430 protein-coding genes, 4 tRNA genes and 3 pseudogenes (2 of these 437 only partly in view) are annotated in these 448,509 nt (G+C 67.5%); 194 read left to right on the top strand and 243 right to left on the bottom strand.

Features of this window, described 5'->3' with window-relative positions; genetic code table 11:
• The 4 genes from rlmN to T8T98_RS04790 form a co-directional block, all read left to right on the top strand.
• Window positions 1-278, top strand: the 3' end of a protein-coding gene (rlmN, locus tag T8T98_RS04805) for a 23S rRNA (adenine(2503)-C(2))-methyltransferase RlmN (RefSeq protein WP_251105918.1). It extends 1,000 nt beyond the left edge of the window; the window shows 278 of its 1,278 coding nt (coding positions 1,001-1,278); its start codon lies beyond the left edge, outside the window; its stop codon occupies window positions 276-278.
• A gap of 81 nt (window positions 279-359) precedes the next feature.
• Window positions 360-728, top strand: coding sequence for a DUF1049 domain-containing protein (locus tag T8T98_RS04800; RefSeq protein ID WP_322295860.1), 369 nt, complete (start codon window positions 360-362; stop codon window positions 726-728).
• Window positions 725-1,399, top strand: coding sequence for an orotidine-5'-phosphate decarboxylase (pyrF, locus tag T8T98_RS04795; RefSeq protein WP_160732470.1), 675 nt, complete (start codon window positions 725-727; stop codon window positions 1,397-1,399). The genes T8T98_RS04800 and pyrF overlap by 4 nt, the downstream gene beginning before the upstream one ends.
• Window positions 1,400-1,405: 6 nt before the next feature.
• Window positions 1,406-2,047 carry a phosphoribosylanthranilate isomerase gene (locus tag T8T98_RS04790; protein ID WP_160732469.1) on the top strand — a complete coding sequence of 214 codons (642 nt, stop codon included), beginning with the start codon at window positions 1,406-1,408 and terminating at the stop codon, window positions 2,045-2,047.
• 79 nt (window positions 2,048-2,126) lie between these two features.
• On the opposite strand, the gene T8T98_RS04785 is transcribed toward T8T98_RS04790, so the two are convergent.
• On the bottom strand, window positions 2,127-2,576 hold the full coding sequence (locus T8T98_RS04785; protein WP_251105920.1) for an outer membrane protein: 450 nt from the start codon (window positions 2,574-2,576) through the stop codon (window positions 2,127-2,129).
• A 195-nt stretch (window positions 2,577-2,771) separates the two neighbouring features.
• Between T8T98_RS04785 and trpB the strand changes: the two genes are divergently transcribed.
• The 4 genes from trpB to T8T98_RS04765 all read left to right on the top strand — a co-directional run bounded on the left by trpB (window position 2,772) and on the right by T8T98_RS04765 (window position 7,333).
• On the top strand, window positions 2,772-4,010 hold the full coding sequence (gene trpB, locus T8T98_RS04780) for a tryptophan synthase subunit beta (RefSeq protein WP_251105921.1): 1,239 nt from the start codon (window positions 2,772-2,774) through the stop codon (window positions 4,008-4,010).
• A gap of 307 nt (window positions 4,011-4,317) precedes the next feature.
• The gene (gene trpA, locus T8T98_RS04775; RefSeq protein ID WP_251105922.1) at window positions 4,318-5,097 is read left to right on the top strand and encodes a tryptophan synthase subunit alpha; all 780 of its coding nucleotides are present in this window, start codon (window positions 4,318-4,320) and stop codon (window positions 5,095-5,097) included.
• A 72-nt stretch (window positions 5,098-5,169) separates the two neighbouring features.
• Window positions 5,170-6,018, top strand: a complete 849-nt coding sequence (gene accD / locus T8T98_RS04770) for an acetyl-CoA carboxylase, carboxyltransferase subunit beta (protein WP_251105923.1) — start codon at window positions 5,170-5,172, stop codon at window positions 6,016-6,018.
• A gap of 25 nt (window positions 6,019-6,043) precedes the next feature.
• Window positions 6,044-7,333, top strand: a complete 1,290-nt coding sequence (locus T8T98_RS04765; RefSeq protein ID WP_251105924.1) for a bifunctional folylpolyglutamate synthase/dihydrofolate synthase — start codon at window positions 6,044-6,046, stop codon at window positions 7,331-7,333.
• Between the two features lie 16 nt (window positions 7,334-7,349).
• On the opposite strand, the gene T8T98_RS04760 is transcribed toward T8T98_RS04765, so the two are convergent.
• Window positions 7,350-9,086 carry an AmpG family muropeptide MFS transporter gene (locus T8T98_RS04760; RefSeq protein ID WP_160732463.1) on the bottom strand — a complete coding sequence of 579 codons (1,737 nt, stop codon included), beginning with the start codon at window positions 9,084-9,086 and terminating at the stop codon, window positions 7,350-7,352.
• A gap of 71 nt (window positions 9,087-9,157) precedes the next feature.
• Between T8T98_RS04760 and T8T98_RS04755 the strand changes: the two genes are divergently transcribed.
• The 3 genes from T8T98_RS04755 to rsmD are packed head-to-tail and all read left to right on the top strand — an operon-like array spanning window position 9,158 to window position 11,642.
• Window positions 9,158-10,321 carry an aromatic ring-hydroxylating oxygenase subunit alpha gene (locus T8T98_RS04755; RefSeq protein ID WP_251105925.1) on the top strand — a complete coding sequence of 388 codons (1,164 nt, stop codon included), beginning with the start codon at window positions 9,158-9,160 and terminating at the stop codon, window positions 10,319-10,321.
• A gap of 17 nt (window positions 10,322-10,338) precedes the next feature.
• The gene (locus tag T8T98_RS04750; RefSeq protein WP_251105926.1) at window positions 10,339-11,094 is read left to right on the top strand and encodes a pseudouridine synthase; all 756 of its coding nucleotides are present in this window, start codon (window positions 10,339-10,341) and stop codon (window positions 11,092-11,094) included.
• On the top strand, window positions 11,091-11,642 hold the full coding sequence (gene rsmD, locus T8T98_RS04745) for a 16S rRNA (guanine(966)-N(2))-methyltransferase RsmD (RefSeq protein WP_251105927.1): 552 nt from the start codon (window positions 11,091-11,093) through the stop codon (window positions 11,640-11,642). Before T8T98_RS04750 ends, rsmD begins: the two co-directional genes overlap by 4 nt.
• A gap of 42 nt (window positions 11,643-11,684) precedes the next feature.
• On the opposite strand, the gene T8T98_RS04740 is transcribed toward rsmD, so the two are convergent.
• Together T8T98_RS04740 and T8T98_RS04735 are read right to left on the bottom strand one after the other, a co-directional pair.
• Entirely contained in the window at window positions 11,685-12,089 is a 405-nt protein-coding gene (locus tag T8T98_RS04740; RefSeq protein ID WP_251105928.1) for a hypothetical protein, read from the bottom strand.
• 424 nt (window positions 12,090-12,513) lie between these two features.
• The gene (locus T8T98_RS04735; RefSeq protein ID WP_251105929.1) at window positions 12,514-13,110 is read right to left on the bottom strand and encodes a hypothetical protein; all 597 of its coding nucleotides are present in this window, start codon (window positions 13,108-13,110) and stop codon (window positions 12,514-12,516) included.
• A 110-nt stretch (window positions 13,111-13,220) separates the two neighbouring features.
• Here T8T98_RS04735 and T8T98_RS04730 point away from each other — a divergent pair, with 110 nt between their 5' ends.
• Entirely contained in the window at window positions 13,221-15,527 is a 2,307-nt protein-coding gene (locus T8T98_RS04730; protein WP_407675089.1) for an ATP-dependent helicase, read from the top strand.
• A 33-nt stretch (window positions 15,528-15,560) separates the two neighbouring features.
• Here the strand turns inward: T8T98_RS04730 and T8T98_RS04725 are convergent, their stop codons facing one another.
• Together T8T98_RS04725 and T8T98_RS04720 are read right to left on the bottom strand one after the other, a co-directional pair.
• Entirely contained in the window at window positions 15,561-15,887 is a 327-nt protein-coding gene (locus tag T8T98_RS04725) for a hypothetical protein (RefSeq protein WP_202388884.1), read from the bottom strand.
• A 180-nt stretch (window positions 15,888-16,067) separates the two neighbouring features.
• The gene (locus T8T98_RS04720) at window positions 16,068-17,666 is read right to left on the bottom strand and encodes a phosphoenolpyruvate carboxykinase (protein WP_160732455.1); all 1,599 of its coding nucleotides are present in this window, start codon (window positions 17,664-17,666) and stop codon (window positions 16,068-16,070) included.
• A gap of 207 nt (window positions 17,667-17,873) precedes the next feature.
• On the opposite strand from T8T98_RS04720, the gene T8T98_RS04715 reads away from it, so the two are divergent.
• The 8 genes from T8T98_RS04715 to T8T98_RS04680 all read left to right on the top strand — a co-directional run bounded on the left by T8T98_RS04715 (window position 17,874) and on the right by T8T98_RS04680 (window position 23,660).
• On the top strand, window positions 17,874-18,620 hold the full coding sequence (locus tag T8T98_RS04715; protein ID WP_251105930.1) for a response regulator transcription factor: 747 nt from the start codon (window positions 17,874-17,876) through the stop codon (window positions 18,618-18,620).
• On the top strand, window positions 18,613-20,193 hold the full coding sequence (locus T8T98_RS04710; protein WP_251105931.1) for a sensor histidine kinase: 1,581 nt from the start codon (window positions 18,613-18,615) through the stop codon (window positions 20,191-20,193). The genes T8T98_RS04715 and T8T98_RS04710 overlap by 8 nt, the downstream gene beginning before the upstream one ends.
• Complete coding sequence (locus tag T8T98_RS04705) at window positions 20,190-20,633, top strand: HPr kinase/phosphorylase (RefSeq protein ID WP_251105932.1); 444 nt, start codon at window positions 20,190-20,192, stop codon at window positions 20,631-20,633. The genes T8T98_RS04710 and T8T98_RS04705 overlap by 4 nt, the downstream gene beginning before the upstream one ends.
• 42 nt (window positions 20,634-20,675) lie before the next feature.
• The gene (gene rapZ / locus T8T98_RS04700) at window positions 20,676-21,587 is read left to right on the top strand and encodes an RNase adapter RapZ (protein WP_160732451.1); all 912 of its coding nucleotides are present in this window, start codon (window positions 20,676-20,678) and stop codon (window positions 21,585-21,587) included.
• 93 nt (window positions 21,588-21,680) lie between these two features.
• Window positions 21,681-22,094, top strand: a complete 414-nt coding sequence (locus tag T8T98_RS04695; RefSeq protein ID WP_160732450.1) for a PTS sugar transporter subunit IIA — start codon at window positions 21,681-21,683, stop codon at window positions 22,092-22,094.
• The gene (locus T8T98_RS04690; RefSeq protein WP_160732449.1) at window positions 22,094-22,366 is read left to right on the top strand and encodes an HPr family phosphocarrier protein; all 273 of its coding nucleotides are present in this window, start codon (window positions 22,094-22,096) and stop codon (window positions 22,364-22,366) included. Before T8T98_RS04695 ends, T8T98_RS04690 begins: the two co-directional genes overlap by 1 nt.
• Window positions 22,366-23,187: a TrmH family RNA methyltransferase gene (locus tag T8T98_RS04685; protein WP_251105933.1), complete on the top strand. Its 822-nt coding sequence runs from the start codon at window positions 22,366-22,368 to the stop codon at window positions 23,185-23,187. The genes T8T98_RS04690 and T8T98_RS04685 overlap by 1 nt, the downstream gene beginning before the upstream one ends.
• Before the next feature lie 65 nt (window positions 23,188-23,252).
• Window positions 23,253-23,660, top strand: coding sequence for an META domain-containing protein (locus T8T98_RS04680; protein WP_251105934.1), 408 nt, complete (start codon window positions 23,253-23,255; stop codon window positions 23,658-23,660).
• Between the two features lie 13 nt (window positions 23,661-23,673).
• On the opposite strand, the gene T8T98_RS04675 is transcribed toward T8T98_RS04680, so the two are convergent.
• The 4 genes from T8T98_RS04675 to recR form a co-directional block, all read right to left on the bottom strand.
• Window positions 23,674-24,393, bottom strand: coding sequence for a hypothetical protein (locus T8T98_RS04675; RefSeq protein ID WP_251105935.1), 720 nt, complete (start codon window positions 24,391-24,393; stop codon window positions 23,674-23,676).
• A 17-nt stretch (window positions 24,394-24,410) separates the two neighbouring features.
• Entirely contained in the window at window positions 24,411-25,877 is a 1,467-nt protein-coding gene (gene rmuC, locus T8T98_RS04670) for a DNA recombination protein RmuC (RefSeq protein ID WP_160732445.1), read from the bottom strand.
• A gap of 134 nt (window positions 25,878-26,011) precedes the next feature.
• Complete coding sequence (locus tag T8T98_RS04665; RefSeq protein ID WP_160732444.1) at window positions 26,012-26,578, bottom strand: peptide deformylase; 567 nt, start codon at window positions 26,576-26,578, stop codon at window positions 26,012-26,014.
• Window positions 26,579-26,620: 42 nt separating this feature from the next.
• A complete protein-coding gene (recR, locus tag T8T98_RS04660) occupies window positions 26,621-27,217 on the bottom strand; it encodes a recombination mediator RecR (protein WP_160732443.1) in 597 nt (198 codons plus the stop codon).
• A 52-nt stretch (window positions 27,218-27,269) separates the two neighbouring features.
• Here recR and fmt point away from each other — a divergent pair, with 52 nt between their 5' ends.
• The 4 genes from fmt to T8T98_RS04640 all read left to right on the top strand — a co-directional run bounded on the left by fmt (window position 27,270) and on the right by T8T98_RS04640 (window position 31,215).
• Window positions 27,270-28,175, top strand: coding sequence for a methionyl-tRNA formyltransferase (fmt, locus tag T8T98_RS04655; protein WP_251105936.1), 906 nt, complete (start codon window positions 27,270-27,272; stop codon window positions 28,173-28,175).
• A gap of 32 nt (window positions 28,176-28,207) precedes the next feature.
• On the top strand, window positions 28,208-29,275 hold the full coding sequence (locus T8T98_RS04650; protein ID WP_251105937.1) for an alpha/beta fold hydrolase: 1,068 nt from the start codon (window positions 28,208-28,210) through the stop codon (window positions 29,273-29,275).
• A complete protein-coding gene (gene truA / locus T8T98_RS04645; protein WP_251105938.1) occupies window positions 29,272-30,021 on the top strand; it encodes a tRNA pseudouridine(38-40) synthase TruA in 750 nt (249 codons plus the stop codon). The genes T8T98_RS04650 and truA overlap by 4 nt, the downstream gene beginning before the upstream one ends.
• Window positions 30,022-30,102: 81 nt before the next feature.
• Window positions 30,103-31,215 (top strand): zinc-binding dehydrogenase, encoded by a 1,113-nt coding sequence (locus T8T98_RS04640; RefSeq protein WP_251105988.1) that lies wholly within the window; start codon window positions 30,103-30,105, stop codon window positions 31,213-31,215.
• A 39-nt stretch (window positions 31,216-31,254) separates the two neighbouring features.
• Here T8T98_RS04640 and T8T98_RS04635 read toward each other — a convergent pair whose 3' ends face one another.
• The gene (locus T8T98_RS04635) at window positions 31,255-32,235 is read right to left on the bottom strand and encodes an asparaginase (protein ID WP_251105939.1); all 981 of its coding nucleotides are present in this window, start codon (window positions 32,233-32,235) and stop codon (window positions 31,255-31,257) included.
• Window positions 32,236-32,334: 99 nt separating this feature from the next.
• Here T8T98_RS04635 and T8T98_RS04630 point away from each other — a divergent pair.
• Window positions 32,335-32,410: transfer RNA gene (locus tag T8T98_RS04630), tRNA-Val, on the top strand.
• 45 nt (window positions 32,411-32,455) lie between these two features.
• On the top strand, window positions 32,456-32,920 hold the full coding sequence (locus T8T98_RS04625) for a DUF2141 domain-containing protein (protein ID WP_251105940.1): 465 nt from the start codon (window positions 32,456-32,458) through the stop codon (window positions 32,918-32,920).
• Here T8T98_RS04625 and T8T98_RS04620 read toward each other — a convergent pair.
• Window positions 32,908-33,693, bottom strand: coding sequence for an AraC family transcriptional regulator (locus tag T8T98_RS04620; protein ID WP_322295859.1), 786 nt, complete (start codon window positions 33,691-33,693; stop codon window positions 32,908-32,910). The genes T8T98_RS04625 and T8T98_RS04620 overlap by 13 nt on opposite strands.
• Window positions 33,694-33,869: 176 nt before the next feature.
• On the opposite strand from T8T98_RS04620, the gene T8T98_RS04615 reads away from it, so the two are divergent.
• Window positions 33,870-34,844, top strand: coding sequence for an alpha/beta hydrolase (locus tag T8T98_RS04615; RefSeq protein ID WP_251105942.1), 975 nt, complete (start codon window positions 33,870-33,872; stop codon window positions 34,842-34,844).
• The gene (locus T8T98_RS04610; protein ID WP_251105943.1) at window positions 34,841-35,851 is read left to right on the top strand and encodes a histone deacetylase family protein; all 1,011 of its coding nucleotides are present in this window, start codon (window positions 34,841-34,843) and stop codon (window positions 35,849-35,851) included. The genes T8T98_RS04615 and T8T98_RS04610 overlap by 4 nt, the downstream gene beginning before the upstream one ends.
• Here the strand turns inward: T8T98_RS04610 and T8T98_RS04605 are convergent, their stop codons facing one another.
• Window positions 35,852-38,005, bottom strand: a complete 2,154-nt coding sequence (locus T8T98_RS04605) for a TonB-dependent receptor (protein WP_251105944.1) — start codon at window positions 38,003-38,005, stop codon at window positions 35,852-35,854. It abuts the gene before it with no gap.
• A 316-nt stretch (window positions 38,006-38,321) separates the two neighbouring features.
• On the opposite strand from T8T98_RS04605, the gene T8T98_RS04600 reads away from it, so the two are divergent.
• Both T8T98_RS04600 and T8T98_RS04595 read left to right on the top strand, forming a co-directional pair.
• Window positions 38,322-40,505, top strand: coding sequence for a S9 family peptidase (locus T8T98_RS04600; RefSeq protein WP_251105945.1), 2,184 nt, complete (start codon window positions 38,322-38,324; stop codon window positions 40,503-40,505).
• The gene (locus T8T98_RS04595; RefSeq protein WP_251105946.1) at window positions 40,502-41,137 is read left to right on the top strand and encodes an FMN-binding negative transcriptional regulator; all 636 of its coding nucleotides are present in this window, start codon (window positions 40,502-40,504) and stop codon (window positions 41,135-41,137) included. The genes T8T98_RS04600 and T8T98_RS04595 overlap by 4 nt, the downstream gene beginning before the upstream one ends.
• Here the strand turns inward: T8T98_RS04595 and T8T98_RS04590 are convergent.
• Window positions 41,134-41,604, bottom strand: coding sequence for a TlpA family protein disulfide reductase (locus T8T98_RS04590; RefSeq protein WP_322295858.1), 471 nt, complete (start codon window positions 41,602-41,604; stop codon window positions 41,134-41,136). The two genes, T8T98_RS04595 and T8T98_RS04590, sit on opposite strands and share 4 nt — an antisense overlap.
• Window positions 41,605-41,728: 124 nt before the next feature.
• Here T8T98_RS04590 and argH point away from each other — a divergent pair, with 124 nt between their 5' ends.
• The 4 genes from argH (at window position 41,729) to T8T98_RS04570 (ending at window position 45,486) form a co-directional block, all read left to right on the top strand.
• A complete protein-coding gene (gene argH, locus T8T98_RS04585) occupies window positions 41,729-43,105 on the top strand; it encodes an argininosuccinate lyase (RefSeq protein WP_251105989.1) in 1,377 nt (458 codons plus the stop codon).
• Window positions 43,105-43,344 (top strand): hypothetical protein, encoded by a 240-nt coding sequence (locus T8T98_RS04580; RefSeq protein WP_251103911.1) that lies wholly within the window; start codon window positions 43,105-43,107, stop codon window positions 43,342-43,344. Before argH ends, T8T98_RS04580 begins: the two co-directional genes overlap by 1 nt.
• 106 nt (window positions 43,345-43,450) lie before the next feature.
• Window positions 43,451-44,710 carry a diaminopimelate decarboxylase gene (lysA, locus tag T8T98_RS04575; protein WP_251103912.1) on the top strand — a complete coding sequence of 420 codons (1,260 nt, stop codon included), beginning with the start codon at window positions 43,451-43,453 and terminating at the stop codon, window positions 44,708-44,710.
• Window positions 44,707-45,486, top strand: a complete 780-nt coding sequence (locus T8T98_RS04570) for a precorrin-2 dehydrogenase/sirohydrochlorin ferrochelatase family protein (RefSeq protein WP_251103913.1) — start codon at window positions 44,707-44,709, stop codon at window positions 45,484-45,486. The genes lysA and T8T98_RS04570 overlap by 4 nt, the downstream gene beginning before the upstream one ends.
• Window positions 45,487-45,606: 120 nt before the next feature.
• Here T8T98_RS04570 and T8T98_RS04565 read toward each other — a convergent pair whose 3' ends face one another.
• From T8T98_RS04565 to T8T98_RS04545, 5 genes are all read right to left on the bottom strand, one after another.
• A complete protein-coding gene (locus T8T98_RS04565) occupies window positions 45,607-46,578 on the bottom strand; it encodes a helix-turn-helix domain-containing protein (protein WP_251103914.1) in 972 nt (323 codons plus the stop codon).
• A gap of 112 nt (window positions 46,579-46,690) precedes the next feature.
• Window positions 46,691-47,980, bottom strand: coding sequence for an adenylosuccinate synthase (locus tag T8T98_RS04560; RefSeq protein ID WP_251103915.1), 1,290 nt, complete (start codon window positions 47,978-47,980; stop codon window positions 46,691-46,693).
• A gap of 160 nt (window positions 47,981-48,140) precedes the next feature.
• Window positions 48,141-49,253: an ATP phosphoribosyltransferase regulatory subunit gene (locus T8T98_RS04555; protein WP_251103916.1), complete on the bottom strand. Its 1,113-nt coding sequence runs from the start codon at window positions 49,251-49,253 to the stop codon at window positions 48,141-48,143.
• A gap of 104 nt (window positions 49,254-49,357) precedes the next feature.
• Window positions 49,358-50,953, bottom strand: coding sequence for a phosphoglycerate dehydrogenase (serA, locus tag T8T98_RS04550; protein ID WP_160732357.1), 1,596 nt, complete (start codon window positions 50,951-50,953; stop codon window positions 49,358-49,360).
• Between the two features lie 76 nt (window positions 50,954-51,029).
• Window positions 51,030-52,157 (bottom strand): phosphoserine transaminase, encoded by a 1,128-nt coding sequence (locus tag T8T98_RS04545; protein ID WP_251103917.1) that lies wholly within the window; start codon window positions 52,155-52,157, stop codon window positions 51,030-51,032.
• 206 nt (window positions 52,158-52,363) lie between these two features.
• On the opposite strand from T8T98_RS04545, the gene T8T98_RS04540 reads away from it, so the two are divergent.
• Entirely contained in the window at window positions 52,364-53,512 is a 1,149-nt protein-coding gene (locus tag T8T98_RS04540; protein ID WP_251103918.1) for a glycosyltransferase family 4 protein, read from the top strand.
• On the opposite strand, the gene T8T98_RS04535 is transcribed toward T8T98_RS04540, so the two are convergent.
• The 3 genes from T8T98_RS04535 to T8T98_RS04525 form a co-directional block, all read right to left on the bottom strand.
• Window positions 53,513-53,992, bottom strand: a complete 480-nt coding sequence (locus T8T98_RS04535) for a hypothetical protein (protein ID WP_322295857.1) — start codon at window positions 53,990-53,992, stop codon at window positions 53,513-53,515.
• A gap of 67 nt (window positions 53,993-54,059) precedes the next feature.
• The gene (locus T8T98_RS04530; RefSeq protein ID WP_160732353.1) at window positions 54,060-54,380 is read right to left on the bottom strand and encodes a DUF2218 domain-containing protein; all 321 of its coding nucleotides are present in this window, start codon (window positions 54,378-54,380) and stop codon (window positions 54,060-54,062) included.
• Complete coding sequence (locus tag T8T98_RS04525; RefSeq protein ID WP_322295856.1) at window positions 54,377-54,829, bottom strand: PadR family transcriptional regulator; 453 nt, start codon at window positions 54,827-54,829, stop codon at window positions 54,377-54,379. The genes T8T98_RS04530 and T8T98_RS04525 overlap by 4 nt, the downstream gene beginning before the upstream one ends.
• A 295-nt stretch (window positions 54,830-55,124) precedes the next feature.
• On the opposite strand from T8T98_RS04525, the gene T8T98_RS04520 reads away from it, so the two are divergent.
• The 3 genes from T8T98_RS04520 to T8T98_RS04510 all read left to right on the top strand — a co-directional run bounded on the left by T8T98_RS04520 (window position 55,125) and on the right by T8T98_RS04510 (window position 57,450).
• Window positions 55,125-56,444 carry a replication-associated recombination protein A gene (locus T8T98_RS04520; RefSeq protein ID WP_251103921.1) on the top strand — a complete coding sequence of 440 codons (1,320 nt, stop codon included), beginning with the start codon at window positions 55,125-55,127 and terminating at the stop codon, window positions 56,442-56,444.
• A gap of 25 nt (window positions 56,445-56,469) precedes the next feature.
• Window positions 56,470-57,351: a hypothetical protein gene (locus T8T98_RS04515; RefSeq protein ID WP_251103922.1), complete on the top strand. Its 882-nt coding sequence runs from the start codon at window positions 56,470-56,472 to the stop codon at window positions 57,349-57,351.
• A gap of 23 nt (window positions 57,352-57,374) precedes the next feature.
• Window positions 57,375-57,450 (top strand) — tRNA-Thr (locus T8T98_RS04510).
• 204 nt (window positions 57,451-57,654) lie between these two features.
• Here T8T98_RS04510 and fumC read toward each other — a convergent pair.
• Window positions 57,655-59,037 carry a class II fumarate hydratase gene (gene fumC, locus T8T98_RS04505; protein WP_251103923.1) on the bottom strand — a complete coding sequence of 461 codons (1,383 nt, stop codon included), beginning with the start codon at window positions 59,035-59,037 and terminating at the stop codon, window positions 57,655-57,657.
• Window positions 59,034-59,492: a preQ(1) synthase gene (gene queF, locus T8T98_RS04500; RefSeq protein ID WP_251103924.1), complete on the bottom strand. Its 459-nt coding sequence runs from the start codon at window positions 59,490-59,492 to the stop codon at window positions 59,034-59,036. Before queF ends, fumC begins: the two co-directional genes overlap by 4 nt.
• A gap of 132 nt (window positions 59,493-59,624) precedes the next feature.
• Here queF and T8T98_RS04495 point away from each other — a divergent pair, with 132 nt between their 5' ends.
• On the top strand, window positions 59,625-60,881 hold the full coding sequence (locus tag T8T98_RS04495) for a hypothetical protein (protein WP_251103925.1): 1,257 nt from the start codon (window positions 59,625-59,627) through the stop codon (window positions 60,879-60,881).
• 8 nt (window positions 60,882-60,889) lie between these two features.
• On the opposite strand, the gene T8T98_RS04490 is transcribed toward T8T98_RS04495, so the two are convergent.
• Complete coding sequence (locus tag T8T98_RS04490; protein ID WP_251103926.1) at window positions 60,890-61,123, bottom strand: hypothetical protein; 234 nt, start codon at window positions 61,121-61,123, stop codon at window positions 60,890-60,892.
• Window positions 61,124-61,240: 117 nt separating this feature from the next.
• On the opposite strand from T8T98_RS04490, the gene T8T98_RS04485 reads away from it, so the two are divergent.
• Entirely contained in the window at window positions 61,241-61,369 is a 129-nt protein-coding gene (locus tag T8T98_RS04485) for an entericidin A/B family lipoprotein (RefSeq protein WP_160732345.1), read from the top strand.
• 220 nt (window positions 61,370-61,589) lie between these two features.
• Here the strand turns inward: T8T98_RS04485 and T8T98_RS04480 are convergent, their stop codons facing one another.
• The 12 genes from T8T98_RS04480 to T8T98_RS04425 all read right to left on the bottom strand — a co-directional run bounded on the left by T8T98_RS04480 (window position 61,590) and on the right by T8T98_RS04425 (window position 71,383).
• Window positions 61,590-62,054: a YbbD family protein gene (locus T8T98_RS04480; RefSeq protein ID WP_251103927.1), complete on the bottom strand. Its 465-nt coding sequence runs from the start codon at window positions 62,052-62,054 to the stop codon at window positions 61,590-61,592.
• Between the two features lie 107 nt (window positions 62,055-62,161).
• Window positions 62,162-62,773 carry a DUF938 domain-containing protein gene (locus tag T8T98_RS04475; protein ID WP_251103928.1) on the bottom strand — a complete coding sequence of 204 codons (612 nt, stop codon included), beginning with the start codon at window positions 62,771-62,773 and terminating at the stop codon, window positions 62,162-62,164.
• A complete protein-coding gene (locus tag T8T98_RS04470; RefSeq protein WP_160732342.1) occupies window positions 62,770-63,219 on the bottom strand; it encodes an abscisic acid-deficient protein Aba4 family protein in 450 nt (149 codons plus the stop codon). Before T8T98_RS04470 ends, T8T98_RS04475 begins: the two co-directional genes overlap by 4 nt.
• 12 nt (window positions 63,220-63,231) lie before the next feature.
• A complete protein-coding gene (locus T8T98_RS04465) occupies window positions 63,232-63,927 on the bottom strand; it encodes an NAD(P)H-binding protein (protein WP_251103929.1) in 696 nt (231 codons plus the stop codon).
• Window positions 63,920-65,080 (bottom strand): deoxyguanosinetriphosphate triphosphohydrolase, encoded by a 1,161-nt coding sequence (locus tag T8T98_RS04460; protein ID WP_251103930.1) that lies wholly within the window; start codon window positions 65,078-65,080, stop codon window positions 63,920-63,922. Before T8T98_RS04460 ends, T8T98_RS04465 begins: the two co-directional genes overlap by 8 nt.
• Before the next feature lie 74 nt (window positions 65,081-65,154).
• Entirely contained in the window at window positions 65,155-65,850 is a 696-nt protein-coding gene (locus T8T98_RS04455) for an aspartate/glutamate racemase family protein (RefSeq protein ID WP_251103931.1), read from the bottom strand.
• A gap of 141 nt (window positions 65,851-65,991) precedes the next feature.
• Window positions 65,992-67,041 carry an SO2930 family diheme c-type cytochrome gene (locus T8T98_RS04450; RefSeq protein WP_251103932.1) on the bottom strand — a complete coding sequence of 350 codons (1,050 nt, stop codon included), beginning with the start codon at window positions 67,039-67,041 and terminating at the stop codon, window positions 65,992-65,994.
• Entirely contained in the window at window positions 67,038-68,246 is a 1,209-nt protein-coding gene (locus T8T98_RS04445) for a parallel beta-helix domain-containing protein (protein WP_251103933.1), read from the bottom strand. The genes T8T98_RS04450 and T8T98_RS04445 overlap by 4 nt, the downstream gene beginning before the upstream one ends.
• A gap of 85 nt (window positions 68,247-68,331) precedes the next feature.
• Window positions 68,332-69,810 carry an NAD(P)(+) transhydrogenase (Re/Si-specific) subunit beta gene (locus tag T8T98_RS04440; RefSeq protein WP_251103934.1) on the bottom strand — a complete coding sequence of 493 codons (1,479 nt, stop codon included), beginning with the start codon at window positions 69,808-69,810 and terminating at the stop codon, window positions 68,332-68,334.
• Window positions 69,810-70,094 carry an NAD(P) transhydrogenase subunit alpha gene (locus T8T98_RS04435; RefSeq protein WP_047806364.1) on the bottom strand — a complete coding sequence of 95 codons (285 nt, stop codon included), beginning with the start codon at window positions 70,092-70,094 and terminating at the stop codon, window positions 69,810-69,812. Before T8T98_RS04435 ends, T8T98_RS04440 begins: the two co-directional genes overlap by 1 nt.
• Before the next feature lie 24 nt (window positions 70,095-70,118).
• Entirely contained in the window at window positions 70,119-71,243 is a 1,125-nt protein-coding gene (locus T8T98_RS04430) for an NAD(P) transhydrogenase subunit alpha (RefSeq protein WP_251103935.1), read from the bottom strand.
• Window positions 71,244-71,257: 14 nt separating this feature from the next.
• On the bottom strand, window positions 71,258-71,383 hold the full coding sequence (locus T8T98_RS04425) for an aa3-type cytochrome c oxidase subunit IV (protein ID WP_160732336.1): 126 nt from the start codon (window positions 71,381-71,383) through the stop codon (window positions 71,258-71,260).
• A gap of 168 nt (window positions 71,384-71,551) precedes the next feature.
• On the opposite strand from T8T98_RS04425, the gene T8T98_RS04420 reads away from it, so the two are divergent.
• The 6 genes from T8T98_RS04420 (at window position 71,552) to lexA (ending at window position 77,476) form a co-directional block, all read left to right on the top strand.
• On the top strand, window positions 71,552-72,970 hold the full coding sequence (locus T8T98_RS04420; protein WP_251103936.1) for a sigma-54-dependent transcriptional regulator: 1,419 nt from the start codon (window positions 71,552-71,554) through the stop codon (window positions 72,968-72,970).
• A gap of 109 nt (window positions 72,971-73,079) precedes the next feature.
• Complete coding sequence (locus tag T8T98_RS04415; protein ID WP_160732334.1) at window positions 73,080-73,841, top strand: SDR family NAD(P)-dependent oxidoreductase; 762 nt, start codon at window positions 73,080-73,082, stop codon at window positions 73,839-73,841.
• A 164-nt stretch (window positions 73,842-74,005) separates the two neighbouring features.
• The gene (gene trpC / locus T8T98_RS04410; RefSeq protein WP_251103937.1) at window positions 74,006-74,791 is read left to right on the top strand and encodes an indole-3-glycerol phosphate synthase TrpC; all 786 of its coding nucleotides are present in this window, start codon (window positions 74,006-74,008) and stop codon (window positions 74,789-74,791) included.
• Window positions 74,792-75,016: 225 nt separating this feature from the next.
• On the top strand, window positions 75,017-75,502 hold the full coding sequence (gene moaC / locus T8T98_RS04405; RefSeq protein WP_251103938.1) for a cyclic pyranopterin monophosphate synthase MoaC: 486 nt from the start codon (window positions 75,017-75,019) through the stop codon (window positions 75,500-75,502).
• Window positions 75,499-76,680 carry a molybdopterin molybdotransferase MoeA gene (locus T8T98_RS04400; protein ID WP_251103939.1) on the top strand — a complete coding sequence of 394 codons (1,182 nt, stop codon included), beginning with the start codon at window positions 75,499-75,501 and terminating at the stop codon, window positions 76,678-76,680. Before moaC ends, T8T98_RS04400 begins: the two co-directional genes overlap by 4 nt.
• Window positions 76,681-76,762: 82 nt before the next feature.
• Entirely contained in the window at window positions 76,763-77,476 is a 714-nt protein-coding gene (gene lexA / locus T8T98_RS04395; RefSeq protein ID WP_160732330.1) for a transcriptional repressor LexA, read from the top strand.
• Between the two features lie 99 nt (window positions 77,477-77,575).
• On the opposite strand, the gene T8T98_RS04390 is transcribed toward lexA, so the two are convergent.
• Window positions 77,576-79,768 carry a ComEC/Rec2 family competence protein gene (locus T8T98_RS04390; RefSeq protein ID WP_251103940.1) on the bottom strand — a complete coding sequence of 731 codons (2,193 nt, stop codon included), beginning with the start codon at window positions 79,766-79,768 and terminating at the stop codon, window positions 77,576-77,578.
• Window positions 79,769-79,797: 29 nt separating this feature from the next.
• On the opposite strand from T8T98_RS04390, the gene gltX reads away from it, so the two are divergent.
• Entirely contained in the window at window positions 79,798-81,210 is a 1,413-nt protein-coding gene (gene gltX, locus T8T98_RS04385) for a glutamate--tRNA ligase (RefSeq protein ID WP_160732328.1), read from the top strand.
• Window positions 81,211-81,251: 41 nt separating this feature from the next.
• Window positions 81,252-82,538, top strand: coding sequence for a citrate synthase (locus tag T8T98_RS04380; protein ID WP_251103941.1), 1,287 nt, complete (start codon window positions 81,252-81,254; stop codon window positions 82,536-82,538).
• A gap of 112 nt (window positions 82,539-82,650) precedes the next feature.
• Here the strand turns inward: T8T98_RS04380 and T8T98_RS04375 are convergent, their stop codons facing one another.
• The 4 genes from T8T98_RS04375 to T8T98_RS04360 form a co-directional block, all read right to left on the bottom strand.
• A complete protein-coding gene (locus T8T98_RS04375; protein WP_251103942.1) occupies window positions 82,651-84,069 on the bottom strand; it encodes a sensor histidine kinase in 1,419 nt (472 codons plus the stop codon).
• A 3-nt stretch (window positions 84,070-84,072) separates the two neighbouring features.
• The gene (locus tag T8T98_RS04370; RefSeq protein ID WP_251103943.1) at window positions 84,073-85,032 is read right to left on the bottom strand and encodes a hypothetical protein; all 960 of its coding nucleotides are present in this window, start codon (window positions 85,030-85,032) and stop codon (window positions 84,073-84,075) included.
• 9 nt (window positions 85,033-85,041) lie between these two features.
• On the bottom strand, window positions 85,042-86,283 hold the full coding sequence (locus T8T98_RS04365) for a hypothetical protein (protein ID WP_251103944.1): 1,242 nt from the start codon (window positions 86,281-86,283) through the stop codon (window positions 85,042-85,044).
• A gap of 88 nt (window positions 86,284-86,371) precedes the next feature.
• Entirely contained in the window at window positions 86,372-86,680 is a 309-nt protein-coding gene (locus T8T98_RS04360; protein ID WP_251103945.1) for an Hpt domain-containing protein, read from the bottom strand.
• 71 nt (window positions 86,681-86,751) lie between these two features.
• On the opposite strand from T8T98_RS04360, the gene T8T98_RS04355 reads away from it, so the two are divergent.
• The gene (locus T8T98_RS04355; RefSeq protein ID WP_251103946.1) at window positions 86,752-89,412 is read left to right on the top strand and encodes a coiled-coil domain-containing protein; all 2,661 of its coding nucleotides are present in this window, start codon (window positions 86,752-86,754) and stop codon (window positions 89,410-89,412) included.
• Here the strand turns inward: T8T98_RS04355 and T8T98_RS04350 are convergent.
• The 20 genes from T8T98_RS04350 to T8T98_RS04255 all read right to left on the bottom strand — a co-directional run bounded on the left by T8T98_RS04350 (window position 89,409) and on the right by T8T98_RS04255 (window position 109,082).
• Window positions 89,409-89,678: a DUF1467 family protein gene (locus T8T98_RS04350; RefSeq protein ID WP_160732321.1), complete on the bottom strand. Its 270-nt coding sequence runs from the start codon at window positions 89,676-89,678 to the stop codon at window positions 89,409-89,411. The genes T8T98_RS04355 and T8T98_RS04350 overlap by 4 nt on opposite strands.
• A gap of 4 nt (window positions 89,679-89,682) precedes the next feature.
• On the bottom strand, window positions 89,683-91,329 hold the full coding sequence (locus T8T98_RS04345; RefSeq protein ID WP_251103947.1) for a ribonuclease J: 1,647 nt from the start codon (window positions 91,327-91,329) through the stop codon (window positions 89,683-89,685).
• Entirely contained in the window at window positions 91,326-92,117 is a 792-nt protein-coding gene (locus T8T98_RS04340; protein WP_251103948.1) for a type III pantothenate kinase, read from the bottom strand. The genes T8T98_RS04345 and T8T98_RS04340 overlap by 4 nt, the downstream gene beginning before the upstream one ends.
• An 11-nt stretch (window positions 92,118-92,128) precedes the next feature.
• A complete protein-coding gene (locus T8T98_RS04335; protein WP_251103949.1) occupies window positions 92,129-92,839 on the bottom strand; it encodes a biotin--[acetyl-CoA-carboxylase] ligase in 711 nt (236 codons plus the stop codon).
• The gene (gene nuoN, locus T8T98_RS04330; protein WP_251103950.1) at window positions 92,836-94,296 is read right to left on the bottom strand and encodes an NADH-quinone oxidoreductase subunit NuoN; all 1,461 of its coding nucleotides are present in this window, start codon (window positions 94,294-94,296) and stop codon (window positions 92,836-92,838) included. Before nuoN ends, T8T98_RS04335 begins: the two co-directional genes overlap by 4 nt.
• On the bottom strand, window positions 94,296-95,858 hold the full coding sequence (locus T8T98_RS04325; protein WP_251103951.1) for an NADH-quinone oxidoreductase subunit M: 1,563 nt from the start codon (window positions 95,856-95,858) through the stop codon (window positions 94,296-94,298). Before T8T98_RS04325 ends, nuoN begins: the two co-directional genes overlap by 1 nt.
• Window positions 95,858-97,921, bottom strand: coding sequence for an NADH-quinone oxidoreductase subunit L (nuoL, locus tag T8T98_RS04320; protein ID WP_251103952.1), 2,064 nt, complete (start codon window positions 97,919-97,921; stop codon window positions 95,858-95,860). The genes T8T98_RS04325 and nuoL overlap by 1 nt, the downstream gene beginning before the upstream one ends.
• Window positions 97,922-97,927: 6 nt before the next feature.
• Window positions 97,928-98,233, bottom strand: a complete 306-nt coding sequence (gene nuoK, locus T8T98_RS04315; RefSeq protein WP_160732314.1) for an NADH-quinone oxidoreductase subunit NuoK — start codon at window positions 98,231-98,233, stop codon at window positions 97,928-97,930.
• Complete coding sequence (locus T8T98_RS04310) at window positions 98,230-98,853, bottom strand: NADH-quinone oxidoreductase subunit J (RefSeq protein ID WP_160732313.1); 624 nt, start codon at window positions 98,851-98,853, stop codon at window positions 98,230-98,232. Before T8T98_RS04310 ends, nuoK begins: the two co-directional genes overlap by 4 nt.
• A 15-nt stretch (window positions 98,854-98,868) precedes the next feature.
• Window positions 98,869-99,354, bottom strand: a complete 486-nt coding sequence (gene nuoI, locus T8T98_RS04305) for an NADH-quinone oxidoreductase subunit NuoI (protein WP_160732312.1) — start codon at window positions 99,352-99,354, stop codon at window positions 98,869-98,871.
• Window positions 99,351-100,409 carry an NADH-quinone oxidoreductase subunit NuoH gene (gene nuoH / locus T8T98_RS04300; protein WP_251103953.1) on the bottom strand — a complete coding sequence of 353 codons (1,059 nt, stop codon included), beginning with the start codon at window positions 100,407-100,409 and terminating at the stop codon, window positions 99,351-99,353. The genes nuoI and nuoH overlap by 4 nt, the downstream gene beginning before the upstream one ends.
• Window positions 100,406-102,409, bottom strand: coding sequence for an NADH-quinone oxidoreductase subunit NuoG (gene nuoG, locus T8T98_RS04295; RefSeq protein WP_251103954.1), 2,004 nt, complete (start codon window positions 102,407-102,409; stop codon window positions 100,406-100,408). Before nuoG ends, nuoH begins: the two co-directional genes overlap by 4 nt.
• Complete coding sequence (nuoF, locus tag T8T98_RS04290) at window positions 102,409-103,704, bottom strand: NADH-quinone oxidoreductase subunit NuoF (RefSeq protein WP_160732309.1); 1,296 nt, start codon at window positions 103,702-103,704, stop codon at window positions 102,409-102,411. The genes nuoG and nuoF overlap by 1 nt, the downstream gene beginning before the upstream one ends.
• Entirely contained in the window at window positions 103,701-103,841 is a 141-nt protein-coding gene (locus T8T98_RS04285) for a hypothetical protein (protein ID WP_202388881.1), read from the bottom strand. Before T8T98_RS04285 ends, nuoF begins: the two co-directional genes overlap by 4 nt.
• Window positions 103,841-104,509, bottom strand: a complete 669-nt coding sequence (gene nuoE / locus T8T98_RS04280) for an NADH-quinone oxidoreductase subunit NuoE (RefSeq protein ID WP_251103955.1) — start codon at window positions 104,507-104,509, stop codon at window positions 103,841-103,843. Before nuoE ends, T8T98_RS04285 begins: the two co-directional genes overlap by 1 nt.
• Window positions 104,509-105,723: an NADH-quinone oxidoreductase subunit D gene (locus T8T98_RS04275; protein ID WP_160732307.1), complete on the bottom strand. Its 1,215-nt coding sequence runs from the start codon at window positions 105,721-105,723 to the stop codon at window positions 104,509-104,511. Before T8T98_RS04275 ends, nuoE begins: the two co-directional genes overlap by 1 nt.
• Window positions 105,720-106,568, bottom strand: coding sequence for an NADH-quinone oxidoreductase subunit C (locus tag T8T98_RS04270; RefSeq protein ID WP_251103956.1), 849 nt, complete (start codon window positions 106,566-106,568; stop codon window positions 105,720-105,722). The genes T8T98_RS04275 and T8T98_RS04270 overlap by 4 nt, the downstream gene beginning before the upstream one ends.
• A 10-nt stretch (window positions 106,569-106,578) precedes the next feature.
• Window positions 106,579-107,121: a NuoB/complex I 20 kDa subunit family protein gene (locus T8T98_RS04265; protein WP_160732305.1), complete on the bottom strand. Its 543-nt coding sequence runs from the start codon at window positions 107,119-107,121 to the stop codon at window positions 106,579-106,581.
• Window positions 107,122-107,124: 3 nt separating this feature from the next.
• Window positions 107,125-107,499 (bottom strand): NADH-quinone oxidoreductase subunit A, encoded by a 375-nt coding sequence (locus T8T98_RS04260; protein ID WP_251103957.1) that lies wholly within the window; start codon window positions 107,497-107,499, stop codon window positions 107,125-107,127.
• A gap of 152 nt (window positions 107,500-107,651) precedes the next feature.
• Window positions 107,652-109,082: a coniferyl aldehyde dehydrogenase gene (locus T8T98_RS04255; protein ID WP_251103958.1), complete on the bottom strand. Its 1,431-nt coding sequence runs from the start codon at window positions 109,080-109,082 to the stop codon at window positions 107,652-107,654.
• 172 nt (window positions 109,083-109,254) lie between these two features.
• On the opposite strand from T8T98_RS04255, the gene T8T98_RS04250 reads away from it, so the two are divergent.
• Together T8T98_RS04250 and T8T98_RS04245 are read left to right on the top strand one after the other, a co-directional pair.
• On the top strand, window positions 109,255-110,451 hold the full coding sequence (locus T8T98_RS04250; protein ID WP_251103959.1) for a thiolase family protein: 1,197 nt from the start codon (window positions 109,255-109,257) through the stop codon (window positions 110,449-110,451).
• 93 nt (window positions 110,452-110,544) lie between these two features.
• A complete protein-coding gene (locus T8T98_RS04245) occupies window positions 110,545-110,964 on the top strand; it encodes a hypothetical protein (protein WP_251103960.1) in 420 nt (139 codons plus the stop codon).
• Between the two features lie 175 nt (window positions 110,965-111,139).
• On the opposite strand, the gene T8T98_RS04240 is transcribed toward T8T98_RS04245, so the two are convergent.
• Entirely contained in the window at window positions 111,140-111,607 is a 468-nt protein-coding gene (locus T8T98_RS04240) for an SH3 domain-containing protein (protein WP_251103961.1), read from the bottom strand.
• Between the two features lie 91 nt (window positions 111,608-111,698).
• On the opposite strand from T8T98_RS04240, the gene T8T98_RS04235 reads away from it, so the two are divergent.
• Both T8T98_RS04235 and T8T98_RS04230 read left to right on the top strand, forming a co-directional pair.
• Window positions 111,699-112,715 carry a 2-hydroxyacid dehydrogenase gene (locus T8T98_RS04235; protein ID WP_251103962.1) on the top strand — a complete coding sequence of 339 codons (1,017 nt, stop codon included), beginning with the start codon at window positions 111,699-111,701 and terminating at the stop codon, window positions 112,713-112,715.
• Between the two features lie 28 nt (window positions 112,716-112,743).
• Complete coding sequence (locus T8T98_RS04230; protein ID WP_251103963.1) at window positions 112,744-114,036, top strand: ammonium transporter; 1,293 nt, start codon at window positions 112,744-112,746, stop codon at window positions 114,034-114,036.
• A gap of 15 nt (window positions 114,037-114,051) precedes the next feature.
• On the opposite strand, the gene T8T98_RS04225 is transcribed toward T8T98_RS04230, so the two are convergent.
• The 6 genes from T8T98_RS04225 to T8T98_RS04200 form a co-directional block, all read right to left on the bottom strand.
• Complete coding sequence (locus tag T8T98_RS04225; protein WP_160732297.1) at window positions 114,052-115,458, bottom strand: NAD(P)H-dependent flavin oxidoreductase; 1,407 nt, start codon at window positions 115,456-115,458, stop codon at window positions 114,052-114,054.
• A gap of 24 nt (window positions 115,459-115,482) precedes the next feature.
• Complete coding sequence (locus tag T8T98_RS04220; RefSeq protein WP_251103964.1) at window positions 115,483-116,226, bottom strand: class I SAM-dependent methyltransferase; 744 nt, start codon at window positions 116,224-116,226, stop codon at window positions 115,483-115,485.
• 59 nt (window positions 116,227-116,285) lie between these two features.
• On the bottom strand, window positions 116,286-117,413 hold the full coding sequence (prfB, locus tag T8T98_RS04215) for a peptide chain release factor 2 (RefSeq protein ID WP_160732295.1): 1,128 nt from the start codon (window positions 117,411-117,413) through the stop codon (window positions 116,286-116,288).
• A gap of 71 nt (window positions 117,414-117,484) precedes the next feature.
• Entirely contained in the window at window positions 117,485-118,024 is a 540-nt protein-coding gene (locus T8T98_RS04210) for a peroxiredoxin (RefSeq protein ID WP_251103965.1), read from the bottom strand.
• A gap of 40 nt (window positions 118,025-118,064) precedes the next feature.
• Window positions 118,065-120,581 carry a penicillin-binding protein 1A gene (locus tag T8T98_RS04205; RefSeq protein WP_251103966.1) on the bottom strand — a complete coding sequence of 839 codons (2,517 nt, stop codon included), beginning with the start codon at window positions 120,579-120,581 and terminating at the stop codon, window positions 118,065-118,067.
• A gap of 46 nt (window positions 120,582-120,627) precedes the next feature.
• Window positions 120,628-121,497, bottom strand: a complete 870-nt coding sequence (locus tag T8T98_RS04200; RefSeq protein ID WP_251103967.1) for an N-acetylmuramoyl-L-alanine amidase family protein — start codon at window positions 121,495-121,497, stop codon at window positions 120,628-120,630.
• A gap of 437 nt (window positions 121,498-121,934) precedes the next feature.
• On the opposite strand from T8T98_RS04200, the gene T8T98_RS04195 reads away from it, so the two are divergent.
• Window positions 121,935-124,766, top strand: a complete 2,832-nt coding sequence (locus T8T98_RS04195) for an Rne/Rng family ribonuclease (protein ID WP_251103968.1) — start codon at window positions 121,935-121,937, stop codon at window positions 124,764-124,766.
• A 187-nt stretch (window positions 124,767-124,953) separates the two neighbouring features.
• The gene (locus tag T8T98_RS04190; RefSeq protein WP_251103969.1) at window positions 124,954-125,970 is read left to right on the top strand and encodes a D-alanine--D-alanine ligase family protein; all 1,017 of its coding nucleotides are present in this window, start codon (window positions 124,954-124,956) and stop codon (window positions 125,968-125,970) included.
• 13 nt (window positions 125,971-125,983) lie between these two features.
• Here T8T98_RS04190 and T8T98_RS04185 read toward each other — a convergent pair whose 3' ends face one another.
• A complete protein-coding gene (locus T8T98_RS04185; RefSeq protein ID WP_251103970.1) occupies window positions 125,984-127,288 on the bottom strand; it encodes a hypothetical protein in 1,305 nt (434 codons plus the stop codon).
• Window positions 127,289-127,667: 379 nt separating this feature from the next.
• Between T8T98_RS04185 and T8T98_RS04180 the strand changes: the two genes are divergently transcribed.
• The 4 genes from T8T98_RS04180 to zapE all read left to right on the top strand — a co-directional run bounded on the left by T8T98_RS04180 (window position 127,668) and on the right by zapE (window position 131,098).
• Window positions 127,668-128,675, top strand: a complete 1,008-nt coding sequence (locus T8T98_RS04180; RefSeq protein ID WP_251103971.1) for a D-alanine--D-alanine ligase family protein — start codon at window positions 127,668-127,670, stop codon at window positions 128,673-128,675.
• A gap of 70 nt (window positions 128,676-128,745) precedes the next feature.
• The gene (locus T8T98_RS04175; protein WP_160732288.1) at window positions 128,746-129,528 is read left to right on the top strand and encodes a succinate dehydrogenase iron-sulfur subunit; all 783 of its coding nucleotides are present in this window, start codon (window positions 128,746-128,748) and stop codon (window positions 129,526-129,528) included.
• A gap of 2 nt (window positions 129,529-129,530) precedes the next feature.
• Complete coding sequence (locus T8T98_RS04170; RefSeq protein WP_251103972.1) at window positions 129,531-129,986, top strand: PaaI family thioesterase; 456 nt, start codon at window positions 129,531-129,533, stop codon at window positions 129,984-129,986.
• Complete coding sequence (zapE, locus tag T8T98_RS04165; protein WP_251103973.1) at window positions 129,983-131,098, top strand: cell division protein ZapE; 1,116 nt, start codon at window positions 129,983-129,985, stop codon at window positions 131,096-131,098. Before T8T98_RS04170 ends, zapE begins: the two co-directional genes overlap by 4 nt.
• Window positions 131,099-131,122: 24 nt before the next feature.
• Here zapE and T8T98_RS04160 read toward each other — a convergent pair whose 3' ends face one another.
• The 13 genes from T8T98_RS04160 to T8T98_RS04100 all read right to left on the bottom strand — a co-directional run bounded on the left by T8T98_RS04160 (window position 131,123) and on the right by T8T98_RS04100 (window position 147,969).
• A complete protein-coding gene (locus T8T98_RS04160) occupies window positions 131,123-132,079 on the bottom strand; it encodes a crotonase/enoyl-CoA hydratase family protein (RefSeq protein ID WP_322295855.1) in 957 nt (318 codons plus the stop codon).
• A gap of 188 nt (window positions 132,080-132,267) precedes the next feature.
• Window positions 132,268-134,166, bottom strand: a complete 1,899-nt coding sequence (locus T8T98_RS04155; RefSeq protein WP_251103975.1) for an XrtA/PEP-CTERM system amidotransferase — start codon at window positions 134,164-134,166, stop codon at window positions 132,268-132,270.
• 10 nt (window positions 134,167-134,176) lie between these two features.
• Complete coding sequence (gene xrtA, locus T8T98_RS04150) at window positions 134,177-135,736, bottom strand: exosortase A (protein WP_251103976.1); 1,560 nt, start codon at window positions 135,734-135,736, stop codon at window positions 134,177-134,179.
• Window positions 135,726-136,964, bottom strand: coding sequence for a TIGR03087 family PEP-CTERM/XrtA system glycosyltransferase (locus tag T8T98_RS04145; protein WP_251103977.1), 1,239 nt, complete (start codon window positions 136,962-136,964; stop codon window positions 135,726-135,728). Before T8T98_RS04145 ends, xrtA begins: the two co-directional genes overlap by 11 nt.
• Entirely contained in the window at window positions 136,964-138,022 is a 1,059-nt protein-coding gene (locus T8T98_RS04140; RefSeq protein WP_251103978.1) for a FemAB family XrtA/PEP-CTERM system-associated protein, read from the bottom strand. Before T8T98_RS04140 ends, T8T98_RS04145 begins: the two co-directional genes overlap by 1 nt.
• Window positions 138,019-138,891 carry an XrtA system polysaccharide deacetylase gene (locus T8T98_RS04135; protein ID WP_251103979.1) on the bottom strand — a complete coding sequence of 291 codons (873 nt, stop codon included), beginning with the start codon at window positions 138,889-138,891 and terminating at the stop codon, window positions 138,019-138,021. Before T8T98_RS04135 ends, T8T98_RS04140 begins: the two co-directional genes overlap by 4 nt.
• Before the next feature lie 11 nt (window positions 138,892-138,902).
• On the bottom strand, window positions 138,903-140,078 hold the full coding sequence (locus tag T8T98_RS04130) for an XrtA/PEP-CTERM system-associated ATPase (RefSeq protein ID WP_251103980.1): 1,176 nt from the start codon (window positions 140,076-140,078) through the stop codon (window positions 138,903-138,905).
• Between the two features lie 14 nt (window positions 140,079-140,092).
• On the bottom strand, window positions 140,093-141,739 hold the full coding sequence (locus tag T8T98_RS04125; protein ID WP_251103981.1) for a porin family protein: 1,647 nt from the start codon (window positions 141,737-141,739) through the stop codon (window positions 140,093-140,095).
• Window positions 141,740-141,743: 4 nt separating this feature from the next.
• The gene (locus T8T98_RS04120) at window positions 141,744-142,838 is read right to left on the bottom strand and encodes a P-loop NTPase family protein (protein WP_251103982.1); all 1,095 of its coding nucleotides are present in this window, start codon (window positions 142,836-142,838) and stop codon (window positions 141,744-141,746) included.
• Window positions 142,839-142,848: 10 nt separating this feature from the next.
• Window positions 142,849-144,369 carry an XrtA system polysaccharide chain length determinant gene (locus T8T98_RS04115; protein WP_160732277.1) on the bottom strand — a complete coding sequence of 507 codons (1,521 nt, stop codon included), beginning with the start codon at window positions 144,367-144,369 and terminating at the stop codon, window positions 142,849-142,851.
• Window positions 144,370-144,385: 16 nt separating this feature from the next.
• Window positions 144,386-145,030 (bottom strand): XrtA/PEP-CTERM system exopolysaccharide export protein, encoded by a 645-nt coding sequence (locus T8T98_RS04110; protein ID WP_160732276.1) that lies wholly within the window; start codon window positions 145,028-145,030, stop codon window positions 144,386-144,388.
• A gap of 189 nt (window positions 145,031-145,219) precedes the next feature.
• The gene (locus T8T98_RS04105) at window positions 145,220-146,446 is read right to left on the bottom strand and encodes a pyridoxal-dependent decarboxylase, exosortase A system-associated (RefSeq protein ID WP_251103983.1); all 1,227 of its coding nucleotides are present in this window, start codon (window positions 146,444-146,446) and stop codon (window positions 145,220-145,222) included.
• On the bottom strand, window positions 146,443-147,969 hold the full coding sequence (locus tag T8T98_RS04100) for an acyl-CoA ligase (AMP-forming), exosortase A system-associated (protein WP_251103984.1): 1,527 nt from the start codon (window positions 147,967-147,969) through the stop codon (window positions 146,443-146,445). Before T8T98_RS04100 ends, T8T98_RS04105 begins: the two co-directional genes overlap by 4 nt.
• A 26-nt stretch (window positions 147,970-147,995) precedes the next feature.
• On the opposite strand from T8T98_RS04100, the gene T8T98_RS04095 reads away from it, so the two are divergent.
• The 4 genes from T8T98_RS04095 to T8T98_RS04080 all read left to right on the top strand — a co-directional run bounded on the left by T8T98_RS04095 (window position 147,996) and on the right by T8T98_RS04080 (window position 150,763).
• Window positions 147,996-148,985 (top strand): GNAT family N-acetyltransferase, encoded by a 990-nt coding sequence (locus tag T8T98_RS04095; protein WP_251103985.1) that lies wholly within the window; start codon window positions 147,996-147,998, stop codon window positions 148,983-148,985.
• A gap of 34 nt (window positions 148,986-149,019) precedes the next feature.
• Window positions 149,020-149,301, top strand: a complete 282-nt coding sequence (locus tag T8T98_RS04090; protein WP_251103986.1) for an acyl carrier protein — start codon at window positions 149,020-149,022, stop codon at window positions 149,299-149,301.
• Window positions 149,302-149,459: 158 nt separating this feature from the next.
• Entirely contained in the window at window positions 149,460-149,990 is a 531-nt protein-coding gene (locus T8T98_RS04085) for an alpha/beta hydrolase family protein (RefSeq protein ID WP_322295854.1), read from the top strand.
• On the top strand, window positions 149,987-150,763 hold the full coding sequence (locus T8T98_RS04080) for a hydrolase 1, exosortase A system-associated (protein WP_160732271.1): 777 nt from the start codon (window positions 149,987-149,989) through the stop codon (window positions 150,761-150,763). The genes T8T98_RS04085 and T8T98_RS04080 overlap by 4 nt, the downstream gene beginning before the upstream one ends.
• A 15-nt stretch (window positions 150,764-150,778) precedes the next feature.
• On the opposite strand, the gene T8T98_RS04075 is transcribed toward T8T98_RS04080, so the two are convergent.
• The 7 genes from T8T98_RS04075 to T8T98_RS04045 form a co-directional block, all read right to left on the bottom strand.
• Complete coding sequence (locus T8T98_RS04075; RefSeq protein ID WP_251103987.1) at window positions 150,779-151,984, bottom strand: class I SAM-dependent RNA methyltransferase; 1,206 nt, start codon at window positions 151,982-151,984, stop codon at window positions 150,779-150,781.
• The gene (locus T8T98_RS04070) at window positions 151,981-153,381 is read right to left on the bottom strand and encodes an NAD(P)H-hydrate epimerase (RefSeq protein ID WP_251103988.1); all 1,401 of its coding nucleotides are present in this window, start codon (window positions 153,379-153,381) and stop codon (window positions 151,981-151,983) included. The genes T8T98_RS04075 and T8T98_RS04070 overlap by 4 nt, the downstream gene beginning before the upstream one ends.
• Window positions 153,368-153,745 carry a hypothetical protein gene (locus tag T8T98_RS04065; RefSeq protein WP_251103989.1) on the bottom strand — a complete coding sequence of 126 codons (378 nt, stop codon included), beginning with the start codon at window positions 153,743-153,745 and terminating at the stop codon, window positions 153,368-153,370. Before T8T98_RS04065 ends, T8T98_RS04070 begins: the two co-directional genes overlap by 14 nt.
• Window positions 153,742-155,598: a dihydroxy-acid dehydratase gene (gene ilvD / locus T8T98_RS04060; protein WP_251103990.1), complete on the bottom strand. Its 1,857-nt coding sequence runs from the start codon at window positions 155,596-155,598 to the stop codon at window positions 153,742-153,744. The genes T8T98_RS04065 and ilvD overlap by 4 nt, the downstream gene beginning before the upstream one ends.
• A 122-nt stretch (window positions 155,599-155,720) precedes the next feature.
• Window positions 155,721-156,449 (bottom strand): N-formylglutamate amidohydrolase, encoded by a 729-nt coding sequence (locus T8T98_RS04055; RefSeq protein ID WP_251103991.1) that lies wholly within the window; start codon window positions 156,447-156,449, stop codon window positions 155,721-155,723.
• The gene (locus T8T98_RS04050) at window positions 156,446-157,258 is read right to left on the bottom strand and encodes a 4-(cytidine 5'-diphospho)-2-C-methyl-D-erythritol kinase (RefSeq protein WP_251103992.1); all 813 of its coding nucleotides are present in this window, start codon (window positions 157,256-157,258) and stop codon (window positions 156,446-156,448) included. Before T8T98_RS04050 ends, T8T98_RS04055 begins: the two co-directional genes overlap by 4 nt.
• 67 nt (window positions 157,259-157,325) lie before the next feature.
• Window positions 157,326-158,972 carry an electron transfer flavoprotein-ubiquinone oxidoreductase gene (locus T8T98_RS04045; protein ID WP_160732264.1) on the bottom strand — a complete coding sequence of 549 codons (1,647 nt, stop codon included), beginning with the start codon at window positions 158,970-158,972 and terminating at the stop codon, window positions 157,326-157,328.
• Between the two features lie 88 nt (window positions 158,973-159,060).
• Between T8T98_RS04045 and T8T98_RS04040 the strand changes: the two genes are divergently transcribed.
• From T8T98_RS04040 to moaB, 3 genes are read left to right on the top strand one after another with little or no spacing between them, the layout of a single operon-like run.
• Complete coding sequence (locus T8T98_RS04040) at window positions 159,061-159,834, top strand: uracil-DNA glycosylase family protein (protein WP_160732263.1); 774 nt, start codon at window positions 159,061-159,063, stop codon at window positions 159,832-159,834.
• On the top strand, window positions 159,821-161,599 hold the full coding sequence (locus T8T98_RS04035; RefSeq protein WP_407675083.1) for a lytic transglycosylase domain-containing protein: 1,779 nt from the start codon (window positions 159,821-159,823) through the stop codon (window positions 161,597-161,599). The genes T8T98_RS04040 and T8T98_RS04035 overlap by 14 nt, the downstream gene beginning before the upstream one ends.
• Window positions 161,599-162,138 carry a molybdenum cofactor biosynthesis protein B gene (gene moaB / locus T8T98_RS04030; protein ID WP_251105991.1) on the top strand — a complete coding sequence of 180 codons (540 nt, stop codon included), beginning with the start codon at window positions 161,599-161,601 and terminating at the stop codon, window positions 162,136-162,138. Before T8T98_RS04035 ends, moaB begins: the two co-directional genes overlap by 1 nt.
• A 168-nt stretch (window positions 162,139-162,306) precedes the next feature.
• Here moaB and T8T98_RS04025 read toward each other — a convergent pair whose 3' ends face one another.
• Window positions 162,307-162,786, bottom strand: coding sequence for a glycine zipper 2TM domain-containing protein (locus T8T98_RS04025; RefSeq protein ID WP_251103993.1), 480 nt, complete (start codon window positions 162,784-162,786; stop codon window positions 162,307-162,309).
• Window positions 162,787-162,977: 191 nt separating this feature from the next.
• Between T8T98_RS04025 and rarD the strand changes: the two genes are divergently transcribed.
• Window positions 162,978-163,886 carry an EamA family transporter RarD gene (gene rarD / locus T8T98_RS04020; protein WP_251103994.1) on the top strand — a complete coding sequence of 303 codons (909 nt, stop codon included), beginning with the start codon at window positions 162,978-162,980 and terminating at the stop codon, window positions 163,884-163,886.
• A gap of 3 nt (window positions 163,887-163,889) precedes the next feature.
• Here rarD and pyrC read toward each other — a convergent pair whose 3' ends face one another.
• Window positions 163,890-164,936, bottom strand: a complete 1,047-nt coding sequence (gene pyrC / locus T8T98_RS04015; RefSeq protein WP_251103995.1) for a dihydroorotase — start codon at window positions 164,934-164,936, stop codon at window positions 163,890-163,892.
• A gap of 39 nt (window positions 164,937-164,975) precedes the next feature.
• Here pyrC and ygfZ point away from each other — a divergent pair, with 39 nt between their 5' ends.
• On the top strand, window positions 164,976-165,716 hold the full coding sequence (ygfZ, locus tag T8T98_RS04010) for a CAF17-like 4Fe-4S cluster assembly/insertion protein YgfZ (protein ID WP_322295853.1): 741 nt from the start codon (window positions 164,976-164,978) through the stop codon (window positions 165,714-165,716).
• Here ygfZ and T8T98_RS04005 read toward each other — a convergent pair.
• Window positions 165,700-166,299, bottom strand: coding sequence for a TetR/AcrR family transcriptional regulator (locus tag T8T98_RS04005; RefSeq protein WP_160732256.1), 600 nt, complete (start codon window positions 166,297-166,299; stop codon window positions 165,700-165,702). The two genes, ygfZ and T8T98_RS04005, sit on opposite strands and share 17 nt — an antisense overlap.
• A 30-nt stretch (window positions 166,300-166,329) precedes the next feature.
• Between T8T98_RS04005 and T8T98_RS04000 the strand changes: the two genes are divergently transcribed.
• Both T8T98_RS04000 and T8T98_RS03995 read left to right on the top strand, forming a co-directional pair.
• Complete coding sequence (locus tag T8T98_RS04000) at window positions 166,330-167,238, top strand: metal-dependent hydrolase (RefSeq protein WP_160732255.1); 909 nt, start codon at window positions 166,330-166,332, stop codon at window positions 167,236-167,238.
• Window positions 167,239-167,377: 139 nt separating this feature from the next.
• Window positions 167,378-168,253, top strand: coding sequence for a metal-dependent hydrolase (locus T8T98_RS03995; RefSeq protein ID WP_160732254.1), 876 nt, complete (start codon window positions 167,378-167,380; stop codon window positions 168,251-168,253).
• A gap of 64 nt (window positions 168,254-168,317) precedes the next feature.
• Here the strand turns inward: T8T98_RS03995 and T8T98_RS03990 are convergent, their stop codons facing one another.
• The 3 genes from T8T98_RS03990 to rplU all read right to left on the bottom strand — a co-directional run bounded on the left by T8T98_RS03990 (window position 168,318) and on the right by rplU (window position 169,857).
• On the bottom strand, window positions 168,318-168,851 hold the full coding sequence (locus T8T98_RS03990; RefSeq protein ID WP_160732253.1) for a GNAT family N-acetyltransferase: 534 nt from the start codon (window positions 168,849-168,851) through the stop codon (window positions 168,318-168,320).
• A gap of 202 nt (window positions 168,852-169,053) precedes the next feature.
• Window positions 169,054-169,323 (bottom strand): 50S ribosomal protein L27, encoded by a 270-nt coding sequence (rpmA, locus tag T8T98_RS03985; protein WP_160732252.1) that lies wholly within the window; start codon window positions 169,321-169,323, stop codon window positions 169,054-169,056.
• A 12-nt stretch (window positions 169,324-169,335) separates the two neighbouring features.
• The gene (gene rplU / locus T8T98_RS03980) at window positions 169,336-169,857 is read right to left on the bottom strand and encodes a 50S ribosomal protein L21 (RefSeq protein ID WP_322295899.1); all 522 of its coding nucleotides are present in this window, start codon (window positions 169,855-169,857) and stop codon (window positions 169,336-169,338) included.
• A gap of 257 nt (window positions 169,858-170,114) precedes the next feature.
• On the opposite strand from rplU, the gene T8T98_RS03975 reads away from it, so the two are divergent.
• Window positions 170,115-170,654, top strand: coding sequence for a hypothetical protein (locus tag T8T98_RS03975; RefSeq protein ID WP_160732251.1), 540 nt, complete (start codon window positions 170,115-170,117; stop codon window positions 170,652-170,654).
• Here the strand turns inward: T8T98_RS03975 and T8T98_RS03970 are convergent.
• Genes T8T98_RS03970 through T8T98_RS03935 form a run of 8 tightly spaced genes read right to left on the bottom strand, consistent with a single transcriptional unit; the run spans window position 170,651 to window position 175,836 of the window.
• Window positions 170,651-171,100, bottom strand: a complete 450-nt coding sequence (locus T8T98_RS03970; RefSeq protein ID WP_251103998.1) for a molybdenum cofactor biosynthesis protein MoaE — start codon at window positions 171,098-171,100, stop codon at window positions 170,651-170,653. The genes T8T98_RS03975 and T8T98_RS03970 overlap by 4 nt on opposite strands.
• Before the next feature lie 3 nt (window positions 171,101-171,103).
• Entirely contained in the window at window positions 171,104-171,358 is a 255-nt protein-coding gene (locus T8T98_RS03965; protein WP_251103999.1) for a MoaD/ThiS family protein, read from the bottom strand.
• Window positions 171,355-172,359, bottom strand: coding sequence for a GTP 3',8-cyclase MoaA (gene moaA / locus T8T98_RS03960; protein WP_160732615.1), 1,005 nt, complete (start codon window positions 172,357-172,359; stop codon window positions 171,355-171,357). The genes T8T98_RS03965 and moaA overlap by 4 nt, the downstream gene beginning before the upstream one ends.
• 4 nt (window positions 172,360-172,363) lie before the next feature.
• Entirely contained in the window at window positions 172,364-172,729 is a 366-nt protein-coding gene (locus T8T98_RS03955; protein WP_251104000.1) for a Rossmann fold domain-containing protein, read from the bottom strand.
• Window positions 172,726-173,100, bottom strand: a complete 375-nt coding sequence (locus T8T98_RS03950) for a dihydroneopterin aldolase (RefSeq protein WP_251104001.1) — start codon at window positions 173,098-173,100, stop codon at window positions 172,726-172,728. Before T8T98_RS03950 ends, T8T98_RS03955 begins: the two co-directional genes overlap by 4 nt.
• 9 nt (window positions 173,101-173,109) lie before the next feature.
• On the bottom strand, window positions 173,110-174,000 hold the full coding sequence (locus T8T98_RS03945; RefSeq protein ID WP_251104002.1) for a class I SAM-dependent methyltransferase: 891 nt from the start codon (window positions 173,998-174,000) through the stop codon (window positions 173,110-173,112).
• Entirely contained in the window at window positions 174,000-175,400 is a 1,401-nt protein-coding gene (gene thrC / locus T8T98_RS03940) for a threonine synthase (RefSeq protein ID WP_251104003.1), read from the bottom strand. The genes T8T98_RS03945 and thrC overlap by 1 nt, the downstream gene beginning before the upstream one ends.
• A gap of 49 nt (window positions 175,401-175,449) precedes the next feature.
• Entirely contained in the window at window positions 175,450-175,836 is a 387-nt protein-coding gene (locus T8T98_RS03935; RefSeq protein WP_251104004.1) for an ArsR/SmtB family transcription factor, read from the bottom strand.
• A gap of 49 nt (window positions 175,837-175,885) precedes the next feature.
• Here T8T98_RS03935 and T8T98_RS03930 point away from each other — a divergent pair, with 49 nt between their 5' ends.
• Together T8T98_RS03930 and T8T98_RS03925 are read left to right on the top strand one after the other, a co-directional pair.
• On the top strand, window positions 175,886-176,365 hold the full coding sequence (locus T8T98_RS03930; protein WP_251104005.1) for an SRPBCC domain-containing protein: 480 nt from the start codon (window positions 175,886-175,888) through the stop codon (window positions 176,363-176,365).
• A gap of 20 nt (window positions 176,366-176,385) precedes the next feature.
• On the top strand, window positions 176,386-176,781 hold the full coding sequence (locus T8T98_RS03925) for a VOC family protein (RefSeq protein ID WP_251104006.1): 396 nt from the start codon (window positions 176,386-176,388) through the stop codon (window positions 176,779-176,781).
• Between the two features lie 66 nt (window positions 176,782-176,847).
• On the opposite strand, the gene T8T98_RS03920 is transcribed toward T8T98_RS03925, so the two are convergent.
• From T8T98_RS03920 to coxB, 8 genes are all read right to left on the bottom strand, one after another.
• Window positions 176,848-177,417 (bottom strand): SURF1 family protein, encoded by a 570-nt coding sequence (locus T8T98_RS03920; RefSeq protein ID WP_251104007.1) that lies wholly within the window; start codon window positions 177,415-177,417, stop codon window positions 176,848-176,850.
• Window positions 177,414-177,803, bottom strand: coding sequence for a DUF983 domain-containing protein (locus T8T98_RS03915; RefSeq protein ID WP_251104008.1), 390 nt, complete (start codon window positions 177,801-177,803; stop codon window positions 177,414-177,416). Before T8T98_RS03915 ends, T8T98_RS03920 begins: the two co-directional genes overlap by 4 nt.
• On the bottom strand, window positions 177,803-178,624 hold the full coding sequence (locus T8T98_RS03910; protein WP_160732241.1) for a cytochrome c oxidase subunit 3: 822 nt from the start codon (window positions 178,622-178,624) through the stop codon (window positions 177,803-177,805). Before T8T98_RS03910 ends, T8T98_RS03915 begins: the two co-directional genes overlap by 1 nt.
• Before the next feature lie 64 nt (window positions 178,625-178,688).
• Window positions 178,689-179,273, bottom strand: coding sequence for a cytochrome c oxidase assembly protein (locus tag T8T98_RS03905; RefSeq protein ID WP_160732240.1), 585 nt, complete (start codon window positions 179,271-179,273; stop codon window positions 178,689-178,691).
• 3 nt (window positions 179,274-179,276) lie between these two features.
• A complete protein-coding gene (locus tag T8T98_RS03900) occupies window positions 179,277-179,402 on the bottom strand; it encodes a hypothetical protein (RefSeq protein WP_272916359.1) in 126 nt (41 codons plus the stop codon).
• A complete protein-coding gene (locus T8T98_RS03895) occupies window positions 179,399-180,316 on the bottom strand; it encodes a heme o synthase (RefSeq protein WP_251104009.1) in 918 nt (305 codons plus the stop codon). Before T8T98_RS03895 ends, T8T98_RS03900 begins: the two co-directional genes overlap by 4 nt.
• Window positions 180,317-180,434: 118 nt before the next feature.
• Window positions 180,435-182,141, bottom strand: coding sequence for a cytochrome c oxidase subunit I (gene ctaD / locus T8T98_RS03890; RefSeq protein WP_160732238.1), 1,707 nt, complete (start codon window positions 182,139-182,141; stop codon window positions 180,435-180,437).
• Between the two features lie 24 nt (window positions 182,142-182,165).
• A complete protein-coding gene (coxB, locus tag T8T98_RS03885; protein ID WP_251104010.1) occupies window positions 182,166-183,230 on the bottom strand; it encodes a cytochrome c oxidase subunit II in 1,065 nt (354 codons plus the stop codon).
• A gap of 197 nt (window positions 183,231-183,427) precedes the next feature.
• Between coxB and pyrE the strand changes: the two genes are divergently transcribed.
• The 7 genes from pyrE to ruvX all read left to right on the top strand — a co-directional run bounded on the left by pyrE (window position 183,428) and on the right by ruvX (window position 188,902).
• Window positions 183,428-184,006, top strand: coding sequence for an orotate phosphoribosyltransferase (gene pyrE, locus T8T98_RS03880; protein ID WP_251104011.1), 579 nt, complete (start codon window positions 183,428-183,430; stop codon window positions 184,004-184,006).
• Window position 184,007: 1 nt separating this feature from the next.
• Window positions 184,008-184,736: a pyridoxine 5'-phosphate synthase gene (locus tag T8T98_RS03875; RefSeq protein WP_251104012.1), complete on the top strand. Its 729-nt coding sequence runs from the start codon at window positions 184,008-184,010 to the stop codon at window positions 184,734-184,736.
• 169 nt (window positions 184,737-184,905) lie between these two features.
• Window positions 184,906-185,307, top strand: coding sequence for a holo-ACP synthase (acpS, locus tag T8T98_RS03870; protein ID WP_251104013.1), 402 nt, complete (start codon window positions 184,906-184,908; stop codon window positions 185,305-185,307).
• Complete coding sequence (gene lepB, locus T8T98_RS03865; protein ID WP_251104014.1) at window positions 185,304-186,200, top strand: signal peptidase I; 897 nt, start codon at window positions 185,304-185,306, stop codon at window positions 186,198-186,200. The genes acpS and lepB overlap by 4 nt, the downstream gene beginning before the upstream one ends.
• Window positions 186,187-187,296, top strand: a complete 1,110-nt coding sequence (locus tag T8T98_RS03860; protein ID WP_322295852.1) for an AI-2E family transporter — start codon at window positions 186,187-186,189, stop codon at window positions 187,294-187,296. Before lepB ends, T8T98_RS03860 begins: the two co-directional genes overlap by 14 nt.
• Window positions 187,296-188,435, top strand: a complete 1,140-nt coding sequence (locus T8T98_RS03855; RefSeq protein WP_251104015.1) for a DUF3089 domain-containing protein — start codon at window positions 187,296-187,298, stop codon at window positions 188,433-188,435. Before T8T98_RS03860 ends, T8T98_RS03855 begins: the two co-directional genes overlap by 1 nt.
• Entirely contained in the window at window positions 188,417-188,902 is a 486-nt protein-coding gene (gene ruvX / locus T8T98_RS03850; protein WP_251104016.1) for a Holliday junction resolvase RuvX, read from the top strand. Before T8T98_RS03855 ends, ruvX begins: the two co-directional genes overlap by 19 nt.
• On the opposite strand, the gene T8T98_RS03845 is transcribed toward ruvX, so the two are convergent.
• The 3 genes from T8T98_RS03845 to T8T98_RS03835 are packed head-to-tail and all read right to left on the bottom strand — an operon-like array spanning window position 188,899 to window position 190,951.
• A complete protein-coding gene (locus T8T98_RS03845) occupies window positions 188,899-189,801 on the bottom strand; it encodes a transposase (protein WP_251104017.1) in 903 nt (300 codons plus the stop codon). The two genes, ruvX and T8T98_RS03845, sit on opposite strands and share 4 nt — an antisense overlap.
• The gene (locus tag T8T98_RS03840; RefSeq protein WP_251104018.1) at window positions 189,786-190,772 is read right to left on the bottom strand and encodes a hypothetical protein; all 987 of its coding nucleotides are present in this window, start codon (window positions 190,770-190,772) and stop codon (window positions 189,786-189,788) included. Before T8T98_RS03840 ends, T8T98_RS03845 begins: the two co-directional genes overlap by 16 nt.
• A gap of 11 nt (window positions 190,773-190,783) precedes the next feature.
• A complete protein-coding gene (locus T8T98_RS03835) occupies window positions 190,784-190,951 on the bottom strand; it encodes a hypothetical protein (protein WP_251104019.1) in 168 nt (55 codons plus the stop codon).
• 173 nt (window positions 190,952-191,124) lie between these two features.
• On the opposite strand from T8T98_RS03835, the gene T8T98_RS03830 reads away from it, so the two are divergent.
• Both T8T98_RS03830 and T8T98_RS03825 read left to right on the top strand, forming a co-directional pair.
• Window positions 191,125-191,568 carry a PaaI family thioesterase gene (locus tag T8T98_RS03830; RefSeq protein WP_251104020.1) on the top strand — a complete coding sequence of 148 codons (444 nt, stop codon included), beginning with the start codon at window positions 191,125-191,127 and terminating at the stop codon, window positions 191,566-191,568.
• Complete coding sequence (locus T8T98_RS03825; protein WP_322295851.1) at window positions 191,565-192,002, top strand: PaaI family thioesterase; 438 nt, start codon at window positions 191,565-191,567, stop codon at window positions 192,000-192,002. Before T8T98_RS03830 ends, T8T98_RS03825 begins: the two co-directional genes overlap by 4 nt.
• Window positions 192,003-192,015: 13 nt before the next feature.
• Here T8T98_RS03825 and T8T98_RS03820 read toward each other — a convergent pair whose 3' ends face one another.
• The 6 genes from T8T98_RS03820 to sdhC all read right to left on the bottom strand — a co-directional run bounded on the left by T8T98_RS03820 (window position 192,016) and on the right by sdhC (window position 197,698).
• Window positions 192,016-193,224: a GGDEF domain-containing protein gene (locus T8T98_RS03820; protein ID WP_251104021.1), complete on the bottom strand. Its 1,209-nt coding sequence runs from the start codon at window positions 193,222-193,224 to the stop codon at window positions 192,016-192,018.
• A 104-nt stretch (window positions 193,225-193,328) separates the two neighbouring features.
• On the bottom strand, window positions 193,329-194,210 hold the full coding sequence (locus T8T98_RS03815; protein ID WP_251104022.1) for a glycoside hydrolase: 882 nt from the start codon (window positions 194,208-194,210) through the stop codon (window positions 193,329-193,331).
• 12 nt (window positions 194,211-194,222) lie between these two features.
• On the bottom strand, window positions 194,223-195,074 hold the full coding sequence (locus tag T8T98_RS03810) for an amidohydrolase family protein (protein ID WP_251104023.1): 852 nt from the start codon (window positions 195,072-195,074) through the stop codon (window positions 194,223-194,225).
• 25 nt (window positions 195,075-195,099) lie between these two features.
• On the bottom strand, window positions 195,100-196,974 hold the full coding sequence (sdhA, locus tag T8T98_RS03805; RefSeq protein WP_160732225.1) for a succinate dehydrogenase flavoprotein subunit: 1,875 nt from the start codon (window positions 196,972-196,974) through the stop codon (window positions 195,100-195,102).
• The gene (sdhD, locus tag T8T98_RS03800; RefSeq protein WP_160732224.1) at window positions 196,974-197,360 is read right to left on the bottom strand and encodes a succinate dehydrogenase, hydrophobic membrane anchor protein; all 387 of its coding nucleotides are present in this window, start codon (window positions 197,358-197,360) and stop codon (window positions 196,974-196,976) included. The genes sdhA and sdhD overlap by 1 nt, the downstream gene beginning before the upstream one ends.
• An 11-nt stretch (window positions 197,361-197,371) precedes the next feature.
• On the bottom strand, window positions 197,372-197,698 hold the full coding sequence (gene sdhC / locus T8T98_RS03795) for a succinate dehydrogenase, cytochrome b556 subunit (protein ID WP_251104025.1): 327 nt from the start codon (window positions 197,696-197,698) through the stop codon (window positions 197,372-197,374).
• A 226-nt stretch (window positions 197,699-197,924) separates the two neighbouring features.
• Between sdhC and T8T98_RS03790 the strand changes: the two genes are divergently transcribed.
• The 3 genes from T8T98_RS03790 to T8T98_RS03780 are packed head-to-tail and all read left to right on the top strand — an operon-like array spanning window position 197,925 to window position 200,198.
• The gene (locus T8T98_RS03790) at window positions 197,925-198,635 is read left to right on the top strand and encodes an SDR family NAD(P)-dependent oxidoreductase (protein ID WP_251105994.1); all 711 of its coding nucleotides are present in this window, start codon (window positions 197,925-197,927) and stop codon (window positions 198,633-198,635) included.
• Window positions 198,625-199,536, top strand: coding sequence for a 50S ribosomal protein L11 methyltransferase (locus tag T8T98_RS03785; RefSeq protein WP_251104026.1), 912 nt, complete (start codon window positions 198,625-198,627; stop codon window positions 199,534-199,536). The genes T8T98_RS03790 and T8T98_RS03785 overlap by 11 nt, the downstream gene beginning before the upstream one ends.
• Window positions 199,509-200,198: a DUF2459 domain-containing protein gene (locus tag T8T98_RS03780; protein ID WP_322295850.1), complete on the top strand. Its 690-nt coding sequence runs from the start codon at window positions 199,509-199,511 to the stop codon at window positions 200,196-200,198. The genes T8T98_RS03785 and T8T98_RS03780 overlap by 28 nt, the downstream gene beginning before the upstream one ends.
• Window positions 200,199-200,204: 6 nt before the next feature.
• Here the strand turns inward: T8T98_RS03780 and ligA are convergent, their stop codons facing one another.
• The 5 genes from ligA to proB all read right to left on the bottom strand — a co-directional run bounded on the left by ligA (window position 200,205) and on the right by proB (window position 207,106).
• Complete coding sequence (ligA, locus tag T8T98_RS03775) at window positions 200,205-202,367, bottom strand: NAD-dependent DNA ligase LigA (RefSeq protein ID WP_251104028.1); 2,163 nt, start codon at window positions 202,365-202,367, stop codon at window positions 200,205-200,207.
• Window positions 202,364-203,227 carry an alpha/beta hydrolase family protein gene (locus T8T98_RS03770; protein ID WP_251104029.1) on the bottom strand — a complete coding sequence of 288 codons (864 nt, stop codon included), beginning with the start codon at window positions 203,225-203,227 and terminating at the stop codon, window positions 202,364-202,366. The genes ligA and T8T98_RS03770 overlap by 4 nt, the downstream gene beginning before the upstream one ends.
• Before the next feature lie 29 nt (window positions 203,228-203,256).
• Window positions 203,257-204,921: a DNA repair protein RecN gene (gene recN, locus T8T98_RS03765; protein ID WP_251104030.1), complete on the bottom strand. Its 1,665-nt coding sequence runs from the start codon at window positions 204,919-204,921 to the stop codon at window positions 203,257-203,259.
• Between the two features lie 74 nt (window positions 204,922-204,995).
• Window positions 204,996-205,799 (bottom strand): outer membrane protein assembly factor BamD, encoded by an 804-nt coding sequence (locus T8T98_RS03760; protein ID WP_251104031.1) that lies wholly within the window; start codon window positions 205,797-205,799, stop codon window positions 204,996-204,998.
• A 158-nt stretch (window positions 205,800-205,957) separates the two neighbouring features.
• Entirely contained in the window at window positions 205,958-207,106 is a 1,149-nt protein-coding gene (gene proB / locus T8T98_RS03755; protein ID WP_160732217.1) for a glutamate 5-kinase, read from the bottom strand.
• A gap of 179 nt (window positions 207,107-207,285) precedes the next feature.
• Here proB and T8T98_RS03750 point away from each other — a divergent pair, with 179 nt between their 5' ends.
• The 3 genes from T8T98_RS03750 to purC all read left to right on the top strand — a co-directional run bounded on the left by T8T98_RS03750 (window position 207,286) and on the right by purC (window position 210,449).
• Entirely contained in the window at window positions 207,286-208,074 is a 789-nt protein-coding gene (locus tag T8T98_RS03750) for a pyrroline-5-carboxylate reductase family protein (protein WP_251104032.1), read from the top strand.
• 37 nt (window positions 208,075-208,111) lie between these two features.
• A complete protein-coding gene (locus T8T98_RS03745; RefSeq protein WP_251104033.1) occupies window positions 208,112-209,377 on the top strand; it encodes a glutamate-5-semialdehyde dehydrogenase in 1,266 nt (421 codons plus the stop codon).
• Window positions 209,378-209,645: 268 nt separating this feature from the next.
• Window positions 209,646-210,449 (top strand): phosphoribosylaminoimidazolesuccinocarboxamide synthase, encoded by an 804-nt coding sequence (gene purC / locus T8T98_RS03740; protein WP_160732215.1) that lies wholly within the window; start codon window positions 209,646-209,648, stop codon window positions 210,447-210,449.
• Window positions 210,450-210,457: 8 nt separating this feature from the next.
• Here purC and T8T98_RS03735 read toward each other — a convergent pair whose 3' ends face one another.
• Window positions 210,458-211,336 carry a diacylglycerol/lipid kinase family protein gene (locus T8T98_RS03735; protein WP_251104034.1) on the bottom strand — a complete coding sequence of 293 codons (879 nt, stop codon included), beginning with the start codon at window positions 211,334-211,336 and terminating at the stop codon, window positions 210,458-210,460.
• Window positions 211,337-211,512: 176 nt separating this feature from the next.
• Here T8T98_RS03735 and purS point away from each other — a divergent pair, with 176 nt between their 5' ends.
• Window positions 211,513-211,752, top strand: coding sequence for a phosphoribosylformylglycinamidine synthase subunit PurS (gene purS / locus T8T98_RS03730; protein WP_251104035.1), 240 nt, complete (start codon window positions 211,513-211,515; stop codon window positions 211,750-211,752).
• Window positions 211,752-212,429 carry a phosphoribosylformylglycinamidine synthase subunit PurQ gene (gene purQ / locus T8T98_RS03725; RefSeq protein ID WP_160732212.1) on the top strand — a complete coding sequence of 226 codons (678 nt, stop codon included), beginning with the start codon at window positions 211,752-211,754 and terminating at the stop codon, window positions 212,427-212,429. Before purS ends, purQ begins: the two co-directional genes overlap by 1 nt.
• Before the next feature lie 4 nt (window positions 212,430-212,433).
• Here the strand turns inward: purQ and T8T98_RS03720 are convergent, their stop codons facing one another.
• The 3 genes from T8T98_RS03720 to T8T98_RS03710 form a co-directional block, all read right to left on the bottom strand.
• The gene (locus tag T8T98_RS03720; protein ID WP_322295849.1) at window positions 212,434-214,782 is read right to left on the bottom strand and encodes a putative bifunctional diguanylate cyclase/phosphodiesterase; all 2,349 of its coding nucleotides are present in this window, start codon (window positions 214,780-214,782) and stop codon (window positions 212,434-212,436) included.
• Between the two features lie 503 nt (window positions 214,783-215,285).
• Window positions 215,286-215,456 carry a hypothetical protein gene (locus tag T8T98_RS03715; protein ID WP_182849648.1) on the bottom strand — a complete coding sequence of 57 codons (171 nt, stop codon included), beginning with the start codon at window positions 215,454-215,456 and terminating at the stop codon, window positions 215,286-215,288.
• A gap of 25 nt (window positions 215,457-215,481) precedes the next feature.
• Window positions 215,482-215,838 (bottom strand): DUF4440 domain-containing protein, encoded by a 357-nt coding sequence (locus tag T8T98_RS03710; protein ID WP_119511985.1) that lies wholly within the window; start codon window positions 215,836-215,838, stop codon window positions 215,482-215,484.
• A gap of 275 nt (window positions 215,839-216,113) precedes the next feature.
• Between T8T98_RS03710 and T8T98_RS03705 the strand changes: the two genes are divergently transcribed.
• Together T8T98_RS03705 and T8T98_RS03700 are read left to right on the top strand one after the other, a co-directional pair.
• Window positions 216,114-216,599: a MucR family transcriptional regulator gene (locus tag T8T98_RS03705; RefSeq protein ID WP_119511984.1), complete on the top strand. Its 486-nt coding sequence runs from the start codon at window positions 216,114-216,116 to the stop codon at window positions 216,597-216,599.
• A complete protein-coding gene (locus T8T98_RS03700; protein WP_322295848.1) occupies window positions 216,532-216,987 on the top strand; it encodes a cysteine hydrolase family protein in 456 nt (151 codons plus the stop codon). Before T8T98_RS03705 ends, T8T98_RS03700 begins: the two co-directional genes overlap by 68 nt.
• Window positions 216,988-217,013: 26 nt before the next feature.
• On the opposite strand, the gene T8T98_RS03695 is transcribed toward T8T98_RS03700, so the two are convergent.
• Complete coding sequence (locus tag T8T98_RS03695; protein WP_322295847.1) at window positions 217,014-217,640, bottom strand: class I SAM-dependent methyltransferase; 627 nt, start codon at window positions 217,638-217,640, stop codon at window positions 217,014-217,016.
• A 219-nt stretch (window positions 217,641-217,859) separates the two neighbouring features.
• On the opposite strand from T8T98_RS03695, the gene T8T98_RS03690 reads away from it, so the two are divergent.
• Complete coding sequence (locus T8T98_RS03690) at window positions 217,860-218,465, top strand: hypothetical protein (protein WP_322295846.1); 606 nt, start codon at window positions 217,860-217,862, stop codon at window positions 218,463-218,465.
• A 309-nt stretch (window positions 218,466-218,774) separates the two neighbouring features.
• On the opposite strand, the gene T8T98_RS03685 is transcribed toward T8T98_RS03690, so the two are convergent.
• Complete coding sequence (locus tag T8T98_RS03685; RefSeq protein WP_322295845.1) at window positions 218,775-219,200, bottom strand: DUF2267 domain-containing protein; 426 nt, start codon at window positions 219,198-219,200, stop codon at window positions 218,775-218,777.
• 1,062 nt (window positions 219,201-220,262) lie between these two features.
• Window positions 220,263-220,577, bottom strand: coding sequence for a hypothetical protein (locus T8T98_RS03680; protein WP_322295844.1), 315 nt, complete (start codon window positions 220,575-220,577; stop codon window positions 220,263-220,265).
• 100 nt (window positions 220,578-220,677) lie between these two features.
• On the opposite strand from T8T98_RS03680, the gene T8T98_RS03675 reads away from it, so the two are divergent.
• The 4 genes from T8T98_RS03675 to T8T98_RS03660 are packed head-to-tail and all read left to right on the top strand — an operon-like array spanning window position 220,678 to window position 223,480.
• Window positions 220,678-221,025 carry an ArsR/SmtB family transcription factor gene (locus T8T98_RS03675; RefSeq protein ID WP_322295843.1) on the top strand — a complete coding sequence of 116 codons (348 nt, stop codon included), beginning with the start codon at window positions 220,678-220,680 and terminating at the stop codon, window positions 221,023-221,025.
• Entirely contained in the window at window positions 221,001-221,435 is a 435-nt protein-coding gene (arsC, locus tag T8T98_RS03670; protein WP_407675078.1) for an arsenate reductase (glutaredoxin), read from the top strand. The genes T8T98_RS03675 and arsC overlap by 25 nt, the downstream gene beginning before the upstream one ends.
• 8 nt (window positions 221,436-221,443) lie before the next feature.
• The gene (arsH, locus tag T8T98_RS03665; protein ID WP_322295841.1) at window positions 221,444-222,157 is read left to right on the top strand and encodes an arsenical resistance protein ArsH; all 714 of its coding nucleotides are present in this window, start codon (window positions 221,444-221,446) and stop codon (window positions 222,155-222,157) included.
• Between the two features lie 18 nt (window positions 222,158-222,175).
• On the top strand, window positions 222,176-223,480 hold the full coding sequence (locus tag T8T98_RS03660; protein ID WP_322295840.1) for an arsenic transporter: 1,305 nt from the start codon (window positions 222,176-222,178) through the stop codon (window positions 223,478-223,480).
• Between the two features lie 613 nt (window positions 223,481-224,093).
• On the opposite strand, the gene T8T98_RS03655 is transcribed toward T8T98_RS03660, so the two are convergent.
• The 4 genes from T8T98_RS03655 to T8T98_RS03640 form a co-directional block, all read right to left on the bottom strand.
• Window positions 224,094-224,225 (bottom strand): hypothetical protein, encoded by a 132-nt coding sequence (locus tag T8T98_RS03655; protein WP_322295839.1) that lies wholly within the window; start codon window positions 224,223-224,225, stop codon window positions 224,094-224,096.
• A gap of 61 nt (window positions 224,226-224,286) precedes the next feature.
• Window positions 224,287-224,625 carry a hypothetical protein gene (locus T8T98_RS03650; protein WP_322295838.1) on the bottom strand — a complete coding sequence of 113 codons (339 nt, stop codon included), beginning with the start codon at window positions 224,623-224,625 and terminating at the stop codon, window positions 224,287-224,289.
• A gap of 1 nt (window position 224,626) precedes the next feature.
• Window positions 224,627-224,872: an antitoxin Xre/MbcA/ParS toxin-binding domain-containing protein gene (locus T8T98_RS03645; RefSeq protein ID WP_322295837.1), complete on the bottom strand. Its 246-nt coding sequence runs from the start codon at window positions 224,870-224,872 to the stop codon at window positions 224,627-224,629.
• 35 nt (window positions 224,873-224,907) lie between these two features.
• Window positions 224,908-225,144, bottom strand: coding sequence for a hypothetical protein (locus tag T8T98_RS03640; protein ID WP_322295836.1), 237 nt, complete (start codon window positions 225,142-225,144; stop codon window positions 224,908-224,910).
• Between the two features lie 456 nt (window positions 225,145-225,600).
• On the opposite strand from T8T98_RS03640, the gene T8T98_RS03635 reads away from it, so the two are divergent.
• From T8T98_RS03635 to T8T98_RS03610, 6 genes are all read left to right on the top strand, one after another.
• Window positions 225,601-226,023, top strand: coding sequence for a hypothetical protein (locus tag T8T98_RS03635; protein WP_322295835.1), 423 nt, complete (start codon window positions 225,601-225,603; stop codon window positions 226,021-226,023).
• 44 nt (window positions 226,024-226,067) lie between these two features.
• Entirely contained in the window at window positions 226,068-226,943 is an 876-nt protein-coding gene (locus tag T8T98_RS03630; protein WP_322295834.1) for a transglutaminase family protein, read from the top strand.
• 831 nt (window positions 226,944-227,774) lie between these two features.
• Window positions 227,775-227,927 carry a hypothetical protein gene (locus T8T98_RS03625; RefSeq protein ID WP_322295833.1) on the top strand — a complete coding sequence of 51 codons (153 nt, stop codon included), beginning with the start codon at window positions 227,775-227,777 and terminating at the stop codon, window positions 227,925-227,927.
• 56 nt (window positions 227,928-227,983) lie between these two features.
• A complete protein-coding gene (locus tag T8T98_RS03620) occupies window positions 227,984-228,148 on the top strand; it encodes a hypothetical protein (protein WP_322295832.1) in 165 nt (54 codons plus the stop codon).
• A gap of 251 nt (window positions 228,149-228,399) precedes the next feature.
• Window positions 228,400-228,609: a cold-shock protein gene (locus T8T98_RS03615; RefSeq protein WP_203111598.1), complete on the top strand. Its 210-nt coding sequence runs from the start codon at window positions 228,400-228,402 to the stop codon at window positions 228,607-228,609.
• A 72-nt stretch (window positions 228,610-228,681) separates the two neighbouring features.
• Window positions 228,682-228,918, top strand: coding sequence for a hypothetical protein (locus tag T8T98_RS03610; protein ID WP_322295831.1), 237 nt, complete (start codon window positions 228,682-228,684; stop codon window positions 228,916-228,918).
• A gap of 443 nt (window positions 228,919-229,361) precedes the next feature.
• Here T8T98_RS03610 and T8T98_RS03605 read toward each other — a convergent pair whose 3' ends face one another.
• The 3 genes from T8T98_RS03605 to T8T98_RS03595 all read right to left on the bottom strand — a co-directional run bounded on the left by T8T98_RS03605 (window position 229,362) and on the right by T8T98_RS03595 (window position 231,097).
• Window positions 229,362-230,396, bottom strand: coding sequence for an IS110 family RNA-guided transposase (locus T8T98_RS03605; RefSeq protein WP_322295830.1), 1,035 nt, complete (start codon window positions 230,394-230,396; stop codon window positions 229,362-229,364).
• Window positions 230,397-230,597: 201 nt separating this feature from the next.
• Entirely contained in the window at window positions 230,598-230,867 is a 270-nt protein-coding gene (locus tag T8T98_RS03600) for an usg protein (RefSeq protein WP_007013261.1), read from the bottom strand.
• Window positions 230,864-231,097, bottom strand: coding sequence for a hypothetical protein (locus T8T98_RS03595; RefSeq protein ID WP_119512010.1), 234 nt, complete (start codon window positions 231,095-231,097; stop codon window positions 230,864-230,866). The genes T8T98_RS03600 and T8T98_RS03595 overlap by 4 nt, the downstream gene beginning before the upstream one ends.
• Before the next feature lie 263 nt (window positions 231,098-231,360).
• Between T8T98_RS03595 and groES the strand changes: the two genes are divergently transcribed.
• The 5 genes from groES to T8T98_RS03570 all read left to right on the top strand — a co-directional run bounded on the left by groES (window position 231,361) and on the right by T8T98_RS03570 (window position 235,016).
• Entirely contained in the window at window positions 231,361-231,675 is a 315-nt protein-coding gene (gene groES / locus T8T98_RS03590; RefSeq protein WP_119512009.1) for a co-chaperone GroES, read from the top strand.
• 53 nt (window positions 231,676-231,728) lie between these two features.
• The gene (gene groL / locus T8T98_RS03585; protein ID WP_119512008.1) at window positions 231,729-233,348 is read left to right on the top strand and encodes a chaperonin GroEL; all 1,620 of its coding nucleotides are present in this window, start codon (window positions 231,729-231,731) and stop codon (window positions 233,346-233,348) included.
• A 147-nt stretch (window positions 233,349-233,495) separates the two neighbouring features.
• Complete coding sequence (locus T8T98_RS03580; RefSeq protein WP_407675077.1) at window positions 233,496-233,690, top strand: DUF465 domain-containing protein; 195 nt, start codon at window positions 233,496-233,498, stop codon at window positions 233,688-233,690.
• 245 nt (window positions 233,691-233,935) lie between these two features.
• Window positions 233,936-234,412 carry an Hsp20 family protein gene (locus T8T98_RS03575; protein WP_194956656.1) on the top strand — a complete coding sequence of 159 codons (477 nt, stop codon included), beginning with the start codon at window positions 233,936-233,938 and terminating at the stop codon, window positions 234,410-234,412.
• Between the two features lie 103 nt (window positions 234,413-234,515).
• The gene (locus tag T8T98_RS03570; RefSeq protein WP_322295829.1) at window positions 234,516-235,016 is read left to right on the top strand and encodes an Hsp20/alpha crystallin family protein; all 501 of its coding nucleotides are present in this window, start codon (window positions 234,516-234,518) and stop codon (window positions 235,014-235,016) included.
• A 51-nt stretch (window positions 235,017-235,067) separates the two neighbouring features.
• Here the strand turns inward: T8T98_RS03570 and T8T98_RS03565 are convergent, their stop codons facing one another.
• The 4 genes from T8T98_RS03565 to T8T98_RS03550 form a co-directional block, all read right to left on the bottom strand.
• Window positions 235,068-236,138, bottom strand: a complete 1,071-nt coding sequence (locus T8T98_RS03565; protein ID WP_228766251.1) for a S1C family serine protease — start codon at window positions 236,136-236,138, stop codon at window positions 235,068-235,070.
• Window positions 236,139-237,171: 1,033 nt separating this feature from the next.
• Window positions 237,172-239,739 (bottom strand): porin family protein, encoded by a 2,568-nt coding sequence (locus T8T98_RS03560; protein ID WP_147391765.1) that lies wholly within the window; start codon window positions 239,737-239,739, stop codon window positions 237,172-237,174.
• A gap of 168 nt (window positions 239,740-239,907) precedes the next feature.
• Window positions 239,908-240,054 carry a hypothetical protein gene (locus T8T98_RS03555; RefSeq protein ID WP_322295828.1) on the bottom strand — a complete coding sequence of 49 codons (147 nt, stop codon included), beginning with the start codon at window positions 240,052-240,054 and terminating at the stop codon, window positions 239,908-239,910.
• A 580-nt stretch (window positions 240,055-240,634) separates the two neighbouring features.
• A complete protein-coding gene (locus tag T8T98_RS03550; protein WP_322295827.1) occupies window positions 240,635-243,838 on the bottom strand; it encodes a TonB-dependent receptor domain-containing protein in 3,204 nt (1,067 codons plus the stop codon).
• 324 nt (window positions 243,839-244,162) lie between these two features.
• Here T8T98_RS03550 and T8T98_RS03545 point away from each other — a divergent pair, with 324 nt between their 5' ends.
• From T8T98_RS03545 to T8T98_RS03535, 3 genes are all read left to right on the top strand, one after another.
• Entirely contained in the window at window positions 244,163-244,675 is a 513-nt protein-coding gene (locus T8T98_RS03545; RefSeq protein ID WP_228766248.1) for an RNA polymerase sigma factor, read from the top strand.
• A complete protein-coding gene (locus tag T8T98_RS03540; protein ID WP_322295826.1) occupies window positions 244,672-245,655 on the top strand; it encodes a FecR family protein in 984 nt (327 codons plus the stop codon). The genes T8T98_RS03545 and T8T98_RS03540 overlap by 4 nt, the downstream gene beginning before the upstream one ends.
• Window positions 245,656-246,035: 380 nt before the next feature.
• Entirely contained in the window at window positions 246,036-246,533 is a 498-nt protein-coding gene (locus T8T98_RS03535) for a hypothetical protein (RefSeq protein WP_228766247.1), read from the top strand.
• Between the two features lie 354 nt (window positions 246,534-246,887).
• On the opposite strand, the gene T8T98_RS03530 is transcribed toward T8T98_RS03535, so the two are convergent.
• The 5 genes from T8T98_RS03530 to T8T98_RS03510 form a co-directional block, all read right to left on the bottom strand.
• Entirely contained in the window at window positions 246,888-247,385 is a 498-nt protein-coding gene (locus tag T8T98_RS03530) for an antitoxin Xre-like helix-turn-helix domain-containing protein (protein ID WP_119511995.1), read from the bottom strand.
• Window positions 247,386-247,666: 281 nt separating this feature from the next.
• On the bottom strand, window positions 247,667-248,938 hold the full coding sequence (locus tag T8T98_RS03525; protein ID WP_322295825.1) for a TnsD family Tn7-like transposition protein: 1,272 nt from the start codon (window positions 248,936-248,938) through the stop codon (window positions 247,667-247,669).
• Between the two features lie 3 nt (window positions 248,939-248,941).
• Window positions 248,942-250,525, bottom strand: a complete 1,584-nt coding sequence (locus T8T98_RS03520) for an AAA family ATPase (RefSeq protein WP_322295824.1) — start codon at window positions 250,523-250,525, stop codon at window positions 248,942-248,944.
• A complete protein-coding gene (locus T8T98_RS03515; protein ID WP_322295823.1) occupies window positions 250,525-252,615 on the bottom strand; it encodes a hypothetical protein in 2,091 nt (696 codons plus the stop codon). Before T8T98_RS03515 ends, T8T98_RS03520 begins: the two co-directional genes overlap by 1 nt.
• On the bottom strand, window positions 252,612-253,346 hold the full coding sequence (locus tag T8T98_RS03510; RefSeq protein ID WP_322295822.1) for a TnsA endonuclease N-terminal domain-containing protein: 735 nt from the start codon (window positions 253,344-253,346) through the stop codon (window positions 252,612-252,614). Before T8T98_RS03510 ends, T8T98_RS03515 begins: the two co-directional genes overlap by 4 nt.
• A 241-nt stretch (window positions 253,347-253,587) precedes the next feature.
• On the opposite strand from T8T98_RS03510, the gene T8T98_RS03505 reads away from it, so the two are divergent.
• Both T8T98_RS03505 and T8T98_RS16320 read left to right on the top strand, forming a co-directional pair.
• Window positions 253,588-253,791 carry a hypothetical protein gene (locus T8T98_RS03505; RefSeq protein ID WP_322295821.1) on the top strand — a complete coding sequence of 68 codons (204 nt, stop codon included), beginning with the start codon at window positions 253,588-253,590 and terminating at the stop codon, window positions 253,789-253,791.
• 202 nt (window positions 253,792-253,993) lie between these two features.
• Window positions 253,994-254,164: a helix-turn-helix domain-containing transcriptional regulator gene (locus tag T8T98_RS16320; RefSeq protein ID WP_407675075.1), complete on the top strand. Its 171-nt coding sequence runs from the start codon at window positions 253,994-253,996 to the stop codon at window positions 254,162-254,164.
• A 163-nt stretch (window positions 254,165-254,327) separates the two neighbouring features.
• Here the strand turns inward: T8T98_RS16320 and T8T98_RS03495 are convergent, their stop codons facing one another.
• From T8T98_RS03495 to T8T98_RS03485, 3 genes are read right to left on the bottom strand one after another with little or no spacing between them, the layout of a single operon-like run.
• Window positions 254,328-255,932: an ATP-binding protein gene (locus tag T8T98_RS03495; protein WP_322295819.1), complete on the bottom strand. Its 1,605-nt coding sequence runs from the start codon at window positions 255,930-255,932 to the stop codon at window positions 254,328-254,330.
• A 2-nt stretch (window positions 255,933-255,934) separates the two neighbouring features.
• Window positions 255,935-258,061, bottom strand: a complete 2,127-nt coding sequence (locus tag T8T98_RS03490; protein ID WP_322295818.1) for a DDE-type integrase/transposase/recombinase — start codon at window positions 258,059-258,061, stop codon at window positions 255,935-255,937.
• The gene (locus T8T98_RS03485) at window positions 258,061-258,960 is read right to left on the bottom strand and encodes a TnsA endonuclease N-terminal domain-containing protein (protein WP_322295817.1); all 900 of its coding nucleotides are present in this window, start codon (window positions 258,958-258,960) and stop codon (window positions 258,061-258,063) included. Before T8T98_RS03485 ends, T8T98_RS03490 begins: the two co-directional genes overlap by 1 nt.
• 245 nt (window positions 258,961-259,205) lie before the next feature.
• Between T8T98_RS03485 and T8T98_RS03480 the strand changes: the two genes are divergently transcribed.
• Window positions 259,206-259,877 carry a hypothetical protein gene (locus T8T98_RS03480; RefSeq protein WP_322295816.1) on the top strand — a complete coding sequence of 224 codons (672 nt, stop codon included), beginning with the start codon at window positions 259,206-259,208 and terminating at the stop codon, window positions 259,875-259,877.
• Window positions 259,878-259,963: 86 nt separating this feature from the next.
• Here the strand turns inward: T8T98_RS03480 and T8T98_RS03475 are convergent, their stop codons facing one another.
• Window positions 259,964-260,485, bottom strand: coding sequence for a MucR family transcriptional regulator (locus tag T8T98_RS03475; RefSeq protein WP_322295815.1), 522 nt, complete (start codon window positions 260,483-260,485; stop codon window positions 259,964-259,966).
• Between the two features lie 391 nt (window positions 260,486-260,876).
• Between T8T98_RS03475 and T8T98_RS03470 the strand changes: the two genes are divergently transcribed.
• The 3 genes from T8T98_RS03470 to T8T98_RS03460 all read left to right on the top strand — a co-directional run bounded on the left by T8T98_RS03470 (window position 260,877) and on the right by T8T98_RS03460 (window position 264,041).
• A complete protein-coding gene (locus tag T8T98_RS03470; RefSeq protein WP_322295898.1) occupies window positions 260,877-262,004 on the top strand; it encodes a DUF6161 domain-containing protein in 1,128 nt (375 codons plus the stop codon).
• A gap of 35 nt (window positions 262,005-262,039) precedes the next feature.
• Window positions 262,040-262,918 carry a hypothetical protein gene (locus T8T98_RS03465; RefSeq protein ID WP_322295814.1) on the top strand — a complete coding sequence of 293 codons (879 nt, stop codon included), beginning with the start codon at window positions 262,040-262,042 and terminating at the stop codon, window positions 262,916-262,918.
• Between the two features lie 259 nt (window positions 262,919-263,177).
• A complete protein-coding gene (locus tag T8T98_RS03460; RefSeq protein WP_322295813.1) occupies window positions 263,178-264,041 on the top strand; it encodes a HEPN domain-containing protein in 864 nt (287 codons plus the stop codon).
• A gap of 433 nt (window positions 264,042-264,474) precedes the next feature.
• Here T8T98_RS03460 and T8T98_RS03455 read toward each other — a convergent pair whose 3' ends face one another.
• A complete protein-coding gene (locus T8T98_RS03455) occupies window positions 264,475-265,233 on the bottom strand; it encodes an SDR family oxidoreductase (protein ID WP_322295812.1) in 759 nt (252 codons plus the stop codon).
• Between the two features lie 296 nt (window positions 265,234-265,529).
• Between T8T98_RS03455 and T8T98_RS03450 the strand changes: the two genes are divergently transcribed.
• The 3 genes and pseudogenes from T8T98_RS03450 to T8T98_RS03440 all read left to right on the top strand — a co-directional run bounded on the left by T8T98_RS03450 (window position 265,530) and on the right by T8T98_RS03440 (window position 269,335).
• Complete coding sequence (locus T8T98_RS03450) at window positions 265,530-266,240, top strand: 2OG-Fe(II) oxygenase (RefSeq protein WP_322295811.1); 711 nt, start codon at window positions 265,530-265,532, stop codon at window positions 266,238-266,240.
• 234 nt (window positions 266,241-266,474) lie between these two features.
• Window positions 266,475-266,882: pseudogene (locus T8T98_RS03445) on the top strand (alpha-ketoglutarate-dependent dioxygenase AlkB); the annotation flags it as partial.
• A gap of 1,103 nt (window positions 266,883-267,985) precedes the next feature.
• Complete coding sequence (locus T8T98_RS03440) at window positions 267,986-269,335, top strand: phospholipase effector Tle1 domain-containing protein (protein WP_322295810.1); 1,350 nt, start codon at window positions 267,986-267,988, stop codon at window positions 269,333-269,335.
• Between the two features lie 224 nt (window positions 269,336-269,559).
• Here T8T98_RS03440 and T8T98_RS03435 read toward each other — a convergent pair whose 3' ends face one another.
• A complete protein-coding gene (locus tag T8T98_RS03435) occupies window positions 269,560-270,444 on the bottom strand; it encodes a WYL domain-containing protein (RefSeq protein WP_322295809.1) in 885 nt (294 codons plus the stop codon).
• Window positions 270,445-270,608: 164 nt separating this feature from the next.
• Between T8T98_RS03435 and T8T98_RS03430 the strand changes: the two genes are divergently transcribed.
• From T8T98_RS03430 to T8T98_RS03420, 3 genes are read left to right on the top strand one after another with little or no spacing between them, the layout of a single operon-like run.
• Window positions 270,609-271,778, top strand: a complete 1,170-nt coding sequence (locus T8T98_RS03430) for a ComEC/Rec2 family competence protein (protein WP_322295808.1) — start codon at window positions 270,609-270,611, stop codon at window positions 271,776-271,778.
• Between the two features lie 4 nt (window positions 271,779-271,782).
• Window positions 271,783-274,059, top strand: a complete 2,277-nt coding sequence (locus tag T8T98_RS03425) for a Mov34/MPN/PAD-1 family protein (RefSeq protein ID WP_322295807.1) — start codon at window positions 271,783-271,785, stop codon at window positions 274,057-274,059.
• Entirely contained in the window at window positions 274,059-274,721 is a 663-nt protein-coding gene (locus T8T98_RS03420) for a hypothetical protein (protein WP_322295806.1), read from the top strand. Before T8T98_RS03425 ends, T8T98_RS03420 begins: the two co-directional genes overlap by 1 nt.
• A 610-nt stretch (window positions 274,722-275,331) precedes the next feature.
• Here the strand turns inward: T8T98_RS03420 and glmS are convergent.
• Both glmS and T8T98_RS03410 read right to left on the bottom strand, forming a co-directional pair.
• Window positions 275,332-277,155 (bottom strand): glutamine--fructose-6-phosphate transaminase (isomerizing), encoded by a 1,824-nt coding sequence (gene glmS, locus T8T98_RS03415; RefSeq protein ID WP_251104036.1) that lies wholly within the window; start codon window positions 277,153-277,155, stop codon window positions 275,332-275,334.
• A gap of 81 nt (window positions 277,156-277,236) precedes the next feature.
• Window positions 277,237-278,145: a DMT family transporter gene (locus tag T8T98_RS03410; RefSeq protein ID WP_251104037.1), complete on the bottom strand. Its 909-nt coding sequence runs from the start codon at window positions 278,143-278,145 to the stop codon at window positions 277,237-277,239.
• Window positions 278,146-278,301: 156 nt separating this feature from the next.
• Between T8T98_RS03410 and T8T98_RS03405 the strand changes: the two genes are divergently transcribed.
• Complete coding sequence (locus tag T8T98_RS03405; protein WP_251104038.1) at window positions 278,302-279,600, top strand: O-antigen ligase family protein; 1,299 nt, start codon at window positions 278,302-278,304, stop codon at window positions 279,598-279,600.
• A gap of 101 nt (window positions 279,601-279,701) precedes the next feature.
• The gene (locus T8T98_RS03400; protein WP_251104039.1) at window positions 279,702-281,219 is read left to right on the top strand and encodes a CpaF family protein; all 1,518 of its coding nucleotides are present in this window, start codon (window positions 279,702-279,704) and stop codon (window positions 281,217-281,219) included.
• Window positions 281,220-281,274: 55 nt separating this feature from the next.
• Here the strand turns inward: T8T98_RS03400 and T8T98_RS03395 are convergent, their stop codons facing one another.
• The 9 genes from T8T98_RS03395 to T8T98_RS03355 form a co-directional block, all read right to left on the bottom strand.
• Window positions 281,275-283,383, bottom strand: coding sequence for a TonB-dependent receptor (locus T8T98_RS03395; protein WP_251104040.1), 2,109 nt, complete (start codon window positions 283,381-283,383; stop codon window positions 281,275-281,277).
• A gap of 140 nt (window positions 283,384-283,523) precedes the next feature.
• Window positions 283,524-285,347: a gamma-glutamyltransferase family protein gene (locus tag T8T98_RS03390; protein ID WP_251104041.1), complete on the bottom strand. Its 1,824-nt coding sequence runs from the start codon at window positions 285,345-285,347 to the stop codon at window positions 283,524-283,526.
• Between the two features lie 188 nt (window positions 285,348-285,535).
• Entirely contained in the window at window positions 285,536-285,934 is a 399-nt protein-coding gene (locus tag T8T98_RS03385) for a hypothetical protein (RefSeq protein ID WP_251104042.1), read from the bottom strand.
• A gap of 34 nt (window positions 285,935-285,968) precedes the next feature.
• Window positions 285,969-289,709: an Ig-like domain-containing protein gene (locus tag T8T98_RS03380; RefSeq protein ID WP_251104043.1), complete on the bottom strand. Its 3,741-nt coding sequence runs from the start codon at window positions 289,707-289,709 to the stop codon at window positions 285,969-285,971.
• Window positions 289,710-289,757: 48 nt separating this feature from the next.
• Window positions 289,758-290,351, bottom strand: coding sequence for a hypothetical protein (locus tag T8T98_RS03375; protein WP_251104044.1), 594 nt, complete (start codon window positions 290,349-290,351; stop codon window positions 289,758-289,760).
• Window positions 290,352-290,381: 30 nt separating this feature from the next.
• On the bottom strand, window positions 290,382-291,149 hold the full coding sequence (locus T8T98_RS03370; protein WP_251104045.1) for an SH3 domain-containing protein: 768 nt from the start codon (window positions 291,147-291,149) through the stop codon (window positions 290,382-290,384).
• On the bottom strand, window positions 291,146-291,922 hold the full coding sequence (locus tag T8T98_RS03365) for a hypothetical protein (RefSeq protein ID WP_251104046.1): 777 nt from the start codon (window positions 291,920-291,922) through the stop codon (window positions 291,146-291,148). The genes T8T98_RS03370 and T8T98_RS03365 overlap by 4 nt, the downstream gene beginning before the upstream one ends.
• A 92-nt stretch (window positions 291,923-292,014) precedes the next feature.
• Entirely contained in the window at window positions 292,015-293,283 is a 1,269-nt protein-coding gene (locus T8T98_RS03360) for a Yip1 family protein (protein ID WP_251104047.1), read from the bottom strand.
• 181 nt (window positions 293,284-293,464) lie between these two features.
• Window positions 293,465-294,394, bottom strand: coding sequence for a helix-turn-helix transcriptional regulator (locus T8T98_RS03355; protein WP_251104048.1), 930 nt, complete (start codon window positions 294,392-294,394; stop codon window positions 293,465-293,467).
• Between the two features lie 271 nt (window positions 294,395-294,665).
• Here T8T98_RS03355 and T8T98_RS03350 point away from each other — a divergent pair, with 271 nt between their 5' ends.
• On the top strand, window positions 294,666-295,787 hold the full coding sequence (locus T8T98_RS03350; protein WP_251104049.1) for a glutathione S-transferase family protein: 1,122 nt from the start codon (window positions 294,666-294,668) through the stop codon (window positions 295,785-295,787).
• Here T8T98_RS03350 and T8T98_RS03345 read toward each other — a convergent pair.
• From T8T98_RS03345 to T8T98_RS03335, 3 genes are all read right to left on the bottom strand, one after another.
• Window positions 295,784-296,353 (bottom strand): hypothetical protein, encoded by a 570-nt coding sequence (locus T8T98_RS03345; protein WP_251104050.1) that lies wholly within the window; start codon window positions 296,351-296,353, stop codon window positions 295,784-295,786. The two genes, T8T98_RS03350 and T8T98_RS03345, sit on opposite strands and share 4 nt — an antisense overlap.
• 12 nt (window positions 296,354-296,365) lie before the next feature.
• Window positions 296,366-297,031, bottom strand: a complete 666-nt coding sequence (locus T8T98_RS03340; protein WP_322295805.1) for a tyrosine-type recombinase/integrase — start codon at window positions 297,029-297,031, stop codon at window positions 296,366-296,368.
• Between the two features lie 61 nt (window positions 297,032-297,092).
• Window positions 297,093-297,182, bottom strand: a tRNA-Ser gene (locus T8T98_RS03335).
• 161 nt (window positions 297,183-297,343) lie between these two features.
• On the opposite strand from T8T98_RS03335, the gene hspQ reads away from it, so the two are divergent.
• Window positions 297,344-297,724: a heat shock protein HspQ gene (gene hspQ, locus T8T98_RS03330; RefSeq protein WP_160732194.1), complete on the top strand. Its 381-nt coding sequence runs from the start codon at window positions 297,344-297,346 to the stop codon at window positions 297,722-297,724.
• Window positions 297,725-297,760: 36 nt separating this feature from the next.
• On the opposite strand, the gene T8T98_RS03325 is transcribed toward hspQ, so the two are convergent.
• Complete coding sequence (locus T8T98_RS03325) at window positions 297,761-298,663, bottom strand: ABC transporter permease (RefSeq protein WP_251104052.1); 903 nt, start codon at window positions 298,661-298,663, stop codon at window positions 297,761-297,763.
• 73 nt (window positions 298,664-298,736) lie between these two features.
• Between T8T98_RS03325 and T8T98_RS03320 the strand changes: the two genes are divergently transcribed.
• The 5 genes from T8T98_RS03320 (at window position 298,737) to T8T98_RS03300 (ending at window position 302,166) form a co-directional block, all read left to right on the top strand.
• On the top strand, window positions 298,737-299,417 hold the full coding sequence (locus tag T8T98_RS03320) for a GcrA family cell cycle regulator (RefSeq protein WP_251104053.1): 681 nt from the start codon (window positions 298,737-298,739) through the stop codon (window positions 299,415-299,417).
• Window positions 299,418-299,474: 57 nt separating this feature from the next.
• Window positions 299,475-300,251: a molybdate ABC transporter substrate-binding protein gene (gene modA, locus T8T98_RS03315; RefSeq protein WP_251104054.1), complete on the top strand. Its 777-nt coding sequence runs from the start codon at window positions 299,475-299,477 to the stop codon at window positions 300,249-300,251.
• Window positions 300,252-300,254: 3 nt separating this feature from the next.
• Window positions 300,255-300,947 (top strand): molybdate ABC transporter permease subunit, encoded by a 693-nt coding sequence (gene modB, locus T8T98_RS03310; protein ID WP_251104055.1) that lies wholly within the window; start codon window positions 300,255-300,257, stop codon window positions 300,945-300,947.
• Window positions 300,937-301,572: an ATP-binding cassette domain-containing protein gene (locus tag T8T98_RS03305; protein WP_251104056.1), complete on the top strand. Its 636-nt coding sequence runs from the start codon at window positions 300,937-300,939 to the stop codon at window positions 301,570-301,572. Before modB ends, T8T98_RS03305 begins: the two co-directional genes overlap by 11 nt.
• A 69-nt stretch (window positions 301,573-301,641) precedes the next feature.
• Complete coding sequence (locus T8T98_RS03300) at window positions 301,642-302,166, top strand: DUF1993 domain-containing protein (RefSeq protein WP_251104057.1); 525 nt, start codon at window positions 301,642-301,644, stop codon at window positions 302,164-302,166.
• A gap of 13 nt (window positions 302,167-302,179) precedes the next feature.
• Here T8T98_RS03300 and T8T98_RS03295 read toward each other — a convergent pair whose 3' ends face one another.
• From T8T98_RS03295 to T8T98_RS03265, 7 genes are all read right to left on the bottom strand, one after another.
• Window positions 302,180-302,863, bottom strand: a complete 684-nt coding sequence (locus T8T98_RS03295; RefSeq protein ID WP_251104058.1) for a spermidine synthase family protein — start codon at window positions 302,861-302,863, stop codon at window positions 302,180-302,182.
• Between the two features lie 107 nt (window positions 302,864-302,970).
• A complete protein-coding gene (pnp, locus tag T8T98_RS03290) occupies window positions 302,971-305,259 on the bottom strand; it encodes a polyribonucleotide nucleotidyltransferase (RefSeq protein WP_160732186.1) in 2,289 nt (762 codons plus the stop codon).
• Window positions 305,260-305,488: 229 nt separating this feature from the next.
• Window positions 305,489-305,758, bottom strand: a complete 270-nt coding sequence (rpsO, locus tag T8T98_RS03285) for a 30S ribosomal protein S15 (RefSeq protein ID WP_160732185.1) — start codon at window positions 305,756-305,758, stop codon at window positions 305,489-305,491.
• A gap of 5 nt (window positions 305,759-305,763) precedes the next feature.
• Entirely contained in the window at window positions 305,764-306,768 is a 1,005-nt protein-coding gene (gene truB, locus T8T98_RS03280; RefSeq protein ID WP_251104059.1) for a tRNA pseudouridine(55) synthase TruB, read from the bottom strand.
• Window positions 306,761-307,444 carry a site-2 protease family protein gene (locus T8T98_RS03275; protein ID WP_160732183.1) on the bottom strand — a complete coding sequence of 228 codons (684 nt, stop codon included), beginning with the start codon at window positions 307,442-307,444 and terminating at the stop codon, window positions 306,761-306,763. Before T8T98_RS03275 ends, truB begins: the two co-directional genes overlap by 8 nt.
• Window positions 307,445-307,497: 53 nt before the next feature.
• The gene (locus T8T98_RS03270) at window positions 307,498-308,076 is read right to left on the bottom strand and encodes a thymidine kinase (RefSeq protein WP_251104060.1); all 579 of its coding nucleotides are present in this window, start codon (window positions 308,074-308,076) and stop codon (window positions 307,498-307,500) included.
• Between the two features lie 53 nt (window positions 308,077-308,129).
• Window positions 308,130-309,059, bottom strand: a complete 930-nt coding sequence (locus T8T98_RS03265) for a bifunctional helix-turn-helix transcriptional regulator/GNAT family N-acetyltransferase (protein WP_322295804.1) — start codon at window positions 309,057-309,059, stop codon at window positions 308,130-308,132.
• 140 nt (window positions 309,060-309,199) lie between these two features.
• On the opposite strand from T8T98_RS03265, the gene T8T98_RS03260 reads away from it, so the two are divergent.
• Entirely contained in the window at window positions 309,200-310,843 is a 1,644-nt protein-coding gene (locus T8T98_RS03260) for an AbgT family transporter (RefSeq protein WP_251104062.1), read from the top strand.
• Window positions 310,844-310,886: 43 nt separating this feature from the next.
• Here the strand turns inward: T8T98_RS03260 and rbfA are convergent, their stop codons facing one another.
• The 6 genes from rbfA to rimP all read right to left on the bottom strand — a co-directional run bounded on the left by rbfA (window position 310,887) and on the right by rimP (window position 317,623).
• Window positions 310,887-311,288: a 30S ribosome-binding factor RbfA gene (rbfA, locus tag T8T98_RS03255; RefSeq protein ID WP_251104063.1), complete on the bottom strand. Its 402-nt coding sequence runs from the start codon at window positions 311,286-311,288 to the stop codon at window positions 310,887-310,889.
• A 19-nt stretch (window positions 311,289-311,307) separates the two neighbouring features.
• Window positions 311,308-312,006 carry a glutamine amidotransferase gene (locus T8T98_RS03250; protein ID WP_251104064.1) on the bottom strand — a complete coding sequence of 233 codons (699 nt, stop codon included), beginning with the start codon at window positions 312,004-312,006 and terminating at the stop codon, window positions 311,308-311,310.
• Window positions 312,007-312,070: 64 nt separating this feature from the next.
• Window positions 312,071-314,608, bottom strand: coding sequence for a translation initiation factor IF-2 (gene infB, locus T8T98_RS03245; RefSeq protein ID WP_251104065.1), 2,538 nt, complete (start codon window positions 314,606-314,608; stop codon window positions 312,071-312,073).
• A 9-nt stretch (window positions 314,609-314,617) separates the two neighbouring features.
• Entirely contained in the window at window positions 314,618-315,376 is a 759-nt protein-coding gene (locus T8T98_RS03240; protein WP_160732176.1) for a DUF448 domain-containing protein, read from the bottom strand.
• Window positions 315,357-317,045, bottom strand: a complete 1,689-nt coding sequence (nusA, locus tag T8T98_RS03235) for a transcription termination factor NusA (protein ID WP_160732175.1) — start codon at window positions 317,043-317,045, stop codon at window positions 315,357-315,359. The genes T8T98_RS03240 and nusA overlap by 20 nt, the downstream gene beginning before the upstream one ends.
• A complete protein-coding gene (gene rimP / locus T8T98_RS03230; RefSeq protein ID WP_251104066.1) occupies window positions 317,045-317,623 on the bottom strand; it encodes a ribosome maturation protein RimP in 579 nt (192 codons plus the stop codon). The genes nusA and rimP overlap by 1 nt, the downstream gene beginning before the upstream one ends.
• Window positions 317,624-317,966: 343 nt before the next feature.
• Here rimP and rnk point away from each other — a divergent pair, with 343 nt between their 5' ends.
• Window positions 317,967-318,371 carry a nucleoside diphosphate kinase regulator gene (gene rnk, locus T8T98_RS03225; protein ID WP_251104067.1) on the top strand — a complete coding sequence of 135 codons (405 nt, stop codon included), beginning with the start codon at window positions 317,967-317,969 and terminating at the stop codon, window positions 318,369-318,371.
• On the opposite strand, the gene pspF is transcribed toward rnk, so the two are convergent.
• On the bottom strand, window positions 318,372-319,457 hold the full coding sequence (pspF, locus tag T8T98_RS03220; protein WP_251104068.1) for a phage shock protein operon transcriptional activator: 1,086 nt from the start codon (window positions 319,455-319,457) through the stop codon (window positions 318,372-318,374).
• A gap of 155 nt (window positions 319,458-319,612) precedes the next feature.
• Here pspF and T8T98_RS03215 point away from each other — a divergent pair, with 155 nt between their 5' ends.
• The 12 genes from T8T98_RS03215 to T8T98_RS03160 all read left to right on the top strand — a co-directional run bounded on the left by T8T98_RS03215 (window position 319,613) and on the right by T8T98_RS03160 (window position 324,110).
• Window positions 319,613-319,765 carry a hypothetical protein gene (locus tag T8T98_RS03215; protein WP_202388876.1) on the top strand — a complete coding sequence of 51 codons (153 nt, stop codon included), beginning with the start codon at window positions 319,613-319,615 and terminating at the stop codon, window positions 319,763-319,765.
• On the top strand, window positions 319,762-320,727 hold the full coding sequence (gene pspA, locus T8T98_RS03210; protein WP_407675072.1) for a phage shock protein PspA: 966 nt from the start codon (window positions 319,762-319,764) through the stop codon (window positions 320,725-320,727). Before T8T98_RS03215 ends, pspA begins: the two co-directional genes overlap by 4 nt.
• Window positions 320,728-320,730: 3 nt before the next feature.
• Window positions 320,731-321,027: an envelope stress response membrane protein PspB gene (gene pspB, locus T8T98_RS03205; RefSeq protein WP_160732171.1), complete on the top strand. Its 297-nt coding sequence runs from the start codon at window positions 320,731-320,733 to the stop codon at window positions 321,025-321,027.
• Window positions 321,024-321,401 carry an envelope stress response membrane protein PspC gene (gene pspC, locus T8T98_RS03200; protein ID WP_160732170.1) on the top strand — a complete coding sequence of 126 codons (378 nt, stop codon included), beginning with the start codon at window positions 321,024-321,026 and terminating at the stop codon, window positions 321,399-321,401. Before pspB ends, pspC begins: the two co-directional genes overlap by 4 nt.
• Window positions 321,402-321,422: 21 nt before the next feature.
• The gene (locus T8T98_RS03195; protein WP_251104069.1) at window positions 321,423-321,737 is read left to right on the top strand and encodes a hypothetical protein; all 315 of its coding nucleotides are present in this window, start codon (window positions 321,423-321,425) and stop codon (window positions 321,735-321,737) included.
• The gene (locus T8T98_RS03190) at window positions 321,737-322,054 is read left to right on the top strand and encodes a hypothetical protein (protein ID WP_160732168.1); all 318 of its coding nucleotides are present in this window, start codon (window positions 321,737-321,739) and stop codon (window positions 322,052-322,054) included. Before T8T98_RS03195 ends, T8T98_RS03190 begins: the two co-directional genes overlap by 1 nt.
• The gene (locus T8T98_RS03185; protein WP_160732167.1) at window positions 322,051-322,338 is read left to right on the top strand and encodes a hypothetical protein; all 288 of its coding nucleotides are present in this window, start codon (window positions 322,051-322,053) and stop codon (window positions 322,336-322,338) included. The genes T8T98_RS03190 and T8T98_RS03185 overlap by 4 nt, the downstream gene beginning before the upstream one ends.
• The gene (locus tag T8T98_RS03180) at window positions 322,335-322,604 is read left to right on the top strand and encodes a hypothetical protein (protein ID WP_251104070.1); all 270 of its coding nucleotides are present in this window, start codon (window positions 322,335-322,337) and stop codon (window positions 322,602-322,604) included. The genes T8T98_RS03185 and T8T98_RS03180 overlap by 4 nt, the downstream gene beginning before the upstream one ends.
• Window positions 322,605-322,655: 51 nt before the next feature.
• Window positions 322,656-322,898 carry a hypothetical protein gene (locus T8T98_RS03175; protein ID WP_160732165.1) on the top strand — a complete coding sequence of 81 codons (243 nt, stop codon included), beginning with the start codon at window positions 322,656-322,658 and terminating at the stop codon, window positions 322,896-322,898.
• A gap of 100 nt (window positions 322,899-322,998) precedes the next feature.
• Window positions 322,999-323,406, top strand: a complete 408-nt coding sequence (locus T8T98_RS03170; protein ID WP_160732164.1) for a SufE family protein — start codon at window positions 322,999-323,001, stop codon at window positions 323,404-323,406.
• Window positions 323,407-323,551: 145 nt separating this feature from the next.
• On the top strand, window positions 323,552-323,710 hold the full coding sequence (locus tag T8T98_RS03165; protein ID WP_251104071.1) for a YqaE/Pmp3 family membrane protein: 159 nt from the start codon (window positions 323,552-323,554) through the stop codon (window positions 323,708-323,710).
• A 49-nt stretch (window positions 323,711-323,759) separates the two neighbouring features.
• Window positions 323,760-324,110 carry a YbaN family protein gene (locus T8T98_RS03160; RefSeq protein WP_251105996.1) on the top strand — a complete coding sequence of 117 codons (351 nt, stop codon included), beginning with the start codon at window positions 323,760-323,762 and terminating at the stop codon, window positions 324,108-324,110.
• Between the two features lie 289 nt (window positions 324,111-324,399).
• Here the strand turns inward: T8T98_RS03160 and T8T98_RS03155 are convergent, their stop codons facing one another.
• Together T8T98_RS03155 and T8T98_RS03150 are read right to left on the bottom strand one after the other, a co-directional pair.
• Window positions 324,400-324,918 (bottom strand): sterol desaturase family protein, encoded by a 519-nt coding sequence (locus tag T8T98_RS03155; protein WP_251104072.1) that lies wholly within the window; start codon window positions 324,916-324,918, stop codon window positions 324,400-324,402.
• An 18-nt stretch (window positions 324,919-324,936) separates the two neighbouring features.
• Window positions 324,937-325,338: an acyl-CoA thioesterase gene (locus tag T8T98_RS03150; protein ID WP_160732161.1), complete on the bottom strand. Its 402-nt coding sequence runs from the start codon at window positions 325,336-325,338 to the stop codon at window positions 324,937-324,939.
• A 133-nt stretch (window positions 325,339-325,471) separates the two neighbouring features.
• On the opposite strand from T8T98_RS03150, the gene leuC reads away from it, so the two are divergent.
• From leuC to T8T98_RS03100, 10 genes are all read left to right on the top strand, one after another.
• Window positions 325,472-326,902, top strand: coding sequence for a 3-isopropylmalate dehydratase large subunit (leuC, locus tag T8T98_RS03145; protein WP_251104073.1), 1,431 nt, complete (start codon window positions 325,472-325,474; stop codon window positions 326,900-326,902).
• Complete coding sequence (locus tag T8T98_RS03140) at window positions 326,899-327,303, top strand: GFA family protein (RefSeq protein WP_251104074.1); 405 nt, start codon at window positions 326,899-326,901, stop codon at window positions 327,301-327,303. The genes leuC and T8T98_RS03140 overlap by 4 nt, the downstream gene beginning before the upstream one ends.
• Entirely contained in the window at window positions 327,300-327,794 is a 495-nt protein-coding gene (locus T8T98_RS03135) for a DNA-deoxyinosine glycosylase (protein ID WP_160732158.1), read from the top strand. The genes T8T98_RS03140 and T8T98_RS03135 overlap by 4 nt, the downstream gene beginning before the upstream one ends.
• Window positions 327,795-327,834: 40 nt before the next feature.
• A complete protein-coding gene (locus T8T98_RS03130; protein ID WP_160732157.1) occupies window positions 327,835-328,002 on the top strand; it encodes an isopropylmalate isomerase in 168 nt (55 codons plus the stop codon).
• Window positions 328,002-328,604: a 3-isopropylmalate dehydratase small subunit gene (gene leuD / locus T8T98_RS03125; RefSeq protein WP_160732156.1), complete on the top strand. Its 603-nt coding sequence runs from the start codon at window positions 328,002-328,004 to the stop codon at window positions 328,602-328,604. Before T8T98_RS03130 ends, leuD begins: the two co-directional genes overlap by 1 nt.
• The gene (locus T8T98_RS03120; protein WP_160732155.1) at window positions 328,601-329,599 is read left to right on the top strand and encodes an NADPH:quinone oxidoreductase family protein; all 999 of its coding nucleotides are present in this window, start codon (window positions 328,601-328,603) and stop codon (window positions 329,597-329,599) included. Before leuD ends, T8T98_RS03120 begins: the two co-directional genes overlap by 4 nt.
• Window positions 329,600-329,698: 99 nt before the next feature.
• On the top strand, window positions 329,699-330,022 hold the full coding sequence (locus T8T98_RS03115; RefSeq protein WP_251104075.1) for a DUF1476 domain-containing protein: 324 nt from the start codon (window positions 329,699-329,701) through the stop codon (window positions 330,020-330,022).
• A 7-nt stretch (window positions 330,023-330,029) separates the two neighbouring features.
• Window positions 330,030-330,263, top strand: coding sequence for a BolA/IbaG family iron-sulfur metabolism protein (locus tag T8T98_RS03110; RefSeq protein WP_160732153.1), 234 nt, complete (start codon window positions 330,030-330,032; stop codon window positions 330,261-330,263).
• Window positions 330,264-330,297: 34 nt separating this feature from the next.
• Window positions 330,298-330,624, top strand: a complete 327-nt coding sequence (gene grxD, locus T8T98_RS03105) for a Grx4 family monothiol glutaredoxin (protein ID WP_160732152.1) — start codon at window positions 330,298-330,300, stop codon at window positions 330,622-330,624.
• A gap of 281 nt (window positions 330,625-330,905) precedes the next feature.
• The gene (locus T8T98_RS03100; RefSeq protein ID WP_251104076.1) at window positions 330,906-331,676 is read left to right on the top strand and encodes an NUDIX hydrolase; all 771 of its coding nucleotides are present in this window, start codon (window positions 330,906-330,908) and stop codon (window positions 331,674-331,676) included.
• Here T8T98_RS03100 and T8T98_RS03095 read toward each other — a convergent pair.
• Window positions 331,673-332,323 carry a TetR/AcrR family transcriptional regulator gene (locus T8T98_RS03095; protein ID WP_251104077.1) on the bottom strand — a complete coding sequence of 217 codons (651 nt, stop codon included), beginning with the start codon at window positions 332,321-332,323 and terminating at the stop codon, window positions 331,673-331,675. The genes T8T98_RS03100 and T8T98_RS03095 overlap by 4 nt on opposite strands.
• A gap of 92 nt (window positions 332,324-332,415) precedes the next feature.
• Here T8T98_RS03095 and T8T98_RS03090 point away from each other — a divergent pair, with 92 nt between their 5' ends.
• Genes T8T98_RS03090 through T8T98_RS03080 form a run of 3 tightly spaced genes read left to right on the top strand, consistent with a single transcriptional unit; the run spans window position 332,416 to window position 338,219 of the window.
• Complete coding sequence (locus T8T98_RS03090; protein WP_251104078.1) at window positions 332,416-333,582, top strand: efflux RND transporter periplasmic adaptor subunit; 1,167 nt, start codon at window positions 332,416-332,418, stop codon at window positions 333,580-333,582.
• A 3-nt stretch (window positions 333,583-333,585) separates the two neighbouring features.
• Window positions 333,586-336,813, top strand: coding sequence for an efflux RND transporter permease subunit (locus tag T8T98_RS03085; RefSeq protein WP_251104079.1), 3,228 nt, complete (start codon window positions 333,586-333,588; stop codon window positions 336,811-336,813).
• Complete coding sequence (locus tag T8T98_RS03080) at window positions 336,810-338,219, top strand: efflux transporter outer membrane subunit (protein WP_160732147.1); 1,410 nt, start codon at window positions 336,810-336,812, stop codon at window positions 338,217-338,219. The genes T8T98_RS03085 and T8T98_RS03080 overlap by 4 nt, the downstream gene beginning before the upstream one ends.
• Here T8T98_RS03080 and T8T98_RS03075 read toward each other — a convergent pair.
• The 3 genes from T8T98_RS03075 to T8T98_RS03065 form a co-directional block, all read right to left on the bottom strand.
• On the bottom strand, window positions 338,216-339,649 hold the full coding sequence (locus tag T8T98_RS03075; RefSeq protein ID WP_251104080.1) for a UdgX family uracil-DNA binding protein: 1,434 nt from the start codon (window positions 339,647-339,649) through the stop codon (window positions 338,216-338,218). The genes T8T98_RS03080 and T8T98_RS03075 overlap by 4 nt on opposite strands.
• Window positions 339,646-340,890 carry a putative DNA modification/repair radical SAM protein gene (locus tag T8T98_RS03070; RefSeq protein ID WP_251104081.1) on the bottom strand — a complete coding sequence of 415 codons (1,245 nt, stop codon included), beginning with the start codon at window positions 340,888-340,890 and terminating at the stop codon, window positions 339,646-339,648. The genes T8T98_RS03075 and T8T98_RS03070 overlap by 4 nt, the downstream gene beginning before the upstream one ends.
• Window positions 340,891-341,012: 122 nt before the next feature.
• Window positions 341,013-341,089: transfer RNA gene (locus T8T98_RS03065), tRNA-Arg, on the bottom strand.
• Window positions 341,090-341,146: 57 nt separating this feature from the next.
• Here T8T98_RS03065 and T8T98_RS03060 point away from each other — a divergent pair.
• Window positions 341,147-341,908, top strand: a complete 762-nt coding sequence (locus T8T98_RS03060; RefSeq protein WP_251104082.1) for a queuosine precursor transporter — start codon at window positions 341,147-341,149, stop codon at window positions 341,906-341,908.
• Window positions 341,909-341,992: 84 nt separating this feature from the next.
• Here the strand turns inward: T8T98_RS03060 and T8T98_RS03055 are convergent, their stop codons facing one another.
• The 10 genes from T8T98_RS03055 to T8T98_RS03010 all read right to left on the bottom strand — a co-directional run bounded on the left by T8T98_RS03055 (window position 341,993) and on the right by T8T98_RS03010 (window position 353,433).
• Window positions 341,993-344,881, bottom strand: coding sequence for a TonB-dependent receptor (locus tag T8T98_RS03055; RefSeq protein WP_251104083.1), 2,889 nt, complete (start codon window positions 344,879-344,881; stop codon window positions 341,993-341,995).
• A gap of 255 nt (window positions 344,882-345,136) precedes the next feature.
• Window positions 345,137-346,129 carry a P-type DNA transfer ATPase VirB11 gene (virB11, locus tag T8T98_RS03050; protein ID WP_251104084.1) on the bottom strand — a complete coding sequence of 331 codons (993 nt, stop codon included), beginning with the start codon at window positions 346,127-346,129 and terminating at the stop codon, window positions 345,137-345,139.
• A gap of 7 nt (window positions 346,130-346,136) precedes the next feature.
• Window positions 346,137-347,249 carry a TrbI/VirB10 family protein gene (locus T8T98_RS03045; RefSeq protein WP_251104085.1) on the bottom strand — a complete coding sequence of 371 codons (1,113 nt, stop codon included), beginning with the start codon at window positions 347,247-347,249 and terminating at the stop codon, window positions 346,137-346,139.
• A gap of 11 nt (window positions 347,250-347,260) precedes the next feature.
• Entirely contained in the window at window positions 347,261-348,034 is a 774-nt protein-coding gene (locus tag T8T98_RS03040) for a TrbG/VirB9 family P-type conjugative transfer protein (RefSeq protein ID WP_160732142.1), read from the bottom strand.
• On the bottom strand, window positions 348,031-349,194 hold the full coding sequence (locus T8T98_RS03035; RefSeq protein ID WP_160732141.1) for a type IV secretion system protein: 1,164 nt from the start codon (window positions 349,192-349,194) through the stop codon (window positions 348,031-348,033). The genes T8T98_RS03040 and T8T98_RS03035 overlap by 4 nt, the downstream gene beginning before the upstream one ends.
• Entirely contained in the window at window positions 349,191-351,629 is a 2,439-nt protein-coding gene (locus tag T8T98_RS03030; protein ID WP_251104086.1) for a VirB4 family type IV secretion/conjugal transfer ATPase, read from the bottom strand. The genes T8T98_RS03035 and T8T98_RS03030 overlap by 4 nt, the downstream gene beginning before the upstream one ends.
• A 25-nt stretch (window positions 351,630-351,654) precedes the next feature.
• Entirely contained in the window at window positions 351,655-351,939 is a 285-nt protein-coding gene (locus T8T98_RS03025) for a type IV secretion system protein VirB3 (RefSeq protein WP_160732139.1), read from the bottom strand.
• 1 nt (window position 351,940) lies between these two features.
• On the bottom strand, window positions 351,941-352,243 hold the full coding sequence (locus tag T8T98_RS03020) for a TrbC/VirB2 family protein (protein WP_251104087.1): 303 nt from the start codon (window positions 352,241-352,243) through the stop codon (window positions 351,941-351,943).
• 6 nt (window positions 352,244-352,249) lie between these two features.
• Window positions 352,250-352,891 (bottom strand): lytic transglycosylase domain-containing protein, encoded by a 642-nt coding sequence (locus tag T8T98_RS03015; RefSeq protein ID WP_251104088.1) that lies wholly within the window; start codon window positions 352,889-352,891, stop codon window positions 352,250-352,252.
• 182 nt (window positions 352,892-353,073) lie between these two features.
• The gene (locus tag T8T98_RS03010) at window positions 353,074-353,433 is read right to left on the bottom strand and encodes a hypothetical protein (protein WP_251104089.1); all 360 of its coding nucleotides are present in this window, start codon (window positions 353,431-353,433) and stop codon (window positions 353,074-353,076) included.
• A gap of 270 nt (window positions 353,434-353,703) precedes the next feature.
• Here T8T98_RS03010 and T8T98_RS03005 point away from each other — a divergent pair, with 270 nt between their 5' ends.
• Both T8T98_RS03005 and T8T98_RS03000 read left to right on the top strand, forming a co-directional pair.
• The gene (locus T8T98_RS03005; RefSeq protein WP_251104090.1) at window positions 353,704-355,269 is read left to right on the top strand and encodes a hypothetical protein; all 1,566 of its coding nucleotides are present in this window, start codon (window positions 353,704-353,706) and stop codon (window positions 355,267-355,269) included.
• A gap of 115 nt (window positions 355,270-355,384) precedes the next feature.
• Window positions 355,385-358,066: a TonB-dependent receptor domain-containing protein gene (locus T8T98_RS03000; protein ID WP_251104091.1), complete on the top strand. Its 2,682-nt coding sequence runs from the start codon at window positions 355,385-355,387 to the stop codon at window positions 358,064-358,066.
• A gap of 103 nt (window positions 358,067-358,169) precedes the next feature.
• Here T8T98_RS03000 and T8T98_RS02995 read toward each other — a convergent pair whose 3' ends face one another.
• Window positions 358,170-358,844 (bottom strand): response regulator transcription factor, encoded by a 675-nt coding sequence (locus T8T98_RS02995; RefSeq protein ID WP_407675070.1) that lies wholly within the window; start codon window positions 358,842-358,844, stop codon window positions 358,170-358,172.
• 212 nt (window positions 358,845-359,056) lie between these two features.
• Here T8T98_RS02995 and ribB point away from each other — a divergent pair, with 212 nt between their 5' ends.
• A complete protein-coding gene (ribB, locus tag T8T98_RS02990) occupies window positions 359,057-360,337 on the top strand; it encodes a 3,4-dihydroxy-2-butanone-4-phosphate synthase (RefSeq protein WP_251104092.1) in 1,281 nt (426 codons plus the stop codon).
• A gap of 57 nt (window positions 360,338-360,394) precedes the next feature.
• On the opposite strand, the gene T8T98_RS02985 is transcribed toward ribB, so the two are convergent.
• From T8T98_RS02985 to T8T98_RS02975, 4 genes and pseudogenes are all read right to left on the bottom strand, one after another.
• Window positions 360,395-361,162 (bottom strand): acyl-CoA dehydrogenase family protein, encoded by a 768-nt coding sequence (locus tag T8T98_RS02985; RefSeq protein ID WP_407675114.1) that lies wholly within the window; start codon window positions 361,160-361,162, stop codon window positions 360,395-360,397.
• 78 nt (window positions 361,163-361,240) lie between these two features.
• Window positions 361,241-361,525 (bottom strand): annotated as a pseudogene (locus tag T8T98_RS16315) (acyl-CoA dehydrogenase family protein); the annotation flags it as partial.
• Window positions 361,526-361,582: 57 nt separating this feature from the next.
• Window positions 361,583-362,731 (bottom strand): CaiB/BaiF CoA transferase family protein, encoded by a 1,149-nt coding sequence (locus T8T98_RS02980; protein WP_251104094.1) that lies wholly within the window; start codon window positions 362,729-362,731, stop codon window positions 361,583-361,585.
• A gap of 1 nt (window position 362,732) precedes the next feature.
• Window positions 362,733-363,494 carry a crotonase/enoyl-CoA hydratase family protein gene (locus T8T98_RS02975; RefSeq protein WP_251104095.1) on the bottom strand — a complete coding sequence of 254 codons (762 nt, stop codon included), beginning with the start codon at window positions 363,492-363,494 and terminating at the stop codon, window positions 362,733-362,735.
• A 101-nt stretch (window positions 363,495-363,595) separates the two neighbouring features.
• Between T8T98_RS02975 and T8T98_RS02970 the strand changes: the two genes are divergently transcribed.
• The 6 genes from T8T98_RS02970 to T8T98_RS02945 all read left to right on the top strand — a co-directional run bounded on the left by T8T98_RS02970 (window position 363,596) and on the right by T8T98_RS02945 (window position 371,256).
• Entirely contained in the window at window positions 363,596-364,864 is a 1,269-nt protein-coding gene (locus T8T98_RS02970) for an acetyl-CoA C-acetyltransferase (RefSeq protein ID WP_251104096.1), read from the top strand.
• Window positions 364,865-364,880: 16 nt separating this feature from the next.
• Window positions 364,881-365,750, top strand: a complete 870-nt coding sequence (locus T8T98_RS02965) for an alpha/beta fold hydrolase (protein WP_160732129.1) — start codon at window positions 364,881-364,883, stop codon at window positions 365,748-365,750.
• Between the two features lie 17 nt (window positions 365,751-365,767).
• Entirely contained in the window at window positions 365,768-366,937 is a 1,170-nt protein-coding gene (locus tag T8T98_RS02960) for an acyl-CoA dehydrogenase family protein (RefSeq protein WP_251104097.1), read from the top strand.
• 119 nt (window positions 366,938-367,056) lie between these two features.
• Entirely contained in the window at window positions 367,057-369,459 is a 2,403-nt protein-coding gene (locus tag T8T98_RS02955) for a membrane-bound PQQ-dependent dehydrogenase, glucose/quinate/shikimate family (protein WP_251104098.1), read from the top strand.
• A 21-nt stretch (window positions 369,460-369,480) separates the two neighbouring features.
• On the top strand, window positions 369,481-370,209 hold the full coding sequence (locus tag T8T98_RS02950; RefSeq protein ID WP_160732127.1) for a ZIP family metal transporter: 729 nt from the start codon (window positions 369,481-369,483) through the stop codon (window positions 370,207-370,209).
• A 3-nt stretch (window positions 370,210-370,212) separates the two neighbouring features.
• Window positions 370,213-371,256 (top strand): sodium:calcium antiporter, encoded by a 1,044-nt coding sequence (locus T8T98_RS02945; protein WP_251104099.1) that lies wholly within the window; start codon window positions 370,213-370,215, stop codon window positions 371,254-371,256.
• Here the strand turns inward: T8T98_RS02945 and T8T98_RS02940 are convergent.
• From T8T98_RS02940 to T8T98_RS02925, 4 genes are read right to left on the bottom strand one after another with little or no spacing between them, the layout of a single operon-like run.
• Window positions 371,253-371,534: a hypothetical protein gene (locus tag T8T98_RS02940; RefSeq protein ID WP_251104100.1), complete on the bottom strand. Its 282-nt coding sequence runs from the start codon at window positions 371,532-371,534 to the stop codon at window positions 371,253-371,255. The two genes, T8T98_RS02945 and T8T98_RS02940, sit on opposite strands and share 4 nt — an antisense overlap.
• Window positions 371,535-371,541: 7 nt before the next feature.
• Window positions 371,542-374,082 carry a cbb3-type cytochrome c oxidase subunit I gene (locus T8T98_RS02935; protein WP_251104101.1) on the bottom strand — a complete coding sequence of 847 codons (2,541 nt, stop codon included), beginning with the start codon at window positions 374,080-374,082 and terminating at the stop codon, window positions 371,542-371,544.
• Window positions 374,079-375,026, bottom strand: coding sequence for a cytochrome c oxidase subunit II (locus T8T98_RS02930; protein WP_251104102.1), 948 nt, complete (start codon window positions 375,024-375,026; stop codon window positions 374,079-374,081). The genes T8T98_RS02935 and T8T98_RS02930 overlap by 4 nt, the downstream gene beginning before the upstream one ends.
• Window positions 375,019-375,408, bottom strand: a complete 390-nt coding sequence (locus tag T8T98_RS02925; RefSeq protein WP_251104103.1) for a c-type cytochrome — start codon at window positions 375,406-375,408, stop codon at window positions 375,019-375,021. The genes T8T98_RS02930 and T8T98_RS02925 overlap by 8 nt, the downstream gene beginning before the upstream one ends.
• 44 nt (window positions 375,409-375,452) lie before the next feature.
• On the opposite strand from T8T98_RS02925, the pseudogene T8T98_RS02920 reads away from it, so the two are divergent.
• Window positions 375,453-376,076, top strand: a pseudogene (locus T8T98_RS02920) (c-type cytochrome); the annotation flags it as partial.
• Window positions 376,077-376,089: 13 nt separating this feature from the next.
• Here T8T98_RS02920 and T8T98_RS02915 read toward each other — a convergent pair.
• The 4 genes from T8T98_RS02915 to T8T98_RS02900 all read right to left on the bottom strand — a co-directional run bounded on the left by T8T98_RS02915 (window position 376,090) and on the right by T8T98_RS02900 (window position 379,857).
• Window positions 376,090-376,761 (bottom strand): cytochrome b, encoded by a 672-nt coding sequence (locus T8T98_RS02915; protein ID WP_251104104.1) that lies wholly within the window; start codon window positions 376,759-376,761, stop codon window positions 376,090-376,092.
• The gene (locus T8T98_RS02910; protein WP_237486669.1) at window positions 376,758-377,489 is read right to left on the bottom strand and encodes a cytochrome c oxidase assembly protein; all 732 of its coding nucleotides are present in this window, start codon (window positions 377,487-377,489) and stop codon (window positions 376,758-376,760) included. Before T8T98_RS02910 ends, T8T98_RS02915 begins: the two co-directional genes overlap by 4 nt.
• A 133-nt stretch (window positions 377,490-377,622) precedes the next feature.
• Window positions 377,623-378,483, bottom strand: coding sequence for a PRC-barrel domain-containing protein (locus tag T8T98_RS02905; RefSeq protein ID WP_251104105.1), 861 nt, complete (start codon window positions 378,481-378,483; stop codon window positions 377,623-377,625).
• A gap of 108 nt (window positions 378,484-378,591) precedes the next feature.
• Window positions 378,592-379,857 carry a S8 family serine peptidase gene (locus T8T98_RS02900; protein WP_251104106.1) on the bottom strand — a complete coding sequence of 422 codons (1,266 nt, stop codon included), beginning with the start codon at window positions 379,855-379,857 and terminating at the stop codon, window positions 378,592-378,594.
• Window positions 379,858-379,964: 107 nt separating this feature from the next.
• Here T8T98_RS02900 and T8T98_RS02895 point away from each other — a divergent pair, with 107 nt between their 5' ends.
• Window positions 379,965-380,429, top strand: a complete 465-nt coding sequence (locus T8T98_RS02895; RefSeq protein WP_251104107.1) for an RNA polymerase sigma factor — start codon at window positions 379,965-379,967, stop codon at window positions 380,427-380,429.
• Window positions 380,426-381,133: an anti-sigma factor gene (locus T8T98_RS02890; RefSeq protein WP_251104108.1), complete on the top strand. Its 708-nt coding sequence runs from the start codon at window positions 380,426-380,428 to the stop codon at window positions 381,131-381,133. Before T8T98_RS02895 ends, T8T98_RS02890 begins: the two co-directional genes overlap by 4 nt.
• Before the next feature lie 107 nt (window positions 381,134-381,240).
• Here the strand turns inward: T8T98_RS02890 and T8T98_RS02885 are convergent, their stop codons facing one another.
• The 4 genes from T8T98_RS02885 to T8T98_RS02870 all read right to left on the bottom strand — a co-directional run bounded on the left by T8T98_RS02885 (window position 381,241) and on the right by T8T98_RS02870 (window position 383,936).
• Window positions 381,241-381,585, bottom strand: coding sequence for a hypothetical protein (locus T8T98_RS02885; RefSeq protein ID WP_251104109.1), 345 nt, complete (start codon window positions 381,583-381,585; stop codon window positions 381,241-381,243).
• A gap of 71 nt (window positions 381,586-381,656) precedes the next feature.
• Window positions 381,657-382,634 carry a sigma-70 family RNA polymerase sigma factor gene (locus T8T98_RS02880; RefSeq protein WP_251104110.1) on the bottom strand — a complete coding sequence of 326 codons (978 nt, stop codon included), beginning with the start codon at window positions 382,632-382,634 and terminating at the stop codon, window positions 381,657-381,659.
• Complete coding sequence (locus T8T98_RS02875; RefSeq protein WP_251104111.1) at window positions 382,634-383,095, bottom strand: carboxymuconolactone decarboxylase family protein; 462 nt, start codon at window positions 383,093-383,095, stop codon at window positions 382,634-382,636. The genes T8T98_RS02880 and T8T98_RS02875 overlap by 1 nt, the downstream gene beginning before the upstream one ends.
• A gap of 148 nt (window positions 383,096-383,243) precedes the next feature.
• Window positions 383,244-383,936 (bottom strand): outer membrane protein, encoded by a 693-nt coding sequence (locus tag T8T98_RS02870; protein ID WP_251104112.1) that lies wholly within the window; start codon window positions 383,934-383,936, stop codon window positions 383,244-383,246.
• A 276-nt stretch (window positions 383,937-384,212) separates the two neighbouring features.
• Between T8T98_RS02870 and T8T98_RS02865 the strand changes: the two genes are divergently transcribed.
• A complete protein-coding gene (locus T8T98_RS02865) occupies window positions 384,213-385,406 on the top strand; it encodes a GGDEF domain-containing protein (RefSeq protein ID WP_251104113.1) in 1,194 nt (397 codons plus the stop codon).
• A 31-nt stretch (window positions 385,407-385,437) separates the two neighbouring features.
• Here the strand turns inward: T8T98_RS02865 and T8T98_RS02860 are convergent, their stop codons facing one another.
• From T8T98_RS02860 to T8T98_RS02840, 5 genes are all read right to left on the bottom strand, one after another.
• The gene (locus T8T98_RS02860; RefSeq protein ID WP_251104114.1) at window positions 385,438-386,670 is read right to left on the bottom strand and encodes a CoA transferase; all 1,233 of its coding nucleotides are present in this window, start codon (window positions 386,668-386,670) and stop codon (window positions 385,438-385,440) included.
• A gap of 85 nt (window positions 386,671-386,755) precedes the next feature.
• Complete coding sequence (locus tag T8T98_RS02855; RefSeq protein WP_251104115.1) at window positions 386,756-387,553, bottom strand: crotonase/enoyl-CoA hydratase family protein; 798 nt, start codon at window positions 387,551-387,553, stop codon at window positions 386,756-386,758.
• A gap of 127 nt (window positions 387,554-387,680) precedes the next feature.
• Window positions 387,681-390,911, bottom strand: coding sequence for an error-prone DNA polymerase (locus T8T98_RS02850; protein ID WP_251104116.1), 3,231 nt, complete (start codon window positions 390,909-390,911; stop codon window positions 387,681-387,683).
• The gene (locus T8T98_RS02845; protein WP_322295803.1) at window positions 390,908-392,428 is read right to left on the bottom strand and encodes a Y-family DNA polymerase; all 1,521 of its coding nucleotides are present in this window, start codon (window positions 392,426-392,428) and stop codon (window positions 390,908-390,910) included. Before T8T98_RS02845 ends, T8T98_RS02850 begins: the two co-directional genes overlap by 4 nt.
• Window positions 392,334-393,095, bottom strand: coding sequence for an ImuA family protein (locus tag T8T98_RS02840; protein WP_251104117.1), 762 nt, complete (start codon window positions 393,093-393,095; stop codon window positions 392,334-392,336). Before T8T98_RS02840 ends, T8T98_RS02845 begins: the two co-directional genes overlap by 95 nt.
• Before the next feature lie 263 nt (window positions 393,096-393,358).
• Here T8T98_RS02840 and T8T98_RS02835 point away from each other — a divergent pair, with 263 nt between their 5' ends.
• The 8 genes from T8T98_RS02835 (at window position 393,359) to T8T98_RS02800 (ending at window position 406,149) form a co-directional block, all read left to right on the top strand.
• Entirely contained in the window at window positions 393,359-393,961 is a 603-nt protein-coding gene (locus T8T98_RS02835) for a BapA/Bap/LapF family prefix-like domain-containing protein (RefSeq protein ID WP_251104118.1), read from the top strand.
• Between the two features lie 83 nt (window positions 393,962-394,044).
• Window positions 394,045-396,522 (top strand): Ig-like domain-containing protein, encoded by a 2,478-nt coding sequence (locus T8T98_RS02830; RefSeq protein WP_251104119.1) that lies wholly within the window; start codon window positions 394,045-394,047, stop codon window positions 396,520-396,522.
• A gap of 223 nt (window positions 396,523-396,745) precedes the next feature.
• Window positions 396,746-397,924: a TolC family protein gene (locus T8T98_RS02825; RefSeq protein WP_251104120.1), complete on the top strand. Its 1,179-nt coding sequence runs from the start codon at window positions 396,746-396,748 to the stop codon at window positions 397,922-397,924.
• Entirely contained in the window at window positions 397,921-400,074 is a 2,154-nt protein-coding gene (locus T8T98_RS02820) for a type I secretion system permease/ATPase (RefSeq protein WP_251104121.1), read from the top strand. The genes T8T98_RS02825 and T8T98_RS02820 overlap by 4 nt, the downstream gene beginning before the upstream one ends.
• Window positions 400,071-401,261: an HlyD family type I secretion periplasmic adaptor subunit gene (locus tag T8T98_RS02815; RefSeq protein WP_160732082.1), complete on the top strand. Its 1,191-nt coding sequence runs from the start codon at window positions 400,071-400,073 to the stop codon at window positions 401,259-401,261. Before T8T98_RS02820 ends, T8T98_RS02815 begins: the two co-directional genes overlap by 4 nt.
• Window positions 401,258-404,329 carry a Mur ligase family protein gene (locus T8T98_RS02810; protein ID WP_251104122.1) on the top strand — a complete coding sequence of 1,024 codons (3,072 nt, stop codon included), beginning with the start codon at window positions 401,258-401,260 and terminating at the stop codon, window positions 404,327-404,329. Before T8T98_RS02815 ends, T8T98_RS02810 begins: the two co-directional genes overlap by 4 nt.
• A 67-nt stretch (window positions 404,330-404,396) precedes the next feature.
• On the top strand, window positions 404,397-404,903 hold the full coding sequence (locus T8T98_RS02805) for a MarR family winged helix-turn-helix transcriptional regulator (RefSeq protein ID WP_251104123.1): 507 nt from the start codon (window positions 404,397-404,399) through the stop codon (window positions 404,901-404,903).
• A 151-nt stretch (window positions 404,904-405,054) separates the two neighbouring features.
• Window positions 405,055-406,149, top strand: a complete 1,095-nt coding sequence (locus T8T98_RS02800) for a mechanosensitive ion channel family protein (RefSeq protein WP_251104124.1) — start codon at window positions 405,055-405,057, stop codon at window positions 406,147-406,149.
• 111 nt (window positions 406,150-406,260) lie between these two features.
• Here T8T98_RS02800 and T8T98_RS02795 read toward each other — a convergent pair whose 3' ends face one another.
• Both T8T98_RS02795 and T8T98_RS02790 read right to left on the bottom strand, forming a co-directional pair.
• Window positions 406,261-407,097, bottom strand: coding sequence for a filamentous haemagglutinin family protein (locus T8T98_RS02795; RefSeq protein WP_322295897.1), 837 nt, complete (start codon window positions 407,095-407,097; stop codon window positions 406,261-406,263).
• Between the two features lie 71 nt (window positions 407,098-407,168).
• Window positions 407,169-409,874, bottom strand: a complete 2,706-nt coding sequence (locus T8T98_RS02790; protein ID WP_322295802.1) for a hypothetical protein — start codon at window positions 409,872-409,874, stop codon at window positions 407,169-407,171.
• A 39-nt stretch (window positions 409,875-409,913) separates the two neighbouring features.
• Between T8T98_RS02790 and T8T98_RS02785 the strand changes: the two genes are divergently transcribed.
• The 4 genes from T8T98_RS02785 (at window position 409,914) to T8T98_RS02770 (ending at window position 415,600) form a co-directional block, all read left to right on the top strand.
• On the top strand, window positions 409,914-410,579 hold the full coding sequence (locus T8T98_RS02785) for a TonB-dependent receptor domain-containing protein (protein ID WP_322295801.1): 666 nt from the start codon (window positions 409,914-409,916) through the stop codon (window positions 410,577-410,579).
• A 107-nt stretch (window positions 410,580-410,686) separates the two neighbouring features.
• On the top strand, window positions 410,687-411,292 hold the full coding sequence (locus T8T98_RS02780; RefSeq protein ID WP_251104127.1) for a DUF1826 domain-containing protein: 606 nt from the start codon (window positions 410,687-410,689) through the stop codon (window positions 411,290-411,292).
• 129 nt (window positions 411,293-411,421) lie between these two features.
• Window positions 411,422-413,392, top strand: coding sequence for a S9 family peptidase (locus T8T98_RS02775; protein ID WP_251104128.1), 1,971 nt, complete (start codon window positions 411,422-411,424; stop codon window positions 413,390-413,392).
• Between the two features lie 48 nt (window positions 413,393-413,440).
• Window positions 413,441-415,600, top strand: a complete 2,160-nt coding sequence (locus T8T98_RS02770) for a S9 family peptidase (protein ID WP_407675067.1) — start codon at window positions 413,441-413,443, stop codon at window positions 415,598-415,600.
• A 12-nt stretch (window positions 415,601-415,612) separates the two neighbouring features.
• On the opposite strand, the gene T8T98_RS02765 is transcribed toward T8T98_RS02770, so the two are convergent.
• From T8T98_RS02765 to T8T98_RS02750, 4 genes are all read right to left on the bottom strand, one after another.
• Complete coding sequence (locus T8T98_RS02765) at window positions 415,613-416,629, bottom strand: SDR family oxidoreductase (RefSeq protein ID WP_251104129.1); 1,017 nt, start codon at window positions 416,627-416,629, stop codon at window positions 415,613-415,615.
• Between the two features lie 101 nt (window positions 416,630-416,730).
• Window positions 416,731-417,792: an ATP-grasp domain-containing protein gene (locus T8T98_RS02760; protein WP_202388872.1), complete on the bottom strand. Its 1,062-nt coding sequence runs from the start codon at window positions 417,790-417,792 to the stop codon at window positions 416,731-416,733.
• Window positions 417,789-419,015 (bottom strand): tyrosine/phenylalanine carboxypeptidase domain-containing protein, encoded by a 1,227-nt coding sequence (locus T8T98_RS02755; protein WP_251104130.1) that lies wholly within the window; start codon window positions 419,013-419,015, stop codon window positions 417,789-417,791. Before T8T98_RS02755 ends, T8T98_RS02760 begins: the two co-directional genes overlap by 4 nt.
• Window positions 419,015-419,905 (bottom strand): N-formylglutamate amidohydrolase, encoded by an 891-nt coding sequence (locus tag T8T98_RS02750; RefSeq protein ID WP_251104131.1) that lies wholly within the window; start codon window positions 419,903-419,905, stop codon window positions 419,015-419,017. The genes T8T98_RS02755 and T8T98_RS02750 overlap by 1 nt, the downstream gene beginning before the upstream one ends.
• Before the next feature lie 220 nt (window positions 419,906-420,125).
• On the opposite strand from T8T98_RS02750, the gene T8T98_RS02745 reads away from it, so the two are divergent.
• Window positions 420,126-421,181: an FUSC family protein gene (locus T8T98_RS02745; RefSeq protein WP_251104132.1), complete on the top strand. Its 1,056-nt coding sequence runs from the start codon at window positions 420,126-420,128 to the stop codon at window positions 421,179-421,181.
• Here T8T98_RS02745 and T8T98_RS02740 read toward each other — a convergent pair.
• From T8T98_RS02740 to T8T98_RS16305, 7 genes are all read right to left on the bottom strand, one after another.
• The gene (locus T8T98_RS02740; RefSeq protein ID WP_251104133.1) at window positions 421,178-424,087 is read right to left on the bottom strand and encodes a M16 family metallopeptidase; all 2,910 of its coding nucleotides are present in this window, start codon (window positions 424,085-424,087) and stop codon (window positions 421,178-421,180) included. The genes T8T98_RS02745 and T8T98_RS02740 overlap by 4 nt on opposite strands.
• A gap of 65 nt (window positions 424,088-424,152) precedes the next feature.
• Window positions 424,153-427,674 carry a TonB-dependent receptor gene (locus T8T98_RS02735; RefSeq protein WP_251104134.1) on the bottom strand — a complete coding sequence of 1,174 codons (3,522 nt, stop codon included), beginning with the start codon at window positions 427,672-427,674 and terminating at the stop codon, window positions 424,153-424,155.
• A gap of 147 nt (window positions 427,675-427,821) precedes the next feature.
• On the bottom strand, window positions 427,822-428,940 hold the full coding sequence (locus tag T8T98_RS02730) for a FecR family protein (RefSeq protein ID WP_322295800.1): 1,119 nt from the start codon (window positions 428,938-428,940) through the stop codon (window positions 427,822-427,824).
• Entirely contained in the window at window positions 428,927-429,463 is a 537-nt protein-coding gene (locus T8T98_RS02725; RefSeq protein ID WP_160732069.1) for an RNA polymerase sigma factor, read from the bottom strand. The genes T8T98_RS02730 and T8T98_RS02725 overlap by 14 nt, the downstream gene beginning before the upstream one ends.
• A gap of 548 nt (window positions 429,464-430,011) precedes the next feature.
• The gene (locus tag T8T98_RS16310) at window positions 430,012-430,473 is read right to left on the bottom strand and encodes a DUF5946 family protein (protein ID WP_407675113.1); all 462 of its coding nucleotides are present in this window, start codon (window positions 430,471-430,473) and stop codon (window positions 430,012-430,014) included.
• A gap of 293 nt (window positions 430,474-430,766) precedes the next feature.
• Window positions 430,767-431,513 (bottom strand): class I SAM-dependent methyltransferase, encoded by a 747-nt coding sequence (locus T8T98_RS02720; RefSeq protein WP_251104135.1) that lies wholly within the window; start codon window positions 431,511-431,513, stop codon window positions 430,767-430,769.
• A gap of 228 nt (window positions 431,514-431,741) precedes the next feature.
• Window positions 431,742-431,852 (bottom strand): hypothetical protein, encoded by a 111-nt coding sequence (locus T8T98_RS16305; protein ID WP_407675112.1) that lies wholly within the window; start codon window positions 431,850-431,852, stop codon window positions 431,742-431,744.
• A gap of 17 nt (window positions 431,853-431,869) precedes the next feature.
• Between T8T98_RS16305 and T8T98_RS02715 the strand changes: the two genes are divergently transcribed.
• On the top strand, window positions 431,870-432,454 hold the full coding sequence (locus T8T98_RS02715; protein ID WP_251104136.1) for an Nmad3 family putative nucleotide modification protein: 585 nt from the start codon (window positions 431,870-431,872) through the stop codon (window positions 432,452-432,454).
• Window positions 432,451-433,014 carry an Nmad2 family putative nucleotide modification protein gene (locus tag T8T98_RS02710; protein ID WP_251104137.1) on the top strand — a complete coding sequence of 188 codons (564 nt, stop codon included), beginning with the start codon at window positions 432,451-432,453 and terminating at the stop codon, window positions 433,012-433,014. The genes T8T98_RS02715 and T8T98_RS02710 overlap by 4 nt, the downstream gene beginning before the upstream one ends.
• Here T8T98_RS02710 and T8T98_RS02705 read toward each other — a convergent pair.
• From T8T98_RS02705 to T8T98_RS02675, 7 genes are all read right to left on the bottom strand, one after another.
• Window positions 433,011-433,604 carry a hypothetical protein gene (locus T8T98_RS02705; RefSeq protein ID WP_251104138.1) on the bottom strand — a complete coding sequence of 198 codons (594 nt, stop codon included), beginning with the start codon at window positions 433,602-433,604 and terminating at the stop codon, window positions 433,011-433,013. The genes T8T98_RS02710 and T8T98_RS02705 overlap by 4 nt on opposite strands.
• A 26-nt stretch (window positions 433,605-433,630) precedes the next feature.
• The gene (locus T8T98_RS02700; protein ID WP_251104139.1) at window positions 433,631-433,897 is read right to left on the bottom strand and encodes a hypothetical protein; all 267 of its coding nucleotides are present in this window, start codon (window positions 433,895-433,897) and stop codon (window positions 433,631-433,633) included.
• A gap of 25 nt (window positions 433,898-433,922) precedes the next feature.
• On the bottom strand, window positions 433,923-434,633 hold the full coding sequence (locus T8T98_RS02695) for a hypothetical protein (RefSeq protein ID WP_251104140.1): 711 nt from the start codon (window positions 434,631-434,633) through the stop codon (window positions 433,923-433,925).
• Window positions 434,630-435,394, bottom strand: coding sequence for a hypothetical protein (locus T8T98_RS02690; RefSeq protein ID WP_251104141.1), 765 nt, complete (start codon window positions 435,392-435,394; stop codon window positions 434,630-434,632). The genes T8T98_RS02695 and T8T98_RS02690 overlap by 4 nt, the downstream gene beginning before the upstream one ends.
• Window positions 435,378-437,159, bottom strand: a complete 1,782-nt coding sequence (locus T8T98_RS02685) for a hypothetical protein (RefSeq protein ID WP_251104142.1) — start codon at window positions 437,157-437,159, stop codon at window positions 435,378-435,380. The genes T8T98_RS02690 and T8T98_RS02685 overlap by 17 nt, the downstream gene beginning before the upstream one ends.
• 109 nt (window positions 437,160-437,268) lie before the next feature.
• On the bottom strand, window positions 437,269-437,490 hold the full coding sequence (locus T8T98_RS02680) for a hypothetical protein (protein ID WP_120219631.1): 222 nt from the start codon (window positions 437,488-437,490) through the stop codon (window positions 437,269-437,271).
• Between the two features lie 126 nt (window positions 437,491-437,616).
• Window positions 437,617-439,134, bottom strand: a complete 1,518-nt coding sequence (locus T8T98_RS02675) for a DNA cytosine methyltransferase (RefSeq protein ID WP_251104143.1) — start codon at window positions 439,132-439,134, stop codon at window positions 437,617-437,619.
• Between the two features lie 69 nt (window positions 439,135-439,203).
• On the opposite strand from T8T98_RS02675, the gene T8T98_RS02670 reads away from it, so the two are divergent.
• The 4 genes from T8T98_RS02670 to T8T98_RS02655 all read left to right on the top strand — a co-directional run bounded on the left by T8T98_RS02670 (window position 439,204) and on the right by T8T98_RS02655 (window position 445,585).
• On the top strand, window positions 439,204-439,647 hold the full coding sequence (locus T8T98_RS02670; RefSeq protein WP_251104144.1) for a very short patch repair endonuclease: 444 nt from the start codon (window positions 439,204-439,206) through the stop codon (window positions 439,645-439,647).
• Window positions 439,648-440,111: 464 nt separating this feature from the next.
• Window positions 440,112-443,486, top strand: a complete 3,375-nt coding sequence (locus T8T98_RS02665; RefSeq protein ID WP_251104145.1) for a hypothetical protein — start codon at window positions 440,112-440,114, stop codon at window positions 443,484-443,486.
• Window positions 443,487-443,781: 295 nt separating this feature from the next.
• Window positions 443,782-444,603 carry an AAA family ATPase gene (locus tag T8T98_RS02660; protein ID WP_251104146.1) on the top strand — a complete coding sequence of 274 codons (822 nt, stop codon included), beginning with the start codon at window positions 443,782-443,784 and terminating at the stop codon, window positions 444,601-444,603.
• A 34-nt stretch (window positions 444,604-444,637) separates the two neighbouring features.
• Window positions 444,638-445,585 (top strand): hypothetical protein, encoded by a 948-nt coding sequence (locus T8T98_RS02655; RefSeq protein ID WP_251104147.1) that lies wholly within the window; start codon window positions 444,638-444,640, stop codon window positions 445,583-445,585.
• Between the two features lie 80 nt (window positions 445,586-445,665).
• Here T8T98_RS02655 and T8T98_RS02650 read toward each other — a convergent pair whose 3' ends face one another.
• A complete protein-coding gene (locus T8T98_RS02650) occupies window positions 445,666-446,568 on the bottom strand; it encodes an IS1595 family transposase (protein ID WP_251104148.1) in 903 nt (300 codons plus the stop codon).
• Window positions 446,569-446,621: 53 nt separating this feature from the next.
• Here T8T98_RS02650 and T8T98_RS02645 point away from each other — a divergent pair, with 53 nt between their 5' ends.
• Both T8T98_RS02645 and T8T98_RS02640 read left to right on the top strand, forming a co-directional pair.
• Window positions 446,622-447,143: an AAA family ATPase gene (locus T8T98_RS02645; RefSeq protein ID WP_251104149.1), complete on the top strand. Its 522-nt coding sequence runs from the start codon at window positions 446,622-446,624 to the stop codon at window positions 447,141-447,143.
• Window positions 447,144-448,509, top strand: partial view of a DUF6414 family protein gene (locus tag T8T98_RS02640; RefSeq protein WP_322295799.1) — the 5' portion only. Its footprint extends 5 nt past the window's final position; 1,366 of the gene's 1,371 nt are visible here — the first part of the coding sequence; it begins with the start codon at window positions 447,144-447,146; its stop codon lies off the right edge, out of view.

Here is a 448,509-nt window from a genome sequence, read left to right as displayed (position 1 = left end):
TGCCGGCCAAGGTGAACCTGATCCCGTTCAACCCCTGGCCCGGCGCGCCCTACGAATGTTCCAGCCCGGAACGGATTCGCCGTTTCTCCGACATCGTGTTCGAAGCGGGGATTTCCGCCCCGGTCCGCACCCCGCGCGGGCGCGACATCGACGCGGCCTGCGGCCAGCTGAAGACGACCGCGCAGAAGATGAGCCGGGCCCAGCGCGACCGCGAGGCGCAGGCCGCGGCCGGGCGCGAGGCGGCCGAGGCCGCGCCCTCCCCGGCGGCCGCGCCGTGATGCCCGCGCCGGTGCCAGGACTTCCCTTGCCCCCGCATCGCGACTAGTGTTGCAGGGCCTGCAAGGGGAGCGAATTCGACCATGCAAATCGTAAGAACCGTCGTCTGGGTGCTGCTGCTGGCCGCGCTGCTGGTGTTCTCGGCGTTCAACTGGACGCCGGTAGAGGTCAAGATCTGGCAGGGGATGGTCCTCGAAACCAAGATCCCTGCCCTCGTGATCGTCTCGTTCCTCCTCGGCCTCCTGCCCATGTGGCTGCTTCACCAGGGCTCGAAATGGCGGCTGAACCGCCGGATCAGCTCGCTCGAGACCGCCCATCGCACGGCCGTGGCGAACGCCGCCGCCGCGCCGCCGCCCGCCGCGCGCGAGAGCCGCGACACGCCGGCGGCCACGGCGGCAGGCGGCGACGTGCCGGCCGCCGACAGGGGGGGTCCGGGCAAGCCACCGCTATGAGCAACCCGGTCTATCTCGCCCTCGACCTGCCGCAGCTCGACGCGGCGAAGGCCCTCGCGCAGAAGGCGCGCGCCCATATCGGCGGGGTCAAGCTGGGGCTGGAGTTCTTCTGTGCCCACGGGCACCACGGCGTTCACGAGATCGCGCACCTCGGGCTGCCGATCTTCCTCGACCTGAAGCTGCACGACATCCCCAACACGGTCGCCGGGGCGATGCAGGCGATCCACGTGCTGGAACCGGCCATCGTCACCGTCCATGCCAGCGGCGGGCGGGCCATGATGGAAGATGCCAAGGCCGCCGCGGCCAACGGCACCCGGGTCGTGGCCGTGACGATGCTGACCAGCATGGACGAGCGGGACCTGCAGCAGACGGGCGTCGCCGGCAAGGCGCACGACCAGGTCCTGCGGCTGGCCGAACTGGCGCAGACCGCGGGGCTCGACGGTATCGTCTGCTCGGGCCAGGAAGTCGGCGCGGTCCACCGCCAGTGGAAGGACGGGTTCTTCGTCGTCCCCGGCCTGCGCATGGCAGGCCACGGCGTCGGCGACCAGAAGCGGGTCGTCACCCCGCGCCAGGCCCGCGACGACGGGGCCAGCGTGCTCGTGGTCGGGCGCCCGATCAGCCGCGCCGACGATCCCGCCGCCGCCGCGCGCGCGATCGAGGCCACGCTCTAGCCTGCAATGCCCGCGGTGCAGATCAAGATTTGCGGGCTGACCACCCGCGCGGCGCTGGACGCCGCGATCGAGGCGCGGGCCGACTATTGCGGGTTCGTGTTCTACCCGCCTTCGCCCCGCACGCTCGGCACGGCGGCCGCGCACGAGCTGGCGGCCCATGCCGGCACGCGGATCGGCAAGGTCGGCCTGTTCGTGGATCCCGACGATGCCCTCCTGGCCGAAAGCGTGGCCGCGGGCTCGCTCGACGTCATCCAGCTTCACGGCAGCGAAAGCCCTGCGCGCGCGGCGGATATCCGCGCGCGCTTCGGCCTGCCGGTGTGGAAAGCCGTCGCGGTCGCCGCCGCCGGCGATGTCGCGCGGGCCGACGCCTATGGCGGGGCGGCCGACCTGGTCCTGTTCGATGCCCGCACGCCGCGCGGCGCGCTGCCCGGCGGGATGGGGCTGAAATTCGACTGGTCGCTGCTCGCGGCCTATCGCGGCACCCTGCCCTGGGGCCTGGCGGGCGGGCTGGCGCCGGGCAACGTGGGCGCGGCGATCGCGGCCACGGGCGCGCGGCTGGTCGATACTTCCTCCGGCGTGGAAAGCGCGCCGGGTGCGAAGGACCCGGACCTGGTCCGTGCCTTCTGCGCCGCCGCGCGGGCGGCCTAGCGCCTCCGCGGCCGCTCCGGCGCGCAAAAAAGGGGCGAGCCGCGCGCGGATCGCCCCTCTCGTGCCGGACGCGGCGATATCAGAAGCTGTAACCCAGCCCCACGACCGCGGTGTTCACATCGACGAAATCGCTGAAGAAGTGGCGATATTCGGCCTTGAGGTAGAGATTGGTCCCCACCGCGTGCTGGTAGCCGGCGCCGAGGTGCGGAACGTCTTCGCCCTCGCCGAACGTGTAGCCGCCGGCGGCATAGAGCTTGCCATTGGCGCCCAGGCGGGTGCCGACGCGCGCGCTGGCGCCCCAGACCACCTCGGCCCCGTCGACCAGGACCTTGTCCGCCGAACCCTCGATGCCGAGGAAGGCGGTATCGCCGAGATCGAAGTCGTAGCCGGCAGCAATGCCGGCGACGGCTTCCTCGACCCCTTCGGCCCAGGCGATGCCGCCGCGGGCCTCGACCCGCGCCTCGTTGGCCTGTGCCGGGACGGCCAGCGCGGCAGCGGCCGCGCCGAGAACGATTGCGAACTTGCGCATTTCTTTCTTTCCTCACAATCGCCGCCGGGCCATTCCCGGCGGGAGGCGGCGGATTGGCGCTGGAATCCTGTATCGCGGATGTACCGTCGACGAACGACCCCGGCCGGTCGAGCAGAGTCACCAGAAGCGGCGATCCGGATCGACGAGCGACTTCGGGTGGACAGCATCGCGGGCCTGTGACAAGCGGCGGGCACGATGAACCACGGCAAATCCGATCCCGCGTCGCCGCCCGCGAACAGCTATCGCCAGATGCCCGATTCGCGGGGGCACTTCGGCGACTACGGCGGCCGCTATGTCGCCGAGACGCTGATGCCGCTCGTGCTCGAGCTGGAGCGCGAATATCGCAAGGCCCAGGCCGATCCGGCCTTCCAGCGCGAGTTCGACGACCTGCTCGACCATTACGTCGGCCGCCCGTCCCCGCTCTATCACGCCGAACGGCTGAGCGAGGCGCTGGGCGGCGCGCAAGTGTGGTTCAAGCGCGACGAGCTCAATCACACCGGCGCGCACAAGATCAACAATTGCATCGGGCAGATCCTGCTCGCGATCCGCATGGGCAAGACGCGCATCATCGCGGAAACCGGCGCGGGTCAGCACGGCGTGGCCACGGCCACGGTCTGCGCGCGCTTCGGCCTGCCGTGCGTGATCTACATGGGCGCCGAAGACGTGCAGCGGCAGTCTCCCAATGTCTTCCGCATGAAGCTGCTCGGTGCCGAAGTCGTGCCGGTGACCAGCGGTCGCGGGACGCTGAAGGACGCGATGAACGAGGGGCTGCGCGACTGGGTCGCCAACGTCCACGACACGTTCTACATCATCGGCACCGCCGCCGGGCCGCATCCCTATCCCGAGCTGGTGCGCGATTTCCAGAGCGTGATCGGCAAGGAAGCGCGGGCGCAGATGCAGGACCGCATCGGCCGCCTGCCCGACCTGCTGGTGGCCGCGATCGGCGGCGGATCGAACGCGCTGGGCCTGTTCCATCCCTTCCTCGACGATCCGGACGTGAAGATGCTCGGCGTCGAGGCGGCGGGCCATGGCCTGGACGGCGACGAACACGCCGCCTCGCTGCTCGGCGGTTTCCCCGGCGTGCTCCACGGCAACAAGACGTATCTGCTGCAGGACGAGGACGGCCAGATCACCGAAGGCCACTCGATCAGCGCCGGGCTCGACTATCCCGGGATCGGCCCCGAGCACGCCTGGCTGAAAGACACGGGGCGCGTCGAATATACCGCGATCACCGACGAGGAGGCGCTCGAGGCCTTCCAGCTCCTTTGCCGGACCGAGGGCATTATCCCCGCGCTCGAACCGAGCCACGCCATCGCAGCGGTGGCCAAGCGCGCGAAGGACATGCCGAAGGACAGCGTGATACTCGCGAACCTGTGCGGACGCGGCGACAAGGATATCTTCACCGTGGCGGAGCGGCTGGGAGTGGAGATATAGCTATGGATACATTTGGGCTAGAAGCTCTTATTCCGTTTGCAGTAATAATCGGCCTAGCTCTCTTGGTCATTTACGTCGTTCATGTCGTTAATGGTTACACGACCCCAACGTCGTTCAGTCATTCAGTCAGGCGTACTGCCGCGGGTGTAGGAAGTGCTGGCGGTGGCTGGATAGTATCAAAACTAGTCCTTGGCGGAACGGGTTCACTAGGTGGTTGGGAGTTCTTGATTGCCCTCTGTGGTGTTGGTGCAGCGCTTCTTATCGTTGATCTTGTAGTTCTAACCCGCAACGGACGTCGATCCCCGGAATGACCCGCCTCTCCAACGCCTTTGCCAAGCCTCACCCCGCGCTCGTCACGTTCATCACCGCTGGCGATGGCGACACCGCGGCCAATCTCGACGCGCTGGTCGAAGGCGGCGCGGACGTGATCGAGCTGGGGATGCCGTTTACCGATCCGATGGCCGACGGTCCCGCGATCCAGCAGGCGAATATCCGTTCGCTCGGCAACGGGACGACGACCGCCGCTGTCCTGCGCATCGCGACCGAGTTCCGCCAGCGCCACGCGCAAGTGCCGCTGGTGCTGATGGGCTATGCCAACCCGATGGTCCGGCGCGGGCCGGAGTGGTTCGCCACCGCCGCCAGCGACGCGGGTGTGGACGGCGTGATCTGCGTCGATGTCCCGCCCGAGGAGGATGACGCGCTCGGCCCCGCGCTGCGCGATGCGGGCATCGCGCCGATCCGCCTCGCCACCCCGACCACCGACGACAAGCGCCTGCCTGCCGTGGTCGAGGGGAGCGAGGGCTTCCTCTACTACGTCGCGGTCGCGGGTATCACCGGAATGCAGCAGGCGGCGATCGAATCGATCGAGGCCAATGTCGCCCGCATCAAGGGCGCCACCGAGATCCCCGTCGCGGTGGGCTTCGGCGTGCGCACGCCGGAGCAGGCCGGCGCGATCGCGCGGGTCGCCGATGGCGTCGTCGTCGGATCTGCACTGGTGGAGCTCGTCGCCGAACACGGCAACGACGCTCCCGGGCGGCTGCGCGAACTCACCGCCGCGCTGGCAGGTGCCGTGCGCGGCGCGCGATAACGCGCGGCCCCCGCCGCGTGCGGGGACGACGATGCTTTGAGGTTTCGTTCAGGACGACTATAGGCCCTGCCCATGAACTGGTTCACCCGCGTACGAAATTCGCTGCCCTTCGTGGCCAAGCGCTCGACCGAGGAAACGCTGTGGGTCAAGTGCCCCGGCTGTTCCGAGATGCTGTTCACCCGCGAGTACGAGGAAAACTTGCGGGTCTGCCCGCGCTGCGGTCACCACGGCCGGATCGGGGCCGACGAGCGGCTGCGGCAGTTGCTCGACGAAGGCTACGAAGTGCTGCCCCAGCCCGAAGTCGCGGAAGACCCGCTGAAGTTCCGCGATTCGAAGAAATATACCGACCGGCTGAAGCAGGCGCGGGCGAAGAACCCGCATCGCGACGCCTTCACCGTGGGTTCGGGCGCGATCGAAGGGCACCCGGCGGTCGTCGGCGTGCAGGATTTCGGCTTCATGGGCGGCAGCATGGGCATGGCCGTGGGCACGGCCTTCTGCCAGGGGGCCGAGCGCGCCCTGACGCGCAAGTGCGCCTATATCGTGGCCACCGCCGCCGGCGGCGCGCGGATGCAGGAAGGTATCCTGTCGCTGATGCAGATGCCCAAGGCGACCGTGATGACGCGGCGCCTGAAGGAAGCCGGGCTGCCCTATATCGTGCTGCTCACCGATCCCACGACCGGCGGCGTGACGGCCAGCTACGCCATGCTGGGCGACGTTCATATCGCCGAGCCGGGCGCCCTGATCGGCTTTGCCGGCCAGCGCGTGATCCAGGACACGATCCGCGAGAAGCTGCCCGAGGGGTTCCAGCGCGCCGAGTACCTGCACAAGCACGGCATGGTGGACATGGTGGTCGGGCGGCACGAGCTGCGGGGCACGCTGGCGAGCCTGCTCGACTATCTCCAGCCAAGGGCGGCGGCCTAGTGATTTCCCCCGAGAGGGGGAGCGGATGAGGGATTTCGGCAGTTCCGCCGACCCAGCGGTGCAGGCCCAGCTCGACCGTCTCGCGGCGCTCAGCGTGCCGCAGGGCCGCCTCGGCCTCGACACGATCCGCGCGCTTCTCGCACGGCTGGGCGATCCGCACCTGGCCCTGCCGCCGGTATTCCACGTCGCGGGGACGAACGGCAAGGGATCGACATGCGCCTTCCTGCGCGCGATGCTGGAGGCGCAGGGCCTGCGGGTCCACGCCACCACCAGCCCCCATCTCGTGCGCTACAACGAACGGATCCGGATCGCCGGCTCGCTGATCGCCGATGCGCGGCTGGCGGCGCTGCTGTGCGAGGTGCTCGACGCGGGCGAGGACCTGCGGCCGAGCTTCTTCGAAGTGACGATCGCCGCCGCCTTCACCGCGTTCGCCCGCGTCGCTGCCGATGCCTGCGTGATCGAGGTCGGCCTGGGCGGACGGTTCGATGCCACCAACGTCGTCCCCCGCCCCGCCGCCTGCGGCATCGCCGCGCTCGGGATCGACCATGAACGCTTCCTCCTCGCGCCCGAGGAAGGCACCCCCGCCCTGCCGCTCGCCCGGATCGCGTTCGAGAAGTCCGGTATCGCCAAGCCCGGGTCGCCGCTGGTGACGCAGGCTTACCCCGGCGAAGCGGTAGAGGAAGTGGAACGCGCCGCGCAGCGCACCGGCGCCGTGCTGGCCATGCGCGGTCGCCACTGGCAGGCAGGCGCCGACGACGGCGCCCTGCGGTATTCGGACGAGGCGGGGTCGCTCGACCTGCCGCTGCCCGCCCTGCCCGGCCCCCACCAGCCGGAAAATGCCGCGCTCGCGGTGGCCATGTTGCGGCACCAGGGCGCGGTGCCGGTATCGCCCGAGGCGATGGCGCAGGGCATTCGCGCGGCGACCTGGCCCGCGCGGCTGCAGCGCCTCGCCGCGGGCCCGCTGGCCGGCGAGCGCGAGGTCTGGCTGGACGGCGGACACAATCCCAGCGCAGGTGCGATCCTGGCGCGGCATTTCGCGGGCCGGCGGCTGCACCTCGTGCTCGGCATGATCGAGGGGAAGGACCCCGCGGCCCTGACCGGCCCGCTGCAAGGCAGCATCGCCAGCCTCACCGTCGTGCCGGTTCCCGGCCACGATCACCACCCGGCAGAAGCCTTCGGCGCCCGGGCCCGGGCCGCGCGCGACGTGCCGGCGGCGCTCGACGCGCTGCCCGCCGACGGCCTGCCGGTCCTTGTCGCGGGTTCACTCTACCTCGCGGGCGAGGTCCTGCGCCTGAACGGCGAGCGGCCGGACTAGCCGGCGCGCGGCGACATCATTCGGCCGGCTGCGCCGCCTGGCCCGCCTCGGGCGCGATCACCCCGGCCGCATCCTTCATCCGGCTCTGGCGCCACCATTCGAAACACACGAGCACCGCCGCGCCCAGCCCGATCCAGGTCGTGAGGATGAAGACGTCGAAATAGCCCTGTTCCTCGATCATCTCGCCCAGCGCGCCGCGCCCGAGCGTTCCGACCAGCAGGGTCAGCGATGACAGGAGCGCATATTGCACGGCGCTGAACTTCTTCGACACGATCGAGGAAAGCCAGGCGACATAGGCCGCCCCGGCAATGCCGATCGCGAGATTTTCGAATGCGACGGTGATCGTCAGCTTGGCCAGCGCGGCATCGCCGATCCCCGGCACCTGTTCGATCAGGTAGGTAAAGCCGACCGCGTCGCTGAAGGCCTGCATGTTGTGCCCGCCGATCGCCATGTCGGCATAGAGCAGGTTGGTCAGCGCGGCGAGGACGCCGCCGATCAGCAGGGTCGCCATCCGGCCCAGCGCCGTGAGCATCAGCCCGCCGAGCGCCAGCCCGGCGATGATCGCCCCCACGCCGAAGAACTTCGAAGCGAAGGCCACATCGTCGTTCGTATAGGCCAGTTCGCCGAGGTAGAAGGGATAGGCGAAGGTGCCCCAGATCGCGTCGCAGATGCGATAGGTCAGCACCACGGCAAGGATCAGAACCAGCGACCAGCCCATCCGGCCGACGAATTCGACCAGCGGCAGCACGAGCGCGCGATAGAGGTGGTCGAGGACATAGGCCCCGCCGCGCGCCGGCGCCTCGTCGGCCGCCAGCAGGTGTTCGCCGCGATTCTTCTTCGACGCGAGCCAGCCCGCGATCAGCGCCGGCAGGATGATCGTGGCGACGATGATCCACGGCCCGATGTTGAGCGTGAACTCGGTCGGGTTCGGCCGGTCTTCCGGCGCATAGGTCATCGACATCACCATGAAGGCGAGCACGATGCCGATCGCCGCGGCCCAGAGCAGGGCGACGAGCGCCAGCGCACGGTTGCGGACCGCCGGCGCCAGTTCGCCCGCCCGGCGAAGCGCGCGCACCTGCCGTTCGCTCTCGGTCACGACATCGGCGGCATTTTCGCCCGAATTGGGCGCCCAGAGCCCGATGAAGCCCACCCCGAGCAGGATCGCCCCCATCAGGGCATAGGTTTCCGGCCAGCCGATCCGCGCCGCGATGATCAGGCCCAGCGCCCCGCCCACGAGCGAGGACAGGCGATAGCCCATCTGGTAGACGGTGGAGAGGATGTCGATCGTCGCGCGCTCGTCCGCCACGTCGATCCGCCAGGCGTTGATCGCGATGTCCTGCGTGGCGCTGGCGAAAGCGCCGATCCCGGCGAGCAGGCTGAACCAGCCGAGCTGCGTGCGCGGTTCGAGCAGACTCATCGTGACGAGGATCGCGCCGAGCGCCAGCTGCATCGGCACGATCCACTGCTTGCGCCGCCCCAGCCGCCGTAGCAGCGGTATGTTGACCTTGTCGATCAGCGGCGACCACAGGAACTGGAACGCATAGGCGAGCCCGATCAGCGAGAAGATGCCCATCGTCTCGAGATCGACCTCGGCCTCGGTCAGCCAGGCGAACAGCGTCCCTAGGAACAGCGCGAAGGGCAGCCCGCTGGCGAAGCCGAACAGGAGCATGAAGGCGGTCTTGCGGTCGCCCAGCGCCATGCCGAGCGCGCGCCAGGCGGAGATCTTCTTCTTGTTCCCTGCCACCGCGGCCATTCCCTAACGTCCTTCCGTTCAACCCGAATTTTTGCGACACTAGCGCCGGGAAAGGGCCAGGAACAGGCACCATGACAACTATCGACACCAAACACCCCGCACGCCGCCCGACCGACGGAATGCTGGCGCTCGCCCGGGCGATCGCCGGCGGGGAAACGCGCGCCGAACCGGGCGTCGCCCGGGTCCCGGCGAGCGTCTATACCGATGCCGGGCATTTCCAGCGGGAGAAGAGCGCGATCTACGATCGCCTGCCGCAGATCCTCGCGCCGTCGGCGCTGCTGCCCGATGCGGGCATGGCGGTGCCGCACGATGCCACCGGCCGGCCGCTGCTGATAACCCGCGACGGCGAAGGCAAGGCGCACGTGTTCCTGAACGTCTGCCGCCACCGCGGGACGCGACTGGTCGAAGGGACGGAGCCGCTGTGCCAGAAGCGGCTCGTGTGCCCCTACCACGCGTGGACTTACGCGGTGGACGGCCGGCTGCTCGCCCTGCCCCGTCCCGATACTTTCCCCGGTCTCGACAAGGGGGCGATGGGGCTGGTGGAGCTGCCCAGCCGCGAGACCGGCGGGCTGATCTGGTTCTGCCCGCAGGAGGAAACCGCCGATTTCACCGACGCGGAAAAGCTGGGGGAGGATTTCGACGCGCTGGGCATGGGCGACCACGTCCTGTTTCGCCGCAAGACCCACGAGGTGGCGGCGAACTGGAAGCTCATCATGGATGCCTTCCTCGAAAGCTATCACGTCACCAGGCTCCACGCCCAGACGATCGGGCCGTTCTTCAAGGACGGTGTGACATCGGGCGACATGGTCGGGCCGCATGCCCGCTCCGCCGTCGGCCGGCTGGAGGAGATGGAGGACGTCGACCTGACCGACATGGCCGCGCTGCGCCGCGTGGTCACGTTCGCCTACCAGCTGATTCCCGGCGCGCTGATCATTCCCAGCCCGGACTACGTCAACGTGATGACGATGATGCCGCAGGCCCACGATCGCACGCTGGTGGAAGACTTCATGCTCATCCCCGAACATCCCGCGACCGACAAGGCGCGCGATCACTGGGAACGCAGCTGGGCCCTGCTCGACGGGGGCGTTTTCGCCAGCGAGGATTTCCGCGCCGCCGAACTGGGGCAGCAGGGGCTGGCGACCGGCGCGGTGCCCGAACTCACGCTCGGGACGCTCGAAGGCGGCATCCGGCGGTTCCACGAAACGGTGGAGGAGGCGTTGCGCGCGGCCAATTGAGCGCGTAGGCGCGCCGCATGGCACAGGACCAGAAACCCGAAGGCGAACGCATCGCCAAGCTCCTTGCGCGCGCGGGGGTCGCCAGCCGGCGCGAGGTCGAACGGATGATCGCCGATGGCCGGGTGTCGCTGCACGGCAAGGTGCTGGAAACGCCGGCCACGATCATTCCCAGCCTGCGCGGGGTTTCGGTCGATGGAAAACCGGTCGGCAAGGCCGATCGCACCCGCCTGTTCGCGTTTCACAAGCCGACCGGCCTGATTACCGCGGAGCGCGATCCGCGCGGGCGACCGACGATCTACGCCGCGCTGCGCAACGCCCTGCCCCGGGACGCCGGGCGGGTCATGCCGGTGGGACGGCTCGACCTCAATACCGAGGGGCTGCTGCTGCTGACCAACGACGGGGAACTGAAACGGGCGATGGAACTGCCGGCCAGCGGCATCCCGCGCACCTATCGCGCCCGCACCTTCGGCGAGATTACCCAGGACCGGCTGGAAAGCCTGATCGAGGGGATCACCATCGACGGCGTGCGCTATGGCCGGATCGATGCCAACATGGAACGGCGAACCGGCCGCAACCAGTGGATCGAGCTGGCGATCACCGAGGGCAAGAACCGCGAGATCCGGCGTGTCCTGGAACATCTCGGGCTGCAGGTCAGCCGGCTGATCCGCACCGGTTACGGCCCCTTCGCGATCGGGGACCTGCCCCGCGGCCAGGCGGTCGAGATCCCCAAGCAGCAGGTCGAGCGTTTCCGCAGCGGCCTGAAACGCCGATGAGGATCATCGCCGGCGAATGGCGCGGCCGCCGGCTGGTTGCGCCGAAGGGCGGCGAAACCCGCCCCACTGCCGACCGGACCCGCGAAACCCTGTTCTCGATGCTGGCCAGCCGGCTGGGCGATTTTGCCGAACTGCAGGTGGCGGACCTCTTCGCCGGGTCCGGCGCGCTGGGGCTGGAGGCCCTGTCGCGCGGGGCCGGCCACTGCCTCTTCGTCGAGCAGGACGAGGCCGCGCTCAAGGCCATCCGCGCCAATATCGCTGAACTGGGCGCGCGCGGACGAAGCACGGTGCGCCCGGGATCGGTCCTGTCGCTCGGCCCGGCCGAGAGGGCGCCGGACCTGCTCCTCCTCGATCCGCCCTATGACACCGGGGCTGGTAGCGTGGCGCTCGACCGGATGCTGCGGCTGGGCTGGATCGGCGATGCCACCTGGATCGCGGTGGAAACGGGCGCGAAGGAAACGGTCGCGGTCAAGGGCCTGGCCGTGGAGGCCGAACGCAAAGTCGGCAAGGCGAAGCTGACTTTGCTCCGCCTCGCCGACCCGGGGTGACGGCGCGGAACCGGGCGTTACCGGTCCGCGCCGTTCTGTTCCTTACATTGGGGTTTCGCCGGCCCCGTCGTCATCGGGTGTTCCGGCGACCGTGCCGCCGGCGACCTGCGCCTCGATCTGCGCCCATGCCCGGTTCTGCTGTTCCGCCGGGAGCCCGGCCAGCGTGACCTTGTCGCTGTCCGCCAGGCGCCAGAACAGCTCCTGGCGATCGCCGGTGAGCGACCAGAAATAGGCCTGCGTCTCGGCCGGCCAGGCATCGAACTGCGCCTGCTGGGCGGGCGGCCAGGCGTCGTACTGCGCCTGCTGATCGGCCGTCAGCGTCGCCTCGGCACCCACTTCGGCCGTCGCGCCGGGAGGCATCGGGCCGGCGGGCGCATCCTGGGCGAGCGCGGGGGCAGACGCGATCGCCAGCACGGCGACGGCGGGGAGGACATTTCTGATACGCATTGCGATTCTCCTTCGATTGCCGAATGACGAACGCGAACTGCTCCTGGCCTTTCGGTCCCCTGGCCGGGATTACCCCGAGCGTGGGGAGCGCGGCGGGAGGGGGCAAGCCGGGCCCCGGCCCCGCCATCGCCCGCGGCGCACGGGCTGGCGGCAAATGTGTCGAAAACAGGGCAGGACGTCAGAGACAGGTGTCATTGGCCTGCCAAAGGCGCCGTCGCGCGCGCGAGAACAGCCGACGCGCCCTGGCGAGCCAATCCCCATTTGCTCCACCGCGCACCCGCGTTCCTGCGAAAGCAGGAACCCACCCAACCCCGCCCGCGGCGCCTCCACCACCCCGCGGCTCATCCCAGACATGCGAAGGGCGAGCCCGGTTGCCCGGCCTCGCCCTCGTCGCCCGGCCGCGGCGGGCCGGGGTCGGTCAGTCTCAGTCGTTCGGCCTCTGCGCCGGCAGCGGACCGTCGATCTCGCTCGCCGGGCGGCCCGGCCAGTAGTCGAGCGGCACGTTGCCGTAGCTCTTGCCCGCTTCGCGCGGGTTGATGCAGTTGTCCTGGATCTGCGCGCCGCAGACCGGGTATTCCTCCGCCGGCGGCGGGGCGTCCTGGACCATCGTGCTCTGCACGAAGCGCATGTTGCCGCTGGCCGACGCGGCGGCGGCGGTGTTCGCGGACGGGTTGCGCGTGGCGGTCGTGCCGCCCATCTGCGCCGCGATCTGCGCCCAGGCCGTGCTGCGCTGCTGCGGCGTCATCGCGTAGACCCGCGCGCGCTGGTCGTCGGTCAGCGCCCACCAGCCGCGCTGCTGGGCCGGCGTCAGGCTCCAGAAATAGACCTGCAGGTCCGGCGACCATGCATCGTAGGCCGCGCGGCGATCGGCAGGCCAGGCGTCATAGGCCGCCTGCTGGTTCGCATCCATCTCGACCGTCGTTTCCACTTCGGCGTCGGCGGCCACGTCCTGCGCACTCGCGGCGGCGGGAAGTGCAAGGGCAAGGGCGGCGGCCGTGCCGGCCAGTATCGTCTTCTGCATCGGAGCTTCCTCCTACTGTTCGTGTACACCCCACATACGCCGCAGCCGGGGGCCAGTTCCGCCCTGCCCCTTGCGCGTGGGGCGGCCGTTCTCTAGTTGTTCACGCGATCATGCCCCCATCCCCGCTTGCCCCCGAACACGCCGACGACGGCGAAATTCCCCTTTACGCAGCGCGACTTAACGCGCCCCAGCGGGAAGCCGTGCTGACCACGGAAGGGCCCGTGCTGATGCTAGCGGGGGCCGGCACGGGCAAGACCGCGGCGCTTACCGCGCGCCTTGCACATCTCGTCGCGACGAGGCGCGCCTGGCCGAGCGAGATCCTCTGCGTCACCTTCACCAACAAGGCCGCGCGTGAAATGCGCGAGCGCGTGGCCCACCACCTGGGCGAAGCCGTCGAGGGGATGCCCTGGCTCGGCACGTTCCATTCGATCGGCGCGAAGATGCTGCGCCGCCATGCCGAGCTGGTGGGCCTGCAATCGAACTACACGATCATCGACACCGACGACCAGTTGCGCCTGCTCAAGCAGTTGATCGCGGACAACGACCTCGATGAAAAGCGCTGGCCCGCGCGCCAGCTCGCCGGCCTGATCGACCGGTGGAAGAACAAGGGGCTGAACCCCGAGGATCTCGACGCGGTGGAGAACGAGGGTTACGCCAACGGCCGCGGGCAGCAGTTCTATCGCCTCTACCAGGACCGGCTGAAAGCGCTGAACGCCTGCGACTTCGGCGACCTGCTGCTGCACATGCTCAACGTCTTCCGGCGCGAACGCGACGTGCTCGCCCATTACCAGCAGCGCTTCAAGTATATCCTGGTGGACGAGTACCAGGATACCAACCAGGTCCAGTACCTGTGGCTGCGCCTTCTCGCGCAGGAGCGCAAGAACATCTGCGTCGTGGGCGACGACGACCAGTCGATCTATTCCTGGCGCGGGGCCGAAGTCGCCAATATCCTGCGCTTCGAGAAGGATTTTCCGGGCGCCCACGTCGTCCGGCTGGAACAGAACTATCGCTCCACCCCGCATATCCTCGGGGCCGCCTCGGGCCTGATCGATGCCAATAGCCAGCGGCTGGGCAAGAGCCTGTGGACCGAGGTGGACGGCGGCGACAAGGTCCGCGTGATCGGCGTGTGGGACGCGCCCGAGGAAGCGCGCCGCGTGGGGGAAGAGATCGAGCGGCTGGAGCGCGAAGGCGCCCCGCTCGACCGTATCGCGATCCTCGTCAGGGCCCAGTACCAGACGCGCGAGTTCGAAGACCGCTTCATCCAGATCGGCCTGAACTACCGCATCGTCGGCGGTTTCCGGTTCTACGAGCGGGCGGAGATCCGCGACGCACTGGCCTATCTGCGGGTCATCGCCCAGCCGCAGGACGATCTCGCCTTCGAACGGATCTACAACCAGCCCAAACGCGGGCTCGGCGCCAAGACGCTGGAAAAGATGCACCAGCACGCGCGCCGCACGGGCCTGCCGCTGGCCGCGGCAACGCTGCAACTGGCCGACAGCGACGAATTGCCGGCCCGCGCGGCGAACACGATCGGCGGGCTGATGCGCCAGTTCCTCGCCTGGCGCGAACAGGCGGAGAAAGCGACCCCGGCCGAGCTTCTGCGCACCGTGCTGGAGGAAACCGGCTACAACGCCATGCTCCAGGCCGAGAAGACCGCCGAGGCATCGGGCCGGCTGGAGAACCTGTCCGAACTCGCCCGCGCGATGGAGGAATACGAGACGCTGGGCGACTTCCTCGAACACGTCAGCCTCGTGATGGACAACGAGGCCGGCGACGACAGCGAGAAAGTCACCATCATGACGATCCACGCGGCCAAGGGGCTGGAGTTCGACAATGTCTTCCTGCCCGGCTGGGAAGAGGGGGTCTTTCCCTCGCAGCGCGCGCTCGACGAAGGCGGCCTCGCCAGCCTGGAGGAGGAACGCCGGCTGGCCTATGTCGCGATCACCCGCGCCCGGCGGCGCTGCACGATCCTGCACGCGGCCAACCGGCGGATCTACGGCCAGTGGACCAGCAGCATACCGAGCCGTTTCGTTGGCGAGTTGCCGGCCGACCATGTGGAGGAGGAAACGACGCTGACCGGGGGCGCATCGCTATGGCGCGCGGGCATGAGCGAGCGCGAAGACCCGTTCGCCCACGTCGCGACGAGCCGGCCCGAGCGCTCGGGCAGCCGCGGCCCCGGCTGGCAGCGGGCGCTTTCGACCGGTTACGACGCGACGCCGCGGCGGGTGCGCGAAACCACCCGCAGCGCCGCCAGCTTCGCCGCCAAGCCGCGCACCGACGTGACGGTCGGCCAGCGCGTGTTCCACGACAAGTTCGGCTATGGCACGGTGACGGGGCAGGAAGGCAACCGGCTCGAAATCGCGTTCGAACAGGCCGGGACGAAACGGGTCATCGACAGCTTCGTCACGCTCGCCTGACCGGCCGCCCCCGGTCCGCGCCGGCTAAGCCGGTTACTTCCTGCCGAAGAAGTTGCTGGCGAAGCCGGCGATATCGTCGAACGGGTTGCCGTCACCGTCCTGGTCGAGGATCTGCGCGAACTTGGCCAGCGACCCCTCGCCGCCGATCTGTTCCACGACCTGCTGCAGCACGCCGGCATCGAGGCCGGTCTTCTGCGCGGCGAGACCGACAGTGTCGCCTTCCTCGTGGTGGGCCTCCCCCAGCGCGGCGATCGCGCGTTCGGCCTGGGCCGCGTCGATGCCGAGCTTGTCGGCCATGTTCTTCACGGTCGGATGGTTCTGCGCCGCACCGAGCAACTGATCGAAAAGAGCCACTGTCATTCTCCTGCGCGTTGTTGCCGGGCGACTGTAACCGCGCGCGCCGCAAACCAAAAGGCGCGAATCCGCGCCCCGCGGTCACGACCGCCCCGCCGGGGCGGCCCGATACGAAAAGGCCCCCGCTCCGGTTTCCCGGGCGGGGGCTCTCCTCTCCAACCGTAAAGGCCTGGCGCGGCGGCGGCGTCAGGCGGCGACCGGGGTGCTGGGCGCGGCATCGCGCACGCCCTGGTCGACATGATCGGCAAACGGCGCGAAGTTGTCGATGAACAACTGCACCAGCTTTCTCGCGGTGCGATCGTACTCTTCCTTGTCGGCCCATGTCGAGCGCGGATCGAGGATCGCGTCATCGACGCCCGGCACGCTGACCGGCACGTCGAAGCCGAAGTTCGGATCGCGGCGGAACTCGGCATCGCCCAGCGTCCCGTCGAGCGCGGCGTTGAGCAGCGCGCGCGTGGCCTTGATCGGCATGCGCTGGCCCACGCCGTACTTGCCGCCCGTCCAGCCGGTGTTGACCAGCCAGCACTGCGCGCCGCCTTCGGAAATCCGCTTCTTCAGCAGGTTGCCGTAAACGCTCGGGTGGCGGGGCATGAAAGGCGCGCCGAAGCAGGTGCTGAACGTCGCCTCCGGCTCGGTCACGCCGATTTCCGTGCCGGCGACTTTCGCGGTGTAGCCCGACAGGAAGTGATACATCGCCTGTTCGGGCGTCAGGCGCGCGATCGGCGGCAGGACGCCGAAGGCATCGGCGGTCAGCATGATGACGTTCGACGGCGGCGGGCCGAGGTTCTCTTCCGAGGTATTGGGGATCGAGCTGAGCGGATAGGCCCCGCGGGTGTTCTCGGCCAGGGTATTGTCGTCGAGATCGATCTCGCCGTTTTCGTCCATCACGACGTTTTCGAGCACCGTGCCTTCCATCCGCGTCGTGGCGTAGATCTCGGGCTCGGCCTCGGGATCGAGGCGGATCATCTTGGCGTAGCAGCCGCCTTCGAAGTTGAAGACCGCAGTGTCCGACCAGCCGTGCTCGTCGTCGCCGATCAGCGTCCGGCTGGCATCGGCGGACAGTGTGGTCTTGCCGGTGCCCGAAAGGCCGAAGAACACCGCGCTCTTGCCGTCCGGCCCGATATTTGCGCTGCAGTGCATCGGCATGACCCCCTTGGTCGGGAGGAGATAGTTGAGCACGCCGAACACGCTCTTCTTCATCTCGCCGGCATATTTCGTGCCGCCGATCAGGATCAGTTTCTCGCTCAGGTTGACGGCGATCACGGTCTCGCTGCGGCAGCCGTGCCGCTCCGGGTCCGCCCGGAAGCTGGGAAGGTCGATGATCGTGTACTCGGGCACGAAGCCATCGAGCTCGGCCTCGGTCGGGCGGACGAGCAGGGTCCGGATGAACTGGTTGTGCCACGCCAGTTCGTTGATGACGCGCACGTTGACCCGGTATTCCGGCTGCGAACCGCCGAACAGGTCGGCGACGTAGAGCGTTTCCCTGTCTGCCACGGCGGCGAGGAAATCGGCCTTGAGCGCGGCGAAATGCTCGCTCGTCATCGAGGCATTGTTGTCCCACCACACGGTGTCTTCGGTTTCCGAATCGCGCACGATGAACTTGTCCTTCGCGCTGCGGCCGGTGTGCTTGCCGGTTTCGACCACCAGCGGGCCGTGCTTCGCCCGGCGGCCCTCGCCGTTTGCCAGGGCGTGTTCGGTCAGTTCGGCCGATGACAGGTTGGCGTGGATCTTCGCCCGGGTCTCGATATTCTGGGCAGAAAGCGGGTGGGACAGCGAGGTGCTCACTCTGATCTCCTGGTCGCGCCGGGTGGCGGCCCGTGGAAGGCGCCCCGGCGAGTCGTTCGCATACGAATGCACGGAATGTCCGCAAGCGCATAATCGCGCGCTGCGCCCGCGTCAAACGCCGCCGTCGTTCGCCCGCGTTGTCTCGCGCCGCGGATACGGCTAACCGTCGCAGCCACGTGCTCGCAACACCCTGACGACGGAGGCGAAATGGCCGAGAAAGAGCGTTCGCAGGCCGACGGGGAACAGGTCATCGCGCTGGTCGACGACGATCGCAACATCCTCACCACCGTCTCGATCGCCCTGCAGGCGGAAGGCTATGCGACGCGCCTCTATTCCGACGGGGAGACCGCGCTCAAGGCCCTGCTCGACGATCCGCCCGACCTGGCGGTGTTCGATATCAAGATGCCGCGGATGGACGGGCTGGAACTGCTCAACCGCCTGCGCCGGCATTCGAGCCTGCCGGTCATCTTCCTCACCAGCAAGGACGACGAGCAGGACGAGGAAACCGGGCTGGAGCTGGGAGCCGACGATTACATCGCCAAGCCTTTCAGCCTGCGGCTCCTGCTCGCGCGGATTCGCGCGATCCTGCGGCGGACCGAACTGCGGGAGGAAAAGGCCGAGCGTCCGGCCGGCGCGGACGAGGGGGCGAGCGAGCCGCTGGTCCGCGGCCGCCTGACGATGGACCCGGCCCGCCACCACGTCACCTGGGACGACAGACCGGTCTCGCTGACCGTGACCGAGTTCCTCCTGCTGGAGGCGCTGGCCGCGCGCCCGGGGGTGATAAAGTCGCGCAATGCCCTGATGGACGCCGCCTATCCCGACGACGTGTTCGTCGACGATCGCACGGTGGACAGCCATATCAAGCGGATGCGGCGGAAATTCCGCGCGGTCGACCCCGACTTCGCCGCCATCGAGACGCTCTACGGCGCCGGATACAGCTTCGGCGATGGCTGAAACCGGCCTGCGCGACCGGATCGACGAGCGGCTCGACCGGCTCAGCTGGTCGCGGCGTTTCTCGCTCACCACGCGGATCCTGGCGGTCAACCTCCTGCCGCTGGCGCTGCTCGGCGGCGGGATCTTCTATCTCGACACCTATCGCAAGCAGCTCCTGTCCGAACGCTACAAGCTGGCCCGGATCGAGGCGCAGATCACGGCCGAGGCGCTGGCCGGCGCATCGCGCCAGCGGCAGGAGGCCCTGCTGATCCAGATCGGCAAGGAACAGAAGATGCGCCTGCGCATGTTCGATGCCGAGGGGCTGCTGTGGGCCGACAGCTTCGCGCTCGACGGCCCGGCGTTCGAATTCGACGACGTGGGCGACGATTCGTTCTCCATCGAGTTCGCCCGCTGGCTCGACCGGGCGGTCGACGCGATCGTCGGGGCCGATCCGATCCCCGACTACATCGAGCCGGAACAGCCGGTGGCCGATTCCTGGCCCGAACTTGCCCGCGCGCGGGAGGAAGGCGTCTCGCAGATCCAGCTGCGCGATGCGCCCGACGGATCGCCGGTCATCAATGCCGCGGTCCCGGTGGGCCTGAACGGGGTCACCCTGCTGACCACGCGCAACGCGATCGACATCACCGAGAAAGTGCGCGAGGCACGCTCCACGCTGGGCATGGCGGTGCTGATCGCCCTGCTCGGTTCGATCTTCCTCTCGCTCTATCTCGCGCGGACCATCGTCCAGCCCCTGCAATCGCTGGCACGGGCGGCAATGCGCGTGCGCCTGGGACGCGAACGCGCGATCGAGGTTCCGCGAATGCCCGACCGGCGCGACGAGATCGGCGCCCTCGCCCGCGCCGTTTCGGACATGACCGCCGCCCTGCGCCACCGGATCGACGCGGTCGAGCACTTCGCCGCGGACGTCGCGCACGAGATCAAGAACCCGCTCGCCTCGCTGCGCAGCGCGATCGAATCGCTTGCCAAGGTCGACGAACCGGGCCTGCGCAGCCAGCTCACCGCGATTGCCGAGCACGACATCCGCCGGATCGACCGGCTGGTGACCGAGATTTCCGATGCCAGCAGGGTCGATGCGGAAATCTCGCGCGCGACGTTCGAGCGGATCGACCTCGGCGAACTGGCCGCAGCGATCATCACGGCGCGCGAGGACCGGTCGGAGAACGACGGGCGCCGGATCCGGCTGCACCCGTCAGGTGCCCCGGCCCTCGTCATGGGCGTGCCGCTGCGGATCGAGCGCATCGTGGAAAACCTGCTCGACAACGCCGTGTCGTTCTCCCCGCCCGGCGGGATCATCGACGTCGCGATCGAGCGTGACGAGGACGGCCGCGTCGTCCTCTCGGTCTGCGACGAAGGCCCCGGCATCCCCGAGGAAGCGCGCGAAAAGGTGTTCCAGCGGTTCCACTCGGTGCGCCCCGACGCGGAAGCTTTCGGCGATCACAGCGGCCTCGGCCTCGCCATCGCCCGCACGATTGCCGAGGCGCACGACGGCACGCTGGAGGCGCGCGACCGGCCCGACGGGCAGCGGGGCGCCTGCCTCGTCCTCGGCCTGCCGGCGGCCCGGATCGCCCGGTGAGCGCGCCGGTCCAGCACCAGGCGACCTGCGTCGCGATCGGCGGGCGCGGGATATTGATCGAGGGGCCGCCCGGCGCGGGCAAGACCGGCCTGGCGCTGGCGCTGATCGATCGCGGGGCCAGCCTGGTGGGCGACGACGGCATCCTGCTCGCCCCGCGCGCAAACACGCTGTGGGCCCTGCCCCACCCGCGCACCCGCGGCCTGGTCGAAATTCGCAACGTCGGCCTGCTGACATTCGCCTGCGCGGAAGCGGAAATCGCCCTGCGCCTCTTGCTCGACCCGGACGCGCCGCGTTTCGTCGAGCGGGCCGCGGCCACGCGGATGGCCGGGATCGCGGTGCCCACGCTCGCGTTCGACCCGCGCATCGCCCCGGCCGCGCTGCGCGCCGAGCTGGCGCTGCGCGCCCATGGCCTGCCCGGCGGTGGAACAGGGCCCGACTGACACTTTCCATTTCGCGGCAGAGGGCGCACACAGCCCATCATCATGGCCGACGATTCGCCCGCTGATCGCCAGCATATCCTCCTCGTCACCGGGCTTTCGGGTGCGGGGAAGACGACTGCCCTGCAGGTCCTGGAAGACCTCGGCTGGGAGGCGATCGACAACTTCCCGATCCGCCTCGTCGGCCGCCTGATCGGGCCGCCCAATCCCGAGGCGACGCGCCACCCGCTGGCGATCGGGTTCGATTCGCGCACCCGCGGGTTCGTGCCCGAGGAGATCATCGGCAAGGTGAAGGACCTTTCCCGGCGGCCCGACCTCGTGGTCACGACGCTGTTCCTCGACTGCAACAGCGGCGAGCTGGAGCGGCGTTACAACGAGACGCGCCGACGCCACCCGATGGCGGCCGACCGGCCCGTGCGCACCGGCATCCAGGCCGAACGCGAGCTGCTGGAGCCGCTGCGGCGCTGGGCCGACGCGGTGATCGACACCTCGAATTTCTCCAGCAACGACCTGCAGCAGGCGATCCGGGGCCAGTTCGCCGACACGGCCCCGCGTGAAATGGCGATCATCGTGTCCAGTTTCGGCTTCGCGCGCGGCACCCCGCCGCTGGCCGACCTGGTCTTCGACATGCGTTTTCTCGACAACCCGCACTGGGTGGATGGCCTGCGCGAGCAGACCGGGCTGGACGCAGCCGTGGGCGACCATATCGAGCGCGACGCCAGCTTCGCGCCGGTCTTCGCGCAGATCCGGGACCTCGTGCTGACGCTGATCCCGCGATACGAGGCGCAGGGGAAGAGCTACGTCAACATCGCCTTCGGCTGCACCGGCGGGCGGCACAGGTCGGTCTATGCCGCGCAGCGTTTCGCGCAGGCCTTGCGCGAGGCGGGTTTTTCCCCCACGGTCATCCATCGCAATCTTGGATCGCGCGCGGCCGACGAGATCGAAGGCCCGCAATGAGTCACTGCCGTCGGCCATGGTTCGCATGATTTCCCTGCCCCAACCCGCCCTCCTCCAGCCCGCCCTCCCCCTACCCGGACGAAGCACCAGACAATGATCGGCGTCATCCTGGTTACCCACGGCCGCCTGGCCGACGAATTCGTTCACGCGATGGAGCATGTCGTCGGCCCGCAGGACGCGATCGCGACCGTGTGCATCGGCCCCAGCGACGACATGGAGCAGCGGCGCAAGGATATCGCCCGCGAAATCAAGCGCGTCGATGGCGGCAAGGGCGTCGTGATCCTGACCGACCTGTTCGGCGGCACGCCTTCCAACCTCGCGATCTCGCTGCTCGAGGCAGGACGGGTGGAAGTGATCGCCGGGATCAACCTGCCGATGCTGATCCGCCTCGCCGGGGTGCGCAAGAAGGCCACCGCTGCCGAGGCCGTGCGCGCCGCGCGCGAGGCCGGCCAGACCTATATCACCGTGGCATCCGAACTGCTCGGGCAGCACGCCGATATCTCGTGATGGAGCGGCGCGAGGTTACCATCGTCAACAGCCGCGGGCTTCACGCCCGGGCCAGCGCAAAATTCGTCAATGCCGTCAGCCAGTTGCCGCCCGGCACACAAGTGCGCGTCGCCAAGGGTGGGAACGAGGCGGCCGGCGGCTCCATCCTCGGCCTGATGATGCTGGGCGCAGCCAGGGGCGACACGATCGAGGTGATCGTTAGCGGCGAGCGCGCCCCGCAAGTGCTCGACGAACTGTGCGAGCTGGTGGCCAACGGCTTCGGCGAAGACTGATGCCGGGCGCGCCGCGCCGGCTGATCACCGGCTTTTCCAACCCCACGGTCAAGTTCCTGCGTTCGCTGCGCGACAAGAAGCACCGCCGGCGCGAAGGGCGCTTTCTTGCCGAAGGGCTGCGCCTGCTGACCGACGCGCGCGAATCGGGCTTCGTGCCGGAAATGCTGGTCATGGCCGACCGGCGCGACCCGCATCCACTGACCGACGCGCTCGAACAGGCGGTCGAAAGCGCGGGCGGAACGATCGTCGAGACGACGCCCGAAATCCTGTCGAAGATCACCGGCAAGGACAATCCGCAGGCGATCGCAGGCGTCTTTCGCGCGTTCGATACCTCGCTTGCCGCGATCGAGCGCGATGCCGCGCCGATCTGGCTGGTCGCGCAGGCGCTGCGCGATCCGGGCAACCTCGGCACGATGCTGCGCACGGGCGATGCGGTCGGTGCGGGCGGCCTGATCCTGATCGACGACTGCACCGATCCTTTCGCGGTCGAGGCCGTGCGCGCCAGCATGGGCGCGATCTTCACCCAGCGGATCGCCCAGGCGCGGTGGGACGAATTCCTCCCCTGGCTGCGCGGCGGCCCGGGCCAGCTGGTCGCCGCCAGCCTGCGCGATGCCGTGCCCTATCGCGCGGCGCCCTACGCCGCGCCGTGCTTCATCCTCGTCGGCAATGAATCGCGCGGCCTGCCCGCCAATTACGAGAGCGCCTGCGACCTGCGCGTCACCATGCCGATGCGCGGCCGTGCCGACAGCCTCAATGCCGCGGTGGCCGGGGCCGTGCTCGCTTACGAGGTCCTGGCCTCGCTCGAGCGTGGCGATAGCTGACGAAGGGCGCGCCGGGGGCGGTTCATTCAGCCGCGACTCAGCCATTCGACCCTAGGCCCGCGCGCATGAGATTCGCCCTCCTGCCGATTGCAGCGATCGCGTGCGCCGCCTGCGTCCCGCGGGCGGCGGTGCCCGAGCGCCTGGCCGGAAGCCAGTGGCGCTTCGTCACCATCGACGGCGATTCCCCGGTCGACCCCGGCCGCTCGACCCTCACCTTTGCCGACGATCGCATGTCCGCCAGCGTCGGCTGCAACGCGATCGGGGGCGAATGGCGGGTGGAACAGGGCCGCCTGATCGCCGGCCCCCTGGCCGGCACGCGGATGTTCTGCGAAGGCGACGTGTGGGAACAGGAACAGGCGATCTCCGCCCTCCTGGTCGCCGCACCGGTGATCGAATGGCACGGCGAGGACCTGGTCCTGCGCTCCAGCGGGCACGAGGCGCAGCTCGAACGGCTCGGGGCCGACGCTTCCTGACCTTTCCCGCGCGCTAGTCGCCGGCGACGAGGCTGGTAATGCTCCAGGTGCCGTCGCGGCTCGACGCGATCAGGCGATAATCGATCAGGCTGCGAAGCCGCTCGCTGGCGATATAGCCGCGCACGCCGTCGGCCGTCTCGACGTGCTGGAACGGCGCCTCGGGCACGTAGCTTTCCACCACCTCGACCGCTTCCCAGGAAAGCGCGCGCAGGCGCTCGGCCCGCTCTTGCGCCGCCATTCGCAGCGGAACGTCCTCGCCGGTCACGATCATTCCCATCATCGGATCGACCCCGTCGATCGGCTGGGCGAAGTACCACGGCATCGTCATGCTCGCCTGCCCCTCGGCCGCGCAGCCCAGCGACAGGAGCGTTTCCAGCTCGGCCCACAGCGCGCCGCCCGGCGCCTCCAGCTCGCGGCGCAACTGCGCCCGGCCGGCCCCACCGCCGAAGTCGAGCTTCACGTCGGGAGCGGCGAGCGCCAGCATGGCATCGACATCGCGCGCCGCGACCGCGGCGGCCAGGTCGCGGCGAAAATCGGCCGCCCCGGGCAGGTCCGCGCATTCGTCGCGCGGCGCATAGGGCCCGCTGGCGTGCGACGGCGCGGGCTGGCCGGCCGCTTCCTCCACCAGTCTCTCGGTCGCATCGCGCAACTGCTCCGACGGGGCACGGCCTTCCCCGCACCCGGCAAGAGCCAGCGAGACAGGCAGGAGAGTCAGGATCGCGAGGTGGCGCATCGTCGCGCTTTTCCCCGTCAACCGGCGCCCTTGTCAAGCGAGGGCAGCACGCGTTCGCCCTCTTCGCGGACATCGTCGGCAGTATAGCGCGGCGTCGCCTCCACCAGGGGGACGTCGGGTATCTCGGCCTTGCCGATTTCCACCCCCTTTTCCGCCATCCGGCGACCGGAAGAAAGCACGTTGCGTTCGAAGCTGCCGACGAACTTGTTGTAGTTGTTCACCGCGGTTTCGAGGCCGCCGCCGACCCGCTTCAGATGCTCCGAGGCCGCGCGCAGGCGGTCGTAGAGCTCCGCCCCCATTGCGCCGATCGCGCGCGCCTCGTCCGCCATCCTGTCCTGCCGCCAGACTTGCGCGACCGTGCGCGCGATCGCCACCAGGTTGGTCGGCGTCGCCAGCAGCACCTTGTTGCGAAAGGCGAAATCCCACAGCTCGGGATCGTGTTCGAGCGCGGCGGCCACGAAATGCTCGCCGGGAACGAACATGACCACGTAATCGGGCGCGTCGTCGAACTGGCTCTGGTAGCTTTTCGAGCCCAGCGTCTGGACATGGCCACGCATCGATTTCGCGTGGAGATCGAGCTGGCGCGAGCGCTCGCCCTCGTCATCGGCCTCGAACGCCGCCTGGTAGGCGTTGAGCGAGACCTTGGCATCGATCACCAGCTTCTTCTGCCCGGGCACGTGGACCACCGCGTCGGGCCGCAGGCGCCCTTCCTCGGTATCGATCGAGTGTTCGAGGTTGAAATCGGTGTGTTCGGACAGCCCGCATTGCTCGAGCACGTTCTGCAGGGCGCGTTCGCCCCAGCGGCCGCGCGCCTTGGGCGCATTGGTCAGCGAGTTGCCCAGCCGCTGCGCCTCGCGCCGCACTTCCTCCTGCCCGCGCTGCATCTCGGTGATCTGCTGGTGGAGGCGCGCGAAGGCATCGGTGCGCTTTTCCTCAAGCGCGGCAACCTGCTTCTCGTAAGCCTCCAGCCGCTTGCCGACCGGGTCGAGCAGCGCGCGCAGCTTTTCCTCCGATGTCTTCTCGGAATGGCCGAGCCGCTCGTTGGCCCGGGCGAGAAAGGCTTCCTGCGCCTTGGTCAGCACGGCAGAGCCGGTGTTCTGGAATTCCTTCAGCAGTTCCTCGCGCGCTTCGATCAGCAGGCGCTTCTGTTCGTCGAAATTGGCGGTCTTTTCCTTCAGCATGGCCAGTTCGGCCGCCAGCGCGCCATTGCTGCGGCGCAGTTCCTCCATCGCCGCCTCGTGCTGGCGGCGCGCCTCGCGCAACTCGCCGTCGAGCGCATCGGCCCGCTCGGCGCGGACCGTGGCATTTTCCAGCTCGACGATCGCGCGGCGGAACTTCTCGTCGAGCTCGCGCGCCTCGGCATCGCGCTCGCCATGGCGCGCCTGCCAGTCCCTGACCGGGGCCGCGCCCGACCGGTGACCGAGGAAGTATCCCAGCGCGAGGCCGAGGACGATGGCGGCAATGGCAAGAACTGTCGGGTCCATGCCCGCCCATTACGCGGAACGGAGAGGGAACGCCAGAGGCGCCCGCCGGGAACCCACAGGCAGAGCCTTGCCCAAGCGTCGCGCAGCTGGCGTGCAGGCGGCGCGCAGGCGCCCCGGGCGTCGAACCCGCCGGCCTAGGCTGCCTGGCGCAGTTTCTGCAGCTTCTTGAGCGCCATCTGTCGCTTCAGCCGGCTGAGGTGGTCGATGAACAGGATGCCTTCGAGGTGGTCCATCTCGTGCTGGATGCAGGTGGCCATCAGCCCCTCCATCGCTTCTTCGTGGACATTGCCTTCCAGGTCCTGCCACCGCACGCGGCAGGTCGCCGGGCGATCGACGTCGGCGTAGATCTCGGGGACCGAGAGGCAGCCTTCCTGGTACGTCGCCAGTTCTTCCGCCGGATCGAGGATCTCGGGGTTGATGAAGACGCGCGGTTCCCGGATCGTCGGCTGGTGCGTGTGCTGGTGCCCACCGTGGTCGCAGACCTCTGGCTCCGCGTCCGGGTCTTCCGGCTGCAGGTCGATCACCAGCACCCGTTTGGGCACGCCGACCTGGATCGCGGCCAGGCCGATGCCCGGCGCGTCGTACATCGTGTCGAACATGTCCTCGACCAGCGTTTTCAACTCGTCGTCGAACTCAGTCACCGGTTCGGACACGACCTTGAGCCGGGGGTCCGGCACTTCCAGGATTTCGCGAATAGCCATGGCGAGGAAATAGTGCGCCGCCCGGCAAATCTCAAGTGAGGGCTACCCCACCGGGCGCCGCGCGCGCAGGGCCTGGGCCAGCGTGCCCTCGTCGAGATAGTCCAGCTCCCCGCCGACCGGCAGGCCATGGGCGAGCTGGGTCACGCGCACCGGCAGGTCCTCCAGCCGTTCGGCGATGTAATGGGCCGTCGTCTGCCCTTCGAGCGTGGCGTTCATCGCCAGGACGATCTCGTCCACCCCGCCTTCGCGCACGCGTTCAAGCAGCGCGCCGATCGTCAGGTCTTCCGGCCGCACGCCGTCGAGCGCCGACAGCCGCCCGCCGAGCACGTGGTACTTGCCCGTGAACAGCTTCGCCCGGTCGAGCGCCCAGAGATCGGACACGTCCTCGACCACGCAGATGGAGCGCGCGTCGCGGCGGTGATCGGCGCAGATCCCGCAGGGCGCGCGAGTATCGATATTGCCGCACACCGGGCATTCGACGAGCTTGTCCTTCACCTCGGCCATCGCGGCGAGCAATTGCTCCAGCGCGGTTTCGCGGCGCTTGACCAGCCACAGGACCGCGCGCCGCGCCGAGCGCGGGCCGAGCCCGGGCAGCCGCGCGAGCGCCGATGCCAGGTTCTCGATCTCTTGCGATGCCATGGGGGCGGAGATAGGGGCTGCGCGTCCGCAACGAAAGGTGGCCCGCCCGCTTATGCGCATCGTCTTCATGGGAACGCCCGATTTCGCGGTGCCGGCGCTGAAGGCGCTGCACGCGGCCGGGCATACGATCGCCGCCGCATATACCCAGCCCCCGCGCCCGGCCGGCCGGGGCAGGAAGCTGCAACCGTCGCCGGTCCAGCGCGAGGCGGAAACGCTCGGCATCCCGGTCCATTCCCCCGCCTCGCTGAAGCCGCAGGACGTGCAGGACACGCTGGCCGAGGCGAAGCCCGATGTCGCGGTGGTCGCGGCCTACGGGCTGATCCTGCCGCAGGCCGTGCTCGACATCCCGGCGTGCGGGTGCCTGAACATCCATGCCAGCCTGCTGCCGAAATGGCGCGGGGCAGCACCGATCCAGCGCGCGATCCTGGCGGGCGACGCGGTTACCGGCGTCACGATCATGCAGATGGAGGCCGGGCTCGACACCGGGCCGATGCTGGCGACCGCGCGCACCCCGGTCGAGCGCAAGACCGCGGGCGAGCTGACCGCCGAGCTGGCCGAAATGGGCGCGCAGCTGATGGTCGGCACGCTGATCGACCTGCCGGCCCTGCAACCTGTCCCGCAAGACGATGCCATGGCCACCCACGCGCCCAAGATCGACAAGGCGGAAGCCCGGATCGACTGGTCGCACGACGCCGAGGCGATCGAGCGCCAGGTGCGCGCCTTCGCCCCGTTTCCCGGGGCGTGGTTCACCCTGGGCGGGGAGCGGATCAAGCTGCTCGCCGCAGATGTCATCGCGCGCGAGGGCAAGCCGGGCGTGACGCTGGACGACGATCTCACCATCGCCTGCGGCTATGCCGCGTTGCGCCCCACCCGCATCCAGCGCGCTGGCAAGCCGGCGATGGACGTCGCGGCCTTCCTGCGCGGCCGCGCCGTGCCGGCGGGAACCATGGTGGAATGACCCGCACTCTGCACGATCACGGGAGCTGACCGATGACCAGGACGCCGATCGCCCGTTTCACTCTGTTCGCTGCGCTTGCGCTCGGCCTCGCTCCGGCGGGTGCGACCACCGCTGCCGAGCCCGGCCCGCCTGAGTCAGGCCCGGCGGTCGAACGCTACGGCGTCGATCTCGAATACTTCGCCTACCCCTGGCCGGTCGAGACGATGCCGGTCGAAGTCGGCGACAGCGAAGCGCAGATGGCCTTCATGGACCTGGCGCCCGACAGGCCCAACGGGCGCAGCGTCGTCCTGCTGCACGGCAAGAACTTCTGCGGCGCGACCTGGGAGGACACGGCGCGGGCCCTGCTGGGCGCCGGCTACCGCGTGCTGATCCCCGATCAGATCGGCTTCTGCAAGTCGTCCAAGCCGCGCGAGGCGCAATATACCTTCGCCATGCTGGCCTCGTTCACGCGCAAGCTGATGGAACGGCAGGGCATCGCGCAGGCCGCGATCGTCGGCCATTCGACCGGCGGGATGCTGGCGATGCATTTCGCCCATGCCTATCCGGATGCGACGCGGCAGCTCGTGCTGATCAACCCCCTCGGCCTGACCGACCGCATGGCCGAAGGCGTGCCCTACGTGCCCCTGTCGCAATTGATCGCGCAGGAGCGGGCGAAGGATTACCAGTCCATCCGCCGCTATCAGCTGGAAACCTACTATCACGGCCACTGGAAGGCGCGCTACGATCGCTGGGTGGGGATGCTGGCGGGCCAATATGCCAGCGGCGACGCCGTGGCCCATGCCCAGGCCAAGACCAGCGAGATGATCCTGACCCAGCCGATCGCGCAGCACATCGAGGGCATCGCCATGCCGGTGACCCTGATGATCGGGATGCGCGACACGACCACGTTCGGCAAGGGGCAGGCTCCGCAAGAGGTGCAGCGGCGGCTGGACGCGATCCCGGCCCTGGCCCAATCCGCCGCGCCGCGTTTCCCCGCCGCGACGCTGGTGACGTTCGACGATCTGGGCCATTCACCGCAGGTCGAGGCGCCCGAGGTGTTCGAGCCGCGCCTGCTCCAGGCGCTGGCCCGGGGCGAGAAGCGCGCCGCCACCGGGACATGACCCGCTTCGCCCTCACCCTCGAGTTCGACGGCACGCCGTTCATGGGCCTGCAACGCCAGCCGCACGGCCCCAGCGTGCAGGAATCGGTCGAGCGCGCCGTCCATGCCGTGACCGGCGAGGAGGCGACCCTGCACTCGGCCGGGCGGACCGATACCGGCGTCCACGCACTGGCCATGCGCAGCCATGTCGATATCGAAAAGCCGTTCGAACCCTTCCGGCTGATGGAGGCGCTGAACGCGCTGCTCCGGCCCGATCCGATCGCGGTCACCGCCTGCGAGATCGTGCCCGGCGACTGGCACGCGCGCTTTTCCTGCACAGGGCGGGCTTACGAATACCGGATCGTCAACCGGCGCGCGCCCTTGACGCTGGAGCGGAACCGCGCCTGGCAGGTGCCCCAGCCGCTCGACGCCGAGGCGATGCATCGCGCGGCGCAGGCGCTGGTCGGGCGGCACGATTTCACCACGTTCCGCTCGGTTCACTGCCAGGCCGCCAGCCCGGTCAAGACGCTCGACCGCCTCGCCGTGCGGCGCGCGGGCGAAGAGGTTTCGATCGCGGCCGAAGCACGCAGCTTCCTCCACCACCAGGTCCGCTCGATGGTCGGCTGCCTCGCGCTCGTGGGCATGGGGCGCTGGCCGGTGGAGCGGGTCGCGCGCGCGCTCGAGGCTCGCGACCGGCAGGAACTCGGCCTCAACGCGCCGCCCCACGGGCTGTACTTCGTCAGGGCCACTTACCCCGGCGAGGGTTGACCTAACGTCACCCTAGCCAAGCGCTTCTCTCGCGCTTAGCGATAGGCCCGATCGATCAAGGATCGAAGCGGGAGAATGCAGATGACGACCACGGGCAAACAGCTTTTCACCACTCTTGAAAGCGACGGTACGCTGACCGTCGAGATCGCGCAGAGCGAGTTTCCCGATCCCACCGGCAACCAGGTGCTGGTCAGGATGGAAGCCGCGCCGATCAACCCGTCGGACCTCGCGATCCTGACCGGCGCGGCCGATTTCGAGAATGCCGACTATTCGCCCGGCAAAGTCGTCGCCAGGATGCCCGAACCGTTCAATTCGGGACAGAAGGCCCGCCATGGCCAGCGCTTGCCCGCAGGCAACGAGGGTGCGGGCACCGTCGTCGCCACCGGCGACAGCGACATGGCCAAGGCGCTGATGGGCCAGCGCGTCGCCTGCGTGCCCGGCACCGCCTTCTCCGAATATGCGATTGCCGATGCCGCGATGTGCCTGCCGCTGGGCGATCACAGCGCCGAGGCGGGCGCATCCAGCTTCGTCAATCCGATGACCGCGCTGGGCTTCGTCGAAAACGCCAGGATGGATGGCCAGAAGGCGATCCTGCACACCGTCGGCGCATCGAACCTCGGCCAGATGCTCAACCGCATCTGCCTCGAAGACGGCATGGGCCTCGTCAACATCGTCCGCAAGGACGAGCAGGCGAAGCTGCTCAAGGACCAGGGTGCGACGCATGTCGTGAACTCGTCGGACGACGACTTCCTCGAACAGCTCAAGGCAGCGATCGACGAAACCGATGCCTTCTACGGCTTCGACCCGATCGGCGGCGGCAAGATGGTCGATACCTGCTTCAAGGCGATGGAGCAGGTCGCGGTCGGCAAGATGAGCGAATATTCGCGTTACGGATCGAACCAGCAGAAGCGCATGTTCATCTACGGACGTCTCGACTTCGGGCCGACCACGCTGACGCCCAGCTACGGCTTCGGCTGGACGCTGTCCGGCTGGCTGCTGACGCCGTTCCTGCAGAACGCGGGGATGGAAACGGTGATGCGGATGCGCAAGCGCGTGCTCGACAACCTCACCACGACTTTCGCCAGCCATTACAAGACCAAGGTCGATCTGGAAGGGATGCTGACGAGGGACGCGATCCTCGACTATCGCCAGATGAAGACCGGCGAGAAATACTTGGTCACGCCGCACGGCTGATCCGCGCGCCTTGCCCTCCCCGCCCGCCCGGCGGGGAGGCTAGCCGCCGTCGAAGGCGCGCTGGATGGCCGCGGGATCGCCTTGCCCGCTCGCCAGCAGCAGTTGCAGCAGGATGCGCGCCTTCTGCGGGTTGAGCGCCCGCGCGGCGACGAAACCGCGCTTGTCGTCGGCCGGCTCGCGGTCCACCAGCCCCTCGTCCGCGCGGCTCGACCGGACCACGCGGACACCCTCTGTGGCCAGTTTCGCGAGTTCGCCCCGCACGGCATCGGGCATGTTCCCTTCGCCGACGCCGGCGATCACCACCCCGCGCGTGCCCGGCCCGACCTGTCGCCGCAGGGCCTCGGCATCGAGGCCGGCATGGACGTAGACGATCGCGACTTCGGGCAGGTCCGCGGTCCACCGAAAAGCCGCGCCGGTCCCGTTGCGCCAGGGCGCGCCGAACCATTCGAGCGAGGCGGGCGTCACCAGGGCGACCGATTCGCGCGGAAAGCCGCGAAAAGCCTCGGTGCCCCGGGTGCGGACCTTGTACACGTCGCGCGCGGCGAAGACACGGTCGCCCATCACCACCAGAACGCCGCGCCCCGCCGCCTGCGGATCGCTGGCGACGCGCACCGCATTGGCGAAATTGCGCAGGCCGTCATAGCCGACGGCATCGGCCGGTCGCATGGCGCCCACGACCACCACCGGCTTGTGCGCGGGCAGGACCTGGTCGAGCAGAAAGGCGGTTTCCTCCAGCGTATCGGTGCCGTGGGTGACAATCACGCCGTGGCAATCGTCCTCGGCCAACGCGCCCTGGGCGGCGGCGTGAAGCGCGTCCCACACCGCAGGGCCGACATTGGCCGAATCGATGTTGGCGATCTGCGTGCCCGAAAGCTCCGCCCCCAGCCCCAGGCCGCCGGCCTTCTCCAGGTATTCGTCGATCCCGATCTCGCCCGCGCGATATTCGTGCTTGATCGCGGAGCCGGCGATGCCCGCGATCGTGCCGCCGGTGGCCAGGATGCGGATGTGCGGTTGGCTCATGTCCGCGCGCCCTAGCGCCGCCGCGCCGCGCCGCCAATGCCCATGCGCCGCGGGCGATTGATTATCCGGCCATGCGCGCTATGTGCTGGCGCTCCCGTGGGGCGGTTAGCTCAGTTGGTAGAGCATCTCGTTTACACCGAGAGGGTCGGCGGTTCGAACCCGTCACCGCCCACCAGGACCCGGGAGGGGGGAACTTATGCCACTTGCCGCCAGGCGGCGATTGAAGATCGCGCTCGTCGCCGGTCTCGTCACGGGCAGCATTCCCGCGGGTGGAGCCCCTGCCGGCACCCGTCCGGCCCCGGCGGCCGGGACGGTGCCGGCCGAACTGACGATCGAGCTGGAACGGCTGCGCAACCGCAAGGGCATGATCCACGCCTGCCTGACGCGCAGCGAGGCGCATTTCCCCGATTGCGCCGGCGACGCCGATGCCGTGCGGCTGAGCGTGCCCGCCGCGAAGGCCGCCCTGCGCTTCCAGGGCCTCCCGCGGGGAACGTGGGCGCTCTCGATCGTCCACGACGAGAACGGCAACGGCAAGCTGGACAAGTTCGCCGCGATCCCGCGCGAAGGCTTCGGCTTCTCCGGCAATCCGCCGATCCGCTTCGGCCCCCCGCGGTTCGATGAAGCCCGCTTCGAAATGACGCCCGGCCCCAACCGCCAGCAGGTGCGCATCCGCTACCTGCTGTGACCATCGCCCCGGCGCGCGGCATCGAGATACTGGCTGGGGGCGGTGCCGAAGGCTCGCCTGAACATCGATGCAAACCCGCTGGTGCTGTCGTACCCGACCTCGAACGCGACTTGCGTGATCGAAGCGCCGGCGGCGAGAAGCGAAAGCGCCTCCATCAGGCGCACCTGCTGGCGCCAGACCGCCAGACCCATTCCCGTCTCCTGCTTGAAACTGCGGGTCAGCGTGCGGCGGCCCATTCCGGCGACCTTCGCCCAGTCGTCCAGGTCGCGCGGATCGGACGGATTGGCGAGGATCGCGTTGCATACGCGCAGCAGGCGATGGTCGGTCGGCATGATGACCTGGTAGGGGGCATTGGGCATTCGCGCGATCTCGCCCAGCAGCAGGGAGATGATCGCGCCTTCACGCCCGTCGGGGTCGTAAAACGCGGGAAAGGCCAAGACTTCGAGGATCAGCGCGCGCAGGAGGTCCGAGACCTCGAACACGCGACACTGCGCGCTGGCCTGTTCGGGGGTAGGCTCGAGATAGAGGGTGCGCAGCGAGACGGGGCCGCGACAGGCCACCTCGTGCTCGACCCCGGCCGGGAGCCAGACCGCGCGTTGCGGCGGGACGACAAAGCTCACGTCCCGGGTCCGCACCGCCATGACGCCGGAGGAGGCATAGAGGATCTGGATATAGTCGTGGCTGTGCATGGCATCGACGAAGCCGGCCGGATACTCGTCGCGCAGGGCGACCACCGGCCGGCCCAGAGAGAGGACGTCTTCGTTCTTCTTCATGGCCCGTTCCCGTCAAATCTCGCCCGATCCGCTCATGATGGCCAGATGCGCCGCGCTGTGCAAGCAAGCGCGACGGATGGCCTGTCTCGGCGGCAAGTTGGCCCGAAATCGTCGTCTCGTTCGCGGCGTCAGCCGCTATCAAGGCCCTGATAAGCCACAAAGAGGACGCCAGGCACGTGAGCAGCCACCCCGATTCGCGCATCGCCGACGACCCGATCGATCCGGACATCCGGCGCTTCGTGGAAATCGTGAACGCCGCCTATGCCGAGCATGCGACGGGCGCCGCGATGGACCATGTCGCGCGGCGCGCCGTGGCCGAACGGGTGCGCGAGCGATGGCGTCGGGGCGGTCCGGAAATGGCCGAAACCCGTGACATGTCGTGGCACGGCCTGCGGCTTCGGCTGCACCGCCCGACGAGCGACCGGCCGGCGCCGGCCATGCTCTACATTCACGGCGGCGGCTGGACCCTGTTCAGCGTCGATACGCACGACCGGCTGATGCGCGAATACGCGGCACGCGCCGGGATCGTGGTTATCGGCATCGATTACAGTCTCTCGCCCGAGAGCAAGTTCCCCATGGCGCTGGAGGAAATCGCCGGCGCCCTCGACTGGATGGAGGAGGAAGCGGAAAGTCTCGGGATTGACCCGGACCGCATTCTCGTGGGCGGGGATTCGGCCGGGGCCAACCTGGCCGTTTCCGCGTGCCTGCTGCGCCGCGACCGGCACCGCGCGCGGCTGGCGGGCATGGTGCTCAACTACGGCGCCTTTGCCGCAGAGCCGACCGAGAGCTACGATGCATTCGACGGCCCGCCGTTCTCGCTCGAGGTGCCGGAGATGGACCAGTTCTGGAGCAACTACGTGGATCGCCCCGAAGATCTCGCGAATCCGCTCGTGGCCCCGCTTCATGCCGCGTTGCACGATCTGCCGCCGGCTTTCCTGGCCATCGCGGAGTGCGACATCCTCGCCGGCTGCAACCATGCCATGGCGCGCAAGCTCGCCGCGGCCGGCGTCCCGACCGAAGCCGCGACATATGCCGGGGCCACGCACAGCTTCCTGGAGGCCATGTCGATCTCCCCCCTCGCCTCGCGCGCGCTCGACGACCAGGCCGCCTGGATCGCACGCGTCGCGGCCGACCGCGACGACCGGCCATGAGGGTCTTCTTCGACCAGCGTCAGGACGCCCACGCCCCCGCGCGCGAACTGCATAACGGCGAGTGGATGCCCTATTCGGAAAAGCCCTCGCGCACCCGCTCCATTCTCGACCGGCTGGGCAGCCCGGCCGCCGTGTCCGATCACGGGCTCGCGCCGGTTCTCGCGGTGCACGAGCGGGCTTACGTCGGGTTTCTGCAATCCGCGCACGCCCGGTGGCTTGCCGCGGGGCGTGCGGGCGACGCGATCGGATATACCTTCCCGGTCGTCGGGCGCCGGCCGCTTCCGCTCGACCGGATCGACGCGCAACTGGGTGCCTTCAGCTACGATGCCGGCACCCCGGTGGCGGCCGGGACGTGGGAAGGCGCCTACTGGTCCGCGCAGACCGCGCTTTCCGCGCTCGATGCCGTGGCCGGGGGCGATCGGCAGGCGTTCGCCCTGTGCCGGCCGCCCGGCCACCACGCCGGGCGCGACTACATGGGCGGCTACTGCTATCTCAACAACGCCGCCATCGCGGCCCGGGCGGCACGCCCATTGGGGTACGAGAGGGTCGCGATCCTCGACGTGGACTATCACCACGGCAACGGCACGCAGGACATCTTCCTGGACGATGGCGAGACGTTCTTCTGTTCGATCCACGCCGACCCGGCGACCGATTACCCGTTCTACTGGGGCCATGCCGACGAAACGGGAACCGGCGACGGCGACGGCGCCACGCTCGACCTCCCGTTGCCGCGCGGGACGGCCGGGGAAACCTACCTCGCCGTGCTCGACGGCGCGATGGAGGCGATCGCGCGGCACCGGCCCGAACTCCTGGTCGTCTCGTTCGGCGCCGACACCCATGCCAGCGACCCGATCTGCGCCTTCGATCTGGACCGCGACGATTTTCGCGCCATGGCGCAGAGGATCGCCGGCGCGGCCGTTCCCGTGCTGATCGTGATGGAAGGCGGATACGCGATCGGCGACCTGGGCCTCAACGTATCCGCCTTCCTCTCCGGCTTTTCCGCCTGATCAGTCGAAGCTGAAGCGCAGGCTCGCGCCGATCGTCCGCGGCCGGGTGACCGAGCCGGCGAAGCCGAACGGTGCGTTGAGGATGCCGTAGGTGTCGGTCAGGTTCTTGACGAAGACGCCCAGTTCCAGCCCTGGCGCGACCTCGGCCGACGCGTTGACGTCGATGATATGGTAGTCGCCCTTCTCCAGCGTATCGCCGAAGGCGACCGGGGCTTCCGACAGGTAGCGGTGGGCGAAGGCGATCCGCGGGCGCATCGGCGCGTCGGCGAAGTCGAATGCCACCTGGTTGGCGATCGTCCACTCGGAAGCGCCGGGCAGCCGGGTTCCCTCGGCATAGCCGCCGCCGGGCGCGAAGCTGTCGGGCAGGAGCTGCGACAGGCGCGCATCGTTGTAACTGATGCTGGTCGACAGGTTCAGGAAGTCCACCGGGCGTACGCTGATCGCGGCCTCGATCCCGTCGATATCGGCCCCGCCGCCATTGGTCGTATAGGCATCGAAATCGACCGGGGTGAACAGCCGCACCTGGATGTTGTTCCAGTCCATGTGATAGGCGGTGAGGTCGATCGTCACGCGCTCCTGCGCGCCGGTGATCCGCAGGCCCAGCTCGTAGTTCGCCGTGCTGTCGCTGTCGAAGTTGAGCGGCGCACCCGAGGCCACGGCATAGACGTTGGTGCCCCCGATCCGGAAGCCTTCCGAATAGAGCGCGTAGACCATGATCGTGTCGTTCGGCGTGTAGGTGAGCGAGAACTTGGGAATGAAGCCCGATTCCTTCTTCTCGCCCGGCTGGTAGTCGAACGGCGGGATCAGTTCCGCGTTGGGGAGGAACTGCAGGCGCGGGCTGGAACGATATTCGAACAGGCGCCCGCCGGCCGTCAGCTTGAAGACATCGGCAAAGGTATAGGACGCCTCGCCGAAGAGGGCGATCTCCTTGACCTCGTTGCTGTCCACTGTTCGCTGGACGAAATCGCCCGGTGCGATCTCGCTGGCGGGGCGGCCGTCGAACTCGCCCGGATTGGCGTCGATATAGTCGCCGATCCCCTCGATATGGGCATAGCCGGTCCCCTCGGCATCGAGGCGGGTGTAGTTGGCCCCCACGAGCCATTCCAGCGGGCCGCCGCCCGCGGACGCGAGGCGCAGCTCCGCATAAGTCGTCTCCGACGTGCCCGCCGAACCCGACAGCTGGGGCGTGCCGGTGCGCGGATCGATGCCGACGAAGATCGAATCGTCGAATGCCAGGTCGCTCTCCTTGCGCACGTAGCTGCCCAGCGCGCTCAGCGTGGCGAAGCCCAGCTCCTGCTCCAGCCGCAGGCTGTGAAGCTGGAACTCGGTCTTCTGGTATTCGGGCACGTTGGTATTGCGTTCGAACGTTTCGGGATCGTCGTTGAACACGACGTAAGTCTGGTCGCTGAGATCGTATTCCTGGTACATGCTCAGCGCGGACAGCGTCGTCCCTTCGGCGGGAGTCCAGACGAGCGAGCCGCGCAGCCCGCGCACCCGCAGGTCGTTGCTCCCGTCGATGCCGGTGCCGACATTGTCGAGATAGCCGGCGTCGTACCGCTCCAGCGCCACGAGCCGGACTGCGAGCCGGTCGCGCACGATCGGAACGTTCACCATTCCCTTGACGCCGTAACTGGCCTCGCCCGCCCGGCGCGTGCTCGACAGGATGCCCTCGAACCCGGCCTCGAGCCCGGTGGGGTCGGCCTGGCGCGCGACGTAGTTGACGGCCCCGCCCAGCGAAGACGATCCGAACAGCGTGCCCTGCGGCCCGCGCAGGACCTCCACCCGCTCGAGATCGAAGGTATCGACATCGGGGATGACCAGCGGAAAGCCGGGTTCGATCAGCGGGACTTCGTTCAGGTAATAGCCGGTCGTCGCCTGGTTCGCCTCGTGGTAAGTGGTGGAGGCAACACCGCGGATGACGACTTCGGATACGCCCGGCTGATAATTGTTGAAGACCACGCCGGGCACTCGGGTGATGTAATCCGACAGGTCCTGCGCGTTGAGGTCGTCGAATTCCTCCGCGGTCACGGCCGAAACCGACCCCGCGATCTCGCGCAGGGATTCGTCGCGCTTGGTCGCGGTCACGATGATCTCGGGCCGCGCGGAGGCCGGCGATGCGGCGGGCTGCGACGGGTCCGCGGACTGTGCGTGCACTGTCGTCGCGGCGCCGAGAGCCAGCAACGAGATTCCGCATGCGGCGGCGGTTCCGACCGAAGAAAAGGCCATGGTAATGCTCCCTGAGTGCTTTTTCGCGTCGGGACGGGAGGCTATCACCTCACCGGGGGCCGGCGGCACGGGCCGGGCCAGTTATCGGACGGATCGGGCCTCTCGGGTCATGCGCCTGTCACACGCGCCGGCCAGGGTTTGGCGTTTTGGCCCGTTCGCTGTGCTCGGCGACCCGTTCTGCACGGTCGGGCGGCGTGGCTAGCATATGCTCTTGCCCGATCGAGACGGGCAGAGGAGACAGCGCATGGACCAATTTCCGCGACCGAGCCGGCGCGGCTTCCTGGCGGGGACCGCGCTGGGCAGCCTGGCTCTGGCCGCGCCCGCGCTTGCCCGCGGCGCGCCCCCGGCCCGGCGCTGGCCGGACGTCGCTGCACCCAAGCATCCACGCGTCCCCCAGGTGATCGAACAGCTCGGGCGCCGCCGCACCGATCCCTATGCATGGATGAAGTACGTGCCGGAGGCCGGCGTCCGCTCGCCCGACACGCTTCCCCCGCCGGTGGCCGGCCTGCTGAAGGCGGAAAACGACTATGCCCGGGCCATGCTGGCCCCGCTCCGCCCGCTGCAGGACGAGTTGCTGGACCGGATGCTGGCGCGCGCTGGCGGCGGGGTCAGCCCCCCGCCCCTGCCCCGCGACGGGTGGGAATACTCGGCCCCCGTCCCGCCCGGGGCGCTGCACCCGGTTCACGTCAGGCGGCGCGAGGGCCGACCTCCCGAGACCCTGCTGGACGAGGCGGAGCGCGCCAGGGGCCAGGCCTATTACCGCAGCACCGATCACCAGCCGAGCCCCGACCATCGCCATTTCGCCTGGGCCGAAGACGTGATCGGAAACGACCGGCACCGCATCGTCGTGCGCGATACCCGGCACGGCACGACCCGCGTTCTGGTGGAAGGCGACGCCTATGGATACGGCGCGCTTGCCTTTTCCCCCTCCTCGCAGTGGCTCTTCTGGATCTGGCGCGACCGGCACAACCGGCCGACGCGGCTCTACCGCACATCGGTCGAGGACGGCGACACGCACCTCGTCTACGAAGAGCACGATCCGGCGATCTTCATGAGCCTGCGCCGGACGGCGGCGAACGGCTATGTCGCGCTGACGCTATCGGGCCCCGAAGTGGCCGAAGTCCGCCTGATCCCCGCAGCGGCCGAAACCTCCCCGCCGCGAGTGGTCGTGCCGCGCAGCGCGGGCCTGCGCTACGAGATCGACGAGTGGGACGGCAGCCTCGTCGCCCTGACCGACCGCGGCGGCGCCTTCGACCGCAAGATCGAACGGCTCGACCCGGAGACTTTCGAAGCGCGCGAAACCCTGGTGCCCCATCGCCCGGGACAGCCGATCGTCGCCATGGTCCCGTTCCGCTCCGCGCTCGTGCGGCTCGAACGCGTGGATGGGCTGCACACGGTCGCCATGCTGCGCCCCGACGGCAGCGAACGGTCGCTGGCATTCGACGATCCGGCCTATGCCCTCGCCCTGCCGGCGGGCCAGGACTACAATGCGCCCCAGGCCATGATCGTCCATCAATCGCCCCGCTCGCCGCGGCGCTGGATACGGATCGATCTCGAGCGGGGAACCCGCGAGGAAGTTCGCCGCGAGGCCGTGGCCGGGTTCGACCCCGACGATTACGAAGTGGAGCGCGTGTTCGCTCCGGCGCCGGACGGCGAGCGCGTGCCGGTCACCATCCTGTCACGCAAGGGCACCCCGCGCGACGGCAGCGCGCCGCTCCTCCTCTACGGCTACGGGGCCTACGGCGTCTCCAGCGATCCGGAGTTCTCGGTGCCGGCCACCGTGCTGGTCGACCGCGGCTGGCGCTATGCGATCGCCCACGTGCGCGGCGGGGGGGAACTCGGCCGGCGCTGGTTCCTCGGCGGCCGCCGCTTTCACAAGCGCAACAGTTTCACCGACTTCATCGCCTGCGCGCAGCACCTGGCGCGCGAGGGCTATTGCTCGCCGGGCCGGGTCGTGGCTCACGGCCTCTCCGCCGGGGGCCTTCTGGTCGGGGCGAGCATGAACATGGCGCCGGACCTGTGGGGCGGCGTGATCGCCAAGGTGCCTTTCGTCGACATGCTCAACACGATGAGCGATGCTGATCATCCGCTGGTGCCGCTGTTCCGCCCCGACTGGGGCGATCCCCTCGCCGATCCGGCGGCATACGACTACATCGCCTCGATCTCGCCTTACGAGAACGTGCGCCGCGCGGCCTATCCCCCGCTGCTGTGTACCGCGGGCCTGAAAGACGATCGCGTGGCATACTGGGAACCGGCCAAGCTGGTGGCGCAGGTCAGGCACTTGTCCACCTCGTCCGAGCCGTCGCTGCTTCTGACCGACATGCACGCCGGCCACCAGGGCAGCGGCGACATCCGCAGCCACTTTTCGGAGATGGCGCTGTTCTGGGCCTTCGCCGCGTGCTGCCTGGGCCGGGACCCTGCCCGATGACGGGCGCCGCGCACCTCTACGAGCGCTTCGCCCCGGCCGACGTCCGCGCCCTGATCGAGGAATACCCGTTGGCCTGGGTGGTCGCCGGACAGGGCAGCGCGGCGACCACGCTGCCGCTGATCGGCGAATACGATGCCACCGGCCGCCTGGCCGCTCTCGTCGGCCACTTCGCGCGCGGAAACCCGGTGGAAGGGGCGCTGGCGGCCGATCCGCGGGCGAGCCTGCTGTTCACCGGCCCGCAGGGCTATATCCCGACCGATCTCGCCATCCGGCCGGACTGGGCCCCCACGTGGAACTATGCCCGCCTGCAGATCGATGCACGGGTCACGATCACGCCCGCCGATACCGCGCAGGCGGTCGATCGCCTGCTTCGCGCCATGGAGGGCCCCGGTGGATGGAGCGTGGAGAACCTCGGCCCCCGATACCGGGCGATGATCGGGCGGATCGTGGGGTTTCGTGCGCAGGTCACGCGGGTCCGCGGCCGGTTCAAGCTGGGGCAGGACGAAGACCTGCCCACCTTGCGCTCGATCATTGCCGGAACGCCCGATCGCGCGCTCGCCCGATGGATGGAACGGCTCAACGCCGAACGGCTCGGGCCACCGGTCGAAGGCGGCACCGGCGAAGAACGCTAGCCGACGACCTCGGCGATCGCTTCGCGCACGTCGGCGCCGGACCAGTCGTGCTCTCCCACCACGCGCCAGACTTCGCGGCCGCTGGCATCGTAGAGCACGGTGGTCGGCAGGCTCTGGCTTTCCAGCGCGAAGCCCAGTTCGAGGTCCGGCTCCATCCACGGTTCGAGGTGGTCGAAGGCCATGCGTTCGAAGAACGGCGCCACCTTGTCCGCCCCGCCCATGTCCTGGCTGACCGTCACGACCCGCAGGCTGTCGCCATATTCGGCGGCGAGAGCGTCGAGCTGGGGCATTTCCTTGACGCAGGGCGCGCACCAGGTGGCCCAGAGGTTGAGCAGGACCGGCGTGCCCTGGGTCGCGCCGAGGTTCAGGCGCTTGCCATCGGGGGCGGTCACCTCGATCGCGGGCATCAGGTCGCCCGCGCGCCCGCGGTCGAAGGTTTCGCCCAAGTCCCCCTTCTCGGCGGACAATGCGCCCTCGCCTTGCGCGGTCTCCGGCGCTTGCCTATCGCAGCCCGCCAGAAGCAGAGCCAGGGCGACAGACGTGAGCGACAACCGGAACGAAGAGCAGAACGACACGGGCGGATCCAATGCGATGTGGGGCGGGCGCTTCGCCGAAGGCCCTAGCGCGATCATGCGCGAAATCAACGCCTCGATCCCGTTCGACAAGGCGCTCTGGCGACAGGACATCGCGGCCAGCAAGGCCCATGTCGCGATGCTCGCGGCGCAGGGGATCGTCACGCGCGAGGATGCGGGGACGATCGTGCAAGGGCTCGACACGATCGCCGCCGAGTACGAGGCCGACGGGGTTCCGGAAGACTGGGACCTGGAAGACATCCACATGACGACCGAGAGCCGCCTGGCGGAGCTGATCGGCCCGGCGGCCGGGCGGCTTCACACGGCACGCAGCCGCAACGACCAGGTGGCGACCGATTTCCGCCTCTGGGTGCGCGAGACGATCGACCAGGCCGACGCCGGGCTGGCGGCGCTGCAGCGCGCGCTGGTGATGCGGGCGGGCGAACATGCCGGCAGCGTCATGCCCGGTTTCACCCACCTGCAGACCGCGCAGCCGGTGACCCTGGGCCACCACCTGATGGCCTATTACGAGATGATCCGGCGCGACCGCAGCCGGTTCGCCGATGCGCGCGCGCGGCTCAACGAATGTCCGCTCGGCTCGGCCGCGCTTGCCGGCACCGGCTTCCCGATCGATCGCGACGCGACCTGCGCCGCGCTCGGGTTCGACCGGCCGACGGCGAACAGCCTCGACGCGGTGTCCGACCGCGATTTCGCGCTCGACTACCTCCAGGCCGCGGCGCAGTGCGCGCTGCACCTTTCGCGCCTGGCGGAAGAGATGATCCTCTGGGCCAGCCAGCCTTTCGGCTTCATCCGCATGCCCGACACGCTCAGCACCGGCAGCTCGATCATGCCGCAGAAGAAGAATCCCGACGCGGCGGAGCTCGTGCGCGGCCATGCCGGGCGGATCGTCGGCTGCCTGACCGGGCTGATGGTGACGATGAAGGGCCTGCCGCTCGCCTATTCGAAGGACATGCAGGACGACAAGCCGCCGGTGTTCGAGGCGGCCGGCCTGCTCGCGCTGTCGATCGCGGCGACGACCGGCATGGTCGCCGACAGCACGTTCGACACGGACCGGATGCGCGCGGCGGCCGAAATGGGCTTCGCCACCGCGACCGACCTTGCCGACTGGCTCGTGCGCGAGGCGGACATCCCCTTTCGCGAGGCGCACCATATCACCGGCGCGGCGGTGAAGCTGGCGGAAGAACGCGGCGTGGCGCTCGATCGGCTCTCGCTCGACGAGCTGCAGGCGATCGATTCGCGGATCGGCGACGGGGTTTTCGCCGCGCTCTCGGTCGATGCCTCGGTCGCCGCGCGCGCCTCCTATGGCGGGACCGCGCCCGATCAGGTAAGGCAGCGGGTGGACGAAGCGCGCGAGGCGCTCGGCATGGAGCACTGATGCACAGGACCGTTCTCCCCCTGGCTTTCGCGGCCCTGCTGGCCGGGTGCGGCCAGCGCGCCGAGCTCGAACCGCTGGCCGGCAGCACGCTGCCGCCCGCCCCCTACGGGCAGGAAGCGCGCCCGGCGCCGGAGGATCTGCTCGCGCTCGATCCCCAGGCCGCGCCGGAACGCAGCGTGGAACTGCGCAAGCGCTCCGAGGAGCGCGAGGACGACCCGTTCGATCTTCCGCCCGAGTAGGCCGCTGGCCCCGCCCCGGGGCACAACCGGCCGCCCACCCCGGCATATCGGGCCGGCAAGCAAGCCTTGCTCGACTGCGATCGCGCCACTCGCTAAGCGCCGCCGCATGGATCATTTCGAACTCAGGAACGGCGTCCTCCACGCCGAGGACGTGCCCCTGCCGCAGATTGCGGACGCGGTCGGCACGCCGGTCTACGTCTATTCGCGCGCCACGCTGGTGCGCCACGCGCGCGTGTTCCGCGAGGCGCTGTCGAACCTGAAAGACGCGCACGTCGCCTTCGCGGTCAAGGCCAACCCCAACCTCGCCGTGCTCAGCGTGCTGCGCCAGGAAGGCTACGGCGCGGACGTCGTCTCCGGCGGCGAGCTGACCCGCGCGCTGGCGGCCGGCATGGCGCCCGCGGACGTGGTCTTTTCCGGCGTCGGCAAGACCCACGACGAGCTGGTCCAGGCGCTCGAGGCGGGCATCGGGCAGTTCAACATCGAATCGGAGGAGGAAGGATACGAGCTGGCTGCGATCGCCCGGCGGACCGGCCGCCGCGCGGCCTGCGCCCTGCGGGTGAACCCCGATGTCGATGCCCGCACGCACGAGAAGATCTCCACCGGCAAGCGCGAGAACAAGTTCGGCGTCCCGCTCGACCGCGCGGGGGCCGTCTATGCCGCGCTGGCCGGCGAGGACGGGCTCGATATGCGCGGGGTGGCGGTGCACATCGGCAGCCAGCTGGGCGACCTGGAGCCGCTGGAAAGCGCCTTCACCCGGCTCGGCGCGCTGATCGGCGAACTGCGCGCGCAGGGGCATGCGGTCACCCACGCCGATCTCGGCGGCGGCCTGGGCGTGCCGTACAAGGTGGGCGAGACGATGCCCTCCCCGGCCGCATACGGGGCCATGGTCGCCCGCGTCACGCGCGACTGGGGCGTGAAGCTGACGTTCGAGCCGGGCCGCGTGATCGCCGGCAATGCCGGCGTGTTGCTGACCCGCGTGATCCGCACGAAGCGCAGCGGCAACGGGCCGCCCTTCGTGGTCGTCGACGCGGCGATGAACGATCTCGCCCGGCCAGCGATGTACGGCGCCTGGCACGATATCGAAGCGGTCCGGCCCAGCGGGGAGACGATGGCCGCGCACGTGGTGGGGCCGATCTGCGAAACAGGCGACACTTTCGCCATGGACCGCGAGATCGATGCGCTGTCGGCCGGCGACCTGGCGGTCTTCCGCACGGCCGGGGCCTACGGCGCGACAATGGCTTCCAGCTACAACAGCCGCGGCTTCGTGGCCGAAGTCCTGGTCGACGGCGATCGCTTCGCCGTCGTCGCCGACCGCATCCCGGCCGACGCGATCATGGACGCCGAGCGAGTGCCCGACTGGCTATGAACAGCCTGCCGCTCTTCCACCGGATCGCCGGCACGCGCGTGGTCGTGGTCGGCGATGGCGAGGCGGCGGAGGCGAAACGGCGGCTGGTCGAACGGGCGGGCGCGACCTGCTGTACCGAAGCCGAAGCGCATCACGCGCGGCTGGCCTTCGTGGCGCTCGACGATGCGCGCGAAGCCGCGGCCGCGGTCGCGCGCCTCAAGGCGCGCGGCCTCTTGGTCAACGCGACCGACCGCCCCGAGCTGTGCGATTTCACGGTCCCGAGCGTGCTCGACCGCGAGCCGGTGCTGGTCGCGGTCGGCACCGGCGGCGCCTCGGCCGGGCTGGCCAAGCACGTCCGCCTGCGGCTCGAAGCGCTCCTGCCGCCTTCGTTGGGCCGGCTGGCACGGGCGCTCCACGCGGGGCGCGACCGTCTGCGGGCGCGCTTTCCCGACGGTGGCGACCGGCGGCGCGCGCTCGATGCCGCGCTTGCCCGCGGCGGCCCGCTCGACCCGATGGCGGAAAGCTCTTCCGCGCAGGTCGAGGCCTGGCTCGACGGGGCAGAAATCCCCGCGGAGGCTGCGTGCATGGAGATCGTGCTGCGCAGCGACGATCCCGACGACCTGACCCTGCGCGAGGCGCGCTGGCTGGGACAGGCCGACACGATCGTGCACGATCCCGGCGTGCCCGCCGCGATCCTCGACCGGGCGCGGGCCGATGCCGTGCGGCGCCCGGCAGGCGAGCCGCTGCCCATGGGCGGGCAGACGGTCATCCTGCGCCGGGCGAAAGCGGCAGGCTGAACGCAAGCCACAGGCCGAGCGCAAGTCACGAGCCGAGCGCACAGCGCGCGTTGGCGAAGCGGCCGACGGGACGCACCACCGGGTTGCCGGCGGCCAAGCGCCGACGCGCCCGCCGGGCTGCTAGATCACCCGGTCGGCACCCTGCTCCAGCTCCGCGAAATAGCGGGCCATGGCATTGGCCGTCCGGTCGGAGAGGGCAATGAAGGCCCGCCGCCGGTCCGCCTCGTCCCCGGTCCGTTCGAGCAGGCCCGATTCGACCATCTGGCTGATCCAGCGCAGCGCGGTCGTCGGCGGCACCCCGCTCGCGATGCAGAGGCTGGTGACCGAAACGCGCTTGTGCTCCGCCCGGGCGGCCGTCAGGTCGAGCAGGATGTCCCACGCCGGGTCCGCGAAAAGAGCGGGATCGAAGTGCCGATCGCGCAAGCGGCGATGGCGGATGATCTGGCGGACGAGGCGCGGATCGGGCAGCGGGGGGCGCGGCTGGCGCAGCAGCTTGCGCTCCGCCGTCTCGTCCTGCCCGCGAAAGGCCGTGCCCGGCGATTCGAACCGGAACGCGCCCTTGTCTTCCGGCAAGCCCGACGACAGGCGTTCCAGCCGCGCCGCGATCTCGCCGACCTGCTCGGTCAGGCGAAGAAGCGTCATCCGGTCTTCGTCCGACAGCTCCCGAACCCGCGCGCCCGGCAGGTGCGCGAGCGCCCGGCCCAGGGCCACGACGCGTTCCCCCCGGCTCGGCCCGACGAGCACTTGCGCGCGCGACTGGTCGAGGCACCCGAACACGGCGTCGAGCCCTTCCATCGTGGTCGACACGACCAGTTGCGCGCCCGACCGGGCCGCGCGAATATCCAGCCGCGCGAGCGCGGCGAGGCAGGCCGGGTCGGCCGCCGGGCAATCGACGACGACGACATCGGCGAGGGCCCGCACCGGCCCGTCCGCCAGCGCGCCGATCGCGCCGCTTTCACCCGCGCGCAGGCCGGCGGCGGCCACGTCTTCCCCGATTTCCTGCCTCGTCCGCGCGCAGTCGGCAAAGACCGCCGCGGTCAGCCGCGCATTCGCATCGCCCGCCATGTCGTACGCAAAGTCCACCTGACCCATCTGTCGTTCCCCTGTGTCCCTATCGCAGAACACAGCTAGAACAAAACAGGATTAAGTCAAGAATGGAGCTATCGCGGCAGGCGCATCGCACCGGTCGCCCCGGCGCGCGCCGTCAGTCGAGGAACGGGTCGCGCACCAGGATCGTGTCCTCGCGCTCGGGGCTGGTGGAAACCAGCGCCACCGGCGTTTCGATCAGTTCCTGCACGCGCTGGATGTACTTGATCGCCTGCGCCGGCAGCTCGGCCCAGCTGCGCGCGCCGGCGGTGGTTTCCCGCCAGCCTTCCATTTCCTCGTAGATCGGCTCCACCGCGGCCTGTTCGGCCGAATGCGAGGGGAAGTAGTCGAGGATTTTCCCGTTCAGGCGATAGCCGGTGCAGATCCGCACCGTGTCGAACCCGTCGAGCACGTCGAGCTTGGTCAGGGCAATGCCGGTGACCCCGCTGATCGCGCAGGATTGCCGGACCAGGACCGCATCGAACCACCCGCAGCGCCGCTGGCGCCCGGTGACGGTGCCGAACTCGTGCCCGCGCTCGCCCAGCCGCTGGCCGGTCGCATCGTCGAGCTCGGTCGGGAACGGGCCGCTGCCGACGCGCGTGGTATAGGCCTTGACAATGCCGAGCACGAAACCGGTGCTGCCCGGGCCGAGGCCCGAACCGGCGGCTGCGGTCCCGCTGACCGTGTTCGAGCTGGTGACGAACGGATAGGTGCCGTGATCGACGTCGAGCAGGACGCCCTGGGCGCCCTCGAACAGGATCTTGGCCCCGGCCTTGCGCACTTTCTTGAGCCGTTTCCACACCGGCTGCGCGAACTGGAGCACGAATGGCGCGATCTCGCGCAAGTCGGCCAGCAATGCCTCGCGATCGACCGGCGGCTGGTCGAACCCGGCGCGCAGGGCGTCGTGGTGCGCGCAAAGCCGGTCGAGCTGCGGCTCCAGCTGGTCGAGATGGACCAGGTCGCAGACGCGGATCGCGCGGCGGCCGACCTTGTCCTCGTAAGCCGGCCCGATCCCGCGGCCGGTCGTGCCGATCTTGCCCGCGCCCGCCGCCGTTTCGCGCAACCCGTCGAGGTCGCGGTGCAGCGGCAGGATCAGCGGGCAGTTGTCGGCGACCGCGAAGTTGTCGGCATCGATCGTAACGCCCTGCCCTTCGAGCTTCTCGATCTCCGCCTTCAGCGCCCAGGGATCGAGCACCACGCCATTGCCGATCACCGAGAGCGTGCCGGTCACGATCCCGCTGGGCAGCAGGCTGAGCTTGTAGACCTTGTCCCCCACGACCAGCGTGTGGCCGGCATTGTGGCCGCCCTGGAAGCGGACGACCGCGTCGGCGCGGCTGGCCAGCCAGTCGACGATCTTGCCCTTGCCCTCGTCGCCCCACTGGGCACCGATTACCGTTACGTTGGCCATGCTTGCACCTCTTCCCCTGCCGGGGAAATCCTCATGGTCCTTCGACAGGACTCGACCAGGGGACGGGAATGGAGGGGCCGAGCCGGCCCCGAATGCGCCGCGCGCGTTAGAGCGCGGGCGGTGCGCGAGTCAAGCCGCGGCGATCGGCGGCGGGCGCGCGTCATGCCTCGACGGCCACCGCCTCGCTGCCTTCCAGCCGGTGGCTGCAGCCCAGCGCGCGCGCGTCCTCGCCCTCGGCCAGCGCGGCGACCGTGCGCCAGCCGATCGCGCGCAGCCGCGCGGCGACCTCGCGGTCGTGGCCAAGCGGCAGGAACAGGGCCTGGCGCGGGGCCTCCCCCGCATCCGCCGCCGGCAGCGCGTCGAGGTAGAGCGAGAAACCGGTCGCCCGTTCCTCGCTGCCGCGAATGCAGTACGTTCCGCCGCGCCCGACCGATCCGCGCGCGCCGGCGGCATAGAGGGTGAAGCCGAACCACGACTGATATTCGAAACCGTGCCGCTCGGTCGGGTCGAGCGTGCAGCGAACGCCGGCCGGCACGCGTTCGGCGGCCCGGCGCAGGCCCGCGATGCGGCTTTCGAGCACGCCCCCTTCGTCGAGCGCGGCGACCCGCGCGATCGCCTCGTCGAAATCGCCCGCGGCGTAGAGCAGAGGCACGTAGCCTTCGCCGCCCGCCTCGCGCAGGGCGCCGGCATCCTTCATGTCGAGCTCGCGCCGGATGGCCTCGATCCGGTCGGCCGGCACGGGCAGCGCCTCCGCGGCCAGGGTATCGACCAGGTCGGGCATGGTGAAATCGATCGATATTCCCCGGGCGCCGGCCGCGGCCAGCGCCTCGAGCGCGACGGCGACGACTTCGCCGACCGCCTCCGCCCCGTCGCTGCCGACCAGTTCGGCCCCCAGCTGGAGGCGCTGGCGCGACGGGTCGAGCTGGTCCGCGCTGATCGTCACGACTTCGCCGGCATAGCTGAGGCGCAGCGGACGCGGCGCGGCGGCCAGGCGGGTGGCGGCGATCCGGCCGACTTGCGGCGTCATGTCGCTGCGCAGGGCCAGCGTGCGCAGGCTGGCCGGATCGACGAAGCGGAACATGCGCCGCGGCCTGACCCCGTCCATCCGCCCGGCGAGCGACTGCTCGAACTCCACCAGCGGCGGGCGCACGCGGTCGTAACCGTGCGAATCGAGCACGTCGAGCGCACCGCGCATGGCCGCCGTCATGCGCGCGGCCTCGGCCGGGAGGCGATCCTGGAGCCCTTCGGGCAGGAGATCGTCGGGATCGGTCATGTCATGTCTTCCCTTGCCGCGCGCCCGATGCGCCGGCGGCGTATTGCGCGGCCCGCCTGTGCCGGGAACGCCCGCGGGTCAACCCCGCGGGCATTCCGGCCGGGTCAGAACGCCAGCGGCATGACCACCTTCACGCCTTCCAGCGCGCTGGCTTTCTTCACCACGTCCTGCGGGATCGGCTGGTCGACCGAGAGGAGCAGGACCGCCTCGCCCCCGGCATCGGCGCCCTTCGGCCGGCGGCCGAGGTGGAAGGTGCCGATATTGATCCCGTTCTCGCCCAGGAGCGTCCCGATCCGGCCGATGAAGCCGGGCGCGTCCTCGTTGACGATATAGAGCATGTCGCCGTTGAGGTCGGCCTCGATCCCGATTCCGAAGATCTCGACCAGGCGCGGATTGGCGTTGCCGAACAGGGTCCCTGCGACCGAGCGGTCGCCCTGGCTCGTGCCGACGGTGACGCGGATCAGCGTGTTGTAGGCCCCGTCGCGTTCATGTCGCACCGACCGCACGTCGAGCCCGCGCTCGCGCGCGAGGTAGGGTGCGTTGACCATGTTCACGCTGTCCGAATACTGCTTCATCAGCCCGGCCAGCACGGCCGCCTCGATCGGTTTGCCCGCCAGCTCGGCCGCGGCGCCTTCGCGCTCGATGCTGATCTTGTCGAGATTGCCGTGCGCCAGCTGCCCGACGAGGCTGCCGAGCCGTTCCGCCAGGGCCATGTAAGGCCGCAGCTTGGGCGCTTCCTCGGCGCTGAGGCTGGGCATGTTGAGCGCGTTGGTGACCCCGCCGTTGACGAGATAGTCGGACATCTGCTCCGCCACCTGCAGCGCGACGTTGACCTGCGCCTCGGTCGTGCTCGCGCCCAGGTGCGGCGTGCAGATGAAACCGGGGGTGCCGAACAGCGGCGATTCCTTCGCCGGTTCGGTCTGGAACACGTCGAGCGCGGCCCCGGCGACGTGGCCACTGTCGAGCGCTTCCTTCAGCGCCGCTTCGTCGATCAGGCCGCCGCGCGCGCAGTTGACGATCCGCACGCCCTTCTTCGTCTTCGCGATGTTCTCGGCGCTGAGGATATTGCGCGTCTGGTCGGTCAGCGGCGTGTGCAGCGTGATGAAGTCCGCCCGCGCGAGCAGGGTGTCGAGATCGACCTTCTCGATCCCCAGTTCCACCGCCCGCTCCGCGGTCAGGAACGGGTCGAAGGCCACGACCTTCATCCGCAGGCCGAGCGCGCGGCTGGCGACGATCGAGCCGATGTTGCCGGCGCCGATCAGGCCCAGCGTCTTGCCGGTCACCTCGACCCCCATGAAGTCGTTCTTCGGCCATTCGCCGTTCTGGGTCCGCGCATTGGCCGCCGGGATCTGGCGGGCGAGCGCCATGATCATCGCGATCGCGTGTTCGGCCGTGGTGATCGAATTGCCGAACGGGGTGTTCATCACCACCACCCCCTTGCCGCTGGCATAGGGAATATCGACGTTATCCACCCCGATCCCCGCGCGGCCGATGACCTTGAGATTGGTCGCGGCGTCGAGAATCTCGGGCGTCACCTTGGTCGCGCTGCGAATGGCGAGCCCGTCGTACTCGCCGATCACGGCTTTCAGCTCCTCGGGCGTCATGCCCGGCTTCACGTCGACCGCGCAGCCGCGCTCTGCGAAAATGCGCGCGGCATTGGGGTCCATCTTGTCGGAAATGAGAACTCTGGGCTTGGTCATGATCGGTTCCTTGGCCGGGCCTGCTGGAATGCCTTGCGGCCCGTGCAGAAAATTCGTGAAGAAATGCGAAGGGGGCTCAGGCCCGGAGCGTCGCCCAAGCCCAGTCGAACCAGGGGCCGAGCGCCTCGATATCGGCGGTGTCGACCGTGGCGCCGCACCAGACGCGCAGGCCCGGTGGCGCATCGCGGTAACCGGCGATGTCGTAGGCCGCATCGTGCTCTTCCAGCAGGGCGGCGAATTTCTTGACGAAATCGCTATCCGCGCCCTCGACCGTCAGGCAGACGCTGGTGTTCGACCGCGTCGCCGGGTCGGCCGCCAGGTGGCCGAGCCAGTCGCGTTCGCGCACGATCGCGTCGAGCGCCGCGGCATTGGCGTCGGCGCGCGCCTTCATCGCGGAAAGCCCGCCGATCGACTTGCCCCATTCGAGCGCGAAGATCGCATCCTCCACCGCCAGCATCGACGGGGTATTGATCGTCTCGCCGCGGAAGATCCCCTCGATCAGCTTGCCGCCCTTGGTCAGGCGGAACACCTTGGGCAGCGGCCACTGCGGGGTGTGGCTTTCCAGCCGCTCGACCGCGCGCGGGCCCAGGATCAGCACGCCGTGCGCGCCTTCGCCGCCGAGCACTTTCTGCCACGAGAACGTCAGGACATCGACTTTGTCCCAGGCAATGTCCTGCGCGAAGACCGCGCTCGTCGCGTCGGCGATGGCCAGCCCCTCGCGGTCGGCCGCGATCCAGTCGCCATCGGGCACGCGCACGCCCGAGGTCGTGCCGTTCCAGGTGAAGATGACATCGTGGCCCCAGTCGACCTGGGCGAGATCGGGCAGCTGCCCGTAATCGGCACGGATCACCGTCGGATCGATCCGCAACTGCTTGACCGCGTCGGTGACCCAGCCTTCACCGAAGCTCTCCCACGCGATCGTCGTCACCGGGCGCGCGCCCAGCATGGTCCACATCGCCATTTCGACCGCGCCGGTATCCGAACCGGGTACGATCCCGATCCGGTGCGTCTCGGGCACTTCGAGCACGTCGCGAATCAGATCGATGCAATGGGCGAGGCGCGCCTTGCCCAGCTTCGAGCGGTGCGAACGGCCGAGCGATTCGGCAGACAGTTTTTCGAGGGACCAGCCCGGCGGCTTCGCGCAGGGACCAGAGGAGAACAGCGGCCGCGCAGGTTTGCGCGCCGGAGGCGTAAGGTCAGTCATGTATTCTCTCCTTGCAGAGAGCACGCGCGGCGTTGGGACCGCGTGGCCCACGCGCGGCAATAATGTTGCGCCGCAGCAAGTCAAGGACCGCATTCGATTTCATCGACAGGCCGGGCGACATTGGCGGGCGGGACGCGGGAAGGGGCAGATTTGCCGCGCGAGCCCCCTCGCCAATGCCGTGCTCTCCGCTTATGGCCGGTCCGACCATGGATACCGCAGACCTTCGCATCGCCCTGTTCAGCGGCAACTACAACTACGTTCGCGACGGGGCGAACCAGGCGCTCAACCGGCTGGTCGAATACCTGCTGCGGCAGGGCGCGGCCGTGCGCGTCTACGCCCCGACGGTGGAAGAGCCGGCCTTCGCCCCCACCGGCGACCTGGTCGGCGTGCCCAGCGTCGCCATCCCCGGCCGGCCCGAATATCGCTTCCCCCTCGGCCTGTCGCGCGACAACCTGGCCGATCTCGAACGCTTCGCGCCCAATATCGTCCACACGTCCTCCCCCGACCTGACCGGCCATGCCGCGGTCCGCTGGGCCCGCGCGCGGGGGATCCCCGTTCTCGCCTCGGTCCATACCCGGTTCGAGACCTATCCCCGCTATTACGGGCTGGGCTTCACCGAACCCGCGCTGGAGGCGATCCTGCGCCGTTACTACCGCCGGTGCGACGCGCTGGTGGCGCCGTCGCAGAGCATGATCGATACCTTGCGCGAGCAGGGGATGAACGACGACATCTCGCTCTGGACCCGCGGGGTGGACCGCACGGTCTTCGCCTCCGCGCGCCGCGACCTCGCCTGGCGCCGCGAACTGGGCATCGGGGACGAGGACGTGGCGATCGTCTTCCTCGGCCGTCTGGTGATGGAAAAGGGGCTCGACATATTCGCCGACGCGATCGTCGAACTGCGCCGGCGCCAGGTGGCCCACCGCGTGCTGGTGATCGGCGACGGACCGGCCCGCGCGTGGTTCGAACGCGCCCTGCCCGGGGGAATCTTCGCCGGTTTCCAGACCGGCCCGGACCTCGGCCGGGCGCTCGCCAGCGGCGACGTGTTCTTCAACCCCTCGATCACCGAGACGTTCGGCAACGTCACGCTGGAGGCGATGGCCTGCGGCCTGCCCGTCGTCGCGGCCGGCGCCACCGGCAGCGCCAGCCTGGTGCAGGACGGCACGACCGGGCACCTCGTGCCGCCCGGCTGCCCGCTGGCCTTCGCCGATGCGCTGGCCCCCTATTGCACCGACGCGGCCCTGCGCGCGCGCCACGGCGCCGCGGGCGAGGCGCGGAGCAAGAACTTCGCGTGGGACGCGATCAACCAGGCGGTTGCCGACAGCTACCTGCGGCTGGTGAACGCCCGGCCGGGATGATCAGCGCAGGACGCCGCGCCGGCGCATCCGCAGGGCATACCAGAACAGCAGCAGGGCGATCGCGCTGATTACCGCGAACATCGCCTCGTTGTTCATCGCCGCAAGCTCGGGCGGCAGGGTCGCCTGCAAGTGGAAGATCCACGATCCCGCGAGCCCCAGGATCGAGGCGGCGAAGGCCGCGATCGCCCAGCGGCTGCGCAGGAGCAGCAGGATCGACCCGGCCAGCCCGCCCCAGACGCCCAGCGCCCAGGCGGCGTCGGCCCAGGCGGGCATTTCGCCGAAGAAGCGCAACGCAGCGTCCGTCGTTTGGGCGTCGAACCCGGTCATCGCGAAGTAATCGCGATTGCCCATCTGGGTCTGCGTGTAGTCGTTCGCGCCGAAGGCATTCCACAAGGTCGCGAGAATGCCGACGACCCACACGTGCCACGGCGTTCCCGTGGCTGCCTGTTCGGCCTGTTCGACCCGTTCGGCCTGTTCCATCCTGTCTCTCCCCTCTCCGGCGACCCGGGGCGCAGGATACCACTGCCGCGGCCGGCCCGCCAGCGGGTCAGCCGTCGCGCCAGTCGAAGGCCAGCGGCGCCTCGCGGAAGGCGAAGCGGTCGAGATGGCGCGCGACGACGCCCTTGAGCGCTTCCAGCTGGCCGGGTTCGCTCGCCGCGATCGTGCAGTCGAGCGCTTCGGCCCGCGCGGTCATCGTCAGGACGGCCTCCCCCGCCCAGTTGCCGCTGCGGCCCTCGGCCGGGAAAGTCACCCGCCCCTGAGCCGCGTCGTATTCGACCGTCATGTTGTGCGCCCAATGCTTGCAAAGCTGCTGGAGATAGCGGGATCCGCTGGCTGTCGGCACGCTGGCGCTGCTGCGGGTTGTCATAGGCGTTCGATCCTCCTGGCCATGTCGTCGATCATGTCGACAATGGAGTCGATCGCCGCCTGGTCAAGCTTGCCGGCGCTCGCGCGGTGGCGCAGCACATTGGCGAGATTGCCCATCGCGCGCCAGAGGTGGGGCGACCGCCCGCCTTCACCGCTTTCGCCGTGCCGGCCCAGCCGGGCGAACAGGGCCTCGACCTCCTCGGCCCGTTCCGACAGTTCGGCCCGGCCGGCCTCGGTGGTGCGGAAGGCCTTGCGCGGGCCGGGATCGTCCTGCTCGGCGATCAGGCCCTCGTCCGCCAGCAGTTGCAGCGTGGGATAGACCGCGCCGGGGCTCGGCGCGTAGGCGCCCCCGGTCCGCTCCTCGATCGCCTTGATCAGCTCGTACCCATGCCGCGGCCGGTCGGCGAGGAGGCTGAGCAGCGCGAGACGCAGCTCGCCGTGGCGGAACATCCGGCCGCGCCGCTGCCCCCGCCCGCCGAAGGGCCCGCCAGCACCGAAAGGACCCCCGGGGCCGAAGGGGCCTTTCGGGCCGAAAGGTCCCCCCGCACCGAAAGGCCCTCCGGGCCCGAAGCTCGCCTTCCACGCCCGGCGGCGAGCGCCCGGATCGCGGCGGTGACGGTGATGATGACAATCGCTGTGCATGGAGCAATATCCTTGTCTTGCGTCGTATTACGATATATCTTAAGACTATCGAAATGCAAGAGCCCTCGCGCTGCGCCGGCGGTGCCCCTATCTAGCGTGGCGCATGGCCGATCTCTTTCCCGACACCCTCCCCGAACAGGCCCCGCCAGACGCGCCGCGCGCCGACGCGCCGCTCGCCGACCGTTTGCGTCCGCGCGCGCTCGACGAGGTCGTGGGCCAGGAACACCTGACCGGGGCCGAGGGCGCGATCGGGCGCATGGTCGCGGCGGGCAAGCTGTCGAGCATGATCCTGTGGGGCCCGCCCGGCACCGGCAAGACGAGCATCGCGCGCCTGCTGGCCGATGCCGTGGGCATGCGCTTCGTCGCGATCAGCGCGGTCTTCTCCGGCGTGGCCGACCTCAAGAAAGCCTTTGCCGAGGCGGACAAGGCGGCCGGGGCCGGCCAGCGCACCCTGCTCTTCGTGGACGAGATCCATCGCTTCAACCGCGCGCAGCAGGACGGCTTCCTGCCCTTCGTCGAGCGCGGCACGGTAACGCTGGTCGGCGCGACCACGGAAAACCCCAGCTTCGAACTCAACGCCGCGCTGCTCAGCCGCGCGCAAGTGCTGATCCTGCACCGCCTCGATGCCGGGGCGCTCGGCCGGCTGCTGGACAAGGCGGAGGCGATCGAAGGCCCGTTGCCGCTGACCGCGGAGGCGCGCGCGGCGCTGGTCGCCAGCGCCGACGGCGACGGCCGCTTCCTGCTGAACCAGGCCGAAACGCTCTATTCCGCGGCGATCGAGGAACCGCTGGGTCCGGGCGAGCTCGGCAGCTTCCTGCAACGGCGCGTGGCCGTTTACGACAAGGACCGCGAGGGCCACTACAATCTCATTTCCGCCTGGCACAAGAGCCTGCGCGGCTCCGACCCGCAGGCCGCGCTCTATTACCTCGCGCGGATGCTGGTCGCGGGGGAAGACCCGCTGTTCGTCCTGCGCCGCCTCGTTCGCGCGGCGGTGGAAGACATCGGGTTGGCCGATCCCCAGGCCCTGGCGCAGTGCCTCGCGGCCAAGGATGCCTACGAGTTCCTCGGCAGCCCGGAAGGCGAGCTGGCGATCGTGCAGGCCTGTCTCTACTGCGCGGCCGCGCCCAAATCGAACGCCGCCTACAAGGCGCAGAAGGCCGCCTGGCGCAGCGCGAGGGAAACCGGCAGCCTGATGCCCCCGCCGTCGATCCTCAACGCGCCGACCCGCCTGATGAAAGACATCGGCTACGGCAAGGACTATGCCTACGACCACGATGCCGAGGGCGGGTTTTCCGGGGCCGATTACTGGCCCGAAGAGATGGAGCCGCAATCCTATTACCAGCCGGTCGAGCGCGGTTTCGAGCGCGAGGTGCGCAAGCGGCTCGAATACTGGGAAAAGCGCCGGCGCGAGCTGCGCGGGTGAGGCCGGCGCACATGGCCGGGCGGCGATGAGCCGGTTCCGCCATTTCCTCGCCATCGACTGGTCGGGCGCGGCGGGCGAGCGGCACGCGGGGATCGCGCTCGCGCTCGCCGACGCGCAGCGCGGCGCGCCGGTGCTGGTCGATCGCGGCCGGCGCTGGTCGCGGCCCGAAGTGCTGGCTTTCCTCGCCGAGGGGCTGCCTGCCGATACCCTGGTCGGCCTGGACCTCGGAATCTCGCTCCCCTTCGCCGACTGCGGGGCCTTCTTTCCCGGGCTCGCCGAAAGCCCTGCCGATGCCCGCGCGCTCTGGGCCCTGGTGGACCGGGTGAGCGCGCGCGACCCGCACCTGGGCGCGGGGTCATTCGTCGATCACCCGGCCTTCGCCCCCTATTTCCGCCGCCATGGCGGGCGCGAGGGGGCGCGGTTTCGCTGCGACGGCGCGACCCATGGGAAAGGGCGGTTCCGCGTGACCGAGAGCGCGCAGGCGGCGATGGGATGTAAACCTTACTCCAACTTCAATCTGGTCGGCGCGGCCCAGGTCGGCAAGGCGAGCCTGACGGGAATGCGCCTGCTGCACCGGCTCGGCCCCGCGCTGCCCGTCTGGCCGATCGATCCGCTGCCGCCGACGGGTTCGGTCGTGGTCGAAATCTACACCTCGCTCGCCGCGCTCGAGGCAGGGCGCAGCGCGGCCCGTGCAAAGATGCGCAGCCATGCCGCGCTGGGCGAGGCGCTGGGCGCGCTCGGCTCCCCCGCCCCGCGCGGGACCGGCGCGATCGACGATCACGCCAGCGACGCCCTGCTCGCCGCCGCCTGGCTGCGCAAGGTGGCCGGCGATCCCGAACGCTGGCGCCCGCGCGCCCTCACCCCCGCCCTCGCGCGCACGGAGGGCTGGACCTTCGGCGCGCTTTGACGCAAAGGGCGGACCTCGCGCGGGCCGGCTTAGCTCAGTTGGTAGAGCACCTGATTTGTAATCAGGGGGCCGCGGGTTCGAATCCTGCAGCCGGCACCATTTTCGCGGAGCGAAAATGGATTCCTTTGTTGCGCTACCGCGCTTCGCGCTACTTGAGCGCGGGATCTCTGCGCTACCGCGCTTCGCGCTACTTGAGCGCGGGATCTCTGCGCTACCGCGCTTCGCGCTACTTGAGCGCGGGATCTCTGCGCTACCGCGCTTCGCGCTACTTGAGCGCGGGCTCGTGCCGGTTCAGCGCGGGGGTCAGACCATGTCTTCGGGGCGGACGAGGCGGTCGAAGTCTTCGCCCGATACATGGCCGCTGCGCGCCGCGGCCTCGCGCAGGGTCAGGCCTTCGGCGTGCGCGGCCTTGGCGATCGCCGCGGCCTTGTCGTAACCGATCGCCGGCGCCAGCGCGGTCACCAGCATCAGCGAGCTTTCCACCCCGCGCGCGATGTTCTCGCGCCGCGGCTCCAGCCCTTCGAGCAGGTTCGCGGTAAAGCTCCCGGCCGCGTCGGCCAGCAGCCTGGCCGATCGCAGCGCGTTCCACCCCATCATCGGGCGATAGGTATTCAGCTCGAACTGGCCCTGGCTGCCGGCAAACGTCAGCGCGGCATTGTTGCCGAACACCTCGATGCAGACCTGGGTCAGCGCCTCGCACTGCGTCGGGTTGACCTTGCCCGGCATGATCGAGCTTCCCGGCTCGTTCGCCGGCAGGGCCAGTTCGCCCAGCCCCGCGCGCGGGCCGGAGCCGAGGAAGCGGATGTCGTTGGCGATCTTGTAAAGCGCCGCCGCCAGCGCGTTGAGCGCGCCGTGGGCGAAGACCAGCTCGTCCTGCGCGGCGAGCGCGGCGAAGGTGTTGGGCGCCGGACCGAACGGCAGCCCGGTGATCGCGGCCACGCGTTCGGCCACTTTCCCGGCAAAGCCATCGGGCGCGTTGAGGCCGGTGCCGACCGCCGTTCCCCCCTGCGCCAGGCGATAGAGCCCCGGCAGCGCCAGCTCGATCCGCTCGATCCCCGCGCCGACTTGCGCGGCGTAGCCGGAAAACTCCTGCCCCAGCGTCAGCGGGGTCGCGTCCTGCGTATGCGTGCGCCCGATCTTGACGATATCGGCCCATTCGCGCGCCTTGTCCTCCAGCACGCCGTGCATCCGGCGCAGCGCGGGCAGCAGCGCGCCGCAGACCTCCCCGGCGACCGCGACGTTGATCGCGCTGGGAAAGGTGTCGTTCGACGACTGGCTGCGGTTGACGTGATCGTTGGGGTGGACCGGGCTCTTCGACCCCGGTTCGCCGCCCAGCATCTGGATCGCGCGGTTCGCGATCACCTCGTTCGCGTTCATGTTCGACTGGGTGCCCGACCCGGTCTGCCACACGACCAGCGGGAAATGATCGTCGAGCTTGCCGTCGATCACTTCCTGCGCGGCATTCGCGATCGCCCCGGCAATTTCCGGGTCGAGCACGCCGAGATCGCGGTTGGCCTCTGCCGCCGCGCGCTTGATCACGCCCAGCGCGCGGATCAGCGGCTGGGGCAGGCGTTCGCCGCCGATCCGGAAATTGGCCAGGCTGCGCTGCGTCTGCGCGCCCCACAGGCGATCGGCCGGGACTTCGACCGCGCCCATCGTGTCGGTCTCGGTCCGCGTCGCGTTCATCCCCGCCCCCGGTAGGACGCGACCCCCTGGTCGGGCACCCACAGTGCCTCCGGCGGGGGGCCGCTTTGCCAGAAGACGTCGATCGGGATGCCCCCGCGCGGATACCAGTACCCGCCGATTCGCAGCCACTTCGGCTTCATTTCCGCCGCCAGCCGCTGCCCGATGCCGACCGTCACGTCCTCGTGGAAACCGCAGTGATTGCGGAAACTGCCGAGATAGAGCTTCAGGCTCTTCGATTCGACGATCGTCTTGCCCGGGGCATAATCGATCACGAGATGCGCGAAATCGGGCTGCCCCGTGACCGGGCAGAGCGAGGTGAACTCGGGCGCGGCGAAGCGCACCAGGTACAGCGCCTCGCTGCGCGGGTTGGGAACGTAGTCGAGCTGCGCCGCTTCGGGAGAGGGCGGCAGCGTGCTCGCCTGCCCCAGGTGCAGGGTGCCGGGTGTATCGTTCATCCTTGCGCATGTGCCTTCATCGCCGCCCGCGCACAACCCGCGGGATTGCGCTTCGCAGTTCAGAGCCTATTCAGCGCCCCGGCCCTTTCGCCACGCCTTCTTGCCATGCATTGCCAGCCAGCATCGGGATCCATGCACGTTCGCCACTCGCTTCCGGCCCTGTTCCTGGCCCTCGCCGCCCCCGCGCTCGCGCAATCGGGCTCGGTGCGCGATTTCCGCCTGCCGCCCGACCCGGAAGCGACGCCCACGCCCGAGGTCCAGGGCCCGGTCGATCCCGAGGCCCCTTTTCCCACGACCCCGCGGGTGATCCCGACCGCGCCGCCCACCGCGGCCCCGTCGCCCACCCCGCGCCCCACCGCGGCCCCGTCGCCCACCCCGCGCCCCACCGCCGCGCCGGGCCCGGACGCCCCGCGGGAGGCCGCGCCCTCCCCCGCGCCCGCACCGCCGCAGGGGCCGCAGCAGGAAACGCCCCGCCCCGCCCCGCGCGCCGCACCAGCGCCCGCCGGCCCGGCGAACCCGTCGCCGACATCCGCCGAAGCACCCGCGGCGACGCCGGCAGCAGCGGAATTTCCCGCGCAACCGGACGAACCGCCCGCCGATGCGGCCGCCACCCCGGCCCCGCCGGCAAGCGCACCCGCCTCGCCCCCCGCGCAGGACAGCGCCTGGGCGACCTGGCTCGCGGCGGTCGTCGCCGCGCTCGCCCTCACCGCCGGGCTGCTCGCCTGGCGCCGCCGTCGCCAGGCCGAGGCGCAGGCTCCGGCCATCGAACCGCCGGTGGCACGCGTGCCCGATCCCGCGCCGCCTGCGCGCATCCCCGACCCTTCGCGGCCCGGCGCCGCCCCGGCGCAGCCTGCGCCCCCGGCTCGCGCCGCGCCGGCCGCCCCCGCCGCGCGCGCCAGCGCCCCGGCGGCCCCGACCCTCGCGGTCCAGCCTCTGCGGTTCAGCCGCAGCGTGATGAACGCCAGCTTCGCCTGCCGCGTCACGCTCCAGCTCGACGGGGGAGAGGCCTGGCACGACGTCGCGGTCGAGGCGGATCTCGTCACCGCGCACGGCGCGGCCCCGATCGGCGAGCAGCTGGCCGAACCGGCCACCCCGCTCGCGCCGTTCGGCACCCTCGCCACCCTCGCGCCCGGCGAGCCGGCGGCGATCGAGGGCGAAGTGCGCCTGCCGCTGCAACAGGTGCGCGTTATCCGGCAGGGCAGCGCCGCGGTCTACGTGCCGCTGCTGCGTCTGCGGGTCGCCGCCCCGGGCAAGGCCCCGCTCGCCCGAACCTACCTCGTCGGCCAGCTTCCCGACCGCCCGGGCGGCCGGCTGCGTCCCTTCCGGCTCGATGAAATGCCGCAAGTCTATCAGGCCATCGGCATTCGCCCGCTCGACGGGCGGTCCTGACCCCCGGCCTAGCCGGCCAGCAAGCCCTTCACCGCCAGCAGGATCAGCCCGCCGCCCATGATCGCGGCGGCGAGGAAGATCGGGCGCCAGGGCACCCAGCCGACGCCGTCGATCCGCGCGCGCTTCTGCCGCCGCACTTCGGCCAGCGTCGCGACCAGCGCCAGCATGATGAAGCCCAGCCCCCATAGGCCGACGATCTCGGCCTCGCTGGCGAATGTCAGGAATCTGTGCAGCTCGCTCATCGCGGCGCCATATGGGACGGGCGGCCGGGCCGTGCAATCGCAGCGACGAACGCGGAACGGCGCCTGCGCGGGGCCGTTTCTATCGGCAATCCAACCGATACCCGAAAGGAACCGCAAATGGCCCGCAAGATACTGATCGCGTTCGGCATCGCCACGATGTCGCTGGCCGCGACCGCCTGCAACACCGTCAAGGGCGTGGGGCAGGACATCGAATCGGTCGGCGAAGCCGGCGACGACGCGATCTGATCCACCTTGCGCGACCGGCGCCCCGGGTGCCGGTCGCGCGCCCTCCGGCCTGATTGCAGGGGAAATCAGCCCCCGCGGTAGGCAACCTCGTCCGCTAATTCGATTCGAAGGTTTTCACCCCGGTCGTCGATGTAATCGCCATCCACGACATTCGCGTGGAGACTCGCGCTATATGCTGGAAACGGTGTGAACTTGGCCATCGCAACGCCCATGGGCGGGTCTAGCGCGCTGACGTTTGCTCCTCATGCGTCACCCTTCGGCGGCAGTCGTCATCTGTCCATCTGATAGTAGTATCATAGACCGCTTGCCCGGCCTCGCGATCGACAATCAAAACTCCATCTTGTATGTTCGAACATACAATGAAGGCCTCAGGCTCGCCCAGAATGCCTAATTCTCGGGCTAAGTTATCGGCAGCACCTTGATCATCCGTTGAGATATGCGCAAATTTACCGACAATTGCAGATACATCTGATGGCGGAACCGCGAATCTCAGCGTCTGAGTGTTCCTATCAAGGTTGTGGCTATCGCTGATGTTTCGGGCGCTCGTCGGCACGAAAGACGGGACCCAACCCCTTTCGATGGTGCCTGCCCTCTGCGCTTCAGCCCAAGTTGGATAGCTTTCCTCGATCTGTTCGCTACACGCGCTGAGCGCCAGTATTGAGACCACGGCTGCAATATACTTCATTCGGGAAGCATGGCGGCCCATACAAGTGTCCGCAATCGGGTCGCTAGCGGACTGGCAGGTTTTAGGCGGAAGAATGTGCAACGACGTCATTCCGTGCAAAATCTGGCTCAAAGGCCGTTGGCTGAGTTCCTTCTGTAGACGAGCGTGAGATTGTTCGCCGGCATCTCGTAACGATTAGCCCGCTCATAATCGAACTCGGCAGCCACGCTATCGACGTCAGCGACCTTGCGGAGGCCCCAAGCAGGATTGCGGTCTTTCAGGGAGCGGTCGAACGCCAGGTTGGATGGCGCAGTCTCGACATCAGCCTCCAAGTACGGGCCGTAGAGAATGACTGGCGCTTGCTCGGCCAGGAATTTCGCGCATCCCCTGAACAGCCCAACCGTCGCTTCCCATTCGCTGATGTGGACCATGTTGATGCACAGCAGTGCGTCGGCGCGGGTCACCGGCCAGGCATCGGGCTTGCGCGCGTCGAGGGGCAGCGGCGGGCGCAGGTTCGCGGGGCCTTGCTCGTCCCGCCAGGCGGCGATCGAGGCGAGCGCATCGGGGTCGGGATCGCTCGGCTGCCATGCCAGGCCGGGGAACCGCTCGGCGAAGAACAGCGCGTGTTCGCCCGAGCCGCTGGCGATCTCCAGCACCGTTCCGCTTTCGGGCAGTTCCTGCGCCAGCACGTCCGCGATCGGCCCGCTGTTGCGCGCGGCGGCCGGGGCATGGCGTTTCATTGCCAGCGCCCCGAGGCCCGCGCCCGCCGCTCGCGAATCGCGAGCCAGGCGAACAGGCCGAGCGGCCCGGCGAGGAACGTCGCCGCCAGGACCGGCGCCTGCGCCAGGCGCGAGAAGCGCTTCGCATCGGCATCGCGCGCGATCCACAGGCCGACGAAGAGGTCGAAGGCGAGGTAGTGTATCCAGCCGAGGACCAGCGCCGCGTCGGAGGCGAAGAGCGCCCGGATCGATTGCAGCGACCATCCGTCCAGCGCGGCGAGGTCCGGCCCGCCCCCGGCGAGCCCGGTCGCCAGCAGGACGAGCAGCACGGCATAGACCGCCGAGAGCAGCCCGGTGCCGAGGTAGAGAACCGCCGCCAGCGCGACCGGGCGGCGCGGGAGGAAGATCAGCAGGATCCAGCCCGCGAGGGCCAGCAGGTTGGCGGCGGCGAACAGGGCGGTCCACATCGTGCCTTCTCCTCAGGCCGGCAGGGGTTGCGGCAATTCGCGGGCGGCCCGGCGAATCGCGTCGTTGTCGTGCCGGAACCGGCCGCCGGCGCGCCGCATGGCGAGGGCCAGCGCGGCCTCGGCCACCGTGCGCGCGGGGATCGAGCGATAGCCGCGCCAGCTGCCGTGCAGCATCAGGTCGGTCACCGGGCTCAGCGCGATGCCGATCCGTTCGGCCCGCCGCCGGTCGCCGTCGCGCGCGCCGCGCAGCAGGCCCGGGCGCAGGAGGTCGAGGCGACGGAAGCCGACCTTGGCAAGGTCGCGCTCCATCTCCGCCTTCACCCGCAGGTAGAACGCCCTGGCCGCCAGCGAGGCCCCGGCGGAGCTGATCGCGACCATCCGCTCGACCCCGTGCTCGCGCGCCGCGCGGGCGGTCTCGAGCACGAGATCGCGGTCCACCGCGCGAAAGGCGTCCTCGTCCTGGCCCGCCTTGCGCCACGTGGTCCCGAGCGCGCAGATCAGCGCCGACGGGCGGACCGCCTCCAGCACTTCGCCCCAGCGGCCCGGCTCGGCCACGAACATCTCCATCCGCGCCCCGCGCGGAAGCGGCACCTCGCGCCGTGCCAGCCCGGTCAGGCGAACGTCCTCGCGCCCGACCGACAGCGCGATCGCCTCGCGGCCGACCAGCCCGGTGGCGCCGACCAGCGCGATCCGCAGCGGGTCAGACATTGCTCAGCCCTTCCGGCCGCCGGCCGTGGATGCGCGCGTACTGGTCGATCGCGAACCGGTCGGTCATCCCGGCGATGAAGTCGGTGATGTGGCGCGCCCTTTCCGGTTGCTCCGCCGGCAGCGAGCGGCGCCAGTCGGCGGGCAGGAGCGTCTCGTCCGTGGCATAGGCGCGGTAGAGCGCGGCGACGACATCGCGCGCCCGCTCCGCCGTGGCGATCTGTTCGCGGTGGTAATAGAGCCGGTCGTACATGAACTTCTTCAGCCGCCGCTCGCGCGCGGCCATCGCGGGGGAGAACGTCGCCAGCGCGCGCCCCGCCGCGCGCACGTCTCCGGCCGAGGCGAGCGGCGCCGTCGCGCGCCGCGCCTGGGCGATAACATCGTTGACCATCAGACCGATCTGCACCCTCACCAGTTCGCGCAACTGGCGTTCGCGGGGCGCGCGGGGGAAGCGTTTTTCGACCTCGCGCCACTGGTCTGCGACGAAATCCAGCGTCAGCAGGTCGTCGAGCGAGAGGAAGCCCGCGCGCAGGCCGTCGTCGATGTCGTGGTTGTCGTAGGCGATATCGTCGGCCACCGCCGCGACTTGCGCCTCGAGCGAGGAATGCTCGCCCAGCGCGAGGGGGAAATCGCCGTCCAGCCCGGCCAGGGCCCAGCCCGGGTCTTCGACCGGGCCGTTGTGCTTGGCCAGCCCTTCGAGCAGTTCCCAGGTCAGGTTCAGGCCCGGGTGATCGCAATAGGGGCTTTCCAGCCGCATCAGGACGCGCAGGCCCTGGGCATTGTGGTCGAACCCCCCGGCATCGGCGGTCGCCTGCTGCAGGGCATCCTCCCCCGCGTGGCCGAACGGCGGGTGGCCGATGTCGTGGGCAAGGCACAGCGCCTCGGTCAGGTCCTCGTCGAGGCCCAGCGCGCGGGCGATGACCCGGCCGATCTGTGCGACCTCCAGGCTGTGGGTCAGGCGGGTGCGGTAATGGTCGCCGTCGGGCGCGATGAAGACCTGGGTCTTCGAACGCAGGCGCCTGAAGGCGATCGAATGGATGATCCGGTCGCGGTCGCGCTGGAACTCGCTGCGCGGCCCGCGGGCCCCGGCCCGGTCTTCGGGAAATTCGCGGCCGCGCGATCGTGCGGGGTCGGCGGCAAGGGGCGAGCGATCCATGCCCGGGCGACTAGGTCAGCCCCGTCTCCGCGACAACCGGAACAATCGGGCAACACCGGCGGGCCGGCGCGCGATCAGGCCCCGTCGACGATCCAGTCCACCGCCGCCTCGCAATGGATGCGCGCCGAATCGAAGATCGGCAGGACGTTGGCATCGACATCGACGATCATCTCCAGCTCGGTACAGGCGAGCACGATCGCCTGCGCGCCGTCCTGTTCCTTGCGCGTGATCATCGTCTTCAGCGCGCGCTGCGAATCGCGCGTCGGGCGGCCCAGCATCAGTTCCTGGTAGATGATCCGGTCGAGCGCCTCGACGTTGTTCATGTCGGGCGGCAGGAGGTCCACCCCGTGGGCGACGAGCCGCCGGCGGTAGAAATTCTCGGTCATCACGTTGCGCGTGCCGAACAGGGCGGCGCTGTCCACCCCGTCGGCCTTCATCCGCCGGCCGACGCATTCGGCGATATGCAGGATCGGCACGTCGACTTGCGCGGCCACGTCGTCGTAGACCTTGTGCATCGAATTGGCCGCGATCACGATCGCCCCGGCGCCGGCCGCTTCCAGCCGGCGGGCCGATTCCCCCAGGACCTGCGCCGCGCGGGCCCAGTCGTCGGCTTCGTGCAGGCCGTAGAGCTGGGCAAAGTCGAGGCTCTCGATCAGCAGGGGCGCGCTCGCCATCGGCTGCGTGCGGCGCTGCACCAGGCGGTTGATCCACTCGTAATAGATCCGGGTCGAGACCCAGCTCATCCCGCCGATAAGCCCCAGCTTGCGCAAAGTTCGTCCTTCCCCGATCTGCAAGAGGGGGCTGCCTTAGCGAAACCGCCGCCTGCGCGTCCAGCCGGGGGCGGACGCCATCCCCACCGCCGCGCGGGGCCACGGGGCGCGATCCGAAATCACGGGCCGATCACGGGCCGATCACGGCTCCATCGCGGCAATCCAGCGTTCGACCGCGCGCACCCCCTCGGGATCGACCGTCGCCTTGCCCAGTTCGGGCATGGCCACGCCCGGTTCGGCGCTCGCCATGCGGTGCAGCAGGATCGATTCGCGCGGCTTCCCCGGCACGACGGCGAACAGAAGCCCGGCCGAACCGCGCCCGGCGGCGACCGGCCGCTTCATCACGCCCAGCGCGCGCGGATCGCGCTGCTCCCAGCGCAGGTCCAGCCCCGAGTTGGAGGCCATCGCCCCCGGCCGGTGGCAATGGGCGCAGTTGACGTCGAGATAAGCGCGCGCCGCGAGCGTGACCTGCGCCCCGCCCGTGGCATCGGCCGCCCCTTCCCAGCGCGGCAGCGCGTCGGCCCCGTCCGGCACGCGGTCGATCATGCCCCGCGCGGCGATCGCGGCCAGCCATTCCTGCGCCAGGTTGCGCGCCTTCGGCCCGATCGGGACGACCGCGCCGTCGAGGCCGTGGCATTCCTTGCACTGGTTCTTGTTCGGGACGCGGTAGCTGATCGCCTCCCCCCGCGGGGTTACGAGGTCGATCCGCGCCCCGGCCAGCGCGAGGCGGGCCTCGGTCTGCGCCTCGTTCCACAAGTAGGGCAAGGCCAGCCAGCCGTCCGCGCGGTGGAGCAGGACGCGCGTTTCGATCAGCCGCCGCCCGGCCCCCTCGCCGAAGGCGAAAGTCTTGATCAGCGCGGCCCCGACCGGGATCTCGGGCAGGCCGTCGCCCGCGGCGGCGAGGCGCGTGCCTTCGGGCAGGTAGAGGAACCGCAGCTTCTCCGCCCCGTCGGAATAGAGCGGGGTGTTGAGCCGGTAGGGGACGACCCGCGCGGCGGGCACCTGCCCCGGCGCATCGGCGAAGAAGCCGAAGGCGGCGAGCGTGCGCGGAATGCCCTGCTGCACGGCGGCATCGTTCACCCGCGGGGGCTCGGCCGCGGCGGCGGCGGCCGGCCCTGCGCCCGGATGAAATGCCACGGCAGCGGCCAGCGCGAGCGCGCCGGCGGCCAGGACATGCGCGGGCCGGATCACCGGATCCGCGCCTCCAGCTCGGCGCCCGCGCCCCAGTTCTCGGTCGAGATCGCCGGCCCCGGCTCGGGAGCCTCCAGCGGCCCGGGCCGGGCCCCGGCCATGCCTTCGCCCTGCGCGGGAAGATTGAGCGACCAGCCGGGCAGGTCGGGATGGACCCACAGCGTCGCCCGCTCCTCGCCTGCGGAGAGGCCGTCCCACATCACCGGGGGCAGCGCCCCGCCGAAGGCGGCGAGCAGGCTTTCGGCCCCTTCGATCTGCGGATCGGTGCCGCCTTCGTCGACCATGTTCCGATCGATCGTGACGTCGCGCGGGTAAGGGTTGTAGTCCGGGTCGTCGAAGGCCATCGGATAGGCGATGACCATGATCGGCGCGGTCGGGTTGTCGTAGAGAAGGTTCTGGCCGACCCACACGTTCTCGTTCGCCATCACCATGATCCCGGTGCCGCGCGGGACGCTGGCGACAATATTGCCTTCCGGCGCGAAATTGGCGGTCGTGTTCGACGCGACGAGATTGTGGCGCACCAGCACGTTGCCCCCGCCCATCACCGGCAGATCGGGCAGGTCGAACACCAGGATGCCGCCGGTATTGCGGCTGACGAAATTGCGTTCGACGATGGCGTTGCGGCTGTTCTCTATCTCGATCCCCGCAACATTGTCGGTCGCGACCGAGTTGCGCACGGTGATCCGGCTCGACTGCCCGACGTAGATGCCCGCGTCCGACGCGCCGGAAACCTCGCTGCCGTCGACCAGGATATTGGTGCTTTCGACCGGGTAGATGCCATAGGCGCCGTTGCTGGCCCTGGGCCCTGCGGTCCATGTCACCCGGATCGCGTGATAGACGATATCGTCGGCGCCCTTGGACTTGATCCCGTCGCCTTTCGGGTTCTCGACCGCGAAATCGCGCAGGGTCACCCCGTCGGACGTGACGAGCAGGCCCTCGCCCGATCCCTGCTGCCCGCTGAAGTCGAGCACGCTCGCTTCCATCCCCGCGCCGCGCAAGGTGACGTTGTCGACATCGAGCGAGAGGCCGTCGGTCAGCGCGAAGCGACCGGCGGCGAGCACGATCTCGTCCCCCGGCTCGGCCAGGATCAGCGCTTCCTGCAGCCGCTCCTGCGCGCCTTCGCCCGGCGCGACGGTGATGGTCTCGGCCCAGGCGGGCACCGCGGCGGATGCCAGCGCGGCGGCGGCAATCGAAAATCGGATCATGTCTCTCTCCCCTGCAACGCATTGTGCCGCGCGGGGGGAGGATTGCAAGCGCGCGGCGGCCCCGCGCGCTTGCGGCCGGTCGCCCTCAGTCGAGCGCTTTCACGATCTCCTCGACCATCTTCTTCGCATCGGACAGCAACATCATCGTCTGGTCCATGTAGAAGACGTCGTTATCGACCCCGGCATAACCGACGCCGCCCATCGAGCGCTTGATGAAGAAGACCTGCTTGGCCTTGTCCACATCGAACACGGGCATGCCGTAGATGGGCGACGACTTGTCGGTCTTGGCCGCCGGGTTGACCACGTCGTTCGCGCCGATGATGAAGGCGACGTCGGCCTGGGCGAACTCCGAATTGATGTCTTCCAGCTCGAAGACCTTGTCGTAATCCACGCTCGCCTCGGCCAGCAGCACGTTCATGTGCCCGGGCATGCGGCCGGCGACCGGGTGGATGGCGAATTTCACCTCGACACCCTTTTCCTCCAGGATGTCGGTCATCTCGCGCAGCGCGTGCTGGGCCTGGGCCACCGCCATGCCGTAGCCGGGGATGATGATGACCTTGTCCGCCTGTTCGAGCATGAAGGCCGCGTCGTCGGCGCTGCCCTGCTTGTAGGGGCGCTGCTCCTTCGCCTCGCCCCCCGCGGCGGCATCGTCCGCGCCGAAACCGCCGGCGATGACCGAGAGGAAGCTGCGGTTCATCGCGCGGCACATGATGTAGCTGAGGATCGCGCCCGACGAGCCGACCAGCGCGCCGGTGATGATCATCGCCGTGTTGCCGAGCGTGAAGCCCATCGCCGCCGCCGCCCAGCCGGAATAGGAGTTCAGCATCGAGACCACGACCGGCATGTCCGCCCCGCCGATCGGGATGATCAGCAGGAAGCCGATGACGAAGGCGAGCACGGTCAGCGCGACGATCAGCGGCAGTGTCTCCGCCGGGCCGGTGGTCATGGCGAAAAGCGCGGTGAGCACGATGATCGCCGCCAGCGTGCCGAGGTTGATGACATGGCGCGCGGGCAGGAGGATCGGCGAACCGCTCATCCGGCCCGAGAGCTTGGCGAAGGCGATGACCGAGCCGGAGAAGGTGATCGCGCCGATCGCGATGCCGAGGCCCATCTCGACCTTGGAAACCGCGCCGATCCCGCCGTCCGCGGTCAGGAGGCCGAAGGCGCCGGGATTGAGATAGGCCGCCCAGCCCACCAGCACCGCGGCAAGGCCGACGAGGCTGTGGAAGGCAGCGACCAGTTCGGGCATCGCGGTCATCGCGATACGCCGGGCGATCAGGAACCCGATCAGTCCGCCGATGGCGATGGCAATGGTGATCTCGACGAGATTGGCGACGTCGTGCGTCACAAGCGTCGTCACCACCGCGATCAGCATCCCGGCCATGCCGAAGCGATTGCCGCGGCGGCTGGTCGCGGGTGACGACAGGCCGCGCAGCGCGAGGATGAAGAACACGCCGGCCACGAGATAGGCGAGCGCGACCCAGGGGTTCACCGCGTCGCCGGTCGCGGCGTGGGCCGGGGTGGCGAACAGGGCGACTGCGAGGACGGAGACGAAGCGACCCATCACTTCTTCTCCTTCTTCTTGTACATCGCGAGCATCCGCTCGGTCACCGCGAAACCGCCGAAGATGTTGACGCTGGCGAGCACCACGCCCGCCAGCCCGAGCCACTTGGCCGCCGGGCTGCCGGCTTCCGCCGCAGCGATCAGCGCGCCGACGATAATCACCGAGGAGATCGCATTGGTCACCGCCATCAGCGGCGTGTGCAGCGCGGGCGTGACCGACCAGACCACGTAATAGCCGACGAAACACGCCAGCACGAAGATCGACAGGATCGAAATGAAGTCCATGAAGGGCCCCTCCCCGGGCCGGAATTACGCGCTGCCCAACCTCTCGTTCACGATCCTGCCGCCCTGCGTCAGGCGCACGGCATTGCCGATCTCCTCGTCGAGCACGGGCTTGCCCGCTTCCTTGTCCCAGAAGGCGGACAGGAAGTTGTAGTGGTTGCGGGCGAACAGGGCCGAGGCATCGGCAGCAAGATGGCCCGCGGTGTTCGAATAGCCGACGATCTTCACGCCGTGCCTCTCCACCACGTCATCCGCCGCCGCGCCCTCGACATTGCCCCCCTGGGCCACCGCCAGATCGAAGATCACGCTGCCCGGCTTCATGCTGGCGATCTGTTCGTCCGAGATCAGCCGCGGCGCGGGCCGGCCCGGGATCAGCGCGGTCGTGATGACGATATCCTGCTTGGCGATATGGCCCGAAACCAGCTCGGCCTGCGCGGCCTTGTATTCCTCGCTCATCTCGGTCGCGTAGCCGCCCGATCCCTCGCCCTCGATCCCGGCGACGTTCTCGACGAAGATCGGCTTGGCGCCGAGCGAGAGGATCTGCTCTTTCGTCGCCGACCGGACATCGGTCGCCGAAACCTGCGCGCCCAGGCGCTTGGCGGTGGCGATCGCCTGCAGCCCGGCGACGCCCACGCCCATCACGAAGACCTTGGCCGCCTGCACCGTGCCGGCGGCGGTCATCATCATCGGGAAGGCGCGGCCATAGACGTTCGCCGCCGCCAGCACCGCCTTGTAGCCGGCAAGGTTCGACTGGCTGGAAAGCACGTCCATGCTCTGCGCGCGCGTGATGCGCGGCATGAATTCCATCGACAGCGCCTCGAACCCGGCATCGGCATAGGCCTGGACCCGGTCGCCCCGGGCGAAGGGATCGAACAGCGCGGCGACCATGGCCCCCGGCCGGGCGCCGGCCAGCGCCATGACGTCGGGCGCCTGGATGCCGAGGACGATGTCCGCCCCCTCCACCGCCTGCGGGCCGGGCACGACGTCGGCCCCGGCTTCGCGATAGGCGGCATCGGTGATCGACGCGGCAGCGCCCGCGCCTTCCTCCACCGCGACGCCGGCGCCGAGCGCCAGGAACTTCTTGACCGTTTCGGGCGTGGCGGCGACCCGGGTTTCCCCCGGGGCCCGCTCTTTCAGGACCGCGATCCGCAAGGCGCCGGCGGCGGTCAGCTGGCGATCAGGAGGACGATCAGCAGCACGATGGCCGCGACGATCGGCACCGACCACTTGAGAAGGCTGATGAAGCCGCCATACGTCTCGTTGGCTGCCTTCATGTCGTTACCCGAAGCCATTGATGTCGTTTCCCCTGGATAGAACTGTCGGGCAGCGGTCTATCGCGCGCCGCGCCCGGCTTCAAGTGCGGCGCATTCGTTGGCACGCGGCACAACAGCCTTAATCGGACCTTTACCCCCGCGCCCTAGAGCGAAGACCTGTACCGCAACGGGACGGTTTGGGGACCAATGGCCGAAAGCGAATCGCGCCTCTTGATGCTGATCGACGACGAACCGGCCCAGAGCCGGCTCATCACCGCGCTCGCCGCGCGCGAAGGGTGGCGCACGCTGGTGGTGAACGATTCGGAAACCGCGATCGCCACGCTCGGCACCCGCCAGGGCATGCAGCTGGCCGCGATCATCCTCGACCAGTGGGTGCCGGGCGACGATGCCTGCAGCCTGATCGAGGAGCTGAAGAGCCGCCGCCCCGCCCTGCCCGTGCTGATGCTGACGACCAGTTCCAGCCCGCTGCTGGCGGTCGAGGCCATGCGCGCGGGCGCCACCGACTACCTGGTCAAGCCGGTCGCGCCCGACCGCCTGATGCAGGCCCTGCGCAGCGCGACCAGGCACGAGGCCCCGCGCGACGAGCTGCAGCCGCTGACCGAGAAGATGCCGACCTCGCTCGATTTCGACGCGATGATCGGCACCGCGCCATCGTTCCGCACCGCGCTCGCCCGCGCGGCCAAGGCGGCGCGCGGGCACGGCCACGTGCTGATCGAGGGGGAAAGCGGCACCGGCAAGGAAATGCTGATCCGCGCGATGCACGCGGCCAGCCCGCGGGCCAAGGCTCCGATCCGCTCGATCAACATCGGCGGGGTCCCGGCCAGTTCGATCGAATCGATCCTGTTCGGCCACGAACAGAATGCCTTTCCCGGCGCGTTCGAGCGCCAGGTGGGCGCATTGCAGCATTGCGACGGGGGCACGCTGGTGCTGGACGAGATCGACCGGCTCGACCCGGCGATCCAGGGCAAGCTGGCCGAGTGCCTCGAACAGGGCATCGTCCGCCCGATCGGCGCGCGCCACGGCTTCCGCGTCGACGTGCGCCTGATCAGCGCCAGCAACCTGCCGCTGGCCGACCTGGTCGCGACCGGCCATTTCGAACAACGCCTGCTGGAAGCGGTTTCGGCGACCACGATCGTCCTGCCCCCGCTGCGCGAACGGCAGGGCGACATTCCCGCGCTGACCCGGCATTTCCTCGCCCGCATCGGCGAACAGCCGGGCCTGCGCCACCACGCGATTTCCGACGCCGCGCTGCAATTGCTGGCCGCGTTCGACTGGCCGGGCAACGTGCGCCAGCTGCAATCGGTGCTGTTCCGCGCCGCCGTCTATTGCGACGGCGAAACGCTGACGACAGAGAATTTCCCGCAGCTGGTGGAAATGGTCGGCGAACCCGACGATCCGCCCGCCGCGGTCAACGAGGGGGCCGGCGTCATGCTCTATACCGACGACGGCAACTTGCGCGCGCTGGAGGATATCGAGGCCGACGTGATCCGCCTCGCCATCGGCCACTATCGCGGCCGCATGACCGAAGTCGCCCGGCGGCTCGGGATCGGCCGCTCGACCCTCTATCGCAAGCTCAGCGATCTCGGCATCGACAACGCCGCCTGACGGCGCGCCGCCGGGCACCCGAACACGCCCCATAGGGCATCTTTCCCGCAAGGCACGGGCCCCCGAAAAGGCATGGCGCCCGGCTGCCGGGCCGCCTAAGCCGTCCGGCATGACCGCATCGTTCGACTTTTCCGGCCGGGCCGCCCTCGTCACCGGGGCCGCATCGGGCATTGGCGCGGCGACCTGCCGCTGGCTCGACGCGCAGGGGATCGCGCGCCTCGTGCTCGTCGATCGCGACCGCGCGGCGCTCGACCGGCTGGCGCTGTCATGCGACTGCCGGCGCGTGGTCGGCGACGTCGCCGATCCCGCGCTGTGGGACGGGCTGGACGGAATGGGCCCGCTCGATCACGCGGTCGTCAACGCCGGGATCGCCTCGGGCGCGCCGATCGCGGAATGCGATTTCGCCGAGTGGCGGCGGGTCATGGCGGTCAACCTCGACGGGGCGTTCCTCGCCCTGCGCGCGGCGATGCGGGCCATCCCCGGCGCGGGCAGCGTGGTCGTGACCGCCTCCATCAGCGGGGTGAAGGCCGAACCGGGCACCGCCGCCTATGGCGCATCGAAAGCGGCGCTGATCCAGCTGGCCAAAGTCGCGGCGAAAGAAGGCGCGCCGCAGGGGCTGCGCGTCAATGCGGTGGCACCGGGCGGAGTCGATACCCCGATCTGGGACCAGGCCCCCTTCTTCCAGGATCTCGTGCGCGAACACGGCGGCGACCGCGCGGCGGCGCTGAAGGCGATGGCCGAAATGGCGACCCCGCTCGGCCGCTATGCCGCGGCGGAGGAAATCGCCGGCCAGGTCGGCTTCCTCCTGTCCGACGCGGCCGCTTCCACCACCGGCGCCGTGCTAGTGACCGACGGCGGCTATTCGCTCTAGCGTGAACTCTTTGGGGCGGCACCGGCCCGCACCCCCACCCGACCACCCATAGAATACCCTGTCGTTGGGTGGCCGGGTGGGGGTGCGGGCCGGTGCCGCTTCAGCTCAGTTGAAAACGAACTGCCCGTCGACAGGCGCGCGCGGGCAGGCCATAGGCACACCCGATGAACAAGCTCGACCAGATCTGCGCCGTCAAGCGCGAGGAAGTGACCGCCCGCCGGGCGCGCGCCACGTTCGACGATCTCGACCGCGCCGCCGCCGCGGGCACGCCCCCGCGCGGGTTCGCCCGCGCCCTGGCCGAAAAGGCGCATCGCGGCTTCGCCCTGGTCGCGGAAATCAAGAAAGCATCGCCGTCCAAGGGATTGATCCGGCCCGATTTTCGCCCGGCCGAACATGCCCTGGCCTACCAGGCCGGGGGCGCGGCCTGCCTTTCGGTCCTGACCGACGCCCCCCATTTCCAGGGGCACGAGGATTACCTGGTGGACGCGCGCGCCGCCTGCGACCTGCCGGTACTGCGCAAGGATTTCATGGTCGATCCCTGGCAAGTGGCCGAAGCGCGCGCGATCGGCGCCGACGCGATCCTGGTGATCGTCGCCGCGCTGGACGATGGCGCCATGGCGGAGATCGAGGCGGCCGCGCTCGAACGCGGGATGGACGTGCTGGTCGAAGTCCACGACGAGGCGGAGATGGAGCGCGCCGCGCGGCTGCGCTCGCGCCTGATCGGGGTCAACAACCGCGACCTGCGGACCTTCGAAACCGATCTCGCCACGACCGAGCGGCTCGCCCCGCGGGCGCCCGAAGGGGCGCTGCTGGTGGGGGAAAGCGGGATCGCCACCCACGCCGATTGCCGGCGGCTGGCCGCAGCCGGGGTGCGCGCCTTCCTGGTCGGCGAGAGCCTGATGCGCCAGGACGACGTCGAACGCGCGACGCGCAGCCTGCTCGAAGGCTGAACTTTCCTACACCGGCCGCATCTGGCAAGACCTGCGGCCGATGGCCCTGCCCGCCCCCTCCTCGCCCCCGCGCGTCGCATGCCGCGCGCCCCGCCGCGCCCCCGGCGCCGGCCGCTTCGCGCGCGCCATCGGCGGGGCGGCTGCGGGGGCCGATGCAGCGGCCCCTTTTTTACTCCAGGACAGTGTAACACGCGGTCCATGTCCAACAGGAAAGCGGGGGCCCCTATGGCCGGGCTGACCCATCTCGATGCAAGTGGCGCGGCCCGCATGGTCGATGTCGGCGGCAAGGCCGAAACCGCGCGCTCGGCCACGGCGCGCGGACGAATCGCCATGCGCCCGGAAACGCTCGCCGCGATCCGCGACGGCGACCTGCCGAAAGGCGACGTGCTCGCCGCCGCGCGCATCGCCGGGATCATGGCGGCGAAGAAGACCGGCGACCTGATCCCGCTGTGCCACCCGCTCGCGCTCGACGCGGTGACGATCGACTTCGCGTTCCGCGACGATGGGCTGGACGTCACCGCCCGGGCCTCGCTGACCGGGCGAACCGGCGTGGAAATGGAAGTGTTGACAGCGGCTTGCACCGCACTCCTCACAATCTACGACATGGCCAAGGCGGTGCAGAAGGACATGACGATCGAACACGTGCGCCTGATCGAGAAGACCGGCGGCAAGTCCGGCGACTGGCGCTACGACGACCGGGCGCGGGGATGAGCGGCCCGGCCCCGTCGCCAATACCGCTGGAAGAGGCCTGGGCCAGCCTGCTCGAAAGCGTCCGGCCGCTGCCGGCGGAAACGCTGCCGGTCGCCGATGCGCTCGGCCGCCATCTCGCCGCGCCGCTGACGGCCGCGGCCACGCGCCCGGCGACGGACCTCTCGGCGATGGACGGCTATGCCCTGTCGGGCCCGGGGCCCTGGGCCCTGGTCGGCGAAAGCCGCTGCGGCGCGCCGTTCGGCGGCACGCTGTCGGCCGGGCAGGCGGTGCGGATCTCCACCGGCGCCGCCATGCCGGCAGGCGCCGACCGGGTTCTGGTGCAGGAAGAGGCGCTGCGCGACGGCGACCGCCTCTCGCTGGCCGCCGGACTGCCCGAAGCCGGCGCGAACGTGCGCCGGCGCGGGATCGACTTCGAGCGGGGCGACACGCTGCTGCCCGCCGGCAGCCGGCTAGGTGCGCGGCAGGTCGCGCTCGCGCTGTCGGCCGGGATCGCGCGGGTCGCGGTCCACCGCGCGCCGCGCGTGGCGATCCTCGACTGCGGTGACGAGCTGGTCGACGGCTCGGTTCCGGCGAGCAACGGCGCGATGCTCGCGGCGATGGCGGCCGGCCTGCCCTGCACCGTGCGCCGGATCGGGCCGGTCGCCGACGATGCCGGCGCGCTCGGCGCGGCGCTTGCCGCCTGCGCGGACTGCGACCTCGTCCTGACCAGCGGGGGCGCCTCGGTCGGCGACCACGACCTCGTGCGCCCGGCGCTCGAAACCTGGGGCGCGCGGATCGCCTTCTGGCGCGTGGCGATCCGGCCGGGCAAGCCGCTGCTCGTCGCCCGGCGCGAAGACACCCTCGTCCTCGGCCTGCCGGGCAACCCGGTCTCCGCCTTCGTGACCGGGTTCCTGTTCGCCCTGCCGGCGCTGCGCGCCATGCTCGGCGCGCCCGATCCCCTGCCGCGGGCGGTGCCCGTGCCCGCGGGGGCGGACCTGCCGCCTGGCGGCGCGCGGGGGGAGTTCACGCGCGCCGTGCTGCGCGAAGGCCGGGCCGACCCGATCCGCCAGCGCGACAGCAGCCTGCTCGCCCAGCTCGCCCGCGCCGATGCGCTGATCTGGCGCCCGCCGCACTGCGCCGCGACGAAAGCGGGAACGGATGTTCCGGTCTATCGCCTCGAAAACGGCGCAATTGCTTGACTTGCCAAGCCGGGTTGCCTAATTGTTCCGCATTCGTTCGCAACCGCGCACGATCGTGTCAGGCGACCAGGGAGATTTCGCCATGCTGACGGCAAAGCAGCACGAGCTGATCCGTTTCATCCAGCAAAGGCTGGAGGAAACCGGGATCTCGCCTTCGTTCGAGGAAATGAAGGAAGCGCTCGATCTCAAGAGCAAGTCGGGCGTTCACCGCCTGATTTCCGCGCTCGAGGAACGCGGCTTCATCCGTCGCCTGCCCAACCGCGCCCGCGCGCTGGAGGTTCTGCGTCAGCCGGAGGATTCGACCCCTGCCGCGCGCGGCGCGAAGGCCGGCGGGGCCGCGGCCGACAATGTCGTTGACCTGCAAGGGGCCGCCGCCGCCCGCGCGGAAAAGGCCGTGCCCGAGCCGGCGAACGACGTGATCGAGATTCCGCTCCACGGCCGGATCGCCGCGGGCGCGCCGATCGAGGCGCTCGAAGGACAGAACAGCCTGCCCGTCCCCGCCGCCCTGCTCGGCCCGGGCGAACACTACGCGCTGGAGGTTTCGGGCGATTCGATGATCGAGGCGGGGATCTTCGACGGCGATTTCGCGCTCGTGCGCCGCACCGATGTCGCGCGCGACGGGGAAATCGTGGTCGCCCTGGTGCGGAACGAGGAAGCGACGCTGAAGTACCTGCGGCGCGAAAACGGCATGGTCCGGCTCGATCCGGCCAACGGCGCCTACGATCCGCAGGTCTACCGGCCGGACGAAGTCCAGGTCCAGGGCAAGCTCTCGGGCCTCCTGCGCCGCTATCACTGATCGCCCGGGCGGGTCGCCGGGGCATCCCTCCGCACCGGCCCTGGCCGGAGGACAGCTCTCTTGCCGGCCCTGGCCGGAGGACAGCTATCTTGCCGGCGATCAGTCGCCGAAGCCCCGCCACCAGCCGTGCTGCCCCTGGCCCTGCGCGACCGTGACGACGCGGGGCCGGTCGAGGTGGAGCGCCAGCCCGCCGGTCTGCCGCAAGAGGCGGCGGTCTGCCTTGAGCCAGCGCGGGCGGCAACTGCGCGGGAGGAAGCGATCGGCCACGACCACGTCGGCCTGCGCGCAAGCCCGGGCCAGCGCGCCTTCTTCCACCAGCACCGCGCTGCGCGCCATCAGCAGCGTCCAGCGGCGACCGTCGCGCCTGATGGTGAGGACGCAGAAGTCGCGGCTGCACCGCGCGCCCGGCCACTGCGCGAGCGGGACCGGCGCCCCCTCGATACCGGCGAGTTCGAGCAGGTTGTCGCGCGCATAGGCGCTGCGGCTGTCGCGCAGGACCAGCAGACGCTCGCCTTCCCCGACGATCCCGACATGCCGCCCGTCGGCCGAAACGAGGACATCGGGCGGCGGGGTCGCCGCCAGCAGGAGGACAGTCGCCATGATCGCCGGGACCAGCCCGAACAGCCGCGCCCGGCCCCGCCACAGCGCCAGCCACAGCCCCCCGCCGACGAACAGCGCCATCGTGCCCGCCCCCATCTGCGGCGCCAGCTTGACCGCCCCGGGGCGCTCGGCGGTGAAATGCGCGATGGCAAGCAGGAGGTCGAGCGATTTGCCCGCCATCCACCAGGCCGGCGCACCGGCGCCCACGACGTCGAGCGCGAGGGCGAGCGCGATCAGCGGCATCGAGGCGAAAGTGACGAGCGGGATCGCCACCATGTTCGCCAGCGCGCCGTAGACCCCGGCGCGATGGAAATGGAACAGCACGATCGGCATCAGCGCGATCTCGATCACCAGGCCGGTCGCCAGCAGCATGGCCGCGCGGCGGGCGAACCAGGCGATCCACCCCTCCTCGCGCGGGGCGAGGAAGGCCTTTACCGGCGCGCTGGTGTGCAGGGCAACGATCGCGAGGACGGCGGCGAAGCTCATCTGGAAGCTCGGCCCGACCAGCGCCTCGGGCCAGAGCAGGAGGACGCAGATCGCGGCCACGGCCACCATCCTGAGCGAGAGCGGCTCGCGCCCCAGCGCCAGCGCGACCAGCACCAGCAGCGCGCCGATGCAGCTGCGCACGGTCGGGACCTGCGCCCCGGTCAGCAGGGTATAGGCCACGCCCGCCCCGGCCGCGAGCGCCGCGGCGACGATCGGCAGACGAACCCGCAGCGCGAGCCAGGGCCAGAGCGCGAGGAGCCTGATCGCGAGCACGTAGGCCGCCGCGATCACCGCGCTGACGTGGAGCCCGCTGATCGCCAGCAGGTGGGTCAGCCCGGCATCGCGCATCGCCGCTTCGTCGGCCTGGGCGATCGCTCCGCGGTCCCCGCTGGCGAAAGCTGCCGCGATCGTCCCAGGCGATCCGGGCAGGCTGGCACGCACGTGCGCGGCGAGACGGCGCTGCAGCGCCGCCAGCGAGCCGCCCGCCTCGGCCGGCGCGACGACGTCCACCTCCCCGATCAGCGACCCGGTCGCGGCAAGGCCCTGGAACCAGGCCGCGCGGGCGAAGTCGTATCCCCCCGGCAGCATCGGCGGGGCCGGCGGCATCAGCCGCGCGCGCAGCCGCACCACCGCCCCTTCGCCCAGCCCCGGCGCGTCGCGGGCCAGCGGCACGTTCACCCGCACCTTGCGCGCCTGCCCGGTATCGCCCTCGCGATAGGCGAGCACGAGACGCAGGCGCCCTTCGGCCGACTGCTCGATCCGGTCGAGCACGCGCGCCTCGATCCGCTCGACCCGCGGCCGCTCGATCGGCTCCGCACCGACCGTGGCGGAACGTACCCAGACCACGACGAGCCCGGCGAGGACCATGATCGAAAGCGAGGTGACGGCAAGCCGCAGCCCCGCTCTGTCCTCGCGGCCGCGCCAGGCCGCGGCGGCCCCCAGCGCCGCCATGGCCGCGGCCGCCATCGCCGCGAGCCACTCCGCTGGCCCATCGAGCACGAACCAGGCGCCGATCCCGGCCGCGAAGGCCACCGCGAGCCATGGCCCGCGGTCCACCCCGGCAGCGGCCAGAAAGGCCTCTGCCCGCGCGGCGAGCTTGCCCGGGGCACTGGACAAACGGGCTGCGCTGCGCCAATTGCGCTGCACCGCAACATCGGGCCGCTCGGGCCCGCCCCCCAGCGGAACTTCGGGCACCCCCGTCGCCATGCCCATCATAGGAAAGGAACAGCTCGGATATGGCAAGCAATAGCGGACAGGTCGTTACCCGCTTTGCCCCCTCGCCGACCGGGTTCCTGCACATCGGCGGGGCCCGCACGGCCCTGTTCAACTGGCTCTATGCCCGCCACCACGGGGGCAAGGCGCTGCTGCGGATCGAGGATACCGATCGCAAGCGGTCCACGCCCGAGGCGATCGACGCGATCCTCGACGGGCTGGCCTGGCTGGGGCTCGACTGGGACGAGGACGTCGTGTTCCAGTCCGAACGCGGCGCGCGCCATGTCGAAGTCGCCGAACAGCTGCTCGCGGGCGGCCATGCCTACAAGTGCTATGCCACGCCGGAGGAGCTGGAGGAGATGCGCGCCGCCCAGCGCGCGGCGAAGCAGCCGCTGCGTTACGACGGGCGCTGGCGCGACCGCGACCCGGCCGATGCGCCGACCGGCGCGCCCTACGTGGTCCGCCTGAAGACCCCGCAGGAAGGGGAAACGGCGATCGAGGACCGGGTCCAGGGCCGCGTGACCGTGCGCAATGCCGAACTGGACGATTACGTCCTGCTGCGCGCCGACGGCAGCCCGACCTACATGCTCGCGGTCGTGGTGGACGACCATGACATGGGCGTCACCCATGTCATCCGCGGCGACGATCACCTCAACAACGCCTTCCGCCAGCTCCCGATCTACCGCGCGATGGGCTGGGCGGAGCCGGCATATGCCCATATCCCGCTGATCCACGGCAGCGACGGGGCCAAGCTGTCGAAGCGCCACGGCGCGCTGGGGGCGGAAACCTATCGTGACGAGTTCGGCATCCTGCCGGAGGCGCTGTTCAACTATCTCCTGCGCCTGGGCTGGGGCCACGGCGACCGGGAAGAGATCGACCGGGACGAGGCGATCGCGCTGTTCGACCTCGACGGCGTGGGCAAGAGCCCGTCGCGCTTCGATCTCAAGAAGCTGCAGAACCTCAACGGCCATTACATCCGCGCGGCCGACGACGCGCGCCTGGCGCGGCTGGTCGCGGGGCGGATCGACCTGCCGACCGACGAGGCCCTGCTGACGCAGGCCATGCCGGTGCTCAAGACGCGCGCGCGCGACCTCGACGAACTGGCCGAAGGGGCGGCCTTCCTGTTCAAGACCCGGCCCCTCGCCATGACCGAGAAGGCGCAATCGCTGCTGAACGACGATGCCCGCGCAATTTTGCACCAGGTGAGCACCCGGCTGCGGGCCGAAAATGACTGGACAATCGAGGCTCTCGAAGCCACTACCAAGTCACTCGCCGAAGAACTCTCACTGGGTCTCGGCAAGCTCGCGCAGCCCATGCGCGCGGCGCTGACGGGGACGACGACGTCGCCCGGAATTTTCGATGTGCTGGTCCTGCTCGGACGGGAAGAGGCTCTCGCGCGGCTGGACGCGCAAGCCGCTCCGGCAGCTGAACGATAAGCCGGCAGCCGAACGACAAGATAGCGAGAAGGAGAACGAATTTGGCGGACAAGCAGGCGAAACTCGATTTCGGGGGCAACAGTTACGAGTTCCCGGTCCTCGAGGGCAGCGTCGGACCCGACGTGATCGACATCCGCAAGCTCTACGGCAGCACCGGCGCGTTCACGTTCGATCCCGGCTACAAGTCCACCGCCAGTTGCGAAAGCGCGCTGACCTATATCGACGGGGAGGAAGGCGTCCTGCTCCATCGCGGCTACCCGATCGGGCAGCTGGCCGAACAGTCGAGCTTCATGGAAGTCGCCTACCTGCTGCTCAACGGCGAACTGCCGACGCAGCAGGAACTGGACGATTTCGACTACACGATTACGCGCCACACGATGCTGCACGAGCAGTTGATGACGTTCTATCGCGGCTTCCGGCGCGACGCGCACCCGATGGCGATCATGTGCGGCGTGGTCGGCGCGCTGTCGGCGTTCTACCATGACAGCACCGACATTTCCGATCCGGAGCACCGGAAGATTTCCAGCCATCGCCTGATCGCGAAGATGCCGACGATCGCGGCCATGGCCTACAAGTATTCGATCGGGCAGCCGTTCCTCTATCCCGACAACTCGCTCAGCTACACCGGCAACTTCCTGCGCATGACGTTCGGCGTGCCGGCAGAGGAGTACGAGATCCACCCCGCCATCGAACGGGCGATGGACCGCATCTTCATCCTCCATGCCGACCACGAGCAGAACGCCTCGACCTCGACCGTGCGCCTGGCCGGTTCGTCGGGCGCCAATCCCTTCGCCTGCATCGCCGCGGGCATCGCCTGCCTGTGGGGCCCGGCGCACGGCGGCGCCAACGAGGCCGCGCTCAACATGCTGCAGGAAATCGGGACGCCCGATCGCATCCCGCACTATATCGAGCGCGCGAAGGACAAGAACGACCCGTTCCGCCTGATGGGCTTCGGCCACCGCGTCTACAAGAACTACGATCCGCGCGCGACCGTGATGCAGCAGACGCTGCGCGAGGTGTTCGAGGCGCTGAACGTCGACGATCCGGTGTTCGAGACCGCGCTGAAGCTCGAAGAGCTCGCGCTCAACGACGATTACTTCAAGGAAAAGAAGCTTTTCCCGAACGTCGATTTCTACTCGGGCATCATCCTCAACGCGATCGGCTTCCCGACCACGATGTTCACCGCGCTCTTCGCCCTCGCCCGCACGGTCGGCTGGGTCGCGCAGTGGAACGAGATGATTTCCGATCCCGGCCAGGTCATCGGCCGTCCGCGCCAGCTCTACACCGGCCCGACCGAGCGCGACTACGTCCCGATGGACAAGCGCTGAGGCAAGGTTGGCCCCGGGTCGCCGGCATCGCGCTGATGCGCGCCGGCGGCCTGCGGGCGCCTTGGGAAAGATGTTGCGGAGCCGCGCCCTTGGCGGGCGGCAGCCGGCGCCATCAATCCGCCGGTCGCCTGCGCTTCGCCGGGTTGGGCGGCAGGTCGAGACGGAAGCTCGCGCCCTGCCCCGGCTTGCTCTTGACCGACAGGTCGCCACCCATGGCCCGCGCCAGGCGGCGCGAAATGTAGAGGCCGAGGCCCGACCCGCCGTCCCCGCTGCGGCCCAGCCGTTCGAACTTCTCGAACACGCGCGTCTGCTGCTCGGCCGAGAGGCCGGGGCCCTCGTCGATCACGCTGACCCGCGCGCGCCCCTTCCTGTCCGATAGCTTGAGGCGCACGCTCGACCCCTCGGGCGCGTAGCGGATCGCGTTGCCCAGCAGGTTCAGCAGGATCTGCAGCACGCGCCGGAACTCGGCGATGGCAGGCACGGAAACGTCGTCGGCCGGGCCGGCGATCTCGATATGCCGTTCCTTCGCCCGGACCGCGAGGATACCCGCGGCCCGGCGCGCGACATCGGCCAGGTCGATCTCGTCCGGCGCCGTGTCGAAATCCTCCGATTCGACAACTTCCAGGTCCGAAAGGTCGTCGAGCAGGGCCAGCAGGTGCTGCCCCGCAGCGGCGATATCCGCCGCGTAATTGCTGTATTCCTCGGCCAGCGGCCCGGCCAGGCGGGTGCGGATCGTTTCCGCGTTGGCGATGATGCGCGCGATCGGCTGGCGCAGGACGGGCGAGAGCTCCTGCCCGATCCGCCGCGAAGGCGGCGGCGGAGCAGCAACGCCGCTGTCCTGCGACTCATCGCCGTCGCGAGTGCTTGTGTCGAGCGCCGAATCGGCCACGAGCAGGAGCTCGAACCCGCCCTTCCCCGCGCTCGCCGGAGCCACCGGGGCAAGCATCGCGCGCCAGGTCCGTTGCGATTCGGCCACCCGCACTTCGGCATCGTCGAGCAGGCGCCAGTGCATCGGCTGTTCGTGAACGGTGCCGGGCAGGTCGACGAAGTCGGTCCACGGATGGCCCAGCGCGCCGGCCATGCGCCGGCCCAGCGGCTCGAGATCGCTCGCGCGCACTTCGACCGCCAGCACGCACTGCGCCGAATCGAGCCGGGCCCATAGCTCGGCGACATTGCGGCCGATCTCGAGCCGGCGGCTCGCGGCCTGGGCATCGCTGTCCACCGGCGCGGGCGCGACCTGCCAGTCGGTTATTCCGATCGAGCACGTGCCGTCTTCGCCGGCATGGGGAAATATCTCCACCCGGGCGCTCACGATCTCGCTGTCGGCCTGCGCTTCGAACGCGGTGGCATAACGGGCGCCGGCGGCGCGCGCCTTGCCGATTTCGGCCAGGAGGCCGGGGATCGCCAGCGCGCCGGGCACTTCGCCGCCGCATTCGCGCTGCAGGCCGGCCACGGGCTCGTCCGCCTCGACCAGGCAGTCGTCGCCGTCGATCCGTCCGCGGGCGAGGTATCCGGGGGCCTGCGCGTTCATGGCTCAGCCCAGCTCCTTCCGGCCCGATCCGGCGAGCAGGGTCGCCGCGCGATCCGCCCTCAGCGTGTCGAACGCGTCGGGCAAAGTGATTTCGGGATGCACGAGCAGGAACTGCTCGGCCACCTGGTCGTGCTTCAGCCCCGCCGCGCGCAACGCCAGCGCCAGCCGGCCGACCTGGCTTTCATCGGTCGCCAGCGCCACGATCTCGCGTTCCTGTCCCGATTGCTCGGCCAGGGCCGAAAGAAACAGGGCCACGCCGAAATGGCCGATGGCCAGCGGCTGGCCCCCGCCCGTCACCGCCGCCGCGGCCTTGGCCAGCAGATCGAGGCGGCGCGCGCGCTCGGCGTGGCCATCGCGAAGCCGCTGGCTCGCCTGTTCGATCGCGTTCTCGTCCGTCCCGTCGGCCTGCCCGCGCCAGGTGGCGAGGACATGGTCGAACAGGGCCCGGGGCAGTTCGTCGAGCGGCAGCTCCATCCGACGCTGCTGCTGGATGAACCGCGCCTGCGATGCCAGCAATTGCATGGCGAGCCGCGCCGTCTCGCCATCGGGCGAAGCGATCATCGCCTGGAGACCCGGCGACAGGACCGGGTCGATCGTGCTGCGCGCCTCCAGCTTGATCGCCAGCCGGTATTCGAGGGCGAGCGCGTGGCAATGGCCGAGAAACCGCAGCTCGCGCCCGATGGCCTCGGCCAGGTCGTCGCACCGGGGGGCAGCGAATTCGGCGGGGTCCTCCAGCCCGGCGGCATTCGCCTGGGCATAGAGGAGCTGGCGCGCGGCGTGCGACACCATGCCGCGCACGCGGGCGACGACTTCGTCGCTGAAAAGGCCATGGCCATAGTTGGCCAGGAGCATGCCGAGCATCGGCCCGGCGGTGCCGAGCACGACGTCGCCGCGCGCGAGCTCGTCGGCGAGAACACTCTCGATCGGCGACTGGGGTGCCTGGTTCATGCCGGATTCGGTCATCGCCCGGCCTTAGCGCGACATAGTTAAGCCAGCGTTATCCGTCGGGCCGGGGCGCGGCCAGGCGAGAACGGCAAGGCCGAGGAGCGTCAGGAGCTGGATCGCCGGCAGGGGCTGGCCCAGCGCCGCCCCCGCCGCGAGAACGACGGCGAGGCTCGCCCGGTCGGAGGCTGTCGCCGCCACCGCGCCGCCGGCAAGCCGCTGAAGCGCGCGCAGCGTCAGGACCAGCGCGCCCGCGGCGAACAGCCATTCCGCCAGCGCAGCGACCGGCGCGAGGAAACCGGCCACGGCCATGAGCGTCAAATCGATCGCCAGGCCGGGCAGCGCGCGCCGGGCCCGCGCGGCAACGCCTTCCGCCACGCGGTCGCGCGACAGGGCCGCCAGGGTCCCGCCCATGCGCAGGAGGAAGGCGCCCAGGGCGACCGCGGCGAAGGCCCCGGCCCCCGTTCCCGCGCCCGCGCCCGTGCCCGTGCCCCAGTGGGCCGCGGCGAGCGCACCGGCCAGGACGATGGCCCCGCCCGCGAACGGCAGGACCGCGCGCCCCTTCCGCGCGAGGACCCGCGGTGCCAGTGCGGTCGAAAGCCGGTCGGCCATGGCATGGAGAGGCGCGGTGAACGGGGCGGGGACGATTCGCTGGTGCAGCCAGGCGGTCTCGAAAGCGCGCGCGTGCTCCTCGTCGCGCAGCAGGGTCCACCGCCGGTCGGTCAGCGCCGCCCGCGGCAGCGGGACGAGCCGCACGCCCGATTGCAGCCCCAGGCGCAGGAGCGCCGGGATCGCCTCGACGTCGATCGGCATTTCGGCCAGCCGCTCCACCGCCGCGCCCGGCAGGCGCGCCATGCCGGCCCAGGCATGGTCGCGGTCGATCCGTTCGAACCCCGCCTCCATTCCCGCATCGGCCGGCAGGGCGACGACGCCCGACCGCTCGCCCAGCATCTCGCCCGCCGCGAGCGGATCGGGCACGACCCCCTCGGCGAAGAGGAACAGCTCGTCCTGCGCACGCACGAGGCCCGAAAGCGCACGCGCGCTGGCAAGCGCATGAAAGCTCGCCCCGCCCTGTTCGGCCCGGTGGAGCAGCGGCAATATCCCCTCGTCCAGCCCCTCGGCAAAGCAGACGATCCGTTCGCACCCGAGCCGCAGCGCCAGATCGAGCTGCAGGGCCGCGGCGCTGCGGCCCGCGACCGCCAGGAGGCCGCGGATCGGCCCCTCGCCGTGCGAGCCGGTGGGATGCATTGCCGAGAGGATGGCGACGCGCAAATGATGACTCCCGCCTGAAAGCGCGCGATTCTAGGCCCGGCCGGGCCTGCTGCCAAGCGGCCTGGCGACCGCCCGCCCACCTGCCCGGTCAGGCCGGGTCGGCGGCGAAGGCGCGGGTAAAATCCTCGAGCTTGCGCAGGATCGCCGGATCGCCGGGCGCGGTGGCCACGGCCTCGTCCGCCAGTTGCAGCAAGGCGGTGGCGTGGAAACTGGCCGCCAACCCCCGCAGCCGCAGGGCGGCGACCTCCCAGTTGCCGTCGCAGCGCGCGCGGCGCAACAAGTCGATCTGGCGCTCCAGACTCTCGACGAAAGCGGCCCGCAGCTCGGCGAGGAGCGCGGGATCGTCGCCCGCCGCCGCGGCCAGTGTCGCATCGAGAGTGCCGTTTTCGTGGACCATCCTGCCCGCTCTATCGCAAGTCTGGTTAAAGCAGGGTTTCAGCGCGCCGGTTTCGTGATAGATTCAAGGACATGAGCGGGGGAACCAACATCAGGGCCGTCGGGCCCGAAACACCCGACCAGGTGCGGCCGGAAGGCGGCGCGGGCGGGGAATCAACGCCTGCGGCGCACCTCGGCGCGCCCGGTACGGAACCGGGCGACGGCCACGAGGCGGAGCCGGACGACTGGGCCGAGGCGGTAGTGGAGGATGACGAAAGCCTGCGCCGCCGCTGGGTCGTGCCCACCCTCGCCGTGATCGCGATCCTGGGCTGGACCGCCGCCTTCGTGTGGGTTCACCGCGAGGCCATGCTGGCAGGGGCCTCCCCCGCCCAGTGGACCGGCTGGATCGGCCAGTGGGCGGCACCCGCCGCGCTGGTCGCGGTGCTGTGGATGCTGGCCCGGCACAACAGCCGGCACGAGGCGCGCCGCTTCGGCGAAGTCGCCCGTTCGCTGGCCGCAGAGTCGGACCGACTCGAGACGCGCCTCGGCACGATCAACCGCGAATTGAGCCTCGCGCGCGAGTTCCTCGCCTCGCAATCGCGCGAACTCGACAGCCTCGGCCGGCTGGCGACCGAGCGGCTTTCGACCCATGCCGACCGCCTTCACGGGCTGGTGGAGGACAATGGCCAGCGGGTGGATGCGCTCGCTTCGGTCAGCGCGACCGCGCTGGAGAACATGAACCGGCTGCGCGACGAACTGCCCGTGATCGCCAATTCGGCCAAGGACGTGTCGAACCAGATCGGCAATGCCGGGCGAGTGGCCCGCGACCACGTGGATGCGCTGGCAAGCGGCTTCGCCCGGCTCGACGAGTCCGGGCAGGCGAGCGAGAAGCGGGTCGAATCGCTGTGCAGCCGGGTGGACGAGGCGCTGCGCCTGTTCGAGGAACATGGCGAGCAGCTCGACCGGGCCACGGCCGACCGCTTCGCCGCCCTGCGCGAAAAGAGCGAGGCGTTCCGGGTCGACCTGGAAGGGCGCGAGATCGAGACGCTCGCGGCGCTGCGCCGCCGGGCGGACGCCCTGTCGCAGGAACTTCGCACCGCGCACGAGGCCCTGGCCTCCGAAGAAGAGGAAGCGCTCGTTTCGCTGCGCGCGCGGCTCGGCGGGCTGCGCGACGAGGCGAAGACGATCGGCAATGCCCTGCGCGAAGGCGAAGAAACCGCGCTCGAGGCCTGGAATGGCCAGGTCGAGGCCATGCAGGCGCGCCTGTCCGAGGCGATCGATGTCATCAAGGGGATCGACGAGAACGCGCTGGCCTCCGCCAGCCGCAAGCTGCAGGCCCTGAAGACCGAAGCCGAGGCGATCGATCGCGGGATCGAGGAACGCGACCGCGAGCTGGAGGAACGCATGGCCGAGCGGCTCGCCGCGCTCGAGGCGGCGCAGCGCGAGGTGGCGGAAGCGCTCTCAACCCGGCTTGCCGAACTCGATGCGGCGATCGCCGAACGGCGCGCCGAGCACCTGGCCGAGACCGATGCCCTCGCCGGCAAGGGGGAAGCGATCACCGGGCGGATCACGCAGATGCGCGAGGCGGTGGAGGAAATCGCGCGTCACGGTTCCGAGACCGAGGAAACCCTGGCGGCGAGCCTCGCACGGCTGGAGTCCCGGCTCGACGCGAGCCGCGCCTCGCTGGCCGGGACGGACGAGGCCGTGGCCGGCCTGACCGAGGCAAGCGTGCGCCTGCTCGAACTGCTCCAGGCGAGCAGCCAGCACTCGCGCGAAGAACTGCCGGCCGCGATCGGGGAGGCGGAAACGCGCCTCGCCGAAGTGGAGGAGCGTGCCGCCGCGCTCAAGACCACCGTCGACGATGCCGGCGCCACGGGCGCCCGCCTGGCCGAGCTGGTCACCGGGACACAGGGCACCGGGCGCGAAACGATCGCGGAGATCGACGCGCTGCACGAGCGGCTGGCGCAGGCCAACGAGACTTACGGCGAGCAGATCGCCCGCCTGCGCGATGCCATCGCCGGCCTTGGCAACGACGGCGCCGCCGTTGCCGGCAAGGCGCAGGACGATCTTCGCGCGGCGATCGAGGTACTCGAGATGGCGGCGCGCTCCGCCCGCGCCGCGATCGGGGAGGACGCGAGCGAGAGCATTCGCGAGCTGGCCGAACGGATCGGCGCGGAAACATCGCAAACGCTCGATGCCGTCCTGCGCGAAAAGGCCGAGGAATCGATCGGCCAGCTCGAAAAGGCCGCCTCGCGCGCGTCGGATTCCAGCCGCCAGGCGGCGATCCAGCTGCGCGACCAGCTGGCCAAGGTCGACGAACTGGCCGGCAACCTCGAGGCGCGCGTCGCGCAGGCGCGGGAGCGGGCCGAGGAGCGGGTGGACAACGACTTCGCCCGGCGCATGGCCCTGATTACCGAGAGCCTCAATTCGAACGCGATCGATATCGCCAAGGCGCTGTCGAGCGACGTGACCGACACGGCCTGGGCGTCCTACATGCGCGGCGACCGCGGCATCTTCACCCGCCGGGCCGTGCGCCTGCTGGACAATACCGAGGCGCGCGCCATCGCCGAGCTTTACGAGAGCGAGCCCGACTTCCAGGAAAACGTCAATCGCTACGTCGCCGATTTCGAGGGGATGCTGCGCACGATGCTCTCCACCCGCGACGGCAACGCGCTGGGCGTGACCCTGCTGAGTTCGGACATGGGCAAGCTCTACGTCGCCTTGGCGCAGGCGATCCGCCGCCTGCGCGGCTAGCCGAACAGGCGGCTGAGATCGAGGTCCGACACGCCGATCCAGCCATACTGGTAATTGAGCGCGAAGAGGCCCGTGAGCACGGCCGCCAGGATGCTCGCCCGCAGGACGACGCGCCAGGGCCGGAAATTGGCCGGCGCGCTGTCGGCCTGGCCCGGCACTTTCTCGATCCCCAGTTCGTCGTGCGTGCGGATGCCCAGCGGCAGCATGACGAAGGCGCTGAGAACCCAGACGAGGAGATAGATCGCGAGGAAGGACGTCCACTGCATCGCGTCAGCCCCCCACTATCACGACTTTGACCTGGGGGCTCTTGCCCGACCACCGGCGCGCGGCCCGGCGCGCGGCGAGCCGCGCGGCTTCCGAAACGTCCTCCCGGTCGTTGCGCGCGCGGCCGCGCAGCTTGCCGATGGCATCGCGTATGTCGGCTTTCGCCTCGGCCAGAAAATCGTCCATGTCTTCCTCCAGCGGCAGGCCGAACGTCTCCACCTCCACGCTCAACCCCTGCCCCAGCACCACGACCATCGCCCCTTCGGCGGCAATGCGCCGGCGCATCACCACGCCTTCGCCATCGGACGGGGCGATGATGTCGCCGTCGAGCACGAGCCGCCCGGCGCGCACTTGCGCGATCGTCCCCGGCTCGCCCGGGGCCAGGCGCACGATGTCGCCGTTCTTCTGGACGACGGCGCTGGGAATGCCGCATGCCAGCCCCAGCCGGGCCTGTTCCTGCATGTGGCGCATTTCGCCGTGGACGGGCAGCAGGATCTCGGGCCGGAGCCAGTCGTAGAGCGCCTCCAGCTCGGGCCGGCCGGGATGTCCGGAAACGTGGATCTCGCTCTGCCGGTCGGTCACCATCACGATACCGCGTTCGGCGAGCTGGTTCTGCACCCGCCCGATCGCGAGCTCGTTGCCCGGGATCTGGCGACTGGAAAAGAGCACGACATCGCCCGCGGCCAGCTCGATCGGGTGATTGCCCTCGGCGATCCGGGCCAGCGCGGCGCGCGGTTCGCCCTGCCCGCCGGTGGCGATGAACAGGACTTCCCCCCGCGGCAGGCCCATCGCGGTATCGAAATCGACCAGCTCGGGCAGATCCTCGAGATAGCCGTTGTCCTGCGCCACCTCGATGATGCGGTCGAGCGAGCGCCCGGCGACGCAGAGCCGCCGCCCGGTGGCCTTGGCCACCTCGCCCAGCGTGTGCAGGCGCGCGACGTTGGAGGCGAATGTCGTGACCAGCACGCGCCGCCCGGCGTGGCGCTTCACCTCTTCCATCAGGCCCGCATAGACCGCGCCTTCCGAGCCGCTCGGCGCCGGGTTGAAGACATTGGTTGAATCGCACACCAGCGCGAGCACGCCCTCGTCGCCGATGGCGGTCAGCTCTTCCTCCGTCGTCGGAACGCCGACGATCGGATCTTCGTCCAGCTTCCAGTCGCCGGTGTGGAACACCCGGCCATGGGGCGTATCGATCAGCACCGCGTGTCCTTCGGCGATCGAATGGGCCAAGGGGAGGTAGGAAACGGTGAACGGGCCGAGCGCGATGGGATCGCCGTCTTCCACGATCCGCAGGTCGACTTCGCCCGCCAGGCCCGCCTCCGCCAGCTTTCGCAGCACCAGGTCGGCCGTGAACGGCGTGGCGTAGAGCGGCACGCCCAGCTCGGCGGCGAAATAGGGGACGGCGCCGATATGGTCTTCGTGCGCGTGGGTCAGCACGATCCCGACCAGGTCCTTCGCGCGATCCTCGATGAACTCAAGGTCGGCGAAGACCAGGTCGACGCCCGGATACTCCCCGCCGGAAAAGGTCATGCCGAGATCGACCATCAGCCACTTGCCGTTGCAGCCGTAGAGGTTGACGTTCATGCCGATCTCGCCCGAGCCACCGAGCGCGAGGAACAGCAGTTCGTTTTCCGGAGCGAAGTTCTTTTTCATCGTGCGGCCCTTTCGGCCAGTATCGCCAGGCCTTCCAGCGTCAGGTCGGCATCGACCGCATCGAAGATGCGGGTGTGTTCATCGAACAGGATCGCCAGCCCGCCGGTCGCCACCACGTTTGCCGGTCGTCCGACCTCTTCGCGCATCCGGGCGATCAGCCCCTCCATCATCGCGACATAGCCCCAGAAGACGCCGATCAGCATCTGGTCTTCGGTATTGGTGCCGATGACGCTGGCCCCGCGCGGCGCCTCGATCGCGATCCGCGGCAGCTTCGCCGTGTTGCCGACCAGCGCGTCGAGCGACAGGTTGATGCCCGGCGCGATGATCCCGCCCTTGTAGGCGCCGTTGAAATCGACCGCGTCGAACGTCGTCGCCGTGCCGAAATCGACGACGATCAGGTCGCCGGGATAGCGCGCGTGCGCGGCAATGGCGTTGAGCGCCCTGTCCGCGCCGAGCGAGCGCGGTTCGTCGACGTCGATCGCGATGCCCCATTCGGCCGCCCCTTCCCCCGCGATCAGCGGCTCGAGACCGAAGTACTTTTCTGCCAGGACGGTGAGGTTGTGCACCGCCCGCGGGACGACCGATCCGAAGATGATCTGCGTGATCGAGTCGCGGGCAATGCCCTCGATCTTCATCAGTTGCAGCAGCCAGACGGCATATTCGTCCCCGGTCCGCCGCGGATCGGTGGCAATGCGCCAGCGCGCCCGGATCTCGCGCCCGCCCTCCTCCGGCGTGGAGAAGAGCGCGAAAACGACATTGGTATTCCCGACATCGACGGCGAGCAGCATGACCGTATCCTTCAACCGAGCGTGACGTCACCGGCATGGATGGCACGGGTCGTCCCGTCTTCCAAGCGCAGCAGCAGCGAGCCATCGGCGGCGAGCCCGGCGAAACGGCCGCTGGTCGGCTGCCCTTCGGCATCGTGAACGCGCAGCGCGGTCCCCACCGGGTGCGCGGCCGCCAGCCAGCGCCGGACCAGTGGCTCGATGCCGAACGTGCGCCAGCGTTCCAGTTCGCGGTCGAACGCCTCGGCCAGGGTCGCCGCGAAGGCATCGCGGTCGGGCGCGGGGCCGAGCTGCGCCAGTGCCACGGCCGGCCGGTCGGGCAGGTCCGGCGCCTGGGCAAGGTTAACCCCGATGCCGACCACGACCGCCTCGCCGACCCGTTCGAGCAATATGCCCGAGAGCTTCGCGCCGCGCAAAAGAAGATCGTTCGGCCACTTGATCGCCAGCGCCTGCGGCTCCGCCAGGAGAGGCAGGACCGCGTCGTAAACCGCCAGCGCCGCCATCAGCGTCAACGTATGGGCCGGGGGATCGCCCGGCCCCGGCCGCACCAGCGTAGAGCCCATGAAGTTGCCGGCGCCATCGGACCAGGGGCGCCCCTGCCGGCCGCGGCCGGCGACCTGGCGATCGGCGATGAGCCAGCCCCCCTCGGCCACGCGCTCGCCATTGCGCAGACGCGCGGCGAGATCGGCATTGGTCGAGCCGGTTTCGGCGACGGTTTCGATCAAGCGACGAACAGCAGGGCCTCTGCCGCGCGGTCGGCGAGGTCGCCCAGCACGCGCGTCAGGAGATAGCCGAGCGGCGACATGGCGGCCGTGGTCACGCCCAGGATCAGCCAGTGCGCCCAGTCGCTCCTGCCCGTGACGACGCCTGCCGGCTCGTCGAAATACATCACCTTCACGACCTTGATGTAATAGAACGCGCCGATCACGCTGGCCGCGATGCCGATAGCGGCCAGGGCGACGAGGTCGGCCTCGACCGCGGCCCAGAACACCACGAACTTGCCCCAGAAGCCGAACAGCGGCGGAATGCCGGCCAGGCTGAACATCATCACCGCCAGGCAGAGCGCCAGCAGCGGGCGCGTGCTCGACAGGCCGGCGATATCGGCAAGCCCTTCGACCTGCTCGCCCTGCGCGTTGCGCAGCATGAGCACGGCGACGAAGCTGCCCAGCGACATCGCGACGTAGATCGCGAGGTAGACCAGCATCGCCGAGACCCCGGCGGCCGTGCCGGCCGCGAGGCCGATCAGGATGAACCCGACGTTGTTGATCGACGAATAGGCCAGCAGGCGCTTGAGATTGCTCTGCCCGATCGCGCCGAGCGCGCCGACCACGATCGAGGCGAGCGCGGCGAAGATCACGATCTGGCGCCAGGCATCCATCTGCATGCCGAAGGCATCCAGCGCGACCCGCGCGGTCAGCGCGACGGCGGCGACTTTCGGCGCGGTGGCGAAGAAGGTCGTCACCGGCGTCGGCGCGCCTTCGTAGACGTCGGGCGTCCACATGTGGAACGGCACGGCAGCGATCTTGAACGCCAGCCCGGCCAGCACGAAGATCAGGCCGAACAGCATCCCCATCGACAGTTCGCCCGACATGGCAGCGCGCGCGCCCTCGAACGAGGTCGTGCCGGTGAAGCCATAGACCAGGCTGATGCCGTAGAGCAGGATCCCGCTCGCCAGCGCGCCGAGCACGAAATACTTTAGGCCCGCTTCCGCCGAACGGTCGTCGCTGCGCATGAAGGAGGCGAGGACGTAAGCCGCCAGGCTGTTCAGTTCGAGCCCGATGTAGAGCGTCATGAAGTCGGTCGCCGAGACCATGATCGCCATGCCGAGCGCGGCGAACAGCATCAGCACCGGGTATTCCGCCCTTATCGCCCCGTCGCGATCGAAGAACCGCGGCGCGACCATCAGGCAGGCGATCGCCGAGACGAAGATCAGGATCTTCGCGAACGATGCGAAGGCATCGGCCGCGAACTGCCCTTCGAAGGCCAGCGTGTCGGGGCCCATGGCCCCGCTGCACAGCGCCCGCGCGACGAGGACGCTCGCCCCGCCCAGCGCGACGGCAGCCAGGATGGTGACCAGCCGGCCGGCATTGCGGCTCCACGCCGCGATCAGGAGCAGGGCCAGGCCGGCCAGGCTCAGCACGATTTCAGGCGCGATGAGCGCGAGGGAAGACTGCAGTTGCATCAGTGCGCTCCCTCCGCCTCGCCATCTGCGGCGTCATGTGCGCCGGCAACGGCATTGGCCGCCTCCGCCCGCGGGGTGCCCGCGGCCAGGTCCGCATCGCCATCGGGCGCGGCCCGCGCGAGGCGCGCATCGAGCGCGGCGATATCCTGGCGCATCGGCGCGAGGAAGCTTTCCGGATAGACGCCCATCCACAGCACCGCCGCGGCGATCGGGGCCAGCATGGCCCATTCGCGGGGGTTGAGATCGGGCATGGCCGCGGCATCGGCGTTCTTCTGAACGCCGAAGGCGATCCGCCAGTAGAGATAGAGCATGTAACCGGCCCCGAGGATGATCCCGGTCGTGCAGACCAGCGTGACCCAGGAATTGGCCTGGTAGATCCCGGCCAGGCTGAGGAATTCGCCGACGAACCCGCTCGTGCCCGGCAGGCCGATGCTGGCCATCGTGAAGAGGAGGAAGAACACCGCGTATTTCGGCATGTTGATCGCGAGCCCGCCGTACCGATCGATCTCGCGCGTGTGCAGCCTGTCGTAGATCACGCCGACGCACAGGAACAGCGCACCCGACACGAGGCCGTGGCTGAGCATGACGATCATCGCGCCTTCCAGGCCCTGGACGTTGAACGCGAACAGCCCGACCGTCACGATCGCCATGTGCGCGACCGAGGAATAGGCGATCAGCTTCTTCATGTCCTGCTGCACCAGTGCGATCAGGCTGGTGATGACGACCGCCGCCATCGACAGGCCCCAGACCAGCCAGACGAACTGCGCGCTCGCTTCGGGGAACATCGGCAGGCTGAAGCGGATGAAGCCGTAGCCGCCCATCTTGAGGAGGACACCGGCCAGGATCACGGAGCCGGCCGTGGGCGCCTGGACGTGGGCGTCGGGCAGCCAGGTATGCACCGGCCACATCGGCATCTTCACCGCGAAGCTGGCGAAGAACGCGAGCCACAGCCAGGTCTGCGCCGCCGGCGGGAAATCGTACTGCATCAGCGTGGGAATGTCGGTGGTCCCCGCCTCGTTCACCATCCACAGCATCGCGATCAGCATCAGGACCGATCCGAGCAGGGTGTAGAGGAAGAACTTGTAGCTGGCGTAGATCCGGTCCTGCCCGCCCCAGATCCCGATGATCAGGTACATCGGGATCAGGCCGGCTTCGAAGAAGATGTAGAACAGGAACAGGTCCTGCGCGGCGAAGACGCCGATCATCAGGACTTCCATCAGCAGGAACGCCGCCATGTACTCGCCCACGCGCCGGGTGATCGATTCCCAGCTCGCGAGGATGCAGATCGGCATCAGGAACGTGCTGAGGACGATCAGCAGAAGCGCAATGCCGTCGATGCCCAGCGCGTAGCTGAAGCCGGCGAACAGCTCGTAGCGCTCGGTATATTGCCACTGCGCGCCGCCGATATCGAAGTTGAGCCACAGCACGATGCCAAGGGCCAGGTCGACCAGCGTCGCGGCGAGCGCGATCGTGCGCGCCGCCTTCGCCTCGACGAACAGGCACGCGATGCCCGCCAGAAGCGGGATCGCCAGCATCAGCGAAAGGATCGGGAAGCCCCCCATTACATCAGCACCCAGGTGATCGCGGCGACCAGGCCAAGCAGCATGATCAGCGCGTAGCTATAGAGATATCCGGACTGCACCTTGCGCGCGACGACCGCGCCGCGCGCGACGACCCAGGCGGCCCCGTCGGGTCCGAAGCGGTCGATCAGGCCCTTGTCGCCGCGCTTCCAGAACTGCCGGCCGAACCAGAACGCCGGCTTCACGAACACGAGGTCGTAAAGCTCGTCGAAGTACCATTTCCGGTAGACGAAGTTGTGGACGTAGCGGAACTGTTCGACGAACTTGCCGGGGATCGAGGTGTCGCGAATATAGGCCAGCCACGCGCCGAACAGGCCCAGCAGCATGACGAAGCTCGCCGTCAGCTTCACCCACAGCGGCACGGCGTGCATCTCGTGGATCAGCGCCTCGTTGTAGAAGATCGAGCCGCCCCAGAAGGCCGGATCGTCGAGGAAGGCGTGGCTGAACACCCAGCCCGCGAAGACCGCGCCCACCGTCAGCACGCCGAGCGGAACCAGCATGGAAACCGGGCTTTCGTGGGGATGGTAACCCGCAGTGCCGTCGCTCTGCTCGGTCGAGGGGACGTGATGCACGGCATCGTCGCCCGCGTCTTCCTGGGCCGGGGGATTGGCGTCTTCCGGATCGTCGTGACCGTGGTGGACGGCGTGCCGGATATGCTCGCTGCCCGCCCAGCGCGGCTTGCCCCAGAAGGTGAGGAACATGAGCCGCCACGAATAGAAGCTGGTCAGCAGCGCCGCGACCGCGCCCATCCAGAAGGCGAACGTGCCCATCTCCGTGCCGCGGGCAAAGGCGACCTCGAGGATGGCGTCCTTCGAATGGAAGCCCGCGAAGCCGGCGTGCAGCCAGTAGATGCCGACCCCGGTGATCGCCAGCGTGCCGGCCATCATGGCCCAGAACGTCAGCGGGATGTGCTTACGCAGCGCGCCGTAATAACGCATGTCCTGTTCGTGGTGCATCGCGTGGATGACCGAACCCGCGCCGAGGAACAGCAGCGCCTTGAAGAAGGCGTGCGTGAACAGGTGGAACATCGCCGCGCCATAGGCGCCGACGCCCGCCGCGAAGAACATGTAGCCGAGCTGCGAACAGGTGGAATAGGCGATGACCCGCTTGATGTCCCACTGCGTCGTGCCGATCGTGGCCGCGAAGAAGCAGGTCGCCGCCCCGATGAAGGTGACCAGCGCCAGCGCGACCGGCGCGGTTTCGAACATCGGCGACAGGCGGCAGACCATGAACACGCCGGCGGTGACCATCGTCGCCGCATGGATCAGCGCGGACACCGGCGTCGGGCCTTCCATCGCGTCGGGCAGCCAGGTGTGCAGGCCGAGCTGCGCCGACTTGCCCATCGCCCCGATGAACAGGAGGATGCACAGCACGTCCATCGTCTGCAGGCGCATGCCGAGGAAGCCGATCGAGCTCCCGCTCATCCCCGGCGCGGCCTCGAGGATCTCGGGGATCGAGGTCGTCTGGAACACCAGGAACGTGCCGAAGATGCCGAGCATGAAGCCGAGGTCGCCGACGCGGTTGACCACGAAGGCCTTGATCGCGGCCTTGTTGGCGCTCGGCTTGCGGAACCAGAAGCCGATCAGCAGGTAGCTGGCGAGGCCGACCCCTTCCCAGCCGAAGAACATCTGGACCAGGTTGTCCGCCGTCACCAGCATCAGCATCGCGAACGTGAACAGCGAGAGATAGGCGAAGAACCGCGGCTGGTCCGGGTCGTCCTCCATGTAGCCCCAGCTGTAGAGGTGGACGAGCGCGGAAACGCTGGTGATCACGACCAGCATGACCGCGGTCAGCGTATCGACCCGCAGCGCCCAGTCGAAGCTCAGCGCGCCCGACTGGACCCACTGGAGCACGGGCACGACCTGCGCCTCGGCGGTCCCGGCGACGAAGCCGAGGAAGATCGGCCACGACAGCGCGCAGGAAACGAACAGGGCGCCGGTGGTGAGCGATTTCACCACGGTGTTGCCGAGGGCCCGATTGCCCAGCCCGCCGACAATGGCCGCGAGCAGGGGCAGGAAGACGATGAGGAGAATCGACGTTTCCACCGGTGCTTATCCCTTCATCCGGTTGACGTCGTCGACCGCGATCGTGCCCCGGCCACGGAAATAGATGACCAGGATGGCAAGCCCGATCGCGGCCTCGCCCGCGGCGACGGTCAGCACGAACATGGCGAAGACCTGTCCCGTCATGTCGCCGAGGAAGGCGCTGAAGGCGACCAGGTTGATGTTCACCGCGAGCAGGATCAGCTCGATCGCCATCAGGATGACGATCACGTTCTTGCGGTTGAGGAAGATCCCCAGGACGCCCAGCACGAAGAGGACCGCGCTGACCACGATATAGTGTTCGATGCCGATCACAGCTCGACCCCCTTGCCGATTTCCGGCTTCTTCATTTCGGTCGCCTCGCCCGGGCGGCGACGCACCTGCTTGCCGATGTCCTGGTGGCCGCGCGCGCCCTCGGGCCGGCCGCGGTGGGTCAGCGCGATCGCCCCGACCATGGCGACGAGCAGGATGATGCCCGCGGCTTCGAACAGGAACAGGTACTTGCCGTAAAGCACGGTGCCCAGGTTCTCGAGATTGCTGCGGTCCATCAGCGGGGCCGCGCTGCCATCGGGAACGCCCAGTTCCAGTGCGCCGGCGCGGTATGCGCCGATGCCCAGGATCAGCTCGGCCAGCAGGACGAGCGCGATCGCGATGCCGAGCGGGAAGTTCTTCACGAACCCGGCGCGCAGTTCGGCGAAATCGATGTCCAGCATCATGACGACGAACAGGAACAGCACCGCGACCGCGCCGACATAGACGATCACCAGCAGCGCGGCGATGAATTCCGCACCGACGAGGATCATCAGGCCGGCGGCATTGAAGAACGCCAGGATCAGCCACAGGACCGAGTGCACCGGGTTGCGCGCCAGTATCGTGAACACGCCGCTGGCGAGCACGAGGAACGCGAACAGGTAGAAGGCGAGAGTCTGGATCATGGGTCGGCGCGGCCCCTATCGGTAGGGCGCATCGGCTTCAAGGTTCGCGGCAATCGCCCGCTCCCACTTGTCGCCGTTGGCCAGCAGTTTCGCCTTGTCGTAGAGCAGTTCCTCGCGCGTTTCGGTCGCGTATTCGAAGTTCGGCCCCTCGACGATCGCATCCACCGGGCAGGCTTCCTGGCAGAACCCGCAATAGATGCACTTGGTCATGTCGATATCGTAACGCGTCGTGCGGCGGCTGCCGTCTTCGCGCGGTTCGCTCTCGATCGTGATCGCCTGCGCCGGGCACACCGCCTCGCACAGCTTGCAGGCGATGCAGCGCTCTTCCCCGTTGGGATAGCGGCGCAGCGCGTGTTCGCCGCGGAACCGCGGGCTGATCGGGTTCTTCTCGAACGGGTAGTTGATCGTCGCCTTGGGCTTGAAGAAATACTTCAGCGTGAGGGCATGGGCCTTCACGAATTCCCACAGGGTGAACGACTTTATGAGATGGGCGACGCTCATGCGGCGACTCCGTAACGGGTAAGCATCAGCCAGCCGCTCACCAGCACGATGAACAGGAGGCTCAGCGGCAGGAAGACCTTCCAGCCCAGGCGCATCAGCTGGTCATAACGGAAGCGCGGAACGGTGGCCTTCACCCAGCTGAAGATGAAGAAGAACATGAAGATCTTGGCGAAGAGCCAGATCCAGCCCGGGATGTCGAACCACGGGATCAGGTCCACGTTCAGCGGGGGCAGCCAGCCGCCGAAGAACAGGATCGCGTTGAGCGCGCACATCAGCAGGACATTGGCATATTCGCCCAGCCAGAAGAGCGCGAAGCTCATGCTCGAATACTCGGTCTGGTAACCGGCCACGAGCTCGCTCTCCGCCTCGGTCAGGTCGAACGGCGCGCGCGCCGTCTCGGCCAGGGCGGAGATCAGGAACATGACCCAGATCGGGAACAGCAGCGGGTTGAAGAAGAACCCGTTGACGATCCCCAGCCCATGGCCGCGCTGCGCCTCGATGATGCCGTTCATGTTGCTCGTGCCCGCCCACAGGATCACGCAGACGAGGAGGAACCCGATGGAGACCTCGTAACTGATCATCTGCGCCGCAGCGCGCATGGCGGAAAAGAACGGGTATTTCGAGTTCGAGGCCCAGCCGGAAACGACCACGCCGTAAACCCCGAGCGAGCTGATCGCGAGCACGTAGAGCAGGCCGATGTTGATGTCGGCCAGCACCGCCTCGGGCCCGAAGGGAATGACCGCCCAGGCGAGCAGCGCGACGGTGAACGTCACGATCGGCGCGATCAGGAACAGGCCCTTGTTCGCAGCCGAGGGGATGATCGTTTCCTGCAGGAAGACCTTGAGCCCGTCGGCGAAGCTTTGCAGCAGGCCGAACGGGCCGACCACGTTGGGCCCGCGCCGCAGCGCGATCGCGGCCCAGACCTTGCGGTCGACGTAGATAATCATCGCAACGGCCAGCATCAGCGGCAGCGCGATCAGCAGGATGCCGGCGATCGTGGCGACGAACCACGCCCACTCGTAATTCATGCCGAGCGATTGGAAGAACGCGGTCATTCCGCTGCCTCCAGAATCTCTTCACCCCGGGCCAGCTCGGCCGAGCACCGCTGCATCACGGCGCTGGCACGGGCGATCGGGTTGGTCAGGTAGAAGTCCGCGACCGGATAGGAAATCGTGCCCCCCTTGCCCTTGCCGCCTTTCGCGGCCTTGGGCAGCGGGCCGAGATCGGCCAGGCCCTCGACACCCAGCGCGGGGACCTCCGCGATCATCGCGGATTGCAGTTCGGCGAAGCTGTCGAAGCCGACCTCCACCCCCAGGGCGTCGGCCAGCGCGCGCAGGATCGTCCAGTCCTCGCGCGCGTCACCCGGCGCGAAGACCGCCTTCTCGGCGAACTGCACGCGCCCTTCGGTGTTGACGTACGTGCCGTCCTTCTCGGCATAGCTCGCGCCCGGCAGGATGATGTCGGCCGCGTGCGCGCCCTTGTCGCCGTGATGGCCGATATAGACCTTGAGGCTCTTGTCGAATGCCGACCAGTCGACCTCGTCCGCGCCGAGCGCGAGGACCACCTTGGGTTCGGCCTTCGCCACCCCGGCCATACCGCCCTTCTGCGCGTAGCCGAGCATGAGCCCGCCCATGCGCGCGGCGGCGGTGTGGAGGACGTTGAAGCCGTTCCACCCTTCCCGGCTCCAGCCCTGGGCAAGCGCGAGAGCCGGCTCGAACGCGCCCGCGGCGAGGCCGCCGGCCCCGACGATCACGGCCGGGCGTTCGGCCTTGTCGAATACCTCGGCGACTTCCGCCGGAAGATTGCCGAGAACGCTCACGTCCTCGCCCAGGAACTCGGCCGGATAAGTCGTTTCCCACTGCGGGCCGACCACGAAGACTTTCGCCCCGCGCCTGGCCGCCTTGCGCAGCCGCACGTTGACCAGCGCTGCCTCGTGCCGGACCTGGCTGCCCACGATCAGGATCGCATCGGCCGTCTCGATCCCGGCGAAGGTGGAATTGAACGCCATCGCGGCCAGGTTGTCGGCCGGGTAGTCCATCCCCGTCTGCCGCCCTTCGAGCAGGCCCGACCCCATCGCGCCGAGCAGCTTCCTGGCCGCGAACATCGTCTCGCAATCGACCAGGTCGCCGGCGATCGCCGCGATGCTCTTGCCCGGCTTGGCGCGGGCAATGGCCTTGAACGCCTCTTCCCAGGTGGCCTGTTGCAGCTTGCCGCGCTTGCGGATCCAGACCTTGTCGAGCCGGCGGCGGGTCAGGCCGTCGACCATGTAACGGCCCTTGTCCGACAGCCATTCCTCGTTGACGTCGTCGTTGATGCGGGGCAGCGCGCGCATGACCTCGCGCCCGCGGCTGTCGAGCCGGATGTTCGCGCCCACCGCGTCGCTGACGTCGATGGAAAGCGTCTTCTTCAGCTCCCACGGCCGCGCTTCGAAGGCGTAGGGGCGGCTGGTCAGCGCGCCGACCGGGCACAGGTCGATCACGTTGGCCGAAAGCTCGTGCTGGGCCGCCTGCTCGAGGTAGGTCGTGATCTGCATGTCCTCGCCGCGATAGAGCGCGCCGATCTCGTCCACCCCGGCGACCTCTTCGGAGAAGCGCACACAGCGGGTGCAGTGGATGCAGCGGGTCATGATCGTCTTGATCAGTGGGCCCATGTACTTCTCGGTCACCGCGCGCTTGTTCTCGTGATAGCGCGAGCCGCCGCGGCCATAGGCGACCGCCTGGTCCTGCAGGTCGCACTCGCCGCCCTGGTCGCAGATCGGGCAATCGAGCGGGTGGTTGATGAGCAGGAACTCCATCACGCCTTCGCGCGCGGTCTTGACCATCTGGCTGTCGGTGCGGATTTCCTGCCCCTCGGTCGCCGGCAGGGCGCAGCTCGCCTGCGGCTTGGGCGGCCCGGGCTTCACTTCGACCAGGCACATCCGGCAATTGCCGGCGATGCTGAGCCGTTCGTGATAGCAGAAACGCGGAATCTCCTTCCCCGCCAGCTCGCACGCCTGCAACACGGTCGCGCCGTCGGGGACCTCGATTTCCTGACCGTCTACGGTGACTTTAGGCATTATTCCGCGGCCTCCGCGAATTTCGCGTTGTGTTCTTCGATCCTGCGTTCCAGCTCGGGGCGGAAGTGGCGGATCAGGCCCTGGATCGGCCAGGCCGCCGCGTCGCCCAGCGCGCAGATCGTGTGCCCTTCGACCTGCTTGGTCACCTGGTGCAGCATGTCGATTTCCTCGATCGCGGCATCGCCGGTGCGCAGGCGCTCCATCACGCGCCACATCCACCCGGTGCCCTCGCGGCAGGGGGTGCACTGGCCGCAGCTCTCGTGCTTGTAGAAATAGCTGATCCGGCTGATCGCGCGGACCACGTCGGTGGACTTGTCCATCACGATCACGCCCGCCGTGCCGAGGCCCGAGCCGAGCTCCTTCAGCCCGTCGAAATCCATCGGGGCGTCCATGATCTGCTCGGCCGGCACCAGCGGCACCGACGAGCCGCCGGGGATGACGGCTAGCAGGTTGTCCCACCCGCCGCGGATGCCGCCGCAATGCTTCTCGATCAGCTCGCGGAACGGGATGCTCATCGCTTCCTCGACCACGCAGGGTTTTTCGACATGGCCGGAAATCTGGAACAGCTTGGTGCCCGCGTTGTTCTCGCGCCCGAAGCCGGAGAACCAGCTCGCGCCGCGCCGCAGGATCGTGGGGACGACGGCAATCGATTCCACGTTGTTGACCGTGGTCGGGCAGCCATAGAGGCCGGCCCCGGCCGGGAACGGCGGCTTCAGGCGCGGCTGCCCCTTCTTGCCTTCGAGGCTCTCGATCATCGCGGTTTCTTCACCGCAGATATAGGCGCCGGCGCCGCGGTGCATGAACACGTCGAAATCGTATCCGCTGCCGCTGGCGTTCTTGCCGATCAGACCGGCGTCATAGGCCTCGTCGATTGCCGCCTGCAGCGTCTCCGCCTCGCGGATGAACTCGCCGCGGATGTAGATATAGGCCGCCCGCGCGCGCATCGCGAAACCGGCGCAGAGCGCGCCTTCGATCAGCTTGTGCGGATCGTGGCGGATGATCTCGCGGTCCTTGCACGATCCGGGTTCGGATTCGTCGGCGTTGATCACCAGGAAGCTGGGCCGGCCGTCCTTGCTTTCCTTGGGCATGAACGACCACTTGAGACCGGTCGGGAACCCCGCGCCGCCGCGGCCGCGCAGGCCCGAGGCCTTGATCTCCTCGATGATCGAATCCTGCCCGCGCGCGATCAGCGACTTGGTGTCGTCCCAGTCGCCGCGCGCCTGCGCCGCCTTCAGGCCCCAGTCCTGGAAGCCGTAAAGGTTGGTGAAAATGCGATCCTTGTCAGCGAGACTCACGCGAAACCTCCCTGCGAAACGAACCAGACCGCCGCGACGACGATCAGCGCGATCGCGCCGAACTTCACCAGGCCGACGAGAACCTTCCACGCGATAAACACCAGGATCAGCGCGACGATGATGGCGACGATATCCATTACCACTCGCCCCGGTAATCGTGGTTCGCCTCGACCATTTCCTTCAGCGTGGTCGGCCCGCCGAGCGGCTCGCTGGTATGGCGGCCGGGCTCCTGCGTGCCGGTCTTGGGCTGCTCGCCCCGGGCGAGCGCGTCGAGAATGGTATCGAGCCGCTCCGGCGTCAGATCCTCGTAATTGTCGTCGTTGATCTGGACCATCGGCGCGGTCGCGCAATTGCCCATGCATTCGACCTCGGTGAGGGTCCACAGGCCGTCTTCCGACACCGCGCCCTTCTTCATGCCGCGCTTCTTGCAGGTTTCGAACAGGCCGTCGGAGCCGCGCAGCATGCAGGGCGTCGTCCCGCAGACCTGCACGTGGTACTTACCGACCGGCTTCAGGTTGTACATGAAGTAGAAGGTCGCGACCTCGAGCACGCGGATCACCGGCATGTCGAGATAGCGCGCGACGTATTCGATCACCGGCAGCGGCAGCCAGCCCTGCGTATCGGTTTCCTCGCCCACCTGGCGCTGCGCAAGGTCGAGCAGCGGCATCACGGCGGAGCGCTGTCGCCCCTCGGGATAACGCGCAATCGCCTTGTCCGCCTTCGCCTTGTATTCCGGCGTGAATTCGAACGATCCCCAGCGCTCGCGCAGCTCGGGGGTGTCGGGTGCGGGGGTGCGGTCGGCCATTAGCGGTCACACTCCCCGAAGACGACGTCGATGGCGCCGAGGATGGCGGTGGCATCGGGCAGCATGTGGCCTTTCGACATGAAATCCATTGCCTGAAGATGGCTGAAGGCCGTCGGGCGGATCTTGCAGCGATAGGGTTTGTTCGACCCGTCGCTGACCAGGTACACGCCGAATTCGCCCTTGGGGCTCTCGGTCGCGACGTAGACTTCGCCCGCGGGCACGTGGAAGCCCTCGGTATAGAGCTTGAAGTGGTGGATCAGCGCTTCCATCGACTGCTTCATCTCGCCGCGCCGGGGCGGGGAGACCTTGCCGTCGGTGCTGGCGACCGGCCCTTCGGGCATCTCGGCCAGGCACTGCTTGATGATCTTCGCGCTTTCGTAGACTTCTTTCACCCGCACCATGAACCGGTCGTAGCAGTCCGAATTGGTGCCGACGGGAATCTCGAAATCCATCCGGTCGTAGACATCGTAGGGCTGCGACTTGCGCAGATCCCACGGGATACCGGCGGCCCGGATCAGCGGGCCGGAGAAACCCCAGCGCAGCGCGTCTTCCTTGCTGACCACCGCGATATCGACGTTGCGCTGCTTGAAGATGCGGTTGTCGAGCACGAGGCTCATCGCGTCGCCGAACAGTTCGGGCAGGCGCCCCTCGACCCAGTCGCCGATGTCGGTCAGCAGCTTCAGCGGCACGTCCTGGTGGACGCCGCCGGGGCGGAACCACGCGCTGTGCATCCGCGCGCCAGAGGCCCGCTCGAAGAAGTTCATGCAGTCTTCGCGCAGCTCGAACACCCACAGGTTGGGGGTCATCGCGCCCACGTCCATCACGTGCGCGCCGATGTTCAGCATGTGGTTCGAAATGCGCGTCAGCTCCGCGAACAGGACCCGCAGGTACTGGGCGCGCAGCGGCACCTCGAGGTTGAGGAGCTTCTCGATCGCGAGGACGTAGCTGTGTTCCTGACACAGCGGCGAGCAGTAATCGAGCCGGTCGAAATAAGGCAGAGCCTGGAGGTAGGTCTTGTGCTCGATCAGTTTCTCGGTGCCGCGGTGGAGCAGGCCGACATGCGGATCGATCCGTTCGATGATCTCGCCGTCGAGCTCCATCACCATGCGCAGCACGCCGTGCGCGGCAGGGTGCTGCGGCCCGAAGTTGATCGTGTAGTTGGAGATCACCTCGCCTTCGGTGGTCGGCGAGCTCTCGGCTACGAGGCCGCTCATTCGCCCTTCTCCTTCGGCTCTGTCGCGGACTTGGTCTCGCTCGTCCCGCCTTCGCGCGCCGGGCGATCGGCACGGTCTTCGGTCGGCTCCGGAGCGGTCTCGTCGATCGCGGTATCGTCTTCGGCCGGCGGACCGGCACTGACCTTGTCGGCGGCTTCCTCGTCGGCCTTCGCCCCGGCGCCGGTCTCGCCCGGCTTGTCGGTCGTCTTCGGCTCGGCGACCGGCGGGGTGGCGGCCTTTTCGTCACCGGGCAGGACGTAGTCCGCCCCTTCCCACGGGCTCATGAAATCGAACTGGCGCAAGTCCTGCGGCAGGTCGACCGGTTCGTAGACCACGCGCTTTTCCTCCTCGGAATAGCGCAGCTCGTGGTACCCGGTGAGCGGGAAATCCTTGCGGAACGGATGCCCTTCGAACCCGTAGTCGGTGAGGATGCGGCGCAAGTCGGTGTTGCCTTCGAACAGCACGCCGTAGAGGTCGAACACCTCGCGTTCGAGCCACCCGGCATTGGGCCACAGCGTCGTCACCGTCGGCACCGGCGTCTTTTCCGAGGCGGTGACTTTCACCATGACCCGGTGATTGCGCGTGACGCTGAGCAGCATGTAGACCACTTCGAACCGCTCGGCCCGCTGGGGATAGTCGACCCCGGCGATTTCCATCAGCTGCTGGTATTCATGCTCGTCGCGCAGCAGGCGCAGCGCGTCCTCGATCGAATCGCGCTTCACGGTCAGCAGGATCTCGCCATGCTCCTCGTGCGCATCGACGAGCATCGCGCCGAGCGCCGCGGACAGCGCGTCCTTCACGCCTTCGTTGGAGGCGAACCTGGGGGCGGAATGGAGAACGGTCATTGTCGGGCAATCACCTTTCGATCGTCCCTTCGCGCCGGATCTTCCGCTGCAGCTGCATCACGCCGTACAGCAGCGCCTCCGCAGTCGGCGGGCACCCGGGGACATAGATATCGACCGGCACGATCCGGTCGCAGCCACGCACGACGGAATAGCTGTAGTGGTAGTAACCGCCGCCATTGGCGCAGCTGCCCATCGAGATGACGTATTTCGGGTCCGACATCTGGTCGTAGACCTTGCGCAGCGCCGGGGCCATCTTGTTGCACAGCGTGCCGGCGACGATCATCACGTCGCTCTGCCGCGGGCTGGCGCGCGGGGCGACGCCGAAACGCTCCATATCGTAACGCGGCATGTTGACGTGGATCATCTCGACCGCGCAGCAGGCGAGACCGAAGGTCATCCACCAGAGCGAGCCGGTGCGCGCCCACTGGAACAGCTCCTCGGTGCTGGTGACGAGGAAGCCCTTGTCGTTCACCTCGGTCTGCAGCGCGCGGAAATAGTCCGCGTCGGGCTGGCGTACCTCGCCGGGGCGGGCTGCGGGTGTGACTTGGTTCATAACTTATTCCCAATCCAGCGCGCCGGACTTCCATTCGTAGACGAAGCCGACGGTCAGGATGCCGAGGAAGATCATCATCCCGATCCACGCGGACCAGCCGAGATCGAACACCGTGACGGCCCAGGGAAACAGGAAGGCCGCCTCGAGGTCGAAGATGATGAACAGGATCGCGACGAGGTAGAATCGCACGTCGAACTGGCTGCGCGGATCCTCGAACGCGGGAAAGCCGCACTCGTACTCGCTCAGCTTCTCCGCATCGGGGTTGTGCACCCCGGTCAGGCGCGCGACGCCCATCGGCAGGAACACGAACAGGGCCGAGAGTCCCAGCGCGATGATCAGGAAGATCAGGATCGGAAGATATTGGCTCAGGTCGACCACGATTGTTCCTTGAGCGGTTTTCCCAGGGGCGATTCCCGCGAGGCGGATATTTCGCGCCCGCCTCTAGGCCCGTCGCGCGAGTGGCGCAAGGGCGCGGAAATGCGAACCTTTCGCAATAAAATGGGCCCGGCGCGGGCCGCCCGCCGGGGCGCCTATTTCATCAGGCCGCGAACCGCCTTTTCGGTCGCCGCGCCATAGGGCGGCTTGAACCCGCCGAGCTTGGCCACGTCGATCTTCGGCTGGGTATAGACGGCGCGCGCATGGCTGAACTCGCGGAAGCCCTCGACCCCGTGGTAGGCGCCGATCCCGCTGGGCCCCACGCCCCCGAACGGCAGGTCTTCCATCGAGACATGGAAGATCACGTCGTTCACCGTCACTCCGCCCGAAATCGTGCGCGTCAGCACCTCTTCGCGCTCGCCGGGGTCGCCCCCGAAGTAGTAGAGGCCGAGCGGCCGGTCGCGATCGTTGACGTAATCGATCGCCTCGCCGATCTCGCGGTATGTCCTGACCGGCAGGACAGGGCCGAAAATCTCCTCCTGCATCGCCTGCATCTCGTCGGTCACGTTGCGCAGGATCGTCAGCGGCATCTTGCGGGCATTGGTGTTCGAAAAATCTTCCTTGCCGGGATTGACCTCGATCACCTCGGCGCCCTTGTCCCGGGCATCCTCGACCATGGCCTTGAGCCGGTCGAAATGGCGATCCGTCACGACCGAGGCATAGTCGTCGTTCTCCAGCAGGGTCGGGTACATCCGGTGGACGCCCAGCTCGACCGCGGCGATCGCCGCATCCTCCTGGTCGTGCGGGACGTACATGTAATCGGGCGCGAGGCAGATCTGGCCCGCGTTCATCATCTTGCCCATCGCGATTCGTTCGCCCGCGCGCTCCAGATCGGCCCCGCGCCCGAGAAAGACCGGCGACTTGCCGCCCAGTTCCAGCGTGACCGGGCACAGGTTCCGCGCGGCGGCCTCCATCACCTTGCGTCCGGTGGCGGTCGAGCCGGTGAAGACGAGGTGATCGAAAGGCAGCGAGGAGAATTCCTGCGCCACCTCCGGCCCGCCGGTCACGAAGGCGACCTCGCGCTCGTCGAAATATTTCGCGCAGAGCTCCGCCGAAAGCGCGGACGTGCGCTCGGTGAACTCGCTCGGCTTGATCATCGCCCGGTTGCCCGCGGCCAGCACCTGCATCAACGGGCCGAAGCTCAGGTTGACCGGGAAGTTCCATGGGCTGAGGATGCCGACGACGCCCTTGGGCTCGTATCGCAGTTCCGCCTTCGCGCCGAGCAGGCCGAGCGGGAACTGCACGTGCCGTTTCTCGCTCCGCGCCCACTTTTCGAGGTGCTTCAGGCAGTACTTGCCGAAGGCGACGGTGCCGGCGATGTCGGTGATCATCGACTGGTGCGGGCTGCGATTGCCGAAATCGGCGCTCATCGCCTGGCACAGGGCATCCGCGTTCTCCTTGAGGAGCGCGATGGCCCGCCCGATCCGGTCGCGCCGCAGGTCGAGGCCTTCGGGCCTCGCCAGGGTAAAGGCCTCGCGCTGCTTCTGCAGAAGCTCGCGCAGCGCGGTCTTGTCCTGCTGGCTCATCGATATCTCTCCCAATCGTCTCGGCCCAGTCATCCGGCCCATTCGTTTCGCTTTGCCACCGAATGTCCACCACCCGGCCCCGCTTGGCAAGCGCTGCCGGGCATTTGCCTTTGCCGCAGTGCAACATTAGGTAGCACGCCGATAAGGACTTCCAGCGAAAGGCATTGTTTCCATGGCCCAGTTTTCCGCCAACGATCCCGTCGTCATCCTTTCCTACGCCCGCACGCCGATGGGCGGAATGCAGGGGGCGCTGGCACCGGTCAGCGCGACCGAGCTCGGCGCAACCGCGGTCAAGGCCTCGGTCGAGCGGGCCGGCGTGGCCGGCGACGATATCGATCGCATCTACATGGGTTGCGTCCTGCCCGCGGGCCTGGGCCAGGCCCCGGCGCGCCAGGCGGCGATCAAGGCGGGCCTGCCCAAGTCGGTCCAGGCGACCACGGTCAACAAGGTCTGCGGCAGCGGAATGCAGACCGTGATCATGAGCGCCGAAGCGCTCGCCGCCGGGACGATCGACGTGGTCGTCGCGGGCGGGATGGAAAGCATGACCAACGCCCCCTACCTGCTGAAGAAGCACCGGTCGGGCGCGCGGATCGGCCACGACACGGCTTACGACCACATGTTCCTCGACGGGCTGGAAGATGCCTACGAGGAAGGCCGGGCGATGGGCACTTTCGCCCAGTCCACCGCGAACGATTACCAGATGTCGCGCGAGGAGATGGACGATTACGCCATCGAATCGCTGCGCCGGGCCAATGCCGCAATCGACAGCGGTGCCTTCGCCGACGAGATCGTTCCGGTTTCCTTCACCACCCGCGCGGGCGAAACGGTGGTCGATACCGACGAGCAGCCCGGCCGCGGCAAGCCGGACAAGATCCCGACCCTGAAGCCCGCCTTCGCGAAAGACGGCACGATCACGGCCGCCACCTCCAGCTCGATCTCCGACGGTGCGGCCGCGGTGGTCCTCGCGCGCGAGAGCGTGGCCGCGGCGAAGGGGTTGGAGCCGGTCGCCCGGATCGTGGCCATGGCCGCCCATGCCCAGGAACCGGCGCAGTTCACGGTGGCACCGATCGGCGCGATCCAGAAGGTGCTCGACAAGGCCGGCTGGTCGGTTGACGAGGTGGACCTGTGGGAAGTGAACGAGGCCTTCGCCTGCGTCGCGATGTTCGCCATGCGCGACATCGGGATCCCGCACGACAGGATCAACATCAACGGCGGGGGAACCGCGCTGGGCCATCCGATCGGCGCCAGCGGGACGCGGATCCTGGTAACCCTGCTGAACGCGCTCAAGCGCCAGGGCAAGAAGCGCGGCGTGGCCTCGCTCTGCATCGGGGGCGGTGAAGCCACCGCCGTCGCGGTCGAACTGGCCTGAGCCACCGGGGGACAAGCGCGCCGGTGCCGTTTGCCGCCGCGGTTCGAGCGGAGTATCATCGCCCGACCTCCACGAGATAAGGAGTTCTGGGAGATGAGAAATATCGTTCTGACCGCGGCCGTCGCGGCACTGTGCGCCTGTTCCGGACAAGGGGACGAAACGCCCGCCGACGCGCCTGCTGCCGATACCGCCGCGGCCCCTGCCGCCGGCAGCGGCACTGCCGCCCTCGCCAGCGACGATGCGGCCGGGGATTACGAGGTGACCTGGGCCGACGGCACGGTGACCACCACCACGATCAATGCCGACGGCACTTACGTCGACACGATGGACGGGGAAGAGACGGCGCGCGGCAGCTGGGTGGTCAGGGACGACCGGAACTGCCTGACGCCCGAAGGCGGGGCCGAGCTGTGCTGGACCGACAGCCCGCCGGCGGAAGACGGCAGCTGGACCGCCACCGCCGAAGACGGGACGACGGTGACCGTGGCCCGCAAGACGGCCGACGACGGGGCCTGAACGGGCCGGCGCAGGCCGCCGGCCGCCCGACTGCCAAGCCGCTCATCGCATGGGAACATCGCATGGAAGCAGGGGCGGCCGCGTACCGCCCCTCGTTTCCGGCCATCGTTCCAGCCCGTGGTTTCTGGCCTTCGTTTCTGGCCTTCGTCTCTGGCGCCCGGGCCGGCGGCCAGTGTCAGGGTTCGCCCGCGCCCCAGAGCCGTTCGGCCCTGATCCAGCCGGCCCGCCCGGCGACATCGAAGCGGCACCACCCGGCCTCGCATTCGCCGAGCTTGCCGACCACGCCGGGCTCGGCATTCCATTTCAGCTGCGCGTTGTCGGCCGGCGCCTCGCGCAGCGCGGCGAGGCCTTCGCCGACGACGATCGCCCCCCGCCTCGCGCTGAGCAGGCGGGCGACGACCCACCCCTGGGCACCGTCGGGATCGCGGATCAGCCGCCAGCCGTCGATCACGCGGACGACTTTCACCGGCAGCCCTTCGCGGCGATAGACCCACTCGATCCTGTAATTGACGCTCGGGCCGACGCGCATGTTCAGCTCGCTCGTATCGATCGTCGCCCAGTAGGGCACCTCCCGCTCCTGCCCGAAGGCGGGTGAAGCTCCGGCGATAAATGCCGCGAAAAGAACGATAAACAGCCTGTGCATGCGCGACGTCCATAAATCGTGACGGGGGCGGTCATCAAGGGACCTTGAACGCCGCTTGACCGCGAGGGCCCCGGCGTCCTAGCGCGAAGGCATGGAAAAGGCGGGATCGGACTCGAACCGGCGCGTCGCGGGCAAGCCGCGCGTGATCGTGACACGACATCTCCTTCCCTCGGTCGAAGCCCGGATGGAGGAGCTGTTCGACGTCCGGCTCAACCGCGGAGACACGCCGATGTCCCGCGACGACCTGGCCGCCGCCATGCACGAATGCGACGTGCTGGTCCCCACCGTCACGGACCGGATCGACGCGGAACTGATCGCGGGGGCCGGCGACCGGCTGGGCCTGATCGCCAGCTTCGGTGCCGGCACCGATCATATCGACCTGGCCGCCGCGGCCGCGCGCAGGATCATGGTCACCAATACCCCAGGCGTCTTCACCGACGACACCGCGGATCTCACCATGGCGCTGATCATCGGCGTGCCGCGCCGGCTGCGCGAAGGCACGGCCCTGATCCGGCGCGAGCGCTGGACCGGCTGGGCCCCCTCGGCCATGCTGGGCCGCAAGCTTGGCGGCAAGGTCCTGGGCATCGTGGGCATGGGGCGGATCGGACAGGCCGTGGCCTCGCGGGCCCGCGCCTTCGGTCTCGAAATCCGCTATCACAACCGCCACCGCCTGCCCGAGGCGGTCGAAACGATGTTCGGCGCCCGCTTCGAGGAAGATCTTGACCGCCTCCTGGCCGAAGCGGACATCGTCTCCCTGCACTGCCCGGCAACCCCGCAGACGCAGGGGCTGGTCGATGCCCGCCGCATCGCGCTGATGAAACCGGGCGCGGCCCTGATCAATACGGCGCGCGCCTCGCTGGTCGATTACGAGGCCATGATCGACGCCCTGGAAAGCGGCCACCTCGGCGGGGCCGGCCTCGACGTCTTCCCGCACGAACCGGAAGTCGATGCCCGGCTGGTCGCCCTGCCCAACGTTATCGCCCAGCCGCATATCGGCAGCGCGACAGTGGAGGGGCGGGAGGCTTCGGGCGAGAAAGTCATCGCCAATATCCGCTTCTGGGCCGACGGGCACCGACCGCCCGACCAGGTCCTCGAAGCATTGGTATGACGCCGGGAGGGTATCGATGCGCGCAGGCATGACCGCCAAGGCCCTGGCCCTCCTCGTCGTCGCCCTCGCGGCCGCGCCGGCAAGCGCGCAGGAACTGGTGCAGCTCGCCGCGAACGACGGGGGCGACACGGCCTGGATCCTGGCCGCGGCAGCGATCGCCCTGCTCGCCGCATTGCCCGGCCTTGCACTCTATTACGCCGGCCGCACGCCGCCCCATGCCGCCGCTTCGATCGCGCTCCAGGTCGGCGCGATCGCGGCCGTGGTATCGCTCGCCTGGGTCACGATCGGCTACACGCTCGCCTTCGGCCCGGTGACGCTGGGCTGGCTGGGCAACCACGCGCACTGGATGCTGGCCAACCTGGGCAACGTGCGGCCGGGCACGCTGCTGCCGGAAAGCGCCTTCGTCCTGTTCCAGATGCTTTTCCCGGTCATCGCGGCCTGCCTGATGGCTGGCAGCTGGGCCGGACGCGCACGGCTGGGATGGGTGATCGCCTTTGCCGGCCTCTGGTCGCTGCTGGTCCAAGCGCCGGTGACGCACTGGCTCTGGGGTGGCGGCTGGATCGCCAGTACGCTGGGAACGCTCGATTTCGCCGGCGGCCTGACGATGCACGTGACCGCGGGCGTCTCCGCGCTGGTCGTGGCGCTCCTGCTCGGCCGGCGCGCCGGCCTGCAGGCGGGGGACGCGTTCGACGCGCGCCCCGAACTCGTCGCCGCCGGGGCCGGCACGATGTGGATCGCGTGGCTCGTCCTCAACGGAGGGAGCGCGCTGGCCGCAACCGACGATGCGTCGAGCGCGATGCTCAACGCGCACCTCGCCGCCTGCGTCGGCGCGCTCGCCTGGCTGGGGCAGGAACGGCTGGCGACCGGCCGCACGACCGTTTCGGGATGGGCGAAGGGCGTGCTTGCCGGCCTGGCGGCCGCTACGCCGGCTTCGGGTTTCGTATCGCCGGGCGCAGCGATCGTCCTGGGCGCCCTTGCCGCCGTCGCGGGCCGCGGTGTCGCGATCCTCGTGCGCGACCGGCTGGCGATCGACGATACGCTGGGCGTATTCGCCGTCCACGGCGCAGGGGCCGCGATCGGCTCGGTACTGCTGTGCCTGTTCCTTTCCGAATCGCTGGGGGGCGTCGGTTATGCCGAGGGCATGACCATGGGCTCGCAACTGCTCGCCCAGGTCCTGGGAACCGCGGTTGTCGCGGGCTGGAGCGCGGTGGCGACCGCGATCGCGGCGCTCATGGTCAGCCTGGTCGTGCCCATGCGGGTGAGCGAGGAGGAAGAGCGGGCGGGGCTCGATGCGTCGCGCCATCGCGACCCCGCCGCCTGATCGCTCGCCCGCCGATCAATCCCCGGTCAGGATGCGATCGACCAGCTGCTTCACCGTCGGGGTGAAGTTGTTCGAATAGAACGGGTCCTGCTTGAAGCGGTAGGCCGCGTGCCCGGCGAAGGCGAGATTCTGCTGCACGTCGCCGCCGTGCGCGATATCCTGCAGCGTCTTCTGGATGCAGAAACTGCGCGGATCGGCCAGGCGCCCGGTGGTATAGTCGTCGTGGTCCTTCCACGACGAGAACCCGCAGTGCGACAGGCAGCCCATGCAGTCGGCCTGATCCTTGCGGATCTCGGCACGGCTTTCGGGCGTCACGAAGACGACCGTGTCGTCGGGGGTCTTCAACGCCTCGGTATAGCCTTCCGCCGCCCAGCCGCGGGCCCGGTCGCGATCCTTGGGCGTCACCCAGAAGTTCTTGCCCTTCACCCCGACATCGAGCTGGACCGTGTGTTCGCCGGCCTCGACCTTCGAATAGGGGACCTGCCGTTCGCTGCGGTGGATGAGATCCCACAGGAACGGGTTCTTGACCGCGGAGGAATAGAAGCCGGTGGGCGAGAACTTGTGCAGCAGCACGTCGCCCGGCTCCAGCGTGCGCAGCATGTCCTTCCACTGCTGCGGGATCGGGCTTTCTTCCGTCAGCAGCGGACGGGTGCCGAACTGGAAGGCGATCTTGCCCAGTTCGGGGTTGTCGATCCAGTTCTCCCACTCGCGCAGGAACCAGACGCCGCCGGCCATGACGATCGGCACGTCTTCCGACACGCCTTCCTTGCGCATCGTCTCGCGCAGCGCCTTGACGCGGGGATAGGGATCTTCGGGCCGGGTCGGGTCTTCGGCGTTGGAAAGGCCGTTGTGCCCGCCAGCGAGCCAGGGGTCTTCGTAGACCACGGCGGCCATCAGCTCGCTCACCTTGTGATAGCTGCGCTTCCACAGCGCGCGAAAGGCCCGGGCGGAACTGATGATCGGCAGGTAACTGACGTTGAAACGCGCCGCGATCTCGGCCAGCTTGTAGGGCATGCCCGCCCCGCAGGTGACGCCGGTGACGAGGCCGCGGGTCCGCTCCAGCACGCCTTCCAGCACCTGTTGCGCGCCGCCCATTTCCCACAGGACGTTGATGTTGATCGCGCCCTTGCCGCCGGCGACGTCGTAGGCGCGGCGCACCTGTTCCGTCGCGCCGTCGATGGCGTAGCGGATCAGCTGCTCGTGGCGCTCCTTGCGCGTAAGCTGGTCATAGACCTGCGGCACGATCTTGCCTTCGGCATCGTAGCTGTCGGCGTTGACCGCGCTGACGGTGCCGATGCCGCCGGCCGCAGCCCAGGCCCCCGAACTCATGTGATTGGTCGCCGAAACGCCCTTGCCGCCTTCGATCAGCGGCCAGACCTCGCGTCCGCCGTAAACTATCGGGCTGAGCCCCTTGAATGCCATTGAACCTGTTATCCTCGTAGCGGCCTACCGGACCGCGTTTCCATTACCCTGCCCCGCCGATCCGCGGCACGGCTTGATCTCTTCCGGTTCGGGCCTCTTAGCGGCCCGCTTGAACTGTGCATAGTACCCGGCCAGCTCCGGCGCGTCGTGAAACGTGTCGAGCTCGAACCCTACGGCCTTGAATTCGCAGGCAAGCAGCAGGGGCTCTATCCCGTGCTGGTCGGCCGGACGGTTGACGTCGACCACGATCACCCGCCCGCCTTCGCGCAGCGCCGGCCACAACCGCCACAGGAAGGCGTAGGGTTCGCGCACCTCGTGATACATGTGCACCATGAAGACGCGATCGAAGCTCGCCGGCGGCAGCTTGGGATCGTCCCCCGCCCCCAGCTTGATCGACACATTGTCGAGCCGCTGCCGCTCGACCCGCAGCGCAAGCCGGTCGAGCGCCTCGCGGTCGATATCCTGGGCGAGGACGCGCCCGTCCTCCCCGACGCGGCCCGCCAGGCGCACCGTGTAATAGCCTTCGCCCGCGCCGATGTCGGCCACGCTCATCCCCGGCGAGATCTCCGCCAGGTCCATGACCTTGCGCGCTTCGCCGACGCTGTCGCGCGCCGTCTCGGTGGAAAACTGGTTGCCGCCCAGTTCGGACACCGGCCGGTCGGGCGTGGGGAACGGCTGCGCCGTTTCCGGCCGGTCGGAATCGACCGGCTCGCAGCCTGCCAGGGCCAGCAGCGTGGCGCCGCACAGAAGAGGCAGGAGCTTCCGCATGATCCCGGGACCTAGCGCGCCGCGGCGCAGGTGGCAAAAACCTTCGGCATGGCGGACTGTCAGTCGACGTCCTCGACCTCGACCGCCTCGCCGGTGACCCGCTGCGCCAGCGCGGCCGAGATGAACGGGTCGAGCGCCCCGTCGAGCACGTCGTCGGGCGAGGTTGAGGTCACGCCCGTGCGCAGGTCCTTGACCATCTGGTAGGGCTGGAGGACGTAGCTGCGGATCTGGTGGCCCCAGCCGATGTCGCTCTTGCTCGCGTGTTCGGCGCTGGCGGCCTCCTCGCGCTTGCGCAGCTCCTCCTCGTAAAGGCGGGCGCGCAGCATGTTCATCGCCGTGTCGCGGTTCTTGTGCTGGCTGCGGTCGTTCTGGCTCGCGACCACGATGCCGCTCGGCACGTGGGTGATCCGCACGGCCGAGTCGGTCGTATTGACGTGCTGCCCGCCGGCGCCGCTGGCGCGGTAGGTGTCGATCTTGAGGTCGGCGGGATTGATCTCGATCGCGATATTGTCGTCGATCACCGGATAGACCCAGACCGAGCTGAAGCTGGTGTGCCGCCGCGCCGCGCTGTCGTAGGGGCTGATGCGGACCAGCCGGTGGACCCCGCTCTCGGTCTTCGCATAGCCATAGGCGTTCTCGCCCTTCAGCAGCAGGGTCGCGCTCTTGATCCCGGCCTGCTCGCCCGCCTGGTATTCGACGGTCTCGACCTTGAACCCGCGCCGCTCGGCCCAGCGGGCATACATGCGCAGCAGCATTTCCGCCCAGTCCTGGCTCTCGGTGCCGCCGGCCCCGGCGTGGATTTCCAGGTAGGTGTCGTTGGCATCGGCCTCGCCCGCCAGCAGGGCCTGGACCTTGTCGGCATCCGCCCTTTCGGCGAGCTTCTCCAGGCTCGCCAGGCCGTCGGCAACGACGTCGTCGTCGCCTTCCGCCTCGCCCATCTCGACGAATTCGATCGCGTCGCTCTTCTCGCTCTCGATCTCGCGCACGGTGCGCACGGCGTCCTCGAGGCGCTTCTGTTCGCGCGTGATCGCCTGCGCTTCCTTGGGGTCGTCCCACAAGGTCGGGTCCTGCACGCGCGCGCTCAGTTCGTCGAGCCGGCGCAGGGCGCGGTCCCAGTCGAGCGACTGGCGGACGAGCGCGAGCGCGGCATCGATACGGTCGATATGGGCCTGCCCCTCGGCACGCATGAATTTCTTCTCCGATCAGGAATTTGGCCGCCCGCTTAGCCGAGCGCGCCCGATTGGGAAAGGGTGCCGCCTCAATCGCCGGCGGCCAGCCTGCGCACCGCGGAGAGGGTCAGGCGAACGTGATCGCGGTAATCGGCATCCGAGTGGACGAAGGCGATACGGCCGCTGCGATCGATGACGTAGCTGACGCGCTGCGTCAGCCCGGTGTCGCGGCCCTCGCGCTGCAGCGCAACGTCGTATGCGCGCACGATCTGCGGGGTGGCGACGCCGACGGCAAAGCGATCGCGGCATTCCTCGGTCGAAAACCGCTTCAGCGTTTCCAGGTCGTCGGCCGACATGCCGATCACCGTGGCGCCGGCGGCGGAGAAAGCTTCGGACGCCTCGGCAAACTGGCGCGCTTCGAGCGTGCACCCCCTGGTGAAGGCCTTGGGGTAGAAATAGAGGATGACCGGCCCCCGGGCGAGCGCGGCGCGCAGGCTGAACGCCATCGCCTCGCCGCCGAGCGCGGCCCGGGTCGTGAATGCCGGCGCCTTCGCACCGACCGGAAGCTCGGCCGCCGCCGGCGCCGCGCAGAAAACCGCCAGGATCGCGGCGATCAGGACCTTGCGCATGTCGTCTCTCCCTGCCGGCCGGGCGCGGATCGGCGCGGCCTCAATAGATGCCGCCCTGGTCCTCGACGAAATCGGACGGCTCGTTGTGATCGCCCGCGCCGGGGCCGGCGGATTGCCCGGCCGACTGCCCGCGCCGGATCAGTTCCAGGATCTCGCGCCGCTTGGCCTCGATCGCGTCGGCCCGGGTGCGCCGCGGCGGCTCGGTATCGGGCTTGAACGCCTCCCAGATGATCGCCGCGCGCGGATCGTCGCTCGGCCAGCCGTCGAGCACGCGCTTGCCGGAACGGCGATCGATCCGCACCATGCGTATCCCCGCGGGCGCGACGAAGGGATCGTCGGACCACCGCGCCCGCGTTTTGCGGACGAAATCCTTGAACATCGGGGCCGCCGTGTTGCCGCCCTGGACCCACCCGCCCATGTTGCGCGGCTGGTCGAAGCCGAGATAGACGCCCGCCACGACCTCGGGCGAGCCGCCCACGAACCAGGCATTGGTGGGGCCCGTCGTCGTGCCCGTCTTCCCGAACAGGGGCAGGCCGAGATCGCGCAGCCGCACCGCGGTGCCGCGGGTGACGACGCCCTGCAGCATGTGAACGACCTGGTAGGCGGTGCGCGGGTCCATCACCTGCTTGCCGCTCAGCCCCGCGCGCGGCATCGGCTTCCCGTCCCATTCGGGCATGTTGCACCGGTCGCACGGCCGGCGATCCGCCCGCCAGATGACCTTGCCGCGCCGGTCCTGCACGTAATCGATCACCGTCGGCGCGTTCTGGCGCCCGTGGTTGGCCAGGGCCGCATAGGCGTTGACCATCTTGAGGACAGTCGTGTCCCCCGCCCCCAGCGCGAAGGCGGGATAAGGTTCGTAACTGCCGATGCCGACCCGTTCGAAGGTCCTGATGACCTGCGGCATGCCCGCGTCCATCGCGATATGCACCGTCATCAGGTTGCGGCTCTGCTCCAGCCCCCAGCGCATCGTGTGGACGCCGCCGCCGCCGCCGCCGAAGTTGCGGAAGCACTTTTCACCCAGGCGCGCGCCCTGGTAATAGCAGAACGTCTGGTCCGGCACCTGCGAGGCCGGCGTCATCCCGTGGTCGAGGCCGGTCGCATAGACGAAGGGCTTGATCGTCGAGCCCGGCTGGCGTTCGGCCTGGGTGGCGCGGTTGAAATCGCCCAGCCGGCTGTCGAACCCGCCCTGCATTGCCAGGACGCGCCCGGTCAGGGGGTCCATCGCCACGAAGCCGCCGGAAACTTCCGGCACCGAGCGCAGGCGATAACCGGCCCCGGCCTTCTCCACCGCCACGACGTCGCCGACCTTCAGCGCGTCGGGAAAGCCGGACAGCGGGTGGCTCTCGCCATTGGTCAGGCCGATCGTGGCCGACGATCCGCTGCGCGCCGTGACGACGCCGATCCGCCAGCCGCGGTAATTGATGCCGAGGTTGGAGGAGCGCAGCTGCGCGATCAACTCGCCGTTGTCCGGATCGATCGTCGCCACCGGTCCGGGCCAGCCCCGGTTGCCGTGATAGCGGATCATGCCGCCGCGCAGCGCGTCGCGCGCCGCCGCCTGCATTTCCGGATCGAGCGAGGTGCGCACCCACAGGCCGCCGGCATAGACGCTGTTCGGCCCGTCTTCGGCGTTCTCGCCGAAATCCTCGATCAGCTGGCGGCGCACTTCCTCGAAGAAATAGCCGGCATCGGCGGAACTGTACTGCGCCCGGCTGGGCTGCAGGCCCAGCGGCTGCGCCTGCGCCTCGGCCGCCTGCGCCTCGGTAATGAAGTCGTTGGCCGCCATCTGGTCGAGCACGAAGTTGCGCCGCGCCAGCGCCAGGTCGTGATGCTGGCTGCGCCCGTAACGCTCGGGCGCCTTGGGCAGGATCGCCAGGAACGCCATCTCGTGCAGCGCCAGCTCGCCCACGTCCTTGTCGAAATAGGCCCGCGACGCTGCCTGGACGCCGAAGCTGCGCCGCCCCAGCGGGATCTCGTTCAGGTAGAGCTCGAGGATCTGCTCCTTGGTCAGCGCGCCCTCGATCCGCCGGGCCAGGATCATTTCCTTGAGCTTGCGAGTGATCGAATACTCGTTCGACAGCAGGATGTTCTTCGCCACCTGCTGGGTGATGGTGGAACCGCCCACCGCGCGTTCGCCGGATCCCAGCTTGCTGACATAGTCGATCACGGCCCCGGTCAGGCCGCCGATGTCGATGCCGCCGTGGCTGAAGAAGGTCTTGTCCTCGGCCGCAAGGTAGGCCTCGATCAGGGTCTCGGGGAAATCGGCATATTGCAACTGCACGCGCCGCTCGCGTGCGTAGGAATGGACGATCTCCCCGTCGGCCGCGCGCACCATCGTCGGCAGCGGCGGTTCGTATTCAAGCAGCATCTCCGCATCGGGCAGCCCGCGCGCCAGCAGGGCCCAGACAGCCAGCCACAGCACCAGCAGCGCGCCCAGCGCGACCGCTCCCCAGCGGAACCAGCGCCTTTCCCGCCAGTTCGTCGCGAGCCAGTTCAGCGCGCCCGAGGCGTCGCGACGAATGCGGTAGCGAAAGTATTCGGTTGTAGAGGGTTCGGCCATGGTCGAGGCGTCTCTAGCACGCAGCTTCGGCGGAATGCCATATGGTTTAGGTGCCGGCCTGGCGGGCGAAGTAGATCCGGATCGCACGCGCCATGACGCCGGCAAAACGCTCGCGCGCCTCGGGGCTGGCGAGGCGCCGCGCGTCTTCCGGATTGGTGATGAAGCCGGCTTCGTAAAGCACGGCCGGCACGTCGGGCGCGCGCAGCACGGCCAGCGCCGCCGACCGGCGCGGGCGCGGATGGAAGACCAGTTCCCCTTCCCCCTCGCGCACGATCAGCCCGGCGAACTCGGCCGATGCCTCCTGCACCCGGCGCTGCGACAGTTCGACCAGGATCGCGCTGACATCGGCATCCTGCCCTTCGATCCGCACGCCGTTGACCCGGTCGGCCTCGTTCTCCCGTTCGGCGAAGCGCGCCGCGGCCTCGCTCGAGGCCCGGGCCGAAAGGGTATAGATGCTCGCCCCGCTCGCGCCGCTCGCTTCGCCGGCCGAATCCGCGTGGATCGACACGAACAGGTCGGCGTCGAGCCGGCGGGCGATCTCGGGCCGTTCGTCGAGCACGAGGAAACGATCGTCCTCGCGCGTCAGGGCGACCCTGACCCCGCCGTCCGCCACCAGCCTGTCGCGCAAGGCCATGGCGAGCGCCAGGGCGATGTCCTTTTCCCGGTACCCCTCGACGCTGGCGCCCGGGTCCTTCCCCCCGTGGCCGGGGTCGATCACCACCAGCGGCCGCGACCGGTCCGGCGGGCCGTGGATCGTGGGCAGGCCGACCGGGTCGCCCGCCTCGGGCAGGGCCACGCGCACCACGTAGTCGCGCCCCAGGTGCGGCACCGGGATCGACAGGCCGAGCAGGTACAGCGCCGCCAGGAAAACCGGCGGCGCCAGGAAGATCAGCCATATCTGAAGCCGCATGGACATTGCGCCCGGTTGTTAGGGTGTTGCGGGCAGGATGCGCAACATGGTTGCCGAACGAATGGCGGGATGCTAGCTCTGCAAGGCCGAAATTCCGGCCCGCCACAGCCCGACGCCGCTATCCGGCGCGGGAACCAAACGGGCCCCAGGCTCGCCGGCAGCTTCCTGCTCCGGCGCTCGCAACAGGTTGATGCAGTTCATGAGAAGCCTCTCCCCGAGCATGACCACCCCGCCACAGGCGGGCGTCGTCGCGCTGGCGGGCCAGGCGGCGCGACACAGGCGCATTCGCATGATTGCAGACACATCATTCCGGCACCGCGAAAAGGTTCGCGGCGTCCGGTTCGACATTGCCGCCCATCGCCAGGCGATCGGCGGATCCCACTTATTTGCGCAGACGATCCCGGCCGGCGACAGCCCGCCCGGACGCGCACGGAGATTTTTACATGGCAACGCGCATGCTTATCGATGCGCGCCACCCGGAAGAAACGCGGGTGGCGGTGCTCAAGGGCAACCGGATCGAGGAATTTGATTTCGAATCCGCCGAACATCGGCAAATCAAGGGCAATATCTACCTCGCCAAGGTAACCCGGGTCGAACCCAGCCTCCAGGCGGCCTTCGTCGATTTCGGCGGCAACCGGCACGGGTTCCTCGCCTTCAGCGAGATCCACCCCGACTACTACCAGATCCCGAAGGAAGACCGCGAACAGCTCCTGGCCGAAGAGGCCGAGGCTGCCGAGGAAGAAGCGCGCCTGCGCGCCGAGGAAGAGGAACGCGGCGACGTTCCGGGCGACGAGTACGACGCCGACGACGAGACCGGCGAATCGCTGGTCGAGGAATTCGCCGAGGACGGGGTCGAGGAAATCGACACGTCCGAGAAGGACAAGGTCGCCACGATCGAGGAAGGCCAGGTCGCGAATGGCGACGACGATGGCGACGACGACAGCGACGACGAGGAAGAAGGCAACGGTTCGCGCCGCGGCCGCCGGGGTCGCGGCCGCCGCCAGGGCAAGGGCCGCGCGCGGGCCAAGGAAGTGGACGAGGTCCGCGCCCGGCGCCAGGCGCTGCGCCGCCGCTACAAGATCCAGGACGTGATCCAGCGCCGGCAGGTCCTGCTGGTCCAGGTGGTCAAGGAAGAACGCGGCAACAAGGGTGCCGCGCTGACGACCTACCTCAGCCTCGCCGGCCGCTACACCGTGCTGATGCCCAATAGCAGCCACGGCGGCGGCATCTCGCGCAAGATTTCCAGCGCCAGCGATCGCAAGCGGCTGAAGCAGATCGTCGGCGATCTCAAGCTGCCGCGCACGATGGGCCTGATCGTCCGCACGGCCGGCCTCCAGCGCACCAAGACCGAGATCAAGCGCGACTTCGACTATCTCGCGCGCCTGTGGGACGAGATCCGCGAGAAGACGCTTTCCTCCAGCGCCCCCACGCTGATCCATTCGGACAGCGACCTGATCAAGCGGGCGATTCGCGACATCTACAACCGCGAGATCGAGGAAGTCGTGGTCGAGGGCGAAGCCGGCTACCGCTCGGCGAAGGAGTTCATGAAGCTCCTGATGCCCAGCCACGCCCGGCGGGTGAAGGCCTATTCCGACCCGGTCCCCCTGTTCCAGCGCTATGGCGCGGAGGACCAGCTGCGCGCGATGTACGACCCGGTCGTGCAGTTGAAGAGCGGCGGCTACCTGGTCATCAACCCGACCGAGGCGCTCGTCTCGATCGACATCAACTCCGGCCGTTCGACCAAGGAACACGGGATCGAGCAGACGGCCCTGTCCACCAACCTCGAAGCGGCCAAGGAAATCGCGCGCCAGCTGCGCCTGCGCGACATGGCCGGCCTGGTGGTGATCGACTTCATTGACATGGAGTACAACTCCAACAACCGGAAGGTCGAACGCGCGCTGAAAGACGCGCTGAAAAGCGACCGGGCGCGGATCCAGGTCGGCCGCATTTCCGGCTTCGGCCTGATGGAGATGAGCCGGCAGCGCCTGCGCACGGGCGTGCTGGAAGCGACCACCCGCGAATGCCCGCACTGCGACGGCACCGGCCTCGTCCGCACGGCATCGAGCGCGGGCCTTTCGGCCCTGCGCCTGATCGAGGACGAAGCGGCCAAGGGCAAGGGCACGGTCATCACGCTGGCCGCCAGCACCGAGGCGGCGGTCTACCTGCTCAATTCCAAGCGCGACGACCTGGTCGAGATCGAGCGCCGTTACGGCGTCACCGTCGAAGTCGTGCCCGAGGGTGAGGAGGAAGGCGCGAAGATGAGCGTCTCCAGCTCCGGGCCCAAGCCGGCGCAGGCACCGAAGTTCGAACCGATCGTCGACGACGAGGACGAGCCCGAGGCCGACGAACAGGCCGAGGACCGCGACGACGAGGACGACGACAACGGCAACCGCAAGCGCAAGCGCCGCCGCCGGGGTGGCCGCGGCCGCAACAAGGGCCGCAACGGCGACGAGGGCGGCGACGAGGGCGGCGACGACAGGGACGACGACGAAACCGCCGGCCACGAATCCACCGGTAACGGGGACGGCGACAGCGAAGGCGGCCCCGCCTCGGAAGAGGACGAGGGCAAGCCGCGCAAGCGCCGCCGCCGGGGCGGACGCCGGCGGCGCGGCGGCCGCGATCGCGAGGACGGCGATAACGCCGGCGAAGGCGAGATCGAGACGCCCGAAGCGGTCGCCGAACGCGTGAGCGAGGACATGGCCGTCGCCCCGGGCGCCGAAGCGACCGCGGACGCGCCGGACCAGCCGGCCGGGGCCGAGGAAGAACCCAAGCCGAAGAAGCGCACGCGCCGCAAGAAGGCCGAAGACGGAGAGGAGGCCGCTCCGCCGGCCAAGCGCAAGCCGCGTGCCAAGGCGAAGGCCAAGGACGCGGCGGCGGAAGAGCCGGCCGGCGACTCCCCCGCGGAAACCCCGGCGGCCGAAGCCGAGACCGAGGAGGCTCCGAAGCCCAAGCGGCGCACCCGGCGCAAGAAGGCCGAGGAGGCGCAGGCACCCGCAGCCGAAAGCGCTGGCCCCGCCAAGGCCGAAGCCGAAGCGGAGGCCGAGGCACCGGCTGAAAAGCCCAAGCGCACGCGGCGGCGCAAGAAGGCCGACGATGAACCGGCCCCGCAAGCCCCGCCTGCGGAAAGCCGCGAGGAGCCGACCTCCGCGCCCGAGACCGCCGATGCCGCCGCACCGGCAGACGAGAGCGAGGCCGAGACCGCGCCCGCCGCGCAGGAGGAAGGCAAGTCCTCCTCTCCGCGCCGCGGCTGGTGGCAGCGCACTTTCGGGCAGTAAGCCGCAACAGGCGCCGACGAAGGGGCGGAATGGCCCGCGTGTTGCGTGCACGCGGATCGTTCCGCCCCTTCTTGCCGTTCGCACCGCTGCCGCGATCCCTGCCCACCGAGCCAGTGCAAGAGGGCTCTGGCGGCGCGCCGCGTTCGCGCCTAGATGGCGGGCCTGTCCCAACCGACGAGACCCCCCGATGCCCGATTCTCCCCAGCCCCTGCGCATTCCCGACGACGCCAAGGAGCGCGTCCGCCTGCTGTTCATGGCCAAGCACGTCCTGTGGGGGGGCGGGATGCATCCCGAAGACGGCAACCACGCGATCTATCACCACGAAGTGCGCACGACGCTGGAAAGCCTCGGCCTCAACCTCCGGTTCGCGGATACGTACAAGGCGCTGTTCGAGCGGCCGGAGGTCGATTTCGTCTTCCCGCTCCTCAACCGTGGCGGCTTCGTCAACAGCGAGATGCTGATCCCGCTGCTGTGCAACATGCACCGCATTCCCTATCTCGGCGCGATGCCGTTCCTGCGCGGGATGGGCGACGACAAGTCGGTGTCGAAGCTGGCGGCCGCCCACGCCGGCGTGCCCACTGCCCCGTGGTTCTGTTATCGCCGGGGCGGCCCCGTGCTGGAAAAGGACCTGCCGCCCGCGCCCGGGGGCCGGTGGGTGATCAAGCCCAATGCCTCCTCCGCCAGCTGGGGCATCTCGGATGCCTTCGACTGGAACGGGGTGGCCAATGCCATCGCCGACATCCACGGCCAGGGCCACGACGCGATCGTGGAGCCCTACCTCGACGGTTACGACATCCAGTGCGCGTTCATCACCATCCGCGACGAGCCCGTCGCCCTGCCCATGCTGTGGTACGAGCGCGAGGACACGCAGAAGCTGTGGACCTATTACGAGAAGCGCGATCTGGTCCAGAACACCGAGAAGGCGGCGCTGAAGCGTTTCGACCATGCCGAGTTCGCCCCGCGGATCGAGGCCATGGCCCGCAAGGTCGCGCAGGAATTCGTGCCCTTCGACTATGGCCGGATCGAGTTCCGGCTGGATCTCGCCACCGGCGACGTGAATTTCATCGAGATCAATCTCAACTGCAACCTGTGGTCGGAAAAGGTCATGGCCAAGGCGGCGGCCCAGGCCGGCTTCAGCCACGGCGACCTGATCGAGACGCTCCTGGCCGAATCCTGGCGGCGCAACGCGCTGATCGCGGGCTAGCCCGCGCCGCCTGTCAGGCGACGGCTTCGCACTGGCGCAGGGCCTCCGCCACGAGCTCGAAATGCGCGGCAAAGGCCGCTTCGCAGGCAGACTGCGACAGGGGCGCGAGAGCGGCGATCTGCGGCATCGACAGGCCGAGGCGCAAGGTCCCGCCCCAGCCCCCGCAGGGCAGGCGCACGCTCCTGACCGGCTGGCCCAGCCGGATGCCCCCACGCGCGAGCCGCGCGTGCAGCGATACGGCGCCATCGAAGCTCCGCGCCGCCGGCAGGGCCGAGACGTCGAGGGTCGCCAGCGTGGCGAGGAGATCGGCGTGCGGCGCGGCGGGCTGGCCGGTGTCGGTGTCGGTGTCGGGGTCGGGGTCGGGGTCGGTGTCGGTGTCGGTGTCGGGGTCGGGGTCGGGGTCGGTGTCGGTGTCGGTGTCGGGGTCGGGGTCGGGGTCGGCGGAGCGTTCGACTTCGCGCAAGTGCAGCGGCGCGACCAGGCCCTGCCGCAGCGCACGCTGGAAGGCATCGATCACGCGCGAGACCGCATCCACCGGCAGGGCGCGGAACCGCTCCAGTTCGAACAGCGCCCCCTCCAGCCGCGTGGCCAGCCCCGGGTTGCCCTGGTCGGGCAGTGCCTCGCGCCCGTTCCAGCCTTGTGGCCATTCGGCCCGGCGGAACAGGGCATCGAACCCGGCGGGCAGCGGCGGCGCGCGGCGCACGAGGTCGGCGGGCACGAGCGCCCAGCCGCTGAACGGGACGCCGCCGGCAAACTTGGAACCGGTCATCAGCACGATCGCCCCGCGGTCCAGATAGGCCGCGACATCGCCGGGCGACAGGCGGACCTGGCACGCATCGACCACGGGCGTCATCGCCTGTCCCCAGCGAGCCAGCAGGCGGTCCAGGTCGTCGAGCGCGGGCAGGATCAGGCCGGTCTTCGATCCGTGGACGACATGGACCAGCGTGTGGCGTCCGCCGGCGCGAGCGCGCGCGATCTCCCCCTCGATGCTGGCGGCGATCTGGCCGCTGGTGCGCGCCAGCCCCCGCCCGCAGCGCACCGGGATGTCGGTCAGCGACACGGCCCCCAGCCCGGGCACGCTTTCGCCGGGTACGACGGTGCGGCCCGGCGCGGTGCGATCGTTGAAATAGCGCCCGGCCGCCGAATGGACGCACCCCCGCCCCACCTCGTCCGCGCCGAGCAGGACATTGTGGACGCCCCCGGGCGAGCGATCGATCGTCGCGGCCAGCGCCACATATTCGAGGTCGGTCCCCGACGGCGCGAAGACGACATCGACATCGCCGCCCAGCCCGAACGCGCCGCGCAGGCGCCCGCGCATGCCCTCCAGCAGGGCGCCATAGTCCCCGTCCGCCGGCCGACCCTGGCCGAGCAGGTGGCGGAAGGCATCGTGCGAGATGTCGTTGGCCGTGGACGAAGCATGGCGAAGGTGTCGCGCGGGTACGGGCCCGACATGTAGCGGTTGAGGCCGGTTTGCGGATCGAGTGCCAGCCGCTCGTCGCCGCCGCTGCAAAGCCGGGCGACCAGTTCATGGGCGCGTGGATCGTCCGCGAACTCGCGCGACATCTGGCTGGTGGCTGTTCGCATCGACGACCCGGATGGCTTTTTCGCTTGCGTGCAGACCTAACAGACCTAGGGACGCATTCCAGCGAATTTGCTGCACCGCGACATACGCCGCAGCGCAACAAGGGCAATCGTTCGTGACCGCACTGCGTCCCATGACCATCGATGCCGCGGCCCGGGAGCGGCTCCGCATCCTCTTCATCGCCAAGAACGCCCTGTGGGACGGCGAACTGCACCCCGAAGACGGCAATCACGCGCTCTATCACCGCGAGATGCGCCAGGTGCTCGAAGGCCTGGGCCTGAACCTCGTCATCGCCGACCGGTTCGAGGTGCTGTTCGAAAACCCCGAGGTCGATTTCGTCTTCCCCCTGCTCAACCGGGCCGGTTTCTTCAATTCGGAAATGCTCTGCCCGCTGCTGTGCGAGCGCAAGGGCATACCCTACCTAGGGGCCAGCCCGATCCTGCGCGGGCTGGCGGACGACAAGCACCTGGCCAAGCGGGCCGCGCGCGCGGCCGACGTGCCGACCGCGCCCTGGGCGATCTTTCGCCGCGGCGCCCCGGTGGATCTGTCCGCCGTGCCGCCGGCCACCCGCTACGTGGTGAAGCCCAATGCCTCGTCGGCCAGCTGGGGCGTCAACGATGCGACCGACCTCGCCAGCGTGGAGCGGGCCGTCGCCGATGTCCACGCGCTGGGCCACGACGCGATCGTCGAACCGTTCCTGCAAGGCAGCGACGTCGAAGTGCCGGTGATCACCGTCAGGGGGGAGCCGACGATCCTGCCGATGATGATCTTCCGCCAGGCCGATCCCTCGCACCTGCGCACCTACCGGGAGAAGCGCGATCTCGTGGACCGGAGCCAGAAATACTCGCTCGACCCGTTCGAGAACGCGGACATGGCCGCGCGGATCGCCGACCTGACGCGCAAGGCGTGGAACGAGTATCGGCCGTTCGACTATGGCCGGTTCGAATTCCGCGTGAACGAGGACACCGGCGAGATCACGTTCCTCGAGCTCAACCTCAACTGCAACCTCTGGTCGCAGAAGGTCTTCGGCCGCGCGGCGGCGCTGGCAGGCTGGAGCCAGCCCGAACTGATCGAGACCATCCTCGCCGAAAGCCTCGCGCGGCACGGGCTCATGGCCCGGTGAAGTTTGCGCCGCGCCCTTGCCAGCGCAATGCGAAGCGCTAGAGAGACTGCCGAAGCAACAGGATCGAACTATGGCGACCTTCACCCTCCCGAAGAACTCGAAGATCTCGCGCAAGGGCAATGTCCACCGGGCCGAAGGCGCCGCGCGGGTGCAGAAGTTCCGGATCTACCGGTACGATCCCGATAGCGGCGAAAACCCGCGCTACGACACGTTCGAGATCGACCTCGACGATTGCGGGCCGATGGTCCTCGACGCGCTGATCAAGATCAAGAACGAAGTCGATCCCACGCTCACCTTCCGCCGTTCCTGCCGCGAGGGGATCTGCGGTTCGTGCTCGATGAACATGAACGGCAAGAACGGCCTCGCCTGCACCACCGCGATGGAGGACCTGAAGGGCGAAATCCGGATCACCCCCCTGCCCCACATGGACGTGGTGAAGGACCTGGTGCCCGATTTCTCGCACTTCTACGCCCAGTACGCGTCGATCCGTCCGTGGCTGCAGACCGTTTCGACCACGCCCAGCGGCAAGGAACGCCTGCAGAGCCCCGAACAGCGCGAGAAGCTGGACGGCCTCTACGAATGCATCCTGTGCGCCTGCTGTTCGACCGCCTGCCCCAGCTACTGGTGGAATTCGGACAAGTTCCTCGGCCCGGCGATCCTCCTCCAGGCCTATCGCTGGCTGGCCGACAGCCGCGACGAGATGACCGGTGAGCGGCTCGACGCGCTGGAGGACCCGTTCCGGCTCTACCGCTGCCACACGATCATGAACTGCGCCAACGTGTGCCCCAAGGGGCTGAACCCCGCCAAGGCGATCGCCGAGACCAAGAAGATGCTGGTCGAGCGCCAGATCTGAGCGTGAACAGCGAATCTTCGGCGTTCGAATACCGCGAGCACCCCGACCATCCGGGCTGGCACACCTGGCGCCTGCGCGACGAGACGCGCTTCAACCCGGTCGTCATGGGCGACCTGCTGGTGCGGACCGAAGGGGACAGGTGCCGCCTGCGGATGTTCCCCGAACGGCGGCACACCAACCTGCAGGACATGATCCACGGCGCGGTGACGCTGGCGCTGATCGATATCTCGCTGTTCGCGGCGATGCGCACGCTGACCGATGGCGATGCCGGGCCGGCGGTGACGCTGGAGCTGTCGACCCAGTTCATCGGCGCGGGGAAAGTCGACGAGCCGCTCGACGCGGTGGTCGAGGTCCTGCGCGAGACCGGGCGCCTGCTGTTCCTGCGCGGTGAGGTCGTCCAGCGCGATCACCTGGTGGCCGGTTTCACCGCCCTGGTGCGCAAGGCCAGCCGCAAGTGAGCGCAATGCTCGCGCGGTACGAGGCGCTGGTCGCCGCGGGCGAACTGCGCCCCGATCCGCAGCAGCGCGAGGCATCCGAACGGCTGCAATCGCTCCAGGAAGCGCTCGAGCGGCACCGCGAGCCGGGCCTGCTCGACCGCCTGTTCGCACGCGCGCCGGCGCGACCGCGCGGCATCTACATGTGGGGCGGCGTGGGCCGCGGCAAGTCGATGCTGATGGACCTGTTCGTCGAGACGCTCGACATCGAGCATAAGCGCCGCGTCCATTTCCACGCCTTCATGCTGGAGGTCGACGCGCTGATCCGCGAGGAACGGGCGAAAGAAACCGGCGATCCCGTCGCTCCGGCAGCGGCCCGGATCGCGCAAGGGGTCCGCTGCCTGGCGTTCGACGAGATGGTGGTCAACAACACCGCCGATGCCGCGATCATGAGCCGGCTGTTCACCGCCCTGATCCGCGACGAGGGGGTCACCGTCGTCACCACCAGCAACCGCCCCCCGCGCGATCTCTACAAGGACGGCCTCAACCGTTCGCTGTTCCTGCCCTTCATCGACCTGGTGGAGGACGAGCTCGACGTCCTCGCGCTCAACGGTCCGGTCGATTACCGGCTCGACCGGCTGGGGGAGATCGACACCTGGCACACGCCGCTTGGTCCCGACGCCACGGCCCAGGTTCGCGAGGCTTTCTTCCGCCTGACCGACTACAAGCCCGAAGACGCCGCCCACGTGCCGAGCGCCGAGCTCGATCTCGGCGGCGGGCGCGCGCTCCACGTTCCCAAGAGCCTGAAGGGCTTGGCCGTGTTCAGTTTCAAGCGGCTGTGCGGCGAAAATCGCGGGGCGGCGGACTACCTGGCGATCGCGCGCGCCTATCACACGGTGATCGTCGTCGGCATTCCCGTCATGGGGCCCGACCGCCGCAACGAGGCCATCCGCTTCACCAAGCTGGTCGATGCGCTCTACGAACTGAGGGTCAAGCTGTTCGCCACCGCCGACGCGGAGCCGGATGGCCTCTACCCCGCGGGCGACGGCAGTTTCGAATTCGCCCGCACCGTCAGCCGACTGGAGGAAATGCGCAGCGCCGATTACATGGCCCTGGGGCACGGCGCGCAAGGGTAAGCCGCCCCGGGTGCGCGGGCGCTTTCAGGCGGCCCTGGCGAGGCGCGCCTGCGCCGCGACCAGGCGGCCCATGACCTTCAGGTCCTGTTCGCGCAGCTGCAGGGCGGAATCGGCCCAAAGCTCGGTAATACGATTCAGTTCCGCCAGTTCGAGATCCCAGGCGACCTTCATCGCCCGGCGCGCGTTGACCAGCCCGGCATGGCGCCGCTCCGACTTCTTGATGAAGTCGCGGCAGGCGGACAGCCCTTCGCCGTTCTCGGCCAGCTTGTGGACCAGCCCCATGTCGTACATCTGTTCCGCGGTATACGTCTCGTTCGAAACGATCAGCCGGTCGGCCATCGCCCCGCCGAGCTTGCGGCTCAACAGCGCGTGGGCACCCATTCCGGGAAACAGGCCGAACATGATCTCGGGCAGTCCGAACGTCGCCCCCCGCTCGGCAACGATGTAATCGAACGACAGCAGCGCCTCGAACCCGCCGCCGAGAGCCGCGCCCTGGACCAGCCCGACGGTCAGCATCGGGAGATCGAGCGAGGCCATGTTGCGGTGCAGGATCTTGCAGCACCGGTGCCCGTACCGGACCAGCGCCTCGCGGTCGCGCTCGCGGATCAGCCGCTGGAACAGGTCGAGGTCGCCGCCGAAACAGAAGACGCCCGGCGCCCGGCTGCCGAGCACGAGGAAGCGCAGCGGCACTTTCTCCGGCCCGAACCCCTGCTCGATATAGACCTGCCAGTTCTCGAAATCGCTCAGCATCCGGGGCGTGAAGCTGGGACGCCCCGCCGGGTTCATGTAACTCCACAGCGTCTGCGTGTCGTCTTCGTAGAAAACGTCGAGCTCGTGCAGGTTGAACAGCCCTTCCGGGATCGCCGCGTGCCGCCTGCTCTCGGTAACCAGCGGTTCCTCGCCCTCCCCCAGGGGGATGGCCGGGGTTTCCGAAGCCTCCCCGGCTTGCGTGCTGTCCAGCCGTGAACTCAACCGATCCATGTGGATCCCCCCGCTCGTCAGGCGGCATCGCTCTCTCTACCGATGGCCCGAAGGGTAATCGAAGGCCGACTCGTCTGGCAAACGATTAATTAACCATCCTTCCCGCCAGTCCCGATCTGGGCCAGTCCCTGCCCCGCGGGTGACGTCCCCGATGGGAGCGACAGCTGGCGGCTGGCGGCTGGCGGCGGTCAGCCCGAAATGCCGAGCCGGTCGAGCGACCGGTCGAGCATCAGCAATTGCCATAGCAGGCGCGAATTGTCGGCCCGGCCGGCGATATGGGCCTCGGCAATGCGCGAAAGCTGCGCGGCATCGAACCATCCGGTGCGGGCCAGGCGCGCGCCGGTGGCGATCGCCCGCGCCTCCCCCGCCAGGGGCCCGCGCAGCCACTGGGCGATCGGGGTGACGAAGCCCTGCTTGGGCCGGAACAGCACGTCGTCCGGCAGGTATCGGCCCATCGTGTGCTTGAGCAGCCACTTGCCCTGCCGCCCCCTTATCCGCTGGCGGAGGGGCAACTGGGCGGCAAATTCGATCAGCCGGTGATCCAGAAGCGGCTCGCGCGCCTCCAGGCTCACGTCCATGCTGGTGCGATCGACCTTGGTCAGGATGTCGCCGGGCAACCAGAACTTGAGATCGGCATATTGCGCCCGGTCGAGGCCGCTGCGCGCCGGGGCCGCGCGCATCGTGCGCACGAAGGCGTCTTCGGCGCGATAGCCGTCGAGCCGCCGGGCGAAGCTGTCGGCATAGAGGCGCGCGCGCATCTCCGCCGGCACGACGCCCACGGCACGCGCATATCCCTCTGCCCCGTCGCGGGCGAGCGAGAGCAGGGTCGCCTTGGCCCTGAGCGGGCGCGGCGCCCAGTCGGCCTTGGGCCAGGCGGCACCGAGCGCGCCGAACATCGGGCCGCGCAACGCGCCGGGCAGGACCGCGCGCGCCTGCTCCTCACGGGCGTGAAAGACCTGCCGCCGATAGCCGGCAAACGCCTCGTCCGCCCCGTCGCCCGAGAGGGCGACCGTCACGTGCTCGCGCGCGAGCTGGCACACGCGCCAGGTCGGCAGGGCGGACGCATCGGCAAAGGGTTCGTCGAACATCGTCGCGATCCGGTCCGCCGCCGCGAAATCGTCGGGATCGACCGAGCGGGCGTGGTGATCGGTCCCGAACAGCCGGGCGACCTTTTCCGCGTGTCGCGTCTCGTCCAGCTCGGCCACGTCGAACCCGATCGAACAGGTGCTGACCGGGTCGCGGCTCGATTCCGCCATCAGCGCGACGACCGAGGACGAATCGACCCCGCCGGAAAGAAACGCGCCCAGCGGCACGTCGGCCACCATGCGCGATCCCACCGCCTCGCGCATGTGGTGCAGCAGTTCGGCCGAAAGGTCGGCCGTGCTGCCGCTGCGCCGATGGCTGAAATCGACATCCCACCACTGCACCGGCGGCGGGGGCGGCGCCTCGTGGCGCAGGACCTGGTAGTGCCCGGCCGCGAGCTTGCCGACGCCCTTCAGGATCGAACGGTGGTCGGGGACGTAGCCCCAGGCAAGATAATCGTCGATCGCCAGCGGATCGACCTCGCGCCGCAGGAGCGGATGGGCCAGCAGGCCCTTGAGCTCGGAAGCGAAAGCCACGCTGCCATCGCTGAGCTGCGCGGTGAAAAGGGGTTTCACCCCCAGGCGGTCGCGCGCCAGCACGAGTTCCCGGCGCCGGGCGTCGTAGAGCGCGAACGCGAACATGCCGTGCAGGCGCGCAAGGCACTCGACGCCCCAGCGCGACCAGGCGGCCAGGATCACCTCGGTATCGCCATCGGTGCGGAACTGGGCGCCCTCGGCCTCCAGCTCGCGGCGAAGCTCCCGGAAATTGTAGATCTCGCCATTGAACACGATCGTCGCGCGGCCATCGGCCGAATGCATCGGCTGGGGCGAGCCGGCGATGTCGATGATCGACAGCCGGCGGTGGCCCAGCCCGATCCCAGGGCCGGTCCAGACGCCCGACCCGTCTGGTCCGCGATGGGCGAGCGCGTCCGTCATGCGCGCGACGCGCTCGGGATCGACCGGCTTGGGGGTGCCGCAATGGAAAATCCCGGCGATGCCGCACATGGCCCGGCCCTTATCGCAGGCCGGCCGCGCGGTCCATCCACGCGTCGCGTCCGCCCATCGCCGCGACGAAGCGGTCGATCGCCGCCGCGCTTTCATCGGCGGGCCTCCCTTCCACGGACAGGATCAGGGTTGCCGTCGGCTGCCGCCGCAGCAGGAGCCGGCTGGCCATCGCCTCCAGCTTGAGCCGGGCGGCGCTGCCGGTCGTGAGATCGCCCGAGCGCCAGGTCGTTTCCGCCACGCGCCGCAGGTTGCCATGGGCGAGGAGGACCGCGCCCGCGGCCTGCGGCATGCTGCGCCCCGGTTCGACCCAGCGCCAGGGCGTGTCGGGAACCAGCGCCCCCTCGCCATAAGCCGAAGCGTCGCGGGCATCGTCCTGCGCGGCATAGAGCGCGTAGAACAGATCGACTTCCTCCCCCGCCTCGCTGCGATAGCGCGCGATCAGCCGGTGCGCCGCGCCGGTCGCGCGCGGCATCCAGGGCACCTGCGGGGCATAGTCGACCCGCTCCCATCCCGGCACCTCGGGTAAGGCGAGGCGTGCGGGCACCTCGGCCTCGACGCGCGCGGCAAGCCCGGCCCAGAGCGCGAAACCGCCGGCAAGCGCGAGGACGGCGGCCAGCGCCGCGCCGGCCGGCATTGTCGCGCGGCCCAGCCGGTCGAGCAGGCGCGAACGCTCCAGCCTTTCGACATCGACGCCCGGGTCCTCCGGATCGCGGTCGAACCAGCGCCAGGTAACGCCCAGCAGGACGGCGACGACCAGCGCGAAGAATATCCAGCCGTAGAAGATGTGATCGAAGCCCTCGGCAAATTCGATCCCCTGGAACTGGGCGATGTAGATCGTGCCCCAGGCGCGCACGCCGTTGGCGAGGATCGGCAGGGCCAGCGCGAAAGCCAGGAAGGCCACGCGCCGCCCCCAGCCCCGGAAACAGGTCTGCGCGATCAAGACCCCGAGCGCCAGCATGGCGACGAGGAACTGCACGCCCGAACAGGCTTCCGCCACCTCGAACAGGCCGACGGGCGTATCGATGAAGACGCCTTCTATATGCGCCGGAACGCCGCTGACGCGCGTCAGCCAGATCACGATGTCCGCCGTGATCATCTGCAGGGCCGGCACCAGCTCGTCGCCGAAAGGCACGAGGAAGAGCATGTAGGCCAGCGGAAACAGCAGCGCCGCCGCCACGCGCGGGCCCAGCAGGGCCGGGACCGCGGCCTGCAGGGCGAGGACGGCGCCCAGCTGGCTGGCGCTGTTGACGCCCGCCAGGCGGCCCAGCAGCCACAGGAACAGTGCGCCGGCCAGCGCGGCAAGGCCCGGCCACCAGGCGCGGGGCACCAGAGCGCCGACCTGCCGGCGGCGGACCCAGGCCAGCCAGCCCACGATCAGCGGCACGAACAGGACGTGGTTATACGTGGAAACGCTCCACCACTTGCCCGCCATCGTCGCCCAGTCGGCGGCGGCGACGAGCGCCAGCGCCAGCCAGGCGAGCGCGATCCGCGCCAGCGGCTTGCGCCAGCCGGCAGGGATCGCCTCGACGAGAGCGTCCCTGCGCCAAGAGAGAGCGGCATCAGGCGGCATCGCGCTGCCTTCCGACCGGTTCGCCGGCACCCAGGATCGCCGGCAGCGGGGCGAGCATCGCCGCCCATCCCTGCTCCGCCTGGACGAAAGCGCGCGCCGCCTCGCCCATCGCCCGCGCCGCGCAGGCGTCGCCAAGCAGGGCCAGCGCCCGATGCGCGAGCGCCGCGTCGTCGTCGGCGACGGCAAAATGCGCGCCGTCCTCCGCCTCGATCCCGGTCGCCGCCTCGGGCGTCAGCACTACGGGGCGGGCCATGGCCATGGCTTCGAGTACCTTGTTCTGGATCCCGCGCGCGATCGCCAGGGGGACGAGCACCAGGTCCGCCGCGGCAAGGAAGGGGCGCACGTCGGGCACCTCGCCCCAGACACGCACGCCGGCATTCCGGTCGAGCGCGCGGACCTCCGCCGTGGGGGCACGCCCGACGACGTGGAAGGTCGCGCCGGGATGGTGCCGCCGGATCGCCGGCAGGATATGCTGCGCCGCGCGTTCGACCGCGGCGACATTGGGGGCGTAATCCATCTGCCCGGTGAAGACGACGTGCGGTCCGGCCGCGTTCGCCAGCGCCGGGTGCGGCCCGGTGCCTGCCGGATCGAAGGCCGCGGTATCGATTCCGTTGCGCAGCGCGCGGACATCGGCGGCCGCGCGATCGCCCAGCCGACTGCGGAAGAGGGCCGCTTCCGCCTCGCTGACGAGCAGCGTGGTGGCCGACCGGCGGGCGAGGCGCGCCTCCTCGCGCGACAGCAGCCGCGCCTCGCGCCGGTCGATCCAGGCGCGCGGCCCGCGCCCCTGCCGGCCGTATGCTCCGAACTTGGCCGAATCGACGTCGCACAAGTCGGTGACCACCCGCCCGCGGAAGTCGTCCGGGACGTATTGGCCCATCTGGCCGGAGAACACGAAGATCGTCGATACGGGCCGTTCCGCGATCGTGCGGGCGACCCAGCGGCGCAACCGGCGATCGTCGAAGGCCGCGAGGCTGACCGGGATGCCGCGCACCAGCGCCTCCGCCCCCGCCAGCGCCAGGCTGCGCCTGCGCCGCACGAGGCAATGGCTGGCGGCCAGCGCGGCCAGCGCGCCGCCCTGCGCCATGTCCTGCTCCGTCTCGCCGAGGCAGCCGACATGCACCGGGGCGATACGCGCAAGCGCGGCAAGAAGGTGGTGCGAACGGATCTTGTCCCCGCGATCGGGGGGGAACGGGACCCGGTGCGCGAGGAAGAGGATCTCTCCCTGCATCAGCCGAGCCCGCGCGCGATCGGCGGGCCGAGGCGGTTGGCGACCGACAGCGGAAGCCGTTTCCACAGCACGATCTTGGCCGAATAGCTGTCGTTCGTCGGGTCGATATCGCGCCGCGCGCTGCCGGGGGCCGACCAGTGGGCATATGTCAGCGGCTCGGGCGTGAAACCCCAGTTCTTCTTGTAGGCTGCCGGCCCGCTGCCCGTCTTCGACCGGCCGAAATCGAACCGCGTACAGCCGCGCCGCCGGGCGTGGAGCATCAGTTCGTAATACATCCGCTCGTTCGCGCGCAGACGCCGCGCAGCGAAAGTTCCGCCGCCCCAGTAGGGCATGACCGTGCCGCCGTGGTAGAACGAAAGCACGCTGGCGACGGGACTTTCGCCGTCGAACACGGTCAGGATGTCCCCCTCCAGCGCGTCGAGCGCGGCATCGAACAGGCTGCGCGGGAAAACCGGCGTGCCCAGGTTATGGACGCTTTGGCAGTAGACCGCGTAGTGCGCGGCGCGCTCGCGCTCCCCCCGCCCCACCCGAACGGCGAGATCGCCGGCCAGGCTCTTGCGCACTTCGGCGCGCTGCTTGCGCGGGATGGCGAGCAACTGCGCCTCGTCATCGGCGGCAAGCTCTGCCACGAAGCCGAGGTGGCGGTCGGAGCGGCTTTCCCACCCGGCGGGCACCGGCCCGCCCCGCAGCTCCACCGTCGGGCAAGAGCGGCGGCTCGCGAGTTCGCATGCAGCGGCCGCGAGACGTTGCGCCGTCTCGCCGTCTGCCGACAGGATTCCCCCGCCGACGCCGAAGCCGCTGGAAACCAGCGCCCGGCCGAAGATCGGCGAATGCACTTCGGTCAGCGGCAGCCACCCGGCTATCTGCCCCCGGCGGCGGGCGAGAATGCCCAGCGCGCGCTGCCCGGTGCCGCGCTCCACCGCGCAGAGCCAGGCCGGCCGGTGGAAGGGCGTAGCGCCCCGCTCGGCCGCGAACCCGTCGATCCGCGCCGCCTGCGCCGGATCGTGCGGATCTGCCAGGGCCAGGCCGTCGCCGGTCATGACGAAGGGGGCGTTCATGCCGCCAGCGGGACCGCGGCCTGCGCCTCGCGGCTGGCGATCTGGTCCATCCGTCCCCAGGCGAACTCGTGCACCAGCTCGCGCAGCTTCGGGGCCATGCGGGCCAGGTTGGTGTAATGGCGCAGGCGCGACTTGATCGGGGCCCCGGCCACGCGCGGCTGTTCAGGATCGATCTCCCACGGGTGGAAGTAGAACACCGCCGGTCGCCCCTCGCGCCGGTTCACCTGGCGAATGGCCCAGCGCGAAAAGCCATAGGGCAGCACGCGGAAGAACCCGCCGCCGCCGGCCGCAACCCGTCGGCCGCCCAGGATCGCGGTGGTCACCGGAATCTCGACCATGTCGGCCCCGGCCACGGGGCGGAAGGCGAAGCGGGGCGCCTCGCGCCAGCCGTAGTGGTCGTGCGCCACCGGCGCCACGCTGGAGGAATAGCGATATCCCTGTTCGGCCAGCTCGGCATGGGCCCATGGCGTGCGGGCATCGATCGAGAAGCTCGGCGCGCGGTAGCCGGTCACCGCCTGTCCCGATGCATCCTCCAGGATCTTGCGCGCGCGCACGATATCCTCGGCGAACTGCCCCCGGTCGAAAGTGAACACGCGCGCGTGGTCGAACCCGTGGCTGGCCAGTTCGTGGCCGCCCTCGACGATCCGCCGCATCAGGCCGCCGTTGCGCTGCGCGACCCAGCCGAGCGTGAAGAACGTCGCCTTGACCCCCGCTTCCGCGAACAGGTCGAGGATGCGCGCGACATTGTCCTCCACCCGCAGGGCGAGCCCGTCCCAGTCGCCGCGATCGATCACGTTCTCGAACGCGCCGACCTGGAACCAGTCCTCGACATCGACGGAAAGGCCGTTGACGATGGGTTGTCCGGCCATGGGGCGCCTCCTCAGGCCGCGACGCGGGGCGGCTGTCCGGTCTCGATCCACTCGATCAGCATCGCGAGCACTTCGCGCACCGATCGTTCCTGCTCGTCCAGCCGGCGGCCGAAGCCTTCGATCCGCTCGACCAGTTCGGCATCGCGTTCGTCGCGGCCGCTGTCGACCGATTGCGACAGCTCGATCACCGCCTGTTGCAGCTCCGCGATCTGCGCGTCGCGTTCGGCCAGCATGGCGACCAGGTCCACCGGCAGCGTCGCCGGCTCGGCCGCGGGCTCGTCCCCCGTCTCGGGCCGCGCGGCATGCTTGACCGGGCCTGCTGCCGGGGCCGGCCCCAGCTTGGGCATCGGGCTCGGCGCGGCCTCGGGGAAGGCGTTGTCGCTCTGCATTTCGTTCAGCACGGCGCGCAGCATGGCGCTGTCGATCCGCGTACGCTGCTCGACCGCACCCAGCAGCAGGAGGCGCGTGGCCACCTGGTTGACCTTGCGCGGAATGCCGCCCGCCGCCTGGTGCAGCTCGGCAAAGACGCGCTGGTCGAACTCGGGGTTGCCGTCCCAGCCGACGCACTGGAGGCGATGCTTGAGATAGGGCTCGATCTCGTCCGCGCCCATCGGTTCGAGGTGGTGGGTCGCGATCACGCGTTGGCGCAGCTGCTCCAGGTCCGGGTGTTCGGCCAGGACCTGGCGGAATTCCGGCTGGCCCAGCAGCAGGGTCTGGAGCAGCGGGTGCGAGCCGAGCTGGAAGTTCGACAGCATCCGCAGCTCTTCGAGCGCTTCGACGCTGAGGTTCTGCGATTCGTCGACCACCAGCATGCAGCGGCGGCCGCTGCGCGCCTCCTCGTGGAGGAAGGCCTCGATCGCGCCGAGCGCGCTGGCCTTGTCATGCCCCTCGATGTCGAGGCCGAAGCTCTGCGCGACGACGTGGACCAGTTCCTCCCCGTCGAGATTGCTGGTCACGACCTGGCCGACCGTCATCTGGCTGGGGTCGATCTTCTGCATCAGGTGCGCGACAAGGGTGGACTTGCCCGCCCCTACCTCGCCGGTGATGACGATGAAGCCTTCGCCCTGCGCCATGCCATATCCCAGGTAGGAGAGCGCCTTGCGATGGGTCGTGCTCTCGAAATAGAAATTGGGATCGGGCGTGAGCTGGAAGGGGCGCCCCGTCAGGCCATAGAAATCTTCGAACATCGGTATTTTACCCCTCAGAAATCGTAACGCAGGCCGAGCAGCGCGGAGGCGGACGTGTAGTTTTCGATCGTCGCCTCGCTGTCCAGGTGGTCGATCGCCACGGCCGCGCGGGCCGACAAGCGATCGGTGATGGAGCGGCGATAGGCGGCCGAAGCGCCCAGCGCGAAGACGTCGCCCTCGGCGGAAAAGCCGCTCTTGATCCAGTTGGCATAGACGTTGCCGGCGAAGCTGGCGTTGCGGCCGAGCTGGGCGTCGAGATAGTAATTCACCCAGTATGCCTCGTCGACGACGCCGTCGGCATCGGCCAGGACCGTGCCCGGCGCGGCAATGAACTTGCGCCGCTGGTACCCGGCGCCGACCCCGGTGCCGATCCGGCCCATCTGCACGCCATAGCTGGCGGCGACCCCGCGCGAACGGAACACCGACGAGCGGACCGAGCCGAGAATGCCGCCGAGGCAATTGGCGCCTTCGTCGCTGCCGACGCAGCCGGTGAAATCGCCGCTCAGCGCGTTGCGCGCGGCGCTGAATTCGGTCGGCAGGTTGGCCAGGGCATTGTTCAGCAGCCCGCCGAAGCCCGAAACCGTGTCGTAGACGGCGACGTTCACGTTGCTGCGCGCATCGGGCGCCCAGGCGAACGTGCCGTAGTAAGTGGTCGAATCGTAACGCCGGCCGACGTGCGCCTCCAGCGCGGTGCGCGTGCTGGGGCGCCACATCACGCCGACATCCCAGATCAGGCCGGACACGTCGTAGGCAATCTGCCGCGGCGCGCTCTTGTCGGTAACCAGGCGCCCGTCGTCGCCGATCACCGGGTTGCCGTCGGCATCGCGCACCGCATCGCGGCTGGAAACCTCGACATCCTCGTAACCGACCCCGCCGACGAGGGCGAGGTTGCGGCCCACCGGCACCTGCACGTCGCCGCGCACGAAGCGGTCGCGAACGCGCTGGTCGAGGTTCGACACGTCTTCCTGCACCCAGCCGCCGCCGACGCCGAGGCCGATCGGCAGGGGTTCGCCGGGCTTGGTGCCGAGATGGAAACCGGCGCTCTGCACCAGGCTGTCGTCGAACACGTCGACCGGGTCCTGCCCGGGCTCGAGCGCGATCGCGTCGGGCGCTTCCACCCGGGTGTAACCGATGCGATAGTTCGCGTTCACTTCGACGTCGCCGGCGCGAGTGTGCAGGTTCGGCCCGGCATAGGCCGAATAGATCCGGCTCTCGCTGTCGTCGCCCACGCGCGGGTTGATCGTCGTGCCCCCGTTGCCGTCCACCCGGGTGCGCGCCGCCATGGCCCCGCCCTCGACCGTCAGCGCCCGCGGAACCACGGTGGCATAGCCGCGCGCGACCCCGCTGACCGTGTCGGAATCGAGCGCATCGTCGCCGTAGCCGAAATTGCGTTCGTAGCGCAGCGAGATGGAGCCGCCGTTGTTGCGCCCCGTCACGCTGGCATCGATTCCCGCGGCGACCTGGCTGTAGGTCACGACGTCGTCGCCGGGCGAGATCTCGGCCACGAGGACCTGCGACGCCTCGATATAGGGCGCGATCGTGGCGCGGCGATCGCCGCGTCCCTCGGCAGCGTCCTCGCTGGCCGTCTGCTGGGCCATTGCCGGCGTCGCGCAGGCGATCGCCGCCAAAGCGCTGGCCGAAAGGAAATGGCTGCGTTTCATCGGGTTACTCCCCGTACCCATAGTAGGTTCCGAACTTCCGGCCGCTCGGGCTGAAATGCGCGTCGTTGAGCATGAGCTTGACGTCGGGGCAGGCCGAAAGCAGCTCGACCGCGTCTTCCAGCGCGCTCTGCGCGGTCGAATCGGCGCGCGCGACGAGGACCGCCTGGCCGACGTGCTTGGCCAGCTCGGCCGCGGGCGATGCGGCCAGGGCGGGCGGGGAATCGAAGATCAGGATGCGATGCGGCGCGCCCATGCTCAGCCGGTCGAGCACTTCGGCCGTCCGGCGGCTGGCAAGGTATTCGCTGTCCGAATTGGTCTGGTTCCCGGCCGGCAGGACCCAGAGGCCGGGAATATCGGTCCCGATCACCAGGTCTTCCGGCGCGATCCCGTCGTTCGCCAGGCAATCCATGAAGCCCGGCCCCTTGGGCAGGCCGAACGTCGACAGGATCGACGGCTTGGCAAAGTCGGCATCGATCAGCAGCACCTCGCTGTCGCGCTCGGCCGCCAGGGCAATCGCGAGATTGCTCGCGCAGAAGGTCTTGCCTTCGCCCGGATGCGGCGAGCAGATCAGCACGCGGCGCGACCGGGCCGTGCCGGCCTGGCTGGCGCTTTCCAGCAGGCGCCGCTTGACGATGCGGAATTCCTCCACCAGCGCGTTCACCGCGCCATCCGGCACGATCAGCCCCTGATCGCGCAGCAGCTCGCGATCGACCGCGAACCGCTTGCCCTGCAGGGCGACGGCGCCGACCTGGCGCTCGATCGTCAGCTGCGACGGGGGCAGCGTCGCCGGCACGCCGGCCTGACGGGCCTCGCCCCCGGATTCGACTGGCCCGGATTCGACTGGCCCGGATTCGACTGGCGGGGGTACGGCCGACGCCTGCGGCGCTGACCCGGCCTCGTCGGCCGGGGGTGCGGGCGCCTCGGTCTTTTCCTCCGCGCGCCGGCGGACCTTCGCCCGCTTCATCTTGTCTTCGGCCAGGCGATGGGGAACCGGCGCGGGCTTGAACGGATCGAAGCCGAACGCACCGCTGGCGCGTTCGAGCAGCGAGCTTTCCTTCGCCTCGTCGTCGGGAGAGGGGATCTTCTTGTGTTCGGTCATTGTCCTCTCCTCATCCCACCATGCCGCGCTGGACGAACTCGACCACCAGCAGGAGGACGCAGACGCCCGCCAGCGAAGCGCAACCGGCAGCGAACATCCGCATCCGCTTGCGCGCGAGCGCGCGCCCGGCATCGGTCAGCGTGTGCGAGATCGTGCCGATCACCGGCAGGCCCAGCGACCGCTCGAGCTTCGCCCCGGTGGCGAACGTGGAACGGATCTGGCTGAACGCGAAGGCCGCCCCCACGCCGGCACCGACGCCAACGATCAGCACGCCGATCAGCAGGATCGGCCGGTTGGGCGCAGCCGGCGCGCGCGGCGTGGACGGCGGGTCGATCACCTCGAAGCTGAATGAACTGCGCTCGCTTTCCACCTGTCCGCGCAGGCGCATTTCCTCGCGGTCCTGGAGAAGCTCGTCGTACTTGCGCTTGAGAACCTCGTAATCGCGGCTGATCCGGTTGGCCTCGGCCGCGACCGCGGGCTCGTCGGCCTGACTCGCCATCATCGCGCTGAGGTCTGCCTGGAGCGCGGCCTTGCGCGCCATCAGCGCCTGGACGTTCGCATCGCGCTCCGCCCGGATCGCGACGAGCGAGCTGTAGGCAGGGTTGACCGTGCCGCCGGCACCGGGCCCCTCGTTCGCGGCCTGGCGTTCGAGCAGGTCGATCTGCCGCTGCAGCGCGGCCACGTCGGGATGGTTGGCGGTCAGGCCGCGCGCCTGCAGGGCGGCGAGCTGCGAGCGGGCCTGGATCAGCGCGCCGCGCGCACCGCCGCCTTCGCCGGCGGTCACGATGGTCCGCGGGGTGCCCGCAATCTGACCGTTGACGGCTGCCAGCGCGCTCTGCGCCGCGGCGAGATCGGCATCGACGCCGCGCATTTCCGCCCGCAACTGCTGGAGCCGGGTCGAAAGCGTCGCGGTGCCGCCGATCAGCTCGGGATGCTCGGCCTCGAACGCCAGGCGCCGCTGTTCGGCCGCCTCCAGCTCGCGCTTGCGATCTTCCAGCTGCTGGTCGAGGAAGACGATCGTGTCGGCGACTTCGCCCCGGCTGCCGGCGATGTTCTCCTCGCGGAAGATGTCGATCATCTTCTGCACGACATCCTGCGCCAGGGCGGCGTTCTGCGCGTCCGACAGGCTCGATTCGCCGATCTGGGCGGTGATCTCGAACAGGTTGTCCTCGGTGCTGACGACCTTGACCTTCTCCGCCAGGCCGGCGACCGTGCGTTCCATCTGGGCGGGGGAGGTCACATCGGCGCCGAGGCGGGTGGACCGGACGACCTTTTCCAGGTTGACCGAACTCGCCAGCGTCTTGCGCACGCGTTCGATCTCGTCCTGGCCGGCATTGGCGATGCCGATCTGTTCGGACAGCACGTCGTCGAGCTGCACGAAGACCCGCGCTTTCGATTCGTAGGTGTTCGGAATCATCGCGACCGCCAGCCAGCCCAGCAGGCACACGCCCCAGGCCACGCCGAGGACGAGCCAGCGCCGGTGCCATGCCGAATGGAGCGCGGCCTGCAGTTCTTCGAAAACCTCGTTCATCTGCGCGGGGCCTTCCTCAGAACATGCTTTCGGGGATGATGATCACGTCGCCCGGCCGCAGCATGACGTTGGCCCGGCTGTCGCCGTCCTTCAGCAGGTCGCCCAGCCGCAGCGCATATTCGCGCTGGCGCCCGGCCTGCTTGTCGAACCGGATCAGCTTGGCGCGGTTGCCCGCGGCGAATTCGCTGAGGCCGCCGACCGCGATCATCGCGTCGAGCACCGTCATGTTCGCGCGGTAGGGGATCGAGGCCGGCTGCTCGGTCGCGCCGATGACGCGGATCTGCTGGCTGAACGTGCCGGCGAAATTGGTCACGATGACCGAGACCAGCGGTTCCTCGATATATTGCGAAAGCTGCAGGCGGATGTCTTCCGCCAGCATCGCCGGCGTCTTGCCCACTGCCGGCATGTCGGCGACCAGCGGGGTGGTGATCCGCCCGTCGGGGCGGACCTGGATCTTCTCGGCCCCCAATTCGGGGTTGCGCCAGACATGGATCGTCAGTTCGTCCAGCGGCCCGATGACATATTCCTCGCCCGGCCCTTCCTGCATGGCGACGAACGACGCGGGGGGCAGCTCGGTGCCGCCGCCACCGGCGCAGCCGGCCAGCGAGACAGCCGCCAGCGCGCTGCCGGCGAGACGAAGGGATAGTCGGTCGATGGGCATCGATGCACGTCCTTGCCTGTCGGGCGGGTATTGCGATCGACAGGCAAGGAGCGACCTCGCCTGCCGCACCCGCGGTTCACAGGCTCGCTTCCTCGCGAAAAAGGGTGAACATTACGTTAGCCTTTGTCGCCCGGCTTGCGGGCGGTCCCGGAACGGGACGGTCGTTGCGCAAAGGTTAAAACCGGTGCGCTAGACCATGACCTCGCGCGCCGGGCCCTGCCCCAGGAACTGCGCCGGGGAAGCCGTCGCGCCGTAGGCACCGGCGCAGAACACGGCCACGAGGTCGCCCACTTCGGCCCGCGGCAGGTGCGCCGCGTCGGCCAGGCGGTCGAGCGGGGTGCACAGGCACCCGACGACGCTCGCCTCCTCCTCCGGCGCAGCATCGAAACGGGTGGCGATCGCCAGCGGGTAATTGCGGCGCACGACGGTGCCGAAATTGCCCGACGCGGCAAGCTGGTGATGCAAGCCGCCATCGGTGACGAGGAAGACCTGCCCGTGGCTCACCTTCCGGTCCACGATCCGCGCCAGGTAGACGCCCGCTTCGCCGACCAGGTATCGCCCCAGCTCGATGCACAGCTCGGTCTGCGCGAGGCCGGGGGGCAGGTCCGCCAGACGCTGTTCGAGCGCGGCGCCGATCGCCTCGATGTCCAGCGGGGTGTCGCCGTGGAAATAGGGAATGCCGAAGCCGCCCCCCATGTTGAGCTTGGGCAGGTCCGCCCCGATGTCGGCGGCGAGCCGGGCGGCCAGTTGCAGGACATTGGCCTGGGTCTCGATGATCGCCTCGGCATCGAGCGCCTGGCTGCCGGTGAAGATATGCAGGCCGCACCATTGCGCGCCTTCCGCGATCAGCTCGCGCCCGAGCGCGGCCACGCGGTCCTCGTCTATGCCGAACGGCTTGGCCCCGCCGCCCATCTTCATCCCCGAGCCGCGCAGCTCGAACGAAGGGTTCACGCGGATCGCCAGCTTCGGCGCGACCCCCAGGCGCGCGGCAATGTCGAGCGCGCGGCGGGCCTCCCCTTCGGATTCGAGGTTGATCGTGCAGCCGGCGGCGATCGCCTGTTCGAGTTCGCGATCGCGCTTGCCCGGCCCGGCGAAACTGACCCGGTCGGCCGCGACCCCGGCTTCCTGCAGGCGGGCCAGTTCCCCGCCCGAGGCGACATCGAACCCGTCGACCAGCCCGGCCATGAAGCCCAGCAGCGGCGCGAACGGGTTGGCCTTGATCGCGTAGTGCAGCCGCAGGCGCGGCGGCATGGCGGCGCGCAGTGTCTCCACGCGCCGGGACAGGCGGTCGCGCGAATAGACGAACAGCGGCGTGTCGCCGGCCTCGGCCACGATCTCGCCGGCCTTGCGGCCGCCGATCGCCAGTTCGCCGTCGATCGCTTCGAAGCCTGCGGGAATGGGGCCGAGCGGTTTCATGCCGCCATCTCCCGCGCGATGGCCGCGCGGTCAAGCTTGCCGTTGGGATTGACCGGCAGCCGCTCGCGCCAGTGGATCGCCTGCGGCTGCATGAAAGTGGGCAGCTGTTTCGCGAGCGCGGCCGGCAGGCGCGCTTCGGCATCCTGCGCGTCGGAGGCGGCGCGCGCGACCAGGTGGACCGCCTGCCCCAGGCGGTCGTCCGGCACGCCGAGGGCCACCGCCTCGGCCACGAGGCCGGTCGCGATCGCCGCGTCTTCCACTTCCTGCGGGCTGATGCGGTTGCCCGCGCTCTTGATCATGGCATCGCGCCGGCCGACGAAATAGAGCAGGCCGTCGGCGTCGCGCCGGACCCTGTCGCCCGACCAGACCGCGGTGCCGCCGTAGCGGGAGGACGCGGGCGCCGCGCGAAACCGCTCCGCGCTGCGTTCCGGGTCCTGCCAGTATCCCTGCGCGACCAGCGGGCCGCAGTGGACAAGCTCGCCCTCCTCGCCCGGCTGCGCGACCTCGCCAGCGTCGTCGATCACGATGATCTCGGCGAAAGGGATCGCGGTGCCCATCGAGGTCGGGTGGCTTTCCACCAGCGCCGGATCGAGATAGGTCGAACGGAAGGCCTCTGTCAGCCCGTACATCGGAAAAAGCATTGCCTGCGGGAAGATACGACGCAAATCTCCCACCAGGTCGACGGTCAGCGCGCCGCCCGAATTGGTCAGGCGCCGCATCGACGCCACGGCTTCGGGTGGCCAGTCGATCTCTGCAAGCTGCACCCACAGCGGCGGCACGGCGGCCAGCGTCGTGATGCCGTGGCGCGCGCAGGCCTTCGCCACGTCGCGCGGGAAGAGGTAGTCGAGCGGAACCGCCGAGCCCCCGGCATACCAGGTGCAGAGCAGCTGGTTCTGGCCATAGTCGAAGGCCAGCGGCAGGACGGCCAGCGTCACGTCGTCGCTTGCCATCCCGAGGTAGTGCGCCACGCTGACCGCGCCCAGCCACATGTTCGCGTGGCTCAGCATAACCCCCTTGGGCCGGCCGGTCGAACCGCTGGTATAGAGGATCGCGGCGAGATCGCCGGGGTCGGCGGACGACGGCTGAAGGGCCTGCGTTACGGCGGCGACCGCGGCCAGGGCATCCCCTTCGGTCATGGTCGCGCAGGCGGCGGGCACATCGCCGTCCTCCAGCGTGCCCAGCCGCGCCGCCGTGCCAAGGAGCAGCTCGGCCCCGCTATCTGCAAGAATGTGCGCCACCTGCGCGCGCTTTAGCAGCGGGTTGACCGGAACGTGGACCAGCCCGGCCCGCGCGCAGGCCAGCGGCAGCAGGCAGGTCAGCTCCCCCTTCGCCGCCCAGCTCGCGACCCGCGCGCCCGGCGTCGGCACCTGCCCCTGCAGCCATGCCGCCATGCGGGCGACACGGGTTCTTAAGTCCTGGTAGCTAAGCGTCCCCTCGCGCAGGACGAGCGCCGGCGCATCGGCCGCGCCGCGTTCGGCGAGATGGTCGAGCGGCCTCGGGGTCGGATCGGGTGCGTCGGACATGGGTTCTTTCGAGGAGTACGTCGGGGGTGATCGCCGCCAGCTATCACGACAGGGTTAACGTCTTGCAAGGGACGATCGCGAACGCGACATGCCCGTTCGACCGGCCAGAGTGGTTCGCGCTGCTCGCCGAAAGCGGGCTCGTGCCAACGATCGCCGTGGCGGGCGACGGTGCCGCCCGGGCCGCCCTGCCGCTGACCCGGGCCAATGGCCGGCTGGAGGCGCTGCGCAACTGGTACAGCTTCACGTGGAGGCCACTGGCCGATGGCGGGGCAGACGATACCGAACGCCTGCTGGCGGCGCTTGCGGCCGACCTGCGGGGCCGGACGCACCGCGTCACCGCCTGGCCCGTGCCGGACGAGGACGGGTCGGCCAGCCTGCTCGAACGCGCTTTCCGCGCGGCCGGGTGGCACGTGCTGCGCGAACAGTGCGACCATAACCACGTGCTCGAGGTGCGCGGCCGCAGTTTCGCCGAGTACTGGGCCGACCGGCCCGGCCGGATGCGGACCACGCTGAAACGCAAGGGCAGGAAGGTCGATGTCTCGATCCGCCAGCGCTTCGACAAGGACGACTGGGCCGCTTACGAGGCGATCTATGCCCGCAGCTGGAAGCCGGAGGAAGGATCGCCCGATCTCCTGCGCCGTTTCGCCCGCCAGGAAGGCGCGGCGGGCCGGATCCGCCTGGCCATCGCCCGCCATGGCGATGTGCCCGTCGCGGCCCAGTTCTGGACCGTGGAAGGCGGCACGGCCTATATCCACAAGCTCGCCCATCTCGAGGAACACAAGGCGCTGTCGGCCGGTACGACGCTGACGGCCGCGCTGTTCGAACACGTGATCGACCGGGACAAGGTCGGCTGGGTCGATTTCGGCACCGGCAACGACCGGTACAAGGCGGACTGGATGGAGATCGTCCGCCCGCGCTTCCGCATCGACTGTCTCGACCCGCGCCGGCCGCGCGCCTGGCCGGCGCTCGCCCGGCGCCGGGCCCGCCGCCTTGCGTCGTCTGTCCGCCGGGGCTAAGGCGCCGGCCGAATTGCAGGGGAACCACGCCGGCATGAGCAGTCTCGCGCCTAGCCGCAGTGAAATCGACACCAAGCTGCGCGCCATCCTGTGCGACGTGCTTGGCCTCGACGCCACGCAAGTCGAAGGCTTCGATGCCGACACCGGCCTGTTCGGCCACCTGCCCGAACTCGATTCGATGGCGGTCGCCGGCCTCCTGACCGAGATCGAGGATCGTCTCGGCATCATCATCGAAGACGATGAAGTCGATGGCGAAATGCTGGAGACCTACGGCGGGCTGCTCGCCTTTGCCGAGGCGAAAGTCGTCGAGTCCTGACCAAACCCGTCGTCAAGACCTGGCCCTGCCCCACCGCGGGCGGCGGCACGCATGACGAAATCGCGCTGGCATTTCGCGGTGGCGACACGGCGCGCCTGCTCGTCCTGCCGGCGTTCTTCGACGAGGCGAACAAGCTGCGCCGCCTGACGGTCGAGGTCATGCGCCGCCTGGCCGACGCCGGGATCGCCACCGTCCTGCCCGACCTGCCCGGCTGCAACGAGAGCCGCCAGCCGCTGCAGGCGCAGACGCTCGACCACTGGCGACAGGCGGCCCGGGCCGCGGCGGATCATTTCGAGGCCAGCCATGCCCTGACCGTCCGCGCGGGCGCGCTCGTCGCGCCGCCGGAGATGGCCGGGTGGAACTATGCCCCGGTCGGCGGCCGGCAGGTCCTGCGCTCGATGCTGCGCGCGCGCACGATCGCCGCGCGCGAGGCGGGGATCGAGGAAACGATCGGCACGCTGGAGGAACAGGGGCGCAGCGAAGGGATCGAACTGGCCGGCTGGACGCTGGGCGCCGCGATGTTCCGCGCCCTGGAAGAGGCCGCCCCCGCGGCCGAAACCGCCCAGGTGAAGATCGCGCAAGACGCGCTGGAAGGCGGCGGCCTGTGGCTGCGGGCCGAACCGGACGAATCGGCCGCACAGGCCGATGGCATCGCCGCCGCGGTCGCGGGCGCGCTGGGGGCGGCATGAACAGGCTCCCGCTCACCTTCGCCTGCGAAGACGCGACGCTGGCCGGCACGATCGACACGGCGCCGGCCTCGGTCGGCCTGCTGATCGTCAGCGGCGGAAACGAGGTGCGCGCCGGTGCCTTCTCCGGGCAGGCGCAGCTCGCCGCGCGCATTGCGCGGGCGGGTTTCCCGGTCTTCCGCTTCGACCGCCGCGGCGTCGGCGACAGCGAGGGGGCAAACCGCGGCTTCCGTTCGAGCGGCAAGGACATTGCCGCCGCGATCGACGCCTTTCGCGCGATGGCGCCGCAGATGAACCGGGTGGTCGCGTTCGGCAACTGCGACGCGGCCAGCGCCCTGATGCTCGCCGGCGGGGCCGGTTGCGATTCGCTGGTCCTGTCGAACCCGTGGACGATCGAGGACACGCAGGACGACCTGCCGCCGGCCGGCGCGGTCCGCTCGCGCTATGCCGAAAAGCTCGCCGACCCGCGCGAGCTGGCTCGCCTCGTCACCGGCAAGGTGGATTTCCGCAAGCTCGCCCGCGGGCTCGCGCGCGCGGTCATGCCGCGCCAGGCGCCGAGTTCGCTGGCGCAGGACATGTCGGCCGGACTGGCGCGGTTCGAGGGGCCGGTCCGCATCCTGCTGGCCGAAACCGACCGTACGGCCCAGGCTTTCGCCGAACAGTGGGACGCTGGCGACGCGCGCATCGCCTATTGCAAGGGGGCAAGCCACGCCTTTGTCGAGCCGCACGCCCGCGACTGGCTCCACGAACAGCTTCTGCGCGCGCTCCGGGCCTGATCGCTCCCGGCGGTCTCAGGCCGGCTCGCGCACGAACAGGCTCGCCAGTTCGACGTGGGTGGACCAGACGAACTGGCCGACGGGCCTGGCCGCTTCGATGCGATAGCCGGCGGCGACCAGCCGCGCGGCATCGCGCGCCCAGCTCGCCGGATTGCAGCTGACATAGACGATGCGCGGAACGGAGCTGTCCGCCAGGCGCGCGACCTGTTCGCGGGCACCGGCGCGCGGGGGATCGAGCAGGACGGCATCGAACCGGTCGAGTTCGTCGGGCTGGAGGGGGTTGCGAAACAGGTCCCGGTGCATCGCGTGGACCGGCCGCCCGGCCCGCCCCGCGGCCGCCTTGCAGGCCAGGTGCGCATCGCGCGCCGCCTCCACCGCGAGCACCTTGGAAGCGGGCGAAAGCGCGAAGGCGAACGTGCCCAGCCCGGCGAAAAGATCCGCCACGAAGCGCGATCCCGCCAGCCATTCGGCGGCAATGCGGGTCAGCGCCGCCTCGCCATCGGCGGTGGCCTGCAGGAAGGCGCCGCTGGGATAATCGACCGGCACGCCGGAAAGCGTGACGGTCAGCGGCTCCGGCTCCCACACCGGCTCGGGGCCGTAACCCTGGTCGATCGTCAGGCGCGCCAGGCCGTTGTCGCGCGCGAAAGCGAGCATGGCCTCGGTTTGCTCCAGGCCTTCCATAGCGAGGCCGGAGATCGCGCAGTCCACGCCCTGGTCCACCAGGGCCAGTTCCGCTTTCGCCGCCTGCCGCCCCTTTCGCCGCGCCACCAGCTCGCGCACGGCAGGCACCAGGGCGAACAGCTCCGGCCGCAGGATATGGCATTCGCGCATGTCCACGACGCGGTGCGATCCGGCCTCGCGGAAGCCCACGGCCGGCGGCCCGCGGCGCGTCTCGGCATGGAGCGCGCAGCGCCTGCGGCTGGCCGGGGGCGAGAGATGGGGGGCAAGCAGGCGGCCCACGGCCACGCCCTGCCCCTGCGCCGCGTAAGTCACCCGCTCGCCGAGGTAGCGCGCGATCGATTCGGCGTCGCAGTGCTGCAACTGGCATCCGCCGCAGGTGCCGAAATGGCGGCAGGGCGGCTCGGCGTGATGGGGTCCGCGGGCGATTGCGCCGTCCGGCCCGACCCGGTCGCCCGGCGCCGCCAGGGGCACGTGGCGTCCATCGGCCGTCACGCCGTCGCCCTTCGCGGCGATGCGCAGAATTTCGTCTGTCTCGTTCACAGGAAGCGCGCGTAGGCGCCTTTTACCGCTTGCGCCAGTTGGTCGGCGGTAAAGGCCTGCCCCGCGATCAGCGCGGCCTCGTGATGCAGCCACACGGCCTGTTCCGCCGCAGCAAAGGCGCTCTCGCCGCTGGCCATGCGGCTCGCGGCGATTCCCGCGAGGACGTCGCCCGTCCCGGCCGTGGCCAGCCAGCTCGGACCGGGCGGGAACAGCCGCAGCGTGCCGTCGGGCGCGCAGAGGCAGGTGTCGGGGCCCTTGGCAAGGACCACGGCCTGGCTCGCCCGGGCGAGCGCGCATGCCTTCTCGCGCTTGCTCGTCCCTTCCACCCCGAAGGCCCGGCACAGGCCATCGAGCTCGCCCTCGTGCGGGGTCAGCAGCGTCTCCTGCCCGAAGACATGGCGTTCGAGCAGCGCGAGCGCATCGGCGTCGAGAACCAGCGGCAGGCCCCTTGCGAGCGCGCAGGCCAGGCGCGCTTTCGCCGTCTCGTCGCGCCCCAGCCCCGGCCCGGTGAGCAGCGCGGTGATGCGCGCATCGGCCAGCGCCTCTTCAAGCGGGCGCTCGTCCACCACGAGCGAGGGCGGGGCCGCCGGATGCGAGTGGGGGGAAAGAAGCTTCACATATCCCGCCCCGCCGTGCTGCGCCGCCCCGGCGGCGAGCAGGGTCGCGCCGGGCATGGTCCCGCCCGCCACGGCCAGCAGGCCGCGCCGGTACTTGTGGGCATCGGCGGCAGGCGCGCGCAACCGCGGGCGCGAGGAAAGCCGCGCCGACGCCTGGCCGCCATCGATGCCCGGATCGATCCCGATATCGACCAGCCGCCGCGCGCCCATCATGGCGGCGGCGGGCATCGTCCAGTGCGCGAACTTCCACGCGCCGAGCGCGATGGTCAGATCGAACGCGGGCAGGCCGGCGTTGAGTGGGACGCCGCGGTCGCTGTCGACGCCGCTGGGCACGTCCACCGCGACCAGCAGGTCGTGCCGGCGCGCCATCTGGTCCAGGAGGCAGGTGAGGTCGGGCGAGAGCGGACGGGTGAGCCCACTGCCGAACAGGCAATCCACCAGCACGGCGCCGCGCCGGCCGCTATCCGCGCCGTCCACCCGGCCGGCGAAGGCGGCCCTCGCCCTGCCCGCGGCCCCGGTGGCAGGCGGCAGCGGCGCGACCACCGCGACGTCGAGCCCCCTTTCGTGCAGGGTCCGCGCGATGACATAGCCGTCTCCGCCATTGTTTCCCGGGCCGCACAGCAATGTCACCGGGCGCCCGGCGGCCAGGCGCCAGACCCATTCCGCCGCGCCGCGCCCGGCCACCTGCATCAGGCTGTCCACGTCCCGGCCGGCATCGAGCAACGCCTGTTCCGCCGCCCGTATCCCGGCGACCGTCAGGATCGGCTCAGTCGCCGGCATCCGGCCCGTCCACGGGCTGGACGGCGAAGCGATAGCGATCACCGGCAACCGCAACTTCCAGCTTGCCCTCGCGCAGTTCCTGATCGGCCGGGTCGGCGCCGTCGTAGGGCACCAGTCCGCGACCGTCGGGCAATTGTTCGAAGCGGCGAAAACCGCCACCGGCGTGGCGCACGGTCAGCACCGTCGCCCCGCCGATCTCCGCCCGTTCCACCAGGCAGTCGGGTCCGAACCCGGCCCCCGGGCCGATCGCGCACTCGATCCGTTCCGCGCCTTCTTCGGCCTGGGCCTGGACCGGGGCCTCGGCCGACGAGCAGGCGGCCGCCAGCGCCAGCCCGGCAGCTGCGAGGAAAACCCGTGGCCTCACTTGCGAACCAGTTGCGTCACGTCGCGAACAGCGCCGCGCGCGGCGCTGGTCGTCATCGCGGCATAGGCCTGCAACGCGGTGGAAACGCGGCGCTTTCGCTTCTCGACGGGTTTCCATGCCCCTTCCCCCTTCGCATCCATCTCCGAACGCCTCGCGGCCAGTTCGGCTTCCGGCACGTCGAGATGGATGGTTCGGCCGGGAATGTCGATCACGATCGTGTCCCCGTCCCGGACGAGGCCGATCGTGCCCCCTTCCGCCGCTTCGGGCGAGGCATGGCCGATCGACAGGCCCGAGGTCCCGCCCGAGAAGCGGCCATCGGTCACCAGGGCGCAGGCCGTCCCCAGCCCCTTCGATTTCAGGTAGCTCGTCGGATAGAGCATTTCCTGCATGCCGGGCCCGCCTTTCGGCCCTTCGTACCGGATCACGACCACGTCGCCTTCGCGCACCTGGTCGGTCAGGATCGCGGTCACGGCAGCATCCTGGCTCTCGTAAACCTTGGCCGGGCCGGAGAACTTCAGGATGCTCTCGTCCACCCCGGCGGTCTTCACGATGCACCCGTCCTCGGCCAGGTTGCCGTAGAGAACGGCCAGCCCGCCATCCTGGCTGAAGGCATGTTCGGCCGAGCGGATGACCCCTTCGCGCCGGTCGAGGTCGAGCTCCTCCCACCGGCGATCCTGGCTGAACGCCGTCTGCGTCGGCACACCTCCCGGCGCGGCGCGGAAGAAATCCTGCACCGCCGGGCTGTTGGTGCGCGCGATGTCCCATGCGTCAAGCGCGTCGGCCAGGGTCGGGCTGTGGACCGTGGGCACGGCGGTGTTGAGCAGGCCGGCACGGTCGAGCTCGCCCAGGATCGCCATGATCCCGCCGGCACGGTGGACGTCTTCCATGTGGACATCGGCCTTTGCCGGCGCGACTTTCGACAGGCACGGGACATGGCGGCTGAGCCGGTCGATGTCGGCCATCGTGAAATCGAGCCCCGCCTCGTGCGCGGCGGCCAGCAGGTGCAGGACCGTATTGGTCGATCCGCCCATCGCGATGTCGAGGCTCATCGCGTTCTCGAACGCGGGCCGCCCGGCGATCGTGCGCGGCAGGACGCTGGCGTCGTCTTCCTCGTACCAGCGGCGGCACAGTTCGACGACCAGGCGGCCGGCACGCAGGAACAGCGCCTTGCGGTCGGCGTGGGTGGCCAGGGTCGATCCATTGCCGGGCAGCGACAGGCCGAGCGCCTCGGTCAGGCAGTTCATCGAATTGGCGGTGAACATGCCGCTGCACGAGCCGCAGGTCGGGCAGGCATTCTGCTCGATCGCGGTCACTTCCTCGTCCGAATAATGTTCGTCCGCCGCCGCAACCATGGCATCGACGAGATCGAGCGCCACTTCCTTGCCCTTGAGAACGACCTTGCCCGCTTCCATCGGGCCGCCGGAAACGAAGACGACCGGGATATTGATCCGCATCGCCGCCATCAGCATCCCGGGCGTGATCTTGTCGCAGTTGGAGATGCAGACCATCGCGTCGGCGCAATGGGCATTGACCATGTATTCGACGCTGTCTGCGATCAGGTCGCGGCTGGGCAGCGAATAGAGCATGCCGTCGTGGCCCATCGCGATCCCGTCATCGACGGCGATCGTGTTGAATTCCTTCGCGACGCCGCCCGCGGCCTCGATCTCGCGCGCGACCATCTGGCCCAGGTCCTTCAGGTGCACGTGACCGGGCACGAACTGGGTGAAGGAATTGACCACGGCGACGATCGGCTTGCCGAAATCGCCGTCTTTCATGCCCGTCGCGCGCCACAACCCGCGCGCGCCGGCCATGTTGCGGCCATGGGTGGATGTGCGGGAACGATAGACGGGCATGGGAGATGGCTTCCGATTGTTGCGCGTTGAGTGCAGCCGGCAAGACTAAAGCATCGGGCGCCCCGGTCGAAGGGGAAATTCTTTTGCCGGCAACAGCGCGGGCGGCCTCCCCCGGGTTGGCGCTAGTCCTGATCGAGGGCCAGCGCGGTGCGATGGGCGACATCGGCGACGATGTCGGCCCAGCGGGCCTGGTCCGCCTCGTGCGCGATCATGTCCTGCCGGATCTCGATCGTCAGGTAGGGCCGGCCACGGGCCTCTGCATGGCGGTCCATCGTCGCGTTGAGCTGCTTGCCGGAATAGGGCTGGTTGTCGCCGACCGTCAGCCCGAGGTCCGCGAACAGGCGGATCGCATGGCGCGCGGCGCGGTCGTCCCGGTTGTAGAGCAGCGCCACTTCCCACGGCCGCGCCGCGCCCCCGCTCTCGAGCGCCGGGGTAAAGCTGTGCAGCGCGATGACGAGGCCCGGCCGCGCGGCATCGAGCCATTCGCCCAGCGCGGCGTGATAGGGGCGGTGGAACCGCGCCAGCCGCCGCTCGACATCGGCACCGATATTGCCGGGGATGAGGTGGCCGTCGCTCGTCTCCGGCACGACCCCGGGCGCGTCTTCCTCGCGGTGCAGGTCGCACACGAGGCGCGAGACGCGGGCGATGTGCGCCGGGATCGCGTGACGCCGCGCCATGCGCTCGGCGACGCCTTCGACGCCGATATCGACGGCGATATGCTTGTCCAGCAGCTCCGGCGCGATCCCCAGGTCGATGTCGGCCGGGACGTGGCTGGACGCGTGATCGACGACGCAGACGATACCGCCACGAACCGGCTGGCCTACCTGGCGGAACGGGCTATCGTCGGTCATCGCAGCGCACCTTTCATCTGCCACCAGCCGGGATGGGCCGCGGCAATCCGCGCGGCGGCCTCGTCACGCGCCGCGGCCGTGTCGTAGAGGGCGAACGAGGTCGCGCCGGAGCCGGACATGCGGGTGAGGAAGCCGCCGCTATCGGCTAGGGCGTTCCAGGCAAACAGCGCCTCTTCCACGCACAGCCGTTCGAAAACGATCGGCTCCAGGTCGTTGCCGTTGCTTTCCGCGATCTCGCGCGCCGTCCTGCCCGAAAGGGGGCCCGGATCCACGCCGTCCCAGGCGGCAAAGACCGGGCCGGTAGGAACCGGAACGCGCGGGTTGAGGAGGAGGACGGGCGTGCCGGCAAGGTCGTTCTCGACCGGTTCCAGCTCGGTCCCGGTGCCGCGCCCGATGCAGGCCGCGCTGTCCACGCAGGCCGGCACGTCGGCGCCCAGGCGCGCGGCCCGCTGCGCCCAGTCGTCCGGCAGGCCGTATCGCTCGCGCACGATGCGGAACACGGCCCCCGCATCGGCGGAACCGCCGCCCAGCCCGGCGGCGACAGGCAGGTTCTTCTCCAGCGCCAGTGCCAGACCTTCGCTGCGCGGCAACACGGCCAGCGCCTTCGCGGCGATATTGCCGAACGGATCGTCCAGCGCGGGCGCGAACTCTCCGGTTACCGCCAGACTGTCGCGATCCGCCGTGCGCGCAACCAGTTCGTCGCCCGCGTCGACGAAGGCGAACAGCGTTTCCAGCTCGTGATAACCGTCCGCGCGCCGCCGTCTCACGTGGAGCGCGAGGTTGATCTTGGCATAGGCGGTTTCGCGCATCACGAGCTCCGCGGGCACCGCCCGGCCCGCCCGCCGTGCGGCGGCGCGGCCAGCGGCAGGCCGGCCATCACATGTTCGGGTAGTTCGGGCCGCCGCCGCCTTCGGGCGTGACCCATTCGATGTTCTGGTTCGGGTCCTTGATATCGCAGGTCTTGCAATGGACGCAGTTCTGCGAGTTGATCACGAACTTGGGATCGCCTTCCTCGACATCGACCCATTCGTAGACCCCGGCCGGGCAATAGCGTGCGGAGGGGCCGCCATAGACGCCCAGCTCGCTCGCCTCCTGCAAGGCCATGTCCTTCACCTTCAGGTGACAGGGCTGGTCCTCTGCATGGTTGGTATAGGAATAGGACACCGAGGTCAGGCGATCGAACGTGATCTCGCCATCGGGCTTGGGATAGTCGATCGGCCGATGCAGGTCCGCCCGGTGGGTATGCGTGTAGTCGGGCGTGTGCTTCATCGTCACCGGCAGGCCGATGCCCAGCGTGCGCATCCACATGTCGATCCCGGCCACCACGGTACCGATATCGCCGCCGAACTTCGCCACGGCGGGCTGGGCGTTCTTCACTTTCTTCAGCTCGTCGGCGATCCAGCTCGACCGCACGGCCGCGTCGTAATCGCCCAGTTCGGTCTTCTCCGCGCCGCCGCCGATCGCGGCCGCGACCGCCTCCGCCGCCAGCATCCCGCTCTTCATCGCGGTATGGCTGCCCTTGATCCGCGGCACGTTGACGAAGCCCGCGGCGCAGCCGATCAGCGCGCCGCCGGGGAACGCCAGCTTCGGTACCGACTGCCAGCCGCCCTCGTTGATCGCGCGCGCGCCGTAGGCGACGCGCTTGCCGCCTTCCAGGTACTCGCGGATCGCCGGATGCTGTTTCCAGCGCTGGAATTCCTGGAACGGCGAGACATAGGGGTTCTCGTAATCGAGCGCGGTGACGAAGCCGAGCGCGACCTGCCCGTTCGCCTGGTGATAGAGAAAGCCCCCGCCCCAGGTATCGCTTTCCGAAAGGGGCCAGCCCTGGGTGTGGATCACCCGACCCGGCACGTGCTTGTCGGGATCGATGTCCCACAGCTCCTTGATGCCCAGGCCATAGACCTGCGGCTGGCAATCGGCCTCCAGGTCGAAGCGCGCCTTCATCCGCTTGGTCAGGTTGCCGCGCGCGCCCTCGGCGAACAGGGTGTACTTCGCATGGATTTCCATGCCCGGCTGGTAATCGGGCTTGTGACTGCCATCGGCGGCGACGCCCATATCCTGCGTCACGACGCCGGCGACCGCGCCGCTATCGTCGAACAGCACGTCGGCGGCGGGGAAGCCCGGGAAGACCATCACGCCCAGCGCTTCCGCCTGTTCGCCGAGCCAGCGGGTCATGTTGCCGAGCGAACCGGTGTAGCAGCCGTCGTTGGAGAGGAAGGGGGGCATCAGCAGGTGGGGGATCGCGGTCTTGCCGCCTTTCGACAGGACCCAGTGCCAGTTGTCGGTCACCGGCACTTCCGCCATCGGGCACCCCTGCTCGCGCCAGTCGGGCAGCAGTTCGTCCAGCGCCTTCGGATCGACCACGGCGCCGGACAGAATGTGCGCGCCGATCTCGGAGCCTTTCTCCAGGACGACGACCTCGAGTGCATCGTCGATCTGCTTGAGGCGGATCGCCGCGGCCAGGCCCGCCGGCCCGCCGCCCACGATCACCACGTCGCACGGCATCGATTCGCGTTCGCTCATCCCAAAATGGTCCTTCGTTGCTTTGCTGCCCCAAGACTTGCATCATGCCTTGATTGCTGTGGCAGGGCAGGTCAAGACCGCAGCCGAGATGGCCGATCGCCCGCCCCGCCCGCTTTCCGCAGAGTTCGCCGCCGCGATCGATTGGTGGCGCGAGGCCGGCGTCGATTGCGATTTCGCCGAAGACGCTACGGATTGGCTGGCTCCGCCGGAAGAACCGGCCGGCCCGGCGCCCCCGGTCGCCGCGAAGCGGGAGGCAGAGCCGCCGCGCGAACTGGCGCCGGCCGTAAAACCGCCGCCGCGCGTCGATGTGGACAAGGCGGCCTGGCCCGGGGACCTTGCCGCGTTTCGCAAGTGGTGGCTGGCCAGCGACACGCTCGACCAGGGGGGGGCCTATCCGCGGGTCGCACCGCGCGGCGAGGCCGGCGCCCGGCTGATGATCGTGGTCAACCAGCCGGAAGAAGGGGATCGCGACCAGCTCCTTTCCGGGCCCGAAGGGGGTTTGCTGCAAGGCTTCCTGCGCGCGGCGGGGGTGCCGGAGGAGGCGACCTACCTCGCCTCGCTGCTGCCGCGCCACGATGTCGCGCCCGACTGGGACACGATCCGTTCCGCCGGTCTGGGCGAACTGCTGAAACACCATGTCGGCCTCGTCGCGCCGGAAAGGATACTTGTCCTCGGCCGCAACATTCCGCCGCTGCTCGGGCACGATATGGCGCAAGGGCCTGCAATTTTACCCGATTTCAACCATGAAGGGGCAAGCATCCCCGCGATGACGGCCGGAGGGCTCGCGGACATGCGCCGATCGGCACGGCGGCGCGAGCGGTTCTGGCGATGCTGGCTCGATTGGACTTATGGCGATACCTGACCTGACCAAGTGCCTGAGGCTTGCGACCGCGGTGGCCGCCGGCCTGGCCGCGACGATGATCGCGCCCCCCGCGGCCGCCAGCAGCAGCGCGGCCGATTATTTCCGCTCCCGCGCGATGAACCGCACCGTGCCCGAACTGCTCAGCCGTTCGGACAAGGCCTATTACGCCGACCTGTTCCAGGCGATCGACCGGCAGGACTGGTCGCGGGTCGACGCCATGCTGGCCGAGCGCGACGACGGCCCGCTGCACCACGTCGCCCGGGCGGAGTACTATCTCGCGGCGACCAGCCCCCGGGTGGAGCTGCCGGCGATCCAGGCCTGGCTGGCCCGGGGCAGCCGCCTGCCCCACGCGGAACAGATGGGCCGCCTGGGCCTGACGCGCGGCATGATGTCGGCGCCCTATCTGCCGCGCGAACAGAGCTTCGTCCGGCAGCCCTACGCCTCCAAGCGGACGCGCCCCTCGACGGTGGACGACGGCACGATGCCGGGCGAGATCCGCCGGGCGATCCTCGACCGGATCAGCAACGACGATCCCGACGGGGCCCGCCAGCTGCTCGACGGCGTCGATGCCATGCTGAGCCCCCCGGCGCGCGCCGAATGGCGCCAGCGCGTGGCCTTCAGCTATTATATCGAGAACGACGATCCGGCGGCGCTGGCCATGGCGCAGACGGTGCGCGAAGGCTCGGGTGCCTGGGTCGCCGAGGGAGACTGGGTCGCCGGGCTGGCCGCATGGCGCCTGGGCGACTGCGAAACGGCGGCCGACAACTTCGAGCGCGCAGCGCGCGGATCGACCAATCACGAACTGACCGCGGCGGCCTTCTACTGGTCGAGCCGGGCCCTGGTCCGCTGCCGCCAGCCCGAAAAGGCGGCCGAGCAGCTGCGCGGGGCGGCGAGGCTGGACGAAACGCTTTACGGGATGCTCGCCCGCGAACAGCTGGGCCAGGCCCTGCCGCAGAACCACGCCGGGGCCGACTTCGCGATGGAAGACTGGCACGCCTTGCGCGAGGTCGAGAATGTCCGCATCGCGGTCGCCCTGGCGGAAATCGGGCGCGACCGCCTGGCCGACGAGGTCCTGCGACACGAGGCGCGGATCGGCGACCCGGACAACTACGACGAACTCTCGCGCCTCGCGCGCGAACTGGGCATGCCATCCACCCAGCTGTGGATGGCGCACAACGTGCCGCGCGGCGCGCGCGCCGAACCCGCGCTGCGCTATCCCGCGCCTAAGTGGCAACCGGTCAACGGGTGGAAGGTCGATCCGGCGCTGGCCTATGCCCATACCTTGCAGGAATCGGTGTTCCGCGCCGATGCCGTCAGCCCGGCGGGCGCGCGGGGCCTGATGCAGATCATGCCCGCCGCCGCGCAGGACCATCGCGGCAAGCTGGGGGTGGCGGGAGATGCCCACGACCTGTCGCGGCCGGAAGTGAACCTCGCCTTCGGGCAGGAACACTTGCGGATGCTGCGCGATTCCAGCGCCACGGGCGGGCTGCTGCCGAAAGTCATGGCGGCATACAACGCCGGCCTTTCGCCGGTCACGCGCTGGAACAGCGAGATCCGCGACCAGGGCGACCCGCTGCTGTACATGGAAAGCATCCCCTACTGGGAAACGCGCGGCTATGTCGCGATCGTGATGCGCAATTACTGGATGTACGAGCGGCAGGCCGGCGGCGCCTCGGAAAGCCGGATCGCGCTGGCGCAGGGCATGTGGCCGACGTTTCCCGAGCTTTCGGGCGGCGGCGGCGTACGGCTGACCGCGCGCGATTGATGGCGATCGACACGCAGCGCCGCTTCATCCCGATCGCGATCGCGGTCGTCACGGTGTCCGATACGCGCACGGCGGCCGACGATACATCGGGCGATATCCTGTGCGACCGGATCGAAGGCGCGGGCCATCGCCTTGCCGCGCGCACGATCGTTCGCGACGACGCGGCGCTGATCGCGCGCCAGCTGGAAAGCTGGATCAAGGACAGCGGGATCGACGCGATCGTCTGCACCGGCGGGACCGGTCTGACCGGGCGCGACGTGACGCCCGAGGCGCTGGAACAGGTCAGGGCTTCGCACCGCGGGCGCGACATCCCCGGCTTCGGAGAGCTGTTCCGCTGGCTCAGCTATGCGTCGATCGGGACGAGCACGGTACAGAGCCGCGCCTGCGCCGTCGTGGCCGGGGGCACTTACATCTTCGCCCTGCCCGGTTCCAACGGGGCGGTGAAGGATGGGTGGGACGGCATCCTCGCCGAGCAGCTCGACAGCCGCAACCGGCCCTGCAACTTCGTCGAGCTCATGCCGCGCCTGCGCGAGAGCTGAAGCGGCGCGGCAAGGTGCGCCGGCGGGCGCCGCCGGATCGTTCCGCAGGATTGAAAACGCCCGTCGAAAACGCCCCGCTGCCGATGGCAACGGGGCGTCTTCCGCGGCCCGCGCGGGGCCGCGCCACGGCCGCAGGTGGGCGCGGCCGAAGGGGTATGCCGGTGGCGATCAGCGGCAGCGGGTGCTGCCCCGGTCGATCTCGCGGCCGAGCAGCGCGCCGCCTGCCGCGCCGAGAATCGCACCGAGCGTGCGATCCCCCCGCCCGGCGATCTCGTGCCCGATCAGGCCGCCGACCGCGCCGCCGATCAGCAGCCCGGTCGTGCCGTCGTCGCGGCGGCAGTAGTAACGGCCGTCGCGCCCGCGCCAGACGCGCGTATCGCGGCTCACCCGCTCGTAACGGTCGCGGTCGTAGCGGTGATCGCGGTCGTAGCGGTCCCGATCGTAGCGACCGCGGTCGTAACGACGGTAATCGCGATAGTCGCGATCGCGATAGCGCTCGCGCCACTGGGCATTGCCATCGCTCTCGTACAGGGCAGCGCGCTCCGCCTGGAAGGCATGGGCCGGTTCGGCTGCCTGCGCGGGCGCGGCCAGGGCCAGGCCGGGCGCCGCAATGGCGAGGGCAGCGATCTTCACGGGGGACTTGATCATCGCTTCATCCTTTCATCGTCTCGCTGAAGGCCCGGAGTGGCCAGCCGCGTGATCTGTTAAGCTTTAAGCCCCGTTTTCTGAACGCCCTGCAACGCCCGGTGCAGAAAGATCGATTTGCGATGAATCGAGCGACCATGGCCGTGCGCCGTGCCGTTGCACGGCCGCCGGGCGCGCCCTAAATCGCACCGACGATGGACAGCGCGAGCCCCCCTCCCCGCCAGTCGGGCTTCGTTGCCGGCCTTTCCGCCTATTTCATCTGGGGCTTCCTGCCGCTTTACCTGATCCTCGTGCGCGAGGTGCCGCCGTTCGAATTCGTCGGATGGCGCATCATCTGGACCCTGCCCATCTGCCTCGTGATCGTCGCCGTGCGCCGCCAGGGGCCGGAGATCATGCGCGCGTTGCGCCAGCGGCGCACGCTGGTCACGCTGCTGGCCAGCTCCACGCTCATCGGTGTCAACTGGCTGGTCTACGTCTGGGCGATCCAGAACGGCCAGGTCTACGCCGCCAGCCTGGGATATTACATCAACCCGCTGATCAACGTCCTGCTCGGCACATTCGTGCTGGGCGAACGGCTGACCGGCCGGCAATGGGCGGCGGTGGCCATCGCCGCCGCGGGCGTGGCCCTGCTGCTGGGCGGCGCGATCACCACGCTGTGGATCAGCCTGACCCTGGGGCTCAGCTTCGGGACTTACGGCCTCCTGCGGAAGCGGGTGGACGTCGGGGCCCTGCCGGGCCTGACGATCGAATCCGCGCTCCTGCTCGCGCCCGCGGTCGCGATCGCCTGGTGGTACGCCGCCTCTGCCGCAGGTTCGGCCTTCTTCCGGTCGGTCGAACTCAGCCTGGCGATCGTGCTCGGCGGCGTGGTCACCGCGGTGCCCCTGCTGCTGTTCGCTATCGCGGCGCGGCGGATGGACTATTCCACCCTGGGCTTCCTCCAGTTCCTCGCCCCAACGATCGTCTTCATCCTTGGCCTGACCGTGTTCGACCAGCCGCTTCGCCCGGTCCAGGTCGCCTGTTTCGTGCTGATCTGGACCGCGATCGCGGTCTTCGTCTGGGACATCCTCGCCCGGCGCAAGGCCGACAAGGTCCTGCAGGCCTGAGCCTCAGCCCGGCAGGGTCCAGCGCAGGCGCTCGCCCGCGTGGAAGGGGACGATCGGCGTACCGCCGGCATCGATTTCGGCCGGCACCTCCACCGGCGTCCGCCGCAAGGTAACGCGCTCCTCGTTCAGCGGCAGGCCATAGAAACGCGGCCCGTGTTCGCTGGCGAAACCCTCGAAGCGATCGAGCGCTCCCTCGTCCTCGAACACCTCGAGATAGCTTTCCAGCGCGAAAGGCGCGTTGAAGATGCCGGCGCAGCCACAGGCGCTTTCCTTCGCGTGGCGCGGGTGCGGCGCGCTGTCGGTGCCGAGGAAATACCGGGGCGAGCCCGATGTCGCCGCCTGGCGCAGCGCCAGGCGATGTTGTTCGCGTTTGGCCACCGGCAGGCAGTAGGCATGGGGCCGGATACCGCCCACGAGCATTGCATTGCGGTTGATGTGCAGGTGCTGCGGGGTGATCGTCGCCGCCACGTTGTCCCCCGCCGAGGCAACGAACTGGACCGCGTCGGCCGTGGTGATGTGTTCGAAGATCACCTTGAGCCCCGGAAGCGCGAGCAGCAGCGGTTCGAGCACCCGGTCGATGAAGACCTTTTCCCGGTCGAACACGTCGATCTCGGCATCGGTGACTTCGCCGTGGACGCACAACGGCATCCCGATCGACGCCATCCGTTCGAGCGCGCCGCGGATATTGGTCACGTCGGTCACCCCGTGGGCCGAATTGGTCGTGGCATTGGCCGGGTAGAGCTTGGCCGCGGTGAAAACGCCCTGCTCGAATCCCCGGGCCAGCTCGTCCGGGTCGGTGTCGTCGGTGAGATAACAGGTCATCAACGGCGTGAACCGGATGCCGGCGGGCACCGCCGCCATGATCCGTTCGCGGTACGCGGCCGCGCTTTCCACCGTGGTCACCGGGGGCGCCAGGTTGGGCATGACGATGGCGCGCGCGAACTGGCGGGCCGTATGGGCGGTGACGGCCTGCAGGACCGCCCCGTCGCGCAAGTGGACGTGCCAGTCGTCGGGCCGGCGGATGGTCAGGGATTCGGGGGTTTCGCTCATGGGGGTTCCCTTAGGCTCGCCGGGCCCTATCTGTCACCCATGACCGGAACCCGCCTGTTCGAACGCGCCGTCGTGCGCCTGGCCCCGCAGGACGACGCGGAAGACGCCGCCGCCTTCCTCCAGGGCCTTCTCACCAATGACGTCAGCGGCCCCCTGCCCGCCTATGCCGGGCTGTTGAGCGCCCAGGGCAAGGCCCTGTTCGACCTGATCGTCTGGCCCGGCGGCGAGCGCGAGATCCTGCTCGATTGCGAGGCCGACCGGGCGGAGGAACTGGTCCGGCGCCTGTCGCTCTATCGCCTGCGGCGCAGGATCGACATCGCGGTGGACGAGAACATTGCCGTTCACTGGCGCAAGCAGGTCGGCGACGGGGCCGCCGACGATCCGCGCCTCGCCGATCTCGGCCAGAGATGGATCGCGCCGGTGGCCGACGACGACGCGCCGGCGGACGACGAATGGCGCGCCCATCGCCTGTCGCTCGGCGTGGCCGAGGGGCACCGCGAACTTGGCGATATCCTGTGGCTGGAAACCAACGCGATCGAACTGAACGGCGTGAGCTTCGACAAGGGCTGCTACGTCGGGCAGGAGAACACCGCGCGGATGAACTGGCGCCAGAAGGTCAACCGGCGGCTCGTGGTCGTGCCGCTGGAGCGCTCGGAAGAAAAGCGCCGCCGCGCCGCCTATCCCGAACTGGGGCTGGCGGTGGACCACCTGCGGACCGATGCGATCGCCCCCGACCTGGTGCCGGCCTGGCTCTCGGCGAGCCTCAGTCGGGCTGACTGACCGCCTCGATCGAGCTCAGCAACATGCGCTCCGCCCGGTCGCGCGCGGCGGTTTCGGGGAGCTTGAGCGAGCGGGTGAGCGCCGACCCGATCAGCGCGTCGCCCATGGCCATCAGCACCAGGGCCAGGGTATCCTCGTGCACGCGGGCGACGTTCTCGTGCGGGCCGGCCTCTTCCGGCGCGATCTCATCCACGAGGAGATGGATCGTCTCGACCACCGGCGCCAGCGCATCCTCGTTCCCGGTCAGGATCATCCAGCTCGCCAGGGCACCGGCGCCTTCCTTGTCGAACGCGTCGAAGGCGAGGTCCACGACCTCTCGCGGAGAGCCGAGGCCGGCGCGACTGGCACGAACCGCGTCCTTGATGCTTTCGCACACCGTTTCCGCCAGGTGGCGGGCGAGTTCCTTTTGCAGCCCGGCGGCGGAGCCGAAGTGGTGGAGGAGATTGGCATGGGTGCGCCCGATGCGACCGGCGACGGCTTTCAGCGTCACCGATTGCGGGCCCGTCTCGATCAGGAGCGCCCGGGCAGCCTCCAGCGCCGACCGGCGACTTTCTTCGGGGGTGAGGCGCTTGCGGCTTGCCATGCGATTCCTTGAACAATAAAACGGTGGCCCATGAACGGGGACCAAGCCAGCGGCCTAGAGCGGCCGGGCGGCGACGACAAGTCGCCCCGCACCGGCGGAAGCGCGACGCCCGGCGATCACGCGCTGAACATCCGCGATCTGAAGTTCTGCCGCGAAGGCCGCCCGGCGCGGTGGTGGCACTCCGGCGATCCGGTTGCAACCGCCTGGTACAACTCGGTTTCGGCGAGCCTGCCCCGTGGGGAGAAGTTCTTCATCCAGGTGATGAAGTACTACGACGACAAGGTCCCGCCGCGCATGGCGGCCGAGCTGCGCGCCTTCACCCGGCAGGAATCGAACCACGCGCGCGAACACGTGGCCTTTAACAACCTGGCGCAGAGCCACGGCTACGACATCGAGAGCATCGACAAGGGGATCGAGGAAATGCTCGCCCTGACCGAAGGGCGCCCGGTCGAATTCAACCTCGCGATCACCATCGCGCTGGAGCATTTCGCCGCCTCGATCAGCCACTGCCTGCTGACCGATCCGCGCTATCTCGACGGCGTGGACGAAGAGATCGCCGAAATGTGGCGCTGGCACTCGATCGAGGAGATCGAGCACAAGGGCATTACCTATGACGTCTGGCTGCACGCGACGCGCGACTGGTCCGCCTGGAAGCGGTACCGGGTCCGCGCGCTGATCGCGCTGCTGATCACGCGCCGTTACTACAACAACCGGGTGCGCGATGCGCTCGGCCTGCTGCGGCAGGACGGGATCACCGGCCTGCGCGCCCGCTGGCGGCTGTTCCGGCACCTGTGGATCGCGCCGGGGATGATGCGGCGCATGTTCTTCGACTGGGCCAAGATACTCCTTCCCGGCTTCCATCCCTGGAAGCAGGACGACCGACCGCTGATCCGCAAGTTCGACAGCCCCTATGCCGACGCGGTGATGCCGGCCGAATAGGCCCGCTCCCAACGTTTCTTGCCGGCTCCGATGCACCAGTCCGCGCGCGGGCAGGCGTAGCTGCGCGCAGGCTATTGACATACCTGTCAGTATCGTTACTGACATTGTTGTCAGTAATCATTCCGAGTCACCCTTTGCCATGAACGCCCCCGCCTCCATCCCGCTGGACCGTGCCGCCGCTCCCACGCCCGCCGACCTGTCGATCACGATTCGCGACGAACGGTTCAATCGCGAGACCAAGCCCCGCCGCTGGTGGGCCGGCGATCCCTTCGGCACGGCCTGGCACAATGCCCTGTCCGCCACGTTCCCGCGCGGCGAGGCGTTCTTCATCGAGGCGGTGAAGGCCCATCGCGACGGCGCCGGCCCGAAGCTCGAGGCCGAGATCCGCGCCTTCGTGAAGCAGGAAATCAATCACACCCGCGAACACATCGCCTTCAACAAGCTGGCCGAAGATGCAGGCTACGACATCAAGGCGATCGACAGGCGCGTCGGCGAACTGCTCGCGCTGACCAAGGGCCGCCCGGAGATCCTCAATCTCGCCGCGACCATGGCGCTGGAGCACTATACCGCGATGATGGCGCACGAGTTTCTCGCCAACCCGCGCCACTTCGAATCGGCCGATGCCGAAGTGCGCGACATGTGGCGCTGGCACGCGGTCGAGGAGATCGAGCACAAGGGCGTGGCCTTCGACACCTGGAACCACGCCACGCGCGACTGGTCGAAATGGCGGCGTTGGAAAGTCCGCAACCTGATGATGCTGGTCGTGACCGGCCGGTTCTTCAAGAACCGGTGGGAGGATTCGCTGAACCTCCTGGCGCAGGACGGGATCACCGGGTGGAAAGCCCGCTGGGGGCTGCTGCGGTACCTGGCCGTGAGCCCGGGCATCGTGCGGCGGATATTCCCCGCCTGGCTCGCCTATTTCCGGCCCGGCTTCCACCCGTGGGACCACGACGATCGCGCCTTGATCGGCCGCTACGAAGGCGAGTTCGCCGACGCCCTGCTGCCCGCCGAGTAATCGCCCGCAGGCTCCCGCCCGTCAAAGCGGCGCACCCGCGCAAGCGCGCGGCCGTTGCGCCTTGCTAGGCCGCGCGCATGCCCGGTTCGCTCTCGCCCTCGAGGTCGAGCGCATATTCGGCCGCCAGCGCGTCCGCCCCGCGCCCGCAGCTGTGACGCGGCCGCACGGCGCCGGTCGGTGCGAAGCCGAGCTTGCGAAGCACCCTGCCGGACGCGGGATTGTCGAGGAAATGGCTCGCCACGACCCGCGAATGGCCGAGCATCCGCGCGATCTCCAGCGCGGCCCGGCCCGCTTCGGTCGCGTAGCCGCGGCCCCAGTGGGGACGGGCGATCCAGTACCCCAGCTCGGCGGCGCCATCGGCCGGGTCGATCCCGACACAGCCGATCAGTGCGGCATCGTCCGCCCGCGCGACGACGAAGCGCGGGTAATGCGGCGTCGCCGGCCGCGACACGAACTCGCGGGCATGTTGCGGGCGATAGGGCCACGGCGCACGGGCGAGATTGCGAACGACACCCTCGTCGGCGATGCCGCCCAGGATCTCGCACCAGTCCTCGGGCCATGGCGGTCTCAGGAGCAGTCTCTGGCTGCGATGGAACATCTGCGTTCTCTCCTCTTCGCCCCCGCCCCGCCCGGTAGTGCGGGTCGATGACAGTGGCATGGCGGCGGCGAAATATTCGCCGATACGAGAGGGAGATACGACAAGAGGGAGACGGGTCGGCCCCATCTCCCTCTTCGTCTGCCGGCACGTGGCGCCGGCTGGGACCGTCCCGTTTGGACGATCCCCTTATCGGATCGTCCGGTTATTCCGCGGCTTGCGCCAGCATGTCGACCGATACGTATTTGCGGCCGAGCTTGCCCGAGTGGAATCGCACCACGCCTTCGGCGAGCGCAAACAGCGTGTGGTCCTTGCCCATCCCGACGTTGGCGCCCGGATAGAACTTGGTCCCGCGCTGACGCACGATAATGTTGCCCGGGATCACGCCCTGGCTGCCGAACTTCTTCACGCCCAGGCGACGGCCAGCCGAATCGCGACCGTTACGCGACGAACCGCCTGCTTTCTTATGTGCCATCGTTCGTGATCCTTACTTCTTGGCTTCGGACTTGGCCGCAGCCTTCTTGGCCGGCGCCTTCTCGGCGGCGCCTTCCTTCTTCGGAGCGGCCTTCTTCGGAGCGGCCTTCTTCGGAGCGGCCTTCTTCGGAGCGGCCTTCTTTTCGGCCGGCTTCTTCTCGGCGGCTTCGGCCTTCTTGGCCGGCGCAGCCTTCTTCGGCGCGGCTTCGGCAGCGTCCTTCTTCGGCGCGGCCTTGGAATCGCCGACCGCGGTAATGCGCAGCAGCGTCAGCTGCTGACGGTGCCCGGCCTTGCGACGATAGTTGTGGCGGCGGCGCTTCTTGAACACCACCACCTTCTCGCCCTTCGCCTGGGCAATGATCTCGGCCGAAACGGCAACCTTCGACGCGTCGGCGATCTTGTCGCCTTCACCCGCGAGCAGGACATCGCCCAGCGTCACCGTGTCGCCGGCTTCCCCGGCGAGCTTTTCGACCGCGATCTTGTCTCCGGCGGCAACCCGATATTGCTTGCCGCCCGTGCGCACTACTGCGAACATGGTGCTTACTTCCAATCTCGTTGCTTGTGCCCCCGCCTTCGTGGAAGGGGCGCGTCCGATGCGCCGCGCATGGCGGCTCCCGGAAAGATGGGTGCCGTTAAGGGAAGCGGTCGGACAAGTCAACGGCGGAATCGGCACGAAGCGCCTTCGTCTTCCCGGTTATCTCGGCAGTTCATCGCAGGCCGGCCGCACGCCGGCAAGCCGTCGCCGGCAAGTCACCGGTGGAACTGGGCGGCGAGCGTGCTAGAGCACGAAGCATGAGGCCCGCCGCCATCCGCCCCGCCCCGACAGCCCGCGCGCCCCGCCACATCGCGGCGCTTCTGCTGGCCGCGCCGCTGGCCGCCTGCGCCGCCGGGGGCGGCGACTATCCCTCGCTCGCCATTCGCGATGCCGAACGTGTCGGCGGCAGCCTGGAGGCGCCGGAGCCGGCCGATCCGCCGCCGGCCCCCGCACCGCCCAGCGCCGAACTGCTCGCCCGCGTGGCGCAGCTGCGCGCGGAAGGCGAGAGCGCGCATTCGGCGTTCCGCGAGGCCTTGCCGACGGCGCGGCGCGCGGTCCGGGCCGCCGGCGGCGCTCCGGTCGAAACCGACCGCTATGCCGCGGCGCAAGTCGCGCTGGCCGACCTCGATTCGCATCGCAGCCGCACGGCCATTGCCCTGGGCGATCTCGACGCCCTCTATGCCCAGGCCACGCTGACGTTCGAAGCACGCGCGCCGATCGCCGCGGCCCGGGACGCGGTGACCGCCCTGGTGGGCGAGCAGGACGCAATCCTGGCCCGGCTTCGCGCGGCGCTCTAGCCCGTCGCCCAGCGGCGCAGGTCGCGTCGATCCTCGGCCCGCGGCTCGATCCAGTGCCAGCCGTCGCCGCGCTTCTCGCGCTTCCAGAACCAGGCGGCGGACTTGAGGTGGTCCATGCAGTAATCGACCGCCTCGATCGCCGCGCGGCGATGCCGCGCCGCGGCCGCGACGCAGACGATCGGCTCGCCCGGCGCCAGCCGCCCGACCCGGTGGAGGAGGACCAGTCCCATCAGCCCGAAACGGGCCAACGCGCTATCCGCCAGCGCCTCCATGCCCGGCAGGGTCAGCGGCGCGTAGTGCTGCAGTTCCAGCGCCTCGACCCCGCCGCCGGCGCGCACGCGGCCCACGAACGTGGTGATCGCCCCCGCCCCGGGGCATCGGGCCGCCAGTTCCTCGCCCGGCGCGCCGGGATCGAACGGCGCGGAGAGCAGGCGCACGTCGCGCATCGCTCAGCCCCCGCTTACCGGCGGGAGGAACGCGACCTCGTCCCCCTCCCCGGCGGACAGATCCCGCTTGTCGACCAGCAGCGTGCCGTTGATCGCCAGCTTGACGCCGGGCGCGCGGACCGCCTCGACCAGGGCGTCGCCGCCGACGCGGGCGAGATGGCGCTCCAGAGCCGGCCAGTCGCACCGCTCGCTGGTGGCGATCACGTGCTCGCCGGTGCCGGCGAGATCCGCCAGCTTGCCGAGGAAGACCATCTTCATCCGCCCGTCACCGACATGTGCCGCGGCTGCGCCGGGGCGGCGGCGGGGGCATCGATGCGGAAGTGATGACGCGCGGGCTTGATCCGCATGGCCTCGTCCAGCGCGCGATCGAGCGGCTCGTCGTCCTCGCCCGAACGCAGCGCCGCGCGCAGGTCGACGCGCTCCGCCCCGCCGAGGCAGGGATAGAGCTGCCCGGTCGCGGTGACGCGGACGCGGTTGCAGCCGTCGCAGAAATTGGCGCTCAAGGGCGTGATGAAGCCGACCCGTCCCCCGGTTTCGGCAATATCGGCATAGCGGGCCGGTCCGCCGGTCCGGTGGGCGGAGGGCGTCAGGGTCCAGCGTGCTTCGAGCGCGGCCCGGACGGTATCCAGCGGCAGGTAGCGATCGAAGCGATCCTCCTCCACCTCGCCCAGCGGCATGACCTCGATCAGGGTGATCGCATGCCCCTGGCCATGCGCCCAGGCGACGAGATCGGGGATCGCGTGATCGTTCACGCCGCGCAAGGCGACGGTGTTGATCTTGACCGAGAGGCCCGCGGCCCGCGCGGCCTCTATCCCGGCCAGGACGTCGGCCAGCCGGTCGCGCCGCGCGAGCCGGGCGAAGGTTTCCGGCTCCAGCGTGTCGAGCGACACGTTGATCCGGCGAACGCCGGCGGCGGCCAGCCCATCGGCATGGCGCGCCAGTTGCAGCCCGTTGGTCGTGAGCGTCAGTTCCTCCAGCCCCTGCCCCAGTTGCCGGCCCAGGGCACGGACGAGGTCCATGACGTCGCGCCGCACCAGCGGCTCGCCGCCGGTCAGCCGGATGCGGCGCACGCCGCGCGCGATGAAGCCAAGCGCGAGCCGGTGAAGCTCCTCCAGCGTCAGGATGTCCCGGCGCGGGAGGAACTGCATCCGTTCGGGCATGCAATAGGTGCACCGCAAGTCGCAGCGGTCGGTCACCGACAGGCGCAGGTAATCGATCCTGCGGCAGTGACCGTCGACCAGGGGCGCCTGCACGTCCATCGCGCTACCCTGCCCCATCCGGTGCGCGCTGGCCACCGCCGTCGCCTCCGCCGGCTTCTCCGGGGGGCGCCAGCGGCAGGTACTGTCCCGTCACCCCCGGCGCCTCGGCAAGATAGCGCTGCGCGGCGGCGAGGCTGGCGGAGCCGGGGGACGCGACGGCGTTGACCCGGCGCGGCGCGTGCTTTCGCGCCAGCGCGGCCACCGCGGCGCGGCGCCAGCCGCCATGCGCGTGATCGGCCGGGGCGAACACCAGCAGCAGGTCCTCGCCCGAAGCCAGGATCTCTTCGGCAAAGGGCAGCCAGTGCTGGTGGAATACGGCCGCCGCCGCCAGGGGATCGCCGGGCAGGTCGTCGACCGCGATCACCTTCATCCGCGCCGCTCGCGCGTCAGGGTGATACCGATCCGCTCCCCCGCTTCGGCGATGGCGAGCTTGACGATCTTGACCGTCACCGCCTCGACCCGGTCGTCCTGGAGGAACAGCGTTTCGCAGATGTGGTCCGCGACCGCTTCGATCAGCTTGAAATGGACGCCGGGAGGCAGAGCCTCGGTGGCGGCGAACTTGAGGTCCATGTAGTTCTTGCTCGCATCGAGCGGGGTGTCGGGGGCGTAGTGCGGCGCGCACTTCAGCCGGGCCTGGATCGTGATTCGCAGCGGCTGCGGCTTGCCCGTCTCTTCCGAGTAGATCCCGGTCAGGACATCGTGTTCGAGATCGGCGACTTCGAGGATCAGCGAATCGGCCATTTCCAGCGCTTAGCCCTTATTCGACCAGCGTGCGAAGATCGCGGTGGGGAGGAGGCGGGGATCTTTGCCTTCTTCGCGCAGCGAAAGGTCGCCGTGTTGGATCTGCCCCGGCAGGTCCTTCAGCGCCGAGGCAAGCAGTCCGCCCAGCGCCAGGCTGCTCATCCGCACGGCATAGACGGTCAGGAACAGGAACCGGCTGCGATCGTCGAGCAGGCGGCGGCAGTCGGCGACGAGGCCCGGCAGGCCTTCCTCCAGCCGCCAGACTTCGCCGCCCGGCCCGCGCCCGAACTTGGGCGGATCGAGGATGATCCCGTCGTAGCGCCGCCCGCGCCGCACCTCGCGCGCGGCGAACTTCGCCGCGTCGTCCACCAGCCAGCGCACCGGCCGGTCCTCCAGCCCCGAAAGCGCCGCGTTGGCCCGCGCCTGGGCGACCGACTTCTTCGACGCATCGACATGGGCAACCCGCCCGAACCGGCTGAGCGCGAGCGTGCCGACCCCGGTATAGCCGAACAGGTTGAGCAGCTCCGCATCGTCCCGCCCATCGAGCTGGTCGCCCATCCAGCGCCAGACCGGCGCCATGTCGGGAAAGAAGCCGAGGTGGCGGAACGGCGTGCACTGCGCGGTGAAACGCACGCCTTCCCACGCCAGCGGCCAGCCTTCGCGCGGCACGTCCTGCGCGAACTGCCAGCGCCCGCCGCCATCCTCGTCCGAGCCGGGCACGAATTCGCCGTGCGCCTGCCAGCCGGCATCGCGCGGGGCCCACATCGCCTGGGGTTCGGGGCGCACGAAGCGCCAGGGGCCGTAGCGTTCGAGCTTGCGCCCGTGGCCGCTATCGACGAGGCCGTAGTCGTCCCAGCCCTCCCCCGCCATGACCAGCGGCTGTTCGACCAGCTGCGCCATCAGCGCGGCGTCGCGTGGGCGGCGACATGGGCCGCGATCGCATCGTATTCGCCGGGCAGCTCGACCATCCGCTCCTCGCGCTCGAACAGTTCGCCCACCCGCGCGGGCAAGGCCGGGCGGAAACCGGTCGCGCGCTCGACCGCGTCGCGGAACTTGGCCGGGTGCGCGGTGGCAAGGGTGACGATCGGCACATCGGCCGGCAGGTCCTGCTGCCGCTGCGCGGCGTGGAGGCCGATCGCGGTGTGCGGATCGATCGTCTGGCCGCCGCGGTCCCAGGCCCAGCGGATCGCCTGGGCCATGTCGTCGGCATCGGCCCGCGCGCTGGCGAACAGCGCCGCCGCACCCTGGCGCTGGGCATTGGTGAGCCGCATCGACCGGGTCGCTTCGAACCCCTTCATCTGTTCGGCCAGCGCCGCCCCGTCGCGCCCGCCGGCATCGAACAGCAGGCGTTCGAAGTTCGAACTGACCTGGATATCCATCGAAGGCGCCGCGGTGGGCGTCACCTCGCCCGCCGAATAGTCGCCGTCCGCCAGCGCGCGGTGGAGGATGTCGTTGACATTGGTGGCGACCACCAGCCGTTCGATCGGCAAGCCCATGCGCGCGGCGACGTAGCCGGCGAAGACATCGCCGAAATTGCCCGTCGGGACGGAGAAGGCGACCTTGCGCCCCGGGGCGCCGAACTGCAGCGCGGCGGCGAAGTAATAGACCACTTGCGCCATCAGGCGCGCCCAGTTGATCGAATTGACCGCCCCCAGCGCGAACCGGCCGGACAGCGCCGGGTCGGCGAACATGCGCTTCACCATCGCCTGGGCATCGTCGAAGCTGCCGTCGATCGCGATATTGTGGACGTTGGGCGCCAGCACCGTCGTCATCTGCCGGCGCTGGACGTCGCTGACGCGCCCTTTCGGATGGAGCATGAAGATCTCCACCCCCTCGCGCCCCGCGACCGCGTCGATCGCGGCCGACCCGGTATCGCCGCTGGTCGCGCCGACGATCGTCAGGTGCCCGCCCTTGCGGCCGAGGAATTCCTCGAACAGCAGGCCCAGCAATTGCAGCGCGACGTCCTTGAACGCCAGCGTCGGCCCGTGGAACAGTTCGAGCAGCCAGTGGCGCTGGTCGAGCTGGACCAGCGGCGTCACCGCATCGTGCGCGAAGCGGCCATAGGCTTCCTCGCACAGCGCCAGCAGCCGGTCGGCGGACAGGCTGCCGCCGACGAAAGGCTGCATGATCCGCGCCGCCAGGACCGGGTAAGGCAGCCCGGCGAGCGCCGCGATCTCCGCGCGCGAGAGCCGCGGCCATTCGCGCGGGAGGTAGAGCCCGCCGTCGCCGGCGAGGCCGGCCAGGGTGACCCCTTCGAAATCGAGCGCCGGGGCGCTGCCGCGGGTAGAGACATATTCCATCAGGGCGAAGCGACTAGCCGCGCCCCGCACGCCCCGCAAGCAACAGAGCCTAGGCCGCGCCGTGGGTTTGCTTCTTTCCGCCCGCCGCCGAGGTATCGGCGCGCGCTTCGCCGGCCCCCTCCAGCCCGCGCTTCAGGCGGCCGAGCCCGGCGGCGGCGGCGGCCGCGTGGGGCCCGATCCAGCGTTCGTGGATCGCCTGGATCGGCATGGCGTCGAGGTGATTGAACCGCTCGCGTCCCTTGCGCACCGCGACCACCAGCCCGGCCCGTTCGAGCACGCGCAGGTGCATCATCACCGTGGTCCGGTCGATCGCGGGAAAGGCGGCGCACAATTGCTTGGTGGTCAGCGGCCGCAGCTTCAGCGCGTCGCAGATCTCGCGCCGCACGCGGTTGGCCAGGGCCTTGAAAACACGGTCGAGCTCGTCTTCGTTTGACATGTTATGTTTTTATAACATAATTGGCCGCGACTCAAGAGGAGCGTCGATCATGCAGGTGAATTTCAGGGTCTCGGGCCGGATCGCGAAGCCGGTGGACGAAGTGTTCGAAGCGGTCGCCGATCCCGGCCAGCTGTCGCGCTTCTTCACCACCGGCGGGGCGCAGGGCCGGCTGGGAACCGGGGCCACCGTGATGTGGGAATTCGCCGACGTTCCCGGCGCCTTCCCGGTCGAGGTGGTCGAGGTTGTGCCGAACGAGAAGATCGTCCTGGAATGGGCCGCGCAGGAAGCCGAGAGCGGCGAGATCGGCGCCAGGCTGCACGATGCCGATTACCGGACCACGGTGACCATGCTGTTCAAGCCGACCGGCGACGGGCGCACGCTGGTCGAGATCGCCGAGGAAGGCTGGCGCGACACGCCGGGCGGATGGCGCAGTTCGTACAACAATTGCGAAGGGTGGACCGGGATGCTGGCCGCGATGAAGGCCTGGCTGGAACACGGGATCAACTTGCGCGAAGGTTTCTACAAGTAGCTTTACGAGGGAGATTGCCGATGCCCAGGTCCGTCCTGCCTTTCCTGATGTTCCAGGGCGACGCCGAGGCGGCGCTGGAATTCTACCGCGCCACGATCCCCGGCGCCGAAGTGGATCGGGTGGAGCGCTACGGCGAAGGCGAACAGGTGCCCGCCGGCCGGTTCAAGAGCGCGCGCCTGACGCTGGCCGGGCAGGAGATCATGGTGCTCGACAGCCCGCCGGTCCACGATTTCACGTTCACCCCGTCGTTCTCGTTCCATGTCGAATGCGCGGACGAGGACGAAGTCCGCACCCTCGCCGAAGCCCTGGCGCAGGACGGGGCGACGATGATGCCGGTCGGAAACTACGGCTTCAGCCGGCTCTTCGCCTGGGTCAGCGACCATTTCGGCGTCTCGTGGCAGCTCAACTGCGCGTAAGGCCTTCGGCTGGTTCGGGCGCGGCGCCCCGCCCTCAGGCGCCGCGCCAGCGGCGGCGCCCCGCCCTCATGCGCCGCGCCAGCGGCGGCGCAGCGCGAGCCAGTAGATCGCCAGCGCGGTGACCGCGAAGAAGAACCACTGCCCGGCGTAGGCGAGGTGGTTGTTGGGCACCATCGCCGGGTCGGGCGGCGCCAGCGGGGCCAGCCCGGCGACCGGGCGGCCGGCGACCAGCCGCGGCCCGGGGGCGATGACCCCTTCGACCGTGCCGCCCTGCCATTCGGGCGCGACCGGGCGTTCGGACCATCCGATCGCGATATCCGCCTCGCGCCCGCCGCCGATCGCGCAGCGGGCGATGTGGGCCCAGCCCTTGCGACCGTCGGCCGCGGTGCCCGCGCGGCTGGACAGCGCGAGCACGCGCCGGCAATCGAGCTGCGCGTGGCGGAACAGGTGCCGCTGCGCCGCCTGCGCGTCGGCCGGCCAGGGAACCGCGGCCAACATCGTGCGCGCGCCCTCGTAGCGTGCGAGCAGCGCCTCTTTCTGCCGCATCCGGTCGAGCTGCCAGAACCCGAGCGCGACCATCGTCGCGACCGCCGCCAGCACCAGGATCGTCGGCAGGACCGGGACCTTGCGGGTCATGGCGCGCGCCCGCCCGCCTCGCGCGCGGCATTGCGATACTCGGCCCCGATCAGCCAGGCTTTCGCGACGCGCAGGCCGAAGACCACCGCCAGCGCGGTGATCGGCACCCACAGCAGGACATGGACCCAGAACGGCGGCTGCACCGCCAGTTCCAGCCAGATCGCCAGCCCGGTTATCAGCGCGCCGATCGCCAGCGTCAGGAAGGCCGCGGGCCCGTCGCCCACGTTGAACCGCTCGTAATCGAGGCCGCAGGCGCGGCACCGCCGGTCGAACCGGATGCCGCGCGCGAACAGCGTCTTGCCCGCGCAACGCGGGCACAGACCGAAAAGGGCAGCCGCGGCGGTGCCGGGCTGCCCCTTTTCCGTGCCTGGCTCGCGCCCGTCCATCAATGGACCGGTGCGCCCCAGCTGCCCCAGATATAGACGGTGACGAACAGGAACAGCCACACGACGTCGACGAAGTGCCAGTACCACGCGGCCGCTTCGAAACCGAAGTGCTGGCGCGGGGTGAAGTGCCCCTTGTAGGTGCGCACGAGGCAGACGATCAGGAAGATCGTGCCGACCAGGACGTGGAACCCGTGGAAGCCGGTCGCCATGTAGAAGGCCGAGCTGTAGGTGTTGCCGCCGAAGGCGAACGGGGCGTGCATGTATTCGTAGGCCTGGATGCAGCTGAACAGCACGCCCAGCAGGATCGTCAGCCATAGGCCCTTCTTCAGCCCTTCGCGGTCGCCGTGGATCAGCGAGTGGTGCGCCCAGGTGACCGTGGTGCCCGAACACAGCAGGATCAGCGTGTTGAGCAGCGGCAGGTCGAACGGGTTCATCACCGCCTCGATCGCGACCGGCGGGAACTGGCCGCCGACGACTTCGGAAATCTCGCTCGGGAACAGGGCGAAATCGAACCAGCTCCAGAACCAGCCGACGAAGAACATCACTTCCGACGCGATGAACAGGATCATGCCGTAGCGCATGTGAAGCTGCACCACCGGCGTGTGATCGCCGGCCTGCGCCTCTTTCACGATATTGCCGAACCAGCTGAAGAACGTGGCGATCAGGCCGGCAATGCCGAGGCCGACGACGACCTGCCAGTTCGCCATTTCGTGCATGTAGAGCACCATCCCGCTGGTGAAGACCAGCGCCGACAGCGAGCCGATCAGCGGCCAGATGTCGGGGGGAAGAATGTGGTAATCGTGGTTCTTGGTTCCGGCCATTGATCGCAGGTCCTGTCTAAACGGTTGCGCGGCCCTTAATCGGCGGCGCGGCTTTGGTCCAGTCCTAGGGTGTGTCCGCCGAGGCGGGTTCGGATTTGCGGTGGAAGGTATAGCTCAGCGTGATCTGTTCCACGCCTTGCGCGTTGGGATCGTCCATGATCGCCGGATCGACGAAGAACAGCACCGGCATGCGCACTTCCTCCCCCGGCTGCAGCGTCTGCTCGGTGAAGCAGAAGCACTGGATCTTGTTGAAATACTTGCCCGTCTGCTCGGGCTCGACGTTGAAGGTGGCGGTGCCGGTGATCGGTTCGGCGCTGTCGTTGCGCGCGACGAAGAAGGCCATGTCGCGCTCCCCGATCTGGACCGTCTCGGTCACCTTCTCGGGCGCGAAGGTCCAGGGCATCGAGTGCGATGTGGTCGCGTCGAACCGGACCGAGATCGTGCGCGCGCCGGCGCTCTGCGCCATGCGCGCGGCGAGGTCCGCCTCCGCCTCGGTCGCGCGCTGGGTCGTGCCGCCGAAACCGGTGACCTGGCAGAAAAGCTGGTAGAGCGGGACCGCGGCATAGCCGAGGCCGACCATGCCCGCGGCGGCGAGGAAGCTCAGCATCCCCACCCGCATGTTCCTGCGCTGGAGAGTGGCGCTCGTCATCGGTCAGTCCCCCATCTTGACGAAGGTGAGGACGTAGAACAGCACGACGAAGAAACCGAGCACCACCGCGAGCGCCAGGTTGCGGCCCTTGCGCCGCCGCTTGAACTCTTCCTGCTCTTCGGGTGTCATGCGATCCATCCTTGGTTTTGCGCCACGCGGTCGGCCACCAGCGCGGCGAACAGCACGAACAGGTACAGCACGCTGTATCCGAACAGGCGTTTTTCCGGCCGCATCGGGTCGCCCTCGCCCGATTCGCGCAGGGCCACCGGCAGCGAGAACAGCACGAACAACGCGGTCAGCGCCGCCGCCGCGCCGCCATAGATCACGCCCGTGCCGCCGATCAACCACGGCGCCATCGCCAGCGGCACCAGCAGCAGCGAATAGGCGAGGATCTGGCGCCGGGTCGAACGCTCGCCCCTGACCACCGGCATCATCGGGATGCCGACCTTGGCGTAATCGGACTGCACGAACAGCGCCAGCGCCCAGAAATGCGGGGGCGTCCACATGAAGATGATCGCGAACAGCAGGATCGGCATGGCCGTGATCTCGCCGGTCACCGCGACCCAGCCGATCATCGGCGGAAAGGCCCCCGCCCCGCCGCCGATCACGATGTTCTGCGGCGTGCGCGGTTTCAGCCAGACAGTATAGACGAGCGCGTAGTAGACGATCGAAAGCGCGAGGATCGCGGCCGAGAGCCAGTTCACCGCCAGCCCCATCAGCAGGACCGAGCCGACCGACAGCGCGACGCCGAAATCGCGCGCGTCGGTGCGGCGCAGGCGCCCGGCGGGGATCGGGCGGCGCGCGGTGCGCTTCATCCCGGCGTCGAGATCCGCCTCCCACCACTGGTTCAGCGTCGCCGCCCCGCCCGCGCCGAGCGCGATGCACAGGACCGCGACGAAGCCGATCACGGGGTGGACCGCGCCCGGCGCCGCCAGCAGGCCGCAGAGCCCGGTGAAGATCACCAGGCTCATCACGCGCGGCTTGGTCAGCGCGAAGAAATCGCGCCAGTCGGCCGCCGGCATTCGGGTCGTGGTCGCGGTCATCTCTTTCTCCCGCCCCCGGCGGAGCGGAGGGCGAACGCGGTGCAGCGCATCGTCGCCGGCCCCGCCTTGCACCCTGCCGGTCGCGTGCCCCTCCCACCCGGTGGGAGGGGCAGCCGCGTCAGGCAGTGGCCGGGCGGTGATCGTGGTAGTCGTGATGCTCCTCGATCACCGGCAGCGTTTCGAACTGGTGATAGGGCGGCGGGCTGGACAGCGTCCATTCCAGCGTCGTCGCGCCTTCACCCCAGTAGTTCGCCGGTGCCCGGCGCCCGGCGATGAAGGCGTAGGCGATGTTCGCGAAGAACACGAGCATCGAGGCCGCCATGATCGCGTAGCCGGCCGACGAGATGTGGTTCCAGTAGGCATAGGCCTCGGTGAAGTCCGGATAGCGGCGCGGCATGCCGTTCAGCCCGAGGAAGTGCTGCGGGAAGAAGATCACGTTCACGCCGATGAAGAAGATCCAGAAGTGGATGTGCGCCAGCAGCTCGCTGTGCATCCGGCCGCTCATCTTCGGGAACCAGTAGTAGAACCCGGCGAAGAGCGAGAAGACCGCGCCCATCGACAGCACGTAGTGGAAGTGCGCGACCACGAAGTAGGTGTCGTGCACCACGTCGTCGATGCCGCCGTTGGCGAGATAGACGCCGGTCACGCCGCCCACGGTGAACAGGAAGATGAAGCCCAGCGCCCAGACCATCGGGCTCTTGAACTCCAGGCTGCCGCCCCACATCGTGGCGATCCAGCTGAAGATCTTCACCCCGGTCGGGACCGCGATCACCATCGTCGCGGCGGTGAAGTACATCTTCGTGTTCACGTCGAGGCCCACGGTATACATGTGGTGCGCCCAGACGACGAAGCCGACCACGCCGATCGCGACCATGGCATAGGCCATGCCGAGATAACCGAACACCGGCTTGCGGCTGAAGGTGGCGATGATCTGGCTGACCATACCGAAGCCCGGCAGGATCATGATGTAGACTTCCGGGTGCCCGAAGAACCAGAACAGGTGCTGGTAGAGCAGCGGATCGCCGCCGCCGCTGGGGTCGAAGAAGGTCGTGCCGAAATTGCGGTCGGTCAGCAGCATCGTGATCGCCGCGGCCAGCACCGGCAGCGCCAGCAGCAGCAGGAAGGCGGTGACCAGCACCGACCACACGAACAGCGGCATCTTGTGCAGGGTCATGCCCGGCGCGCGCATGTTGAAGATCGTGGTGATGAAGTTGGTCGCGCCCAGGATCGAGCCGGCACCCGCGAGGTGGAGCGAGAAGATCGCGAAGTCCACCGCCGGGCCGTCGTGCCCGTAAGTCGCCAGCGGGGCATAGACCGTCCAGCCGGTGCCCGCACCGTAGCCCGCGGCCGTGCCCGGCACGAAGGCGGAGAAGAGCAGCGAACAGAAACCGGCGACCGTCAGCCAGAACGAGATGTTGTTCATCCGCGGGAACGCCATGTCCGGCGCGCCGATCATCAGCGGCACGAACCAGTTGCCGAAACCGCCGATCATCGCCGGCATGACCATGAAGAAGACCATGATCAGGCCGTGCGCGGTGATCAGCACGTTCCACATGTGCAGGTTGGCGTCGAAGTTCGCCTCCCCGCCCATCAGGTCGACCCAGTAACCCAGGACCTGGATGCCCGGTTCGGCCAGCTCGGCGCGCATGATGCCCGAGATCGCGCCGCCCAGGATGCCCGCGACGATCGCGAAGATCAGGTAGAGCGTGCCGATGTCCTTGTGGTTGGTCGACATGAACCAACGGGCAAAGAAGCCGGGCTTGTGATCGGCATCGTGATGCGCGTCTTCGGTGTGGGCCTGGAAGCCTTCAGCGGTAGTAGCCATGGTCGCGTTTCTCTTCGACGTGGATCAGTTGGTCGCGGCGGCCGGATCGGCAGCCTCGGCGTCGGCGGCTTCACCCGCCTCTAAAGTCGCTGCCGCATCGCCGGCCGCGGCGGCCGCATCGGGCTCGTCGCCGCCGACCGTGCCGCCCGGCTGGGTGCGGACCCAGGCTTCCCACTGGTCGCGCGGGAGCGCCTCGATCGCGATCGGCATGTAACCGTGCCGCGCACCGCACAGCTCGGAGCACTGGCCGTAATAGATGCCCGGCTCCTCGATCGTCAGCAGGCGCTCGTTCAGGCGGCCCGGAACGGCGTCGATCTTGAACCACAGCGAAGGCACGGCGAAGGCATGGATGACGTCGGCGGCCGTGGTCTGGATGCGCAGCGGCGTATCGACCGGCACGACCATGCGGTTATCGACCTCGAGCTGGGCCGGGAAGCCCTTCGCCCGTGCCTCGTCCTCGGGCATCATGTTGGAAATCACCTCGAACCCGCCGTTGTCGGGATAGGCGTAGCCCCAGTACCACTGGTAACCGATAACCTTGATCGTCACCGCGTCTTCCGGCGGCGATTCGTACTGCTTGGTCAGCAGCGAGATCGACGGGATCGCGATGGCGACCAGGATCAGGACCGGGACGAGCGTCCACACGACCTCGATCGTGGTGTTGTGCGTCGTCTTCGAAGGGGTCGGGTTGGCACCGCGGCGATAGTGCACGATGACCCAGATCAGCAGCGCGAGGACGATTAAGCTGATTACGCCCATGACCCACAGCAGGCCGACGTGGAGGCCGGTGGCCGTCTTGCCGATCGGCGAATACTGTTCCTGCACGTCGAGCGCGCCGGGCGTCGGCTGCCCCTTGATCCACTCGGGGCCGAGCGGCTCGTAGCCGCCGGCGGCATCCGCCGCGTCCGTTTCGCCGGCCGCGTCGGCCGTGACGTCCGCCGCCGCGCCAGCGTCCACCGTTTCGGCCGCCACCGGCGCTTCGGTCGCGGCCTGTGCATGGGCCGCCTGGGGCGCGAGGGCCAGCAGGATAGCTGCCCAGAGGATGGTTGCGAACCGCGCTGCCCGCGTGGGCCAATCACCGAATTTCATCTGTCCGACGCTTTCCGTTCTTGTCGTTGCCGTTCTTATCGCTGAAGACCACATGCGCAGCCGCGAAAACCCCGTCGGGGGACAGGTCTGCGCGGGCCTATACGCGCGCTTGCCCCCCGTCTCAAGCGCTTCTAGGAGAAAAATCCCCAACCGGCCAGAACGGCCGGAATCTGCCACGGACGGGACAGCAAGCCGAGATGACCGAAGACGAAGTGCTCCACGAATTCCGCGCGAGCGAGGCCCTGCTCGAAGGGCATTTCAAGCTCTCCTCCGGCCGGCACAGCGCCTATTACCTCCAGTGCGCGCGCGTCCTGGCCGACCCGATGCGCGCGAGCCGCCTCGCCGCCGCGCTGGCGGCGAAGATGCCGCGCGACTTGCGCGCCGCGGTGGACAAGGTCGTCTCCCCCGCGATGGGCGGGATCATCATCGGGCACGAGATGGGCCGCGCGCTGGGCAAGGAGGCGATCTTCCTCGAACGGCCCGAAGGAACCTTCGAACTGCGCCGCGGCTTCCGCCTCGAGCCGGGGGAAAAAGTGCTGGTGGTGGAAGACGTCGTGACCACCGGCCTTTCCTCGCGCGAGGCGATGAAGGCCGTTGCGGCGGCCGGCGCCGACGTCATCGCCCTCGTCTCGCTGGTCGATCGCCGCGCGGGCGACGTCGCCTTCGACGTGCCCTATCACGCGCTGCTGGACATTACCTTCCCCACTTATGCCGAAGACGAGATCCCGTCCGAGCTGGCGGCCGTGCCGGTGACCAAGCCGGGCAGCCGCAAGTAGGATGGCCGCGCCGCTGCGCCTGGGGGTCAATATCGACCACGTCGCCACGATCCGCAACGCGCGCGGGGGCGACCATCCCGATCCCGTGCGCGCGGCGGAAATCGTCGCCCGGGTGGGCGGCGACGGCATCACCGCCCACTTGCGCGAGGATCGCCGCCATATCCGCGACGAGGACCTGGCCCGGATCCAGGCCGCGACCGAACTGCCGCTGAACCTGGAAATGGCCGCGACCGAGGAAATGCTGGAAATCGCGCTGCGCCACCGCCCGCACGCGGCCTGCATCGTCCCCGAGAAACGCGAGGAGCGCACGACCGAGGGCGGGCTCGACGCCGCGGGCCTGCACAACCAGCTCGCCCCGGTGGTCGCGCGGCTGGCCGACGCCGGCATCCGCGTGAGCCTGTTCATCGAGGCGAACGAACGCCAGCTCGACGCCGCGCTGCGCCTCGGCGCGCCGGTGGTGGAATTCCACACCGGCGAATATGCCCACGCCACCGGCGAGGACCGCGCGCGCGAGCTGAAGCGGATCGCCGACATGGCGGCGCTGGCGGCGAAGAACGGGATCGAGCCCCATGCCGGCCACGGGCTGACATACGACAATGTCCAGCCGATCGCCGCGATCCCCCAGCTGGCGGAGCTGAACATCGGCCATTACCTGGTGGGCGAAGCGGTCTTCGTCGGGCTGGAACAGGCCGTGCGCACGATGCGCGAGCTGATGGACGCGGCGCGGTGATGGCGGGTGCGATGCGCCCTCCCCCTCCCCTTCAGGGGAGAGGGTCGGGGAGAGGAGGATGTTCTGTTGTCATGCACCGGGGCACCAGAGCCTTCTTGCCAGTCTTGTTCGCCCCTTTCCCTCCGCGGCTTCGCCGCTCCCCCTTCTCCCCTTCAGGGGAGATGGCAAGATGATCATCGGCATGGGATCGGACCTGACGAACATGGATCGGATCGCCGCCTCGCTGGAGCGGTGGGGCGAGAAGTTCGAGCGGCGCTGTTTCACCGATGTCGAACGGGCCAAGGCGGCCCGGCGCCCCTATACCCGCACCGGCACGTTCGCGAAGCGGTGGGCGGCGAAGGAAGCTTTCGCCAAGGCGGTCGGCACCGGGTTCAGCCGCGGCGTGTTCCACAAGGACATCGGCGTCGTGAACGCCCCCTCGGGCGCGCCGACCCTGGCGCTGACCGGCGGCGCGGCCGCGCGGCTTGCGGAAATGACGCCGCCCGGCCATGAGGCGTTCATTCATCTTACCCTAACCGACGACCACCCATGGGCCCAGGCCTTCGTCATCATCGAGGCTCGCCCGCTATGAACAGCGCATCATCCACCGTGACCGAGACGAGCGAGAAACCGAAGAAGGACGGGATCGACTGGCTTTCGGAAATCCGGGGGCTGGCGCTAATGCTGCTGGCGGTGCTGGGCTTTCACAGCTTCATCGCCAAGCCGTTCTACATCCCCAGCGAATCGATGCTGCCCAACCTGCTGGTGGGCGACCGGCTGGTGGTCAGCAAGTATCCCTACGGCTGGAGCTGGGCCTCGATCTCGTTCCACCTGATGCCGCGCGGCGACTGGCGGATCTGGCCCGGGACGCCCGAATACGGCGACATCGTGATCCCCGTGCACCCGGTCCGCGACGAGGATTACATCAAGCGCGTGGTCGGCCTGCCGGGCGACACGTTCGAGGTGCGCGGCGGGCAGATCGTGCTCGACGGCACCCCGGTTCCGCAGGAAGTCGAGCCGCCGCTGCGAATCCCGCTCGACGCCAACATGCAGTGCGATTTCGGCACCGATCCGCGCACCGGGCTGCCGCTCGACTACACCGCCGTGCTGGCCGACGGGACGCAAGTGTGCGAACCGCCGACCCTGCGCGAGACGATGCCCAACGGCGCGACCTACCTGGTGATCGATCACAAGCGCCAGGAACTCGACGATTTCGGGCCGATCGTGATCCCCGACGGGCACGTCATGGTGATGGGCGACAACCGCGACCATTCCTCCGACAGCCGGGCCTACGACCCGAGCGGGCTGATGGGCCCGGTGCCGCTGGAAAACATCGGCGGCCGGGCGGAATTCATCACCTTCTCGCTCGACGGCACGACCGGCTTCAACCCGCTTTCCTGGTTCACGTCCTTGCGCGGCGACCGCGCCTGGAGCACACTGCGTCCCGCAATCGCCGACAGGGGCCCCGAGAGTGAGCGAAACTGACGAAGCGCACGGCGCGCCGCCGGAACGAATGGGCAGGAGCCCGGCTCACATCAGAAACCCCGAATTGCGGTTCGAGGCGATGCGCGCGCTCGTCTGGGCCGCGGTGGCGGGGCTGTTCGTCCTCGCCGTCTATATCTCGCAATCGCTGCTGGTGATCTTCGGCGCGATGGTCTTCGCGACCATGATCGACGGCGGCACGCGGCTGCTCGGCCGCTATCTCGCGATCGCGCGGGGCTGGCGCGTGGCGATCGTGATCGTGGCGATGATCGCCTTCTTCGTGTGGCTCGGCTATTTCGCCGGCTCGCAGATCTCGCAGCAGGCGGCGGAATTCCCGGCCATCATCGGCGAACAGATCGGTCGCCTGCTCGGCCTGCTGCGCGAACAGGGGTTCGCGATCCAGCAGGACGACGTGCAGGATGTCGCCGCCAGCCTCGTCAGCGGGGTCGGCACGGTGACCCGCGCGATCGGCGGCATCTTCGGCGGCTTCGCGACGATCCTGCTGATCCTGATCATCGGCATCTACATCGCGATCGACCCCAACCTCTACGAACGCGGGGTCGCCTGGATGGTCCCGGCGCACCAGCGCAAGGTCTTCCACGAAACGCTGGAGACGATGTCGTTCACCCTGCGCCGCCTGCTCGCCGGGCGCCTGGTGGGCATGTTCGCGGAAGGGATATTCACCTGGGCCCTGCTCGCCTATGGCGGGCAGATCATCGGGATCGGGCCGGTGCCGATGGCCGCGCTGCTGGGGCTGCTGACCGGCCTGCTGGCCTTCATCCCCAACATCGGCGCGCTGATTTCCGGGGCGCTGATGGTGCTGGTCGGCTTTTCCGGCGGCACCGACATGGGGCTCTACACGATCTTCGTCTACCTGCTGGTGCAGAACTTCGACGGCTACGTGCTGATCCCGATGATCGCCAAGAAAACCGTCGATCTCGCGCCCGCGCTGGTCCTGGGCGCGCAGCTGATCTTCGGCGTCATGTTCGGCATTCTCGGCCTTGCGCTGGCAGACCCGCTGCTGGCCATGATCAAGGTCGGGCTCGAACGGCGCGCGGCGCGCCTGGACAACGAAACATCTGCCGAGGCGGAGGACTGATGGCCCGCAAGTTCCTCTATTTCATCGCCATACTGATCGTTCTGGCGATCGCGGCGATGTTCGCGCTGCGGTTCTTCTGGGACGACCTGGCCGAGGTCGCCTATGTCCCCAGCACCGCGTTCGTCGAACAGGCGCCGCTGGAAACCAACGCCTACCAGGACCCGGCCATGTGGCTCTCGCGCCCGGGCATCGGGCTGGACGACGCCGCCCGCTGGCAGCCGGCCAAGCAGGGCGAAGGCCGACAGCTGCCCACCGGGGGGGACGAGGCGCCGGGCGATTTCGCGGTCTTCTTCGTCCACCCGACCAGCTATCTCGACCGGTCGCGCTGGAACGCGCCGCTCGACGACGCGGAATCGCAGCGGATCGCCCGCATCTACGTGCGCGGCATGGCCAGCCCGTTCAACCGCGCGAGCGAGATCTGGGCCCCGCGCTATCGCCAGGCGACCTTCGGCGCTTTCCTGACCGATTCGGAAGAGGCGCGCCAAGCGCTCGACGCCGCCTATGCCGACGTGAAGCAAGCGTTCGAGTTCTTCCTCGCCAGCGTCGACGCGGACACGCCGATCGTTCTCGCCGGGCACAGCCAGGGCACGCTTCACCTGCTGCGCCTGCTGCGCGAGGAACTGGCCGACAGCCCGGTGAAGGGGCGCGTCGCCGCGATCTACGCGGTCGGCTGGCCGATCTCGGTCGAACACGACCTGCCCGCGCTCGGCTTCCCCGCCTGCGCCACGCCCGCGCAGGCCGGGTGCCTGATGAGCTGGTCTTCCTTCGCCGAGCCGGCCGACCCGAGCCGCGTGATCGAGGCCTATAGCCAGTCCCCCGGGTTCGACGGCACCCCGCGCGGCGACAGCGAGATCCTGTGCACCAACCCGCTGACCGGCGGGATCGGCGGCGACGCGCCGGCGGAAGCGAACCTGGGCACGCTGATCCCGGAAGCCGACTATTCCAGCGGGATGCTGGTGCCCGGCGCGGTCCCGGCACGCTGCGGCGAACGGGGCCTGCTGCTGATCGGCGATCCGCCCGAAGTGGGCAGCGCGGTCCTGCCGGGCAACAACTACCACGTCTACGACATCCCGCTGTTCTGGGAAAACGTGAAGCAGGACGTCAGCCGGCGCGTCGCGGCATGGTCGAACCGGCCCTGATCACCGAAAGCAGCCACGCCTTCGCGGCCGCCCTGCCGGCGGGCGGGCCGCTGATGGCGCTGGACCTGGGCACCAAGACGATCGGCACGGCCATCTGCGACGCCGGGTGGCAGTTCGCGACCGCGGGCAAGACGTTGCCGCGCGGCAAGTTCGGGCGCGACCTCCAGGCCCTGGCCGTGCTCGCCCGCGAGCGCGCGATCCGGGGCGTCGTGATCGGCCTGCCGCGCAACATGGACGGGACCGAGGGGCCGCGCGCCCAGTCGAGCCGCGCCTATGCCCGCAACCTGGCCGAAGGGCTGCGCCTGCCCGTGCTGCTGTGGGACGAACGCTGGTCCACCGCGAGCGCGGAGCGCGACATGATCGGCCAGGACATGAGCCGCCGCAAGCGCGCCGAACGCATCGACAGCCACGCCGCCGCGATCATCCTGCAAGGGGCGATCGACGCGCTGACGGGCGGCGCGTTCTAGCCTGCCGCAACGGCCGCGCGCCGGCGCGCCGCCTCCGCCCGCACCAGCCGGCTGCCCGCGCCTTCCGCCTCGCGCCAGACGCGCTCGGCCCCCTCGGCCGATCCAGCCGATGCGGCGCGCGCCGCGAAACTGGCCAGCCGCAGGCGATCGCTCGGGTGGCCGTGCCCGATCCACCGGGCCAGCTCGACCGCCTCCCCGCTGCCCAGCCCGACCGCGAGGTGCAGGAAGGCCTCGCTCGCGCCCGGGTTCAGCACGCGGTCGATCCGGTCCTCCTCCAGGTCGAAGGCGTACTGGTCGAACCAGGCCGCGGCGGGATCGGCGGCGACCACGTTGAGCGAGACCGACAGGCTCGCCGGCGGCAACTGGCGGTGGACGTCGCGGTGCGCGCGGTAGTGGAGCAGCCGGCCGGGCGACAGCGCGCTGCGTTCGACGAACCGCAGCCCGGCCCGTTCCCCGCGCCAGCCGGAGAGCGCGGCATGATCGTATTCGTAGTAGTCGCTGCGATAGCCGGGGCCGAAATAGCCGACCGTGAGAAAATCGAAATTGTGATCGTGCGGCAGGTCGTAGACGAAGCTGTGCCGGCCGCTGGTGCGGCAGGCATGGTCGCCGGCCGCGGGCCAGATGTTGGCGCGCAGGAAATGCCCCGCCTGCGTGCCGGACAGCATGATCGCCTGGGGACCGTAGCCGCCCGCCCCCGCGTCCTCGTCGCCGCGCGTCGAGAGCCGTTCCACCAGCAGGTCGCCGAGGAAATCGCGGTTGCGGCCGAGCCGCGCGAGCCACCCGGCCGCGTGGTGCAGGCTGGCTTCGTCGCGCGGGTCGAAACCGCGCGCGCACAGCGCGTCGCGCGCTTCCTCCAGCGAACAGGGCGCGCCGGCCGGCGCGGTCAGCGCGCGGGGCACCGATCCCCTCCCCCCTCGCCCTCCGCCGCGGCCAGGACCGGGTGGCGGGCAAGCAGGTCGTCGCGCAGCGCCGCCGCCGGGCCGGCCAGCGGGTCGGCCGGGTCGCGGGCGATCCGGGCGAGCGCGGAGAACCCGGCGCCGCTGTCGAGCGCCAGGCATTCGCGCAGCGCCTGCCAGCGCGCGCTGTCGCTGCCGCTGCGCGCGGCATCGAGCATCAGCGGCAGCGCGTCCGCGCGCGCCATCCTGCCCAGCAGGGCCAGCGCCAGCTCGCGCCGGCTTTCGCGCGCCGTGCCTGCCGCCCGGTGGAGCAGGGCCCCGTCGGACAGGCGATATTCGCGGCTTTCGCCGGGCACGCGCGCCACCCGCGTCAGCCGCAGCAGGACCACGCTGCGCTGCACCTGGCGCACGATCTTGGTCGCCCGCGCGCCCGCGAAATCCATCCGCGTCCCGGGCGCGAGCGCGACGTCGGCAAGCGCCAGCCCGGCCCCGCCCCGCGTGGGCGCGGCGAGCGTCACCCGCTGCGCCCGGCCGCGTCCGGCAAGGCATATCTCGTGCCGATGCGAATCGGTGAAGCACACGCTGCGCGGGGCGAGCCGGGTCGCGGCGGGATCGTAACCGATCAGCGACAGCGTGGCGCGGCCGGCGCGCGCCAGCTGGAGCAGGGCCACCCCCTCGCCTGCCTGGTGCCGGAACGGAAGCTGCGCCAGCGGGTGGCGACGCAGCACGCCCGCCACCCGCGCGAGCAGCGGATCGACGAATGCATTCGCCGCTTCGCGCGCCTCGACCAGGGCGGCGAGCGCCGGATAGCGCGCGAGCGCCCCGCCTTCGCCATAGGCTGCCAGCTCGGCGCAGGCCGCCGCGACCGCCGGCTCGCGCCGCCACGCGGCAAGGGCCCGCTCGATCGCCGCCTGCGCCGGCCGCCCGGCCGCCGGATCGCCGCGCAGGGCCGCGATCGCCGGATCGATCCGCATGTCCGCGCCGGTCAGACGAGAATGTCGGGCAGATTCCGGGTCGTTTCGTAGAGGTAGATCATGATGATGACCGCGCGGTCGTCCGTCGCCGCGTTCGCCGCGTCGGACAGGCTGCCGAACATGCCGGCCGCGGTGTCGAGCACCGGGAGCGATTCGAGGTCGATTTTCGGAAAGTCCATTGTCTCGCGAGTCCCCCTCGTTCCTGTTTTCGCGGCGTCTCTTCGTCGCGTCGGGCCGTTTTCATGCTGCCGTCGGCGCGCCCCGTCCGGCCCGCCTGCCCCGCCTAGCGAAGGCCGGCGATTCGAAGCGTGAGGAGATTGCAATGTTCGGGCAGCGCCCTAGAGCGTGGGGCATGGCCGACGACCTGCCACCGTTCGATCCCGCCACCGCGGCCCCGTTCATGCTCGGGCGCGGCCATCCCGGCTGGCTGGGCCTGCGCTATGTCGCCCACGGCGCGGACTGGGTGGAGCTGGCCCTGCCCTGGCGCGAGGACCTGCTGGGGGAAACCGGCAGCGGCGTGCTCGCCACCGGGCCGATCGTCAGCCTGATGGACATGGCCTCGGGCATGGCGATCTGGACCGCTACGGGGGAATTCGGCGCGATCGCCACGCTCGACCTGCGTGTCGACTACATGCGCCCCGCGCGCGAGGGCGCGGCGGTCAACGGGCGCGCCGAATGCTACCGCGTGACCCGCTCCGCCGCGTTCGTGCGCGGCGTCGCGCACGATGGCGACGCGGGCGACCCGGTGGCGCACGTGGCCGGCGTGTTCATGTCCATTCCGTGGAGGAAACGGTGAGCCGCGACCCCGACATCGCCGCGCTGGAGCGCGACCTGCCCGCCTATGCCCGGTCGCTGGGCATCGTGATCGAGGCGATGGAAGACGGCAGCCCGGTGCTGGCGATCCCGTTCGGCGAGATCGTGGAGGGGCGGCCGACCGTGTTCCACGGCGGGGCGACCAGCGGCCTGCTGGAAAACGCCGGCTATGCCGCCTTGCGCGCCGAGCTGGCCCGCGCGGGGCGCGAACACCGGCTGAAACCGATCAACGTCACCGTCCAGTTCCTCAGCGCCGCGAAGAGCAAGCCGACCTATGCCCGCGGCCGCGTGCTGCGGCTGGGGCGGCGCAACGCGAATATCGAGGTCGAGGCCTGGCAGGACGATCGCACGCGCCCGGTGGCGACGGCGGTGATGAACGTGCTGATGGGCGGCACCGGGCCGGACGCCGCCGGCTAGCGCGCCCGCGCCGTCAGGCAGCGACGGTGCCGGCGCGCCGCGGCGGTTCGTGGAACAGGCTCAGCTTTTCGCTCACCAGCCGGTTCCGGCCACCGTTCTTCGCCTCGTAGAGCAGGCGGTCGGTCGCCGAATAGAGATCGGAAAAGGCGATCCCCGTCAGCCCGCGGGGCAGCTCCATCAGGCCCATGCTGGCGGTGACGATGCCGTGCAGGCCCGGCACGTCGGCCGCGATCCGCCGCGGGATCGCCTGGCGCCGCGATTCCGCCCGCTCGCGGGCATGGGCGCCGCGCAGCAGCAGGACGAATTCCTCGCCCCCCATTCGCACCGCGAGGCAATCGTCGTCGGGGGCGAGCGCGCGCGCCGTGGCGCAGAGCGCGGCATCGCCCAGCGCGTGGCCGTGGCGATCGTTCACCCGCTTGAAGTGATCGAGGTCGAGCACCGCCATCGCGCAGAAGCCGTCGGCCACCAGCTCGCTGAAGCGCGATTCGATCGCGCGCCGGTTCATCAGCCCGGTCAGGTCGTCGCGCTGGGCCAGGCGGCTGTAGTTCTGCGCCCGTTTCTGCGCGCTGTCGCGCTCGTCGCGCATCTGCACGGTCGTGCGCTCGTAAGCGATCGAGAGCGCGAAGACCCCGCTGGCGGACGTGTGGATCACCGCGACCACGAGATGCGAGGGCAAGGTCCCGTCGAGCGGAAGGTAGGTCGTGAAGCTGTCGAGGAAGGCGAGCCCCTCGATCACGCGCGACACGAACGAGGCGGCCATGATCGCATAGGCGGCGGCAAGGCCGTAGCTGGAAAGCGAGCCCGGCTCGCGCGCGCGCCAGAACTGCCCGGCGATGACCCCGGCCTGGGTGGCGAGGATCAGGTTGATCGCGGCGAAGACCGTCCCCGCGCCGAGCGACAGCGGGGGCGCGAACAGCAGCGCCGCGAAGCAGGCCGGCGCCCAGACCGCGATCCAGGTCGTCGGGCTGGCGCTGAACAGGCGCGCGGCGCGCCAGCGCAGGCCGAAGCCCAGGACCAGCAGGGCATTGGGCAGGACCGCCCAGTCGGGCGCGATCCGCGGGACGAAAATATAGAGCACCAGCGCGGACGCGAGCACGAGGTTGGCGGCGATCCACGCCGGCCAGCATGCCTCCCCCCGGCGCCGCGCCCAGGCGGCGAGGAAGCCGAACGCCATGACCAGCATGACGATCGCGTTGACCCAGAATAGCGTGTTTACGTCCAACCGACCTTCACGCGCCCCCGCGGCGCACGCCCCCCGTCCCCTGCATGGTTCGGCCAGCTAGCGCGATAATCCTAAGAAATGCCCAACCGCGCGCTTGCGGGCCATCAGCAGACCTCGGCGGTGTTGCGGGGGATCGGCCCCGGGGGCACGCGCGCCGGGTGGCGATGGAACGGATCCCCGGCCAGGCGGTGGCGATCGCCATAGGCCCGCCGCAGCACCGCCGCCAGCCGCGGATCGTAGGCCTCCAGGTCGCCGTGGTTCAGGATGCGGCGCCCGTCGAACACCGCCAGGCGGTTGGAATCGAACCAGAACTGCGTCCCTTCGGCCCAGTATTCCTGCACCGTCGTGCTGGCATATTCGTCCTTCCACAACCCCTCGCGCAGGGCCGCGGCATAGGCGCTCTCCACCTCGCGGTAGAGCGCGGGGTCGGCGATACGCACGGCATCGAGCACGTTGTGGGCGAATTCGTGGACCAGGATCGTCTCGCCGTAGTACCGGCTGGTCTGCCAGCCGAGGATATCCTCTTCCGCGGCGACCGCGTGCCGCCCGCCGATCCCGCGCACCCGCGCGTTCCAGTAGGCGCGATCGCTCAACCGCCCGATGCGCGCCTCGTAATGCTTGCGCTCGCACCGGGTGAGGCGCGGGTCGTCGCGCGAGGGGCGGGTCCAGTGGGCGTTTTCCGGCAGGTCGGTGATCGCCTCCTCCCGGGCCAGGATCGCGAGGCGATAGCCTTCCCGCGCCAGCACGGCGTGCAAGTCGGGGCGATGGGCGAGCATGTCCTCGACGATCCGCGCGGCCCGTTCCAGCGTCGCGGGCGCGACCTTGCGCGAAGCGACGATCGCGATCCCGCCCGCATCGACGTAGCGGGCATAGAACGGGTCGAGCCCGAGGTGCGCGGGCGGCCCCGCCTCCCCGCCCGCACATGCGGCGAGCAGCAACGCCGCCAGCGCGCAGGCACCCACCCGGGCGAGGAAAGGCCGCGTCATCCCGGCCGGCCCCTAGTCCAGCCCGAACAGGCGCCGCGCGTTGCCGTACCGGATCTTCGCGGCGTCCTCCTCCGCCAGGTCGAGCGCATCGAGCGCCGCCAGCGTGCGGCCGAGCGAGAACTGCGGGAAATCGGACCCGAGCAGGAGACGGTCGATCCCGACATTGCGCATGGTCCAGACGAATTCCTCCTCCAGCGGGGAATCGGCTGCCAGCAGGACCGTGGCCGAGATGTCGAAATAGATGTTGTCGGCGAACAGCCCGGCCGCCGTCCGCGCGAGGGCGAGGATGTTCCAGGCCCGGAAGTCGAGCCCGCCCATGTGCGCGAAGACGAAGCGCGTGCCCGGATGGGCGAGCGCGAGGTTGAACAGGTGCACCGTGTCGTTCGGCACGATCCCGGCGTTGTCGACCAGGACCACCAGCCCGCGCGCGCCCGCGCGTTCGACGAGCGCGCCGACGCGCGGATCGGCAAGGTCGAAACCTTGGGTATGGGGGTGGATTTTCAGGACCTTGAAGCCGAAGGCTGCCACGCGGTCGAGCTCGGCCAGCGCGGCCTCGCCGTCATGGGGGTGGACGGTCGCGATCGGCACCATGCGCGGATTGGCCGCGGCGAGGCGCGCCAGCGCGTCGTGCGCCGTGCGCGCGCCCTCGATATCGCCGGCGCGCGCCTGGTTCGGCCCGCCGAACCACATCGCCCCGAAGCCGGCGGCCTCGACCCCGTCCCGCGCGTTCTGCGCGCGGTATTCGGCCAGCGAGGATGCCCCGTCGTGCAGGTGGACGTGGACGTCGAACACGTCCTCGCGCGCGAGGGCCGGCGCGGCGCCGAGCGAGAGCGCGATCGCGGCGGGGAGAAGCCGTTTCGACATCGTCGCCCCGCCGCCGTGGGCCATCCTAGTAGACCCGCTTCTTCGGCTTGATGTACGCGACATCGTCGGTCAGCGTGTATTCGTGCACCGGGCGATAGTCGATCCTGACCTCGCCGCTGCCCGACCCGCGGGCCCCGCCGCCCCAGCCGTCGAACCAGGCGACCGTGTGCTTCATCCACTCGGCGTCGTTGCGATCGGGGAAATCCTCGTGCGCGTGGGCGCCGCGGCTTTCCTTGCGATTTTCGGCCGAGGCGATGGTGACATTGGCCTGGGCCATCAGGTTGTCGAGCTCGAGCGTTTCGACGAGGTCGCTGTTCCAGATCAGCGAACGGTCGGAAACGTGGATATCCTCCATCCGCCGGTTCACCTGCTTCAGCAGCTCGACCCCTTCGGACAGCAGCTTGCTGTCGCGGAAGACGGCCGCGTGCTTCTGCATGTTCTTCTGCATTTCCGACCGGATCTGCGCGGTCGGCGAGCCGCCGCCGGCGTGGCGGAAATGGTCGAGCCGGGTGAGCGCGAGGTCCGCGCTGTCGGCCGGCAGCTCGTCGTGGCTGGTGCCCGGCTTGATCAGTTCTTTCAGCCTGTGCCCGGTCGCGCGGCCGAAGACCACGAGGTCGATCAGCGAGTTCGAGCCGAGGCGGTTTGCGCCGTGGACCGAGACGCAGGCCGCCTCGCCCACCGCGAACAGGCCCGGGACCACGGTTTCCGGATCGCCGTCCGGCCCGATGGTCACGACTTCGCCGTGATAGTTACAGGGAATGCCGCCCATGTTGTAATGCACGGTCGGCGTCACCGGCAGCGGCTGGCGCGTCAGGTCGACCCCGGCGAAGATCTTGCCGCTTTCGGTAATGCCGGGCAGCCGCTCCGCCAGGACCTTGGGATCGATGTGGTCGAGGTGGAGGAAGATATGGTCCTTCTCCGGCCCGACGCCGCGCCCTTCGCGCATTTCCAGCGCCATCGAGCGCGACACGACGTCGCGGCTGGCAAGGTCCTTCGCACTCGGGGCGTAACGTTCCATGAAACGCTCGCCTTCCGAGTTCGTCAGGTAGCCGCCCTCGCCCCGCGCGCCCTCGGTGATGAGCACGCCCGCGCCGTAGATGCCGGTGGGGTGGAACTGGACGAATTCCATGTCCTGCAGCGGCAGACCCGCGCGCAGGACCATGCCGCCGCCGTCGCCGGTGCAGGTATGCGCGCTGGTCGCGGTGTAATAGCACCGGCCATAGCCGCCGGTCGCCAGCACGACCGCCTTGGCGCGGAAGCGGTGGATCGTCCCGTCGTCGAGGCACATCGCGATCACGCCGCGGCACTGCGGCACGCCGCTGGAATCGTTTTCCATGATCAGGTCGAGCGCGAAATACTCGATGAAGAAGTCCGCGTCGTACTTCAGGCTCTGCTGGTAGAGCGCGTGGAGCATCGCGTGGCCGGTGCGGTCGGCGGCCGCGCAGGTGCGCTGGACCGGCGGGCCTTCGCCCATGTTCTGCATGTGGCCGCCGAACGGGCGCTGGTAGATCGTGCCGTTCTCGTTCCGGCTGAAGGGAACGCCGGCATGTTCGAGTTCGTAAACCGCCTGCGGCGCCTCGCGCACCATGTATTCGATCGCGTCCTGGTCGCCGAGCCAGTCGGACCCCTTGACGGTATCGTACATGTGCCACGACCAGTGATCGGGCGTGTTGTTGCCCAGGCTGGCGGCGATCCCGCCTTGCGCGGCGACGGTGTGGCTGCGGGTGGGGAAGACCTTGGTGATGCAGGCCGTCTTCAGGCCCGCTTCGGCCGCGCCCATCGTGGCGCGCAGGCCCGATCCACCCGCGCCCACGACGACCACGTCGTAAGTATGGTCGACGATCGCGTAGGCCGGGCCGGTCTTGCCGTTGCTGGCGGTCTGGGGGGCGGGATTGGCCATCAGGCGGTCCCTCCCAGCGCGAGGCGGGCGACGCAGAACAGGCCGAAGCCGGCCCCGGCCACGGCCGCGAGGTTGAGCGCGGCGATCGCCGCGAACTTGTTGCCCGGGGTGTGGACGTAATCCTCGATCATCACCTGCAGGCCCAGCCGCGCGTGCCAGAACGTGCTGACGATCAGCAGCGCCATCGCGGTCGCCGGCACCGGCGCGGCGAGATAGCTGCTGACCGTGGCGTGGGTCAGGTCGGGGAGCAGCAGGATCGAGCCCGCCAGCCACAGCACCAGCACGAGGTTGCCGATCGCGGTGAAGCGCTGCAGCAGCCAGTGATGCACCCCCTCGTGCGCGGAGCCGAGCCCGCGCACGCGCCCGATCGAGGTTCCATTACCCATCGTTCAATTCCTCAGAGAAGCAGAAGTGCGGCCCAGAACGCCGCCGTCAGCACGATGCCGATGATCGGCGAGGCGGTGGACCAGGCCTTGTTGGTGTCGATTTCGTATCCCGCGCCGATGTCGAGCACGAAGTGGCGCAGACCCGAGGTCATGTGGTTGAAGAAGGCCCACGACAGGCCGACCAGCACGACGTAGCCGAACCACGAGGTGGCAACGGCGGTGAAAGTCGCATAGGCCGCCGGCCCGCTCGCCAGCGCCCCCAGCCACCACAGCAGGACGCCGAGGCCGACCAGGGCCATCCCGTCGCCGGTGACGCGATGGAGGATCGAGGTCAGCATGTGCGGGCCCCATTTCCAGATGCTTAGATGCGGTGAAAGCGGTCTTTCGGCCATGACGTTTGTCCGGTTGTCCTTGGAATTGCGTCTTCCCTTAGCGCAATGACGATGCGAGACAAGGCGGGCGGCTATCTCTTTTGTTCGTCCCGCCCAATATTCGGGCATGGCGCAAAGCGCCGGCGCGCGGCGCGGGGATGACGGATCGATGGCGATAATCTACGGGACACGGATGCCCAATATCCTCGTCACCGGCTCCAGCCGCGGCATCGGCGCCGCAATCCGCGAACTCCTCGAAACGCGCAACGTCCGTGTGATCGGCCACGGCAGTGCCAGTCATGACGAACAGACCATTGGTGCCGATCTCTCTCAGCCCTCCGCGCCGCAGATGCTGTGGGAAGAGGCGCGGTCGCGCGCGGGCGGCGAAATCGACGTCCTCGTCAACAACGCCGGGCTGTTCGCCGCCAACCCGATCGACGGATCGGACATCGAGTGGCTCGACGCGTGGGAAGACACCTTGCGGATCAACCTGACCGCGGCCGCGCAGCTGGCGCGTTTCGCGGTCCGCCACTGGCTGGAACGCGGCGTGCCGGGGCGGATCGTCCACGTCGCCAGCCGCGCCGGCCATCGCGGCGATTCGCCGGCGCACTGGCACTATGCCGCGGCCAAGGGCGGGATGCTGGCGCTGCACAAGACGATCGCGCGCGCCTATGCCGGCCGCGGCATCCTCAGCTTCGGCATCGCGCCCGGTTTCACCGACACCTCGATGGCGGGCGACTACCTGGAAAGCCGGGGCGGGCCCGGCCTCCTTGCCGATATCCCGCTGGGCCGCGTGGCGGAGCCGGAGGAGATCGCCCGGATCGCGGTCTTCTGCGCGCTCGACGCCCCCGAAAGCATGACCGGCGCGACGCTCGACGCCAACGGGGCCAGCCATGTCCGATAGCTGGAAGCTGACGGCTTTCGCCGGCAAGGCGGCGGTCCGGGATGCGCTGGCCGCGCAGGAAGAGGCCGCCGACTGGGACCACGAGATCGTGATTGCCGGCTTCGAAGTGGCCGACGACCGGCCCGACGACTGGCGGCTCGACGCCTATTTCCCGCGCGAACCCGACGCGGCGGACCGGGCGGCAATCGCGGCGCTTTTCAACGGCAAGGCCCCGCGCATGACGGTAGAAAAGCTGCCCGAAACCGACTGGGTGACCGAAAGCCAGCGCGGGCTGGACCCGATCCGCGCGGGGCGGTTCCATGTCCACACCCCCGACCATGCGCCCAGCCGCGCGCCGGGCGTGGTCAACTTCGCGATCCCCGCCAGCCAGGCCTTCGGCACCGGCCAGCACGAAACGACGGCCGGCTGCCTCGCCATGCTCGATGCGATGAAACGGCGCGGGACGGCCGTGCGCAACTGCGCCGACATCGGCACCGGCACCGGCCTGCTCGCCTTCGCCGCACTCGCCCTCTGGCCCCGCGCGCTCGCCACCGCGAGCGACATCGACCCGGCCTGCGTCGGCGTGGTCGAGCATAACGCCGCGGCCAATGGCATCGCGCTCGGCGGCGGTGCGGGCGCGCTGGCGATGACGGTGGCCGACGGGATGGACGGCGCCCTGCTGCGCGCGCGGGCGCCCTACGACCTGCTGATCGCCAATATCCTGGCCGGGCCGCTGGTCGCGCTCGCGCCCGATTTCGCGCGCGCCATGGTGCCCCGGGGCAACCTGTTGCTGGCCGGCCTGCTGCAGGGGCAGGAAGATGCCGTGCGCCGCGCCTGTCGCCGGGCCGGCTTCCGCCTGGCCGCGCGCATGGTCAACGGCGACTGGTCGATCCTGTGGCTGCGCAAGCGCCCGCGATCCTGAAGCGCATGGCGCGCCGGGCGGGCCGCGCGCTCGCCTGGCTCGCCCTGGCCGCCGGGCTGTTCATGGCGGCGGCCTGGATCGGCTCGTCGATCCCGCGCAACGGCGACTGGCGCGAACCGGGCCGCGGGATCGCGATCATGGTCGAAACCAACGGCGTCCACACGGCGATCGTCATGCCGCTGGTCAACGCGCAGAAGGACTGGCGGGCCGAGTTTCCCGCCGCCGACCTGCCCTCCGGCGCGGCGGACCGGCCCTATACCCACGTCTCCGTCAGTTGGGGGGAGCGGGAAGTGTTCCTCCACACCCCGACCTGGGCCGACCTGTCGCCGGGAACTGCACTCGGCGCGGTAGTTGGCGGCGACGGCCTGCTCCACGTCGCGCACTATGTCCGCCCCGCGCCGGACGAGAATGCCCGCGTCCTGCACCTGCGCCCCGCGGAATACGCCCGCCTGGTGCGCCGGATCGAAAGCCAGGTCCTGCCGCCCGCCCGCCGCGCGGTCCATCGCGGCTATACCGACTGGGACGTGTTCTACGATGCGCCCGGCACCTATCACCTCGGCAATACCTGCAACCAGTGGACCAGCGACACCCTCGCCGCCGCCGGGGTCCGCACCGGCTGGTGGACGCCCTACGCCGGCGGGGTGATGAAGTGGGTGGACTGAGCCGCCCTACCCCGCCTCCGCGACGATCTGCGCCCACTGGGCCTCGTCGATCACCTCGACCCCCAGTTCGGCCGCCTTCTTCAGCTTGCTGCCCGCGCCGGGGCCCGCGACGAGGAGGTCGGTCTTCGCGCTGACCGTGCCGGCGGCCTTGGCGCCGAGCCGCTCGGCCTGGGCCTTGGCCTCGTCGCGGCTCATCGTTTCCAGCTTGCCGGTGAAGACCACCGTCTTGCCCGAGACGGAGCTTTCCTTCGTCTCGACCTCGTAGCGCGGGGGATCGAGTTCGCGCAGCAGATCGTCGAACACCGCGCGGTTGTGCTTCTCGTGGAAGAAATCGGCCAGCGCGAAGCCGACGGCGGTCCCGATCCCGTCGGCGCGGACTTCGAGGATGTCCTTGATCGCCTCGACCATGCGCGCGTTGAACTTGCCTTCGGACTCGTCCTCGCCGCGCGGGTTTTCCTCGCGGTAGGCGTGGATCTGCGCCGCCTTGTCCGGCAGGCGGGCGATCTCGCCCAGCCCCTTCATCAGGTCGCGCGCGGTGACCGCGCCGACGTGGCGGATGCCGAGGCCGAACAGCAGCCGCGCCGCGTCGGGCGCGCGCTTGGCCTCGATGCTCGCCAGCAGGTTCTCGACCGACTTGTCCTTCCACCCTTCCAGCGCCAGGATCGCCTCGCGCCGGTGCTTCAGGCGGAAGATGTCTGCCGGACTTTCGAGCCAGCCGAGCGCGAAGAACTGGTCGATCGTCTTCTCGCCCAGCCCTTCGATATCGAGCGCGCCGCGGCTGACGAAGTGCTTGAGCCGCTCGGTCCGCTGCGCCGGGCAGACGAGGCCGCCGGTGCAGCGGACATCGACTTCGCCCTCCTCCGCCACGGCCTCGCTGCCGCATTCGGGGCAGTGGCCGGGGAAGCAATAGGGATCGCGCTGTGCATCGCGGGTCAGGTTCTCGACCACTTGCGGAATCACGTCGCCGGCACGCTGGACCTTGATCCGGTCGCCCGGTCGCACGCCGAGGCGCGCGATTTCATCGCGGTTGTGCAGCGTGACATTGGTCACCGTCACCCCGCCGACGAGCACGGGCGCGAGGCGGCCCACCGGCGTCAGCTTGCCGGTGCGCCCGACCTGGATGTCGATCGCCTCCAGCGTGGTTTCGGCCTGTTCGGCCGGGAACTTGTGCGCGAGCGCCCAGCGCGGCGCCTTGGCGACGAAGCCGAGCCGTTCTTGCCAGTCGAGCCGGTCCACCTTGTAGACGACGCCGTCGATCTCGTAGCCGAGCGCGCCGCGCCCCTCACCGATCGCGCGGTAATGGGCAAGCATCGCCTCCAGCGTCTCGCACCGGACGAGGTCGGGGCTGATCGGCAGGCCCCATTCGCCGATCCGCTGCATCACGGCGAACTGCGTCTCGCCCGGCACCGCGCTGGCCGCGCCCCAGCCGTGGGCCCAGAACCGCAGCGGGCGGCTGGCGGTGACGCTGGCGTCCTTCTGCCGCAGCGAGCCCGCCGCCGCGTTGCGCGGGTTGGCGAACTGGCGCACTTTGGCGGGATCGAAAGCCTCGCCCTTCGCCTCGGCCGCGTTGCGCGCTTCCTCCATCAGGCGGGCGTTGAGCGCCACGAAGGCCTCGCGCTCCATGTAGACTTCGCCGCGCACCTCGAACACCTCGGGCACGTCGCCGGTCAACTCGGCCGGAATGTCGGGGATATGGGCGACGTTTGCGGTCACGTCCTCGCCCACCTGCCCGTCGCCGCGCGTTGCCGCGCGCACGAGGACGCCGTTCTCGTAGCGCAGCGAGCACGATAGCCCGTCGATCTTGTCCTCGGCGGTGAAGGCAACCGGCTCGTCCTCGCCCAGTGCCAGGAAGCGCCGCACGCGGGCGACGAAATCGGCCACTTCCTCGTCGGCGAAGGCATTGTCGAGGCTCATCATCCGAACCTCGTGCGTGACCTTGGACAGCGGCGAGGCGGCGACCGCGTGGCCGACCGCGCGCGACGGCGAATCGGAGCGGACGAGATGGGGAAACTGCGCCTCCAGCTCCGCATTGCGGCGCACGAGCGCGTCGTATTCCTGGTCGGTGATCTCGGGCGCGTCCTCGGCGTGGTAGAGCCGGTCGTGCCGCGCGATCTGCTTCGCCAGCCGCATCAGCTCGTTGGCGGCCTCGGCTTCGGTCATCTCGCTCATCGTCCCCGCAGCACCTCCAGCATCGCCGGCTCGTTGGCGCGATAGGCCTCGGCGCCCGGGGTCAGGATATCGAAATGGCTGGCCTGCGGATTCTCGCGGATCTGCAGCCGCGTGCCGCCGGCGCGGATCGCGGCCTGGACCGCGGGCGGCGCGGCGGGCAGCACGGCCTGGACGAACAGCAGATCCTCCAGCGCGAGCGGCCCGGCGCCGAGCGCGCCATAGCGATCCGGGTGCGCCGCCGGGTCCCCGCCGATGAACGGATCGACCGCGGAAAATTCGCACAAGGCGTCGAAGGCCGCCCGCTCCGCCCCGACATCGGCCGGGCCGTCGAGCACGATCGCCGCGCGCACCGCCAGCGGCTCGCGCGGGCCGAGCGGGCCGCCTGTCCCCTGCCGCGCGGCCAGCCACTGCGCCGGCAGCGCGCCGGCCGAGTGGCCGACGAGCGTGATCCGCGCGGGATCGACCGGGTGATCGGCGACCACGCGGTCCACCAGTTCGCCCGCCGCGGCCCAGTCGGCAAACGAACCGGGCCAGCCGCCGCCGTCGCCCACTTCGCGGTAATCGACGTTGAGCGTGGCAATGCCGAGGTCCTGCCACCGGGTCGCGAGCGGCGCCATGTAGGCCTGGTTGGCGATCCCCGCCTTCCAGCAGCCGCCGTGGAAGATCACCGCCAGCGGAAACGGCCCCTCCCCTTCCGGCAGGCGCAGCTCGGCAAAGCCGCGCGGGTGGTCGGCATAGCGCAACACGGCGTCGGGCCGCGACGGCGCGAGGTGCGCGTCGGCGCCGAACCTGTCGCCGCTGGCCACAGGAACGGACGCGCCGGGCGCGCCGCCGGGGGCCGGCTGGCACCCTGCCGCCATCAGCAATGCACCTGCGAGAACGGCATGCCTCACACCCCCTCCAGCAGGCGGTCGGCCTGGGCGCGGGCTTCGGGCGTGACTTCGGCGCCGGACAGCATCCGGGCGATTTCTTCCTGCCGCTCTTCTTGGTCGAGCAGGCGGACGGAGGTTTTCGTGACCGTGCCCTCGCTCGACTTGGCGATCAGGTAATGCGTGCGCCCGCGCGCGGCGACTTGCGGGCTGTGGGTGACGGCCAGCAACTGCCCGTCGCCCGCCAGCCGGGCCAGCCGTTCGCCGATCGCGCTGGCGACCGCGCCGCCGACGCCGCGATCGATCTCGTCGAAGATCACCGTCGCCGCCCCGCCCTGTTCGGCCAGTGCGACCTTGAGCGCGAGGATGAAGCGCGACAGTTCGCCCCCGCTGGCAATCTTGGCCAGCGGCGCGAAGTCGGCACCGGGATTGGTCGCGATCAGGAATTCCACGCTGTCGCTGCCGTGCGGCCCCCAGCGTTCTTCCGCCAGCGGCTCGACCGCGGTGCGAAAGCGCGCGGCATCCAGCTTCAGCGGGGCGAGTTCGCCCGCCACCGCCGCGTCCAGCCGGGCCGCGGCCTCCACGCGCCTGTCGTGCAGCGCCCGGGCCCGCTCGGCATAGAGCCGGCCGGCCTCCTTCGCGGCTTCCTCCAGCGCGTCCAGTTCCGCCTCGCCCCCTTCGATCTTGTCCAGCGCGGCGCGGAACTCGCGCATCTTCGCGGGCAGTTCGTCGACTTCGCAGCGGTGCTTGCGCGCCAGCGCGCGCAGGTCGAACAGGCGCGTTTCGGCCGCCTCCAGCGCGGCCGGATCGTGGACCAGCGCCTCGGCCGCTTCCTCCAGCTTCGCCTCGGCCTCCCCCGCCTCGATCACCGCGCGGTCGAGCGCGGCCAGCGCCTCGCCGAGCAGCGGGTGTTCAGGCGCGATCCGGTCGAGCCGGCGCGCCGCCACCCGCAGCGCCGCGAGCGGCGATTCGGAGCCGTCCCACAAGTGGCGCAGTTCCTCCAGGTCGCCCGACAGGCGTTCGCCCTTCTGCATCGCCGCGCGGGCTTCGGCGAGACGCGCCTCTTCCCCCGCCTGCGGCTCCAGCGCGGTCAGTTCGGCGAGATGGGCGAGCAGCAGGTCCTGGTCCTCGCGGGCCCGGGCGATCGCGTCGCGCGCGGCCTGGAGGCGGTCTTCCGCTGCGCGCCAGGCGTCCCAGGCGGCGGCCAGCGCGGCCGTGTCCGCCCCGGCGTAGCGATCGAGCAGGGCGCGGTGGCCGCGCGGGTTCACCAGCCCGCGATCGTCGTGCTGGCCGTGCAGTTCGACCAGCGCGGGCGCGATCCGGCGCAACAGGGCGACGCTGGCCGGCTGATCGTTGACGAAGGCCTTGCTGCCCCCGTCCGCCCGCACCTGGCGGCGGATCATCAGCGGTTCGCCCGGTTCGGGCACGATGTCCGCCTCGTCCAGCGCCTCGGCCACGGGCGCGGGGAGCCGGGCGAATTCGAAACTGGCGGTCACGCTCGCGCGGTCGGCGCCGGCGCGCACCAGCATGGTTTCCGCCCGGTTGCCCAGGACCAGGCCGAGCGCGTCGAGCAGGATCGACTTGCCCGCTCCCGTCTCGCCCGTCAGCACGCCGAGGCCGCGCCCGAAATCGAGATCGAGCGCCTCGATCAGCACGACGTTGCGGATGGAAAGGCGGGTCAGCATGTCTGACCCGATTCCCTAGCCGGAATGGGGGGGCGCGTCACCAATCCGGGTGCCGCTTGCGAACAGTTGCGCGATCAGGAGGCGCGAACGTTCGCCGCGTGGTCCTGCACCAGCTCGAACGCCTTTTCGTACCACTCGCTGCCCGGGTAGTTCGTGCCCAGGACCGCGGCGTACTTCACCGCCTCTTCCGGAATGCCCAGCGCCAGGCTGGTCTCGGTCAGGCGATAGAGCGCCTCGGGCGCGTGGCTGGTCGTCTGGTAGTTCTCGACCACGTTCTGGAATCGGATCTGCGCCGCCAGCCACTTGCCGCTGCGTTCATAGAAACGGCCGATCTCCATCTCCTTGCCCGCGAGGTGATCGTTGACCAGGTCGAGCTTGAGCCGCGCGTCGGAAGCATAGGCGGTCTGCGGGAACCGGCGAACGACCTCGTTCAGCGCGGTGCGCGCCTGTTCGGTGATCGCCTGGTCGCGGTGGACGTCGCTGATCTGCTCGTAATAGCTGAGCGCGATCAGGTAATAGGCGTAAGGCGCGTCCTTGTTGCCCGGGTGGATCGAGAGGAAGCGCTGCGCGCTCTGGATCGCCTTGTTGTAATCGCGCGCGACGTAATAGCTGAAGCTGCTCATCAGCTGGGCGCGGCGGGCCCAGGGCGAATAGGGGTGCTGGCGTTCCACCTCGTCGAACAGGGCGGCGGCGAACTTGGCATTGCCGGCATCGAGCCGCCGCTTCGCCTCGGTATAGAGCGTCTCGACATCGCGCGCGACATAGGCCGTGTCCTGCGGGCCGGACGTGCGCCCCGCGCAGCCGGCGGTGAGAAGGGCGGCCGCCGAGGCGGTAACGGCGAGTGCGAGCTTGAGCGGCGAGCGCGGGCGAGTGATCATGGACCGGGCCTATAACCCCGCCCTCGCTGAACGCCAAGTGAAGTTGGCGCAGGCCGCCGGCATCGCGCCCGCCCCGCTCGCGCGAGGCCGCCGCCCCGGCGCTCATGCGCTCATGCGGTCAGGCGGTCAGGCGGTCAGGCGGTCAGGCGGTCAGGCGGTCAGGCCGGGGTCATGCCCTCGGGCGCGTCCCACAGCAGGTGGCGGTTTTCCAGCATGACGAGGTTGTTGGCGCGGATGACCTCGCCCTTCGTGCGATAGCCGAGCAGCTGCTCTTCCGGGGTATCGGGATTGAAGGTCATCACCCGGATCTCCTCCGAGGTGAAGTCGCTCAGCCCGCGGGCCCGTTCGACCCCCTCGCTGTCGTAGAGATGCAGCACGTCGCCGCGGGTGAAATCGCCGTCCATCGCCAGGATGTCCTCGCGCCGGATCGAGCGCTTTTCCGTCACCAGCTCGTCGGCCAGTTCCTTCGATATCTCGATGCTGCCGGCCATCTGCAGGCGGTTGGCGATCCAGCTGTCCTTGCCCGACAGCGGGTTCGGGTGCGGCAGGCACTTGGTGCAGCGCCGTTCGCCGCTGAGCACGGCGGACAGCGGACGCTCGTGCTCGCCATTGGCGATATAGGTCGTGCAGCCCGCTTCCTGCGCCATGTTGGCGGCCTTGAGCTTGGTCGTCATGCCGCCGGTGCCGAGCGTGCTCTTGCCGGTCGTCGCCTCCATATATTCGCCGACGTCGCCGACTTCCTCCACCAGCTTTGCCTCGGGGTCGTCGGGATTGCGATCATAGAGCCCTTCCACGCACGTGAGGATCACGAAGTCCTTGGCCCCGACCATCTGCGCCACTTTGGCGGCCAGGCGGTCGTTGTCGCCGACGCGGATTTCCTCGGTCGTGATCGAATCGTTCTCGTTCACGATCGGGACCACCCCGGCTTCGAGCAGGCGGTGGACGGTATTGCGGGTGTTGAGGAACCGCCGGTGATCCTCGAAATCGCCCAGCGTCAGCAGGACCTGCGCGATCTCGAAACCGTATTCATGGCCGACCTGCTTGTACGCGTTGAGCAGCAGCGGCATCCCGCAGGCGGCGGCGGCCTGCTTGTCGCTGACCCCGGCGGTTTCCGGCGTTTCGCCGACCGTCTTCAGGCCCAGCGCGACCGCGCCGGAGGAACAGAGGATGACGTTGTATCCCTCGCTGCGCAGCTGCGCCACGTCCTCCAGCAGCCGCTGGATGAAACTGAAGCGGGGGGTGAGCAGGTCGGAATTGGCGAGGAGAGCGGAACCAATCTTGACGACGATGCTTCGATTCTCGGCCACGACAAAAATCCATTTCTTGCAATTTGCGCGTCGCTATCTAGGTAGGATTTGTGCAACGCACAACCGCCTGAAGGCCAAAAAAGTTTATACTTGGCCATTCGCCGGGCAACGCACCTTATAGATAGAATCTATATCGAAAAGACGAGTTGAATTTTACTTAACTTATCGAGGGGTTAATTTTGAGTCAGAGAAGCATCCTCATGATCGGCTGCGGCAAGATGGGCGGGGCCTTGCTCGAACACTGGATGTCCGGTGGCGATGACTTTACAATAGTTGACCCTGCTCTCGAACAAGTTCCCGCCCCCGCCCGGCTGGTGGCCGATGCCGGCGAGCTCGGCGATGCCAGCTTCGATGTCATCGTGGTCGCGATCAAGCCGCAGATGATCGACGACATCCTGCCCGCCCACGCCAGCCGCCTGGCGCCGGGCGGCTATGTCCTTTCGATCGCCGCCGGCTGCGCCGCGGCGCGGATCTCGCGCGCGATGAACGGCGCGCCGGTCGTGCGCGTCATGCCCAACCTGCCCGCCGCCGTCGGCCAGGGGGTCAGCGGCATCTGCCCCGACCCCGCCGTGACCGAAGAGCAACGCGCCCATGCCGAGGCGATGATGGCCCGCACCGGCACCGCCATCACGGTGGACGCGGAAGACAAGCTCGACCGTGTCACCGCGGTCGCCGGATCGGGCCCGGGCTACGTGTTCGAGATCGCGCGCACTTACGTCGCCGCCGCGCAGGAACTGGGCTTTTCCGCGCAGGAGGCGCGGGCCATGGTGCTCGGCACGATGGCCGGCACGGTCGCAATGGCCCAGGCCGACGAGGCCGGCGACCTCGAGGCGCTGCGCAATTCGGTGACCAGCAAGGGCGGAACCACGGCCGCGGGGCTGGACGCCCTGAACGGCGACGATACGCTTACCCGCCTGATGCGCTCCACCCTGCAGGCGGCCTACGACCGGGCGGTGGAGCTGCGCTGAAGCCGCGGTTCCCGCCCCTAACGAGACGAGGATTACCATGAACGACCAGACACTCGACCCGCAGATCCACATCCAGGAACTCGGCCGGCGCGCGCGCGAGGCCGCCCGCGGCCTCCTGTCCGCCAGCACCGAGGCGAAGAACACCGCCCTGCGCGAAGCGGCCAAGGCCCTGCGCGCCGGCACGGCCGCGCTGCTGGAGGCGAACGCGGCCGATGTCGCCAGCGTCGAGGGCAAGAAGCCCGAAAGCTTCGTCGATCGCCTGCGCCTGACCGAAGACCGGATCGAGGGCATGGCCACCGCGCTGGAGGAAATCGCCGAGCTGCCCGACCCGGTCGGGCGCAAGCTGGCCGAGTTCGACCGGCCGAACGGGCTGAAGATCGAACGCGTCGCCGTGCCGATCGGGGTTATCGGCATGATCTACGAATCGCGTCCCAACGTCGGCGCCGACGCCAGCGCGCTGTGCCTGAAGTCGGGCAACGCGGTGATCCTGCGCGGGGGATCGGAAAGCCGCCATTCGACGCGCGAGATCGTGGCCGCGATGCGCGCGGGGCTGAAGGCCGCCGGCCTGCCCGAAGACGCCGTGCAGACCGTGCAGACGACCGATCGCGACGCCGTGGCGGCCCTGCTCAAGGCCGACCAGTTCGTCGACCTCGTGATCCCGCGCGGCGGGCGCGGCCTGGTCGAGCTGGTGCGCGACCAGGCGAGCGTGCCGACGCTGTTGCACCTCGACGGCAATTGCCACAGCTACGTCCACGAGGCAGCCGACATCGACGAGGCGGTGAAGGTGATCCGCAATGCCAAGCTGCGCCGCACCGGCATCTGCGGGGCGACCGAAAGCATCGTGATCGATCGCAAGATCGCCGACCGGGTCGTGCCCAGGCTCGCCGACGCGATGGCGGCGGACTGCGAGCTGCGCGGCGACGAGGCGGCCGTCGCGCTCGACGACCGGATCAAGCCCGCGAGCGAGGAGGACTGGGATACCGAGTACCTCGACCCGATCGCCAGCGTGAAGATCGTCGATGGCCTCGACGAAGGGATCGCCTGGGTCGATACCCATTCCAGCCACCATACCGACGCGATCCTGACCGAGGACGCGGAGGCCGCGCGCCGGTTCATGACCGCGATCGACAGCGCGGTCGTGATGCACAATGCCTCGACCCAGTTTTCCGACGGGGGCGAGTTCGGCATGGGGGCGGAGATCGGGATCGCCACCGGCAAGATGCATGCCCGCGGCCCGGTGGGGCTGGAGCAGCTGACCAGCTTCAAGTACCTCGTCCACGGCGACGGCCAGACGCGCCCCTGATCGCCGGGCCTGATGGCCGGGCCTGATCGCCGGGCCCGATCGCCGGGCCCGATCGCCGGACCCGACCATCGGGCCTGGCCACGGACCCGGTCGCCCGCCCTCCCCCGCGCCGCCCGTGTTCGCGTCCGGCGGCATCGCGGGGCGCGGGTGCCGGTGCAATTGCCTTCGGCGGGCAATCGGGGTATGGGCGGCTTCCTGCCCCGGTTCCGGCGGAGCGCAAGGCTTCGCCCGCCGGGGCACCGTTGTTTTTGCGCGCTAGGAATTCCCCATGCCCCGTCGCCGCCAGATCTACGAAGGCAAGGCCAAGATCCTCTACGAAGGACCCGAACCGGGCACGCTGATCCAGTATTTCAAGGATGACGCGACCGCCTTCAACGCCCAGAAGAAGGGCACGATCAACGGCAAGGGCGTGATCAACAATCGCATCAGCGAATATGTCTTCCTGCGCCTGGGCCATATCGGCATCCCGACCCATTTCATCCGCCGCCTGAACATGCGCGAACAGCTGGTGCGGCAGGTGGAGATCGTCCCGATCGAGGTCGTCGTGCGCAACGTCGCGGCCGGCAGCATTTCCAAGCGCCTCGGGATCGAGGAAGGCGAGCCGCTGCCCCACACGCTGATCGAATACTATTACAAGGACGACGGCCTCGGCGATCCGCTGATCGCGGAAGAGCACATCGCCTGCTTCAACTGGGCATCGAACGAGGAAATGCAGGATATCGCCAGCATGGCGATCCGCATCAACGATTTCCTCTGCGGCATGTTCGCCGCGATCAATATCCGGCTGGTCGATTTCAAGCTGGAATTCGGCCGCATCTGGGACGGCGATTACAGCCGCCTGATCCTGGCGGACGAGATCAGCCCCGACGGCTGCCGCCTGTGGGACATGACCACGGGCGAGAAGCTGGACAAGGACCGGTTCCGCCGCGACCTGGGGGGCGAGGAAGACGCCTACCAGGAAGTCGCGCGGCGGCTGGGCCTGCTGCAGAACGAGGACAACGGCCCGGGCGAGGTCTTCGACCTCAACGCCCACCGCGGCAAGTTGCGCAGCCCGATCAAGCCGAAGAAGTAAGGCCTCGCTCAGACCACGTAGCGCAGGGCCATCCCGCTGGCGGCGATCGTGTCGTCGCATTCCGGGACGTGGTCGCCGTCCACCTGCACCGGGCTGACGCAGCGGTCAAACACGACCTTGCGCACGGTGCGGATCTCCGCCAGCCCGAGCCGGTCGAGCGGCAGGCGCAGCATCGCCGCGCCGGTCAGCGCCGCGGTACCGATCCGGGTCGAGCGATGGAGCGTGACGAGCTCCACCGAATCCGCCGCCAGCCCGGCCCGCGGGCTCAGCCGGAAAGGCCCGGCATAGAACGCCCCGTGCGAGGCGATCACCCCCTCCGCCGAGCAGGCAAACGGCGTCCCGTCGGCCAGTTCCCCGCTGATATCGACCGGTTCGCGCGGCCAGCGCGCCAGCTGCCGCATCGCCGCCGCGACATAGGCATAGCGCCCGATCCGGCGCTTGAGCGGCGCGGAGACTTGCGCCACGGCATGGCTGTCGGGCCCGATGCTGAGGCAGGCGACGATCGGCGTCCGGCCCAGCGTGTAGAGCGGCGCGCGGAGCCAGCTCTCGGGGCCGCGATCCCAGGCCGCGGCGACCTGGGCCGCCAGGGCATCGGCACGCCGGGCATAGCCCAGTTCGCGCGCGACCAGGTTGATCGTCCCCGCCGGCGCGATGCACAGCGGCACCTCGCCGGCCGCGGGGCCCAGCGCCTGCACGGTATCGCGCAGCGTGCCGTCGCCCCCGTGGACGCAGACGAGGTCGGCGGCGCCCGAAAGGCGGGCCCCGTCGCGCGCGCTGGGCATGGCCGACACTTCCATCCCGCGCGCGGCGAAGGCGGCGGCCAGGGCATCGAGCCGCGCCTGCCGGAAGCTGCCTGCCGCGGGGTTGTAAACCAGGTCGATCTTCATCGCCCGCCGCCTAGCAGCGCCAGGTTGTGAAATGCTCAAGAAATCGGCGACTTGCTCGCGCGCGGTACAGCCCCGGCCAGGGCGCGGGCCGGTGCGAGGGGCGACTTGCCCCGGGCGCGCGGAAACGCCATAGGCTGCGCGCGAGTCCCGATCTCGCAGCGAAAGGCGCCCCGCCCATGAAAGTCCGCATCCATGTCAGCCTCAAGCCGGGCGTGCTCGATCCGCAGGGTCGCGCGGTCCACCATGCCCTCGAAGGGCTCGGCTTTTCGGGGGTCGAGGACGTGCGCGTCGGCCGCCTGATCGAGCTGGAGGTGGCCGACGATACGACCGAGGGGCAGCTGGAGGACATGTGCCGCAAGCTCCTGGCCAACACGGTGATCGAGAACTTCCGGATCGAAACGATGGAGACCGCGTGATGGCGTTCCGCGGCGCGGTCATCACCTTCCCCGGCTCCAACTGCGACCGGGACATGGCCGTCGCGCTCGAGAAAGTGTCGGGCGTGCCGGCGCTGCGCGTGTGGCACGGCGATGCCGAACTGCCCGACGCGGTCGATTTCGTCGCCGTGCCGGGCGGCTTTTCCTACGGCGATTACCTGCGCTGCGGCGCGATCGCCAGCCGCAGCCCGATCATGCGTGCGGTGATCGCCGCCGCCGAACGCGGCGTGCCCGTGCTGGGCGTGTGCAACGGCTTCCAGGTCCTGACCGAGAGCGGCCTGCTGCCCGGCGCGCTGATGCGCAACGCGCAGCTGAACTTCATCTGCCGCACCGCGCCGCTGCGGGTGGAGAACAACCGGTCGCTGTTCACCGCCGGTTACGACCAGGGGCAGGAAATCGCCCTGCCCGTCGCCCACCACGACGGGAACTACTTCGCCGACGAGGACACGCTCGACCGGCTCGAGGGCGAAGGGCGCGTCGCCTTCCGCTATCTCGACACCTGCAACGGATCGCGCCGCGACATCGCCGGCATTCTCAACGCGCGCGGCAACGTGCTGGGCCTGATGCCCCATCCCGAACGCGCGATCGAGGTCGATCACGGCGGCACCGACGGGCGCGTGCTGTTCGAAAGCGCGGTGAAGGGCCTCGTCGCCGCCTGACCGGTCAGGCGATCAGCGGCTCCCGCTGGCGGAACAGGGCATGGACCTCTTCCGCCGGCATCGGCCGGCCGAAGTGGAATCCCTGGATCTTGTCGCATCCCAGCGAACGGACGAGTTCGGCCTGCTCGGGGCTTTCGACCCCTTCGGCAGTGGTCGTCATTTCCAGGCTGCGCGCCATCGCGATGACCGCGCGCACGATCGCCAGGCTTTCCTGGTTCCCCTCGGCCGCGCCGTCGACGAAGGTGCGATCGACCTTGATCGTGGAGAACTGCAGCTTGCGCAGGTAGCCGAGCGAGGAATAGCCGGTGCCGAAATCGTCGAGCGCGACGGTGCAGCCCAGCGCCATGACCTGTTCCAGCGAATTGCGCGCCACGTCGGGGTCGCGCAGGAAGATGCTCTCGGTCACCTCGATCTCCAGCCGGTGGGCGTCGAGCCCGCTGGCCGACAGCGCGTTGACGACCGTGGCCGGGAAATCGCGTTCGAGCAGCTGTTCGGGCGAGACGTTCACCGCCACGCGCACGTCGCGCGGCCAGCGCGCTGCCTCGCGGCAGGCCTGTTCCAGCACCCAGGCGCCGATCGGCACGATCAGCCGGGTGTCTTCCGCCAGGGGGATGAACTTGCCCGGACTGATCGACCCGTGCTCCGCGCTGTTCCAGCGCATCAGCGCCTCGAAGCTGACCAGCGTTTCGTCCTGCGCGTTCACCACCGGCTGGAAATTCAGCGACAGCTCGCCGTCGGCCAGCGCACGCCGCAGGGCGACTTCCAGGACGCGCCGTTCCTCCGCCGTGGCGTGGAGGCGCGGTTCGTAGCGGTAGTGGCCGCTGCCCCCCTCTTCCTTGGCGCGATAGAGCGCCAGGTCCGCGTTGCGCATCAGGTCTTCCACCGTCTTGCCGTCGCGCGGGCCGAAGGCGGAGCCGACGCTGGCCCCGATGTAGAGCGTGTGGCGGTCGATCTCGTAAGGCTGCGAAAGCCGCTCGATCACCTGCCGCGCGACCGTCTCGACCCGCTGCGAGTCGCTGGCGTCGCGGATCACGATGGCGAACTCGTCGCCGCCCAGCCGGCCGCACAGGGCGTTCTCGTCCATCAGTTCCTTCAGCCGGCGCGAGACTTGCGCCAGCAGGCGGTCGCCGACCAGGTGGCCGAGCGAATCGTTGACCGCCTTGAACCGGTCGAGATCGACCATCAGGAAAGCGCACCGGGTCCGCCACTGGCGCGCGTATTGCAGCGCATCGCCCAGCGCCTCGGTCAGCATCAGGCGGTTGGGCAGGCCGGTCAGCGTGTCGTAGCGCGCGAGGTAGGCGATCTTCTCCGACGATTCGCGCTGCTCGGTCACGTCGGAGCCGACCCCGCGGAAACCGGTGAAGACGTCGCCGTCGAATAGCGGCGTGCCCGAAAGCTCCCACCAGCGTGTCTGCTTGCCGATCGCGACCTTGACCAGGAGATTGGAGAAGCTCTCGCGCCGCTTCATCCGGTCGGCCAGGTCGTGCAGGCTCTGCGGGAAGTTGGCGTCGTTCCACGCTTCGCCGGCCAGGACCTGGAGGAAGGACTGGCCTTCCAGCTCCTCCGGCTTCCTGCCCAGCGCGAACGAGAAGCGCGGCGATGCACCGCGGATGCGGCGCGCGGCGTCGATCTGCCACAGCCAGTCGGCCTCGTTCTCCTCGAACTCGCGCAGGAGGAGCGAGACGACCTCGCTCTTTTCCTGGCTGTTGTTCTGGGCGATCCGCGCGACGAGATAGATCCGCGCGATCGCGATCGTGCCGTAGCCGACGACGAGCAGGAAGAAGACGACCAGGCTCATCAACTGATACGCCCGCTCGATCGCCAGGATCGTCAGCATCCCGGCCCCGGTCAGCGCGCCGAAGACGATCGTGCTGAGCGGTGCGCCCGAAACGATCAGCGCGGCACCGGCGATCAGCGTGCCGATCGCCGCGATCATGATGTAGCGGTCGGTCGATTCGAGGTACCCGGTGAACAGGACCACGGCCATGGCCCAGGCCACGCCCAGCATTCCCGCGCGCAAGGCGTGCCTGTGCATTTCGCCCGGCGCGACCCGGCGCGTGTCGGCATCGATCAGCGCGCCGTCGCGCACGACGACATAGGCGAGCAGGACGCCCAGCAGCGCCACCCAGGCGGCGAGCAGCGGGGTCGGAACCCGGCCATAGGCGGTCCAGGCGACCATCGCGGCGACGAAGACGTGGCCGAAGGCGCGGGCGCGCCAGACGCTGGCCACGCGGGCCAGCTGCATCCCGCGCAGGCGATTCCAGTCGGCACCCGTGCCGCCCCGGAACCCCAGGACGGACAGGACGGACAGTGTCGACGGGTCGACGCGCTCTTCCAGTTTGCTTCCGCTCACCCCTCCCCGCCTAGGGCGGAAAGGTTAGGACCGGGTAAAACGCCGATACAATTCAACGCCCTGCCTGTTGTGAGACAATAAAGTTCTTCCATTCTTGCACGCAAATCTGCGGCTCTCAGCCGACCCTCTGACAAAATAGTTCTTCCATTTCGTCTTCTCAATGAGGCCACAGCGGCAATCCAACTCCTGCTACAGCCAATTTGAGACAATAAAGTTCTTCCATTTTCCGTGTGGCGATAAGCGTCGTTTTTATATAACGTTCATATACTTGCTTGCGCTCTCTCACAAGGTGAGCGCTCGCAAAGCCGGCTTCTGCTCCCCCTCTGAACTATGAGAACGAGCAAGAGAGACCCAGCATCCAAATCCGGGCCTGTTGCGTCTTCTCTCTGGCCTATAGACGGTCCTGCAAACTCTTTATCGCGGGATCCGCGACAGCCGCCGCCACCACATCCGCGATTGAACTCTCGATGATTGGCCGCTCGTCCGGCTCGAACTAGTCTTTATCACTTGTCGCCAAGGCAGGGCTCATCGAACTCACCGACGATGATCAGGCGGTGATGTTCGGCATGCCGGTCGAAGCAGTGGCCAACCTCCGCAGCGAGAACGGCGAGCAAGCGATGCTGCAAATGGCTGTAGCTGTAGCTGTGGCTGTGGCTGTCGCGGGGGCGCGGCAAGCGGGCGTTCGGCTAGTCCCAGCGATTAGATTGGCGAATGCTGATGCGCTGCCAGCTTCCAACCCTGCTCCCGGCGCACGTAAGTCGAGCCGATCAGAGCAGAGTATGGCTCGCCGTCGGCGCGCGTGACGTCGGCGCGGTAGCTGATGATGACCACATCACCGGATACTTGAAGAAACTGACGATCCGAGATCCTGAGGTCCCGCCACCTGTTCGAAGGTGTTGCCGTCGCCGCGACATCTTTGCGCGAGTGAACGCCGTGCATCTCGCCTGCCTGCGGGAAGACTAGCAGGCATTGCTCATCGACGTGCGCGAGAAAGTGCTCTTCGCCCCCGAGCCAGAACCCTTCTTCGACGGTATAGAGAATGTCCTTAAGCGCCACCGCTGTTCCTCCGTTATGCATGACGAGAACACATGCGTCAGGGCGCTCGTTCCGAGGGAGCACCACTGCCGCGAAGACAGATGAAGCTCTCGCTCTCACGTGATGTTCTGTCAGCGATGCAAACAAGCTCATGCTCAATAGCCTTGTGCATTTTTCAGAGGACCGCGCTGCCAGTAATGCGCGCCGTTAAGCGTTTGCTCGATACAAGGCGGGCACTATGCGCGCCTTCGGTTGTAGATGTTGGACAGGCCGCACCAAGGACCAGGGAGCTATGAATGCCTGAAGAGAACGAACTGAACGCCGTCGAGCTTGCGACCGAGATCACGATTGCCTGGCTCGGCAATCAGAACAACCAGGTCTCAGCAGACGAAGTCCCGGCATTCCTGCGGTCAATCCACCGGACGGTGACCGAGCTTGCCAGCGGGGCGGGAACATCCGGCGACGAACAGAAAACGGAAGAGTTCACGCCCGCCGTCTCGGTGCGCAAATCCCTCGCTTCCAAAGACCACATCATCTCGATGATAGACGGCAAGCCGTACAAGACGCTGCGCCGGCATCTGTCGACGCATGGCCTCACCCCTGAGGAGTATCGGCAGCGCTACAACCTTAAGCCCGATTATCCGATGGTGGCGGAGAGCTACTCGGCCAAGCGCAGCGAAATGGCGAAGAAGATCGGCCTCGGCCAGAAGGGGCGTGCCGCCAAGTCTGCGACTACGTTTAGCTCGGCAAAGAGGCGCGGAGGCACGGCCAAGACCGCGTAAGCACTCATCGCTAAACCGATCTCAACACTCCCGTGGCGCCGAAGCGCCACGGGGGCCCCGCGTCAGCGGTACTCCGGGGGCTCAGCTGGACCCTCGGCTAGCATGGGACAAAGCCGATATCATCCTTGTCAAGAAGCGCTACAGCGCCTTCTTTCGCACCGGTCTAGATGAAGTGCTCGATCGCCATGGTATTGGCGAGCTCGTTTTAGCCGGGGCGAACACCCACGCTTGCGTGCGCACCTCTGCAATCGACGCGTACCAGCGCGATCTGAGAGTGATCCTGGCGAGCGATTGCCTGAGCAGCTACGACGAAGGACATGCGGCCGATTCCCTCCGCTACATCGCGGGCAATATCGGACGAGTTCTGACGAATGACGAAATCCGGTAGCACCTTAGCTGCCGGTCATCTAACGTTTAGGCTTGGGGTCTTCTGACCGTGATGGCTATCCAGGGGCCTTGGCCGCCTTCGTACCCGCCGCCGATGTAGTCCACGACCGATACTAGCTCCCAAGGTCCAGACGCGGCGTAGGCGTCGATCAGCGTCCTTCGATCGGGGTAATTGAAGTAGCGTCCGAGAATATCGCGCCCCGGAATGCCGCCGCCCTTGTAGCTGGCGAAATGCAGGCCGCCGGGTTTCAGCGCGGCGAAGACAAGCTTGAGGACATCGTTGAGCCTGGGAAGCGGAACATGAAGCAGGCTGGCGCTGGCCCACACGGCGTCATAGGCGCTTATCTCGGAAAGTTCGTCGAACCGCATCGTCGTTACAGGTCGGCCGAGCCGTTCCTCGGCTTTGGCTGCCATCGCCGGTGATCCATCGGTTGGATGAACGTCGAAGCCGTGTAGAAGCATGGCCTCGGCGTCCCTCCCGCCCCCACACCCCAGCTCGAGGACGCGGGCTCCTTCGGGAAGCGCTCGGATAAAATCGTCGAGCCATCGGCTGACACCGCCTTTGCCGCTCGCCACATAGTCGGGCGCTTCGATGTCATAGAAGTCCAGCGTTGCCGGATCAGAGTATCTGGCGTGATCAACGGGCCGCGGCATGGCGTTCTGTCTAGCGCGCCTGTGATCGCGATCAATGGCCGTATCGTTTGCCCTCGAGCGAACTCTTCAACAGTCATAGATCATGCCGGTCTCAAGCGGTGCTTCCTATTGTATGCGTGATGCTCTGATTTGAGGGCACGCCGCTGCTGCACGCCTGGTGGCAGAAAAATCGAGGGCAATATGGATTGGTCTTCAAGCTTCGCGAAACAGGCCTGCGCATTGGCGCTCAAGCTGCTTCTCCTCACCGCCCTCTCCGGTTGCTCCGAAGATGGCAAGGCAGTCATAGATCCACGAGAATCTCCAAAAGTCGATGTTCAGGGTTCCCACCCAGCGATCGATCCCAAACTGGCTGACAAATTTCGGGATCTAGCTCCCGCAGATTGGGCGCTCCGCGAAACGCATGAAGCAGCGGCGCTATACGATGTGCGACTTGCGAGCAGCTCTGGTGGCAAACCCATCGTGGTCCGCGGAGCTGTCCTGCTTGATGGCCGCTTCGAGCGATACCTGAGTCCGATGACCTTCTCCCCTTCCGTTATTGCCAGGGAGCGAGAGGAATTCGGGGCTGTCCCTGAGGAATATCCGAAGGTCGATGGATTCCAGGCGGTCGTCGACTCGAACTCGCTGGGTTTCGACGCGAACCGCGGTATCCACAGACGATCCATCAAATACTTCAACCGCGATCAGGGCGTATTCTGTCGCGGGACAAGCCCCGGCTTTCTGAAGTGCCTCTGGGGCAATCCACAAGCCCGGCTGGTCCTCGATTTCCATTCAGATCATGCGGTGGCCGCTCTGGAATACCTCAAGCAGAATGTATTCGCCGAGTAGCAAATGACTCGAGGCGTGGCATGGTCCCGCTTTTGCGCCGGTTGCTATCTAGCAGGTGCTGGAACTTGGAATCTAAGACGCTGACGTTCAGCGGCGTTCGCGATTCGGCGAGTCCCGCCGACGAAGCGGACGCTCTGTTGCCCAGTTCGCCTCGTCGAAAACCGACCCTACGTTACGCAGAAACATCGGGGACTGGTATGAGGATGTCCGAGACAAGCTTAGCACAAGTTGGGTGAGAATGGGTGAATTCGCTTTTCTACAATCGCGAGAAAAAGCGGACAGAACTTGTGCGACACTCAACGGAAGCCGCTATCCATCCGCATGCCAAAACTCGCGCGCCTCGGCTGGCATTTTCCCCAAAGCGGCGCTGAGCCGCTCCTTGTCTACGTGCTGCCACAGCGTTGCCGCCGTGGCGGCAATGCAACCAGGCTGCGCTAGTTGATGGTCGCGATGGTAGGCCATCACCTCTGCATCGAGTGCAGCTCGGCTCGCAAAGGGTAGCGTTTGATCCAGCATATGCCAGTCCTGCACAAAAACCGAACGCAGAAGAGGGGGTAGCGCCCGGGCGAAGCGGAGCGCGTCTCTCGCTTCCAGACGACGGCGGAAGGTATCGAAAACGCCCAACAGAACGCCCCACGCCTGATGAGTCGTCTGAAGTTCAAGCGCCTCGCGTAGATCAACCATGAAGCGGTCAAAATCGGCACTTGCCTGCCTATAATCTATCGGCACCGTCATGTGTCGGTAAATGACGGGTCCGGGAAACAGCTGCAAGCCGGGACCGCGACCTATTATGCGCGTGTCCGAACCGGCAACTTCCGAGCCCGCCGCACATTTAGCGGCAGCAAAAGCGGCGGACCATCAGTGCTGGATCCGCCGACATAGCTGACACTCGCCGGCACAAAATGAACACGCCCGCCATAGGTGATCGGGAATGTGTTCTCGCACCCGTCTTCATGAGAGATCGACTGATCCCACATAACTCCCGCATCTTGAATCCCTTCGGCAGTGACTACGCCGACGAAAACGTGACGAACGCAGTCGGCACCCCACTGCGGATTGGCGCTAAACAGAACTTGTCCGCCAGACATGCTTGTCTTGACGCCATAGGAATAGGAACATCCAGGCAGCACGAAAATGCACAGGATAAGGCTAGCGGTTCGCAGCACTCGGTTAAGTTGTCACCGATAGCCAACATCAGCAATCAGATCGTTAGCAACTGGTCCGTTCTCAGGAACGCTGCTCTCGGCAGGCTGTTCACGAACTGGGTGGAAGGCGGACAGCGAACTCGCGCCTTATGGCGCTGCGGAATCGGCCTGCCGCTCTGATCTAATCGCCAATAGAGACGGAACAAAAAACGCGACAATGACAACCAGAAATACAACAAGGAAGCTGTCATGATCGAGATAGTCGAACCAGTATACGACGCCCAATCCTAGAAGCACGCTCGCTTCGGCAAGGCCTAATAGACGTAGCGTGGTCAATTGCGCTCCCTTAGGCCACCCATCGTAGGATCGAGAGTGCCACGAAGCCAGAATGGTCGCAATTGTCGTCGTGAGCGGACTGGCCTCTTCCCAAACTAACGACCCGCTGAGCCGACATTGCACACGGCGGACCATCAGCTGGCCGGAGCCGCCGACATAGCCGCCGTTCGTGTCACTTGGTCGACCCCCCGAAACCGGACGTTGGTTCACGCGGCGGATAATGCCGTATTGAGGGGCGGAAGCCAATCTTCCGCCTTCAGCCTGTGCAACGCCGAAAGCGGCCGTCCGCGGGGGCTGCTAGCGGGACCTCCTCATCTCAGTCATCCCAGGGGTAGTGTTCGCCGTCATAATCGCGATTGCGCTCGCGCCACCTTTTCTCCGCCTCTCGCCACTCCTTGGCGGCTTCGAGGCGCCGCTCCCCATCGAGCTTCGCGAGCTCTCGGTCGCATTCGGCAGCTTTTTGATTGAAGTCCCTGCGGCTCTTGGCTTCATGGAGCTTCTTGTCGCAATCCTCCAATTTCTCCCAACGTTTCTCGCGGTAATTCTCGCGATAGTCGCCCGGGTCTGCGCTCACGGCAGCCGAAGCCGCTATCAGCATGGCAGCATAGGGACCGAAAACTCGAACTAGCATGGCCGTTCTCCTCGTTCCGCTCTTCTCACCGAAGCGACCTGAACCGCATTTGAAGACCAAATCCCTTGAATGATACAAATATCCTTGTAGTATCGCATTCATGAACGACGACTCCGCCGTCCACGCCTTATCCGGTCTCGCACACGGCGACCGCCTGTCCGCCTTTCGGATGCTGGTCCGCGCAGGACCAAGCGGCATGCCATCGGGCGAAATCGCGGCAGCACTTTCGATCCCGCCGACACGGATGAGCTTCCATCTCTCGGCGCTCGAACGTGCAGGCCTGCTGCGCTCCTGGCGCGATGGTCGGCACGTCCTCTATGCGGCAAGCTACGACCAGATGCGCCAGTTGCTCGCCTTTCTCACCGAGGACTGCTGCTCCGGCAATCCGGAAATCTGCGGCGACCTCGGCGAGATCGCATCCCAATGCCTGCCGGAGACCGCGCGTTGACCGTCACGATCTACCACAACCCTGCTTGCGGAACCTCGCGCAACACGCTGGCGATGATCCGCCAGTCCGGCGAGGAGCCAACCGTCATCGAATACCTGACGACGCCCCCTTCGCGCGAGGAGCTGGCTCGCTTGATCGAAGCGATGGAGATCACGCCGCGCGACCTACTGCGTCAGAAAGTTACGCCGTATGCCGAGCTCGGCCTCGACGATCCCTCGCTTTCCGATGACGCCCTTCTCGACGCCATGGTGGCGCACCCGATCCTGATCAACCGCCCGATCGTGGTGACGGATAGAGGAGCGGCGTTATGCCGACCGTCTGAAAAAGTGTTCGATCTTCTCGCCACTCCGATCGCTTCGTTTACCAAAGAGGACGGCGAGGTCGTGACGTGTCCGGAGGCAAAGGCGTGACGGGTCCGATGTCCCTCGACTTGCCGAATATCGATCCTGCACAACTCCGCCCGATCGACACCCTGGCACTGGCGGGGCCCGACGGACCGGCACACCCGCCGCGGATCCTGATCCTCTACGGGTCGCTCCGGCAGAGATCGTACTCGCGCCTCCTGTCGGAGGAGGCGGCGCGCCTTCTGCGCTGGTTCGGCTGCGAAGTCCGCACGTTCGACCCGCAGGGGCTGCCGCTCCCCGATGCGGTCGAACCAGATCATCCCAAGATTGCTGAACTGCGCGAGCTTGCTGCCTGGTCGGAGGGCATGGTGTGGGTTAGCCCGGAGCGTCACGGCGCGATGACCGGCATTATGAAGGCGCAAATCGACTGGATTCCGCTTAGCCTGGGCGCCACGCGTCCAACGCAGGGCAAGACCCTCGCGGTCATGCAGGTGTCCGGCGGTTCGCAGAGCTTCAACGCGGTGAACCAGATGCGTATTCTCGGCCGCTGGATGCGGATGGTGACGATCCCCAACCAGTCCTCCGTGCCCAAGGCGTTTCTCGAGTTCGACGAGGCGGGGCGGATGAAGCCCTCTGCGCTGTACGAGCGCGTCGTTGACGTGTGCGAGGAACTGGTGAAGTTCACGTGGCTCGTGCGCGGCCGGTCCACCTACCTGACGGACCGCTACTCCGAGCGCGTGGAAAACGCGGAGGAGCTGTCCCGCCGCGTGAACCAGCGCTCCATCTGACTCTCGCCGGAGCCTGTCATGCTCGCTCTCGCGATCTTCGTCGCAACCCTGGTGTTCGTGATCTGGCAACCGCGAGGGCTCGGCATCGGCTGGTCGGCGCTTGCCGGAGCTTTGGTTGCCCTTCTCACCGGTGTTGTCGACTGGGGCGACGTCGGTACGGTTTGGCATATCGTATGGGACGCGACGTTCACTTTCGTTGCCCTGATCGTCATATCGCTGATCCTGGATGAAGCCGGATTCTTCGGTTGGGCCGCGCTTCACGTCGCACGCTGGGGCGGCGGCAGCGGGCGGCGGCTCTTCCCGCTGATCGTATTACTCGGAGCTGCGATCGCGGCGGTCTTCGCCAACGACGGCGCGGCACTTCTCCTTACCCCGATCGTGCTCGCCATCCTCCTGCGCCTCGATTTCCCGCCGAAGGCCACGCTCGCATTCACCATCGCTTGCGGGTTCGTCGCCGACACGACGTCGCTTCCGCTCGTTGTGTCCAATCTGGTGAACATCGTCAGCGCGAATTACTTCGGCATCTCCTTCGGCCGCTACGCCGCGGTCATGGTGCCGGTGAACCTCGCTTCGCTGGCTGCAACGCTGCTCGTCCTCTGGCTGTGGTTCCGCCGGGACATTCCTGCGTCGTACCCTGTCGATGCGCTTGAGGAGCCGCGAGATGCGGTCCGCGATCCAGCAGTGTTCCGGGCCGCGTTCCCGCTGCTCGGCATGCTTCTCCTTGCCTATTTCGTCACAGGGCCGATGGGCGTTCCGACGGCCTTCGTGACCGGAGCAGCAGCTCTCGTCCTGACCGCGATCGCCGGCCGCTGGATCGTCGGCGGACGGGGCGCGGTGGTTCCGCTCGGCGAGGTTCTGCGCTGTGCGCCGTGGCAGATTGTCCTCTTCTCGATCGGCATGTATCTTATCGTCTATGGCCTCGGGGATGCCGGCCTGACGGATATTGCCGCCGCCGTCCTGCACTGGCTGGCTACACAAGGAACGTTCATCGCGGCGCTCGGAACCGGCGTGGTCGCCGCCGTGCTCGCGTCGATCATGAACAACATGCCCGCAACGCTGGTCGGCGCGCTTGCCATCGATCAGGCCGAGGTGCCTGCGCTCACAAAAGAGCTGATGGTCTACGCGAATATCGTCGGCAACGATCTAGGACCGAAGTTCACCCCCATCGGTTCGCTTGCCACCTTGCTCTGGCTTCATGTCCTCGCCGGCAAGGGCCAGCGTATCACCTGGGGCGCGTACATGAAGGTCGGCTTGATCCTGACGCCGCCAGTGCTCCTCATCACCCTCGTCGCCCTGTGGGCGTGGGTGCCGTTCGCTCCCTAGTCAGCAGGCGATCATGGACCCGCAGCGCCAGAACTGCTGCCCCACATGAACAGTGTCACGGCCGACGAACTGTTTAAGAAACGGACACTTTCAGACGATATAGGAATGAGGGGCGGTGCTGTGCCTAGGAGCTTCCGCAAGCGCACGACGGAATCGCTGCCGTTCGCAATGCACGGCCTTATGTCAGGTGCCTCCGACAAAGCCGCCATTCCCGGCCTCGGATTAGCTCCCCAAGAGCTGCCATACATTCAAGTACGCACCGACACCAACAACTGGGTCGACAGCGGAACGGCCGCTTCCAAGCGTCGGCACCTAGAGGCGGAGACCAGCGCCCGCCGTAGGCCAACCACTCGGCAGCTCCAATTTGACTAGCCAAGAGCGCTTGCATAGCTCGCGCGGCTCACGATCCTCGATCGCGCCTCGAAGTGTCCCGCGCACGGCCTCAATCCTGGATCAGCATCGGACACCGGGTTCTCCACGCCCCCCGCCAGTTGCTGACGGACCAGACCCACATAGGACAGGCGCGCCAACGGTTTGCGCTTATGAGAGCGGACCAGATTGCCTGTCAGTCCTTCCTACTCGAGGGGGCACATCGCAGTCCCGACCCGGTTCTTCACTTGTTACGCAGATTTTCCAGGCCTTTCACTGCACCGAGCTTCTGGCTCGGCTGAGAGGCGTTCGTCTTCGGCTTCTCCGCCTTCGGCTTGCGAGCTTCGCGGTTCGATCTTCTTTGGCCTTTGGCCATGTTGTTTCCTTCTTTTTTGATTGAAGTACGCCCAGTGTCGATCGCGAAAGCCGGGTCCCCGTCAGTCGACGATCGCTCGCGCGGCATGGGCCCGCAGAACGGCCACGGCTTGGCGGCACCGCGCTTCTTGACGAGAGCCGCCCGCTTCCACGAGGATCGCACCTTCGCTAACGGACAAGCGCCACCGCCAATCCCCGCCCGCAAACTGACTGGCGGTCCTGCCGACGCTGTCGGTGCGGAACACGGAAAAGCGGCACAGGTGGGTATCGCTAGGGTCGGCGCATGCGGAATCATCGTTCGACGCGAAGTCGCTGGGGTCTCGACTCAGAAAATGATCGCCGGCTGCGGATCGGCCGACCGAACAAACTCCGCCCGCGCAACGATTGTCGTGAAATCCCATGTCAGATCTCCGCAGCAGGACGAAGCGTCATGCGGCCGAGCGTGGCCTCCACGCTGGCACAGCCGGCAGCGCTTTCCGTCGCGAGATCGAGCGGTCGAGCGCCTAGTTCAGCGTTATCGCTATTGAGGAAGTCGATGGCCTTCTCGCGACCGAGGAGGACGAGAGCGAGCTGTGTTATCTGGCCCTGCCGGCGCGCCTTGTCGGGCTCCAGCCTTGGAGCGCGCGACCGGTGGAACCGCGTCGTCATCACAGGCCTCGCAGCGTTCGCTTCGGCCGGGCCGCTCACGAGATGTAGCCCTGACGGTGGCGGAGCGGGGCCGACAGCAGGCAGCCTTCTAGTGCTGCGCGCGCCTCCCAGATCGGAGCTGCAGCCGCGCCAATCGCACGTTGTATGCAGCCGATGCGACCCGCTACATGCGAAGCACCAGTTTCATGCTCGTGTCGCGCGCCCGCCGAAGTCGCTTGCGAAGCTTCCATCAACAGCAACTGGTGGTCGTAATAGAGCTGGTTCAGATCCACGATCGTCTCCCTGGTCGTAAGCGGGAGCATGTCGCGTCTCTCAGCCGCAGGCGCCTACATGAGCGTTTTGCCTGCGATGTTGCATATGTGGGCCCGATGGCGGCGGATTGTAAGGTGCTGGCCGATGGTGCTTGAAAAAAGAGATCGCTGAAGTCGCAAACTCACAGGGTGTCGGTGCTTTGCGGCGATTTTCTTCGCTCGCCTTCCTGCGGCAGAGAGCGACCATGGAGCCGGGCAAACGATGCCTCGTCCATGGGGCGGGCGTCAGGCCAACGGAATGACTCCTAGGGGACTCTTGGTGATCAGGCCCACACCGGCCGCATGCGTCACCGGTCGATGCGAGCAGACAACCACTTGCATCGCGATCGATCATCCCCACCTTGCCGGGATCGCACCCCGGTTTCGAGCAACGTGCGACTGAGAGTTTGGCAACTCCCGCTCCTGCGGAGATACGCCGTGACCAACCAGTCCCCCCGAACTACTGCCCACATTACCGGCTTTTCCGCGGCTGCGGCTGAAGTAAGCCAAGCTGGCCAGACCGATGCGCGCAGAGCTGGCACGTCCGAAGAGCGCAAGATCCTTGCTCTGGAGATGATTGCCGATCAACTTGCCCTGATCCACGCCGATTTATGCTCGATTGACGATTTCGCACGTGCCGACGCGGCCAGCTGCTGCTCGGCTCCCGACAGTCTGGAAGACGCAGAGCAGGATCGGTGGGACAACGAGGGCGGCCGCTCGACCGACGAATTGGCCGAGGACGACGGCGTTATCCGTTCCATGGAGCAGCACTATGCAGTTGGTGGGTATCGCTACACGAACTTGCAGCATGCGATAGCGGAAGCGAAGCGAGCAAGAGGCACTGCAGCGTCAGGCGAATAGGTATTGCCGGAACAAAGGATCATGCCGCAGCTTGAAGCTCCGAAATGCTCCTGACGATCAGGCACACGACAATCTATCGGTACAGCAAACCCGTCGTTCTGCTCCCGCATCGCCTGATGCTGACGCCCAGAAGCAGTCACCACCTCAATCTGCGCAGCACTCGGGTGAGTACCTCGCCGGCGGCGGACATTGAATGGTCGCAGGACGTTTACGGAAACGTGATCGCGACGGCGGTTTTCGCCGAGCCCGGCGACGAACTGACCGTCTCGGGAGATATGGTGGTCGACCAGGGAGCGCCGGCCTGGCCAGTTTTCAAAGTGGCACCGCATGCGCACAGCTTTCCGTTCGGATATTCTGAGACTGCGCGATCCGCCTTGGGCGAGCTGCTAGAGCCTGAATATGACGACCCAGCGGGACAGCTCGATGCTTGGGTCAGAAGCATCGTGGCAGGCGAGCCGACCGATACCCTGTCTTTGTTGCAGGACCTCAGTAACGCCGTTCGCATCTTGGCCGCATATGTAAAGCGAGATGACGAAGGGACACAGTCGCCGCTTGAGACGTTGGGCGCTGAAACCGGCTCTTGCAGAGATTTGGCGACGCTGTTCATCGATGCTGCGCGCCACCTCGGCGTCGGCGCTCGTGCCGTGTCAGGTTATCTGTACGATCACGTTCCGGCAGACGCCGCAGACGAGGGTCAACATGGTGCCACTCACGCTTGGGCGGAGGTCTATTTACCCTGCGCGGGATGGATCGCCTTCGATCCGACGAACGGCCGGATGGGAGAAGCGCAGCTCGTGCCGGTCGCAACTGCCCGTAGCATAACGCAGATAAGGCCGGTGGAAGGAACCTTCGTGGGCGCACCGGAAGACTTCCTCAGCCTGGAAGTGGATGTCGTCGTTTCCAATGGCGGGGCTATATGATGGCTTAAGTGACAACGTGAACGCATTGGCTTCGCCGTCCGATGGAGCGCAGCACGCAGGCAAATCCTGCCGTTCGGACCAACGTCTGGCTATCTCGAAAAGTTGGAACACCTGGTTTGACGGCCGGTGTGGAAGCGATCCAAAGGCGATCAGCGGGACGCTTGAGTCTCGTGCTGGATAGCGCGGAAAGTTGCGATGCGATTTGTTCCGTCAGACCGATGTCGAGTGCGCTAGCCTGTACAAGCCGTTATTGCGCCTTGCTCCTCTCTGCGGGTTTTCCAGACATTAAAGCGAGGAACGCACTAGTGATCCGCTGAAAAGATCGCCTTATGAGCGACTCGTCGATCTATTGTAATTATTTTTCGTCCTACTATATAGGTGTTGCCTGACGTTGTTTGTGGCGGATTATGATTGCTGCAATCAGCGCAGAAGCGCGAGATCGGCTCCCAATTTTCTTTCATTCACGATGGCTCCGCAACGGAATACGTCCGTGCGGATAGTTTTTCGTACGCAGGAATATGGATTGGCGAAGGGCGGACTCATTTCGAAGGAAGGCGATCGACGAGGTCCTGCCCCGATGGCGCTTCGTCGTCACACTCGACAGTGAGCATCGCTTCATCGCCTACACGGCAGGAAAATGCGTCGTGACCGTAGTGACCGGTCGTTGACGACCGCGTACATGTAGAGAGGACGCCCACGATCCGAACAAGGGTCGGATCGCCGTTCGCGAACGCACACCCGGGCAAGCCTCGGACGTGCTCGCAAGCGCGGATACAGGGGCGCTGACACTTTAAGAAGGCGGCGGCGAAGAGCCGGCCGATTACCAAGACAATGAACCACACGATTGCGCGCGGCACGCCGCGCCCCAAACTTTCGCTGCGCTACGGCGCGGCGCATCCGCGAGCGTCGACGGAACACACGCCCGTCGCCGCGGCCATCCCCGCCATCGATCTGCGACGTATCGTCGCGACCATGGTCGATTGACACGCATATCACCCCCAGCGGCCATGCATCAGCATCCCGCCCGCAGGAGAATTGGCATGGACCTGAACCTGGAATATGCTGCGCACCAGAGTGCGCTCATGAGCGCCGATGTCGCCGGCAACGACGACAATCGGGTCGCAAAGCTCGCACGGGCCACCCGCATCGCAGGGCGCATCAGCGATATCCAACATGGGCTGGGCGCAGCGGCAGCATGTGCTTAAAGCAAGGCACAATTTGTCAATTTGGCACGAACCGACTCGGGTTCCGAAGCGGCCGTCAATGCCGCCAGGAACTGCTATACAAATCCTGCTCTCGTTGAATTTCGACGGGTATCGACGCCTGGCGCGAAAACCGGGTCATTTCGGTTTTCGCACCGTGAGTACGACGACACCCCTTCAATTGACGACGTGATGCACGGCCCGGCTCGCAATTTCGCGGGCCGAACCTAACCGTTTCTCGAAAGGAAGCGACTATGACTACTGGTACCGTAAAATTTTTCAATGGCGACAAGGGCTATGGGTTCATCCAGCCCGACGATGGCTCCGCCGATAGCTTCGTGCATATTTCCGCTGTCCAGGCGGCAGGTATGACGACGCTCGATAAGGAGCAGCGCCTCAACTACGAAGTCGAGACCGGCCGCGACGGCAAGGCCAGCGCGGTCAACCTTTCGTCCGTGGACTGAACGAATTGATGCTCCGGGCTGCCCATCGGGTGGTCCGGGGCTTTCAATTTCTACATCGAAGGAAGATCGACCATGTCACAGAATTACGATTTTCAGATTGCACGCGCGGACGACGCGGCGGCCGAGGCGGCAGGCGCTCTACTCGACAATGTGAAGCAACGCGCACTCCGATCCGAAGCGGCTTGGCGCGAAATGGCCGAGCGGACCCGTAAGATGGACGACGAGCGCGAAAAAGCGCGCGTCGAACGCGAACGACGTAGCTCTGGATTGAATGAAATCGACGCAGGCACTCTCGGGACTAACCGCTGACAGCCCCCTCAGTATTTACCGTGACTTGTGATTCTTGGCATTCGAATATCGCGTTCGCGCACGTTGAGCATATGGATAGCTATCGCCGACGAAGCGGACGTTCATGTCGCTTCAGTCTGAGCTCGAAACCGGACATCATTCCGAGCGGCACGATTTGACGGCTCCAGGGCCGGAAACCGACTGGCATCTGTGGACGCCCCCAAAGAAGCAAGGGGTAAATTCGAGTATTGGCGTAGTCGGGTGCTGCCATCTGTCCGGCCTCTTGATGCAGCGCCTTGCTGCGGGCCCGTATGGGAGTTCGCGGATCGGATTCATATCAGCTTTGCGCGCTCGTAAGGCGCTCTGCCATTCCCTGGTTTTCCGATCCGGTCTCGCCGACCGTTTTGCCATACTCTCCTTCGACCGCCTACGCCTCCCGGCGACCTCTGACGCCAGTCCCGGCTTTACGCCGCGACCGGTGCCGGAGCCCTGTAATCTTCCTCCTTGGTCAGCAGCGCCCAGACCGTGCGCGCCATCTTGTTGGCAAGCGCCACCGAGACCAGCATACGCGGCTTTCTCGCTAACATGCCTTCGAGCCACGAGCCTGCCGGCGCACCCCTGCGCGATGCCTGCCGGACGACCGAACTTCCGCCGATGATCAGCAGCCGCCTTATGGTTCGCTCACCCATCTTCGAGATCGATCCGAGCCGCTGCTTGCCGCCGGTCGAGTGCTGCCGCGGTGTCAAACCAAGCCATGCGGCAAAGTCGCGGCCCTTGGCGAAGGTTTCGATCGGCGGTGCTAGTGCGATAATGGCTGTCGCGGCGACCGGGCCGATGCCGGGGATAATCATCAGCCTGCGGGCCGCCTCGTCTGCCTTCGCCCGGCGTTCGATCTCGCGGTCGAGATCGGCGATCTGCGCATCGAGCCGGTAGAGATGATCGACCATCACCTTGAACATATCGCGCGCCGCTTCGGGCAGGGACGATGCCATTTCCTCTTCGTCGAGCAGATCGGCCAGCATCAGCACCTGCGCCCGGCCGCGAGGCGCGGCCCAGCCATATTCCGTCAGATGACCGCGCAGCGCGTTGATGAGCTGCGTGCGCTGGCGAACCAGTAGATCGCGGGTGCGGAACACCATGCCGGCGGCCTGTTGCTCCTCGGTCTTGATCGCCACGAAGCGCATACCTGGCCGCTGCGCGGCCTCGCAGATCGCCTCGGCATCGACCGCATCGTTCTTCTGCCGCTTCACGAAAGGCTTCACATATGCCGGCGGTATCAGCCGCACGTCATGACCCAAATGGGTCAACTGCCGCGCCCAGTGATGAGCCCCGCCGCATGCTTCCAGTGCAATCGTGCACGCCGGCTGCGCCGCGAAGAAGTCCAGCAGCTTGGCCCGCGTGAGCCTACGACTGAAAACCATCCGGCCCGTTCCATCCGCCCCATGCGCATGGAAAACAGTCTTAGCGATATCCAACCCGATCGTGGTAACCTCTGACATGGACGCCTCCTTCAAGTGGTGTTCAACACCTCCACTCTGGCACATCGATGCCGCCGGGGGGCGTCCACCCATCAGCTGCTTTCAGTGCGAGAAACTGGGAAAGCTGCCTCTCAAGTGGGCGAAGGTTTCTAGATTTTACTAGTCAGCAGTTCGTTTCCATTAGCATGAATACGGGCCTGCAAGCTCAATCACCCGTCTCTGCTACTCCCACGAGATCACGCCGTCCGCGGAACGCCAGCTCGCTGGCCGGATCATTTTCTCATGGGCGATTCGGACTGACCTTATCTCCGCCTCGATCTCGCGCCGCCAATGCGCGAGGAAATCGAACAGCACCGGAAAATCCGGTGCTGCATCGTATTCCTGCCAGGCATAAATCTGCAGGAGCGAGGGGTGATCCGGCATGAAATAGCAGATTTCTGCCGTGGTCAGCCCGTATCCTTCCAACTGAACCAGGAAAGCGCGGTCGGTCATTGCAGTGTGGGCTGGCTGTCTGGGCCGTCGAGCGAGCGCAATGCCGCGAATACATCGTCAACGGAAACGGGAGCTTTGAGTTCGGGAGGCTGGCGCATTGCAGGATGATTTTCGACGGCATGCCGATCGGACGCCCAGGAAGCCAGGATGGCTCGCTTCACTTCGGGTTCAAGCGAGGAATGATGCGCTACATCGAACGGATGCAGGTAGCGCGCGAATGGTTGCGACATAGGAACACCCTCCTTTCTGCCTTGCCGCTGATCACTCACTGTGGATCGCTCCGCTCACCATATTTTGTGATGCCATTTCAGACCGTCAAGACCCTGATAAGGCGTACGGAAAGTGCCCATTGGCAGTCGCAATCGGCGAGTGCCAAAAAATTTGGTTTGGACCTCTTGAAGCCGTTATCAGCAAAACTAGATCGCGCACTGCCTCCTGCCGATCATCCGGGGGAGGCGCTGTCAGTCATTTCGCTTTGTAATGGAGGTTATGCATGCATTTCCGACCTTTGCACGATCGCGTGCTGGTTCGCCGCATCGAGGCTGAAGAAAAGACGGCCGGCGGCATTATCATCCCCGACACCGCCAAGGAAAAGCCGATGGAAGGCGAAGTCGTCGCCGTGGGCCCTGGTGCGCGTGACGATTCCGGGAAGCTGGTGGAACCCGCCGTCAAGGCAGGCGACCGGGTCCTGTTCGGCAAGTGGTCCGGCACCGAAGTGCGGATTGATGGCGAGGACCTGCTCATCATGAAGGAGAGCGACATTCTCGGCATCATCGAAACCACCGCCCAACTCAAGAAGGCGGCGTAAGCAATCAACCCAATCTTCAGTTCAATCGAAAGAAGAGAAAGGAGCAGGCCAAAATGGCTGCGAAGGAAGTAAAGTTTGCGTCTGACGCGCGTGATCGCATGCTGCGCGGCGTGGATACGCTTGCAAATGCGGTCAAGGTAACTCTCGGCCCGAAGGGGCGCAACGTGGTGATCGAGAAGAGTTTCGGCGCTCCCCGCATCACCAAGGATGGCGTCACCGTTGCCAAGGAAATCGAACTCAAGGACAAGTTCGAAAACATGGGCGCGCAGATGCTGCGCGAAGTCGCCAGCAAGCAGAACGACAAGGCGGGTGACGGCACGACCACCGCCACCGTTCTGGCCCAAGCCATCGTGCGCGAAGGAGCCAAGGCGGTTGCTGCCGGCATGAACCCGATGGACCTGAAGCGCGGTATCGACCTCGCCGTCGGCACCGTGGTCAAGGACCTCGAAAGCCATGCTAAGAAGGTGTCGGCCAACAGCGAGATCGCGCAGGTCGCAACCATTTCCGCCAATGGCGACGAAACCGTCGGCCGCATCCTTGCCGAAGCGATGGAGAAGGTCGGCAATGAAGGCGTGATCACGGTCGAGGAAGCCAAGAGCCTAGAGACTGAGCTCGAAACGGTCGAGGGCATGCAGTTCGACCGCGGCTACCTCTCGCCCTATTTCGTGACCAATGCCGAAAAGCTGAAGGTGGAACTCGAGGATCCGTACATCCTCATTCACGAGAAGAAGCTGTCGAACCTGCAGGCGATGATTCCGCTGCTCGAACAGGTCGTGCAGTCGGGCAAGCCGTTGCTCATCATTGCGGAGGACGTCGAAGGTGAAGCCCTTGCTACCCTTGTGGTCAACAAGTTGCGCGGTGGCCTGAAGGTCGCGGCTGTCAAGGCGCCCGGCTTCGGCGATCGCCGCAAGGCCATGCTTGAGGATATCGCCATCCTCACCGCCGGCAATGTGGTGAGCGAGGAACTCGGCACCAAGCTCGAGAACGTCACGATCGGCATGCTCGGCCGGGCGAAGAAGGTCATCATCGACAAGGACAACACTACCATCGTCGATGGTGCCGGCAACAAAGCCGACATTGATGCCCGGGTCAGCCAGATCCGTGCCCAGATCGAGACCACGACCAGCGACTACGACCGCGAAAAGCTGCAGGAACGCGTGGCGAAGCTCGCCGGCGGCGTCGCCGTCATCCGCGTCGGCGGTGCCACCGAGGTCGAGGTCAAGGAGCGCAAGGACCGCGTCGACGACGCGCTGCACGCAACCCGTGCGGCTGTCGAGGAAGGCATTCTGCCGGGTGGCGGTATCGCCCTGCTGCGTGCGCTGAAAGCGCTCGACGGCCTCAAGGCTGCCAACGACGACCAGCAATCGGGCATCGACATTGTCCGTCGCGCGCTGCGTGCTCCAGCCCGCCAAATCGCCGAGAACGCAGGCGAGGACGGTGCTTACATCGTCGGCAAGCTGCTCGAAGGTGACGACTACAATCATGGCTTCAACGCCGCGACCGGCGAATACGAAGACCTGGTGAAGTCGGGTGTCATCGATCCGGCAAAGGTGGTGCGCACAGCGCTGCAGGATGCGGCTTCGGTCGCCTCGCTGCTAATCACCACCGAGGCGCTGGTGGCCGAACTGCCCAAGGAAGAATCGCCTGCCCCGATGCCGGCGATGGACTTCTAACAGGCTGTGGAGAGCGCGGGATCACGCTGCGCTCTCCCATCCTTCAGCGCACGGCAGTGCTGCTTAGGTGCCTGCACACGCCGTTCGGAACAAGGCAGGCTCCGAAAACGGCGACATCAGAAAATCGGTCTAATGAGAGAGGAGGAGATGATGACCGACAGGTATCTGGAGTACCTTTCACGCGAACATGCGCGGCTGGAGGACGAAATCCGGCTGGAAAGCAAACGCCCCCGGCCTGACGAAGTTCTGATTGCCCGCCTGAAGAAGCTCAAACTGGCGCTCAAGGACCAGATGCAAAGCTGGGATTCCAATCACGCGAGCAGCGATCGGCTGACCGCGTAAACGGACTGGATCCTACCATATTCTCTCTTGGAAGAGGGCCAGGCGCACCTCTATCGGTGCGCCTGGCTTCCCTTTCAAAGCACTGAAAAAACGACAACAAATTTTTAACGGGTCTTGAAACCGATTGCGCGCTTCCTCATTTTGTCAGTGCCGGATGCCATAACGGGTCTGGTTGGACAGAGGGCGTCGGCTCTTGGTTCCCGGCGCCTCTCATGCCCAGATTGCTCAATAAGGAGGATTTGGAAATGAGAACTGCATTTGATTTGACCCCCTATCGCCGCTCGACGGTAGGCTTCGATCGGCTCTTCGATGCGCTCGAGAACAGCTTCCGCGCTGAGACGCAGGACAGCTACCCACCCTTCGACATCGCCCGCACCGGCGAGGACAGCTACCGGATCACTCTGGCGGTTGCCGGCTTCCGTCCGGACGAAATCGACATCACTGCACAGCAGAACCAGCTCGTCATCTCCGGACAGAAGACCGAAAAGGACGAAGAAGGTGTCGAATTCGTTCACCGCGGTATCGCTGCCCGCGCGTTCGAGCGCCGGTTCCAGCTGGCCGATTACGTCGAAGTGCGCGATGCGAACTATGAACACGGCATGTTGACGATCTCGCTCCAGCGGATCGTCCCGGAATCGCTCAAGCCGCGCAAGATCGCCATCGAAAGCCGCGAGCATGTCAATGACGACACGCCGCAGCTGACCGAAGACAAGGCGGCCTAAGCCTCAATCACCGGGCAGATCCTCGGCGGGGTGGGTGCAATCACACCTGCCCCGCTTGCAAGGGCTTTGCCTAAACCAGTCGGAAAATAGGAGGAACGTCGAGATGGCAATTCGCGATCTCATTCCCTGGAAAAGCCAGGGCCAGGACATCGCTCCCCGGCAGGAGGAGCGGGTCGACCATCCGGTGATGTCGCTTCACCGGGATATCAATCGCTTGTTCGACGACATGTTTCGCGGGTTTTCCATGCCCTCGCTGCCGTCCATCGGACGCAGCCTTGGCAGGCCGCGTGTCGAATTGTCGGAGAACGACAGGGAAATCCGGGTCACGGCCGAGCTGCCGGGCATGGAGGAAAGGGACATCGAAATCAGCCTCGACGATCATCAGCTGGTGATCCGGGGTGAGAAGAAGTCCGAGATCAGCGACGAGGAACGCGGCTATTCCGAACGCAGCTACGGCCGCTTCGAGCGCCACATCGGTCTTCCCTCGCAGATTGACGAAAACAAGGTCGAGGCCGCTTTCCGCAACGGTGTTCTGACTGTTAGAATTCTGCGTACCTCAGAAGCGGCAAAAGGCCGCAAGACGATCCCGATCAACGCCAGTTAATTGCAGCCAAGAGGGCCGGTCCTGCCCATGGGACCGGCCCTTCTTTGTGCATCAACTTCCCGGTTCGAGTTCGAGCCTGACCGTTCGCACCTCTCCGCCGCGCATCAACGTCAGTTCAACGCTTTGCCCGACCCGAAAGTCGTCAAGGCGAGCGAGCAGGTCGCCGACCCGCGAAACAGGTTTGCCGTTCATAGCGGTAACGATGTCCCCGGGAACCACGCCGCGCCTTGTGCGCTGCGCTGCGACCAGACCGGCGCGCTCGGCTACCGACCCGGGATCGACCCGCAGGACAAAAACACCCTCGATCCCTGAAGCGCGCTTGAGCCGGTCGTTGATATTGTCGTCGCTTTCGAGGCCAAGGCTGGGCCGCGTATAGCGCCCCTCGGAAATGAGCTGCGGCACAACGCGCATCACCGTGTCGACCGGCACAGCAAAGCCGATTCCTGCCGATGCCCCGGAGGGACTGTATATCGCGGTATTGATCCCGATTAGTCGGCCAGCGGAGTCGAGTAGCGGGCCACCCGAATTTCCCGGATTGATTGCGGCATCGGTCTGGATCAGGTGCCGAATGTCGGGGCCGTTTTCGTTCGGCAGCGAACGATCCAGTGCCGAGACAATGCCCTTGGTCAAGGTCCAGTCCAGGCCGAACGGATTTCCGATCGCGAAGACATTCTGTCCGACCTGCAGGTCGCTGCTCGTGCCTATGGGCACCCGGGCAGGCGCAGTGAAGCCTGCACCGCCAATTTTTAGGACAGCAAGGTCGTGTTGTGGGCTCACACCGACCAGAGTGGCGGAAAACTGGCGACCGTCGGCAAGCTGTATTTGTGCTTGGGATGCACCCTCGATGACATGGAAATTGGTCACAATATGGCCGGCTCCATCCCATACGAGACCGGAGCCAGATCCGCGCGGCACGCTGTAGACATTACGTGTCCAGAAATCGGCAACTCGCTGCCGTGTCGATATGAAGACAACGGACTCTCGGGCATTGCGGAACAGGTCGATAGTGGCGCGTTCATCTCCGCCAAGGTCTCCGCGCGGAGTGACCATGCGTGGCTCGGCCACTGGACCCAATTGGCTGAAGAGTAACGATGCTGTTGCAGCTAGAAGCAGGGCGTTCATTATGATCAAAACCACTATCCACGGACGCGAATTTGACATTGGCTTCGTCAACGTTTGTCTCATCGCGGATAAATAGCGCCGGTTGTGCCGGGATCAACGCAATGCCTCGTCATTATTCGATCGACAAGAATGTCGGCAAACCAACCATAATCGGACATTGGTGGTGCGCATAACCAGGGCAAAGCTGCCTGTCCGCTTTCAGGCATCGTTTGGGAGAGCCTGAATGTCCGACATGGGGCGCGTGGCTGCCATCGGACATGGCCGCGACGAAGGGCAGCTATACGCAAACTGCGCCCTAAGACCTGCCGTTCCGGAGTGTCCGACGAAACCGTCGGTCGCAGAGCTCACCATGCTTGGCTGAACGAAGAGCGGCTTTCGGCTTCTCCTGTCCAAATCCGGACAGTCTACAGCGTCCGACATTGCAGCCATGTCGAGCAGGCTTAGTCGCCGTCCCCCTCGGGCGATCGGCGGCAAGATTCAACGATCGATAGGGCGCGAAGCTGCCTTGGGGCCGCGACGACCAGAGGCAGGCGCAACCTAAGCACAACAGGAAGGCCGGACCGCCGATCCTGCAGCGTGTGCGTCTCCGTGCTCTTCGTGGATCATGCGACCGTGTCCAAGGAGCCGGAGACGGGTCGGAGCGGTAGAGAGAACAGGCGTTCCGCTTGCACCAAATTAACGCGCGGCCCACCATGACGTCAGTCCGCAGGTCCGATTATTCCCACCGGTACGGCTCAAGAAGGTCTGGAGCACAGGTTCAGGCGGCGATAAGCTGATGGCCGGGTAGCGCGTATCCGCCATGCCCTGCACCACGTTCAAACACGGCCATGCTTGACTGGAAGAGGTACTGGGGCAATCATCGATGCACCTAAATCGAAAAGCTTTCTTCGTGATCGAGCTTGTGCTTATCGCTGCGCTGGTGGCGTTCATGTACTTTGGTGTGCTTTGCGCGTTTACCGGCATGGTAGCGAAGGCGTGGCACTGGGTAGCGAGTTGAACATGCTGTGCCGTGGTTCGGCTCTACGCTTTCGAGTCAGAATTTCTTCCGCACCATTAGTCGCACGGTTCGACCAAGGGGATCGATCTCGTCGCGGCTGTATCCGGAGGGAATGCTGCCATCATCCAACGTTACCCGGCGATAGCCATTAAAGAGATTTCGCACGTCGAACGAAATCTTGAGGCCCTCTATCAACGCGCTTCCTGCCGAGTTGCCGAGCAGGCGATCGGGTTCGATGAACATCGAGAGATTAAGCACGAGCGGCAGCTCGGAGAGGAAACGATCGTCGCCGGCGCGAACTCGGGTCGCACTGCTCCAGTTTCCATTCAAACTTGCACCAATCCCGGCCTTTCCTACGGTTGTCTGCACCGACACGTTGTGTCGCGATTGACCACCGTTGCTGAGCTGATCGATAGGCGGGACGCCAGGCCGGGTGAGTAGTTCGCTCTTTAGCTGCCAGCGATGATTGACCGCGAGACTGAACTGCAGCGGATCGGCATCGGGTGTGCTGCGCCGGCCTTGGCCGAAGCGCAATGCAATACCTGTCGTCAACGCGGAGTCGGTATCGTGGGCAATGTTGATGGCGCGCGCATCGACCGCAACGAGCCGTCCTTGCGCATCGCGTGTCACGCGTTCCGGAAACGCCGCCTCGATAACCGGGGTCAGCTCGGGAAACGACGCCACGTCCCCCTTCGCGATATGCTTTCGGTAGCCGATCTTGAGCGACAGCGTCTGATCGTCGAACGGCCTTATCAGGGCGCTCAAGTCCAGGCTCTGCCGGCTGCCGCGGTCGAGCTCGGGGTTGCCTCCGGTGATCCAGATCGGTTCTGCGATCTCCTGACGGGTGTAATCGAAGATCCGGTTGACCGTCGTAACGATCGGAGCGTCGAGCTGATCGAACGAGGGCGCGGTCTGGGCATATTCGAACGAGCCGCGCAGACGAAGGATCGAAATGAGCGACCAGGTCATGTCGCCGCCGAACCGCGTCTGCGCCCGTGTGTTGGTCATCGCCTGCCCCTTGAAGGACAGGTCGAGGGTTAGGTCGCCCAATGGTCCGATCGCGGATCCATCGCGGGCGGAAATCGGCAGACTAAGAGACATCTGACCGTTCAGTTGATCCCGAGCCGAATTATTTACCGAGATGAGTTCCTCGCCGCCGTCGTTCTGCCGGCTTCGCGTCCGATTATGGCTAGCGTTGGCAGTCACGCTCAGAACGACCGGGCCGGCGGGCAGACCGACAATATTCTTCCGGATGTTGAGCCGGGCGCTCAGATTCTCTCCGCGTGTGCGATTGCGGTTAGAGAGCAGCAGGCCGTCGTCCCACGGGCCGTATGGATTGAAGTCGGACTCGGCATCATCGATCAACTGCTGGATGTGTTCGACGTCGATCCCGCTCTCGAGGAGGTTGTCCGCCCAGTTGCGCGAATAGCTTGTCGCTAGGCTCGTTCGCCAGTCTCCGATTCTGCCATTCAGCGTCAGCGATGCGCTCAGCGATTCCGAGCTATTGTCGGTGCGCAGCGCGCGCTTACCGGAGAACGGACGCGTGAGGACAATGTCGTTGGCGAAAGGCGACGAAGGATGGCCGGCGGGAATGACGATCGATGCCATCGGGAGGCCGCGCAAACCCTCGCTGCTGCTGCTGTTGGCGCTGAGGTTCAACGATGCGGAGAAGGCGCCCAGCGGGCGCGTAATGCCGACACTGAGCGAGGCATTGCGCCGGCTCGATCGCAGGGTTTCGAAGGCGTCGGGATCGACCGGATGACGAAGGCCTGCGGTTGCGACGAAGTCCTCGAGTGTCGGCAAACCTGACCCTATGTCGCCGGGCATAGCCGCGACGGTGACGTGTTCTCCCACCGCAAAGCTCAGGGCGGGATCGATCTCCCCGCCTCCAGCGCGCCGGATATAGCCGACGCTGTCGAAAGCTCCGTCTTGCGCGGGAATATCCCTCGCGTCCTTACGCAGGGCGCTGTCACGGCCGATCCTGGCTTGGACATTCCAGCGGGTTTCGCCGCTAATTGCGGTACGCCCGAGAGAAAGATCGCCGCCATACTGGCCGCCGGCAGTGGCGAACTCCACGCCGGCGTCGGCGCTTAGCATCGAGAAGTGCTTCTTGAGCACCAGGTTGACGACGCGCTTGCCGGTCGGCTCACCATAATGTGCGGCGGCCTCAGGCTTCAACACCGTGAGGCGGTTTAGCGCTTCAGCAGGATAGGAAAGAATCGAGCGCTCGAAGCCGACTGGTTCGCCGTTGATGAGGATGACCGGCTCTTCTCCGCTCGGGTCGATAAAGGGAGCCAGACGATCCAGCAATTCCTGTATGCTGTCGGCGTCCTGGCTGGCAATTTCGGCTTCATCGAACTCAGTCTCGGCGGCAACCTCCGCCTCGCCCCGACGGCGGTCGGCGGTGACGATAATGTCGCCGGGGTCGCCAAGTGGGTCGGACGCGATGCCGCTAACATCCGGCTGAGCGGTTCCTTGCGAAACCCACCCCGCCTCGACGCCCCCCATAATCGCGTGAGCATGGGCCGAGGACGCAAGGGCCGCCGTGCCCAGCAACGACGCAACAAAAACTCGGTTCAGCGCAAGCACATTGTGACCGCTCATCTGATCATTATGTCTGGCTAGTGCTGGCAGCGGTTCGCCGCTGGCGACCGGAAAAGGCCGCACCGTTACAGCGGTGCGGCCAGTAGCTTTCCGTCGACGGGTGGATGCCTCGATTGGTTCTGTACTAATCGAGGCGTCCACCAACCAATTCGAACGATCGTCACATCATCAAGGTACGACGTTGATATCGGGGGTTGTCGACAGATTGGCCAGGACGACGCAATCGGGATCGACGGGCGAGTTGAACTGGATCGTCGACGGTCCCGAGCCGTTGTTGATGACCGTGAACGGAAGCGGGCCAGCGTCGGAACACACGGGAGTGCCGGCAAGGCGAACGACGAGATTGTAAAGGCTCCCCGTGCCGCCGGTGCCGGTGGACGTATCGATCTCGAAGGTAGCGCCGCCATCGACGGTCAGGAGCGGGCAGTTGCCCGGCCCCGTATTGGTCCCCCGGTGATGGTACCGCCATCGGCGACGCCGCCGCCGACGTCGGGTCCGGTGGTACCGCTCAGCGTCAGAGTGCAGGATAGCGATGTCGCACCCTTGGTAAGCTGTGCCGGGCCAATCGCATCGAAATTCGTGTTTGCGGGCGAGATGTGTTGTGCAAGCGCCGGGGTCGCGGCCATGCTGCCAGCGGCGAGCGCCCCAATGCAGACAAGTGTAAGCCTTTTCATTGCATTTCTCCTCTTAATTTCGGCGTTCGCCGATTTTAGAATTGATCGCGGTCGAGTAACAAACCCCGATCAACTACCACTCCACTGAGAGTGATCTGTGAGAACTCCGTTCCGGCTTGGTCGCCGGGAAATGAGGCTGCCGTTCGGCAAGAAGGCCATCAGCCGCTGCGCGACCGACGGCATTTGCACAGCCGGGAGAGATAGGCTGCGTCCTTGCATGCTCAGAAACTCTTGGTGACACTAAATCCGACTAGCCGCGGGTCCAGGGTGAAGACATTGGTCGTCAAACCACTATCATCGCTGTTGATGAACGCGTCCGTGATGGGCGTATTGTCGAACAGGTTCTTGACATACAATTGGAACGCTAGGCCATCGACGGGCCGCTCAAGTACGATCGACAGGTTGGTATTATCCCAGGCCCGCAGCCGGTCGATCGCGGTGTTGTAGACGCGTGCCCAACTCTTGCCTTGGCGATAGTAGTCACCGCGCAGCGTGAGCTCCCAATCATCGACTGGAATGGTGTATTGCGCGCCGATGTTGAAGGTCCAGTGCGGCGAATTCGGCAACTCGTTCCCACCGAGATCGGCGTAGAAGCCGCGTCCCTGATTGGGTCCATCCACGGCGGGGTCGTAGGTCACACCGTAGATGATCGAGTTGAAGCTTCCCGGCATGTAGTTGCCATTGTATGACGCGCCGCACAGCGGGCTTAGGATCGCCATCGCGTTGAGATCGTTGAACAGCGGACTGCTGACCAGCGTCTCGACGATTTCCCGAGGCGCGATGCAGTTCGATGCAAGCTGGATCCAGGGCTTGACCAGAACCCAGTCGGGATTCCCCTGCGTCCGGTTCATGACATCAATCGACTGCATGCCGTTGGCGATGCGACTGTCCAAGTACCCGAGGTTGGCGTTGATCCGGAAGCGCGGGGCGGGCTGCCAGACTGCCTCCAGTTCGGCCCCCCAGATTTCGGCATCGTAGTTTTCGTTGAGCGCCAGCCGGTCTACGATCTGCGAGACCTGATAATCCTCGTAATCATAATAGAACGCGTTGGCGTTAAGCGTTAGACTGCCATCGGCAAAAGTATTCTTCATGCCTATTTCGAATGCATCGACGCTCTCGGGCCGGAAGGTTTCGGGTTGCGGGAAGAACTGCAGCCGCTCGGGATTTGCGTCGATGCTGGGAGGGTTGGCCCCGCCCCCTTTGTATCCGCGTGCGTAGGAGGCGTACAACAAGGTGTCGTTGGTGAAGGACAGGTCGGGCTGCCAGTCGACGACCATCCGCCCCGTCAGTCGTCCCCACTTCTGAACGATGTCAGGTGAAACCCGGTAACCTTGACTGACATAGCCGCTGCCGAATATGCCGGGCGCAAGAAGCAGCTGACTCTTGATCGGGGTCGCTGTCTTCTTGTCCCTCGTATAGCGCAGCCCGGCCGTCACCTTCAGCGTATCGCTGGCCTGCCAGTATAGCTCACCGAACGCGGCGAGAGACTCCGTTTTGGCAAGGTTTCGGCTGCGGAAGTAGTTGTGGCCGTCGCCGTTAATCTGATCGAGCGGGTTGGGGTCGACATATACGCAGTTGCTCGGATCGGCGAGCTCAGCACAGTCTTGAACTACGCCACCGAAGTTTCCGTTGCCGAATGTGCCCTGCGCGAGGGCCGTGAACAGGTTGTTGAAGACAAAGTAATCTTCATCGATTTTGAAATGGAGGTAGTTTGCCCCGACGCTAAAGTTCACCGGCCCCGCGTAGGCCGACTGCAACCGAAATTCCTGATACCATTGCTTGCTGTGAGACCGGACCATATCGACACCGAGAATGGCGCTTGATGGGCCAAGCTGCGGGTCGGTGAAAATTCCTCCGGGGGACAAACCGTCGGTGGGAAGAGGGTTACCAAACAGATCCCTCAGATCACGGGAGTCGTTGAAGACGGGCCCGGAGTTGAAGCGATTGTAGTCCTGCGTGGAGAAGTAGTAATCCTTGCTGTAAGCGGTCTGGGAGAACAGGGTAAGGTCACGGTTCAGATCGAATTCTATGTTCAGCTGATAAACGTCGTTCTTCGCCCGGAAGGTTGGGTCATAGGCCGTGGCAATCTCGCGCAGATCGCGGGATTGCGTGATTCCGGCATATGGATCGACGGGATCTATTAACCCGATCGCGGGTGAACCAAACGGGGCTCCGGGAACAAAACCGAGCTGAACGGTCCACGAGGCAGCGTTGACGTAGGGTAGCGACAGACCGTTTGGCACGCCGTAAGCATCGTCGTCGTAAAGTGATCCCGGCAGGCAACCCTGGCTAAGCTCACCGCGCGTAAGCGCAAGATCGGTGATGTCGCGCCCGACCATCGTCGGTCCGGGGTCTGTATGGCACAGCTGCTTACCTGTCCGCGAGCGGTCGTCGTCCTCCTCGAAATGCTCCCACACCGCGTTGACGCGGAGGCGGTCGCTTGGCTCCCAGGCCGCAGTGAGGCGCGTGGACCAAAGGTCGCGGCCATTCACGCGCTGGCCGGTCACTGTGTTGAAATCAAAGCCGTCACGTTTGGTCAGTGCGCCGGCGGCCCGGAGAGCGAAGGTTTCGCCGACCGGCACATTGACCATCGCACTCATCCGGCGCGTCTTGTAATTGCCCACCTCGGCCTTGACCCGGCCATCGAACTCGCCGAATTCGGGCTTCGCCGTGATCATGTTGACGACGCCGCCGGTTGCGTTGCGGCCATAGAGCGTGCCTTGCGGCCCACGCAGCACTTCGACGCGCTCCACATCGAAATATTCCTGCTCGAAAAGTCGGTTGCGAATGAGAGGCGTGTTATTGAAGCTGATTGCAACGGCCGGGTCGGACGTGACTGACAGCGCCTTGGTGCCCACCCCGCGGATCGAGAAATTGTAGCTCGCGAAATTGGTCTTCGAGAACGCGACGTTGGGAACGGCACGCATCAGTTCAGACCCACCTTCAATCTTCTGCTCGTCGAGATCCGCGCTCGTGAGTGCCGTAACTGCGATAGGTACGTCCTGGATCGATTCTTCGCGCTTCTGCGCGGTGACGATGATTTCGGCCGGTGCTGCCGCGACAGGACGGGGAGCGGCGCTCGGTGGGGAAGCGGGCTGCGATTGCGCTTGCGTGACCACGAAAACACGACCGTCGCGCCGATAGGTCAGTCCCGTGCCTTTCAGCAATGCCCGCAAAGCAGCCTCAGGGCCGGCCCGGTCGCTGAAACCCGGCGTCCGCTTGCCGCGGACAAGCCCAACATCGGCCATGATCGTCATGCCGTTCTGTACGCCGAAATCGCGCAACGCGCTTTCAAGCGATTGCGCCGGAATATTATAGGTAATAAGATTCTCGCCCGCCTGTGCGGGCATTGCTGTAGCGGCCAATCCTACAACGGCCACGCTGCTCAAAAGAACTTGCTGCAGCGCAGATGCACCAAAATGCATGTATCCCTCTCCCATGTTATTTTTTTGTATGTTGGGAGTTGCCCCCCAAGGTATTCGATGTGGATTGCCCTAACACTTCATAGGACGCAAAATATGCGAGACAGGGGGGTCGCCGGCCGACATTTTTTCGGAAATCCTCGCCTGCCGTAGGGGAACCTCAGAAAGAATTTTTTTAGTAGACACAGATTTCGACCCCCCTAGCCGCCGGTTTGCGCGTCTATTCCTTTAAGTGCCAATGCATCGGGGTCATCGGTGGAAACTTAGAATGAACGGGAAGTTTGGCGAGCACTGTCGGATCCGGCCTCTCGGGAGCGTTCGCTGACGATGGCGTCGGTACAGCCACGGCCAGATTACGGCGCCTGGATGACAGCGTACGGACCAGGTCTTCGCCGCTATTTTCGGCGCCGCGTTCCCGATCAGGATGTCGATGATCTGGTGCAGGATGTTTTCGCCCGGCTCCAGTCCGCCCAGGCAAATGACGCGATCGAGAATGTTGAAGGCTACCTGTTCAGAACCGCGCACAATGTGCTGGTCAGCCGCTATCGAGAGCAGGCAGCGCGCATCAGCCTGCTGCATGGAGATTGGGACGAGGGCCACGATCCCGCCGATCCGCTTTCCCCCGAACGCATCGCGATCGGACGAGAGGAATACCAACGCGTGCTCACAGCAATCCGCGATCTGCCCCCGCGGACGCGCGAAGCCTTCGAACTGCACCGGTTCGAGAACCTGACCTATCAGGCGATCGCCGAGCGAATGTCCATTTCCAGAGAATCCGTGAAAGACCTCATGCACCGCGCACTTGTCCGCATCGCCGAAGATCGGGAGACCCACCGATGACCGGCGCGCAAGCCAGCGGTTGCGCCAAGCTTCGATCCGAAGCGGCAGACTGGTACAACGAGCGCCTCGCAGGCGATATGACGGCGGAGGACGAAGTTCGTTTCCGCGACTGGATCCGCCAATCCGACGCGCACCGCGGCGCCTATGAGGCGATCGACCGAGCGTGGTATGTCGCCAGCACCGCGGCGCCTGATCTTGTCCCGCTGGAGAATCCCCTGCCGGCCCGCGCCGGGTCGAGCCGTTCGAAGGTTTTCGCTGCGGCTGCGTCGATCCTGCTCGTCGGAGGCATCGGATGGCTGTCCCTGGGCGACCTCCCGTTTGGCGAGCGTGATCATCCGGCGCAGGCTTTCCAGACCGACACCGGGCAACGTGCCACTATCACGCTTCCCGACGGATCGGTCGTAAAGCTCGATTCCGAAACCGACATGCGCTTCTCGGATCTGCCCGATGAGCGCCGCGTGCAGCTGCTCCGCGGCCGCGCCTATTTCGAGGTTGCAAGCGACCGATCGAGGCCATTCATCGTCCATGCCGCCGGCAAGACCGTGCGTGCGATCGGAACGGCCTTCGAAGTCAGCATGGATCGCGGGGAGCTGACGGTCGTCCTGGCCGAAGGAAAGGTCAGGGTCGAGGACGCGACCGATAACGGAAGCGGCACCGGCACCGATATGACTCCGGGACGCCAGCTCGTGATCGATACCGATCGGCGCTGGACACTGACCAGCGCCGACGTGGCGAAGGAAACCGGCTGGACCGAAGGCCGCCTCATTTTCATGCACGATCCGCTGTCGGAGGCCGTCGCCGAGATGAATCGGTACTCGACGAGAAAGTTGACTTTCAGGGATGGGATGATCCCTGACCGGGAGATCGTCGGCGTGTTTTCAGCGGGCGATGTCGACGGCTTTATCAAAGCGCTGGAACTCAATGGGATAGCAAAGCAGGAATCTTCCACAAATGACGAGATCATCTTAGTCGAACCCTGATGAGCGTCATCGCCAGGCGCTGCGCGCCCTGAAGCCACCGATCGATGTGCCCTTCGTCTCAGGGTCTTCGAAGATCGGAATGCGCATGTCGGATCTCCCTCTCCCCGAGGGACCACCTGGGGTCGATGCCGACACTAACCTCTCCAAGGATCGGCATCGGCTCTCCTTTGCTAGTCGCCACGATGACGGGGTGTGAGCAGCCTTCTGATCGCCGGAGCGGCGATCCTGCGAAGCGGAAGATCCCTGAGAAACCCTCGCGCTATGGCGGCGACGCGGTAGAGGAACTTTCGATCAAGGAACGCATGTGATGGAATAACGCTCTCGGTGGCCGGATTTTCGTAACAAGTTTAGCTTAATGATCGTCAAGAGGGGGAAGTGTCATGATCCTGTCGAAACTGCGCGCATTGGCCTGCACGCTCCTTGTTTGTGCTGCGCCGTCTGTGGTCAGCGCACAGGACTTTACTGTCGAAGCCAATGGGGCTCGCGCCCAAGATCGTTGGGGTGGCGAGTTCGGTGTCGGTTACAATCTGCACATAGGCCCCGTGACCGTTCGGCCAATCGGAGGGGTTTTTCTCCATGCCAGCGACAACGATCGCTTTCGCAGCGAGACGATCAGCGACGGGCGAGAGGTTTGTCGCGACCATTCCAATGGACAATTTGCGGACAAGTCCAACTGCAACGACCTTGCCGCCAAGCTCTACGGCAAGATCGAAGGCACTCTGACGGTCCTTGCAGTCGAAGTGGGCGCCGGCGCTCGCTTTAGCGGAGATCGCACCCGCGCCTATGGGACGGCGGCAATGAATGTCCTGCCTAAGGTCAAGATCAAGGGGAATCTCGGCGATCGCTACGGCGCGATCGGGCTTATGGCGACGTTCTAAAAATCTGATGGGAGAGGATTTGCATGAAAGCGTTGATTGGCGCGCTCGCGTTGTCGGTGGTCAGTCTCACAGGTGGGGCAGCACCGATTTGTTCGACTGCTTGGGCCGGTGAGGCATGCTGCAAGGTATGTAAGAAGGGAAAAGCTTGCGGCGATAGCTGCATCAGCCGGGAGAAGACTTGCCATAAGGGCAAAGGCTGCGCATGCGACGGCTGACAAGCCCCGCGAACGGCTTCTGAGCACGGCCCAATAGCCAGGGTGGACACCTCCCGTTCGGGTGGTGCAGTGCTCCGGTAGCGGTCCCCGCCGCTAACGCCTGTCACTATAGGCCGAGGTGGCAACCCGCACTACACACTCAAACGATGCGTATCTCGTCGTCATTGTACGGCCCAAAACCCAAATCGGCCTCGTTTGGAGCCATGTAGATGCCACCCCTCGCGGCATCAAGAAAACGACGTAGGGTCAGCAGGTCATCCAGCGCGCCGCTCATCACAAGGCTCATGGGTGGTCGACCGGCAAATACCGGAGCGTTATGCGGCTGAGCCAACCAGCAGATGCGCTCGTCTTCCCCGGCGAACAGCACGCAAAGCGCGGCATAAATACCGAGGGTTGCAGAAATCCGGTTCAGTACATCGGCGCTGAGGGTAAGGTCGCCATGCTCTCGCGCCTTCTTGCACCACCTGCGATATGTCGAAGGCGCCGGCCCGCCAAGAACCACACGTTGCTCGTGTTCGCTCAGGCTCCAGAGCTTTGCGATGTTGAGAAAGGTCCGCAGACCCGGACCGCTAAGCCTGCGCCGATTGGCCGGCGCGAAGCGCTCAGGGTCTACTTGGGGTGGTGCTTGCTCGGACATGCTGTCACTCCACGCATAGACAATTCAGTTTCGCCCTGGGCCGCCCATCTCCAAGCCCGCCGGGACAGTGAGCGGAGGCATCAGGAATGGACTCCCGCATCGACAGCGTCGATGTAGCGATGCACCCAATCGGCATGGCCCTCCTGCACTAGTTGCATGGCCGTGAGGACAGCAAGCCCGGGATCGGCTCGGCAGAGTACCAGGCATAAGCAAGCTCGCAGGAGCCGAAGCGGGTTCGACTCGAGCCGGGATTTCAGCCATCTGCGCTTTCTCTTCCTGGGTCATGAGAACTCTCCCGGGCACTTGCTCTCCGGCTTCTGGAGCAGCTCCTGCTCGAGGCGCCTCACAGTCATTGGATCGACGCGCATTGCCCTTGCTTTCCCGCGGAGACTAAGCCCGCTGGCGGCAGCTTGCCTCAAGAAGCGCCCTGCTTCCGGTCCGAACTGACGAATGCGAGGCCTGCCGATCGCCCCGTCCGAATGGCGGGTCCTGCTGTAGGAGTAGCCGCAGGAGCAGGTAAAATGACCATGCAGCTTTCCGCGGTCGCGAACCAGTCTCTGCCGGATCACGACCGGCTTCTCGAAATGCTCCGCCAGCGGGTTGAGACAGAGCCAGGGCGGCCGTCCGAACGGCCTTTCGACCTCCGGCACTTGCTCCAGCGCAGTTCGAAGGACGAGATGCTGCGCCGGCGGCGCCAGCTTGCGTCTGTTGCGCAGCAGGTCCGTCACCCAGTTCGGGCCCTCGTCAGTGCCGAGCGACAGCCCCGGTATCATCTCGAGCGTCTCGCCCCAGTAGTCGCTCACGAGCTGCTGTATTCGCGAAGCTCGCAAGTGCTGCGTGCCTCTCAGCAGGCCGCGATCGGCGAGCATATGCCGGTAGTGCTGGTATTGTCCGGCCGGCCCATTCGGTTCCGGTGGCGCATCGAGAAGAGCCCGGCTCAGACGCGCTAGCTCGACCAGTTTCGGTGGCGGTGGTTTGCCGTTAGAACGGCATGACAGATCTCCGCTTTGCATTTCGGCAGCCTCGTCCGGAGACATCAACGAATGCCGTTTCCGCGGGTTCAGCTCGGCCGAGGATCTGTACAGCCACGTCCCGTGTTCGGCACAGACGAGAACGCCCGGTAGCTGCTGCCAGCGCAGCCACCACGCCTCGCCGGCCCGGTCCAGCACATCGGCGACGCAGTCCCGGCAGAATTGCAGGCTCCCGGGCATCGGCACCGGAAACGTGGACAGGCCAAGCGTGAACTGCAGCGAGGCGCCCTGCCCCTTCATCTGCCGCAGCGCCCTCTCCCGAACCGTCTGGCTCGCGAACGCGGTGTGATAGCCATAGGTCGTGGTCGAATGGATCAGCTGGTCGAGCTGCTCGTCGGGCCAACCAAAGCGCTCGGCAACAGCTGCAAGATCGCAGGGTAGGTGACACAGGGCCACGAACTGCCGCCTGCCGGCAATCGCCCGCGCGAAGCTCGCGTAAGGAGGTCTGCCCAGATAGCGGTGCAACCGCACGAGCATGCTGTAGAAGGTCTCGCCAGGATAGGGCTCGGGCAACCAGTCCATCGCTCAAGCTTCCGGCCAGATGCCGGTCAGCCCGGCTCCGCGTATAGCCTCGAGCGGCGTCAGGCCTCGCCCGGCCGCTTCTGCAACAAGCTTCCTGAGATCGCGATCCTCGAGGATGGCGGGGTCGAAAGCCACCTCGTCCTTGCGCTTCGATTTCCTGCCCCTGATGAGCTTCCGGACGTGCTCGAAGAACCCCAGCGGGTCCTGCCGAGCGTCGTGGCCCTGCGCGCGGACCTTGTCGATCAGTTGCAGGATCAGGTCGTCGCCCAGACCTTCCGTCTGCAACTTCGACCAGATCAGCTGGTAATGGTCGCCCTCACGCACCGCGATCTTCGGCGAAACGGCGCCGCCGGTATCGATCGGCTGCTGCATCTTGTGTTCCATTAGCTGCTCCAGCGCTCCCCAGTAGCTGCGATCGAAGGCATGAAGGTCGTCGAAGCGCCTGAGGCTGGAGCTGTCACCAAGGCAAAGCGCCTCGATCATGGGGCGTACCGGCGCGAAATCGGCCTCGGCAACGCCGCGTACAAACGCCGGCGTGATCACCTCATCGCGGCCGCCGCCAACCTCGCTGCGATAGATCAGCCGCAGCTGGACCGAGACGTAGAGTTTCACCAGCAGATCGAGAATGCCGCCGGTGCACTCGAAAAACGTCTCCGCCAGCTCCTCGTCGAGTTCGGTCGCGGTCTGGGTCCATTGGAACCGCCAGAGCTGCTCGAGTAGGGATCGCCACTCGCGGTCCTGCGGGCGCGGCATCCAGACCGCACACGCAGGGCCAACCGACCTACGTGCCATGCGCCCCGTCTTCTGGACCTGACCAAGCACGGACAGCGTGCCCGCGAGCAGCACAGGTATCGCCAGCTGGTTCGTGAGCCGCGTCAGGAAAGTCATCAGCTGATGCTCTTCGCCCGTGTGACGGCCGATATGCTGGATCTCGTCGATGACCAGAATGCCGACGCCGTGCCAGGCAGCGGCAAGCGCCATGCGGTTCATCAAATCGTCGTCGGACGCCCTGCGCGGTGCGAGCAGCGCGCCATAATCGGTGCTGCCTGCGAGCCGGGTCAGTTCATCGAAGAACTGCAGGCAGAGGCTTCGGATAGATCCACGCTCCGGGCATTCGAGTTTGATCCAGACGACCTGCCGCGGCAGGTTGGGCAGATCGGCCGCTTGCGGATAGCGCTTCAGCATCTGCTCGATGGTGCGGGTCTTGCCCATACCCGGGGCGCCGATGAGGAACCCGCTGCCCGCGCCGCTGTCACAGCCGAGCGGCCGCGCCGGCAGGAGAAGGTCTTTCTTGCCGCGCTTCGCGAGCGCTGCCTGTCGCCGGATGAACTGGCCGCGCGACGGGTCCCGTCCCTCGTAGCCGGACCTCAGGAGCATATCGATGCCCTCCCCGAAGCGGACATGCCGCGCCGCCGGGATGAACAGCTGCCTGAGGCGCAAGACGCAGTAGCGGCGCTCGACATGGCGCAGTGTCCGCTCGGCATCGGAGTGATGCGGCCTGCTGCCGATCTGGCGCGCCAGTTCGTTCATGGTCGCCAGCGGTGGGAGGACATCGAGATAGGGGTTCGCCGGCTGAGGAAGCGACATCAGTCGATCTCCCCCTCACCGAGATCGTCGATCTGCCGATTGGAACCCAGCAAGGGCCGATCCGCAGACACGTGCTGACCGATCCGTTCGCGCAGCTCCTGCTTGGCTTCGAACCGCCGCGCGGTGCGCTCCGCGGCTTTGTTGGCACGGGCATTTTTCAGGTCTCGAGGGCGCAGATCGCTAAGGCGCTCCTGCGCCGCGCCCTCAACGATGAATTGCACCCGGTTGCGGAACTCGGCGTGGTTGAGGACCTGGTCGAGGCGCCGCCCCTGCTCGGCAATACGCCCCTGCCGCCGCGATGCGTGGAGCTCGTCGAACGAGAAACCAGCATAAGCCTGGCTGAACGGTGTCAGGACCGCCTGCAGCGGCTCCTTTTCGCCGGGGATATGCAGGTACACCGCATCGACCAGCCACGGGTGCCATGACAGTTTGAGCTTCCGAAGAGTGCCAGGCGCGTCGACCGCCTCGAACCAGCACTCGGTTTCGGCGCGTTCACAGGTGTAGAACAGGCCATCGAAGCGGATGCCCTGGTTGGTGATCGTTCCCGTTCCCTCCGGCATCAGGGCAATCGCAAGCTCGGCGGTCTCGAACCGCTGGAGGGCGACCCGCCCCGTGCGCATGCACCAGTCCCACATCGCCGAGGCGATGGGCGGCACTCCGTCAGCGATCATCGCGCGCGATCGCCGGAATTTCTTCAGCTCCCGGTCGTTGAGATACAGGATGCAGGCAAGGACCACCTGCGTGACCTCGTCCAGATTCAGGATGGATTCGAGGCGGGGGTCGTCCTCACCGCGCTTGCCGGAGTCCTCGTCACGCGAGCCGGGCACCTCGCCGCGGAATGCGCAATTGATGAGATCGAAGCGCTTTTCGCCGACACCCTTGAGGTCACCTCGGTAGGGGGCCGTGTTCTCTACGATAAGGCCCGATTTTTCGACAAAGCTGCTCGCCTTGTCGCCTTTGGCTTCGCCGCGATCGAACAGGTAGCGCATTGGCGCCATTCCGCTTACCGGCCAGCGCCAGGGCTCGACCACGAGGCCATATCGGCGGCACAGTTCGACCTTGTCTTCTACGCTACCCAGGATCGCCATGGCGGCCGACTGCCAGCACGCTTCTTCGAGGCTGATCCAGAACCCGAGGATCAGGGCGGTGAACTCGTCGACGACGATGTAAAGCACCGGTGTTCCGAGGAACGCAGTTCGGTCGTGGCGTGCGACGAGATTAGTGTCGAGCTTCGTCGCATCGATGATGAACCTGCCGCCAGCGAGGTTGTTGTCCTGCGCCGCGTATGACAGCCGCGCACGCGAGCGCATCGCGAACTTGGCGTCACCAAGCCTGGCCTTCGCGTCCGATTTCGCGCGGTTCTGCTTGCCGTACCAATGGCGGAACTGGCGCTCGGTCGGCAGCCGAACATCCTCGTCGACCACGAAGGTGACAGGCAGGCCGGTCTCCTCGTCCAGAACGCAGCGTGTGGAAAGCCTCTCGAGCGCGCGCCTGAACGTCTCGGCGAGAGTGATGTGACGGGACTTTTTGTAGTAGCGGTTGGTGCAGGTCTCGAACGCCTTGATCATTTCTGCCGAAAGCGCAGGCGCCCGCGCGATGCCTTCGGCAGGCTTGCGGCCCCGCGGGCCGCCCGCAGGCTTGTCTTTGCCCGGCGCGCCGCATGTCTCGAAGCGCGGCATCAGCGCGTAGATCGTCATGCCGCCCCGCCAGTAGCGGTAGAGAGCGCTATGAACGGTCTTGCTGCAGATGCCGTTCTCTCGCGCGGCGCTTGCCACCAGCCTGCTGCGGCGTGAGGAGATGAAGATCTGCTCCCCGTTTGCAATCAGCGATCTGACGATCGCCAGGTGCCGATCGGCGCGCGTCTGCTGAGCCTCGGAGCAGGCGGTGTTGGGCGGCGCGTTGAACTCCTTGCCATCGAGCGGCTCGATCCTGCCCTTCTCGACGCCCAGCGCGAGAGCCGGGAGCGAATGCTCAGCTATGACCGTCCGCGGCGCCTTCAGATCCAAGAGATAGGCGCGCTCGTCGAACACGCCGACGATGCGAAAAATCCCCTGTTTGGGGATGCGCAGGATCTCGCGGACGAAAATCATCGCCGAGCGGCCGCGAACTCGAAATCGCTGGCCCTGAGATCCGGCGAGAACTCCTTCGTCATATCGAAGACGATCACGCGGGTGGCGCACAAGTGCCGAACGCAGGCTACGAACTGTCGTTCGAACAGCTTGCCGTCGGCTTCCGCCTTGCGGGCAAGGTGCGATATCGGACGATCGCTCCCCGCGCGCAGCCGATCGGCCGTGAAGGTCAGCGCATCCTCCCAGAACGCCTGTCCCTCACGAGGATCGAGCGCGTTCGACGAGAGAAACAGCCGGATATTGGCGCACCGCACCCGGTCGAGATCACGGTCGGTGACAAGGCGCCATTCGACACCCTCCCGCTCCCAGTACCGCCGCTCGATCTCCAGCTTTTCCGCGGTGCGCGCGACCGCTTTACCGCGTTTTGGATTGCGGATGTCGAACTCGCTCGCGCTCTTCACCGCCCGTGCGTGACGCGTCCTGCCACGGCCTCTTCGCATCTCGAAAACGAAGTCGCTCGACATCACCGCCGGCTCTTTCGTGCCCGGAACGATCGGATGCCGGATGCCGAGTTCGGCGGCGATACCTTGCGTCGAATGCAGCGGCAGTGGGTACTGCTCGCGGATCTCGCCGACAGCCTCGTTCCACTCGAGTTCTGTCAGCAGGCGCGTCTCGAGATCGCTCAGGAGGTGCCTTACGGCACCTCCGTGCAGGATCCGTGATGACCGCCCTTTCGACGGCACATCATGCACCCGCAGATGCGGCTCATGCGTGCGGGAAGCGGCTGTACGCCGTCCGCTCTTCCGGCTTGCATTTCTTTGCGCCACGGCACAACCTCAAGTATCGACTCGACACGCATTAGGTTACTACACACGCATGCTAGAGTCGAGTCGATTCAGCTTGAGGTATACAACACATCTGTTCAGAGGCGTTTTCAGGATGAGACCTGACGTTACACCGACAATTACTAGAATCAGTTTTCAGGATGCGAAGATGGCAAACTTCGAGGTGTTTTTGACCAATCACACGAGCCTGAAAGTCGAGCTTCACTACAGAAGCCTCGACGATCTCAGCCTGGACTTGATGGGCAAGCACCGGCCACTGATCGGCGCTCTCCTGCAGCCTGGCGAGGATGGCTTGCGCCGGAAGATCCTGATCCATCCGGCCAAGGTGGCCTGCGTCGTCGAGCTCGACTGAGCTTCTAATACCGGCTGCCTGCCTTCTGAATGGATGGGGCGGGCAATCTCCGCGACCCGGTTCGGTGGTGAAGGATGCGGATGATGGCCAAGATCGAGACCGCGGCCGACGACGTCGCGGACTACCTCAACACCGCCGAGGATGTCATCGCATACATCGATGCATACCGCGAGGACGGTTCGCCTGAGGAAACACGGCGGCAATGTGCGCTGTCGCTCGTACCGGTGGCATTTCAGAGTTGGCCGAACGGACCGCCGTCTCAAGCGCCAGCCTTGCCGAAGCGCTTGGCGCAACCGCAACTCCGTCCTTCGACGGTATACGGAGCATCATGCACGCGCTTGGTTTGCGGTTGACGGCCCAAGTTGTAGAATAGGAACCCGCCGACGCGTGATCATCGGCGTCGGCGCTCAGCCGAATGGCCGCACGATATGCAAGCGGCGCCGACCGGGTCTCAGAGAACCCCAGTCGTAATCACGCAACCGCCGCCTTGGGCACGACAGCTTCGTGCAATGTGCCTTCCCGGCCTCGTAAGCGCCCTAAAAGCGCAACGCCTGAGGACCGGCATATCCGCTTTGCTTTAGGGCCTCATACGGATCGAGCTTGCCGGACATGACGGCGCGGAGGTCTGTCGGCTTCCACTTCGCATCGAGGCGACCGGCGTTCCTCGACTTGCGGATTTCCTTCACGTGCTCGTCGATTTGCTTCTGTACAAAGGTGATCAGAGCCAGAGTTCGGCGGTTGGACTGCTGGTGGCTGTCCCACGCGGCAGCAATGCTATCCTCGACCTTCTGGGGCGGGAAATGAGCATCCTGCAGAATTTGTCGCATCACGATGTTCGACGCAGCCTCTAGACGCTCCGCCCGCTTCTTGCGCGTTTCCTCATCGAGAACGATAGCCTCGATCTCGTCCTGCTCTCTTTCCTTTTCCTGCCTCTCCTCATCGGCTTGTCGCAACGCTTCCGCATGCTTGATTTGCCGGTACGCGCGATCCTTGGCAGCCAGGTCTGCTGCTGGAGACAGGTACTCAGGGTAGCTCAAGCGCGCGAGCGGATCTTCCGAAGCCAAGGCCGTCAACGGCCCGGCCAACGGCATCAGGACCTCGTTGGCGAATTGCTCCAACTCAACCTGCGCAGCTTCGCGATCATCAAATTCAGCTATCCTGAAGTGGGCCCTCGTCAGCGCTTTAACCAAGCCAGGAAGGCCCTGTGTATACCGATAGAGCACCTCTGGGAGAGTCGCGGGCCCCTCGATCGAGACCGATGCAGTTGCGGGCCAAACTGCATCTACGAACGACGCCCACTCCGTGTCGTTTGGAAAACGGTCCCAAACGGTCGGACTGGCACACCGCTTCTGTAGTTCGCTGTGCTGCTCTAGCAATGCGATCACGGAGGGTGTGCCGAGCAGCACAACCGGAATCCCTCCGTCGACAAGAGAGAGGATCAGCCGCAGGATGCCGAGCCTCTCCTTCTCCCGGATACCCGTCAGTGCCTGGAGGTCGTCGAAGACTACGCAGCCCAGGCCATAAGCCCGCGCAAGTTCGACGATCCTGGGTGGCATCGTCTCCTCAGCAACGGTCGCGTGAGCAAACGCGTGGACCAGATCGTCCCGACCCAAAGTCTTTTCAAAGTCAGAGAAGAGCCGCGAACAAAGCCCACGGAGCGTTGCCTCAGTAGCGCAAGAGATCGCCAGATACGGAACTTGCTGCCAGCTGCCATCGACAGAAGACTGCCTTCTCTCATTCAGCAGCTTGAACACCCTTGCGACCGTCTCGGTCTTACCTGTGCCTGGGAGACCGATCAGCACTTCAATCTCAGCTGGTCTCAGGTCAGGGAAAATGGGATGCTGCAATCGAAACTGCACCTTTCGCCCATGCGCCGAGGCACTTATCGGCTCTTCACGGAAATCGCAGGACAAATAATCCCGATACCTGAAGCTTTTAGCGATCGTCAGCAGTAATCTCTTGGCAAACTTCTCTTGAGGAGGAAAGGCATAGAAGCCGGCCTCAGTTTGCTGGACGGATGCGATAGAGCTGTGACTGCTAGCGGCAATTCCCTCGCCAACCTCACCGGACAACAACTGCCGGAGATTTGGCTCAGTCCTAAGGCTATCAACTTGGGCGACGAAGGATTTTGGTCCATTCATGATCAAATCTCAGCGTGCGCTTCGTAGCCGCTACGGCGCTTGTCCACTTCAGCCCGCCGGACCTCCTGTTCTTCCTTCAGTTCTTGATCGCCCGTGATCTTGCTTTCCTGGATAGCCGTGTTCAGGAGCGGTGTCGGGCTCTGAACTTTTGCTCGGGCAATGAGCTGTTTGTCGAGCTCAGCCATTCTTGCATGGGCGTCTGCCATGGATTTCTCGGCAAGCTTCGCCTGGCGGCGACGTTCCTTCAGGTCCTCTTGCGCTTCTGCAAAGGTTTTGCCCTTGAATGCATCGTAACCGGCCGCCAGCCGGCATAGTTCGAAGCTCCCATCGCCACGGTGCCGCCAAATTTGGTTCGTGTTCTCGGGGTCGTACGAAATGGTGACCGTACATGTTTTCTCATAGTGCCATGGCGTCGTTTCCCGGTGTTCCAAACTGACAAATGCCAGCCCTCGAAACTTGATGCCTTCTTTGGTCGAGGTGGCCTTCTTCTTCAGCAGGAGCGCGATATCCAGTTGCTGGTAAGTCACCTTGCGCAACTCGCTTCGCCCATTCTCAAGCGCCCAATTCCACATCTGCAGCGGAATAGGCTGAATCCCGGCCTCACTCATTCCATGGTGGAAGTGGTGCTTGGACAGAAGATTGTAGTTGTTGAGATAGATGATGCGGCTGATGATCACAGCGGTGAGTTCATCGATGTTCAGCTTGGCCAGCTTCCTATGATCTCTGTCGCCCTTCTCGACATAGTTTTTCGACACCATCCCCGGAATCGTGTCGCGCATGTAGGAGTGGATCATGTCGAACCGCTTCTCGACTGTTCCCTTGAGATCCCCGCGGTAGGGGGCGGTATTCTCCACCGTTACCCCGGTCATCTCTACGAAATCCGTAGCGTCGTAGCTTTCAAACTCCCCGCGATCGGCAAGAATTCTGGCAGGCATCAGGCCCTCGACTGGCCACTCAGCAGCACTGATGTCGAGGCCGTAGCGCGCGCAGAAGTCGACCTTGTTCTCGACGACATTGCGCAGTGCCAAACATGCACCGGACCAGGATGGCTCCTCGAAACCTAGGTACATCCCGACGATCATTTTTGAGTAGACATCGACCACAAGATAGAGCGTGGGCCGCCCCGCGAGCTTGCGCCGATTGCTTTTCGCGACGCAGTAACAATCCAGCTTGGTTGCGTCGACTTCGAAGCGGCTCCCCACCCCGGCGAGTGAGACGCTTGCCGATCCTAGGATCGGGCGGTGGGCTTTGGCATAAGCCGTCGCCCCGAGCCGAGCTGCCTCATCCGACTGCCTTCGCCGTGAACGCTCGTACCAATATCGGTATTGTCTGAAGGTCGGCACCGGCAGCCTTCCCTCAAACTCCGGAACATTTTCGACCAGAGCGCAAAGCTCCTCGTCATGAGGGGCCTGGAACTCAAGCTCCCTCCTGATGCGAAAGTAGGTCCTGCGAAGAGAACCCCGCTCGATCTTGCGGTAGTACTTGTTGGTCAGCGTTTCGAAGGTCTTGAGCGTCTTGGCTGTGATGGGGGCCGCTCTTTCAACCTCGTCGCTCTCGGGCCTACGTCCCAACGGGCTGTTCTTCGGATTCCGGCGTTCTCCTGGATTGCCGCAATTGTGGTAACTCGGGATCAGAGCATTGGCCGTCATGCCGTGCATCCAGAAGCGGCGCAGCCATACCTGCACCGTTCTCGGGGACTTACCTAGTTCGCTTGCCCGCTTCACGACTGCTTGAGCACGAAACTTCCGGTCGAAGATCGCAGGAGTGAGGTCGAGGAGTGGCTTGATGGCCTCATACGCCCGGTCGCGGCGCTCGAGCGCCGAGCCCTTGGCCTCGCCCGGGTGCAGTTTCGGGTCATAAAGGTTGTCGGGCTTCTGCTCGATTACCTCGTCGAGGAGCCACTGCCGAAGAAGTGACTGCGACCCCCGCCAGAACTGAGTCCGCTTCTCCTGAATCTCGAACAGAATGACATCGTCGCCTTCGGTCCAGACAACACGGGCTTGAGTACCCTTTTTGATCTTGGCAGCTTCGAGCGCCTCGATACTGTGCAGTCGCGGCGCGGTCTCCTGCGAAGCGCCTGACCCGCGCCTGGACCTGCGGAACTCGACTATCTCGCGCATGAACAGCATCAGTGCGCTCCCACCACGTCAGCGCCCGGAGTGGATTGTGCGAAGCGAGTGAAAGAAAAGAGACGCGTACTCTCATCGAACCTCGTCTTCAGGTCGAACGCGATACGGCGTTCACGGCAAAGCCACGCCACCGTTCGCAGCAGGTCCGATAGAGACTTGAACTCCTGCAGCCTGCCGTGGTCGCTATAAACTTCCTCGATAGCAAGCGGACCAAGCTTCGGATTTGTCAGGCAGGCGATGACCCGCTCCTCCCATCCCGGATGCAAGCCCGGCAAATCGGGTGGCGGCACTGTGCGGAAGAGTTCGATGTTCTTCGTGCGCTCTTGGGAAAGGTCCGCTTCAGTGACAAGGAACCACTCCACACCACGACTTGACCAGAAGCGGCGTTCGAGCTCAAGCTTGTTTAGCGTTCGCCACACACCCGTGTCTTTGGGCTTCTTCTTCTGCTCTTCGGTGAGTGTCACCGCGCTCAGCGGCTTGACCGCAATCGCACGCAGCTTCTCCGAGCCGCTCTCATCGGTGTATCGGACGACCAAATCGGTTGTGAACACGCCGGGACTGCCATCGGCTAGCAGTGGATGCGCAATGCCCATCTCCTTGGCGATCGCCTCGGTTTCCCTGACGTTTGGTGGATCGCTGTCGAAATCGGCCAGAGCAACTTGCTCATATACGTCGAGGACCGCCGGGGACCATGATGCTTCCGTGACCACGGCGGCCTCGAACTCCGACATGAGATGCATCACCCGGCCGTTGTAGTTCATCCGCGATACCTTGCCCGTCGAGGGCACGTCGTGGATGGTCAGGTAAGGCGCGTATCTCTCGGCCTCGATATTACCCCTGCCCTTCTTCAGTCGATCGTCGACCTGAGTATTCTTCTTGAGCCGGCTTCGTTTTGCCATCGGTGCCAACAGACCTTTCTGAGACGCCGCGGATGCGACCTGAGGGGGCCGGCTAGGAAGATAGTTTTAAGAGTCCCTTTATCCGACCATGCTCGTCGCACCTCAGCGCGAGCGAGCCACTCGTCGGACTACCAATCATGCGCCCAACGGCACCGGCAGCAGCGGACTGAAATCTTGGGCGCCTTCACCCGAAATTAGGGTTCAGATCCCTAGCCGACGTGAGAACGCAAAAAGGGAAGGTGAGCATGCGAGAATCTTCGGCCGCGCGGGTTGCAATGAAATTGGTCCAAGCTTCGGATTTTGCAGACAGCAAAGATGGCGAAACACTTAGGCCCAACCTGCCAGGGAATGAGACCCGTGCCGATAGCTCGAATGCAGATATTCCATCCGATCTCGATTGCGACCTCTCACTGCTGGCGAGCTACGGAATTCGAAAGGTTACTTGTGCAGAAGATGCAAAGGCAATTGCACGAACTATAGACAGAGAGGATCTTCCGCCGACTGAAGACCGCGTCGAGCTCGTAAAGCTTCTGAGGAAATACGAAGAGTTGGAACCTCTGCACTCCACACTACGAAACTGGATTCAACTGATTCCGGCCGACAAACCGGTCCCAACCGATCTGGCGATCCGAGGAGCCGAGAGTTTTCGTGAGCAACGATATCCCTCTGAAGCGGTCACCCTAATTGATCGCGCGCTACGCTGGGCCAACCACGAAACCAACTCTGTCGGGATTCTTCATACACAACGAGCCGCGAACTTACTCAACATCTTTGAAATCCATGGAACTCTGCGCGCAAGAGCCGAAGCTTGGAAGAGCATCAAGGAAGCTCAAAGGATCCAAGAAACGCCTCATCTGATTAGAGTCAAAAGACGTTATGGAGCATTGTGGGCGAAGAAGCGGCGAGCCGCGTCGTAGGCACCACACCGATCGCTCGGCACCAAGCGACCCAGTCCTGACTGCAGGTACTGAGTACTGAAACGGCGAGTGCCCGTTCCCGTCTCTTATTGCTTGGTCGATCTTGACCCGGTGCCAGCGGTCTTCCGCGGCGCGGCTGAGCTCTTTGCCTGCGCCTTCTGCCCCGGCTTCCTACCTCGCTTCTGCCCAGGCTTGCGGCCAAGGCCGATCTTCTTTGCGAGATCGCGGCGCTTCTCCGCATAGTCCGGTGCGACCATCGGGTAATCCGAAGGCAAGCCCCAGCGCGCGCGGTACTCGTCGGGCGTCATGCCGTGGTCGGTCATCAGGTGACGCTTAAGCATCTTCATCTTCTTGCCGTCTTCGAGGCAGATGATGTAGTCCTTCTTCACCGAGGAGCGTATCGATACCGCCGGCTCCGGCTGCGTATCTTCTTTCTGCTCCTTCCCGAGCCCGGCAAGTGCTTGGTGAACATTGGAAATCAGGTCCGCAATCTGCTCTGCCGAGACGCTGTTGTTGCTGACATGAGCCGCAACAATGTCTGCTGTGAGCGAGATGAGGTTTTCAGTGCGGACGTTTTCGTCAGCCGCGGGGGAACATTCTTTGGTCATACTGAATATCAACTCTCTTCCTGCTCTGGATTGTACTGGCGGCGACCAAACGTCTATTCTCATCGATTGTATGGCGCAATGCTTATGGACCGCTCGAGGGGGGCGATATATGAAAGTCGGCTCAGTAGCGGCTTTGGCGGCATTAGTCTTTTCGAGCCCACTCTCGGCTCTGCTATCGGATACCCCCGCCAATCGGCCGCCCCTCTTAGCCCCGCTAAGCACGGCCAGTGATTATCCCCCATGCCGACTACCACGCTAGTCCGGACCTCACGCGATACTGTACGATGGCGACCGCCGCCGCCTCACATAAGGTGACTGCCCTACGCAGCCCTCCACCCAATCTTGTCCATTCCAGTGCGCTGACATATCCATCGCCAGGGGGGTGTTGGGTATGCAACTTCAACTGAACCGCTTTACCGCGGCGCGCAGCTTTCGATCGACTTCTGACTTCGCCCGGTTCGCGAAGAACGAAGGTGCTCTATTTCGCGCACTCCAGGAGGAGAGCCCGAATGACTTTAGCACCTGGGCGAACACTATGGCCACCAGTTGGCAGAGTGCCGAACGAGCAGCGAGCAATGGAAGTGAGCAAGCCGAGATCCAAAGAACCCTCGATCAGCATCCGGTCGTCCCGTTCAACTCTCCCCTAATCCGGCATCTGCAGCAGTCCGTAGAAGCAGGACGTCTTGCAACAGCGCGAGAGCTGGCCTCGTTTCTCAAAGGTGACAAAGAGAACGTCAACGCCGGCAATACGAAAGTTTCGTTGATAGCTGCGTACGCCGAATTCGGTGCGATCTTGGCGCTGGAGGGCAAGTTCAGCCGAGCCTATCAGTCGAGCGCATTCGAAGATCTGCTCACACAACACGAGCAGCGGATTGGGGAAGTTCTCGAGGCTGACTTCGCTGAGCTTGAGGAGAAGCGCGAGAGCTTTGCAGCGTTGGTCGCAAGCGCGACCGAGGAATTCGAGCGGCTCAGAAACGCCGAGGCCGAGGCAGTCTCGGCACGGGCCGCACAATGGGAGGAGACACACAACGAGTATATCGAACAGCTACAGATATTGACGGCAGTGAAGCTTTGGAGACGCCGCGCCAAGGTCCACCGGACCAGCTCCCTTGAGGCGCGATCGAATGCAAAATGGTTCGGCGGGTTCGGTCTCCTTGGTCTCCTAATCTGGATCTTTGGTGGTTATGCCGCAGCAGCATGGATGTTTGACGATACGGCTGCGCGGATCGCATCTTATACAGCCGGCTCAATCGCGACGTTCACCCTATACGTCTGGGGCCTGCGCGTGCTGATCCGCACCATGCTTTCTCAGGAGCATCTCGCGACTGACGCTTCGGCCCGATCGGCCTTAGCACATACATATCTGGCACTATCGAAGCAGAACCTCGCACAAGAGGAAGACCGCGCGATAGTGCTTACCGCACTTTTCGCGCCAGTATCGGACGGTCTTGTGAAGGATGACGGGATGCCCGCCCTCACACCGCAAGCGATGGCGATTCAGCGCCTGACCGGATCTTGACGCAGGACTCGACCTGAGATGTCGAATTGATGGGAATGAGGGTCGTCATCGATACCAACAGGCTGCAAAGCGAAGAGCTTCGCCTGTTCCTGAGCGGGGACCGGGACAATCTCGCAGTCCTACCCGAACACACCGTCACGGAAATCTTCAAGCCGAACTCCGTCGATGCGGTAGTGACATCGTTCTCCGTATTGGGCGCCTTTCCAAAGCAAGTCATGCTTCTGCACAGCAATAGGAACGTGGCACTGATTAGTCCCCGAGGCGGTGCGCTGGCTAACCGGCTGATTGATCGGAAGACCACCCGCGAGCTACCCAAGTTCTTCGAAGTGTTGACCAAAGCGGCGGCAGGGTGCGAGGGATACCGTCGCCAGCTAGACCAGAGACGAACATGGGCACTTGAACGAGAACAGATGATTCAAGAATCTTTCGGCGACCAGAGCGAGTCCCTTGCCGACCTCGCCGCCATGTTCACCGACCACGAACTTCGGCAAATACGTTCTGGCAAACCCATCAGTGCGCGCGCCCTACAGACGATACTTCAAGTAACTGATGGAGCGGCTAACCAGGTCCACTTCCAGCGAACGGGATATGCGCTGCACCCGCCACCGTACCTCTACTACCAGTTCACTTGGCGCTACGCCTTGTGCCACGTCATCCAGCTTATGAACCTACTCCAGAAGGGAGCTACTCGACGCGCCCCTGCGAAGGCCCGCAATGACCACTTCGATAACGTGTTCGCCACCTATGGGACCTACTTCAACGGCCTCATGACTGATGATCGGGGGCCGCTCCAAACGCAGCACATTGCGCGGATAGTTCTCGGGGATCTCGGTGTTCGGCTCACCAACGACTACGTGGACAGCAAATACATCCTAAGTTTGCTCGATAAGGCTGCGGACGAGGCTTCGCGCTAATAGAAGCCGAAGAGCCATCCAGAGACAGATGCCCGCGGACCACGCGAATCTTCTTCGCTCCATCAACAAATGCCCTGGCAGTAAGGTAGCGAGAATGCTGCATTGCTTGACGATATAGGCACGCTAAATCCCTAATCTACTTATCAAACACGTCCTGCACCGCGCCGCTACCGTGGCACCACCCCTGCCGAAACGATCAAACCCGGACTTGAGAGATTTGAAACCACCACCGCCCCAAGGACCTCAATTCGAAGCATTGATGTCCGAAATCGATCGCAAGCTGACGATGGATGGTATTGATATTCCCGCGCGCTCGCTGCACGCCGCGCGTGAAGTCTCGATGCGCTTCGATCTTCACATGCCACTCGGCGGAGATCCGGCCCGGATGCCGCCTGATCTCCGGGAAAACGCCGAACTGAGCGAAGCCATCCACAAGTGGTACCAGGACAATTATGGCGACCGCCTCAACGAGGATCCCTGTCCGGGCCATAGCGTGCTTCTGCTCGACGGGGACCTGTACACTCTTCGCGTGCCGCGTCTCTTTGGAAGTGTAGAATTCGTCGTCACGCGCGAGTGGCTTCCCGAGCCGGGAATTTCGAGAGCGCCAGTAACCGCCAACATCGTCCAGCTTATCGCGGACATGACGCCTTCGAGGGCCGCACGGTTGTCCGATGAAGCGCTCCGCCACATCGCCGAAGGTTTCGAGCGGGCATTGCCCGCGTCATACGCCCTGGAATCGACAGACCATGCGCTGATGTACTCTGCGCGGGGCGATGTCGACGTCGCCGTTCGAAGCCTGATGGAGCCCGGCGAGAGGTTCGGGGCGTCGAAGTGGGCATCCCTGCAAGCGACCGAGAAAGTGCTCAAGGCGGCGATTGAACTCGAAGGCGCGCAGTTCGAGTTCACCCACAATCTTGCGAAGCTGCAAACCGTCCTTGCGGATGCGGGCATCACGATCGATGCAGACAAGCAGATCGCTTCCATCCAATGCACCCCGGGTATCCGCTACGGCGAGGAAGCCTGCAGCCGGGACGAGGCGCTTGCCGCGCATCACGCTCAGCTCGATCTGGTCAATCTTCTCTATAGAGCCGGCGCGAAGTTCGAACTCGGCATAGGGAACTGAAATCATAAAGCTAAAGCGCAACTTATGGGCCGCGACCTGTCCGTCCGGTTCTAAGCGAGAAAACAGGCAACACCTGCCGTTCTGTCGAATCAATGGCCCGGCCAGCAACCGCCGATAAAAGCGGTCGCTCCCGGGCCAAAAATCGTCCGTCGAAACCAGCCATACGTTCACGCAGGTTCACCTTCGAAGTCACGATATGAGAAAAGCGCTGTGCAGCCCGGCAGGCGGTGGTGGACGAAGTTGCCGACAGAGCATGATTGCCACGACCTCCAGCGTTGACGAGCGGCACCGACGGCACCCGCGAGGCCGAGCGTTATTGCGGCTCAACCTGTCCAAAGCGGCTCCTTGGCACACACGCCAAGCTGTTGGACGAACAGATGCGTCGGCGTCCGGGTGGAGGATCGTCGGCTTGATGGCTGCCCGCTTCTTGGTATCAGGCGAGCCGCACCGAAATACCGCCGTCGACGACCATGGCGGAGCCGGTGACGAAGGTTGCTCGATCAGATAACAGGAACAAGGCCGCCTCGGCGATTTCCGCAGGTGCGGCCATCCTCTTCATTGGATGCAGGCTCGCGATGAAGGCCAATGCCTCGGGATTGCCTTCGCCGCCCGCCGGCGTCACCGTTCCACCGGGGAGGAGGGCATTAACGCGGATTCCGGCTTCTGCGTGATCTGACGCAAGCGATTTCACCAGGCCAATAATTCCCGCCTTCGAGGCCGCATACGCGGCCATTCCAGATAGACCACCATTGCTGACGCCTACAAAAGAGGAAGTGAACACGAGTGCTCCTCGTCCCCGGTGCAGCAGCGCCGGAATCTGAGCCTTCGCAGCATAAAATGCGCTCGTCAGATTGGTGGCGATCACGTCATTCCAATTCTCCACAGACATTTCAGAAGCTGGCAGCATGTCCCCCACAATCCCTGCATTGTTGAAGGCGCCGTCCAATCCGCCAAAGTCCTTCTGGGCCAAGCCGACCAACGCGTCTGCATAGTCAGGATCCGTGACGTCTCCCGGCACAGCCACGGCTCTTGCGCCTTGTCGACGAGCCTCAGCCGCAACCCGCTCGAGTTCCGAACTGCGCCGAGCTCCGAGTACGAGATTGGCGCCGGCACGGGCGAACAGCGTGGCTGCGGTGGCCCCAATTCCGCTGCTGGCGCCGGTAATGATGATGGTCTTATTCTCGAGGTCCATGCTAACGCTCCCTTGGTGAACTGGGAGCGACGTACCCATGTCGAGAAGGGCATGCGTCTCGAATCTTGCGCCTAAACCTGGACGGGGCAGGCGGCGAGATTGCCGTAACGCAGGACGATGTCACGAGCCGCCGATATAGCCGGCGTTTGATGACCCATTCGAGGTGCCCGAAGGCTGGCTTCCAGTCAGAAGCCGACTTCCCGTTTCCGACAATGCATCGAAGTCAGCACTGGATCGGCGGTTCGAGCGCAAGATGCGGGATGTGGTCCTGAGGGTGCGTGCCTATTGCTGCTGCCATGGAATCGATCAACCACCGCATTGCAATGTACGACTACGCTGGTCTCGCGCAGAGCCTTGATGCGCACGGTTGGGCCCGTGTACCAGGCCTCCTCACCTCCCACGAATGTGAGGCAATCGCCTCGCTATACTCGAGCGTCGAGCACTTTCGCAGCCAGGTGCACATGGCCCGGCATGGCTTTGGCAGGGGGGAGTACCGGTACTTTAAGTATCCGCTACCACCGTTCATCACAGAGCTGCGGAGGGGCTTTTATCCTTACCTCGCCCCCATCGCCAATCGTTGGCACGAGCGCATGCATATCGACGTGCGTTTCCCCCTCCATCATGAGGATTTTCTGAAACGCTGCCATGCGGCAGGACAACTGAGGCCCACACCGCTTCTGCTTCGCTACGGTCCAGGAGACTTCAATTGTCTTCACCAGGACCTCTACGGCGAGCACGTATTCCCGCTGCAAATGACAATTCTACTGTCGGACCCCGCAACCGAATTCTCGGGCGGAGAATTCGTCCTGACCGAACAGCGCCCGCGCAAGCAGTCCCGGGTCGAAGTCCTGCCGCTCACGAAGGGCGATGCGGTGATATTCGCCGTCAATGCGCGGCCGATGGCGGGCAGCAAAGCTGACTACCGGGTAAAGGTCCGCCACGGCGTCAGTACCCTGCGCCGTGGACTGCGCCATAGCCTTGGGATCATATTTCACGATGCAACTTGATGGCGCCGTTTCCGATTTGTTTGCCGGCGCTCGCAAACGCGTGCCGCTGGACTGCGGGGCGTGGTTGCTCGGCGGCTGCGCCCTTCATGAGGCGCCGGTCCTGTTCTCCATGATTAGGGGGATAGCCGAGCAAGCGCCGTTTCGTCACCTCGAGACGCCGGGCGGAAGACGCATGTCGGTGGCCATGACGAATGCGGCAGCGCCGGCTGGGTCAGCGACCGCCAAGGATACCGCTATACGGACAGGGACCCGTTGTCGGGAAGAACCTGGCCATCGATGCCGCCATTGTTTTCGGCTCTGGCGCGCCGTGCCGCGGAGGTGGCGGGTTACAGTGGCTTTGCGCCTGACGCCTGTCTCATCAATCGCTATGCGCGCGGCACCCGCCTCACACTTCATCAAGATCGCAACGAGGCTAACCTCGATTCACCGATCGTCTCGGTATCACTCGGGGTAGCGGCAACCTTCCTCTGGGGAGGTCAGAGGCGCAGCGATAGAATTCGCAGGCACTCGCTTCACCACGGCGATGTTGTAGTTTGGGGAGGACCCGCGCGGATGGCCTTTCATGGCGTCGACACGATCGCCAAAAGCAATCACGATGTTACGGGCGAACTGCGGTTCAATCTGACTTTCCGAGCCACGTGAACATGGCGCGTCGCAGGTGAAGTATTCTTTCGCCGCTGCCGCCGACATACCTGTCATTCTCAAGCTCCGATCGCCCCCGTCAAAACCGGGCGTCCGTTCATTCGCGCTAGCCGACAGTTGAATGGGGTATCAGGGGGCACTTGCGGCACGTTCAGCGGCGAAGTTGGGATGGGAGTCGAACACTGGGAGTGTCCGGCGCCGTGGGAGCCATGCCTTGGCCGCGGTGTTCGGAGTGCATGAGAAATTGCTCAATGACGCTATGCATATGGGCCTGTGCCCTGCTGACACTCACGGCTTCATGCGACGATCCCGAAGTGGTCCGCAACGAACTTCCGATCACTTATGATTATGCGCTAGACCTACCGCCGGAGTTCGTGCGGCAGGACGTCATGGGCATCGATAGTAAGGTCGAGGAGTTCCGCTCGGCAGACGCGATCGTCGGCACCGACTTCGGCCACCACAGTGCACCGCCTAGCTGCACCGAATCAAACAAGTCCTGCGAAATACACAGCGAGCAGATCGCGGGACGAGATGCGCTGGTTGGGCTCTATCGACATGGCCCGAACGAGCGCCCTAGCGAATCTAAGCCTTTCAGGGTCTTCGTGCATGTGCGGGTAGACGAACGCCAGGGGCTGGCGCTGAACCTCTTCGCCCGGTGCGACACACAGCGGGCCTGTAACGCAGCGCTTGGCCATTTTCGGCGAGTTCGTCTGCTTCGTACCAATCCGCCACCCGCGAGAAGGGCGCCCCCACCGCCACCTCCACGCGCTATGGCGCCTGTCGAGCCCGGTTGAGGATTGTCCTGGTCCAGCGCAGCGGTGACGGCTGCCGCCGACATAGCCGTCATTCCCAGCTTCGGATCAACTCGCTAAAAGCTGCCCTTCATTCACACACTCGCCAATGACGGCAGCGGGGCCGTTAGCGGGCTGTCCGCTTCGCGGCCGTCCTGCTCGATAAGCGGGCGGTCTGGTTATCGAGTCAACAACAGACAGTCTTGGCCTTCACCGGACTGAATCCTGGTGAGGACTCGGCTACCGAGCCTTGCAACGACGGCCGGCCGTTCGCATAACGTTCTGTCTCAGAGGCTGACAGGGGAGACGGAATTGAAGCGCCTGGTTTTTTGTTTCGACGGCACTTGGAACAAGTTGCTTCCCGACGTCGCGACCAACGTGGTGCTAACGGCCGCAAGCATCGGCCGGATCGACCCCGAAGGCGTCCCCCAAGTGATTCACTATGACGAGGGAGTTGGCACCGGTGATCTCGACGAGCTTCGTGGCGGCATGTTCGGCCACGGGCTCATCGACAATGTGCGCGAGGCATATCGCTTCCTCGTGTTCAACTATGATCCCGGGGACGAGATCTACGTCTTCGGCTTCTCCCGCGGCGCTTTCAGCGCTCGCACGTTCATCGGCTTCATTAGGCACGTGGGCCCCCTGCACCGTCTTCATGCAGGTCGCATCGACGAGGCGATCGAACTCTACCGCGACCGCCTCGAGGGCAAGGATGGCTCGGCGGATGCTATGCGTCGTTTTCGGTCGATGTATTCTGACAAGGTCTGCATCGGTCAAGCCGACGAGGATTGGCGCTGTGCCAACAAGCCCGGCTACGAGGCGGGCGCCGCGCCGGTTATGACGATAAAGTTCTTGGGTGTATGGGATACGGTCGGCGCAATGGGGATTCCCGAGGTTATCCCTGGAAGCGACTGGTTCAACCGCGAATACGACTATCATGATCCGTCGCTCGACGCGTTCGTCGAATCTGCGCGGCACGCCGTCGCCATCGATGAGCGGCGGGAGTTCTTTCCAGTGATCCTCTTCGACGATGTCGAGCAGCTGAACTCTGACCGTGGTTTCGCCAGTGACGATCCGCAGGCCCCCTATCAGGAGCACTGGTTTCCCGGCACGCATGGCTCGGTCGGCGGAGGTGGGGATATCCGCGGCCTGTCGGACGATGCACTGGCGTGGGTGCTTTCGGGCGCAAAGCGCGCCGGTCTCAAGCTGGATACCGCTATCGGGACGCGTATCCACGGTTTCCGCCCTGATCCCTTCGCCCCCTTAGTCAACGAGGCCGATCCGGATTGGAGCTTCACGCAGATACTTAAGGAGGACCGCGAGGGACCCGAGCACCTGTGGCAGCTGTCGCACAGCGCGATCCGCCGTTGGCGCACCCCGGCGGAAAGGCTTGGAGGGGAGCCGTACCGTCCCTCGGCCCTCGAGCAGGTGCGGAGTGAGCTGGACGCTTTGGGTCCGTGGTCGTTCGAACCGCCCACAGGTCTGATCGCTACGGAGAAGGTGCGAGTTGGCGACACGCTGAGTGCCTACGCTAAGAAGCACTACGGCGATGCCGAATTATGGCCGGCAATCTACGACGCCAACCTGGATACCATCGCGGACGCGGACGAGATCTTCCCCGGACAGGAGGTCCGGATTCCTCGGCGTTGTGTTTCTAGCTGAGCCGCTCGCGGTCGCGAAGCGCGGACCCCCTCAATTGGGCCGCGAACGGACTGTCAGCTTTTGATCGGCGCAGCCGCAGAGCGGACAACCGACAGTTTTGCACGATCTCGCAAGCTCTGCCTTACTCACCTTGGACTCGCGTTCAGCATCTACGGAGTATCTAGCTTTCCGCGGAGGAAGGCATGGTCCTTTTACTTCAGGTTCGAAGATCGGTTTGAAGGCAGTTAATCTGCAAGCCTTCGCTTGGTCTCTGCACGAGCTTCCGCAATTTGCTTTTTTACCTCCTCCAGATTTTCGAGGGAAACCTGAGCGCGCTGAGGTGGCAGATTGTCGAGATCGAGGTTCATCCGCATGATGAAATAATAGGCGAGCGAGAGGCGCATCTCGATCGAGCGGCAGTTCCCCTTCATGCCGTAGTCGCGCCGGATCGCGGCTGCCTGTTCCTCGCTAAGGCCAGGATGAGGACAGAGCCGCAAGGTGGTGATCGTATTCCATTCGATATCGTCAGCGACATCGTAGTCCGCCGCTTCCGACTTCCCGATCTTCTGTACCCGGGTGATAACGAAATCCCGGAAATCTCCCCGGTCGCAGGCCCATGCGCGCATATGCCAACGGTAACCGTCGAAAGCTAAGGCATGCGGTGCGACCATCCGCCACCGGGTGTTGGTCAGCGATTGATAGAGGACATTGATCGCTTCTTTTTGTCGGATCGCTCTAAGTATCACCCGCAGCATCTTAGGTTCGACATGCCGGACGATATCCGGAGCCATTGCGACCGGAGGAACAGTTTTAAACCACAGATCCTCCCGCGGGAGGGCGCCGACCATCCAAGCGCGAAGCTGCAACAACAGCCTGTCGGCTGAAGCCTTGAAGAAGCTCGGCTTCAAATCGGGCGCGGGGACGAATGCCTTGATTGTGGCGTCGTAAACCAGATTGTCGCCGGTCTGCTCGCGGTAGTTGCGCAAATCGATCGAGGCCTGCGGCGTGGAGATATCAAACCGGTCTTCGAGATCGCTCCGATTGAGGAGGCCTTCCCAGAACAGCTTCCATTCGATGAATTCGAACCGCCGGGTCAACGTCCATGATCTGCGGTCATCATCCTCTGTCATTTTTTACCCCTAGCGAAACTTGACGGGTCTAATCGCTATACCCATATAGTCTCATGACTCGTCAATCTGTCGCTTGCTACGCTGCGGAGCCTCCATTTGACAGGTCAAATTCAAACGGCCTGCCGCGCGTGGGCCATCGTCGGGCGCAAGCGAAAGGCCGGATAATGACTGCTTCGATCGTATTCTTCCCCGTCGGCAATGGCGACATGACGCTGGTGACGCTCGACAACGATCAGAAGCTCCTGATCGACCTTCACGCTCGCAAGGCTGCCGACAACGACGATGATGATGCGCCCGACGTTATGTCCGATTTGCGTGAGCGGCTTACGCGTGACGCCAAGGGGCGCATGTTCGTTGACGGCTTTCTGCTCAGCCACCCTGACAAGGACCATATCACCGGACTTGAAACGCACTTCCACCTGGGCCCGCCCGAGGACTGGGACGAGGATGAGGACAAGATCCTGATTCGTGAGATGTGGTCGTCACCCGTGATCTTCCGCCGGGCCTGTAAGAGCCACACGCTTTGCTCCGATGCGAAGGCTTGGGCAAAGGAGGCGCGCCGACGAGTCGCGCTCTACCGCGAAAACGGCGTGATTGGTGGTGAAGGCAACCGCATCCAGATCATGGGGGAAGACGAGGACGGCAAGACCGATGACATCCTAGGCATCGTCGTGAAAACGACCGAGATCGTTGCAAAGCTCAACGAGAGCCGGTCGGGCGCCTTCGAAGGCCGACTGCTTGCCCCATTGCCGCAGGGCGATGATGAGGACACCGAAGAGCTGCTGGCGAAGAACCGCTCGTCCGTCATCATCAGGTTTTCGATTCGCGGTGACGGGATCCTCGACAAGTGTTGCTTCCTGTCCGGCGGTGACGCCGAAGTGGCGGTCTGGGAACGGCTGTGGGAGGATCTCGGCGACGACAGTGCAGATTGGTTCGAGTACGATATCCTGCAGGCGCCGCACCACTGTTCGTGGCACAGCCTGAGCTACGACAGTTGGTCCGATCTGGGCGAGGACGCGAAGGTGTGCGAGGCGGCGCGCAGCGCTCTCGGTCAGATTCGCAAGGGCGCGATCGTGGTGGCGAGCTCGAAGACCATCGATCCTGATGACGCCGATCCACCCAGCGACCGCGCAAAAAGGGAATACATCTCGATCGTCGACGGAAAGAGCGATCGCTTCGTATGCGTGGCCGATATCTGGGACGCCGAGGAGCACACGCTCGAATACCAGATCGCCGCCAGCGGCATCACCAAAACGGTGAAGAGCGTCGCCAAGGCGGCCGCTGCCGCCATGGGAATCGGTGCCACTGCGAGTCAGGCCCGCGCGCACGGATAGAACGATGGCGGCCGATGATCACACCAGCGCCGCCGAGCATGTCCTGCGGGTAGCCCTTCAGCATTCGGAATGCGTCGGCGGCGTGGTCCTGGAGCCCGATGGCGGGCTCGAACGCGTCCGTCTCGACATGAACGTCGAGATGCCGCTCGACATGAAGGCGGACGGCATCAGCACAAGCGGGGTGCTGACCCGCGAACCCGCGGTGCTCAAGCTCCCCGGCAATTGGCCGTGGCAATCGCCTCGCTTCTATCTGCGCAAGGATTTCCCGCGTCACTTTCCGCATCTGATGCCGTTCTCGATACCGCCACGTCCGTGCCTGGTAGATGGCGATCAGGACGAGTTTTTCCTGCAGTTCGGGCTCGTCGACTATGGTGTATTCCATCTGATTGACCAACTGGCGATCTGGTTGCGCAAGGCGGCGCTCAACGATCTGATCGATGCCGACCAAGGCTGGGAGCCAATGCTGCGGCGCGACTACCGCGACATCGTCGAACTCGACGCGGAGCGACTGCGGTCTCTGGTCAATCGGAGAGGCGGGTGGGCCGTCTGGAAAAGCGAATATTACCGCAGAGGCGATCCGGACGGCCGGCTTGGTGTCGGCGCGGAGGCGTGGCTCTCGAGCGATGGCGAGCGAACGCCGCTGATGCACAAGGAGGGCGATAAGACGTTCACCGCGCGCCCGACGCGCGCCAACATCCGGATGGGGAACACCGTGGTCGCTGTGATCTGGCCGGACAAGAATCCCGATGGCACCCCCTTCATCCATTCGACCTACATGCCGGAGGACGTGGAGACGCTAGGGCAGCTACGCGCCCGCGCCGAAGAGTTCGGTTGCGCACGCGGGTTCAGTGCGTTCATTACCAATCTCGAACGCAGCTTTTCCGGCATGTATCTCGACAGCCCGATCCCCGTCGGCGTGGTTCTCTGCGCCCGCAGGCCGATCCACCTCATCGGCACGTCGTCCGATATCGAACTCTTGCCTTACGTGGTCGAGATCCGCGCGGGTTCCGGCCGGCAGTCGCTCTTCGCGCAAGGGTATGACGAGCCGGTCTCTCCGGCCGCGCATTACCAGTCGCTGAGCGCGCCTTTGCTCCGTTCGCTCTCGGGATCGCCCGAACGCCCTCCGCTTGTCATGCTCGGCTGCGGCAGCGTCGGCTCCAAACTCGCGCTTCATGCCGCGCGCAGCGGACAGGATATCGCCTGCGTCAGCGATCGATCGAGCCTTCATCCGCACAATATGGCGCGGCATGCTCTTGGACCGTCACATATCCCGAGAAGCAAGGCCGAGGCTCTTGCCAAAGAGCTCGAAGGGTTCGGCTCCAAGCCCGCGGTGCATACGGGCGATCTTGGCTTGGATCTGCGCGACACGACGGCCGTCAAGACACTGTTGCCGAAGCGAGCCGGTGCCATCATCAACACCACCGCATCATTGTCGGTGCGCGAAGCCCTGGTCGATGCTGCCGGGCCTGGCTATCGAGCACGCTTCATCGAAGCCGCGCTCTTCGGCCGCGGTCGTGGGGCCTTCCTACTTGCCGACGGACTACAACATAATCCGAGCAACGCCGACCTCATGGCCGAAATGTACGCCATGATGGGAAAAACGCGTGCCAGCAAGCTGCTGTTCGACCCGGCTGAAGGGCTCGCCGAAATACAGATTGGACAGGGATGCGGCTCGCTAACGATGCAGATAAGTGACGCGCGGCTATCGGCCATGACTGCCAGCCTAGCGTTGGAGATCGATAGCCTGCTCGCGGAATCGGTAGCCGATGGTCGGATTGTTTTGGGCATCATGGACGATGATAACCCGACGACCGACTGGTCCCGGCAAAATGTGCCGCCATTCGAAACGGTCGATATCACCGGCACCGATGGCTGGCAGCTGCGGCTATCGCAGCGGGTGGCCGCTCGGATCCGTGAAGAAGCGGCGTCCTACCCGACCGTCGAAACCGGGGGCGTTATGATCGGCTGCACGAGCGCGCGCCTGAAGACCGTGACTGTCGTCGACCTTTTGGAGGCACCGCAGGACAGCACTCGGAGTGCGACGCTCTTCGTGCTTGGTACCGTGGGCCTCCATGCTGCGATCGAGGCGCGTCACGAAGATAGCGGAAAGACGCTGTTCGATGTTGGTACCTGGCATAGCCACCTTGAGGATGCTGGACCATCGTCAATGGACTGGAATACCGCGGCCGAGCTGGCCGCCGAGCGCACACCGCCATCGATCCTGCTCATTGTCACGCCGAGACGCGTCCATGCTCTTGCGTCTTCGAAGGAGTCGGACTGATGGCCGAAGGTAAGTCGCTCAAGGAGCGGAACGCGTGGCTGATTCGGGCGGCAATGATCGGGCATACCCTTGCTTTTGTTTGGGTTGCGGCTGAACCGACAAGGTTGATGTCAGTCGACCGAGCCAATCTTGCCGAGCGTTTGGAGGCGGCTGCGGCGCCAAGTACTGCTGCTCTCGGGCTTATTGTAATCGCTTCGCTTCTGCTGCTTGGACTGGTTCCCCCCAATTGGAGAGATCGGCTCATTCACTGGCGCTGGAACGACCCGCTGCCTGGGTCACGAGCCTTTTCTAAGATCGGACCCGAAAGCGGGAATGTCGATATGCGACGGCTAAGGAAGGAATATGGGCCTTTGCCGCGCGCAGGGGAAAAACAGAACACGCTTTTCTACCGCATCTATCGTGATCACCGCGACGATTTAGGGGTGTTGGATGCACACGGACGATATCTGGCGGCGCGTGATGTCGGAACCATAACCGCTTTGCTGATGATCGCCCTGCCGTGGCTTGCGTGGTGGGCTTCGGGCGATGGGCCGTTAAGCCTTGCCTACGGGATTAGCCTCTTCGCGGTTTACGCGCTCTGCGTCGTCGCTGCCAAAAATTACAGCATGCGAATGGTTCAGAATGTTCTCGCTGCAGCAACCTCAGCACCTGAAATCCGGTGAAGAGTGTCTCACTGCTCCGTTTTGAGGACCGGGTTGCTGACCCGCCCGGTCATTAATCGGAATGAATGGCAGGTCTCAGGTCTAAGCCGTCTCGCCTAGAACGGCGACAAGTGGGCGCGTAGTTGTCGTTGCATTTTGAGGCGTTGAACGGCAGCTATCTGCGAACCGCGCCCCGTAACCTGCCGTTCCGGAATGTCCAACCTAGCGGTCGCTTACGGGCTACCTGAACGATCGTCCGCTTAGCGCCTGCCCCGGCATGATTCCGGACAGTCCCCCTCGTCCAACATTGCGGCCATTCCAGCGACAAGCGAGCAACACAGATGCAGAGCGCACAGCACCTGCTTAGAGTCGGAAACGCAGCAAGATCCATGCGCTTGGAGTGAGAACAGCGCTGATCAGAACTCGCTCTGAGCCACGAACCGCACCGATTTCAGATTTCGGTAACCATCACAAGGCGAGGGTTCACTCGCCAAAAATGGCAGTTTCCTGCGGGACACAGGCATTTCGGAGCGGAAGAACTTTATTGTCTCCAGCGCCAAAAATGGAAAAACTTTATTGGAAACGGAAGAACTCTTTTGTCTTCCTACATGCCAGCGCCGTCCCGTCCGGGTCACTCGACGGTGACGGACTTTGCCAGGTTGCGCGGCTGATCGACGTCGGTGCCCTTCACGCAGGCCGTGTGATAGGCCAGCAGCTGCACCGGCACGGCATAGACCAGCGGCGCGATCAGCGGGTGGACCCGCGGCATCTCGATCGTCGCGATGCAGCCCTCGCCCGCTTCGCGCAGCCCCTCGGCATCGGAAATCAGCACGACCTGCCCCCCGCGCGCGCGCACTTCCTGCATGTTCGAAACGGTCTTCTCGAACAGCGGGCCCGAGGGCGCAAGCACGATCACCGGCACGGCCTCGTCGATCAGCGCGATCGGGCCGTGCTTCATTTCGCCCGAGGCATAGCCTTCGGCGTGGATATAGCTGATTTCCTTCAGCTTCAGCGCCCCTTCCAGCGCGAGCGGGTAGTCGGGCCCGCGCCCGAGGTAGAGCACGTCGCGCGCCGGCGCGATCAGGTGCGCCATCGCCGCGATATCCTCGTCATGGTCGAGCGCGGCGTTGAGCGCGGCCGGGGCTTCGAGCAGGTGGCGCACGACCTCCTCCTCCTCCGCCCGGTCCATCTGCCCCTTCTTCACCGCCAGGTGCGCCGCCAGCGCGGCGAGGACGGCCAGCTGGCAGGTGAAGGCCTTGGTGCTGGCAACGCCGATTTCGGGCCCGGCATGGGTCGGCAGGAGCAGGTCCGCCTCGCGCGCCATCGAACTGGTCGGCACGTTCACGACCACGCCGATCGTCTGCCCTTCGGCCTTGCAGTGGCGCAGTGCGGCCAGCGTGTCGGCCGTTTCCCCGCTCTGCGAGATGAACAGCGCCAGCCCGCCATCCTCCAGCACCGGCTGGCGATAACGGAACTCGCTCGCGACATCGATGTCCACCGGCACCCGGGCGAAGGTCTCGAACCAGTACTTGGCGACCATGGCGGCATAGAAAGAGGTGCCGCAGGCCACGATCGTGATGCGCTTCACCGTCGAGAGGTCGAAATCGATCTGCGGCAGGGCGACCGAGTTGTTCGCCTGGTGGACGTAGCTGCGCAGCGTCTGGGCGACGACCGTCGGCTGTTCGAAGATCTCCTTCTGCATGAAGTGGCGATAGTTGCCCTTCTCCGCCGCCGCGGCGGTCGCCCCCGAATGGGTGATCTCGCGCTCCACCGGCACGTTCTGCGCGTCGTAGACTTGCGCCCCGTCGCGCCGCACGACGACCCAGTCGCCTTCCTCGAGATAGGCGATCTTCTGCGTCAGCGGGGCCAGCGCCAGCGCGTCGGAGCCGAGATAGGTTTCCCCCTCGCCATAGCCGACCACGAGGGGCGAGCCGAGCCGCGCGCCGATCAGCATGTCGGGGTGATCGCGGAAGGCGATCGCCAGCGCGAAGGCGCCGCGCAGCTTGGGCAGGACGGCCTTCACCGCGTCTTCGGGCGTGGCCCCGCCCTCGATCTCCTCCGACACGAGGTGGGCGACCACTTCGCTGTCGGTCTCGCTCTCCAGCGTGCGGCCGCGCGCGATCAGCTCGTCGCGCAAGGGGCGGAAGTTCTCGATGATGCCGTTGTGCACCAGCGCGACCTGCCCGGTCGCGTGGGGATGGGCATTGCTGGCGGTGGGCGCGCCGTGGGTCGCCCAGCGGGTATGGGCTATGCCGATCGTGCCCGAGGCCGGGTCGCGCTCCAGCTCGGCCACGAGGTTGGCCAGCTTGCCTTTGGCCCGCCGGCGCACGAGCGAACCGTCGCGCACCGTGCACACGCCCGCGCTGTCGTAGCCGCGATATTCCATCCGCTTCAGGCCGTCGACCAGCCGGTCAGCCACTTCTTCCTTGCCGACGATGCCGATAATTCCACACATGAACTGGTTACCCCGGGTTGTGGTTGGCGGGCGGAGCGCCCGAAGCGGTTTGCCGCCTGCTCGCGGGAAAAGGCGCGCGCGTCAATCCGCTTGGCGGGCCGGTGGCTGCACGCCCGGCGGGGTGCGCCACCAGAGCAACAGGCCCGCGCCGATGATCACGGCGGCCCCGGCAATCGTCGCGGCATCGGGCACGTCGCCGAAGACGAGCCAGCCCAGGGCCGAGGCGACGATCATCTGGACATAGGTCATCGGCGCGACCGTCGAGGCGCCGGCGCGCGTCGTGCCCAGGTAGATGAGCCAGTGGGCGATGCTGGCCGTTACCGCCACCAGCGCGCAGCGCGCGATCACGCTCCAGTGCGGCGGCCCGATCCGCAGCGCCTCGATCCCCGCGGCGTGTCCGCCGAGCGCGGCCAGCGCCAGGATCGGTGCCGCGACCGAAACGATGAAGACCTGCATCGACAGGATGCTGCCCTGCCCGGAGGACGCGCGATTGGCGATCACCATCAGGCTGAAGAACGCGGCGGCACCCAGCGGCAGGAGGGCCACGGCCCCGACTTCGGCGAGGTTGGGCCGCAGGACCAGCAGCACGCCGCCGAGCGCGATCAGCGAGGCGACCCAGACCACCGGCCGGACCCGCTCCCCAAGCAGCGGCCCGGCGAGCAGCGCGGTGAAGATCGGCGCGACGAAAGTCAGCGCCATCGTCTCGGCCAGCGGGAGGACGAAGACGGCGGAGAAGAAGCACAAGGTCACCCCCGCCAGGCATGCGCCCCGCGCGACCTGGAGCCACGGGTGCGATGGCCGGAAGGCGCGCGGCCCCTGGCCGAGCAGGAGGATCAGCGAGAGGCCGGCGGCCCCGAATGCCAGCCGCAGGGCCGCCACCGCCACCGGCGACCACATGCCCGCCATCGTCTTGACCACCGCGTCGCCGAGCGAGAGCATGGTGAAGCCGGCAAGCGCGCAAACGATGCCCGTGCGTTCGGCCTGTCGCATCTGGCGGCAATCCCACCCTGGCTGGCCCGCGCCGCGGCCAAGGGTCCGTCGCGGCAGCGGCAGGCCTGCATCGTCGCCGGTGTCGATGGTTTACCGCAAGTTAAAACTTGCCCCCTAGGCCCGGGGCGAGTTCACGCGACCGGGAAGGCGTTCTTCATGTCCATCGCCGCGGCGGCAGATCGCGCCGCCCCTGCCGAGACTAGCCCGCAGGCCAGCGCGCGCTGGCCGCTGTGCGGCGCGCTGGCGACAGTCGCGCTGGCGGCGCCGCTGTTCGCGCTCGGCGGCTGGCTGGCGCTGGACAGCCACCCGGCGATCCTGTTCTACGCCGTCCCGATCGTGGCTGCCGAACTGGCGGTGATCGCGCTGGCAATCGCCGACGGCTTCGACATGCGCGCCGCCCTCGCCCGGCTGGCGCCCGCCACCCGCGCGGGCGCGGCGGGCTGGCTCGTCGCGATCGCGCTGGCCAATCTCGCTATCGCGGCGCGGCCCGGTGCCGCGCTGCCCCTGATGCTGACAAGCGTGGTCCATGCCCTGTTCGGCCTCGCGCTGTGGGCCATGCTCGGCTCTGCCTGGGCGCACCGGCGCAAGTCCTTCCTGCTCGCCGCCTGCGCGGGCGCCGCGCTCTACGGCGCGGTCTTCACCGCGATCGTCGCGGCCGAGTTCGGCAACCCCGGCTTCAACTGGGTCGGGGTCGGCATCGGCATTACCAATATCCGCCAGCTCGGCTTCTACGGCGTGCCGCTGGCCGCGATCGCCCTCGCCCTGTCGTGCGGGGCGCGCGGCCGCGGTGCGGCGCTGGCGACGGTGGGCGGGGCCTTCGGCTTCTGGCTCACGATCGTCAGCGGCAGCCGCGTCGCCCTGGCGGCGGGCCTGCTGGCCATGGCCGTCGTCGCCGTCCTCCTGCCGAAAGGGCAACGCCGCGGGTTGGCCGTGCGCGTGCTGGCCGCGCTCGCCGTCGCGGTGCCGGCCTCGTACCTGCTCGTCCCGCACGAGGCATGGGGGCTCGACCGCATCCTCAGCCGCGGGCTCTCGGGCGACGGGATCTACCATTACACGTCGGGCCGCACGGCTATCTGGCGCGAGACCTGGGCCGCGATCGTCGAACGGCCCCTGCTCGGCCATGGCGAGGGCCAGTTCCGCGCGCAAGTCGAAGCGGGGATGGGCGCGATCAACCACCCGCACAACGCCCTTCTCCAGTTCCTCTACCAATGGGGAGTGGCCGGCACGGGCGCGCTCGCGCTGATGCTGTGGGGCACGGGCCTGAACCTGCTGCGCTTGGCGCGGCGGGCCGGCGACGGCGAACGGGCCGCGGCCGTCGCGCTGACCGGGCTGGTCGCGATCGCGATGCTCGAAGGGGCGCTCTATCACGCCTACCCGGTCATGATCGTGGTGACGTGCCTGGCCCTGCTCAACACGGGGCGACCCGAAGGGCACCGCACGGGGGCGGCGCCTTAGCAAAATAATTAACTTTCCCAATTATTCACCACGTTGAGAGGGGCCATCGTCACCATGCGCCGGCGGCTCTTTCGGATGATTTGAAACCAAGGGGTCACGCAATGAGCGCATTCGGCAGGAAGAACGGTCCAGGCGGAATGGCGCCCGGCAGCCGCCCGTCGTTCGGCGTGGCCCGGCCCATGAAAGGCGGCGAGGCGGCGCGCCCCGCCCCGCCTCCCGGCGGCGAACAGTTCCCGCCCCTGCCGGGCGAGGAAGCCCCTGCCCCCAGCGAACCGGCAGCCCCGAACAAGGCCGACGCGATGACGCGCCTGGCGGATCGCGCCAACGCGATCCACGAACAGGCCGAGATCGGCGGCTTCGAGGCGAGCGTCCACAAGATCAAGGAACAGGTCCTGCCGCGGCTGCTCGAACGGGTCGATCCCGAGGCGGCGGCGACCCTGACCAAGGACGAGCTTTCCGAAGAGTTCCGCCCGATCATCATGGAAGTGCTGGCCGAGCTCAAGGTCACGCTGAACCGCCGCGAACAGTTCGCGCTGGAAAAGGTGCTGATCGACGAGCTGCTCGGCTTCGGCCCGCTGGAGGAGCTGCTGAACGATCCCGATGTCTCCGACATCATGGTCAACGGCCCGGACCAGACCTACATCGAGAAGAAGGGCAAGCTGGTCGTCGCGCCGATCAAGTTCCGCGACGAACAGCACCTGTTCCAGATCGCGCAGCGGATCGTGAACCAGGTCGGCCGCCGCGTCGACCAGACCACGCCGCTGGCCGACGCCCGCCTGAAGGACGGCAGCCGCGTCAACGTGATCGTCCCGCCGCTGAGCCTGCGCGGCACCGCGATCTCGATCCGCAAGTTCTCCGAGAAGCCGATCACCCTCGACATGCTCAAGGAATTCGGCTCGATGTCCGACAAGATGTGCACCGCGCTGAAGATCGCGGGCGCGTGCCGGATGAACGTCGTCATTTCCGGCGGTACCGGTTCGGGCAAGACGACGATGCTGAACGCGCTGTCGAAGATGATCGACCCGGGCGAACGCGTGCTGACGATCGAGGACGCGGCCGAGCTTCGCCTGCAGCAGCCGCACTGGCTGCCGCTGGAAACGCGCCCGCCGAACCTGGAAGGCCAGGGCGCGATCACGATCGGCGACCTGGTCAAGAACGCGCTGCGTATGCGCCCCGACCGGATCATCCTGGGCGAGATCCGCGGCGCGGAATGTTTCGACCTGCTCGCGGCCATGAACACCGGCCACGACGGTTCAATGTGCACGCTTCACGCCAACAGCCCGCGCGAATGCCTGGGCCGCATGGAAAACATGATCATGATGGGCGACATCAAGATCCCGAAGGAGGCCATCAGCCGCCAGATCGCGGAAAGCGTGGACCTGATCGTCCAGGTCAAGCGCCTGCGCGATGGCTCGCGCCGGACGACCAACATCACCGAGGTGATCGGGATGGAAGGCGACGTGATCGTCACCCAGGAACTGTTCAAGTTCGAATACATGGACGAAACCGAGGACGGCAAGATCCTGGGCGAGTTCCGCAGTTCGGGCCTGCGCCCCTATACGCTGGAAAAGGCGCGCCAGTTCGGTTTCGACCAGGCCTATCTCGAGGCCTGCCTCTGACCCCCTGCCGGCCCCGCGCCCGCCGGCAAGGCGGCGCGGCGGGGCCTGCCCCCGATCAGAACCGGAACGCGGCGCCGAGGCGGAAATTGCGCCCGGGCTCGCGCACGCCCGAAACGATGCCGTAATCGGGGATCGCGCTGTAATCGGCCACGCTGGCGTGGGCGATATAGGCCTCGTCGAACAGGTTGTAGACCGCGGCCAGCAGCTCGAAACGGTCGCTGCCCAGCGGCTGCCAGCGGGCGAAAAGGTCCAGCGTGGTATAGCCCGGCTTGTCGATGAACTCGGTCGCGGGCACGTATCCCAGCTCGACGTCGCGGAACAGGACCTCGAGATCCTCGACCCGCTCGAACCGGGTCAGGCTCGCTTCGAAACCCAGCGCGGGCGAAGGATCGAACGTCGCGCTGACGTTCCACTGGTCGCCCAGCGTATTGCCGAGCGCCAGGTGTTCGTAGCCGTTGACCGGGCGACCGTTCAGCTCCGGATCGTAGTGGTTGTAGAACCCGCTGATCCCGAACGCCCCGCGGCGATAGCCGGCTCGCAGCTCGAACCCTTCCGAACGGAACGTGCCGACGTTCTCGAAATAGACGCCGTCCTGCGGGAACGGCCCGCGATAGAGCTGATCGAAGACGACGTCCTCGATCTCCATCGCGTAATAGGCGGCAGAGGCATGGAAGCCGCCGCGATCGTAGGCGAGACCGACCTCGAGATTGCCGACCGTCTCCGGCTGCAGGCCGGGCTGGAGGATCGCGCGGCCCGGGCGATGTTCGAGGGTGAAGGCATCGCCGATCTCCTTGCCGCGGAAGGCCTCGGCATAGCCGGCATTGGCGGTCAGCCCGGGCAGGATCTCCAGATCGGCGCCGACATTGAACGAGACGCCGCTGCTGCTCGTACCCTCGCCGTAAGTCTCGATGTCGAGCGTGTAGTAGTCGTAACGGGCCCCGAAGCTCAGGAGCAGCGGATCGGCCACCTGCCAGCGGTCCTGGACATAGACGCCGACCAGTTCGCCGCTTTCGCCGAAGCGGCCGATGTCCGGGTCCCAGGCCCAGGGCTGCCAGGTCGCCGGCTCGGCGAGGTAGGCGCTCGCGACCGAATCGTTGCGATATGCGACCCCGCCGACGATGTCGTGCGCGCCCACCGCGGCGCCGATCCGCAGGTCGCCGCCCCAGTTCTCGATCTCCGCACCGTAGAGGCCCCAGCGGTCGAACCGGTCGAGCTCGAATTCGGCCCGGGTCCAGTAACCCACCAGTTCCAGCCCCACCGGGCCGCCATCGTCGAAGCGGTAATTGCCGATCACCGTTCGCCGGCTCGCCTCGGCCGGGAACAGGTCGTCGCCTTCCATCACCGGCCAGTTGGGCCGCGCGCCGAACTCGCCCTCTTCCTCCCGCTGCTCATAGCTGAAAGAGAAGCCATGGCCGCCGCCGACATCGCCGCCCAGCTTGACGAAGGCGACGTTCTGCTCCGCCCCGCTGCCCGGAACCCGCTCGCCATGGCCGTCGCGATAGGGATCACGGTCCTGGTGGACGTAGGCGGCGACGATCCCGACGTCGCCGGCCAGCCGCCCGAAGGCCGTACCCGAAAGCTTGTAGCCATCGTTGGAGAACCAGCCGGCCTTGACGATCGCGCCCACGTCGCGCCCCGGCTCCAGCAGGTCGGCGGCATCGCGCGTGCGGAAGCGGATCGCCCCGCCGATCGCGCCGAAGCCCGCGGTGGCCTCGCCCGCGCCGGTCTGCACCTCGACCCGCTCGAGCAGTTCCGGTTCGATCGACACGCGCCCGACGTGGTGGAACAGCGTCCCCTGGACCTGCGCGCCGTCGATCGAGACGTTGAGCTGCGAATCCTCGAGCCCGCGAACGTAGATCTTCTGCGCTATGCCGATCGCGCCCCCGACCGAGACCGAGGGGGTGCTGCGGAACAGGTCGGCGAGATCGTTGGCCTGGGTCAGCTGGACATCGTCGCGGGTGATCGCCGAATCGGTCAGCCTGCCGACCACGACGATCGGGGCCGCGGCAGGCGCGCCCTCGGCGGGTGCGGCGGCTGCGGCGGCTGCGTCCTGCCGGGTATCGCCGGCCTGCGCGGCATCGGGCTGCGGCGTGGACTGGGCAGCGGCGGCGGAGGGAAGGACGATCGCGGCGGCGGCGAGAAGGCTCGCCTTGGACTGGGACATGGGAACCTCGCTTCGGCATCGACGACAGGCCGGATGCGGCCATCGCCGTCCCGCTAATGCGAATGCTTATCAATGGCAAGCGCGATATGCCGCTTTTCCGGCGTGCGCGGCTTTCGCTTCCACGCCGGCCAGCTGCGCCCTCAGTATCCGCTGGCCTGCCCGTCCTTCCGCATCTCGGTCGCGCCGGTGTAAACGCCGCTTTCCGGATCGCGCGCGATCGCCTGGTACCCGCCGAAGGGAATCCCGGTCCGTTCGATCTCGACCTTGTGGCCCATGGCCCGCAGCGCCTCGACCGTGGCGGCGGGGATTCCCGGTTCCACGAACAGCGTGCCCAGGTCGTCCACCGCCATGCTGTGGGCGGCGCTGCCGGCCAGCGCGTCGGTCGGCTGCCGGCCGCCGTCGTGCATCAGGCGCGCCGCGTCGCCGGCTTCCTGCAGGTTCATCCCGAAATCGACCAGGTTGACCAGGACCTGGACGTGCCCCTGCGGCTGCATCCCGCCGCCCATCAGGCCGAAGCTCATGAAAGGCTTGCCGTCCTTCTTCACGAAGGCGGGGATGATCGTGTGGAACGGCCTTTTTGCCGGGGCATAGGCATTGGGATGTTCCGGATCGAGGCTGAACAGCTCGCCGCGGTCCTGGAACATGAAGCCCAGCCCGTCGGCGACGAGCCCGCCGCCCATCCCGCGATAGTTCGACTGGATCAGGCTGACCATCATCCCGTCCCTGTCCGCCACGGTCAGGTAGGTCGTGTCTCCCGGCCCCTCCAGCTGCGGAGCGACCAGGTCGCCCGCGGCAAAGGCCGGCGTGGCCCGTTCGGGATCGATCAGCGCGAACCGCGCCCGCCCGTACTCCTCGCTCAGCAGCTCGGCCGGCGCCGCCGCGAAATCGGGATCGGCGTAGAAGCGCGCGACATCGGCGAAAGCGAGCCGCTTGGCCTCGGTGATGTAGTGCAACACTTGTGCCGAACCGCGTTCCCACTGCGCCAGGTCCACGTTCTTGAGGATGTTGACCATCTGCAGCGCGGCATAGCCTTGCGAGTTCGGCGGCAATTCGCACAGCTCGTACCCGTCGCGGTAGGCGACGCAGGCGACATCGACCCATTCGCTCTCGTGCGCGGCAAAGTCGGCCAGGGTGAACGCGCTGCCCTGCCGGCGCAGGTAATCGACCATGATGCGCGCGGTCTCGCCCTCGTAGAACTCGTCGCGCCCGCCCGCGGCAATACGCTCCAGCGTGTCGGCCAGGTCGGGGTTGCGGAAGATCTCGCCCGGCGCGGGCGGGCCGTCGGCGAACCAGGTCGCCCGGGCATTGGCGAAATCGAACGGGTGCTCTTCCTGCCGCGCCTCGTAGCTCCTCAGCGCGCGGGCCAGGTACATCGCGATGACCGGCGCGACCGGGTGCCCTTCGCGCGCGTAACGGATCGCGGGCGCTAGGTTGTCGGCCATCGGCAGCTTGCCGAACCGATCATGCAGCGCGAACCAGGCGTCGACGGTGCCGGGAACGGTCACCGGCAGGGGGCCGACCGGCGGGATCGACGTCGCCCCTTCGCCCAGCCGGGCCCTCAGCTGCTCCAGCGTCTGGCCCGCCGGCGAACGGCCCGAGCCGTTGATGCCGTGCAGGCGCCCGGTCGCGGGGTCGTAGACGATCGCGAACAGGTCGCCGCCGATCCCGTTGCCGGTCGGCTCCATCAGGCCGAGCGCGGCATTGGCCGCGATCGCAGCGTCGACCGCGCTGCCCCCGGCCTTGAGAATATCGAGCGCGACCTGCGTCGCCAGCGGATGCGCGGTGGCCGCCATCCCCTCGCGCGCGACGACCGGGCTGCGGCTCCAGTCCGCCCCCACCGGCCGCGCGCCCGGCCCGATCCCCTGCGTCGCCGCGGCCGTCGTGTCGGCGACATTGGCCGCGTCCTCCGCCGCCACCGGACAAGCCGCCAGGACGCAGGCACCCATCAATGAAATCAACCGCATGAACGCGCTCCCTTCTCCGCAATCGCAAGAGCGCTAGGCCACCCCGCCCGCCGACGAAAGGGGGACAGGCCAAAAAAGACCGGGGGCGGCCGGGCTGCTATCGGGGCCTGCCCGGCCGTCCGGTCCGCGCGAAGAGCAGGCGACGTGCATTCGCGCAGGCGGAAAAACCGCCCGCGCGTGATCGCGGATCAGCAGCGGGCGACCAGCGAGACCTGCCGCTCCGCGCCTTCTCCTGAGCCGGCGAGCACGGCTTCGGCGCGAATGAGCGGGCCCCATTCCTGCACGATCGGCCCGGCGGGACGGCCGCGATCGGTCCATTGGCCGCCGATGTTCATCCGGGTGGCGGACCAGTTGGTATTGTCGCGGATCACGCTGATGGTCTGCACGTGATCGGCCCGGGCGAGGACGAGCGTGAGGCCCACCTCCTCGATCAGGAGGCGCGCGGGTACGCCGTCGGTCGGCGTCATCGCGCAGTCGGCGATCGGATGAACCGTCGTCTCGCCGCCGAAGGTCAGCTGCGCGGTGCCGGCTTCGGGCGCGGTGGTCGAGGCAAGCGTCAGGGCAAGGGTAAGGACAGTGGTAAGCATGGGGGTTCTCCTGCTGGCCTGGTGGGAAGGCCGGCTACGGCTGGGCCGGGCACTCGCCGGCGAGGCGGAAGCCGGCGGTATCGCCGCCGACGCCCACTTTCCCGCGGGCCGTGAGCTGTCCGTCGGCCCCGAGGTCCATGGCCCAGCCATCCGCCGGCCCGCCCCGGTTGCTGACGTCGTAGCCGTCGCTGCGCGACAGCGTGGCGGAGATCGTCCCGCCGGCGCGGCGCATATCGATCTCCAGCCGGCTGCCCGGGTTGGTCTCGAAGACCACGCCCAGGCCCGCCAGGCCGCCGCCGCGGTCGAAATCGCAGCGCGTGATCGTGGCGGGAACGGTCGGATTGGTGCCGACCTCCAGCGTGATCTCCCCTTGTGCGGTGACGGTGATCTCGCGGGCGGGCTCGGCGCGCCGCGACGGCTGCGTTTCCGGGCGGTCGCCAGCCGTGGAGCCGGCCCCCAGCGCGGGGCGATCGGGCATCCAGGGCGAAGGTTCTTCCTGCCCGGCCACGGCATCGAGGACGAATTCCAGCCGCAGCTCCTCCGCCAGGTGCCGTCCGTCCTTCGCGCGCAGCCCGGTCCCGACCACCGCCGCATATGCCCGGCCCGCGACCGGGTTGCGCGGCCTGACCGAGACGATCGTGCCCGAGGGGCTGAGCGAGACTTTCGCTGCGACGGCCGTGCCGTCCATCTCGAGCCGCACGGCATCGAGCGAGGCGGGATCGAGCGCGACGTTGAAGGCCGCGCCGGCAGGGCTGTCGAACGCGCCCGCCCCCGTCTCGCCCGACGGCCAGCTGGCAAGCGGTTCGAGCGGAACGCTCAGCTGCACCGGCAGCATCGTCGTGCGTTCCGCCACCCCGTCGTGGGCGACGATCGCGAAGGCAGCGCGCGGGCCAGGGCTCAGCGTGAGCGGATCGGGGGTGTAGCGGGTATCCGAAAGGAAGTGCGCGAGCGTGGACCACTCCCTGCCATCGGGCGAATAGCGGACGGAATATGTCGTGGCCTCCGCCGGGCCCGCCCCGGCCGTCCACTCGAGAGCTTCGCCCGCGCGGTAGCTGGAACCGGGGGCGTGGGACGTCACGCTCGGGCTGTCCAGCTGGCCCGATGCGCGCAGCTCGCCGATGACCTCGGCCCCGTTGACAAGCGCGATCCGGGCCGGTTCGCCCGACAGCGCCAGGGTGACCGCGAAAGGCCAGACGGGCTCGTCCGATGTCGGTGGGCCGACCTTGGCCCGCGCCAGCACGGAACCGGCGGCATCCTCCACGCGCAGTTCGAACGGTCCGTCGCCCGACAGCGGGTCGCGCGGCCCGGGCACGCCGACCGTGGGGAGGAACTGCGCCTTCGTGCCGTCGCTGAGGCCGGAGACCAGGATAAAGCGCCGATCGCCGTCCGCGCCGTCGAATGTCACGCTGGTGGCGATACCGTCGGCAGAGCCGCGGCCTTGGGCAAGCGGATTTCCGCCGAGCGCCGATAGCGAACCGGTATGCGCGCCGGCGTTGCGCAGGATCGCCGGCACGCGCTTCACCAGCCAATCGTACTGGTCGCCATCGATCCAGTATTCCCTCCGGTGATCGTAGGCGCAGGGGAACATCAGGTTGCGCATCGGGGTGCGCGACTGCGCATTGCCATATTCGGAGGATTTCTGCCAGCCGGTCGTACCGTCGAGCGCGATGCGCATGCCGTCGATCCCCGGCGCTTTCCTGTCCCGGTAGGCGTCGCACACTTCCGCCCGGTGCTCGCGGCCTTCCACATAGGGCGTGTGCGGAAGCGCGAAGACATGGCCGAACTCATGCTCGATCAGCGGGGCGGTGACGATTCCCGGGACGACCCCATCGGGCAGCGGGCCGCTGCTCATGACGATCATGTTCCGGTTCTCCCGGTTCGCCAATCGGAGTGCTGCCAGGTCAGGCGCGGGCAGATGGGCCTTGGCCGTCTCACCCGGCCTGGCGATCAGCGTCGAAGGCTGATCGAACGGCGCATAGGTTTTCCCGGCCCCTCCGAGACTGGGGGGATGGTAGGAGACGATGACATGAGCGACCGATCGCGCGGAGACATGCTCGTGAAACAGTCTGAACAGCGCCATCATGTCGCCCGCATTCTCGTCGCACAGTTCCCTGTCGAAGATCCTGGGTAGTTCACAGATGGTGCGCGCGATATTGTAGCTTCCCTGAAAACGCCCCACCACGCGAGCGATCGGAAAAACCTGGTTCATGTACGTCTGCTGCTGCTGCGCGGCCAACAGCGCGTAGTGGCGGGTTCGATCGTCGGCGCCTTGCGACCACTCGGCATGTTCGGCGAGGTAATAGTCGAACACGAGGAGGTCGCTGTGTTCGGCAGCGTACTGCATGGTGTGATCCACTTTCGCCGGTTCGGGATCGGCGGTTTCCGGATAGGGGTTTGCCGGCTTGACCTTGGCGGTGAAGTGCATCGGCAGCGAGCCCGAGGTCGGCGTCCAGTCGAACAGGTTCAGGGCGTGCTTTCCCAGCCGGCGTTCTTCGTCCGAAATCAGGTCCGGACGGCGCGCCCGTTCGGCAATTTCGGGAAAGACGGTGTTGTCGTCGAGATCGGTGATCTCGGCCACGACAGGATAGTTCAGCACCTGCCAGGCGGGATCGATGTCGTCGCGTTCCTCCCATTCGACGAAGATCCGTCCGGCGGCGGGCTTGTCCTTTATCAGGGGCGCGTCGCGGGAAACCTGGTGGATCTCGAGCCGCAGCTCGTCGGGTTCGACCAGGGTGGAGATGGACATCCGGTAATCGCCGGCGAGCATTTCCTCCTCCAGCCCGCGAAGGCCCTCTTCCCCCGACATGACCTCGATGTCGTAGACCGTCCCGCTCAGTAGCGGCTCGACCGGCCTGACCCGCACCCGGTCGGGCGCGACGAGGGCAAGGTCGGTGGCAACGAAGATCGGCCCCCCGCCCGCGTTGCGGGTGGTCATGAAGACCGTGGTTTCATCGAGGGTCGTCGTTTCGATCGGGGCGTCGAACTCGATGTAGAAGTCCGCGCCTTCGAGAACCACGTTCTCGCGCCCGCTTTCGGGCACGGTCTCGACGACCTGGAGAAACTCCTTCTCTTCGCACAGCGTGAGATCGAAGAGATCCTCGGTCGCCGGCGTTCGCTCGAGAGTGAAAGTCGCCTCCAGGTGCAGTTCTTCCAGCCTGCCTTCGCGCTGCCGCTCGTAATCGAAGGTCTGGCCCGCCACCGGGGTGACGACCGAAACGAACCTGCCCGAAAGGTGCAGCGTGAAGCTGTCCTGCGTCCACTGCGTGACGATCGTCGCAGGGTTCGCCGCTTCCGCCCCGTAGACGGGGAATACCCGCATGTCGGGGCGACCTGTCGCGGCCAGCCGGTTGTCGAACGACACGGTGGCGAACCGCGCGCGGGCCTCCCTCGCCTCCAGCCCGTGAACCGCGTCTATCCGCCGTCCCGAAGGGCCGCAGGGGATCGTCCCGATGTGTATTTCCGAGAAGGTGTCGCCGGTCCGGTGGCGGTGATCGTGCAGGACGATCCCGAAATAGCTGCTGTCGCGATAGCCCCTGCGAACGAAGACGGCCTGGCCCGCCATCTCGCCGTCCGCTTGCGAAACCGAGCTGCCGGACACCCGGCCCGACCACGACCCGACGAGGCGGTCGCCGAAGCGCACGTCGTAGCTGTCGCGGTAAGGCGAATTGGGATCGCGCGCCTGCGCCTGGGCCGGCGAAGCGGCTGCGAACAACTGGAACAGCAGCCCGCAGGCCAGCACCAGGGCCGCGAGGCCGTGTCTGTGCAATCCCGGCATCAATCGCTCTCCATCATTCTCGTTCGGTCGGCCCGGCAGGCGCCGCGATCAAGCGCTTTCGCGCAGCGCTGTGTCGAACGTCCCCTCGACGGCGACGCAATCGTTCCTGTCCGGCTCCGAGAAGAAATCGGCTTTCCGGCAAAGGTTGGCGGAGTAACGGCCGCTGGCCGAGGCGGCGCCTTGCTCGAACGACACCGCGTCGAGCACGACCTGCGGCGCCGACGCGCTCCCCTCGCTGTGATAGAACGGCCCGTCCGTGCCGCCCGGCCAGTAGGAGATCGTGGCCCCGGTAACCGGCGCGGAGGAATCGCTGCCGGCCAGCGTGAACTCGACGGCGAGCACGTTGTGCATGAACCCGTCCGCCGCGGGGTCGTGCGCCTGGATCTTCACGCTCTTCACCGCGCCCAGGTCGCGAAACTCGGCCGTGGAGGACCCGTGGGCCGCGCTGTCCACCGTTTCCCCGCGATAGGCCACGTCGCCGATCGTGGCCTTGAGTTCGCCGATCCCCGGCTGCCGGGCCGCGGCGCCTTCGCTGTCCGCCGCAGGCTCATCCCCCGGCTCCGATCCGGGCGAGCAGGCGGCAACCATGCCCAGCGCGATCGCACAAAGAACGGGGGCGGAGAGTTTCAAAGGCAAAGTCATGAGAGAAGCTCCTTGGTATGGCCGGCGGGATCAGGGAAAGGACCAGCCATCGTGTTCGATGCGGAAGATGCGCAAGGGCGCGCCGGGCTGCGCGGGATCGGCGCGCAGCCGGAACACCGCGGTGTGGCGCCGGCCGAAGTTGACGATCTCCACGTTCACGGTGACCATTCCGCGAAACATCGGCTGGTCCGCGTCCGCGGTCGGTTCGCCATAGCTGCCGTCGAAATCCTGCGCGCCGAACAGCGGATCGGCCTGGAGCGGGCGCGAACGCATCGCGGCCACGACATCGGCGGCGAAATAGGCCGGCGCATTGCGGGGATCGAGGGGATGACTGGCGGCGGCGGCACCGGGGCCGCCGCTGGCGTAGAGGCGGCGCACGAGGTTCACCGCCTCGGCGATCATCGCGTCACCGACCGGCGCCGGGGCGGCCGCGTCCGGGCCGTCGGGCACGAGGTAGCGCTGGCGAACCCAGCCGGCCTTCGACAGGTCCGCCGAACGCATCAGGCACCAGCTGGGCGGCAGTTCCTCGCGCTGGGCCCGGGTCAGTTTCTCCTGCACCCCGGCGATCAGCAGCGGCACGCAGGTCACCTGGCGCAGGTCGCGCGCATCGTGCGCGAAGCTGTCGATCACCGGATAGCCGGTTCCCGGCCCGACGCGCGCATTGAGTACGTCGTCCGCCGCGACACCGGTCACGCGCCAGGCATCGGGCCCGTGCCCGTCGATTTCGGCGTTCGCCGGGAAAGGGGCGCATGCCAGCCCCGTCGCGGCCAGCCGCAACAGCCACCCGCGCGCGGTCATTGCCCCAGTTCCCGCGTGCTGATCGCGCCGACGGCGTCGATGGTCGCGACGGCCGGGCGCGCACTTATCCCATCGCCCGGCAGGTTCTTCAGCCGGACATGGGAAAAGGCGGCGTAGGGGCCGAAGCCCGCCGCGTCGATATCGACGCCCCCCCGCGGCCCGTGAACGCTGCCGACCGGCTCCCACGTCTTTCCATCGACGCCGACTTCGACCGACAGGCGCGAATGCGCGTCGCCGGTGAAGATCCACAGATCGCTCGCATCGTCGCCGCTGCCGGTGAGGACATTGTCGGTGAAGCGCACGACCATCTCGCCCCCGGGCGCCAGCGCGACGACAGGGCAATCCCCGCGCGCCGCGCACGGGGCGCCGCCCGCGCCATCGGGTGCGCCCAGGACATTGCCCTGGCCCTGCACCGCGCGCGAGAGCCCGCGGCGATCGCCCGGCCGGTAGGTCACCACCGCGTCGGCAAACGACCGCTCGCCCATCGGGAAGCGGATCTCGCGATCGCCGCCGATGCCGGGGTAGGCCTTCGGCCCGCTCTCGCGGCGCACGATTTCCGGTTCTTCCCCCCTGCTCCGGGCCGCCTTGATGCACGTCGCATCGCCGAGCGCGCAACGGGTGACCTTGCGCGCCTCGCGGTCCACTTTGCCCTCGATCTCCCCTTCGACGGCACGCTCGGCGCGATCGAGGAGACGGTCGAAAAACTGCGCTTGCGCGGGCGTGGCGATCGCCGCCACCGCGATGGGCGCAAGCAGACGGATGGATAGGCGCATGGCGTCGTACTCCCTGGAAAGTCCGGCCGGCCTCGCCGCGCCGGGGTGCGACGTCGCGATCGCTCGCCCCGGAACGGAAAAGGGCCGGCGTGCTATTGCTGCTCGACGGCCGCCTCGATCGCGTCGAGGTCGAGGCTCTCGACCGCCTGCTTGAGATCGTCGATGTGGACCCCGCGGCCTTCGGCCGAGACCATGACCCGGTCGGCCACCAGCACGTTGTATTCGCTGCGCCGCGTCGCGCTGTCCCATTTCTCGCCGGTCATGCGGCCGTTGACCTTGCCCAGCCGTTCGTAACCGGTCGCGGTCTGGCGATCGCGCTGGACGTTGAGGCTGGCCGTGACCGCGGAAATCCCGCCCATCGGCGCCACGTCCACCAGGTCCAGCCGGGCCGTGGCGTCGCCGCTGCCGTAGCGCGCCTCGGCCGAGGAGCCGAGCCCGGCACCGAGCGAGGCGTGCTCGATCTCGGCCAGGGGCAGACCGGCGAGGGTCTTGGGCAGGATCGCGGCCAGCGACTCGGCCGAAAGCGCGCCCGATGCCGAGGCCACCGGGCTCTTCAGCGCGGCTTCGGCGCTCTCGGCGATCGAGCCGCCTGCGCCCTGCGGGTCGAGGCCGGCGCCCGCCGCGCCGCCATTGTCCTCGAGCATCTCGATCAGCCCGCCCAGCCCGGGATCGGGGGTGACCGACGGGTCGGGTACCGGGCGCACGACGTTCGCCAGCGCGCCGAGGACCAGCCCGACCACGATCATGGCCGCGACCAGCACCGCGGTGAAGACGAGCGCCTTCTCGCGCGGCACGTCCATCAGCACCGGCAGGCCGCGGTAGAGCAGGTAGAGGCTGTAGAGCCCCAGGATCGCGAGGAACGACAGCATCGGGACGAGGTGGACAATGCCGACGACCCAGGCCGCGGTGGCCGCATAGGCCACGACCTTGAACGCCCTGGTCCAGTGGGCCGTGCCGCCGAACCGGGGCGCCAGCAGGTTGACCACCCAGGCGAAGACGAAGAGGCCGGCCAGCGTCAGAACATATTGCACCAGCGCGGAAGAAAGCGCCGCGCCGAAGGTGGGACGATAGGTCATCCCCAGCACGGAAATGCCGAACAGGAGGGAGCCGATCATCGCCGCAAGCGCCGGGACGGCCGCGAGCGGCACGACGTAGCGGGTGAAGACCGCGCCCACGCCATCCGGTTCCCCGGCAATCCGTTGCCACTCGGTGCCCGGCGCGGCCAGGATGTTCCTGACCCGCGCCGCCAGCTTTGCACGGCCTTCGGCGCTTGCCCAGGCCTCCACCGATCGGTCGCCGGCACCCATCGGACCGGTCGCGGGCGGCATCGTCCCGTCGTCTCCGGCATTGGTCTTCGTCATCGCGTTTCCCCATTCGCATCGCGCCCGATCGCCGGTGCCGCGCGCCGTCGTGCGCGCGAATGCCCGGCGCCGGGCAAATGCCCCCGCGCCCCGATCCGGGCCGCGAGGTTCCGGGGGGCGGAATAGGTCGCCGCGGGTCGCGGCGGAAATAGTGCAGATGCCCTATGCCGGGCGGCGACGCTCAGCGATTGTCGCGGCCGACGAGCGCTGCAAGCTCGGTCTTGTTCGAAACGCCGAGCTTCTCGTAGACGCGCGCAAGCTGGTTGCGGACCGTCGAAGGCGACGATCCCAGCCGGCGGGCCACCGCCTTGTGCGTCAGGCCCGAGCCGAAGAGCCGGGCGACTTCCCGCTCGCGCGGGGACAGGCGCTCGAGCGCGGGGGTCGCGACCAGGTGGACGAAGTAATTGCGCCCGAAGGGGACCATCTTCGCCTGCAGCGCCACCCCGCCCCACCGGCCCTCCCGGTGCAGCGCCTGGACCACGTCGGCCGGCAGCCCCCCGCTCCCCGGCCCCCATTCCTGCATCGCCAGTTCGACAAACGGCCCTTCGACCGAGATCACCGCGCCATCGGGATCGACGAGGCCCATCGCCTCGCAGGGCAGGTCGCCGCGCGCCTGCCCCAGGTCGCGACTGATGCGTAGCGCCTGGGAGAAATGCGGCATCAGGACCTGCTTGAGGCCGCGCTCCGCGTCGGAAAAGGCGCGCGGGCGATCGTCGGCGCACAGACCGACGAAACTGACATAGCCGTCGGACCGCTCGGCCACGATCGTCGCCATCATGTGCGAGGCATCGAACCTGCGCCAATGCTCGTTATAGGCGAGGCTTTCGCGATAGCCGGGGACGTCGTCGAAGCGGGCCGTGGTCCCGAGCTTTTCGAGCGTGAGATCGCAGAAACCGTCCTGGTGCGCGACCGCCTCCCACTCGCCCAGGATGGCATGGCTCTGGTCGAGAACCGAAAGATCGTTGACGAGGCGCCCCTCGGCCTGCCCCCCGCCCCAGACGGCGAAGTCGAACGGCACGATGTCCTGCAGGCGCCTGAGAACGCGTATCCTCAGCTCGCTGGGCGAATATTCGGCGGCGTCATGGTACAATTCCAGCAGAAAATCCGCCATGTTCCAGGCGGCCCCTTGCCCGATTGCTGCCCCTTGCATCGAAACCCCTCGCGTTCCCCGTTTCAACGACTCCGCCCCGTCTACACGACATCGGCGCCGATGGGAAAAGCCAACGCGCCCGGCAGCCGCCCGCCCCGTCGCCATGGTGGCCGACCGCAGGCGAGGCGTATCGCTCCGGCAGTTGACGCTCCGCAGCCGCCGTCATAGGCCCGGCATCCACGGCCGGGCACGCCCATCGGGGCCCCGGGCACCCGTATCGACAGGGGAACAAATGCAACCGGTCACCCTCTACGGCGCGCCGCATTCGCTCTACACGGGCAAGACGCGGGCATACCTTCGCAAACAGGGCATCCCCTATGTCGAGCGTGCCGCGGATAGCCGGTTTCGAGCCGAGATCGTCCCGAAGATCGGTCGCGGAATCATACCCGTCGTCGAACTTCCCGACGGCACCATCGTGCAAGACACCGTCGATATCCTGGACCATTTCGAACGGGCCGGCGCCAGGATCAGTGCCTATCCCCCCGGGCCGCGACAGCGGATCCTGGCGCACGTGGCGGAGCTGTATGCCGTGGTCGGCCTCACCCGCCATGCCATGCATTACCGCTGGAGCCATGCCGACCGGCAGGACCGTTTCCTGCAGGATGCCTTCACGGCAGGATCGGGGGCGGACCAGGCAGCCAAGGTGATGGCTCGCATGCAGTCCTATCTGCCGATGTTGGGCGTCACCCCGGCTACCGTCCCTGCGATCGAGGCTTCCTACCTCGAACTGCTCGACCTGCTGGAGGCGCATTTCGCCCAGCACCCCTACCTGTTCGGGGGAGCGCCCTCGCTGGGTGATTACGGACTGCTGGGCCCGCTGTTCGCGCACCTTGGCCGCGACCCGGTTCCCGCGGACCTGATGAAGCGACGTGCGCCGAAGGTCTATCGCTGGGTTGAACGGATGAATGCGCCGGACCCGGATATTCCGGAATTCGGGGACTACGCGGCGACCTACCTCGCCGGGGACGCGATTCCCGAGACGCTCGAGCCGGTATACCGCCACATGGCGTCCGAACTGTTTCCCGAACTTGCCGACAAGCTGGCCATGCTGCGCCAGTTCGTCGCCGACGCCGACCCGCAAGAGGGTGCGCCGGTCACCGAGAGGCCGCACCGGCGCATCATCGGTTCGGTCGCAACCGTGTTTCGCGGGATCGCGTTCGAAAGCGGCGTGCAGCCTTACGTGCTCTACCTGTGGCAGCGGGTCACCGATGCTTTCGAACAGCTCGAGCCCCCGTCGGCGGCAGCTACGCGCGAGTGGCTGGATAACGCAGGCCTCGCCCCGCTGCTTGACCTTCACCGTCCGATCCGCGTGGAACGCAACCAGCACCTCGAAGTATGGGGCAGGAAGCTCTAGGACGGGGACGTTGCGCAGATAGCGGCGAACCGAGGATCGACCTCGGCCAAGTCTAGAACGCGATCGCGGCTTCCAGCCTTGCACGCGTGATGAAGCACCTTCTCCATGGCGACGACGATGGGCTCCAGGGCCTTCTCGACGCCGAACTTCGCGATCGTATCGGCGCAAGCTTCATGGGGTACACGTGGCACGACAGCGTTCCGGAACAAAAGGCGTTTGGGCATCGCGGAAATCGGCCCACCGACAATGAGGCCCACGATGATAACTTTGGCGCGGCCTACAGCCTCAACATATCCGCGCTCGACTATGCCCGGTTTGTTCGCTTCCTCATCGAAGAGCATGCCGCCGGTAGCCCCGCGGCCACTGAAATGCTCGCAATCCAGACGTCGCTGCCGGCAGAAGAAGGTGAGCTGCATCGTAGCCTGGGCTTCCCTGTAAAAAGGACGGATCGCGGCGTGCGCTACTATCACTCCGGCAACAACGGCGACTTTCGCGCCTATGTGCATCTCCACGCCGACCAGGGCGATGGCATCGTTCTGCTCAGCAATAGCGATCGGTTTTTTCAATTCCAGCCTGGCTCAGCGGATCGTCGTGTTTCTCAGAGATGCATGGTTTCGGGTTTGAGGAAAGCCACGACGAATGCGCAATGGCGAATGCCCCGCCTCGGACGCATGAGCCTTGATGCGAACTCGGTAATCGGCTTGGCACACAGCCTTGTCGACCGAAAGATCGCCGGCTGACTGGGTCGAACGCTCCTCGCTCACCCAGTCGCGAAAGGCCGATCGGAAGCCGTGCACCGTGTAAGGCTCCTTCATCTCGCGCAGGAGCTTGGTCAGCGTCATGTCCGACATCGGCTTGAAACCGTGCATCCCGGGAAAGACCAGCGGACAGTTGCGGATGCGCAGCTCCGCGCAGCGCTTGATGATCCGCGCGGCCCTCGCGCATAGCGGCACGACATGTTCGCGGCCGGCCTTCATCTTCTGCGCAGGGATCGTCCAGAGACCGGCTGACAAGTCGAATTCGTCGAACTCGGCATGGCGCACCTCGCCCGAGCGCGCCGCGGTCAGGATCGCGAACTCCAGCGCCAGCCGGCTGTAGCTCTCGCGCTCGCGAAGGCGCGGTACGAACGCCGGCACCCGCGAGTAGGGCATGGCCGCAAAATGCCCTTCCTTCTTCGGCTGGCGCGGCAATCCCTTGGCGATCGCCCGCATCGGCGTCTCGTCGGTGCGGGACGATCTCGGCAAGCAAGCCCAGGAAACTCCTAGACTTTTCTGGAAATCACCGGATCGCGAGGAAAAGGCGCGGTGGCGGAGAGGGAGGGATTCGAACCCTCGGTACCCGTAAGGGCACAACGGTTTTCGAGACCGCCCCGTTCGACCACTCCGGCACCTCTCCGCACGAGAATGCGCTGTGGAGGCAGGGCCTCCGGCCGCGTCGGGAGCGCGCCGGTTAGCGGAGCGGCCATGGCTTGCCAAGCCCCAAGTTGGAAGATGGCGGGGGATGGCGCGCCGGGCATGCTTGTTTCGCCGAAGCGAAATCCTATATTTCCCGGCGCAATGGAACGTTCGCAGTTCTTTTCCGCCCAGGCGGGCCGTTTTATCGAAATGCCGCGACATGCCCGTGCCCGTTTCGGCATCGGCGACGTCGTGCGCCACCGCATGTTCGATTTCCGCGGCGTCGTGTTCGATGTCGACCCGGTCTTTTCCAACAGCGAGGAATGGTACGAGGCCATCCCCGAGGATATCCGGCCGCGGCGCGACCAGCCGTTCTATCACCTCCTCGCCGAGAACGAGGATTCGTCCTACGTCGCCTATGTCAGCCAGCAGAACCTGCTGCCCGACGCGCAGGGCGGCCCGGTGGACCATCCGAACGTCACCGAACTGTTCGAGGATTTCCGCAACGGCCGCTACAAGATGCGGCGTTCGCTGACGCACTGATCGGCGGGCCCGACCGCGCGGGCGAAACCGGCGCGGTCAGTCCTTCAGCTTCCAGCCCGAGCGCAGCACGCGGTAGCAGAAATAGGCCAGCGCGAGGTTGAGCAGGCCGAGGCCGATCGCGCTCTGCACGATGGCCGCGTCGCTGTTGCCGATGTCGCTTTCCCCCAAGAAGCCGTAGCGAAAGCCCGAAATCACGTAGAAGAACGGGTTGGCGCGGCTGATCGCCTGGAATACGGGCGCGAGATTGTCGATCACGTAGAACGTGCCCGAAAGCAGGGCGAGCGGCGCGACCACGAAATTGGTGATCGCGGCGTTGTGATCGAACTTTTCCGCCCAGATCGAGGTCAGCAGCCCCATCAGGGCCAGCATCGCCGCCCCCATCAGGCCGAACCAGACCACGGCCCAGGCGTGCTCCACCGCCAGGCTGACGCCGGGGTAGAACGCCATGGCCAGGGCCACGGCACCGCCGACCATGACCGCGCGGGTCACGGCCGCGCCGACGATGCCGGCCATCAGCTCCCCTTCCGACAGGGGCGGCATGAGCAGATCGATGATCGTGCCCTGGATCTTGCCGCCCAGCAGGGTGAAGCTGGCATTGGCGAAGGCGTTCTGCATCATGCCCATCACGATCAGGCCCGGCGCGACGAAGGTCGCGAAGGGCACGCCCAGGACTTCGCGGCCCGAACGGCCGAGCGCGACGCTGAAGATGACGAGGAACAGGAGCGTGGTGACCGCCGGGGCCCAGACCGTTTGCGTCTGGACCTTGAGAAATCGGCGAACCTCCTTCATATAGAGGCTCCACAGTCCGATGCGGTTGATCCCGTCGAACACGGGCACTCCGCGAGGCGGAAACCGGCGAGCTTCGCCGGCATTTTCCTCCACGAAGGAAATGCCCCCATCGTCGGGCGAACTGGCGGGTGTGCGGGCTTGATCGGCCATTTTGGGCCGACTAGTGCTCGTGGCTTCCGCTGGCAAGCCGCGCCCCATGGAATTTGTTGCGAATGGAATTCGAATGAGCTGGACCGACGAACGGATCGCCACGCTGAAGAAGATGTGGGAAGGCGGCGCCACTGCCAGCCAGATCGCCGACGAACTCGGCGGCGTGAGCCGCAACGCCGTGATCGGCAAGGCGCACCGCCTGGGGCTGAAATCGCGCCCCTCCCCGGTGAAAGCCAACGAACCGAAGAAAGCCGACAAGGCGCCTGCCGCCAAGGCTGCGCCGAAGAAGGCCCCCGCCGCGCCGCGCCCGGCCGCCAAGGCGGCCGATGCGCCCAAGCCGGCACCCGCGCCGCGCGCCGCACCCGCCGGACAGGGCGGCAACGCGTCGCAGCCCCTGCCGAACACGGGGACGGACTTGCCCAAGATCGTCTCCGTCGGCCCGGGCGGCTTCCTGCGCCAGGGGCCGGGCGACCAGCAGGCGCCGATCCCGCCGGCCCCGCCGCGCCGCCTGGTGCCGGCCAAGCCGAGCCCGGAGATCGCCGACAAGACCAGCCTGCTCGATCTCAGCGACAAGGTCTGCCGCTGGCCGATGGGCCACCCGGGGGAACCCGATTTCCATTTCTGCGGAGAGCCGGTGAACCCCGGCTTCCCCTATTGCGTCGAACATTGCGGCCGCGCCTACCAGGCGCAGTTGCCCCGGGGTGCGCGCCGTCCCCCGCCCCCGCTGCCCTTCGGCGGCCCGCGGGTCCGCTGACGTTCGCGGGCAGGCCGTGGACGCGCGCCGCGTGACGGGCTGACGGGCGCGGCGCGGATGGCCCGGCTTGCCGCCTCGCTGCTCGCCTTGCTGCTGGCCGCCTGCGCGCCGCCGCAGGAACGCGGCCCGGTCGTGCTCGCCGCGGCCAGCCTGCAAGGCGCGCTCGACGAAGTGGCCGCGCAATGGGCGGCGGCGGGCCATCCGCGGCCCGTCCTGTCCTATGCCGGGTCCCATGCCATCGCCCGCCAGGTAGAAGCCGGCGCGCCGGCCGATATCGTCGTCCTCGCCGACGGCGCATGGATCGATCACCTGCGCCGCGGCGGGCACCTGGGCGCGGACGAACCGCGCGACCTGGCCTCCAACACGCTCGTCGTCGTTCATCCGGGCAGGCGGCCACCCGCCGACGTCGCGCGCGATGGCGCCGGGGGCATGTCGGTCGCCGGGGCGCTCGGCCAGGGAAGCGTCGCGATCGGCGATCCGCAGGCCGTGCCCGCCGGCCGCTATGCCCGCGCCGCGCTGGAGACGCTGGGCCTGTGGACCGCGACCGCGCCCCGCGCGATCGCAACCGACAATGTCCGGGCGGCGCTGGCGCTGGCCGAACGGGGCGAAGTCGACGCGGCGATCGTCTATGCCAGCGATGCCGCCGCCTCGCGCAAGGTCCGCGCGGCCGCGCGGGTGCCGGCCGGCGCCCATCCCCCGATCCGCTATCCGGCCGCTGTCCTCGCGCGCGCTGGGCATCCCGATGCCGGGCCATTCCTCGATCATTTGGTGTCGCCCGCGGCGCGGCAGGTGTTCCTGCGCCACGGCTTCGCCCCGCTCCCGAGGGAGGACTGAGCCATGCTCTCGCCCGCGGAATGGGAGGTGATCGGCCTGTCGCTGCGTGTCAGCCTGGTGGCGATGGCGGCCACGCTGCCGCTGGCCTATGCCCTCGCCTGGCTGCTCGCGCGGCGACGGTTCCCCGGCAAGGTGCTGCTCGACGCGCTGGTTCACCTGCCGCTCGTCATCCCGCCGGTGGTCACCGGCTGGCTGCTGCTGCTGGCCTTCGGGCGCAACGGGCCGGTCGGCGCCCTGCTGGACCGCGCCTTCGGCCTCTCGCTCGCCTTCCACTGGACCGGGGCCGCGCTGGCGGCGGGCGTCATGGCCCTGCCGCTGATGGTGCGCGCAATGCGCCTGTCGATCGAGGCGGTGGACCGCCGCCTGGTCGCCGCCGCGCGCACCTTGGGGGCGAGCCGCTGGCGCGCCTTCCGCACGATCACCCTGCCGCTCAGCCTGCCGGGGATCCTCGCCGGGCTCGTGCTCGGCTTTGCCCGTTCGGTGGGGGAATTCGGCGCGACGATCACGTTTGCCGCGAACATTCCGGGCGAAACGCGCACCCTGCCGCTGGCAATCTATACCCTGTTGCAGACCCCGGGCGGGGAAGCCGCGGTCACCCGCCTCGCGCTGATCGCGGTGCTGCTCTCGCTCGCGGCGCTGATGGCCAGCGAATGGCTCGTGCGCCGGTCAGCCGGGAGGCAGGCCCATGTCGTTTGACCTCGCGCTGACCTATCGCGCGGGCGAGCGCGAACGCGAGGTGACGATCGCGACGCCGGCCCGCATCCTCGCGGTCACCGGCCCTTCCGGCGCGGGGAAGACCTCGCTGCTCGACTGCCTGGCCGGGCTGCGGCGGCCGCTGGCCGGGCGCGCCGCGATCGGGGGTCGCGCGATCTTCGACGCCGGGGCCGGTATCGACCTGCCGCCCGAGGGGCGCCGCGCAGGCTATGTCTTCCAGGACATGCGGCTCTTCCCCCACCTCACCGTGCGGCGCAACCTGGCCTATGGCGTGCCGGGCGGCCGGAGGGCGGCCGCCCTGCCCGCCGACTGGCCGGGGTTCGGGGAAGTCGCGCGCCTGCTGGACCTCGGCCCGCTGCTCGATCGCCGGCCGGCGACCCTTTCCGGCGGCGAGGCGCGGCGCGTCGCGATCGGCCGCGCGATCCTGTCGCGCCCGGCCTTCCTCCTGCTCGACGAGCCGCTGGCGTCGCTCGATCCCGCGCGGGCAGAGCGGACGATGGCGATGATCGAGCGCATCGTGGCCCGGATCACCGTGCCGGCCGTGCTGGTGAGCCACGAGGAGCGCGAGGTGGAGCGGCTGGCCGGCGCGGTCCTCCCGCTCGCGTGACATGGGTGGCGGGGGGCGCGGGGAGCGACTAGATCATGGCCCCGGACCAGCCATACGGGAGAATAGCCGATGCCGCTTTCGCTTCACGCCGCCTTCGTCCCCAGCGCCCTGCAGATGCTCGGCACCGCCAGGGGGCTCGTCGACAAGGCGGAGGCCTGGTCCGGCGAGAAGGGATGCAGCCACGGCGAAGTGATCGGCGGGCGCCTGATCGAGGACATGCTCGCCTTCGATTACCAGGTGAAGAGCGTCGCCGTGCACACGAAGGGCGCGATCGAAGGCGTGCGCGCGGGCCTGTTCAGCCCCGACATGACGACGCCGCCCGACAGCTTCGACGGGTTGCGCGACATGCTGGACGGCGCTCTCGCCGCGCTGGAAGCGGTGGGCGAGCCGGAGATGGAGGAATGGATCGGGCGCCCGATGCGGTTCGAGATCCGCGACTTCGCCCTCGATTTCAAAGCGGAGGATTTCCTGCTGAGCTTTAGCCAGCCGAACTTCTATTTCCACGCCGCGACCGCTTACGACATCCTGCGGATGAAGGGGGTCGAGGTGGGCAAGCGCGACTTCCTCGGCCGGATGCGGCTGGCCGCGGGCTGATCGGCCGGGGCCGTCAGCCGGGACGCCGGGCGAACCAGATCGTGTGGCGCGGCCCCTTGTTGTTGGGCCGCGCGCGGACGGTCCGCTCCTCGACCGCGAAGCCCGCGTCCCTGAGGCGGCGCGTGAACTTGTGATCGGGCGCGGCCGACCAGACGGCCAGCATCCCGCCCGTGGCCAGGGCATCGCGCAGGCGGGCAATTCCGGTGCGGGTATAGAGTCGCTCGTTCCCCTCGCGCACGATGCCGTCGGGGCCGTTGTCCACATCGAGCAGGATCGCGTCGTAACGGGCCGTCGTACCGTCCACCGCGTCGTCCACCAGGGCCGCGACGTCGGCGATCGCCACTTCGCCGCGCGGATCGTCCAGGCAATCGCCGGTCAGCTGCGCCAGGGGTCCGCGCGCCCAGTCGAGGATCTCCGGCACGACTTCCGCGACGACGACGCGCCCGCCGGCGGGCAGCGCGGCGAGCGCGGCGCGGAAGGTGAAGCCCATGCCATAGCCGCCGATCAGCACGCGCGGGGCCGGCGCGGCGACCTGTTCCAGCGTCAGGCGGGCGAGCTGTTCCTCCGAATAGCGCATGCGCGTTCCCATCAGCTCGTCGCGGCCGAGCATGATGACGAAATCGCGCCCGTGGCCGACCAGGGTCAGCGTGTCGCCGCCGGGAATGCGCGCGGTGGCAAGTGTCTCGCGGGGCAACATGGGCAAGTCTCCATGAATGGCGAAAAGGGGCCGCGATCGTCTCGCGGCCCCTTTCCTCGTTTTCCGTCTTCGCCCGGTCCCCAAGGCAGGGAACCGCGCGACGGGGATCAGTCCTTCAGGAAGTCGGGGACGTGGCTTTCGCCGCCACCCTCTCCGCCACCTTCGCCGCCCCGGTCGCGGCGCGGGCCGCGATCGCGGCCGCCGCCGCGGCCGCCGCGACGGTCGCCGCCACGGCCACCGCGATCGCCCCGGTCACCGCGCGGTTCGCGGGGCGGACGGGTGTCCTCCAGCTCCTCGCCGGTTTCCTGGTCGACCACGCGCATCGACAGGCGGACCTTGCCGCGCTGGTCGATCTCGAGGACCTTGACCTTCACTTCCTGCCCTTCGGACACGACGTCGGTCGGCTTCTCGACCCGCTCGTTCTTCATCTCGGAGACGTGGACGAGGCCGTCCTTGCCGCCCATGAAGTTCACGAAGGCGCCGAAATCGACGATGTTGACGACCTTGCCGGTGTAGATCTTGCCCACTTCCGGCTCCTCGACGATGCCGAGGATCCAGTTCTTCGCCGCCTCGATCTCGTCGAGGTTGGAAGAGCTGATCTTGATCACGCCCTCGTCGTCGATGTCCACCTTGGCGCCGGTTTCGGCCACGATCTCGCGGATCACCTTGCCGCCGGTGCCGATGACGTCGCGGATCTTCGACTTGTCGATCTGCATCGTCTCGATCCGCGGCGCGTGCTTCGACACGTCGGTGCGGGCGGAGCCCAGCGCCTTCGTCATCTCCGACAGGATGTGCGCGCGGCCGGCCTTGGCCTGCTCCAGCGCGGTCTTCATGATTTCCTGCGTGATGCCGGCGATCTTGATGTCCATCTGGAGCGAGGTGATGCCCGCTTCGGAGCCGGCGACCTTGAAGTCCATGTCGCCCAGGTGATCCTCGTCGCCCAGGATGTCGCTGAGCACGGCGAAGTCGTCGCCTTCGAGGATCAGGCCCATCGCGATGCCCGAAACCGGGCGCTCGATCGGAACGCCGGCGTCCATCATCGCCAGGCAGCCGCCGCAGACGGTGGCCATCGAGCTGGAGCCGTTGGACTCGGTGATGTCCGACAGCACGCGGATCGTGTAGGGGAAGTCCTCGTGCTTGGGCAGGACGGGGTGCAGCGCGCGCCAGGCCAGCTTGCCGTGGCCGATCTCGCGCCGGCCGGTAAAGCCGAAGCGGCCCACTTCACCCACCGAATAGGGTGGGAAGTTGTAGTGCAGCATGAAGTGGCTGTACGAAAGGCCTTCCAGCCCGTCGATCATCTGCTCGGCGTCCTTGGTGCCCAGCGTCGTGGTGCAGATCGCCTGCGTCTCGCCGCGGGTGAACAGCGCCGAACCGTGGGTGCGCGGCAGGAGGCCGACGGTCGCCTCGATCGGGCGGACCTGGTCCACCTTGCGGCCGTCGATCCGGGTGCCTTCCTTGAGGATCGCGCCGCGGACGATTTCCGCCTCGAGCTTCTTGGTCAGCTTGATCGCGGTCATCAGCTGCTGCCCGTCGAATTCGTCCGACGAGTAGTGCGCCTTGACCTTCTCGCGCGCGGCATTGAGCATGTCCGAACGGTCGGACTTGCTCGTCGTCTTGTAGGCTTTCGCGATGTCGTCGCCGATCATGGCGCGGATCGCGTCCTTCATCTCGCCGTGGTCTTCCCGGGCGGGCAGTTCCCACGGTTCCTTGGCGGCCTGTTCGGCCAGGTCGATGATCGCGCCGATGACCTTCTTCGATTCCTCGTGCGCGAACATGACCGCGCCGAGCATCTCGTCCTCGGTCAGTTCCTTGGCCTCGGATTCGACCATCATCACCGCGTCCTGCGTCGCGGCGACGACCAGGTCGAGGCGGCCTTCGTCGTCGAGCGCGGCGGCCTGGCTCGGGTTCAGCTCGTACTCGCCATTGCGGAAGCCGACGCGCGCGGCGCCGATCGGGCCCATGAAGGGCACGCCCGAGATGGTGAGCGCGGCCGAGGCGGCGATCATCGCGACGATATCGGGCTCGGTCTCGCCGTCATAGGACAGGACCTGGGCGATAACGTTGATTTCGTTGTAGAATCCTTCGGGGAAGAGCGGGCGGACGGGCCGGTCGATCAGGCGGCTGGTCAGCGTTTCCTTCTCGGTCGGGCGCGCCTCGCGCTTGAAGAAGCCGCCCGGGATGCGCCCCGCGGCAGAGAACTTCTCCTGGTAGTGGACGGTAAGGGGGAAAAAATCCTGCCCTTCCTTGACCGACTTGGCGGCGGTCACGGCGCAAAGCACCACGGTTTCGCCGTAGGTCGCCAGAACGGCGCCATCGGCCTGTCGGGCAATACGCCCGGTTTCCAGAGTGAGGGTCTTTCCGCCCCACTCCAGCGATACGGTTTTCGTGTCGAACATGCGTTTTCCTTCGACCCGCCGGCCCTATTGCCTGGCGGGGTTTGCTGCCGGGGATTCCGTCCCGGTCCGGTGCGGGGCGTTCATTCGTGCCCCAAAAGGCGATGCCCGTCGAATTACGAGCCGCGCCCCCATTTCCCTGTCTTCCCGCGGGGGGGAAGGGTCTTGCCACCTGCCCCGGGCGGGCGGTGGATGCGAAACGGCCCGCCGAAGCGGGCCGAAGCATTCTTCGTTACTTGCGCAGACCCAGCTTCTGGATCAGGGCGTTGTACCGCTCGACATCCTTCTTCTTGAGATAGGCGAGCAGGCTGCGCCGCTTGTTGACCATTGTCAGCAGGCCGCGGCGCGAATGGTTGTCCTTGTGGTGATCCTTGAAGTGTTCGGTCAGGTTGCGAATACGCTCGGTAAGGATCGCGACCTGCACCTCGGGGCTGCCCGTGTCGCTGTTGCCACGGGCGTTGTCCTTGATGATTTCCGTCTTCTTCTCGGCGGTAACCGACATTCGTATCACTCCGCGGTATCGGGGATGTTGAAACCCCTGACGACTTTCGCCGTCCCCGCCGTCACTTCCATCAGCGCGACCGGCACGCCGCCGGATTTCGCGAGCAGGAGCCCGTCGGGATGGGGCATTCCGGAAAGGACCCGGCCCTGGCGGACCGCCTGCGCGCTTTCCGGATCGAGATCGTGGGCCGGGATACCGTCCAGCCCCGCCTCCAGCGGCAGGAGAAGGTCTTCAAGCCGCGCGCCCTTACCGATTTCGTTCAGCTTGTCCAGCGAAATCGCCTGATCCTGCGCGAACGGGCCGGCCTTCACGCGCCTCAAGTACGTGACGTGTCCCACCGTGCCAAGGGCGTGCGCGATGTCCCGTGCAAGGCTGCGGACGTACGTGCCTTTCGAAACGTGGGCGACCAGGGTGACGCTGTCGGCCAGTTCCAGCGGCGCGCGCGGATCGAACGGGTCGGGGCGCCCGGCCTCGGCCGCGAAGGCCGAACGCGGCGCGGCCTCCTCGCGCCCGTTCGCCAGCGACAGCGCGTGGACCGTGACCGTGCGCGTCTTCATCTCCACCGTCTCGCCCGCACGCGCGCGGTCGTAGGCGCGGCGGCCATCGACTTTCACCGCCGAATAGGCGGGCGGAACCTGCTCGATCTCGCCGGTGAAATGCTCGAGGATCGCCGCCACCGCGGCGATCGGCGGCCGGCGGCCCGACCGCGCGGTCACCTCCCCTTCGACGTCGAGCGTGTCGGTTTCCTCCCCGAAGGCGATCGTGAACTCGTAGACCTTGCTGGCATCGAGCATTCGCCCGGCCAGCTTGGTCGCCTCGCCCAGCGCGATCGGCAGGACGCCTTCCGCGAGCGGATCGAGCGTGCCGCCGTGGCCGACCTTGGTTTTCGCATGGCCGCCCTCGCGCAAGTTGCGCTTGACCGCGCCGACCGCCTGGGTCGAACCGAGGCCGCGCGGCTTGTCGAGGATCAGCCAGCCCGAGGCCGGATGGCTGCCCGCGCGGTCAGCCACCGGCGATCCACAGCGCGAGCATCAGGTATTTCTCGCGCAGCCACTCGACCGGGGGCAGGACGACGTTCTCGATCACCCCGCTATCGGGGAAGGCCCAGGTGATCGCGATCAGCGCGATCAGCAGGAACATGCCGATCTGCTGCAGCCGCGCATATTGCGCCGCCATCGAGCGCGGCAGCAGCCCCTCGACGATATGCGACCCGTCGAAAGGCGGGATCGGCAGGAGGTTGAACAGCGCGAGGAAGATGTTGATGACGATGAAATAGTTGAGGCCGGTGACCAGCCATTCCATTGCACCGGCCGGCGGCGCGACGAGCGAGGCCGCGACCAGCCCCAGCACGACCGCGCCCACGGCGGCGAGCACCAGGTTCGTCCCCGGCCCCGCCGCGGCCACCGCCATCATGCCGTAACGCGGGTTGTCCAGCCGGTCCTTGCGCACCGGGACCGGCTTGGCCCAGCCGAACACCGGGCCGCCGAACAGCGCCAGCGCGCCCGGCACGATCAGCGTGCCGACCGGGTCCACGTGGCGGATGGGGTTCAGCGACAGGCGCCGCTGCTCCTTCGCCGTCGGATCGCCCAGCGCCAGCGCGGTCCAGCCATGCGCGACCTCGTGAAAGACGATCGCGACGATCAGGCACGGGATCAGGATCGCGGCGAGGATCAGGGTTTCGGTCATGGCGGGCTAGATAGGGGCTGCGACGGCCAGGGCCAAGCGCGTCGGGCTGGCGCTCACGCGGCCAGCGCCTGCGAGAAGTGGCGGCGGCACAGCGCGACGTAGCGATCGTTGCCGCCGATTTCCGTCTGCGCGCCCTGCCGCACCGCCCCGCCCCCGGCATCGACCCGCAGGTTCATCGTCGCCTTGCGGCCGCAATGGCACACGGCTTTCAGCTCGATCAGGGCATCGGCGATCCCCAGCAGGACGGCCGATCCCGGGAAGAGCTCGCCCTGGAAATCGGTCCGCAGGCCGTAACAGAGCACGGGAATGCCCGCCTCGTCCGCCAGGCGCGCGCATTGCCAGACCTGTTCGCGGGTCAGGAACTGCGCCTCGTCCACCAGCACGCAGCCGACCGGTTCGGCGCGGTGCGCGGCGGTCACGCGCTGCCACAAGTCGGTCTGCGCGTCGTAGCGGTGGGCGTCCGCGCCCAGCCCGATCCGGCTTTCGATCGCCTGCTGCCCGCCGCGGTCGTCGAGCGCGGCGGTCCACAACATCGTGTGCATCCCGCGCTCGCGATAGTTGAAATCGGCCTGCAGCAGGGTGGTCGATTTCCCCGCGTTCATGCTGGCGTAGTAGAAATAGAGCTTGGCCATGCCCGCTCGCTAGGCCGCCGCCGCCCGCCTGCCAATCGCGCGGCCGCGATTGCTCACAGTTCGAGCACCCAGTTCTCGCTCCGCTCCGGCTTGCCGAAATCGTCGTGCTCATGTTCGCTGACCATCCGGTAGCCTTCGGAGGCATAGAGGCGGCGCGCGCTTTCCAGCACCGCGTGGGTCCACAGCACGATCCGGCGATAGCCGGCCTCGCGCGCGAAATCGCTGCACCGGCGCACCAGGGCGCGCCCGATACCGGTGCCGCGCGCCTCTTCCTCGACATAGAGCAACCGCAGCCGCGCGGTCGCGGCATCCTCCTCCACCAGGAAGACCGAGCCGAGCATCCGCCCGTCGCGCTCCGCGATCCAGCACTGTTCGCGCCCGGGCCGGAAATCGCGCAGGAAGGCGGCGGTGATCTCGCCGATCAGCGCCTCCATCCCGCGATCCCAGCCGTAAGCCCGGTGATAGAACATCGCCTGCCGCGCGGTGACGAGGCCCATGTCGCCGACCTCGAACGGCCGCAGGCGCCATTCGCCCGCACCGCCGGGAAAGAGCAGCGCCCCGGCTTCGCCCAGCCGGGCGCCCAGTTCGCGCGCCCGGTCGTCGCCCAGCGGGCGGATCAGGCGCGCCGCCCGGGCCGCCGTCTCGCGGTCGAGCGCGGTGAAGGCCGCCTGCCCGGCCTCGGTCAGCACCAGCGGCCGCTGGCGCGCATCGTCCCCCCGCCCCCGCTCCACGTGGCCGCGATCGATCATGCGGCGAACGATCCGGCTGAGATAGCCGGGATCGAGCCGCAGCGTGGCCGCGATATCGCGCGCGAGCACCGGCTGGCGCTGCGCGATCTCGTACAGCACGCGCGCCTCGACCAGCGACATCTCGCTGCCCATGTAGCGCGGTTCGAGCAGGCCCATGATCTGCGAGAAACCGCGGTTGAAGGCCCTGAGGCGGACGACGGCCTCGTCGATCGGCGAAAGTTCGGGGGAAGCCATGGCGCGATCGTGCCGATATTAGTTGCCATCGTCAACTAATATCGGCCGGCGTGCTGGGGACCGCGCCGGTTAATCGGGGCGACATCGCCGCGCGGCGATGCTAGCGATCGGCGGAAGAGAGCGAGCAAGAGGATCGAGCAGTGGCAGACAACGCGGCAACCACCCCGGCGCAGAAGGGCATTCTCGGCTGGATCGAGCGAAGCGGCAACAAGCTGCCCGATCCGGTGTTCCTGTTCTTCTGGCTGATCGCGGGCCTCGTCGCGATCTCGGCGATCGCCAGCCTGCTCGGCTGGTCGGCGCTCCACCCGACCGAGATGGACGAGGCGACCGGGCAGGCGCGGGTGATCGCCGCCACCAGCCTGCTCTCGCCCGAGAACATCCGCCGGCTGTGGGTCGAAATGCCCGCGACATTCACCCACTTCCATCCGCTCGGCTATGTCCTGGTGGTCATGCTGGGGGCCGGCGTCGCCGAACGGGCCGGGCTGTTCGGGACGGCGATGCGCGCGGGCGTGCGCAACGCGCCGACGTTCCTGCTCACCCCGATCGTGGCGCTGGTGGGCATGATCGGCAACCTCGCCGCCGATGCGGCCTACGTCGTGCTGATCCCGCTCGCCGGGATCATCTTCCACGCCGCGGGCCGGCACCCGGTGGCCGGGATCGCGGCCGCTTTCGCCGGCGTTTCGGGCGGCTTTTCGGCCAACCTCCTGCCCGGGCAGCTCGACGCGCTGCTGTTCGGCATTACCGAGGCTTCGGTCGAAACCGTGTTCGGCGATTTCACCGCCAACATTGCCGGCAACTGGTATTTCATCGCCGCGATGACGGGCGTCTTCCTGCCGGTGATCTGGTACGTCACCGATCGCGTGATCGAACCGCGCCTGGGCCCGTGGAATGCGGCCATGGCCGGACAGGGTGTCTCGCCCGAACAGCGCGGCGAGGCAGCCCCGGCCGTGAGCGACGAAGGCGATCGCGAGCTGACCGCGCCCGAGCGCCGGGGCCTGCGCATGGCCGGCCTCGCCGTGCTGTTCGTGGTCGGCCTGTGGCTGTTCTTCACCCTCGGCCCGGGCACCCCGCTGATCGACGAGACCGCCACGCCCGAAGCGCGGCTGACGCCGTTCTACCAGAGCCTGGTGGCCGGGTTCTTCCTCCTGTTCCTGCTGGCAGGCTGGGCCTACGGCAAGGCGGCCGGGACGATCGACGATCACCGCGGGCTGGTGAAAATGATGGCCGGCGCGATGGAAGACCTCGCCTATTACCTCGTCCTCGCCTTCGCGGCGGCGCACTTCGTCGCGATGTTCGCCTGGTCGAACCTGGGCCTGATCCTCGCGGTCAACGGGGCCGACTTCCTCGGCAACTCGGGCCTGCCCTCGTGGGCCCTGCTCGGCGCGATCGTCGTCGTCGCGGCCGTGCTCAACATCTTCGTCGGCTCGGCCAGCGCGAAATGGGCGCTTCTCGCCCCGGTGCTGGTGCCGATGCTGATGCTGCTGGGGATCTCGCCCGAGATGGCGACCGCCGCCTACCGCGTGGGCGACGGGGCGACGAACATCATCACCCCGCTGATGGTCTATTTCCCGCTGATCCTGATTTTCTGCCAGCGCTGGCAGAAGGATTTCGGGCTCGGCAGCCTGGCCGCGACGATGCTGCCCTATTCGATCGGGCTGCTGCTGGCCGGCCTGGCCATGACGATCGGCTGGGTCATGCTCGACCTGCCGCTGGGGCCGGGCGCGGGCGTCTTCATCGAAAGCCCGGCGACGATCCAGCCGACCGGCCCGGCGATCGCGGAGTAAGGGACCAGGGCGCGCCCGGCCCGCCGGCCGGACGCCCCCTGGGTCAGTCGTCGCTTTCGTCGAGGTCGCGCGCGACTTTCGGGTCGTTCAGCAGGCGCTCGATCCGCGCGGCCTCGTCGAAGCTCTCGTCGGGCTGGAACTGCAGCCGGGGCGCGAACTTGAGGCCGAGGCGCCTGGCCACCTCGCGCTGGAAGAAGGCGGTATTGGTCCGCAGCGCCTTGAGCACGGCAGCCTCGTCCTCGCCCAGCAGGGGCTTCACGTAAGCCTTGGCATTGCGCAAGTCGGGCGTCATCCGCACTTCGGTGACGCTGACCGAATGCGCGGTCAGCACCTCGTCGTGCGCCTCCCCGCGCGCGAGCAGTTCGGACAGGATATGCCGCACCCGCTCGCCCACCTTGAGCACGCGGACCGATTGCTGTTCGGGGGTCGATTGCTTTCCGGCCATGTCAGTCGCCTGTCATCCTCTATTCCCACCCTTCCATCCAGCGATGGAGCACCTTTTCCGCGCGATCGGCCAGCGTCGGGCCGAACCGCGCCGCGTCGGCCCGGATCGTGCACGGATCGCCGCCGCTCGCCAGCAGCTCGGCGCTATGCCCGACCAGCCATGCCTCGACGATCTCCGCGGCATCGGCTTCGAGATGGCATTGCAGGCCCAGCACCCGCGAGCCGATGGCGAAGGCCTGGTGCGGGCAACGTTCGCTCGCGGCGAGCAGCGTCGCGCCTTCGGGCACCTCGAACTGGTCGCCGTGCCAGTGCAGCACCGGCCACCCTTCCAGGCACTGCAGCGGCGAGGCCGCGCCCGCATCGGTCAGCGTGAGCGGGCCGAAGCCGATTTCCTTTTCCGCCATCGGCGAAACGCCCGCCCCCAGCGCCCGGGCCAGGAGCTGCGCGCCCAGGCAGATGCCCAGCAGCGGCCGCCTCGACGCGAGCCGCCGTTCGATCAGCGCCACCTCGCCGGCCAGGAACGGATAATGCGCGTCGTCGAAGGCGCCGATCGGCGCGCCGAGCACGACCAGGAGATCGGGCTCGGCCGCATCGATCGATCCGAGATCGGCCCGGGCCGGATCGCGATAGGCGATTTCGAACCCGCGCCGTTCCAGCGCGCCGTGCCACACGCCGAGATGCTCGAAGCCCAGGTGGCGTATGGCGAGAACCGACGGCATACCTTACCCCCTGCGACGATCGACCCGGCGGCGCGGGCGGGCGACGCCGCGCCCGCCCCTGGCGTTACAGGGTCCGTTCGCGCTCTTCCACTTCGAACACCTCGAGCTGGTCGCCCGGCTTGATGTCGTTCGTGTCGGCCAGGACGACGCCGCATTCGAGGCCCGCGCGGACTTCGTCCACGTCGTCCTTGAAGCGCCGCAGCGAGGCGATGGTGGTCGCGCTGACGATGACATCCTCGCGCGTGAGGCGCGCGTGGAGCCCCTTGCGGATGACGCCTTCCTCGACCAGCAGGCCGGCCGCCTTGTCCTTCTTGCCCGAACGGAACACTTCCTTGACCGCGGCCCGGCCGACGACGGTTTCGATCCGCTCCGGCCCCAGTTCGCCCGCCATCTCCTTCGCGATTTCCTCGGTCAGGTGATAGATGACGTCGTAGTACATCATCCGCACGTCATCGCGCTTCACCAATTCGCGCGCCTTGGCATTGGGGCGCACGTTGAAGCCGATGATCGGCGCCTTCGACGCGGCCGCGAGTTGAACGTCGCTCTCGGTAATCGCGCCGACGCCGGCGTGGAGCACGCGGACCTTGATCTCGTCGTTCGAGAGGTTGTGCAGCGCCGAGTTGATCGCCTCCACGCTGCCCTGCACGTCCGCCTTGACCAGGACCGGGTACTCGATGACGTTCGACTGGAGGTTGTTGAACATCGTGTCGAAGCTGGTCGGGGCGAGCGCGGTGCGCTTCTCGGTCGCCTTCTCCTGGCGATACTGGCTCACCTCGCGGGCGCGCTGCTCGTTCTCGACCACGGTCAGCTGGTCGCCCGCCATCGGCACGCCGCCGAGGCCGAGGACCTCGACCGGCATCGAGGGGCCGGCTTCCTTGATCTGCTTGCCCTGGTCGTTGACGATCGCGCGCACGCGGCCGCTCTCGGTCCCGACCACGAACGTGTCGCCCCGCTTCAGCGTGCCGCGGGTGACGAGTACGGTCGCGACCGGGCCGCGGCCCTTGTCGAGCTGCGCCTCGATCACCGTCGCATCGGCCGGGCGGTCGGGGTTCGCCTTCAGCTCCAGCAGTTCGGCCTGGAGCGCGATCTTTTCCAGCAGCTCGTCGAGCCCGGTGCCCTTGAGCGCCGAGATCTCCACGTCCTGCACGTCGCCCGACAGGGCCTCGACGATCACCTCGTGCTCCAGCAGGCGCTCGCGCACGCGCTGGGGATTGGCGTCTTCCTTGTCCACCTTGTTGATCGCGACGATCATCGGGACGCCGGCGGCCTTGGTGTGATTGATGGCCTCGACCGTCTGCGGCATGATCCCGTCGTCGGCGGCCACGACCAGCACGACGATGTCGGTCACGTTGGCGCCGCGCGCGCGCATTTCGGTGAACGCGGCGTGGCCCGGCGTGTCGAGGAAGGTGATTGCGTCACCGCCCTTGGTCTTCACCTGGTAACTGCCGATGTGCTGCGTGATGCCGCCGGCTTCGCCGCGCACGACATTGGTCCCGCGCAGCGCGTCGAGCAGGCTGGTCTTGCCGTGATCGACATGGCCCATGATGGTGACCACCGGCGGGCGCGGCTTCAGCGTCTCTTCCGGGTCCTTGTCGGAACTGGTGTCGATATCGACATCGCTTTCCGAAACGCGCTTGATGTTGTGGCCGAACTCCTCGACCAGCAGCTCCGCCGTGTCCTGGTCGATCGTCTGGTTGACGGTGACCATCATGCCCATATTGAACAGGGCCTTCACCAGGTCGGCGCCCTTTTCGGCCATGCGGTTGGCGAGTTCCTGGACGGTGATCGCCTCGGGCACGACGACGTCGCGCGACTGCTTCTCGCGCGGCTTCGACGGGCCGCCCTGGAGGCGGCGCTCCTTCTCGCGCGCACGCTTGAGCGCGGCGAGCGAACGCGCGCGGCGCCCCTCGTCCTCGTTCAGCGCCTTGGTCACCGTCAGGCGGCCCGAGCGGCGCTTCTCCGAACGTTCGGTGCCGGCGCGCTTGTCGTCCTTCTTCTTCTTTTCGGGCTTCTTCGGTTCGGGCCGGGCGACCGGGGTGAAGCGGCGCGGGGCCGGTGCGGCAGGCGCCTTGGCCGCGCCGCCGGCCGGGGCCGGGGCATCGGCGGCGGGGGCATCGGCGGCGGGGGCCGGCTCGGCTTCCTTCGCCTCTTCCTTCGTCTCGGCAGCTTTCTGCGCGGCTTCCTGCTCCGCGCGCTCGGCCGCCTTGCGCTTTTCCTCGGCGCGCTGCTTTTCCTCTTCGGCCGCCTTGCGGGCCGCCTCTTCCTCGCGCCGGCGGGCCTCTTCGGCCAGGCGCAGGCGCTCTTCCTCCGCCTCGCGCTGGAGACGCGCGACGCGTTCCTGCGGCGTTTCACCCGGCGGGGCGGCCTTCTTCGGCGCAGGCTTCTTCTCCGCCGCGGGCGGCGGCGGGGGAGGCGGCGGCGGGGGAGGCGGCGGCGGGGGCGGCGCGGCCTCGCCCGGCTTGACGAGCTTGCGGCGGCGCTTGACCTCGACCGCGACCTTGTTGGTCCGCCCGTGGCTGAAGGTCTGCTTGACCTCGCCCGCGTCCACCGACCGTTTCAGGCCGAGCGGCTTGCGGGGGCGTTTGTCGTCACTGTCGCTCATAAAACTCGTCTATCCTTCAATCTCGATATGCTCGTCCCCGGGTGCGACCGTGGACCCCGGCGCCCCGGGCAAGCCCGGCGCACCGTCATGTTCGGCGGGTGCAAGGCCCCTGAAATGCAGCAGGCGCGCCAGGATCGAGCCGATCCGATCGGCCGCGGCAGCGTCGGCCAGCGCCAGGTGGACAACATTGTCGCGGCCCAATGCCACAGACAGCGCCGCCCGGTCCAGTGGCAAGCGAATGCCCCTCTCCCCGCTACCTTCGGCATCGCGCCCGACCCGCCAGGCCTGGTCGAGCTTTCGCGACCCGTCCTCGCTGGCGTCGGCAGCATGGAGCAGCAGCGCGACCCGTCCGGCGCGCGCGTGTTCGGCAATGCGGTCGGACCCCAAGATAAGGTGTCCGCCGCGCATTTCGAGTCCCAGCCGGTCGAGCAGGACCCGCTCCAGCGCGGCATCGATCCTGTCGGGCAGGTCCGCCGGCACGGTCAGCGCCGCGCCCCGGAACGCGCGCGCCAGCGCGCCGCGCAGGCGGCCGCCGGCGATCGCCTGTTCCAGCGCCGCGCGCGGAACGCCAATCCAGGCCCCCCGCCCCGGCGCGCGCGCCAGCGGATCGGGCAGGACCTGGCCGTCGGGCGCGATCGCCAGGCGCACCAGCGCGTGGCGCGCGCCGTGCTCCCCGGAGAGGATGCAGCGCCGCTCCGGCGCGGAACGGTCCGCGCCGCCGGCTCCGGCGATGTCGGGCGTCAGGCGCTCATTGTTCGGAGTCCGCATCGGCGGCCTCCTCGGTGGCGGGCTCTTCGGCCGGGGCGGCCGATTCCTCGTTCTCGACCTCCGGCGCGGCGGGTTCCTCGTCCTCGAACCAGTGCGCGCGCGCGGCCATGATGATCTCGTTGCCCTGCTCTTCGCTCAGGCCGTATTCGCCCAGCACGCCGCCCTTGTCCTGCTCGCGCGCGGAAGGGCGCCGCATCGGCGGACCGTCGGCATTGTTGCGGCGGCGCGGGGCCTCGCGCTTCTTCTGGATCAGCTCGTCGGTGGCGAGATCGGCCAGGTCGTCGAGCGTCTTGATCCCCGCCTTGCCCAGCGTGACCAGCATGGCCTCGGTCAGGTGCGGCAGCTCGGCCAGGTCGTCCTCGACGCCCAGCTCGCGGCGCTCGGCGCGGGCCGCTTCCTCGTGCCGCTCGATCGCCTCGAGCGCACGGCTCTGCAGTTCCTCGGCCAGCTCCTCGTCGAAGCCCTCGATCGAGGCCAGCTCGGCCAGCTCGACATAGGCGACCTCGTCCAGCTCGGCGAAGCCTTCGGCGACGAGCAGCTGCGAAAGCGTCTCGTCCACGTCGAGCTCTTCCTCGAACATCTTGGAGCGTTCGGCGAATTCCTTCTGCCGCTTCTCCGAGGCCTCTTCCTCGGTCATGATATCGATCTGGTGCCCGGTGAGCTGGCTCGCCAGGCGCACGTTCTGGCCGCGGCGGCCGATCGCCAGGCTCAGCTGGTCGTCGGGCACGACGACCTCGATCCGCCCCTCGTCCTCGTCGAGGACGACGCGGCTGACCGTGGCGGGCTGGAGGCCGTTGACGACGAACGTCGCGGTGTCCTCGCTCCAGGGAATGATGTCGATCTTCTCGCCCTGCAGTTCCTGCACGACCGCCTGGACGCGGCTGCCCTTCATGCCGACGCAGGCGCCGACCGGGTCGATCGAGCTGTCATGGCTGATCACGCCGATCTTGGCGCGGCTGCCCGGGTCGCGGGCGGCGGCCTTGATCTCGATGATGCCATCGTAGATCTCGGGCACTTCCTGCGCGAACAGCTTCTTCATGAAGTCGGGATGCGCGCGGCTGAGGAAGATCTGCGGGCCGCGGTTGTTGCGTTCGACCTTGGTGATCAGCGCGCGCACGCGCTCGCCGACGCGCGCGGCCTCGCGCGGGATCTGCTGGTCGCGGCGGATGACGCCCTCGGCCCGGCCGAGGTTGACGATCACGTGGCCGAATTCGACCGACTTGATCACGCCGGTGATGACTTCGCCCGCGCGGTCCTTGAATTCCTCGTACTGGCGCTCGCGCTCCGCATCGCGGACCTTCTGGAAGATCACCTGCTTCGCGCTCTGCGCGTCGATGCGGCCGAGGTCGACCGGCGGCAGCGGATCGACGATGAAGTCGCCCAGCTTGGCATCCTGGTCCAGCTTCTGCGCCTGGGCCAGGTCGACCTGCTTGAAGTAGTCCTCGACTTCCTCGACCACCTCGACCACGCGCCACAGGCGCAGGTCGCCGGTCTGCGGGTCGAGCTTGGCCCGGATGTCGTTCTCCGCGCCGTACCGGTTGCGCGCGCTCTTCTGGATCGCCTCTTCCATCGCCTCGATGACGATCGCCTTGTCGATCATCTTCTCGGAGGCGACTGCATTCGCGATCGCGAGCAGCTCGGCCTTGTTGGCGGAAATTGCACTGGCCATCAGTCGTCAGCCTTCTCTTTGCTTTCGTCTTGCGGGATTTCTTCGATTTCGTCCGCCCCCGACGCGTCGAGCGGGCGGGTCGCGGCGATCAGCTCGTCGGTCAGGACCAGCTTGGCCGAATGGATTGCCTCCAGCGGCACCGCCACGCGGCCCGCCTTGCGGTCGTCGATCAGGGCCTTGCCCCCTTCGAACCCGGCCAGCGGCCCGCGCAAGTTGCGGTGGCCGTCGACCTTCTCGGCCAGGGCGATCTTCGCCTCGTGGCCGACCCATTGGGAAAAGTCCTTCGCCCGGGTCAGCGGCCGGTCGATCCCGGGCGAACTGACCTCGAGGTGATAGGCGCCTTCGACCAGGACTTCGCCCTCGTCCTCCAGCGCGTCGAGCCGGTCGGAGATGCGGCGCGAGAGCGCGGCGCACTGGTCGAGCACGAGCTGTCCGGTCGCCGGGTCCTCGGCCATGACCTGGAGCGCCTGCCCGCCCTCGCCGGCTTCGGAAGCGACCATCTTCACGCGCACCAGCTCGAAACCGAGCGCGCGCGCTTCGGGTTCGATGATCTGTGCCAGGCGCACGAGGTCTGCCATTCGCTCTCCGTTCTGCACGACGCTTGCGACACGGCTTCCGGGTGCCGGCCCCTCGCGGCGCCAGCCCCTCCAGTGTCGCGACAATGTCGGGATGAAGGGGCAGATAGACGCGGCGCCCGCCTTTTGCAACTCGATTCGACATTGCGCCCGCGCGCGCGTTTGACAGGCCCCGTGCAAGGTGACAGCTTCCGGGAATGGCAACCGGACATTTCCGACACCTCGGGGGACAGCTTCTCGCGGGCATCTAGCCCCGGGACGGGTGCGTGCATGCCCCGGCCCCGGGGCCAGGCCTGCATCTTCCCATTATCCGGCGCCGCTTCGCGCCCAGCGAAAGTCTCGATCCATGACCTCCACGAAGGCCGCCGTGCGGCCACCCATCACGCTCGCCGAAAGCGAAGCGGACACCCTCGCAGACCTGGCCCTGGCGATGCAGGGCCGGCAACCCGAAGTCAGCCGCCTCCTGCTGGAAGAGATCGACCGGGCGCGGACCGTTCCCGCGGGCCGGGTGCCGCGCGATGTCGTCACGATGGGCTCCACCGTCGTGTTCGTGGTGCGCGAAACCGGCGAGCGGAGGACGATCACGCTCGTCTATCCCGGCGAGGCGGACATTTCGCAGGGGCGCCTGTCGATCCTCACCCCGGTCGGCGCCGGCCTGCTCGGCCTGCGCGTGGGACAGGAAATCAGCTGGCCGGACCGCAGCGGAGAGGACCGCCTGCTGGCGATCGAAAGCGTCGATCGCCCGGGCTGACTAGTCGCCCGCGCCGGCACGCTCGCCCAGCCCGTGCTTGCGGATGCAGTGGCGCAGCTGGTCGTATGTCAGGCCCAGCGCCTTGGCCGTCTGCCGCTGGTTCCAGCGATGCCGGCCCAGCGCGTGTTCGACGATGCGCCGTTCGTGGGCATCGACCTCGGCGCGCAAGTCGTCGATCGCGTCGAGATCGGTGCCCGCCGCGGCCGATGCCGGGGCGGATGCCGGGGCGCCCTGCCCCTTGCCTTTACCCTGGCCCTGGCCCTGCCCCAGACCATCGCGCTCCGCCCGCCGGGTCGCCGGCTCGAACGGCTTCCACGGGCTGTCGAAGGGGTCGAACTGGACATGGCCGATCGGCTCCTGCCAGTCTTCCCACCGGTAAACCGCGCGCTCGACCACGTTGCGCAGTTCGCGCACGTTGCCCGGCCAGGGATAGTCCTCCAGCTGGCGTGCGACGTGGTCGGCGAAGCCGGGCCAGCCGTCCCAGTGAAGCTCGGCCGCCATGCGCCGGCCGAAATACTCGGCCAGGACCTCGACGTCGCCCTCGCGCACGCGCAGCGGCGGCAGGGTGATGACCTCGAAGCTCAGCCGGTCGAGCAGGTCGGCGCGGAACTCGCCCCGCTCGGCCAGCGCGGGCAGGTCCTCGTTGGTCGCGGCGACGATCCGCACGTCCACCCGCACCGGGCGGCTCGCGCCGATCCGGGTGACTTCGCCATATTCGACCGCGCGCAGCAGCCGTTCCTGCGCCGCCATCGACAGCGTGCCCAGTTCGTCGAGAAACAACGTGCCTTTGTCGGCTTCCTCGAACCGTCCCGGCCGCGCCCTGGTAGCCCCGGTGAAGGCCCCCGCCTCGTGGCCGAACAGCTCCGCCTCGATCAGCGTTTCGGGCAGGGCGGCGCAGTTCATGGTGACGAGCGGTTCGTCCCACCGGGTGGACAGGCGATGGAGACGTTCGGCGATGAGTTCCTTGCCCGTGCCGCGTTCGCCGATCACCAGCACCGGCCGGCGCATCGGGGCCGCGCGGCTGGCGCGCTCGACCGCGTCGAGAAAGGCGCCGGACTGGCCGATGAACTGGTTTTCGCGATCCACGACCCAACCTATAGTGAATTTCGCCGATAGTTGGCAAGATACGCCGATCAGATTTTTCGCGCTATCTTGCAATCCATTGATAAAACGTCACTTTCCGAAACTGGCACACCCCTTGCTGAATGGTGAACGAAACCGATCCAGGGAGGACCCACACGATGTACGACCGCCGCTTCTTCCAGAGCAAGCTGGGACAGGCTTCCATCGCCAGCATTGCCGCGATGGCCCTGTTCGTGGCGCTCAGCGGCCAGATGCAGGCGACGCCGGCAATGGCCGCGACGATCGGCTGCGAACAGGTTGAGCTGGCGTGAGCAAGCCGACCGATCTCGATACCGGCAGGTCCACCCCCCTTGGGCCGGAGCGCGACACCCCCCAGTCCCCGCGCGCTTCGGCCCATAACCGCCCCTCGCGCCTCGACGAGGAGGTCGAGCGCCTGCGCACCAGCCCCACCCCGACGCAGGGCCGCCCCACGCGCGAACGCACCACCAGCGAGCGCCCGACCCAGGGCCGCTCGCACGCCCGGGCCGGCGGCGGCTGGTCGGGCGACTTCAATTTCAACGGAGCACCTTTGATGGGCATATTCAGCCGTACCCGCGATATCATCGCCGCCAATTTCAACGACATGCTCGACAAGGCCGACGACCCGGCCAAGATGATCCGCATGATCATCCTCGAGATGGAGGAAACCCTGGTCGAAGTCCGCGCCAGCGCGGCGCGCACGATCGCCGACCAGAAGGAGATGCATCGCCACACGGTCAAGCTCGAACGGCTCCAGGCCGACTGGGCGGAGAAGGCGCAGCTCGCGCTCAGCAAGGATCGCGAGGACCTGGCCCGCGCCGCCCTGGTCGAGAAGAAGAAGGCGGCCGACATGGCCGAGCAGCTGAAGCAGGAAATCGCCGTGCTCGACGATGCCCTGCGCGCTTACGAGCAGGATATCGCCAAGCTGCAGCATCGCCTGCGCGAGGCCCGCAGCCGCCAGACCGCGATCGCCGCGCGCCTCGAAAGCGCGGAGAACCGCGTCAAGCTGCGCACGCTGATGAGCACCGAGCGCACCGACGAGGCATTGAGCCGCTTCGACCAGCTCGAACGCCGGGTCGATTACGCCGAGGGCCGCGCCGACGCGCTTTCGCTGTCCGACGACAGCGGCCAGCTCTCGCTCGCCGACGAGATCGCCGCCCTCGAAGGGTCGGACAAGGTCGACGAGGAACTGGAAGCGATGAAGCGCGCGCTGGGCAAGAAGGCCGGCGGCAGCGACGCCGGAAAGGAGGACTGATCGATGGAAGAACTGATCATCATTCCCGCGATCTTCATCGCGCTGCCGTGGATCATCCTCCACTATATCACCAAGTGGAAAACATCCGCCACGATCACCAGCGACGACGAGGCGCTGCTGGAAGAACTCTACAGCCTCGCCAAGCGGCTCGACGAGCGGATGGACACGGTCGAGCGCCTGGTCGCCAGCGACAACCCCGATTTCAAGCCCGCCCGGCTGGTCCACGACCGCGAGATCGACAACGAGAAACTGCGCGAGCTGGATCGCCTGCTCGCCGAGAAGAAGGGAGCCCACCAGTGAACAGCCCGCGCACCACGCTTTACCGCGACAAGCAGAACGCCAAGTTGATGGGGGTCTGCTCGGGCATTGCCGACTACACCGGCGTCAATGCCTTCTGGGTCCGGCTGGGCTTCCTGGGCCTGACCTTCTTCGCCGGCGGCATGACGATCCCGTTCTACTTCCTCGCCGGCATCCTGCTGAACAAGAAGCCGCCGCACCTCTACGTCGATCGCGAGGAGCAGCAGTACTGGCAGCGCGTGCGGCAGAGCCCGAAGCGCACCGCGCGCGAGATCCGCGCCCGGATGCGCGACATCGATCGCCGCCTGGCCGAGGTCGAGACGTACTACGTCTCTTCCAACCCGCGCCTCACCGCCGAGATCGAGCGGCTGCGCTGAACCGCGAAGGGGAAAAGGACAATGGACGTAGCAGTACTGGGCGTGATGATCCCGATCATCGCACTGATGATCCCGATCGTCGCCATCTGGTCGCGGCACCAGCAGAAGATGGCCGAGATGAACGCGAAGTCGACCGCCGAGATGACGGCTGAAAAGGCCGCGCAATATACCGGCCAGATCAAGGACCTGGAGGAACGGGTCCGGGTGCTCGAACGGATCGTGACCGACCGCGGATACGACGTGTCGACCCAGATCGAGGCGCTGCGCGACCAGCACCGCGTCGAGAGCGAAGGCGCCGGCGTCCCGCTCGACCTCGCCCGGAAGGAGAAGGCGTAATGGAATTCATGACCGAAACCGCCGTGATCGGCGCGGTGATCGCGCTGTCGCTGGGCTGGGTCGCCAATACCTGGATCCGGGTCAAGAACGGCTACCCGCTGGAGAACAGCTGGGGCAAGGCGGTCTACCCGAAGAACGACCAGGCGGTCGAACGGGTCAAGCTGCTGACGCAGGAGAACGCCGAGCTGCGGGCCGAGCTGGGATCGATCAAGGACCGGCTGGCCAATGTCGAGCGGATCGTCACCGACAGCGGCTATGGCCTGACCCACGAGATCGAGCGCCTGCGCCACGACCAGGCGAAGGACAAGGTCCAGTGAGCCTGCCCGAAGCGATCGCCTTCTGCGCGCTGATCGTCGGCTTCATCGTCGCCGCCGGCATCGTCCTCAGCGCTTACGAGAGCCGGATGAAGCACCGCAGCAAGGAACTGGAACTGCAAGTGCGCCTGGCCGAGGCGAAAGGGCGCCAGCGCTCCGATGCCGAGATCGGCCGGATGGAGGAACGGCTCCAGGTGCTCGAACGGATCGCGACCGACCGCAGCCCCGACCTCGCGCGCGAGATCGACGCGCTGCGCCTCGCCGACGAGAGGGAGCAAGTGCAATGAGCTTCTGGACCGCCGCGGTCGTCATCGTCGCCATCTGGGGCATCGTCCAGGTCATGAACGCGCGGCGCGAACGCGGCCCTGGCCGGGACCGCCCGGCCGACGGCGCCGAGGCCGGCGAGGCGACCGGGGCCGGTGCCACCGACGCGGAGACCCGGCGCGAGATAGAGGACCTGCGCGAGCGGATCCGCGTGCTGGAGAAGATCACCGTGGACGGGCGCGAGGCGCGCGCGATCGCCGACGAGATCGAGCGCCTGCGCGACAAGTAGCGACGGCCGCGGGAACGGGGCCGCAGGACAAGAGGGAAAGGAGCATTGCCCATGAGCGACCAGATCGTCATCGCCGCCGCAGCGCTCGTCGCCATCGGCATCGTCGCCCTCGCCGCGCTGCGCGGCTGGCAGGGCTGGCTTTCGCTCAAGGAACGCGAACTGGACCGCGCCGGCCGCCGCCCGCCGCCGGAGATCGAGGGCGGCGCGCAACTGGGCGCAGCGCGGATCGAGATCGCGGACCTGAAGGAACGCATCCGCAAGCTGGAAGCCATTGCCAGCGGGGTCGATCTCTGACGCCGGGCACGGGGCGCTTGCGGGCCTGGAGCGGCCCTGGGCCGGCAAGCCGGGGCGAAGGCCCTTTGCGTTTTCGCGCCGCGGCCCCTACCTGCCGCCCATGCGAACGCTCGACGACATCCGCGAAGAATACGAGTTCCTCGAAGGCGACGAACGCTATCGCCTGCTGATCGAGCTGGGGCGCGAGCTGGAGCCGATGCCCGAGGCGCTGAAAACCGATGCCACGCTGGTGCGCGGCTGCTCGGCCGCGGTCTGGGTCTATCCCACGGCCGAGGGCGAGCGCCTGCATTTCCTCGCCGACAGCAATGCCGCGATCACCAAGGGGATCGTCGCGCTCGTGATCGCGGCGGTGCAGGACCGGCCCGCGCGCGAGGTGGCGGAGATGGACATTGCCGCCGCGCTGGCCCCGTTCGACCTGAAGAACCAGCTGAGTTCCAACCGCACGCAAGGGGTGCCGAACATGATCGCGCTGGTGCGCGATCACGCCGCGCGGATCGCGGCGGGCTGACCGGCGGCGGAACCGCAGGCGCGCGAGAACGCTGTCAGGTAAACGGCCCGCGCGGCCGGCACGCCCCGCCCGGCGGGACGCGGCCGCGCAGGCCCCGGACAGCCCGGGCAGCCCGGACAGCCTGAATAGCAAGGAGCGTTCATTCATGCCGATCATCATTCTTATCGCCACCATCCTGCTGCCGCCGCTGGGCGTGGCGCTGAAGCATGGGCTGAACAAGGATTTCCTGATAAACCTGATCCTGACGATCATCCTGTTCGTCCCCGGCCTGATCCACGCGATCTACGTCAACTACGTGCGCTAGGATCGCGCCGGCGGCCCCGGCGGGCGGGCACATCGGGTTCAAGGGGGGAATCGTGCGCCGGATCTATCTCGCCGCAGGCATCGTCGCGGTTGCGCTGGGCGCGCTCGGCGCTTTCCTGCCGCTGATGCCGACCGTCCCCTTCCTCCTGCTCGCGGTCTATTGCTTCGCGCGCAGCAACCCGGAATGGGAACGCCGGATTCTCGATCACCCGCACTGGGGGCCGCAGATCCGCGACTGGCGCGAAAGGCGCGCGATCAGCCGCCGCGCGAAGACGATGGCGATCGGGGCGATGACCGTCGGCGCGGTCTTCACCTGGTACACGCTGGGCCACCCGTGGTACTGGATCTCGATCGCGATCCTCGTCACCTGCGGCACCTGGATCGCCACGCGGAACGAGTGATCGCGCGGGGCAACGCGCGCCGCGTTTTCCTACATCGTATCAATCTGCCAGACCGGCGGGCATGACCGCCCATCGCGCCCCGTTGGATTCGCCGCATCGGCGCCGGCCCTGCTGCGCGCTGGCCCCAATGCAGGCGCCGAAGGTCACGCGCGGCGGCGCGGCGAAAGGTCACGGCCAGCGTCGCGGCGTGCCGTGCAAGCCGCTGGTTTACCGGCGGATTTCACGGAAAGTCACGCTTTCGACACGCGCGCCATGCGTAACATGCCGGTGCGACCTTCGGCGCGCGCGATCAGGCGCCGGCGCTGTCGCGCACGACGGCGATCCCCGCCTCGCGCTGGGCCTTCAGTTCCGCTTTCAAGCGGGCCGGGTCGCGCGCGAAGACGAAGCCGAAGCTGACCCCGCCTTCCTTCCCCACCGTCGCGTGGTGCAGCTTGTGCGCCTGCACCAGCCGCCGGGCATAGCCGCTGCGCGGGACCCAGCGGAAATAGCGCTGGTGAACCAGCCCGTCGTGCACCAGCGTGTAGATCGCGCCGTAAGCGAGAATGCCCAGCCCGATCCAGGTCGCGGGCGGCCAGGCCCCCTCGCCCATGATCCACGGGCTGCCGAGCGCGAACATCGCAATGCTCATCCCCGCGCCGACGAGGGCGAAGAGGTCGTTCTTCTCCAGCACGTTGCCGTGCGGTTCGTGGTGGTCGCGGTGCCAGGCCCAGGCGAAGCCGTGCATCACGTACTTGTGGCTCGCCCAGGCGACGCCTTCCATCGCGACGATGGTGGCGAATACGATCAGGACGGCTGCGATCACGCTCATGGCGCGATCCCTTATACGCTATTGCTCGCGCGGGAAGAAGAACCGTGCCACCTCTTCGCCGATCCGCGCGGGGCGCAGCGTCTCGGCATCGATGCAGCACCAGCTCGACTTCACTTCGGCGAGCACTTCCTCCCCCCGGTGAATGACGGTGGAGTAGAACGCGCGCGCGCCCTTGATGCTTTCGAGCACGGTGCGCGCGATCACGTCGTCTTCGAGGAAGGCGGGCTTGCGATAGGTGATCTCGTGCTTGAGCGCGACCCACGCCTTGCTCGCCACCTCGTCCGCCGGGGCGAGCTTGCGCCAGTGCGCGAGGACGGCATCCTGCACCCAGTTGAGATAGCGCGCGTTGTTGACGTGGCCCATGAAGTCGATGTCTTCGGGCGCGACCTTGATCGGAAAGGCAAAGGGTTTTGCTGACATGCCTGTAAGCTACCAGAAAAGCGTTGCGATTGCATTGCAAATCTCGCCCCGGTCGGGCCGCCTCCCGCAAGCCTTGATCGCGGCCAAGTTTTCCCATCTTGCCGCCCCCGGGCAGGGGGCATAGCCCGGTCCCATGGCAAGCGCCCCCCGCACGATGTACGAGAAGATCTGGGACGCCCACGTCGTGGAAACGCGCGACGACGGGACCAGCCTGGTCTTCATCGATCGCCACCTCGTCCACGAGGTCACCAGCCCCCAGGCATTCGAATCGCTGCGCGCCAGCGGCCGCACGGTTCGCCGGCCGGACCTGACGCTGGCCGTGCCCGACCACAACGTGCCGACCACGGCGCGGGTCGATGCGGCGGGCCGGCGCCTGCCGATCGCCGACCCGCAGAGCGCGGCCCAGCTCGCCGCGCTGGAGCGCAATGCCCCCGATTTCGGCATTCGCCACATCGGCGCGACCGCGCCCGAACAGGGCATCGTCCACGTCGTCGGCCCCGAACAGGGCTTCTCGCTGCCCGGGGCCACGATCGTCTGCGGCGACAGCCACACTGCCGCGCACGGCGGGATCGGCGCGCTTGCGTTCGGCATCGGCACGAGCGAGGTCGAACACGTGCTCGCCACGCAGACCCTGCTGCTGCGCAAGTCGAAGACGATGGAAGTCCGGGTCGAGGGCGCGCTGGGCCCCGGCGTCACGCCGAAGGACCTGATCCTGCACGTGATCGGGGTGATCGGCACCGCGGGCGGCACCGGCCATGTGATCGAGTATCGCGGCCGCGTGTTCGAGGAGATGAGCGTCGAAGGCCGCCTGACGGTCTGCAACATGAGCATCGAGGGCGGCGCGCGCGCCGGCCTGATCGCGCCGGACGAGGTGACTTTCGCCTACCTCGAAGGCCGGCCCTATGCCCCGCGCGGGGCGGACTGGGACCGCGCGCTCGCCTGGTGGCGCACGCTGCGGACCGACGAGGGGGCCGCGTTCGACAAGTCGGTGACCATCGATGCCGCCGATATCGAGCCCACGGTGACCTGGGGCACGAGCCCGGAAGACGTCGTCCCGATCGGCGGACGCGTGCCGGCGCCGGAGAGCTTCGCCGATCCGGCCAAGCAGGAGGCCGCGCGCAAGTCGCTCGCCTACATGGGGCTGGAACCGGGCCAGCGGCTGGCCGACGTCGCGATCGAGAACGTCTTCATCGGCAGCTGCACCAACAGCCGGATCGAGGACTTGCGCGCCGCGGCCGAGGTCCTGCGCGGCCGGCACAAGGCGCCCGGCGTGAAGTGGGCGATCGTCGTGCCCGGATCGGGGCTGGTCAAGCGCCAGGCGGAGGCGGAGGGGCTGGACAGGGTCTTCACCGCGGCGGGCCTCGAATGGCGCGAACCGGGCTGTTCCGCCTGCCTCGCGATGAACCCGGACAAGGTGCCGGCGGGCGAACGCTGCGCCAGCACGAGCAACCGCAACTTCGTCGGCCGCCAGGGGCCGGGCGCGCGCACCCACCTGGTCAGCCCCGCGATGGCCGCCGCCGCGGCGGTGACCGGGCGCCTGGCGGACGTGCGCGAACTGGCGTGATCGGCCACTGCCTCTGCCGCCGCGTGCGGATCGAGGTGCCCGACCCGCCGGACCGGGTCGGGATCTGCAACTGCCGCCTGTGCCGCGGTTCGGGCGCGGCCTGGGGCTACTACGATCCGGCGGCGGTGCGCGTGGACGGCGCGGTCGCGGACTACAGGCGCGAGGATCTCGACGATCCCTGGCTCGTCCTCCACTTCTGCCCGCGCTGCGGATCGGCCACGCATTACACCGCCAGTGCCGCGCACGCGCTGGACCGGATCGGCGTCAACACCCGGCTGTTCGTTCAGGACGAGCTGGACGGAGTGGAAGTCACCTACCAGGACGGGCGCTGCGTGTTCGAAGCGGACGACGCGTTCATCGAGACGGGGACCGGCCGCATCGGCGACGGCAAGGCGTTTTGACGCGCAAGGCCGCCTTCGCCCCGCTCGCCGCGCCCGATGCGCGCCTGCTGATCCTGGGCAGCCTGCCGGGCGAGGCCTCGCTCGCCGCGCGCCGTTACTACGCCCACCCGCGCAACCGGTTCTGGCACCTCGTCGGCAAGGCGATCGGGGTGGACCTGGTATCGCGCGGCTACGAGGAGCGGCTGGCCGCGCTCAAGGCGCACCGGATCGCGCTGTGGGACACGGTCGCCTCCGCCCGGCGCAGCGGCAGCCTCGATTCCGCGATCCGCGAGGCGGAGCACGCCCCGCTGGCCGCCCTCGTCGCCACCCTACCCGACTTGCGCGCCGTGGCCTTCAACGGGCGCAAGAGCGCCGCGATCGGGCGGCCCCAACTGGCCGGCCGGGCCGGGCTGGCGCTCGTCGACCTGCCTTCCTCGTCCCCCGCCCATGCCGCCATGCCCCTGGCCGAGAAAGAGCGCCTTTGGGGACGGCTAGCGGATTTCCTCGGGTGACCCCTTGCCAAGATTCGGGCAGCCGCGCATGGGATAGGGCATGACCAGGAAGCTCCCCTCATCGCTTGGCGGAAAGGCCGCGCTCGCCGGCGCGATCGGCTCCGCCGCCGTGGCCGCCGCGCTGCTTTATGCGTCCAAGCGCAAGGCGAAGAACACGCCGACCCAGCCCGGGCCGATCCCCTCCGGCGAAAAGCCGGAAACCGACTGATGGAGCCGGTCTCGACCATCGAGGGCCGCGCGATCCCGCTCGGCACCAAGAATGTCGATACCGACGTCATCATCCCGGCGCACTGGCTGAAGACGGTCACGCGCGAAGGGCTTGGCAAGGGCGCGTTCGAATCGCTGCGCGGCCAGCCGGGCAACCCGTTCGACGATCCCGACTTCGCCGGCGCGCCGATCCTGATTGCGGGCGACAACTTCGGCTGCGGGTCGAGCCGCGAACATGCCGCCTGGGCGCTGCTCGACCTCGGCATCCGGGCGGTGATCGCGCCCAGCTTCTCCGACATCTTCGCCGGCAACGCGTTCAAGAACGGAATCCTTGCAGTCTCCCTCCCCCAGGAACAGGTCGATCGCCTGCTGGAGGTCGCGCGCACCGATCCGGTGTCGCTCGACCTCGAGAACCAGACCGTGACGACCCCTTTCCAGGACCGCTTCACCTTCGAAATCGACGCCTTCCGCAAGCATTGCCTGCTGGAGGGGCTCGACGAAGTGGGCCTGACGCTGGAACGCGGCGACGCGATCGCCGCCTACGAGAAACGCCAGGCGCGCGACATGCCCTGGCTCGCAGAACCTAGGGAGAATGCCGCATGAAAGCTCTTCGCACCCACGCCGTCGGAGGCCCGGAAACGCTGACGCTCGACGAAGTCGAGGTGCCCGCGCCCGGCCCGGGCGAAGTGCTGGTCGACGTGAAGGCCTGCGCGATCAACTTCCCCGACACGCTGATGATCCGCGACCTCTACCAGTTCAAGCCGGAGCGGCCCTATGCCCCCGGGGGCGAGATCGCCGGGGTCGTCGCCGCGCTGGGCGACGGGGTGGAAGGCTGGCAGGTCGGCGACCGGGTCCTGGCCGGGATCGGCAACGGCGGCCTGGCGGAGAAAGTCTGCGTTCAGGCCGGGCGCATGTTCAAGGTGCCCGAAGGCGTGCCGTTCGAAAAGGCCGCCTCGCTGATGATGACTTACGGCACGACGATCCACGGCCTGAAGGATCGTGGGCACATCAAGGAAGGCGACGTGCTGCTGATCCTTGGCGCGGCGGGCGGGGTCGGCCTGTCGGCAATCGAGCTGGGCAAGGCCTTCGGCGCGCGCGTGATCGCCGCCGTCTCGAGCGAGGAGAAGGGCGAAGTCGCGCGCAAGGCCGGGGCGGACGACGTGGTGATCTATCCCCGCGGGGAGATGGACAAGGCGGCCAGCAAGGAACTGGCCGGCAAGTTCAAGGCCGCCTGCGGCCCCGAAGGCGCGAACATCGTCTACGACATCGTCGGCGGGCAATATTCGGAACCGGCGCTGCGCGCGATCGCGTGGGAGGGGCGCTTCCTCGTGGTCGGCTTCCCGGCGGGAATCGCGAAGATGCCGCTCAACCTGACCCTGCTGAAATCGTGCGATATCTGCGGCGTGTTCTGGGGCGCCTTCACTGCGCGCGAGCCGGAGCGGTTCCGCGCCCAGGCGGACGAGCTGTTCGAACTGCTGCAGGCGGGCAAGATCGATCCGCTGATCTCCGAGACCTTCCCGCTGGAGCGCGGGGGCGAGGCGATCGCGAGGCTGGAAAACCGCCAGGCCGTGGGCAAGCTGGTCGTGACGATGGACTGACGCGGGATTTCCCGCGCGGCGGGGCGCGATTGTGCGCTTGCCCCGCGCGGGGCCTGCCTCTATCCCGTCGCCAGAACCCACCCCTCTCGAGAGGACTGCATGACCGACTTCAAGGATCGCGAGCGCGCGGAAGAAGCCAAGTTCGCGATGGACGAGGAAACCGCCTTCCGCGTCGCCGCCCGGCGCAACCGGCTGCTGGGCGAATGGGCCGCCGGGCTGATGGGCCTGACCGCCGAGGAAGCCGACGCCTACAAGAAGGCCGTCGTCCAGGCCGATTTCGAGGAAGCGGGCGACGAGGACGTGATCCGCAAGCTCCTGGGCGATCTCACCGCCGCCGACTGCAACGTCAGCGAAGCCGACATCCGGGCCAAGCTGGACGAAAAGACGGTCGAGGCGAAGCGCCAGCTGATGAGCGAGAGCTGATCGCGCCATGCCGATGTCCGGCCCGGAAATCGAAGGCATGATCAAGGCCGCGCTGCCCGGCGCGGAAGTGGTCATGACCGACCTCGCCGGCGACGGGGACCACTGGGCCGCGCGCGTCGTCGCCCCTCAGTTCGCGGGCAAGACCCGGGTGCAGCAGCACAAGATGGTCTACGACGCGCTCGGCGGGAAGATGGGCGGCGTGCTTCACGCCTTGCAACTCACGACCGAAGTGCCCACCTGACGTTCACGACACGATACCTGAACGGAAAGTCTCCATGGCCGATATCAACGAACGCATCACCGACATCGTCGGCAAGAACGACGTGGTGCTCTTCATGAAGGGAACGCCGCTGTTCCCGCAGTGCGGCTTTTCCAGCCGCGCGGTCGCGATCCTCGACCACTGCGGCGTCGCCTTCGAGGGCGTCGATGTCCTGCAGGACATGGAAATCCGGCAGGGAATCAAGGCCTATTCGGACTGGCCCACGATCCCGCAGCTTTACGTGAAGGGCGAATTCGTCGGCGGTAGCGACATCATGATGGAGATGTTCGAAGCCGGCGAACTGCAGCAGATGCTCGACGACAAGCAGGTCGCCAAGGCCTGACCGTCCGCCCCATGCGATGAAAATGGCCCGCCCGGCACTGCCGGCGCGGGCCATTTTTGCTGGGTTCGGGGAGGCGGCGCCGGGAGACTGGATGCGCCGCCTCTGTTCGAAGACCGCTTTGGGTACGCGCCGCGCTGCATTGTTCGTGCCAGGCGTGCCATCGCGCGGGAATCCGCGCGATACGAAGGTAAAGGGGCGTTAACGCCGCGCGCCGGTTGTAAAGGAAACCGACAGGCGATTCACCCTTGGCAGCGGACGGCGCGCGCTCCACACTGGCAGCGATGAACGATACGCCCAACGGCATTCCCGCCGCCACCGTCGTGGTCTTCCGCAAGGGGCCGGAAGGCTCGCCGCCCGAACTGCTGATGGTCATCCGTTCGCGCACGATGAGCTTCGCCGGCGGGGCCGCCGTGTTCCCCGGCGGCCGCGTGGACGATGCCGACCGCGCACTGGCCGCAACCCTGCCCGAGGTCGACGACACGGACGAGGCTGCCCACCGGATCGCCGCGATCCGCGAAACGCTGGAGGAAACCGGCCTCGCGATCGGGTTCGCGGGCCGGATCGATGGCGCGCGCGCGCGCGAGGCACGGCGCATCCTGCTCGACGCCGGCTCGCTCGCCCCGGTGCTCGACGCCACCGGCTGGACGCTCGACCTGGGCGCGATCGTGCCCTTCGCCCGCTGGTTCCCGCGCAACGAGCGTCTGCCGCGCATCTTCGACACGCGCTTCTACCTAGCGGACCTCGGCACCGGCGAAGTCGACGTGGCGGTCGACGAAACCGAGAACACGCGCCTGTTCTGGACCACGGCCGCCGATGCCCTCGCCGCCGCCGACCGGGGGGATCTGACGGTGATCTTCCCCACGCGCCGCAACCTTGAGCGGCTGGCCCGGTTCGCCGATTTCGACGCCGCGCTGCGCGATTGCGCCGCCTTCCCCCAGCAGACCATCACGCCCTTCGTGGAAGAGCGCGACGGGGCGCGCTGGATCTGCATCCCCGAGAATCTCGGCTACCCGGTGACGGCAGAGCCGCTCGACGGGGTCCGGCGCAGCTAGGCCGGCGTTTCGGCGCGGCCGGGGTTTTCGCGCGCGTCGTCGAGGCCCGCCCCGCGCAGGAAGAACTCGGTCCGCTCGGCGATCCGCTCCGCACCGGGCCGGGCCATCACGCCGTGGCTGATCGCGTCGTTCTGGAGGTCGCTGATGATCAGGCCAAGGAATATCTCCGACAGGACCTCGGGCGGGCCGGACATCGCGACGCCGGCGTCCGCCCACTCCACGAACACGTCCTCCAGCGCCTTGCGCGTGTGCATGGCGGTCGTTTCGAAGAATCGCCGGGCGAAATCGACGTCGTCGATACTGCGCGCGATGACCATCCGCACGAGCGCGACGTCATCAGGTTCGAGAAACCGCTCGTAGAGCGCGCCCGCCAGCTCGCGCAGCATCGCCGGGGGCGACCGGTGGCGCGCGGCGACCTCGCGGATCACGCATTCGCCGGAGGCGGCCTTTTCGAAGACGACCGCGTCCAGCAGTCCTTCCTTGTTGCCGAACAGCTTGTAGACGGTGGCGAGCGACCCGCCGGCGCGATCGACGATCTGGCCCAGCGTCGTACGCTCGTAACCCTGTTCGATGAAGAGCGCGCGCGCCGCGTCGACGATCGCGCGCCGCCGGCGATCGAGGCGATCGCATTCGAATTCGTAATTCATTCCGCAAGGCTCCACGATTCCGGGTTGCATGACAATCGTGTAATGCCTATTACACCTTCGCACCTGCACAAAAGCTGACCGAAAGCCCCTCCATGAAGCGCCTTGTTACCGGCCTCTTCGCTTGCGCCCTCCTTTCCGCCTGCTCGGGCATCGAGGAACCGCCCGCCCCGCCCGCCGTGCCGGTCAAGACGGTGACGGTCGAATCGCGCCCGATCCCCAATGTCATCGAGCTGCCGGGCCGGGTCGAACCGGTCCGCGTGGCCGAGGTCCGTGCGCGTGTAACCGGTATCGTGCAGAAACGCCTCTACGAGGAAGGCACCGATGTCGTCGCCGGGCAGCCGCTGTTCCGGATCGACCCGCGCGAGTTGCGCGCCGCCTATGCCCAGACCGAGGCGAGCCTCGCCCGGGCGCGGGCGACGGCCGCCAATGCCCGCGCGGTGGTGGAGCGCTATCGCCCGCTGGTGGAGGAAAACGCCATCAGTCGGCAGGAATACGACGCCGCCCTGGCCGCCGCGCGCGAGGCGGAGGCCAACGTCGCGCAGATCCGCGCCCAGCTCCAGGCCTCTTCGCTGCAACTGGGATATACCACCGTGCGCGCGCCGATTTCCGGCCGCGCGGGCCGCGCCCAGGTGACCGAAGGCGCGCTGGTGACGCAGGGCGGAGGCACGCTGATGACGCGGATCGAGCAGATCTCGCCCGTCTACGTCAGCTTCGCGCAGGCGGCGAGCGAGGTCATCGCGCTGCGGCGCGCCGTCGCCGCAGGCGAGGTGGACCTGGGCGAGGACGACCGGATCGAGGTGCGCCTGTCCTTCAGCGACGGCACCGAGTACGCGATCCCCGGCCACATCGATTTCCTGGCCTTCTCGGTCGACGAGGAGACCGGCACGGTCGAACTGCGGGCCGAGTTCGCCAACCCGTCGGGGCTGCTCCTGCCGGGCGAGTTCGTCCGCGCTCGGATCTTCGCCGGCCAGGTGAACGAAGGCATTGCCGTCCCGCAACGCGCGGTGACGCTGGGCGAGAACGGCAGCTCCGTCTTTGTCGTCGATCGCGAGGGCAACGCCGCGCTGCGACCCGTACAGCTCGGCGCGATGGTGGACGGGCTGTGGATCGTCGAGAGCGGGCTGCAGCCAGGCGACAAGGTGATCGTCAGCAACCTGCAGAAACTGCGCCCCGGCGCGCCGGTGACCGTCGCCAACGCGCCTTCCGCGAAGCCTGTCGCCCCCGCCGCGGCCGAGACCCCCGCTGCCGGTGCGCGCTGAGCCATGGCCCAGTTCTTCATCAATCGCCCGATCTTCGCCTGGGTCGTCGCCCTGGGGATCCTGCTGGCCGGCCTGATCGCGCTGCGCGCCCTGCCGGTCGAGCAATATCCTGACGTCGCCCCGCCCTCGCTGGCGATCAACGTCGTCTATCCCGGCGCCGACGCGGAGACGCTGGAAGACAACGTCACCCAGGTGATCGAACAGCAGCTCAACGGCGTCGAGGGCTTCCTCTACATGTCGTCGTCGAGCCAGTCGAACGGCACCGCGACGATCACCGTCACGTTCGAGGCCGGGACCGATATCGACATCGCCCAGACCGAGGTCCAGAACCGCCTGTCCACGGTCGAGGCGCGGCTGCCCGAGGAAGTCCGCCGCCAGGGCATCACCGTGCGCCAGGCCGACGATACCTTCCTGATGATCGTCGCGCTCACATCGCCCAGCGGCGCGCTCGACAGCACCGATCTGGGCAATATCGCCACCAACCAGGTGATCGACGAGCTGCGCCGCGTGCCCGGGGTCGGCGACGTCATGCTGTTCGGATCGGGCTATGCAATGCGCATCTGGCTCGATCCCGATGCGCTCGCGTCCTACAACCTCTCCCCCGGCGCAGTGCTGGCGGCGATCCGCGAACAGAACAGCCAGACCGCGGGCGGCGCGATCGGCGCGCAGCCGATCGTCGACGGGCAGCAGATCAATGCCACGATCTCGACCGAGGGCCGCTTCTCCACGCCCGAGGAGTTCGAGAACATCATCCTGCGGGCCAGTAGCGGCGCGGCCGTCGTCCGCCTGGGCGAAGTCGCCCGGGTCGAACTGGGCGCACAGACATATGCCAGCTCGACGGAACTCAACGGCAAGCCGATGGCCGGCATGGCGGTGCAGCTCGCCACCGGCGCCAATGCGCTGGAAGCTGCCAGGGGCGTGAAGGAACGCCTGGCGGAACTCGACGCCACCCTGCCCGGCGATGCCACCTGGTCGATCCCCTATGACACCACGCCGTTCGTCGAGGCATCGATCGAGGAAGTGGCCAAGACGCTGATAGAGGCGATGATCCTCGTCTTCCTCGTCATGTTCCTGTTCCTGCAGAACTGGCGCGCGACGTTGATCCCGACGCTCGTCGTGCCGATCGCCCTCGCCGGGGCCTGCCTCGGCCTGTGGCTGTTCGGTTTCTCGATCAACGTCCTTTCGCTGTTCGGCATGGTCCTGGCGATCGGCATCCTGGTCGACGACGCGATCGTCGTGATCGAGAACGTCGAGCGGATCATGCGCGAGGAAGGCCTGCCGCCGCTGGAGGCGACGCGCAAGGCGATGGGGCAGATAACCGGCGCGATCATCGGGATCACGCTGGTGCTCGTGGCGGTCTTCGTGCCGATGGCCTTCTTCCCCGGCTCGACCGGCGGGATCTACCGCCAGTTCTCGGTCACGCTGGCGATCGCGATCTTCTTCTCGGCCGTGCTGGCCCTGTCGCTGACCCCGGCGCTCTGCGCGACGTTCCTGAAGCCGATGGCGCACGGGCACGACGCGGAGCCGGACGAAGCCCCGGGCGAGCTGCCGCCCGGCTGGCGCGGGCATGCCGAACGCGGCCGCCGCGCGCTGGCGCGGTTCTTCGCCCGGTTCAATCGCTGGTTCGCCGAGATGACCGAGAAGTACGGGCGGGCCAACGATCGCATCCTGTCGCGTCCGATGCGTGCCTTCGCCGTCTTCCTCGCCCTCGGGGCGGTCACCGTGCTGCTGTTCATGCGGATGCCGGGCGCCTTCCTGCCGACCGAGGACCAGGGATTCCTGATCACCGCCGTCCAGGCACCGCCGGGCGCGACGCAGGAGCGCACCGACGAGGCGCTGGAGCCGATCACCGATTTCTGGCTCGGCCGGGACGAGGTCGAAAGCCATGTCGTCGTGCGCGGTTTCAGCTTCTTCGGCCAGGGGCAGAACAACGCGATCATGTTCTCCAGCTTCAAGCCCTGGGACGAGCGCACCGCGCCGGGAAGCAGTGCCGAGGCCATGCTGGGCGAGGCCATGGGCACTTTCGCGCAGATCGACGGGGCCATGGCCTTCGTGATCCAGCCCCCTTCCATCCAGTCGCTCGGCAACGCGAGCGGCTTCACCATGAAGCTGCAGGACCGCGGCGGGCTGGGGCGCGAGGCGCTGACCGCCGCGCGCGACCAGTTGCTGGGCATGGCTTCGCAAAACCCGGCGATCGCCAACCTGCGCCCCGAAGACCAGGGGCCCAGCCCCGAGCTGGAAGTGAACATCGACCGGGTGCAGGCGCGCGCGCTGGGTCTTTCGCTGGCAGAAGTGAACGCGGCCCTCTCGATTACGTTCGGTTCCGCCTATGCCAACGATTTCAACCGCGACGGGCGCGTGCTGCAAGTGCTCGTCCAGGCCGATGCGCCCCACCGCATGACGCCGGAAGACGTCCTTGCGCTGCGCATCCCGAACCAGCAGGGCGAGATGGTGCCTTTCAGCGCCTTTGCCGATGTCGAGTGGTCGGCCGGCCCGGCCAGCCTTTCGCGCTACAACGGCTACCCGGCCATGACCCTGTCCGGCATGGCTGCGCCGGGCCGGTCCTCCGGCGCCGCGCTGGAGGAGATGGAGCGCCTCGCCAGCCAGCTTCCCCAGGGCATCGGCTACGAATGGACCGGCATCTCGTTCGAGGAGAAGCAGGCCGGCGGCCAGATCGGGCTCCTGCTCGGCCTGTCGGTGGTGATCGTGTTCCTCGTGCTGGCCGCGCTTTACGAAAGCTGGGCCGTGCCGCTGGCGATCCTGCTGATCGTGCCGATGGGCGTTCTGGGCGCCGTGCTCTTCTCTATGGCGCGGGGGCTGTCGGCCGATATCTATTTCAACGTCGGCCTGATCACGATCATCGGTCTCGCGGCCAAGAACGCGATCCTGATCGCCGAGTTCGCGATCGAGGAGGAAGAACGCGGCATGCGCCGGATCGATGCGGTCAAGGCTGCGGCGCGGCTGCGCCTGCGCCCGATCATCATGACTTCGCTGGCCTTCACGATGGGCATGGTGCCGCTGGCGCTGGCCAGCGGTGCGGGCGCGGCGAGCCGGATCGCCGTGGGCACCGGCGTCATGGGGGGGATGATCGCCGCCACCGTCCTGGGGATCTTCCTGATCCCGATGCTTTACCTGCTGATCCGGCGGAACATCAGCCGCAAGCAGCCGGTAGCCGCGGGCCACCTGGACGACACGCCACCGCCGGGAACCGCCGAGGAGCCTGCCCGATGAAACGCCTCGCCGCCCTCGTGCTGGTGCCGGCCGCGCTGGCCGGCTGCACCAGCCTCGCCCCCGAGCACACCCGGCCGCAGGCGGCCGTCGCCCCTGCCTACGACGCGGGCCTGCGCCCCGACGGCGCGGTCGTGGCATCGCAGCTGTCCTATCGCGACTGGTTCGTCGATCCGCGGCTGAACGCGCTGATCGCCGCCGCGCTGGAGAACAATCGCGATCTCGTGGCGGCCACCGCGCGGATCGAACAGGCCCGCGCGCGCTACCGGATCGAGGATAGCCGCAAGCTGCCCGCCGTCGTCGCCGATGCCAGCGGCACCCGCGCGCGCCAGGCCGTCGCGACCGGCGACGGCGCACTGACCAGCGTGACCGACAACCGGTTCCAGGTCGGGGTCGGCGTCAGCGCGTTCGAACTCGATTTCTGGGGCCGCGTGGCCAGCCAGAGCGAGGCCGCCCGCGCCGAATACCTGGCCACGGTGGCGGCGCAGCGCGCCTTCTACCTCGCGCTGATTGCCGACACGGCCAGCACTTATTTCGAGATCGTCGAGACCGAGGAACAGGTGGCGCTGGCCGAAGCGACCGCCGAAACCCGCCGCGAATCGCTGCGCATCGCAAGGCTGAGGCTGGATTCGGGGGTCACCTCCGCCCTCCCCTACCGCCAGGCGGAAACGCTGCTGACCCAGGCCGAGCAGCAGCTGTCGGCCGAGCGGCTTGCGCTCGCCCGCCTGCGCAACCAGTTGCTGGTCCTGGTCGGCGGACGCGAACCGGCGGACCTGCCGCCGGCGCTACCGCTGGCGGAACAGGACAACGGCTGGCGCCTGGCGGCCGGGCTGCCGTCCGACCTCCTGCTCGCCCGGCCCGACATCGTCGCCGCCGAAGAACGCCTGCGCGCGGCGCGGGCCAATATCGGCGCGGCGCGCGCGGCGTTCTTCCCGACCATCTCGCTCACCGGCAGTGCGGGCCTTGCCTCCACCAGTCTCGACGGGCTGTTCGGCTCCGACGGGTTCGGGTGGAGTTTCGGGCCCTCGATCAGCCTGCCGATCTTCGACTGGGGCGCGCGCGAGGCGAACCTCGACCTGGCGCGCGCGCTGGAGGTGGAAGAAGTCGCGAACTACGATCGCGCGGTCCAGACGGCCTTTCGCGAAGTGGCCGATGCGCTCGCCGGGCGCCGGTACCTGGCCGAACAGGTCGAAACGCTGGAGCGGGCGCTTGCGGCGCAGGAGCGGATCGCGCGCATCGCGCGGCTGCGCTATCGCGAAGGGGTGGCCGACTACCTCGAGGTGCTCGACGCCGAACGCAACCTGTTCACCGCGCGCCAGCAATTGCTCGCCACTCGCCGCGCCGCGCTGCAGAACCGGGCGACCCTGTTCGTCGCGCTGGGCGGCGGGTTCGAGCAGGCGGACCGCTAGGCCGCGATCTCGCCCAGCCGGCGGCGCACGGCGGAAAGATCGCGGTCGAACAGGGCGGCCTGCTCCCGCGCGGCGGCGCCGTCGAGGCGCAGCAGGTACGAAGGGTGCGTGGTGATCCACAGCTCGCTCCCGTCGTCGAGGTCGATCGGTGCGCCGCGCGCCCGCGCGATGCTGACCGTGCGGCCCAGGATGGCGCGGGCGGCGCTGGCGCCGAGGGCGAGGACGAGGCGCGGCTTGACCACCTCCCGCTCGGCCTCCAGCCACCAGCGGCAGGTATCGATTTCCTTCGCCCCCGGTGTCTGGTGGATGCGGCGCTTGCCGCGCAGCGTGTGCTTGAAGTGCTTGACCGCGTTGGTGAGATAGGCCCGCTCGCGCGAAAGGCCGGCCGACGCCATGTGCCGATCGAGCAGCTGGCCGGCCGGCCCCACGAAGGGGCGCCCCGCGCGCTCTTCGCAATCGCCCGGCTGCTCGCCCACGATCATCAGCCTGGCCGCGCCGGGGCCTTCGCCGCGAACGGCGCGCCCGTCCTGGCAACCGATCGGACATGCCCGGCAACCCTCGATCGCGGCGCCGATGGCATCCAGGCTCCGCGGCCGCCCTTCGAAAGCCGGCCCGCCCGAAGCGATCATCTGCGCCTCGCGCGCCTGGGCCCCGGCGACCAGGTCGGGGATGATCGACGCTTCGGGCAGGTTCTTCCAGTACTTGCGCGGCATCTCGCTGGTCATGGCCCTGGTCTTCAGCCGGGCCGGATTGAAGATCGACGCGTAATAGGTCCGCCAGAGATCCTCCATCGCATCGCCCGAAGGCGCGTCGCCGCGCTGCGCGGGCGGCCCCTCCACCAGCGTCTCGCCGTCCCAGTGCAGCGATCCCCTGGGCGTGAGGATCGACCAGGCCATCCCGGCGAACCGTCGCTGGAAAAAGCCGGCATTGGCGCGCACGATGTGGTGATCGGGTTCGAACCAGGCGACGTACCTCTCGCCCTCTCCGGCCTCGCGCGGTGCAATTCGCCGGAACCGCACGAAGGCATGCATCTTGTGGCTGTCGCGCCGCACCGCCTTGTCCAGCTCCGCCAGTTGGCGGACGTCACTGTCGGCCTTGTCCTCCAGCAGGCGGTCGTGTTCCTGCATCCGCCAGAGCAGGCGATAGAGCAGTGCGAAGCGCGCGGGGTCCGAATGGAGCGCGGCATTGCCCGCCAGTTGCAGGAAACGGCGACTGGCGCGCACCTCGCGCACGGGCGCGGGTGGCGCCGGCGGCAGGGCCTGGGCAGCAAACAGGTCGCCCGGCGCGCCGGGCTCGATCCAGCTCACATCCTCGGGCGGAATAGCGCACTGGATCAGCAGGCGCGCCCTGTCCCGCCAGAACGCGAAATCGTCCGGCCGCGGCAGCGCGACGGCATAGCGGGCGCGGGCAGCGGCCGGTGTCGGCATCATGCCGCGAACAGTTCCAGCTGCTCGGCCCGCGGCGCGAGCAGCGATCGCAGGTCCGCCCGGTCGGTCAGCCGCGTGGGCCGCCAGTCGGCGGTGCAGATAAACGGGCGGACTTTGGCCAGCGACACGGTCAGCCGCGCGACATCCTCGAGCCGGAGCGTCCGGTGCCGGCGCGCGGCAACGATCCGGTCGACCGCCGTTACCCCCAGCCCCGGCACGCGATAGAGCAGTTCGCGCGGGGCACGATTGACGTCGAGCGGGAAAGTCTCCCGGAACTTGAGCGCCCAGGCCAGCTTGGGATCGATGTCCAGCGGCAGGTTGCCCTTGTCGTCGGTCGCCTCCGCCACCTCCGCTGCCCGGAAGCCGTAGAAGCGGATCAGCCAGTCGGACTGGTAGAGACGATGTTCGCGCACCAGCGGCGGTCGCTTGAGGGGGAGGACCGCGCTGGCATCGGGGATGGGACTGAACGCGGAGTAATAGACTCGCCGCAACCCGAACTGCGTGTAGAGCCCGCTCGCCCGGCGCACGATATCGGCATCGCTCGCCCGGTCGGCACCGACGATCATCTGCGTGGACTGGCCGGCCGGGGCGAACCGCGGCGCATGGCGGAACCGCCGGCGCGAATCCCTGGCCGCCGCGATGTCGGTGCTGGTGCGGTTCATCGCGCCTTCGATCTGCCGCGCGTCCTTGTCGGGGGCGAGCCGCGCAAGGCCGCGATCGGTCGGCAGTTCGACATTGATCGAGACGCGGTCAGCGAACAGGCCCGCCCGGTGCACGAGCTCGGCATCGGCCTCGGGAATGGTCTTGAGGTGGATGTAGCCCCTGAACTCGTGCTCCTCGCGCAGGATGCGCGCGCATTCGACCATCTGCTCCATCGTGTGGTTGGAGCTTTTCACGATGCCGGAAGAAAGGAACAGCCCCTCGATATAGTTGCGGCGATAGAAGCTGATCGTCAGGTCGGCCACTTCCTGCGGGGTGAAGCGCGCCCGGCGCGTGTTGCTGCTCTTGCGATTGACGCAGTAATGACAATCGAAAATGCAGTGATTGGTCAGCAGGATCTTGAGCAGGGAGATACACCGGCCGTCGGGGGCATAGGCATGGCAGATCCCCATCCCCTCGGTCGAACCGATCCCCTTCCCGCCCAGCGAATTGCGCCGGGCCGTTCCGGACGACGCGCACGAGGCGTCGTACTTGGCCGCATCGGCAAGGATGGCGAGCCGATCCATGATCGAGGAACTGGACATATGTTCTCCATATGTTCGCCCCGCGGAAGAGTCCAGTCCAATCGAACCGCTTGAAAACCAATGCTTCCTTGTCGCGCCCCACCCTCGCGGAAGGCTCGGCGATACGCCCGGGAAGTGGGAAATGGCGCGCCCGGCAGGACTCGAACCTGCTGCCTCAAGATTAGAAGTCTCGCGCTCTATCCAGATGAGCTACGGGCGCGCGCGGTGGAGCCATAGCGCGCTTTTCCAGTCGCGCAAATCGCGATAGGCACCCGGCATGGCCAACGTCGTGCAACGCATCGAAACCGGCAGGCAACCGCCGCCGGCCTTCCGTTATTACGACCTGGTCATGGCCGCGTTCGTCGCGATCCTGCTGCTTTCCAACATCATCGGCGCGGCGAAACCGTCGTATGTCACGCTGCCCGGGGGGACCGAGTGGTCGTTCGGCGCCGGGGTGCTCTTCTTCCCCATCAGCTACATCATCGGCGACATCCTGACCGAGGTCTATGGTTATGCCCGCGCGCGGCGTGTGATCTGGACGGGCTTTGCCGCGCTCGCTTTCATGGCCGTCATGGCCTGGGTGGTCGTCGCCCTGCCGCCGGCAGCGGGCTGGAACGGGCAGGAAGCCTACGAACTGGTGTTCGGCAATTCGTGGCGGATCGTCCTCGCCTCGATGGCGGCCTTCTGGGCCGGCGAGTTCGCCAACAGCTTCGTGCTCGCGCGGATGAAGGTGTGGACCCGCGGCAAGGCCCTGTGGGCGCGCACGATCGGCTCCACCGTGGTCGGCCAGGGGCTCGACAGCCTGATCTTCTATCCCCTCGCCTTCTGGGGCCTCGCGGGATGGCCGGTCGAACTGATCTGGCAGGTCGTCCTGTCGCAATGGCTGATCAAGACCGCGTGGGAAGCCTTGCTGACGCCGGTCACCTATCTCGCGATCGGTGCCCTCAAGCGCCGCGAGGGGGTCGACGTCTACGATACCGGGACCGATTTTTCGCCTTTCGCCCGCAGTCGCCGCGATCGCCGGCCCGGCGCAGCCTAGGCGATCGCCGGCCGCGCGGGACCGGGATGAAAAAGGGCCGGACCCGCAGGCCCGGCCCTCCCTCCCCCAAGCGAAAGACCGTGGTCAGAAACGCGCCCCCACCGCGATCCCGTAACGCCGCGGATCGAGCGTGAAGATATTGGTGAAATTGCCCGAAGAGGCATCGGTCACGTAGAGGCCCGTGGTCGAATTGCTGTCGAAGATGTTCTGCACGAACCCGCGCACGAACCATCCCTGGTCCGGCCCGTTGAGCTGGATCTGCGCGTTGGCCTGCACGAACGGTTCGATCCGGTTGACCGCGCCGTTGAAGACATTGCCATATTGCGTCCCCGTCATCGCGACGTCGAACCGGGGGACAAGCGACATGCCGTTGGCGAACTCGGCCGTGTACTGGACGCCGACCGAGGCCTTGAACTCGGGCGCCTGCGGCAGCTTGTTGCCGCGCAGGTTCACTTCCACGCCGGGGCTCAGCACCTCGAAGCCGGCCGGCGCATTGTCCTGCAGGACCGAGCAGATGCTGAACGCGCCGGTCGAGGCTATGCCGCTGTCCGACGGGAAAGGCGACGGGCCCTGAAGCCCCAGGCCGGTGTTGACCGCGGTGACGAACGCGGCCGCCGCGCCCGGCGCCGGGCCCGTGACCGCGCACAGCGAGGCGTTGGAAATGTCCTTGATGATGACCGCGTTCGGATCGCCGCCCCCCGGATCGCGCGGGTTGGAGAAGAACTGGTCGCCGGCCACCTTCGTATTGAGGTAGCTGAGGTTCATGTTGATCAGCCACTGCGGCGAGGGGCGCAGGATCGATTCGAACTCCAGCCCCCAGATGTCGGCGTCGATCGTGTCGTTGACCGAAGTGCGCGCGACGATGCGGCTGAGCTGCAGGTCCTTGTACTTGTAATAGAACGCCGTCAGATTCGCCTGCAGGGTGCCGTTGAGGAAGGTGTTCTTCGACCCGATCTCGAACGCATCGATCTGTTCCGGCTCGAAGCTCTCGCTCACGTCGAACACGGGCGACAGCGGCGGGTTGATCCCGCCCGACTTGTAGCCGCGCGAGTACGAGGCATAGAGCTTGTTGTCGGGCGAGATTTCGTAATCGAGCACCGCGCGTCCGGTGATCTCGTCGAAGGAGACCTCGCGCCTTTGCAACAGCTGGTTCCCGTCGGTGCCCGGATCGGCATCGAAACTGCCGACGTAAGGCGAATCGAACGGGTCCCCGTCGTTTGAGAACGGATTGAGGAAGCTCGCGAACGTGGTGCGCGCGACCACTTCCTTGCTGTCGTCGTTGTAGCGCAGCCCGGCGGTCAGGCTCAGGCGATCGGTTATGTCGTAATAGACCTCCCCGAAAATGCCGAAGCTCTTGAGTTTGAAGTACTGCGTGTTGTTCCGGTACATCGACGTCGCGAGGTAGGACGGCGGCAGCGCCGCGCCCATGGCCGAGAAGGTCCCGAGGATGCCCGTCGCATAGTCGAGGCCGAAGGCGTTGACGTAGTAGCTGTTCTCCGAAACCTCGGACTCGGCGTAGATCCCGCCGAGCAGGAAGTTGAACGGCCCGTCGAAATCGCTGCTGAGGATCGCCTCGGCAGACCAGGCCTTCTGGTCCTGGTTCGAACGGTCGTAGGACAGCGGGACGTCGCCGCAGATCGCGTTGCCCTCGAACGCGCCCTGGCTGCCCATGTCGTTGTCCGACGTGCACAGCTGGCCGTTCGGGCCGCCCGGGATCAGCGCCTGCGCGATCGGGGCGAAATAGGCCGACGACCCGGGGAAGATGACGTCGTTGGCGGCGAAGAACGCCAGCTGGTTCAGCGCGGCCGCGTAGCTCGTCCGGTCGAGCACGCCGAGGTTGTAGTCCTGGCGCGAATCGACCGAGGTTTCCTGGTAGAGACCGGTCAGCGACAGGTTCATCGTGCCGAACCGCTGCTCCAAGTGCGCCTGGAGCTGCAGCTCGTCGGCGAAATACTCGGGGGTGACCGGCGTGTTGACGACCCGCACGTCATCCGGCTCGTCGAAGTTGGCGAAGCCGTCCGGGCCGTAAAGGCTGCCCAGGCCGAAACCGGGCGGGAGCCCCTGGATCGCGTAGAGCTCTTCGGAGGCAAGCACGCCGGCCAGGGTCGAATTGGCGTTGGTGCTGTCGAAATCGCGCCGCGCGTTGAGGCAGCCGAGCACGCCGGTCGGGTCGCGCTGGCAGGTCTGCTTCTGGATGCGCAGGCGATTGTCGTTCTCGCGGAAGTAGTATCCCATCAGGTCCAGCGTCGTGTCCGGCCCCGGTTCGAACCTCAGCGAGCCGCGCACCGCGTACATGTCGCGGTCGTCGATCCGCGACCCGTCGTAGAGGTTGCGGGTATAGCCGTCGCGATTGAGATAGAACCCGGCCACCCGCAGGCCCAGGACCTGGCCGATCGGCACGTTGACCATGCCCTTGGCCTTGATGCTGTCGTAATTGCCGTATTCCAGCTCGGCCGCGGCGCCGAAGCCCGACAGGTCGGGCTTGGCGGTGACGACGTTGACCACGCCCGATGTCGCGTTGCGCCCGAACAGCGTGCCCTGCGGCCCGCGCAGGACTTCGACCCGTTCGAGGTCGAAATACTCCGTCTCGAACAGGCGGGTGCCGAACAGCGGGGAGCCGTTGGTGTGGATCGCGGTCGCGCTGTCGCAGGTCACGCCGACGCACAAGTCGCCGATCCCGCGAATGGTGAAACTGGAGGACGTGAAGTTGCTCTTGGTGAACGAGACGTTGGGCAATGTCAGTTGCAGGTCGCTCGCGTTCTCGATCTGCTGCGCCTCCAGCGCCTCGGAAGTGAACGCGCTGACCGCGATCGGGACTTCCTGCAGGCTCTGGTCCTGTCGTTGCGCGGTCACCACGATTACCGGCCCGCTGGTCGCGACCGGGCTTTCGCCACTATCGGTTTCCTGCGCGGTAACGGGAAATGCGAGCCCGCCGGCACAAATGCCGGCAAGCAGGGTTGCCTTCACCCTCATTCGTCCTCTCCTCGTGTCCAGTCGTCTGATGCGACTTAAACTGGAAGGAAAGTATTTCATTACCCGCGCACTTGGCAATAGGCTTGCCCTTGGGAAGCCTGGGGCAATCAGGATATTTCCGCATACGATTGCATCTTGCCCGGACGCAAAGGCCAGTATTCCCCTACGTCATTGCGCCCCGGCCGGGACTTTCTCCAAGGCGCGATTTATTTGCAACGAGCGGGTGAAAACCGGGCGAAAGGGCGCCCGGCGGGGTCAGACGAGGCTCGCCGTTCGGGCAATCTGCGCAATCCCGCGCTTGCCGTCGGTCCCGCGGCCGAGCTGCACGATCACGTCGATGACCGAGGCGGCATAGGCGATCGTGTCGCTGCGGGTGAGGCCGATGCCGGTCTGCATCACCATCAGGGCAAGCTGTTCCAGCGCGCCGCGCAGGCTGTTGGCGTGGATGGTCGAGAAGCTGCCCGGGTGCCCGGTATTGATCGCACGCAGGAAGCTGACGCTTTCGGCCCCGCGCAGTTCGCCCAGCACGACCCGGTCGGGCCGCAGGCGCAGCGCCGCCTGGAGCAGTTCGTTGGCCGTGACTTTGGCTTCGCCCAGCTCGCCCTTGACGGCGACGAGGCCGACCCCGTTCGCGCCCGGCAGCTTCAGCTCGGGCGTGTCCTCGACCAGGACGACGCGTTCCCGGCGCGGAATCTCGCCCAGCATGGCATTGAGGAAAGTGGTCTTGCCCGTGCTCGTGCCGCCGGAAATCAGGATCGTGCGCCGCTGGCGAATGGCCTCCCGCAAGTAGGCGATCGGCTCGGCCTGGGGGTCGGGCATCGCCGGCTGCGCGGGCGGTGCCAGGGGGCCGGTGTCGTAGGCGTCGAGCGGCAGGTCGAGCCGGCGGTGGCGGCGGATCGCCATGGCCCAGTGGCGGCGCGTGGCAGGCGGCCCGCAGAATTGCACGCGCGCACCGTCGGGCAATGTCGCGCCCAGCAACGGGTGTTCGCGATTGATGCCCTGGTGGCTGACCCGGGCGACCTGCTCTGCCAGGCGCTGGACCAGCGTATCGTCGATATGCGGGGTCTCGACCCGCTGCATTCCCGGCATCGCGGCATCTTCCACCCAGACTTCGCCCGGGCGGTTGACGAGGATCTCGGTCACCGTGTCCCGGTCGAGCCACTCGCGGAAAGGCGCGAGGTAGGCGTCGAGGTAGACGCTGCGTTCCCCGGCGCCTTCGCCGCGAAGCGGATGGATGTCGGCCGCCATCGCCCGCCTACCTGACCGCGGGGACCTGGCTGAAATCCAGGTCGCGCGCGGTGAAGACGCGGATCGGCTCGCCCTGGCGCACGCGGATCGTCGGGCCGATCTGGCTGTCCTGCTGGGCCGCCACGCCGGCTGCCGACTGCCCTGCCCCGCCCAGAACGACGGAAGCCCCGCCGGTGCCGATCGCGGACAGCCCGCCCACGACCGAAAGCAGGAGAGCCGATCCGAAACGCTGGAAGAAGCGATTGTCCACTTCGCCCTGCAGGCCGGTGGTCCCGTCGAAACCGATCGCCGGCGACGCGAGGTTTACCGAGGCGCCGTCGGGCCGGATGAGGCGCGTCCAGATCACGTAGGCGCGCTTCTGCCCGCCCTGCACGCCCGACTGGTACTGGCCGATCAGGCGGCTGCTGCGGGGCACGAGCACGCGCGTGCCGTCGAAACTGCGCACGTCCTGGCTCACCACGGCGCGGACGAAACCGGGCACGTTGGTATCGATCGCGGTTTCCAGGACGGCCGGGATCAGCGTGCCCTGCGTCACCGTGGTGCGCGGGTTCGCCATCGCCTTCGCCTGGGCCGGCGCGCCGCCGACCCCGCCGATGCGGCTCGCGAAGTCCGACGCCGAGTTGCCGGTCGCGGCGCCCGCGCCCTCGCCCGCGGTCGGGGCGGCCGGCCCGGCCGCGGCCGCCGGAAGAGCGCTGGAATCGAACACGACCGTCGGGCTGGCATAGGGATTGCCCGCAGGGGCCGGCGCGGCGCCCGGCTGGGCGGCAAGGACCGGCGCCGGGGCGGGATCGGGCTGCGGCGCGGGCACGGCGGGCGCAAGGGCGGCGGCTTCCGCAGGCTGCGGGGCGGCCGGCTGGGCCGGTTCGGCGGCCGGCTGCTGCCCGCCGACACCTTCCGGCTCCGCCATGCGGGTCGAATCCATGCCGATGAACGTCGCCGCCCCCAGCAGGGCGACGATCGCCACCCCGGCGACGAGGCCGAGCGAATCCGACTTGCCCTTGCGCTGGGTGACGGCGGGGAAGGCATTGCGGCTGGCGAGGTCGATGACCTCGGCCGATTCCTGTTCCCGCGGGTCGATGTCGTTCGCGGCACCGCCCTGCTTGCGGGCGGGCAGTCGCATGGCGAGGCGCATCACCTGTTCTCCCTTGCCTGGGCCAGCGCGGCCTGCCCGCGCGCCCGTTCGGGCCGTGGCGGCCCGGCATTGGTCAGCACCGCGCTGTCATCCCCCGATCGCAGGACGATCTCGCGCGGGACGCCGTCCACGACGATCGTGTCGCCGCGCACGGTGAAGTTGACCGGCCCTTCCGTCCCCTCGTGGTCTTTCACGAGAATCGCCGGCACTGCGCGGCCGGCGGGCCAGGTCAGGAAAGTGGCGTTCCCGTCGTCGTAAGTGCGCTCGGGCAGGAGGGTCGTATCGCCCTGCCCGGTCCAGGCGAAGTTCAGTTCGGCCGGGTCGACCACCGCATAGGGATCGTTCGCCGCCGCCATCTCGACGGCATTCGGCCTTTCGGCCAGCATCGGCGGTTCTTCCTCCGGCTCTTCGGGATAAGTGAACTTCAGCACGTAGAGCGGCCGCGCGCGGGGGCTGGCGACGAGATCGAACAGATAGGTGCGCCTGTTGGTCACCACCGTCATGTTGGTCTTGGCCGTCGGGGCAAGCGGCTTGACGAACAGCAGGTTCGCGCGCTTGTTCGGGGTCACCTGCCAGGCTTCCGAATCCCCGATCGCGACGTTTTCGATCAGCTCGTCCTCGCCGAACTGGATCGTGGCCTGGACTTTCGTGCGCCCTTCGATCGTGACGACCCGCGCGGGGTCGTAGAGCATTTCGACCAGGCGCGCATCGCCCGCCGATGCGGGCGCACAAACCATGGCGAGCGCCAGCGCGGTGAGAGCCACGCGTTTCATTTCGACTTCTCCGAAATACGTTTCTGCGGTGCACGGAAGCGGCTGCCGATGCCGCTCGTGCGCGAAAGCGAGGGGCTGAGCGGTTGCGTCTGTCCCCCTGCAGGCGATGCCACGAGCCGCGTCTCGCGCCTCGTCGTGGCCGCCGGCCCGGGATCGTTGGCCGGTACCCCGGCCCCGGCCGGCGCAAGGGCGAGGCGGCGCTGCCCGCCCTGCGACGGTGCCTGCGCTGCAGCGGCCTGCACTGCCGGGGCGGCGGCGGGTTGCGGCGCGGCGGACGCGGCGGACCGCTCGCCCCGCTCCGGCGCGTCGTCCCGGACGAGGCCGAAAACCCGCCAGCCCGAAACCATCGTGCCCGCGACCTTGATGACCATGATCATCAGCGCGACGTGGACCGCGCCGATCAGGAAGAAGGCCACGGCCGCCTGCGGATCGACCTGCCCCGGCGTGGCCGAGAGGGTGGCGAGGATCGGCACCGCAAGTTCCAGCATGACCCCGCCGCCCAGGACCGCGAAAAGCGGCGTGAGCGCGAGCATGACCACGCCCTTCAGCCATCCGGTGAACAGGCCGCGTGTGCCGTTGAAAAGCGCCATGACGACGAAGACGGGCCCAAGGGCGACCAGCACCGCCAGCCCGATGCGCGCGGTGACCAGGACGCCCACGGTCCCCAGCAAGAACAGCATCGCCCCCAGCCACAGGATTCCCGCGGGGGAGAAGGCGCCGATATCTTCCTGCCCCTGGGTCGCCTGCTGCACGGCGATGAACACGACGTCGATCTTCTGCGCGAAGACTTCCGTCGCCGAGCCGTCGGTCCCGGCCAGCACGCTGGCCAGCCAGTCCGGGGCGCCGATGGCGAGGTTCCACACCACGCTCTGGTAAGCGACCCAGCTGGTCGCGAACGTGACCACCAGGCCCAGCGTGACCATGCGCGGCGTCAGCGACCTGACGCCGAGGTTCGTGCGGCCGAGCAGGAGGGCGATCGCGAACAGCGCGACGAACAGCGTCAGAGCGATCGTCAGGACCGGGGTCAGCGCGCCGCCCGGCGCGAAGAGGCGGCCGAAAGCCTGCGCGGTGAATTCCCCCGCCGTGCAGTCGACCGCGCGCAGGGCCGCCGCGACGCCGCTGCCGGCATCCGCGGCGGCGGTCTGGCAGGCCGCGCTCATTCCGCGGCGAGGCGGAAGGGCATGTCGCCCTGCGCCATCTCGTCGTCGTCGCCCCCGTTGCCGCCGGGCCATCCGTGGCCGGTGAGCGCCGGGAACCATTCGGCCGGGTCGTCGCCGACCGCGGCGCGCAGGAGGTCGAGCCGCCGGACCGAACTTTCGCGGCCCGACAGGATCGTCAGCACTTCGGGCGCGCCCGACAGGTCCAGCCGCACGACCACGCTCGCGTCGCTCTGGCGCACGAGGAAGCAGCGGCTATGCGCCGGCAGGCTGCGGATCAGGGCCAGTTCGTGACCGGTCAGGCCGAAGCCGTCGCAGTAATCCTCTGCCCGGGCGCGCGAATTGGGCATGAACACCATGGTCGCGGTCTGCTCCACCAATGCGGTGGAAATGCGGCTTTCCAGCGCATCGCGCGCGCTCTGCGTTGCGAACCCGACCAGGGCGTTGCGCTTCCGTAGCGTTTTCAGCCAGTCGCGAATACGGGCGGCGAAGACCGGATCGTCGAGCGCCTTCCAGCCTTCGTCGATCAGGATCATCGTCGGCTTGCCGTCCAGCCGCTCCTCGATCCGGTGGAACAGGTACATCATGACCGGGGTGCGCAGCCTGGGATTTTCCAGCAGCGCGGTCATGTCGAAGCCGAGCACGCGGCTGGCGAGATCCAGCCGGTCCTCCGCATTGTCGAACAGCCAGCCATGTTCGCCCTCGCCGATCCAGGCCGAAAGCCGGTCGGCCAGGTCGCCCGCCTGGGGCCGGCGCGCGCCCGACAGCAGCTCGCGGAAATGGCGCAGGCGGCGCAGCGAGGGATCGTTGCCATAGGCGGCATCGACCGCCTGGCTGACCGTCGCCAGCTCTTCCGGCCCCTCGGCGTTGAGCAGGACGCCCAGCCAGTCGCGCAGGAAGGCCCGGTTCCCCGCGCTATCGGGCAGCGCGAGCGGGTTGAAACCGGTCGGCTCGCCCGCGGTGATCCGGTCGTAGCGCCCGCCGATCCCGCGAATGAACAGCTCTCCGCCGCGGTCCTTGTCGAACAGGATCGTGCGCGGCTTGAACTTCTGCGCCTGCGCGGCGAGGAAATTCATCACCACGGTCTTGCCCGAGCCCGAGGGCCCGATGACCGAGAAATTGCCCAGGTCGCCGTTGTGGAAGTTGAAGAAGAACGGCGTGGAGCTGGTCGTCTGGAGCAGCGTCACCGCCTCGCCCCAGTGATTGCCCTGGGCCTGGCCGAGCGCCATGCCGTGCAGCGAACCGAAACTCGCCATGTTGGCCGAGGAAATCATCGCCCGGCGCACGATATACTGTTCGTTGCCCGGGAACTGGGCCCAGAAGGCCGGTTCCAGGTTGGTATCCTCGCGCACGGCGATCGCGCCGGTATCGGCGAGCGCCGCGGCGCACGATGCCGTCGCCTCGTCCAGCCGGGCGAGATCGCGCTCGCGCACCAGGACGGTCAGGTGATGGTCGCCAAAGCCGACCGCCCCGTTGCCCAGGGCATCGCGCGCGGCGAGCATGTCCGCCCGCTCGGCCGCGGCTTCCTCGTCCGCCGAGCGCAGGCGGCGCAGGGCCAGGTCCATCCGCTCGCGCGCCGTCTGCCGTTCGGCCGGGGCGTAGCTTTCCGACACGATCATCTCGCACGGCAGGCGCAGCAGCGAATCGAGCAGCCCGGGCGACGTCGCGTCGGGATATTCCTTGAGGCTCAGCATCGCCGCGAAGTCGGGCGCGCCCGAACCGCGCAGTTCCATCGCGTCGAGGCCGAAGCTCGCGCGGCGATAGGGCAGCATGTGGCCGATGTCGGCATCGTCGTGCGGCCGGCGCACCGGGCGCATCTCGCCGTTGTAGAGCGCGCTGAGCAGTTCGAGCAGTTCGTTGTTGGTCTTGCCCTGGGCGCTTTCGTAGTCGCCCAGGACGGCGGCGCCATAAGCCTGCAGCGCCGCGACCAGGCCGGTGATCGCCGCCTTCAGCGCGCGCACGTCCTTCGGATCGGCCTCGATCTCCTTGCGTCCCTTGCGGCTCCACATCTTGCCCATGCGCTCTGCCAGGCCGGCCTTGCCCCGCGCGGGGCGCCGGATCAGCGTCACGAACTGGTCGTTCACGAACAGCGCGCCCGAGCCGAGCCGTTCCTTCCACCGGGCATCGATATGGCGGCTGAGCGGGTCGTCGAACTCGGCCTCAAGCTCGATCTCGACCCGCCGGCGCACCACGTGATGGTACATGACAAAGCGCGCATCGAGGGTCGAACGCAGAACGACCTCGCGCGTCGCAGCATGGGCGTTGAGCGCGTCGCTGTCCTCGGTCTCGAACAGCAGGCCCGGGACCTGGAGCGCCGTCATCACCGATCCGTCGCGCAGCAGCGCGGTGCTCTCGTCGATCAGGCGGGCATAGGGCAGGCGGTCGCCGGCGCGCGCTTCCTTGGCGCTCCAGGCGGCGGCTCCGATCCACTTGCTCATAGTTGCATCGACCCTTTCCAGGCGCTCACGCCGCGTAGCTGTTGCAGCCCCAGCGCTTGAAATTGCGGACCCGCGGACACTTGCTGACTTTCGTGATCCACAGGTCGAACACGCGCGGTTCGCGCAGGCAGGCGAAATAGCCGACCCCGTGAATGACCAGCGCGGCCGGCAGCGCGAGGAAACTGCCCGTGATCAGGAACAGCTCGGTCGTCACCGCCGCGTTGATGATGAAATAGTTGTACGTCACGCCCGCGAACATCTGCGGCCGCGTCAGCGCGCGATGGACGGGGTGGCGGACGAGCTGGTCCACCTCAGCCCCCGGCAGCCTGCTGGATGCCGGCGACGATCGAGGCCGCGCCGAACAGGATGAAGCACCCGATGATGACAGTGGCCCCGAAACGCCAGTTCATCCGGCCGGTCAGCATGAGGAAGCCGACAGCGGCCACCGCCATGACCGCGACCGCGGTCGCGACATTGCCGAGCAGCGTGCCCTGGAGCCAGCCGAGCGCGGCCACGATCGGGCCGGAGCCCTGCGGATCGGCCACCCGCTGGGCCATGGCGGCGCCCGGGGTGGCGAACAGGGTCAGGGCAAGAATACGGGTAAGCGATCGCATCGGCTGTCAGTCCTCGCGGGAATGGTTGGAAAGGCGGCCCATTATGGCCGCCACGTAATTGCGGGTTTCGCGGATGTTCGGGATGCCGCGGGCGCGCTCGACCCGCCCGGGCCCGGCGTTGTAGGCGGCCAGCGCTTTCTCCAGGTCGCCATCGAACCGGTCGAGCTGCGCGCGCAGATAGCGCGCCCCGCCCTCCAGGTTGGCAAACGGATCTTCGGGATCGACGCCCAGTTCGCGCGCGGTGCCGGGCATGAGCTGGGCCAGGCCGCGCGCGCCGGCGGGCGATACCGCATCGGGACGCCAGCGGCTTTCCTGCCAGACGAGCGCCTCGATCAACGCCGGGCTCAGGTCGAAGCGGCGCGCCAGTTCGTGGACCTTCTGCGCGTAATGCGGCGGGATCGCCGCCGAATGGCGCGCGGGATCGGCCACCGCCTCGGCCGGCAGGGCATAGTCTGCCGACAGGGCAACCATGTCGGCCGCTTCAACACCGGGCAAAGCCACTTCGTCGCCGGACGCCGCGCCCACCAGGGCCCCGGCGATCCAGCGTGCGCCCTGCGCATCGATTTCCATGACGTCCGCCCGTGCCGGGCCGGCCGTCCACGCCAGGCAAGCCGCGAGGGCGAGCAGTGGCGACCGCTTGAGAATCATCGAACCCTCCGTCCGCCTCCCTTGCGCACCGTACATGACAGGCTGGTGACAGCAAGTTGGATAGAATCGGACCAATGCGTCACGCGCCGCAGTCGGCTGGGGCGCAATCTATCCGATCTGTGGCGGAGGGGCCACGGGGGATTCTCGCTGCATCCGCCGCCGTCCGGGCGGATGCCGCCGGATCAGCGCATCGTGACCCGGCTTGCCGGGGCGAATTCGCCCTGTTCCAGCATTCGCAGGGCGCGGCGCGCAAGATCGCGCGAATCGACCCAGTCGCCGCCGGCGACCTCGAGGCGCAAGCCGGTCTCGCTCCGCGCGGCGGCGCGGAACATCGCACGCGCATCCTCTTCGCGGCCCGCGCGCGCGTAGGCGATGCCGAGGTTGATCAGCCGGGCCGGATCGTCCGACTCGATCGCGGATTCCTCGAGGACCTCAATCGCCGCCTCGTTCCGGTTGGCGACGAGCTCGTCATAGCCGACTTCCGGCGCAACGCCCGCCTGCGTGGACATCAGCAGGCCGGCAATCACTGAACCTATAGCCATTGTAACTCTCCCAATTTCGTCAGTTCACGCAGGGCATAATGCGCCTCGCGACGGTGGGCTGCAACTAAAATGTCATACTGTCATTGATCGGTAATCTTTTACTCCCCCGCCGCCGACTTTGTCATATTTGTCATAATGCAGTCATATTAGCTGGCACCAACTAAATCCGGTATCCTGCAAAGAAAGTGTCACGCCACGGTCCTAGTTCGCGGCTCGCGATATCGAATTCGCGACCAATCGATTCTCGGTTTTTTGAGGGGACCGCTCGCTGTGAAAACCATCCAACGATCCATCGTTCTCGGCTGCGGCCTGGCCATCCTGGCCGGCTGCGGTGCCGACGAAATCTCGTCGCCGGGCACCGGCGGCAACGTCATCATCAACCCGCCGGCGTCGCCTCCCCCGCCTCCGCCGCCCCCGCCGCCCCCGCCCGCGACCGTTTCGCCGGCGGCAGGCTGCCCGACGATCGCCGACCCGCAGGGGCTTACCGATGGCGGCACGATCAGCGGCCCGACCGGCGAATATCGCATCTGCGAGCTGCCCGCGCGCTTCAATGCTTCCTCGACCCTGCCCTATGTCGAGGGGCTGCTCTACTACATGAACGGCCGGGTCGACGTGGGCACCGATGGCGGCCCGACCGCCTCGGACGCCGATACCGACGTGACGCTGACGATCGAACCGGGCGCGATGTTCTACGCCAGCGGTTCCTCGTTCCTCATGGTCAACCGCGGCAACCAGATCAACGCCGTCGGCACCGAGGAAATGCCGATCATCTTCACCAGCCGCGACAACGTGCTGGGCCTGAACAACAACAACTCGTCGGGCCAGTGGGGCGGCGTGGTCCTGGCCGGCCGTGCGCCCGTGACCGACTGCGCGGCACCGGGCGCGACCCCGGGCACCATCGGCTGCGAACGCCAGGTCGAGGGCGCGGCCCAGCCGGCGCTGTTCGGCGGCGCGACCGAAGACGACAGCTCGGGCACGATGCGCTACGTCCAGATCCGCTATTCGGGCTTCGTCCTGTCGGGTGACAACGAGCTGCAGTCGCTGACCACCGGCGGCACCGGCACGGGCACCCAGCTGAGCCACATCATGAGCTACAACAGCTCCGACGACGGCGTGGAGTTCTTCGGCGGCCACGTTAACCTGAAGAACCTGATCGTGGTCGGTTCGGAAGACGACGCGCTCGACACCGACACCGGCGTCAAGGCCAACATGCAGTACGTGATCGCGATCAGCCGCGCGAATGCCGGCGACACGATTATCGAAGCGGACTCGTCGAACGCCAACATCGAGAACACCCCGCGCCAGAACACGCAGATCTCGAACGCGACATTCATCTACAACGGTGCCGCGCGCGATCAGGCGATCCGCATTCGCGGCGGCGCGGACTACGCGATCGTGAACTCGGTGCTGGTCGACTCGACCGGTTCGACCCCGTGCATCCGCATCGACGACACCGAAACGACCCGCGCGGCCAACGCCGGTCTCGACGACGTCGGGCCGCCGGTGTTCAATTCGTTCGTGATGGATTGCGCCAATGGCTTCCGCGACGGCAGCAACGGCGTATCGGCCGCCGATTCCCAGGCGATCTTCGACGCCGGATCGAACAACAACGCCAGCTTCACCAGCACGCTCGCGATGACTTTCGTGAACGGCACGAATGAAAGCGGCGTGACGGCGTTCGATCCCACCGCGCTGTCGAGCTTCTTCGACAACGTCAACTACATCGGCGCGGTGCGCGACGATGCCGACACCTGGTACGCCGGCTGGACCTGCAACTCGGCCACCGCGGACTTCGGCACCAACACCGGCGATTGCACCTCGCTGCCGATCTACTGATCGGATGAACGACGGGGGAGGCGCCTCGCTGCACGGCGGGCCGCCTCCCCGCCCATTTTCGGGCCCTTGGCCCGCCGCGAGATTTTCGGACTTCTAGACGAAGGGGGCTCCCATCATGTCCACCGGCAAGCAGTTGGCGGGGCTGCTTTTGCTCACCACCGCACTCACCTTCCCCGGCGCCGCACTGGCGCAGGGCACTGTCTCTTCGCCCGGAACGGGCGCCGAAGGGGCACCGGATGCCGAAGGCGGCAGCGCCCCGGCGAACGAGGCCGAGGGGCCGGAGGAAGCGGAAATCTCCATTCCCGGCGGCGGGGGCGAGATCATCGTCACCGGCCGGCGCACGCGCGACGTGACGCGCAGCTCGACCCAGGTCGTTTCCGTCCTGACCAGCGAGCAGATCGCGCGGACCGGCGAAGGCGACATTGCCGGCGCGCTGGGCCGGGTCACCGGCCTTTCGGTGCAGGGACAGGGCTTCGTCTACGTCCGCGGCCTCGGCGATCGCTATTCGCTCGCGCTGCTGAACGGCCTCCCCCTCCCCAGCCCGCAGCCGCTGAGCCGCGTGGTCCCGCTGGACATCTTCCCGACCGACGTGGTCGCATCCAGCCTGGTGCAGAAGACCTATTCGGCCAATTTCCCGGGCGAGTTCGGCGGCGGCGTGATCAACCTCACCACCCGCGCCATCCCCGACGAAAGCTTCCTGGAAATCAGCGCCGGGATCAGCGGCGACGAACAGACCACATTTTCCACCGGTAACGACTATTACGGTTCGGATTTCGACTGGTTCGGCTTCGACGACGGAACGCGCGATGCACCGCCCGCGCTGCGGCAGTTCTTCGACAGCGGCCTGCGGATGAGCGACCTCGAGGTCGACCAGCAGGCGATTGCCAAGCAGCTGGGCAACCCCAACCTCGTCGTCACCCAGAAAGTGGAGGAGCTGCCGGTCAACTGGTCTGCCGGGCTGACGGCCGGCACCTCGTTCCCCGTCTTCGCCGACGGGCAGTTCGGCGTGATCGCGACCGCGGGTATCAGCAACAAGTGGCGCAACCGCTCGATCATCGCGCAGACCGCGATCAATGCGGACCTCGATCTCGACACCGATTTCCGCGACTTCGTCACCGACAACCGCATTCTGGTCAACGGCCTGCTCGGGTTCGGGCTCGAGCTGGGCGATCATCGCTTCCGCTGGACCAACCTCTACATCCGCGACACGCTGAAGCAGACGCGGCATTCGCTGGGCGACGACTTGCAGGACGGCGATACCGAGTTCGTCCAGGACACCGCGTGGTACGAACGCCAGCTGATCGACAGCCAGCTGGTGGCGGAGCTGGAATTCGGCAATCTCGACGTGGACCTGCGCGGCGGATACGCGCAGACCCGGCGCGAGGCGCCCTACGAATACAGCTTCACTTATGTCCGCACGAACAACGAGAACGATCCCCTCGGCGACATCTTCGTCAACGTCCTCGATCGCCAGCGCGGCAGCGCCTCGGTCGCGTTCTCGAACCTGAAGGAAGAGCTCTGGTACGGCGGGATCGATCTCGGCTACGCGCTGACCGATTGGCTGCGCCTGACGGCCGGCTACGCCTACACCGATACCGATCGCTACTCCGAACGACGCGAGTTCCTGTTCGATGCCGACTCCGGCTTCGAGGATGCGGTCGGCGCGCTGCGGCCGGACCTGCTGCTGGGCGACGCGATCATCGAGTACTACGATATCGGCCTGATCGAGACGACCCAGTCCGACCCGGCCTTCGCGGCGGGCCTCGAGATCCACGCCGGCTATCTCCAGTCGCGCCTCAACCCGGTCGAAGGGCTGACCATCGACCTCGGCGTGCGCTACGAGGACGCGACCCAGCGGGTCGACCCGGTGGAAGTCTTCGCCACCCCGACCAATTCGGGCAGCTCGACCCTGCTGGCGAACGATTACTACCTGCCGGCCGGGACGATCACCTGGGAACTGACCGATGCCCTCCAGGCGCGGATCAGCGGTTCGAAGACGATCGCGCGCCCGCAGTTCCGCGAGCTGATCTTCCAGACCTATTACGACCCGGAAACGAGCCGCCGCTTCAACGGCAACCCGTTCCTCGTCGATAGCGAGCTGGAAAACTACGAGGCCCGGCTCGAATATTACTTCGGGCGCGGCAACCGGGTTTCGCTGGCCGGGTTCTACAAGCAGATCGACAACCCGATCGAGATCTACTCGTCGTTCTCCGACAACGTGCAGGTCGCCAGCTTCGCCAATGCGCCCCGCGCGACGCTGAAGGGGGCGGAGCTGGAATTCCAGTACAACCACGACCTGCTCGACTGGGGCGGCTGGTTCGAAACCAAGCGGCTCGTGGCGGTGGCCAACTACACGTTCACCGATTCCGAGATCGAGGTGGGCGACGACGACACGACGCAGATCTTCCCGGGGGGCGAAAGGCCGGCGACCGACTATTTCCGCGACGGCGTGCCGCTGACGGGCCAGTCGGACCACCTGCTGAACCTGCAGTTCGGCCTCGAGGATCTCGACCGGTTGCAGCAGTTTACCGTGCTGTTCTCCTACGCCAGCGAGCGGGTGACGGCGCGCGGCACCGGCAACCTGCCGGACATCGTCGAAGACCCGGGCTTGCGCGTCGATTTCGTCTATCGCCAGGACCTGAACCTGTTCCGCCTGCCGGTCGAACTCAAGCTGGAAGCGCGCAACATCTTCGGCCGCGACCACTACGAGTACCAGTCGAACGGCACCAACCGGATCGAGATCAACACCTACGAGGTAGGCCAGAGCTACGCGCTGTCGCTTTCGACCGAGTTCTGACCCGCCCGGCTTCTCCACCCACTAAAAGGCCGCCTCCCCCCGGGGGGCGGCCTTTCTTGTTGCTTCGGAACATGGCGCGCCGCGGCGGCGGGCGGCCGGCGTGTCAGGGCGCGTCGTAGACGTAGCCGAGCGAGCGGACCGTGCGCAGCGGGTTGTCTGCGCCGGCCGAACGCAGCGCCCGGCGGAGCCGGCCGATCCAGACATCGACCGTGCGCTCGTCGATCGGCGGCTCCAGCTTGCCCAGCCCGGCAATCAGTTCGCCGCGCGACATGACCTGGTTGGGGTTTTCCGCGAAGAAACGCAGCAGCCGGAACTCGTTGGGCCGCAGCTGGATCGGGGTGCCGCCCCAACGCGCCTGCAGCGCGGCGAGATCGATCGTCAGGTCGCCCACCTCGAGCCGCTGGGTCGAGTGCCGGCGTTGCTGGTGCGACTGGAGGGCAAGCACCCGGTCGAGCACGACCCTTCGGTCGAGCGGGCCGACCATGTAATCGTCCGCCCCGGCACGCAGGGCGCGGCGGCGGTCGTCGATATCGTCGCTTTCGAGCACCATCGTGACGTGGGCATCCGCCGTGCGCGGATCGGCGCGCAGCCGGCGGCACATCTCCAGCCCGGCGAGGTCGTCCATCACCCAGTCGACGAAAGCCCACATCGGCCCTTCGACCAGTTGCCGCGGCCCTTCGGGGTGGAGGCGCGCGAAAACGAAGCGAGTGCCGTCATGCTCCAGCTCCTCGATCGTGTCGGCGATCTTTGCGGTCAGGAAAATGTTGATGACGCCCACGCCCGGCTCGCCCCTTTGCCCTAGTCGGTGGCAAGACGTGCCGCGCTCTTGTGACGGGTTGGTGACAGATCCTTGTCGATTCTCGCCCGGAAGCGGAGGAGCGGAACCGGGCCTTCGGGCGAGCGTGCGCCCTCCCGGTTCGCCAGCCGCAATCACATCGGCGTGTCGTGGGAGCCTTGCAGAATCACATTTCAATGTTTATCGACATTGTCATGTCTGAACTGAGCGCCAAATCGATCAAGCAGAAGATCCAGGACCTGGTATCTTCGGGCAGCATGTCGCGGGCCGGAATCGCCCGCGCGGCCGGCCTTCATCCCAATACCCTGCGCGATTGCGGCGATGCGGGCTGGAACCCGACCTCCGAAACGCTCGACAAGCTGGCAGCCTTCCTGCACGAGAACGACGATCGACCGGTCCTCGCCACGATCGAGGAGATCATCGACGAGGCGCGCAACGGGCGCATGTTCATCCTCGTGGACGACGAGGACCGGGAAAACGAAGGCGATCTCGTCATCCCCGCCCAGATGACCACTCCGGCGGCAATCAACTTCATGGCCAGCCACGGCAAGGGCCTGATCTGCCTCTCGCTCGACCGCAAGCGGGTCGAACGCCTCGGACTCGAGCCGATGAGCCGGAACAACCGCGAATCGATGCAGACCGCCTTCACCGTCTCGATCGAGGCGCGCGAAGGGGTGACGACCGGCATTTCCGCCGCCGACCGGGCGCGCACGATCGCGGTGGCGATCGATGCCGGCAAGGGGCCGGAAGACATCGTCAGCCCCGGCCACGTCTTCCCGCTGGTCGCGCGCGACGGCGGCGTCCTGGTGCGGGCCGGCCATACCGAGGCCGCGGTGGACATCTCCCGGCTCGCCGGCCTCAACCCCTCGGGCGTGATCTGCGAGATCATGAACGAAGACGGCACGATGGCGCGGATGGACGACCTGATCGCCTTCGCCCGCCGCCACGACCTGAAGATCGGGACGATCCGCGATCTCATCGCCTATCGCCTGCGGAACGATCACCTGGTGGAACAGGTCAGCGAAAGCACGCTGCAATCCGACTATGGCGGCGAATGGCGCGCGATGACCTATCGCAGCAAGGTTTCCGGCGCGACCCACGTGGTATTGCAGAAAGGGCATGTCGATCCCGAGCAGCCGACACTGGTGCGGATGCACGCGATCTCGATCTTCGACGACGTCCTGGGCCAGTCGGGCGCGCGCAAGCGTCAGCTGCAACGCTCGATGGCCGCGATCGGGGAGCGCGGTTCGGGCCTGATCGTGGTCATCATGCCCGACCGGCCGGAAATGCTGCAGGCCGAAATCGGCCGCCACCCGCACCCCGATGGCGAACTGCGCGATTACGGCATCGGCGCACAGATTCTGGTCGATCGCGGGGTGAGCGAGATGGTCCTGATGTCCGACAGCGAGCGGACTGTCGTGGGCCTCGAAGGATATGGCCTGAAGGTCGTCGGGCGCGAACCGATCCCCGGCTGAGGCGCCGGCAGCTCCGCCCCGGGGCGCCGATGGCGCACGCCGGGGCGGCGCGCGGCGTCACATCGAACGCGCGATCAGCATTTTCATGATCTCGTTCGACCCGCCGAAGATCCGGGTGACCCGGCTGTCGCGGAACATCTTCGCGATCGGATATTCGTTGATATAGCCCCAGCCGCCGTGGAGCTGGAGGCACTTGTCCACCACTTCGCCCTGCAGTTCGGTCAGCCAGTACTTGGCGATCGAGGCCGTCGTCACGTCCAGCTCGCCCCGCAGCAGCTTGGCGATGCAATCGTTGAGGAAGACCTTGGCCGCCGTGCCGCGCGCCTTGAGATCGGCGAGCACGAACTGCGTGTTCTGGAAATCCCAGATCGTCTGGCCGAAGGCCTTGCGCTGCTTGACGTATTCGACCGTGGTGTCGAGCGCCTTCTCGATCGTGCTCATCGCGCCGACCGCGATCACCAGCCGTTCCTGCGGCAATTCGCCCATCAGCTGGTAGAAGCCGCGCCCTTCCTGGCCGCCCAGGACGTTGTCCGCCGGGACGAAGACGTCGTCGAAGAACAGCTCGCTGGTGTCGGCGGCGTCCATGCCGACCTTGTCGAGCTTCTTGCCGCGGCGGAAACCCTCCGCCCCCTCGGTCTCCAGGCACATGAGGCTGATGCCCTTGGCCCGCTCGTTCGGATCGGTCTTGGCGACGACGACGATGAAGTTGGCCAGCTGTCCGCTGGAAATGAACGTCTTGGCCCCGTTGATCCGGTATCCGTTGCCGTCCTTGACCGCAGTCGTCGCGACGTTCTGCAGGTCGGACCCGACGCCCGGCTCCGTCATCGCGATCGCGCTGATCAGTTCGCCCGAGACGAGCCGCGGCAGCCAGCGCTTCTTCTGCTCCTCGGTCCCGTGGCGGACGATGTAGGGCAGGATGATGACGTTATGGAGCGAACTGGCGAAGCCATCGACTTCCTTTGCCGCCTGCTGGTCGAGCACGACGAGGTCGTGGCGGAAATCGCCGCCGTGCCCCCCGTATTCCTCCGGCACGGTCATCCCCAGGATGCCGGCCGCGCCGGCTTCCTGCCAGAACTCGCGATCGACCTGGCCATTCTCGCGCCAGCTCTCGACCCGCTTGGCCGGGGCGTGCTGTTCGAAGAACTTGCCGACCGCATCGCGGAAGACGGCGATCTCCTCGTCCTGCATGAATTCGGGATCGGGAACGTCGATTACGGGCATTGGGGGTTTCTCCTCTCGAAACGGTCAGGCGACGGTGCCGCTGTCGCGCAGGCCAGCGATTTCCCCGGCATCGAGGCCGAGCGATTGCAGGATAGCGTCGCTGTCGTCGCCCGGCAGGGGCGCGGGCGGCGGGGTGGCCGGCGCGGTGTGCGAATAACGCGGCGCGGGGGCGGGCTGGATGTCGCCGCCTACCTCTACGAAAGCCTCGCGTGCGACGTTGTGGGGATGACGGGCCGCCTCGCTCATGCTCAGGACGGGGGCATAGCAGATGTCGGTATGTTCCATCAGCGCGTCCCATTCGTCGCGCGTCTTTGTCTTGAACAGCGCGGCCAGCTTGTCCTTCAGCGCGCCCCAGCGCGCGCGGTCGTGCTGGGCATCGAACTCGGGATCGTTCTCCAGCCCGGCGATGCGGCGCAGCTCGGCGTAGAACTGCGGCTCGATGCTGCCGATCGAAACGTACTTGCCGTCGCGCGTTTCGTACGTGTCGTAGAAGTGCGCCCCGGTATCGAGCATGTTGGCGCCGAGATCTTCCGACCAGACGCCCATGTTCTTCATCCCGTGGATCATCGCCATCAGCACGGCCGTGCCGTCGGTCATCGCGGCATCGATCACCTGCCCCTGCCCGCCGCGCGCCACGTTCAACAGGGCGCTGACCATGCCGAAGGCGAGCATCATGCCCCCGCCCCCGAAATCGCCGACCATGTTGATCGGCGGGGTCGGCTTGCCGCCCGCGCGCCCGAAATGGGCCAGCGCACCGGCGAGCGCGATGTAATTGATGTCGTGCCCGGCATAGGGGGCGTAGGGGCCGGTCTGGCCCCAGCCGGTCATCCGACCGTAGACGAGCTTCGGATTGTCGCCCAGCAGCTCGTCCGGTCCCAGGCCCAGGCGTTCCATCACGCCGGGACGGAAACCCTCGATCAGCCCGTCCGCGCTCGCGCACAGCCGCCGCGCCAGGGCGACGCCCTCCGCGCTCTTGAGGTCGATTGCGACCGAGTTACGCCCGCGGGCCAACACGTCCTTGCTCGTCACCGGCTGCGAGCCGCCGCGCGAGCCGCTGGCGCGGTCGATGCGGATCACTTCGGCGCCGTGGTCGGCCAGCATCATGCCGCAGAACGGCCCCGGGCCGATGCCTGCGAACTCCACGATGCGCAGCCCGTTCAGCGGGCCGGCCATCCTACTTGCCCTTCCAGTTGGGCTTGCGCTTCTCGGCAAAGGCGGCGGCGCCTTCGCGCGCATCCTCGCTGACGAAGACCGGGCCGATCAGCGCGCCCTGCCGATCATAGCGCTCTTCCATCGGCCAGGCGCGCGATTCGCGCACGATCTGCTTCGAAACGCGCACGGCCAGCGGGCCGTTGGCGGCGATCCGCGCCGCCAGTTCGAGCGCGGCGTCGAGCGCGCTGCCATCGGCGACGCGGTTGATCAGGCCCAGTTCGTATGCGCGCGCGGCATCGATGAAATCGCCGGTCAGCGCCAGTTCCATCGCGATCCGTTCGGGGATCTGGTCGGGCAGCATCATCACCCCGCCGGCGGCCGCGACCAGCCCGCGCTTCACCTCGGGAATGCCGAATTGCGCCCCGGCGCTGGCAACCACCAGGTCGCAGGCGATCATCAGCTCCAGCCCGCCGGCAAGCGCATAACCTTCGACCGCGGCGATCAGCGGCTTCCTGGGCGGAGCCTGGACGACGCCGCCGAAGCCGCGCCCCTCGATCATCGGCGACTCGCCGCGCAGGAAACCCTTGAGATCCATGCCGGAGCAGAAGGTCCCGCCCGCACCCGTCAGCACGCCGACCCGCAGGTCGTCCTCCGCATCCAGCCGGTCCATCGCCGCGGCGATCCCTTCGGCCGCGGCCTTGTTCATCGCGTTCTTCGCATCGGGCCGGTTGATGGTGACGATCAGTACGCCGTCGCGCACCTCGGTCAGGATCTCCTCGCTCATCCTCTCACTCCATTTCTTATCGAAACTGTTCTTGTGCCCTTGCTGACCAAGCCTTACGCATGCGTCAACCCGATTCCGATAAGAGAGGAGAGTTTGCCGCGATGCCAGAGGCCTATATCATCGATGCGGTGCGGACCCCGCGCGGCGTCGGCAAAGTCGGCAAGGGCGCGCTGGCGCACATGCATCCGCAGCACCTGGCCGCGACCGTGCTGGAAGCGATCGCGCAGCGCAATTCGCTCGACACGAAAGACGTCGACGACGTGATCTGGTCCACCAGCACGCAGAAGGGCAAGCAGGGCGGCGATCTGGGCCGCATGGCCGCGCTCGACGCAGGGTACGACGTGACCAGTTCGGGCATGACGCTCGACCGGTTCTGCGGCGGCGGGATCACCAGCGTGAACCTCGCCGCGGCGCAGGTGATGAGCGGGATGGCCGACCTCGTTGTCGCCGGCGGCACCGAGATGATGAGCTACACCGCAAGCTCGATGCAGGAGGAGATGCAGGCCGGGATCATGCCGCTGGGCATGGGGTCGGGCAACGACCGGCTGCGCCAGGTCCATCCGCAGAGCCACCAGGGGGTGTGCGGCGATGCCATCGCGACGATCGAAGGGTTCACCCGCGAGGAGCTCGACGCGCTCGCCCTGCGCAGCCAGCGCAATGCAGCGCGCGCGATCGAAGAGGGGCGGTTCGACAAGTCGCTGGTTGCGGTGACCGATGCCGACGGTAACGTCGTGCTGGAGCGGGAGGAATTTCCCCGTCCGCAGACGACGGCCGAAGGGCTGGCAGAGCTAAAGCCCAGCTTCGAGAAGATCGCCCGGACCCCGCTCGACGCGCAGGGGACGACGTTCGCCGGCCTGATCAACCAGAAATATCCCGATCTCGAAATCCGTCATTTCCACCACGCGGGCAACAGCTCCGGCGTGGTCGATGGCGCGGCGGCAGTGCTGCTGGCGGGCAAGGACTATGCCCGGGCCCACGGGCTGAAGCCGCGCGCGCGGATCGTCGCAACCGCGAACCAGGGCGACGATCCGACCCTGATGCTCAACGCGCCGGTTCCCGCGGCGAAGAAGGTCCTCGCCAAGGCGGGCCTTGCCAAGGACGACATCGACCTGTGGGAAATCAACGAGGCGTTTGCCGTCGTCGCGGCCAAGTTCATCCGCGATCTCGACCTTCCGGAAGACAAGGTGAACGTCAACGGCGGGGCGATCGCGCTGGGCCACCCGATCGGCGCGACCGGTTCGATCCTGATCGGCACCGCGCTGGACGAACTGGAGCGGATCGGCGGCCGCTATGCGCTCGTCACCATGTGCGCCGCCGGCGGCATGGCCCCTGCCATCGTGATCGAACGGGTCGACGACTTCGTGGATTGAGGATAGCGCAAGGCCCATGGACCTGATCGGACCCGTATCGCGCAGCTACATCTCGCAGCGCACGAAGCTTCACTACGCCGACTGGGGCAACCCGGAGGCACCGCCGCTGATCCTGCTTCACGGCGGGCGCGATCACTGCCGCAGCTGGGACTGGACGGCCAAGGCGCTGCGCGAAGACTGGCACGTCATCTGCCCCGACTTGCGCGGGCACGGCGACAGCGGGTGGAGCCGGACCGGTTATTACCCGGTCATGGGCTATGTCTTCGACCTGGCCCAGCTCGTGCTGCTCAACGACCTGGCCCCAGTCACCATCGTCGCCCATTCGCTGGGCGGCAATGTCGCGCTGCGTTTCACCGGCCTTTACCCCGACAAGGTCCGCAAGATCGTCGCCATCGAGGGGCTCGGCCCCTCGCCCGAACGGCAGGCCGAACGCGACGCGCTGGGGCCGGAGGCGATCTGGGGCGAATATTTCGACAAGAAACGCGACGCCGCCGCGCGCCAGCCGCGGCGCTATGCGACGTTCGACGATGCCCTGGCGCGAATGCACGAGGCGAACAGCTACCTGTCGAAGGAACAGGCGCTTCACCTGACGCAGCACGCGGTGATGCGCAACGAGGACGGGACCTTCAGCTGGAAGTTCGATCCGCACCTCCACGCCTGGCCGCCCGAAGACATGCCCTACCCGCAGATCGAGGCGCTGTGGCAGCGGATCGAGTGCCCGACGCGCCTGATCTACGGCAACGACAGCTGGGCTTCGAACCCGGAGAAGGACGGGCGCATCCGGCATTTCCGCAACGCCGCCGTCAGCGCCTACGACAACGCCGGGCACTGGGTCCACCACGACCGTTTCCCCGATTTCCTGGAGGAACTGCGCGCGTTCCTGTGATCGCGCGCAAATAGCCCATGGACCTGAGCCCTTACGACAGCGAGGATTTCCCCGAGATCCGCGAAGGCGTGCGCCGCCTGTGCGCGCAGTTTCCCGGCGAATACTGGCGGCGGCTGGACGCCGCGCGCGAATACCCGAGCGAATTCGTCGCCGCGCTGACCGAGGCGGGCTGGCTGTCGGTCCTGATCCCGGAGGAATACGGCGGTTCGGGCCTGGGCCTTTCGGCGGCCGCGGCGATCCTCGAAACGATCCAGGCCGAAGGGTGCAACGGCGGCGCATGCCACGCGCAGATGTACATCATGGGCACGATCCTGCGGCACGGATCGGAAGAACAGAAACGCGAATACCTGCCCCGGATCGCCAGCGGGGAGCTGCGCCTGCAAGCCTTCGGCGTTACGGAGCCGACCAGCGGCACCGACACCACCGCGCTGCGCACGACCGCGGTGCGCGATGGGGACGAATATGTCGTCAACGGGCAGAAGATCTGGACCAGCCGGGCCGAACATTCGGACCTGATGCTGCTGCTGGCGCGCACGACCCCGCGCGAACAGGCGGCGAAGAAGACCGACGGCCTTTCCACCTTCATCGTCGACATGCGCGAAGTGGCGGGCAAGTCGCTGACCATCCGCCCCGTCCGTACGATGATGAACCACGCCACGACCGAGGTGTTCTTCGACAACATGCGCATCCCGGCAAGCGCGCTGGTCGGCGAAGAAGGCAAGGGCTTCCGCTATATACTGTCGGGCATGAACGCCGAACGCTCGCTGATCGCGGCCGAATGCGTCGGCGATGCCAAGTGGTTCATCCGCAAGGCCGCGGCCTATGCCGGGGAACGCCGGGTGTTCGGCCGCGCGATCGGCGCGAACCAGGGCGTCGCCTTCCCCATCGCCCGCGCTTACGCCAACATGCGCGCGGCGGAACTGATGGTGCACGAGGCCGCCCGCCTCTACGAAGCGGGCAAGCCGATGGGGGCGGAAGCCAACATGGCCAAGATGCTCGCCGCCGATGCATCGGTGGAGGCGGGCAATGCCTGCATCCAGACGCACGGCGGGTTCGGCTTCGCCGAGGAATACGACATCGAGCGCAAGTTCCGCGAGACGCGCCTCTACCAGGTCGCGCCGATCTCCACCAACCTGATCCTGTCCTATCTCGCCGAGCACGTCCTCGGCATGCCGCGCAGCTATTGATCCGCACCCCGCGGAACCGCCTCCTCCCGCGCTCATTACCCTAACCGGGGGCGCGTGACGCGGGCGCCGATGGCCGCCGCGCAGGCGCGCGAACCTCCCGGGCAAGGAGGATGCGAACGATGGACGCCACCACCACTGCCGGGCACCGCGGCTGGCCGCGCTGGCCCGCGATCGTGCTGGGCATCCTGCTCGCCCTTGTCGGGCTGGCGCTCTTCGCCGGCGGCGCCTGGCTCGCCGCGCTGGGCGGTTCGATCTACTACCTGCTGGCGGGGCTCGCGGTCGCCGCCAGCGGTATCCTGATCGCGCGCGGCCGGATCGCCGGCGTCGCGCTCTACGTGCTGGTCTTCCTCGCTACCGTTGCCTGGGCGCTGTGGGAAACGGGCCTCGACGCGTGGGCCCTGGTACCGCGCATCGTCGGCCCGGCAGTGCTGCTGCTGCTCGTCGTCCTCGTCGCGCCGCTCATGCACCGCCGCCCGTTCGGTTGGCTCGGCGCCGGCGGACTCGCGGCCGTCGCGCTTGCCCTGGTGGCGGGCGGGTTCTTCCTCGTCGCCCAGTCGGGCGAAAGGACCGTGCGCGCCCTGCCCGCGGCCGACTTCGCCGGCAGCGGGGAATTTCCCGCCGCCGGCGCCGAATGGACCGCCTATGGCGGCACGGCCGAGGCGCAGCGTTATTCCACCCTCGCCCAGATCACGCCGGAAAACGTCGACCGGCTCGAACGCGCATGGGTCGCCCACACGCGCGACCTGCCCGCCGACATGAACGACAACAGCTATGGCGCCGAAACGACCCCGCTCAAGATCGGAGACCGGCTGTTCCTGTGTTCCGCCACCAATATCCTGATCGCGCTCGACGCGGCGACCGGGCGCGAGATCTGGCGCCACGATCCCGGCGTCTCGGAAGACTGGATCCCCTATACCGCCGCCTGCCGCGGGGTCGCCTATCACCGGGCCGACGGCGGCGACCCGGCGGCACCCTGCGCCAGCCGGGTGATCCAGGGCACGCTCGATGCCCGGATCATGGCGGTGGACGCGCGCACCGGCCGGCCCTGCGCCGGCTTCGGCGACGGCGGATCGGTCGATATCACGCAGGGGATGGGGCCGGTCGTGCCCGGCATGGTTTCGATCACCTCGCCCCCTGTCATCGTGCGCGGCAATATCGTGACCGGCCACCAGGTGCTCGACGGGCAGAAGCTCGATGCCCCCTCGGGCGTCATCCAGGCATTCGACGTCGAGACCGGGGAGCTGGCCTGGGCCTGGGACATGAACGCGCCCGAACGAACCGGCCGCCCCGAAGGCGACGGCATGTACAGCCGCGGCACGCCGAACATGTGGACGATGGCCTCTGCCGACGAGGAACTGGGCCTCGTCTACCTGCCGATGGGCAATTCGGCCGGCGACTACTACAGCACCGGCCGCAGCGAGGCGGAGAACCGTTACGCCACCGCGCTGGTGGCGCTCGATGCCGAAACGGGGCGCCCGCGGTGGCATTTCCAGACGGTCTACAAGGACGTTTGGGATTACGACCTCGGCTCGCAGCCGACGCTGATCGATCTTCCGGGCGGGGTTCCCGCAGTCGTCCTCGCCAGCAAGCAGGGCGATATCTACGTCCTCGATCGGCGCACCGGCGAACTGCTGACCGAGGCCGAGGAACGACCCGTGCCCCAGGGCGGAGTGGAGCCGGCCGAACGGACGGCGACCCAGCCGTTTTCGCTGTTCCACACGCTGGCCCGGCCGCGGCTGGAGGAACGCGACATGTGGGGCATGTCGCCGCTCGACCAGCTCGCCTGCCGCATCCAGTTCCGCCGCGCGGCCTACGACGGGATATACACGCCCCCCACCGCCAGCCGGCGCTGGATCCAGTACCCGGGCTATAACGGCGGGTCCGACTGGGGCGGAATCGCGATCGACCCGGTGCGCGGCGTGATCGTGGCCAATTACAACGACATGCCCAATTACAACCGGCTCGTGCCGCGCGACGAGGCGAATGCGAAGGGCTGGACCCCGCGCGGCTCGGCCCGCGGCGGGGCGATGGGCGGCGGCGCGGAAGGCGCGGGCGACCCGCAGATGGGCGCGCCTTACGCGATCGACGTCAACGCCGGGTGGCGCCTGCCCTTCACCGGCCTGCTGTGCAAGGAACCGCCCTATGGCGGCATCCGCGCGATCGATCTGCGCACGGGCGAAACGATCTGGGACCGGCCGTTCGGCACCGCGCGCCGCAACGGGCCTTTCGGCATCCCTTCGATGCTGCCGCTCGATATCGGGACGCCCAACAATGGCGGCAGCGTGGTCACCGCCAGCGGACTGGTCTTCATCGCCGCGACGACCGACAACCTGTTTCGCGCCATCGACCTGCGAACGGGGGAGACGCTGTGGCAGGACGTCCTGCCGGCGGGCGGCCAGGCCACCCCGATCACTTACGCGGCGAACGGCCGGCAATACGTGGTCGTCATGGCCGGCGGGCACCATTTCATGGAAACGCCGGTGGGCGATGAACTGATCGCCTATGCCCTTCCGGCCGAATAGAGCCGCGACGGGCCGGGCCGCATGACGCTGACGACCGCGCTCCTCCTCGCCCTCCTGCCGGCGGCGGGCAACCTGGCCGGCTTCGGCCTTGCGGAATGGCGCAAGCCGCCGCCCTGGCTGACCGGCGCGGCGCTGCACATGGCGGCGGGGATCGCGACCGCCGTCGCGGCGATCGAGCTGGTGCCCCGCGCGCAGGATCGGGCAGCGATCTGGATACTGGCCATCGCCATCGTCGTCGGCGCGCTCGTTTCCGTCCTGCTCGTCCGGCTCAGCCGCCGCGTGCGCGGCGGCGGGCAGGGTTCAGGCGCCTTCGTCTGGGGCGCCTATACCGCGATCGCGGTCGACATGTTCACCGACGGGTTGATGACCGGGGGCGGGAGCGCGGTCGCCGCCGATCTCGGCCTCCTGCTCGCCGCATCGCAGGTCCTCGGCAACCTGCCCGGGGGTTTCGCGATCGCGGCGGCGCTGCGATCGGGCAATGTCGCCGGGCGCAAGCGGCTGTTCGCCGCCCTCGCCTTCCCCCTCGCCCCCCTGTCGGGTGCGCTGGCCGGGTTCCTCGTGCTCGACGGGGCGAGCGCCGCGCTTTCGGGCTTCGTCCTCGCGCTCTTCGCCGGGCTGCTGCTGACCGCGACGATCGAGGACCTGGTGCCCGAGGCCGATGCCCCCGGCACCTCGCGCAAGCTTTCCAGCCCGGCCTTTGCCGCCGGCTTCGTTCTGCTGATGCTGATGTCCGCCTATCTCGGGGCCTGAACCGTGCCCGACCTGACCAGCCTGCCGGTCGTCTGGCTTGCAGCCCTGTTTATCGCCGGGGCCGCCACCGTATGGTTCGCCGGCGCGCGGCTGGCCCGCTATGCGGACGAGGTCTCGCAACGCTCGGGGATAGAGCAGGCCGTGATCGGCGTGCTCCTGCTGGGCGCGGTCACTTCGCTGCCCGAGATCTCGACCACGACGGTCGCCACGCTGTCGGGCAACCCGGCGATGGCGGTCAACAACCTGCTGGGCGGGATCGCTTTCCAGGTCGTGGTGATCGCGCTGGCCGACCTGTTCGTGGGCAAGGGTGCGCTGACCAGCATGGTCCCGGGCACGCGCACGATCCTCAATGCCGGGATCAGCATCGTCCTGCTGGTCCTGGCCGCGATCGGGGTGATGATCGGCGACTGGGAACTGCCGCTGGGCAGCGTCGGCTTCTTCCCGGTGCTGATCGCGGCGGTCTATGTCCTCAGCCTCTCGCAACTGAACCGCGAGGTTGCGGCGGGCGGCTGGGTCCCGGCGACCGAGGCGCGCGTCGAGCAGGAGGCGATCGAGCGGCCCGCGATCGGCAACATGCGGCTGGCGCTGGCGATTGCCTTGGCCGCAGCGGCGATCTTCGCAGGGGGCACGGTGGTGACGCTCGCCGCCGAAGGCCTGGCCGAACAGACCGGCACCGATACCGGCATCATGGGGCTGACCCTGCTGGCGCTGGCCACTTCGCTTCCCGAGCTGAGCACCGCCATTGCCGCGGTGCGCCTGCGCCGGGCGGAACTGGCGATCGGCGACATCCTGGGCGGCAACATGTTCGACGTCGTCCTGATCCTGCTGGTGGACATGCTCGATCCCGGGCCGCCCGTGCTGCAGCAGGTGGACCGCGCATCGATGACAGCGGCGCTGATCGGGGTGCTGCTGACCGCGCTGATCATGATCGGCCTGGTCGAACGGCGCGACAAGGCGAAGCTGCGCATGGGGTACGACAGCATTGCCGTCCTGGTCGTCTATGTCTCGGGAATGGCCGCGATCCTGGGCGGGATCGTTTCGGCCTAGGCCATCAGGGCGGGCAGGAAATCATAGACGACGCCCGCGGCCGCCAGCACGATCGCGAGGCCGGCGACCGACACCGCGCCTTCGACCTTGCGCCAGCGCCACAGCGCGGCCAGCGCGCCGAGCGAGGCCAGCGTCAGCGCGGCGACCAGCCACAGCACGATCCGCTGGCCGGGAAAGATCGAACTGATCGACCAGGCGACCATGAAATGCGCCGCCCAGATCGCGAAGGCGCCGCCCAGCACGACCCAGTCCAGCCGGTTGAAGAATTGCGGGTTCATCGCGCCGTCACCCCGGTATCGTCCGCATGAGCAGGCTCAGCGCAAGCCCCTGCGCGGCCGCGAAGAACAGGAACCGGCCGACCACGTCCATCGTGACATTGGCCGGCGTCGTCAGCAGGCCGCGGCCGCTCCGCAGGCCGAGGTAGAGCGCCATGACGACGCCCACCGCCGCGAGGCAGGCCTGGTAGGCCAGCATCGCGAAGACCGTCGCCCCTTGCGCGCTGTCGGCAGGGGCGAGGCCGGCGGCCTGCCAGCCGGTCATGTCGAGATAGAGCGCCCCGACGATCAGTGCCGCGCTGGCCGTCGCGGTCAGCCATGGCCCCTGCCCCGGAAAGACGCCGGCTTCGTGGCGAGACAGGAGGTAGCGGGCGAGGCGCGCCGCGATCATTGCGCCGGCGAGCAGCGCCGCGACCAGCGCCGTCTGGCCAAGCGGCGGGGCGTCAATCCACACCTCGGGATGAATGCCGTAGAGATAGAGATAGCTGAAACCGCCCATGACGGCGATCATGCCCATGACGACCATCAGCGTGTTGAGCGCCCACCAGCCATGACCGCGCGGGCCGGTCACCGAAATGGGGACGACGATGCCCGCGCCGATGTCAGCCTCTTTCTGGGCGATCGGCCGGTCGGTCTCCCACAGCCAGCGCAGCACGCAGACCGTCGCGACCACCCCGCTGAACCAGGCGAAGGCATAGGCCTGGACCGTCAGCGAGAGGAAGAAGAACGCCGTGAACGCGGCGGCGCCGATTGGCCAGGGCGACGGCCCGGGCATGAGCTGGAGATACTGCGGCTCGGCGTTGACGGGGGACGTGATGATCGTTTCGCGCAGGCCGGTCGCGCTGTTGGGCAGGAAATAGCGCCCCTCGGCCACGTCGTCGCAGATCGCCGGATCGTCCCACAGCGGCTCCCGGCTGCGGACGAGCGGGATCGAGCGGGTCGAATACATCCCGGTCGGCAGCCATTCCAGCGTGCCCCCGCCATAGACGTTGCCGGCGTCGTGATCGGTGGTGAACCGGAAATTGCGCGCCAGGTCGAGCAGGAACAGCAGGACCCCGGCCGCGATGGTGAAGGCGCCAATGGTGGAAACGAGGTTCAGCAGGTCCAGCCCCCGGTCGGGCAGGTAGGTATAGACCCGGCGCGGCATCCCCATGAAGCCGGTCAGGTGCATCGGCAGGAAGGTGACGTGCAGCCCGGTGAACATCAGCCAGAAGACCCACCGCCCGAGCCTTTCGGACAGCGGATTGCGGCTGGTCATCCCGTTCCAGTAATAGAACGCGGCGAACATCGGGAAGACCATCCCGCCCAGCAGCACGTAGTGAAGGTGGGCGACGATGAAATAGGTATCGTGGACCTGCCAGTCGAACGGGACCATGCCGACCATCACGCCCGTCAGCCCGCCCATCACGAATATCAGGACCGAACCGACGATGAACAGCGCGGGCACCGACCAGCGTATCCGGCCCGCCGCAAGCGTCGCGATCCAGCAGAACACCTGGATGCCCGCCGGCAGGCTGACCGCCATGCTCGCCGCGCTGAAATAGCCGGCCGATACCCGCGGCATGTCGGTGGTGAACATGTGGTGCGCCCAGACGCCGAAGCTGATGAACCCGGTCGCCACCAGGGCGAGCACGTTCAGGCGGTATCCCACAAGCGGGGTGCGCGCGACGGTGGCGACCATCATGCTCATCAGCCCGGCCGCGGGCAGGAAGATGATGTAGACTTCCGGGTGCCCGAAGAACCAGAACAGGTGCTGCCACAGCAGCGGGTCCCCCCCGCGCGCGGGATCGAAGAAAGGCCAGTTGAACGCCCGCTCCAGCTCCAGCAGCAGGGTGCCGAGGATCACGCTGGGAAAGGCGATCACGATCATCACCGCGAAGACCAGCATGGCCCAGGCGAACATCGGCATCCGGTCGAGCGTCATGCCCGGCGCGCGCGTGCGCAGGACGCCGACGATGATCTCGATCGCGCCGGCAATCGCGCTGATCTCGATAAAGCCGATCCCCAGCAGCCAGAAATCGGTGTTGATCCCCGGGCTGTAGGCGATCGAGGTCAGCGGGGGGTACATGAACCACCCGCCATCGGGCGCCAGCCCGACGAAGAGCGAGGCGAAGAAACAGAGCCCGCCGACGAAATAGGCCCAGAAGGCATAGGCGGAAAGCCGCGGAAAGGGCAGGTCGCGCGCGGCCAGCATCTGCGGCAGCAGCATGATCCCGATCGCCTCCACCATCGGCACCGCGAACAGGAACATCATCACCGTGCCGTGCATGGTGAAGAACTGGTTGTAGGTTTCCTGCGGCAGGAATTCCTGCAGCGGCGCCGCCAGTTGCACCCGCATCCCCAGCGCGAGGATCCCGGCGAGGAGGAAGAACAGGAACGCCGTCGCGACGTAGAAGAAGCCGACGTAATTGTTGTTGACGACGGTCAGCAGGCCCCAGCCCTTGGGATTGTCCCAGATCCGCTCCAGTTCCTCCACCTCGCCGTCCGGGCGCGGCCGATGCGTGGGGAAGAGCCGGTAGAGATCGTGGTCGAAGCCGGTTTCGGACTTCATTTCTGCTGCTCGAGCCAGATCGCGATGTCTTCCAGCTCCTCGGCCGAAAGCATGTCGTAACTGGGCATCCGGTTGCCCGGCTTGATCGACTGGCTGTCCCCGATCCAACCGATCAGGGTGCCGCGATTGTTGGGCAGGATGCCGGCGCCCAGCGTCTGGCGGCTCCCGACATGGGTCAGGTCCGGCCCGGCGAGGCCGTTGGCCGGCGTGCCCGCGACGCGGTGGCAGGCCGCGCAGCCGCTGTCCATGAACAGGCGGCGGCCCGCCCCGCCGCCGGGCGCGCTCGCCGCCTGGCGACGCGCCTTGGCCGCCAGCCATCGGCGGAAATCGTCCTGCCCGTGCGCGATCGCGACGAAGCCCATCAGGGCATGGGGGCCCCCGCAATATTCGGCGCAGACCCCGCCGAACCGCCCCGGCCGGTCGGCCTGGACGCGCAGCAGCGTCGTGCGCCCGGGGATCATGTCCTTCTTGCCCGAAAGGTGCGGCACCCAGAAACTGTGGATCACGTCGGCGGATTGCAGTTCCAGCACGACAGGCTCGCCCACCGGGAGATGCAGCTCGTTCGCGTCGGCCACCAGGACGTTGCCGTCTTCATCGAGGTACTCGACGCGGAACCACCACATCTCCGCGGTTACGCGAACGCGCATCTCATCGCCGGTAATGCCCTCGGTCAGCGAGGCGGTGAGCGCGAGGCCCCAGACGAGCAGCGCGGTCAGGACGACGCCGGGAAAAGCAACCCCGCCGATCCACACGGTTCGCTCCCCGCCCAGCTTGCGCTTGAGCGCGTCCGGCCCGCGCAGCGCCACCCACAGCGCGGCGACGACGATCGCGGTCACCGCCACGCCCATGCCCAGCAGCACCCAGGCCAGCGTGGTCACGCTCTCGGCATAGGGCCCGGCCGGATCGAACACCGGCGGCGGCCAGCCCCAGAGCGCCTCAATCATCGTCGATTCCATAGAGATAGGCGGCCACGGCATGGGCCTCCTCGGAAGAGATCGGCATGGCCGGCATCGTCGATCCGGGCTTTGCCGCCGGGGCGTTGCGCACGAAGCGGGCGAGGTTTGCCGGGGTGTTCGGCAGGTAGCCTGCGATCGGCCCTACCCCGTCGAACCCGGCGAGCGAGGGGCCGGTCCGCCCCTCGGGCCAGTCGATTCCCGGTATCTCGTGACAGGCCGCGCAGCCGGCGCGCTCGATCACGTCGCGCCCCTTGTCGCGCAGGCCGGCATCGAACGTATAGCGCGAGGCCGGTGGCTGCTTGCACGCCGCCAGTCCCAGCGCGCAGCCCAGGGCGGCCGCGTGTCCGAAGATTTGCCCCACAGCTTTCATGCCACGCCGCCCCGCATGCCTATGGGAACCGCGCCGCCCCGTGCATGTTCCCGAAGGGCATGGTTTTCACGCAGAACAGGGGCTTCGCCAGGTCGATCCTGATCCCGGCCGCGGCGGTGGCCCTGGCCGGCTGCGACAACGGCACGCCGCCGCCCAGCGCGTTCGAGGCGAACGGCGAGGTCCTGGCGCTGAGCGGCGGAGCGGCCGGACCGGCCGGGGCCTGCGTGACCTGCCACGGGCTCGACGGCGGGGGCGACGGCGCGCTGACGCCCCGGCTCGCCGGGCTCGACGCCGGCTATATCGTCCGGCAACTGGAGTTTTACGACGCGGGCCTGCGGCGCGATCCGCACATGCAGTGGATAGCCGGCAGCCTCGACAACGATGCCCGCGTCATGCTCGGCGAATACTACGCGGCCCTGCCTCCGCCGGGGGCGGAGAGCGCGGACGCCGCCGACCCGCCCCCCGCGGCCGCCTGTGCGCCGCCGATCGTCGCGCTCTACCACCGGGGCGACCCGGCGCGCGGCCTGCCTTCCTGCGCCAGCTGCCACGGCGACGACGGCCGCGGCCGGGGCCACGGCAACCCGCCGCTTGCCGGCCAGCCGGCCCGCTATCTCGAACGGCAGCTCCGCCACTGGCGCGACGGCAAGCGCTACGGCGACCCGCAGGGGGTGATGACCGCGATCAGTCGGCGTCTGGACGAGAGCGAGATGGCTGCTCTCTCGGACTATAGCGCGCGCCTGACGGGTGGCCGAAATCGTCCGGGACTTCGGGCAGCATGCCCTCGAACACATCGTCCCGGTCCCAGAAATGGTGCTTGATCGCGGCGGCGGCATGGGCCGGGACGAGCAGGGTCAGCGCGACGATCCCGATCACGTGGACGTCCTCCGCGATGTCGAGCAGGCGATATTGCCATTCGACGCTGAGCGTGTGGAAAGGCATCGCGGGCACCGGTATCAGCGCGGCGAGGTATAGCGGCCGCGCCGGCTGGATCGCCGACCACATGATCCACCCCGACAGCGGCACGATCACGAACAGGGCATAGAAGGCCGCGTGGATCGCGTGCGCCGTGTCGGACCGCCAGCCGGGTTCGTCCGCGTCGTTGATCGGCCCCGGCACCATCAGTCGCCAGGCGAGGCGCAGCGCGCCGAACAGCAGCAGCGTGAGGCCGATCTGGCTGTGATCGGCATAGGCTTCCAGCTTCTCCGCCCCGACGAGGTTGCGCTGCATCATCCAGCCGGTGAACAGCTGGTAGAGGACGACCGCGGCCATGATCCAGTGAAAGGCGACCCCCACGGGCGTGTACTTGCCGCGGCTGCGATACCGCTCCGCCCAGTCGCGCAGCGCCTCGATCACCGGGCCGGCTCTGCGGTGAAGGAACGGTGCAGGATGGCCAGCGCGCAGAGCAGATAGACGGCGGAGGCAGGCGCCCACATGATGATCCCGGCGATCTGCTGGTCCTCCATCGGCGAAAGGCCCCAGGGTTGCGTCGTCAGCCAGTGGGGGGCGTAATAGGCGCGGCCGGCGAATGTCAGGATCGCGCCGAGCAGGCCCATCTGCACCATCGTTGCCAGCAGCGACAGCACGGCGGCGCCGGCTTCCGCCCGGAGGACCCGCGCCCACCACAGGGCCGCGCTGGCGGTGATCGAAAGCTGCATGGCCCAGAAGACGCCGTCGCTCGAAAGCGCCGCGGAATAGGCGGCGGGCAGGTGCCAGGCCCAGAAGACCAGCGCCTGCACCGCGGTCCAGGCCGCGAGCGACCCGGGCACCCGGCGCACGTCGAACGCGGCGACGAGGAGCGGGGCGAGCAGGGTCGCAAGCAGGACATGGTGCACGACCCGCGCGGTGAACAGCGCGGAGCCCAAAGCGCAGAGCGGCGAGACGAACAGCAAGAGCACGACCGCGCCCGCGGCAATGGCCGGGACGCGCCGGGCCGGGTCGCGGCCATGGCGGTGCCACCAGGCACCGGCGAGCAGCGCCAGCACGCCCATCAGCAGCGGATCGGGATTCCAGCTTTCCCACCACGCATCGGGCAGCGGCGCAACGCCGCAATAGGGATGCCACGCGGGAGGATCGACAGCCATCGCCCTGATGAACGCACGGGGAGCCCGGTGGGTCCGGGCGAATTTTTCCGGGCACGCACGAAAAAGGGAGCGGCCGGGGCCAGGCCCCGACCGCCCCCGGCCGCGCAAGAAGAGGGGGGCTGGTTCGTGCGGCTCAGTCCTCGGTGACGGTTGCCGAACCGGCGCCCTGCGCGATCACCAGGGCATCGGCCCCGGCGGCAAGATTGCCGGCCGGAATAGCCAGGTCCTGCCCGCGCGCCTCGACGATCACCTGCTCGACCCGCCCGCGCGAATCGCTGACGATCTGGCGCACCTTGCCGACGGCCGCACCGTTGGAGGCGACGACCGGCATTCCCGGCGCGATCGCGAAAGCGCCCTGCCCGGCCGCAGCCGCGCTGCCGGCGGCGGCGAACATGCTGCCGAGGCCATTGGCCGAACCTTCGCCCGCGGCAGACCCGCTGCCTTCGGCCGAGCCGGCGGCACTCGCCGCGCCGGCGGCCTGGCCGGCGAGCGAACCGGCGCGATCGCGCGCCGCGCCGGCGGCGGGAATCGTTACGTTGCGCACGGTGGACACGGTACCGCGGGCCCGCGCCGCGCCTTCGCCGGCGATGGCACGCACGCCGTCGGTCCCGATCAGCTGCGCTTCGGCGCTGCCCGAACCGGACGCCCGGCCTTCACCCGATGCCGAGCCCTGGCCGGAAACGAGCGGCGTTTCGACGAGGTCGCTGGCCGCGGCCGTCACGCCGGTATCGATCGAACGTTCGGCCGACACGCGGCCCGAACGGCGATCGACGTTCTGGCTGCCCCGCGTGCGGGCCTCGCCCCGGGCTTCGCCGCGCGCTTCGCCGCGAACGGTCGAACGCAGGGTTTCGCGCGGGAGGCTGCGGACGCTGTCGAGGGGCGAACCGATGGAGCCGGTCACCTGGCCGATGCCGCTGCCCGAAAGCAACTGCGCCTGGGCCTGGGGAACGGCGATGAACGAGAGTGCCGATGCGGCAAGAAGAAGCTTTTTCATGATGACTTCCTTTCCTGGTCGGCAGGCGCGGCATGAACATTTGCGCCCGCTTCGAACAGGAAACGGATGGTCGGCGCGGTTTAATCCGTCACCGCGCGAAAAAAATCGTCAGTGCCCGCGGCAATCGGCGCACAGGAGGCCGCGGCCGAAGACCTCGTCGCGGCCCTTGCGCCCCAGGTCGATCGCTTCCCGGTCGAGCACCGCGCGCCACCGGCCGCCCTGCCCCAGCGCCCGCGCCACCCGCGCGGCGGCGAGCGGGGTGGCGAACGAGGTACCGCGCAGGCGGACGCGCTTGCCTCTGGCATCGAGGCCGAAGACATCGGCCCCGGGGGCCGCATAGTCGAGGTCGAGCGCGCGGCCCGCCTCGATCAGCGCGCGCCGGCGGCGATCCACCGCGGTCACCGACACGACCCCGTCGTAACTCGCCGGATAGGCGAGCGGTGCAGCCGGCCCGCCATTGCCGACGGCGGCGACGACGACCATGCCCTTCGACTGGGCCGCGGCGACGGCCCGGCGGAGCACCGGGTTCCGGGGCCCGACCAGGCTGATCACGGCGACCCGCGTGCCGCGGGCCGAAAGCCAGCCCAGCGCCCGTGCGATGGCGAGGGCATTGCCGCCGGCCTTGTCGGTGCCATAGACGTCCGCGACCCGGATCGGCCCCGCGCCGGCCGACGCCAGCAGCGAAGCGACCGCGCTGCCATGGTGGCTGGCGATCGGCGCGCCTTCCGCGAACCCGCGGACCTGCGCGACCGGCACGGCCTTGCCCGGTGCCCCGTCGATCACCCCGACCGGGACGCCCGCCCCCGCGCCGGCAGCGGCCGCTGCCCGGGCGGCGAGCGGCAACGCCGACCCCGCACCGCCGGGCGCGATGGCAGGGCCACCGGCCGCGACCTCACCCGACTGGAAATGCAGGCTGTCGGCGGAAACGGTCGCGCCGGGCAGCAGGGCCGCGAGCGCGCGTTCCGCCTCGGCCAGTTCGCTGCCCTCCGGGGTCCGCAGGCGGGCAAAGGCAATGTCCAGGCCCTCGATCGTCCCGGTTTCGAGAACGCCGTATCCGCTCCCGCGGGCCAGGTCGAGCATGGCCTTGTCGGCATCGAGGACCAGCAATTCGCCCCGGCGCGCAGGATCGCCCCGGGCATCGCGTTCGACCAGGCGATCGTTGCGCCGCACGAAACGGTCGATCTCCCGCAGGCGGTCCTGCGCCAGCCGCGCCGCCAGCCGGCTGCCACGGTCGATCTGCCTGTCCAGCTCGCTGGTGACCGGGCCGACGATCTCCCCCACCCGCGGCACTTGCACGCCGGGCAGGGCGACCTGGGCCGCGAGCGGCCCGGATACCACGGCGATGGCCGCGAAAATGAGGAAAATCCTGCGCATTGGCTGTAAACTATCTCCCGGACTGGATTAAGCATGGATGAAACGGCCCGCCCCGAACGTTTAATCCACGGAAGGCAGAGACACTGAGCGCATCGTTCGACAAGGACTTGCTGGACCTGCTGCCCCGGTTGCGCCGATTTGCCACCGGGCTGGCCGGCACCCCTGCGGATGGTGACGATCTCTGCCAGATGACGCTCGAGCGCGCGCTGGCCAATCGTCACAAGTGGCGGGAAGGCACGCGGCTCGACAGCTGGGTGTATCGCATCATGCGCAATGTCTGGATCGACGAGGGGCGCGCCGCGACACGGCGCAGGCAGACCTTCGTGGCCGACGAGGCCGGCCTGGCCGTGGGCGCCGAGGGGGCGCAGGAACCGGCGGTGGAACTGTCGATGGTGGACCGCGCGATGCAGTCGCTCCCCCTCGACCAGCGCGAGGCCGTGCTGCTGGTGATGGTCGAAGGCTATGCCTACAAGGAAGCGGCCGAGATCGTCGGCTGCCCGGTGGGAACGCTGAATTCGCGCCTCGTGCGCGGCCGCGACGCCTTGCTCGAATTGCTGGGAGAGGCCCAATGACCGTTTCGCGCGATGAACTGGCCGCCTTTGCCGATGGCGAATTGCCGGCGGGGCGCGCCGCCGAAGTCGCTGCCGCGATCGAGGCCGATCCCGCCCTCGCCCGCGAGGTGGAGGCACACCGCGCCTTGCGCGCGCGGCTCGCCGGCCATTTCGCGCCGATTTCGCAAGAGCCCGTGCCCGATCGCCTGGCGGACATGCTCCGCCCGGGCGCGGCGGCGGAGCCGGACGGGGTCGTGGACTTCGCGGCCGAGCGCGAGCGGCGCCAGCCGCGCCCGCCGGTCCCGCGCTGGCGCTGGGTCGTCGGCCCGGCCCTGGCCGCCTCGCTCGCCCTCGTGGTCCTCTTCCCGCGCGGCGACGGCGGTTCCGCGCCCTATGCGGGCGACCGGCTCGCCTCGGTGCTCGACCGGACGCTGGTGGCCGAGCAGGCGCCCGGCGCCGACACGCGCATCCTGCTCAGCTTCCGCGACGGGGACGGCGAGTTCTGCCGCGCCTTCAGCGGCACCGGGGGCAGCGGCATTGCCTGCAGGGACGAGCGCGGCTGGCGGATCGAGACGCAGGGCGAAGGATCGGCCGGCACGCAGACCGAATACCGGATGGCCGGCGCGGACGAAGCCTCGGTGCTGGCCCGCGCGCAGGAGATGGCCAGCGGGCCCGCGCTCGATGCAGGCGAAGAGGCGGCGGCGCGGGCGCAGGGCTGGCGCTAGGCCGGCCTCGCCGGCGCGAGCTGCCGGGCGCGAACAGGGCACGAAAAAGGGAAGGACCGGCCTTGCCGGTCCTTCCCCTCCTCGCGCGACGCCGCAGCGCGCGGCGATCAGCCTTCGATATAGACGGTTCCCTGGCGATAGCCGCGCTTCGCCATATCATGGATATAGTCTTCGCGTTCGTGCTTCAGTTCGCGCGCATATTCCTCCCACGCGTCGCGCCGGTCCTCGAGGTCGCTGGCCCGGCGAAGGTCGCTCGCCAGTTCCTTCTGCGCCTCGGTGATATCGAGGCGGTAATCGAACCAGAGGTTGTTTTCGATCCCGGCGATCGGCGCGGTCAGGATCCGCGCTTCCTCTGCGCGGGCCAGCTGTTCTTCGGCCAGGACCGGCATGGCCGCGGTCGCGGCGCCGGCGGTGCCGAGGGCGATGGCTGCGAGAACGATCTTGGTATTCATCGGCAAGGTCTCCTTCCAGATGCGGCCGCTGCGCGCGGCCGCTCGGGAGGGAAACGGACGAGGTCCCGCCCCTAATCCATCGCCGGCGGAAGTTTTTCGAAAGGCAGCCCCCCGCACCCTCGTCCCCGCACCCTCGTCCCCCCTTGGGCATCGGGCACGGCGGCCAGGGGCGGATGCCGGTCGAGGTGCCGCAGCTTGTCGGGATTGCGCATGACGTAGATCGCCGCGATCCGGCCATCCTCGATCTCGAGCGCGGTCGTCTGCAGCTCGCCGTCGCTCTCGCGCGTGACGAACCCCGGCAGGCCATTGATCATGCCCGTTTCGAGCAGGGTCGAAGGCCGCCTGGCGAGCAGCGCCGCGAGCGATCGAAGCAGTTGCAGCACGCGCCGGTGGCCGGTCACCGGAACGACCGCGGCCGGGCGCCGGCCGCCGCCATCGGCGTGGAGCGTTACGTCGCTGGCGAGCAAGGCGCCGAGCGCGGCCGTATCACCGCTGCGCGAAGCGGCGAAGAATGCCTGCGCCAGCGCCAGGCCCTGCTCGCGATCCACCGCATAGCGCGGCCGGGCCTGCCGGACGTGGGCCCGCGCCCGGGCGGCCAGCTGGCGGCAGGCGGCTTCCTCCCGCCCCAGCGTCTCGGCTATCTCGCCATAGGCCTGCCCGAACACGTCGTGCAGCAGGAAGGCCGCGCGCTCGAGCGGCGAGAGCCGTTCCAGCGCGAGCATCAGCGGCAGGGTGACATCCTCGGGCTCTTCGGGGTCCAGCACCGGGTCGGGCAGCCACGGGCCGATATAGGTCTCGCGCCGCCGCCGTGCCGATTTCAACTGGTCGAGGCACAGGCGCGTCACCGTGCGCCGCAGGAACGGCCCGGGCGCGCGCACCGCGGCGCGATCGGTCGCCAGCCAGCGAAGGAAACATTCCTGCACCGCGTCTTCCGCGTCGGCGACCGAACCGAGCATGCGATAGGCGATCCGTAGCAGCATGGGCCGCAGCGGGCCGAAAGCGGCCTCTGCGTCGTCAGGCACGGTGGGGTCGCGTTCGCCGGCCTCCATCAGGCCGGCGCCTTTGCATCGGCCGGTTCGAACCACAGCCCGAAGCCAACGGCGATCCGGTTCCATCCGTTGATCACGTTGATCATCAGCGTCAGGTGAACCTGTTCCTCCTGCGAAAAGTGTGCCGCGAGATCGGCGTAAGCGGCGGCATGGCCATGGTCGTGCGAAAGCCGCGTCAGCGCATCGGTCCACGCCAGGGCGGCACGTTCGCGGGCGGTATAGCACGGAGCTTCCTGCCAGGCCGCGAGAAGGTGCAGCCGCTGCGCGCTCTCGCCTCTCGCGCGGGCTTCGATCGTGTGCATGTTGATGCAGTTGGCGCAGCCGTTGATCTGCGACGCGCGCACCTTGACCAGGTCCACGATCGCCGGCTCCAGGCTGTCCACGACGGCCTCGGACATCGCGGTCCAGGTCTTCATCAGCCGCGGGGCGGCGGCATAGGGATTGAGCTTCACGGTCGTCATTGCAAGGTCTCCTTCATCGGGTCGCTTGCAAGACGACGCAGGACCGCCCGGCGTGACATGGCGGGAAGATTTTTCGCCCTCTCGCCGGGCCGGAAGGGCTGCCCCATGCGAAAAGGGGAGACCGCAGGCGGCCTCCCCTCCCTCGCTGTCAGAAACGCACGCCCAGGCCCAGCAGGACCTGGTGCCGGTCCGTATCCATGTCCAGCGCCAGTTCCTCGTCCTCGTCGAGGACGTAGGTACCGTCGCCGAAATCGGTGTAGGTATATTCCAGCTTGGCATAGACGCCCGCGGAAATGCCCAGTTCGAACCCCGCCCCGGCGTGATAGCCGTCGCGCGTGTCGGAAAAGCGCAGCACTTCGCCCGGTTCGTCCTCTTCGTTATCGGTCACGTCGGCATCGTAGCTCGCCTTGAACTTGCCGTTCGAATAGCCGCCCTTGGCATAGATCAGCGCCGACTTGCCGATCGGCACCCCGGCCCGCAGGCCGAGCGTGAAGGTGCGGTCGAGCTCTCCGCAGGCAAGGTCGTCCTCGAACACCTCGGAGCACATGGCATTGTCGGAAAAGTCGATCCCGCCATAGGCACCGACCAGGAAGCTGCGGCCGAGCTGGGCGTCATAGCCGATTTCACCGCCGAACGACGGGCGATCGTCGTCGGCCGAGGCGAGGACGAACTCGTCGCCTTCCTCGTCTTCATCCTCGTCGGGGTTGGGGGCGATCGTGTCCACGCTGCCGGTTTCCCACCCGATGCGCCCCTCGACCCGGAAGCCCGAGAGATCCTGCGCTTGGACGGAGGTGCTCGCGAGGGTCAATCCAGCGGCACCGATCAATACGATGACCTTCATTTCATTTCCTTTCCAGACATGGCGAGGCCGTCGGCCCGGCACGCGGACGCCGCCCCCGCCGGGGCGCCCGCGCTGTTCGTCGCCGGACCTGGTCCTCGCCCGCCATGACGGAGCCGCCGAGCGCCAGCCTTGGCCCGGCGCGGCTTCGGTCGGCAGGGCCCCAGGTGGATGGGAAGGCCCCCGCGGGCGATGCACGGGGGAAAAATGGCCGCCGCATTAACCAGCTTTTTCCCATTGCCGGCGCATGACGGTGAGCGACGCGACAAGAGGAAAGCGATGACCGCAGCCTATATCCTGGGCATCAACATGGTAATCGCGGGCATCTTCGCCATCGCCTTCGGCGTGGTGGCGACGATGAACCGCAATGCCAGCGGTGCCCGGTGGCTGTCGGCCGGCTATGCGACCGGGATCTTCACGGTCCTGCTCGAATTCGCGATTCCGTGGCAGGCCAACGCCCTGCCGGTCGCAGTGGCGATCTTCCTCGTCTATCTCCTCACCCTGACGTTCTGCGTCATCGGGGTCGCCCGGCACTACGCCGTGACCAGCCACGCGAAGTACCTCGGCGCCATCTGGCTGGTCAGCCTCCTCGCGCTGCCGGTAACCTTCACGCTGCCTTACGGCACGCTGGAGCGCGGCTTCCTCTACCAGTTGCCCTATTTCGCCATGCAGGTGCTGGGCTGCTTCGTCATCGTCCGTTCCGGCCGGCGGGAACCGCTGGACCTCCTGCTCATCGCCCTCAGCCTGCTCGCTGCCTTCACCTACCTGTCGAAACCCATGATCGGCTGGGCGGTCGGCATGGCCAGCGCATCGCAAGGTTACATGGCGAGCACGTATGCGGCGATCTCGCAGATGCTCGGCGCGATCACCCTCGTCTCGCTCGCGCTGGTCCTGCTGCTGGTGATGATGCGCGATGCGACGGCCGAAATGGTCGCGCGGTCGGAAACCGATGTCCTGTCGGGCATCCTCAACCGCCGCGGGTTCGACGCCCATGCCGAGAAAGCGCTCGCCGCGGCCCGCGAGCAGGCCGAGTCCGTCACCCTGGTCGCGGCCGACATCGACCACTTCAAGACCGTCAACGACACTTACGGCCACGCGATCGGCGACGCCGTGATCGCCCGCTTCGCGCAGCTGCTCAAGACGGCCGCCGGCGAAGGGGCCGTGGTCGGCCGGCTGGGCGGCGAGGAATTCGCCGTTCTCCTGGCCGGCAGCAACCTGGCCGAAGGCCGCCGGTTTGCAGAAAGCGTGCGCGAACGCTTCTGCGCCGCGCCCCTGGCCGAACTGGGGATCGATCGCACGATCACCGCCTCGTTCGGGGTGGCCCAGCTGACCCTGGCGGACAACCTGTTCGACCTCGCCCGCCGCGCCGATTCCGCGCTCTACCGGGCCAAGCGTTCGGGGCGCAACCAGGTCAGCCTGGCGCTCGGCGAACTGACCCCCAAGCCCCCCTCCCCGCGCACGGCACTGGCTTGACCTGCTGGCCCGGCGTGATGCCGGCACCCGGTCAGGACCGCGGCTCCCGGTCGGTAACGCCCACGATGCCCCTGTCGACGAGACGGGCGAACTCGCCCGAGTCCAGCCCACCGAGATCCGTCAGTACCCGCTCGGTGTCGGCGCCGAGCGGGCGGGCCGGGCGCGGTTGCTGTCGATCGCAGGCGGGCAAGGTCGCCATGGCGCCGGGCACGGCGTAGGTTTCTCCGCTCGGCTGGGCGATCTCGGAGAAAAGCGGGTTGGCCCCGACGGTCTCCGGATCGCGAACGGCCTGTTCCATCCGCCGATAGGGCCCCCAGCAGCAGCCCGCTGCCTCCAGCGCCCGCGCCAGTTCCTCGCCGTCGCGCCGGGCCACTGCCTGCTCGACGAGGGGGAACAAGGCGTCGCGGTGACGGAACCGCTCGCCCTCGTCGGTGGCGAAAGAGGTGTCGCGCGCTTTCTCGATGGCCGCCACGCCTTCGCCGATGCCGAGTACCGAGACCAGCCCGGTCCACTGGCGCGGCGTGATGGCCATCAGCATGAAACGCTGCCCGTCGCGCGTGGTGAAATCGCGCCCGAACGCGCCGAACACGTCGTTCCCGTAGCGCTTGCGATCGCCCCCGTGCAGCGTTTCCGCGAGCTGGCCGAGATTGGCGATCGTGGCGATGCCGACGTCGGCCAGGGGCACGCGAACTTCCTGCCCCTCCCCGGTACGCTCGCGGTGCCGCAGCGCCGCGAGGGTCGCGAAGGCGGCGTAGGCGCCGGTCAGCAGGTCCCACGCGGGAAGGACCGCGTTCACAGGTTCGTCGCCGAGGCTTTCCGGCCCGGTGATGAAGGGAATGCCGAGGGCCGAGGCGACCGTGTAGTCGAGCGCCGGCCCGCCGTCGGCCCGCCCCATCACGCGGGTCAGGACCAGGTCGCGCCGCAGGGCGGACAGGTTGTCCCACGACAGGAAGCCGTTGACCGGGAAGTTGGTCAGGAAGACACCGCCCTGCTCGCCCGGGGCCGTGGCCAGGCGCGCCAGCAGCTCGCGCCCCTCGGGGCCCGAAAGGTCGAGCGCGACCGAGAGCTTCCCCTTGTTCAATCCTTCCCAGTAATAGCTTCCGCCGCCGGGCGCCTGGGGCCAGCGGCGAAAATCCGGCCCGCCGCCGATCTGGTCCACCCGGATGACTTCCGCGCCCATCTGCGCGAGGTAAAGGCCCGCGGTGGGACAGGCCACGAACGACGAAGCCTCCACCACGCGCATTCCCGACAGCAACGAATACATTTGGCGACCTGCTCCTCTCTCTAGCGCGCGGCGATCGATGCCGCCTCGCGCACAGCCCACCCCAAGGGGGGTAGGGGCCTAAATCTCAACTTCCATCGAAGGTCGGTTTGCGTCGCTCGAGAAAGGCGGAAACCGCCTCTTCATGATCGCGCGTCTCGTGGACGGCCGCCTGATAAGCCGCCGACAGGTTCAGCACCGTGGCAAGCGAGGCGTCCTGCGCCTCGCGCAGGAGGCGCTTGGTCAGGCGCACTGCGCGCGGCGGATTGGCGGCGATCTCGGCCGCGATAGCTTGCGCCGCGGCGATCAGTTCGTCGGTCTCGACGACCCGGCTTACCAGTCCCCAGTCGAGCGCGGTCTCCGCATCTATGGCCCGGCCGGTCAGCGCCATCTCGGTCGCGCGCGACCACCCCACGACCCGGGGCAGCAGCCAGGCCCCGCCATCGCCCGGCACCAGGCCCACCCGCACGAAGCTTTCCGCGAAGACCGCGGCGCTGGAACAGATCCGGATATCGCACATGCAGGCGAGATCGCAGCCCGCGCCGATGGCGGGGCCGTTCACCGCGGCAATCACCGGCACTTCCAGCGCCTGGAAGGCCAGCGGCAGGCGCTGAATACCGTCGCGATAGTTGCGGACCGTTTCGGCCGGATGATTCCCGCGCAGCCCCTTGCCCGGAGCCATCTTCGACAGGTCGCCCCCGGAGGAGAACGCCGTGCCGGCCCCGGTCAGGATCACCGCTCGCACGTCGGTATCGCGATCGGCCTGCGCCAGTGCGTCGAGGAGCGCATCGATCACGTCGTTGCCCGAGATGGGGTTGCGCGCTTCCGGCAGGTTCAGGGTGATCGTCGTCACCCCCTCGCCGCGCTCCACCCTTACCTGATCCATGTCCCTCTCCCGCCATTCACGGCAAGGCGTATTGCGGGCGGAAGCGCGACGCAAGGTGAAGCGCCTGCGCTAATTGGCGGGTGGATCACACCTCGCCCGGTTGCATTTGCGCGAGCGGTTTCTCCCGTCAGTGAAAATCGCGCGAGCGGGGGAGGATGCGCATGTTGCGGGGGTGCTGCGGGTGGACGAATTCGTCCGCGCGCGAGAGTTGCGTCGTGGCCTGGTGAGCTTCCGACAGGCGCGCGAGCTCTGCCGTGCGGTCGTGGATGCGGCTGGCCATCAGGTGGATCACCCCTTCGCGGCTTTTCTGCAATTCGCCTTCCACCAGCATCAGGCGCGCGGCCATTACCTCGCGCCGGAACCGTTCGAACAGGCGGGCCCAGATCACGATATTGGCTATGCCGCCTTCGTCTTCGAGCGTGGCGAAGATGGCGTTCCCCTTGCCGGGACGCTGGCGCACCAGCACGACGCCGGCCACTTTCACGCGGACCCCGTTGCGGCAATCGGCCAGGGCCGCGCATGGCAGGGCCCCTTCGCGGTCGAACACCGGGCGCAGGAATGCCATCGGGTGGCCTTTCAGCGAGAGGCGGGTGGTCTGGTAATCGGCCGCGACTTCTTCCGACAGGGGCATGGCCGGCAGGGCGGCAGGCGGCTCTTCCCCCAGTTCGCGCGCACGGGCCGCCGCGAACAGGGGCAATTCGTCGGGCGGCATGCGCCGCGCCTCCCACAAGGCCTCGCGCCGGTCGAGGCCGATGGATCCCAGTGCATCGGCATCGGCCAGCAGGCGCAATGCGCGTTGCGGCAGGCATGTCTTGCGCGCCAGCTCCTCCATGTCGGCACAGGGGGCGGCGCGGACGATCGCCCGGGCCCATTCCTCGCGCAGGCCGGTGACCTGCCGCAGCCCCAGGCGCAGCGCGAACGCCCCGCCGGGGGCCGGTTCCAGCGTGCAGTCCCAGTCGCTGTGGTTGATATCGACCGGGCGCACTTCGACCCCGTGTTCGCGCGCGTCGCGCACGATCTGGGCCGGGGCATAGAATCCCATCGGCTGCGAATTGAGCAGCGCGGCCGCGAAGGCGGCGGGATAGCGGCACTTGATATAGGCGGACACCCAGACGAGACGGGCGAAAGCCAGCGCGTGGCTTTCGGGAAAGCCGTAGCTGCCGAACCCTTCGATCTGGCGGAAACAGCGGTGGGCGAAATCGCGCTGGTAACCGCGCGCGACCATGCCTTCGACCAGCTTGCTTTCGAAGTTCTCCATCGTTCCCAGGTTGCGGAACGTGGCCATCGCCCGGCGCAGCTTGTTCGCTTCGGACGGAGTGAACCCGGCCGCGACGATGGCCAGCTTCATCGCCTGTTCCTGGAACAGCGGCACGCCGTTGGTCCGCCCCAGCAGGCCACGCAGTTCATCCGGGTCGTGCGGCGGAGCGGGAGAGGGATATTCGACTTTCTCGATCCCCTGGCGGCGACGCAGGTAGGGGTGGACCATGTCCCCCTGGATCGGGCCGGGGCGCACGATCGCCACCTGGATCACCAGGTCGTAGAATTCCTTCGGTCGCAGCCGGGGCAGCATGTTCATCTGCGCCCGGCTTTCGACCTGGAACACCCCGATGCTGTCGCCGCGCCGGAGCATGGCGAAGACATCGGGCGCATCGCCGGGCACGCTGTCGAGCCGGTATTGCCGGCCCAGGTGGGTTTCGATCAGGGCGAAGGCCTTGCGGATGCAGGTCAGCATGCCCAGCGCCAGGACATCGACCTTCATCAGGCCGAGCGCGTCGATATCGTCCTTGTCCCATTCGATGAACGTGCGGTCTTCCATCGCCGCGTTGTGGATCGGCACCGTCTCGTCCAGCCGGTCCTGCGTCAGCACGAAGCCGCCGACGTGCTGCGACAGGTGCCGCGGGAAGTGCAGTATCCGCTCGACGAAGGCATTGACCCGCGCGATCGCCGGGTTGTCCGGGTCCAGCCCCGCCTCGGCACAGCGCTGTCGGTCGTAGGTGGAGGCGTAGCTGCCCCAGACCGTGCTCGCGAGGCGCGCGGTAACGTCCTCGCTCAGGCCCAGGGCCTTGCCCACTTCGCGCGCGGCGCTGCGCGGGCGGTAATGGATCACCGTGGCCGCGATCCCCGCCCGGTGCCGCCCGTAACGCTTGTAGATATACTGCATCACCTCTTCGCGCCGTTCGTGCTCGAAATCGACGTCGATATCGGGCGGCTCCTTGCGTTCGGGCGAAATGAAGCGGGAAAAGAGCAGGTTGTGCTCCGCCGGATCGACCGCGGTTATGCCGAGCACGAAACAGACCGCCGAATTGGCCGCCGACCCGCGCCCCTGGCACAGGATCCCCTCGCCTTGCGCGAAGCGGACGATGTCGTGCACGGTCAGGAAATAGGGCGCGTAGCGGGCGGCCGCGATAATGCCCAGTTCCTCGTTCAGCAGGGCCGCCAGCCTTGCCGGCACCCCTTCGGGCCAGCGGGCGCGCGCCTCGGTCCAGACGAGTTCCTCGAGCCATTCCTGCGGGGTGAAACCGGGCGGCACCGGCTCGTGCGGATATTCATATCGCAACTGGTCGAGCGTGAAATCCACCCCGGCGACGAAGTCCTGCGTCGCCGCGAGCGCCTCGGGCGCGGCGGAAAAGAGGCGTGCCATTTCCTCCGCCGGCTTGAGATGCCGTTCAACGTTGACGGCAAGCCGGCGCCCGGCCGCCTGGACGGTCGTCTTCTCGCGGATCGCGGTCATCACGTCGTGCAGCGGCCGCACGTCCGGATCGGCATAGAGCGCATCGTTGAGCGCGATCAGGGGCACGCCGGTGCGGGCGGACTGTTCGCGCAGACCGGCCAGGCGGCGCGCGTCGCGGCCCCGGCGCAGCATGGTCGCGCCCAGCCAGACCCGCTGCGGGGCCGCGGCCGCCAGCCGCCCCAGCAAGGCGTCGCCCGCCGGGGGCAGGACGATGAGCTGCAGGTCTTCGAGGAAGGCGAACAGGTCCGTCTCGTACAACAGGCAGGCGCCTTTCGCGGCCCGCAGGTTGCCGGTGGTCAGCAGGCGCGTCAGCCGCCCCCAGCCGCGGCGCGAAACGGGATAGGCCACGATATCCGGCGTCTCGTCCGCGAAGACCAGGCGGGCCCCCACCAGCAGGCGGAAGGGGGGGAGCGCCACCCCTTCCTCCCCCGCCTTTTCGAACGCGTCGCGCAAGGCGACATGGGCGCGCACGACCCCGGCCACGGTGTTGCGATCGGCAATGCCGATACCCGCATGACCCAGTTCGAGGGCGCGGGCGACCATGTCCGAAGGCGGGCTGGCCCCGCGCAGGAAGGAAAAATTCGTCGCCGCCGCCAGCTCGACATAGGAAGGCCGCGGGCCGGTCATGCGAACAGGCCGTGCAGGTACCACTGCGGATGGTCGCTCTCGCTGGCGTAGAGACCGTGGCGGAACAGCCAGAATCGCTGCCCCATCTCGTCCTCCACCCGATAGTAATCGCGGGTCGGGCCGCGTCCTTCCGGGTGTTTCCACCACGGGTAGGCGATCCGTTCGGGCCCCTCGTGCCGCACCACGCGATGATGCTTTCCGCGCCAGACGAAGCGGCGCGGGGGACCATCGGGCACTTCGGCCACGACCCCCACCGGCCGGGGCGGATCGTAGAGGAACAGCGGCCGCAACGGCGGTTCGCCGGGTTCCGGCCGGGGCCAGGCGGCCGGACCGCTTTCGGGCGGCACGGGGCGGGCCGCATATTCGGGCAGGTGCTCGTCGCGCGGGTGGAAGCGGCGGATGCGGTCGGGGCCGAAGCGGACCGCCAGCCGGTCGAGCAAGGGGGCGAGGTCGGGCTGCGCCTCGCCCCCTTCTCCGCAGGCGAGGTCGCGCTGCTCGTTCTCCAGCCGCTCGGCCAGGGGCACGGCCATGCGCGCCATGTCGTAACCGAACCCCGGGTCGAGCGGGTCGGACAGCGATTCCAGGCGTTCGGAGAACAGCCGGCGGATCGCCGGCGGATCGCGCAGGGGGCGGCCGCAGGCCACCGTCAGGCGGGCGACGTGGCCATCGGTGCGGAACAGGGCGACGTCGAACCGGCGCCCCCCTTCCCCGCGCCGGGCAAGCACGCTTTCGAGGCGCTGCGCCAGCCCCTCGATCACGTCGAGCAGCGGCGCCACGCTCGCCAGCGGTTCGGCAAAGCGGCGTTCGGCACGGATCGCCCCTGCCGGCCGGTGGGGCGTGATCCGCCGGTCTTCCTCCCCCAGCAGGCGCGCCAGCCGCACGGGCAGTTCCCGGCCGAAGCGCGCGGCCAGCGGTGCGCGGGGCCGGGCCGCGAGCGCGCCGATCGTGCGCAGGCCTGCGCGGCGCAGCGCCAGGTCGGCTTCCGCGCCCAGGGCCAGCGCGGCGACGGGAAGATCCGCCAGTTCATCCATGCCGAAACGGGCGAGGGCCAGCGCGGCATCGGGTGTCGGGCCATGGGCCGCCCTGCCCCCCAGACCCATCCGGGCAAGATGCGCGAGGGCATCGCGCGCGATCGTTTCGCGCGTCCAGCCCTGGCCTTCGAAACAGCCCGTCAGGTCGAGCACGAGGGCATCTTCCCCGTCGGGGGCCACCATCGGGGTATAGCGTTCGCACGCCTCCACCGCCCGCATCAGCATGGCACCGTCGCCCGCGGGATCGTGGGGGAAGGCCGGCAGGTGCGGCACGAGGGCCCGCGCATCGGCCAAGGCCATGCCCGGGCGCAGCCCCTGGGCCGCCGCTTCCGCCGAAAGCGCGACGATGCGAAGCGCACCCCGGTGCTTGTCGATGATGGCGAAGGCCGTTTCAGGCGGCGCGACGCGCCCGGCGATCCTCCGTTCTGCCGGCAGGAACGGCAGGTGGATCGCCATATATCGGCGTTCGGAAGACAGCTTGTTCACGGTTCCATTCCAGTTGCACGTGGAGGCCTTCCGCCCCTCCGCGCTGGCGCAGCAGTTGCAGGTCGAAGACCGGGTGCCCCGGGGCATTGGCAGGCAGCGCGCGCGAGGGGGCGGCCGATACCTGCCAGCGGGTGTGCGCCGCGCTGGGCACGGGCCGGGCATCGCCCCGCACGATCAGCGCCATCGTTCCGCTGCGTTCCGCGGCCAGGGCCAGCCGGCGCGAGGCGGTAAGATCGAGCGCCCGGCAGCGTCCGCGCAGTTCCAGCACCACGGCCCCCGCCCCGCCATGCCGGAGGCTTTCCACCCCTGCCACCAGCAGGTCGGCCGGGTCTGCCAGTTCCAGCAGCAGGAGAGCGGCCGGATCGATTCCCAGTTCGGCCAGGCCGGGCGCATGGGGCCCGTCCTTTCGCCGGCCGCCGCGGGCCCGCAACCACATGAGCGAACGGCCCTGGCCGCAATTGCGCATGCCGGCCAGCAGGGCCAGCGCCATTGCCGGCCCCGGCGGGCTGCCGGACGGGGCATAGAATTCATGCAGGCCGTCGCGCCGCAGGCCGCCTTTCAGCCAGCGATCCACCTCTGGCACATCGAGCCCGATCACGCCGCGGCCTTTCGGCACGGGCGCGGACAGGGCCCTGGAGCCCAGGCACAGGATCGGCGAATCGGTCATATGTTCCCATTATGTTCCTATTCGCCGGATATGCAAGGCAGGGCGGGCCAGGACATATCCTCTTCTCTCACGGGGGCATCGGCAGGTAACTGTTCCGGAAACGGAGAGGAGCGCCAATTTTAAATTGCGCGATTATGAATCACTGATAGCTTCTCCAATGAAGAAATTGAGATCAATAACTAACTTGAGTTAGTCGGCCAGACTAACGCACACCCGCATTGTCTCAATTCTAGTAACGAATCCCGGCATAGAGGGAGTCGACAATGCCAGCAGAGCTTTACGACAAGTCATCCGGCGAGGTTCGGATAGTCGAACTGGACGCCATAAACCTGGATGGCCCTACTGTCGTAAAGCTACCGCTCGAGCGCGAGGATCTCGTCGGCGCCACGCGCGAGGGGAACGATCTCGTCCTGCGTCTCGCCAATGGCGAGGAAATCCGGATCGCCGACTTCTACGCCTTCGCCGAAGACGCCAGCGAGATCGTCCTGCAGGAGGCGGACGGATCGCTCTGGCTCGTCGAGCCGGACACGATCCTTGCCTATGAACCGCTCGGCCAGGTCGACGATCTTACCCAGCTGGCCGCCGGATCGACCGGAGGGGGCGGCGGGACCGGCGCCCTCCTGCCGATCACCGGCCTCCTCGGCGCCGCCGGCCTCGCCGCGGCAGCAGCCGGCGGCGGTGGCGGTGGCGGCGGCGACGACACCGATGCCGATGCTGACGCTGATGCAGACGCCGACGCCGACGCCGACGCTGACGCCGATGCAGATGCTGACGCAGACGCGGATGCTGACGCAGATGCGGACGCTGACGCCGATGCCGACGCGGTCGTGTCGACCTGGGTGCCCTCGGCGACGGCGAAGGCGTAGGTTTCGCTGAACGTCCCGACGGCCAGGACGTAGGAGGTGCTGTCGCTGTCGGTCGCACCCTGACGGCAGACAGCATCGCGACCGTGCTCAGCGACGTCGAGTTCACGCTTCAGCGCGAGCGGCCCGACGGTTCGTTCGAAGATGTCGCCAGCACTTCGGGCGGCGGGCTACTCGACCTGCTGACGCTCGACATCCTGGCCGACAACCAGGTGCGCGTCAGCGCCGACGACCTGGCGCCGGGCAACTACCGGGTGGTTTACGAAGGGGGCGGCCTGCTCTCGGCCGGCATCACCCTCACCCTCGATGCGGAGTTCCGCACGACCACGGCGGACGGCGACCCGGTGACCGGCAATGTCCTGGCCAACGATGTCATCGTCTCGGGCAGCGAGACGCTGGAGATCGACACCGGGGGCGGGACGTTCGTGACCGTCACCGACGGGCTCGTCGTCGCCGGAACTTATGGCACGCTGGTGATCAATGCCGACGGCAGTTACACCTATACGCCCAGCGACGATGCCAACGGCGTGGGCGAGACCGAGGTCTTCACCTACCGCCTCGTCAATGCCGACGGCAGCAGCGATAGCGCGACCCTGACGATCGAACTGGTCGCGGCCGATACGACCCCGCCCGATGCGCCCACTGCCGACGTCGACGATGCCACCGGCACCACGGTGACCGGCACGGCGGAGGCGGGCGCGACGATCACCGTCTACGCGCCCGATGGCATCACCGTCCTCGGCACGGGCACGGCCGATGCGGGCGGCAGCTACAGCGTCACCATCCCCGCCCAGACAAACGGCGAGGACCTGCTGGTCACGGCGACCGATGCAGCCGGCAACGAATCCACCCCGACGATGGCCGAGGCGCCCGACCTGACGCCGCCCGATGCGCCCACTGCTGACGTCGACGATGCCACCGGCACCACGGTGACCGGCACGGCAGAGGCGGGCGCGACGATCACCGTCTACGCGCCCGATGGCATCACCGTCCTCGGCACGGGCACGGCCGATGCGGGCGGCAGCTACAGCGTCACCATCCCCGCCCAGACCAACGGCGAGGATCTGCTGGTCACGGCGACCGATGCCGCCGGCAACGAATCGGGCACCACCCCGGTGCAAGCGCCCGACCTGACGCCGCCCGATGCGCCGACCGCCGACGTCGACGATGCCACCGGCACGACGGTGACCGGCACGGCGGAGGCGGGCGCGACGATCACCGTCCATGCACCCGACGGCATTACCGTCCTGGGCACGGGCACGGCCGATGCGGGCGGCAGCTACAGCGTCACCATTCCCGCCCAGACCGACGGCGAACTGCTCCAGGTCACGGCGACCGATGCCGCGGGCAACGTCTCCGCCGCGACCACGGCGACGGCGCCCGACCTGCTCGTCGCGGTGGACAACGAGGCAACCCTGTTCCTCGACGTCACGCCCGAAACGTCGGACCAGCCGCTGCAGAGCGCCACGGTGGGAGCCCTGCTCGATCTCGGCGTGGCAGGCGATACCGTCGATGTCTCCGTGCTGGGCGGGTCGAATTTCCTCACTTTCGCCGTCTCGGAGAATGCCACACGGCAGGTCAGCGTCGACGGCGAAGGCGCTGCGCTCCTGGATCTCAGCCTGTTCGGAGATTCGGACTTCGACCTCGTCGTCTACCGCGTGGAAGACGGCAGCAGCACGGGAACCCGGGTCTATACCGCCACGGACTGGCTCGTCGGGAGCGGGGGGATACTGGGCGCCAACTGGACCGCAGCCGAACTCGCCCTGCCCGAGTTCAGCGGCGGCGCGACATACTACGTCACGATCGGCAATGCCGGCGGCCTGCTCGATGCTTCGCTGCTCAACGACCTGTCAATCAGGTCCACTTCGGACCAGATCACCGAATACGAGCCGCCGGCCACGGTCAGCGGAACGGTCGCGGGCAACGTCATCCTCGACGCAGGGATCGGCGGCACCGACGTGGCCCCGGCCGGAACCGTCGTTTCGGAAGTCAACGGCACGGCGATTGCCGCCGGGGGCACCGCGATCGTGGGCACATACGGAACGCTGACGGTCAATCCCGACGGCAGCTATTCCTACGTGGCCGACACGAGCTTCACCGGCGCTTACGGCGATACCGACAGCTTCCTCTACACGCTCGTGTCCCCGGGCGGCGACACCGAGACCGCGACCCTGACCGTAACGCTCGACTTCGCGGGCCCACCGGACGGCGCGGCAGCGTTCGCGGCGTCGAGCGCGATGGAGCCGGATGTCGTGCCGCTGGGCGACTTCGGCCTGATGGACGCCGGGCTCGACGGTTCGGTCGGATCGCCGATGCCGGGATCGTTCGAGATCTCGAGCCAGCTCACGATGGAAGACAACGGCAGCCTGGCAACGATCCTCGATCGCTACTTGCTCGAGATCGGAGAGGAAGCGGCACCCCGCATCGCGGCCGGCGAGGATAACGGTAGCGCGACCGGCGGGGCCGACGCGGGGGCCGGCACGGGAGGGGCCGCCGATCCCCTGGGTTACCTCGACACCAGGCTCGACGACGACCTCGAGAACGGCGGATTTTCGGCAGTATAGGGAGCAGGCCTCTGACAGCGCGATCCAGGACACGGGTCCATCCCCGGCGGCGCCTTCGCCACAGATCGAGAGAGGGTGCGTGATCCGCGGAAGAACCTGGTCCACATCCGGATGGTTTTCGGCCGCCGCCCTGGCCTGCACGCTCGGGGTGTCCCCCGTTCTTGCAGCTTCTTCCCCGGACGAGCCCGGGGCTCTCACCATCGAAGCGGCCGCGCGAGAGGCCGTGGCCTGGCATCCCTCGGTCGAGGAGGCGGAGGCCGACCTTGCCGCCCGCGCCGAGGAGATCGACGTCGCCCGCGCCGGGTACCGGCCGAGCGTGGAAGCGGGCATAGGCAGCGGCTACGACAGTTTCGGCCCCAGCCGGTGGCGCCCGCGGGCCAACTTGTCGGTGACCCAGATGGTCCACGATTTCGGCAAGGTCCGCAGCGCCGTTTCCGCTGCGCGGGCCGGCACCCGGGCGGGCGAGGCGCGCCTGCTGATCGCCGTCGACGCCCTGGTGCGCGACACCGCCTACGCGGTGATCGAGCTGCAGCGCACGGCCGCCCTGCTCGCGATCGCGCTGGAGCAGCGCGAAAGCGTGCGCAGCATCAGCCGGCTGGTGCAATTGCGCTTCGAACGCGGCGCCGCGACCAAGGCAGACCTGCTGCAGGCCGACGCGCGGGTCCATTCCGCCCAGGCCACGATCGAACAGATCGAGGCGCAGCGCGAACGCTGGCAGACCACCCTCGCCCACCTGCTCGGCCGCGACCGCGCCCCGCCCGTCTCGCGCGGGTTTCCCCCCGCCCTCGCCCAGGCCTGCCGGCGCGGCGCCCCCGACTGGTCGGCGATTCCCGCGATCGACGAAGCGCGCGCCGAACGCGAAAGGGCCCGCGCCGAACTCGCCAGGGCGAAGGCCGAACGGATGCCCACGGTCTCGCTCGCGGTCGGGGGATCGACCGACATCCACGATCCCTTCGGCGATCGCGAGGATTACAATTTCGGGATCACCGTCTCGACCTCGCTCTACAACGGCGGGGCCAACCGGGCGCGGGCGCGCGGTGCCGCCCATGCCCTGGCCGCGGCGGACGCGGCCGAGGCGCGCGTGCGCAACGACGTCAGCCGCCTGCTGGACGAGGCGCGGCGCCAGGTCGCCAGCTTCGACCGGGTGATCGACACGCTCGTCTTCCGCGAGGCGTCGATGCGCGAGACGGGCAAGCTCTATCGCCTGCAATACCTGGAGATGGGCACCAAGACGCTGGTGGACCTGCTCAATGCCGAACAGGAACTGCACCAGGTGCGTTTCGACCTCGCGAATACCAGGCACGACCTGCGCCGCCTCCAGATCGATTGCCTGGTCACCTCGGGCGCGGCGCGCGAGGCCTTCGGCCTCGACCTCGCCGGCCGGCAGGAGACGATCGGATGACCGGCGCGCGCGATCCCGACGGGGCCTTCGACGCCCAGGCCTGGATCGATGCCATGCGCCAGGTCGCGCACCAGTATCGTCTGCAGGTCTCGGCCGAAACCGCCCGGCTGTCGGATCGCTGGCAGAAGGAGGAGGGGCGCGAACGCCGCATCCGCACGATCGCGCGCCATGCCGGTCTGCAGGTGAGCTTCGCCCGGCCCGGCGCGCAGGCGCTCTCGAGCTGGCGGCTGCCCGTCATCGCCGAACTGGCCGACGGCACGCTGGCCGTGGTGACGGCGATCGATGCCGAGGGGGTGGCGAGCCTGGCGATGACCGGCGAACGCGGGTTGCAACAGCGCATGGCCCGCGACGAACTGGTCGCCGCCAGCACCGTGTTCGTCGTCCCCCGGCCCGCCAGCGCCGTGCCCGATGCGCGGGTGGACACTTATATCCGGCCTTACGAGGAACACTGGCTTCGCCGCATCCTGCTGCGCGACCGGCGGATGTACGGCAGCGTCGTCGTCGCCTCGCTGGTCACCAATTCGCTCGCGCTGGCCGGGGTCCTGTTCTCGATGCAAGTTTACGACCGGGTCGTGCCGGCCGAATCCTTCCCCACGCTCTACGTCCTGTTCGCCGGGGTGATCGGGGCGATCGCCTTCGGCTTCGCGCTGACGCGCCTTCGCACGACGATCATCGACGTGCTGGGCCGCCGGGCGGACCTGCGCATATCGGACCGGGTCTTCGGCCATGCCCTGCGCGTGCGCAATGCCGACCGGCCGGCCTCGACCGGCACGTTCATCGCCCAGCTGCGCGACCTCGAGCAAGTGCGCGAACTGCTGACTTCGACCACGGTCGCCGCGATTGCCGACATCCCGTTCTTCCTCCTGTTCCTGGCCGTGTTCTGGTTCATCGCCGGGCCGCTCGCTCTCGTGCCGCTGTGCGCGATGGCGCTGCTGATCGTGCCCGGCTGGCTCGCCCAGCGGAAGCTGAGGGCCCATGCGACCGAGGCGATGCGCGAATCCTCGCTGCGCAACGCCCTGCTGGTCGAGGCCGTGCAGCGGAGCGAGGATATCAAGACGCTCCAGGCCGAAGAGCCTCTCCAGCGCCGGTGGAACGAATACAACGCCGTCGCCAGCGAAGCCCAGCTGAAGGTCCGCAGCCTGACGGGCGGCCTCACCGCCTGGGCGCAGAACATTCAGAACGCGGTCTATGCCACGATCGTGTTCTTCGGCGCGCCGATGGTGATCGCCGGGGACATGACCACCGGCGCGCTGGTCGGCGCCTCGATCCTGGGTTCGCGGATGATGGGGCCGATCGGCCAGGTCACCCAGGTTCTCAACCGCCTGCAGCAGGCACGCATCGGCATCCAGGGGGTGGACCAGATCATGGCCCTGCCGGTCGATGCGCCCGATGCCGAACAGCGCCTGCAGGCGCCCGCCATCCGCGGCGAGTTCGCCCTGCGCGCGGCCAAGTTCGCCTATGGCGAGGATACCGGGCCGCCCGCGCTGACCGTGCCCGAACTGGATATCGGCGCGGGCGAGAAAGTGGCCCTGCTGGGGCGCAACGGGGCCGGCAAGTCCACCCTGCTCCAGGCCCTGTCCGGCCTCCTGCCCCCCGTTTCGGGGGAGGTGCTGGTCGATGGCCTCGCCCTTCACCAGGTCGATCCGGCCGACGTGCGCCGCGATATCGGCCTGCTGGGCCAGAACAGCCGCCTGTTTCACGGCACCTTGCGCGACAACCTGACGCTGGGCGCGCCCGACGCCAGCGACGCGGAGATCGCGGCCGCGCTCGACATGGTGGGGGCCGGCGATTTCGTCCGGCGCACCCAGGCGGGCCTCGATTACGTGGTTCAGGAAGGCGGCGCGGGCCTGTCGGGCGGGCAGACCCAGGCCCTGCTGCTCGCGCGCCTGTTGCTGCGCGAACCCTCGGTCGTCCTGCTCGACGAACCGACCGCGGCGATGGACGAGGCGGCGGAACGACACTTCATCGAACGCTTCGGCCGCTGGAGCCGCAACCGCACGGTCGTGATCGCGACGCACCGGATGCGCGCGCTCGAGCTGGTGGACCGGATCGTCGTGCTGCACAACGGGCTGGTCACGCTGGACCAGCCGAAACAGGCCGCGCTTGCCCGGATGATCGGCCCGGGCGGGGCGAAGGGGAAAGCGGCATGAGCGCGCTTGCGGCCACCGACGACGACTGGCTCTTCGGCGAAGCGGGCGATCCGCGCCTGCAGCTGTCGAACCGGCTGGTCTGGACGCTGTGCAGCCTGTTCGCCGCGATCGTCGCCTGGGCGTGGTTCGCGACGCTGGACGAAGTGGCGACCGGCAGCGGGCGCGTCGTCCCGACGATGCGCGAACAGGTGATCGAATCGCTGGAAGGCGGCATCCTCGCCCGCCTGCACGTGAAGCAGGACGATATCGTCGAGGCCGGCCAGGTCCTGGCCCAGCTCGACCCCACGCAGGCCAGTTCCACTTTCGAGGAGAGCGCGGCCAAGTATCGCGCCGCCCTGGCCGCTTCGGCCCGTCTCGAGGCCGAAGTCGGCCGCGGCGCGCTGACCTTCCCGGCCGAGCTGGACGATTTCCCCGACCTCAAACGGGCGGAGCGCCGCCTCTACGACACGCGCCGCGCCAGCCTGAACGAATCGATCCGCCTGATCGACCAGTCGATCGCCCTGATCCGGCGCGAGGTCGCGATCGGGGAATCGCTGATCGAGGTCGGCGCGGCCAGCAATGTCGAGGTGATCCGCCTGCGCCGGCAATTGTCGGAACTGGAACTGAAGAAGGCGGACCTGCGATCGCAATACCTGGTCGAGGCGCGCCAGCAGCTGGCCAAGGCGAACGAGGAGGTCGAGGCGCTGGCGCCGATCGTGCGCGGCCGGTCGGACACGCTGGAACGGCTCACCTTGCGTTCCCCGGTCAAGGGCATCGTCAAGAGCATCCAGGTTTCGACCGTCGGCGGCGTGGTTCCGCCGAACGGGCGGCTGATGGAAATCATCCCGCTGGAAGACCAGCTGATGATCGAGGCGCGCATGTCCCCGCGCGACATCGCCTTCATCCATCCGGGCCAGCGCGCGACGGTGAAAGTCACTGCCTACGACTATTCCATCTACGGCGGGCTCGACGGCGAGGTGGCGACGATCTCGCCCGATACGATCCGCGACGAGGTCAACCCGGAGATCCACTATTACCGCGTGTTCATCCGCACCAGCGCCAATGCCCTCGTCAACGATGCGGGGGAACGGTTCCCGATCGGGCCCGGCATGATCACCACGGTGGACATCCACACGGGGCAGAAAACGGTGCTGCAATACCTGATGAAACCGATCAACCGTGCGCGGGAGGCCTTGCGCGAGCGATGAAGACCGACCTGTCCGGCCGCCTCGACCGCTTGCGCGCCGCCGCGCCGGCCATTGCCCCGGTGCGGGTGGAAGGGGCGCGGCTGGTCGTCCTGTTCTTCTCTTTCACCGATGGTTCGCGGCGCGCCGAAACGATCACCGCCACCGGGGCCACGCTGGACGAGGCCTGGGCGGCCGGGTCCGCGCAAGTCGCCGCCGCCGGGGCCGGGCACGACTGGCTGCGCGTGGACTGGGTCGACGCGGTCGAGCGGCGCACCTGGGCGGAGCTGAAAGCGGCCCTGCCCAATATCAAGCGGAACTATTTCCGCCTGGGCATCGCGCTCGACCCGCAGTTCCGCCATGCCTTCCTCGAAACCGAGCTCAACGCCAATGCCATGCTCTACGGCGGCAACCGCCAGCCCGGCGGGACGTTGAACGCAGCGAATTTCCGCCGCTACGCCGCGCTGCGGCACGGCCTCGAAGCAGTCGCCTTCGCCGAGGCGGAGCCGGTCTGGCTGTTCACCACGCGCGGCCTGTTCGCCGGCGACGACGGGAAGGTCCATCCGCTGAGCGGCGCCGGGCTGGATGCCGGGCGCCGGACCGTCGGGGAGCTGTCGCCGGAAAACGTCGGCGAGCTGATCGCGGCGGGCAGCCGGTACCTTGCCACGCAAGTGGGCGACGACGGCAGGTTCCACTACGGCTGGCACCCGTGCTTCGACCGCCCGATCCGCGCCTATAACGCGCTGCGCCACGCGAGCACCGTCTATGCCATGCTCGAAGCCTGGGAAGTCACCGGTGACGAGGGACTGGGACAGGCGATCGACCGCGCGCGCGGCTTCCTCGTGCGCGAGCTGATACGGCCCGGCAGGGCGGCCGGCGGCGAGGAGGCGGCCTTCCTCCTCGACGTCGGCAACGAGATCAAGCTGGGCGGCAACGCGGTCGCGATCCTCGCCCTGCTCAAGCACCACGAATTGACGGGAGACGCCGGAAGCCTCGCGCTGGCCTGCCGGCTCGGCCGCGGCATATTGCACATGCAGGACGGCGCGACGCGCAGTTTCAGCCATGTCCTCGCCTATCCATCGCTGGCCGAGAAAGAGCGTTTCCGCATCATCTATTACGATGGCGAGGCGGCGTTTGCGCTGATGCGCCTTCACGACGCCTCCGGCGAAGCGCGCTGGCTGGAGGCGGTTGAGCGCGCCTTCGAACATTTCATCGGGCAGGAACACTGGAAGGCGCACGATCACTGGCTGGGCTATGCCGTGAACGAACTGACCCGCCACCGTCCGGAAGAACGCTATTACCGCTTCGGCCTGGACAATGTCCGCGATCACCTGGGCTTCGTGCTCGAGCGCATCACGACCTTTCCCACGCTGCTCGAGCTGATGACCGCCGCCGAAAGCATGATCGCGCGGCTGCGGGGCGATCCGTCGCGCCGCCACCTGCTCGATTCGATCGACCTGGGCCGCTTCCACCGCGCGCTCGACCACCGCGCCCGCTACCTGCTCAACGGCCATTTCTGGCCCGAACTGGCAATGTTCTATGCCCGGCCGCGCAAGATCGCGGGCAGCTTCTTCATCCGGCACCACGCCTTCCGCATCCGGATCGACGACGTCGAACACTACCTGTCGGGCCTCGTCGCCTATCGCCGCCTGCTGCTGGCGCGCGCGGGGAAGGACGGGGCGAGGCATCGCCCGCCCGCGACCGAGGGCCGCCACTGGCGCCCCGCCGACCTGACCCGCGCGACCGGCGGCCGCTGGCTCCAGGCGCCGCGCGGCGACTGGTCGGCCAGCGGGCTGTGCATCGCCGCGCCGACGTTCCGCGAAGACGACATCGTCGCCCTGCGCTCCCCCGAAGGCAAGCCGGGCGGGGTTCCGCAGGCCGCCGCGGCGCAGCTGGCAGGCAAGGCCGCGGCCCTCGTCTGCGACGATCCGGGCCTGCTGCCGAAGGACGGGCCGCCCGCCCTCGTGGTCGAAAGCGCGGGGGACGCCGTGCTCGACCTGGGACGCTACGCCCGCGAGCGGATGCAAGGCAAGGTGATCGGGGTAACCGGCAGCGCGGGCAAGACCAGCACCGTCGCCATGCTCGCGCACGTGCTCGAGGCGTTCGGCCCGGTCGGGCGCACGCGGCACAACGCCAACCTGCCGCACGGCATCGCCTGGAACCTGGCCTCGATCCCGTGGGACACGCCCCACGCCGTGCTGGAGCTCGCGATCGGGCGGATGGCGCAGAATTCGCGCCTGGCGCGGCCCGACGTCGCGATCTTCACCAATGTCCTGCCCGCCCACCTCGAGTTCCACCGCGACCTGGCGACGATCGCCCGGCGGAAGAGCGCGATCTTTTCCGGCATGAGCCCCGGCGGGGTCGCGGTGCTCAATCGCGACATGGCCGAATGGGAACGGGTCCACCTGGCCGCGCGCGGCCGGGGCCTGCAAGTCATCCATTTCGGAACGTCGGAGGACTGCGACGTCCGGCTGATCGACCACGATCCGGCGACCGGCCGGGCCCGGGCCGAAGTGCACGGGCAGGCGGTGACGTTCACCCTCGGCGCTTCGGGCCGGCACATGGCGATCAACGCGCTGGCCGTCGTGGCCACGCTGGTCGCGCTCGACCGGCCGCTGGCCGCCGCCTTGCCGCAACTCGCCTCGTTCCATGCGCTCGCAGGGCGCGGACGCGAATTTGCAGCCCGGATCAACGGGGGCGAAGTCCTCGTGCTCGACGAGGCTTACAACGCCAATCCCGGGTCGATGGAGGCCGCGCTATCGCTCCTCGCCTCCAAGCGGCAGGCGCGGCGGCGGATCGCGGTGCTCGGCGAAATGGCCGAGCTGGGACCGGATGCCGCGCGCTATCACACCGCGCTCAGCGAACGGATCGCCGCCGCGCCGATCGACAAGGTCTTCGCACTGGGCCCGCTCTACGACGAGTTCTGGGCTCGCCTGCCGGAAAGCTGCAAGGCGGCCCATCCGCAAACGCTCGACGAACTGAAAAACGGTCTTCTTCGGGAACTGAACGCGGGGGACGCCGTTCTCGTCAAGGGGTCGCACAGCACTTGTTTGCACAAGATCGTGAACGAACTTCGTCTTGATACTTCATGAAGTAAATAAGTCCCAAAACTTAATCTGCGTTAATACTTTGTTGGGATACGGGGTTCAAATTCACGACATGGCTGAAATAGACATCAAATCCACCCTTCGGCATGATGTTTCTGTTTCCCCGACCGCCCGCCGAACGCTACGATCGCTGTCGGGCTCCGGGCGGGAGCAGCCGCCGGTCGACGGCGAACTGCTGGAGCTGGCCCGCCGGATCATGAAGGCGCGCAGCCGGATCGGCGACTTCGTTCCCCACAATCTGTTGAAGGACTGGGCCTGGGACATCCTTTTCGAGCTCTTCGTGAACGGAGAGGAAGGCGGGATCGTCTACGTCAAGCACCTGATGCTCAGCTGCAATACCACCCCCACGTCCGCCATGCGGATCATCGACCGGCTCGACGATGCGAACCTGCTCCGGCGCGAAGTGGACGAGCTGGATCATCGCAGGGTGATCGTCAGTCTTACCCCGCACGGCCGCAAGTTCATCCTGGCGCTGCTCGAGACCATCGGCGAGCGGGACGAGGAAGAAAGCGGCCACCGGGGGAACCTGGCCCCGCGCCCCTACCGCCCGCGGGGTTGACCGGCCGGGGCAAGTCCCGGCTCGGCCCGCCGATCGCACCGCGCACCGGCCGGGCCCGGCGCCGGAGCCCGCCTGCGAGGAATTCTTTCGGAACGGCCGGCGGCCCTCCGGTTTCCTCTAGGTAATCGGGATTTCGCAACGGAGCGCGCCGATGGCTGAGACGGTATCCGAAATACCTGCGATCGCTGCCCTGCCCTACCCCTGGGATGCGCTTGCCCTCGCGGCAGGCGCATCGCTGGTCGCGCTGGGGCTGCACTGGCTGGCCTTCCGCATGATGCGACGGCTCGCGCGGCGCAGCGACAGCGGATCGGACGATGTCCTGCTGCGCAAGCTGGCCCAGCCGACCCGCGTCGCGGTGGTCGCGCTGGCGCTGATCGTCGTCGCGCGCGAGTTTCCGCGGCTGGAGCAGGTATGGCAGAAAGTCGCCAGCTTCGTGATGCCGGCCCTCGTCGGCTGGATCGCCTTCGCCATACTCCACGCCCTCGTCGAAACGATGAAGATGCGGGCGGACATCGACGTCGCCGACAATCTCGCCGCCCGGCGCCGGCGGACCAAGCTGACGATGTTCAGCCGTATCGCGACGTTCGTGATCGTGTTCATCACCGTCGGCCTGATCCTGCTTTCGATCCCCGGCATCCGCGAGATCGGGGTGACGCTGATCGCCTCGGCCGGGCTGGCCGGCCTGGCGGTCGGCGCCGCGGCCCAGCCGGCGCTGAAATCGCTGATCGCCGGCGTCCAGATGGCCCTGACCGAGCCGATCAATATCGACGACGTGGTGATCGTCGACGGCGAGTGGGGACGGATCGAGGAAATCCGCACGACATATGTCGTGGTGAAGATCTGGGACGAGCGCCGGCTGATCGTGCCCACCTCGCATTTCCTGGAGGAAACCTTCCAGAACTGGACCAAGAAGACCGCCCAGCTTCTCGGCACGGTGGTCCTCTATCTCGATCCGGCCGCCAGAATCGGCCCGATCCGCGCCGAGTTCGAACGCCAGATCAAGGCCAACGAGCGGTGGGACGGGCGGGTCCAGGTCGCGCAGGTGACCGAGACTCACCGCGACGCGATCGAACTGCGCCTGCTGATGAGCGCGGCGGATTCGGGCACCTTGTTCGACCTGCGGTGCGACATTCGCGAGGGGATGCTCGAATGGATCGCAGGCAACTGCCCCGGCGCCTTCGCCCGCCTGCGACTGGCCGGCGGCGACCCGATCGAGCTCGAACTCGCCCGCCGCAGCGCGGCCTGACCGGCCGCTCCCCGCACGCGTGGCGCCGAACAAGGTTGCGCCGGACGCGGCCTCGCGGCGCGCGTCCGGCGCCCCGCGGGCCGTTTGAGGCGGCCAGCGGCTCAGGAGCCGTCAACTCGCGCGGGCGCGGACCATGATCGTGCGGCTGTCGACCCGGACCGGCTCCAGCCCTTCCTCGCGCAGGAGGCGATCGAGCGCCTGCTCCACGGTCATGCGTCCGCGAACGGGCTGCGCCATCGCCCGGTCGATACGCGGGTCGTTATAGACGATGTTGAGCCCGGACGCGCGCGCGATGGCGCGCAGCGTGGTTTCCATGCGGCCGCGCGGGATGTCGAACTCCAGCGCGGTGTGCAAACGCGGCAGGGCGGTGTTGGCCGCGACCCTGGCCGGCCGCCTGTCGTCGGCGGGCGCGGCGGCGCGGGGCCCCTGGGCCACCGGCTCGCAGCGATCGTCGGCCGGGTCGCAAGCCCCCTCGCCATAGCCGGTCACGCGGACTTCGATGATCGAGGGCGTCGTCGCCGCATTGCTGCGCCGCACCGCCTCCAGCGTTTCCTTCAGCGCGGCGCCGCCCTGCAGCGCCTTGGCCCCGGCATCGTCGACGTCGAGCGAGGTCGGCGGCGCGGCCGGCGCTTCGGGAAGCCCCGTGGTGCGCCCGATGACGTCGATGTTGTCGGCACCGAGGATCTCGATCGCGAAGACGTTGAGATTGCCCGACACCCGGATCCCCGCATCGCCGGCATCGATGATGCCGTGATTGGCCACCAGGTCGATGTCGGCCGGCGCGACCCCCGCGGTGGTCGCCAGCGTGCCGATCCCGGCCCCGGTCGGCAGCCCTGCGGGCGAACGCGTGAGGTTCGCGATATCGTCCACCGCGCGGTCGTAATAAGGCGGGCTGAGCGAGGTCTTCGCGCCGTTCCCCGCGGCGATGTTGCCGTAGGAGGACCACATCATGATATTGCCGCCCTGGGTCGTGAGCACGCGCGACTGGTTCACGTCGGTATCGCCGTGGGTGAGGATGTTCACTTCGCCGCCGCCCTGGGTGACGACACCGGCGCGCAGGGCATCGCCCTGGATGTTGCCCTCCGACGGCTGGCCGGTCTGTTCCGCGCTGGCGGCGGCACTGGCCAGCCGGAAGAAACCGCCGGGCACGACGACCGAGACGTTTCCGCCATTGTTCGACAGGACGCGGCTGGCGAAAGTTTCGAAATTGCCTTCCCAGCGCAGCGCCCCTCGCCTTCGGCAGCCTCTTTCTCCGCCCCGGGATAGAGCGTGCCGATGGCGGTATAGCCGCGCCCCACCGACCCCTGCCGCTCGCTGTCGGGATCGTTCGCCTCGCGGCTGGCCGTGCGCAGTTCCAGGAACAGGACCGAGCGGTAGAAGGGTGCCTTATAAACGGTGTCCAGCCCTTCCCAATATTCGAGCGCTTCGGGCAGATATTCGCGCTGTTCGCTTGCGCTTTCCAGCGGGGCCAGGCCCTGAAGCCCGCGCACGTAGTTGACCAGTCCCTCGCGCCGTTCGGGCACGAAGAAAGCCCCGTCGAGTCCCTGTTCCGTCGCTTCGGCGGCGGAATAGCGGGGGACGAGCGCATCGAACGGCGTTTCCTTGCCCGCCGGCAACCGCACCCAGTAATCCCAGGCCTGGTCAAGGTAAGCCCGCTGCGCCGCCTCGTCTGCAAGCGGCTCCAGGCCCTGGAGCGAACGGACATAGTTGACGAAGCCGCCGGCGAGGCCGCCGTCGACCAGTTCCACGCCCGAGCCGTTGCCGCGGGCATAGAAACGATCGAACAGGTAGATCGGCAACTGCTCCCCATCGCCCGCCTCGGCGAGCAGGTAGTCCTCCATCGCGCCGATGTTGGCCGGATCGAAATAGGCGGATTCGAAATCCGCGTAGGCGGGCTGTTCGTTGTAGCCGACGCTGATCGCGATGTCGGCCGCCTTCATGTTCGGATCCAGCGGAACGTTGACGTAGCCGCCGAACCCGCCTCGCGCGACGTCGTAGAGGATATCGGTCGTGATCCCTTCGGAATTGCTCGGGATCCACAAGTCGCCCCCGGCCTCGATCTCGAGCGCACCGGGCCCGCGAACGTGGAGCTGGCTGCCGTAGCCGAGATAGATATCGCCGGTCTCGTGGAAGGTGCCGAAGTAAATCCCGCCGCCCGCGGTCACCTGGCTGACATCGCCCGGATTGTTGTGCTGGACGATGGCATTGGGGAAATAGACGTCCCCGCCCGCCTTCATCCACAACTGCTCGGTCGAGGTGATCCCGCCGATGGTGACCAGATCGCCTTCCGCGGCGTAGATCCGGCTGGGCACCAGGTCGCCTTCGTGCAGCATCAGGTGGCGTTCGTCCAGGAGGCCGTAGATGTCCTGGTAATAGGAATCGACCCAATAGACCCCGTCGTCCTTGATCTGGCTCATCATGTAGATGCCCAGCAAGGTGGAGCGATAGTTGTTCTGGTGGGTGGCAAGCCGCCACGCGTGATCCCGCTCAGACCGGCCATCGATCGGCACCGCATCCTCGAACCGGTCGTAGTGGCCGATCCGCACATTGCCGCGCGCCAGGATGTCGAGGTTGCCGTGCTGGGCCGGGGTCATCCGAAAGCCGCCCTCGACGTTCACGTCACCGCCGGCGGCGATCATCGAGACGGTACCCGCCCAGATCTGTCCGCCGTCGAACGGCGGTGCATTGATGCCGTCGTTCGCGTTCAGGTAATAGGGCATACCCGCCGCATTGTGCATCGCCGCCGAAACGATGTTGTAATCGTTGTTCCAGGCGCTGATGTCTCCGCCGGCCGAGTAGAAGGCAACCGACGCATCGGCGCCGCCATAGGCGGCCTCCACGTGAAGGTCGCCCGCAGCCTCGACCCGCAAGGTGCCCGCTTCCCCGGCATCGAAGAAGGCGTGGAGCGGGTATCCGCGCAGCACATCGGTCGGGTCGCGATCCCAGTGGCAGCGGTCGTTGGTGATGCTGCAGTCGGCATAGGGCGCCTGCGGATCGCCGGTGAAGAAATCGTCGCTATAGGTTTTCACTTCGCTGCCCGCGACGATGCTGCCCCCGCTGGTGACGATACCCTGGCCGGTGGCCTGATAGATTCCGCCGGCGATATCGCCACCCGCCCGGACCGCAAGATCGTGCGCGGCGACCGTCAGGTTGTGAATGGCGCCGCCGGCATCGATGCTGGCCCGGCCATCGGTCACGATATCGGTCACGACCGTCTTCGCCACTGCATCGTGCGCGGCGATGTCGCGCCCCACGGCGATCAGGATATCGCCGCCCGCGCCGCTCGTGCGGATCGACGAGGGGCGCTGTTCCAGCACCAGGTCCCGCGCGGCGGCAACGATCACGCTGCCCGCAACCACCGAGTATCCGACCGGATCGTACGTCTGCACTTTGCCGCGATAGTATTCGGCCTCCCCACCGTAACGCTGCCCCATGATCCAGGGATGGTGCGCGCGCGCGTAGATGTCCGTATCGGCATAGTCGCTTGCGCCATCGGCATAGCGCACCAGCTGCTTCTCGCCGCTATCGTCGAAGTAATAGTAGAAGCCGGTGGCGAAATCGCGGTCGAGCTCGGCACCGAGCGAACCGTCGGCATTGACGTATCGCAGCTCGGATTCCTGCCCGTTGACGCGCAGGTAATAAGGCGCCGCCGCAACCGGGCTCGTCGGTACGTCCAGGACGACATCGCGGAAGATCTCGGGATAGTCCCTGCCAAGGAAGCGCACCAGTCGCTGGAAAGCCTCCCTGCCGGTGGCATTCCCGTCGTGATAGCCGGTGGGGCCGTAACCGATGGCGCGATATTCGGCCTTGTCCGCATCGGCGATGCTGTCGATGAACCGGGCATCGATCAGCGCTTCGAGATTCTGGACGGCGGCCTGCGCTATCGCCTGGCGGAATCGCTCAATGTCTCGGCCGGCCTGTTCGAACTGCGCAAGCCCTATTTCACCCTCGACGCCGGCGACCGGTTCGGCCCCTTGGGCGAAACGCGCAACCGCGGGGCGGAATTTTCGCTCGCGGGCGCGGTCACCCCGCGGCTGAACGTCGTCGCGGGGGTCGTCGTGCTCGAACCGCGGGTGACCGGGATCGAGGACGCGCAGACCCCGATCGGCTCGCGCCCGGTCGGCCTGCCGGCGCGATCGGCCGAGCTCAATCTCGACTGGCGCACGCCGTTCGAAGGCCTCTCGCTCGATGCCGGCATCTCCCACGACGGCGCCGTTCCCGCGCGGGTGGACAATGCCGTGTGGATCCCGGCGCGCACGATCGTGAACCTCGGCGCCCGCTATCGCTTCCGGATCGCCGGGCGCGATACGACGCTGCGCGTCCAGGCGCTCAATATCGGGGACGTCTACGGTTTCGCGCTGAGGGGGGCCGGCGCCTACGCGCCGATCGCGGGGCGCAGGGTCTCGGCCTACCTGACGATCGATCTCTGATCGGGCGAAGGGCGGGCATCCGCCGCCAGCCCGCGGGCCTTGCATCGCGAGGCCCGAACGCATACCCATAATGATATGTTGTAACCTTACTGAACAAGCGACGAGCAATGGACGTTCAAACCCTTCCCCGCATGATCGATGGCCCTGCCCCGGCCGCGCTTCGCGCGATTCAACGCCCCGAATGCCAGCTCGCGATCTGGCGCCGCGAGCCGCCTTTCGCGATCGGCGAATGGCTGGCCGGCGAACCGGGCGATGTCCGCCTGACGACCGCGCTGCCGGATCTCGCACGCAGGGTGGATGGCGCGCTGGGCGAAGCGGGCTTTGCCGGTGGCGCGCCGCGCCAGGCGCTGGTCGACGACGTGGCCGACATGGCCGAGCATTTCGCGGCGCTCGCCGGCACCCGCGCCGTGGAGGTGCGGCTGTCGGTGGTGGAGACGAATTCGTGCCGCAAGTTCCACGCCGACTGGGTCACGATGCGCCTTATCACGACCTATACCGGGGCCGGCACGCAATGGGTGACGCCCGCCGACGCGGAGCGGATCGCCGCCGGGCAGGAGCCATTGGCGATCCGCGCGCTCGCCCCCGGCGACGTGGGGATCTTCAGGGGGCGCCTGGCCGCGGGCCGCCCCGCCGTCCACCGGTCGCCTCCGATCGCGGGGACCGGGATGCGCCGGCTCCTTCTGGTCATCGATCCTGCCGGGGAGGCGGACTAAAACGGCGCAGGCCGGGGGCACGGCGCCGCGCCCGCGCTTGCGCGAGAAGGCGCAGGGGGAACGCCGCCGGGCGGGCTGGACCATCGCGCCAGAACCGTTACCAATAGACGCGAGGATGGGAGGAACACGATGAAACATGCCCTGGCCGCCGGCCTGATTGCCCTGGCGACGCCGGCTTTCGCGGCACCGGCTTTCGCTGCCCCGGATCCCGCTTCACGGGGCGAGGCCGATAGCGAGGCAGAAGCCGCCGCGCCCAAGCCGGCGGCGGTCGTGGCCGACGGCATCCCGCCCGTCCCGCAGGAACTGGTCGAGGCGACCCGTCCCTATTTCGAATACCGCACGGCCAGCTTCTCCGAATGGGATCCGGAAACGCGGGCCATGTTCGTCGCGACCCGGTTCGGCGACACGACCCAGCTCCACCGCGTGGCCGCGCCCGGGGCCGCGCGTTCGCAGCTCACTTTCGAAGCGGAGCCGATCCGCGGCGTCTCGGTCTCCCCGGGGGCCGGCGACGTCAAGCTGGTTTCCAAGGACATCGGCGGCAACGAGTTCTACCAGATCTATCGCCTCGTGGACGGCCGGCTGGAGCTGCTGACCGACGGCACGAGCCGCAACGGACTGGGCGCGTGGATGGACGACGGGTCGATGGTCGCCTTCAGCTCGACCCGGCGCAACGGGCGCGACACCGACCTTTACCTGATGGACCCGCGCGACCCGTCCACCACGCGGATGCTCGCGCAGCGCGAGGGCGGCGGCTGGTTCGTCGCCGACTTCACCCCCGATGGCGGGACCGCACTGGTCGGCAACTATATCTCGGTCACCGAGATGGAGCTTTACGAGGTGGACGTCGCCAGCGGCGCGATCGAGCGGCTGACGCCCGAAGGCACGCCGGTCGCCTTCAGCGGATTGCAATACGCGCCCGACGGCCGCCTCTGGGTGGCGAGCGACCACGGGGCCGAGTTCAAGCGCCTCGGCATCTTCGACCGCGAAACCGCCCGGTTCGAACCCCTGGTGGAGGAACCCTGGGACATCGTCGGCTTCGACATTTCGGAAGACGGCGGGACCATCGCCTACGAGGTCAACGCCGCCGGGCAGTCGCAGCTGAAGCTCTACGACGTCCCCACCGGCGAGGTGCGCGAGGTTGCCCTGCCCCCCGGGACCGTCGGCGGGATCGAGTTCGCGCCCTGGGGGGAACTGGGCTTCACCCTCGTCTCCAACCGCGGCGCGGCCGATGCCTACAGCGTCGATCCGGCCACGCTGGAGCTGACCCGCTGGACCACCAGCGAGATGGGCGGGCTCGACCCCGAGGCGAACGTCCTGCCGAGCCTGGTCGAGATCGAGAGCTTCGACGGCGAGGCGATGTCCGGCTTCCTCTACATGCCCGACCCGGCCCGCCATCCGGGGCCGCGGCCCTTGCTGGTCAATATCCACGGGGGGCCCGAAGGCCAGTCCACCGCCACTTTCCTGGGGCGGAACAACTACCTGATCAACGAGCTGGGCATCGCGATATTCTATCCCAACGTGCGCGGATCGACCGGCTTCGGCAAGCGGTTCGTCGGCCTCGACAACGGCCCCTTCCGGCGCGAGGATTCGGTGCGCGACATCGGCGCCTTCCTCGATCGGCTGGAGCAGGACCCGCGGATCGACGCGCAGCGCATCGGCGTGACCGGCGGATCGTATGGCGGGTACATGTGCTACGCCAGCGCGATCGCCTATGGCGACCGGCTGCGGGGCGCGAACTGCATCGTCGCGATTTCCGATTTCGTGACGTTCCTCGAGAACACGCAGGATTACCGGCGCGACCTTCGCCGGGTCGAATATGGCGACGAGCGCGATCCGCGGCAGCGCGCCAAGCTGAAGGAAATCAGCCCGCTGACGCGCGCCGACCAGATCCGCATCCCCCTGATGGTGGCAACCGGGGCGAACGACCCGCGCGTGCCGGCGTCGGAGGCCGACCAGATCATCGCCGCCGTGCGCGCCAACGGGCGCGAGGCCTGGCATTTCCTCGCGCAGAACGAGGGGCATGGTTTCGCGAAGAAGGAAAACGCCGATTACTTCCTGTGGTCGAGCATCCTGTTCTGGCAGCGCCACCTGCTCGACTGAACGCGCGCCCGGATGCCCGTGAAACCGAAGATGAAAGGACCAGGCACCATGTCGATGGGCAAGTTCGTCGCGGGGTTCGCCCTGTTCACCCTGCCGATGGCGGCGCTGGCGCAGGACGGCGACGCGCCGGCCCGGGCACGCGAAGACGCGGCCTCGCAGGCCGCCGCCCCCCTGTCCGGCGCGGCGATGGGCAGCGAGCGGACGGGGCCGGAACAGCGCTTCACCGGGGAAGACCTGTTCGATATCGCGATCGCCGCCGATCCGGAGATCAGCCCCGACGGGCGCCATATCGCCTATGTCCGGCGGACCAACGACATCATGACCGATCGCGCGGTCAGCGCGATCTGGCTGATCGACACCCGGACCGGGCGCGAAACCCCGCTCGCCGGGCGCGCCGGCGATGCCTTCAGCCCGCGCTGGTCGCCCGATGGCCGGCGCATCGCCTATGCCTCGACCGAAGGCGGCGGCGCGCAACTGTGGGTCCAGTGGCTGGACGGGGGCGAGGCAGTGCGCCTGACCGGCCTGCCGACCAGCCCGTCGCACATCGCCTGGTCGCCCGACGGGCAATCGATCGCCTATACGATGCTGGTCAAGGACAGCGGCCCCAGCCTCGGCGCGGCCCCCGCCAACCGGCCCGAGGGCGCCGAATGGGCGGAACCGCTCGAGATCCACGACCTGCTGACCTATCGCGCCGACGGTCAGGGCTATGTCGAACCCGGGTTCGAGAAGATCTTCCTCGTGCCCGCGACCGGCGGCGCGCCGCGCCAGCTGACGTTCGGCCGCTACCATGACAGCGGCCCGCTGAGCTGGTCGCCCGACGGCGCGACGATCTATTTCGGCGCCAATCGCCGCCCCGACTGGGAAGACGACCCGCTGGAAAGCGAGATCCACGCGCTCGACGTCGCGAGCGGGGCGATCGCCCGCCTGACGGATCGCAACGGGCCCGATCACTCCCCCGCCGTTTCGCCCGACGGGGGAAAGATCGCCTATCTCGGGTTCGACGACGCGCTGCGCGCTTACGAGGATAACGACCTCTACGTGATGAACCGCGACGGCTCGGGCCGGCGCAACCTGACGGCGGACTGGGGCTACAGCCCGGCAGGCATCGCCTGGGACGCGGACGGGCGCGCGATCTACGCGCAGTACGACATAAGCGGCGAGACGCGCGTCGCGCGCATCGGCCTCGACGGTTCGGTCCGCGACGTCGTGCACGGCCTGTCCGGCGGGGGGCTCGACCGGCCCTATACCGGCGGCAGCTTCTCGGTGGCCGATAACGACGCGATCGCCTTCACCGGCGGCACCGCGACCCGGCCGGCCGAAGTCCAGCTCCACCGCGGGGGCGAGGCGCGCATCCTGACCGATCTCAACCGGTCGCTGAGGGCGGTGAAGACGTTCGGCGAGGTGCGGCGCATCGCCACCCGGTCGAGCCACGACGGGATCGAGATCGAAGGCTGGCTGACCCTGCCGCCCGGCTATGTCGAGGGGCAGCGCGTGCCGCTGATCCTGGAAATCCACGGCGGACCGTTCGCGGCCTACGGCCCGCATTTCGCAACCGACAACCAGCTCTATGCCGCGGCCGGATACGCGGTTCTCTCGGCCAATCCGCGCGGTTCCACCAGCTACGGGGAGGACTTCGCCAACCTGATCGACAAGGCTTACCCCGGCAACGACTATCACGACCTCATGTCGATCGTCGATCGCGCGATCGCGCTGGGGATCGCCGATCCCGATCGCCTGTTCGTGACCGGCGGTTCGGGCGGCGGCGTGCTGACCAGCTGGATCGTCGGCAAGACGAACAGGTTCAAGGCCGCGGCGACGCAGAAACCGGTCATCAACTGGACCACCCAGGCCCTGACCGCGGACGGGCCGGCCTTCTTCGGGCGGTACTGGCTCGGCGCGCAGCCGTGGGAAGACCCGGAAACCTACTGGCGGCTGTCACCCCTGTCGCTGGTGGGCGAGGTCGAGACCCCGACGCTGGTCGTCGTCGGCAGCGAGGATTACCGCACCCCGGTCAGCGAGTCGGAGCAGTACTATACCGCCCTGCGCCTGCGCGGGGTGCCGACCGCGCTGGTCAAGGTGCCCGGCGCGAGCCACGGGGGCATTGCCGCCCGTCCTTCGCAATCGGCGGCCAAGGCCTCGGCCATCCTCGCCTGGTTCGAACGCCACGCCCAGGGCTGGTCGCGCGAAGACGCCGCGCAGGCGCCGTGAGCCGCCGGCGGTTCAGGCGCGGGCCTTGCGCCCGGCCAGCGCCGCCAGGGCCCCGACCATGACGAGACCGCCGAGCGCGGCGCCCTTGTTCCGCACGAGCGTGCTGAAGGCGCTGAAATGGCGGCCGCGCTGGCGCCCCTCGACCGCGCCGTCGTCGCCCGCCGGGCGATGGAGGTTGCCGGCCCGTTCGGGCACCGGCACCTCGCGGTCCACGAGCTTGTCGGCCATCGTCGCCGCGATCTTGTCGAACAGGTGGGGAAAGGCGACCGACCCCAGGATCTGCAGCTTGCCGGCCCCGCCCACGACCACGTCGCGCCGCGAATGCTGCGCGGCATCGACGATCGCGCGCGCCACGACTTCGGGCGCATAGACGGGGTTCGGCAGGCGCGCCCGGTACCCGGTCGTGTTGCGCGCATGTTGCGGGAACGGGGTGCCGATCGCGCTCGGCTGGATCAGGGTGACCGAAATCGGTTCCTCGTTCATCTGCAGTTCGATGCGGAAGGAATCGGTAAAGCCCTTCACCGCGTGCTTCGACGCGTTGTAGGAAGCCAGGATCGGCCCCGGCAGGTCCGAGTTGATCGAGCCGACGTTGATGATCGCACCGCCTTCGCCGGCATCGCGGAAATGGCGCGCCGCGATCGTCGAGCCATGGACGACGCCCCAGTAATTGGTCTCGAAGATCTTGCGATGGTCTTCCATCTCGAGGTCGAGGACCTGGGCATAGACGCCGACCCCGGCATTGTTCACCCAGGTATCGATCCGGCCGAAGCGTTCGACGGCCTTGTCGGCCAGGCGCTGCATGTCGCCTTCGTCGCCCACGTCCACGACCGCGTAGTCGGCCGTTCCGCCGCGCGCCTCGATCTCGCGGCAGACCTCCTTCAGCGCCTCTTCGTCGCGGGCCGCGAGCATGACCCTCGCCCCCCGCGCGGCCGCCATCTCGGCAGTGCAGAGGCCGTGGCCGGACGTGGCCCCGGTGATGACCATGACCTGGTCCTCGATCGGCTTGAGTTCGGGCGTTCGTTTCAACATCGCTACCTCGCATCGTTGCGCGTTACGGCGAATCTACGATGCGGCCGGGGCGCATGTTCCGCGAAACCGGCCCGGCCGCCCCGGCGCGCGGCAGGGCGCCCCTAGATCACGGCCAGCTGACGGTTGGTCAGCGTGCCGCCGTACTGCCGCTGCAACCGCACCTTGCGTTCGAGGTCGTCGATGATCGCGCCGCTGAAATCGACGCCGCTCAGATCCTCCATGAAGCTGACCCCGCCCGGGGTATCGACGTTCAGTTCCATCATCTTGTCGCCCGCGACGTCGAGCCCGGCGAGGTACATCCCGTCGTCGATCAGCTTGGGGCCGACGATCTCGGCGATCGTCAGGGCATCCTCGTCCGGCGCCATCATCTCCACGCTGCCGCCGGCGGAAATGTTGGAACGGTGATCGTCGGTCTCGCTGAAGCGGCGCAGGCAGGCATATGTGCCATCGACCTTCAGCGGACGGCCGTTGAGCGTGATCATCCGCAGGTCGCCGTCCTTGGCCGCGGGCAGGTATTCCTGCACGATCGCGTAGCCGTCGCGGGTCACCGCCTCGGTGATCTGGCTGAGGTTGTGGCCGCTCTTCTTGTCGATCATGAACACGCCCTGCCCGCCGGAGCCTTGCAGCGGCTTGATCACCCCGCGCCCGTCGTGGGCGTCGAGGAACCGGCGCACTTCGTCCAGTTCGCGGGTGATCGTCGTCTGCGGGCGGACGCTTTCGGGAAAACCCTGGAAATAGGTCTTGTTGACCGCGTCGGTCAGGTGGCGCGGATCGTTGAGCACGATCGTCGGCCCGAGCGAGGCGAGCTGGGCGAACAGGAGGCTCGAGGCCGGGGCCCAGGCGCGCGAGGTCAGCTCCTCCGCCGGGTCGCTGCGCAGCATCAGGATGTCGTAATCGCCGAGGCGGATCCGGGTGCGTTCGCGCTCCGGGTCCTGCAAGTGGGCGAGGTAGGTCGTGTCGTCCTTGAACTTGGCCACCTTGCTCAGGGTCGCCATCGCGCAGATGCCTTCCTCCCAGTCGTAGATGAAGTCGCCCAGCCCGATCAGCGCGACCTCGTGCCCGCGCGCGACCGCCCGGCGGGCGAGCCGGATCGTCGTGTAGTTGTCCTGTTCGGTCGCGACATCGTTGACCACGAAGGCGAGCTTGATCGTAGGCGTCGTCATTGCGGCGGGTTTTCCTGGTACAGTTGATGAAGTTCGAGAGAGCGGGCCTGCGCCAGCCGGCGGCGAGGGGCGTCGTCGGTGGCGACCGAGGGCAGGAGCGCCGGGGGGCGGACGACGCCGTCCGCCATCAGTTTTTCGAGGCTGGGCAGCTGGTGGAGCGCGAACTTGCCAAGAAAGAGGATCGCGAAATCTCCCCCGCGCCGAAGATAGGCGAGCAGTTCGGCCAGCCCCTTGAGGTAGAGCGCGTCCTTGGTCAGCCCGCCGCCGCGCTTGGCACGCACGGTCGTGTCGAAGGCGTCGGCCGGCTCGATCCCGTGTTCTTCCACCAGGCAGGCGTAGATTTCCGGGCCCATGGCCTCTTCCACCGCCATGTGCGCCGCGACCACGCGCGCAGCGAGGATCCGCAACCGGTCGGCCGGGAGGTAGCCGGCGAGATATTCGCCGAGAACCGCCAGGCCTTCCTGCAGGACGTCGTAATCGGCGAGCCCGCCCGCCAGCGTCCGCAGCGGCTGGTGCGCGCCGTTGTGACGGGTCACGGCATGGGTGCCGATCTCGTGCGCGAGCAGCGGCCGGACCCGGTGGCGCGAGGTGCGGTAATCGAAGGCGACGTGGAAATCGCCGTTATCGACGTACATCGAGGTTCCCGGGGTCGGATCGACGATCACCTCGCAGCGGAAGTCGGGTGCCGCCTGCCGGTAGTGCGCGACCGTGGCGCGCGCCGCGCGGCAGACCGTCTCGACATCGGTATCCTCGGCATCCTTGGGCAGGATCGGGACGGCATCGAGCAGGTCGAGCGCGGTCGTCAGCAGCCGTTCGCTGACCGGGCCGAACAGGTCGATGCTGGCCAGGATGAAACCCGCCTTGTCGCGCATCCGCACCAGCTCGATCTGGCGGTCCAGCTCGCGCTGCTTTTCCAGCAGGAGCGCCTCGATCCGCGGGTCGTCGATCTCGCGCACGGGCAGCGCGAACAGTTGCTCGCGCAGCGAAGGGGCCTCGTCCTCCAGCCCGTCGCTGAAACGGCTGTCGGGCATTGTCCTGAACCCCGAGGCGACGAACCCTTCCCAGATCTCGTCCACGTTCACCGGGGTCAGGCGCTGCAGCCAGTCGATCCGGCGGTCCATCGCCGCCAGCGCCCGATCGACCTCGCGCGTCGCGCCGCAGACCGCCCCGCCCCGGCCCTCGCCCGCGTCGGCCGGGGAACACTCGCCTGCCGCCCGCTGCATCACGCCGAAGGCCGGCCGGGATTGTCGGCCAGCCAGTCCCGCGCGCGCGCCACCGCCGCCTGGAACCCCTCGCGCAGGTCCTGCAGGGCCAGGACGTCCGCCGTCCCGTCCCATTCGTCCATGAACATCTTCTTGTATTCGAGCGTGATCACGCAGGCCCTGTCGCCGTACGTCGCGTGGAGCCATTCGGGGAAATGGCCGCCGTCTTCCCAGCGCACGTTGGTCCGCACGTCGGGCGTGCGCCCGGCGACCGGGCGCGAACGCAGCGCCGCGGCGAAGGCATCGTGCAGGCCGCCGAAGACCTCGCGATCGAGGGTCGTGGCGCCCAGGTCGATATCGGGGTTTTCCGCCGGGTCGGCCGGCGCGCCGTCGGGGCCCGAGCGGCGATGGTTGTAGCTGTGCAGGTCGAGCACGAGGATCCGGCCGTGCTGCGCGATCATCGCCTCGACCCGCTCGGCGATCAGCGCGTAGAACTCGCGGTGCAGCGCGCGCGATTCCTCGCGCAGCCCCTCGGGCAGGTCGCTCGACCAGACCTTGAGGCCCCAGGTATCCTCCGGATCGACGGTCACCGCCTTTTCGACCGGGCGATTGAGATCGAATTCGAAACGCGACCGGTTGCCGCGGACGATCGTGTCGCCGGCGGGCAGGAGGAGATCGGTCAGCGGGTCTTCCTCGCGCAGCCGCTCTTCCTCCGCGATCGCGAGCCAGGGGCGCAGCTCCGGGCGGATCGTGTGGCCGGCATGGATCGCGGTGACCATCACCGGGCCGGGCTGGATCACCAGGTCCCAGGGCGGCGTTTCGACCGCCGGGGCTTCGGCGCCCTTCCCGGCGCCGCCGGTGTCGCTATCGGGCTTGCGGTCGGCGGAAGGTTCGATGTCGTGCTGGTACATGCCCAACGAACGGGACGGGCCCCAACCTGTTCCGGCACCCGGCCCCCGGCACCCGGCCACGGCACCCGGGCGGGAACGGATCGCGCGCGGCGATCTTGATCAAGGCGATGGCGGATTTCGCAGCTGTCCCCAGCCAATGGCCCGGCGACCGGCCCGATCACCGAGCCGATCACCGGTCGCACGCGCGGCCCGGCGGGAATGCCGGCGCGCCGGGCCCGGCATGACGCCCCCCTCGGCCCGGTCGTGGACCGTGCGCGATGCCGCGCGCACCTCGCTCGAGAGTGCGGCGGCGGGCGGCGCGACCTGGCTCGTCATGACCCGGCTCGCGCTGCCGCACGAATCCTGGGCCATCATCTCCGCGCTCTACGTCGTCAGCCAGAGCACCGACGGCACGTGGCGTTCGGCCATTGCGCGGGTCGCCGGGACGCTGGCCGGCACGGCGATCGGGGCCGCCAGCGTCTGGCTGCTGGGCGGCGAGGACACGACCGCGCTTCGCGTCGCCCTCGCCGCGCTGGCCGCCAGCGCGATGACCAGCTTCCGCCCCGGCTGGCGCTTCGGCATCGTCGCGGCCACGATCGTCGCCCTCGAACAGGGCGAAGTGGCCGCCGGCGGCACGCTGGACCGCGTGCTCGCGATCCTCGTCGGAACGACGACCGGGCTGCTGGCGGCGTTCCTCGTCTGGCCCGAGAGCGCGGTCCGGCGCGCGCGCCGGGCGATCGCGCAGGCCCTGCGATCGTGCAACGAACTGCTCGACGCGGGCCTCGACATCGCGATGGGCGCGCACGGCGAACTGGCCGACATCCACCGCCGTTTCCTGCGCCAGGCCGCGATCGCGCGGGCCGCCGCGGGCAGCGTCCGCCGCGGCGGCCAGCGCCAGGCCCTGTGCCGCCAGGTCGAGACACTCGAACGGCTCTGGCACATGCTGATCGTGATCGACCGGCTGGCGACGCAGGACTGGGGCCTCGCCGCCGAGCGATCGGAGCAGTTGTCGCGCGTGCTGCCCGCCGTGCGCCGGCAGGCGGCCCAGGCGCTCGACGACATGCAGGACCCGTCGAAAACGGCCCCCGACCTCGACGCTCTCGACCACAGCGTCGAGGAGATCGCCCGGCTCGCGCGCGGCGACGGCGGCGGGCGCGAGGACGGCGGCGATCCGTCCGCCCTCGGCGCGCTGGCCTTCGCGCTGGTCGAAACGTGCAAGCACTTGCGCGAACTGCACGCGTTGAGGACGCCGGGCGAGGACCGGCCCCGCGCCGGCGGCGGGAGCGGCGCGGACTAGTCGGCCGCCTCGCCCCCGGCATCCACCGGCAGGATCGCCACCGGGTAGGCCCGCTCGCTGCGGAAGATCCGCTCCGCCAGCGCCGAGACGTCGTCGGCGGTCATCTCGCGGTAGGCCTGCTCGCGCGCACGGAACCTGGCGAGGCCGACCCCGTCGGTCTGCGCATCGCCGAGGACGTTCATCCAGTACGCGTTGTTCTGCAGCGAACTGGCCAGGTCCTCGATCAGCGGCTGGATCGCGCGCTTGAACTCGTCCGCCTCGACCCCTTCGGCGGCAAGCCGCGCGCCCACTTTCTCGGTCTCTGCGATCACGTCGAACGCGGCATCGGGCGCGGTCGTGACATGGGCGAAGATGTAACCGTATCCCTCCGCCTCGTCGCTCGCTTCCACGCCGACGCCGGGCGAATAGGTGCTGCCCAGTTCCTCGCGCAGGACGTCGGTCAGGCGGTTGCGCAGGATGCTGCGAAGCGCCTCGAGCCGGTAGACGGTGACCGGGTCGAACCCGTCGGGGCCGGGCCAGTAGACGCGGGCGAGCGCCTGGTCGGCAACGCCGGAATGGCGCAGCACGACCGGTTCGGCGGGGCGATCGGGGAACGCGAGGTCGCGCGCGCCGGGATAGTCGCCGGGCCGGTCCGCGCGTTCGGGAAGCGCGCCGAACGTGCGGGCGACCTGGTCGACGACGGCCTGCTTTTCCACGTCGCCCACCACGGTGACTTCGATCAGCCCTTCGCGAAGCTGCGGATCGAGCCATTGCCGCGCCTCTTCGAGCGTCGGCGTCATGAACGATTCGAGGTCGCCGTAGCCGTAGCGCTCGTCTCCCGAGCGGACGAGCCGCGGGATTTCCTTGTTCGCGATCGAGATCGGCGTGGAATCGTGCGTCGGGTACCAGGCCCTGATCTGGTCGCGGTACCGGTCGGCAATGGTCTGGCGATAGGACGGCGCCAGCGCATAGGCGGCCATCAGGTTCATCTGGTCGGCGAGGTCTGCGGCATCGGTCGCGCCGAGGATCTCGATCGCGTCCTCGCCCACGCGCAGCATCGGTCGCGCCCCGAGGCGGCGGCCGGCGAAGATCGTCCGCAGGTCTTCGCTCGTATGCGGCCCGACGCCGCTGCGCCCGAGCAGGTTCACGGCCAGCCGCCGCAGCCCCTCGTCGGCCCCCTGCGGCATCGAGAAGAACCCGTCGCCGATCCTGACCTGGACGTAGATCGTCCCGGCATCGAAATCGGTCTGCTTGAAGTTGAGCCGCACGTTGTTGGCGAACTTCACCAGGTGCGCATCGGCATCCTCGACATGGCGATCCTCGACCACGGTGCCGGGGCCGCCGAAGTCGGTGAAGGCGAAATCGCCGATCTCGCGTTCGGCCGGGGCGCTGACCGGCAGCGTCCGCGCCTGCGCGAGCGCCTGCGAGACCTGCGCCTCGACATCGTCCAGCTCGAGCGCGGTCGAAAGGTAGATCGCGGGCTTGTCGTAAGCGCGCCATGCCCGGCGGAAGGCGGCCTCGACATCGGCCGGAGTCAGGCCCTCGGCAAACGTCTCGAACGCGGCGAGGTTCGCCTGGGGCGAGGTGAACACGCGCTCGCTGTCGAAGGCATCGACCAGCGCCTTGGCATGGTTGTACCCGCGCGAGGCATAGGTCTTGCGCGTGTCCGCCCGCTCGACCGCGGTTTCGAGGCTGCGCCGCCGGCGGGCCAGCTGCTCGTCCAGTTCCGCCTGCGTGAAGCCGAATTCCAGCGCGCGGCGGATCTCCACGTCGGCGGCGGCAAGGCTTTCCTGCCACTTGCCCTCCTCGCTGCGGACGCGCACCGCGACCCCGTCGACGATGTCGCGCTGCGAATAGCTGGCGAGCGAGCCTGCAAGGAACGGCGCCTCGCCTTCATCGACCATCCGGCTGAGCCGGCGCGAGACGATGCTGTTGCCGAGGTCGCGCAGGAAATTGGCCCGCCGCCGCGCGAGCGTGTCGGGCCCCTGTTCGTAGGGGTAGAGCGAGGCGAGCGTGACGTAAGTCAGCACCTCCGGATCCTGGTAGTATCCGATCCGGCCCGGCTCGATCGTCGCGGGGACCAGCGGCCGCGCGCTTCCGGCCGGCGGCGCCGGGCGCCAGTCGCCGAAATGGCTTTCGATCTTCGCGATCGCGACCGCCGGATCGACGTCGCCGACGAAGACGATGAAGGTGTTCTCCGGCCGGTAGTAGTCGCGGTAGAAGCGGACGAACTCCTCGCGCGGCATCGAGGCGATCGTCTCGTCCACGCCGATCGGCAGCCGATCGACCCGCCCGCTGCCATGGGTGAAGAAGGCCAGGTTGTCGACCGCGGAACGGAAGCCGACCGAATCGCGCGCGCTTTTCTCCGACGCGATCACGCCGCGTTCGCGTTCGATCGCCTCGGCATCGAGCAGGAGGTTGCTCGCGGTCTCGCGCATCAGGAAGAAAGCTTCCTCGATCACCTCGTCGCTCACCGTCGGCAGGTTCAGCTTGTAGACCGTCTGGTCGAAGCCGGTGCTGGCATTGGTATCGGCGCCGAACGCCAGACCGTGCCGTTCCAGCCGCTTGACCATTTCCCCCTCGGGCACGTTGCGCGACCCGTTGAACGCCATGTGTTCCAGGAAATGGGCGATGCCGCGCTGCTCCTCGGTCTCGTTCCAGGAACCGGTGTCGATCCGCATCCGCAGCGCGGCCACGCCCTTGGGCGTCTGGTTGCGCATCACGGCATAGCGCAGCCCGTTGTCGAGCCGGCCGTAGATGACCCGGGGATCGGCCTCGAGGTCGCTCGCCTCCTGCGGGAATGCGGCCTCGGCCCCGGCCGGGGCGGCCTGCTGCTGTTCGCGCGCGCCGGCGGCCCCGGCGGTGAGGGTGAGCGCCGCCGCGGCGATCGCGAGGGCGGATGCGGTCTTGCGAAGCTTGCTGTTCACGGGTGAATTTTCCTTCAGATGTGGTCGCGGCCCGCCCGAAGGCGGGCCGGCAGGGGCCAGGCGGCTCAGAAGCGCGCCCGGATCCCCGCGGTGATCGTCCTGCCCCCGGTGAACTGGAAGCTGTCGGGGTAGAAGAAGTCGGCCGAACCGTCGTTGAACTGCGAGCTGATCGCGCTGCGCAGGCTGGGTTCGTCGGCATCGCGCAGCAGGTCGTCGCCCTGCAGGTAGACGGTCAGCCCGCCGAACGAGACCGGGATTTCGTAGCTGAGCCGGAGGTCCAGCGTCGCGTAGTCCGGCTCGATCGTGTCGAGACCGTGCACCTCGAACGACTTCACCGAGGCATCCTGGTAGGTATAGATCAGGCGCCCCTCGAACCCGCCGCTCTGGTAATTGAGCGACGCGTTGTAGACCCAGGCCGCCTGGTCGGCGAGCGCGCGGTCGATCGAGAAGGTTTCCGATTCCCCGGCATCGTTGCGGCCGAGGACCAGCGTCGGGAAATCGCCCTTGGTATAGGTCAGGTTGCCCAGGACGCCGAAGTTGCCGAGGAAGCCGGGCAGGAAATCGAGCTGCCGGATAAGCTCGAGTTCGAAACCGTAGATCTTGCCGCCTTCGCCGTTCTGCGGGCGATTGCGCAGGAACTGCGTATCGTCGTTGAACGCGACCAGTTCGGGCCGGGCGGTCGCGAGATCGCCGAAATAGTCGAGCACTTCCTGGCGAACGCTGGTGTCGTCGGCGTCGTTGAAATAGACATTGGTGAAGTTGTTGGAAGTCTTCTTGTAGAAGACGCCCGCCCGCACCAGCCCCGGCGTGTCGCGGAAATAGTACGCGACATCGAATTCGTAGTTGTCGGTCTTCGTCGGCTTGAGATCGGGATTCGCCTCGCGCAGGATGACCCGGTTCTGCGTCGGCCGCAGGTCGATATAGATCGCGCGCGGCCGCCGGATCAGGCGCAGGCTGGGGTTCACCGTGGTCTTGTTGTAGCTGAGCCGCGCGACGATATTGTCCGCCGGGCGATAGTTCAGCAGGGCGCTGGGCGTCCAGGTGGTCTGCGTACCCGCGAGTTCGCTGAACTCGACCAGGCCGGCCCCGACGAAAGTATCGCGCGGTTCCACCACGTTGTCCGCCGTGCGGACGGACGGCGCCGAAAGCGTGGTGCCCGAACGGCGGACGCGTTCCATCCGCACGCCGCCGATCAGGTCGAACCGGCCGAACTCCACCTTGCCTTCGACATAGGCCGCGAGGCGCTCCTCCTCCGTCCGCGCGGGCGTCAGCGCGTCGGGGTTGAGGATCGGGTCGAGATCGCGGGTATCGGTATAGTTGAACCGCGCCTCGTCGAACGGGGTCGAGGGATCGTCCTGCGCCAGGCTGGGCAGGACCTCGAAGATCCGGTCGACCGAGCTGCCGAGCAGGAAGGGCAGCGTCAGCCCGCCGGCGCCGATGTCGCCGAGGGCGAGGTTGCCCGCCAGCCCGGAGCCGAAGTAATCGATTCCCGTCTCCTTGCCGAAGATGCGGTAATAGCTCTCGATCGAGGCCAGGCTGCCGACCGAGGTGCTGGCGAACAGGTCGTCGGCGCTCTTGCGCGAGCTGCTGTCGTACTTCGCGCCGACCTCGATATAGTCGAGGATGCCCGACTGGGAGAGATAGCGCGCACTGCCTTCGAGTAGGTAGGATTCGGTCGGGCTGTTGGTGATCGTCCGCGTGGCGGAGGTCAGGTTGTACTCGCCCGGCGCGTTGAGCAGCTCGCTCCCGAACGCGGTCAGCGACGGCACGGGCAGGCCGTTGGGCAGGAAGACGAACGCACCGTCGACGTAGCGCGACCCGCCCGCGCCGTCGGGATGGATCACCGCGCTATCGGGGTCGATGATCAGGTCGAGATCGGTCTGGGTATTGCCCAGCGCGCTGAGATTGGCGTTGTTCGATTTCGACCGGGCGAAGGCGTAGCCGGCCTTGTACCGGAAATCCCACCGGTCGAGCTGGGTCGTGCCGCGCAGGCTCAGCGTGTTCTGGGTCGTGCGGATATCCTTGCGGTTCAGCGCGAGGTTCGGGCGCAGCGATGCGAGCACCTGCCGGCGGCGCACTTCGCCGCCGAGTTCCTCGATCGGCATGTCCACCGCCGTGGCAAGGAACGAGGCGGTCGTGCGCGCGATATCGGTGAGCTGGTCCACCTGGATCCGCTGCGCGTCGAAGCGCAGCGTGGTCGTGTCGCTCACCTCCCAGGCCGCGTTGAACGAGACGGTGAGGTTGTCCTCCTCGCGCGAGCGGCGCAGGTAGCTGGTGCCGTTGACCAGGCGGCCCGACAGCGCCTCGTCGAAGGGAAACTTCATGCTTTCGGGCACGTAGAAGATGTAATTGTACCCCTCCGGCAGCACGGGGGGCAGGTAATCGCTGACATTGGCGTTGTAGTTGAGCCGGTCGGTCTTGCGATACTGGACGGTCGCGGCCACGCCGAAGCTCGGCGTCAGCTTCTTGGCCAGGACGGCGTTGACCTGGTATTCCTCGCCGAAATCGCGATCGAACCCGGTTTCACCCTCGAGCCCGAGCGAGAACTGGAAATCGCCGTAGTCGAGGCCCGACTTGGTCTCGATTTCCACCAGGCCGCCCGAACCGTTCGCCTCGTGACTGGGCAGGAGCGACTTGTGGATCGTCACCTGCGAGATGTTGTCGGCGAGGAAGCCGCTGAGGTCGATCGTGCGCTCGAACCCGGTGCCCTGCAGTTCCAGCCCGTTGAGCTGGATGTTGATCGCCTCCGAACTGAAGCCGCGAACCGTGATCCGCGACCCCTCGCCGCTGTCGTCGCCGCGGCCGAAGGCCACGCCGGGAACGCGCCGGAGCGCCTCCGAAACCGTCTCCGCCGGGAAGCTGCCGAGCAGGTCGGCGGACACGACGGTCGAGTTGTTGGGCGCGTTCAGCTGCTGGTTCAGCGCCTTGGCCAGGCTGCCGCGAAAGCCCCGGACCACGATCTGTTCGGCCTCCCGCCCCAGCGCGATCGCGAAGCTGCGGCGCTGGTCCGGGTCCGCCGGCACCATCACCGTCTGCGGCGGCTGGCCGAGGTACTCGACCCAGACCTCCCGCTCTCCGCCAGGGACGGCGGGGAAGTGGAAACGCCCGTCCTGGTCGGCAATCGCCTCCAGCGAAGTGCCGACGATGGTCAGCCGCGCGCCGGGAAGCCCGGCGCCCGATGCGGCGTTGATCACGCGCCCGCCGAAGGCGGAGGCGCGGCCCGTGTCACCCTGCCCGGCCGAAGTGCGCGCGGGCACCTGGAGGGCGAAGACGTTGCGCGAGACCTCGCGATGGACCAGCCCCGTCCCGCGCAGCAGCCGTTCCAGCGCCTGCGAGATCGTGAACCGGCCCTTGGCCCCGGCCGACTTGCGGCCCTTCACCAGGTCCGGCGCATAGAGGATGTCCGCGCCCGACTGGCTGGCGAACTGTTTCAGCGCGGCGTCCAGCCTCTGCGCCTCGATATCGACGGTCACCGCCGTTTCGGCCGCCACCTCGGCAGTTTCCTGCCCGCTGGCGGGTGCCGCCGTCGCGATCGCCAGTCCTGCTGCGCCCGCCAGCAGAACGCCGTGAATGATCCCCTGTTGCATCGTGTCTTGCCCCCACAGTCTTCACCAGATCGCCGCCCGTTTCGGGTCGGCGAAAGGGTAAGACGCGCCACCGGGCATCTGCCTCAACAAAAACGTCACAAAATGTTGCGGCCGAAGGCGGCCGATACCCGCCCGGAGCCACCAACCCTATCTTTTCGCGGAACTTTCGGGCTGGGCGCGCAGGACGATCGCGCCCTCCTCCTCGTCGACCGAACTCGTGATCGGCAGGGCCACCGACAGCGCCCGTGCAAAGGTTTCGGCCGAGCCGGTCCGGAACGCGCCGCTCACGCGCATGTCCGCCAGCTCGGCATCGCCCAGCGTGATCTTGCGCGCGGTATAGCGATTGAGATCGGCAACGACATCGCCCAGGCGATCGTCGTCGAACACCAGCCGGCCCGATCGCCAGCCGAGCGCCTTGGCCTCGTCCAGCGCGGAGACCTGGAAGGCGGGCGCATCGTCGCGCGAGACGAGCTGCTGGCCGGCCGCGAGCCGCGCCGAACGGACCGCCGGCCCCGGCGCGCCGGGCGGCGCGTCCAGCCGGTCCACCTGCACCGCCCCCTCGATCAGCGACACGACGACTTCCCCCGCCCGCTTGCGGACGGAGAACACGGTGCCCAGCGCAATGACGCGTTCGTCGTCCGCGGTGACGACGAAGGGCCGGCCGGGGTCGCGTTCGACCTCGAACAGGGCCTCTCCGCGCAAGAGGCGCAGCGCGCGCCGCTGGGGGCCGAAATCGACCTCGACCAGGGTATCGGTGTTGAGCTCGAGCGTGGACCCGTCGGGCAGGTCGATCCGCGACCGCTCGCCCACCGCGCTGCGATAACGCTGCGCGAACCGGCCCTGTCCCGGGCCGGCCTCGGCCGGGCCGGCGGCGGGCGCGTCCGCCGCGGCGACCTGCGCCCCCTCGCGCCCCGCGTCCCGGCCCGTCCAGTACGACAGCGCGGCGAGGCCGACCGCGACCATCAGCGCGATGCTGGCGGCCAGGGGGACCAGCCAGGCCGGCCGGGATCGCTCCGGCTCGGCGGCCAGCGCCTCGAGGCGCATCTGCATGATCGCGGGGTCGCCGGCCAGCTCGCCGAGCGCCGACCACTCCCCGGCGTAGCGGGTAAAGGCCGCCTCGTTGCGGCTGTCGGCGTCGCGCCACTCGCAGAACCTGCGCCAGTCCGCGTCGGAGCAGTCTTCCGCCTGCAGCCGGGCAAGCCATTCGGCGGCGCGCTGCTCGGGCGCGGCGCCGTCGGCTCCTTCTCTCGGCTCAGTCGTGACCATCGGTCTTTCCCATACGCTCGACCACGTGCCTGATCGCGGACATCATGTGCTTTTCGACCGAGCTGGCCGAAATGCCCAGACGCCGGGCGATCTCGCGATACTTGTACCCTTCGAAGCGGTGCAGGAGGAATACCGTGCGCGTGCGCTCGGGAAGCTCCTCCAGCGCGGCGCGCAAGGCCCTGACCGCCTGCTTACCCTGTAGGACGCGGTCGGGCGAAAGTTCCTCAACCTGATCTTTGTTGTCCAGCGCATATTGCCGGGTGAAGGCATCGCGGGTCATCGCCCGGCGCGCCCGGTCGCGCAGCAGGTTGGCCGCGACCTGGAACACGTAGGCCTGGGGATTTTCGGGCCGCTTGCCCTCCTCCAGCGTGCAGAGCCGGCAGAAGACCTCCTGCACGTGATCGTCGACTTCCTCCAGCGAATCGAGCCTGCGCGCGAAGAAGGCGCGCAGCGGCAGCCGGTAACTGCGGAAGAGATCCTCGTCCTCCCGGCCCGCCCCGCTGGCCCCGAGCCCGGCATTCACGGGCGCTCCCCCGGTCAATGGCTGTCTCCCGATCCCCGATCCACCGCCAGGGCATAGCGACTGCCGGCACGACAGGGAACCGCCCGATGGGCCGGGATCGTCTTCGCCGGCCCGGCGCCGCATCTGGATGGACGGCCCGGTTGGATGAACGGCCCGGTTGGATGGACGGCCCGTGGCGGAGGGGATGAGACTGGCGTCGAACGTTCTCCACCCAGTAAGGTAATAAAATAACATCATTGGGGCGAAATGGTGTGATCTGACACACGTTAGCCTGCCCCCTGAAAGATCGTACTCTCTTAAGAAGACTTCCGTGCCAGAATCAGCACAATCTGTAATAGATCGACACGAAACTCTGGCGGATCGACGTTTGGGGCCTCAACGGAGATCGAAGTTCCGCGAGTCCCTTGCTTACCACCCGGTCCAACCCCTCGACCGATGAGAGAGGATCTACGACAGCGGTAGACTTACTCTACTGGAACCGCAGGTCATTCACCACATTTGAATGCCACTCGAACCGTATCGGCCGCGTCACAATTTCTCTACGGATCTCAATATGTTGTGTCGAGCTTAGACCGTGAGCGGGCGTCATACTTGCCAGCGACCCAATGGCGAATGTACTCGTGATGTTCCGACCAGTCTCTCCACGTTTCGGCGGCCCAAACCCGTACTTTGTCTGCGTGTTGGCAACCGCCTGAGAACGGCGCAATGTCGGCAGCCGTGAGAGTGAACCGATTTGGTGGGCGGAGACCCACCAGTGTCGCCTTGTGCCTGGCGAGCCCCAGCATCACGTCATTCGTTTCTCTGGGGGGAAGTGGATAGGTCAGCTGTATGTAAAGCCGTGCAAGGTGGAGCCCGACGGACTGGATTTGCCGGCGATCACGACCGTCACCTGGGTGCTGAACGGCGTAGGTGTCAACTGTGAGTCGGTGAATTCCACGAAGCAACGGCGTACTGTACTCGGCTGCTAAAATCCGGGTGAATTCGGCGAAACAGGCTGGCGACGACGACATATAGGCATGCGTCGGACCCTCGGATTCACCTAGTTCGGCCCCGCAACCGGGACAACGCGATATCGTCATCTCATATCAGTCCTCACTTCAGAACTATTCGACGCATGATACTTGTGCTTCAAAGATCGATTTGGGTTCAATCCGGCTCTTCGATGTACTTTTCAGGGCCAGTTGGGGGCGGGTCCGAGAGGTACTGGTCTCCGCGCGACGCAATGGTCATGTTGAAATCTCAAACGCTGCACGCGTGACAGCGAGTTCTGGCGCACAAATGCTCAAGCCTGCTTCTGTAACTTCTACACCTGCGCGACCGGCCAGTTCCTTGCCCATTCAGCAGGAACAGAAAAGGCAACCCCCTCGGCATCATCGGGAGCATAAAGCTCTCGATAGTCAAGGACCAGGAGGCCGGTCTTTCGAAAAAGAAGGAGCCAGTCTTCCATGGTACGATTGAACTCGATTCCTCCGGGATCAAACTCAGCATATGTCCAGTCCGTACAGTTGAGGCCCCTGTACGGCCGGTGGAAGTGCGCCTCGCAAGGACGACCGTCAGAAGGGGTCGCGACCCAAACCATCGGATGGTTCCCAATGAAAGCGAGGGTGCCGCCGGGCCGTAACAACCGGACTGCTTCTGGTATCCAGAGGTCAGGGTCACACCAGATCGCGGCGCCGTACTCAGAAACCGCGAAGTCGAAGAGCGACGCCTCCAGCGGAACGCTTTCGGCACTTGCTTCGATGAAGGCAATCTCCGCACCATGTTGTTTGGCCAGACGACGTGCCGTGGCGAGTTGCTCCGCCGAGATGTCGATGGCGGTAACCCTCGCACCGCGCCGGGTCATCCACCCTGAAACGTATGCCGTGCCGCAACCAAGCTCGATGGCTTTCATCCCTGTCATGTCTGCGGGAAGCAGATTGAGAGATTCATCGGTTTCGCCCCAGAATCCCCAGTTAGGCGGGGAATTCCACTGCCGTTCGCCAATTTCCACCCAGTGTCGGGCGACGCTGTTCCAGTAGTCGCGATTCGTTCTTACGTGGTCCGACGTCAATTTCCTCACCTCCCCGCCACATTCGAAAAGTTCAACGATTTTTAATGAGTCCAATCACGAAAGTCAATAGTATTCAGGTTCATGAATGCGCAGATAACATTCTGGCCATACCAATCAAAACTACTCCTGCACTATACTATAGGAGTGCTTTGACGCGCGGGCGAAGGAAATCAGATACCGCCGTGGCGACCACTACATACCCCAGAAGGACGAGTATTTGAATCAGCATTAATATGAGAGCGAGCGCACAGAACGGATGGAGATCGGTGACGCAGGAGATACGAATTGAGGCAGAATGACCGCAAAGAACGCCATCGCCTTCGGATTGGAAGCCTGTATTGCGAGTCCATTCTTGAATGAATGGCAATCGCTGCCCGATGCATGCCGGTGATCACCTGTGTCACGAGGATCCGATGTTTTTCGATGGACGCTGCCTGTTCGGGCAGTGCGGCGCCGCTCAGTCTCATCTTCGGCGCCAGGGCGTGGGCATTGGCGATGTCTTTCTCTTTTTTGGCCTCTTCGCCGATGAAATGTCTGGTGGACGCCATCATCGCCTCTATGGCTACATGCGCGTGGACAGCATTATCGAGGGCGACGCCTTGCGCTCCAGCCATAACGCGATCCAGGCTGCACCTCGGCCGCATCCGCACACCATGGGCGATTGGAACGCCAACAACTGTCTCTATGTTGGCCCAGGTAGGCTTGCGGCCCACGCTGATCCGCGCCTTCGTCTCACGACCCATGGTGGTCCACTTCGTCTGTGGGATGTGCCGCCATGGTTGGCCAAGACCGGGCTCAGCTATCACGGAAGGGCGGAACGCTGGCACGAAGGTGGCCAATTGGAAATCGTGTCGCGCGGCCAGGAGTTCGTCGCGGATATCGGTGATCGAGAACAACCCCGCCGTTGGCTCGACGACATAATTGGGGTGCTCGAGGGATGACGCGTATCTATCGCTACATCCTCCAGACCGATACCGGAATGGCGCCCTGCATCCATGGTGGGCGTCTCACGCTCGCGACGTGCAAACCCAGGATTCGGTCGAGCGCCAAGCCCGGCGACTGGGTGCTTGGCTTCTACCCGCGCCCTTTCGAGCGGGGGCTTCTCGCTTGGGCTGGCAGAATCGCCCGAAAGGCCGAGATCGGGGACTACGAACGCGAATTCCGTGGCCGTCCCGACGCTGTCTATCGCCAGAGGAAGGACGGGACCTTCAAGCGGTTGCGGCCCGACTATCATCCCGGCGCGACCGAAATTCGCAAGGACCTCTCCGCGCCGGCGCTCATCTTCGACGAGAGGACGACCTGGTATTTCGGTGACGAGCCAGGATCGTTGCCGGATCATCTGCTGCATCTTGCCGCTGGAGGTCAGGGGCATCGCGTAAACGGTGTCCGAGATGGCGATCCTGCCATGTTGCTGGCGTGGCTGGCCGATACGTACCCACCAGGAATTATCGGGAAGCCCAGACACCCGTTTGCGGCTCGGCGATTGTCGCGAAGGTGCTAGAAGACCGCCGCACCCTCCGACTTTCCGAAAAACATGTTCAAGGCCTCAATGATCTGTGGGCGGAGCTTCCATTGAAAGTCAGTGGTCTCGATCAGCTCTCCGGCCACGTCTGGTTCGGTCGCCAATACCATGGTCCACACTGGCGTGCCATCTTCGCGCTTGGGAGGGGCCCATTCCAGTTCCTGCGACAGTTCGTAGCCAAGATTGCCGTAATGAAGGTTGGCAGCCGAATAGTCGGTCCAGCCCGCTGCCTTCGCCAGCTCAGTGGCGGTCATCAAGTATCCCGGCGCGCCGAGATGCGCCTCAAGCATGGCGAGATGGTGTCGAGGCAAGGGCTCGAGGGTCTTCAGGGCGTTGAAATATGCGTTGACGGAAGGGGCACCAGTACTCTGACGAACTGCATTCTCCGCGGTCATGGCGTTATCGATCGCCTGCTGGGCCGAAAGAATGGCTTGTTGCCTGTCAACGCCATGAAAGACATCGCCGACAGTATTCTTTCCGCGAAATATTCTCGCCTGCCATTGATCGTTCACACACGCCGACCGAATGATGTGCCGGCGGTACGTGAGAGATTCCGTTTTCAACGCCACGGCTTGCCTTCCTGATTAGCCTGAGCTTATTTCTCTGCTTCGCAGCCAGAGTTTTCGCGGATGCGCCAGCATTTCGTCTCTGAGTTCTGCTCGACCACCCCTTCAGCTTCCATCAATGCAAGAACGGTCCGGGAAATATGCCCTTCGTGGCCGACGTGCCCTGAATATATGCCGAGCGATCGGCCGATCTGGGCGTTCTTCAAGCCGGATGCGGGCGCTTCGGTCAGCAGCAGGTAGATCGCCTCCCGCAGCTTCGCCATAGCGTCCTGTGCCAGTACATAAGGATATGCCATTTTCCTGCGTCTGCCTTTCGGGTGCCTATTGTGCCTTGGGTTTGAAGCGATCGAATTCCCTGGGAAGCAGGTTCACGATGTGCGCTGCATCCAGATCGAAAAGATTCCAGGTGACATCCAGCTGCTGTCGCACCTTGGCCAGCCGTCGAGGCGTACCGGCCGTCTTGCCGCCCGCTCCTCGCTTCAGCCCGTTCTTGCCATCATCGAAATAGAGTTGACGGGCCGCTCTCTGGAATTCCATGCTGAACATGTCCTGCTGACTTGTCAGCTGTTCGCGTATTTCAGGCAGAACCGAGGGGTGGGCGCACAGCAGGTGATCAGCGGCATCGCCGAGGCTTCCCAGCAGGACCACCGGCATCCGGACCAGATGGCGCTGGGCCTTCTGCCAGTCTCCAGGGCTACTCGGATACCAGCGATGGATTTCCTTTGGCTTCCTGTCGCCTTCAGAATTTTTCGGGAACACAACGTCACGCAGTATAAATGTCAGCCAGGCCCAGATGCCGGCTCTGGGCAGTACATGCGTCCACTCGGAACCCAGTGACTGAAGCACTCGAGCAGCCAACTCTTTCGAAGTCGCGGCAGGGGCATCGCTGATCGATTTGGTACCCGAGACCGGCAGTGCAAATTGCGGATCGACGGGATTGATGGCGCTCTCCGGCAGTTCTCCCTCAAAGATACGCTTGAAGGCGATCAGCCCCATCGGCGTGAATTCGTAGATGGCTGGATATTCTGTCATTCGGCATCTCCCGGCTGAGTTGCCTGAAGCAGCTGGTCTGCCAGGTTGTGACGAGAGCAGAACGAATCCAGAAGACGTTCGATGTAGTTCTGCCTCTCGTCCTTCTCTTCGGGATCGGTCGGCGGATTGTCACCGGGCATGATGGAATCGGCCCATTTCAGCCAGTCCTCGACCCAAGGCAGATCGTCGGAATATTCTCCACGCAGGATTTCCTCGAAGACCTGCTTCACGACGCTGGGAAGCACTGCGCCGACAAAAACGGGATCGTTGCGGGCCCACATCGCGGCATTTGCTATACGCTTGTCCACCTTGACCAACGGATAGTCCGATTCCCGGATTTCGAGCTTCCATGACTGGGGAGCCGTATCATCCGCGAGGAACAGCAGGATGCCTTTGCTGCTTTCCTGCTCCTTGTGGTCATTCTTCTTCAGCGTCCAGTTGTCAGTGCTGGCGAGCAGCAGTCCCATGGCCTTCGTGCCCGGATCGGCTATTCGGAGCTGACAACTCGGCGCGACAAAGCCCTGAGATTGCAGCTCCCGGCTGCTGCTCATCTTGCCAATCGTTCCAAGGTCAACGATCTCGACCCGCTTGTTCTCGACGAGACGCAAGGAAACCCGTGCATTCTGTGGGAATTGCTTGAATGCGTCGGGACTGACCAAGGTCATGGTCACCAGCGGCTTGCCGCCGATCTCGGCCAGCGAGACCCTCACGACCGATTTGCTGAGCTGGCGTCTCCCGGTGAGCCTAATCCGCCGACGCATTGCTCTCGGTCCTTATGCGTATGTCGAGTTCACGGCGAGTGTCGAAGCCTCTGACTTCGATCATGCTGCCGGACACCCAGTCCTGAATTCGCAGACGATTGTCCGTGAAACTGGGCGTGCAGTTTTCCGAAAGGATTTCCAGATCCTCGAACCGGAAATCATACTCGCTCCATGGCGGCTTGCCCGACCCATCCGCATAGGCAACCGTGACATCCGCCAAGGCCGGAAACTTTGTGTAGTCGACATTGGAATTGAGGCGAAAGCCATCTTCAAGTGCGTCTACCGTTACCGCACTTGCATTGGCCGGCGGCGGGTCGACAACAGTGGGAGGATCCGGATTCGGATCCTTCTCGTTGGGCTTCGGCACTTTCTTCTTCGGACTGGACGGGTCCGGCACGGAAAAATATCCCTCCCACACCGAAGTGTCCGGCTCTGCACTTTCTTCGGTCAAGAACTCGCGAAGATTGTCCGGAAGCGATTTGACCAGCCGCTTCACGTGTATTCCATCAAAGCCGGCATCGGCGAGCTTCGTCCGAACCTCCTTGGATTCAAGCAGGTCGAGATGCGCCTTGCCTTCACAGAAATTGAGATATTGAGCCAGCGGCTCCTGATCGATCAGCATGACGAGATCAATGTCAGCGGGCCGCCGGCTGCGAACATCCGGCAGACTCATCCCTTCCCGAAAAAGGCGGTCCAACGGCATCTTGCCATAGGGCGTCGGCGCAGCAACAATCGTCAGGCCGACCTTTGTGGTCTGACCAGACTTGGTCATCGGGAAAGTGAGTTCGAAGGCGATCGTCTCGCCGTTGGCGAGCTTCTCTCGATAGCGTTCTGCATCGGGCAGTTCCCGGTGATCGGCCAACTTTGCCTTGGCATCCGGCAGCTGGATGGCCGACTTTGAACCGGCAAGACCAGCATCGATCATTGCAAGATAACGGCTGGTCCCGCCCTTGACTGGCTTCGACTTGATGTGTTGCGACACACAGGGCGCAACCTGCTTGATTGTATCCTTGTCGAGGCGATCTACACCCACCTCGACGACCAAGGTTCCATTCAGAATTGCCGGAGCGAAATGATCTATCGCAGCGGCAAGAATGCCGTCCTCATCCAGTTCGTCGTGAGGGAACGGGATGACGAGGGAAAGCCCTGTCAGATTGGCATCCTGGGGGTAAGGCGAGAGCCGGAATGCATCGACCAGCGATGCGTGAAAATCAGCTCCATCGTGCAGCCTGTATATCGAGTTTTCTTCGCTTTCGGCAAGATATGCATGAGTGGATTTGAAGTCCGATCCATATTGATCGGCCTTCAGTACAGACATGCCACATGCGGCGAGGGCCTTGTCGTCGAAGCGCCGGGTCAGCCCAATGACGGTGTGCATCTGTGAGGCGATCAGAAAGGTCACCCGCCCAATACCTCTGCCTCCCCGTCCGGTGCCGGTCTTGTTCGAAAGGCCGAAGTTCAGCCAATACCCCCAGAAATCGCCTTTTCGATCCTTCAGATCGCCAAGCAGACCCTTGGTGTTCGAATCCTCGACCAGGATCCATTTGATCCGCTCACTGGCCCAGCCTGTTGGTACAGGCAGGTTGGCTCGTTGACGGTGCTCCATTGCCTGCCTGAGGAAGGCCCCGCGCTTTCCAAGACGATCTTCATGAAAGGAGAAGCGGATCACGACCGGCTTTGTCATGTCGAGCCGGGCATCGAGACTGTTCTGGATGGCCTCTCGGACGAACGTTTCCGAATAGGGATAGTCGACGCGGTCGAACATCTCGCTGTCGAGCCCCTGATTTATAGGCGTGCCTCCGACCGAAGGCCATATCCAGGACCAGCCACTCATGCTTGAACTCCACACTCAGATCTGAAGATGCCGCTCACGCCTACAGCCGGAACTCGCCGCCGCTGCCCTCGCTTTCCTTCGAAAAGCGCGCCTTGGCACCTTCGAGGCCCTTCTGCAGGGCGCCGAAGATCTTTCGGATATCAGCTTCGCTGAATTCATAGGCCGACCTGTTGGACAGATTGCCAATCAGCTGAATGTCCTTCAGCGCCTTGTTGACTCTTGCCTCCGCAAGTTCGACGAACTTTTGACGCTTGTCGCGCATAGAACCTCACATTATCACAATATACTGGAAATGTGTCACGATTCGCGCTTCGCGTCAATCCACCCGATTACATTCCAAAAATATTGCGAGAATGTGCAGAACGTGCGCCGATCGAGGCAGTCGCGCTTATGCAAGCAAGTTCCTGAGAATGTTCGCAATCTGACGAGCAAGGAGTGGTGGAACAGCGTTTCCGACCTGGACAAACTGCTGGGTCCGGTTGCCCTCGAAAAAGTAGTTGTCGGGGAACGTCTGCAAACGTGCCGCCTCCCTGACGGTCAGACTGCGACACTGAGTCGGGTCGGGGTGAATGAAGTAGTGCCCATCCTTGGATATGTGGCTGGTGATGGTGCTGGAGGGCGCGTTCCAGCGCTGCACCCGGAAGCGATCCGCGAACTTGCCTGAGTCCCAATTCCCATGTGCAGGGGCCAGTTGAGCGGGGTATTCATCCGCCTTGGGAGAACGTTCAAAGTGCTCGGCAAACACCGCGGCAAAGGCATATCGCGCGAGGTCGCTTTCCATGTGCCCGCGGGTTTCGTGATTGGGGAGTTCTCGCAGTTCCGGATCACTCAGCCAAGCCCCCAGCCGGTTGTCCGATACCGACGTCATCTGCCTGCTGGACCGCGGCGGAAGCTCCTCGATTTCCTGGAGATCGCGCGCGTGACCGGTCAATGTGTCGGCAACGCGGTTCAGCCAGGTGCCTTCATTGCGGCAGGCGGAGGCGGCCGCTCGATAGGCCGCGATGACAGTCTTGCGCCACGCTTCGGGGCCGTCTTCGGTACGGCTGAGACCGCTGCGAAGTTTCGGCATGCCGGACAGGACCGACGATACCGTCGCCTGAGTGGCGACGGGTTCCAGCGTATGTCCGGAGAGCATCCCGCTGTCGTCACTCGATATTTGGTCGGAGCGAATGCCCAGAAGAATCACGCGGTGGCGGCTCTGGGGTATGCCATAGTCTTCGCACCGAATGATATGGCCGCCGTGGCGCCCCTTGCCACCTGCAACCAGAGGGATGAGCGTGTAGCTGTCGGGACTGCCTCCCGCAGAACGCAGGTCGGACAATACCAGATCGAAGATGCCTTTGCCTTCGACCCTGGAAGACAGCATCCCCTTCACATTCTCCATCACGAAGGCGACCGGCCTCAGCTTCCCGATGATCCGGATATATTCACGATAGAGGAAGTGACGATGATCCTCGGCGGGATCATACCCCTTGATGCCGCGATTGCGGGCGCGACCAACAAGCGAATAGGCTTGGCAGGGAGGCCCCCCGATCAGGATCGCTTCGTTTCCAGCCGCTTCGCGAATTTCGTCAAGCACCGGATCCAGTACGGCTGTCGCCGATTCCGTGCCCAGTTCCAGCGCCATGGTTTCACGAACCGCTGCAGCCCATTCGGCTGCATGTTGCGCGATCAGGTCATCTCTCGAGATCCGGCCGGCAATATAGTCATAATAGGCCTGCGGAATTTCGTCGAACTGCCGAACAAAACTGCGGAGACGTAATGTAGCGAATGCCGAGGACTCTTTCTCGACAGAAAGCGCAATGTCAAAAATTCGGTTTCCCGCTTCATCTCGCAGCGAAGAAAAACCCTCCGCCAGACCTCCCGGCCCCGCAAACAGATCAACAGTCTTGAAACTTCTGGTCATCCGCCCGACAATTCCTTTCATGGTTCAACCACATACCAGGACCGGCCGAACTAGCCAGGTGAATTCGTGATGGCCGACGTTGTCGACCAGGCAACGCGGTCCAGAATGATGGCCGGGATCCAGGGGCGAAACACGAAGCCCGAACTCGTCCTTCGAAAGGCGCTGCATGCAAGGGGCCTGAGATACCGGCTTCACTTCAAGGGACTGCCGGGGAGGCCCGATCTGGTCTTCCCGAAATTTCGGGCAGTCGTGTTCGTCCATGGATGTTTCTGGCATCGTCACGAAGGCTGCCGGTTCACGACCACGCCCGCCACTCGACCGGAGTTCTGGGCGCAGAAATTCGAACAGAATGTACTCAGGGATCAAAGGACGCTTGCCGCTCTCGAGCAGTCCGGATGGCGAACCGCGATCGTGTGGGAATGCGCAATCAAGGAATATGGCAGCGAACAGGTCGGTGACAAGATCAGCCAATGGTTGGCCGAGGGCCACGGATCATTGGTTGTTCCTGATTGACACGCCTAGCCGAGCTCGGGGCCATAGACGGAGAAATCCGAAAACTCCCGGCGCAATCGAAGAAGCGGACGCTGCATCGTTTCCAATGAGGACTGCCGTCAACATAGCGACCGTTCCCGCATGAGTATCGACCCGATTCATCGTTCTGCGAATGGGCGGTTCGGGTCACTTCATGAAGATCCGATTCAGCCAATCGAACAAGCGAAGGAGATGTTGGCGAAGTAACCGTAGGTCAACAACCGCATCGCAATTTGCTAATGGCAGAGTGCTTCGTGTCCAAGGGCAAGGACTTGATGCATTAGGATGGTCAGGGCATTCCCGGAGTTCGAGAACCGGCCGACGAAGGGGGGGAATCATGTCCGATCTTGAAGTTGATGCATAGCGTCCTCACTAACGGGTGGCCGCAGCTCTGCCTGCTGGCCGAAACTATCCGAGGCCTATTCCAACCGGGGCTCGCAAAGCTGGTGCGCCGTATCGTTGCGCGGCACCTGCGCGGCAACCCCGAGTTTCGCACCCATCGCTATCCGCGCCTCATGCGGCTTGCGATGTGGATCGTTCGTCACCCCATCCGCGCGTTGGCGATTGTCGCGCTTCTCTATGCCTTCGCCGTCCTGTCCACCCTTTTCGATCGGTTATCCAGCTTCACGCTCGCCACCGATAAGCAAGCGAGCGTCCGCGATTTCTGGACTGTCAACATCGCCGTACTCGCGGTGCAGGCCGCACTGGTCGGGCTGGTCTTCCCCCTCGTCATCGCCTTTGTAGGGCTGCTCAATCGAGGGCGCGCTTCGTTCGCCTCCCGCCTCACGATCTACATCGAGTCGTCGAGCGCGATCTTCGTCGGCGTAAGCTCGTTGCTGCTGTGTGTAGCGATCGCCGCACAACTCCCGTTCGCCGCGAAGATGGGCGATGCGGGCGCCGCGGTGACACTGCTCAACCTCGCCTGGTTTGCGATCAATGTCGGCGCGCTCGCCTATTTCGTGCTGCGGACGATTGCCTTCCTGCACCCGGAACGACGCGCGCCAATCATGCGAGCCTATGTTGCCAATGTGATCTGGCCGCGCGAGCTGACCGGAACCGTCACCGCCAACCGATGGGCCAATGTCGCTGGCTATGGCTATCTTCCGGCCGGGGACGAGACCGACCCGTTCGCAACGGGCGAGCGCGCCCGCACGTGGTATTCCGCGCTCTGGGACGGCGGTGAGCCTCGTGTCAGTCGCCGTTTGCGTCGGAAGATGCGGCTGGTCGACGTGCGCCTCGCGATACTGGCGCCCATCGTTCGCGCATGGCTGGCGCAGGCGCGCGGGTCGGATGGCGGACAGGTCCACGACTTCGTCATCCCGCTGCAGCCCGGCCAGGACTATGAAGGTGATCAGGTGCTCGCCCGCGCAACGCTTCCACTGGGTCCGGTGGCGCGCTGGGCGGTCCGGGCATCGCTCAGGTTCCGCAGGGCGCCCGCCGAGGACGGCGCCATCAGCGAAACCGGCGCGATCCTGCGCGAGATGATCGCCGACCTCATCGCCCTCATCGATACCCGTCAGGCTGACGAGTTTGCCGATCAGCTCGGCGAGGTGATCGCGTTCCATGCCTTTCTCTATCGGCTCGCGCAGCTCTCCGACGAGGACATCAGCTACGCGCAGCTCGAATCCGGACAGAGCTTGTTCGGCAGGGCACTCGCCGAGGAATGGGCACGCGCCTACCGTGACATGATCCGCCGCGCCGTCGAGCGCCTGCCAGACGAGGCCGAGTTCATGGGCCGGATCGCCCATGCACCTGCCCATATCTACAGGCGCGTGGCAAGCGAGGTGACGCCCAAGGCGCTGCAGCCGATACTGTGGATGGCGCAGAGCATTGCCTACCGACTGATCGACTGGGCGCTGGGAGAGCATCGCGCGGAAACGCCGCCCGGCGCGGGCGGCAAGCGTGCCTACGCGCTGTCGCGCCAAGAGGAGACTTATGCGCGTGCTTGGCGTGAACTGGTCGCTGGTTGGGAACGCCTGCTCCAGGTCATCGCTGCGGCGCCAGACCGGCGCGAACGCGGGGGTCGGAAATGGGACGACCTCACGCGTATTGCGGAAAGTGTAGGCGCGCATCTGCAGGCCACGACGCAAATGACAGCGCGCGCCGTCTGGCTGGGCGATACGCTCGCGACAAGCTGGACCTGCGACCTGATGCTTCACTGGCGGATACAGGCCGAGCGCGCGTGGGACACGCGCGGCGCCTATTGGCGCGTGCGGTCCGAGGGGCTGACGCTCGAAACGCTGGAACTTGATTGGTCACGGGTCGAGGACTTACCGCTGACGCAGAGCGGCGACACTCTTGCCGCGCCAGTGGTGTTCGGCGCGATCATGCACAATGCCTGGCGCGATCATGTCGTCGTCCTCGCCAGCCTGTTCATCCATTGGGCGATCCATGCCGGGGCCGCAGAAACAGCGACGCGGGCTGCACGCATGTTGCTGCATGGCGAACCGCACGATCGCGGCGACGCCGGCGTTCATGACGATGGAGGCATGTCAGGCGCGGACATCCTGATATCAGCGCTCAGGATCACAGGGTCGGGCGAGCGTTTCGCTGAACACAGTTATGCCGGACGCATGGACCATCTACTCGAAGGTCTCGGCCAGCTCGGGGATTCGCCTTGGGTTTCGATGCGTATATACAGCTCGAGCGGCGGTCTCTCCTTCGAGGCGTTGCCGGAAGCGCAGGCGATCGCGATCATGGCGACGACGCAGGGATCACAGGCGATCGACGGCGATCTACGCCGCCTTCTTACCCTATCCGACGACGAGGCGCTGCGGCGCCGGGAGAGCTATCTCAGGTCCTTGATAGCCGCGTTCGAAGGGATCGACGCCGACAGGCATGGAAATTTGCTAGGCGCATTGGTCGGTCCGGACGATGGGCCGGCGTTCGACGTGCGGCGCGACCACGCCCGACAGCTTGTCGAACAGTCGCTCGGCGTGCTGACCGGCCATCGCGACCAAGCCATAGTTGACGCGCAGATCGATCCTGCGCGCGTCGGCGCGGTGGCCGCCGCCGCGGGCTCCCAAGCATTCACGCCAACCGCATTCCCCCGCCATTTGTTCGCGGAGATCGTGCCGACGACTGCCGTTTTAACCAATTTCACGCTACGCGCTGGCGGCCTCAGCAAAGGCGCCTATACCGACCCTCCAATGGCGCAGGCGGTCGTCAACGAAGAGGAATGGTGGCGAGACGCCATGTCGGGCCAGGTTGCGGCCGTGGTCTGGTGGGATGTCGTGTGCAAGGCGGACTTTCAGGAGATTGAAGGTCGAACGGCGGACGAGTTCTGGAACGCGGTGCGCGACGGCAGCGCCCGGATTCGGGAGGCCGGCCATGATCCGCTTCTGGTGATCGGCAATGTGACCGACCCTCAATGGCTGCTCGACTGGCTCTGGCCGCATCGCCAGGGCAGTGCGCCCAAGCCGGCGGACTTGGTCATCACGCGCGAGGAAGGCCAAGTCGAAGGCTACGAGTTCACAATGAACGACACGCCAGTCTATCGGGCGCAGACCGCCTACGGCGCGGCTTATCTGCTCCCCGCTCAGTTGCTGCGCCGGCTGCGCTACCATGACTATGGCGACGGCCTGCCGGTTTCGCTCCGGTTCGAGCCGGATGCTGAGAATCCCTGGCGCGGCACCATGCACGCGAGCTTCCAGCGCGAGGTCGAATTGGGCGACGTTGAGGCCTATCGAATACGGTGGACGGATGCACTCGACCCATCAAGATCTGGTAATGGCACGCAGATGGCTAATACTCCGGAGACGCTACCCACTCGCAGCAGAAGAACGTCGAAGGAATCACGGGGTCGTGATGCCACTGGATGATCAATAATAGCCGTAGATGCTGTTCCATTACATCACAAGTAGAACAAAGACGCACGGATGTCCGCCTTTTTCGGGCTTCTAGATTGATCCTCCGACGACCGAATGGGCGCGTGACTGCCGGCAGCCCGAGCCAACATAGCTGTCGTTCCCCAACTGCAATGGAGCTGTCAAAACCTGACCTACATTCACTTTTGGCCAAAGACGGTAATAGATCAAGCACTGCCAGCAGCTCGTCTTCAATCAGAAAGCTTGTACAGGCTTCCACCGAATTCAGCGTGAGTGTAGGTTGGGTTGTATGAGCCGAGCTGATAGCGCCGAAATCAAGGGCGACCTTTTCCGTGTCATCCATATCGACGAAGAGTCCGGGACAGTTTTCGTCAGGTACGCCGATGGAAGAACGGCTCGTCTGACCAATATCGAACTAGGTACATTGGAGAAGAATGACGTTATTCTGTCCAATAACGAAGGCTGGGTAATCGTCCCTGAAGAGGTCTGGCCTCGGTCTCTTCTCACCTCAGTTGTCAGAACGATTCTGGATGACGGAACCATCCTCGGAGAGTCCGGGAACGCCCTTCTGGTCTTAGGAAATCCGAGCAATTTGGAGGTGAAGCCGGACTTTACCGTCGAAATCGATAGTTCGACGTCAGCAATCAACCGCGTGGTTGCACAGGAGCCACTCCGGGTACGTCAACACCCCGCAGACGAACAAATTTCGCCAGGTTCATTTTTGGTCCGGCCTCAAAGTGATGGTTTGACGTTCGATGATTTTGGCGGGTACCGAGATGTGGTCATTCGAGCAAAGGAACTCATTGAGACCCAGCTCGAACGTCATGCCGAACTCGAAGCCATTGGAGCTCGTCCCGTCAAGGGCATACTTTTCACAGGCCCCCCTGGAACCGGGAAAACACATCTGGCGCGGATCATCGCGAATCAAGCTGGTGCGAATTTTTACGACATAAGCGGTCCATCGATCGTCAGCAAATGGGTTGGAGATACCGAAGATTTGGGGGTGTATCCCCTTAGCATACGTGAATCGGCGGTTCACTCTGTGTTAGAGCCGAAGGCTCTAAATCGGGACAGAACGTGCGCCACACCTTTGACTCTTGCGACCTCCTAGCGATAGCTAACGCTTCCAAAGTATCGGGGGCGTCATGGAAGTTCGAGTTCCGGCACAATTCACCTACCATTTCGAAGGTCGCGCCAGCATCAGCGAAGTCGCCAAGGCTCTTGTCGCCCAAGAGAAGCTTTTTGGCGAAGCGATACTTGTCCTTGAGGCCTGCTTTCCGCAGATTGATGTGGAACCGGTGGCGGTCGTGGTCCGCCACATCAGCCAAGACAGCCCTTTACGATACCGCATCGAAGGGATGCTTCTTGCTGCGGTCCAAGAAGGACTGATCGCCGATATGCCAGTGGATCTCATCCAATCCGTTTTCGGCTACGACGTCCATGATTCATACGACTCGTTCGTGAGCGTCTTGATCTTGATTATTGGCCTTTGGGGCGCAGAGAAGGTTATCCAGCGTCTCAAGCGCGCCAAGGAGGACTTTGACGAGCGTAAGCTCGAAGCGCGCGAGCAAGCTCTTGCAAAGGAGCGACACAAGCTGACTGAGGAGGCCGCGCGCCGCGTTAACATTCCAGAGGATCAGTTAACCGAAGCGATGACCGCAGTATTGACTAAGCGGCCTGCCACGATTGGCAACCAGGCGATGGATTTTTTGAACCCCGCCCGGCGGCACAAAGCCAACTCGCTTAGCACTGCCGGCGGTGAGCAAATTGGAAAGGAGGCGCTGGAAGCCCTCCCTTCCGACGTTGAGATTGCTCAGGCGAAGCCGCCGACGCAAACCGAACCTCACGAGGGTGTCACGGTGAAGTTTTTTGCGCATGATCGGGAGAACCCGAAAAAGTGGGCCGCCTCGATCGCGGAGGTCGCGGAAGGCCGAAAAGCCCTGCATCTTGCGCCGGACATCGACGCCGAAAAATTATTCACACGTGACAAGGTGAAGGCCGACGTGCTGGTTACCTCTGTTTTAGACGCGGAGGGCGACTATCAGCCTAGCGTCTACTATCTAGCGAGGGTCTATGACGAACAACCTGCGTAAGGCTCTAAAGGAAGGCAAGCTCGACCAGTTCATCGCCGAACACAAAGGCGAGACTGGCGATCAAGTCGAGTTAGAGCGGGTTATCCGTTCAATGGCCGGAACGTCGAAAGAAGCTCCGGAAGCATCGTCTCCGGACGATTCCGACGATTGAAGCGATATTCAAACTCTTTGACGTAGCTATTCAGGTGCTTGGGGCTCACGCTGGTATGCGTGCCGTTGATCGAGCATTTCAGGTGCCGCCAAAAGTTCTCGATGCCGTTCACTGAAACCGTGTCGCCAAGCCGCCAATCGTAATAGGCATATTCTTCCGCACTGTGGTTCACGCGGGCATGGCGATAGCCGTGATCGGCAAGGTTCGCATAGCTGCGCAGTTCGTCAGTATGGACGTTGCCGCCGATCTGGACGTTCGTCGTAATAAACGGCTCCAGAGTGGCGCGGCGCTGGTTCTTGACGACTTGGACAACAATCTCGCCGTTGCGCTCCAGAGCGCCCACTACAACCGTCTTAGCGGCGCTGCCGCGATTGTGCTTGCCCTTCTTCACGCCGCCCATGAGTGTTTCGTCAATCTCTACGCTGGTGCCCGGCCCGCCAATCGGACGGTCGCCGTCAACATCGGCCATGTGTTCGCGGATCAGCTTCGCCATGCGCCATGCCGTCTTGTAGGTGACGCCTAGCTGGCGCTCCAATTCCTTGCCCGAAACGCCGTAGCGCGTCGTGGTGAAGAGGTGAATGGCATAGAACCAGAGTTGCAGGGGCGTCCGCGTCTTTTCGAACGGAGTGCCCACAGTCGGGTGCAGGTGATGCCCGCACCACTGGCAGGAATAGGCTCGCTCCGCCTTGATGCGATACCAGTTGGAAGGGCGCTCGCATGACGGGCAAGTGAAGCCCTGCCCAAAGCGAACCTCAAAGAGATGCTGGAGACAGGTTTCGTCGTCCGGAAACTTGCGGAAGAAGGCGGCGGTTGTGAGGGGCTTCGTGGTCATGCCCCATTATATACACTAATGGTCTACGTATGGCAAGGGGATAAACCCAAGATTTGCTCCGTAAAATCTTCGATCACGCAAAAAACTCGGACTCGGGAAAGTCGATCATTTTCTTTGACGAGATAGACAGTATTGCGGAAAGCCGAACAGGAGACTCCCACGAAGCATCCCGTCGACTTGTAGCGCAGTTTCTGACTCTGATGGATGGTTTCGATTCCAGCAAAAATGCGACGGTCGTCATAGCCGACACAAACAGAGCCGACGCTCTCGACCCAGCCCTCACCCGGCCTGGCCGCTTCGACTGGGAGATCGAGTTTGGACTTCCAACCATTCTGGATCGTCTTGAAATTCTTCGAATCGGCGCCCGTAGAATCCAATGCTCGGAAGACCTCCCCCTCGTCGATATCGCTATAAGGTCGCACGATTGGTCGGCTGCTCGCCTGACGTCAATCTGGACGGAAGCCGCCATGATCGCCGCATCAGATAGACGCTCGCGGATCGCTGGCGAAGATATGGCCCAAGCTTACGAACGCGTTGCGCGCCGACCCGATCGAAAAATGGAAAGCCGGTCGTAGATGATTAGTTTCAAGCGTAAATTCCCCTGGATAGGGCGTAAAAACGTTGAACTTGGCAAAGGTCCGGAAGAAGCATCGGAACCTTTGAGAGAGTTTGTTTACCTGGACGAAGTCAGCCTTGGTAGTCTTTTAGCTTCGCAGAAAGGCGAGATCACCGAGAACATCACGTCGCAGATGGGAAATGATAAAATCTCAGACACCGGCGGAAAAATTTCAACAAACAGCCCGGTTTTACCTTCTGCCGAGATCAGCTCCCGATTTCAAACCACTAATAGCAGTGCCCTGCAAACACTGCGGAAGGCTACTGCTCAATCGCTTTTCCGCGAACTGCATAAGCTGCCCAAGCTCCGGAAAATACAGCCGATAGAAGCTATCGAAGTGGCAGACTCACTCGAGGATCTATTTTCGGGTAAATTCTCCAAGGCAATTCACAATGCTGGAGATTTGGCGAGAGGCGATCTGGTCGAGTTCAAGGTCAAATTGTCGGCGTCGTGGATCTTTCAGATCAGCTCCATGATAGCTGAGTTTTTCGAAATGTTTGATGAAAGTCCAATGCTTTTCATGGATCACGTTAAATTTAAGGATCTGTATCAAGCTAAGAATGCCAATAAAATAGTCAGTAAGCTACTGGCTGGCCTAATACCGGTAGACGGAGTAGTATCAGACTATCTGGTAATTGAGCGCGGTGCAGAAAAATTTATAGTTCACAAGGGTGTCGCCGGAAACTTGAACGGTGATTTTTCACTCTTGAGAATCGTTGGCGTTACAGAGCATCTAGGCTACTGGAAAGATATTCGCAGAATATTGTTCGCCGACAACGAGTTCACTATATTATGCAGGCTATCAAAGAATGGCATTCAAAACGATTGGAACCCGATAAAGGTCGCAGATATTTTCAAGGAGCTGGCTCCAGATTTAGCCAAGCAGATCGAGGTCGCCAGCCGGACTGCGATGTTGCAATCGACCAGCGGTCGAAGTGAAGAAAGCATGGACCCAGCAACCGCAAAGCTGACTTTTGCCTTGGCCAAGTACCAGGATAAGTTGCTTGGGCAAATCGATCATGGCCTCACCAGTGACCAGCTCTCCGAGTTGGATCGGGCGATCGCCAGCCTTGCTGTCGACGGTTTTACCGCTGAGGGGCAAAGGTCGGCGTTCGCATCCGTCAGGGCGATGATCGAAGACCGCACTGGTCTGACAATCGAGTCGTCCGCCGATTTGGAACTGCGTGAGAACATTCGAAACAGCTTGGAAATCCCACTGTTCCCGCAGCCATCTCAAGAGAGGCGACACTTGACTGGACCGGATAATCTTGAAGCCCAAATGGAAGAAGCAAACCTTCTCGACGTCGAAGTGGTCGCAATATACT

Source organism: Pelagerythrobacter marinus (assembly GCF_034375205.1).
Lineage (GTDB): Bacteria > Pseudomonadota > Alphaproteobacteria > Sphingomonadales > Sphingomonadaceae > Pelagerythrobacter > Pelagerythrobacter marinus.
The sequence above is the reverse complement of the archived record's forward strand: the minus strand, read 5'-3'. Positions and strand labels throughout refer to the sequence as shown.

Bases quoted from the DNA above. Each gene is read 5' to 3' on its own strand.
- T8T98_RS04800 (WP_322295860.1), top strand. From the start codon at position 360: ATGCAAATCGTAAGAACCGTCGTCTGGGTGCTGCTGCTGGCCGCGCTG.
- pyrF (WP_160732470.1), top strand. From the start codon at position 725: ATGAGCAACCCGGTCTATCTCGCCCTCGACCTGCCGCAGCTCGACGCG.
- T8T98_RS04790 (WP_160732469.1), top strand. From the start codon at position 1,406: ATGCCCGCGGTGCAGATCAAGATTTGCGGGCTGACCACCCGCGCGGCG.
- T8T98_RS04785 (WP_251105920.1), bottom strand. From the start codon at position 2,576: ATGCGCAAGTTCGCAATCGTTCTCGGCGCGGCCGCTGCCGCGCTGGCC.
- trpB (WP_251105921.1), top strand. From the start codon at position 2,772: ATGAACCACGGCAAATCCGATCCCGCGTCGCCGCCCGCGAACAGCTAT.
- trpA (WP_251105922.1), top strand. From the start codon at position 4,318: ATGACCCGCCTCTCCAACGCCTTTGCCAAGCCTCACCCCGCGCTCGTC.
- accD (WP_251105923.1), top strand. From the start codon at position 5,170: ATGAACTGGTTCACCCGCGTACGAAATTCGCTGCCCTTCGTGGCCAAG.
- T8T98_RS04765 (WP_251105924.1), top strand. From the start codon at position 6,044: ATGAGGGATTTCGGCAGTTCCGCCGACCCAGCGGTGCAGGCCCAGCTC.
- T8T98_RS04760 (WP_160732463.1), bottom strand. From the start codon at position 9,086: ATGGCCGCGGTGGCAGGGAACAAGAAGAAGATCTCCGCCTGGCGCGCG.
- T8T98_RS04755 (WP_251105925.1), top strand. From the start codon at position 9,158: ATGACAACTATCGACACCAAACACCCCGCACGCCGCCCGACCGACGGA.
- T8T98_RS04750 (WP_251105926.1), top strand. From the start codon at position 10,339: ATGGCACAGGACCAGAAACCCGAAGGCGAACGCATCGCCAAGCTCCTT.
- rsmD (WP_251105927.1), top strand. From the start codon at position 11,091: ATGAGGATCATCGCCGGCGAATGGCGCGGCCGCCGGCTGGTTGCGCCG.
- T8T98_RS04740 (WP_251105928.1), bottom strand. From the start codon at position 12,089: ATGCGTATCAGAAATGTCCTCCCCGCCGTCGCCGTGCTGGCGATCGCG.
- T8T98_RS04735 (WP_251105929.1), bottom strand. From the start codon at position 13,110: ATGCAGAAGACGATACTGGCCGGCACGGCCGCCGCCCTTGCCCTTGCA.
- T8T98_RS04730 (WP_407675089.1), top strand. From the start codon at position 13,221: ATGCCCCCATCCCCGCTTGCCCCCGAACACGCCGACGACGGCGAAATT.
- T8T98_RS04725 (WP_202388884.1), bottom strand. From the start codon at position 15,887: ATGACAGTGGCTCTTTTCGATCAGTTGCTCGGTGCGGCGCAGAACCAT.
- T8T98_RS04715 (WP_251105930.1), top strand. From the start codon at position 17,874: ATGGCCGAGAAAGAGCGTTCGCAGGCCGACGGGGAACAGGTCATCGCG.
- T8T98_RS04710 (WP_251105931.1), top strand. From the start codon at position 18,613: ATGGCTGAAACCGGCCTGCGCGACCGGATCGACGAGCGGCTCGACCGG.
- rapZ (WP_160732451.1), top strand. From the start codon at position 20,676: ATGGCCGACGATTCGCCCGCTGATCGCCAGCATATCCTCCTCGTCACC.
- T8T98_RS04695 (WP_160732450.1), top strand. From the start codon at position 21,681: ATGATCGGCGTCATCCTGGTTACCCACGGCCGCCTGGCCGACGAATTC.
- T8T98_RS04690 (WP_160732449.1), top strand. From the start codon at position 22,094: ATGGAGCGGCGCGAGGTTACCATCGTCAACAGCCGCGGGCTTCACGCC.
- T8T98_RS04685 (WP_251105933.1), top strand. From the start codon at position 22,366: ATGCCGGGCGCGCCGCGCCGGCTGATCACCGGCTTTTCCAACCCCACG.
- T8T98_RS04680 (WP_251105934.1), top strand. From the start codon at position 23,253: ATGAGATTCGCCCTCCTGCCGATTGCAGCGATCGCGTGCGCCGCCTGC.
- T8T98_RS04675 (WP_251105935.1), bottom strand. From the start codon at position 24,393: ATGCGCCACCTCGCGATCCTGACTCTCCTGCCTGTCTCGCTGGCTCTT.
- rmuC (WP_160732445.1), bottom strand. From the start codon at position 25,877: ATGGACCCGACAGTTCTTGCCATTGCCGCCATCGTCCTCGGCCTCGCG.
- T8T98_RS04665 (WP_160732444.1), bottom strand. From the start codon at position 26,578: ATGGCTATTCGCGAAATCCTGGAAGTGCCGGACCCCCGGCTCAAGGTC.
- recR (WP_160732443.1), bottom strand. From the start codon at position 27,217: ATGGCATCGCAAGAGATCGAGAACCTGGCATCGGCGCTCGCGCGGCTG.
- fmt (WP_251105936.1), top strand. From the start codon at position 27,270: ATGCGCATCGTCTTCATGGGAACGCCCGATTTCGCGGTGCCGGCGCTG.
- T8T98_RS04650 (WP_251105937.1), top strand. From the start codon at position 28,208: ATGACCAGGACGCCGATCGCCCGTTTCACTCTGTTCGCTGCGCTTGCG.
- truA (WP_251105938.1), top strand. From the start codon at position 29,272: ATGACCCGCTTCGCCCTCACCCTCGAGTTCGACGGCACGCCGTTCATG.
- T8T98_RS04640 (WP_251105988.1), top strand. From the start codon at position 30,103: ATGACGACCACGGGCAAACAGCTTTTCACCACTCTTGAAAGCGACGGT.
- T8T98_RS04635 (WP_251105939.1), bottom strand. From the start codon at position 32,235: ATGAGCCAACCGCACATCCGCATCCTGGCCACCGGCGGCACGATCGCG.
- T8T98_RS04620 (WP_322295859.1), bottom strand. From the start codon at position 33,693: ATGAAGAAGAACGAAGACGTCCTCTCTCTGGGCCGGCCGGTGGTCGCC.
- T8T98_RS04610 (WP_251105943.1), top strand. From the start codon at position 34,841: ATGAGGGTCTTCTTCGACCAGCGTCAGGACGCCCACGCCCCCGCGCGC.
- T8T98_RS04600 (WP_251105945.1), top strand. From the start codon at position 38,322: ATGGACCAATTTCCGCGACCGAGCCGGCGCGGCTTCCTGGCGGGGACC.
- T8T98_RS04595 (WP_251105946.1), top strand. From the start codon at position 40,502: ATGACGGGCGCCGCGCACCTCTACGAGCGCTTCGCCCCGGCCGACGTC.
- argH (WP_251105989.1), top strand. From the start codon at position 41,729: ATGTGGGGCGGGCGCTTCGCCGAAGGCCCTAGCGCGATCATGCGCGAA.
- T8T98_RS04580 (WP_251103911.1), top strand. From the start codon at position 43,105: ATGCACAGGACCGTTCTCCCCCTGGCTTTCGCGGCCCTGCTGGCCGGG.
- lysA (WP_251103912.1), top strand. From the start codon at position 43,451: ATGGATCATTTCGAACTCAGGAACGGCGTCCTCCACGCCGAGGACGTG.
- T8T98_RS04570 (WP_251103913.1), top strand. From the start codon at position 44,707: ATGAACAGCCTGCCGCTCTTCCACCGGATCGCCGGCACGCGCGTGGTC.
- T8T98_RS04565 (WP_251103914.1), bottom strand. From the start codon at position 46,578: ATGGGTCAGGTGGACTTTGCGTACGACATGGCGGGCGATGCGAATGCG.
- T8T98_RS04560 (WP_251103915.1), bottom strand. From the start codon at position 47,980: ATGGCCAACGTAACGGTAATCGGTGCCCAGTGGGGCGACGAGGGCAAG.
- T8T98_RS04555 (WP_251103916.1), bottom strand. From the start codon at position 49,253: ATGACCGATCCCGACGATCTCCTGCCCGAAGGGCTCCAGGATCGCCTC.
- serA (WP_160732357.1), bottom strand. From the start codon at position 50,953: ATGACCAAGCCCAGAGTTCTCATTTCCGACAAGATGGACCCCAATGCC.
- T8T98_RS04545 (WP_251103917.1), bottom strand. From the start codon at position 52,157: ATGACTGACCTTACGCCTCCGGCGCGCAAACCTGCGCGGCCGCTGTTC.
- T8T98_RS04540 (WP_251103918.1), top strand. From the start codon at position 52,364: ATGGATACCGCAGACCTTCGCATCGCCCTGTTCAGCGGCAACTACAAC.
- T8T98_RS04535 (WP_322295857.1), bottom strand. From the start codon at position 53,992: ATGGAACAGGCCGAACGGGTCGAACAGGCCGAACAGGCAGCCACGGGA.
- T8T98_RS04530 (WP_160732353.1), bottom strand. From the start codon at position 54,380: ATGACAACCCGCAGCAGCGCCAGCGTGCCGACAGCCAGCGGATCCCGC.
- T8T98_RS04525 (WP_322295856.1), bottom strand. From the start codon at position 54,829: ATGTTCCGCCACGGCGAGCTGCGTCTCGCGCTGCTCAGCCTCCTCGCC.
- T8T98_RS04520 (WP_251103921.1), top strand. From the start codon at position 55,125: ATGGCCGATCTCTTTCCCGACACCCTCCCCGAACAGGCCCCGCCAGAC.
- T8T98_RS04515 (WP_251103922.1), top strand. From the start codon at position 56,470: ATGAGCCGGTTCCGCCATTTCCTCGCCATCGACTGGTCGGGCGCGGCG.
- fumC (WP_251103923.1), bottom strand. From the start codon at position 59,037: ATGAACGCGACGCGGACCGAGACCGACACGATGGGCGCGGTCGAAGTC.
- queF (WP_251103924.1), bottom strand. From the start codon at position 59,492: ATGAACGATACACCCGGCACCCTGCACCTGGGGCAGGCGAGCACGCTG.
- T8T98_RS04495 (WP_251103925.1), top strand. From the start codon at position 59,625: ATGCACGTTCGCCACTCGCTTCCGGCCCTGTTCCTGGCCCTCGCCGCC.
- T8T98_RS04490 (WP_251103926.1), bottom strand. From the start codon at position 61,123: ATGAGCGAGCTGCACAGATTCCTGACATTCGCCAGCGAGGCCGAGATC.
- T8T98_RS04485 (WP_160732345.1), top strand. From the start codon at position 61,241: ATGGCCCGCAAGATACTGATCGCGTTCGGCATCGCCACGATGTCGCTG.
- T8T98_RS04480 (WP_251103927.1), bottom strand. From the start codon at position 62,054: ATGAAGTATATTGCAGCCGTGGTCTCAATACTGGCGCTCAGCGCGTGT.
- T8T98_RS04475 (WP_251103928.1), bottom strand. From the start codon at position 62,773: ATGAAACGCCATGCCCCGGCCGCCGCGCGCAACAGCGGGCCGATCGCG.
- T8T98_RS04470 (WP_160732342.1), bottom strand. From the start codon at position 63,219: ATGTGGACCGCCCTGTTCGCCGCCGCCAACCTGCTGGCCCTCGCGGGC.
- T8T98_RS04465 (WP_251103929.1), bottom strand. From the start codon at position 63,927: ATGTCTGACCCGCTGCGGATCGCGCTGGTCGGCGCCACCGGGCTGGTC.
- T8T98_RS04460 (WP_251103930.1), bottom strand. From the start codon at position 65,080: ATGGATCGCTCGCCCCTTGCCGCCGACCCCGCACGATCGCGCGGCCGC.
- T8T98_RS04445 (WP_251103933.1), bottom strand. From the start codon at position 68,246: ATGATCCGATTTTCGATTGCCGCCGCCGCGCTGGCATCCGCCGCGGTG.
- T8T98_RS04440 (WP_251103934.1), bottom strand. From the start codon at position 69,810: ATGGGTCGCTTCGTCTCCGTCCTCGCAGTCGCCCTGTTCGCCACCCCG.
- T8T98_RS04435 (WP_047806364.1), bottom strand. From the start codon at position 70,094: ATGGACTTCATTTCGATCCTGTCGATCTTCGTGCTGGCGTGTTTCGTC.
- T8T98_RS04425 (WP_160732336.1), bottom strand. From the start codon at position 71,383: ATGGCTTCGGGTAACGACATGAAGGCAGCCAACGAGACGTATGGCGGC.
- T8T98_RS04420 (WP_251103936.1), top strand. From the start codon at position 71,552: ATGGCCGAAAGCGAATCGCGCCTCTTGATGCTGATCGACGACGAACCG.
- T8T98_RS04415 (WP_160732334.1), top strand. From the start codon at position 73,080: ATGACCGCATCGTTCGACTTTTCCGGCCGGGCCGCCCTCGTCACCGGG.
- trpC (WP_251103937.1), top strand. From the start codon at position 74,006: ATGAACAAGCTCGACCAGATCTGCGCCGTCAAGCGCGAGGAAGTGACC.
- moaC (WP_251103938.1), top strand. From the start codon at position 75,017: ATGGCCGGGCTGACCCATCTCGATGCAAGTGGCGCGGCCCGCATGGTC.
- T8T98_RS04400 (WP_251103939.1), top strand. From the start codon at position 75,499: ATGAGCGGCCCGGCCCCGTCGCCAATACCGCTGGAAGAGGCCTGGGCC.
- lexA (WP_160732330.1), top strand. From the start codon at position 76,763: ATGCTGACGGCAAAGCAGCACGAGCTGATCCGTTTCATCCAGCAAAGG.
- T8T98_RS04390 (WP_251103940.1), bottom strand. From the start codon at position 79,768: ATGGCGACGGGGGTGCCCGAAGTTCCGCTGGGGGGCGGGCCCGAGCGG.
- gltX (WP_160732328.1), top strand. From the start codon at position 79,798: ATGGCAAGCAATAGCGGACAGGTCGTTACCCGCTTTGCCCCCTCGCCG.
- T8T98_RS04375 (WP_251103942.1), bottom strand. From the start codon at position 84,069: ATGAACGCGCAGGCCCCCGGATACCTCGCCCGCGGACGGATCGACGGC.
- T8T98_RS04370 (WP_251103943.1), bottom strand. From the start codon at position 85,032: ATGACCGAATCCGGCATGAACCAGGCACCCCAGTCGCCGATCGAGAGT.
- T8T98_RS04360 (WP_251103945.1), bottom strand. From the start codon at position 86,680: ATGGTCCACGAAAACGGCACTCTCGATGCGACACTGGCCGCGGCGGCG.
- T8T98_RS04355 (WP_251103946.1), top strand. From the start codon at position 86,752: ATGAGCGGGGGAACCAACATCAGGGCCGTCGGGCCCGAAACACCCGAC.
- T8T98_RS04350 (WP_160732321.1), bottom strand. From the start codon at position 89,678: ATGCAGTGGACGTCCTTCCTCGCGATCTATCTCCTCGTCTGGGTTCTC.
- T8T98_RS04345 (WP_251103947.1), bottom strand. From the start codon at position 91,329: ATGAAAAAGAACTTCGCTCCGGAAAACGAACTGCTGTTCCTCGCGCTC.
- T8T98_RS04340 (WP_251103948.1), bottom strand. From the start codon at position 92,117: ATGCTGCTCGCCGTCGATGTCGGGAATACCAATGTCGTTTTCGCGCTC.
- nuoN (WP_251103950.1), bottom strand. From the start codon at position 94,296: ATGCAACTGCAGTCTTCCCTCGCGCTCATCGCGCCTGAAATCGTGCTG.
- T8T98_RS04325 (WP_251103951.1), bottom strand. From the start codon at position 95,858: ATGGGGGGCTTCCCGATCCTTTCGCTGATGCTGGCGATCCCGCTTCTG.
- T8T98_RS04310 (WP_160732313.1), bottom strand. From the start codon at position 98,853: ATGATCCAGACTCTCGCCTTCTACCTGTTCGCGTTCCTCGTGCTCGCC.
- nuoI (WP_160732312.1), bottom strand. From the start codon at position 99,354: ATGAGCGTCGCCCATCTCATAAAGTCGTTCACCCTGTGGGAATTCGTG.
- nuoH (WP_251103953.1), bottom strand. From the start codon at position 100,409: ATGACCGCGTTCTTCCAATCGCTCGGCATGAATTACGAGTGGGCGTGG.
- nuoG (WP_251103954.1), bottom strand. From the start codon at position 102,409: ATGCCTAAAGTCACCGTAGACGGTCAGGAAATCGAGGTCCCCGACGGC.
- T8T98_RS04285 (WP_202388881.1), bottom strand. From the start codon at position 103,841: ATGGATATCGTCGCCATCATCGTCGCGCTGATCCTGGTGTTTATCGCG.
- nuoE (WP_251103955.1), bottom strand. From the start codon at position 104,509: ATGGCCGACCGCACCCCCGCACCCGACACCCCCGAGCTGCGCGAGCGC.
- T8T98_RS04275 (WP_160732307.1), bottom strand. From the start codon at position 105,723: ATGAGCGGCCTCGTAGCCGAGAGCTCGCCGACCACCGAAGGCGAGGTG.
- T8T98_RS04270 (WP_251103956.1), bottom strand. From the start codon at position 106,568: ATGACCGTTCTCCATTCCGCCCCCAGGTTCGCCTCCAACGAAGGCGTG.
- T8T98_RS04265 (WP_160732305.1), bottom strand. From the start codon at position 107,121: ATGAACCAAGTCACACCCGCAGCCCGCCCCGGCGAGGTACGCCAGCCC.
- T8T98_RS04255 (WP_251103958.1), bottom strand. From the start codon at position 109,082: ATGAGCCAGCAGGACAAGACCGCGCTGCGCGAGCTTCTGCAGAAGCAG.
- T8T98_RS04250 (WP_251103959.1), top strand. From the start codon at position 109,255: ATGGCCCAGTTTTCCGCCAACGATCCCGTCGTCATCCTTTCCTACGCC.
- T8T98_RS04245 (WP_251103960.1), top strand. From the start codon at position 110,545: ATGAGAAATATCGTTCTGACCGCGGCCGTCGCGGCACTGTGCGCCTGT.
- T8T98_RS04240 (WP_251103961.1), bottom strand. From the start codon at position 111,607: ATGCACAGGCTGTTTATCGTTCTTTTCGCGGCATTTATCGCCGGAGCT.
- T8T98_RS04235 (WP_251103962.1), top strand. From the start codon at position 111,699: ATGGAAAAGGCGGGATCGGACTCGAACCGGCGCGTCGCGGGCAAGCCG.
- T8T98_RS04230 (WP_251103963.1), top strand. From the start codon at position 112,744: ATGACCGCCAAGGCCCTGGCCCTCCTCGTCGTCGCCCTCGCGGCCGCG.
- T8T98_RS04225 (WP_160732297.1), bottom strand. From the start codon at position 115,458: ATGGCATTCAAGGGGCTCAGCCCGATAGTTTACGGCGGACGCGAGGTC.
- T8T98_RS04220 (WP_251103964.1), bottom strand. From the start codon at position 116,226: ATGCGGAAGCTCCTGCCTCTTCTGTGCGGCGCCACGCTGCTGGCCCTG.
- prfB (WP_160732295.1), bottom strand. From the start codon at position 117,413: ATGCGTGCCGAGGGGCAGGCCCATATCGACCGTATCGATGCCGCGCTC.
- T8T98_RS04210 (WP_251103965.1), bottom strand. From the start codon at position 118,024: ATGCGCAAGGTCCTGATCGCCGCGATCCTGGCGGTTTTCTGCGCGGCG.
- T8T98_RS04205 (WP_251103966.1), bottom strand. From the start codon at position 120,581: ATGGCCGAACCCTCTACAACCGAATACTTTCGCTACCGCATTCGTCGC.
- T8T98_RS04200 (WP_251103967.1), bottom strand. From the start codon at position 121,497: ATGTCCATGCGGCTTCAGATATGGCTGATCTTCCTGGCGCCGCCGGTT.
- T8T98_RS04195 (WP_251103968.1), top strand. From the start codon at position 121,935: ATGGCAACGCGCATGCTTATCGATGCGCGCCACCCGGAAGAAACGCGG.
- T8T98_RS04190 (WP_251103969.1), top strand. From the start codon at position 124,954: ATGCCCGATTCTCCCCAGCCCCTGCGCATTCCCGACGACGCCAAGGAG.
- T8T98_RS04185 (WP_251103970.1), bottom strand. From the start codon at position 127,288: ATGCGCGGGCGCCTGCGCGGCGCGTTCGGGCTGGGCGGCGATGTCGAT.
- T8T98_RS04175 (WP_160732288.1), top strand. From the start codon at position 128,746: ATGGCGACCTTCACCCTCCCGAAGAACTCGAAGATCTCGCGCAAGGGC.
- T8T98_RS04160 (WP_322295855.1), bottom strand. From the start codon at position 132,079: ATGGATCGGTTGAGTTCACGGCTGGACAGCACGCAAGCCGGGGAGGCT.
- T8T98_RS04155 (WP_251103975.1), bottom strand. From the start codon at position 134,166: ATGTGCGGCATCGCCGGGATTTTCCATTGCGGCACCCCCAAGCCGGTC.
- xrtA (WP_251103976.1), bottom strand. From the start codon at position 135,736: ATGCCGCCTGATGCCGCTCTCTCTTGGCGCAGGGACGCTCTCGTCGAG.
- T8T98_RS04145 (WP_251103977.1), bottom strand. From the start codon at position 136,964: ATGCAGGGAGAGATCCTCTTCCTCGCGCACCGGGTCCCGTTCCCCCCC.
- T8T98_RS04140 (WP_251103978.1), bottom strand. From the start codon at position 138,022: ATGAACGCCCCCTTCGTCATGACCGGCGACGGCCTGGCCCTGGCAGAT.
- T8T98_RS04135 (WP_251103979.1), bottom strand. From the start codon at position 138,891: ATGGCCGGACAACCCATCGTCAACGGCCTTTCCGTCGATGTCGAGGAC.
- T8T98_RS04130 (WP_251103980.1), bottom strand. From the start codon at position 140,078: ATGTTCGAAGATTTCTATGGCCTGACGGGGCGCCCCTTCCAGCTCACG.
- T8T98_RS04125 (WP_251103981.1), bottom strand. From the start codon at position 141,739: ATGAAACGCAGCCATTTCCTTTCGGCCAGCGCTTTGGCGGCGATCGCC.
- T8T98_RS04120 (WP_251103982.1), bottom strand. From the start codon at position 142,838: ATGACCGAACACAAGAAGATCCCCTCTCCCGACGACGAGGCGAAGGAA.
- T8T98_RS04115 (WP_160732277.1), bottom strand. From the start codon at position 144,369: ATGAACGAGGTTTTCGAAGAACTGCAGGCCGCGCTCCATTCGGCATGG.
- T8T98_RS04110 (WP_160732276.1), bottom strand. From the start codon at position 145,030: ATGCCCATCGACCGACTATCCCTTCGTCTCGCCGGCAGCGCGCTGGCG.
- T8T98_RS04105 (WP_251103983.1), bottom strand. From the start codon at position 146,446: ATGAAACCGCTCGGCCCCATTCCCGCAGGCTTCGAAGCGATCGACGGC.
- T8T98_RS04100 (WP_251103984.1), bottom strand. From the start codon at position 147,969: ATGTCCGACGCACCCGATCCGACCCCGAGGCCGCTCGACCATCTCGCC.
- T8T98_RS04090 (WP_251103986.1), top strand. From the start codon at position 149,020: ATGAGCAGTCTCGCGCCTAGCCGCAGTGAAATCGACACCAAGCTGCGC.
- T8T98_RS04085 (WP_322295854.1), top strand. From the start codon at position 149,460: ATGCGCCGCCTGGCCGACGCCGGGATCGCCACCGTCCTGCCCGACCTG.
- T8T98_RS04080 (WP_160732271.1), top strand. From the start codon at position 149,987: ATGAACAGGCTCCCGCTCACCTTCGCCTGCGAAGACGCGACGCTGGCC.
- T8T98_RS04070 (WP_251103988.1), bottom strand. From the start codon at position 153,381: ATGCCGGCGACTGAGCCGATCCTGACGGTCGCCGGGATACGGGCGGCG.
- ilvD (WP_251103990.1), bottom strand. From the start codon at position 155,598: ATGCCCGTCTATCGTTCCCGCACATCCACCCATGGCCGCAACATGGCC.
- T8T98_RS04055 (WP_251103991.1), bottom strand. From the start codon at position 156,449: ATGACCGACGATAGCCCGTTCCGCCAGGTAGGCCAGCCGGTTCGTGGC.
- T8T98_RS04050 (WP_251103992.1), bottom strand. From the start codon at position 157,258: ATGCGCGAAACCGCCTATGCCAAGATCAACCTCGCGCTCCACGTGAGA.
- T8T98_RS04045 (WP_160732264.1), bottom strand. From the start codon at position 158,972: ATGAGCGAACGCGAATCGATGCCGTGCGACGTGGTGATCGTGGGCGGC.
- T8T98_RS04040 (WP_160732263.1), top strand. From the start codon at position 159,061: ATGGCCGATCGCCCGCCCCGCCCGCTTTCCGCAGAGTTCGCCGCCGCG.
- T8T98_RS04035 (WP_407675083.1), top strand. From the start codon at position 159,821: ATGGCGATACCTGACCTGACCAAGTGCCTGAGGCTTGCGACCGCGGTG.
- moaB (WP_251105991.1), top strand. From the start codon at position 161,599: ATGGCGATCGACACGCAGCGCCGCTTCATCCCGATCGCGATCGCGGTC.
- T8T98_RS04025 (WP_251103993.1), bottom strand. From the start codon at position 162,786: ATGATCAAGTCCCCCGTGAAGATCGCTGCCCTCGCCATTGCGGCGCCC.
- rarD (WP_251103994.1), top strand. From the start codon at position 162,978: ATGGACAGCGCGAGCCCCCCTCCCCGCCAGTCGGGCTTCGTTGCCGGC.
- pyrC (WP_251103995.1), bottom strand. From the start codon at position 164,936: ATGAGCGAAACCCCCGAATCCCTGACCATCCGCCGGCCCGACGACTGG.
- ygfZ (WP_322295853.1), top strand. From the start codon at position 164,976: ATGACCGGAACCCGCCTGTTCGAACGCGCCGTCGTGCGCCTGGCCCCG.
- T8T98_RS04005 (WP_160732256.1), bottom strand. From the start codon at position 166,299: ATGGCAAGCCGCAAGCGCCTCACCCCCGAAGAAAGTCGCCGGTCGGCG.
- T8T98_RS04000 (WP_160732255.1), top strand. From the start codon at position 166,330: ATGAACGGGGACCAAGCCAGCGGCCTAGAGCGGCCGGGCGGCGACGAC.
- T8T98_RS03995 (WP_160732254.1), top strand. From the start codon at position 167,378: ATGAACGCCCCCGCCTCCATCCCGCTGGACCGTGCCGCCGCTCCCACG.
- T8T98_RS03990 (WP_160732253.1), bottom strand. From the start codon at position 168,851: ATGTTCCATCGCAGCCAGAGACTGCTCCTGAGACCGCCATGGCCCGAG.
- rpmA (WP_160732252.1), bottom strand. From the start codon at position 169,323: ATGGCACATAAGAAAGCAGGCGGTTCGTCGCGTAACGGTCGCGATTCG.
- rplU (WP_322295899.1), bottom strand. From the start codon at position 169,857: ATGTTCGCAGTAGTGCGCACGGGCGGCAAGCAATATCGGGTTGCCGCC.
- T8T98_RS03975 (WP_160732251.1), top strand. From the start codon at position 170,115: ATGAGGCCCGCCGCCATCCGCCCCGCCCCGACAGCCCGCGCGCCCCGC.
- T8T98_RS03970 (WP_251103998.1), bottom strand. From the start codon at position 171,100: ATGCGCGACGTGCGCCTGCTCTCCGCGCCGTTCGATCCCGGCGCGCCG.
- T8T98_RS03965 (WP_251103999.1), bottom strand. From the start codon at position 171,358: ATGAAGATGGTCTTCCTCGGCAAGCTGGCGGATCTCGCCGGCACCGGC.
- moaA (WP_160732615.1), bottom strand. From the start codon at position 172,359: ATGGACGTGCAGGCGCCCCTGGTCGACGGTCACTGCCGCAGGATCGAT.
- T8T98_RS03955 (WP_251104000.1), bottom strand. From the start codon at position 172,729: ATGAAGGTGATCGCGGTCGACGACCTGCCCGGCGATCCCCTGGCGGCG.
- T8T98_RS03950 (WP_251104001.1), bottom strand. From the start codon at position 173,100: ATGGCCGATTCGCTGATCCTCGAAGTCGCCGATCTCGAACACGATGTC.
- T8T98_RS03945 (WP_251104002.1), bottom strand. From the start codon at position 174,000: ATGGCGCAGCTGGTCGAACAGCCGCTGGTCATGGCGGGGGAGGGCTGG.
- thrC (WP_251104003.1), bottom strand. From the start codon at position 175,400: ATGGAATATGTCTCTACCCGCGGCAGCGCCCCGGCGCTCGATTTCGAA.
- T8T98_RS03935 (WP_251104004.1), bottom strand. From the start codon at position 175,836: ATGTCAAACGAAGACGAGCTCGACCGTGTTTTCAAGGCCCTGGCCAAC.
- T8T98_RS03930 (WP_251104005.1), top strand. From the start codon at position 175,886: ATGCAGGTGAATTTCAGGGTCTCGGGCCGGATCGCGAAGCCGGTGGAC.
- T8T98_RS03925 (WP_251104006.1), top strand. From the start codon at position 176,386: ATGCCCAGGTCCGTCCTGCCTTTCCTGATGTTCCAGGGCGACGCCGAG.
- T8T98_RS03920 (WP_251104007.1), bottom strand. From the start codon at position 177,417: ATGACCCGCAAGGTCCCGGTCCTGCCGACGATCCTGGTGCTGGCGGCG.
- T8T98_RS03915 (WP_251104008.1), bottom strand. From the start codon at position 177,803: ATGGACGGGCGCGAGCCAGGCACGGAAAAGGGGCAGCCCGGCACCGCC.
- T8T98_RS03910 (WP_160732241.1), bottom strand. From the start codon at position 178,624: ATGGCCGGAACCAAGAACCACGATTACCACATTCTTCCCCCCGACATC.
- T8T98_RS03905 (WP_160732240.1), bottom strand. From the start codon at position 179,273: ATGACGAGCGCCACTCTCCAGCGCAGGAACATGCGGGTGGGGATGCTG.
- T8T98_RS03900 (WP_272916359.1), bottom strand. From the start codon at position 179,402: ATGACACCCGAAGAGCAGGAAGAGTTCAAGCGGCGGCGCAAGGGCCGC.
- T8T98_RS03895 (WP_251104009.1), bottom strand. From the start codon at position 180,316: ATGACCGCGACCACGACCCGAATGCCGGCGGCCGACTGGCGCGATTTC.
- ctaD (WP_160732238.1), bottom strand. From the start codon at position 182,141: ATGGCTACTACCGCTGAAGGCTTCCAGGCCCACACCGAAGACGCGCAT.
- coxB (WP_251104010.1), bottom strand. From the start codon at position 183,230: ATGAAATTCGGTGATTGGCCCACGCGGGCAGCGCGGTTCGCAACCATC.
- pyrE (WP_251104011.1), top strand. From the start codon at position 183,428: ATGACCGAAGACGAAGTGCTCCACGAATTCCGCGCGAGCGAGGCCCTG.
- T8T98_RS03875 (WP_251104012.1), top strand. From the start codon at position 184,008: ATGGCCGCGCCGCTGCGCCTGGGGGTCAATATCGACCACGTCGCCACG.
- acpS (WP_251104013.1), top strand. From the start codon at position 184,906: ATGATCATCGGCATGGGATCGGACCTGACGAACATGGATCGGATCGCC.
- lepB (WP_251104014.1), top strand. From the start codon at position 185,304: ATGAACAGCGCATCATCCACCGTGACCGAGACGAGCGAGAAACCGAAG.
- T8T98_RS03855 (WP_251104015.1), top strand. From the start codon at position 187,296: ATGGCCCGCAAGTTCCTCTATTTCATCGCCATACTGATCGTTCTGGCG.
- ruvX (WP_251104016.1), top strand. From the start codon at position 188,417: ATGGTCGAACCGGCCCTGATCACCGAAAGCAGCCACGCCTTCGCGGCC.
- T8T98_RS03840 (WP_251104018.1), bottom strand. From the start codon at position 190,772: ATGCGGATCGATCCGGCGATCGCGGCCCTGCGCGGCGATCCGGCGGCC.
- T8T98_RS03835 (WP_251104019.1), bottom strand. From the start codon at position 190,951: ATGGACTTTCCGAAAATCGACCTCGAATCGCTCCCGGTGCTCGACACC.
- T8T98_RS03830 (WP_251104020.1), top strand. From the start codon at position 191,125: ATGGCCGACGACCTGCCACCGTTCGATCCCGCCACCGCGGCCCCGTTC.
- T8T98_RS03815 (WP_251104022.1), bottom strand. From the start codon at position 194,210: ATGACGCGGCCTTTCCTCGCCCGGGTGGGTGCCTGCGCGCTGGCGGCG.
- T8T98_RS03810 (WP_251104023.1), bottom strand. From the start codon at position 195,074: ATGTCGAAACGGCTTCTCCCCGCCGCGATCGCGCTCTCGCTCGGCGCC.
- sdhA (WP_160732225.1), bottom strand. From the start codon at position 196,974: ATGGCCAATCCCGCCCCCCAGACCGCCAGCAACGGCAAGACCGGCCCG.
- sdhD (WP_160732224.1), bottom strand. From the start codon at position 197,360: ATGGGTAATGGAACCTCGATCGGGCGCGTGCGCGGGCTCGGCTCCGCG.
- sdhC (WP_251104025.1), bottom strand. From the start codon at position 197,698: ATGCTGACCTCGATCCTCCATCGCGTCACCGGCGACGGGATGGCCCTG.
- T8T98_RS03790 (WP_251105994.1), top strand. From the start codon at position 197,925: ATGCCCAATATCCTCGTCACCGGCTCCAGCCGCGGCATCGGCGCCGCA.
- T8T98_RS03785 (WP_251104026.1), top strand. From the start codon at position 198,625: ATGTCCGATAGCTGGAAGCTGACGGCTTTCGCCGGCAAGGCGGCGGTC.
- ligA (WP_251104028.1), bottom strand. From the start codon at position 202,367: ATGAGCGAGATGACCGAAGCCGAGGCCGCCAACGAGCTGATGCGGCTG.
- T8T98_RS03770 (WP_251104029.1), bottom strand. From the start codon at position 203,227: ATGGCGGCAGGGTGCCAGCCGGCCCCCGGCGGCGCGCCCGGCGCGTCC.
- recN (WP_251104030.1), bottom strand. From the start codon at position 204,921: ATGCTGACCCGCCTTTCCATCCGCAACGTCGTGCTGATCGAGGCGCTC.
- T8T98_RS03760 (WP_251104031.1), bottom strand. From the start codon at position 205,799: ATGATCACTCGCCCGCGCTCGCCGCTCAAGCTCGCACTCGCCGTTACC.
- T8T98_RS03745 (WP_251104033.1), top strand. From the start codon at position 208,112: ATGAACGACCAGACACTCGACCCGCAGATCCACATCCAGGAACTCGGC.
- purC (WP_160732215.1), top strand. From the start codon at position 209,646: ATGCCCCGTCGCCGCCAGATCTACGAAGGCAAGGCCAAGATCCTCTAC.
- T8T98_RS03735 (WP_251104034.1), bottom strand. From the start codon at position 211,336: ATGAAGATCGACCTGGTTTACAACCCCGCGGCAGGCAGCTTCCGGCAG.
- purS (WP_251104035.1), top strand. From the start codon at position 211,513: ATGAAAGTCCGCATCCATGTCAGCCTCAAGCCGGGCGTGCTCGATCCG.
- purQ (WP_160732212.1), top strand. From the start codon at position 211,752: ATGGCGTTCCGCGGCGCGGTCATCACCTTCCCCGGCTCCAACTGCGAC.
- T8T98_RS03705 (WP_119511984.1), top strand. From the start codon at position 216,114: ATGCCTGAAGAGAACGAACTGAACGCCGTCGAGCTTGCGACCGAGATC.
- T8T98_RS03695 (WP_322295847.1), bottom strand. From the start codon at position 217,640: ATGCCGCGGCCCGTTGATCACGCCAGATACTCTGATCCGGCAACGCTG.
- T8T98_RS03685 (WP_322295845.1), bottom strand. From the start codon at position 219,200: ATGACGGTGCCGATAGATTATAGGCAGGCAAGTGCCGATTTTGACCGC.
- T8T98_RS03680 (WP_322295844.1), bottom strand. From the start codon at position 220,577: ATGCTAGTTCGAGTTTTCGGTCCCTATGCTGCCATGCTGATAGCGGCT.
- T8T98_RS03675 (WP_322295843.1), top strand. From the start codon at position 220,678: ATGAACGACGACTCCGCCGTCCACGCCTTATCCGGTCTCGCACACGGC.
- arsC (WP_407675078.1), top strand. From the start codon at position 221,001: ATGCCTGCCGGAGACCGCGCGTTGACCGTCACGATCTACCACAACCCT.
- arsH (WP_322295841.1), top strand. From the start codon at position 221,444: ATGTCCCTCGACTTGCCGAATATCGATCCTGCACAACTCCGCCCGATC.
- T8T98_RS03660 (WP_322295840.1), top strand. From the start codon at position 222,176: ATGCTCGCTCTCGCGATCTTCGTCGCAACCCTGGTGTTCGTGATCTGG.
- T8T98_RS03655 (WP_322295839.1), bottom strand. From the start codon at position 224,225: ATGGCCAAAGGCCAAAGAAGATCGAACCGCGAAGCTCGCAAGCCGAAG.
- T8T98_RS03650 (WP_322295838.1), bottom strand. From the start codon at position 224,625: ATGGGATTTCACGACAATCGTTGCGCGGGCGGAGTTTGTTCGGTCGGC.
- T8T98_RS03645 (WP_322295837.1), bottom strand. From the start codon at position 224,872: ATGACGACGCGGTTCCACCGGTCGCGCGCTCCAAGGCTGGAGCCCGAC.
- T8T98_RS03630 (WP_322295834.1), top strand. From the start codon at position 226,068: ATGCTCCTGACGATCAGGCACACGACAATCTATCGGTACAGCAAACCC.
- T8T98_RS03625 (WP_322295833.1), top strand. From the start codon at position 227,775: ATGAACCACACGATTGCGCGCGGCACGCCGCGCCCCAAACTTTCGCTG.
- T8T98_RS03620 (WP_322295832.1), top strand. From the start codon at position 227,984: ATGGACCTGAACCTGGAATATGCTGCGCACCAGAGTGCGCTCATGAGC.
- T8T98_RS03615 (WP_203111598.1), top strand. From the start codon at position 228,400: ATGACTACTGGTACCGTAAAATTTTTCAATGGCGACAAGGGCTATGGG.
- T8T98_RS03610 (WP_322295831.1), top strand. From the start codon at position 228,682: ATGTCACAGAATTACGATTTTCAGATTGCACGCGCGGACGACGCGGCG.
- T8T98_RS03605 (WP_322295830.1), bottom strand. From the start codon at position 230,396: ATGTCAGAGGTTACCACGATCGGGTTGGATATCGCTAAGACTGTTTTC.
- T8T98_RS03600 (WP_007013261.1), bottom strand. From the start codon at position 230,867: ATGACCGACCGCGCTTTCCTGGTTCAGTTGGAAGGATACGGGCTGACC.
- T8T98_RS03595 (WP_119512010.1), bottom strand. From the start codon at position 231,097: ATGTCGCAACCATTCGCGCGCTACCTGCATCCGTTCGATGTAGCGCAT.
- groES (WP_119512009.1), top strand. From the start codon at position 231,361: ATGCATTTCCGACCTTTGCACGATCGCGTGCTGGTTCGCCGCATCGAG.
- groL (WP_119512008.1), top strand. From the start codon at position 231,729: ATGGCTGCGAAGGAAGTAAAGTTTGCGTCTGACGCGCGTGATCGCATG.
- T8T98_RS03580 (WP_407675077.1), top strand. From the start codon at position 233,496: ATGATGACCGACAGGTATCTGGAGTACCTTTCACGCGAACATGCGCGG.
- T8T98_RS03575 (WP_194956656.1), top strand. From the start codon at position 233,936: ATGAGAACTGCATTTGATTTGACCCCCTATCGCCGCTCGACGGTAGGC.
- T8T98_RS03570 (WP_322295829.1), top strand. From the start codon at position 234,516: ATGGCAATTCGCGATCTCATTCCCTGGAAAAGCCAGGGCCAGGACATC.
- T8T98_RS03565 (WP_228766251.1), bottom strand. From the start codon at position 236,138: ATGAACGCCCTGCTTCTAGCTGCAACAGCATCGTTACTCTTCAGCCAA.
- T8T98_RS03560 (WP_147391765.1), bottom strand. From the start codon at position 239,739: ATGAGCGGTCACAATGTGCTTGCGCTGAACCGAGTTTTTGTTGCGTCG.
- T8T98_RS03550 (WP_322295827.1), bottom strand. From the start codon at position 243,838: ATGCATTTTGGTGCATCTGCGCTGCAGCAAGTTCTTTTGAGCAGCGTG.
- T8T98_RS03545 (WP_228766248.1), top strand. From the start codon at position 244,163: ATGGCGTCGGTACAGCCACGGCCAGATTACGGCGCCTGGATGACAGCG.
- T8T98_RS03540 (WP_322295826.1), top strand. From the start codon at position 244,672: ATGACCGGCGCGCAAGCCAGCGGTTGCGCCAAGCTTCGATCCGAAGCG.
- T8T98_RS03535 (WP_228766247.1), top strand. From the start codon at position 246,036: ATGATCCTGTCGAAACTGCGCGCATTGGCCTGCACGCTCCTTGTTTGT.
- T8T98_RS03530 (WP_119511995.1), bottom strand. From the start codon at position 247,385: ATGTCCGAGCAAGCACCACCCCAAGTAGACCCTGAGCGCTTCGCGCCG.
- T8T98_RS03525 (WP_322295825.1), bottom strand. From the start codon at position 248,938: ATGGACTGGTTGCCCGAGCCCTATCCTGGCGAGACCTTCTACAGCATG.
- T8T98_RS03520 (WP_322295824.1), bottom strand. From the start codon at position 250,525: ATGTCGCTTCCTCAGCCGGCGAACCCCTATCTCGATGTCCTCCCACCG.
- T8T98_RS03515 (WP_322295823.1), bottom strand. From the start codon at position 252,615: ATGATTTTCGTCCGCGAGATCCTGCGCATCCCCAAACAGGGGATTTTT.
- T8T98_RS03505 (WP_322295821.1), top strand. From the start codon at position 253,588: ATGGCAAACTTCGAGGTGTTTTTGACCAATCACACGAGCCTGAAAGTC.
- T8T98_RS16320 (WP_407675075.1), top strand. From the start codon at position 253,994: ATGTGCGCTGTCGCTCGTACCGGTGGCATTTCAGAGTTGGCCGAACGG.
- T8T98_RS03495 (WP_322295819.1), bottom strand. From the start codon at position 255,932: ATGAATGGACCAAAATCCTTCGTCGCCCAAGTTGATAGCCTTAGGACT.
- T8T98_RS03490 (WP_322295818.1), bottom strand. From the start codon at position 258,061: ATGCTGTTCATGCGCGAGATAGTCGAGTTCCGCAGGTCCAGGCGCGGG.
- T8T98_RS03485 (WP_322295817.1), bottom strand. From the start codon at position 258,960: ATGGCAAAACGAAGCCGGCTCAAGAAGAATACTCAGGTCGACGATCGA.
- T8T98_RS03480 (WP_322295816.1), top strand. From the start codon at position 259,206: ATGCGAGAATCTTCGGCCGCGCGGGTTGCAATGAAATTGGTCCAAGCT.
- T8T98_RS03475 (WP_322295815.1), bottom strand. From the start codon at position 260,485: ATGACCAAAGAATGTTCCCCCGCGGCTGACGAAAACGTCCGCACTGAA.
- T8T98_RS03470 (WP_322295898.1), top strand. From the start codon at position 260,877: ATGCAACTTCAACTGAACCGCTTTACCGCGGCGCGCAGCTTTCGATCG.
- T8T98_RS03465 (WP_322295814.1), top strand. From the start codon at position 262,040: ATGAGGGTCGTCATCGATACCAACAGGCTGCAAAGCGAAGAGCTTCGC.
- T8T98_RS03460 (WP_322295813.1), top strand. From the start codon at position 263,178: ATGTCCGAAATCGATCGCAAGCTGACGATGGATGGTATTGATATTCCC.
- T8T98_RS03455 (WP_322295812.1), bottom strand. From the start codon at position 265,233: ATGGACCTCGAGAATAAGACCATCATCATTACCGGCGCCAGCAGCGGA.
- T8T98_RS03450 (WP_322295811.1), top strand. From the start codon at position 265,530: ATGGAATCGATCAACCACCGCATTGCAATGTACGACTACGCTGGTCTC.
- T8T98_RS03435 (WP_322295809.1), bottom strand. From the start codon at position 270,444: ATGACAGAGGATGATGACCGCAGATCATGGACGTTGACCCGGCGGTTC.
- T8T98_RS03430 (WP_322295808.1), top strand. From the start codon at position 270,609: ATGACTGCTTCGATCGTATTCTTCCCCGTCGGCAATGGCGACATGACG.
- T8T98_RS03425 (WP_322295807.1), top strand. From the start codon at position 271,783: ATGGCGGCCGATGATCACACCAGCGCCGCCGAGCATGTCCTGCGGGTA.
- T8T98_RS03420 (WP_322295806.1), top strand. From the start codon at position 274,059: ATGGCCGAAGGTAAGTCGCTCAAGGAGCGGAACGCGTGGCTGATTCGG.
- glmS (WP_251104036.1), bottom strand. From the start codon at position 277,155: ATGTGTGGAATTATCGGCATCGTCGGCAAGGAAGAAGTGGCTGACCGG.
- T8T98_RS03410 (WP_251104037.1), bottom strand. From the start codon at position 278,145: ATGCGACAGGCCGAACGCACGGGCATCGTTTGCGCGCTTGCCGGCTTC.
- T8T98_RS03405 (WP_251104038.1), top strand. From the start codon at position 278,302: ATGTCCATCGCCGCGGCGGCAGATCGCGCCGCCCCTGCCGAGACTAGC.
- T8T98_RS03400 (WP_251104039.1), top strand. From the start codon at position 279,702: ATGAGCGCATTCGGCAGGAAGAACGGTCCAGGCGGAATGGCGCCCGGC.
- T8T98_RS03395 (WP_251104040.1), bottom strand. From the start codon at position 283,383: ATGTCCCAGTCCAAGGCGAGCCTTCTCGCCGCCGCCGCGATCGTCCTT.
- T8T98_RS03390 (WP_251104041.1), bottom strand. From the start codon at position 285,347: ATGCGGTTGATTTCATTGATGGGTGCCTGCGTCCTGGCGGCTTGTCCG.
- T8T98_RS03385 (WP_251104042.1), bottom strand. From the start codon at position 285,934: ATGCTTACCACTGTCCTTACCCTTGCCCTGACGCTTGCCTCGACCACC.
- T8T98_RS03380 (WP_251104043.1), bottom strand. From the start codon at position 289,709: ATGCCGGGATTGCACAGACACGGCCTCGCGGCCCTGGTGCTGGCCTGC.
- T8T98_RS03375 (WP_251104044.1), bottom strand. From the start codon at position 290,351: ATGACTTTGCCTTTGAAACTCTCCGCCCCCGTTCTTTGTGCGATCGCG.
- T8T98_RS03370 (WP_251104045.1), bottom strand. From the start codon at position 291,149: ATGACCGCGCGCGGGTGGCTGTTGCGGCTGGCCGCGACGGGGCTGGCA.
- T8T98_RS03365 (WP_251104046.1), bottom strand. From the start codon at position 291,922: ATGCGCCTATCCATCCGTCTGCTTGCGCCCATCGCGGTGGCGGCGATC.
- T8T98_RS03360 (WP_251104047.1), bottom strand. From the start codon at position 293,283: ATGACGAAGACCAATGCCGGAGACGACGGGACGATGCCGCCCGCGACC.
- T8T98_RS03355 (WP_251104048.1), bottom strand. From the start codon at position 294,394: ATGGCGGATTTTCTGCTGGAATTGTACCATGACGCCGCCGAATATTCG.
- T8T98_RS03350 (WP_251104049.1), top strand. From the start codon at position 294,666: ATGCAACCGGTCACCCTCTACGGCGCGCCGCATTCGCTCTACACGGGC.
- hspQ (WP_160732194.1), top strand. From the start codon at position 297,344: ATGGAACGTTCGCAGTTCTTTTCCGCCCAGGCGGGCCGTTTTATCGAA.
- T8T98_RS03325 (WP_251104052.1), bottom strand. From the start codon at position 298,663: ATGGCCGATCAAGCCCGCACACCCGCCAGTTCGCCCGACGATGGGGGC.
- T8T98_RS03320 (WP_251104053.1), top strand. From the start codon at position 298,737: ATGAGCTGGACCGACGAACGGATCGCCACGCTGAAGAAGATGTGGGAA.
- modA (WP_251104054.1), top strand. From the start codon at position 299,475: ATGGCCCGGCTTGCCGCCTCGCTGCTCGCCTTGCTGCTGGCCGCCTGC.
- modB (WP_251104055.1), top strand. From the start codon at position 300,255: ATGCTCTCGCCCGCGGAATGGGAGGTGATCGGCCTGTCGCTGCGTGTC.
- T8T98_RS03305 (WP_251104056.1), top strand. From the start codon at position 300,937: ATGTCGTTTGACCTCGCGCTGACCTATCGCGCGGGCGAGCGCGAACGC.
- T8T98_RS03300 (WP_251104057.1), top strand. From the start codon at position 301,642: ATGCCGCTTTCGCTTCACGCCGCCTTCGTCCCCAGCGCCCTGCAGATG.
- T8T98_RS03295 (WP_251104058.1), bottom strand. From the start codon at position 302,863: ATGTTGCCCCGCGAGACACTTGCCACCGCGCGCATTCCCGGCGGCGAC.
- pnp (WP_160732186.1), bottom strand. From the start codon at position 305,259: ATGTTCGACACGAAAACCGTATCGCTGGAGTGGGGCGGAAAGACCCTC.
- rpsO (WP_160732185.1), bottom strand. From the start codon at position 305,758: ATGTCGGTTACCGCCGAGAAGAAGACGGAAATCATCAAGGACAACGCC.
- T8T98_RS03275 (WP_160732183.1), bottom strand. From the start codon at position 307,444: ATGACCGAAACCCTGATCCTCGCCGCGATCCTGATCCCGTGCCTGATC.
- T8T98_RS03270 (WP_251104060.1), bottom strand. From the start codon at position 308,076: ATGGCCAAGCTCTATTTCTACTACGCCAGCATGAACGCGGGGAAATCG.
- T8T98_RS03265 (WP_322295804.1), bottom strand. From the start codon at position 309,059: ATGGCTTCCCCCGAACTTTCGCCGATCGACGAGGCCGTCGTCCGCCTC.
- rbfA (WP_251104063.1), bottom strand. From the start codon at position 311,288: ATGGCCGGAAAGCAATCGACCCCCGAACAGCAATCGGTCCGCGTGCTC.
- T8T98_RS03250 (WP_251104064.1), bottom strand. From the start codon at position 312,006: ATGCCGTCGGTTCTCGCCATACGCCACCTGGGCTTCGAGCATCTCGGC.
- infB (WP_251104065.1), bottom strand. From the start codon at position 314,608: ATGAGCGACAGTGACGACAAACGCCCCCGCAAGCCGCTCGGCCTGAAA.
- T8T98_RS03240 (WP_160732176.1), bottom strand. From the start codon at position 315,376: ATGCGGACTCCGAACAATGAGCGCCTGACGCCCGACATCGCCGGAGCC.
- nusA (WP_160732175.1), bottom strand. From the start codon at position 317,045: ATGGCCAGTGCAATTTCCGCCAACAAGGCCGAGCTGCTCGCGATCGCG.
- rimP (WP_251104066.1), bottom strand. From the start codon at position 317,623: ATGGCAGACCTCGTGCGCCTGGCACAGATCATCGAACCCGAAGCGCGC.
- rnk (WP_251104067.1), top strand. From the start codon at position 317,967: ATGACCTCCACGAAGGCCGCCGTGCGGCCACCCATCACGCTCGCCGAA.
- T8T98_RS03215 (WP_202388876.1), top strand. From the start codon at position 319,613: ATGTACGACCGCCGCTTCTTCCAGAGCAAGCTGGGACAGGCTTCCATC.
- pspB (WP_160732171.1), top strand. From the start codon at position 320,731: ATGGAAGAACTGATCATCATTCCCGCGATCTTCATCGCGCTGCCGTGG.
- T8T98_RS03195 (WP_251104069.1), top strand. From the start codon at position 321,423: ATGGACGTAGCAGTACTGGGCGTGATGATCCCGATCATCGCACTGATG.
- T8T98_RS03190 (WP_160732168.1), top strand. From the start codon at position 321,737: ATGGAATTCATGACCGAAACCGCCGTGATCGGCGCGGTGATCGCGCTG.
- T8T98_RS03180 (WP_251104070.1), top strand. From the start codon at position 322,335: ATGAGCTTCTGGACCGCCGCGGTCGTCATCGTCGCCATCTGGGGCATC.
- T8T98_RS03175 (WP_160732165.1), top strand. From the start codon at position 322,656: ATGAGCGACCAGATCGTCATCGCCGCCGCAGCGCTCGTCGCCATCGGC.
- T8T98_RS03170 (WP_160732164.1), top strand. From the start codon at position 322,999: ATGCGAACGCTCGACGACATCCGCGAAGAATACGAGTTCCTCGAAGGC.
- T8T98_RS03165 (WP_251104071.1), top strand. From the start codon at position 323,552: ATGCCGATCATCATTCTTATCGCCACCATCCTGCTGCCGCCGCTGGGC.
- T8T98_RS03155 (WP_251104072.1), bottom strand. From the start codon at position 324,918: ATGAGCGTGATCGCAGCCGTCCTGATCGTATTCGCCACCATCGTCGCG.
- T8T98_RS03150 (WP_160732161.1), bottom strand. From the start codon at position 325,338: ATGTCAGCAAAACCCTTTGCCTTTCCGATCAAGGTCGCGCCCGAAGAC.
- leuC (WP_251104073.1), top strand. From the start codon at position 325,472: ATGGCAAGCGCCCCCCGCACGATGTACGAGAAGATCTGGGACGCCCAC.
- T8T98_RS03130 (WP_160732157.1), top strand. From the start codon at position 327,835: ATGACCAGGAAGCTCCCCTCATCGCTTGGCGGAAAGGCCGCGCTCGCC.
- leuD (WP_160732156.1), top strand. From the start codon at position 328,002: ATGGAGCCGGTCTCGACCATCGAGGGCCGCGCGATCCCGCTCGGCACC.
- T8T98_RS03120 (WP_160732155.1), top strand. From the start codon at position 328,601: ATGAAAGCTCTTCGCACCCACGCCGTCGGAGGCCCGGAAACGCTGACG.
- T8T98_RS03115 (WP_251104075.1), top strand. From the start codon at position 329,699: ATGACCGACTTCAAGGATCGCGAGCGCGCGGAAGAAGCCAAGTTCGCG.
- T8T98_RS03110 (WP_160732153.1), top strand. From the start codon at position 330,030: ATGCCGATGTCCGGCCCGGAAATCGAAGGCATGATCAAGGCCGCGCTG.
- grxD (WP_160732152.1), top strand. From the start codon at position 330,298: ATGGCCGATATCAACGAACGCATCACCGACATCGTCGGCAAGAACGAC.
- T8T98_RS03100 (WP_251104076.1), top strand. From the start codon at position 330,906: ATGAACGATACGCCCAACGGCATTCCCGCCGCCACCGTCGTGGTCTTC.
- T8T98_RS03095 (WP_251104077.1), bottom strand. From the start codon at position 332,323: ATGAATTACGAATTCGAATGCGATCGCCTCGATCGCCGGCGGCGCGCG.
- T8T98_RS03090 (WP_251104078.1), top strand. From the start codon at position 332,416: ATGAAGCGCCTTGTTACCGGCCTCTTCGCTTGCGCCCTCCTTTCCGCC.
- T8T98_RS03085 (WP_251104079.1), top strand. From the start codon at position 333,586: ATGGCCCAGTTCTTCATCAATCGCCCGATCTTCGCCTGGGTCGTCGCC.
- T8T98_RS03080 (WP_160732147.1), top strand. From the start codon at position 336,810: ATGAAACGCCTCGCCGCCCTCGTGCTGGTGCCGGCCGCGCTGGCCGGC.
- T8T98_RS03075 (WP_251104080.1), bottom strand. From the start codon at position 339,649: ATGATGCCGACACCGGCCGCTGCCCGCGCCCGCTATGCCGTCGCGCTG.
- T8T98_RS03070 (WP_251104081.1), bottom strand. From the start codon at position 340,890: ATGTCCAGTTCCTCGATCATGGATCGGCTCGCCATCCTTGCCGATGCG.
- T8T98_RS03060 (WP_251104082.1), top strand. From the start codon at position 341,147: ATGGCCAACGTCGTGCAACGCATCGAAACCGGCAGGCAACCGCCGCCG.
- T8T98_RS03055 (WP_251104083.1), bottom strand. From the start codon at position 344,881: ATGAGGGTGAAGGCAACCCTGCTTGCCGGCATTTGTGCCGGCGGGCTC.
- virB11 (WP_251104084.1), bottom strand. From the start codon at position 346,129: ATGGCGGCCGACATCCATCCGCTTCGCGGCGAAGGCGCCGGGGAACGC.
- T8T98_RS03045 (WP_251104085.1), bottom strand. From the start codon at position 347,249: ATGCGACTGCCCGCCCGCAAGCAGGGCGGTGCCGCGAACGACATCGAC.
- T8T98_RS03040 (WP_160732142.1), bottom strand. From the start codon at position 348,034: ATGAAACGCGTGGCTCTCACCGCGCTGGCGCTCGCCATGGTTTGTGCG.
- T8T98_RS03035 (WP_160732141.1), bottom strand. From the start codon at position 349,194: ATGAGCGCGGCCTGCCAGACCGCCGCCGCGGATGCCGGCAGCGGCGTC.
- T8T98_RS03030 (WP_251104086.1), bottom strand. From the start codon at position 351,629: ATGAGCAAGTGGATCGGAGCCGCCGCCTGGAGCGCCAAGGAAGCGCGC.
- T8T98_RS03020 (WP_251104087.1), bottom strand. From the start codon at position 352,243: ATGCGATCGCTTACCCGTATTCTTGCCCTGACCCTGTTCGCCACCCCG.
- T8T98_RS03015 (WP_251104088.1), bottom strand. From the start codon at position 352,891: ATGATTCTCAAGCGGTCGCCACTGCTCGCCCTCGCGGCTTGCCTGGCG.
- T8T98_RS03010 (WP_251104089.1), bottom strand. From the start codon at position 353,433: ATGGCTATAGGTTCAGTGATTGCCGGCCTGCTGATGTCCACGCAGGCG.
- T8T98_RS03000 (WP_251104091.1), top strand. From the start codon at position 355,385: ATGTCCACCGGCAAGCAGTTGGCGGGGCTGCTTTTGCTCACCACCGCA.
- ribB (WP_251104092.1), top strand. From the start codon at position 359,057: ATGTCTGAACTGAGCGCCAAATCGATCAAGCAGAAGATCCAGGACCTG.
- T8T98_RS02985 (WP_407675114.1), bottom strand. From the start codon at position 361,162: ATGACGGAGCCGGGCGTCGGGTCCGACCTGCAGAACGTCGCGACGACT.
- T8T98_RS02980 (WP_251104094.1), bottom strand. From the start codon at position 362,731: ATGGCCGGCCCGCTGAACGGGCTGCGCATCGTGGAGTTCGCAGGCATC.
- T8T98_RS02975 (WP_251104095.1), bottom strand. From the start codon at position 363,494: ATGAGCGAGGAGATCCTGACCGAGGTGCGCGACGGCGTACTGATCGTC.
- T8T98_RS02970 (WP_251104096.1), top strand. From the start codon at position 363,596: ATGCCAGAGGCCTATATCATCGATGCGGTGCGGACCCCGCGCGGCGTC.
- T8T98_RS02965 (WP_160732129.1), top strand. From the start codon at position 364,881: ATGGACCTGATCGGACCCGTATCGCGCAGCTACATCTCGCAGCGCACG.
- T8T98_RS02960 (WP_251104097.1), top strand. From the start codon at position 365,768: ATGGACCTGAGCCCTTACGACAGCGAGGATTTCCCCGAGATCCGCGAA.
- T8T98_RS02955 (WP_251104098.1), top strand. From the start codon at position 367,057: ATGGACGCCACCACCACTGCCGGGCACCGCGGCTGGCCGCGCTGGCCC.
- T8T98_RS02950 (WP_160732127.1), top strand. From the start codon at position 369,481: ATGACGCTGACGACCGCGCTCCTCCTCGCCCTCCTGCCGGCGGCGGGC.
- T8T98_RS02940 (WP_251104100.1), bottom strand. From the start codon at position 371,534: ATGAACCCGCAATTCTTCAACCGGCTGGACTGGGTCGTGCTGGGCGGC.
- T8T98_RS02935 (WP_251104101.1), bottom strand. From the start codon at position 374,082: ATGAAGTCCGAAACCGGCTTCGACCACGATCTCTACCGGCTCTTCCCC.
- T8T98_RS02930 (WP_251104102.1), bottom strand. From the start codon at position 375,026: ATGATTGAGGCGCTCTGGGGCTGGCCGCCGCCGGTGTTCGATCCGGCC.
- T8T98_RS02925 (WP_251104103.1), bottom strand. From the start codon at position 375,408: ATGAAAGCTGTGGGGCAAATCTTCGGACACGCGGCCGCCCTGGGCTGC.
- T8T98_RS02910 (WP_237486669.1), bottom strand. From the start codon at position 377,489: ATGGCTGTCGATCCTCCCGCGTGGCATCCCTATTGCGGCGTTGCGCCG.
- T8T98_RS02905 (WP_251104105.1), bottom strand. From the start codon at position 378,483: ATGAAAAAGCTTCTTCTTGCCGCATCGGCACTCTCGTTCATCGCCGTT.
- T8T98_RS02900 (WP_251104106.1), bottom strand. From the start codon at position 379,857: ATGCGCAGGATTTTCCTCATTTTCGCGGCCATCGCCGTGGTATCCGGG.
- T8T98_RS02890 (WP_251104108.1), top strand. From the start codon at position 380,426: ATGACCGTTTCGCGCGATGAACTGGCCGCCTTTGCCGATGGCGAATTG.
- T8T98_RS02885 (WP_251104109.1), bottom strand. From the start codon at position 381,585: ATGAATACCAAGATCGTTCTCGCAGCCATCGCCCTCGGCACCGCCGGC.
- T8T98_RS02880 (WP_251104110.1), bottom strand. From the start codon at position 382,634: ATGGAGGCCGGCGAACGCGACCCCACCGTGCCTGACGACGCAGAGGCC.
- T8T98_RS02875 (WP_251104111.1), bottom strand. From the start codon at position 383,095: ATGACGACCGTGAAGCTCAATCCCTATGCCGCCGCCCCGCGGCTGATG.
- T8T98_RS02870 (WP_251104112.1), bottom strand. From the start codon at position 383,936: ATGAAGGTCATCGTATTGATCGGTGCCGCTGGATTGACCCTCGCGAGC.
- T8T98_RS02865 (WP_251104113.1), top strand. From the start codon at position 384,213: ATGACCGCAGCCTATATCCTGGGCATCAACATGGTAATCGCGGGCATC.
- T8T98_RS02860 (WP_251104114.1), bottom strand. From the start codon at position 386,670: ATGTATTCGTTGCTGTCGGGAATGCGCGTGGTGGAGGCTTCGTCGTTC.
- T8T98_RS02855 (WP_251104115.1), bottom strand. From the start codon at position 387,553: ATGGATCAGGTAAGGGTGGAGCGCGGCGAGGGGGTGACGACGATCACC.
- T8T98_RS02850 (WP_251104116.1), bottom strand. From the start codon at position 390,911: ATGACCGGCCCGCGGCCTTCCTATGTCGAGCTGGCGGCGGCGACGAAT.
- T8T98_RS02840 (WP_251104117.1), bottom strand. From the start codon at position 393,095: ATGACCGATTCGCCGATCCTGTGCCTGGGCTCCAGGGCCCTGTCCGCG.
- T8T98_RS02835 (WP_251104118.1), top strand. From the start codon at position 393,359: ATGCCAGCAGAGCTTTACGACAAGTCATCCGGCGAGGTTCGGATAGTC.
- T8T98_RS02820 (WP_251104121.1), top strand. From the start codon at position 397,921: ATGACCGGCGCGCGCGATCCCGACGGGGCCTTCGACGCCCAGGCCTGG.
- T8T98_RS02815 (WP_160732082.1), top strand. From the start codon at position 400,071: ATGAGCGCGCTTGCGGCCACCGACGACGACTGGCTCTTCGGCGAAGCG.
- T8T98_RS02810 (WP_251104122.1), top strand. From the start codon at position 401,258: ATGAAGACCGACCTGTCCGGCCGCCTCGACCGCTTGCGCGCCGCCGCG.
- T8T98_RS02805 (WP_251104123.1), top strand. From the start codon at position 404,397: ATGGCTGAAATAGACATCAAATCCACCCTTCGGCATGATGTTTCTGTT.
- T8T98_RS02800 (WP_251104124.1), top strand. From the start codon at position 405,055: ATGGCTGAGACGGTATCCGAAATACCTGCGATCGCTGCCCTGCCCTAC.
- T8T98_RS02795 (WP_322295897.1), bottom strand. From the start codon at position 407,097: ATGTGGTCCTCCTACGGCAACATCGCCGCGGGGAACGGCGCGAAGACC.
- T8T98_RS02780 (WP_251104127.1), top strand. From the start codon at position 410,687: ATGGACGTTCAAACCCTTCCCCGCATGATCGATGGCCCTGCCCCGGCC.
- T8T98_RS02775 (WP_251104128.1), top strand. From the start codon at position 411,422: ATGAAACATGCCCTGGCCGCCGGCCTGATTGCCCTGGCGACGCCGGCT.
- T8T98_RS02770 (WP_407675067.1), top strand. From the start codon at position 413,441: ATGTCGATGGGCAAGTTCGTCGCGGGGTTCGCCCTGTTCACCCTGCCG.
- T8T98_RS02765 (WP_251104129.1), bottom strand. From the start codon at position 416,629: ATGTTGAAACGAACGCCCGAACTCAAGCCGATCGAGGACCAGGTCATG.
- T8T98_RS02760 (WP_202388872.1), bottom strand. From the start codon at position 417,792: ATGACGACGCCTACGATCAAGCTCGCCTTCGTGGTCAACGATGTCGCG.
- T8T98_RS02755 (WP_251104130.1), bottom strand. From the start codon at position 419,015: ATGCAGCGGGCGGCAGGCGAGTGTTCCCCGGCCGACGCGGGCGAGGGC.
- T8T98_RS02750 (WP_251104131.1), bottom strand. From the start codon at position 419,905: ATGTACCAGCACGACATCGAACCTTCCGCCGACCGCAAGCCCGATAGC.
- T8T98_RS02745 (WP_251104132.1), top strand. From the start codon at position 420,126: ATGACGCCCCCCTCGGCCCGGTCGTGGACCGTGCGCGATGCCGCGCGC.
- T8T98_RS02735 (WP_251104134.1), bottom strand. From the start codon at position 427,674: ATGCAACAGGGGATCATTCACGGCGTTCTGCTGGCGGGCGCAGCAGGA.
- T8T98_RS02730 (WP_322295800.1), bottom strand. From the start codon at position 428,940: ATGGTCACGACTGAGCCGAGAGAAGGAGCCGACGGCGCCGCGCCCGAG.
- T8T98_RS16310 (WP_407675113.1), bottom strand. From the start codon at position 430,473: ATGTCGTCGTCGCCAGCCTGTTTCGCCGAATTCACCCGGATTTTAGCA.
- T8T98_RS02715 (WP_251104136.1), top strand. From the start codon at position 431,870: ATGAATGGCAATCGCTGCCCGATGCATGCCGGTGATCACCTGTGTCAC.
- T8T98_RS02710 (WP_251104137.1), top strand. From the start codon at position 432,451: ATGACGCGTATCTATCGCTACATCCTCCAGACCGATACCGGAATGGCG.
- T8T98_RS02700 (WP_251104139.1), bottom strand. From the start codon at position 433,897: ATGGCATATCCTTATGTACTGGCACAGGACGCTATGGCGAAGCTGCGG.
- T8T98_RS02695 (WP_251104140.1), bottom strand. From the start codon at position 434,633: ATGACAGAATATCCAGCCATCTACGAATTCACGCCGATGGGGCTGATC.
- T8T98_RS02690 (WP_251104141.1), bottom strand. From the start codon at position 435,394: ATGCGTCGGCGGATTAGGCTCACCGGGAGACGCCAGCTCAGCAAATCG.
- T8T98_RS02685 (WP_251104142.1), bottom strand. From the start codon at position 437,159: ATGTTCGACCGCGTCGACTATCCCTATTCGGAAACGTTCGTCCGAGAG.
- T8T98_RS02680 (WP_120219631.1), bottom strand. From the start codon at position 437,490: ATGCGCGACAAGCGTCAAAAGTTCGTCGAACTTGCGGAGGCAAGAGTC.
- T8T98_RS02675 (WP_251104143.1), bottom strand. From the start codon at position 439,134: ATGACCAGAAGTTTCAAGACTGTTGATCTGTTTGCGGGGCCGGGAGGT.
- T8T98_RS02670 (WP_251104144.1), top strand. From the start codon at position 439,204: ATGGCCGACGTTGTCGACCAGGCAACGCGGTCCAGAATGATGGCCGGG.
- T8T98_RS02660 (WP_251104146.1), top strand. From the start codon at position 443,782: ATGAGCCGAGCTGATAGCGCCGAAATCAAGGGCGACCTTTTCCGTGTC.
- T8T98_RS02655 (WP_251104147.1), top strand. From the start codon at position 444,638: ATGGAAGTTCGAGTTCCGGCACAATTCACCTACCATTTCGAAGGTCGC.
- T8T98_RS02650 (WP_251104148.1), bottom strand. From the start codon at position 446,568: ATGACCACGAAGCCCCTCACAACCGCCGCCTTCTTCCGCAAGTTTCCG.